General features: G+C 38.3%; 438 protein-coding genes, 7 tRNA genes, 3 rRNA genes, 2 other RNA genes, 6 pseudogenes, 1 CRISPR repeat array, 2 riboswitches and 3 other annotated features (1 of these 462 only partly in view). Of the genes and pseudogenes, 395 read left to right on the top strand and 61 right to left on the bottom strand.

What is annotated here, in order from left to right:
• The 9 genes from comGC to AB3K24_RS02095 form a co-directional block, all read left to right on the top strand.
• Nucleotides 1–201: the 3' portion of a competence type IV pilus major pilin ComGC gene (gene comGC / locus AB3K24_RS02055; RefSeq protein WP_367973559.1), read on the top strand. 111 nt of this gene lie to the left of the window's left edge; only the last 201 of its 312 coding nucleotides appear in the window; its start codon lies off the left edge, out of view; the stop codon is at nt 199–201.
• Complete coding sequence (locus tag AB3K24_RS02060; protein ID WP_367973560.1) at nt 185–577, top strand: type II secretion protein; 393 nt, start codon at nt 185–187, stop codon at nt 575–577. Before comGC ends, AB3K24_RS02060 begins: the two co-directional genes overlap by 17 nt.
• A complete protein-coding gene (locus tag AB3K24_RS02065) occupies nt 561–761 on the top strand; it encodes a hypothetical protein (protein ID WP_367973561.1) in 201 nt (66 codons plus the stop codon). Before AB3K24_RS02060 ends, AB3K24_RS02065 begins: the two co-directional genes overlap by 17 nt.
• The gene (locus tag AB3K24_RS02070; RefSeq protein ID WP_367973562.1) at nt 748–1,173 is read left to right on the top strand and encodes a prepilin-type N-terminal cleavage/methylation domain-containing protein; all 426 of its coding nucleotides are present in this window, start codon (nt 748–750) and stop codon (nt 1,171–1,173) included. The genes AB3K24_RS02065 and AB3K24_RS02070 overlap by 14 nt, the downstream gene beginning before the upstream one ends.
• A complete protein-coding gene (locus AB3K24_RS02075; protein WP_367973563.1) occupies nt 1,166–1,462 on the top strand; it encodes a hypothetical protein in 297 nt (98 codons plus the stop codon). Before AB3K24_RS02070 ends, AB3K24_RS02075 begins: the two co-directional genes overlap by 8 nt.
• A gap of 31 nt (nt 1,463–1,493) precedes the next feature.
• Complete coding sequence (locus AB3K24_RS02080; RefSeq protein ID WP_367973564.1) at nt 1,494–2,504, top strand: class I SAM-dependent methyltransferase; 1,011 nt, start codon at nt 1,494–1,496, stop codon at nt 2,502–2,504.
• Between the two features lie 115 nt (nt 2,505–2,619).
• Complete coding sequence (locus AB3K24_RS02085) at nt 2,620–3,876, top strand: acetate/propionate family kinase (protein ID WP_367973565.1); 1,257 nt, start codon at nt 2,620–2,622, stop codon at nt 3,874–3,876.
• Between the two features lie 104 nt (nt 3,877–3,980).
• Complete coding sequence (locus AB3K24_RS02090; protein ID WP_367973566.1) at nt 3,981–5,264, top strand: endolytic transglycosylase MltG; 1,284 nt, start codon at nt 3,981–3,983, stop codon at nt 5,262–5,264.
• A 226-nt stretch (nt 5,265–5,490) separates the two neighbouring features.
• Entirely contained in the window at nt 5,491–6,453 is a 963-nt protein-coding gene (locus tag AB3K24_RS02095; protein ID WP_367973567.1) for a GRP family sugar transporter, read from the top strand.
• A gap of 119 nt (nt 6,454–6,572) precedes the next feature.
• Here AB3K24_RS02095 and greA read toward each other — a convergent pair whose 3' ends face one another.
• Nucleotides 6,573–7,055: a transcription elongation factor GreA gene (gene greA, locus AB3K24_RS02100; protein WP_367973568.1), complete on the bottom strand. Its 483-nt coding sequence runs from the start codon at nt 7,053–7,055 to the stop codon at nt 6,573–6,575.
• Between the two features lie 58 nt (nt 7,056–7,113).
• Complete coding sequence (locus AB3K24_RS02105) at nt 7,114–9,726, bottom strand: YfhO family protein (protein ID WP_367973569.1); 2,613 nt, start codon at nt 9,724–9,726, stop codon at nt 7,114–7,116.
• A 96-nt stretch (nt 9,727–9,822) separates the two neighbouring features.
• On the opposite strand from AB3K24_RS02105, the gene AB3K24_RS02110 reads away from it, so the two are divergent.
• On the top strand, nt 9,823–11,877 hold the full coding sequence (locus AB3K24_RS02110) for a penicillin-binding transpeptidase domain-containing protein (RefSeq protein WP_367973570.1): 2,055 nt from the start codon (nt 9,823–9,825) through the stop codon (nt 11,875–11,877).
• A 29-nt stretch (nt 11,878–11,906) separates the two neighbouring features.
• Here AB3K24_RS02110 and AB3K24_RS02115 read toward each other — a convergent pair whose 3' ends face one another.
• The gene (locus AB3K24_RS02115; protein WP_367973571.1) at nt 11,907–12,527 is read right to left on the bottom strand and encodes an NAD(P)H-binding protein; all 621 of its coding nucleotides are present in this window, start codon (nt 12,525–12,527) and stop codon (nt 11,907–11,909) included.
• A gap of 65 nt (nt 12,528–12,592) precedes the next feature.
• Here AB3K24_RS02115 and AB3K24_RS02120 point away from each other — a divergent pair, with 65 nt between their 5' ends.
• The 12 genes from AB3K24_RS02120 to AB3K24_RS02175 all read left to right on the top strand — a co-directional run bounded on the left by AB3K24_RS02120 (nt 12,593) and on the right by AB3K24_RS02175 (nt 21,660).
• On the top strand, nt 12,593–13,747 hold the full coding sequence (locus AB3K24_RS02120; protein ID WP_367973572.1) for an ATP-binding protein: 1,155 nt from the start codon (nt 12,593–12,595) through the stop codon (nt 13,745–13,747).
• Nucleotides 13,744–14,904, top strand: a complete 1,161-nt coding sequence (locus tag AB3K24_RS02125; RefSeq protein ID WP_367973573.1) for a vWA domain-containing protein — start codon at nt 13,744–13,746, stop codon at nt 14,902–14,904. The genes AB3K24_RS02120 and AB3K24_RS02125 overlap by 4 nt, the downstream gene beginning before the upstream one ends.
• Before the next feature lie 47 nt (nt 14,905–14,951).
• Nucleotides 14,952–15,248, top strand: a complete 297-nt coding sequence (locus AB3K24_RS02130) for a hypothetical protein (RefSeq protein ID WP_367973574.1) — start codon at nt 14,952–14,954, stop codon at nt 15,246–15,248.
• On the top strand, nt 15,245–15,754 hold the full coding sequence (locus AB3K24_RS02135; RefSeq protein ID WP_367973575.1) for a hypothetical protein: 510 nt from the start codon (nt 15,245–15,247) through the stop codon (nt 15,752–15,754). Before AB3K24_RS02130 ends, AB3K24_RS02135 begins: the two co-directional genes overlap by 4 nt.
• Before the next feature lie 53 nt (nt 15,755–15,807).
• A riboswitch (TPP riboswitch) is annotated at nt 15,808–15,896 on the top strand.
• A 109-nt stretch (nt 15,897–16,005) separates the two neighbouring features.
• The gene (gene thiM / locus AB3K24_RS02140) at nt 16,006–16,782 is read left to right on the top strand and encodes a hydroxyethylthiazole kinase (RefSeq protein WP_367973576.1); all 777 of its coding nucleotides are present in this window, start codon (nt 16,006–16,008) and stop codon (nt 16,780–16,782) included.
• A complete protein-coding gene (thiD, locus tag AB3K24_RS02145) occupies nt 16,775–17,608 on the top strand; it encodes a bifunctional hydroxymethylpyrimidine kinase/phosphomethylpyrimidine kinase (protein WP_367973577.1) in 834 nt (277 codons plus the stop codon). The genes thiM and thiD overlap by 8 nt, the downstream gene beginning before the upstream one ends.
• Complete coding sequence (gene thiE / locus AB3K24_RS02150; protein ID WP_367973578.1) at nt 17,598–18,233, top strand: thiamine phosphate synthase; 636 nt, start codon at nt 17,598–17,600, stop codon at nt 18,231–18,233. Before thiD ends, thiE begins: the two co-directional genes overlap by 11 nt.
• A gap of 81 nt (nt 18,234–18,314) precedes the next feature.
• The gene (locus AB3K24_RS02155) at nt 18,315–18,626 is read left to right on the top strand and encodes a PadR family transcriptional regulator (protein ID WP_367973579.1); all 312 of its coding nucleotides are present in this window, start codon (nt 18,315–18,317) and stop codon (nt 18,624–18,626) included.
• The gene (locus AB3K24_RS02160; protein WP_367973580.1) at nt 18,623–19,213 is read left to right on the top strand and encodes a DUF1700 domain-containing protein; all 591 of its coding nucleotides are present in this window, start codon (nt 18,623–18,625) and stop codon (nt 19,211–19,213) included. Before AB3K24_RS02155 ends, AB3K24_RS02160 begins: the two co-directional genes overlap by 4 nt.
• The gene (locus AB3K24_RS02165) at nt 19,203–20,090 is read left to right on the top strand and encodes a DUF4097 family beta strand repeat-containing protein (protein WP_367973581.1); all 888 of its coding nucleotides are present in this window, start codon (nt 19,203–19,205) and stop codon (nt 20,088–20,090) included. Before AB3K24_RS02160 ends, AB3K24_RS02165 begins: the two co-directional genes overlap by 11 nt.
• On the top strand, nt 20,083–20,817 hold the full coding sequence (locus AB3K24_RS02170) for a TVP38/TMEM64 family protein (protein WP_367973582.1): 735 nt from the start codon (nt 20,083–20,085) through the stop codon (nt 20,815–20,817). The genes AB3K24_RS02165 and AB3K24_RS02170 overlap by 8 nt, the downstream gene beginning before the upstream one ends.
• Nucleotides 20,818–20,823: 6 nt before the next feature.
• On the top strand, nt 20,824–21,660 hold the full coding sequence (locus AB3K24_RS02175) for a DUF368 domain-containing protein (protein WP_367973583.1): 837 nt from the start codon (nt 20,824–20,826) through the stop codon (nt 21,658–21,660).
• Between the two features lie 85 nt (nt 21,661–21,745).
• Here AB3K24_RS02175 and AB3K24_RS02180 read toward each other — a convergent pair whose 3' ends face one another.
• Nucleotides 21,746–23,545 carry a M3 family oligoendopeptidase gene (locus tag AB3K24_RS02180; RefSeq protein ID WP_367973584.1) on the bottom strand — a complete coding sequence of 600 codons (1,800 nt, stop codon included), beginning with the start codon at nt 23,543–23,545 and terminating at the stop codon, nt 21,746–21,748.
• 154 nt (nt 23,546–23,699) lie between these two features.
• Here AB3K24_RS02180 and AB3K24_RS02185 point away from each other — a divergent pair, with 154 nt between their 5' ends.
• From AB3K24_RS02185 to AB3K24_RS02200, 4 genes are all read left to right on the top strand, one after another.
• Entirely contained in the window at nt 23,700–24,629 is a 930-nt protein-coding gene (locus AB3K24_RS02185; protein WP_367973585.1) for an alpha/beta hydrolase, read from the top strand.
• A 161-nt stretch (nt 24,630–24,790) separates the two neighbouring features.
• Complete coding sequence (proB, locus tag AB3K24_RS02190) at nt 24,791–25,606, top strand: glutamate 5-kinase (protein ID WP_367975539.1); 816 nt, start codon at nt 24,791–24,793, stop codon at nt 25,604–25,606.
• 1 nt (nt 25,607) lies between these two features.
• Nucleotides 25,608–26,855 (top strand): glutamate-5-semialdehyde dehydrogenase, encoded by a 1,248-nt coding sequence (locus AB3K24_RS02195; RefSeq protein WP_367973586.1) that lies wholly within the window; start codon nt 25,608–25,610, stop codon nt 26,853–26,855.
• Nucleotides 26,856–26,947: 92 nt separating this feature from the next.
• The gene (locus tag AB3K24_RS02200) at nt 26,948–27,604 is read left to right on the top strand and encodes a histidine phosphatase family protein (RefSeq protein WP_367973587.1); all 657 of its coding nucleotides are present in this window, start codon (nt 26,948–26,950) and stop codon (nt 27,602–27,604) included.
• A gap of 78 nt (nt 27,605–27,682) precedes the next feature.
• On the opposite strand, the gene AB3K24_RS02205 is transcribed toward AB3K24_RS02200, so the two are convergent.
• On the bottom strand, nt 27,683–28,642 hold the full coding sequence (locus AB3K24_RS02205) for a nucleoside hydrolase (RefSeq protein WP_367975541.1): 960 nt from the start codon (nt 28,640–28,642) through the stop codon (nt 27,683–27,685).
• A gap of 179 nt (nt 28,643–28,821) precedes the next feature.
• Here AB3K24_RS02205 and AB3K24_RS02210 point away from each other — a divergent pair, with 179 nt between their 5' ends.
• Nucleotides 28,822–29,817, top strand: coding sequence for an NAD(P)/FAD-dependent oxidoreductase (locus AB3K24_RS02210; RefSeq protein ID WP_367973588.1), 996 nt, complete (start codon nt 28,822–28,824; stop codon nt 29,815–29,817).
• Nucleotides 29,818–29,996: 179 nt separating this feature from the next.
• Here AB3K24_RS02210 and AB3K24_RS02215 read toward each other — a convergent pair whose 3' ends face one another.
• Both AB3K24_RS02215 and AB3K24_RS02220 read right to left on the bottom strand, forming a co-directional pair.
• Nucleotides 29,997–30,872 carry a DNA/RNA non-specific endonuclease gene (locus AB3K24_RS02215; RefSeq protein WP_367973589.1) on the bottom strand — a complete coding sequence of 292 codons (876 nt, stop codon included), beginning with the start codon at nt 30,870–30,872 and terminating at the stop codon, nt 29,997–29,999.
• A gap of 97 nt (nt 30,873–30,969) precedes the next feature.
• On the bottom strand, nt 30,970–31,626 hold the full coding sequence (locus AB3K24_RS02220) for an HD domain-containing protein (RefSeq protein WP_367973590.1): 657 nt from the start codon (nt 31,624–31,626) through the stop codon (nt 30,970–30,972).
• Nucleotides 31,627–31,852: 226 nt separating this feature from the next.
• On the opposite strand from AB3K24_RS02220, the gene metG reads away from it, so the two are divergent.
• From metG to ssrA, 17 genes are all read left to right on the top strand, one after another.
• Complete coding sequence (gene metG / locus AB3K24_RS02225) at nt 31,853–33,964, top strand: methionine--tRNA ligase (protein WP_367973591.1); 2,112 nt, start codon at nt 31,853–31,855, stop codon at nt 33,962–33,964.
• A 233-nt stretch (nt 33,965–34,197) separates the two neighbouring features.
• Nucleotides 34,198–35,214: a type I glyceraldehyde-3-phosphate dehydrogenase gene (gap, locus tag AB3K24_RS02230; RefSeq protein WP_367973592.1), complete on the top strand. Its 1,017-nt coding sequence runs from the start codon at nt 34,198–34,200 to the stop codon at nt 35,212–35,214.
• 113 nt (nt 35,215–35,327) lie between these two features.
• A complete protein-coding gene (locus AB3K24_RS02235) occupies nt 35,328–36,137 on the top strand; it encodes a metallophosphoesterase (RefSeq protein WP_367973593.1) in 810 nt (269 codons plus the stop codon).
• 206 nt (nt 36,138–36,343) lie between these two features.
• The gene (gene fabZ, locus AB3K24_RS02240) at nt 36,344–36,790 is read left to right on the top strand and encodes a 3-hydroxyacyl-ACP dehydratase FabZ (protein WP_367973594.1); all 447 of its coding nucleotides are present in this window, start codon (nt 36,344–36,346) and stop codon (nt 36,788–36,790) included.
• A complete protein-coding gene (locus AB3K24_RS02245) occupies nt 36,783–37,241 on the top strand; it encodes a MarR family winged helix-turn-helix transcriptional regulator (protein WP_367973595.1) in 459 nt (152 codons plus the stop codon). Before fabZ (AB3K24_RS02240) ends, AB3K24_RS02245 begins: the two co-directional genes overlap by 8 nt.
• 8 nt (nt 37,242–37,249) lie before the next feature.
• Nucleotides 37,250–38,221: a beta-ketoacyl-ACP synthase III gene (locus AB3K24_RS02250; protein ID WP_367973596.1), complete on the top strand. Its 972-nt coding sequence runs from the start codon at nt 37,250–37,252 to the stop codon at nt 38,219–38,221.
• A gap of 73 nt (nt 38,222–38,294) precedes the next feature.
• On the top strand, nt 38,295–38,534 hold the full coding sequence (locus tag AB3K24_RS02255) for an acyl carrier protein (protein WP_367973597.1): 240 nt from the start codon (nt 38,295–38,297) through the stop codon (nt 38,532–38,534).
• 56 nt (nt 38,535–38,590) lie between these two features.
• Complete coding sequence (locus tag AB3K24_RS02260) at nt 38,591–39,556, top strand: nitronate monooxygenase (RefSeq protein WP_367973598.1); 966 nt, start codon at nt 38,591–38,593, stop codon at nt 39,554–39,556.
• Between the two features lie 58 nt (nt 39,557–39,614).
• On the top strand, nt 39,615–40,559 hold the full coding sequence (locus AB3K24_RS02265) for an ACP S-malonyltransferase (RefSeq protein WP_367973599.1): 945 nt from the start codon (nt 39,615–39,617) through the stop codon (nt 40,557–40,559).
• Between the two features lie 2 nt (nt 40,560–40,561).
• A complete protein-coding gene (locus AB3K24_RS02270) occupies nt 40,562–41,293 on the top strand; it encodes a beta-ketoacyl-ACP reductase (protein ID WP_367975543.1) in 732 nt (243 codons plus the stop codon).
• Between the two features lie 15 nt (nt 41,294–41,308).
• Nucleotides 41,309–42,571: a beta-ketoacyl-ACP synthase II gene (fabF, locus tag AB3K24_RS02275; protein ID WP_367973600.1), complete on the top strand. Its 1,263-nt coding sequence runs from the start codon at nt 41,309–41,311 to the stop codon at nt 42,569–42,571.
• A gap of 3 nt (nt 42,572–42,574) precedes the next feature.
• Nucleotides 42,575–43,036 (top strand): acetyl-CoA carboxylase biotin carboxyl carrier protein, encoded by a 462-nt coding sequence (gene accB / locus AB3K24_RS02280; protein ID WP_367973601.1) that lies wholly within the window; start codon nt 42,575–42,577, stop codon nt 43,034–43,036.
• Between the two features lie 78 nt (nt 43,037–43,114).
• Entirely contained in the window at nt 43,115–43,546 is a 432-nt protein-coding gene (fabZ, locus tag AB3K24_RS02285; protein WP_367973602.1) for a 3-hydroxyacyl-ACP dehydratase FabZ, read from the top strand.
• A gap of 2 nt (nt 43,547–43,548) precedes the next feature.
• Complete coding sequence (locus AB3K24_RS02290; RefSeq protein ID WP_367973603.1) at nt 43,549–44,925, top strand: acetyl-CoA carboxylase biotin carboxylase subunit; 1,377 nt, start codon at nt 43,549–43,551, stop codon at nt 44,923–44,925.
• 188 nt (nt 44,926–45,113) lie between these two features.
• Nucleotides 45,114–45,953, top strand: a complete 840-nt coding sequence (locus tag AB3K24_RS02295; protein ID WP_367973604.1) for an acetyl-CoA carboxylase carboxyltransferase subunit beta — start codon at nt 45,114–45,116, stop codon at nt 45,951–45,953.
• A 1-nt stretch (nt 45,954) separates the two neighbouring features.
• Nucleotides 45,955–46,752, top strand: coding sequence for a carboxyltransferase subunit alpha (accA, locus tag AB3K24_RS02300; RefSeq protein WP_367973605.1), 798 nt, complete (start codon nt 45,955–45,957; stop codon nt 46,750–46,752).
• A gap of 44 nt (nt 46,753–46,796) precedes the next feature.
• Nucleotides 46,797–47,155, top strand: a transfer-messenger RNA (tmRNA) gene (gene ssrA / locus AB3K24_RS02305).
• Between the two features lie 558 nt (nt 47,156–47,713).
• On the opposite strand, the gene AB3K24_RS02310 is transcribed toward ssrA, so the two are convergent.
• The 5 genes from AB3K24_RS02310 to AB3K24_RS02330 all read right to left on the bottom strand — a co-directional run bounded on the left by AB3K24_RS02310 (nt 47,714) and on the right by AB3K24_RS02330 (nt 50,644).
• Nucleotides 47,714–48,373 carry a GIY-YIG nuclease family protein gene (locus AB3K24_RS02310; protein ID WP_367973606.1) on the bottom strand — a complete coding sequence of 220 codons (660 nt, stop codon included), beginning with the start codon at nt 48,371–48,373 and terminating at the stop codon, nt 47,714–47,716.
• Nucleotides 48,374–48,453: 80 nt separating this feature from the next.
• A complete protein-coding gene (locus tag AB3K24_RS02315) occupies nt 48,454–48,702 on the bottom strand; it encodes a hypothetical protein (RefSeq protein WP_367973607.1) in 249 nt (82 codons plus the stop codon).
• A 656-nt stretch (nt 48,703–49,358) separates the two neighbouring features.
• Nucleotides 49,359–49,895, bottom strand: a complete 537-nt coding sequence (locus AB3K24_RS02320) for a GNAT family N-acetyltransferase (protein WP_367973608.1) — start codon at nt 49,893–49,895, stop codon at nt 49,359–49,361.
• Between the two features lie 104 nt (nt 49,896–49,999).
• Nucleotides 50,000–50,341: a ribonuclease G gene (locus tag AB3K24_RS02325; RefSeq protein WP_367973609.1), complete on the bottom strand. Its 342-nt coding sequence runs from the start codon at nt 50,339–50,341 to the stop codon at nt 50,000–50,002.
• Nucleotides 50,342–50,440: 99 nt separating this feature from the next.
• Nucleotides 50,441–50,644, bottom strand: coding sequence for a hypothetical protein (locus AB3K24_RS02330; protein ID WP_367973610.1), 204 nt, complete (start codon nt 50,642–50,644; stop codon nt 50,441–50,443).
• Between the two features lie 159 nt (nt 50,645–50,803).
• On the opposite strand from AB3K24_RS02330, the gene AB3K24_RS02335 reads away from it, so the two are divergent.
• The gene (locus AB3K24_RS02335; protein WP_367973611.1) at nt 50,804–51,154 is read left to right on the top strand and encodes a GNAT family N-acetyltransferase; all 351 of its coding nucleotides are present in this window, start codon (nt 50,804–50,806) and stop codon (nt 51,152–51,154) included.
• Between the two features lie 182 nt (nt 51,155–51,336).
• Here AB3K24_RS02335 and AB3K24_RS02340 read toward each other — a convergent pair whose 3' ends face one another.
• The 3 genes from AB3K24_RS02340 to rnhC all read right to left on the bottom strand — a co-directional run bounded on the left by AB3K24_RS02340 (nt 51,337) and on the right by rnhC (nt 53,315).
• Nucleotides 51,337–51,975 carry an NAD-dependent epimerase/dehydratase family protein gene (locus AB3K24_RS02340; RefSeq protein WP_367973612.1) on the bottom strand — a complete coding sequence of 213 codons (639 nt, stop codon included), beginning with the start codon at nt 51,973–51,975 and terminating at the stop codon, nt 51,337–51,339.
• Nucleotides 51,976–52,047: 72 nt separating this feature from the next.
• Nucleotides 52,048–52,332, bottom strand: a complete 285-nt coding sequence (locus AB3K24_RS02345; protein ID WP_367973613.1) for an AFWIR motif membrane protein — start codon at nt 52,330–52,332, stop codon at nt 52,048–52,050.
• A 53-nt stretch (nt 52,333–52,385) separates the two neighbouring features.
• On the bottom strand, nt 52,386–53,315 hold the full coding sequence (gene rnhC / locus AB3K24_RS02350) for a ribonuclease HIII (RefSeq protein ID WP_367973614.1): 930 nt from the start codon (nt 53,313–53,315) through the stop codon (nt 52,386–52,388).
• Nucleotides 53,316–53,388: 73 nt separating this feature from the next.
• Between rnhC and zapA the strand changes: the two genes are divergently transcribed.
• From zapA to AB3K24_RS02415, 13 genes are all read left to right on the top strand, one after another.
• On the top strand, nt 53,389–53,796 hold the full coding sequence (zapA, locus tag AB3K24_RS02355; protein ID WP_367973615.1) for a cell division protein ZapA: 408 nt from the start codon (nt 53,389–53,391) through the stop codon (nt 53,794–53,796).
• A complete protein-coding gene (locus AB3K24_RS02360; RefSeq protein ID WP_367973616.1) occupies nt 53,793–54,314 on the top strand; it encodes a CvpA family protein in 522 nt (173 codons plus the stop codon). Before zapA ends, AB3K24_RS02360 begins: the two co-directional genes overlap by 4 nt.
• A 62-nt stretch (nt 54,315–54,376) precedes the next feature.
• The gene (locus tag AB3K24_RS02365; protein ID WP_367973617.1) at nt 54,377–56,782 is read left to right on the top strand and encodes an endonuclease MutS2; all 2,406 of its coding nucleotides are present in this window, start codon (nt 54,377–54,379) and stop codon (nt 56,780–56,782) included.
• Between the two features lie 205 nt (nt 56,783–56,987).
• Nucleotides 56,988–57,851, top strand: a complete 864-nt coding sequence (mutM, locus tag AB3K24_RS02370; RefSeq protein ID WP_367973618.1) for a bifunctional DNA-formamidopyrimidine glycosylase/DNA-(apurinic or apyrimidinic site) lyase — start codon at nt 56,988–56,990, stop codon at nt 57,849–57,851.
• Nucleotides 57,829–58,569: a DUF975 family protein gene (locus AB3K24_RS02375; RefSeq protein ID WP_367973619.1), complete on the top strand. Its 741-nt coding sequence runs from the start codon at nt 57,829–57,831 to the stop codon at nt 58,567–58,569. Before mutM ends, AB3K24_RS02375 begins: the two co-directional genes overlap by 23 nt.
• Nucleotides 58,569–59,189: a dephospho-CoA kinase gene (gene coaE / locus AB3K24_RS02380; protein WP_367973620.1), complete on the top strand. Its 621-nt coding sequence runs from the start codon at nt 58,569–58,571 to the stop codon at nt 59,187–59,189. The genes AB3K24_RS02375 and coaE overlap by 1 nt, the downstream gene beginning before the upstream one ends.
• The gene (locus tag AB3K24_RS02385; protein ID WP_367973621.1) at nt 59,176–60,516 is read left to right on the top strand and encodes a replication initiation and membrane attachment family protein; all 1,341 of its coding nucleotides are present in this window, start codon (nt 59,176–59,178) and stop codon (nt 60,514–60,516) included. The genes coaE and AB3K24_RS02385 overlap by 14 nt, the downstream gene beginning before the upstream one ends.
• Nucleotide 60,517: 1 nt before the next feature.
• Nucleotides 60,518–61,453 (top strand): primosomal protein DnaI, encoded by a 936-nt coding sequence (gene dnaI, locus AB3K24_RS02390; protein WP_367973622.1) that lies wholly within the window; start codon nt 60,518–60,520, stop codon nt 61,451–61,453.
• On the top strand, nt 61,440–62,528 hold the full coding sequence (locus tag AB3K24_RS02395) for a YibE/F family protein (RefSeq protein WP_367973623.1): 1,089 nt from the start codon (nt 61,440–61,442) through the stop codon (nt 62,526–62,528). Before dnaI ends, AB3K24_RS02395 begins: the two co-directional genes overlap by 14 nt.
• Nucleotides 62,525–63,307: a YibE/F family protein gene (locus tag AB3K24_RS02400; protein WP_367973624.1), complete on the top strand. Its 783-nt coding sequence runs from the start codon at nt 62,525–62,527 to the stop codon at nt 63,305–63,307. Before AB3K24_RS02395 ends, AB3K24_RS02400 begins: the two co-directional genes overlap by 4 nt.
• Nucleotides 63,291–63,593 (top strand): hypothetical protein, encoded by a 303-nt coding sequence (locus tag AB3K24_RS02405; protein ID WP_367973625.1) that lies wholly within the window; start codon nt 63,291–63,293, stop codon nt 63,591–63,593. The genes AB3K24_RS02400 and AB3K24_RS02405 overlap by 17 nt, the downstream gene beginning before the upstream one ends.
• Nucleotides 63,594–63,733: 140 nt before the next feature.
• A complete protein-coding gene (locus AB3K24_RS02410) occupies nt 63,734–64,123 on the top strand; it encodes an immunity protein Imm33 domain-containing protein (RefSeq protein ID WP_367973626.1) in 390 nt (129 codons plus the stop codon).
• Between the two features lie 119 nt (nt 64,124–64,242).
• Nucleotides 64,243–64,313: transfer RNA gene (locus tag AB3K24_RS02415), tRNA-Cys, on the top strand.
• 41 nt (nt 64,314–64,354) lie between these two features.
• On the opposite strand, the gene AB3K24_RS02420 is transcribed toward AB3K24_RS02415, so the two are convergent.
• Entirely contained in the window at nt 64,355–65,341 is a 987-nt protein-coding gene (locus AB3K24_RS02420) for a sugar transferase (RefSeq protein ID WP_367973627.1), read from the bottom strand.
• Between the two features lie 210 nt (nt 65,342–65,551).
• On the opposite strand from AB3K24_RS02420, the gene AB3K24_RS02425 reads away from it, so the two are divergent.
• The 8 genes from AB3K24_RS02425 (at nt 65,552) to AB3K24_RS02460 (ending at nt 75,009) form a co-directional block, all read left to right on the top strand.
• Nucleotides 65,552–66,616, top strand: a complete 1,065-nt coding sequence (locus AB3K24_RS02425; protein ID WP_367973628.1) for a BMP family lipoprotein — start codon at nt 65,552–65,554, stop codon at nt 66,614–66,616.
• 217 nt (nt 66,617–66,833) lie between these two features.
• Nucleotides 66,834–68,282 (top strand): ABC transporter substrate-binding protein/permease, encoded by a 1,449-nt coding sequence (locus tag AB3K24_RS02430; protein ID WP_367973629.1) that lies wholly within the window; start codon nt 66,834–66,836, stop codon nt 68,280–68,282.
• Nucleotides 68,282–69,034, top strand: a complete 753-nt coding sequence (locus tag AB3K24_RS02435) for an amino acid ABC transporter ATP-binding protein (RefSeq protein WP_367975545.1) — start codon at nt 68,282–68,284, stop codon at nt 69,032–69,034. The genes AB3K24_RS02430 and AB3K24_RS02435 overlap by 1 nt, the downstream gene beginning before the upstream one ends.
• A 106-nt stretch (nt 69,035–69,140) precedes the next feature.
• Entirely contained in the window at nt 69,141–70,574 is a 1,434-nt protein-coding gene (locus tag AB3K24_RS02440) for an ABC transporter substrate-binding protein/permease (protein ID WP_367973630.1), read from the top strand.
• 49 nt (nt 70,575–70,623) lie between these two features.
• Nucleotides 70,624–71,652, top strand: coding sequence for a competence protein CoiA (locus AB3K24_RS02445; protein ID WP_367973631.1), 1,029 nt, complete (start codon nt 70,624–70,626; stop codon nt 71,650–71,652).
• A gap of 95 nt (nt 71,653–71,747) precedes the next feature.
• Nucleotides 71,748–73,535, top strand: coding sequence for an oligoendopeptidase F (gene pepF, locus AB3K24_RS02450; RefSeq protein WP_367973632.1), 1,788 nt, complete (start codon nt 71,748–71,750; stop codon nt 73,533–73,535).
• A 100-nt stretch (nt 73,536–73,635) separates the two neighbouring features.
• Nucleotides 73,636–74,049, top strand: a complete 414-nt coding sequence (locus AB3K24_RS02455) for a cytidine deaminase (RefSeq protein ID WP_367973633.1) — start codon at nt 73,636–73,638, stop codon at nt 74,047–74,049.
• 42 nt (nt 74,050–74,091) lie between these two features.
• On the top strand, nt 74,092–75,009 hold the full coding sequence (locus AB3K24_RS02460) for a phosphoglycerate dehydrogenase (RefSeq protein ID WP_367973634.1): 918 nt from the start codon (nt 74,092–74,094) through the stop codon (nt 75,007–75,009).
• A 33-nt stretch (nt 75,010–75,042) separates the two neighbouring features.
• Here the strand turns inward: AB3K24_RS02460 and AB3K24_RS02465 are convergent, their stop codons facing one another.
• Entirely contained in the window at nt 75,043–76,011 is a 969-nt protein-coding gene (locus AB3K24_RS02465; protein ID WP_367973635.1) for a LacI family DNA-binding transcriptional regulator, read from the bottom strand.
• A 181-nt stretch (nt 76,012–76,192) separates the two neighbouring features.
• Between AB3K24_RS02465 and AB3K24_RS02470 the strand changes: the two genes are divergently transcribed.
• The 32 genes from AB3K24_RS02470 (at nt 76,193) to uvrA (ending at nt 118,015) form a co-directional block, all read left to right on the top strand.
• Nucleotides 76,193–77,209, top strand: a complete 1,017-nt coding sequence (locus AB3K24_RS02470; RefSeq protein WP_367973636.1) for a zinc-dependent alcohol dehydrogenase family protein — start codon at nt 76,193–76,195, stop codon at nt 77,207–77,209.
• Between the two features lie 4 nt (nt 77,210–77,213).
• Complete coding sequence (locus AB3K24_RS02475; RefSeq protein ID WP_367973637.1) at nt 77,214–77,948, top strand: fructose permease; 735 nt, start codon at nt 77,214–77,216, stop codon at nt 77,946–77,948.
• Between the two features lie 62 nt (nt 77,949–78,010).
• Nucleotides 78,011–78,394, top strand: a complete 384-nt coding sequence (locus tag AB3K24_RS02480) for a VOC family protein (protein WP_367973638.1) — start codon at nt 78,011–78,013, stop codon at nt 78,392–78,394.
• Nucleotides 78,395–78,744: 350 nt separating this feature from the next.
• Nucleotides 78,745–79,611 (top strand): ROK family protein, encoded by an 867-nt coding sequence (locus AB3K24_RS02485; RefSeq protein WP_367973639.1) that lies wholly within the window; start codon nt 78,745–78,747, stop codon nt 79,609–79,611.
• Nucleotides 79,612–79,682: 71 nt separating this feature from the next.
• Nucleotides 79,683–80,051: a winged helix-turn-helix transcriptional regulator gene (locus AB3K24_RS02490; protein ID WP_367973640.1), complete on the top strand. Its 369-nt coding sequence runs from the start codon at nt 79,683–79,685 to the stop codon at nt 80,049–80,051.
• Nucleotides 80,052–80,432: 381 nt separating this feature from the next.
• Nucleotides 80,433–81,482 carry a phenylalanine--tRNA ligase subunit alpha gene (locus AB3K24_RS02495; RefSeq protein WP_367973641.1) on the top strand — a complete coding sequence of 350 codons (1,050 nt, stop codon included), beginning with the start codon at nt 80,433–80,435 and terminating at the stop codon, nt 81,480–81,482.
• Between the two features lie 2 nt (nt 81,483–81,484).
• Complete coding sequence (pheT, locus tag AB3K24_RS02500; protein ID WP_367973642.1) at nt 81,485–83,941, top strand: phenylalanine--tRNA ligase subunit beta; 2,457 nt, start codon at nt 81,485–81,487, stop codon at nt 83,939–83,941.
• Nucleotides 83,942–84,022: 81 nt separating this feature from the next.
• Nucleotides 84,023–85,309, top strand: a complete 1,287-nt coding sequence (locus AB3K24_RS02505; protein ID WP_367973643.1) for a UDP-N-acetylglucosamine 1-carboxyvinyltransferase — start codon at nt 84,023–84,025, stop codon at nt 85,307–85,309.
• 135 nt (nt 85,310–85,444) lie between these two features.
• The gene (locus AB3K24_RS02510; RefSeq protein ID WP_367973644.1) at nt 85,445–85,711 is read left to right on the top strand and encodes a type B 50S ribosomal protein L31; all 267 of its coding nucleotides are present in this window, start codon (nt 85,445–85,447) and stop codon (nt 85,709–85,711) included.
• Nucleotides 85,712–85,865: 154 nt separating this feature from the next.
• Complete coding sequence (rlmD, locus tag AB3K24_RS02515; RefSeq protein ID WP_367973645.1) at nt 85,866–87,242, top strand: 23S rRNA (uracil(1939)-C(5))-methyltransferase RlmD; 1,377 nt, start codon at nt 85,866–85,868, stop codon at nt 87,240–87,242.
• 74 nt (nt 87,243–87,316) lie between these two features.
• Nucleotides 87,317–88,642: a UDP-N-acetylmuramoyl-tripeptide--D-alanyl-D-alanine ligase gene (locus tag AB3K24_RS02520; protein WP_367973646.1), complete on the top strand. Its 1,326-nt coding sequence runs from the start codon at nt 87,317–87,319 to the stop codon at nt 88,640–88,642.
• A gap of 23 nt (nt 88,643–88,665) precedes the next feature.
• Nucleotides 88,666–89,835: a serine hydrolase domain-containing protein gene (locus tag AB3K24_RS02525; RefSeq protein ID WP_367973647.1), complete on the top strand. Its 1,170-nt coding sequence runs from the start codon at nt 88,666–88,668 to the stop codon at nt 89,833–89,835.
• Nucleotides 89,836–89,878: 43 nt separating this feature from the next.
• On the top strand, nt 89,879–91,525 hold the full coding sequence (locus AB3K24_RS02530) for a DEAD/DEAH box helicase (protein WP_367973648.1): 1,647 nt from the start codon (nt 89,879–89,881) through the stop codon (nt 91,523–91,525).
• 95 nt (nt 91,526–91,620) lie between these two features.
• The gene (locus AB3K24_RS02535) at nt 91,621–92,802 is read left to right on the top strand and encodes a bifunctional folylpolyglutamate synthase/dihydrofolate synthase (protein ID WP_367973649.1); all 1,182 of its coding nucleotides are present in this window, start codon (nt 91,621–91,623) and stop codon (nt 92,800–92,802) included.
• A complete protein-coding gene (locus AB3K24_RS02540; RefSeq protein ID WP_367973650.1) occupies nt 92,799–94,199 on the top strand; it encodes an MFS transporter in 1,401 nt (466 codons plus the stop codon). The genes AB3K24_RS02535 and AB3K24_RS02540 overlap by 4 nt, the downstream gene beginning before the upstream one ends.
• Nucleotides 94,200–94,226: 27 nt before the next feature.
• Nucleotides 94,227–94,838, top strand: coding sequence for a JAB domain-containing protein (locus AB3K24_RS02545; RefSeq protein WP_367973651.1), 612 nt, complete (start codon nt 94,227–94,229; stop codon nt 94,836–94,838).
• A gap of 110 nt (nt 94,839–94,948) precedes the next feature.
• A complete protein-coding gene (gene tgt / locus AB3K24_RS02550; protein ID WP_367973652.1) occupies nt 94,949–96,166 on the top strand; it encodes a tRNA guanosine(34) transglycosylase Tgt in 1,218 nt (405 codons plus the stop codon).
• Between the two features lie 85 nt (nt 96,167–96,251).
• Nucleotides 96,252–96,608, top strand: coding sequence for a preprotein translocase subunit YajC (gene yajC, locus AB3K24_RS02555; RefSeq protein ID WP_367973653.1), 357 nt, complete (start codon nt 96,252–96,254; stop codon nt 96,606–96,608).
• A 53-nt stretch (nt 96,609–96,661) separates the two neighbouring features.
• Nucleotides 96,662–97,399, top strand: coding sequence for an alpha/beta fold hydrolase (locus AB3K24_RS02560; protein WP_367973654.1), 738 nt, complete (start codon nt 96,662–96,664; stop codon nt 97,397–97,399).
• Nucleotides 97,386–99,938 (top strand): bifunctional lysylphosphatidylglycerol flippase/synthetase MprF, encoded by a 2,553-nt coding sequence (mprF, locus tag AB3K24_RS02565; RefSeq protein ID WP_367973655.1) that lies wholly within the window; start codon nt 97,386–97,388, stop codon nt 99,936–99,938. Before AB3K24_RS02560 ends, mprF begins: the two co-directional genes overlap by 14 nt.
• 80 nt (nt 99,939–100,018) lie before the next feature.
• Complete coding sequence (locus AB3K24_RS02570; RefSeq protein ID WP_367973656.1) at nt 100,019–100,669, top strand: YfbR-like 5'-deoxynucleotidase; 651 nt, start codon at nt 100,019–100,021, stop codon at nt 100,667–100,669.
• Between the two features lie 67 nt (nt 100,670–100,736).
• Nucleotides 100,737–101,237 (top strand): NUDIX domain-containing protein, encoded by a 501-nt coding sequence (locus tag AB3K24_RS02575; RefSeq protein ID WP_367973657.1) that lies wholly within the window; start codon nt 100,737–100,739, stop codon nt 101,235–101,237.
• A 34-nt stretch (nt 101,238–101,271) separates the two neighbouring features.
• On the top strand, nt 101,272–103,254 hold the full coding sequence (locus AB3K24_RS02580) for an ABC transporter ATP-binding protein/permease (RefSeq protein ID WP_367973658.1): 1,983 nt from the start codon (nt 101,272–101,274) through the stop codon (nt 103,252–103,254).
• A gap of 203 nt (nt 103,255–103,457) precedes the next feature.
• Nucleotides 103,458–105,176, top strand: coding sequence for an ABC transporter ATP-binding protein (locus tag AB3K24_RS02585; RefSeq protein WP_367973659.1), 1,719 nt, complete (start codon nt 103,458–103,460; stop codon nt 105,174–105,176).
• A gap of 2 nt (nt 105,177–105,178) precedes the next feature.
• On the top strand, nt 105,179–106,960 hold the full coding sequence (locus AB3K24_RS02590) for an ABC transporter ATP-binding protein (RefSeq protein WP_367973660.1): 1,782 nt from the start codon (nt 105,179–105,181) through the stop codon (nt 106,958–106,960).
• A 149-nt stretch (nt 106,961–107,109) separates the two neighbouring features.
• Nucleotides 107,110–108,339 (top strand): glycosyltransferase family 4 protein, encoded by a 1,230-nt coding sequence (locus AB3K24_RS02595; protein WP_367973661.1) that lies wholly within the window; start codon nt 107,110–107,112, stop codon nt 108,337–108,339.
• The gene (locus AB3K24_RS02600; protein ID WP_367973662.1) at nt 108,340–109,347 is read left to right on the top strand and encodes a glycosyltransferase family 4 protein; all 1,008 of its coding nucleotides are present in this window, start codon (nt 108,340–108,342) and stop codon (nt 109,345–109,347) included.
• Between the two features lie 15 nt (nt 109,348–109,362).
• Nucleotides 109,363–110,394 carry a lysylphosphatidylglycerol synthase transmembrane domain-containing protein gene (locus tag AB3K24_RS02605; RefSeq protein WP_367973663.1) on the top strand — a complete coding sequence of 344 codons (1,032 nt, stop codon included), beginning with the start codon at nt 109,363–109,365 and terminating at the stop codon, nt 110,392–110,394.
• A gap of 1 nt (nt 110,395) precedes the next feature.
• Nucleotides 110,396–110,659: a YkuJ family protein gene (locus AB3K24_RS02610; protein WP_367973664.1), complete on the top strand. Its 264-nt coding sequence runs from the start codon at nt 110,396–110,398 to the stop codon at nt 110,657–110,659.
• Between the two features lie 87 nt (nt 110,660–110,746).
• A complete protein-coding gene (locus AB3K24_RS02615; protein WP_367973665.1) occupies nt 110,747–112,912 on the top strand; it encodes an LTA synthase family protein in 2,166 nt (721 codons plus the stop codon).
• A gap of 69 nt (nt 112,913–112,981) precedes the next feature.
• Entirely contained in the window at nt 112,982–114,988 is a 2,007-nt protein-coding gene (gene uvrB, locus AB3K24_RS02620; protein WP_367973666.1) for an excinuclease ABC subunit UvrB, read from the top strand.
• Nucleotides 114,989–115,144: 156 nt separating this feature from the next.
• Nucleotides 115,145–118,015 (top strand): excinuclease ABC subunit UvrA, encoded by a 2,871-nt coding sequence (gene uvrA / locus AB3K24_RS02625; protein WP_367973667.1) that lies wholly within the window; start codon nt 115,145–115,147, stop codon nt 118,013–118,015.
• Between the two features lie 58 nt (nt 118,016–118,073).
• On the opposite strand, the gene AB3K24_RS02630 is transcribed toward uvrA, so the two are convergent.
• Nucleotides 118,074–118,196, bottom strand: coding sequence for a putative metal homeostasis protein (locus AB3K24_RS02630; protein WP_010015310.1), 123 nt, complete (start codon nt 118,194–118,196; stop codon nt 118,074–118,076).
• Nucleotides 118,197–118,452: 256 nt separating this feature from the next.
• Here AB3K24_RS02630 and AB3K24_RS02635 point away from each other — a divergent pair, with 256 nt between their 5' ends.
• The 27 genes from AB3K24_RS02635 to AB3K24_RS02765 all read left to right on the top strand — a co-directional run bounded on the left by AB3K24_RS02635 (nt 118,453) and on the right by AB3K24_RS02765 (nt 141,670).
• A complete protein-coding gene (locus tag AB3K24_RS02635) occupies nt 118,453–119,427 on the top strand; it encodes a gluconeogenesis factor YvcK family protein (protein WP_367973668.1) in 975 nt (324 codons plus the stop codon).
• Entirely contained in the window at nt 119,427–120,371 is a 945-nt protein-coding gene (whiA, locus tag AB3K24_RS02640; protein ID WP_367973669.1) for a DNA-binding protein WhiA, read from the top strand. Before AB3K24_RS02635 ends, whiA begins: the two co-directional genes overlap by 1 nt.
• 117 nt (nt 120,372–120,488) lie before the next feature.
• The gene (locus AB3K24_RS02645; RefSeq protein ID WP_367973670.1) at nt 120,489–121,094 is read left to right on the top strand and encodes an ATP-dependent Clp protease proteolytic subunit; all 606 of its coding nucleotides are present in this window, start codon (nt 120,489–120,491) and stop codon (nt 121,092–121,094) included.
• Nucleotides 121,095–121,285: 191 nt separating this feature from the next.
• Nucleotides 121,286–122,281: a D-2-hydroxyacid dehydrogenase gene (locus tag AB3K24_RS02650; protein ID WP_367973671.1), complete on the top strand. Its 996-nt coding sequence runs from the start codon at nt 121,286–121,288 to the stop codon at nt 122,279–122,281.
• An 86-nt stretch (nt 122,282–122,367) separates the two neighbouring features.
• Nucleotides 122,368–123,606 (top strand): PTS transporter subunit IIC, encoded by a 1,239-nt coding sequence (locus AB3K24_RS02655; protein ID WP_367973672.1) that lies wholly within the window; start codon nt 122,368–122,370, stop codon nt 123,604–123,606.
• Nucleotides 123,607–123,809: 203 nt separating this feature from the next.
• The gene (locus AB3K24_RS02660) at nt 123,810–124,346 is read left to right on the top strand and encodes a YqeG family HAD IIIA-type phosphatase (protein ID WP_367973673.1); all 537 of its coding nucleotides are present in this window, start codon (nt 123,810–123,812) and stop codon (nt 124,344–124,346) included.
• Nucleotides 124,336–125,484 (top strand): ribosome biogenesis GTPase YqeH, encoded by a 1,149-nt coding sequence (gene yqeH, locus AB3K24_RS02665; RefSeq protein WP_367973674.1) that lies wholly within the window; start codon nt 124,336–124,338, stop codon nt 125,482–125,484. Before AB3K24_RS02660 ends, yqeH begins: the two co-directional genes overlap by 11 nt.
• Entirely contained in the window at nt 125,484–125,798 is a 315-nt protein-coding gene (yhbY, locus tag AB3K24_RS02670; protein ID WP_367973675.1) for a ribosome assembly RNA-binding protein YhbY, read from the top strand. Before yqeH ends, yhbY begins: the two co-directional genes overlap by 1 nt.
• Nucleotides 125,799–125,816: 18 nt before the next feature.
• Nucleotides 125,817–126,455, top strand: a complete 639-nt coding sequence (locus AB3K24_RS02675) for a nicotinate-nucleotide adenylyltransferase (protein WP_367973676.1) — start codon at nt 125,817–125,819, stop codon at nt 126,453–126,455.
• Entirely contained in the window at nt 126,448–127,029 is a 582-nt protein-coding gene (gene yqeK / locus AB3K24_RS02680; protein ID WP_367973677.1) for a bis(5'-nucleosyl)-tetraphosphatase (symmetrical) YqeK, read from the top strand. The genes AB3K24_RS02675 and yqeK overlap by 8 nt, the downstream gene beginning before the upstream one ends.
• A gap of 39 nt (nt 127,030–127,068) precedes the next feature.
• Nucleotides 127,069–127,440: a ribosome silencing factor gene (rsfS, locus tag AB3K24_RS02685; RefSeq protein ID WP_367973678.1), complete on the top strand. Its 372-nt coding sequence runs from the start codon at nt 127,069–127,071 to the stop codon at nt 127,438–127,440.
• 53 nt (nt 127,441–127,493) lie between these two features.
• Entirely contained in the window at nt 127,494–128,252 is a 759-nt protein-coding gene (locus AB3K24_RS02690; protein WP_367975546.1) for a class I SAM-dependent DNA methyltransferase, read from the top strand.
• On the top strand, nt 128,249–129,427 hold the full coding sequence (locus AB3K24_RS02695) for a nucleotidyltransferase (RefSeq protein ID WP_367973679.1): 1,179 nt from the start codon (nt 128,249–128,251) through the stop codon (nt 129,425–129,427). Before AB3K24_RS02690 ends, AB3K24_RS02695 begins: the two co-directional genes overlap by 4 nt.
• A gap of 23 nt (nt 129,428–129,450) precedes the next feature.
• Entirely contained in the window at nt 129,451–129,996 is a 546-nt protein-coding gene (locus tag AB3K24_RS02700) for a DUF177 domain-containing protein (protein ID WP_367973680.1), read from the top strand.
• Nucleotides 129,997–130,092: 96 nt separating this feature from the next.
• A complete protein-coding gene (locus AB3K24_RS02705) occupies nt 130,093–130,782 on the top strand; it encodes a response regulator transcription factor (RefSeq protein WP_367973681.1) in 690 nt (229 codons plus the stop codon).
• Between the two features lie 9 nt (nt 130,783–130,791).
• On the top strand, nt 130,792–131,898 hold the full coding sequence (locus tag AB3K24_RS02710) for a sensor histidine kinase (protein WP_367973682.1): 1,107 nt from the start codon (nt 130,792–130,794) through the stop codon (nt 131,896–131,898).
• Nucleotides 131,879–132,148 (top strand): acylphosphatase, encoded by a 270-nt coding sequence (locus AB3K24_RS02715; protein WP_367975548.1) that lies wholly within the window; start codon nt 131,879–131,881, stop codon nt 132,146–132,148. The genes AB3K24_RS02710 and AB3K24_RS02715 overlap by 20 nt, the downstream gene beginning before the upstream one ends.
• Nucleotides 132,149–132,198: 50 nt before the next feature.
• Complete coding sequence (gene yidC, locus AB3K24_RS02720) at nt 132,199–133,110, top strand: membrane protein insertase YidC (protein ID WP_367973683.1); 912 nt, start codon at nt 132,199–132,201, stop codon at nt 133,108–133,110.
• Nucleotides 133,111–133,180: 70 nt separating this feature from the next.
• Nucleotides 133,181–133,954: a TrmH family RNA methyltransferase gene (locus tag AB3K24_RS02725; RefSeq protein WP_367973684.1), complete on the top strand. Its 774-nt coding sequence runs from the start codon at nt 133,181–133,183 to the stop codon at nt 133,952–133,954.
• Nucleotides 133,955–134,070: 116 nt separating this feature from the next.
• Nucleotides 134,071–134,313 carry a preprotein translocase subunit SecG gene (gene secG / locus AB3K24_RS02730; RefSeq protein WP_409201751.1) on the top strand — a complete coding sequence of 81 codons (243 nt, stop codon included), beginning with the start codon at nt 134,071–134,073 and terminating at the stop codon, nt 134,311–134,313.
• A gap of 73 nt (nt 134,314–134,386) precedes the next feature.
• Complete coding sequence (rnr, locus tag AB3K24_RS02735; protein ID WP_367973686.1) at nt 134,387–136,711, top strand: ribonuclease R; 2,325 nt, start codon at nt 134,387–134,389, stop codon at nt 136,709–136,711.
• A gap of 80 nt (nt 136,712–136,791) precedes the next feature.
• Nucleotides 136,792–137,256, top strand: a complete 465-nt coding sequence (gene smpB / locus AB3K24_RS02740; RefSeq protein ID WP_367973687.1) for an SsrA-binding protein SmpB — start codon at nt 136,792–136,794, stop codon at nt 137,254–137,256.
• A gap of 99 nt (nt 137,257–137,355) precedes the next feature.
• Nucleotides 137,356–138,912 (top strand): ribonuclease Y, encoded by a 1,557-nt coding sequence (rny, locus tag AB3K24_RS02745; protein WP_367973688.1) that lies wholly within the window; start codon nt 137,356–137,358, stop codon nt 138,910–138,912.
• Nucleotides 138,913–139,017: 105 nt separating this feature from the next.
• Entirely contained in the window at nt 139,018–139,431 is a 414-nt protein-coding gene (locus tag AB3K24_RS02750) for a DUF948 domain-containing protein (protein ID WP_367973689.1), read from the top strand.
• On the top strand, nt 139,432–140,010 hold the full coding sequence (locus AB3K24_RS02755) for a hypothetical protein (RefSeq protein ID WP_367973690.1): 579 nt from the start codon (nt 139,432–139,434) through the stop codon (nt 140,008–140,010).
• 199 nt (nt 140,011–140,209) lie between these two features.
• Entirely contained in the window at nt 140,210–140,560 is a 351-nt protein-coding gene (locus AB3K24_RS02760) for a hypothetical protein (RefSeq protein WP_367973691.1), read from the top strand.
• Nucleotides 140,561–140,596: 36 nt separating this feature from the next.
• Nucleotides 140,597–141,670: a metaphase chromosome protein 1 gene (locus tag AB3K24_RS02765; protein WP_367973692.1), complete on the top strand. Its 1,074-nt coding sequence runs from the start codon at nt 140,597–140,599 to the stop codon at nt 141,668–141,670.
• An 81-nt stretch (nt 141,671–141,751) separates the two neighbouring features.
• On the opposite strand, the gene AB3K24_RS02770 is transcribed toward AB3K24_RS02765, so the two are convergent.
• Nucleotides 141,752–142,078 (bottom strand): hypothetical protein, encoded by a 327-nt coding sequence (locus AB3K24_RS02770; RefSeq protein WP_367973693.1) that lies wholly within the window; start codon nt 142,076–142,078, stop codon nt 141,752–141,754.
• A gap of 255 nt (nt 142,079–142,333) precedes the next feature.
• Between AB3K24_RS02770 and gmk the strand changes: the two genes are divergently transcribed.
• The 25 genes and pseudogenes from gmk to AB3K24_RS02895 all read left to right on the top strand — a co-directional run bounded on the left by gmk (nt 142,334) and on the right by AB3K24_RS02895 (nt 167,058).
• Nucleotides 142,334–142,930 carry a guanylate kinase gene (gmk, locus tag AB3K24_RS02775; protein ID WP_367975550.1) on the top strand — a complete coding sequence of 199 codons (597 nt, stop codon included), beginning with the start codon at nt 142,334–142,336 and terminating at the stop codon, nt 142,928–142,930.
• An 11-nt stretch (nt 142,931–142,941) separates the two neighbouring features.
• Nucleotides 142,942–143,154: a DNA-directed RNA polymerase subunit omega gene (gene rpoZ, locus AB3K24_RS02780; RefSeq protein WP_367973694.1), complete on the top strand. Its 213-nt coding sequence runs from the start codon at nt 142,942–142,944 to the stop codon at nt 143,152–143,154.
• Nucleotides 143,155–143,216: 62 nt separating this feature from the next.
• A complete protein-coding gene (locus AB3K24_RS02785) occupies nt 143,217–143,726 on the top strand; it encodes a peptidylprolyl isomerase (RefSeq protein ID WP_367973695.1) in 510 nt (169 codons plus the stop codon).
• A 41-nt stretch (nt 143,727–143,767) separates the two neighbouring features.
• The gene (locus AB3K24_RS02790; RefSeq protein ID WP_367973696.1) at nt 143,768–144,145 is read left to right on the top strand and encodes a CvfD/Ygs/GSP13 family RNA-binding post-transcriptional regulator; all 378 of its coding nucleotides are present in this window, start codon (nt 143,768–143,770) and stop codon (nt 144,143–144,145) included.
• A gap of 10 nt (nt 144,146–144,155) precedes the next feature.
• Nucleotides 144,156–144,524: a hypothetical protein gene (locus AB3K24_RS02795; protein WP_367973697.1), complete on the top strand. Its 369-nt coding sequence runs from the start codon at nt 144,156–144,158 to the stop codon at nt 144,522–144,524.
• Between the two features lie 379 nt (nt 144,525–144,903).
• Nucleotides 144,904–146,453 (top strand): 16S ribosomal RNA (locus AB3K24_RS02800).
• A 117-nt stretch (nt 146,454–146,570) separates the two neighbouring features.
• Nucleotides 146,571–146,643, top strand: a tRNA-Ala gene (locus AB3K24_RS02805).
• A gap of 194 nt (nt 146,644–146,837) precedes the next feature.
• Nucleotides 146,838–149,752, top strand: a 23S ribosomal RNA gene (locus AB3K24_RS02810).
• 91 nt (nt 149,753–149,843) lie between these two features.
• A 5S ribosomal RNA gene (gene rrf, locus AB3K24_RS02815) occupies nt 149,844–149,960 on the top strand.
• The 16S, 23S and 5S rRNA genes sit together here with 1 tRNA gene alongside, the layout of an rRNA operon.
• A gap of 130 nt (nt 149,961–150,090) precedes the next feature.
• Nucleotides 150,091–150,525 (top strand): transcriptional regulator Spx, encoded by a 435-nt coding sequence (gene spx, locus AB3K24_RS02820; RefSeq protein WP_367975552.1) that lies wholly within the window; start codon nt 150,091–150,093, stop codon nt 150,523–150,525.
• Nucleotides 150,526–150,595: 70 nt separating this feature from the next.
• Nucleotides 150,596–151,291, top strand: coding sequence for an adaptor protein MecA (locus AB3K24_RS02825; RefSeq protein ID WP_367973698.1), 696 nt, complete (start codon nt 150,596–150,598; stop codon nt 151,289–151,291).
• Between the two features lie 59 nt (nt 151,292–151,350).
• Nucleotides 151,351–151,752 (top strand): rhodanese-like domain-containing protein, encoded by a 402-nt coding sequence (locus AB3K24_RS02830; protein ID WP_367973699.1) that lies wholly within the window; start codon nt 151,351–151,353, stop codon nt 151,750–151,752.
• A 212-nt stretch (nt 151,753–151,964) separates the two neighbouring features.
• Nucleotides 151,965–152,975, top strand: coding sequence for a lipoate--protein ligase (locus tag AB3K24_RS02835; protein WP_367973700.1), 1,011 nt, complete (start codon nt 151,965–151,967; stop codon nt 152,973–152,975).
• The gene (locus AB3K24_RS02840; protein WP_367973701.1) at nt 152,968–154,104 is read left to right on the top strand and encodes a thiamine pyrophosphate-dependent dehydrogenase E1 component subunit alpha; all 1,137 of its coding nucleotides are present in this window, start codon (nt 152,968–152,970) and stop codon (nt 154,102–154,104) included. The genes AB3K24_RS02835 and AB3K24_RS02840 overlap by 8 nt, the downstream gene beginning before the upstream one ends.
• Nucleotide 154,105: 1 nt before the next feature.
• Nucleotides 154,106–155,086 (top strand): alpha-ketoacid dehydrogenase subunit beta, encoded by a 981-nt coding sequence (locus tag AB3K24_RS02845; protein ID WP_367973702.1) that lies wholly within the window; start codon nt 154,106–154,108, stop codon nt 155,084–155,086.
• Nucleotides 155,079–156,383 (top strand): dihydrolipoamide acetyltransferase family protein, encoded by a 1,305-nt coding sequence (locus AB3K24_RS02850; protein WP_367973703.1) that lies wholly within the window; start codon nt 155,079–155,081, stop codon nt 156,381–156,383. The genes AB3K24_RS02845 and AB3K24_RS02850 overlap by 8 nt, the downstream gene beginning before the upstream one ends.
• 2 nt (nt 156,384–156,385) lie before the next feature.
• Nucleotides 156,386–157,795: a dihydrolipoyl dehydrogenase gene (lpdA, locus tag AB3K24_RS02855; protein ID WP_367973704.1), complete on the top strand. Its 1,410-nt coding sequence runs from the start codon at nt 156,386–156,388 to the stop codon at nt 157,793–157,795.
• Between the two features lie 78 nt (nt 157,796–157,873).
• Nucleotides 157,874–158,656: an alpha/beta fold hydrolase gene (locus AB3K24_RS02860; RefSeq protein ID WP_367973705.1), complete on the top strand. Its 783-nt coding sequence runs from the start codon at nt 157,874–157,876 to the stop codon at nt 158,654–158,656.
• A gap of 328 nt (nt 158,657–158,984) precedes the next feature.
• A pseudogene (locus tag AB3K24_RS02865) lies at nt 158,985–160,484 on the top strand (lectin-like domain-containing protein); the annotation flags it as partial.
• A gap of 443 nt (nt 160,485–160,927) precedes the next feature.
• Nucleotides 160,928–162,538, top strand: a pseudogene (locus AB3K24_RS02870) (pentapeptide repeat-containing protein); the annotation flags it as partial.
• A gap of 7 nt (nt 162,539–162,545) precedes the next feature.
• A pseudogene (locus AB3K24_RS02875) lies at nt 162,546–162,656 on the top strand (LPXTG cell wall anchor domain-containing protein); the annotation flags it as partial.
• Between the two features lie 106 nt (nt 162,657–162,762).
• Nucleotides 162,763–164,292: a glycosyltransferase gene (locus AB3K24_RS02880; RefSeq protein WP_367973706.1), complete on the top strand. Its 1,530-nt coding sequence runs from the start codon at nt 162,763–162,765 to the stop codon at nt 164,290–164,292.
• 1 nt (nt 164,293) lies between these two features.
• Entirely contained in the window at nt 164,294–165,991 is a 1,698-nt protein-coding gene (locus AB3K24_RS02885; RefSeq protein ID WP_367973707.1) for a glycosyl transferase, read from the top strand.
• Nucleotides 165,992–166,325: 334 nt separating this feature from the next.
• Nucleotides 166,326–166,721, top strand: a complete 396-nt coding sequence (locus AB3K24_RS02890; RefSeq protein WP_367973708.1) for a TetR/AcrR family transcriptional regulator — start codon at nt 166,326–166,328, stop codon at nt 166,719–166,721.
• Nucleotides 166,705–167,058: a PH domain-containing protein gene (locus AB3K24_RS02895; protein WP_367973709.1), complete on the top strand. Its 354-nt coding sequence runs from the start codon at nt 166,705–166,707 to the stop codon at nt 167,056–167,058. Before AB3K24_RS02890 ends, AB3K24_RS02895 begins: the two co-directional genes overlap by 17 nt.
• 67 nt (nt 167,059–167,125) lie before the next feature.
• Here AB3K24_RS02895 and AB3K24_RS02900 read toward each other — a convergent pair whose 3' ends face one another.
• Entirely contained in the window at nt 167,126–167,308 is a 183-nt protein-coding gene (locus AB3K24_RS02900; RefSeq protein WP_220734181.1) for a DUF3042 family protein, read from the bottom strand.
• An 88-nt stretch (nt 167,309–167,396) separates the two neighbouring features.
• Here AB3K24_RS02900 and AB3K24_RS02905 point away from each other — a divergent pair, with 88 nt between their 5' ends.
• From AB3K24_RS02905 to AB3K24_RS02925, 5 genes are all read left to right on the top strand, one after another.
• Nucleotides 167,397–168,152, top strand: a complete 756-nt coding sequence (locus tag AB3K24_RS02905; RefSeq protein WP_367973710.1) for a glycerophosphodiester phosphodiesterase — start codon at nt 167,397–167,399, stop codon at nt 168,150–168,152.
• A complete protein-coding gene (gene miaA / locus AB3K24_RS02910) occupies nt 168,145–169,026 on the top strand; it encodes a tRNA (adenosine(37)-N6)-dimethylallyltransferase MiaA (protein ID WP_367973711.1) in 882 nt (293 codons plus the stop codon). The genes AB3K24_RS02905 and miaA overlap by 8 nt, the downstream gene beginning before the upstream one ends.
• A 127-nt stretch (nt 169,027–169,153) precedes the next feature.
• A complete protein-coding gene (locus tag AB3K24_RS02915) occupies nt 169,154–169,414 on the top strand; it encodes a helix-turn-helix domain-containing protein (RefSeq protein WP_367973712.1) in 261 nt (86 codons plus the stop codon).
• Between the two features lie 88 nt (nt 169,415–169,502).
• On the top strand, nt 169,503–169,727 hold the full coding sequence (locus AB3K24_RS02920; protein ID WP_220734184.1) for a hypothetical protein: 225 nt from the start codon (nt 169,503–169,505) through the stop codon (nt 169,725–169,727).
• A 24-nt stretch (nt 169,728–169,751) separates the two neighbouring features.
• Nucleotides 169,752–169,982, top strand: a complete 231-nt coding sequence (locus AB3K24_RS02925) for a Blp family class II bacteriocin (protein ID WP_367973713.1) — start codon at nt 169,752–169,754, stop codon at nt 169,980–169,982.
• A 354-nt stretch (nt 169,983–170,336) separates the two neighbouring features.
• Here the strand turns inward: AB3K24_RS02925 and AB3K24_RS02930 are convergent, their stop codons facing one another.
• On the bottom strand, nt 170,337–172,469 hold the full coding sequence (locus AB3K24_RS02930) for a cation:proton antiporter (protein ID WP_367973714.1): 2,133 nt from the start codon (nt 172,467–172,469) through the stop codon (nt 170,337–170,339).
• A 98-nt stretch (nt 172,470–172,567) separates the two neighbouring features.
• Nucleotides 172,568–173,554 (bottom strand): LacI family DNA-binding transcriptional regulator, encoded by a 987-nt coding sequence (locus AB3K24_RS02935; RefSeq protein ID WP_367973715.1) that lies wholly within the window; start codon nt 173,552–173,554, stop codon nt 172,568–172,570.
• A gap of 112 nt (nt 173,555–173,666) precedes the next feature.
• Between AB3K24_RS02935 and AB3K24_RS02940 the strand changes: the two genes are divergently transcribed.
• The 8 genes from AB3K24_RS02940 (at nt 173,667) to AB3K24_RS02975 (ending at nt 184,508) form a co-directional block, all read left to right on the top strand.
• Nucleotides 173,667–173,924 (top strand): hypothetical protein, encoded by a 258-nt coding sequence (locus AB3K24_RS02940; RefSeq protein ID WP_367973716.1) that lies wholly within the window; start codon nt 173,667–173,669, stop codon nt 173,922–173,924.
• A gap of 10 nt (nt 173,925–173,934) precedes the next feature.
• The gene (locus tag AB3K24_RS02945; protein ID WP_367973717.1) at nt 173,935–174,678 is read left to right on the top strand and encodes a sugar phosphate isomerase/epimerase family protein; all 744 of its coding nucleotides are present in this window, start codon (nt 173,935–173,937) and stop codon (nt 174,676–174,678) included.
• Nucleotides 174,679–174,686: 8 nt separating this feature from the next.
• A complete protein-coding gene (locus AB3K24_RS02950) occupies nt 174,687–175,964 on the top strand; it encodes a gluconate:proton symporter (RefSeq protein WP_367973718.1) in 1,278 nt (425 codons plus the stop codon).
• Between the two features lie 24 nt (nt 175,965–175,988).
• The gene (locus tag AB3K24_RS02955; RefSeq protein ID WP_367973719.1) at nt 175,989–176,951 is read left to right on the top strand and encodes a sugar kinase; all 963 of its coding nucleotides are present in this window, start codon (nt 175,989–175,991) and stop codon (nt 176,949–176,951) included.
• 4 nt (nt 176,952–176,955) lie between these two features.
• Nucleotides 176,956–177,897, top strand: a complete 942-nt coding sequence (locus AB3K24_RS02960; protein WP_367973720.1) for a phosphoglycerate dehydrogenase — start codon at nt 176,956–176,958, stop codon at nt 177,895–177,897.
• An 86-nt stretch (nt 177,898–177,983) separates the two neighbouring features.
• The gene (locus tag AB3K24_RS02965) at nt 177,984–180,515 is read left to right on the top strand and encodes a M1 family metallopeptidase (RefSeq protein ID WP_367973721.1); all 2,532 of its coding nucleotides are present in this window, start codon (nt 177,984–177,986) and stop codon (nt 180,513–180,515) included.
• A gap of 245 nt (nt 180,516–180,760) precedes the next feature.
• Nucleotides 180,761–182,041, top strand: a complete 1,281-nt coding sequence (locus tag AB3K24_RS02970) for an MFS transporter (RefSeq protein ID WP_367973722.1) — start codon at nt 180,761–180,763, stop codon at nt 182,039–182,041.
• 106 nt (nt 182,042–182,147) lie between these two features.
• Nucleotides 182,148–184,508 (top strand): Xaa-Pro dipeptidyl-peptidase, encoded by a 2,361-nt coding sequence (locus tag AB3K24_RS02975; RefSeq protein ID WP_367973723.1) that lies wholly within the window; start codon nt 182,148–182,150, stop codon nt 184,506–184,508.
• A 68-nt stretch (nt 184,509–184,576) separates the two neighbouring features.
• Here the strand turns inward: AB3K24_RS02975 and AB3K24_RS02980 are convergent, their stop codons facing one another.
• Nucleotides 184,577–185,932 carry an HD domain-containing protein gene (locus tag AB3K24_RS02980; protein ID WP_367973724.1) on the bottom strand — a complete coding sequence of 452 codons (1,356 nt, stop codon included), beginning with the start codon at nt 185,930–185,932 and terminating at the stop codon, nt 184,577–184,579.
• Between the two features lie 153 nt (nt 185,933–186,085).
• Between AB3K24_RS02980 and AB3K24_RS02985 the strand changes: the two genes are divergently transcribed.
• The 11 genes from AB3K24_RS02985 to AB3K24_RS03035 all read left to right on the top strand — a co-directional run bounded on the left by AB3K24_RS02985 (nt 186,086) and on the right by AB3K24_RS03035 (nt 193,796).
• Nucleotides 186,086–186,526: a DUF1934 domain-containing protein gene (locus AB3K24_RS02985; protein ID WP_367973725.1), complete on the top strand. Its 441-nt coding sequence runs from the start codon at nt 186,086–186,088 to the stop codon at nt 186,524–186,526.
• A 25-nt stretch (nt 186,527–186,551) separates the two neighbouring features.
• A complete protein-coding gene (gene rpoE, locus AB3K24_RS02990; protein WP_367973726.1) occupies nt 186,552–187,127 on the top strand; it encodes a DNA-directed RNA polymerase subunit delta in 576 nt (191 codons plus the stop codon).
• A 160-nt stretch (nt 187,128–187,287) separates the two neighbouring features.
• Nucleotides 187,288–187,361: transfer RNA gene (locus AB3K24_RS02995), tRNA-Lys, on the top strand.
• Between the two features lie 413 nt (nt 187,362–187,774).
• Nucleotides 187,775–189,157, top strand: a complete 1,383-nt coding sequence (locus tag AB3K24_RS03000; RefSeq protein WP_367973727.1) for an amino acid permease — start codon at nt 187,775–187,777, stop codon at nt 189,155–189,157.
• 187 nt (nt 189,158–189,344) lie between these two features.
• On the top strand, nt 189,345–190,391 hold the full coding sequence (gene plsX / locus AB3K24_RS03005; protein ID WP_367973728.1) for a phosphate acyltransferase PlsX: 1,047 nt from the start codon (nt 189,345–189,347) through the stop codon (nt 190,389–190,391).
• 52 nt (nt 190,392–190,443) lie between these two features.
• A complete protein-coding gene (locus tag AB3K24_RS03010) occupies nt 190,444–190,692 on the top strand; it encodes an acyl carrier protein (protein WP_367973729.1) in 249 nt (82 codons plus the stop codon).
• Between the two features lie 254 nt (nt 190,693–190,946).
• Complete coding sequence (locus tag AB3K24_RS03015; RefSeq protein WP_367973730.1) at nt 190,947–191,432, top strand: GAF domain-containing protein; 486 nt, start codon at nt 190,947–190,949, stop codon at nt 191,430–191,432.
• Nucleotides 191,433–191,515: 83 nt separating this feature from the next.
• Entirely contained in the window at nt 191,516–191,971 is a 456-nt protein-coding gene (locus tag AB3K24_RS03020) for a SprT family protein (RefSeq protein WP_367975554.1), read from the top strand.
• Nucleotides 191,972–192,020: 49 nt separating this feature from the next.
• Nucleotides 192,021–192,851, top strand: coding sequence for a Cof-type HAD-IIB family hydrolase (locus tag AB3K24_RS03025; RefSeq protein ID WP_367973731.1), 831 nt, complete (start codon nt 192,021–192,023; stop codon nt 192,849–192,851).
• Nucleotide 192,852: 1 nt separating this feature from the next.
• Complete coding sequence (locus tag AB3K24_RS03030) at nt 192,853–193,059, top strand: hypothetical protein (RefSeq protein ID WP_367973732.1); 207 nt, start codon at nt 192,853–192,855, stop codon at nt 193,057–193,059.
• Between the two features lie 2 nt (nt 193,060–193,061).
• A complete protein-coding gene (locus tag AB3K24_RS03035) occupies nt 193,062–193,796 on the top strand; it encodes a CPBP family intramembrane glutamic endopeptidase (protein ID WP_367973733.1) in 735 nt (244 codons plus the stop codon).
• Between the two features lie 48 nt (nt 193,797–193,844).
• On the opposite strand, the gene AB3K24_RS03040 is transcribed toward AB3K24_RS03035, so the two are convergent.
• Entirely contained in the window at nt 193,845–194,942 is a 1,098-nt protein-coding gene (locus tag AB3K24_RS03040) for an aminopeptidase P family protein (RefSeq protein ID WP_367973734.1), read from the bottom strand.
• A 210-nt stretch (nt 194,943–195,152) separates the two neighbouring features.
• Here AB3K24_RS03040 and ccpA point away from each other — a divergent pair, with 210 nt between their 5' ends.
• The 4 genes from ccpA (at nt 195,153) to udk (ending at nt 199,589) form a co-directional block, all read left to right on the top strand.
• Nucleotides 195,153–196,160 (top strand): catabolite control protein A, encoded by a 1,008-nt coding sequence (gene ccpA / locus AB3K24_RS03045; protein WP_367973735.1) that lies wholly within the window; start codon nt 195,153–195,155, stop codon nt 196,158–196,160.
• Between the two features lie 120 nt (nt 196,161–196,280).
• Nucleotides 196,281–198,140 carry an acyltransferase family protein gene (locus tag AB3K24_RS03050; protein WP_367973736.1) on the top strand — a complete coding sequence of 620 codons (1,860 nt, stop codon included), beginning with the start codon at nt 196,281–196,283 and terminating at the stop codon, nt 198,138–198,140.
• 100 nt (nt 198,141–198,240) lie between these two features.
• Nucleotides 198,241–198,954 carry an acetolactate decarboxylase gene (gene budA, locus AB3K24_RS03055; RefSeq protein WP_367973737.1) on the top strand — a complete coding sequence of 238 codons (714 nt, stop codon included), beginning with the start codon at nt 198,241–198,243 and terminating at the stop codon, nt 198,952–198,954.
• Nucleotides 198,954–199,589: a uridine kinase gene (gene udk / locus AB3K24_RS03060; protein ID WP_367973738.1), complete on the top strand. Its 636-nt coding sequence runs from the start codon at nt 198,954–198,956 to the stop codon at nt 199,587–199,589. The genes budA and udk overlap by 1 nt, the downstream gene beginning before the upstream one ends.
• A gap of 55 nt (nt 199,590–199,644) precedes the next feature.
• Here udk and AB3K24_RS03065 read toward each other — a convergent pair whose 3' ends face one another.
• Nucleotides 199,645–200,493: a MurR/RpiR family transcriptional regulator gene (locus AB3K24_RS03065; RefSeq protein WP_367973739.1), complete on the bottom strand. Its 849-nt coding sequence runs from the start codon at nt 200,491–200,493 to the stop codon at nt 199,645–199,647.
• 197 nt (nt 200,494–200,690) lie between these two features.
• On the opposite strand from AB3K24_RS03065, the gene gnd reads away from it, so the two are divergent.
• The 23 genes from gnd (at nt 200,691) to recN (ending at nt 229,807) form a co-directional block, all read left to right on the top strand.
• The gene (gene gnd / locus AB3K24_RS03070) at nt 200,691–201,599 is read left to right on the top strand and encodes a phosphogluconate dehydrogenase (NAD(+)-dependent, decarboxylating) (protein ID WP_367973740.1); all 909 of its coding nucleotides are present in this window, start codon (nt 200,691–200,693) and stop codon (nt 201,597–201,599) included.
• Nucleotides 201,600–201,711: 112 nt separating this feature from the next.
• A complete protein-coding gene (gntK, locus tag AB3K24_RS03075) occupies nt 201,712–203,250 on the top strand; it encodes a gluconokinase (protein WP_367975556.1) in 1,539 nt (512 codons plus the stop codon).
• A 155-nt stretch (nt 203,251–203,405) separates the two neighbouring features.
• The gene (locus tag AB3K24_RS03080) at nt 203,406–204,788 is read left to right on the top strand and encodes a gluconate:H+ symporter (RefSeq protein ID WP_367973741.1); all 1,383 of its coding nucleotides are present in this window, start codon (nt 203,406–203,408) and stop codon (nt 204,786–204,788) included.
• Between the two features lie 102 nt (nt 204,789–204,890).
• Nucleotides 204,891–206,321: an APC family permease gene (locus tag AB3K24_RS03085; RefSeq protein WP_367973742.1), complete on the top strand. Its 1,431-nt coding sequence runs from the start codon at nt 204,891–204,893 to the stop codon at nt 206,319–206,321.
• A 59-nt stretch (nt 206,322–206,380) separates the two neighbouring features.
• Complete coding sequence (locus AB3K24_RS03090; RefSeq protein WP_367973743.1) at nt 206,381–207,715, top strand: aspartate aminotransferase family protein; 1,335 nt, start codon at nt 206,381–206,383, stop codon at nt 207,713–207,715.
• A 255-nt stretch (nt 207,716–207,970) separates the two neighbouring features.
• Complete coding sequence (gene alaS, locus AB3K24_RS03095) at nt 207,971–210,652, top strand: alanine--tRNA ligase (protein WP_367973744.1); 2,682 nt, start codon at nt 207,971–207,973, stop codon at nt 210,650–210,652.
• 133 nt (nt 210,653–210,785) lie between these two features.
• On the top strand, nt 210,786–211,037 hold the full coding sequence (locus AB3K24_RS03100) for an IreB family regulatory phosphoprotein (RefSeq protein ID WP_220740293.1): 252 nt from the start codon (nt 210,786–210,788) through the stop codon (nt 211,035–211,037).
• On the top strand, nt 211,037–211,468 hold the full coding sequence (ruvX, locus tag AB3K24_RS03105) for a Holliday junction resolvase RuvX (RefSeq protein WP_367973745.1): 432 nt from the start codon (nt 211,037–211,039) through the stop codon (nt 211,466–211,468). Before AB3K24_RS03100 ends, ruvX begins: the two co-directional genes overlap by 1 nt.
• Nucleotides 211,469–211,581: 113 nt before the next feature.
• On the top strand, nt 211,582–211,878 hold the full coding sequence (locus AB3K24_RS03110) for a DUF1292 domain-containing protein (RefSeq protein WP_367973746.1): 297 nt from the start codon (nt 211,582–211,584) through the stop codon (nt 211,876–211,878).
• A gap of 192 nt (nt 211,879–212,070) precedes the next feature.
• The gene (locus AB3K24_RS03115; RefSeq protein ID WP_367973747.1) at nt 212,071–213,543 is read left to right on the top strand and encodes a cytochrome ubiquinol oxidase subunit I; all 1,473 of its coding nucleotides are present in this window, start codon (nt 212,071–212,073) and stop codon (nt 213,541–213,543) included.
• Entirely contained in the window at nt 213,543–214,556 is a 1,014-nt protein-coding gene (cydB, locus tag AB3K24_RS03120; RefSeq protein ID WP_367973748.1) for a cytochrome d ubiquinol oxidase subunit II, read from the top strand. Before AB3K24_RS03115 ends, cydB begins: the two co-directional genes overlap by 1 nt.
• A gap of 109 nt (nt 214,557–214,665) precedes the next feature.
• The gene (cydD, locus tag AB3K24_RS03125; protein WP_367973749.1) at nt 214,666–216,384 is read left to right on the top strand and encodes a thiol reductant ABC exporter subunit CydD; all 1,719 of its coding nucleotides are present in this window, start codon (nt 214,666–214,668) and stop codon (nt 216,382–216,384) included.
• Nucleotides 216,384–218,111, top strand: a complete 1,728-nt coding sequence (gene cydC / locus AB3K24_RS03130) for a thiol reductant ABC exporter subunit CydC (protein ID WP_367973750.1) — start codon at nt 216,384–216,386, stop codon at nt 218,109–218,111. The genes cydD and cydC overlap by 1 nt, the downstream gene beginning before the upstream one ends.
• Nucleotides 218,111–218,743, top strand: coding sequence for a glycoside hydrolase family 73 protein (locus tag AB3K24_RS03135; protein WP_367973751.1), 633 nt, complete (start codon nt 218,111–218,113; stop codon nt 218,741–218,743). The genes cydC and AB3K24_RS03135 overlap by 1 nt, the downstream gene beginning before the upstream one ends.
• 102 nt (nt 218,744–218,845) lie before the next feature.
• Nucleotides 218,846–221,089, top strand: a complete 2,244-nt coding sequence (pcrA, locus tag AB3K24_RS03140; protein WP_367973752.1) for a DNA helicase PcrA — start codon at nt 218,846–218,848, stop codon at nt 221,087–221,089.
• Nucleotides 221,090–221,137: 48 nt separating this feature from the next.
• On the top strand, nt 221,138–223,183 hold the full coding sequence (ligA, locus tag AB3K24_RS03145) for an NAD-dependent DNA ligase LigA (protein ID WP_367973753.1): 2,046 nt from the start codon (nt 221,138–221,140) through the stop codon (nt 223,181–223,183).
• On the top strand, nt 223,180–224,322 hold the full coding sequence (locus tag AB3K24_RS03150) for a CamS family sex pheromone protein (protein ID WP_367973754.1): 1,143 nt from the start codon (nt 223,180–223,182) through the stop codon (nt 224,320–224,322). Before ligA ends, AB3K24_RS03150 begins: the two co-directional genes overlap by 4 nt.
• Before the next feature lie 54 nt (nt 224,323–224,376).
• A complete protein-coding gene (xseA, locus tag AB3K24_RS03155) occupies nt 224,377–225,663 on the top strand; it encodes an exodeoxyribonuclease VII large subunit (RefSeq protein ID WP_367973755.1) in 1,287 nt (428 codons plus the stop codon).
• Nucleotides 225,656–225,880 (top strand): exodeoxyribonuclease VII small subunit, encoded by a 225-nt coding sequence (locus AB3K24_RS03160; protein ID WP_367973756.1) that lies wholly within the window; start codon nt 225,656–225,658, stop codon nt 225,878–225,880. Before xseA ends, AB3K24_RS03160 begins: the two co-directional genes overlap by 8 nt.
• Complete coding sequence (locus tag AB3K24_RS03165; RefSeq protein WP_367973757.1) at nt 225,873–226,808, top strand: polyprenyl synthetase family protein; 936 nt, start codon at nt 225,873–225,875, stop codon at nt 226,806–226,808. The genes AB3K24_RS03160 and AB3K24_RS03165 overlap by 8 nt, the downstream gene beginning before the upstream one ends.
• Nucleotides 226,805–227,647, top strand: coding sequence for a TlyA family RNA methyltransferase (locus tag AB3K24_RS03170; RefSeq protein WP_367973758.1), 843 nt, complete (start codon nt 226,805–226,807; stop codon nt 227,645–227,647). Before AB3K24_RS03165 ends, AB3K24_RS03170 begins: the two co-directional genes overlap by 4 nt.
• Nucleotides 227,640–228,095, top strand: coding sequence for an arginine repressor (locus AB3K24_RS03175; protein ID WP_367973759.1), 456 nt, complete (start codon nt 227,640–227,642; stop codon nt 228,093–228,095). Before AB3K24_RS03170 ends, AB3K24_RS03175 begins: the two co-directional genes overlap by 8 nt.
• 35 nt (nt 228,096–228,130) lie before the next feature.
• On the top strand, nt 228,131–229,807 hold the full coding sequence (gene recN / locus AB3K24_RS03180; RefSeq protein ID WP_367973760.1) for a DNA repair protein RecN: 1,677 nt from the start codon (nt 228,131–228,133) through the stop codon (nt 229,805–229,807).
• Nucleotides 229,808–229,887: 80 nt separating this feature from the next.
• Here the strand turns inward: recN and AB3K24_RS03185 are convergent, their stop codons facing one another.
• Nucleotides 229,888–231,195, bottom strand: a complete 1,308-nt coding sequence (locus AB3K24_RS03185; RefSeq protein WP_367973761.1) for an NCS2 family permease — start codon at nt 231,193–231,195, stop codon at nt 229,888–229,890.
• Nucleotides 231,196–231,557: 362 nt separating this feature from the next.
• On the opposite strand from AB3K24_RS03185, the gene AB3K24_RS03190 reads away from it, so the two are divergent.
• The 7 genes from AB3K24_RS03190 to AB3K24_RS03220 all read left to right on the top strand — a co-directional run bounded on the left by AB3K24_RS03190 (nt 231,558) and on the right by AB3K24_RS03220 (nt 237,027).
• Entirely contained in the window at nt 231,558–232,232 is a 675-nt protein-coding gene (locus AB3K24_RS03190) for a 2,3-bisphosphoglycerate-dependent phosphoglycerate mutase (protein WP_367973762.1), read from the top strand.
• Between the two features lie 27 nt (nt 232,233–232,259).
• Nucleotides 232,260–233,336 carry a glutamyl aminopeptidase gene (gene pepA / locus AB3K24_RS03195; protein ID WP_367973763.1) on the top strand — a complete coding sequence of 359 codons (1,077 nt, stop codon included), beginning with the start codon at nt 232,260–232,262 and terminating at the stop codon, nt 233,334–233,336.
• 6 nt (nt 233,337–233,342) lie between these two features.
• Nucleotides 233,343–234,527 carry an FtsW/RodA/SpoVE family cell cycle protein gene (locus tag AB3K24_RS03200; RefSeq protein WP_367973764.1) on the top strand — a complete coding sequence of 395 codons (1,185 nt, stop codon included), beginning with the start codon at nt 233,343–233,345 and terminating at the stop codon, nt 234,525–234,527.
• Nucleotides 234,524–234,811, top strand: a complete 288-nt coding sequence (locus AB3K24_RS03205) for a YlbG family protein (RefSeq protein WP_367973765.1) — start codon at nt 234,524–234,526, stop codon at nt 234,809–234,811. Before AB3K24_RS03200 ends, AB3K24_RS03205 begins: the two co-directional genes overlap by 4 nt.
• A gap of 66 nt (nt 234,812–234,877) precedes the next feature.
• Nucleotides 234,878–235,435, top strand: a complete 558-nt coding sequence (rsmD, locus tag AB3K24_RS03210) for a 16S rRNA (guanine(966)-N(2))-methyltransferase RsmD (protein WP_367973766.1) — start codon at nt 234,878–234,880, stop codon at nt 235,433–235,435.
• 24 nt (nt 235,436–235,459) lie between these two features.
• Nucleotides 235,460–235,936 carry a pantetheine-phosphate adenylyltransferase gene (gene coaD / locus AB3K24_RS03215; protein ID WP_367973767.1) on the top strand — a complete coding sequence of 159 codons (477 nt, stop codon included), beginning with the start codon at nt 235,460–235,462 and terminating at the stop codon, nt 235,934–235,936.
• Entirely contained in the window at nt 235,936–237,027 is a 1,092-nt protein-coding gene (locus AB3K24_RS03220; protein ID WP_367973768.1) for a SepM family pheromone-processing serine protease, read from the top strand. The genes coaD and AB3K24_RS03220 overlap by 1 nt, the downstream gene beginning before the upstream one ends.
• Before the next feature lie 39 nt (nt 237,028–237,066).
• Here AB3K24_RS03220 and AB3K24_RS03225 read toward each other — a convergent pair whose 3' ends face one another.
• From AB3K24_RS03225 to pncB, 3 genes are all read right to left on the bottom strand, one after another.
• Nucleotides 237,067–237,756 carry a MucBP domain-containing protein gene (locus AB3K24_RS03225; protein ID WP_367973769.1) on the bottom strand — a complete coding sequence of 230 codons (690 nt, stop codon included), beginning with the start codon at nt 237,754–237,756 and terminating at the stop codon, nt 237,067–237,069.
• Between the two features lie 121 nt (nt 237,757–237,877).
• Nucleotides 237,878–238,702, bottom strand: coding sequence for an ammonia-dependent NAD(+) synthetase (gene nadE, locus AB3K24_RS03230; protein WP_367973770.1), 825 nt, complete (start codon nt 238,700–238,702; stop codon nt 237,878–237,880).
• A gap of 1 nt (nt 238,703) precedes the next feature.
• Complete coding sequence (gene pncB, locus AB3K24_RS03235) at nt 238,704–240,053, bottom strand: nicotinate phosphoribosyltransferase (RefSeq protein WP_367973771.1); 1,350 nt, start codon at nt 240,051–240,053, stop codon at nt 238,704–238,706.
• 72 nt (nt 240,054–240,125) lie between these two features.
• Here pncB and tsaE point away from each other — a divergent pair, with 72 nt between their 5' ends.
• From tsaE to AB3K24_RS03250, 3 genes are read left to right on the top strand one after another with little or no spacing between them, the layout of a single operon-like run.
• Nucleotides 240,126–240,575 (top strand): tRNA (adenosine(37)-N6)-threonylcarbamoyltransferase complex ATPase subunit type 1 TsaE, encoded by a 450-nt coding sequence (tsaE, locus tag AB3K24_RS03240; protein WP_367973772.1) that lies wholly within the window; start codon nt 240,126–240,128, stop codon nt 240,573–240,575.
• Entirely contained in the window at nt 240,572–241,084 is a 513-nt protein-coding gene (locus AB3K24_RS03245; RefSeq protein WP_367973773.1) for a GNAT family N-acetyltransferase, read from the top strand. Before tsaE ends, AB3K24_RS03245 begins: the two co-directional genes overlap by 4 nt.
• Nucleotides 241,081–241,614, top strand: a complete 534-nt coding sequence (locus AB3K24_RS03250; RefSeq protein WP_367973774.1) for a 3'-5' exonuclease — start codon at nt 241,081–241,083, stop codon at nt 241,612–241,614. Before AB3K24_RS03245 ends, AB3K24_RS03250 begins: the two co-directional genes overlap by 4 nt.
• A gap of 26 nt (nt 241,615–241,640) precedes the next feature.
• Here the strand turns inward: AB3K24_RS03250 and AB3K24_RS03255 are convergent, their stop codons facing one another.
• Genes AB3K24_RS03255 through AB3K24_RS03265 form a run of 3 tightly spaced genes read right to left on the bottom strand, consistent with a single transcriptional unit; the run spans nt 241,641 to nt 243,554 of the window.
• Entirely contained in the window at nt 241,641–242,459 is an 819-nt protein-coding gene (locus tag AB3K24_RS03255; RefSeq protein WP_367973775.1) for an exodeoxyribonuclease III, read from the bottom strand.
• Nucleotides 242,460–242,498: 39 nt separating this feature from the next.
• On the bottom strand, nt 242,499–243,323 hold the full coding sequence (locus AB3K24_RS03260; protein WP_367973776.1) for an NAD(P)H-hydrate dehydratase: 825 nt from the start codon (nt 243,321–243,323) through the stop codon (nt 242,499–242,501).
• A 60-nt stretch (nt 243,324–243,383) separates the two neighbouring features.
• Nucleotides 243,384–243,554: a hypothetical protein gene (locus AB3K24_RS03265; RefSeq protein ID WP_367973777.1), complete on the bottom strand. Its 171-nt coding sequence runs from the start codon at nt 243,552–243,554 to the stop codon at nt 243,384–243,386.
• 291 nt (nt 243,555–243,845) lie between these two features.
• Between AB3K24_RS03265 and pepV the strand changes: the two genes are divergently transcribed.
• From pepV to AB3K24_RS03410, 29 genes and pseudogenes are all read left to right on the top strand, one after another.
• Nucleotides 243,846–245,261, top strand: coding sequence for a dipeptidase PepV (gene pepV, locus AB3K24_RS03270; protein ID WP_367973778.1), 1,416 nt, complete (start codon nt 243,846–243,848; stop codon nt 245,259–245,261).
• A gap of 83 nt (nt 245,262–245,344) precedes the next feature.
• Nucleotides 245,345–245,782, top strand: coding sequence for a peptide-methionine (R)-S-oxide reductase MsrB (msrB, locus tag AB3K24_RS03275; RefSeq protein ID WP_367973779.1), 438 nt, complete (start codon nt 245,345–245,347; stop codon nt 245,780–245,782).
• Between the two features lie 68 nt (nt 245,783–245,850).
• On the top strand, nt 245,851–246,618 hold the full coding sequence (pnuC, locus tag AB3K24_RS03280) for a nicotinamide riboside transporter PnuC (RefSeq protein WP_367973780.1): 768 nt from the start codon (nt 245,851–245,853) through the stop codon (nt 246,616–246,618).
• A 47-nt stretch (nt 246,619–246,665) separates the two neighbouring features.
• A complete protein-coding gene (locus AB3K24_RS03285) occupies nt 246,666–247,808 on the top strand; it encodes a nicotinamide-nucleotide adenylyltransferase (protein ID WP_367973781.1) in 1,143 nt (380 codons plus the stop codon).
• Between the two features lie 150 nt (nt 247,809–247,958).
• Nucleotides 247,959–248,735 (top strand): SDR family NAD(P)-dependent oxidoreductase, encoded by a 777-nt coding sequence (locus AB3K24_RS03290; protein ID WP_367973782.1) that lies wholly within the window; start codon nt 247,959–247,961, stop codon nt 248,733–248,735.
• 125 nt (nt 248,736–248,860) lie between these two features.
• Nucleotides 248,861–249,004 carry a hypothetical protein gene (locus tag AB3K24_RS03295; protein WP_013231756.1) on the top strand — a complete coding sequence of 48 codons (144 nt, stop codon included), beginning with the start codon at nt 248,861–248,863 and terminating at the stop codon, nt 249,002–249,004.
• A gap of 17 nt (nt 249,005–249,021) precedes the next feature.
• The gene (locus AB3K24_RS03300; protein WP_367975558.1) at nt 249,022–249,831 is read left to right on the top strand and encodes a DNA adenine methylase; all 810 of its coding nucleotides are present in this window, start codon (nt 249,022–249,024) and stop codon (nt 249,829–249,831) included.
• Complete coding sequence (locus tag AB3K24_RS03305) at nt 249,824–251,131, top strand: type II restriction enzyme (protein WP_367973783.1); 1,308 nt, start codon at nt 249,824–249,826, stop codon at nt 251,129–251,131. The genes AB3K24_RS03300 and AB3K24_RS03305 overlap by 8 nt, the downstream gene beginning before the upstream one ends.
• A gap of 87 nt (nt 251,132–251,218) precedes the next feature.
• Nucleotides 251,219–255,298: pseudogene (gene cas9 / locus AB3K24_RS03310) on the top strand (type II CRISPR RNA-guided endonuclease Cas9).
• 194 nt (nt 255,299–255,492) lie between these two features.
• Nucleotides 255,493–256,365: a type II CRISPR-associated endonuclease Cas1 gene (cas1, locus tag AB3K24_RS03315; RefSeq protein WP_367973785.1), complete on the top strand. Its 873-nt coding sequence runs from the start codon at nt 255,493–255,495 to the stop codon at nt 256,363–256,365.
• 11 nt (nt 256,366–256,376) lie between these two features.
• Nucleotides 256,377–256,682 carry a CRISPR-associated endonuclease Cas2 gene (gene cas2 / locus AB3K24_RS03320; protein ID WP_367973786.1) on the top strand — a complete coding sequence of 102 codons (306 nt, stop codon included), beginning with the start codon at nt 256,377–256,379 and terminating at the stop codon, nt 256,680–256,682.
• A complete protein-coding gene (csn2, locus tag AB3K24_RS03325; RefSeq protein ID WP_367973787.1) occupies nt 256,679–257,353 on the top strand; it encodes a type II-A CRISPR-associated protein Csn2 in 675 nt (224 codons plus the stop codon). Before cas2 ends, csn2 begins: the two co-directional genes overlap by 4 nt.
• Before the next feature lie 20 nt (nt 257,354–257,373).
• Nucleotides 257,374–258,663: a CRISPR direct-repeat array (repeat unit 36 nt; unit sequence GCTTCAGATGTGTGTCAGATCAATGAGGTTCAAACC).
• A gap of 148 nt (nt 258,664–258,811) precedes the next feature.
• Nucleotides 258,812–259,225 (top strand): hypothetical protein, encoded by a 414-nt coding sequence (locus AB3K24_RS03330; protein WP_367973788.1) that lies wholly within the window; start codon nt 258,812–258,814, stop codon nt 259,223–259,225.
• A gap of 132 nt (nt 259,226–259,357) precedes the next feature.
• Nucleotides 259,358–261,916: a peptidoglycan amidohydrolase family protein gene (locus AB3K24_RS03335; RefSeq protein ID WP_367973789.1), complete on the top strand. Its 2,559-nt coding sequence runs from the start codon at nt 259,358–259,360 to the stop codon at nt 261,914–261,916.
• A 222-nt stretch (nt 261,917–262,138) separates the two neighbouring features.
• Nucleotides 262,139–263,434 carry a trigger factor gene (tig, locus tag AB3K24_RS03340; RefSeq protein WP_367973790.1) on the top strand — a complete coding sequence of 432 codons (1,296 nt, stop codon included), beginning with the start codon at nt 262,139–262,141 and terminating at the stop codon, nt 263,432–263,434.
• Nucleotides 263,435–263,634: 200 nt separating this feature from the next.
• Nucleotides 263,635–264,891 carry an ATP-dependent Clp protease ATP-binding subunit ClpX gene (gene clpX, locus AB3K24_RS03345; RefSeq protein ID WP_367973791.1) on the top strand — a complete coding sequence of 419 codons (1,257 nt, stop codon included), beginning with the start codon at nt 263,635–263,637 and terminating at the stop codon, nt 264,889–264,891.
• Nucleotides 264,891–265,475, top strand: a complete 585-nt coding sequence (gene yihA / locus AB3K24_RS03350; protein ID WP_367973792.1) for a ribosome biogenesis GTP-binding protein YihA/YsxC — start codon at nt 264,891–264,893, stop codon at nt 265,473–265,475. Before clpX ends, yihA begins: the two co-directional genes overlap by 1 nt.
• A 165-nt stretch (nt 265,476–265,640) precedes the next feature.
• Nucleotides 265,641–268,055, top strand: coding sequence for a primosomal protein N' (gene priA / locus AB3K24_RS03355; RefSeq protein WP_367973793.1), 2,415 nt, complete (start codon nt 265,641–265,643; stop codon nt 268,053–268,055).
• A gap of 173 nt (nt 268,056–268,228) precedes the next feature.
• On the top strand, nt 268,229–269,197 hold the full coding sequence (fmt, locus tag AB3K24_RS03360; RefSeq protein ID WP_367973794.1) for a methionyl-tRNA formyltransferase: 969 nt from the start codon (nt 268,229–268,231) through the stop codon (nt 269,195–269,197).
• Complete coding sequence (gene rsmB / locus AB3K24_RS03365) at nt 269,190–270,551, top strand: 16S rRNA (cytosine(967)-C(5))-methyltransferase RsmB (RefSeq protein ID WP_367973795.1); 1,362 nt, start codon at nt 269,190–269,192, stop codon at nt 270,549–270,551. Before fmt ends, rsmB begins: the two co-directional genes overlap by 8 nt.
• A gap of 104 nt (nt 270,552–270,655) precedes the next feature.
• Nucleotides 270,656–271,402 carry a protein phosphatase 2C domain-containing protein gene (locus AB3K24_RS03370; protein WP_367973796.1) on the top strand — a complete coding sequence of 249 codons (747 nt, stop codon included), beginning with the start codon at nt 270,656–270,658 and terminating at the stop codon, nt 271,400–271,402.
• 2 nt (nt 271,403–271,404) lie between these two features.
• The gene (pknB, locus tag AB3K24_RS03375; protein WP_367973797.1) at nt 271,405–273,309 is read left to right on the top strand and encodes a Stk1 family PASTA domain-containing Ser/Thr kinase; all 1,905 of its coding nucleotides are present in this window, start codon (nt 271,405–271,407) and stop codon (nt 273,307–273,309) included.
• 46 nt (nt 273,310–273,355) lie between these two features.
• Nucleotides 273,356–274,261: a ribosome small subunit-dependent GTPase A gene (gene rsgA, locus AB3K24_RS03380; RefSeq protein ID WP_367973798.1), complete on the top strand. Its 906-nt coding sequence runs from the start codon at nt 273,356–273,358 to the stop codon at nt 274,259–274,261.
• Between the two features lie 17 nt (nt 274,262–274,278).
• Complete coding sequence (gene rpe, locus AB3K24_RS03385; RefSeq protein ID WP_367973799.1) at nt 274,279–274,935, top strand: ribulose-phosphate 3-epimerase; 657 nt, start codon at nt 274,279–274,281, stop codon at nt 274,933–274,935.
• Nucleotides 274,935–275,579: a thiamine diphosphokinase gene (locus AB3K24_RS03390; protein WP_367973800.1), complete on the top strand. Its 645-nt coding sequence runs from the start codon at nt 274,935–274,937 to the stop codon at nt 275,577–275,579. Before rpe ends, AB3K24_RS03390 begins: the two co-directional genes overlap by 1 nt.
• Before the next feature lie 51 nt (nt 275,580–275,630).
• Nucleotides 275,631–275,945, top strand: coding sequence for a thioredoxin (gene trxA, locus AB3K24_RS03395; protein ID WP_367973801.1), 315 nt, complete (start codon nt 275,631–275,633; stop codon nt 275,943–275,945).
• A gap of 88 nt (nt 275,946–276,033) precedes the next feature.
• Nucleotides 276,034–276,234 carry a 50S ribosomal protein L28 gene (gene rpmB, locus AB3K24_RS03400; protein ID WP_010017046.1) on the top strand — a complete coding sequence of 67 codons (201 nt, stop codon included), beginning with the start codon at nt 276,034–276,036 and terminating at the stop codon, nt 276,232–276,234.
• Between the two features lie 260 nt (nt 276,235–276,494).
• The gene (locus AB3K24_RS03405; RefSeq protein WP_367973802.1) at nt 276,495–276,854 is read left to right on the top strand and encodes an Asp23/Gls24 family envelope stress response protein; all 360 of its coding nucleotides are present in this window, start codon (nt 276,495–276,497) and stop codon (nt 276,852–276,854) included.
• Between the two features lie 7 nt (nt 276,855–276,861).
• Nucleotides 276,862–278,562: a DAK2 domain-containing protein gene (locus tag AB3K24_RS03410; RefSeq protein WP_367973803.1), complete on the top strand. Its 1,701-nt coding sequence runs from the start codon at nt 276,862–276,864 to the stop codon at nt 278,560–278,562.
• A gap of 86 nt (nt 278,563–278,648) precedes the next feature.
• Here AB3K24_RS03410 and AB3K24_RS03415 read toward each other — a convergent pair whose 3' ends face one another.
• The gene (locus AB3K24_RS03415; protein WP_367973804.1) at nt 278,649–278,855 is read right to left on the bottom strand and encodes a DUF4044 domain-containing protein; all 207 of its coding nucleotides are present in this window, start codon (nt 278,853–278,855) and stop codon (nt 278,649–278,651) included.
• 189 nt (nt 278,856–279,044) lie between these two features.
• Between AB3K24_RS03415 and AB3K24_RS03420 the strand changes: the two genes are divergently transcribed.
• The 17 genes from AB3K24_RS03420 to AB3K24_RS03500 all read left to right on the top strand — a co-directional run bounded on the left by AB3K24_RS03420 (nt 279,045) and on the right by AB3K24_RS03500 (nt 296,776).
• Nucleotides 279,045–279,386, top strand: coding sequence for a DUF3397 domain-containing protein (locus AB3K24_RS03420; RefSeq protein ID WP_367973805.1), 342 nt, complete (start codon nt 279,045–279,047; stop codon nt 279,384–279,386).
• A gap of 156 nt (nt 279,387–279,542) precedes the next feature.
• Nucleotides 279,543–279,974, top strand: coding sequence for a division/cell wall cluster transcriptional repressor MraZ (gene mraZ / locus AB3K24_RS03425; RefSeq protein WP_367973806.1), 432 nt, complete (start codon nt 279,543–279,545; stop codon nt 279,972–279,974).
• A gap of 17 nt (nt 279,975–279,991) precedes the next feature.
• Entirely contained in the window at nt 279,992–280,933 is a 942-nt protein-coding gene (rsmH, locus tag AB3K24_RS03430; protein ID WP_367973807.1) for a 16S rRNA (cytosine(1402)-N(4))-methyltransferase RsmH, read from the top strand.
• A gap of 18 nt (nt 280,934–280,951) precedes the next feature.
• Nucleotides 280,952–281,308 carry a cell division protein FtsL gene (gene ftsL / locus AB3K24_RS03435; protein WP_367973808.1) on the top strand — a complete coding sequence of 119 codons (357 nt, stop codon included), beginning with the start codon at nt 280,952–280,954 and terminating at the stop codon, nt 281,306–281,308.
• 2 nt (nt 281,309–281,310) lie between these two features.
• On the top strand, nt 281,311–283,491 hold the full coding sequence (locus AB3K24_RS03440) for a penicillin-binding protein (RefSeq protein ID WP_367973809.1): 2,181 nt from the start codon (nt 281,311–281,313) through the stop codon (nt 283,489–283,491).
• 9 nt (nt 283,492–283,500) lie between these two features.
• On the top strand, nt 283,501–284,463 hold the full coding sequence (mraY, locus tag AB3K24_RS03445; protein ID WP_367973810.1) for a phospho-N-acetylmuramoyl-pentapeptide-transferase: 963 nt from the start codon (nt 283,501–283,503) through the stop codon (nt 284,461–284,463).
• A 46-nt stretch (nt 284,464–284,509) separates the two neighbouring features.
• The gene (murD, locus tag AB3K24_RS03450) at nt 284,510–285,856 is read left to right on the top strand and encodes a UDP-N-acetylmuramoyl-L-alanine--D-glutamate ligase (protein ID WP_367973811.1); all 1,347 of its coding nucleotides are present in this window, start codon (nt 284,510–284,512) and stop codon (nt 285,854–285,856) included.
• A gap of 1 nt (nt 285,857) precedes the next feature.
• Nucleotides 285,858–286,967, top strand: coding sequence for an undecaprenyldiphospho-muramoylpentapeptide beta-N-acetylglucosaminyltransferase (murG, locus tag AB3K24_RS03455; protein ID WP_367973812.1), 1,110 nt, complete (start codon nt 285,858–285,860; stop codon nt 286,965–286,967).
• A gap of 31 nt (nt 286,968–286,998) precedes the next feature.
• Complete coding sequence (locus AB3K24_RS03460; RefSeq protein WP_367975560.1) at nt 286,999–287,730, top strand: cell division protein FtsQ/DivIB; 732 nt, start codon at nt 286,999–287,001, stop codon at nt 287,728–287,730.
• A gap of 88 nt (nt 287,731–287,818) precedes the next feature.
• Nucleotides 287,819–289,165: a cell division protein FtsA gene (gene ftsA, locus AB3K24_RS03465; protein ID WP_367973813.1), complete on the top strand. Its 1,347-nt coding sequence runs from the start codon at nt 287,819–287,821 to the stop codon at nt 289,163–289,165.
• 24 nt (nt 289,166–289,189) lie between these two features.
• A complete protein-coding gene (gene ftsZ, locus AB3K24_RS03470; RefSeq protein ID WP_367973814.1) occupies nt 289,190–290,494 on the top strand; it encodes a cell division protein FtsZ in 1,305 nt (434 codons plus the stop codon).
• A gap of 135 nt (nt 290,495–290,629) precedes the next feature.
• A complete protein-coding gene (locus AB3K24_RS03475; protein ID WP_367973815.1) occupies nt 290,630–291,088 on the top strand; it encodes a cell division protein SepF in 459 nt (152 codons plus the stop codon).
• Nucleotides 291,089–291,091: 3 nt separating this feature from the next.
• A complete protein-coding gene (locus AB3K24_RS03480) occupies nt 291,092–291,355 on the top strand; it encodes a YggT family protein (protein WP_367973816.1) in 264 nt (87 codons plus the stop codon).
• Between the two features lies 1 nt (nt 291,356).
• Nucleotides 291,357–292,148 carry a YlmH family RNA-binding protein gene (locus tag AB3K24_RS03485; protein ID WP_367973817.1) on the top strand — a complete coding sequence of 264 codons (792 nt, stop codon included), beginning with the start codon at nt 291,357–291,359 and terminating at the stop codon, nt 292,146–292,148.
• A gap of 38 nt (nt 292,149–292,186) precedes the next feature.
• Nucleotides 292,187–292,864 (top strand): DivIVA domain-containing protein, encoded by a 678-nt coding sequence (locus AB3K24_RS03490; RefSeq protein ID WP_367973818.1) that lies wholly within the window; start codon nt 292,187–292,189, stop codon nt 292,862–292,864.
• Nucleotides 292,865–293,149: 285 nt separating this feature from the next.
• On the top strand, nt 293,150–295,942 hold the full coding sequence (ileS, locus tag AB3K24_RS03495) for an isoleucine--tRNA ligase (protein ID WP_367973819.1): 2,793 nt from the start codon (nt 293,150–293,152) through the stop codon (nt 295,940–295,942).
• A 219-nt stretch (nt 295,943–296,161) separates the two neighbouring features.
• Complete coding sequence (locus AB3K24_RS03500; protein WP_367973820.1) at nt 296,162–296,776, top strand: ECF transporter S component; 615 nt, start codon at nt 296,162–296,164, stop codon at nt 296,774–296,776.
• A gap of 37 nt (nt 296,777–296,813) precedes the next feature.
• On the opposite strand, the gene AB3K24_RS03505 is transcribed toward AB3K24_RS03500, so the two are convergent.
• A tRNA-Arg gene (locus AB3K24_RS03505) sits at nt 296,814–296,886 on the bottom strand.
• Nucleotides 296,887–297,095: 209 nt separating this feature from the next.
• Here AB3K24_RS03505 and AB3K24_RS03510 point away from each other — a divergent pair.
• The 7 genes from AB3K24_RS03510 (at nt 297,096) to AB3K24_RS03540 (ending at nt 305,454) form a co-directional block, all read left to right on the top strand.
• Nucleotides 297,096–298,574 carry an ABC transporter permease gene (locus AB3K24_RS03510; RefSeq protein ID WP_367973821.1) on the top strand — a complete coding sequence of 493 codons (1,479 nt, stop codon included), beginning with the start codon at nt 297,096–297,098 and terminating at the stop codon, nt 298,572–298,574.
• A 48-nt stretch (nt 298,575–298,622) separates the two neighbouring features.
• A complete protein-coding gene (locus AB3K24_RS03515; protein WP_367973822.1) occupies nt 298,623–299,282 on the top strand; it encodes an ABC transporter ATP-binding protein in 660 nt (219 codons plus the stop codon).
• 324 nt (nt 299,283–299,606) lie between these two features.
• Nucleotides 299,607–300,236 carry a uracil phosphoribosyltransferase gene (gene upp, locus AB3K24_RS03520; protein WP_367973823.1) on the top strand — a complete coding sequence of 210 codons (630 nt, stop codon included), beginning with the start codon at nt 299,607–299,609 and terminating at the stop codon, nt 300,234–300,236.
• Between the two features lie 385 nt (nt 300,237–300,621).
• Nucleotides 300,622–301,764, top strand: a complete 1,143-nt coding sequence (locus AB3K24_RS03525) for a PTS transporter subunit IIC (RefSeq protein WP_367973824.1) — start codon at nt 300,622–300,624, stop codon at nt 301,762–301,764.
• 109 nt (nt 301,765–301,873) lie between these two features.
• Nucleotides 301,874–302,139 (top strand) — a binding site (T-box leader).
• A 77-nt stretch (nt 302,140–302,216) separates the two neighbouring features.
• Nucleotides 302,217–303,593, top strand: a complete 1,377-nt coding sequence (locus tag AB3K24_RS03530) for an amino acid permease (RefSeq protein ID WP_367973825.1) — start codon at nt 302,217–302,219, stop codon at nt 303,591–303,593.
• Between the two features lie 31 nt (nt 303,594–303,624).
• Nucleotides 303,625–304,545, top strand: a complete 921-nt coding sequence (mmuM, locus tag AB3K24_RS03535) for a homocysteine S-methyltransferase (RefSeq protein WP_367973826.1) — start codon at nt 303,625–303,627, stop codon at nt 304,543–304,545.
• A gap of 45 nt (nt 304,546–304,590) precedes the next feature.
• The gene (locus tag AB3K24_RS03540) at nt 304,591–305,454 is read left to right on the top strand and encodes a methylenetetrahydrofolate reductase (protein WP_367973827.1); all 864 of its coding nucleotides are present in this window, start codon (nt 304,591–304,593) and stop codon (nt 305,452–305,454) included.
• A gap of 24 nt (nt 305,455–305,478) precedes the next feature.
• On the opposite strand, the gene AB3K24_RS03545 is transcribed toward AB3K24_RS03540, so the two are convergent.
• Nucleotides 305,479–306,018 carry an LURP-one-related/scramblase family protein gene (locus tag AB3K24_RS03545; protein ID WP_367973828.1) on the bottom strand — a complete coding sequence of 180 codons (540 nt, stop codon included), beginning with the start codon at nt 306,016–306,018 and terminating at the stop codon, nt 305,479–305,481.
• A 43-nt stretch (nt 306,019–306,061) separates the two neighbouring features.
• Between AB3K24_RS03545 and AB3K24_RS03550 the strand changes: the two genes are divergently transcribed.
• Together AB3K24_RS03550 and pta are read left to right on the top strand one after the other, a co-directional pair.
• Nucleotides 306,062–306,721, top strand: a complete 660-nt coding sequence (locus AB3K24_RS03550; protein WP_367973829.1) for a uracil-DNA glycosylase — start codon at nt 306,062–306,064, stop codon at nt 306,719–306,721.
• 113 nt (nt 306,722–306,834) lie between these two features.
• Nucleotides 306,835–307,818 (top strand): phosphate acetyltransferase, encoded by a 984-nt coding sequence (gene pta / locus AB3K24_RS03555; RefSeq protein ID WP_367973830.1) that lies wholly within the window; start codon nt 306,835–306,837, stop codon nt 307,816–307,818.
• A 62-nt stretch (nt 307,819–307,880) separates the two neighbouring features.
• On the opposite strand, the gene AB3K24_RS03560 is transcribed toward pta, so the two are convergent.
• The gene (locus AB3K24_RS03560; protein WP_367973831.1) at nt 307,881–308,102 is read right to left on the bottom strand and encodes a phosphate acetyltransferase; all 222 of its coding nucleotides are present in this window, start codon (nt 308,100–308,102) and stop codon (nt 307,881–307,883) included.
• A gap of 4 nt (nt 308,103–308,106) precedes the next feature.
• The gene (locus AB3K24_RS03565; protein ID WP_367973832.1) at nt 308,107–309,903 is read right to left on the bottom strand and encodes an ABC transporter ATP-binding protein; all 1,797 of its coding nucleotides are present in this window, start codon (nt 309,901–309,903) and stop codon (nt 308,107–308,109) included.
• Nucleotides 309,904–310,745: 842 nt separating this feature from the next.
• On the opposite strand from AB3K24_RS03565, the gene AB3K24_RS03570 reads away from it, so the two are divergent.
• Nucleotides 310,746–310,952, top strand: a complete 207-nt coding sequence (locus AB3K24_RS03570; RefSeq protein ID WP_367973833.1) for a CsbD family protein — start codon at nt 310,746–310,748, stop codon at nt 310,950–310,952.
• A gap of 399 nt (nt 310,953–311,351) precedes the next feature.
• Here AB3K24_RS03570 and AB3K24_RS03575 read toward each other — a convergent pair whose 3' ends face one another.
• The 5 genes from AB3K24_RS03575 to AB3K24_RS03595 all read right to left on the bottom strand — a co-directional run bounded on the left by AB3K24_RS03575 (nt 311,352) and on the right by AB3K24_RS03595 (nt 314,961).
• A complete protein-coding gene (locus tag AB3K24_RS03575; protein ID WP_367973834.1) occupies nt 311,352–312,419 on the bottom strand; it encodes a tyrosine-type recombinase/integrase in 1,068 nt (355 codons plus the stop codon).
• 246 nt (nt 312,420–312,665) lie between these two features.
• Nucleotides 312,666–313,565, bottom strand: a complete 900-nt coding sequence (locus tag AB3K24_RS03580; protein ID WP_367973835.1) for an Abi family protein — start codon at nt 313,563–313,565, stop codon at nt 312,666–312,668.
• A gap of 45 nt (nt 313,566–313,610) precedes the next feature.
• Nucleotides 313,611–314,135, bottom strand: a complete 525-nt coding sequence (locus tag AB3K24_RS03585) for an Ltp family lipoprotein (protein ID WP_367973836.1) — start codon at nt 314,133–314,135, stop codon at nt 313,611–313,613.
• A 46-nt stretch (nt 314,136–314,181) separates the two neighbouring features.
• On the bottom strand, nt 314,182–314,616 hold the full coding sequence (locus tag AB3K24_RS03590; protein WP_367973837.1) for a hypothetical protein: 435 nt from the start codon (nt 314,614–314,616) through the stop codon (nt 314,182–314,184).
• A 6-nt stretch (nt 314,617–314,622) separates the two neighbouring features.
• Complete coding sequence (locus AB3K24_RS03595; RefSeq protein ID WP_367973838.1) at nt 314,623–314,961, bottom strand: helix-turn-helix domain-containing protein; 339 nt, start codon at nt 314,959–314,961, stop codon at nt 314,623–314,625.
• Between the two features lie 288 nt (nt 314,962–315,249).
• Between AB3K24_RS03595 and AB3K24_RS03600 the strand changes: the two genes are divergently transcribed.
• Nucleotides 315,250–315,402: a hypothetical protein gene (locus tag AB3K24_RS03600; protein ID WP_367973839.1), complete on the top strand. Its 153-nt coding sequence runs from the start codon at nt 315,250–315,252 to the stop codon at nt 315,400–315,402.
• On the opposite strand, the gene AB3K24_RS03605 is transcribed toward AB3K24_RS03600, so the two are convergent.
• On the bottom strand, nt 315,379–315,597 hold the full coding sequence (locus tag AB3K24_RS03605) for a hypothetical protein (protein WP_367973840.1): 219 nt from the start codon (nt 315,595–315,597) through the stop codon (nt 315,379–315,381). The two genes, AB3K24_RS03600 and AB3K24_RS03605, sit on opposite strands and share 24 nt — an antisense overlap.
• Nucleotides 315,598–315,681: 84 nt before the next feature.
• Between AB3K24_RS03605 and AB3K24_RS03610 the strand changes: the two genes are divergently transcribed.
• The 45 genes and pseudogenes from AB3K24_RS03610 to AB3K24_RS03830 all read left to right on the top strand — a co-directional run bounded on the left by AB3K24_RS03610 (nt 315,682) and on the right by AB3K24_RS03830 (nt 350,543).
• The gene (locus AB3K24_RS03610) at nt 315,682–315,876 is read left to right on the top strand and encodes a helix-turn-helix domain-containing protein (protein WP_367973841.1); all 195 of its coding nucleotides are present in this window, start codon (nt 315,682–315,684) and stop codon (nt 315,874–315,876) included.
• 13 nt (nt 315,877–315,889) lie between these two features.
• Complete coding sequence (locus AB3K24_RS03615; protein WP_367973842.1) at nt 315,890–316,105, top strand: hypothetical protein; 216 nt, start codon at nt 315,890–315,892, stop codon at nt 316,103–316,105.
• 12 nt (nt 316,106–316,117) lie between these two features.
• Nucleotides 316,118–316,336: a hypothetical protein gene (locus AB3K24_RS03620; RefSeq protein WP_367973843.1), complete on the top strand. Its 219-nt coding sequence runs from the start codon at nt 316,118–316,120 to the stop codon at nt 316,334–316,336.
• An 11-nt stretch (nt 316,337–316,347) separates the two neighbouring features.
• On the top strand, nt 316,348–316,545 hold the full coding sequence (locus AB3K24_RS03625; RefSeq protein ID WP_367973844.1) for a hypothetical protein: 198 nt from the start codon (nt 316,348–316,350) through the stop codon (nt 316,543–316,545).
• Nucleotides 316,546–316,548: 3 nt separating this feature from the next.
• Nucleotides 316,549–316,719: a hypothetical protein gene (locus AB3K24_RS03630; RefSeq protein ID WP_367973845.1), complete on the top strand. Its 171-nt coding sequence runs from the start codon at nt 316,549–316,551 to the stop codon at nt 316,717–316,719.
• 2 nt (nt 316,720–316,721) lie between these two features.
• Nucleotides 316,722–316,859 carry a hypothetical protein gene (locus AB3K24_RS03635; RefSeq protein WP_367973846.1) on the top strand — a complete coding sequence of 46 codons (138 nt, stop codon included), beginning with the start codon at nt 316,722–316,724 and terminating at the stop codon, nt 316,857–316,859.
• Nucleotides 316,852–317,061 carry a hypothetical protein gene (locus AB3K24_RS03640; RefSeq protein WP_367973847.1) on the top strand — a complete coding sequence of 70 codons (210 nt, stop codon included), beginning with the start codon at nt 316,852–316,854 and terminating at the stop codon, nt 317,059–317,061. Before AB3K24_RS03635 ends, AB3K24_RS03640 begins: the two co-directional genes overlap by 8 nt.
• A gap of 1 nt (nt 317,062) precedes the next feature.
• Complete coding sequence (locus tag AB3K24_RS03645; protein WP_367973848.1) at nt 317,063–318,013, top strand: DUF1351 domain-containing protein; 951 nt, start codon at nt 317,063–317,065, stop codon at nt 318,011–318,013.
• The gene (locus AB3K24_RS03650) at nt 318,000–318,665 is read left to right on the top strand and encodes an AAA family ATPase (RefSeq protein ID WP_367973849.1); all 666 of its coding nucleotides are present in this window, start codon (nt 318,000–318,002) and stop codon (nt 318,663–318,665) included. The genes AB3K24_RS03645 and AB3K24_RS03650 overlap by 14 nt, the downstream gene beginning before the upstream one ends.
• 2 nt (nt 318,666–318,667) lie before the next feature.
• Nucleotides 318,668–319,234, top strand: coding sequence for a DUF669 domain-containing protein (locus tag AB3K24_RS03655; RefSeq protein ID WP_367973850.1), 567 nt, complete (start codon nt 318,668–318,670; stop codon nt 319,232–319,234).
• Nucleotides 319,234–320,121 carry a hypothetical protein gene (locus AB3K24_RS03660; protein WP_367973851.1) on the top strand — a complete coding sequence of 296 codons (888 nt, stop codon included), beginning with the start codon at nt 319,234–319,236 and terminating at the stop codon, nt 320,119–320,121. The genes AB3K24_RS03655 and AB3K24_RS03660 overlap by 1 nt, the downstream gene beginning before the upstream one ends.
• A gap of 3 nt (nt 320,122–320,124) precedes the next feature.
• Nucleotides 320,125–321,525: a DUF5906 domain-containing protein gene (locus AB3K24_RS03665; protein WP_367973852.1), complete on the top strand. Its 1,401-nt coding sequence runs from the start codon at nt 320,125–320,127 to the stop codon at nt 321,523–321,525.
• A 306-nt stretch (nt 321,526–321,831) separates the two neighbouring features.
• Nucleotides 321,832–322,308: a RusA family crossover junction endodeoxyribonuclease gene (locus AB3K24_RS03670; RefSeq protein WP_367973853.1), complete on the top strand. Its 477-nt coding sequence runs from the start codon at nt 321,832–321,834 to the stop codon at nt 322,306–322,308.
• A gap of 10 nt (nt 322,309–322,318) precedes the next feature.
• Nucleotides 322,319–322,507, top strand: a complete 189-nt coding sequence (locus tag AB3K24_RS03675; RefSeq protein WP_367973854.1) for a hypothetical protein — start codon at nt 322,319–322,321, stop codon at nt 322,505–322,507.
• Between the two features lie 159 nt (nt 322,508–322,666).
• Entirely contained in the window at nt 322,667–323,503 is an 837-nt protein-coding gene (locus AB3K24_RS03680) for a prohibitin family protein (protein WP_367973855.1), read from the top strand.
• Nucleotides 323,504–323,599: 96 nt separating this feature from the next.
• A complete protein-coding gene (locus AB3K24_RS03685) occupies nt 323,600–324,079 on the top strand; it encodes a transcriptional activator (RefSeq protein WP_367973856.1) in 480 nt (159 codons plus the stop codon).
• 678 nt (nt 324,080–324,757) lie between these two features.
• Entirely contained in the window at nt 324,758–325,063 is a 306-nt protein-coding gene (locus AB3K24_RS03690) for an ImmA/IrrE family metallo-endopeptidase (RefSeq protein ID WP_367973857.1), read from the top strand.
• A 200-nt stretch (nt 325,064–325,263) separates the two neighbouring features.
• Nucleotides 325,264–325,791 carry a hypothetical protein gene (locus AB3K24_RS03695; RefSeq protein WP_367973858.1) on the top strand — a complete coding sequence of 176 codons (528 nt, stop codon included), beginning with the start codon at nt 325,264–325,266 and terminating at the stop codon, nt 325,789–325,791.
• Between the two features lie 46 nt (nt 325,792–325,837).
• A complete protein-coding gene (locus tag AB3K24_RS03700; protein WP_367973859.1) occupies nt 325,838–326,647 on the top strand; it encodes a terminase small subunit in 810 nt (269 codons plus the stop codon).
• Nucleotides 326,631–327,911, top strand: a complete 1,281-nt coding sequence (locus AB3K24_RS03705; protein ID WP_367973860.1) for a PBSX family phage terminase large subunit — start codon at nt 326,631–326,633, stop codon at nt 327,909–327,911. The genes AB3K24_RS03700 and AB3K24_RS03705 overlap by 17 nt, the downstream gene beginning before the upstream one ends.
• Nucleotides 327,905–329,317 carry a phage portal protein gene (locus tag AB3K24_RS03710; RefSeq protein WP_367973861.1) on the top strand — a complete coding sequence of 471 codons (1,413 nt, stop codon included), beginning with the start codon at nt 327,905–327,907 and terminating at the stop codon, nt 329,315–329,317. The genes AB3K24_RS03705 and AB3K24_RS03710 overlap by 7 nt, the downstream gene beginning before the upstream one ends.
• Before the next feature lie 3 nt (nt 329,318–329,320).
• Nucleotides 329,321–330,640 carry a minor capsid protein gene (locus tag AB3K24_RS03715; protein WP_367973862.1) on the top strand — a complete coding sequence of 440 codons (1,320 nt, stop codon included), beginning with the start codon at nt 329,321–329,323 and terminating at the stop codon, nt 330,638–330,640.
• On the top strand, nt 330,624–330,851 hold the full coding sequence (locus AB3K24_RS03720; protein ID WP_367973863.1) for a hypothetical protein: 228 nt from the start codon (nt 330,624–330,626) through the stop codon (nt 330,849–330,851). The genes AB3K24_RS03715 and AB3K24_RS03720 overlap by 17 nt, the downstream gene beginning before the upstream one ends.
• 138 nt (nt 330,852–330,989) lie before the next feature.
• Nucleotides 330,990–331,568, top strand: a complete 579-nt coding sequence (locus AB3K24_RS03725) for a phage scaffolding protein (protein ID WP_367973864.1) — start codon at nt 330,990–330,992, stop codon at nt 331,566–331,568.
• A 3-nt stretch (nt 331,569–331,571) separates the two neighbouring features.
• Nucleotides 331,572–332,543, top strand: a complete 972-nt coding sequence (locus AB3K24_RS03730) for a major capsid protein (RefSeq protein WP_367973865.1) — start codon at nt 331,572–331,574, stop codon at nt 332,541–332,543.
• A gap of 15 nt (nt 332,544–332,558) precedes the next feature.
• Entirely contained in the window at nt 332,559–332,813 is a 255-nt protein-coding gene (locus AB3K24_RS03735; RefSeq protein WP_367973866.1) for a HeH/LEM domain-containing protein, read from the top strand.
• 2 nt (nt 332,814–332,815) lie between these two features.
• On the top strand, nt 332,816–333,214 hold the full coding sequence (locus AB3K24_RS03740; protein WP_367973867.1) for a hypothetical protein: 399 nt from the start codon (nt 332,816–332,818) through the stop codon (nt 333,212–333,214).
• A 1-nt stretch (nt 333,215) separates the two neighbouring features.
• Entirely contained in the window at nt 333,216–333,599 is a 384-nt protein-coding gene (locus AB3K24_RS03745) for a hypothetical protein (protein WP_367973868.1), read from the top strand.
• Nucleotides 333,592–334,020, top strand: coding sequence for an HK97 gp10 family phage protein (locus AB3K24_RS03750; protein ID WP_367973869.1), 429 nt, complete (start codon nt 333,592–333,594; stop codon nt 334,018–334,020). The genes AB3K24_RS03745 and AB3K24_RS03750 overlap by 8 nt, the downstream gene beginning before the upstream one ends.
• Nucleotides 334,021–334,023: 3 nt before the next feature.
• Nucleotides 334,024–334,440, top strand: a complete 417-nt coding sequence (locus AB3K24_RS03755; RefSeq protein ID WP_367973870.1) for a phage tail terminator family protein — start codon at nt 334,024–334,026, stop codon at nt 334,438–334,440.
• Nucleotides 334,427–334,531: pseudogene (locus tag AB3K24_RS03760) on the top strand (30S ribosomal protein S16); the annotation flags it as partial. The gene AB3K24_RS03755 and the pseudogene AB3K24_RS03760, both read left to right, overlap by 14 nt.
• Nucleotides 334,532–334,774: 243 nt before the next feature.
• Nucleotides 334,775–336,139: a phage tail sheath family protein gene (locus tag AB3K24_RS03765; protein WP_367973871.1), complete on the top strand. Its 1,365-nt coding sequence runs from the start codon at nt 334,775–334,777 to the stop codon at nt 336,137–336,139.
• Between the two features lie 14 nt (nt 336,140–336,153).
• Nucleotides 336,154–336,630 carry a phage tail tube protein gene (locus tag AB3K24_RS03770; RefSeq protein ID WP_367973872.1) on the top strand — a complete coding sequence of 159 codons (477 nt, stop codon included), beginning with the start codon at nt 336,154–336,156 and terminating at the stop codon, nt 336,628–336,630.
• Between the two features lie 51 nt (nt 336,631–336,681).
• The gene (locus AB3K24_RS03775; RefSeq protein WP_367973873.1) at nt 336,682–337,095 is read left to right on the top strand and encodes a phage tail assembly chaperone; all 414 of its coding nucleotides are present in this window, start codon (nt 336,682–336,684) and stop codon (nt 337,093–337,095) included.
• Between the two features lie 236 nt (nt 337,096–337,331).
• On the top strand, nt 337,332–342,278 hold the full coding sequence (locus AB3K24_RS03780) for a tape measure protein (RefSeq protein ID WP_367973874.1): 4,947 nt from the start codon (nt 337,332–337,334) through the stop codon (nt 342,276–342,278).
• A gap of 11 nt (nt 342,279–342,289) precedes the next feature.
• Complete coding sequence (locus AB3K24_RS03785; protein WP_367973875.1) at nt 342,290–342,988, top strand: hypothetical protein; 699 nt, start codon at nt 342,290–342,292, stop codon at nt 342,986–342,988.
• A complete protein-coding gene (locus AB3K24_RS03790; RefSeq protein ID WP_367973876.1) occupies nt 342,988–343,989 on the top strand; it encodes an XkdQ/YqbQ family protein in 1,002 nt (333 codons plus the stop codon). Before AB3K24_RS03785 ends, AB3K24_RS03790 begins: the two co-directional genes overlap by 1 nt.
• The gene (locus tag AB3K24_RS03795) at nt 343,989–344,273 is read left to right on the top strand and encodes a DUF2577 family protein (protein ID WP_367973877.1); all 285 of its coding nucleotides are present in this window, start codon (nt 343,989–343,991) and stop codon (nt 344,271–344,273) included. The genes AB3K24_RS03790 and AB3K24_RS03795 overlap by 1 nt, the downstream gene beginning before the upstream one ends.
• Before the next feature lie 4 nt (nt 344,274–344,277).
• The gene (locus tag AB3K24_RS03800; protein WP_367973878.1) at nt 344,278–344,694 is read left to right on the top strand and encodes a DUF2634 domain-containing protein; all 417 of its coding nucleotides are present in this window, start codon (nt 344,278–344,280) and stop codon (nt 344,692–344,694) included.
• Complete coding sequence (locus AB3K24_RS03805; protein ID WP_367973879.1) at nt 344,691–345,836, top strand: baseplate J/gp47 family protein; 1,146 nt, start codon at nt 344,691–344,693, stop codon at nt 345,834–345,836. Before AB3K24_RS03800 ends, AB3K24_RS03805 begins: the two co-directional genes overlap by 4 nt.
• On the top strand, nt 345,829–346,368 hold the full coding sequence (locus AB3K24_RS03810) for a putative phage tail protein (protein ID WP_367973880.1): 540 nt from the start codon (nt 345,829–345,831) through the stop codon (nt 346,366–346,368). Before AB3K24_RS03805 ends, AB3K24_RS03810 begins: the two co-directional genes overlap by 8 nt.
• Complete coding sequence (locus tag AB3K24_RS03815; protein ID WP_367973881.1) at nt 346,368–348,863, top strand: pyocin knob domain-containing protein; 2,496 nt, start codon at nt 346,368–346,370, stop codon at nt 348,861–348,863. The genes AB3K24_RS03810 and AB3K24_RS03815 overlap by 1 nt, the downstream gene beginning before the upstream one ends.
• Nucleotides 348,864–348,944: 81 nt before the next feature.
• Complete coding sequence (locus tag AB3K24_RS03820; RefSeq protein WP_367973882.1) at nt 348,945–349,430, top strand: hypothetical protein; 486 nt, start codon at nt 348,945–348,947, stop codon at nt 349,428–349,430.
• A gap of 2 nt (nt 349,431–349,432) precedes the next feature.
• A complete protein-coding gene (locus AB3K24_RS03825) occupies nt 349,433–350,410 on the top strand; it encodes an N-acetylmuramoyl-L-alanine amidase (protein WP_367973883.1) in 978 nt (325 codons plus the stop codon).
• A 62-nt stretch (nt 350,411–350,472) separates the two neighbouring features.
• Nucleotides 350,473–350,543, top strand: a tRNA-Asn gene (locus AB3K24_RS03830).
• A gap of 58 nt (nt 350,544–350,601) precedes the next feature.
• Here the strand turns inward: AB3K24_RS03830 and AB3K24_RS03835 are convergent.
• Both AB3K24_RS03835 and AB3K24_RS03840 read right to left on the bottom strand, forming a co-directional pair.
• On the bottom strand, nt 350,602–351,567 hold the full coding sequence (locus AB3K24_RS03835; protein ID WP_367973884.1) for a DUF4238 domain-containing protein: 966 nt from the start codon (nt 351,565–351,567) through the stop codon (nt 350,602–350,604).
• Between the two features lie 281 nt (nt 351,568–351,848).
• Nucleotides 351,849–351,932 (bottom strand) — tRNA-Leu (locus AB3K24_RS03840).
• Nucleotides 351,933–352,197: 265 nt separating this feature from the next.
• Between AB3K24_RS03840 and serC the strand changes: the two genes are divergently transcribed.
• The 4 genes from serC to AB3K24_RS03860 all read left to right on the top strand — a co-directional run bounded on the left by serC (nt 352,198) and on the right by AB3K24_RS03860 (nt 355,809).
• Nucleotides 352,198–353,283, top strand: a complete 1,086-nt coding sequence (gene serC / locus AB3K24_RS03845) for a 3-phosphoserine/phosphohydroxythreonine transaminase (protein WP_367975562.1) — start codon at nt 352,198–352,200, stop codon at nt 353,281–353,283.
• Nucleotides 353,280–354,458 carry a 3-phosphoglycerate dehydrogenase family protein gene (locus tag AB3K24_RS03850; protein ID WP_367973885.1) on the top strand — a complete coding sequence of 393 codons (1,179 nt, stop codon included), beginning with the start codon at nt 353,280–353,282 and terminating at the stop codon, nt 354,456–354,458. The genes serC and AB3K24_RS03850 overlap by 4 nt, the downstream gene beginning before the upstream one ends.
• Nucleotides 354,459–354,473: 15 nt before the next feature.
• Entirely contained in the window at nt 354,474–354,959 is a 486-nt protein-coding gene (locus AB3K24_RS03855; protein WP_367973886.1) for a phosphatidylglycerophosphatase A family protein, read from the top strand.
• 127 nt (nt 354,960–355,086) lie between these two features.
• Entirely contained in the window at nt 355,087–355,809 is a 723-nt protein-coding gene (locus tag AB3K24_RS03860) for a YebC/PmpR family DNA-binding transcriptional regulator (protein WP_367973887.1), read from the top strand.
• A gap of 66 nt (nt 355,810–355,875) precedes the next feature.
• Here the strand turns inward: AB3K24_RS03860 and AB3K24_RS03865 are convergent, their stop codons facing one another.
• On the bottom strand, nt 355,876–356,334 hold the full coding sequence (locus AB3K24_RS03865) for a flavodoxin domain-containing protein (RefSeq protein WP_367975564.1): 459 nt from the start codon (nt 356,332–356,334) through the stop codon (nt 355,876–355,878).
• A 260-nt stretch (nt 356,335–356,594) separates the two neighbouring features.
• On the opposite strand from AB3K24_RS03865, the gene larD reads away from it, so the two are divergent.
• The 8 genes and pseudogenes from larD to rplT all read left to right on the top strand — a co-directional run bounded on the left by larD (nt 356,595) and on the right by rplT (nt 363,494).
• The gene (gene larD, locus AB3K24_RS03870) at nt 356,595–357,314 is read left to right on the top strand and encodes a D/L-lactic acid transporter LarD (RefSeq protein ID WP_367973888.1); all 720 of its coding nucleotides are present in this window, start codon (nt 356,595–356,597) and stop codon (nt 357,312–357,314) included.
• 86 nt (nt 357,315–357,400) lie between these two features.
• Nucleotides 357,401–357,523, top strand: a complete 123-nt coding sequence (locus AB3K24_RS03875; protein WP_367973889.1) for a hypothetical protein — start codon at nt 357,401–357,403, stop codon at nt 357,521–357,523.
• A gap of 37 nt (nt 357,524–357,560) precedes the next feature.
• Nucleotides 357,561–357,770 (top strand) — a binding site (T-box leader).
• Nucleotides 357,771–357,868: 98 nt separating this feature from the next.
• Nucleotides 357,869–359,833: a threonine--tRNA ligase gene (gene thrS / locus AB3K24_RS03880; RefSeq protein WP_367973890.1), complete on the top strand. Its 1,965-nt coding sequence runs from the start codon at nt 357,869–357,871 to the stop codon at nt 359,831–359,833.
• A gap of 92 nt (nt 359,834–359,925) precedes the next feature.
• Nucleotides 359,926–361,299 (top strand): amino acid permease, encoded by a 1,374-nt coding sequence (locus AB3K24_RS03885; RefSeq protein WP_367973891.1) that lies wholly within the window; start codon nt 359,926–359,928, stop codon nt 361,297–361,299.
• Nucleotides 361,300–361,382: 83 nt separating this feature from the next.
• A pseudogene (locus AB3K24_RS03890) lies at nt 361,383–362,018 on the top strand (DUF1361 domain-containing protein).
• Between the two features lie 33 nt (nt 362,019–362,051).
• Nucleotides 362,052–362,176, top strand: a sequence feature (ribosomal protein L20 leader region).
• 12 nt (nt 362,177–362,188) lie between these two features.
• Entirely contained in the window at nt 362,189–362,728 is a 540-nt protein-coding gene (gene infC, locus AB3K24_RS03895) for a translation initiation factor IF-3 (protein ID WP_409201758.1), read from the top strand.
• Nucleotides 362,729–362,793: 65 nt separating this feature from the next.
• On the top strand, nt 362,794–362,991 hold the full coding sequence (gene rpmI / locus AB3K24_RS03900) for a 50S ribosomal protein L35 (RefSeq protein ID WP_004900365.1): 198 nt from the start codon (nt 362,794–362,796) through the stop codon (nt 362,989–362,991).
• Between the two features lie 83 nt (nt 362,992–363,074).
• Entirely contained in the window at nt 363,075–363,494 is a 420-nt protein-coding gene (gene rplT / locus AB3K24_RS03905; protein WP_367973892.1) for a 50S ribosomal protein L20, read from the top strand.
• A gap of 106 nt (nt 363,495–363,600) precedes the next feature.
• Here the strand turns inward: rplT and AB3K24_RS03910 are convergent, their stop codons facing one another.
• Complete coding sequence (locus AB3K24_RS03910) at nt 363,601–364,200, bottom strand: hypothetical protein (RefSeq protein WP_409339989.1); 600 nt, start codon at nt 364,198–364,200, stop codon at nt 363,601–363,603.
• A gap of 259 nt (nt 364,201–364,459) precedes the next feature.
• Here AB3K24_RS03910 and AB3K24_RS03915 point away from each other — a divergent pair, with 259 nt between their 5' ends.
• The 3 genes from AB3K24_RS03915 (at nt 364,460) to tuf (ending at nt 368,645) form a co-directional block, all read left to right on the top strand.
• Nucleotides 364,460–366,268, top strand: a complete 1,809-nt coding sequence (locus AB3K24_RS03915) for a ribonuclease J (protein ID WP_367973894.1) — start codon at nt 364,460–364,462, stop codon at nt 366,266–366,268.
• 94 nt (nt 366,269–366,362) lie between these two features.
• Nucleotides 366,363–367,292 (top strand): type I restriction endonuclease subunit R, encoded by a 930-nt coding sequence (locus AB3K24_RS03920; protein WP_367973895.1) that lies wholly within the window; start codon nt 366,363–366,365, stop codon nt 367,290–367,292.
• Between the two features lie 165 nt (nt 367,293–367,457).
• Entirely contained in the window at nt 367,458–368,645 is a 1,188-nt protein-coding gene (gene tuf / locus AB3K24_RS03925; protein ID WP_367973896.1) for an elongation factor Tu, read from the top strand.
• A 100-nt stretch (nt 368,646–368,745) separates the two neighbouring features.
• Here the strand turns inward: tuf and AB3K24_RS03930 are convergent, their stop codons facing one another.
• Nucleotides 368,746–368,886 carry a hypothetical protein gene (locus AB3K24_RS03930; RefSeq protein ID WP_367973897.1) on the bottom strand — a complete coding sequence of 47 codons (141 nt, stop codon included), beginning with the start codon at nt 368,884–368,886 and terminating at the stop codon, nt 368,746–368,748.
• Nucleotides 368,887–369,022: 136 nt separating this feature from the next.
• On the opposite strand from AB3K24_RS03930, the gene AB3K24_RS03935 reads away from it, so the two are divergent.
• From AB3K24_RS03935 to AB3K24_RS03945, 3 genes are all read left to right on the top strand, one after another.
• Nucleotides 369,023–369,757, top strand: coding sequence for an amino acid ABC transporter ATP-binding protein (locus AB3K24_RS03935; RefSeq protein ID WP_367973898.1), 735 nt, complete (start codon nt 369,023–369,025; stop codon nt 369,755–369,757).
• Nucleotides 369,758–369,761: 4 nt separating this feature from the next.
• Nucleotides 369,762–370,457: a ribose-5-phosphate isomerase RpiA gene (gene rpiA, locus AB3K24_RS03940; RefSeq protein ID WP_367973899.1), complete on the top strand. Its 696-nt coding sequence runs from the start codon at nt 369,762–369,764 to the stop codon at nt 370,455–370,457.
• A 114-nt stretch (nt 370,458–370,571) separates the two neighbouring features.
• Nucleotides 370,572–371,012 carry a universal stress protein gene (locus AB3K24_RS03945; RefSeq protein ID WP_367975567.1) on the top strand — a complete coding sequence of 147 codons (441 nt, stop codon included), beginning with the start codon at nt 370,572–370,574 and terminating at the stop codon, nt 371,010–371,012.
• Nucleotides 371,013–371,105: 93 nt separating this feature from the next.
• Here AB3K24_RS03945 and AB3K24_RS03950 read toward each other — a convergent pair whose 3' ends face one another.
• The 3 genes from AB3K24_RS03950 to AB3K24_RS03960 are packed head-to-tail and all read right to left on the bottom strand — an operon-like array spanning nt 371,106 to nt 373,071.
• Nucleotides 371,106–371,912 (bottom strand): peptidylprolyl isomerase, encoded by an 807-nt coding sequence (locus AB3K24_RS03950; protein ID WP_367973900.1) that lies wholly within the window; start codon nt 371,910–371,912, stop codon nt 371,106–371,108.
• Between the two features lie 11 nt (nt 371,913–371,923).
• Complete coding sequence (locus AB3K24_RS03955; RefSeq protein WP_367973901.1) at nt 371,924–372,445, bottom strand: SAM-dependent methyltransferase; 522 nt, start codon at nt 372,443–372,445, stop codon at nt 371,924–371,926.
• Nucleotides 372,442–373,071: a phosphatase PAP2 family protein gene (locus AB3K24_RS03960; RefSeq protein WP_367973902.1), complete on the bottom strand. Its 630-nt coding sequence runs from the start codon at nt 373,069–373,071 to the stop codon at nt 372,442–372,444. The genes AB3K24_RS03955 and AB3K24_RS03960 overlap by 4 nt, the downstream gene beginning before the upstream one ends.
• A 359-nt stretch (nt 373,072–373,430) precedes the next feature.
• Between AB3K24_RS03960 and leuS the strand changes: the two genes are divergently transcribed.
• The 32 genes from leuS to hpt all read left to right on the top strand — a co-directional run bounded on the left by leuS (nt 373,431) and on the right by hpt (nt 409,868).
• Complete coding sequence (gene leuS / locus AB3K24_RS03965; protein WP_367973903.1) at nt 373,431–375,842, top strand: leucine--tRNA ligase; 2,412 nt, start codon at nt 373,431–373,433, stop codon at nt 375,840–375,842.
• Nucleotides 375,843–375,919: 77 nt separating this feature from the next.
• Complete coding sequence (locus AB3K24_RS03970) at nt 375,920–377,866, top strand: putative polysaccharide biosynthesis protein (RefSeq protein ID WP_367973904.1); 1,947 nt, start codon at nt 375,920–375,922, stop codon at nt 377,864–377,866.
• A gap of 114 nt (nt 377,867–377,980) precedes the next feature.
• A complete protein-coding gene (locus tag AB3K24_RS03975; RefSeq protein ID WP_367973905.1) occupies nt 377,981–378,832 on the top strand; it encodes a hydrolase in 852 nt (283 codons plus the stop codon).
• Between the two features lie 6 nt (nt 378,833–378,838).
• The gene (locus tag AB3K24_RS03980) at nt 378,839–379,756 is read left to right on the top strand and encodes a hypothetical protein (protein WP_367973906.1); all 918 of its coding nucleotides are present in this window, start codon (nt 378,839–378,841) and stop codon (nt 379,754–379,756) included.
• Nucleotides 379,757–379,845: 89 nt separating this feature from the next.
• Complete coding sequence (locus AB3K24_RS03985; RefSeq protein ID WP_367973907.1) at nt 379,846–380,394, top strand: LemA family protein; 549 nt, start codon at nt 379,846–379,848, stop codon at nt 380,392–380,394.
• Nucleotides 380,394–381,287 carry a zinc metalloprotease HtpX gene (gene htpX, locus AB3K24_RS03990; RefSeq protein WP_367973908.1) on the top strand — a complete coding sequence of 298 codons (894 nt, stop codon included), beginning with the start codon at nt 380,394–380,396 and terminating at the stop codon, nt 381,285–381,287. The genes AB3K24_RS03985 and htpX overlap by 1 nt, the downstream gene beginning before the upstream one ends.
• A 161-nt stretch (nt 381,288–381,448) precedes the next feature.
• A riboswitch (purine riboswitch) is annotated at nt 381,449–381,545 on the top strand.
• 213 nt (nt 381,546–381,758) lie between these two features.
• Entirely contained in the window at nt 381,759–382,931 is a 1,173-nt protein-coding gene (guaB, locus tag AB3K24_RS03995) for an IMP dehydrogenase (protein ID WP_367973909.1), read from the top strand.
• Nucleotides 382,932–382,954: 23 nt separating this feature from the next.
• Nucleotides 382,955–383,935, top strand: coding sequence for an IMP dehydrogenase (locus AB3K24_RS04000; RefSeq protein WP_367973910.1), 981 nt, complete (start codon nt 382,955–382,957; stop codon nt 383,933–383,935).
• 26 nt (nt 383,936–383,961) lie between these two features.
• Nucleotides 383,962–385,512: a glutamine-hydrolyzing GMP synthase gene (gene guaA / locus AB3K24_RS04005; protein ID WP_367973911.1), complete on the top strand. Its 1,551-nt coding sequence runs from the start codon at nt 383,962–383,964 to the stop codon at nt 385,510–385,512.
• Nucleotides 385,513–385,758: 246 nt separating this feature from the next.
• Nucleotides 385,759–386,373 (top strand): Holliday junction resolvase RecU, encoded by a 615-nt coding sequence (recU, locus tag AB3K24_RS04010; RefSeq protein ID WP_367973912.1) that lies wholly within the window; start codon nt 385,759–385,761, stop codon nt 386,371–386,373.
• A 23-nt stretch (nt 386,374–386,396) separates the two neighbouring features.
• Nucleotides 386,397–388,574: a transglycosylase domain-containing protein gene (locus AB3K24_RS04015; RefSeq protein ID WP_367973913.1), complete on the top strand. Its 2,178-nt coding sequence runs from the start codon at nt 386,397–386,399 to the stop codon at nt 388,572–388,574.
• Between the two features lie 55 nt (nt 388,575–388,629).
• Nucleotides 388,630–389,202 (top strand): DUF1273 domain-containing protein, encoded by a 573-nt coding sequence (locus AB3K24_RS04020; protein WP_367973914.1) that lies wholly within the window; start codon nt 388,630–388,632, stop codon nt 389,200–389,202.
• 76 nt (nt 389,203–389,278) lie between these two features.
• A complete protein-coding gene (gene gpsB / locus AB3K24_RS04025; RefSeq protein ID WP_367973915.1) occupies nt 389,279–389,659 on the top strand; it encodes a cell division regulator GpsB in 381 nt (126 codons plus the stop codon).
• 64 nt (nt 389,660–389,723) lie between these two features.
• An RNA gene (gene rnpB, locus AB3K24_RS04030) (RNase P RNA component class B) lies at nt 389,724–390,093 on the top strand.
• A 165-nt stretch (nt 390,094–390,258) separates the two neighbouring features.
• A complete protein-coding gene (locus tag AB3K24_RS04035; protein WP_367973916.1) occupies nt 390,259–391,734 on the top strand; it encodes an ABC transporter substrate-binding protein/permease in 1,476 nt (491 codons plus the stop codon).
• A 323-nt stretch (nt 391,735–392,057) separates the two neighbouring features.
• Nucleotides 392,058–392,543 (top strand): 5-(carboxyamino)imidazole ribonucleotide mutase, encoded by a 486-nt coding sequence (gene purE / locus AB3K24_RS04040; protein WP_367973917.1) that lies wholly within the window; start codon nt 392,058–392,060, stop codon nt 392,541–392,543.
• Entirely contained in the window at nt 392,540–393,655 is a 1,116-nt protein-coding gene (gene purK / locus AB3K24_RS04045; RefSeq protein WP_367973918.1) for a 5-(carboxyamino)imidazole ribonucleotide synthase, read from the top strand. Before purE ends, purK begins: the two co-directional genes overlap by 4 nt.
• Nucleotides 393,642–394,385 (top strand): phosphoribosylaminoimidazolesuccinocarboxamide synthase, encoded by a 744-nt coding sequence (locus AB3K24_RS04050; protein ID WP_367973919.1) that lies wholly within the window; start codon nt 393,642–393,644, stop codon nt 394,383–394,385. The genes purK and AB3K24_RS04050 overlap by 14 nt, the downstream gene beginning before the upstream one ends.
• 13 nt (nt 394,386–394,398) lie before the next feature.
• Nucleotides 394,399–394,665 carry a phosphoribosylformylglycinamidine synthase subunit PurS gene (gene purS / locus AB3K24_RS04055; protein WP_367973920.1) on the top strand — a complete coding sequence of 89 codons (267 nt, stop codon included), beginning with the start codon at nt 394,399–394,401 and terminating at the stop codon, nt 394,663–394,665.
• Nucleotides 394,662–395,330 carry a phosphoribosylformylglycinamidine synthase subunit PurQ gene (gene purQ / locus AB3K24_RS04060; RefSeq protein ID WP_367973921.1) on the top strand — a complete coding sequence of 223 codons (669 nt, stop codon included), beginning with the start codon at nt 394,662–394,664 and terminating at the stop codon, nt 395,328–395,330. The genes purS and purQ overlap by 4 nt, the downstream gene beginning before the upstream one ends.
• A 66-nt stretch (nt 395,331–395,396) precedes the next feature.
• Entirely contained in the window at nt 395,397–397,619 is a 2,223-nt protein-coding gene (gene purL / locus AB3K24_RS04065; RefSeq protein WP_367973922.1) for a phosphoribosylformylglycinamidine synthase subunit PurL, read from the top strand.
• Entirely contained in the window at nt 397,601–399,220 is a 1,620-nt protein-coding gene (gene purF / locus AB3K24_RS04070; protein WP_367973923.1) for an amidophosphoribosyltransferase, read from the top strand. Before purL ends, purF begins: the two co-directional genes overlap by 19 nt.
• Nucleotides 399,220–400,257 (top strand): phosphoribosylformylglycinamidine cyclo-ligase, encoded by a 1,038-nt coding sequence (purM, locus tag AB3K24_RS04075; RefSeq protein ID WP_367973924.1) that lies wholly within the window; start codon nt 399,220–399,222, stop codon nt 400,255–400,257. Before purF ends, purM begins: the two co-directional genes overlap by 1 nt.
• Nucleotides 400,251–400,841 (top strand): phosphoribosylglycinamide formyltransferase, encoded by a 591-nt coding sequence (gene purN, locus AB3K24_RS04080; RefSeq protein ID WP_367973925.1) that lies wholly within the window; start codon nt 400,251–400,253, stop codon nt 400,839–400,841. Before purM ends, purN begins: the two co-directional genes overlap by 7 nt.
• Nucleotides 400,838–402,364: a bifunctional phosphoribosylaminoimidazolecarboxamide formyltransferase/IMP cyclohydrolase gene (purH, locus tag AB3K24_RS04085; protein ID WP_367973926.1), complete on the top strand. Its 1,527-nt coding sequence runs from the start codon at nt 400,838–400,840 to the stop codon at nt 402,362–402,364. The genes purN and purH overlap by 4 nt, the downstream gene beginning before the upstream one ends.
• Nucleotides 402,365–402,429: 65 nt before the next feature.
• Nucleotides 402,430–402,555, top strand: a complete 126-nt coding sequence (locus tag AB3K24_RS04090) for a hypothetical protein (RefSeq protein WP_367973927.1) — start codon at nt 402,430–402,432, stop codon at nt 402,553–402,555.
• Between the two features lie 154 nt (nt 402,556–402,709).
• On the top strand, nt 402,710–403,960 hold the full coding sequence (gene purD / locus AB3K24_RS04095; protein ID WP_367973928.1) for a phosphoribosylamine--glycine ligase: 1,251 nt from the start codon (nt 402,710–402,712) through the stop codon (nt 403,958–403,960).
• A gap of 81 nt (nt 403,961–404,041) precedes the next feature.
• On the top strand, nt 404,042–405,706 hold the full coding sequence (locus tag AB3K24_RS04100) for a formate--tetrahydrofolate ligase (protein WP_367973929.1): 1,665 nt from the start codon (nt 404,042–404,044) through the stop codon (nt 405,704–405,706).
• 43 nt (nt 405,707–405,749) lie between these two features.
• Nucleotides 405,750–406,553, top strand: coding sequence for an alpha/beta hydrolase (locus AB3K24_RS04105; RefSeq protein ID WP_367973930.1), 804 nt, complete (start codon nt 405,750–405,752; stop codon nt 406,551–406,553).
• A gap of 75 nt (nt 406,554–406,628) precedes the next feature.
• On the top strand, nt 406,629–407,846 hold the full coding sequence (locus AB3K24_RS04110) for an OFA family MFS transporter (RefSeq protein ID WP_367973931.1): 1,218 nt from the start codon (nt 406,629–406,631) through the stop codon (nt 407,844–407,846).
• Between the two features lie 166 nt (nt 407,847–408,012).
• Nucleotides 408,013–409,308, top strand: a complete 1,296-nt coding sequence (gene purB / locus AB3K24_RS04115) for an adenylosuccinate lyase (protein ID WP_367973932.1) — start codon at nt 408,013–408,015, stop codon at nt 409,306–409,308.
• Entirely contained in the window at nt 409,305–409,868 is a 564-nt protein-coding gene (gene hpt, locus AB3K24_RS04120; protein ID WP_367973933.1) for a hypoxanthine phosphoribosyltransferase, read from the top strand. The genes purB and hpt overlap by 4 nt, the downstream gene beginning before the upstream one ends.
• Nucleotides 409,869–409,938: 70 nt before the next feature.
• Here the strand turns inward: hpt and fni are convergent, their stop codons facing one another.
• The 3 genes from fni to mvaD are packed head-to-tail and all read right to left on the bottom strand — an operon-like array spanning nt 409,939 to nt 412,959.
• The gene (gene fni, locus AB3K24_RS04125; RefSeq protein ID WP_367973934.1) at nt 409,939–410,994 is read right to left on the bottom strand and encodes a type 2 isopentenyl-diphosphate Delta-isomerase; all 1,056 of its coding nucleotides are present in this window, start codon (nt 410,992–410,994) and stop codon (nt 409,939–409,941) included.
• Nucleotides 410,991–412,016 carry a phosphomevalonate kinase gene (locus AB3K24_RS04130; protein ID WP_367973935.1) on the bottom strand — a complete coding sequence of 342 codons (1,026 nt, stop codon included), beginning with the start codon at nt 412,014–412,016 and terminating at the stop codon, nt 410,991–410,993. Before AB3K24_RS04130 ends, fni begins: the two co-directional genes overlap by 4 nt.
• Nucleotides 412,009–412,959: a diphosphomevalonate decarboxylase gene (gene mvaD, locus AB3K24_RS04135; protein WP_367973936.1), complete on the bottom strand. Its 951-nt coding sequence runs from the start codon at nt 412,957–412,959 to the stop codon at nt 412,009–412,011. Before mvaD ends, AB3K24_RS04130 begins: the two co-directional genes overlap by 8 nt.
• 182 nt (nt 412,960–413,141) lie before the next feature.
• Between mvaD and AB3K24_RS04140 the strand changes: the two genes are divergently transcribed.
• The 4 genes from AB3K24_RS04140 to AB3K24_RS04155 all read left to right on the top strand — a co-directional run bounded on the left by AB3K24_RS04140 (nt 413,142) and on the right by AB3K24_RS04155 (nt 417,510).
• The gene (locus AB3K24_RS04140; RefSeq protein ID WP_367973937.1) at nt 413,142–414,314 is read left to right on the top strand and encodes an AI-2E family transporter; all 1,173 of its coding nucleotides are present in this window, start codon (nt 413,142–413,144) and stop codon (nt 414,312–414,314) included.
• 2 nt (nt 414,315–414,316) lie between these two features.
• Complete coding sequence (locus tag AB3K24_RS04145) at nt 414,317–414,829, top strand: tRNA (cytidine(34)-2'-O)-methyltransferase (protein WP_367973938.1); 513 nt, start codon at nt 414,317–414,319, stop codon at nt 414,827–414,829.
• A 70-nt stretch (nt 414,830–414,899) separates the two neighbouring features.
• Nucleotides 414,900–414,971, top strand: a tRNA-Glu gene (locus AB3K24_RS04150).
• Between the two features lie 139 nt (nt 414,972–415,110).
• Nucleotides 415,111–417,510 carry an FtsK/SpoIIIE family DNA translocase gene (locus AB3K24_RS04155; protein WP_367973939.1) on the top strand — a complete coding sequence of 800 codons (2,400 nt, stop codon included), beginning with the start codon at nt 415,111–415,113 and terminating at the stop codon, nt 417,508–417,510.
• Nucleotides 417,511–417,577: 67 nt separating this feature from the next.
• Here AB3K24_RS04155 and AB3K24_RS04160 read toward each other — a convergent pair whose 3' ends face one another.
• Both AB3K24_RS04160 and ade read right to left on the bottom strand, forming a co-directional pair.
• Nucleotides 417,578–418,072, bottom strand: a complete 495-nt coding sequence (locus AB3K24_RS04160; protein WP_367973940.1) for a hypothetical protein — start codon at nt 418,070–418,072, stop codon at nt 417,578–417,580.
• A 2-nt stretch (nt 418,073–418,074) separates the two neighbouring features.
• Complete coding sequence (gene ade, locus AB3K24_RS04165) at nt 418,075–419,730, bottom strand: adenine deaminase (protein ID WP_367973941.1); 1,656 nt, start codon at nt 419,728–419,730, stop codon at nt 418,075–418,077.
• A gap of 203 nt (nt 419,731–419,933) precedes the next feature.
• Here ade and glmS point away from each other — a divergent pair, with 203 nt between their 5' ends.
• From glmS to AB3K24_RS04265, 20 genes are all read left to right on the top strand, one after another.
• Nucleotides 419,934–421,739, top strand: a complete 1,806-nt coding sequence (gene glmS, locus AB3K24_RS04170; protein ID WP_367973942.1) for a glutamine--fructose-6-phosphate transaminase (isomerizing) — start codon at nt 419,934–419,936, stop codon at nt 421,737–421,739.
• A gap of 109 nt (nt 421,740–421,848) precedes the next feature.
• A complete protein-coding gene (locus tag AB3K24_RS04175; RefSeq protein WP_409201757.1) occupies nt 421,849–422,631 on the top strand; it encodes an isoprenyl transferase in 783 nt (260 codons plus the stop codon).
• Nucleotides 422,632–422,634: 3 nt separating this feature from the next.
• Complete coding sequence (locus AB3K24_RS04180) at nt 422,635–423,429, top strand: phosphatidate cytidylyltransferase (protein ID WP_367973944.1); 795 nt, start codon at nt 422,635–422,637, stop codon at nt 423,427–423,429.
• A 7-nt stretch (nt 423,430–423,436) separates the two neighbouring features.
• Nucleotides 423,437–424,690, top strand: a complete 1,254-nt coding sequence (rseP, locus tag AB3K24_RS04185) for an RIP metalloprotease RseP (protein WP_367973945.1) — start codon at nt 423,437–423,439, stop codon at nt 424,688–424,690.
• Nucleotides 424,691–424,773: 83 nt separating this feature from the next.
• Nucleotides 424,774–426,489: a proline--tRNA ligase gene (locus AB3K24_RS04190; RefSeq protein WP_367973946.1), complete on the top strand. Its 1,716-nt coding sequence runs from the start codon at nt 424,774–424,776 to the stop codon at nt 426,487–426,489.
• Nucleotides 426,490–426,540: 51 nt separating this feature from the next.
• Nucleotides 426,541–430,854, top strand: coding sequence for a PolC-type DNA polymerase III (locus AB3K24_RS04195; protein ID WP_367973947.1), 4,314 nt, complete (start codon nt 426,541–426,543; stop codon nt 430,852–430,854).
• A 77-nt stretch (nt 430,855–430,931) separates the two neighbouring features.
• Entirely contained in the window at nt 430,932–431,342 is a 411-nt protein-coding gene (locus AB3K24_RS04200; RefSeq protein WP_367973948.1) for a phosphate-starvation-inducible protein PsiE, read from the top strand.
• A 251-nt stretch (nt 431,343–431,593) separates the two neighbouring features.
• On the top strand, nt 431,594–433,711 hold the full coding sequence (locus AB3K24_RS04205) for an MMPL family transporter (protein WP_367973949.1): 2,118 nt from the start codon (nt 431,594–431,596) through the stop codon (nt 433,709–433,711).
• A 130-nt stretch (nt 433,712–433,841) separates the two neighbouring features.
• On the top strand, nt 433,842–435,050 hold the full coding sequence (locus AB3K24_RS04210) for a sensor histidine kinase (protein ID WP_367973950.1): 1,209 nt from the start codon (nt 433,842–433,844) through the stop codon (nt 435,048–435,050).
• Entirely contained in the window at nt 435,040–435,675 is a 636-nt protein-coding gene (locus tag AB3K24_RS04215) for a response regulator (protein WP_367973951.1), read from the top strand. The genes AB3K24_RS04210 and AB3K24_RS04215 overlap by 11 nt, the downstream gene beginning before the upstream one ends.
• Before the next feature lie 268 nt (nt 435,676–435,943).
• Nucleotides 435,944–436,855 (top strand): ribokinase, encoded by a 912-nt coding sequence (gene rbsK / locus AB3K24_RS04220; protein WP_367973952.1) that lies wholly within the window; start codon nt 435,944–435,946, stop codon nt 436,853–436,855.
• Nucleotides 436,855–438,309 (top strand): RsmB/NOP family class I SAM-dependent RNA methyltransferase, encoded by a 1,455-nt coding sequence (locus AB3K24_RS04225; RefSeq protein WP_367973953.1) that lies wholly within the window; start codon nt 436,855–436,857, stop codon nt 438,307–438,309. The genes rbsK and AB3K24_RS04225 overlap by 1 nt, the downstream gene beginning before the upstream one ends.
• A 178-nt stretch (nt 438,310–438,487) precedes the next feature.
• Nucleotides 438,488–439,603 (top strand): BMP family lipoprotein, encoded by a 1,116-nt coding sequence (locus AB3K24_RS04230; protein ID WP_367973954.1) that lies wholly within the window; start codon nt 438,488–438,490, stop codon nt 439,601–439,603.
• A 194-nt stretch (nt 439,604–439,797) separates the two neighbouring features.
• Entirely contained in the window at nt 439,798–440,136 is a 339-nt protein-coding gene (locus AB3K24_RS04235; protein WP_367975569.1) for a cysteine desulfurase, read from the top strand.
• A 1-nt stretch (nt 440,137) separates the two neighbouring features.
• Nucleotides 440,138–440,791: a histidine phosphatase family protein gene (locus AB3K24_RS04240; RefSeq protein WP_367973955.1), complete on the top strand. Its 654-nt coding sequence runs from the start codon at nt 440,138–440,140 to the stop codon at nt 440,789–440,791.
• 48 nt (nt 440,792–440,839) lie between these two features.
• Nucleotides 440,840–443,227 (top strand): SF1B family DNA helicase RecD2, encoded by a 2,388-nt coding sequence (gene recD2, locus AB3K24_RS04245; RefSeq protein ID WP_367973956.1) that lies wholly within the window; start codon nt 440,840–440,842, stop codon nt 443,225–443,227.
• 48 nt (nt 443,228–443,275) lie between these two features.
• A complete protein-coding gene (locus AB3K24_RS04250) occupies nt 443,276–444,250 on the top strand; it encodes a ribose-phosphate diphosphokinase (protein WP_367973957.1) in 975 nt (324 codons plus the stop codon).
• The gene (locus AB3K24_RS04255; RefSeq protein WP_367973958.1) at nt 444,247–445,140 is read left to right on the top strand and encodes an SGNH/GDSL hydrolase family protein; all 894 of its coding nucleotides are present in this window, start codon (nt 444,247–444,249) and stop codon (nt 445,138–445,140) included. The genes AB3K24_RS04250 and AB3K24_RS04255 overlap by 4 nt, the downstream gene beginning before the upstream one ends.
• Before the next feature lie 2 nt (nt 445,141–445,142).
• Entirely contained in the window at nt 445,143–446,135 is a 993-nt protein-coding gene (locus AB3K24_RS04260) for an aldo/keto reductase (protein ID WP_367973959.1), read from the top strand.
• A gap of 141 nt (nt 446,136–446,276) precedes the next feature.
• Nucleotides 446,277–447,245: a class A sortase gene (locus tag AB3K24_RS04265; protein ID WP_367973960.1), complete on the top strand. Its 969-nt coding sequence runs from the start codon at nt 446,277–446,279 to the stop codon at nt 447,243–447,245.
• Between the two features lie 87 nt (nt 447,246–447,332).
• On the opposite strand, the gene mvk is transcribed toward AB3K24_RS04265, so the two are convergent.
• Entirely contained in the window at nt 447,333–448,265 is a 933-nt protein-coding gene (mvk, locus tag AB3K24_RS04270) for a mevalonate kinase (protein WP_367973961.1), read from the bottom strand.
• Between the two features lie 154 nt (nt 448,266–448,419).
• Between mvk and AB3K24_RS04275 the strand changes: the two genes are divergently transcribed.
• The 5 genes from AB3K24_RS04275 to AB3K24_RS04295 all read left to right on the top strand — a co-directional run bounded on the left by AB3K24_RS04275 (nt 448,420) and on the right by AB3K24_RS04295 (nt 454,776).
• Nucleotides 448,420–450,822 (top strand): exonuclease domain-containing protein, encoded by a 2,403-nt coding sequence (locus AB3K24_RS04275; RefSeq protein WP_367973962.1) that lies wholly within the window; start codon nt 448,420–448,422, stop codon nt 450,820–450,822.
• 36 nt (nt 450,823–450,858) lie between these two features.
• Nucleotides 450,859–451,392, top strand: coding sequence for a cell wall elongation regulator TseB-like domain-containing protein (locus AB3K24_RS04280; RefSeq protein WP_367973963.1), 534 nt, complete (start codon nt 450,859–450,861; stop codon nt 451,390–451,392).
• A 22-nt stretch (nt 451,393–451,414) separates the two neighbouring features.
• Nucleotides 451,415–452,596, top strand: coding sequence for a pyridoxal phosphate-dependent aminotransferase (locus tag AB3K24_RS04285; RefSeq protein WP_367973964.1), 1,182 nt, complete (start codon nt 451,415–451,417; stop codon nt 452,594–452,596).
• A gap of 118 nt (nt 452,597–452,714) precedes the next feature.
• Entirely contained in the window at nt 452,715–454,022 is a 1,308-nt protein-coding gene (gene asnS, locus AB3K24_RS04290) for an asparagine--tRNA ligase (protein WP_367973965.1), read from the top strand.
• Nucleotides 454,023–454,137: 115 nt separating this feature from the next.
• On the top strand, nt 454,138–454,776 hold the full coding sequence (locus AB3K24_RS04295) for a DnaD domain-containing protein (protein ID WP_367973966.1): 639 nt from the start codon (nt 454,138–454,140) through the stop codon (nt 454,774–454,776).
• Here the strand turns inward: AB3K24_RS04295 and AB3K24_RS04300 are convergent.
• Nucleotides 454,768–455,052, bottom strand: coding sequence for a hypothetical protein (locus tag AB3K24_RS04300; protein WP_367973967.1), 285 nt, complete (start codon nt 455,050–455,052; stop codon nt 454,768–454,770). The genes AB3K24_RS04295 and AB3K24_RS04300 overlap by 9 nt on opposite strands.
• 68 nt (nt 455,053–455,120) lie before the next feature.
• Here AB3K24_RS04300 and AB3K24_RS04305 point away from each other — a divergent pair, with 68 nt between their 5' ends.
• From AB3K24_RS04305 to AB3K24_RS04315, 3 genes are all read left to right on the top strand, one after another.
• A complete protein-coding gene (locus tag AB3K24_RS04305; protein ID WP_367973968.1) occupies nt 455,121–456,254 on the top strand; it encodes a THUMP domain-containing class I SAM-dependent RNA methyltransferase in 1,134 nt (377 codons plus the stop codon).
• Nucleotides 456,255–456,451: 197 nt separating this feature from the next.
• Nucleotides 456,452–456,964: a GNAT family N-acetyltransferase gene (locus tag AB3K24_RS04310; protein ID WP_367975571.1), complete on the top strand. Its 513-nt coding sequence runs from the start codon at nt 456,452–456,454 to the stop codon at nt 456,962–456,964.
• A 148-nt stretch (nt 456,965–457,112) separates the two neighbouring features.
• A complete protein-coding gene (locus AB3K24_RS04315) occupies nt 457,113–457,715 on the top strand; it encodes a nitroreductase family protein (protein WP_367973969.1) in 603 nt (200 codons plus the stop codon).
• A 53-nt stretch (nt 457,716–457,768) separates the two neighbouring features.
• Here AB3K24_RS04315 and AB3K24_RS04320 read toward each other — a convergent pair whose 3' ends face one another.
• From AB3K24_RS04320 to AB3K24_RS04330, 3 genes are read right to left on the bottom strand one after another with little or no spacing between them, the layout of a single operon-like run.
• The gene (locus AB3K24_RS04320) at nt 457,769–457,903 is read right to left on the bottom strand and encodes a hypothetical protein (protein ID WP_010017395.1); all 135 of its coding nucleotides are present in this window, start codon (nt 457,901–457,903) and stop codon (nt 457,769–457,771) included.
• Between the two features lie 32 nt (nt 457,904–457,935).
• A complete protein-coding gene (locus tag AB3K24_RS04325) occupies nt 457,936–459,570 on the bottom strand; it encodes a glycoside hydrolase family 13 protein (protein WP_367973970.1) in 1,635 nt (544 codons plus the stop codon).
• A gap of 13 nt (nt 459,571–459,583) precedes the next feature.
• Nucleotides 459,584–461,365 carry a glycoside hydrolase family 13 protein gene (locus AB3K24_RS04330; protein ID WP_367973971.1) on the bottom strand — a complete coding sequence of 594 codons (1,782 nt, stop codon included), beginning with the start codon at nt 461,363–461,365 and terminating at the stop codon, nt 459,584–459,586.
• Between the last annotated feature and the right edge of the window lie 8 nt (nt 461,366–461,373).

Below are 461,373 nucleotides of genomic sequence, written 5' to 3' on the forward strand. Positions count from 1 at the left end.
CGCCAAAAAGCTGTTGAAACACATAAAACAGCAATGGTGTCTACCGTACAAACTCAGATAGATTTGTATGCAAACGAACACCCTGAAAATGGTGCGATAACGGTGAATAATTTGGTAACTGCGGGTTATTTAACTGAAAAGCAGGCTCAAAAAGTGACAGATTTAAATATCACAGTTACAAACAATGAAGCACACAAATAGCGCATTTACCTTATTAGAATCTTTAATTGTACTAGGTGTTGTGGCAAGTATGTTATTGATTGGTTGCGCAATAAAACCGCCTAATCAGCAATTGGCTCAGTGGGAACCTGCATTTAAATCACAATGGCTTCGTGCGCGGTTGACCGCACAACAAACACAAAAAAATGTCATTGTGACATTTGATGAAGATATGGTGCTATTTGGTAGTGAACGATTTAAATATCCAAAAGGTTATCAAAATAATAAGCCAAAGCAGTTGAAAATATTGAAAACGGGTTATGTCACGCCAATGACTATTACGCTCACGACTGGCAAACAGACGATTAAACTTATTTTTAGTTTAGGAGGTGGAGAATATCGTGTGGAAAACGCGTAAATCAGGTTTTGTATTAGCAGAAGCATTAGTATCTCTCATACTCGTAAGTACAGCTATTACATTTGAATATGAACAGATTAGGCACTTTAGACAGCATGATATGCGTTTAAAAAAGGCGTATCAACACGTATCAGAGGAAAGGATAACGGCTGTCGAAGCATGGCATGAGTATGTTAAAAAATAAGCGTACCGCATTTACGTTATTAGAGTCAATGGTAGCATTAATAGTTACGGGATTAGTATTAATGACAATACAATTTAGTCTATCTTTGTTAAAAACGCAAACGCCAGTACCATTAGATATCACGTTGCGTGCTGTAGCACACCAGATTGAAGTACAAAAATATACTTTTATATCAGCTCACAAAGACCATGTGATACTTAATAATAGCGAGGGAAAGCCAATGAATTTAGAGGTTCGCCGAAATCAATTACAAATAGCTGCTGTGGGGGCCGGTCAAATTGTTATGGCACAAAATATTAGGCAGTTAACAGTGATTGACCATACGAGTTACTTAGGGTTAGAGATTATTGATCACAAGGGTCAAAAAGCAAATTGCCTGCTTTATCTTAAAAAGGGCAAAGAGCATGTTTAGAAAGAAGCAAGCATCAATCGTTGTGTCGACACTCATGCTTCTTGGCGCACTTGGTGGTGTGTTGATTTTACAAAATAGTGCCTTTAATGCTCAATTAAAAGCCAGATCACAAATGATTGTATTAACAAAACTTGATCAAATACAGCTACAAGCAAGCTTGGCATATCATAAAAGCAACCAGAAAAGTCAAGATTTTGGTAATGTTAAAACGACTGTTGCGGCAAACAATATCACAATTAAACTAGGACAGGACACTTACACAAGAGAGCTACTTGTGAAAACGCCTTGAAAATCATGTCAAAAAAAGCTAAAATAAAACTATGACACAAGAAAAAATAGCAAAATATTTTGACGCACTAACGACCAGTACACAAGCATTGGCACAAGATGCAAATATGAGTATGACTGATGCACTCATTGAGGTACTTGAAGATATTCACACTGGCAATGTTCAGCATGAATTAGATAAACCAACAGCTGAAATAACAGAGAAAATACAACGACTTATCACCGACTTTGATTGGCAAAACATGTCACAGGTAGATTTGAGAAAAGTATTGCAATTGGTTATTTTGAAAGTTAATCGAGATGATGAAACCCCCACAAATCATCAATTAACGCCAGATGGCATTGGTTATTTACTAGCAGATTTTTTGTTTCAAACAGCGAATTTATCAAATGGTGATACGATTATTGATTTGACGGTGGGGACAGGTAATTTACTCAATACGATTAATGATGTTGCACGAATGAATGATATAACAGTTAATCGGATAGGTATTGATAATGACGAGACACAATTAGCGTTGGTGTCGGCTGTAGATGACATACTTAATCAAGGGACAACAGAACTTTATCAAGAAGATGTCATTGCAACGCACAACGTTCCTAAAGCTAACGCAGTGATTGCTGATCTACCAGTAGGCTATTATCCATTACAACCAGGGGATGACTATGAGACACGTGCATCAGAAGGACATTCACTTGTACACCATTTGCTGATTGAAAAGAGTTTAGACTTTGTGACTGATGATGGTTGGGTCTATTTAATTGTACCAGCCAATGTCTTAAACGGTGATCATGCTAAAAGCTTACTTCAGTTTGTTGCAAATAAAGCACAACTTAAGGCATTTTTACAATTACCAAATGAATTTTTTAAAGATCAGCGTGCAGCTAAAGCGATACTTGTTCTAAAAAAAGCAGACGCAGGGACAAAAAGCGAGGTTTTAATGGGCCAGTATCCAACATTGAAAGATATTGACGCTTTAAAAAGTTTTTTGCAAGATATTGCCGCTTGGGTTAAACTGGATAAAGAACAAGATAAAATATGAGACCGATGTATGTCTTAAGGTGGCAAATCGATGGACAGTAGTTATCGATGTTTTATATGTTTTTAATACGTAGCAGATAAGATCATGTTTAAGAAAGACAGGTAAAAATTAAATCATGGCTAAGACAATGGCTGTTAATGCGGGTAGTTCATCATTAAAATTTCAATTATTGGAAATGCCAGCCGAACAAGTAATTGCACAAGGCGTTATTGAACGAATAGGCATGGATGATGCTATTGTGACAATCAAGTATGGCTCTGAAATAGAAGTTGAGCGCTTGGTTGGCAATTCAGAAGACGATGAACATATTACCTTTGCTAAAAATGGTAAGGGAAAAAAGTACGAAAATGTCCTTGCAATTAAAGATCATCAACAGGCCATTAATTTCATGTTGCAGAAATTAACTGATCTAGGAATCATTCAAGATTTTAATGAAATTACAGGTGTTGGCCACCGCGTTGTTGCTGGTGGTGAATGGTTTAATCATTCTGTTGTTGTGACTGATTCAGTCTTGGAAAAAATCGATCGGTTGGCGGACTACGCACCATTGCACAATCCTGCCAATGCTATGGGGATACGTGCCTTCCAAAAATTATTGCCAGATGCGTTGTCGGTGGCAGTATTTGATACGTCTTTCCATCAATCAATGCCAGAAGAAAACTTTCTTTATTCGTTACCATATGAATACTACACACGATATGGTGCACGTAAATATGGTGCTCATGGTACGTCGCATCGTTACGTTGCCAGCCGTGCAGCAGAAATGCTTGGGAAAGACCTAAAGTCACTAAAATTAATTACACTTCATCTAGGTGCAGGGGCCTCAATTACAGCTATCAAGGATGGTAAGTCACTTGACACTTCAATGGGATTCTCACCATTAGCAGGTGTCACCATGGCGACACGTTCAGGTGATGTTGATCCATCACTCGTGTACTATATTCAAGAACGTGAAGGTTTGTCTAATGATGAGATGCTAAATATATTGAACAAGAAATCAGGTTTACTTGGTTTGTCAACTATTTCTTCAGATATGCGTGATTTGTTGGATGTACAAGATACGAATGATCATGCTAGACTGGCGGTCAAAATTTTCATTAATCGCATTATAAAATATATTGGGCAATACATCGCTGAAATGGGTGGTGTTGATGCAATTGTATTTACGGCAGGTATTGGCGAAAATTCGATACCAGTCAGACAGGCAATTGTTGATAAATTAAATTATTTTGATGTTGCATTAGATACTGAAGCTAACAAGGTCCGTGGTAAAGAAATTGAAATTTCAACAAAAGAATCACGTGTGAAGGCTTTATTGATTCCAACAAATGAGGAATTAATGATTGCACGTGACGTAGAGTCATTGAAGTAACATGTTTTAATCTTTTGCGTAAATAAATATGATAAAATATAAGGAGCGGCTAGTATGTAATGCTAGTCGTTTTACTATATTACGCTAATTTTAGAAGGTGAATCATGGACTCCAGAAAAAAAAGACATCAGCACGAAATTAAAGCTGCAGAGTCATTAGATGCAGCACATAATAATCAATCAAATAGAAAAAGGCATGGGACACGAAATCGTATTATCGCAGGGATTTTAGCAATCGTTGTCATCATAGGGATTGTATTAACGTTAAAGACCTTGTTGACGGATAAAAATGCCGCCTTGAACCCGCAAGACACAACTTTCAAAACTGTCAATATTGCTGCTGGTTCAACACCCTCACAAATGGGGCAAACGTTACAAAACAAAAAAATAATTAAAAACAGTAAAAATTTTTATAAGTATGCCATGTCACAAGGTGCAGAAAAGTTACAAGCAGGGAAATACCAACTCTCGCCGTCACAAACAACACAGTTGATTTTTGAACAAATGACTAGTGGACCGGGTGCAACACCAAAATTGCCGAAGGGCTATGTATTAGTTTCTGTTGGTCAAACAGCCGATCAGGTTGCACAACATATTGCTAATGAAGTGTCTGGCGTGTCAGAGCAGAATGTACTAGCAGCATTTGATAATAAAGCTTTAATTAATCAAATGCACGAAAAATATCCTGATCTATTACGTGGGGTTGATCAATCAAATACGAAAACAGGTAAGCTATTAGATTATGTCTATCCACAAGCCTTTGATATCAGTAAGGACAAAACAGCAAATGATGTTGTCGCTCATTTACTAGAAGTATCTAATAAAACAATGCAGCCATATTATGGTACGCTTAAAGAAAATGGTCTACCAACGCCAAATGTCATGGCTTTACTAGCGACTTCTGGTAAAGAAGAATTTGATCGTCGCTTGGCATTTGTACGCAAAGTTGCCCCTTATGCACAAGAGTTATCAAAAAAATATGGGTTGTTGGCATCAGTATCGATTGCGCAAGCAGCACACGAATCGAATTGGGATAACTCTAAATTATCTTCAAAGTACAATAATTTCTATGGTGTTAAAACACAAGATGAAACGCCAGGAAAATCAGTTGTCTTAGATACAACTGAATATGTTGATGGTAAACCAGAGACGCAACAAGCGCGATTTGCAGTGTATGATAGTTGGAAAGACAGCATGCGTGAACATGCCGAAACAATTGTAAATGGCAATACATGGAATCCAGATCAATTTAAGGATGTTATCGCCGCTAAGAACTATAAGCAGGCAGCTAAGGCACTTTATGTTAATCATTATGCTACAGATGTTAATTATACAAAATTGTTAGTGAATGTGATTGAAACTTGGAATATGCAGCGCTATGATAAATAATTGAAATTTAAAATCGTCTGGGAAGTTATATTTTTAATTTCCTGGATGTTTTTTTTAACTGTAATTATGTATATTTTACAGGGTATTATCTTGTTGCATATCATAATTTATGAAAACGTTTACAAATCCATAGAAAAGATTGTGTAAACGTTTTCATTCAGGTACAATAGTCTTTGTTAATAAATCATGTAAAAATGACATGATCAGGATAAGGAGTCGTAAAATCATGAACGTAGCAATTTTTCTAGCATTAGTTCCAGCATTAGCATGGGGGTCTGTCGGTCTCGTTAATACAAAAATGGGTGGCACAGCTGGACAACAAACGTTAGGTATGACATTTGGGGCGTTGATATTTGGTTTGGGCACAATGTTTTTATACGTTATGCCAAATCATGCGTATGTTGGTCCAGAGATTTGGACAGTTGGTATTGTATCCGGTCTCGTTTGGGCAATAGGGACAGCGGGGCAGTTCCTAGCAATTAAAGACTTAGGTGTGTCACTTGCTATTCCACTATCAACTGCAGGCCAAATAGTGACAAATGCGTTGATGGCTGCTGTTGTTTTGGGGGATTGGAAGACTGGCAAGATGTGGCTTATTGGTATTATTTCAATTATCGCCGTTGTGATTGGAGCAACCTTAATTTCTGCTCGTGATAAGGCATTAAATTCTGGCATTACTGGCCAGAACCAAGCTAAAAGTATGACCAAAGGATTGATATATTTAGCGATTTCAACTGCAGGATTTATGATTTATTTTGTCTTACCTAATTTTTTGAATAAAATTAATTATATTTCAGATAATATTAAAAGCAAAAATAATGGTATCGATTATATGACGGCTATTGTTGGGCCACAAGCCATTGGACAAGTTATCGGGGCATTTCTAATTGTTATTTTCGTATTAAAAGAAGCAGATAAAATGTTTGGTAAGCCAACTTGGAAAAACATTTTGACGGGTCTCGTTTGGGCAATTGGTAATATTTTTATGTTTATTTCAGCTGCCAATCCGGCAGTGGGTCAAACCATCGCAACGACATTTTCACAACTCGGGATCATTGTGGCGACATTTGGCGGTATTTATTTGTTAGGTGAAAAGAAGTCAAATTATCAAATGAAGTTGATTATTACTGGGACAATTTTGGTTGTTATTGGCGCTATTATTATTGGTAATATCAATAATTTTTTATAAAATAACTGGTATGTAACAACCTAAAAAAGACTCACAGGTAGCGTTAAAGCCCATATGATTAGCATGTTATTTTAGCTAATCATATGGGCTTTCCACAGACTTGTAAGTCTTTTTAATTATTATTTTTCAACCTTTAAAATTTCAACACGAATGTTATCACCGCTAGGTAATGGGACGTTAACTTTGTTACCAACCTTTTTACCAAGTAAAGCGACAGCCATTGCTGATTCATTTGAAATTTTACCTGCTAAGGGATCAGATTCAGTTGAACCAACGATAGCGTATGTTTCAGCTTCTTCGTCTGGTAATTCTTTAAACGTTACAGTTTTACCAAGTGAAACTTCATCAGCTGCAGTTGCATTTGGATCAATAATCTCAGCATTTTCAATCATCTTTTTTAAAGTTTGAATGCGGCCTTCAACGAAGGCTTGTTCATCTTTAGCTGATTGATATTCTGAGTTTTCTGATAAATCACCATATGATCGTGCAATTTGAATTCTTTTAGTAATTTCTGGGCGTTGTCTTGTAATGAGATCTTCCAATTCAGCTTGCAGTTTGTCGCGTCCTTCAGCTGTCATTGGAAATACTTTTTCTTCTGACATAAAACAGATTCCTTTCTAGTTTGCAATTTTATTGCAAATAATAAGCAAAAAGAGCATATCATGCGGAACGTTTTCTTGCAAGTGTTTTTTTAATTATTAGAGTCAGTACTAAACTCAGAATAGCGAGTAGTGTCATGCTTAATCCTGGCCAAAACAGTGGCGGCGTGTATTTAAATTGAATGATATGCTTACCAGGTGTTGTATTAACAGCAATAAAATAATTTGCGACTTTACGTGGTGAGACAGCCTTGCCGTCCAAAGTGACACGCCAACCTGGTGCATCAGGAATTGTTGTCATGATTAATTGTTGCTGTTTTGTGGTGGTAATTTTGCCTGTAATTAAACGTTCATTACGCTTTGTCATTTTAATTTGATGTTGCTTGAGATTTTGTTCGTTTTTCTTAAACTGACTATTATTGACACGATAAAGTGTGAAATTGTTTAAAACAAGTGATTGTGTGTTTTTAAAACGAACAGTGACTGTTTGTGGCTTGTTTTTAGCTTGTGTCACTAGATTGACGAGAACAGTGTGGCGATAAGAACTAAACTGGGTAATGATTTTGCCATTGATCAGTAGGTCAAAGTCTTTGATAGGTAAACCTGAACCGAGTGTGAGGTAGTAACTGTCATTTGTTGTTGGGGTGAACCGCAATTCTAATTGCGCAGGTTTGTCCTGATTTAATTTTGTGAGTACTGCGCCTGTAATAGCGGTGGGCGCATTGACGTTATGTCCAATTGATTGTTGAAAGTTTTCAGTGCTGATAGGCGTCGTTGTGTCACCTGATAAGTCGCGCCAAAGATTACCTTGATTTTCTAAAGGATTATTGCGTAACATCGTTGTTTTTAAAGCCCTCGAGTTGGCAGCAAAGGCAATAGGAAGTGCATAGGGGTTTTTAAGCACGTTGCTTGTACCAGCATGTGATTTCAAAATATAATGCGCAATATCTGGTCGGTAGCCGATTAAATGCGTGCTAGGGTCACCAGCGCGTCCTGAGTCTTGGCTACTTGGAGTCACGACATATTTCATCCCGAGTAAGGCATCTGACAAGAGGCTACCGTTGCTATAAACAACATAATTATCACCATCAGGTTGTCCAAAGTTACCAAAGAAGTTTGGGGTTGTTTTTGGCAACGCTGAACTAAAATGTGACCCCCCGTAATAGTCTAGCATCATAGAATCACCGCGCGTGCGCTGGAATGTCTGGGCAACACGATACCATGATTTATCTTTTTTAAGGGTCTTATCAGCCGTTTTGAGAGAGCTGATGCTGTTTTGGTATTCTGTATTTGTAAGATAAGAAAAACGGTTGAGAGATAGCACGACGTTTGCAGTTAATGAAAGGGTTGTTATAAATAGAAGAAGTGGTAACCACAAGCGCTGATTTTGTTTAAACATAAACTGTGTCAATGTGAGCAAAAATAGGCTGACAAAAATGGCCACACTTTGTTGATCAATATAGGCAATTTTTTGGTCCATTGTCAGTGCATATACTGTAAAACTAACTAAAGCAGTTAAAAAGAGTAGGATTGTGCTTAACTTTGGGCGCCAAGTAGGGTGCCAAGAAAGTGCTGCCAAGTAAATCATGAAAAAGCTAATGATAAAACTAAAGCGATAAGGATACCAAACGGGATACTGAAAACCATGAAATAATAAGGTTAAAGGGGCCCACGTGGTAGCCAAAAATAACAAAATAAGAATAGTAATCCCACCGAGTTTAACTACCCAGTGAAGGGATTTGGTGGTAAAAAAGGTTAGTAATACGATTAATATAAATGCGGAAACATAGAAATTTGCTTGGCCAGTTTGCATTTGGTTAAAATCAAAACTACCAGGAATTAATTTTAATAGGAGTTTAAGTGGATTGTTATCGAATTTCAAGGACCAATCAGAATTATATTGTGCCTTACCTAGTTTGAGTTGGTAGTAGGTTGGTAATACTAACCAAGCACTCAAGGCCCCGCCCGTTAGGCTGCCGAACACAAAGCGTTTTAAAATCTGCCAACGTGGTTGTATTTGATTTGGCCAAGTCATGCGCCATATAAAATAAACTGTTATAAAAATAACAATCATGTAGGCAATGTAGTAGTTACTTATGATTGTCAAACCAAGGATAGTAGCATAGCGCCAATAAGAGGGATGCTTGAATAGTTGTTCAATTTGCAAAATAAGCAGTGGCAATAAAATGGCTGCATCAAGCCACAGTAAATTAAGATCATTTGCAATAAACCAGCCAGAAAGTGCATAATTTATTGCAAATAAGGTAATGTAGTGACCTTTTTGAAGTTGTAAACGCTGCAAAAGATAAGCCATTGATAAACCAGCGGCGCCAAATTTTAAAACAGTGACAATTAAAATGGCGGCTGGTAAATGCAAAATTGGCACAACCAAATAAATGAGATTAAATGGGCTCATTAAATAGTATGCCCATTCGCTCATCATATCGCCACCTAACGCATTACTAAACGAATAGAAAAAACTGCTAGGATGGCTTAATAAAGTGTGTTTGAAGGCAGCAAATTGATCAATATATTGCTGTCCTAAATCGACTGTTAGGATAGAATTAGTGCCAAACGGTGCCATACCACGGTATATGAAATAGCCAAGCATGACTAATAATGGTAACCAAAAACTCAACGCTAACGGTGAAATAAAAATATTTTTTTTACTCATGCTACTAATATAACAAATTATCGGGTATTTTTAGCGATAAAATGAGATTTGTGGTAATCTATATAAGTAGTTTATTGATGAAAACGGGGGTCAAACATGCAACGCAATCCTTACTTAGAAGATCGTGACAAAAAAAATAATGCCAGTGCAAACTTGCCGGCGCGTTTAAATATATTACTTGGTATCGCATTGACATTGATGATTGCACTTATTGTTCAATTGGCTTTTTTGACGATCAAACAAGGTGCATATTATCAAAGCGAGGTTAATCGTAATGATGAAACTATTGAAAAAGGTAATATACCTCGTGGTATGTTTTATGATGCAACTGGTCGTGTCATTGTCGGCAATAAGGCACAAGCTGCAGTAACATTTACACGTGGCACATCAGTTACTGCACCAGCTATGCGTCAAACAGCTGTTAAATTAAGCAAGCTGATGACAATTGATACCGGACGGCTTAGTGAGCGCGCAAAAGTTGACTTTTATTTAGCAAACCAATCAAATAATGAAAAAATAGCTAAAATTATAACGAAAAAACATAAAAATGATAAAATAGCATTGACACCTGAACAGATCAATACATATAAAGTCAGCTATGTACAACGTGCTGATTTAGCAGATAATGTCAACAAAAATGCAGCAATGATATTTCAACGTATGAGTGGCGCTTATACATTGTCAACGACTTTCATCAAAGAATCAGATGTGACAAATACAGAGTTAGCTGAAATTGGTGAGCGGTTAAGCGAGTTTCCAGGTATTAAATTGGGCACGAGTTGGTCACGACAATACCCAGAGGGAAATGAATTCAAATCACTTGTGGGTACAGTGACTAATGAAGCGACAGGATTGCCAGAAGATCGTTTGCACACCTTGCTTGCGCAAGGTTATTCGCAAAACGAACCGGTTGGTAATTCGAGTTTAGAAAAGGGCTATGAGTCTATTCTGAAAGGTTCAGCTTCACAAACGCTTGTCACAACGGGCAGTAGTGGTCAAATCAAATCTTCTCAAATTAAATATAACGGCCAAGCTGGCGATAATGTTAAGCTAACGATTAACGCGCGCTTCCAAAGTGCTGTTCAAAAAATATTAGAAGATAATTTGCCAGGTGGCGATGTTGAAGGCGCTTATGCCACGGTCATTAATCCTTACACTGGTGGTATCTACGCGATGGCTGGTGTTGATCGCAATCATGCAACTGGTCAAGAAACGGCCAATCCATTAGGCAATATTAATCATGCTATTGTTATGGGATCCGTTATTAAGCCGGCAGTTTTGGCAACAGGTTTCCAACGTGGCGTGATTTCACAAAATAACACGGTATTAAATGACCAAGCGATCAAAATTCAAGGGACGCCACCAATTACATCTTATTGGAACCAAGCGGGGACGCCTATTCCAATTGACGCAGGGCTGGCCCTAGAACGTTCGTCAAACACGTACTTTGTACAATTAGGTATGAAAATTGGTGGACAAACTTACAGTCCTGGCGCACCATTAGGATTGCGTTCAGATGCTTTCCAAACTTTGCGTAATGGGTTAGGTCAATTTGGCTTAGGCACAAAAACAGGTATTGATATTGATGGCGAAACGGCTGGCTATCGTGGGCCGACTACTGGTGAAGCACAAGGTAAGTATTTATATGAAACCTTTGGACAATATGATTCATATACGACGCTTCAATTGGCACGCTATGTGTCAGTGATTGCCAATGGTGGTTATCTAGTGGCACCACATATTGTTGGCTCGGTTACACAAGGGCAACCTAACAGTGACAAGCAAAGCACTGTTTGGACAGCAACACCGAAGGTCCAAGGCCAAGTTAAATTAGATGCTGGAGAGTGGGATACGATTGAAAATGGTATGAATCGTGTCGCTAACGGATCTGATGCTTGGAACACAGGTGGGGCAGATATGCATAAGTTGGTACCAAAAGTGCATGCTAAGACAGGAACCGCGGAAACTGTAACAAATGGGAATCAAACGTATACTGAATCAATGGTTGCTTATACACCAGGTCAGCCGTTTGCAATAGCTATGGCAATACCAGGTATGAACAATTATTTGGATGGCACAAACGGTAAAATATCAGCTAAGATTATTGATGCCTATTGGCAATATGTTGAAGCAAAGCCGGATGCAAAATAAAAAAGTTCAAACGATTGTTTGAACTTTTTTTAGTGCGTTGCGTTCTCTGAGATTGCAACAGAGTCACCGATATAAGATTCTGGCTGTAAAATAATTTGCGTAATGAACGCTGCGACACTTGTTCGTGTGATTGGGCCGCCGATTATTTCTTCATCGCGTATTGTTTGCACCTGAAGTGATTGCATGATGTTATCATCAATCAGTTCATTAGGGCGCACAACAGTGTAATCAAGTGCTGATTGTTCAATACGTGCAACAGCTGCAGCTTGATCGCCCATATAAGTATTTTCATTGTCAGTGGTGCCAATAATATTAGCCCATAAACTGCGTTTATCAGCAGGAAGTTCATTGTGAACGCCAATGGTAGCAACCCAAATTAGACGTTTCACGCCCACATGGTGCATGGCGTTGACGACACTGTTGGCCGCTGCTTTTTGACGGCCTTCTGCACCAATATTTGCGTAAACAATATCGATATCTTTAAGTGCTGCAATCATGGCATCTTCATTAACGGCATCAAGTCCTTTAATACCTTTTTCTAGGCGTGCATGAAGTGAAGTTAATTTAATTTCTGTATCGGTATTAGCTAACATAGGGACCACAAGTTTTGCAATCTGACCGTTAGCACCGAGAATTAGTAGTTTTGTCATACTTTTATTTTAGCATGAAACGCCAAGAAGCGGTAAAATTGATATAAGAAAAAAAGAGGTTATCAATGTCACTATCATATCAACAATTATTAATTGCTGTACCATTGGTCTTACAAGGGGGGAATGTGCCTACTATTGTCGGTGAGGCCGGGATAGGTAAGTCAGCTTTGGTGTTGGATGTCGCTAAAAAATTAGGGGCAAAGTTGTTTACAACCGTTGTATCCTTGTCAGAAAAAGGTGACTTAGCTATTCCAATCCCGCCATTAACAGATGCAGCTTTTTTGATGACTAAAAATTATGGCCAATTAGCTGATGTGAAGTTTGGCTATACACATACGTTGATTCAAATTATTCAACAGGCAGAGCTATCACCAGAACAGCCCATTATTTGGTTTCTAGATGAATTTAACCGTGGCTCACAGGCAGTTCAAGGTGAACTTATGAACTTAGTGTTACAACGGCAAATTAATGATCTTATTTTGCCAGATAATGTGAATCTTATTTTAGCAGAAAATCCAGATGATTCGATGTCTGGGTTTGAAGACTCAGACTATGCTGTGCAAACATCAGATGCAGCAATCAAAGACCGTACCACACGCCTAGTGATGTCTGTATCTGTCAGTGGTTGGTTAAACTGGGCCGGCCAAAATGGTGGTAAACGTCAAAATATTCATACCGTGGTACGTCAATTTATTGCAGAAAATGCGGAATTACTTTATCCAGACACACGTGGCATAGACCTGAATCCCACCCCGCGTGCTTGGCAGCGTGTATCAGATAATTTATATGAATTACAAACGTTACCGGTTAGTGATCAAAATGATTTATTATTTGATCTGGTGGCTGGTGATTTAGGACAAATGGTCGCCACACAATTTGTAAGTTATGTGCATCAAAAAACGGTGAGTTTGACGGCAGTGGACGTGTTTGAATCACAGCCTGATGGACCAAAATTACCAAGTGAAATTCGTGACACATTTCAAGACATGCCTGAAATTCAAAAATTAACAGTCATGAAAACTTTACTTTTAACAGCTGATTTAACTTTAAATAATCATGCGAGTCGTTTTAGTCAGTTATTAAATATGGTGGCACCAGATGGTCAATATGCACTTGTTAAGCAAATTACAAACGCACCTATTTTAGATGATTTATACGCTTCTGATACACATTATGCGAATGTCTTATATCAACAAATTATGGATATTGCCACGCGATGAATATCAACGAAAAAGACAATTTAATGATTGATGGGGTTAAAACGTTGTTGGATGCATCGCCATTATATGGCAACATTGTGATGAATTTAACCCGTGAAAATGATCTCAATTCACCTTATGCGTTAGCACTTAAGTGGTACAATCACAGCTGGATTTTAGTGATTAACCCAGAGTTACTGACACACCTTTTTACCAATCATAATCAAATTGCGTTGGCGTTGGCTCATGAGGCACTGCATGTTATTTGGCAACATCCCCTACGTTATGCCAAAAAGCGGCAACATAACACGCTGATTGACTTAGGAACGGACCTTGCTGTCAACCAATATTTGCCAGAGCAATTAGGTCAATTACCCAGTGCCGTGACTTTGCAAACAATCTTTGAAATGTACGGTAAAATGTTACCAGCTGGAGAGGATTCAGCAGCGTATATTGCGCGCCTGTCGGAATTTGTAGATCAAGTGCCGATGCGTGGCAATGACAAGCTGGATAGTCATGGGGACTGGTCCAGTGTTGGGGAGTCTGTTGCTGAAGCGACATCAGCGCTTAATATGGTGATTAAAAAGGCAACGGATGATGCCAAACGATCAGGTCGCGGCCAATTATCACATGCAGTTCGTCGGCAAATTGATGAAGTCATTGCGCCTAAACGAAATTGGCGTGCTGTTATACGCACTGGTTTAAGTCAACTGCCAAATAAACGGCGTGAATCACGTGCGAGATTTAACCGACGACAAGCCTATCGATTAGATTTAGTTGGAGAAATAAGTACGTATAATACGCAACTGGCCGTTTTTATTGATAATTCAGCATCAATTTCTGATCAACAGGCTGGTATCATGATGGCAAATGTTTTACAACTAACCAAACAATTTGACGCTGACGTGCATGTTTTTTCTTTTGATACACAGGTGCATGACATAAAAAAAGTGAATGACTGGGTGCGACATGCGGGTGGTGGTACAACGTTTCAGAGTATTTTTAATACATTAGTTGCACAAAAATTTAATCCCAAGCAAACAATTGTTGTGATTTTAACAGATGGGGATGGTGAAACCAATAGTTTACATACGAAGTTTAGGCATGTCTATTGGCTGTTACCAAAAGATAAGAAGTTAAGTATTAGTCAACCATTTGGAAAAATTGTGATCATGTAGTTCACGAGAAAGGTGCGTGTTGATGAGTCACGTCGATGAATTAAGTTATGAATGATAAATTACAACCAAATGATTTACGTAGTTTTATTAATCAAGATATGCGTTTCAAACGTGCAGAAGCACTGCTGAATAATCACTGGACGTCATTATTACTACCTGATGGTTGGGGTGTGGATATGATAACGGTAGCAGACATTACTTTTGCACGACATTTAAGTCATGCAAAATTGTTGCCCACAACGATTGATTTGGCAACGTTTGCTGGCGTAAAAAAATTTATGAGCGATAATCAATCACGATTGTCACCGAATGTTGTGAAACTATTAGAGGAGCCTTTCTTATGAAAATTAATTTAATATTAGCACCTGAACAAACACCAGCAGAATTGTTAACCTTGCAGGCTATAAAACCAGATAAATTCTTTTATTTGGGGAAAGAGTCACAATTAGCAGGGACAAATGTCCTGATTATTGCGTCACCAGACTTAGTGGCACATTTTAAACGGCCGATGTCATTTGATAGTTTGGTGACTAATGGTCAGTTTCGTGGTGATGTTATGCATCAAATTGCTTTTCAAACGAAAGATCGTAATGATGAATTAATTACACAGCTCGTACCTGAAAATGCCATTCTTGCTCAAAATAGTAATGGCAAATCTGAGTATATGTTATGGAGTTTTTGGCCTAGTCACACCGCGTTGGCAGCTTTTTTAACTAGCGATATGTTTAATCAGATGAAACAATTAATGAAAAATCCTTATACAACCAGTTACATTCATGTCAACTCGGCAGAACAACTGTCTTTGACACATCAAATGCGTGATTTTGATGATAAAAATTGGTGGGGATGACAGGTATCTTGCATAATTACCGATTCTAAGCTACAATAAGTTCATAAACTAAATAAATATGTCTGGGGTGCCATTTGGCTGAGAAACACCCATTGAACCTGATCACGGTAATGCGTGCGAAGGGAGATACATTCGCGCTTACTAATTTAAGTTTTTTGCTTACTTTTTTAGCCGTTGACTGATTTCCTTTTGTGAATTCGGTCAACGGCTTTTTTATTGTGTGAAACCAGGCAATACAAGGAGAAAAAGTTATGAAGTTATCAGAAATAAAAGATAAGAAACCACTTGTGTTTAACTATGCAAACTACGTGACACCACAGTTTGTGGCTAATGTTATCAATGTTATTGGTGGGTCACCTATTATGGCGCGTGAGCTAGAAGAATTTCCAGACTTGGTTACTGCAAGTGATGCTGTTGTTATCAACAGTGGCACTTGGCGACGTTCGGAATTACTCGAAACCATTAAATTAGCACAATTAGCAAATCACGCTGGCAAAGTTGTTGTTTTGGATCCAGTTGCGGTGGGTATACCCTCACGAAGCCGTCCAGTGGCAGCGCTTATGGCGGATGCACACGTTGATATTATTCGTGGTAATGCAGCTGAAATTGCTTGGTTTGCTGATATTGACTTTGCTAGTCAAGGGATTGATGCGACAGGCAACGGAGATGTTGAAAAAATTGCGCGATTGGCAGCCAAAAAAACGGGCGCAATTATTGCTTTAAGTGGCAAAACAGATGTTATTAGTGATGGTCAAACGACTAAAATAATTGACGTGGATGTGCCACTTTTGGCAACAAATGTTGGGACAGGGGATGCCCTCTCAGCGTTAATTGGCACTTTTAATGGTGATAGTGTTTCAATTGAAAATACACTGCGAGCAATGGCTACAATGAAGTTAGCTGGCGTGAAGGCGAGTGAAAAAGTTAAAACACCAGGTTTTTTTGTTAATCAGTTGTTGGATGAACTATTCTTATTACAAGAAGACGAACTTGACGCATTTATTAATCGCGAGGTCAATCATGGTTAATGACACATTGCAGGTTTTGACAATTGCTGGAACGGATTCCAGTGGCGGTGCTGGCGTATCGGCAGATTTGAAAACGTTTATGGCACAAGGTGTTTATGGTGCCAATGTCATTGTTTCTGTTACAGCACAGAATACGCTTGGTGTTCAGTCTGTTCAAATGATACCATCTGAAGTCATCACACAACAGATACAATCAATCGCTGAGGATTTATCTCTTTCTGCAGTGAAGACTGGCATGCTTGGTGACGTTCAAACAGTGAACACTGTTGCCAAGGCGTTAAAAAAATATAATTTTGGTAATTATATTTTAGATCCTGTTATGGTAGCCAAAGGTGGGGCTAAGCTGTTAAGCGATAAAGCAATTTTAGCATTAAAAACACAATTATTGCCACTTGCGGTAATGGTGACACCAAACATACCAGAAGCAGAAGTACTGTCGGGCATGACAATTCAAACACATGAAGATATCATGGCAGCAGCATATCAGTTACAATTACTGGGCGCTAAAAATGTTTTACTTAAAGGGGGCCATGGTAAAGAGTTGACAGTGTATGACTTTGCACTACTTGCTGATGGCAGTCATTTTTGGTTAAAAAGTCAGCGGGTAGACACTGAAAGAACACATGGGACAGGTGATACACTGTCGGCAGCTATTGCGGCACAACGCGTCTTAGGTTGTGATATGAAAACAGCCATTATCAAAGCCAAAGCTTATGTCGATGCGACCATTCGATCGGGCATACAAGTTGGTCATGGTCATGGGCCGTTAAATCATCTGGCCGTCATTACCAAAGAAAATCAACCGGAGGTTATAAATGACATTTGATCGCACCATGTTAGCACGGTATTTTATATTAGGCACGCAAAACGTCACAGATGAACAGATGTTTTACAGAGTGTTAGAGGAAGCGTTACGTCATGGTATTACTTTATTTCAATACCGTGAAAAAGGTCTTGGGTCTTTGTCTGGCGTTGATAAATTGCGTGTGGCACACCGTGTACGAGAACTAACTTCAGCTTACCACGTCCCTTTTGTCATTGATGATGACATTGTTTTAGCGCATATTGTGCACGCAGATGGGGTGCATTTTGGTCAGGGGGATGGCGATATTGCAGCTAATATTGCGGCAAGTCAGGGCATGTTTGTTGGTGTATCAGTGTCTACTCAGGCAGAGTATGAACGTATTTCATTATTACCAGGTATTGATAATATTGGTATTGGACCCGTGTTTGACACTAAAAGTAAAGCAGATGCGAAACCAGCAATTGGCTTGATAGAACTTGAGAGATTAGTCGAGCAAAGTCACTGGCCATCGGTTGCAATTGGTGGCATTAATCAGGATAATTTAGCTGCAGTGCTAGCAACAGCTGTTGCTGGGGCCGCTGTGATTAGTATGATTAGTGACAGTTCACAGATTGAAAATGTATTAAATTATTGGCAGCAGTTTTAATTGCTGTTTTTTTGTTGCAAAACAATACTATTTTCTGTATACTATATACTATATGAAAAATAGCATACAAGAGGTTGTGATATGATGATACAAACACCGACAGTGCTACTGGATGGCACTGTTTTGGCAATTTTAGATATGCAAGATTTATACGGTTATGCGCTGACTAAAAAAGTACAACAACATGTGACTGTTTCGGAATCGACGATGTATCCTGTGTTGCGTCGCCTAGAAAAGGGTGGGGAATTAACCACATATAGTGAACCATTTGAAGGTCGTATGCGAAAATATTATCAACTAACTGATAATGGTCGTGAACACCTGAGTGGTATTAAAGATGCTTGGCAAGCCTTTTCCACAGGGATTAATGCAATTTTAGGAGAGCAAATATGAGTTACTTAAATGAATTAGAGGCACATTTGCATGCACTGCCACGAGATGAACGTGACGAAACGATGGCATATTATGATGAATATTTTACTGATGCTGATTTGAGTAATTCAGCAGCGCGCAAACAATTTGGGACACCCAAACAATTTGCGCGCCGTTTAGTGGCTGATTTTTATATGGATGCTGATGACGCGTCAGAGATTAAGCCAAAGCAACAATTACGCATGATATGGGTTGTTATTTTGGGGCTATTGGCATCACCTGTTATATTGCCGGTTGCCATTCTGATGGTAGTACTATTAATTTCAGCGTTAGCCATTGTATTTAGTATGGCAGTGACGATAGCTTCAATGATTATGGCAATAGTCATTACAGCGCTAGTTAGCATTGTTGCTGGTATTGCAATTGTGTTCAGCTCGTTGAGTGGTGGCATTTTCTTCATTGGTGTCGGACTTGCTGCAATTGGCGTTTTGGTATTGATTGGGCCACTGATGTTCTCACTTATGCGTATGTGCTTTAATGGTCTTGTTAACTTAATTAAAGCTATTGGTCGGCGATTTATTAAAAAAGGAGCAAGTTATGAAGCGTAAAACGATTATTGGCTGGTCTTTATTGGCAGTTGGTGTTGTGATGGCAACTTCAGCGGCAGTGATTGAAAAGCCAGGAACAGTTATTTGGGATAATGGCTTCTCTTATCAAAAAAGAGAGGCTGTTAAAACTGATGATTTATCTCATCAATTACCTAAAAATACACAAGATATTCAAAAAATTGCGGTAAATGCTACTGATACTGATGTTTATGTTCAACAAGGGGATACGTTTTCGGTGACAGAAACGCATGTTGACAGTAAAAATAAAGCAAAAATTAGTTTTTTAAATAATGAGTTAAAAATTGAAAAAGCAACAACCGGACATCGTATTTTGGACTTTGATTGGGACGAATTTGATGAGGTCAATTCGCCACGACTGACGATTACGGTGCCAAGACATGTTAAACTTAATACGATTGCTGTCACGCAAAGTGATTCTGAGGTCACGATGGCAGACGTGACTGCTGATACGATTAATGTTAAATCAGATAATGGGGACGTGAATTTAGTACGTGTAATATCACAAAATGTCATGACTGAGGTGCAAAATGCAGAGGCTAATTTACACAATGTGACAATTGATAAGTTGCGGGTCAAGTTAAATAATGATGATTTAACATTAGCTGGCAGTTCGGTGAAAACACTTGAAGCTGATTTAGAGAATGGCGATGCAGATATTGAGCACAGTAAAATTGAAACTGGTGGGCATATACGCAATCAAAATGGCGATATCGCCATAGAAACAACACAATTACCCACATTTTCAACGCAAAATAATACCGGTGATGTTGAGGTATCACCGACTTTAACAGGGCAACAGCGGGGCAATGCAGCGTTCGTGATTCAGAATCAAAATGGCGATATTGAAATTGAATAATACCAAAATTGTTAGAGTAAATCATTTAAAAGCCTATCTCGTCTACTATAATCAAAAAATTAAGCGTTATCGGCGACTTAACCTCAAGCGCGGACAACAATTAAGTATGCATAAAAGTAGCTTAATCATTAAAAAAAGACGCATGATTCAAAAATTAATCCAGATTACTGGGATTATGGGTTTGATAGTAACAGTAGTTGCTGGTCTGTATTTATGGCACACAGGTCTTTTGACCAACCAAGCATTATTGCGTCAAACAATTCATGAATTTGGTGTTTGGGGTCCTCTGGCCTTCATGGGTGTACAAATTATTCAGGTGATCATTCCTGTTATCCCTGGTGGCATGACACTTGCTGTCGGCCCAATGCTTTTTGGCACGTGGCTAGGATTCGTCTATAATTATGTCGGCATTGTGTTAGGTTCTTTAATTTTGTTTCGCATTGGTCGCGTATTTGGGTTACCGCTGGTTGAAGCGATTGTATCAAAAAAAATACGTCATAAATATATGACTCGTCTCAATAGTAATGGCTGGATAAAATGGTTTACTTTTTTAATGATCTTACCGATTGCACCAGATGATGCATTAGTTCTGTTAACAAGTTTAACAAAAATGTCATTTAAACAATTTTTTTGGATTTTGATATTAAGCAAACCAGTAGGTATTGCTTGCTATAGCTTTATAGTGCTATACAGTTTTGATTGGGTTACTAAATTATTTGGAATGTAGGAAATTATGAAAAACGACAGTATTAAAAATTGGTTGACACGTTTTATTAAGGGTGTTTTTATTGCTTTGGGATTTATTTTACCTGGGGTCTCCGGTGGTGTTTTGGCGGCTATACTTGGCTTGTATGAACGTATGCTGAATTTTATGGCGCATATTCGTCAAAACTTTAAATACGATTTCTGGTATTTTGTGCCAGTAGGCTTGGGTGGTATTGCGGGTATTATTTTGTTAAGTAATCCATTGGAATATCTGTTAACGACCTATAAAGCGATTGTTTTATGGGGGTTTGCAGGGGCAATTGTTGGCACGCTGCCATCACTATTTAGAGAGAGTGCAAAAGAAGGTCGTCAACGATCTGATTGGTATATCTTTGCTGGTACAGCGGTTTTGGGTGGCTTATTTTTGTACAATATGACAGCGATTTTTGGTGACATGCCGGTGAATTTTTTCTCGTGGCTATTGGCGGGTGGCTTAATTGCGCTAGGAATTATCGTGCCTGGGCTGAGTCCGTCAAATTTATTGTTGTATCTTGGCCTATTTGATCCGATGATTAAAGGATTTAAAAGTGCTGATCTGAGTGTTTTCATACCAATGGCGATTGGTGGTTTAATCACACTCGTGCTTTTTTCAAAAGTGATGCATTATTTACTACAAAATTTCCATGCAAAAGTTTACCATTTCATTCTTGGTATTGTTGTTGTATCAACATTATTAATTGTTGTGCCACCAGTGGCGGACTATTCAGGCTTTACAGTTATCAGCATGTTAATTAGTGCATTTTTGTTTGTGATTGGTGTCTGGTTGGGCTATTGGATGAGTCACTTAGAACAAAAATATAAATAAATGATAAGCTTAAAAAAACGAGCTGTGCAGTACACAATATAAAATTGTGTACTGTGCAGCTCATTTTTATGATGTGTTTAGAAAATTAAATAAATTGTTCGGATAAACTTAAAAATTCATTAATATCTGATTGAATGAGATCGGCACCCGCTTGCCAAAAATCAGGTTGCGTGAGGTCGACATTGAGATGTTTTTGCGCCAGTGCTTCAGAGGTCATATTTGCTGTATCGCGAAGCAAAGCAATATATTTGTCCTCAAAGCCTGCGCCGTCTTTTTGTGCTTGGGCGTATATACCCGCTGAAAATAAATAGCCAAATGTGTATGGAAAGTTATAGAAAGGCACAGAGTCAATGAAAAAATGAAGTTTAGAGGACCAAAAATGTGGATGACGCACATCAAGAATACCATCAAACGCATTTTTTTGTGCAGCGTCCATGAGTTCGTTTAATCGTTGTGGTGTTACAATACCATTTTTGCGTTCACTGTAAAATGCATCTTCAAATAAAAAGCGTGCGTGTATATTTAAAAACATGGCAATCGGATTTGTCATTTTGGCATCAAGTAGGACTAATTTTTCGGCGTCAGATTTGGCACCGGAAACATTAGCGTCGTTGACAATGAGTTCAGCAAACGTTGACGCCGTTTCTGCAACGTTCATTGCGTAGGCATCTCGCCAGAGTGGCAAATCGGTTAATTGCGCTGAATGAAAAGCATGACCAAGTTCATGAGCAATAGTTGCTGCGTCGTTAACAGAGCCGGTATAGGTTAAGAAAATACGTGACTCATGTAGATCAGGAACAGATTCCATATAACCACCAGGTTGTTTACCTGGGCGATTTTCTGATTCAATCCAATTATTTTCAAAAGCCATTTTAGCAAATTTGGCCATTTTTGGTGAAAATTTACCAAATTGTGCAATGATGAAGGCCGCTGCATCGTCATAGGATACTTCTTGTGGTTGATAGTCACCAATATCTGTTAGTGGCGCAACTTGATCTTGCCAACCCATTTCTTTCAAGCCGAGTAATTGCTTTTTGCGATCAAAGTAGGGTTTAAACATCGACTTGTTATCATCAACAACACGCCACATAGTATCTAAAGTAGCTTGCGACATCCGGTTCATTTCAAGCGGTTGTTCTAAATGTGATTGACGGCCATGCGCAGTTTGATTTGTTAAACGGAAACCAGCTAAATGATTGAGTGTGTCTGCTGTTAAATTTTCAGCATCTCCCCACATTTTTTCATAATTGCTCATGATATCGGCGCGCGTGTCATTATTTGGTTCACCGTCAAGCATGTTTAAGGCTTGTCCAGCAGAGATACGACGTGTTTTATTGTCATCAGAATCGGTATAATGCATGGATAGGGAGGCGGAAATCGTATCATAATGTTGTGACCATGCTTGCTGACCATCCAAATCAAATTTGTTAATTAAAGCCTCGGTTGCATCATTGAGTAGTCGTTTAGCATCAGTTCGTAATTCCGTCAGATAAAAAGCTATCGGTTCAAGACGAGGAGATTCAAGCGCTTGCGCAAATGACGAGTCATCTAGTGACAGGAGTAATTTTTGAAATTTATTCAATGGTGCTGAAAAGTCAACAAATAGGTTACCAAGTTTATTAAACTGTGGCCCATAGATGCTGTTGCCATAATCAACAGATGCTAAACCGTTGATGAAAATACTGATAGTGCCTAAACCTGAGCCAATGGTTTGTGCTAAATCTGCTAGATTAGCAATTTCTTCAGGTGTCGTGCCAAATGTCGTGACTTGTTGGTCAAAATGTTTAATCTGTTCGGCAACTAATTGATATTTTTTTGCTAATTGCGGTGAATTGATACCACCAGGGTAAATACTGTCTAAGTCCCATTTTTGTGAATAAGTCATAAAGTATCCTTTGTTATTTTTATTTTAAGTATACCATTCTTTATGATTTAATAATTGCAAGCAAATGAAAAAATTATAATGATGAAGGGCTGCCAGTTTTGTTGCTACAATTCTTGAGGTAGTGTAAAATTATTGTTTTAAGGGGTAAACGAATATGCACAACTTAGTCAAATGGGCAATTGGCCTTGTGATAGTCATCGCGGTGATTGTATTTGTGGCAGGCATGTATTTTTTTCATGTGGCTCAGGTACGCGATCCAAAAGCTAATCAACCAGACGCCTTGCGCACAAAAAATAACCCGCTCTACCAATATGAGCATCAATTTTTAGCACGTGATAAACAAACGTGGCATGAAAGGTCCAAAGACGGTTTAAAGTTAGATGCATGGTATGTGGCAGCTGACAAGAAAACCAATAAGACGGCCATTTTGGCGCATGGTTGGCATAATAATAAAACAACGATGGCTATTTATGGTGAACTCTTTCATGAACTTGGGTATAATGTTTTAATACCAGATAATCGTGCACACGGTGAGTCACAAGGAAAAATCATCGGTTACGGCTGGCTTGATCGGCGTGATTATATACAATGGCTAAACCAAATTATTGATAAGAATGGGCAAAATTCAGATATTATTATGTATGGCATGAGTATGGGCGCAGCAACTGTTTTGTCTGCTTCGGGCGAAGCAGACTTACCGTCACAAGTTAAGGCAGTTATTGCTGACTCGTCATATACTAGTTTATTAGAAGAAATAAAGCATGAAGCTGGTAATATGTATAACCTACCTTGGTTTCCACTTGTCAATGTCACTTCTGGTATTTCAAAGATTCGTGCTGGGTATTTTTATGGTGAAGCGAGTCCATTAAAGCAAGTATCTAAAAGTACGCGACCAACATTCTTTATACAAGGGGGAGCGGATACCTTTGTGCCAACTAAAATGGTCTATCCGTTATATCATGCCTTAAATGCTCCGAAAGCGTTGTGGATTGGTAAGGGATCAGAACATGTACAAACTTTCAATGATCATCCAACTGAGTACCGCAATAAAATTCAATCTTTCTTGGCGCAATACGACAAATAACAAAAACAAAATAGATGGTTTAAATGTCATAGTCTATCGATTTTAACCATGCTTTTCATGATATAATAATGAATATTAAATTAAAAAATCATGAAAATATAGTTTAGTGAATATAACTAAAGACCATGATTGTAGTATGACAGAATTTGGAAGAAAAAATGATGCAAACAGTACCAGAAAAAAATCGTTCTGCCAATAATTGGCAACGTATTGTGATTAAAGTTGGCACTAGCACAATTGTTGATGCAGCGGGTGACATTAAATATCCAGTGATTAATCGCTTGGCACAAACACTGTCACAATTGCAAAAATCCGGATATGAAATCATTCTTGTTACTTCTGGAGCCATTGGCGTTGCTTTGCAGCAGATGAAAATGGTAAAAAGGCCAACAGATATTCCCTCCCAACAAGCGTTGGCAGCCATTGGTCAAAGTTATTTGATGGCAATTTATAATCAAAGTTTTGCTTTTTACCAACAACATGTTGGTCAAGTGCTATTGACTTATGATGTGTTTAATAATAAACAAATGCTAAAACATACAATTGATGCAATTGAGGCTATGCTGGCGCAACATGTCATTCCAATTATTAATGAAAATGATGTTATTGCAGTTGATGAATTGGAACATCAACATTCATTTGGCGATAATGACCGCTTGGCAGCTATTGTCACACACGAAACGAATGCCGATAGTTTAATCGTATTAAGCGATATTGATGCATTGTATACTGCTAATCCTTTCATTGACGCGACTGCTGAACCGATAGCAGTCGTCACGCAAGTCACGCCGGAATTGATGGCTAGTGCAAGTGGTTCATCAGACTTAGGGACAGGCGGCATGGCAACGAAACTTTATGCTGCTGATTATTTGATGGCCAAGCAACGTCAAATGGTATTGATTAACGGCAAAAATCCAGCGACAATACTAGATATTGTCGCTGGCAAAGCAATTGGCACACTATTTAAAGGAGTGTAATATGGTATTAAGCGTACAAGAAATGGGCCGACGTGCCAAAAATGTTACGAATCAAGTAGCGATGTTGCCACTTGAAAAACGTAATGCCTTACTACTAGAGATGGCACAGGCCTTATTAAACAAGCAAGAAGATATTATAGTTGCCAACCAAAAAGATTTGTCAGAACATGCACAAACATTGAGTGGCCCTATGCAAAAACGTTTGAAGTTGGACGCAGTTGCCATTCAAGATATTGCTGCCTCATTGCGAGCTGTGGCTGAATTACCCGATCCACTCGCTGGACCTTATGATGAGTGGCGTACGCATGTGGATTTGAAAATTATTAAAAAAATAGTGCCACTTGGTGTTGTGGCAATGGTTTTTGAGGCGCGTCCGAATGTTACGGTAGATGCGGCGGCACTCACGTTGAAATCAGGTAACGCGGTTATTTTGCGTGGTGGTAAAGAAGCCAAACATAGTAATGTGATGCTAGCAACAATTTTACGACAAGTCTTAACAGACAATCAGCTCAATCCGGACATTATCCAACTTATAACAGATACCTCGCATGAATCAGTTCATACGTTGTTGCATATGCGAGCGTTTATTGATGTTTTAATTCCGCGTGGTTCAGCAAAGTTTATTGATTTTGTTGTGGCAAATGCCACAGTGCCGGTGATTGAAACGGGTGCTGGAAATACACATATTTTTGTTGATGCATCTGCTGACCAAGATGAGGCTGTGCGTATCATTCATAATGCAAAGACACAGAAACCTTCAGTATGTAATGCAGCCGAAAAATTACTTATCCACGAAAGTATTGCTGCAGAATTTTTACCTAAAATTGGCGCAAAATTAGTCGCTTCGCATGTTGAGTTACGTGGCGATGAGGCTAGTCGTCAAATTGATGCAAGTATTTTACCTGCTTCAGATTTAGATTGGGATACGGAATATAATGACCTCATCATGAGTATCAAAATTGTTTCGGACATTGACATGGCAATTGATTGGATAAATGCCCACACAACACATCATTCTGAGACGATTATCAGTGAGACAGCTGAAAATGTTGTTAAATTCATGAATGGTGTTGATGCGGCAGTTGTTTATCAAAACGCTTCTAGCCGGTTTACAGATGGATTCGAATTTGGTTTTGGTGCTGAAATTGGTATTTCAACACAAAAATTACATGCACGTGGGCCAATGGGCTTGCCAGCGTTGACTACGATTAAGTATGAAGTGTTCGGTGATGGGCAAATTAGAGCGTAATATAAAGGATAGCTGAACGCATATATGCGTTCAGCTTATTTAAATTTAATATAGTTGGGTTACCATAACCTATGAATATGGGAGAATAAATCATGAAAATTTATGCAGTTCGTCACGGACAAACAATTTTTAATGTGCTGGATAAGGTGCAAGGATGGGCAGATACGCCATTGACAAGTCAAGGGGAACAGGATGGTCTCGCAGCTGGTCAACGTTTAAAAAACGTCAAGTTTGATGTTGCTTTGTCATCAGATACATCACGTGCCATGCATACGGCAGAACTTATGTTGTCAGTAAATTCTCATGCTACGCCTAAATTAATTTATACGCCAGCTTGGCGTGAATTCTTTTTTGGTAGCTTTGAAGGTGGTGAAAATAAAGTCATGTGGGGTACAGCCGCTAAGGCGTTGGGCATCGACTCAGAAACGCCGGATGAAGTGGCACGTCAGGTTGATATGACTAAAATTATGGACACAATTTATGCTGTTGATCCGCAACATCTTGGTGAAAATGCAGCAGTTTTTTGGCAAAGAATGGCGCAGTCATTGGCAAAATTACAACAAGACTATGATGAGCATACAACTATTTTATTAGTCACACATGGGCAATTAATATGGAATTTGGCGCAACATTATGGTCACTTAAAAACAGCTGATCGGCCAAAAAATGGTGCAGTGGCGGTATTTAACATTGATAAAGATGGTAACGTTAGCGTTACGAATTTTAATGATGTGACAACTATATTTTAAAAATAAAAACATACAGCGCAACTTGTTAGAATTGTTCTAACAAGTTGCGCTGTATGTTTATTTAAGGTAATTTTTTAATTAGTTGTCCAATACAGAAAGCATAAGTGTCTGGAAATCAGATACAAAACGATTGGTGTCCACCAAGACTGCTACTTTTGACGTTGTTGGTTCAAGTAACTTATCTTTGTCACCAATTGTACGACCGTAATCACCGCTCTTTTGATCAAATGTCACGTGCATTGCCAAAGGCAAGGTGGTCACGTAACTTGGGTCAATGCCAACTGCAACAGCCAAGGGATCATGTAATGCAGCACCTTTTTTATCAATACCAAGGTTAGCATAGGCATCAATGTAGAAATCCATTAATTCAGCAAATTTATTGCCGGCTGCTGTATTTAACGCACGCCAAGCAGCTGTTTCTTTTTTGGTCAAGAGTGTGCGCAATGTGACATCTAAGCCGACCATTGTTAAGTTTTTTTGATGGGTAAAGGCATAATCAGCATCTTCAGGGTCTTGATGAATGTTAGCTTCAGTAAATGGCGTCACGTTGCCAGGCACTGTCAAGGCACCACCCATCAAGGTTGTATTGCCAATGAGCGTTGCTACTGTAGGGTCTTTTTTTATGGCAGTAGCTAAATTTGTTAAGGGACCAGTTGGAATAAAAATTAAATCATCTGCGTACTGATGAGCCGCTGCAATCAGAAAATCAACGCCAGATTGTGTCTCAACAGCACGTGGTGCAGTTTCTAATACAACCTCACCAATGCCGTTTTTGCCATGAATGAGTTGTGAAATAGGCATCACATCAAAGTGATCAGTCGTTGATGAATGACTTTCACCAATAAATACTGGTACATCATCAGCACCAAGTAAGTGCAATAAGTCCAGTGAGTTTTGAGCTGCTGTTTCGATCACTGTATTACCATAACTTGAAATAATACCAATGAGATCAACGTCTGGGGCACCCACAGCGTAGGCAAGTGCAAGCGCATCGTCAATACCTGTATCAAGATCGAGAATCATTTTTTTCTGAGCCATCATTTTTTTGTGCGTAGTGGTGAAACCTACTGACACACTTCCTCCATTTGATTAATAAATCTATTATACCGACTACCGGATAAAATAGTATCAAAAATGCGTGATATAATAATTAAAGTAAAATATTGTAGTTGAAAGGGTGTGTGTCGTCATATTGTGAGGCACACGGAGCAGTAAAAATGACACAAGAAGTATACGATATCGCAATTATTGGTGGGGGACCAGTGGGCATGTTTACAGCATTTTATGCCAGCCTACGCCAGACAAAAACAGTTTTAGTCGAAAGTTTGGCGACACTTGGGGGCCAAGTGTCAGCGCTTTATCCTGAAAAAACCATTTTAGATGTTGCTGGCTTTTCTGGTATTAAAGGGGCAGCGTTTATTACAGAATTAGATAAACAATTGCATCTATTTCCAGTAGATATTAAAACAGAAACAACTGTGGTTAATGTTGAACAATCCGGTGAGTTATTCACAGTAACGACGGATATTGGTGAGCCATTTCAAGCCAAAACTGTGATTATCACAACTGGTAAGGGTGCATTTGAACCACGTAAGATGCAAGTTGACGGCGTTGATGAACTTGTTGGCCAGGGCGTTCATTATTTTGTGACTAATAAACAAGATTTTGCTAACCGTCATGTGGCAATTGCCGGTGGTGGTGATTCTGCTGTAGATATGGCAACCATGTTGAATGATGTGACGCACGCGACCACGATTATCCATCGTCGTGACAATTTTCGTGCGATGGAACAGAGTGTGAATGCGTTGAATCAGTCAACTGTTATACAAGAAACACCTAAAAAAATAAGTCATATTGAAAAGCAAAGTAATGGGCAATTAAAGATCACTTTAGCACAAGTAAAAGCGGATACAATCACTAATGACATACAAGTTGATGATTTAATTGTTAACTATGGTTTTATTTCGGAAAGCAAAACGATTCAAGGTTGGGCAATCCAGCCGGAAATTTCGGGACAAGTTTTTAAAGTGGATCAAGAGATGCAAACTAGTATACCGGGTGTTTTTGCTGTTGGAGATGCAAGCCACTATATCGGTAAAGCTGATCTAATCGCTATTGGATTTGGTGAAGCACCGCATGCAGTTAATGCAGCGATACGTACATTTGATCCACATCGCGGCGGGCCTGGCCATTCGAGTTCTATGGTGCTTTAAGTAGGTAAACTAAGTTAATAAAACAGTTAAATATATGGTTTATGATAAACGCAGCGACACATGGCAAGTCGACACAATCGATTCCAATCAAAAGAAAATATCAGAAGACAGCACAGTTGATTAAATTTAGTATGTTATAGATCGCAAAAAAATCACAATACGTTAAGTATTGTGATTTTTTATTTAACACTGCTAGAAATAACAAATTTAGCCGTACGATAATCAATTTGAATACCTGGTTGAACGTTAAAAATCCAATAGTTTAAATCTAATGTTTTGCCATTATCTTGGACGGACTTAGCCATGTAATGGACACCGCGTGCGAGACGATCATCGCCAATATAAAGGGGTGTCACTTGCGCACGTATTGAGATATTTGGATGTTTATTGATCGTATCACGAATGTCGTCTTCTGGGACCAGTTGTCCAGGATAAGCATTTTGAACACGCGTACCTGTTGTCATGTTTTCGGTCACCATGGTTGGCATGCCGAAAAACTGGTAACCGACAATATGAGACTTATTCCAAAGCGCCTGCTTGCCGTTGCCCAGTTTAACATTGGGGTTATTGTGGTAACCACCAACCCATTTTGTGCCATCAAATCGATCATTGATGAACCAACCAGAAGGGCGTACATCGTAGGATATGCGATCAGGGCGGGTAGTCACTTTGTTAATACTAGCTTGGCTGGCAATAAAGTTACCTTGTTGCGACCGGCCTTGGTTATCAAGCGGTGATAGGCTCAAACCGTTAACAGGCCGGCATTTTGAAGCCTGGGATGGGTAAGTCTGTTTTAGATCTGACGCGGTAAAAGTGGCTTTATTGTTATTGATATGTACAATATCGCCATTCAGAGTGCCATCCCATTTCAAGTCTAATAGGGCTTGATTGTCGGCTGCAACCGCTGTGCTGTATTTTGATGCAGGGGGCGTTTCTTGATGCTGTTTTTGGTCACTTTGCCAAAAATAAAAGCCAAAAACTACGAGTAAAATAATAACTGATAACAGTCTATTTTTCGGTGATTGCTTGCGTTTGTAAGTACGTCTTCTTGCCATATTATTCTCCATTAAAAGCTCTTAAAAGCATACCATTTTTGATGGCAAATAAAAACCAGTAAGCATGACTTAACGCCTGCTTACTGGTTTAATCATATTATTTCAATAAGTGCCATTCTGATTTGAACTGTTCAAGAAAGTCTAACATGAATTGTTGCCGACTTGTTGCTATTTGACGTGCCGTTTCTGTATTTAAACGATCCTTAATTAATAATAATTTTTCATAAAAGTGATTAATAGTCGTGCTATCGTCGCTCCGGTATTCAGCTTTGTTTTTGGCAGTACGTGGGGCAATACTAGGATCATAAAGGACGCGTTTTTTTACCGCGCCGTAAGTAATGGCACGCGTAATGGCAATAGCGCCCATGGCTTCCAAACGATCGGCATCTTGCACAATTTGCCCGTTAATATCAAGTGGTTCGGCATGGCCTTCGATTGATTTAGACCAGGACATATTGTCAATAATTTGTATGATTTCAGTAATTGATCCAGGCGAAACTTGTATGGCTTGCAAAAAAGTCATTAAGTCTTTTTTCGCTGCCAAGGCTTCTGTTTCCGTGTTAAATAGCTTGTCATCATAGACATCGTGCAACAGTGCAGCGGCACGAACAATAAATTGATTAGCACTGGGTTCATGAATCAATATTTTGTCAGCTAATGCGACGACACGATTAATATGATCAACACTGTGACCAGTGTTGTCTTTAGCGAGTGCCTGTTGCATATAATCAGTAATTTCTGTGAGTTGTGTCATATCATTAATCCCCTTTGATCATTAAATAGATGCCTGATTAACTGTATCAGTTTTGATCTCATTGTGAAAGGTCTAATGTTATCTTATAACGGCTATTGTTTTTTTAATTTCTTTAGAAAAACTATGAAAATAACCTAAAATTCGTTATAATTATCTTATAAAGCGTGCCTCATATGGCAAAGAACATGTGTTGTGATTTCAGCACGTGACAGAAAGAGAGACTCATATGTCAGAACCAAATAATGTCCTTTTTAATACAGCTAATCTCACAGATTCAGCGGTTATCTACGATAAGTTTTCTAAATCAGAACAACAATTTTCTGTTCAAAAAGATAAAACTTTTTACATCACGACACCTATTTATTATCCTTCAGGAAAGTTGCAGCTGGGCAATACCTATACAACAGTTCTCGCTGATGCGGCAGCGCGTTATCATCGTTTGCTTGGGGAAGATGTTTATTTTGTAACTGGGACTGACGAACACGGACTTAAAATTCAACAAAAAGCGAAAGCTGAGGGCGTGTCTGAAATTAATTATTTGGATGGTATGGCGAAAGGCATTAAAGATCTTTGGCAACTGATGGATATTTCATACGATGATTTTATCCGTACAACTGAAGAACGACATGAAAAAGCTGTTCAAAAAATATTCACGACGTTACTTAAAAATGGTGACATTTATAAGGGCGAATATGAGGGTTGGTATTCTGTTTCAGATGAAGAATATTTTACCGAATCACAGTTGGCAGAAGTCTATCGTGATGCAGATGACAAAATGATTGGTGGCAAGGCCCCTTCAGGACATGATGTTGAGTTAGTTAAAGAAGAAGCATACTTCTTCAAAATGAGTAAGTATGCAGATTGGCTGCTTGATTACTATAAAACCCATCCAGAATTTATCCAACCTGAAGCACGCATGAATGAAATGATTAATAATTTCATTGCGCCAGGTTTGGAAGATTTGGCAGTGACTCGTACGGCTGTGGATTGGGGCATTTCAGTGCCCGGAGATGAAAAACATGTTATCTATGTTTGGGTAGATGCACTATCTAACTATATTACCGCACTTGGTTACGACTCAGATAATACAGATTTATTTAAAAAATTCTGGCCAGCCAATGTCCAATTAGTTGGTAAAGAAATCGTACGTTTTCACACAATTTACTGGCCTATCATGTTACACGCGCTTGGCCTCGAACTACCGAAGGCGGTCATTGGTCATGGTTGGCTAGTGATGAAAGATGGTAAGATGTCAAAATCTAAGGGTAATGTTATTTATCCTGAGGTGTTAGAGAAACGCTATGGTTTAGACGCTGTGCGATACTACTTGCTACGTGCCATGCCGTTTGGTAATGACGGAGTATTTACACCCGAAGACTTTGTAGCACGTGTCAATTTTGATCTAGCTAACGATTTAGGGAACTTACTGAACCGCACAGTGGCAATGATTAACAAGTATGAAAATGGTATTGTGCCCGAACTACGCACTGGTAAAACTGATTTTGATGAGAACTTGGTTTGCACAGTAGAAGACGCCATTGTTGCGTACAACAAAAACTTCCAAGATATGCGTACTGCAGACGCTTTGGAAAATATCTGGACAATTATTAGACGAGCTAATAAATATATCGATGAAACGCAACCATGGGTTTTGGCCAAAGATGACGCGCAAAAAATTGTGTTATCAAACGTCATGGCACATTTGGCAGGGGCATTACGTGTTGTCGCCGTTTTGTTGCAGCCAGTTTTGACACAAGCGCCGAAGAAAATCTACGAGCAACTTGGTTTTGAATACCCAGAAAATGGCGTCCATATTGGTGGCCTGACATTTGGTAAGTTGCCAACTGGTGGGACAGTGGCCAAAAAAGGCGAACCTATTTTTCCACGTCAAGACGTTGCAGAAGAAGTAAGCTTTATTTCGAGTCTGGTATCAAAGGATACAAAAGGCAAAGGGCGTGCAGTAAAAGAAGAAGCTAAGAAAACTGCAGTTGCAGAGGAACCAGCGCGTGAACTCATTACGTATGATGATTTTGCTAAAGTTGAGATTTTGGCTGCTAAAATAACCGCTGGTGAGCTTGTCGAAAACTCTCAAAAGTTACTCAAATTCACACTTGATGATGGGTCAGGTAAACCGCGACAAATTTTGTCAGGTATTCGTAAGTGGTATGCTGATCCTGCTGTATTAGTGGGCAAGACGGTCGCTATTGTAGCTAACATGAAACCACGTAAAATGGCTGGTGAACTATCAGAAGGTATGATTTTATCGGCTGAAAAAAATGATATTGTGACGGTTACTATTTTGCCTGATTCAATTGCACCTGGTTCAGGTATTGAATAAACGTATATAATGTTATTTTTATCACAAAGACGAATTATGATTCATAGACTATGATAGGCTTTTAATCGATCAATGTGCAATAAAAACGTTGATTGATTAGGCATGGTCGCTATAAACTAGCAAATGTGCTTTTGAAAAAAAGCAATCACATGTGTTCGCTCAAGCATTAACTTTGTGCTATAATATGGTTGTTGACAAAAGTCAAAAACAAAATCTTTGGAGGATCTATACACATGACTGTTAAGATTGGTATTAACGGATTTGGACGTATTGGCCGTTTGGCCTTCCGTCGTATTCTTGAATTATCAGACAAGGCTTCAGATATTGAAGTTGTTGCAATCAACGATTTGACTAGCCCTGATATGTTGGCATACTTGTTGAAGTATGACTCAATTCACGGTACTTTGAACGCTGAAGTTTCATCAGATGACACTGGTATCATCGTCAATGGTACGCACTACTCAGTTTACGCAGAACGTAATGCTGCTGACTTGAAGTGGGTTGCTAACGATGGTGTTGATTATGTATTGGAAGCTACTGGTTTCTATACATCAGCCGAAAAGTCACAAGCGCATTTGGATGCTGGTGCTAAAAAGGTATTAGTTTCAGCGCCAGCCGGTGCTGTTCCTACAGTTGTTTATGGTGTTAACCAAGATATCTTGACTGCAGATGACACAATCGTTTCTGCTGGTTCGTGCACAACGCAATCATTAGCACCAATGGCTGATGCATTGAACAAGGAATTTGGTGTTAAGGCTGGAACAATGACAACGGTTCATGCTTACACAGCTTCTCAAGCTTTGCAAGATGCACCTAAGTCAGGATTTGCTAAGCGCCAACAAAACCGTGCTGCTGCAAATACAACTTTGCCACATTCATCAGGTGCTGCTAAGGCTATTGGCTTGGTTATCCCTGAATTGGATGGTCGTTTGCAAGGACACGCTTTCCGTGTACCTGTTATCGATGGTTCAGTAACTGAATTGACTGCTACTTTGGACAAAGAAGTAACTGTTGATGAAGTTAACGCAGCAATGAAGAAGTACGAATCAGAATCATTTGGTTATAATGGTGATGGTTTGGTATCAACAGATATCATTGGCGACACACACGGCACAGTATTTGACCCAACACAAACTGAAATCACTACTGGTAACGGTTCACAATTGGTTAAAATTTCTGCTTGGTATGACAATGAATACGGTTTCACTTCAAACATGATCCGCACATTGTTGCACTTCGCCACTTTGTAAAAATATAAAATATGACTAAAATAAAAATCTGCTTTGGCAGGTTTTTTTAGTGGCAACCTTTTTTTAGCAAAATATGCTATACTTTATTCATCTATTTGAAAGAGGTTTCAACAGTGAAAGTTGCATTTTCATCAGATAATCATTTTGATTTAAATAAGATTGATGTTAAGCGTGCCATGCATTTACAGGCGCTTTATTTATTGAACCAATCTGTTGATATTTATGTTATTGCCGGTGATTTGTTTAATGATTTTCAAAAATCATTATCATTTGCACGTGATATGCAGGACGCATTAGGTGATAAGATAATAATCCGTTTTATTGCCGGTAATCATGATATGGGTAACGGTGTTACCTATGAAGAATTAGAAAGTGATATTGACCCACTTTATTTTCACAATAAATTCATTGACCTCACACCTTCAGTACGACTAATTGGTAATAATGGTTGGTATAATTACGATTTTGTTGGTGATGATTACACGGAAGATCAAATTAAGCAATTTAAAAATGCATTTTGGTATGATCGCAGGATTAAACAACCTATTTCAGATAAAGAACGTTTTAACCGTAATATGAAACAATTACAAGAACAACTAGATGCGGCTGATCATCAGCAAACAGTGGTTGTGTCACACTTTGTACCACGCAGTGATTATATTAAACGTTTTCCAAATGGCATGTCACGTTTAGACATGGCTAATGCATTTTTGGGTAGCAATAAAGTCGGTAAAATTTTAGATAATTCTTATACTATTGCTACAATTACAGGACATCTACATTTACATCCTGCACCATTAAAGGTAGGAAATAATGTCTACTACAACGCTGCAGTGGGTTACAACACAACACGAGTGCATGAATGGGTTAGTGATGATTTTATGACAGAGTGGCGAAGTCATCTCGTAATACTAGATTTTTAAGATACTGGCGACAGTATTTTTTTATTTTATGATATTTAGTTTGACTATCGAAATAAATCATGAGATAATTTTGTTATTATATATTTCGATAGTCGAAGTATTAGACGAAAGGAAATGTGGTTTGTGATTTTCAATGATGTGATAACTTGATGCCTAAATCAGGGTGTATCACATGATTAGAATATCACCAACCACGCTTACAAATCATGCCAGTTCTAACAACAACAGAAATTATGGATCTTATCCCAAATCGTTACCCAATTCTTTACATGGATTATGTTGAAGAAATGGTACCGGACGAATCAATTGTTGCGGTTAAAAACGTGACAATCAATGAACAATTCTTCCAAGGCCATTTTCCAGGTAACCCTGTGATGCCAGGTGTTTTAATTATTGAATCATTGGCACAAGCAGCGTCAATCTTAATTTTATCATCACCACAATTTAAAGGTAAAACAGCCTATATGACTGGCATTGATGATGCTAAGTTTAAAAAAATGGTTGTCCCTGGTGATGTATTGAAGTTACATGTAACTTTTGGTAAGTTACGCTCAAACATGGGGAGCGTCATTGTTGAAGCCAAAGTTGACGGGAAGACAGCAACATCTGCTGAATTGATGTTTGTCGTTTCGCCAGATAAAAAAGATGAATGACACGTCAACACCTTATTTTGAAGAACTAAACAGTGAACTTGTCGTCGTGTTTAACAATGTGATGTGGATTGAAGAAGCTGCTTTAAAGCAAAGTTATTTTGCTGATATCACGTTAAAAGATATGCATACAATTGATGCCATTTCGATGTATTCTGAAAAAAGCGCATCACAAGTTGCTAAGATGATTCATTTAACACCTAGCGCAATGACAACAGCTATTGATCGGCTTGTTGATAAGGGCTACATTGAACGGAGACGTTCAGACAAGGATCGGCGCGTTGTGCGTTTAGGTTTGACACACAAGGGCCGGGTTGTTTATCGTGCGCATCAAGAGTTTCATCGTGATTTGACGCATAATTTGTTAAAAGATATGCAAGATACTGAAGTTGAAACGGTGCGACGTGCGATTCACAATTTGGTGAGTTATCTAGGCAACGTTACGAAACATTAAGGGGAGACATGGAACATTTAAAGATTGTAGCCTCGGCAAGGCAATTACCAGAACTTCAAGTAACCAATCAAGAATTGAGCAACATTATGGATACGAGTGACGACTGGATATTTAGTCGCACTGGCATTCATCAACGTCAAATTGTGACGACTGAAAATACGAGTGACTTAGCCACGGCAGTAGCTAAACAATTACTAGACAAGTCAGGTGTCACAGCGGATAGTTTAGACTTTATTATTGTGAGTACGATGTCACCTGATAGTTTGTCACCAAGTACGGCGGCAATAGTACAGGGGGCAATTGGTGCTAGTAATGCCTTTGCTTTTGACTTAAGTGCTGCATGCTCAGGTTTTGTCTATGGGTTAAGTGTTGCTAGCAGTCTATTATCAACACGATACAAGCGTGGACTTGTTATTGGTTCAGAAGTACTATCAAAGCTAGTAGACTGGCAAGATCGTACGACAGCAGTATTGTTTGGTGATGGTGCTGCTGGTGTGCTTGTCGAGACGACAACAGAAAATGTTGGGTTACTTGGCGAACAGTTGCGTACGTATGGTGACAAGGGTGATAATTTAGTAGCGGGACGATTTGCGAATCAAAATCCTTTTGCTGGAGAAATCAGTCCGGTTGATCCTTATTTCCACCAGAATGGTCGTGAAGTATACAGCTTTGCGACACGTGAAGTACCTGCAGTGTTACAGACTGCTTTAAAAAAGGCAGAAATAGCGGCTGATGATGTGGATTATTACTTATTACATCAAGCTAATGCCAGAATTGTTACGTCAATTGCTAAACGTTTCGGACAGCCAGTAGATAAGTTTCCAACCAACATGGCTGAAAATGGCAATACGAGTGCAGCAAGTATCGGTCTATTATTCGATGAGCTGATCGAATCTGGTAAGGTTCATGCAGGTCAAACCATTGCGTTTGTCGGTTTTGGTGGTGGCCTAACCGTTGGCGCTCAAATTTGGAAAATTTAAATCATCGGTGTAGACGGCTGCACCGTAAAAATCTAACGAAAATACATAAAACAGATATCAGGAGAATAGCAACATGACAGACACAGAAATTTTTGACAAAGTTAAAGAAATATTAGTGGATCAATTTGATTTAGAAGCGAATGAAGTGAGTTTGACAACAGACTTAACAAACGATATTGACGCTGATTCATTAGACTTATTTGAAGTTTTGAACCGCGTTGAAGACGACTTTGATATTAAGTTGGCCGTTGCTGAAGATATCAAGACAGTGCAAGATTTAGTTGACAAGGTTAAGGCACAATTAGCCGCTTAAATGTTACAAGTGATCAGTTACTGGTCACGTACATAGTTAATTTAAAGGAAAATATGATGGCAGTAATTGTAAATAACCCACTTTTCAAAAAATTAGGGATGAAATATCCAATCGTTGAAGGTGGCATGACATGGGCAGGCACTGGCGTTTTAGCGGCGGCAATTTCAGAAGCTGGTGGTTTAGGATTCATTGGTACAGGCTACTGGCATGGCGAAGATGTTCGTAAAGAAATTAAGCGTGTTAAGTCGTTAACGGATAAACCTTTTGGTGTCAATGTGATGTTGTTGAGTCGTCATATTCGTGAAGTATTTGATGTCATCATTGAAGAAGGCGTTGCAGTAGTGGCAACTGGCGCTGGCGATCCGTCACCGTTTTTGGAAGAATTACACGCAGCAGGTATTATTGTGATGCCTGTTGTACCTTCAGTCTCATTAGCACAAATGATGGAGAAAAAAGGCGTTGATGCTGTCATCGCTGAGGGTATGGAATCTGGTGGACATATTGGTATGTTAACAACCATGACACTTGTACCGCAAGTTGTTGATGCAGTTGATATTCCGGTTATTGCGGCTGGTGGTATTGGTGATGGTCGCGGCGTTGCAGCAGCATTCATGTTAGGTGCAGCTGGTGCTCAAATGGGTACGCGATTCTTAACAGCCACTGAGTCTGAAATTCATCAAAACTTCAAAGCTAAAATCATTAAGGCAAAAGATATTGACACAATTGTTACGGGTAATATACTTGGCAATCGTGCCCGTGTTTTGAAAAACAAAATGGCTAAAAGTTTCGTCAAAAATGAAGTGAACGAATTACAAAAAGAAAAGCCAGATGCAGCTGCAATGGAAAAGCTTGAATCAGGCACACTACGTCGTGCAGTTCAAGAAGGTGACAAAGATGGTGGTGCATTTATGGCTGGTCAAATATCAGGGTTGATTAAAGACGAGAAGCCGGCGGCAGATATTCTTTCAGATATTTGGACGCAAGCAACTGATTTGATGGGTATTGAAAATACAACATTGTAATGTCAGCCAATGATTGTTGGTTTGACTACAGTGAGATAATATATGGGGTTTAATTAGAATGAAACTAGGTATCTTGTTTAGTGGACAAGGGGCACAAAATGCCGGTATGGGACTTGATTTATATCAAGCTGTGCCAGCATACAAAGCAACAGTTGATCAGGCATCTAACATTTTAGGTTACGACTTACAAGAAGTAGCAAATGATGATGTCAAAATCAAACAAACAGCCTACGCACAACCTGCTATTTTGACAATGAGCAATGCCATACTCAATGCGTTGGGTGACACATTACCAACGCCGGTAGCGGGGCTTGGATTGAGTTTGGGTGAGTATTCTGCGCTATCAGCTAGTGGCGCATTAGATTTTGACCAAGCAGTTGCCATTATTAAGGACCGCGGCATGTATATGCAGACTGTTGGGGAGGCTAACCCTGGTAAAATGGTTGCGGTGATGGGTAATGATCAACAACTTATCGTAGATGTTCTAACAACATTACAAGCTGATGGCAAGCAGGTTTATCCAGCCAATTATAATACATTTGCGCAACTAGTTATTGGCGGCGTGGCAAGTGATGTCGATATAGCAGTTGCGGCATTAACAGAAGCAGGCATCCAGCGCATGGTAGAATTGCCCGTTTCCGGGGCATTCCATACACCATTACTGACTGATGCAGCAACACAACTTACGAAACGTCTGTCAGACGAAACGTTTAAAGAAACAAATTATCCTGTCTATTCAAATACAACGAGCGAACCATTTACAAAAGAAGCAATGTTTGAGACATTAACTGAACAAATTATTTCACCAACATATTTTGCGCAAGCTATGAAAAAGATGTTAGATCTCGGCGTTGACACATTCTTAGAGGTAGGACCATCGGATACTTTGATCAAATTTGCTAAGAAAATTGCACCAAAAGATGTGAAGCGATATGCGATTACTGATTTAGAAAGTTTTAATGCATTTAAAGAAATATTGTTAGCAGAAGGGGAAAACGTTTAATGATGATGGATTTTACAAACCAAACTGTATTGGTAACTGGTTCTTCACGTGGTATCGGCTTAGCAATTGCCAAAGCTTTTGATGCAGCCGGTGCGCATGTCATTTTACATGCGCGTTCAGAAATAAAACCAGATATTTACGCAGATTTTAAACAAAAGCCGCAAGTGCTACAATTCGATATTGTCGATTCGGATGCAGCAGAAGCAAGTTTGAAAGCACTTTACAAGCAAGAAAATTTTGATGGTATCGATGTATTAATCAATAATGCAGGTATTACGAAAGATCAGTTAGCAATGGCAATGGCACCTAAGGATTTTGCAGAAGTTGTCAATGTTAATTTGAATGGTACTTTTAATGTGACACAACCTGTGTTTAAAAAAATGATTCGTCAAAAGCACGGGGCAATTATTAATCTAAGCTCGGTTGTGGGCTTAATGGGCAATATGGGACAAATTAATTATGCAGCGTCAAAAGCTGGTATTATTGGTTTGACTAAAAGCTTGGCAAAAGAAGGTGCGCGTCGAGGCATACGTGTCAATGCTATTGCACCAGGTATGATTGTGTCAGATATGACCAATGTTTTATCAGAAGAGACGCAAGCTAAAATTCTAGAAAATATTCCATTATCTCGTTTTGGTACGGCTGATGAAGTTGCTGAAGCCGTATTATTCTTGGCCGGAAGCGCCTATATCACAGGACAAACGCTTAGTATTGATGGCGGACTATATATTTAATTAAAGGAGAATCACATGTCACGAGTAGTAATCACTGGGCTTGGTGCTGTTACACCACTTGGTAATGATACAGAAACATTTTTGAACGGTATTTTTAATGAAAAAATTGGTATCAAACCTATCACAAAGTTCGATGCCTCAGAAACAGGTATTACAGTAGCTGGACAAGTTGATGGTTTTGATCCAGCACAACGTGTTGGTAAACGTGATGCACGAAAGATGGATTTATTTTCACAGTATGCTGTTGACGCTGCTGATCAGGCTTTAGAAAATGCTGGTTTAAAGTCAGCAGAAGGGTCTGAAAATCCAACAACTGTTCAAGATCCTACGCGTTTTGGTGTTATCTTAGGTAATGGTATTGGTGGCTTGACAACGATTCAAGATCAAGTGATTAAAATGCATGACAAAGGCCCACAACGTGTTAGCCCATTGTTCGTACCAGAATCAATTCCAAATATGGTATCTGGAAACGTGTCACTTCGCTTTGGTGCAAAAGGCGTCAATTTTACCATCGTAACAGCATGTGCTTCGGCAACTAATGCAATTGGTGAAGCTTTCTGGCGTATTCAATCTGGTAAAGCAGATGTTATGTTAACAGGTGGTTCAGAAGCAACAGTTAATGAGATTGGTATTGCTGGTTTCGCTGCATTAACGGCTTTGTCAAAAGAAGAAGATCCAGCGCAAGCTTCAAAACCATTTGATAAAAATCGTCATGGTTTTGTTCTGGGCGAGGGTTCTGGTATTTTGGTTATTGAAAGCTTGGAACATGCGCAAGCACGTGGTGCTCATATCTTGGCTGAATTGGTAGGATATGGTTCATCATCTGATGCTTATCATATGACATCACCATCACCTGATGGTGAAGGTGCGGCACGTGCCATGTTGGATGCACTTCAAGATGCTAAATTGCAACCAGAAAAAATTTCATATATTAACGCGCATGGCACAGCAACTGGCGCAAATGATTCTGGTGAAGCACATGCGATTGCGACTGTTTTTGGTGAAAATACATTGCCAGTCTCATCAACAAAGGGCATGACCGGTCATTTATTGGGTGCAGCTGGGGCAATTGAGGCCTTAATATCAGTTGGTTCACTTGTTCGTGGTGAATTACCAGTTAACGTTGGTAATGACGAGCAAGATGAAGACACTAAAGTTATTAATTTGGTAACCAAGGCAACAAAGGAGCAAGCACCAGAATATATTTTGAGTGCAAACTACGGCTTTGGTGGTCATAATGCGGCAGTTATTTTCAAGAAATGGCATGAAGAGGCTTAAATCATGAGTTTAAATATCGATGAAATCCGTAGTTTAATGACGGATTTAGAAAATAGTTCATTGCGTGAATTTAAAATTGCTGATGGTGATTTTAGTTTGCTTCTATCAAAAAATGATCATGCAACAGTTGTGAACACGCCAGTGGCACCTATGCAGACGCAAGTACAAGAACCAACTGGTTCAGAAACGTCAATAGAACATCCGTTGGCTAAACCAATCAAGGCTGGGAAAGAAATTGTTGCGCCAATGGTTGGTACAGTGTACTTACAACCAAAACCCGATGCACCTATGTTTAAATCTGTTGGTGATAAGGTATCTGTTGGTGAAACAGTGGCTGTTATTGAAGCAATGAAGTTGATGACTGAAATTCACAGTGATGTTGCAGGGATTGTTTCTGAGATTCTGGTTGAGAATGAAGAAGTTGTCGATTACAACAAACCACTGTATGTTATAACATCTGATTAATATATGCGGGTTTCCGCGTACATACCTAAATTAGGAGGAAAAGCATACAACGTTATGTGTTGTATGTTCTAAAGATAAATGAGCGTATTAAATACCCAACAAATTATGGCAATCATTCCACATCGTTACCCAATGTTGATGTTGGATACGGTTGAAGAACTGGTACCTGGTGAAAGAGCTGTGGCCTATAAAAATGTCACAATTAATGAAGAAATTTTCCAAGGCCATTTTCCAGGGAATCCAACTTTTCCAGGTGCATTAACTGTTGAAGCATTAGCACAAACAGGTGCTGTGGCACTATTATCATTACCAGAATATAAGGGTAAGACTGCTTATTTTGGTGGTATTAAGAAAGCACGTTATCGTCAAATGGTACGCCCTGGTGATCGATTGCGATTGGAAGTCACAATTGAACGCTTGCGTGGACCAATTGGTACCGGTAAGGGTATCGTCTGGATTGGTGACAAAAAGGCCACAACAGCTGAACTAACATTTATTATTGGAGATTAGTAGTGTTTAAAAAAGTATTGGTTGCGAATCGTGGAGAAATTGCGGTTCGTGTTATCCGAACATTAAAAGAAATGGGTATCGCATCAGTTGCTATTTATTCAACGGCTGATAAAGATAGTTTACACGTACAAATTGCTGATGAGGCAATTTCAGTAGGTGGACCCAAACCAAAAGATTCATATCTTAATATGAAAAATATTCTTAGCGCAGCCTTGCTCTCAGGTGCTGAAGCAATTCATCCGGGCTATGGTTTTCTTGCGGAAAATTCATTGTTTGCTGAAATGGTTGGTGAAGTTGGTATAAAGTGGATTGGTCCACGGCCAGAAACAATCGAATTAATGGGAAACAAAGCTAACGCGCGTGAAGAAATGCGTCGTGCCAATGTACCGATTATTCCAGGATCAGATGGCTTTATCCGTGATTTCACTGAGGCAAAAGAAGTAGCAAATCGTATTGGTTACCCACTACTACTTAAAGCAGCAGCTGGTGGTGGCGGTAAGGGGATGCGATTTGTTTATGGCGAAGATGAGTTGTCTGACAAATTTGATGATGCACAAAATGAAGCGCGATCATCTTATGGCGACGATCATATGTATATCGAAAAAGTCATGGAACGTGTGCGCCATATCGAAATGCAAGTATTTCGTGACGAAAATGGGCATGTAATTTATTTGCCAGAACGAAACTGTTCTTTACAACGAAATAATCAAAAAGTTATGGAAGAATCACCGGCAACCGGTGTAACGCCAGAAATGCGAGCACATTTGGGTGGTATTGTGACACGCGCTGCTCAAGCACTACGTTATGTTAATACTGGGACAATTGAATTTTTGCAGGATCGTGATGGTTCGTTTTACTTCATGGAAATGAACACACGTATTCAAGTGGAACATCCAGTATCTGAGATGGTGACAGGCTTAGATCTGATTAAGTTACAAATTTCAGTTGCTGCTGGTGAAGATTTACCAGTCTCACAAGACGATGTACAAGTGAATGGCCATTCTATAGAAGTACGTTTGACGGCAGAAAAGCCTGAAAAGCACTTTGCACCCAGTGCTGGGACGGTTGACTTTGCTTTCTTACCTACAGGTGGTCCTGGTATTAGAATTGACTCAGCATTATTTACAGGTGACAAAATTCAACCATTTTATGATTCAATGATTGGAAAATTAATTGTACATGGTGCTGATCGCATGCAAGCTATGGCTAAAATACGACGTATTATAGACGAAACAGTTATACGTGGCGTGGATACCAGCCGTAATTTTCAAAAAGCATTGTTAGATGACCCCCAAGTACAACGTGGGGAGTTTGATACGCGTTATCTAGAAAGTGAATTTTTACCACGTTGGATAGAAAGTTTACCTAAGAGTGAGTGAAGCATAATACCGCGTATGGCAAACATATGCGGTATTGTTATATTCAGAATAACGTCAACATTTTATTAAAATGAAGAGGAGGCATGTGTTTACTACCGTTTAATGATATTGTTCTGCCATTATAATTCTCAGTTATAATGGCGAGACATGTAAATAATTGACGTTTAAAGTGGTATGCACCTTACAATATGGATTTATATAATAATCAAAAATCAACCTCGAAAATCAAGCGTGACGCATCTGTCAATGATCGCATACCGGATGGTTTATTTCTGGCTTGCCCTTATTGTGGTGTGCAAATGTATAATAAGCAGCTTGGGCCATATCGTGTATGTGATCACTGTGGCTATGGTTTTCGTTTGCAAGCAAGAGAACGTGTCGAATTAATGACGGATTCATTTGAAGAAATGGACTCAGAAATTGAAATGACCAACCCTGATTTTCCTGGTTATGCTGATAAATTAGCACGTGCTAAATCACAAACAGGGCTTGGGGAGTCAGTTTTAACCGGCGTTGCAAAAATTGAAGATGAAAAAGTAGCGCTTGGCATTATGGATTCATATTTCATGATGGGATCGCTTGGTTCAATGACTGGTGAAAAAATCACACGTCTCTTTGAATATGCTACTGAAAATCGTTTGCCAGTCGTCTTGTTTACCGCATCTGGTGGTGCAAGAATGCAGGAGGGAATCAACTCACTCATGCAAATGGCTAAAATTTCCGGAGTCGTTGCAGCACACCAAGAAGCAGGATTGTTGTACCTCGTTGTCTTAACGGACCCAACAACAGGTGGCGTAACAGCAAGTTTTGCCATGCAAGGTGATGTTACTTTAGCTGAACCACATGCATTGGTTGGCTTCGCTGGTGCGCGTGTGATTGAATCAACTATTCACGAAAAATTACCAAAAGATTTCCAACGTGTAGAAACATTGATGGAAAATGGTTTTGTGGATCAAATTGTGCCACGTCCTGAACTGAGCAAAATAATTGCAAAAGTGGTGAAATTGCATCATGTGACGGAGGTTTAACATGGTAAATATTGGATTAAAACTGTTTAAGCATGAATTATCGCCTGCAGAAGTTGTTAAAAGATCTCGTGAAGATCGATTCTTGGCACGTGAAATAATCGATGGTATTTTTACTGATTTTGTGGAATTACATGGTGATCGTTTAAGTGGTGATGATATGTCCGTAATAGGTGGTATTGCTGCATTGAATGGCACCCCAGTCACAGTGATTGCAATCGATAAGGGCATTGACATTCATGATAAATTAAGTAAACGTAATGGTTCACCTGAGCCATGGGGTTATCGCAAAGCACAACGTTTAATGCTACAGGCCAATAAATTTCATCGGCCAATTATCACGTTTATTAATACACCGGGTGCTTTTCCGGGCAAGACGGCAGAAGCACAAGGGCAGGGTGAAGCCATTGCAAAATCTATTTTAGAATCTATGAAGCTCACTGTACCGATGATTGCTATTATATATGGTGAAGGTGGTTCAGGAGGCGCGTTAGCTTTAGCGACAAGTGACCAAGTATGGATGTTTCAAAATGCAACTTATTCAATTTTGTCACCAGAAGGCTTTGCTTCCATTTTGTGGAAAGATAGTAAACGTGCTGATGAAGCGGCAGCCGTTATGGGATTGACACCGAAGGATTTGTTAGCAAAAAAAATCATTGAGTATGTCATTCCGGAATCACGTAGTCATGCGCGTGTGTTTAACTTAATGCGCAAACGTTTGGATGATGAATTTAAGCAGTTAAATTCTTTGACGCCTCAGGAGTTGGTAAAACAACGACGTGCACGTTTTAGAGCGTTTTAATATGTTATAATAAGTTATTGACATTTGTCGATAACTTTTTATTTGGGGTCGTTTTTGGAATTCGACAGGTTGCTTAGGGCATGGACTGCGTTTCGCCATCCGGGCGTTAAAACGGGCAGACATTTTAACTGCAAAAAACGAAAATACTTTCGCAATCGCTGCCTAAAAAACAGTGAAGCGTAACTTAATCTTGGTTGCTGACATCTGAGGTTAGGTCATAAAAGGTCAGATCGCAAACTTGCTTACATCTGGAACATGTTTGTCAAAATAATCAGGTTAGTGGTGTGTAGTAGCCTTGTGTTGTGGCGTAACATATCATGAAATTTAAATGACAATACTATAAGCGTAGAAGTTTATGTACCGAGTGGTTTGGACAGGGGTTCGACTCCCCTCGGCTCCACTAAGCATTTCATGGCGTTGCATCAGGTTTCAAAAACCTTGATGTAGCGCCTTTTCTTATGAAAATGTTTCATTACATTGCATGATCTTTCACACAAAATTTTGGGGAAATATTTTAAATAAGCAAGTAAGCCGTTTTTTCTTTGGGTGAGTTTACAAAACAAGTACGCTCAAATATCAAAAATCAGACGACATATAAAAAGGGCAATTTACAGCCAAGGTTAATCATATTAACCTTTAATATGATTAAGTTTACATGTTAAATGTAGTTCAGTAAAATTTATACTATTAACAACTAATGGTGATTAAAAGGGCTCCCACAGTGATAAAATAAGCACAATAAAACCACGACCTTTAGATAGAGCGTGGTTTTGTATTTTGGGGATGAAATACTTACGAATGTCAATTAGCAAGGTTACAAAAAAATGACATTGTAATGGGTACAATGTCACATCTAGCGTTGTATTTTGTTGCAACCTTTTATTTTTTCGATGTATGGAGAATTACTATATAATACGCCTTATTTATGGCTTTTTTGGATTGCGTTTACTGACATTTACAGCTATAGTTCAGAATTAACAACGGGTTTTATATCTTTCAATAAAACTTGGTTGTACGAGAACCAAGCAAATCCATTTCTATCTTTTCCACGTTGTTCTTCAGGTAATTGATGATCAAAATCGTAACAGCATATAGCAGCACGAGAAAGTGAATGCTTGCGACCACAACGGCATAATACTTGGTTTTTGTTATCAATTACTATAACTTCTATTTTGGTGTTATCTTTGAATTTAAGTTTTGCACCCACTGGAATAGACAAATAATGGAAACTGCGATTTGGGCGTTGTCCTGTTTTCCGCACTATATTTGGCTTATAGATTCCCGTGATGTTGGCGTTGTAGTCGTTTGGCTTCACAAATTCAGCGTTAGGGTCATTGAAAAGCAATAAATCAAAAACAGTCTTAACTTGATTATAGCTAGCTTTAAAATATTCTTTTGATATACTGTCACGTTTGTCAGCGAGAGACTTGTGTAATATTCTTTCAGCTTTTTTAAAGTTGGTAATTTTGAGAGCGAACAATAACAAGGTAGGTTTGCTATCTGGAATGCCAGTGTTATTAAATTGTTTTAGTCTGTTATCGAGATTAGTTGTTTGCCCAATTTTAATGTAGCCCGGAAATGCTTTGTTTTCGAGGGCATATACATAGCCAGTAGTCGTCATAGTTTAAAGTTGCTTTCCAAACTTTTTAACGTGAACGCTTGGCACGTATGTATAAAGTGAAACTTACTTTAGCGATGTTATTAAAGGTACTGAATCCAAGGATTTAATAAAAGCCAAACACCTGGTAAATAGGGAGCAACGTTTGACCATATAATTTTACCATCTTTTTTTATTTCTATCACAGCAGCCAAACACATTACAATACCAATAAATGATGATCCTATCTTTGCATATAAATGGTTACCTGTCACAATAGAAGCTGTCAGTAAGGCAATGGTTATAGACAAACTAATTACTACTATTAATATACTAATGATTTTTTGTTTCATATTTCATCCCCAATTATGCTTTTAACGTGTTTTTGCACATATGTACGCACTAAAACAGTGCATTATTTGTAAACTATCATAGCAGAGTAGCAGAACACAGGTGTTTTATATTGTACTTCGATAATTTCATGCTCATTACTTTCTAAGTAATTTAATTTTTCATTCAATTTGTCAGTGAAGCCTTTAGCTGACCAGAAATCATTAATAAGTTGTGTTTTCATGTTACATCTCGTAATGCTTTTAACGTGGTTCTGCGCGTGATGTTAGATAGATAATCGTACAGTATCCACTCAGAAAAATCTATTTATAGAAAAAGTAAACGAGACTAATGAGGCTAGTCAATAACATTACTATTCCTGTTATTTTATATTTTTTATTGCTCTTGTCTTTAGCTATTCCGAAAAAGCATATGCCGCTACTAGCTAAAATAAAGGATATTAAAAAATCCATGAAGTTCCCCCAGTTATATATTCTTCCAAACACTACTCTCAAGTGACATAGGTATGCCAAAGTACGCCATGAAATCATAGAGCTTACTGTATCTATCAGTGTTTTCATCAAAGTAAAAATCTGCCAGTGTTTTAAACGCATAAGTATTGGCGCTTATCTCAGCATCACTCTTGGTCAAAGATCTGTACTCTGAGAATATTTGTTTATTATTGTAGTGCATACCAATCATCCTGAAAAATAGCGTAGTGATCAATATCAACCCATTTTCCATTGTAAAAGATATCATCTTTAGCTGATCCTTCTTTGATAAATCCAGCATTAGTGTAGGCTTTTATAGCGCTAATATTGAATGGATAGACAGAGAGTTTTATTTTATGCATATTGAGATTATTAAAACCATAATCCAATATTAAATTCAATGTTTCAGTACCATAACCTTTTGATCTATCTTCTTTTTTGGGGAAGCCAATGCCAAGTTCACAGGAATGGTTACGCACGCTGATGTCAAATAAATCAACGAATCCAACTAAACTATCATCGCTTATTTTTCGAACTGTAAATTCAACGTTTTTATAACTGTTAGAGGCATTTTTAAATATTTTTTCCCAATTTTCAGCCGTATAAGGGTGAATCATATCACTAGATAATAGATTTATAAAATTATCATCCCATTGCCAATCCGCTAAATTTTTGCCGTCATTTTCATGATAATGTGATAATTTGACATTTTTTCCTATAAACATGTTTTATCTCTTTTCTTTAATATATACTATGATTAATTGTAAGACAACTAAAGAAATGACATGCTTAATTCTTTCTAATTGCAATCATGTGTGGGTATATTAATTTAGTTGTGCGTGCTATTCAAAATAGATGTGATAATTGTGCCCATAAACAAGAAGTACAAAACCATAACAGCCACGGTGATAATGAATTGCACTAAGCCTGCGCGATTCCATGTTGCTTGTACGGCTTTAAAAGTTTTAACATCCGCATAGTCGCCTTTTTGCCAAGCCCATTCGTTCCCCTTAAAGCCACAAACAAAGAACCAGACAATATTAAAAATTGGAATCAAGCAAAGCAGGGGTAAATATGTTTTGTTACCAATACCCCAAAAAATGTTAAACATAAAGGCGCCCCAGTTCCAACCTTTAACTTCTGCCGGTACATTTGTGCCATTCTCGTTCATGATCATTCTCCTTAATGCTTTTAACGTGGTTCAATACACGTGTATGCGTGCTTAATTAACGAAAAAGATGAATAAAGTTGATATAGTATAGGCGCATTTTTATTGTCTAATACCAGCTTGCCACAATACAAATATAAATCCCAATAGCAAAAGGGATACCCCTAATAAAACTTTGCGACCATTAATAATTTTGTATTGCTTACCCCAAGGTTTTAACCACTTTGTGCCACGTAATATTAAAATAAAGCCAGTGGCTGAAACTATGAACCCAGAAGTCAAAACAAGTGTGAAGTTATTAACCATTTATTTCTCTATCTTAACTGTATGCGTGTTATTTGATATAATACATATATTATATCATTAATTTAAATAACTGTTTTAATACGCTGTTGAGGTCACTTATCTTCGAAATTACCAACGATTTTAGAGGTAACAAAATAAAAAATGAGAGCAGGAAATAGCATGCGTTTTGAAATTAGTGAACTAGAACGTCGCGATATAGACGCTGCGACAAAATTATATATCGAAGTATTTGCTCAGCAACCATGGTGTGAAAATAATAAGTATGATGATATCAGACATTATATTGAACGTTTGAACCAAATGAACACGAATCATTGTTATTTGTATAAAATGGATGGGCAAATAATTGCTGTTGCACTGGGCTTTGTTAAACCATGGCATAAGGGCCTTGAGTATCAACTCGACAATTTTTTTGTGATGTCAGTTTATCAGAAAAAAGGTTACGGTGCTGATTTTTTGAAAGCTATTAAAATGGATATGAAAAAAATGGTGTTGGGAATATCATTTTAGAGACAAATAAAGACACACCAGCAGAATATTTTTATCTCAAACAAGGCTTTTTATCAGAAACGAACACGCGTACGTTAAGGTTGATTTGTGCTGTTGAATGAGAGATAAGGCCATAATATTTCTAAAAGAACGGTCATCTAACCCTTATTAAAAGGTTAGATGACCGTTTTTTTATATGATAATTATTTGATAAGAACAGTTCGTTTCAGTAGGGGACTAGCGTTACCAAGTAAAATTTGTTCAACTTCTGCGGAAAATTCAGATCGACTAATGGCACGCAAATGGTTAAAATAAGAGAAGCGATCATATTTTTTAATCATAACACCGGGCAAATAAGATGATTGTCTGTCTTTGTCAAAAATAATACCCGGATAAACCATAAAGGCGCGTTGACCTAAAGTCGTTTTTGCTAGCGCTTCAACTGTTAGTTTAGCTTTTAAATAAGGCTTCATAAAAAAGGGGCCAGTGTTTGCTGAAACAAACAAGAATTTTGGCTTTGTTTCTATTTTTAAAATAGCGATTAATTGTTTTGCAGGTGTGACACTATTGCGCTGATACGTTTGCTGTTTCAGTGGGTTTGGAAAAAGGATACCCACGGCATCAATCACCCAATCAGCATCGGCTACAATCGCTTGCCACTGTTCGGGTTTATCCAGGTCAACGGCATGGTAAATTGTCGTGTCATCTTTATCAGATACAAATGCGTGCCGAGATAGACTATGAATTTCAAATAAATCAGATGAAAAATTGTTTATGAACCCCTGACCAACAAATCCAGTCCCGCCAACAATCACTACTTTTTGTTTGATAATATTTTTCACGTTATTCTCCTCTGAACAATTGTTTTTGCCCGCTTGATTAAATAAAAGTTTTGTAATCAACCCAGCAACTAACTATTTGTCCTTATCCACTTCTTCAAAGTGACCATCAAAAGTCTTTTTGTTAGGAGGAGTCATTGTTTTGTTGATGAATTTTGCTCTAATCCAAAAAGCTAACATGATAACAATAAGCACGCCTAGGATCGCAAAAAAATTTTTAATAATAAAAGAAACCAAAAGGACTAAAATAATGGCTAGAATTAATCTTGGTATAATACCAAATGCGTGTGTAAATAGTGAAGCAAAAAAATAAACAATCAGGCATAAAATAAGGATTGGGATTAAAAATAGGGTTAACATGTGATAAGCCTCCTTTGTGAGATGCTTTTAAGTGAGATTCAAAATGGCTGCAGTTAGTGTTTCAATTTTTCGGCTTTTAATGTGTTGGCAAAGTGTAGTTTAGCAAAGTGATTCAAATCAACGCCTTTGTTGAGCAATTTAGCAGCCACAATATCGACTTCTTTACCAGCACCGATAGGAAGCCGTATACCCGCCTCCTTACTTAGTGCATCGAGCGCATCTAGTTCCACAACGCGTGCTAGAATTGATGCAGCCGCCACACTAAGATGATATTGTTCACCTTTAGTTGTAAAATAGACGTCTTTTCGCACAACGTTTGCCTGTTTAGCGTTGTGTAGATACTTGAAGTAGGTACTTTCTTGTGCAAACTGATCAATTAATATGCCATCAGGAACAGTGGGTAAAATTTTTTCCAATACTTTACCAAGCGCAAAATTGTGCGAGATAGCTTTCATTTGGTTCACATTGTTGTTTGGCTGTAATGAATTATACTTTTCAGGCATCAAATTCACAACATGATGAGGTAATTTGGCGATAATTTCAGGTGCGATTTGGCGCATTTTAGCATCCGTTAGCGTTTTTGAATCCGCAATACCGAGTTGGCGAACCCAACCCATATTTTCTTTGTCTACAAAAACAGCAGCGGTCGTCAGTGGTCCAAAATAGGCGCCAGCACCAACTTCATCGGAACCTAAAACGGACCAATCTGCGAAATTAGTTGGTATGTTAATACCTGGGGTCGTTGATTTTTTGCCAATCATTTTGGGATCAGTTGCGCCAATACCAGATTGCCAAAGTGCTGCTTCGTTGGCAAATCCTGGGCCTTGAAACATGACCTTACCCGATTTATAGCCAATAATTGAAGCAGTTTTATTTTTTGCTGCAAAAAAAGCACCGTTAGGCAAGTTTTGTGTACTGTTTGGTGCATAAAATGTGGCCATTTTTTGTAATTGTAAGCGGGTAACTTGTATGACTGTTTGCATACTATTAAGTATATCAGTTTTGGTTGAAAGAAATATAGTGTATAATTGGTTAGACACAATAAGGGAAAAAACGATGGTTACTCAAAACGAGAAAAAACATTACAGGGCTAATCTAGCTGGTAAAAATTATACAATTTCAGGGCAGGCTAGCTTGCCACATTTTAAAGCGACTGAAACGTTATTCAATAAACAGTTGCTGCAAATAAAGACGGTTGCACCAAACTTAACACAAGGAGATCAAGCAGTATTATTGACGTTTAATGCGCTTTCTGATCAACTTTATAAGCAAGCTGAAATTGATGCGTTAGAGGCAAAAATTGTCACATTACAGGCGACATTGGCAAGTGTACAAAAGTCTAACAAAGCCATCGGGAGACGTGAACCAAAAAACGCTATTAGCTCAATTATTGATGACGCCAAGCATGATAGTCAAGTACGGACAACCGATAATCTATTTAAACAAGGAACAAAACACACATGATATTATTAGGAATTGCGATACTTTTTGTAGTGGCATGGCTGATGTCTGGCTATCGTCATGGATTTGTAAATGGCTTACTACGCTTAGCGTTATGGGTTGTTGTTTGGTATATTGCCATTAAATTTGCTAAGCCATTTGGTGCAGTGATATCGAATTTTGTGGATGGTCAGTTTATTCGGACGAGTGTACCACAAGATGTTGTGAATCATGGGTCGCAATTTTTAGCATCAGGCATTAGTTTTAGTATTTTATTAATGTTGGGTGGTACAATTAGCCATTACGTGCTTAGGTCTTTAAAAATTATTCGACATCTACCCTTTTTAGGATGGGTTGATGGCATACTTGGGGCATTGTTATATGGTGTAATAGGCGCTGTTATTGCATTTTTTGGTTTAGAAGTCTTGTCAGTTATACCAAATGTTTGGGTTCAGGACCAATTCTTAAAAACGCCACAACTTAATCAGTTATTAGACAATGCGCCGTTTTTTGCGGAACAAATTTATAATTGGTGGCTGTGACGTGTTAATATATCTTAATAATTTAAATATGAAGGCAATAGGCGCGGGTGCGCATAAATAATATGAACAAAAAAGTATTACAAACTTTAGAATATGATAAAATCAAGTCACAATTAGGTGGCTTTTTGTCAACACCAGTCGGTCGGTTAGAAGCGGAAAAGTTGCAGCCTGAGACTGATGTAGATGTCATCAACTATTGGTTGCTTGAGACAGCTGACGGTGTTTTAATTGATCGTTTAAAAGGTGGAATACCACTTGCCAAATTAGCTGATATCACACCGCACTTGAAACGGCTCAATATTAGTGCGAGCTTGAGTGCTACTGAATTATCAGAAATTGGTACGGTATTACGCAATACGAATGCAATTGCTAATTTTTTTGTGCAGATGAACGATGAAATCATTGGTGAGTCTTTAAAAGCATTGCCAGAACAAGCTGAAAAATTGGCGGTACTTTCAGATGTTACACGACAAATAGAAATTGCCATTGACACAACTGGCCGAATTAATGATGAAGCATCATTTGATTTGAAGTCAATTCGTGGCAAAATTACTGGCAACGAACATGCTGTTAAAAACAAAATGCAAGACTATACGCGGGGGAAATCAGCGCAGTATTTAAGTGACCCCATTATAACTATTCGTGGAGAACGGTATGTGTTGCCGGTCAAGGCTGAATATCGTAATCAATTTGGTGGTGTTGTACATGATCAAAGTCAAACAGGGCAAACGTTATATATTGAACCTCAGGCAGTGGTCGAACTTAATAATAAATTGAGTGAATTACGTGTTAAGGAACAGGCTGAAGAACAGCGTGTACTGCAGGCACTATCATCAGCGCTTGAACCTTATACGAGTGAAATTGCACAAAATGTTAACATTTTAGGTCATTTTGATTTTGTTAATGCCAAAGCACGATTGGCCACACGTTTAGATGCCATGCAACCAACTGTGACTACCGATAACCATGTTGATTTGCAGCAGGCGTGGCATCCACTTTTGGATAAAAATATAGCAGTGGCTAATGACATTGCGCTAGGTGATGGTTACAAAGCCATTATTATTACCGGTCCTAATACGGGTGGTAAAACGATTACGATTAAAACACTTGGCTTATTACAACTCATGGCACAGTCAGGGTTGTTTATCACAACAAAGCGGCCATCAACAGTTGGGGTTTTCCATGAGATTTTTGCTGATATTGGGGATGAACAGTCAATTGAACAGAGTTTATCCACATTCAGTTCTCACATGGCTAATATCATATCAATGCTTGATCACATTGATGACAATAGTTTGGTTATTTTTGATGAATTGGGCGCAGGCACAGATCCAGCAGAAGGTGCGGCATTAGCCATTGCTATTTTAGATAAAGTAGCGAGCTTGGGTGGTTATGTCATTGCAACAACCCACTATCCTGAGTTGAAATTGTATGGTTATAATAGACCAGAAACATTGAATGCCTCTATGGTATTTGATGTTGAAACTTTGAAACCAACCTATCAATTTTTGATGGGTATACCTGGTCAATCAAACGCGTTGGCTATTGCGAAGCGACTGGGGTTTGGTGCGGATGTTATTGGTGCGGCTACTGCACTAACGGATGAATCTGATCAAGACTTAAACAATATGATCGTTGATTTGGTGTCACAACGTGATGCGGTTAAAAAAAATAATGAAAAATTAGAATTACGCTTGAAATCAACGGCAGAACAGTCAGAGCTGTTGACAGAACAACAGCGTCAGTTGGAACAAGACCGTGCGCGAATTGTTTTAGAGGCTAAAAATGAAGCAAATCATATTGTTGCTGCAACTAAGAAGCAGGCAGAACAATTAATATCTGAAATCCGCAAGGAACGTTTGAATGCAGGGCAACAAAGCGGTCATTTAAGCGAGCAGGATTTGCAAGTTAAAAAGGGTCAGTTTGATAAATTACGTCAAAATGACAGTTTAGAAAAAAATAAAATTTTACAAAAAGCTAAACGTGCAAAGGCATTGGCAGTCGGAGATGAAATAGTTGTCAGCTCATATCATCAACAAGGCATCTTGATTAAACAGCATAGTAATGGGCAATGGGAAGTCGAAATGGGTATTTTAAAAATGCTTGTAGATGAAGATGACATTGTTAAAACTGAAGCGACAGCTAAAGCACAGCAGGTTAAGACAAAACAAAAAAGAAAGAAAGTCGTGCAAACACGCACAAGTACTAGTTCTGCACGTGGTAATGCGAGTGCAAGTCTAAATTTGCGTGGCGTACGTTATGAGGCGGCGTTAGCTGACCTTGATCGTTACTTAGATACCGCAGTTTTATCTAACCTTGGCACGGTAGAGATTATTCATGGTAAGGGAACGGGTGCACTTCGTAAAGGCGTAACTGAATTTCTTCGGTCAGATCGTCGTGTAAAATCATTTCACTTTGCCAGTGCTAATGCTGGTGGCGATGGGGCAACAATTGCTGAGTTATCATAAATATCACGTTATCCTGGAGTAGAAGTAGTTGTTGTTTTGACAATAACTACTTCTTTTTTATTTCTTGAGGTTATCGAAAATGAGACTGCAGTAATGTGGTAAAATTAATACTATACATTTTGATGTTAAGTTTATGAACTATGGTGCGTTCAAAAGTTAGATTGAGTCATAAAAAACACTGATTTAAGAGCATTTAGGGGGTATTATGCCAGAATTACCTGAGGTTGAGACGGTTCGCCGTGGTTTAGAAAAATTGATTGTTGGTGGTCAAATAACACAGATTAAATTACCATATCCCAAGTTGATTAATGGTGATTCACAGGCATTTGTAACAGGTGTGACAAATGCCTCATTTACAGCAATCGATCGGCGTGGTAAATATTTGTTATTACGATTATCTAACGGTCATACTATTGTGTCTCATTTACGTATGGAGGGACAATACTCTGTTGAGCCAACAGGGACTGAGCCTTATAAACATACAGAAATCATCTTTGAATTATTAGATCAGCGTCAGGTATTTTATAATGATACACGGCGTTTTGGCCGAATGACGCTAGCAACGACACATTCTGAAATAAACGATGTGCCATCGCTTGGCAAACTTGGACCAGAACCAACAGCAGCTGATCTATCTTTAGATTATATGGTGGCTATCTTTGCGCGTTCTAAAAAACCAGTTAAAAGTTTTTTGCTAGATCAGAATCAGATTGCAGGTATTGGCAATATTTATGCTGATGAAGTGCTATGGCAAAGTAAAATTCATCCAGAAACACCGACAAAAACGTTAACAGTAAGTGAATTGTCGCGACTCAGAGAAAACATTATTGCTGAAATGAAGCGTGCAATTGCGCATCATGGCACAACAGTACATAGTTTTAGTAATGTGTTTGGCGAAGTAGGCCAATTTCAAAATGAGTTACAAGCGTACGGCCGTGTAGGACAGCCGTGTTTACGTTGTGGCACGACGATGGTGAAAATAAAAGTCGGGCAACGTGGCACGACTTTTTGCCCTGTTTGTCAAGTTAATCATGCTAGGAGAGCCGATGAAATCAACAGAACCAATTAGTATTCGTGAAGTGAAACGTGAGGCACGTAATTTATATCATGGTCATATTAAAACAGCAATTAAAATTAATATTATCCCGATTATTTTTACGATTTTAAGCGTTATCACAACAATAATGATGCTGTATGCCATTGTCATGAGTTTATCACAAATGACCAGTAGTACGACTGTGACTAGTACTAACGACAGCGCTATGCAACAAGTATTTACAATCATCGAAAGTGTCTTAAGTGATGCGATTCAACTGATATTCATTTGGACTGTCAGCTGGACTTTGATTGAGTGGTATGAGAAACCAACAGAACTACCAACGTTTAAAGATACTTTTCAAATTTTTAGCCGTGGGAACTTTTTGCATACGCTAATATTAACAATTGTCCAAAGCATGTTATTGTTCTTATGGACCTTGCTATTTATTATTCCTGGTATTGTTAAATTATTTTCGTACTCACAAACTTATTTTGCTTATAAAGTTGATGTTGAAAATGGGACACGACAAGGACAATTAACAGATTATATTAAGGTCAGTCGGCGCGTAATGACTGGCCGAAAGTGGGAATTATTTTTGTTGGAATTAAGCTTTATAGGTTGGCATATACTTGGCATTTTGACTGGTGGGCTCGCCTATATTTATGTGGTTCCCTATCTCAACGCAACCCGTGTTGCGTATTCTCGTCATCTATTTACATTGGCGATGTCCGAAAGTGTGGCAGTATAATGTTAATAGTTGGTTTAACAGGTGGTATTGGAACAGGCAAATCGACTGTTAGTAAAGTACTGCGGGATGCAGGATTTCCAGTCGTAGATGCTGATGTGGTAGCTAGAGAAGTTGTCGAACCAGGAACGCACACATTAGAAAAAATTAAATTAACTTTTGGACCCGACATTATTAAAAATGGCGCGCTAGACCGACATAAATTAGGTGATATTGTATTTAGTAATAACACCGAATTAGCGCGACTGAATGCTATCATGCAGCCGGTAATTAATTCAGCGATGGTAGATAAAATTGCCTTTTGGCGCGCACAAAAAGTACCAGTGTTGATAATTGATGTGCCGCTTTTATTTGAACGTGGCTATGAAAACAATGATTATATCGACAAGGTTGTTGTTGTGACTACCAGTCCCCAAGTACAATTAGAGCGGGTCAAGGCACGAGATAATTTGGATGAGACAAAAGCCCAAAATCGTATTAATTCACAGATGCCGCTTGCAGATAAAATCGCACGTGCAGATTACTTATTAGATAACAATGGGGATATCTCGTTTTTAGAAGAACAAATCAAAAATTTGATGACAGAACTCAAAGGAATTGCACCAAAATATGGCACAAAATGATGTGACAATTGAATTTCATGCGACAGCTGGCGCTTTTTTCAAGAGCGATCATTTAATCTCGGCGGATGATTTAGAACGGGTTTTTAATTTGTATTTACCATTTATCGGCGCAACGAGTTATGCGTTGTATCATTTGCTGGTGAATGAATTGCCATTCACGCAAGATCACGTTAAACGTCAAGACCATAATTTTATAATAGATAGTTTAAATATTAGTCTGCCAAACTTTGTTAAGTGTCGTCGTCGGTTGGAAGCAGCCGGGTTAATTCGGACAGTTTATGAGCAAGATGCACTGGGTGAAGTGTATGGTTACCGCATTTTAACACCATTATCAGCAGATAAATTTTTTAAAGAACAACTGTTGTCTGGTTTGTTATATAAATTTGTGGGAGAAGAACGATATTTAACACTTGAAAATCGTTACGATGTACAAGGACAGGCAAAACTGCTAGGAACTGATATTTCGGCACGCTTTTTACAAGTTTTCCAACATCAAAATGACTTGAGCATGCCAACTACACCGCTAGTTTATCAAGAAGCAACAATAAACATCGATGAAAACAATTTTAAATTTGATGATTTTTCAGCTATGATTCGAGGAACAAAGACAAGTGATATACAAAAACACCGGAATTTTTTGGTTGCGATGCATATGACTTATGGGGTTGACGAAATCACATTAGCAGGTTTTGTGAACCAAAGTGTTACACTAGATACACACGAAATTAACGAGCAGGAGGTGCAACGTCTTTTAAGAAAACGCGTGACACGGAAAGTAGCGCCAGAAACGGTTAGTCAGCAAACTGAGTTGACACAGTCCCAGGTAGATGTGCCGGAAATTAAAAATACTGAAGCGCGCGCGTTAATTGAAATTGCAAGTACAACGAATGCGCAAGATTTTCTAGGTTATGTGAAGACGACTTTAAAAAATGGTCTTGTTTTGAAAAATGAACGCGATTTGGTTGATTATCTTATTGCGCAAAGTGCCTTATCTATGGCAGTAGTCAATATTCTCGTACATTATGTTTTGATTGGCTTACAAAATGATAGTTTAAAGGCGGCGCTAGTCACGACTATTGCTGATTCATGGACGCAAAATCGTGTGGATTCACCGGAAAAAGCGTTAATTCAAATTCAACAGCGACAAAAAGCAAATCAAGCTAGACAAGAAAAACGTTTTAGCCGTGGTCAAAAATCGGAAAAAACGACGCCCAAGTTTATTAAATCAGCTGACAACACACCTAAACCAACAGTAAAGATAAGCCCTGAAAATGGTGAAACTGCTGCTGTTTTGGCAAAGTTGAAGAATATAAAGACGAAAAACTAATATGCAGAATTTATCAGAAGTATTAAAACAAATGCAACAAAAATACCCTAAAATTGAAGAAACGAAGCTGGCTGAAGTCGTGAAACAAATTGCCGATGATGCCGATGTTCGTCTTTTTTGGGAAGCCAATCAGACCAAGCTACGCCAAGATGCTTTTCAATTAAAAATGATGGACTTACATGAATTTGTGCAACAAAAACAACGTATTGCGCGTGGGGAAAAGTCGCTGTATCCTGGATATTATCCACAATTAGCAATTGAAAAAGGCTATCCACATGTACGTTATGTTGCTAATGACAGGACACAAAAACAGCTAATGCAGGCTGAAAAATTGACATCTTATAAAATGCCAAAGGCTATTCGTGATGCTGATTTGCAAACAATTGTTATTGATTCTGGTCGTGCGAGTGTTGTGACGGCGATTGTGGATATTTTGACGAAATTACTTGCAAAAGATGATACTTATGTACGTGGATTGTACTTATATGGTGAGTTTGGTGTGGGAAAAACCTATCTCATGGGCGCCTTAGCTAACGCGCTAGCGGCTAATAATATTGATGTGATGTTAGTTCATTTCCCTTCTTTTGCCGTTGATTTGAAGAATACAATTGGTAAAAATAATGATGTGAGAGAAAAGCTGATCGCGCAAACTAAAACAACAACCGTGTTGATTTTAGATGATTTAGGTGCTGAAAATTTAAGTATGTGGATTCGCGATGACATTCTGGGTGTTATTTTAGAATATCGGATGCAAAATGAACTGACGACATTCATTACCTCTAACTTTGATATGAATGAACTGACAACTTATCTATCTGAAACACGTGATGATCGTGATCCAGGGAAAGCTGCACGCTTGATGCAGCGTATTAAATTTTTGACACGGCTTGTAGAAATAAACGGCAAAAATCGACGGTTAGAAAATGACGTGGATTAAACAAACAAAAAAATACTGGTTGGTACTCATAGCGGTTTTTATGGCGTGGTTGTTTTTGCGACAAGACGCTTTTTTGTATACTAATCCAGTTGGCCAGGTCACAGAGGTTAGTGAAAGAAAAACACAAAAAATAACAGATGAGCATAATAACACGGATTTTATTATGACACAGCAGCTAACGGTTAGATTGCTGAATCATGATAAAAAAGCAATCAAAGTGACTAATAGTTATGCACAGTCACAGATTATTACTAATAAATATCGTGTTGGTGACCAATTATTGTTAGAAAAAATCGCTTCAAATATACATATTTTATCACTGAAACGTGATGCAGTAGTTGGTGCGCTGGCTACTTTACTGATTGGTTTATTGTTAATTTATAGTAAATGGCGTGCAACTAGCTGGTTATTGATGAGTCTAATGGTTAATATCATGTTATTTGGATTAGCACTCTTTATTAATGTCCACAGTAAAGACGCGAACGTTTTTTTATTGTTTAGTGTGTTAGCTATATTATTTGCCACGGCTAGTTTGGCATTAGTATTGGGTAAAACTTTGCAAATGGGGCTGACGTTATTAACCACACTGATAACAACTACACTGACAATTGGACTGTTATTAGTTGTTTTACGTTTGACTAATAATGCTGGGGTACATTTTGAAACAATGGCCTATGTGACACAAGTACCGGAAACGTTGTTTATGGCACAAACAATTATTGGTGTGTTAGGTGCCGTGATGGATGAAGCCGCTGATATTGTGGCGATGCATTTTGGTATGCGACGTGAAGGCGCAACAAAACATTTTGGCGATTATTGGTATGCAGGAATGTCTGTCGGCCGAGAAATTATGGGGACACTAATTAATGTGTTGTTTATGATTTTTATTGCTGAAACGATGCCGATGGTGTTCTTAATGTTGCGCAATGGCAACCAGTGGACCTATATTCTGGATCAAATTATGAATTTAGGGATATTACAGACAGTTATTTCGGGTATTGGTATCGTTCTAGCAGTACCAGTGACGAGTGCGATAGTTAGCTGGATTCTGGCCAGAAAGGTGATCACATTATGAATGCAATCGGTATTCTTGTCATCATTTTGTTTGTATTAATGCTTGCTGTGGGTAGGGGTCAAGGATTGAAAGCATTTTTTGGATTGATGTGCAATTTTCTGGCAATTTTTGTTTTAATTATTTTAATTAATTGGCAATTTAATGCCTATATTGTAACAGCGATTATTAGTTTGATTATTTTATCAATTGCAATTTATTTGGGTTCAGATAATACTGAAGTCACAAATGTTGCTTTTAAAACGAGTGTTATTGTTGTCGCTGTCTTAATGATTATATCAGTTATCATGCAACATTTTGGACAGTTTCAAGGCTTTACAACAGAAAATTCAGAAGAACTAGAAGGTCTGTCGTTGACAGTTGGTTTATCTTTTAGTGATATTGCCATGATTGTCATGGTTATTTCCGTTTTAGGCGCTGTTTCTGAAGCAGCAATGGCCATTTCAGCGGATTTAAATGAAGTGATTGAGCGGACACCTGATATGACCAGTAAAAGCTTGTATGCGCATTCACGTATTATTGGCGGGCAAATACTAGGGACGGCAATTAATACCTTGTTTTTTGGTGTATTAGGGGCCAATATCCCGTTACTTATTTGGTTCGTACGATTACGCTATCCAATTGCTATGTTTGTGAATGCCAAGTTACTGACAGTAGAGATTGTGACAATGTTATTAGGCATGCTTGGTATTTTATTGAGTATTTGGGTTGCTAGTTGGTTAATTCTACGTGCCAATGTCAAGCAACGAAAGGTGGGGATGAAGCATGAAAGAAACATTTAATCTTATCGAAGAAATCACACGTAATGATGGGACAATTTATTTTGAGCTTGGGAATATCACACATAATGGTCGTTCAGAGTATGCAGTGGAGCATAATTATATCAAGCGTGTGCGTATTTTGAAAATGAATATTGCACGTTCGTCATATGTAGAAGCGTTGGAAAATTATATTAATGCACATTATGAATTATTACCACTAGAGTATGATGGTTGGGAAGAGTGGCGTCGTACGCCCGAGATGGCAACTAATATGACGCAAATCTTGTTAGACAATAAATTAGGTTAAAAGTCTAGAATTTTGTAACAGATAATTTATGAGGTATAATTGTCATAGCTCTTTTTGAAAGGAAAATGTTTACTGACTTAATCACATAAGCATTGTTTTGCTTTGAGGGATTGTCATTAATCATGATAGGAAATTAATTGATGCGTTCAGTATTTAATCAATCCGAAGCAGTTGTGCTCGCTTCAAAACACTTAATAGATGGCACTGGTAATTTGCGCTGGATTTACAGAGAATTGGCCCCCACAGTATCGCAAGATTCAGGTTGGCTACTGTTTGCTGATAATGATACGGCCAAGTGGAATGAAAATTCTGAAAATTTCATGCCATTGGTTATTGAGACTGCACTAGCTATTGAACCCAGTCTAATTCATGTGTTGGATTTACCATATGGGACTGACTTGATGCTTGATGAACGTGTTAATGTCAAGGGCTGGTGGGACCCAAAAACACATGCGCCAGTGTGGTTATCAGATGGGACAGTGGTACCAAATATTGAAATTATGACTGATGACGTGATTGAAAGTGATTAAAGTCAACAAAGTTATTGTAATTTGAACAGTTTTCACATATAATTATAAACGTTGTTGTGATCGAGAAAAAAACAGATGTCCTGTTTAACAATCTGAGAAATCATGGCATGTTTGATTATGGTAATATAGCCAAGTGGTAAGGCAACGGTCTGCAAAACCGTCATCGCCGGTTCGACTCCGGTTATTACCTCTAAATAAAAGGATCGTTGCTTTTCTTCAGCAATGATCCTTTTAATATGAAGTGAGCTGACGTAATGTATCTTGTGTGTAGTCTCCATGACGTAAACGATCAGCAATTATTTGCGTATTCACTTGCCATAAATAGTATTGTTTTTGGTCCACTTCACGTAATTTAAAATCAAGGTCAGATAAATTATCGATAACGAAACCGAGTTCGTGATTGATAATAAATTGACCGATGGCACTTTGAGACCAAGCAATTAACGGTAAACCGGCACGTAGATATAAACTCGCCTTGTGCGGTGTATTATAACGAGTGTAAGTTTGATAAGTTTTATTATCGAAGTCATTGTCCCAGATGAGACCAAAACCATCGGTCAATTGATTGACAATCTCTTCAGGATCAAAATTACCTTGGTAAGTAATAGTTGTTGGGAAATTAACGGTCTGCCATTTTTTTGGTTTCGAACCAAAAAGGGTCAGTTTTGGACCAGTATAGTTTTGCAACCAAGGTGATTTTTGGAAAGTACCTGCAAAATTAATGTGACGACTAAATAAGGCAACTGGCCGTGTTTCACTAAGGTAGTCAAATAAAGGTTGCACAATAAAATTGGTATGCACGCCAGCGGCTTGTAAACGCTGCTGCATGGTTTTGGAGTGGACAATGACAAAATCGTATTGGTTTAACACCTGAAACTCCCAAGCATCTTGCTTTATTAATCGTAAAGGTTCGATGTCGTGAATTAAAATTGCCCGGCGTACATTGCGGTGTTTTAATGTATGAACCAATTGACGTTCAAAATCAGCACTCATATAGGTTGGGAATTGATGGAGAACCAGATCGTTTGGCTTAACAGTCACCAGCCATTCAGAGATGTTTTTTAAGCGTGTCTCATTATCGAAACGGGCATCATTGTAGCGCATTAAAGGTAACTCTTGCCAACCTAAAGCAACCGCAATTGTTGCATAATCTGATTTTGCTTTTAAGGCGCCCGCTGGCATCCAAGGTTCAATTGTATGTGTAATATAGTATGTCATATGCTTATTTTACCAAAATCCGAATCATATTTAATAAAAAGTTTTAAAATACGAACGAAAAATTAAAGAAAAATATAGCGTTCGTCTTTTTTGACTGATTTTAATCATTTTGTCATTGTTTCAAAGAAAAAATGACGGATAATAAGTATATAAAACTTTTTGAGAGGAGAGGTGTAAGTGGACTTTTAGCACTTACACACATTTTAAATTATGCAACGTTCAGCGCAAATAGGTATTGGTATTATTGCAGTCGCGGTAATTGGTGGTGGCATTTATGCTGCTACACGAGGTGGCAGTTCACAGTCGACGAGTAAGAATAACTACACAGTTGCATTAGTAACTGATGGTGGTGGTGTCGATGATCGGTCTTTTAACCAGTCAGCTTGGTCTGGTTTAAAAGCTTATGGAAAAGATAACAATCTGAAACAAGGCACACAAGGTTTTAACTATTTTCAAAGTGCCGACTCGTCAGATATTAAAACTAATTTGCAAACAGCTGTTAAGGGCGGTTATAAATTAGTTTATGGTGTGGGATTTGCTGCAGCACCAGCAATGAATACGGTTGCTAAGGCTAACCCGAAGACAGAATTTGCGATTATTGATTCAGTTATTCCTGATAAGAATGTGGCATCGTTAATGTTCAGATCAGAACAATCATCATATTTAGCTGGTGTTGCGGCAGCTAAGCAAACAAAGTCACAAACAGTTGGATTTATTGGTGGTATTCATGGGGATATTATCGACACATTTGAAGCTGGATTTAAGGCTGGTGTTGCGGCAACAGACCCAAATATTAAAATTGTGACGCAATATGCAGACTCATTTACTGATGCTGCCAAGGGGAAAACAATCGCTGCATCGATGGTAGCCGGTGGCGCAGATGTTATTTTCCAAGCAGCTGGTGGAACCGGATCAGGTGTGTTCTCTGAAGCAAAAGCTAATAATCAAAAATTAGCAGCCAACTCAGATAGCAAAATTTGGGTGATCGGTGTTGATATGGACCAAAAACAAGATGGGGCTTACACGGCTAAAAACAATGAAAAGTCCAACTTCACACTTGTTTCAGCTGTTAAACGTGTGGATCATGCTGTCGAGTCGCTTTCAAATGATGGTCGTAAGGGGAATTTCCCAGGTGGAAAAACAATTACTTACGGCTTAAAAGAGAAGGGTGTTGCTTTGGCTAAAGATTCGGCTTCAGACGATGTATGGTCAGCAGTGCAATCTGCACAGAAGAAAATTATTGCGGGTGACATTAAAGTCCCAGTACATCCATAAGCAATGATTAATTGAACACATGGATAAAAGTTAACATGATTATGATGCACTCCGTAGAAGATTAACCGGCGTTATGAAATGGTTAATTTGCGGAGTGTTTTTACATCAAGTGTGACTATTGTTAGAGACATTGGCTATCACTAAGATAATAGTTATGTTAAAAAAGCTAACATAGAACTGCTTGTAATCATGTGTTTTCTGATAAAATGGAGTTACTATGAAAAAAACAGGAAAAATTTTAATTGTCGCGCTAGTATCAATGTTAGCGCTCTTTGTAATAAAAAGTGATGTCAGCGCAGCCACAGTGCCAAATTACATTATTACAACGGATGCAACATACCCACCGTTTGATTTTCAAGACAAAAACAATAAATACACGGGTATTGATCAAGAAATTTTGAAAACAATTGCTAAGCGGCAAGGGTTTACTTATACGTTAAAACCTATGAGCTTCAACGCTGCAACGCAGTCAGTATCTTCTGGACAAGCTGACGGTGTCATTGCTGGGATGTCTATTACAGATGAGCGTAAAGCGGTGTTTGATTTTGGTACACCTTACTACCGTTCAGGTATTGGTTGGGCCGTTAAAAAAGGGTCAAACATTAAATCTCTAAGTGACTTGAAAGGGCGCACAGTTGCTCTAAAAACTGGTACGTCAGGTGCGGACTATGCGCTGTCAATTCAAAAAAAATATGGGTTTAAAGTGACCTACTTTAATGATTCGGACACATTATACAATGATGTCATCAATGATAATGCACAAGCGACATTTGGTGATTTACCTGTCATTCAATATGCAGTTAAAAACGGTACACAATTAAAGGTTATGAATTCAAAATCACCAATTCAAGCCGGTTGGTATGGTTTTGGTGTTCAAAAGGGTAAAAATGCTAAATTGCTCAGTGCTTTTAATCGTGGTTTTGCGGAGATAAAAGAAGATGGCACATATGATAAAATTGTGGCTAAGTATTTGGGTGCCAGTGCTGCAACATTTACGGGTAGTAAACAAGACAACAATTCTGTTATAGGTATCTTAAAAGCTAATAATGGTGCCTTCTTAAATGGTTTGTGGCAAACTGTTATTCTGACTGTTTTGGCGATTTTCTTGGCATCTGTTTGGGGTATTTTTATCGGCATCATGGGTGTCAGTCAAAACGCGTTTTTGCGTGGCCTGTCAACAACCATTATCTATATTTTCCGAGGATTACCATTGATGGTATTAGCATTCTTTATATATATTGGTTTACCAGGTGTCATTGGCATGAAAATACCAGCTTTTACTGCTGGACTACTGACTTTAGTGTTAAATGAAGGTGCTTATACTGCGGCTTTTGTTCGCGGTGGATTTGCAGCTGTGGATCGTGGTCAGATGGAGGCATCAAGATCTCTGGGGCTGTCATATGCTAAGTCTATGCGTAAGGTTATTGTGCCACAAGGCTTAAAAATCATGATACCAAGTTTTATCAATCAATTTATTATCACGTTGAAAGACACATCTATTTTATCGGCGATTGGTATTTTAGAGTTAACGCAAACAGGGTCTTTGATTGTTTCTCGTAATTCACAAGGATTCCGTGTTTGGGCAATTGTGGCTGTGATATACTTAATTGTGATTACTTTGCTTACATGGTTGAGTAATTGGGTAGAAAAGAGGACACGTTCATGATGAGTGAGACACAAAAAAAAGTAAAAGTACATGTTGAAAAAGTCAATAAATCGTATGGTGAAAATCATGTTTTGCGCGATATTTCGTTAGATATCGCTGAAAACGAAGTAGTGGTGATGATTGGTCCTTCAGGTTCTGGAAAATCAACATTTCTTCGTATGTTAAATCAATTGGAAACACCGGATAATGGAACCATTGTGGTTGATGGTTTTGATATTTCCGCAAAAGCAACTGATATTAACAAAGTGCGTGAAAATATTGGTATGGTATTTCAAAATTTCAATTTATTTAATAACTATACTGTGCTGGAAAATATCATGTTAGCACCTGTGGAAATTGGAAAATTGGATAAAGTTGCTGCAGAGAAAAAAGCGCGTGAATTACTTGAAACAGTTGGCTTGGTTGATAAAGCTGATGTGTCGGTTAATTCATTGTCAGGTGGGCAAAAACAGCGTATAGCAATTGCGCGTGCCTTGGCAATGGAACCAGATGTGATGCTCTTTGATGAACCAACTTCAGCTTTGGATCCCGAAATGGTGGGTGACGTGTTGGAAGTGATGAAAAATTTGGCTGAATCTGGCATGACAATGATTATTGTGACACACGAAATGGGCTTTGCTAAACAAGTGGCAGATCGCGTTGTGTTCTTTGAAGCAGGTAAAATTCAAGAATCTGGTGCACCAGAACAAATTTTTAATACACCAAAAAATGAACGTTTGCAAGAGTTTTTGAGTAAAGTTATGCATGCATAACTAGATTGTGGCGCGTAATAACCACGACATCAATATGTGTTAAATTGATTAAAAAAGCCGACCATGTGGTCGACTTTTTTATGGGATATGGGAGAATTTCATAAAAATGTTTAAAAAATGCTTACTAGGGTTGGCATCACTTGTTACATTGCTTACATTTGTATCAACAGTTAATGCAGCTGAACCAAATTATACTATTACGACGGACGCAACCTATGCGCCATTTACTTTCCAAGATAAAAATAGTAACTATGTCGGCATCGAACAAGACACAATGACAGCGATTGCAAAGCGAGAAGGTTTCACATATACTATGCGGCCTATGAGCTATAATTCTGCTGCACAACTTGTTTCTAACGGTCAAGCGGATGGCATTATTGCTGGTGTGTCAATCACACCTGAACGCAAAGAAGTTTATGATTTTTCAACGCCCTATTACAAAACAGGCGTTGCATGGATTGTAAAAAAAGACAGTAAAATTAAGTCTTTGTCAGGTTTAAAAGGTCAAACAGTTGCTTTGAAGACAGGAACAGCTGCTTCGGAGTATGGAAAGTCGCTACAGACAAAGTATGGCTTTAAAGTGAAGTACTTTAATGATACGGATACGATGTACAATGACGTTGTTGTTGGTAATTCAGCGGCAACGTTTGAAGATATGCCGGTCATTCAGTACGCAATAAAAAATGGAATGGCGTTAAAAGTCATGAATGCTAATAAGCCTGGCAATGCAGGTTCGTATGGATTTGCCGTTGAAAAAGGTAAAAATAAAGTGTTATTAGCCTCATTTAATCGCGGGTTTGCTGCTATCAAAAAAGATGGCACATACGACAAAATTGTAACGAAATATCTTGGTGCTAGTCAAGCAACTTTTTCAGGTAGTAAGAAAGACACCGGTTCTATTTGGGGTATTATGACATCAAATCGGGCGGCGCTATTAAAAGGTTTATGGCAAACACTTGAACTGACAGTCATAGCAATCATTTTGGCGTCGATTTGGGGTGTGTTACTTGGAATTATGGGTGTCAGTGAGTATAAGTGGGTTCGAGCAATTTCTACCACCATTATTTATATTTTCCGTGGCTTACCCTTAATGGTTTTGGCATTCTTCATTTATATTGGTTTGCCAGGTGTAACAGGGGTTAAAATCCCAGCATTTACAGCAGGAATTATCACTTTGATACTAAACGAGGGTGCCTACACTGGTGCGTTTGTACGTGGTGGATTTGAAGCAGTTAACCGTGGTCAAATGGAGGCTGCGCGTTCGCTTGGGTTACCATACGGTCGTGCTATGCGTAAAGTTATTATGCCGCAGGGATTGCGTATTATGGTACCAAGTTTTATCAATCAATTTATCATCACGCTGAAAGATACGTCGATTTTATCAGCCATTGGTTTACTGGAATTGACGCAAACTGGTACGTTAATTGTTGCTCGTAATTCGCAAGGATTCCGTGTTTGGGCAATCATAGCTGTTATTTATTTAATTGTCATTACTTTGTTAACCTGGTTAAGTACTTGGGTAGAGAAAAAATTGAAGTAAATGTGCATAAAGCATCATCAATTCGTATCATGAATTGGAGGTGCTTTTTATGATCATAGCACTTAATAAAAATCAAAAATATGTGAGAGCAACTGATGCCACTAAAAAGCAACAGTTCGTATGTCCTGGTTGTAATGAAAAGGTCATACTTAAAAGTGGCGATATCAAACAAAAACATTTCGCTCATTATGCGCAATCAACTTGCGCAACATTTTCAGAGAATGAAACGACACAGCATTTAGCTGGGAAATTACAGTTGGCGACGCATTTACAACAGTATGGCGATGTTAAAATTGAAGCGGTGATACCAGAAATTAACCAACGACCTGATATTTTAATGGCACGTGATAATCAACGGATTGCAATTGAATATCAATGCAGTCCAATTTCGCAAAAAAAAATTGATCAACGTAATGCAGGTTATGAAAGTCAGCATATTAATGTCATCTGGATATTAGGAAATAATTATCATGTTAAAAATATGACGCAAACCACAATTTTAAAGTTTTTGATACGAGGAAATTTGACTTTTTATTTACCAGATATCGAAAAATTTGTGCACCGTACACATTTTAAAAAATATGATTTTGAACGTGTACGGTATATCGAAAAATATAGTCATCATTTATTTGAAATGATAACAAGTGATAACGTAGTGCACAGTGATATTAAGAAGCATATCTATAAGCTACAAAATTTAATTATTCAAAAACGTGTGGATGAAAAGTTAGTGCGTCATCTCTATCAACATAATCGCCGGCTGCTTCATGCCCCACTTTGGATTCATCAAGGCAGTCATTTTGGCTTATCCATTCCTAACTGGCAGTGGCGACTGCTTGCATTATTACTGATTGAACGCATAGGTGTTGGCAATGTTATCCATCAAGGTATTTTGACGGATAAATTAATAAATTATGTCTTAGGTGATATTATATTCAAAAAGCAACAAGCAATTAAGCTCATCAATGAATTGGCACAACAAAATTATATTGTTCAAAAAGGGCAATACATCTTAGTGCAGCGTATGCCTACATGGTACGAATCAATGCAACAAAAACTAGGTAAAGTGAGAAAATAGTGATAAAATAAGATATTATATCATGTAGAGGAGAAATGTCAGTCTGTCCTTTTAAAATGAATATACCTTAAAAGTCAGAGCTGCACGTTAATACTATGGCACAATTATTACGCAATGAAGTACCTGAAAATCTTACTTGGGACCTGTCTACAATTTTTGCTTCTGATAATGATTGGGAGTTGGCTTTTGCTGCTGTCAAGCAGGAATCTGAAATGTTGAGTCGTTTTGTTGGACATGTTGGCGATTCAGCTGCATTATTACAGTCAGCCCTAGAGGCTGACTTGAAAATAGAACGTGAATTGGAAAAGGTGTATGTTTATGCGCATCAAATTTATGATCAAGATACGACAAATCAATCATATGCAGCTTTCAATTCACGGGTACAAGCACTTTGGGCTGAAGTAAGCCAGGCAACAGCTTATTTTCAACCAGAAGTTTTAAACATACCTGATGATAAACTGGCAGCTTATTTAACGACTGATGGCTTACAACAGTACGCACATTTATTTGAAACATTACGTGCTTTAAAGCCACATACTTTACCTGCCGAACAAGAAAAATTATTAGCTGGTGTGGGTGATATTTTTAATGCCTCAGAGAACACGTTTGGTGCACTTGATAATTCAGACATAACTTTTGGGGATGTGCATACAGAAGATGGTAAAACTGTGCCATTGACTAATGGTCTTTATAGCTTACTACTTGAATCAAAGTCACGTGATTTACGTCGAGAAGCATTTGAAACATTGTATGACAGTTACATTGGTTTGCAAAACACATTTGCGTCAACTTTATCATCTCATATTAAAGGACATAACTTCTTAGCTAAAGTACGCCATTATAATTCAGCACGCGAAGCGGCTATTTTACCACACAACGTCCCAACGACTGTTTTTGATACGTTAAGTCAAACGGTAGCGGCTAATTTACCATTGTTGCATCGCTTTGTCTCATTGCGTAAAAAAATTCTAGGTGTGACGGATGTACATAGTTACGATTTGTATGTGCCATTGGTGGATGAAGTTGATTTTGACGTCACATATGAGAAGGCCCAAGAAATCGTGTTAGCTGCTTTAGCACCATTAGGTCAAGATTATCTTGAGGTTGTTAAAAGAGCATTTGATGAACGCTGGATTGATGTGATTGAAAATAAAGGTAAACGTTCGGGCGCATACTCGAGTGGTACTTATGATACAAATCCTTTTATTTTGTTAAACTGGCAAAATAATTTAAATAATGTTTATACGTTGGCCCATGAAATGGGACATTCTGTTCATTCTTATTTAACACGCCATAACCAAGACTATCATTATGGTGACTATCCAATTTTCTTAGCGGAAATTGCCTCGACAACTAATGAAAGTTTGCTAACAGATTATTTACTAAAAACAAATAATGATCCAAAATTCCAGGCATATGTTTTGAACCAATATCTTGATGGTTTTAAAGGAACCGTCTTTCGTCAAACGCAATTTGCGGAATTTGAAAATTGGATTCATGAGCAAAGTGCAGCAGGTGAAGCATTGACAGCTGACAAAATGAGCACATATTATAGTGAACTTAACCAAAAATATTATGGCCCTGATTTATTCCCAGATGAAGAAATTGCCTATGAGTGGACACGAATACCACATTTTTATTATAATTACTATGTTTATCAATATGCGACAGGTGAAGCAGCAGCGACAACATTGGCAGAACGTATTATTAAAAATGGTGGCGCAGAAGATTATAAAGTCTACTTAAAAGCTGGTTCATCGGACTATCCTTTGAATGTGATTTTAAAAGCCGGCGTGGATATGAGTCAAGCAGATTATTTAAAGCAGGCATTCAATGTCTTTGAAGTGCGATTAAATCAATTGGAATCATTGTTAGTTAAGTAGGTATTGCGTCATTGGCAATTATAAGATGTATACTTAAAAATAAACAACAGCTTTTTGCTTTATTAACTCAAAAAGTATTGATGAATAGGGTGAAGTAGTCATGAATAATAAACAAATAGAATTAACAATGCCACCAAAGTTAGCTGAAGTGGCGCTGGCAGCGCTTAACCAGACATATACGCCCTATTCACATTTCCCCGTAGGTGCAGCGTTATTAACAGATGATGATACGATATTTAAAGGTGTCAATATCGAAAATGTGTCATTCGGTTTAACAAATTGTGCAGAAAGAACGGCTATTTTTAGTGCGATTGCTGCTGGTTACAGACGATTTAAAGGGCTGGTTATTGCTGGGCGTACTGATGAACCGATTGCGCCTTGTGGTGCTTGTCGACAAGTGATGGTAGAATTTTTTGAACCTGATATGCCAATTTGGTTAATTAATGACAGTGGTAAAGAAATTAAAACCACTATTGCTGCGTTAATGCCTGGTGCATTTAACACATTAAATTAACAGGGATTACAGTGAGTCATTTAAAATAGTAAGGGAGACAGCATGAAAAAAGTATTAGTATTTGATGGTATTGCGCAAACGGCTATCACTTATTTGGAATCAAATGGTATAGAAGTGATTTCAAATCAACAACATGATGATAATGACTTCATTACCCACTCAGATGCGGACGGTATGATCTTGATGATGCATCCTATATCAGAAAAAATTATAGCTCAAATGCCAAAACTAAAAGTGATCGCTCGTTATGGTGTTGGCTATGATAATGTGAATTTAGATGATGCCAATGCACATGATATTGTCGTAACGAACACGCCAGGAGCAAACGCAACGGCAGTAGCCGAAACAGCTATTATGCATATGTTAATGGCGGGCCGTTTATTTTATCAGCAACGTCTGAGCATTACTGAAGACGTCAATGAAGTAAAAATAGGGCAAGAAATTACGAATAAAACGGTTGGTATAATAGGATTTGGTGCCATTGGTCAAAAAATTGATCAGCTGTTAACGGGATTTAACGTTAATGTATTGGCATATGCTCGGCATAATAAAGTGGTTAAAAATGGGCGTATGGCGTCACTTGAAGAGATTTATACGCAATCAGATTTTGTGGTAATGGCACTGCCTGCAACATCTGAAACAAATAATATGATCAATGCGACTGTCTTCAAAAAAATGAAATCTAATGCGGTGCTAGTCAATATTGGTAGAGGAACTGTTATTGACGAACAAGCGTTGGTTAACGCTCTGAAGTCTGGCGAAATTGCTGGGGCTGGTTTGGATGTTGTAGCTATTGAGCCAATTAGTGAAGAGAATGAATTATTATCCTTACCGAATGTTTTTGTAACCCCCCATGTTGCAGCAAAATCTCGTGAAGCTTTCGATACAGTCGGACTTACTGCGGCAGAAGAAATTGTGCGAGTATTGAACGATCAAAAACCATTTTTTAAAGTAAATTAAAAAACAGCCCCGTTTTATATTCGGGGCTGTTTTTTATTTTGGTATATGTAATTTAACAGGGAGCATACCGGATTCGGTTGGCACCTGATTATCAATTTCATGAAATAAGGTATCAATCAAACGTTGAGCGGCTTGTTGGATTGGTTGGATAATTGTAGGTAGGTCTGGGTGCAGTAATTGAACAATAGGTGACCCATCATAACCAACGACAATAACATCCTTTGGAATAAGGACATTTGCCTGTCGCAAGGCATTTTGCAGTTGAATAGCCATAATGTCATTATACGCAAAGATACCATCAATTTTTTCAGAAATCACATAATTAACAATCGTTTTAATGTCATCGTTTGTTGAAATAATGTTTGAACTGCTATTTTGAGTTATTAAATGGCTATGCGGACTAACAGCATCTGAAAAACCTTGATAACGTTTGGTAGTTGGTGAATTAGATGAATCATCATCAGATAGCATAAGTAGATTTTTGGCACCCTTTGAGACAAGGTACTCACCAAGTAGATAACCGCCACGGTAGTTGTCTTCAGATACAATGGGGATGTTTTCTGAGAGATAGCGATCATATGACACAATTGGTAAGAAAGTGTCATTATAAGTTTCAATATCAAGGTTATGCGAAGATGTGATAATACCTTCAACTTGGTTTGCTGCTAACATTTGAAGGTACTGTTGCTCTTTTTCGACATTATTGGCGCTAGTAGCAATAATAACTTTGTAGCCTTTTTCAAATAAAAGTTGTTCAATTTCATTCGTTAAAGCTGTAAAAAAGGGGTTTTGAATATTTGGAAAAATTAAGCCGATAAATTGGGATGATTTACCCTGTAGTGAACGGGCCATCGCATTTGGTTGATAACGCAGTTCGCGCATTGCGGCATGAACTTTATCAATTGTTTTTTTGCTTAGAGAACCATAATTATTAATGACACGTGATACCGTTGTAATAGAGACGCCAGCTAATTCAGCGACGTCGTTTAATTTTGCAACCATTATAGGCCTCCAAGGGCGAAGAGAACAATCTCTTGTTTTTTTGAGTTTACACAATATATTATACACTTTTTTTAAGGGTAATTTTATTGATTATTTTGCTATTTAACGCTTGACAATGAAAAATTAAAGGGTTAATATTGTCCTTGTAAGTGACTAAGATCACAAAAAAGGAGCAGTCATAATGGACGCATTAGTATTAACAGGCATTAAGTCGTTGGAATTACAAGATCTTGCAATTCCAGAAGTTCAAGCAAACGAGGTTCGTATCCATACAGCATTTGCTGGTATTTGTGGTACAGATCATGCATTGTATGCTGGCTTGCCAGGTTCCGCACCAGCCGTGCCTCCAATTGTTTTGGGACATGAAAATTCAGGTGTTGTTGCCGAGGTTGGTTCAGCTGTTACAAACGTGAAGGTAGGAGACCGTGTGACGGTAGATCCTAACATTTACTGTGGTCAGTGCAAGTTCTGTCGTACAGGTCGTCCAGAGTTATGTGAGAATTTGTCAGCTGTTGGCGTAACACGCGATGGCGGATTTGAAGAATATTTCACAGCACCTGCTTCAGTTGTTTACCCAATTCCTGACAATGTATCATTGAAGTCTGCAGCTGTTGTTGAACCTATCTCATGTGCTGTTCATGGTATCCAATTGCTTAAGGTAACACCTTACCAAAAGGCATTGGTTATTGGTGATGGCTTCATGGGTGAATTATTTGTTCAACTTTTGCAAGCATATGGTATTCACCAAGTTGATTTGGCTGGTATTGTTGACGAAAAGCTTGCAATGAACAAAGAAAAGTTCGGTGCTAAAAACATATATAATACAATGAAGGGTGACAAGATCCCTGATGGCGAATATGATGTTGTCATTGAAGCTGTTGGTATGCCACAAACACAAGAATCAGCTATTGAAGCCGCCGCACGTGGTGGTCAAGTGTTGATGTTTGGTGTTGGCGGTCCTGATGCTAAATTCGAAATGAATACTTATGAAATTTTCCAAAAGCAATTGACGATTCAAGGATCATTTATCAATCCAAATGCATTTGAAGATTCATTGGCTTTGTTATCATCTGGTAAGTTGGATGTTGAATCTCTTATGTCTCATGAATTAGATTACAACACTGTTGATGACTTCGTGAACGGTAAGCTTGGGGTTGTCTCAAAGGCCGTTGTGAAGGTTGGTGGAGAAGAGGCATAATAATATGACCGCTAAAAACGTAACAACTAAGGCGACCGGTAATCCAGGTCGTACGCTTACGATTGGCGCTTCCTTATCATATTTTGTTTTCTCTTTGATAATCAACGCGGCCGGTAATGTGCTTACAGTCGTTACCAGTCAAAAAATTCATCCAACTTTTTTAGGATCAGCTTATTGGACTGCTGCACAAGCAGGATTCAATAAAGCAGCTTTTGGCGGTAGTAGTGCTAGTTTAGGTTGGATATTCTTTGTTGTAGGTGTATTGATTGCTATTTTAAATATTTTTTTGCAAGGCTACTTTAATTGGAAAAAATTTGTGGGCAACGTTGCTTTTATGGTACCCTTCTCGTTACTAATTAGTTTCTTTGCTGATATGTTTTCAAAAGTATTACCAGATGCACAGGGTATTAGTATGACAATAGGTTATACTGTTTTGAACTTTGTCGGTGTGATTATGATTGCACTAGCAATATCAATTTATCAACGTGCTAATTTGATATTACATCCAGCTGATGATTTGATGCAAATTCTACGATTTAAATATTTCAAGGGTTCTGCAGCAAAAGCAATGTGGGCATCTTATATTCCACCCACAATTATTGGTATTATCGCGATTTTCATGCTACCTGACTTTTCAAATTACGGGTTGGGAACAATTTTCGCCTTTCTATTTCAAGGTGGTATAACAGGTTGGGGAGACAAGTTTGTCTTTCCTAATCTCAAACATCAAGGTATTTGATTAAAAGATAGAGACGGAAAATATTCAGCCACTATGAACGTAAATTATAGAAGGAGTGTCACATGTCATTTTCAGATTATTATTCAGGTGTACAACATATTGGTATCCCAACAAAAAGTTTAGCAGTTGCTGAGAGTTTTTGGACAAAACTAGGCTTTAAAAAAGCTGGTGATTTTCCGGTGGGCAACGTCATCTTTATGCAACGTGAAAATCTAGTGATCGAAACATGGCAACAAGATGAAGTTGCTGGTAAGCCTGGTGCTATTAACCATATTTCAATGGATACAACAGACGCAGATAAAGCATTTGTTGCAGCAAAAGCAGAAGGCTTTAAGTTGATTGATGCTGAAGTACAACATTTGGCTTTTTGGGAAAAAGGTATTAAATTCTTTAATATAGAAGGACCAGATGCTGTTATTGTTGAATTTTGTGAGATTGTTAAGTAAAAGATTGTTGATTAAACCTCTTTTGGATGGCACGCCTAGTTTATGGTGTGTGATCTAAGGAGGTTTTTTTCCACGTTGCAATAGCGTCATTCAACCGTAAAACAGGTGATTGACATAAAGTTTAAAAAAATGCTGTTGAGCGCTTGACATATCGTGTTCAAATCGATTAAACTAGATATGTAAGCGCTTTATATATTTTAAAAAATAAATATACATGTTAAGTCAAAATAAGGCGATATGATTTTCACATAACCATTTAATTAGCGATGTTTTAACTTTAAGTGACTGAGTAACGACGATAGTTAAAGGTAATGTGGATTTGGAAAACTGTAGAGGAAAAGGGAAAAATCATGGGATTATTAGGTGCAATTGAAGCAGGTGGCACAAAGTTTGTTGTTGCTGTTGCTGATGAGAATTATAACGTTGTTGAGAGAACTTCGTTTCCAACGCTAGACGGTGAAAAGACATTAGATCAAGTGATTGCATTTTTTGACAAATTTGAAGATATTGATGCCATTGGGATTGCAGCATTTGGACCAATTGATATTGTTGTCGGTTCACAAACTTATGGCTATGTTTTAGACACACCAAAACGTGGTTGGTCAGGTTATGACTTTCTTGGCCGTATGAAAGCCTGGCGTGATATTCCTTTCTTTTGGACGACAGATGTTAATGGTGCCGGTTGGGCTGAGTTTGAAACAGGTGCAGCTAAAGATGTCCAAAATATGGTCTATTTGACGGTCGGTACTGGTATTGGTGCTGGAATCGTTTCAAATGGACATCTCCTTAGTGGTTATGGTCACCCAGAAGCTGGACATATTTTCTTACAGAAGCATCCAGAAGATAATTATGCTGGTCACTGCCCATTCCATGGCGACAATTGTTTGGAAGGATTAGCTGCCGGACCAGCAATTGAAGAACGTTGGGGCGTAAGTGCCAAAGAAATTCCGGACGATGATATTGCTTGGAAAATCGAAGCTTATTATATTGCACAAGCAGCATTGGATTACACGATGATCCTACGTCCTGAGAAAATCATTTTGGGTGGTGGTGTGCCACATCGTGACATATTATTCCCATTAATTCGCGAAAGCTTTTCTGAACAAATGAGTGACTATCTTGAAGTGCCTGATCTAGAGGAGTATATTGTACCCGTAGCAAACGGTGATAACGCTGGTATTTTAGGTTGCTTCTACCTCGCTAAAACATTACTTTAATTTGCTTACTTTTTGTTAATGGCGGTATTCTATGTTATTATTAACTCATCAATAATTGCGAGGATAAAAACATGGCAAAATTAGCAGAACATACAGAAGACCTACTCTGTCAGAATTTCACTAGTACTTTCCAAATTCTTGGTCGCAAGTGGAATGGTTTAATTATCGAAGCATTGTTGATTGGTGGGCCTAAACGCTTTTTAGAAATTTCACGTACAATTCCGGTTTGTTCTGATCGTGTATTGGTAGAACGTTTAAAAGAATTGGAAGTGGATCACTTGATAAACAGAGTGACTTATGAGAATTCTAGTTTAATTGAGTACAAACTAACACCAGCTGGTGAAGCAATGCGACCAATGATGGCAGCTATACATGAATGGTCCGATAAATATAATAATGTGGCACAAGAAAAACATGAAGACATCAATGGTATTGCGTGATATACTAAAGACGTGCCATTTGTTGTGTTTTAACTTATTGGTAGTTAGCTGTGAATAAAAAATTTAAATTTTTGAATAACGTACACTGTGAATGGCCTAGTAGTTGTGTTCTTACCCAAAGCGAGTGATATATTTTCGGTGAAAGTATCATGGTAGAGAATGTGGTGAATTTCAGTCAGGAGTGTTTGGGTTAATCACCAACGTGTGGCTTCGTTACAGTCGTTAAAGCTGGTGAAGTCCAGAAATTTGGGTGGTACCACGGTAGTTAACGTCCCATGTTGTCTTTTAAGACAGCATGGGACTTTTTTATTACATGCATATCAGTTATTATTTACTTTTAAGCAAATAATAACTGATATACAGAATCGAAAGGACATATTTATGAGTTTAATTGAAGATCTAACGACACTCAAAACCGAAGCAGTTGAACGCATTAACGCCACAGGGGCAGATATTGAATCACTGCGTGTCAGTTTGTTAGGAAAAAAGGGGCAACTGACAGGCTTATTAAAAGGCATGAAAGATGTGATGCCGGCAGATCGTAAAGCAGTTGGTGAAATTGGTAACGATGTACGTCAAACAATTACTGACATGTTGGCGCAGAAAAAAGCAGCGATTGAAGCGGCTAAATTGAACGTGCAATTGGCGTCAGAGACAATAGATGTCACACTGCCTGGCAGTGCACATACTGTTGGTCAACCCCATGTGTTACAACAAATTATTGATGACATTGAGCAGCACTTTTTGGGATTGGGCTTTGAGATTATCGATGATACCGTTGATTCACCTGAAGTTGAAACAGATGAGTATAACTTTGAACGAGAAAATTTACCAAAGGATCATCCAGCGCGTGATATGCAAGATACATTTTATATTACGCCTGAAATATTACTTCGTACGCAAACTTCACCAGTACAGTCACGATCTTTAGAAAAACATGATTTTTCTAAAGGGCCTTTAAAGATGATTGCACCAGGGAAGGTCTATCGTCGTGATACGGATGATGCGACGCATTCACATCAATTCCATCAAGTTGAAGGCATGGTTGTTGGCGAAAATATTACGATGGCTGATTTAAAAGGCACATTATTATCAATCATGCAGGAATTGTTTGGTGAAAAACATCAAATTCGTATGCGCCCTTCTTACTTTCCGTTTACAGAGCCTTCTGTTGAAGTAGATGTGTCTTGGAATGAGGTGACACCAGATATGAAGCCAGAAGACATTGAGTGGATTGAAGTATTAGGAGCCGGCATGACGCATCCGAATGTGTTGCGGATGGACGGTATTGATCCAGAAAAATATTCAGCGTTTGCATTTGGCTTAGGACCTGATCGATTTGCGATGCTCAAATATGGTGTTGATGATATTCGGCAATTTTATTTAAATGATGTGCGCTTTTTGTCACAATTCAATCGAAAGGGTAATTAAGTATGAAAACGAGTTTAAAATGGTTAAATGAATATTTGAATAACAGCATTGATTTGAATGTCGATGCTGTTGCAGATTTAGCAGAACGTGTTGAACGGACAAGTGTCGAAATTTCTAACACGACGACCCTAGCTAGGCGCCAAGAGGGGCTTGTTGTTGCAAAAGTCGTGTCAGTTATACCTCATCCAGATTCAGATCATATGGTGATAACACAAGTAGATATTGGGGAACCGACATTAACTAAAGTCGTCACTGGAGCGCCGAATGTCGCTGAAGGACAACTTGTGGTGTTAGCAAAAGTTGGGGCACACATCATTAATCATGAAACTGGCGAATTAAACGTGCTAAAGCCGGTCAAATTGCGCGGTGAAGATTCTAATGGCATGTTGGTAGCTTTGCAGGAAATAGGTTTTGACAGTAAAATTGCACCAAAAGACTTTGAAACGGGAATATATGTGTTTAATAGCAGTGATTCTATTCATCCAGGTGATGATGCGTTGCAGGTTTTGGGCATGACAGAACCTGTTTTGGACACAGATTTGACCCCAAATCGTGCAGATATGTTGTCAATGATAGGAACAGCTTATGAGTTTGGTGCCATGATTAAACAATCAGTGACAGTGCCGGATTTTGATTTAGTAGAATATGAAACGCTTGCAAGTGATCAAGTGTCTGTTGTGGTTGATGATGACAGTTTGGCGCCTAAATATGCGGTGCGCGTTGTTAATCACGTCAAAGTGGGTGATTCGCCACTTTGGTTGCAAAAAAAGTTATGGAACGCTGGTATGCGTCCAATCAATAATATAGTTGATATCACTAATTATATGATGCTAATGTATGGACAACCTTTACACGCGTTTGATCTAGACAAACTAAATAGTCAACGATTGTATGTGCGCCGGGCTGAAAATGGTGAAGCGTTAATGACATTGGATGGTCAAAAACGCGATTTGCGTGCTGGTGAAGATATTGTTATTGCAACGGATGATGCGGCTTTGATGTTAGCTGGTGTTATGGGTGGACTAGATTCAGAAGTTGACGAAAATACGCAAAATATTGTGATAGAAGGCGCTATTTTTAATCCGAGTTTGGTACGTACCACAGCGCGCAGACATAATTTGCATTCCGAAGCATCGGCACGTTTTGAACGTGGTGTTAATTGGGATGCAACCTTTACCGCGTTAGATCATGCGGCCAGTTTAACAGATGATCTGGCTGGCGGGCAAGTTGCTCGCGGGCGTGTGACTGCTGTCGATACTAAGCGCGAAAACATTGTTTTGCCAGTAACTGCGGAGCGTGTGAATCAAATATTAGGCACTAAGTTAACATTAGAAGATATTGCCGGTTTTTTCAAACAGTTAGCATTTAACTATATAAACAATGGACACGACATTCAAGTAACGCTGCCAGCACGACGAGCAGATATGAGTATAGAAGCAGATTTGATTGAGGAAATAGCAAGGTTGTATGGCTACGATAATTTACCAGTGACATTGCCTTATGGACCCACAACACCTGGAAAATTAACTGAACAACAACGAAAAATAAGAGCAAGTCGTCGCATTATGGAAAGCTTAGGCTTAAATCAAGCCATTTCTTATGTGTTGACAACGCCTCAAAAGGCACAACAATTTGCCGAAGACCGCACAGAAAAAGTTGTTACTTTGGATTATCCTATGAGCTCTGATCGAACGACTGCGCGCCAAAATTTGTTAGCAGGTTTGCTAGAAGATGTTGTTTACAATGTGAATCATTTTGTTCATGATATTGCGCTTTATGAACAAGGACGTGTATTTATTGCTAATAGTGATAACGAGTTACCAACTGAAATTGAACATGTTGCTGGTGTCTTAACTGGGAATCAAGCGAACTCACAGTGGCAGCATTCGAAGACAGCACGTGCTGTTGATTTTTATGATATTAAGGGAATTGTAGCGGCCTATTTGGATCAAATTGGTGTCGAAAATGTCCGATATGTTGCAACAGACCGACATGTCAATATGCATCCTGGTCAAACAGCGGATATTTATGCTGAAGAGGTATATCTTGGTTTTGTTGGTCAAATCCATCCACTACTCACGAAATCACAAAAATTGGCAGCTGTTTTTGGTTTTGAGTTGAATTTATTTGCCGTGATGTCTGCGGCAAAAAGTGATGTGCAGTATCATAAGATTTCGCGGTTCCCTCAAATGAATCGTGATGTGGCTTTGTTGTCAGATGAAAGCATTGAACACGCTAATATTGAATCAGTTATTCGTCGCACTGCTAGTAACAAATTAGTTGATGTCACGTTGTTTGATGTGTACACTGGCGAAAATTTGCCCCATGGTAAACGATCATTGGCATATAGTTTGACTTATCAAGATAATGAGGAAACGTTAGTTGAAGCAGAGGTTAATTTAGACTTTGAGCGGGTGAAAAATGCTTTGATTGCGCAACTTAATGTTGAAGTGCGTTAACTTAGTTTCTAATTTAATTTGAGTTACGTCCAGTTTCACGGTATAATTAGGGTTGGACTATAACTTTTACAAGGAAAATTCATGGCTAAAATAATTGTACGCGGTGGCAAACGCCTCCATGGTGAAGTCACGATCGGTGGCGCAAAAAATTCAACAGTTGCACTCATTCCAGCTGCTATTTTGGCTGACACACCTGTCAAATTTGATACGGTACCACAAATTCTAGATGTGAAAAATTTGCAATTGATTTTGAATGCAATGAATGTTCATTCAGTTTTTGCGAATGGTAATTTAGATATTGATCCAACGCACATTAGAGAAAGTGAGCTACCAAGTGGGGCGATTAAGTCACTACGTGCTTCTTACTACTTTATGGGTGCGCTACTGGGACGTTTTAATCGTGCAACCGTTACGTTTCCAGGTGGTGATAATTTAGGTAGACGCCCAATAGATCAGCATATCAAAGGGTTTGAAGCGTTGGGTGCAACCGTTACTGAGAGTAATGACATTATCCATATTGATGCAACTGAGCATGGTTTGATTGGTGCTCGCATTGCCTTAGATACAGTATCAGTTGGTGCCACAATTAATATTATTTTAGCTGCAGTGCGTGCTAAAGGCCAGACTGTGATTGAAAATGCGGCACGCGAACCAGAAATTATTGATATTGTGACATTTTTAAATAATATGGGCGCTAACGTTCGTGGTGCTGGAACGGATACAATTCGTATTGCTGGGGTGCCAAGCTTAAAAGCAAGAAATACCCACACAGTAATTCCGGATCGTATTGAGGCGGGCACATACATGAGTATGGCTGCAGCTTTTGGCGATGGTGTAACGATTAAAAATGTGATTCCAGAACATTTGGAATCATACACGTCAAAGTTAATAGAAATGGGTGTTAACTTAGACATCGGTGAAGACACAATTCATGTCTATAAGTCAGATGATTTGAAACCAGTGACTATTAAAACAATGCCTTATCCTGGTTTTGCAACAGATTTACAACAACCAATTACACCGTTATTGCTAATGGCGAGCGGTGAAAGTACCATTCAAGATACGATTTATCCTAAACGGGTCAAGCATATTGCTGAACTGCGACGTATGGGTGGCGATATTGATTCTGAAAAACCTGGTAAAATTAGAATCAATTACTCACCGCGCCTTATTGGAACAGAGGTCGAGGCAGCTGAAATTCGAGCAGGGGCGGCATTGATTATTGCAGCTATTATGGCTGAAGGTGAAACTGTTATTAATGATGCAGATCATATTTTACGTGGTTATGACCGTATTCAAGATAAGTTGACGCACTTAGGTGCTGAAATTTCAATTGAAGGCATTGATTTAATCAATCTCATGCCTTAATGTAACGACAAATAACGTCAAAATGATGATAACCAGTATAATAGTTTGTTGCAATTTAATTTTTAACATGCTAAAATGTACTAGTTATAGACTGACTCTGGTACAGAAGTATTAGGGCGCTAAGGAGAAATTACCATGCAAGCAGAAATCCATCCCAAGTATCAAGCAGTTGTTTTTCTTGATGCAACAACAGGCAAGAAGTTTTTATCAGCTTCTACTGTGACATCAAACGATACAACTGATTTTGAAGGTACAGAATACCCAGTTATCCGTATGGATATCACATCAGACTCACATCCATTTTACACAGGTAAGCAGAAGTTTACACAAGCGGATGGTGCAGTCGACAAGTTCAACAAGAAATTTGCTGGATTTGGCTTCAAGAACAATGAAGACCAATAATCAATTGTTCTTATAAAAGCGTTCACTTTAGTGAACGCTTTTATTTTGTATATTATAACTAAGAAGGGAAAGTATCTGGTGATAATCAAGTTAGTGATGGTGCGCAGTTTAATTGTGTTATCTTAAAAACTTGATCACTACATATAGTGATATTATGGCGCGAACAATTCTCCCAGTAAAATTGCATGAAAAAATAACAGTAAAAATTGACGATATACGTATTGACGGCATGGGAATTGTCTACTTAACACCGAGCTATCCATTATATATTGCGGATGCAATTCCAGGCGAAAAAGTACTTTTAGAAGTGATTCAAGTCGACAAGTTTTCAGGTTATGCCAAAATTGTTGAAAGAATTGAAGTATCAAGTAAACGTCAAGATAGTCATCGTCAATATTTGATTGATGCTGGTACAGCACCGCTTGTGAATTTGAAATACGATGCGCAACTTGAATTGAAACAAAATCAAATTAAAAGGCTATTTCAAGATCAAAATATGGCAGTAACGGTTGAACAGACGATTGGCATGCAAAATCCAACCTATTATCGTAACAAAACGATTGTGCCAGTTAAGTGGCAAGCAGGCCATTTAACTAGTGGTTTCTATCGTCGTGGTAGCCATGAATTGGTGCCGATGACAGATTATTTTGTTAATGATCAAGCTATTGATCAAGCTATTATTAAAGTGCGTGATGTGTTAGAAAAATATAAAATTACTGCATTTGACCCTGATTTTGAAAAAGGGGCTATCAGGTATATTATGGTCAGGCGTGGCTACTATTCACACGAATTAATGATTGTACTCGTGTCAAACGATGCAGTTATTAATTTCGAAAAGGAAATTGTGACTGATATTGTGGCACAATTGCCGGAACTTAAAAGTTTAATTTTTAACGATAGCCCAAAGCAAGATTTTGTCCTTTTAAGTCCCAATAATAGAACGCTTTGGGGAGAGGATGCCATTCATGACACCTTACTTGGCTACGATTTTATTATTGGACCGAACTCGTTTTATCAAGTTAACCCACAGACAACTGAAGTATTATATGCGCTAGCGGCAGAAAAAGTAGCGCTCAAGCCAACAGACACTGTGATTGATGCCTATTCTGGTATTGGTACAATTGGTATAACGATTGCCAAACGTGTTTGTCAGGTGATCGGTGTTGAAGTGATACCGGGTGCAGTAGCAGATGCGCAAATTAATATGCGAGCAAATAATATTGACAACGCGGAGTATATTCTTGCTGATGCGCCTCAACAGTTTAAAAAATGGCAGGATGCCGGGTTACAACCAGATGTTGTTTTTGTCGATCCACCACGTCGTGGATTAACCAGTGATTTAATTCAGGCAACAACCGAAATGGGGCCGGATAAATTTGTTTATATCAGCTGTAATCCAGTAACGTTAGTCCGTGATGCAGCCGAAATCATTCAAAAAGGTTACCATATTGATGGACCGATTTTTCCAGTTGATCAGTTTCCGCAAACATCCCATATTGAATGTATTGCAATATTTAAGAAAAATTCTTGATATAATAGAAGTATCGTCTATCGTGAATTGACAACATTTAAAAAAATAACAAGCATTTTTATTTTGGAGAACAAATGAACTATGAAATCAAAGAAGTTGGTGATATATTAAAAGCACCAACTCAGGGAAACGGGTTAATAACAGGCATAGCGTTTAACTCAAGGCAGGTAATAGCGGGTGATTTATTTGTGGCGCTGGTTGCTGATAACGATGGTCATCAGTATATTCAAAGTGCACTAGACAATGGGGCTGTTGCGGTATTAGTTGACAATAAACATGTGATAAATGCTGAAATACCGGCAATTATAGTTGATGATACATTAAGCGCTTTACAGCAGTTAGGTAAATATCGTCGTAACCAGGTCAATCCAAAAGTAATTGCTATTACTGGATCCAATGGTAAAACTACGACAAAAGACATGTTAGCGGCAATTATGTCTTCAGAGTATAAAACGTTTAAAACACCAGAAAACTTTAATAATGACATTGGCGTACCACTGACGTTACTTATGATGCCAGAAGATACAGAGGTTTTGGTGGTTGAGTTGGGGATGGATCGACCAGGTCAATTAACAATATTGTCTCATTTAGTCAAACCAGATATTGCAATAATTACTATGATTGGCGAGGCTCATATTGAATTTTTTAAAACACGTGCTAACATTGCACGTGCAAAATTAGAAATCGTTAGTGGTTTGAAAAATGATGGTGTGCTACTTATCCCGTTTGATGAGCCATTGCTAACGCAAGTCAACATTAAACAGAAAGTATCATTTTTTGGTCAAGGATTTCATGAAATTGAAATGGTTTCAGATCACACAATTTTTGACTATCAACATATCCGATTTGCAATTTCTTTAATTGGTAGGTATAATATTATGAATGCGCTCGCAGCGATTTCAGCGGGTATCTTATTACATATTGATTTAAAAAAAGCCGCAAAAGCGCTACAAACATTTGATTTGACTAAGAATCGCACAGAAAGGCTTGTCACAGCTCGCGGTGTGGTTTTGATTAGTGATGTGTACAATTCAAATCCAACAGCGGTGGCAGCGGTTTTGGCAACATTGGAAGCAATACCCGCACCACATAAATACATTGTATTAGGTGATATGTTAGAATTGGGCGAACAAGCAAGTGATTTGCATGCCAGTTTGGGACAAAAGGTATTGGATACAAGTGTTGATGGTATTTATCTAGTTGGTCGATTATTTAACGAAAATATGGCGCCATTGATAAAGCAAAATTTTGATTCAAAGCATCTTCATCAATATGAAACAGACCAGTTAACCGAGTTAATCTCAGATTTACAACAGTTAGGTGAGACAGGTGATGTTATTTTGTTAAAAGCAAGTCATGGTATACACCTAGAAAACGTTGTTAACGCATTAATGAAATGATTTTTTGTATTGGGGATGCAATAGTGAAACGTACACAGCATTATCGCATGAAACGTCGCGTATGGAAACGTGTTTTATTAGTAACATTAGTTGTCATAATTTTGTTCATTTGTAGTTTGTGTTTGATAAAGCATAAGCCAACAACTGCGGTAGGTGAAACAAAAACAGTCAAACATACCTATAAGCCAGTAACTAAGAGCATTGTAAAAAATTTAAACCAAAATGTTTTTTTAAAAAATAATGATTTGGCAGTTGGTTTTGATACCCAATTGCAGGAATCTGGCTTTGTTGGTACTGCTCTAGTGGTTCATCATAATCGTGTTATTTTACAAAAAGGTTTTGGTTATGCTAATAAGGCACAAAATAGATTGAATGATGCACAATCACTGTATCAAATTGCGTCAATCCAAAAAGGCTTTACTGCGACATTAATTATGCAACAGGTTCGTGCAGGAAAATTGCACCTTGACACGTCACTGAGTCAATATTATCCAAACATACCTGATGCTAATCAAGTGACGATTAAAGAAATGCTCACAATGACAAGTGGGTTGACGGAAAAAGCTAATGCTAATGTGTTTACAACGGATGCAGAAAATGTTGCGTTTGATGCAAAACATACGACGGTAGTCAGCTCACCAAATTGGTCATATCAAGCGATTAATTATCGCTTATTGTCTGGCATTCTGATGCAAATTACACATAAAAATTATTCAGAACTGTTCAATGAAACTTTCAATCAAAAATACCATTTGGATGTGTCAGATTATAAAGATTTTGTGAGAAATAAACATCGAACAATTGGTTATAAAGACCTTGACTACAGCCAATTAGCATCAGATAGTCCACTAGCCTATGCTATGGAAACTGGTACTGGTAATATGGCTATGACTACTGGTAATTTGTACACTTTTTATCGTTTGTTAACTGACCATGTGATGTTAAATGAAAATGCATTGCACACGATGTGGCAACACCCCGTATCTAGTCGCTATGCGGCCGGTCTGTATCATTATGACAAGTACAGTACTGGACATGGTGTTATATTGGGATTTGAGCCAACCGTAATACTGACAAAAAATGGGCAAGATGCGGTGATCTTGATGAGTAATGTTAATACAAGAGGGAAAAGCTGGCAACCACTGGCTAAGCGACTATTTACACAAATGACAGCGATTAAAATTGTGAATTGATTTTAATTGCTTACGCGCCAAAAGAGCGCAGAGGAGAAAAATTTTGAAGTTTAGTGAATTAGGTTTATCACAGGATATTTTAGATGCCATTACAACACATGGTTATGTCGAAGCAACACCAATCCAAGAAAAGACGATTCCGTTAACACTTGCTGGTAAAGATGTTATTGGTCAAGCACAAACGGGAACAGGTAAAACAGCAGCTTTTGGTTTACCAATATTAGAACATATTGATTTAGATAACAAAAATATTCAAGCATTAATTGTATCACCAACACGTGAATTGGCTATTCAAACAGCTGAGGAATTGAAAAAATTAGGTCATGATAAGCATGTTGATGTTCAAGTTGTTTTTGGAGGCGCAGATATTCGCCGTCAAATTCAAAATTTGAAGTCACATCCACAAATATTGGTTGGAACACCCGGCCGTTTGCTCGATCATATCAACCGTAAGACGGTCAAGATTGAGCATGTTAAGACATTAGTTTTGGATGAAGCTGATGAAATGTTGAACATGGGATTCTTAGAAGATATTGAATCAATCATTAAGAATACACCTGCTGATCGTCAGACATTGTTGTTCTCAGCAACAATGCCACCAGCGATTAAGCGTATCGGTGTTAAGTTTATGACGAATCCAGAACATATTCAAATTGAAGCCAAGGAATTAACAACAGATTTGGTTGATCAATACTTTGTTCGTACACGTGATAACGAAAAGTTTGACACAATGACACGTATCTTTGACGTGCAGGCACCAACGTTGGCGATTGTCTTTGGTCGTACAAAGCGTCGCGTCGAAGAATTAGCACGTGGCCTAGAAGCTCGTGGGTATCATGCTTCTGGTTTACATGGTGATTTAACGCAACAAATGCGTTCGCGTGTTTTGGCACAATTCAAGTCGCATGAAATCAACATTTTAGTTGCTACAGACGTTGCGGCTCGTGGTTTGGATGTTAAAGATGTATCTCACGTTTATAACTTTGATATTCCACAAGATCCAGAATCTTATGTACATCGTATTGGCCGTACTGGCCGTGCTGGTGCTGAAGGTGTGTCGGTAACGTTTGTTTCTCCTAACGAAATGGACTACTTGCGAGCTGTTGAAGATCTTACAAAGAAGCGTATGACGGCCTTGGAGCCTGCTTCATTACAAGATGCACGTGTCGGAAAAATTAAAAATGCAGCTGGTGAAGTTAACAAAATTGTTGATGCCGCTGATGCAAAAGAAATTCAATCAGAAGTTGATAAATTAACAGCACAGTATTCATCTGAACAGTTGGCTGCTGCACTGTTGTCATCAGTTGCTGATCTAGAAAAGCAAAATACACCAGTTGAAATTACGCGCGAACGTCCATTACCAAGACGTCGTGGTAATGGTGGTGGTTCACGTAACAGTAGTGGCGGTAGCCGTGGTGGTGATCGTCGTCGTGGCAACAATGGTGGTGGCGGTGGCTATCGTGGTAACCGTGATCGTCGTAGTGGTAATGGTGATTCTTCACGTAGTACGACTGGTAACGGTGGTGGTCAACGTCGTGAATCATCACGTGAAGGTGGTGCAGGATCGAATGGCGAACGTCGTTTCAGCGATTACAAGCGTCGCGATGGCCGTTCAACAGAACGTCATTCAAATAATGGCGGTGGTGCACCACGTCAACGTCGTGAATTTACAGTACGCGAAAAAGATTAAAATTTTACTAAGTACAATTAATAAACACGATGAAACCGTCCAAACAATATTTGGACGGTTTTTCGTTGCTTTGTTATAAATTAGGGAGGCAAGAAATGAAAACAGTTGAAGATGCTATTAGTTTTATACATGGGCGACCAAAAGGGGGTCGAAAAGAATCGATGGCTCGTATGTATGTATTACTTGAATCATTAGGAAATCCACAAAATCAGTTACCACCTGCTATACATGTCACAGGAACAAATGGTAAGGGGTCCGTGGCTACTATGACGAGTAATATTTTACGTGTGGCAGGTTATAAAACGGGGTTATTTGTTTCGCCTTACATTATTAGTTTTTGTGAACGTATTCAGGTTAACAATGAACTTATTTCTGAAGTGAATTTATTAACTACCACTAAAGCAGTAGCTGAAGTTTTAAAATATGTAGATAAACAGTTAGCACCAGATATACCGACGGAATTTGAAGTATTAACAGCAATTATGTTCACGTATTTTGCACAGCAAAAATTAGATGCAGTTGTTATTGAAGTCGGAATTGGTGGACAACTAGATTCGACTAATGTGATGCCAAATACAAAAGTCGCTGTAATTACAAGTGTTGGCTTGGATCATCAATCATTATTAGGAAATTCTATTGTAGAAATTGCGCGGCAAAAGGCAGGCATCATACATGATGATATGGCAGTCGTTGTTGGTGATTTACCTGAAGAAGCACGTCAAGTGATTGCAAATCGTGCAGGTGGTACGTTGATTCAAGGGCAACTAAATGTGTTTGAACAAGGGTTGCCAGGTACCTATCAAATTCAAAATACTGCTACAGCAGTGGCCGCTGTTAAAGCATTTGACATGAATATCAAAGCTGTTGATATTCAGCAAGGGTTAAATGATAGTCATATTGCTGCTCGTTTTGAATTAATAAGACCTAGCGTCATGATTGATGGGGCACATAATGCACAAGGTTTAAAAAAGCTTTATGAATCACTCAATAGGCCTGAATATCAAACAAAGACTATGACGCTAATTATTGGTAGTTTAATGGATAAAAATGTTGTATTGGCTTTTGATGAAATTTTAAAAAACAAGCGATTCACAATTGTTTTGGTGCCCTTTACTGGACCAAATGGGCGGCATAGTTTAGATATCGAAGCAGTGGCAAAAAAATATGGTGTTCAAGTAGCTGATAATTGGCGTGAAGCATATCATCAAAGTGAAGCAGACATGACGATTTTTACCGGATCTTTATATTTTGTTAGTGAGGTACGAGAAGAAATATGACACAATTAGAAGAAAAACTATCAATGCGTCTTATTCTGAGTGTTGTGGCGATAGGTCTACTTGGGTTTTCTGATATCATGTTGGAAACAGCGTTGAATGTTAGTTTTCCACTTTTAATGACAGAATTTGATGTGACATCAAGCACAGTTCAGTGGTTGACCTCAGGCGTGATTTTATTAACGAGTATGATAGTTATTTTATCACCGTGGTTAAAAAAACGTTTTACGAACCGAAGTCAGTTTATCGTCGCAACTGTGATTTCAATTACCGGTGTGCTGATTAATGCTCTGAGTGGTGATTTTGGTTTGACCTTGTTTGGTAGACTACTACAAGGTATTGGGGGTGGTGTTGGCATGCCGCTCATGTATAACGTCATTTTTGAACAAGTGCCAGAAAATAAACGCGGCACGATGGTTGGCATAGGGTCGTTAATTATTTCTTTTGCACCGGCGATTGGGCCAGCGTTTGGTGGCTACTTAACCCAAAACTTTGGCTGGCATACGGTGTTTTGGGTTGTTTTGCCAGTCCAAATAGGCTCATTGATTCTAGGCTGGTTCACAATTCGACAAGTATCTAGTTTAACAAAAGAAAAGTTAGATTGGGTTGGGTGGTTATTGCTGAGTACTTTCTTTGTAGCAGGTATTTTTGTCATTGAACGCATTAGTACGCACGGTATCACAAATATCATAAGTTTGATGTTACTGGTGATTATGTTTGGTGGCATTATTAGTTATTTAGTATATGCACCGCATGTGACTAATCCGTTACTCAATACAAATATATTCAAATTTAAAGTATTTTCGTTAAGCATTGCGGCTTCGTTTATCATGCAAGTCGTTAATTTAACATTTAATTATGCAGTACCAATGACAATACAACTAGTCTTGTTTAAAGATTCACAAGTTGCTGGTTTGGCATTGTTGCCAGGTGCTTTAGGCTACGCGCTCATGGCTATTATATCAGGTCGCATTTACGATTGTTATGGTGCTCGCAAACCAATAATGATTGGTTTAGCGCTCATTATGATTGGAACATTAATGATGGCAGTGTTACCGATTAGTTTATATGGGATGTTATTTAGCTTTATGGTGATTCAACTTGGGTTTGGTTTTTGGTTTGGTAATAATATGACCCATGCAATTAGTCATGTGCCAACTGCGTATCAAAGTTCAGGGAATTCTATTTTTACAGCCACCAACAATTATTCAGCAGCAGTTGGCATTGCGATGGCGGCTGGTATTATTTCGATTTTTCAAAAGCGTGCGGATTCGGCAGAACGATTAATTACTGCGACCCATTTAGGGGCAACTTGGTTGTTTAGAGTAGATGTTATTTTAATGACGCTAGCTGTCATTGTTTCTGTTCGTGTGCTAACAACTGTGAATAAAAGTCTTTAGCGACGTATCATCTCATAGAGGTGAAAAATGACTTTGAATGAGCAAATAAAAAAATTTTATAGGGTACTTGGGCAAGATGGAAAAGATGCGTTGCAGGAATTGCGACGTCACTTCCCCAATGATTATGATTTAAATGAGATGACACATGATGCTGCAGAGGATTTTATTGCGCAAAATCCAACGCAAAATAAGGCGCTACTGATTGGGTTAGATATTGGTAAAAATATTGCTATGGCTACACGTCCAAAACTATTAAGTGCTAAGTTTTCAGAAGAAATTGGTCATTATGCACAACGACAAATTGGTCATTTACCGCAAGAACAATTGTGTGTTGCGCTACTTGATGCGCAGTTAAGTGTGATCGGCTGGGAAACTATTTTTGTTGGTAGTCTCACGCATGTACAGGCTTCACCACGCGAAATTTTCCAACGCGCATTACATGCCAATGCACTGGGATTTATGATAGTACACAATCATCCTAGTGGTAACTTGAAGCCGTCCGATGCTGACGTGCAATTTAGTCAGCGATTAAAGTTACTTGGGGAACAAATGACAGTGCCAATGTTAGATTCATTTATTGTGACACGCGATAGTTATTGGAGTATGTCGGAAAACGCACAATTAAAAAGTATCGTGTAAAATGGTTGCATTTTAAAAAAGATTTTATTGTTTTTTGGTAAAATCTTTTTTTGTTAAGACAAAACTGGTAAAATAGAATGGACTAAAATTGCGCAATAAATGAGGATAAAATGACAAATAAAAAACCAGCAGTATGGTATGAGCATCTCCATACTGAGAAACATACAGGTGCGCGACGTGGCCGTATTCATACGCCACATGGTACATTTGAAACACCCATGTTTATGCCTGTTGGTACACAAGGGGCAGTAAAGGGTGTTGGGACACGTGAATTAAAAGATATTGGTTCACAATTCATTTTAAGTAACACGTATCACTTATGGGTACGGCCGGGAGATGAACTCATCGCTCAAGCTGGTGGCTTGCATCAGTACATGGGTTGGGATCAAGCAATCTTGACAGATTCAGGCGGGTTTCAAGTCTTTTCGTTGTCGGATGCTCGTAAGCTAGCAGAAGAAGGGGTGACTTTTCAAAATCATGTGAATGGTGATAAAATGTTTTTATCACCTGAAGTGGCTATGCGGATACAAAATAATTTGGGTTCAGATGTTATGATGCAACTTGACGAGGCAATTCCTTATTTTGAGAGTTATGACTATATTAAAGATTCAATGCAGCGTTCATTGCGTTGGGCAGATCGTGCCCAAATAGCGCATAAAAAGCCAGACTCTCAGGGATTATTTGGTATAGTGCAAGGCGCCGGATTTAAGGCGTTGCGTTCAGAGTCAGCCAATGGGTTGGTTGGCATGGATTTACCAGGATATGCTGTTGGCGGTCTTTCCGTTGGAGAATCAAAGTTAGAAATGAACCGCGTACTGGATTTTACTATGCCATTACTACCAGAAGATAAGCCCCGTTATTTAATGGGTGTGGCTGCACCAGATTCATTGATAGATAGTGTTATCCGAGGCGTTGATATGTTTGACTCTGTTTTGCCAACACGTATTGCCCGCAAAGGGACACTCATGACACGCCGCGGTCGTGTCGTGATTAAAAATTCAAAGTATAAAAATGACTTTACCCCATTAGATCCAGATTTGAGCTATTACTCCGCCAATCCCATTAGAACAAATCAGTTTGGCAATCAAAGTCAGTTTGATAATCCAAACTACAATCCATTTCAAAATTTAACGCGTTCGTATTTACATCATTTATTTAATGCCAATGAAATTTTAGGGGCACAACTAGCGTCGCAACATAATTTACGTTATTTGTTACAATTCATGGAAGATATGCGGACAGCGATTGAAAATGACGACTTGTTGGCATTTCGAGCAACCGTTATGGAAGAATATGGTTATAATAAGCCCAATGCACGTTTATTTTAAATAAATGTCATAGAGTTTGATATAATTAAGGTATAGTGTGAATGCGGTAATAGCCCACACAATAAAGAAAGTAGGAAATCGTCGTATGAATTTGAGTTTAGTTTTTCCAGTTATTATAATTGTCGGTATGTTTTGGTTTATGAACCGTCAGCAAAAAAAGCAACGTGCAACACAAGAAGCGCGTCAAAATAGCTTAGAAAAAGGATCAGAAATTGTAACAATTGGTGGTTTGCATGCGATTGTTAGCAGCGTAGATACAGCTAACAAGACGGTTGATTTAGATGCAGAGGGTGTTATTTTAACGTTTGACATGGCATCTATACGTACAATCAAGCCAAAGGTTGAAACAACTGAACCCAAGACAGCTGTTGAAGATTTAAAGCCATCTGAGGATGCCGTTGAAAAGATTACGGATGATTCAGATAAGCCTTCAGAAAAATAAGCAGTATAATGTAGAGAGCAAACAGCTCTCTTTTTTTGGATGGTAATATAATTATGATAACAAAATCAATAATCATGCGAGATAGTACTAAAATTGTGTACGATGAATATGGTCAATTAAATCAACAAGCGCTGTTTTTACTACATGGTAATGGTAGTTCAGCACGATATTTTCGTCGTCAAATTAAACAATACGAAAAGTCATTTCATGTGATAGCGATTGATACGCGTGGTCATGGGCGTTCTACTAATGCCAAAAACAGAATTAGAATAAATGATATTATACTGGATATTAATACTTTACGTGTGAAATTGGGGATAAATAGCATTTTTTTGTTAGGTTACAGTGATGGTGCAAATATTGCAATCAAATATGCAACGCTTTATCCCAAAAATGTTACGAGAATGGTACTTAATGCACCCAATGTTTCAAAAGATGGGATTTATAAATTTCTTTGGTTGATGGATGATATGGCGCAATTTTGCACAGGTATGTTGGCAGCAATTAGCCCTTATGCAAGACGGCGACATGAACAATTACATGTCATGAGTGAACCTTTGGATATCACAGTAGCAGAGCTTACTCTAGTCAAGGCACCTGTACTGATAGTAATTGGTGAATTTGATTTAGTTAAAAGGCGTCATATCAACTATATAGCCCATGCGCTACAACATTCAGAAATTATGATCATACAACGGCATAGTCATTTTGTGACTTATACTAATCCAAAAAAATTTAGCCAACTTGTGATGCCATTTTTACTGAGGGGAATAGTCAATGCCAAAAATTAAATATATTTTAGCACGATTAATTGTGCCAGCGACAACAATTATCTTAGTTACACAATTAATATTTATGACACGCGAGATCACTTGGCGAATGATTTTATCAACGATAAATGATTTAACCTGGTGGCAGACTATAATGTTAGTCGTATTTGGATTTTTATCCGTTCTAGTTACCACGTTAAATGACGTTTTTTTGGCTAAATGGCAAAATTATCGTATCGAAAAAAATGAATTATATCAACGGGCATGGTTAATCAATGTTTTTAATATTAATGCCGGTTTTGCTGGTACTGTTAGTTTACTTTTACGGCGCATACTTTTTTTTGACCAAAATCGACCAAACCAATTGAAACCTTATTTTCAAATGTATGTCTTGAGTTTGAGTGGCCTATTAGTTGCAAGTGTTTGCGCTTTTATCGCGCTATTTTTAAAGGTCATTCCCGGATTTGATGGTAGCATGGTATGGTTAGTTGCCATTTTAATTATTGTGGGCATTATCGGTATGATATCATTTATACCCGGCTTACATTTATGGCAAGGGATGAAAAGATATGTCGCAAAATGGTTTATAGGTACGTCGTGTTTAGCATTGCTATTGCAGATGGGTTTGTTCGTTGTTATTGGGGTTACCATTGGCGTGTCGTCAATTCAGGTTGGCATGATGATGCTTTTGTTTGTTATTGCGAGCACGATTGCTTTTGCGACAATGACACCTGGCAGCTGGGGATCATTTGATGTCGCTTTGTTACTTTTGTTATCAAATATTGGTCTATCACAAGGAAAAGCAGTCGTGTGGTTGATATTATACCGTGTTTTCTATAATCTACTACCTTTACTGAGCGCACTACTTTTACTTTCCTACAGGTTGTCGCATAAAATAAATGCGGATTATCGTGGTGTACCTCACTATGTAGCGGGGATCGTAACACACCGCGTCATAACATTAACATTGTATTTATTAGGCTTTTTATTCGTGTTGTCTGGCACAATGCCAGATATTGCTCAGCGCGTTATGGGCTTAAATCGTTTCGTACGCTTACCAAGTATTTACGTAGTTGCTAATCAGTTGCCAAATATTGTACTTGGATTTTTATTGTTAATTAGTGCACGGGGGGTAGCTAATCAGGTAGCCCGTGCTTACGAATCAACAATTTTAGTGTTAGGTTTAGTTTTTATTTATATACTAATCAGTTATCAATACATAACACCGGTAATTTTCATTACTGTACTACTAGTTGCATTTATAATGAGTAAAAAAACGTTATATCGTCAGCAGTTTATTCATTCTTGGGAGCAACAAGTGGTTGATGGTATTATTTGGGGCGTCTTGATTATCAGTTATGTATTATTAGGTGTCAGTAACGCGCCGTTTGTACAGCATCATTTTCACAATTTAAAACATACAGGTCTTATGCCTTCAGTACATTGGTGGCTTACGGGCGCAATAGTGATTCTGATTGTTTCAGTGTTTCGTGTCGTATTGTTACGCTATCTGTATGCGCATCAACAACAACTTGGCGTTTCTTTTGATGAAGAAAGGTTAAACCACATGTTGGCTGTTGGGGATACGCACTACACTAACCTTGCGTTTATTGGTGACAAACGATTCTACTATTATCAGGTAAATAATCACGATGTCTTGGCCGTGCAATTTAGAATTATCAATAATAAGGCGATGGTGATGGGAGATCCATTTGGCGATGCTAGTTATTACTCTGAAGGCATGCAACAGTTTGTAGAGGATTCTGATGCATTGGGATACATACCAGTATTTTACGAAGTGAGCGAACGCATTGCTATGTTGGCTCATGAATTTGGCTATGATTTTTTTAAACTGGGTGAAGAGGCGCAGGTGTTGCTTGACGAATTTTCAACCGCAGGTAAAAAGATGCAAAATATACGTTCAGTCGTGCATCAAGCAGCGCGTGGTGGGTTTGAGTTTAACGTGTTGCAACCACCTTTTAGTCAAGACATTATGATGCAATTACGTACCATTAGCGATGAATGGCTCGCAGGTCGGGAAGAAAAGGGTTATTCGCTAGGATTTTATGACGACCGTTATATCCAACGATATCCAATTGCCGTTTTAGAAAAAAATAGTCGTATCGAGGCATATGCCACACTTGTAACGTCACACACGGAGCAACAAATGGCGGTTGACCTGATGCGTTTTACTAAAAAATCACCAAATGGTGTGATGGATGTTTTATTTGTTAATACAATTGCATATGCTAAAGCACAAGGGTTAACAACACTAAATCTAGGGATGTCACCCTTGGCAAATGTTGGACAACACCGTCAAAGTTTTGGACGAGAACGGCTAGCCAATTTAGTTTATCAATTTGGATCAAAGGTGTACTCTTTTGAAGGGTTACATCACTATAAAAGTAAATTCACTAAAAATTGGGTACCTATGTATATTGCATATTCAAGAAAATCTTGGATTCTGATGGTGATGATTGGTCTATTAAAAATTGATAACAAGGGAGTTGCGCGTGCACCTGAGATAAAAGTCGTGTATGATAAAGATAACGTTTTTTAAATATTAAGGAGGGAAAGTATGTGTCAGTTACTCAGTCTCACGTCGATGAGGATGAGGTCAGTCATGTATAATAAGTTACTATGCCAATGCACGAATTTTTTATGGGAATGACCCAGTTAGAATTAATTAATCGCGCCCCAGGATTTTTTAAGTATCAACCACATAATGTCGCAGCACATTCTTGGAAAGTCGCCCAAATTGCACAATTTTTAGCAGACGTTGAAGAGCAAAATGGTGCCACTATTAATTGGCAATTGGTCTATGAAAAGGCCTTGAATCATGATTACACAGAACGTTTTATTGGCGATATTAAAACACCAGTGAAATATGCGACAGCCACCTTACGATCAATGTTAGCTGATGTTGAAGAGTCAATGACGGAAAATTTTATTAAAACAGAAATACCAAGTCAATTTCAATCAGCTTACATGCGACGTCTCGGTGAAGGAAAAGATGACAGTATTGAGGGGCAAATTTTGTCGATTTCTGATAAGGTCGATTTGCTGTATGAAGCGTATGGCGAATTGGAAAAGTTTAACCCTGAACCTGTATTTGTTAATATTTTTCAAAGTAGTTTAGAAGCGTTGGCTGAGTTTCAAGATATGGCGAGTGTTAAATATATTGCGACAGATATTTTACCAGATATTTTTGAGGAAAATTTCATCAGCAAAGAGCAATTGTATGATTTAGCTAAAAGTTTATTACCAGATTTTGCTGCCTCTCAAAAGTAACAGAATGGTTAAACTAAAAATCAGAAAGTATGATGAGCTTTTAAGGTATGAGTTAGTGGGGGGAATAGTGGTGTTAAAAAAGAATTATATTGCACGTATGCGCGAAAAAGTTGGTCATGAGGGGATGATCTTCATGTCAGCTTATGGTATTTTATGGAATGAACAACATGATAAAATACTCCTTGAAAAACGCTGGGATTCTGACGCAGGATGGGGATTTCCAGGCGGTTACTTAGAGTATGGTGACTCACCGACACAAGCAGTTATCCGAGAGTTTAAAGAAGAAACTGGTTTGGATGTTGAAGTGACACGCGTGTTAGGTTTATCGACAAATATAACAGAAAAAAATTCATGGGGTGATGCACAAGAGACTGTGGGCATTGGTTTTGAAGTCAAACAAATCGGTGGCACTTTACGCAAAGATGGCACAGAGACCGTTGATTTACAGTTTGTATCAGTGGTACCTGAGCCTAACATGTTTGTTCCTCAGGCTCAAAAGACAATACATAGTGTTTTGACAGAAAATGAAGTCAGTGAAAAACCTTGGATTCGTGAACATGGCGAATGAATTTAACATAAGTTAAAATTGAAAGCGAGCAAATATGGCATTTTTAGAATTACAAAATATTAAGAAATCATACTATCTAGGTAAAGACGAGTTTCCTGTTTTAAATGGGATTGACTTATCGTTTGACAAGGGAGAATTTGTTTCGATTCTTGGTGAGTCTGGTGGTGGTAAGTCGACTTTGATGAACATTATTGGTGGGTTAGATCGTAACTTTGAAGGAATAGTTGAAGTTAATGGCGACAAACTTGATCATAAGCAAGAAAAGAAGTTGGATGTTTATCGTCGTGAAACGATTGGTTATATTTTTCAAAGTTTTAATTTAATTAATTATCAAACTAATTTAGAGAACGTTGAAACAAGTTTGAGCATGACAACTTTGTCTGCTGCTGAACGTAAAGAGCGAGCAAAAGTATTATTGAACAAGGTGGGGTTGGCTGAACATATCAACAAATATCCATCGCAATTATCAGGTGGTCAAAAGCAACGTGTTGCAATTGCGCGTGCCTTGGCATCAGATCCAGATATTATGATTGCTGATGAACCAACTGGCGCACTTGATTCTGTCAATACTATTGAGGTACTTGAGTTATTAAAACAAATTGCTGAGGAGGGTAAGCTTGTTATTGTTGTCACCCATTCGCAGGCGGTTGCAGAATATGGCACGCGTATTTTGCATATGGCTGATGGTAAAATTGATGAAGAAAAGTATCTAAAGGACAAGTTTTTAGTACCAAAAACGACTGAACGTTTGACTTCTCGACCTTTGAAATCATCGTCAGTTTGGGATATGGCATTTGATCATTTAAAGTATAAAAAGCTTCAGAATTTTTTAATCATATTAGGCTCGGCAATCGGTGTATTTTCGGTTATTATTTTCTTAGGATTAGGTAACGGGATTAAAGGTTATATTGCCAACCAAGTGGATGCGCTTGTCAATCCAAATTATCAGACTGTCGTTCGTAATACAACGCGAGATAAAAACGCTAGTGCGACAGAACGTATGCAAGCCACGACACAAGCTATGGCGACAAACTACTCAGCTACAACGATGAATAACGCCATGTTAGATCGTTTAGACAAAGTGCAGGGGGTTGACGCAGTTTATGCTGGTGGTCAGTTTGGAAATGCTGTGTTTACGTATGGCAATGTGAAATCACAGCCAGTGCAATTACAATCATGGTCACCACAAGTTTCCGAAAAAACAATTAAAGCTGGTCATCAGGCAAAAAATGGCGAAGTGCTGATTGATCAGGGTTATGCTAAAAAAATTCAAAGTAACTATAAAGCGTTGATTGGTAAAAATATCTCATTTAGTTACATGGCGTTTGATTCAGAAAATCGGCCAGTTGTCATTGCCACTTCAGCCAAAATTGCTGGTATGACGGATGGCGGTCAATCAGGGGCAATGTTTATTCAAAATTGGGCAACAATGCAAGATGATTTGAAGAAAAATAATGCCGTAACAGATGCGAATTATGCTGCTGTTGAAATAAAAGATACCAAAGCAGTCAGCGCAACAATGAAGAGCATTAATAAACTACAAAGTAATGGTATGCAAAGTTTTGCTGGGGTGTCTTTGACCGATATTTTAAGCACAATTAATACGATTACAAGTTTGGCCTCATATGTGTTAGCTGCTATTGCTGGTATATCATTACTCGTTTCAGCTATTATGATAATCGTGACAACCTACATGTCTGTTTCTGAACGTACACGTGAAATTGGTGTGCTTCGTGCGCTTGGCGCCCGATCTAAAGATATTCGAGGCTTGTTTACAAATGAAGCCTTGTTGATGGGAGTTATATCAGCAATCGTAGGTATTGCGATGGCGTATGCTGGTCAAATATTGATGAATGCTGCGCTAAATGGGTTAATACATTTTAGTATTGTACAAGTATCAATTGGGAACGTTATCTTTGCGGTTGTTATCTCAATATTAATTGCATTAATTGCCAGTTTTGTGCCATCACGACGGGCAGCAAAATTAAACACGATTGATGCGTTAGCTGCTGATTAACAATCATCATAAATCTGATTTTGCTTTTCTGTCAGATGCAGAGTAGTATGATAAAGTAAAAAATGAATGGCCTGTTAAATGAAAATTTCATTATAATGGGTTGTTTTTTTTGTTAAAAAATAAACTTTTAGGATATTGTTTTGATATAATGAAACGTGTTATTGTATTTTTCTAAAATGCATCATTTTAAAAAGGAGCTCATTATGCAAATTTTAAAGGAACACGCTAAACCTTATTTGCGAGATATTATTTTTTCAATTATTGCTGTTGCGGTTATGGCTGGCGCTTCCTTGTGGCAACCACGTTTACTCCAGCATGTCATGAAAGCAATTATTGCAGATGATCAAAATAGTGTGATGGTTTATGGTATACAGTTGATTGTTTTGGCAGTGATTGGTTTGATTGCAGGTGTGATTAACACAATTTTTGCGGCCAAAATATCACAAAATATTGCTGCAGATATACGCGCCCATGAGTATCAAAAAATTCAATCATTTTCATTTAGCAATATTGAAAAGTTTTCAGCGGGTAATTTAGTTGTGCGTATGACCAATGATATTAACCAAGTGCAACAATTAGTCATGATGGTATTTCAGTCTTTGACACGCATTCCAATATTGTTTATTGGCGCTTTTATTTTAGCCTTGATGACTTTGCCTAGACTGTGGTGGATCGTGATTGTAATGGTTATTTTAATTGCATTGGCCTCACAAGTGGTATTTAAACGAATGGGTAAATACTTTATTAAAATTCAAAATTTAATTGATAAAACGAATACACTTGCTAAAGAAAATTTGCAAGGTGTGCGTGTTGTCAAATCATTTAATCAAGAAACAAATGAAACGCAACGTTTTACTGAAAATTCAAACAATTTAACCAGCGTAACAACGACCATTGGGTATTTGTTTTCAACAATGATTCCGATGTTCATGTTAATTTCTTACTTAGCTATTGGCGTGGCAGTATTATTTGTTGGTCGAGGTATCGTCCAACATCCCAATGATTTAGCAGCGATTACATCGTTTATTTCATATCTGATGCAAATATTTTTTGCGATTATGATTGGTGGCATGATGTCAACATTTGCTTCACGTGGTTTTGTGTCGCTTGGCCGTATCAAAGAAGTTTTGGATACAAAAGCGGATTTAACTTATAATCCTACGGCACCAGAAATAAATTTAACTGGGGATGTATTGTTTGACAATGTGTCATTTACTTATCCTGGGGACGACCAACCAGCACTTGAAAATGTCTCGTTTAAGGTTAAATCTGGTGAAATGATTGGGATTGTTGGCGCTACTGGATCTGGAAAATCAACTTTAGCCCAACTTATTCCGCGCCTGTATGATCCGACTGAAGGTGAAGTGTTTGTTGGTGGTGTTAACTTAAAAGCAGTCAACGAAAAGTCATTGCGATCGACAGTATCATTTGTCTTACAACGTGCCATTTTATTTAGTGGTAAGATTTCTGATAATTTACGTCAAGGTAAAAAAACAGCTGATACCCAGGATTTGAAAAAAGCTGCAGATATTGCGCAAGCATCTGAGTTTATTAATCAATATGATGACGGTTTTGAGCATCTTGTAGAAGAACGTTCAGCAAACTTTTCAGGTGGGCAGAAGCAACGATTGTCAATTGCGCGTGGTGTTGTTGGATCGCCAAAAATTTTAATTTTAGACGATTCGACATCTGCTTTAGATGCGCGGTCTGAGAAACTTGTGCAGGAGGCCTTAAACAACGAGCTTTCTGAGACGACAACATTTGTCATTGCTGAAAAAATTAGTTCAGTGATTCATGCTGATCGTATTTTAGTATTGGATGAAGGGAAATTAGTTGGTATTGGTTCGCATAAAGAATTATTAAGCAAATCACCAATTTATACTGAAATATACGAAACACAAAAAGCGAAGGGTGGTAACTGAAAATGAGTGATATTAAACGCGCCATTAAATACTTTGCTAGCTATTTGAAACAATATTGGATTAGTTTATCGTTTGTTGTGGTAATAACGATTATCTCAACTTATTTCCAAGTGAAAGCGCCAGCTTATATGGGACAAGCAATTACTGAGTTGGCAAATTATCTTGGGCAATATATGAACCCGACAACACGTGCAGTTGCTAGTAGAACGCCATTTTATCATGCGCTTGAAGCGATGATGTTATTCTTTGTTTTGACAGCAGTTACGATGTTTATTTCGAGCTTTTTGTCTTCCCGTGTCTCAGCACAAGCGTCGGGTCGTATGCGGATTGGCTTGTTTGCTAAGTTACAAAAGATGACAATCAAATATTTTGATACACATCGAGATGGTGAAATATTATCGCTATTCACATCTGATTTGGATAATATTTTTAATGCAATGAACCAAGCAATTTTCCAACTTTTATCACAGTTTGCCTTATTTGTTGGTATTATTTGGATGATGTTTGACCAAAATGTTAAATTAGCATGGGTCACAATGGGCTCAACGCCGGTAGCCATTATTGTAGCTTGGGTTATTATTTCGCGTGCACGCCATTTTATTGATGAACAACAAGATGCAACTGGCAGCATGAATGGTTACATTAATGAGCAAATAAATGGTGAAAAAATTATTATCACCCAAGGATTACAAGAAGAATCAATTGCGGGATTTATGCCGCACAATGAAAAAGTGAAACAAGCTACTTTCAAAGGGCAAGTATATTCAGGTATGCTATTTCCGTTAATGCAGGGATTGTCTTTATTGAATTTAGCGATTGTGATTTTCTTTGGTTCGTGGCTGGTCGTTTCTGAAGGTATGGATAAGGCAGTCGGATTAGGGTTGATTGTTGTCTTTGTGAATTACTCACAGCAATATTATCAACCAATTACACAGATCACGTCAATTTATAACATGCTACAATTGGCTGTAACGGGTGCGCGACGTTTATCGAATGTTCATGATCAAGCCGAAGAAGTTAATCCAGTCGATGGGCAAAAGTTACGTGCAATTAATTCAGATGTGACGCTTGAAGACATTCATTTTGGCTATACAGCTGATAAAGAAATTTTACATGGTGTATCAATTCATGTTAAAAAAGGCGATATGGTAGCGTTAGTCGGGCCAACTGGATCAGGTAAAACAACGGTTATGAATTTATTGAATAGATTTTACGATGTTGACACGGGTGCCGTTAAATTTGATGGGGTTGATGTACGTCATTTAGATCTAAAATCGTTACGTGACCATGTTGGTATTGTGTTACAGGACTCAGTTTTATTTAGTGGGACTATTGCAGATAACATCAAATTTGGGGCGCCAAAAGCAACTGAAGATGACATGATTAAAGCGGCTAAACAAGCTAACATTCATGAGTTTATTGTGTCACTGCCAGCGGGTTATCAAACGATAGTCGATGATGAAAATTCAGTATTTTCAACTGGCCAGAAGCAGTTGCTTGCGATCGCTCGAACAATTTTAACGAATCCTGCTTTCTTGATTTTAGATGAAGCAACCTCGAATGTAGACACGGTTACTGAAGCACGTATTCAAGCTGCAATGGATAATGTCATTGCGGGACGCACAAGCTTTGTGATTGCGCATCGTTTGAAAACTATTCTGGATGCTGACAAAATTGTTGTGCTCAAAGATGGCAAGGTTATCGAACAAGGTTCCCACGAAACTTTAATTGCTGAAGGTGGCTTTTATTCTGAATTGTATCATAATCAAATGGTATTTGATTAACTAGTAAAGTAGGTGGCATGATGCGACGTGATTAATTCACGTTGCATCATGCTTTTTGTGTATACTGAACAATTATAAATTTATGGTATAATATCAGTATTGTCATTATAGATTTTTCTTTAATGTTCATATAAATTTTGGAGGACACAATGAATATTGGTCTCTTTACGGATACGTATTTCCCACAAGTTAGTGGGGTTGCTACTTCCATTAAAACGTTAAAAGAAGCGCTAGAGGCGCAAGGTCATCAAGTATATATATTTACATCCACTGACCCTAAAGTTTCAAAAAACAAATTTGAATCACATATCTATCGTTTTTCTAGTGTGCCTTATGCGGGATTTAAAGATAGACGATTGGCCTTTCGAGGATTGATTCAGGCTGTTGAAATCGCAAAGTCACTACAGTTAGATATTGTTCATACACAAACAGAGTTTTCCCTAGGCTTATTAGGAAAATTTGTGGCACGTCAACTTAAAATTCCTGTTGTTCATACATACCATACAATGTATGAAGATTATACGCATTACGTTGCGAGAGGACTATTAATTGGCCCAAAAGGCGTAGGCACATTAATGAAGGCTTATATGGCGGGAATGAGAGGCGTCATTGCACCGTCTCAGCTTGTGCAAGAAACGTTACTACGATATGGTGTTAAGGCGCCAATTCGTGTTATTCCGACAGGTGTATCATTGCCAAATACAAGTGAGGCGCACCAAAATTTGCGTGAAAAATATGGTTTTCCACCAGAAGAACCGGTCATTCTATCGCTTGGTCGCTTGGCATTTGAAAAAAATGTTGCCTTGACAATATCTGCTTTTTCCGAATTATTACAGACTTGTCCAGATGCGAGGCTAGTCATTGCCGGAGACGGGCCTGCTAGAAAATCGCTAGAGGAGCAGGTTAGTGAACTGGCTTTAGAAAAACGTGTGACATTTGCAGGCATGGTGAATCATGATGATATCATCGATTATTATCAATTGAGTAATGTATTTGTTAGTTCTTCTGATACTGAGACACAGGGGCTGACATTCATTGAAGCAATGGCTGCAAACAGACCCTTTGTTGCAATACATTCGCCGTATTTAGATAATTTGGTCGATAATGAGGCTATTGGAACGTTAGTTTCGGACTATGATGAGTTATTAGCTGGGATTGAACGTTATTTACGACGTGATGTGTCAGAATCTGATACGCTGATGCGATCTAAGAAAATGAAGGATGTTGACGCAACTACTTTTGCAGGTCGTGTACTGGACTTCTATGAGTCGGTATTATCAGATTATCATGAAGCAGATATGCCTGATGATGACAACCCAACAGCCGATGAAGTAGGCTATATGAAGCGTATTTTACGTAATCCGTTTAGGAGAAATTAATTGAAAGTTTTACTCTATTTTGAAAATCAAAAATTAATTGCTAAATCAGGTATTGGCCGTGCTTTGAAATTACAACAACAAGCATTAGCGTACACTGATGTTGAGGTAACAACTGATCCAAAGTGTATAGATTATGATATCTTGCATATTAATACTTATGGTGTTAATAGCAAGCATATGGTAAATAAAGCGCATAAGATGGGTAAAAAAGTTATTTATCATGGCCATTCAACGTATGAAGATTTCAGAAATTCATTTATTGGTTCTAATATGATATCACCCTTTTTCAAACGTTATTTGGTATCGCTATACCAAAAAGCGGATGCCTTAATTACACCGACACCGTATTCAAAGCAGTTATTGCGAGGCTATCGTCTTGAACAACCAATCACACCAATATCAAACGGTATTCCGCTAGCAAAATATGCCCAAAATAACGATAAAGTTCAGGCTTTTCGTAATTATTTCGATTTGTCTGATGATCAAAAAGTTATTGTGAGTGTTGGTCTTTTTTTTGAACGAAAGGGTATTTTGGACTTCGTTGCATTGGCCAAAAGGCATCCAGAGTATCTGTTTGTTTGGTTTGGCTATACAGATTTAAGATTGGTACCTCAAAAAATTAGACAGCTAGTTAAAGGAAACCATGTCCGAAATCTAATTTTTCCAGGTTATATTACAGGTGATGTCATTCAAGGCGCCTATCAGGGTGCTGATTTATTTCTTTATCCATCTTACGAGGAAACAGAAGGCATTGTGGTTTTGGAAGCCTTGGCTTCAAAACAACATGTGTTAGTTAGAAATATTCCAGTATATCACCAGTGGCTAAAGGATGGTGTTAATAGCTATCAAGCAAATGATCTAGATGATTTTGATACCAAGATGGTTCAAATTTTAAATAAGACGTTACCTGATCTAACCGAGGCAGGGTATCAACTTGCTGTGGCACGAGATCTACCGGAAATCGGTCAGCAATTAAAACATGTTTACGAAGCAGTACTAGCACCATAGCGGTAAGGGGGGATTATGTCAAAAATAGACAAAATATCAACGACAATCGTGGTTGTATTAACGGCTGTGGTCGTCTATTTTTTAACAAATGAGTTGCGTGGTAAGGGAGAAGAGCTAACAGTCGCACTCAAACACTTAGATTGGCGTTGGCTCTTTTTGGGATTGATAATGATGATCTTATCGATTTTTTTAGAAGCAGCAGCAACTTATGTGCTGTTAAATAAAGATGATCGCAAACGGACGTCAGTCGCCTCTTTGTTGCGCGTCCCGTTGTTGAATTTACTTGGTACAGGTGTCACACCCTTTGCTACTGGTGGACAACCTGCGCAATTGTTCGGTATGACTAAAGCGGGCATTGAATCGGGTAAAGCATTATCTGTTATTTTAATGAAATTCTTGGTATATCAAGTAGTTGTTGTTTTGTTTTTTATCGTTGGGTACTTTTCAGCAGAACATTTTATTTATGCACAAGTCGATCCAACGTTTGCACAATTTATTCCATTTGCCATTGCAATCCATGCTTTTGTCATTCTGGGCATCGCATTGGTTATGTTTTGGCCAGCAATGACGTTACGATTAGTTGATATTTTGTCACCTTTGACTAAAAAAGTGATGTCGTCTGAGCGGCAAGATAGAGTAATTACAAAAATAAAACAAAAAATAGCGACCTTTCATGAAGAATCACGTCGTGTGATTAGCAGTTGGGAATCACTCGTAGGTGCTAGTATTTTTACTATTTTGCAATTGGTTGTTTTTTATATGATTCCCTATTTCGTGATTCGTGCGTTTGGTTACGAAAGTGTCAATCCTTGGTTAATTGTCACAATGAACATCATGATTGTAATGGTTATTTCGTTATTCCCAATTCCTGGTGGCGTTGGCGGCGCTGAATTAAGTTTTCAACTGTTGTTTTCACCGTTTGTCAAAAATCCAGCGACGTTGATTCTGGTGATTTTGTTATGGCGGTTAATCACTTATTACTTTGGCTTATTTGCAGGCATTATTGCTTATATGATTCCTGCTCGAAAAATAAAGAAAGGGCAATAATATGACGCTTGAAGAAACGCACATGAGTGATTTAAATCAAATTTTAAATCGGTTGCGTGCTATGATTGACTCAAATGATAATCAATACCAAACGCGTCGATTTGATGCATTTGGTATTGAGGCATTACGAGTAGAATATGACCAATTAACTCGAATTTGGACAATTCATGAGCATCGAGAAGTCAGACAATTTCAGTTTGACGACATTGATCTTGTAGCGATTGAGATTTATGATATATTACATGATTTTAAATTAATATTCTAAGTGTACAATATAAGATGGTATGATTTAATACAATAATAGTGTTGCTGTTATTATTTTGACAGTCAATATTTTATGAAGGAAAACAAAATGGTAAATCTCTTAAAGAAAATTCCAAGCCCCAAAAATTTTTGGCGCCAAATTAAGCAAACTATGGACACGTCAGCACCTTTAGTTTGGTTTTTTGTCTTAAACGTTATCCTAGTATGGTTTAAAACGTTTGTTAATTATCATATGAATTTTAACCTTGGGGCAGAGGGCGCAACACAGCAGTTTTTACTATTCTTGAATCCATTACCAACTGCTATTATATTTTTAAGTATTGCGTTGTATTTTCGAGGTGCGTTAAGTTATTGGATTGCAATTTTGTTTAATTTTATCCAATCATTGTGGTTATTTGCTAATATCTTGTACTATCGTGAATTTTCAGATTTTTTGTCCATGGGCATACTAAGTTCTGGCAGTTCAACTGGTAATAATTTAGGGAAGTCCATTGCAGCCATCATTCATTGGTCTGATTATATGATCTTTATTGATCTTATTATTTTAATTGGACTTGTCGTTTTTAAGCAACTGACAATAGATCGTAAAGGGGTTCAGAAAAAATTTGCCATTTTGACTACGATTTTAGGTGTTGTTTTAATGCTGGTAGATTTTGGCATTGCATCAACCGATCGTACAGGACTATTGACACGGTCATTTGATAATAATTATATTGTTAAGTATTTAGGACTCAATGAGTACGCTGTTTTTAATGCCGTGCAAACGTACAATCAAACTGAGAGTAGGAAACGTGCTAAACCAGCTGATTTGGCCAAAATTAAACAATTTGTCGCAACACAAAAAAAGCCAGATAATATTCAGTATTATGGGACACAAAAAGGTAAAAATATCTTCATGATCCATTTGGAATCATTCCAACAGTTCCTGATAGATTACAAAGTTGACGGTCGTGAAGTGACACCAAATTTGAATAAGTTTTACCACGATCAAAATACGTTAAGTTTTGATAATTTTTATCATCAAGTTGGACAAGGTAAGACATCAGATGCAGAAATGATGCAAGAGAATTCTTTGTATGGATTGTCTACTGGTTCAGCAATGGTGAAATATGGGACAAACAATACTTTTGAATCATTGCCAGCAATTTTGAATCAACGTGGCTACACAACGGCTGCTTTTCACGGGGATGTGGCTAGCTTTTGGAACCGTGACAATACTTATAAATCATTTGGATATGATTACTTCTTTTCTAAGTCGTACTATCCTAATGCGAATAAACCAAGTTTTAATGTGGGTTATGGCTTAAAAGATAAAATATTTTTGCAAGACAGCGCACGTTATTTAGAGCAATTACCACAACCTTTTTATGCCAAATTATTGACAGTAACAAACCACTATCCATATGAATTGGACAAAGAAAACATTGACTTTCCAGCGACAACAACGGGTGATAAAACTGTCGATGGATACGTACAGACAGCCCATTATTTAGATCAATCATTTGGTGAATTGACTGATTATTTAAAAAAAGCAGGGTTATATGATAATTCAGTATTTGTATTGTATGGCGATCATTATGGTATTTCAGAAAATCATCAACCTGCCATTGCGCAACTTCTTGGTAAAGATAAATTAACGAATTATGATTTGGCACAGTTTCAAAAAGTACCGTTTATGATTCATGCGAATGGTTTAAAAGGTGGGGTTGATCATACTTATGGTGGCGAAATTGATATGTTGCCGACGTTATTAGATGTTATGGGTGTGCCAGATGATGACATGACCATGTTTGGGCAAGATATGTTGTCGCCAAAATATGAAGGTGTCGTACCATTTCGTGATGGCGATTGGGTAACACCAACTTACATGAAATATAATAATCAATATTTTAATACAAAAACAGGTGAGCAGGTAACATTAGCATCAGATGCAGCCCTTAAAAAAATGGCTACTGAAACGCAAGACTACGTGAACAAGGTACTAGAATATTCAGATTCAGTTATTACGGGTGATTTATTACGATTTGATAAATCACGTCCTGATTTTCACACAGTTAATAAAAAAGATTTCGATTATAAAAGAAGTGTTGGTCTGGCTAAACTAAAAGCTGCACAACAAACAAACCCGTCAAGTATATTGGCAAAAAATAAAAATAAATCCACAACGGATCTGTATAAAACAGATGCACCAGAAGTGAATGACACGTCATCTTTGGATGATTCAAACAGTCAAACGAATGAGTCAACAAAATAAAACGAACAAACGATAGAACGTTTGTTCGTTTTATTGTATAATAAACTAAAGTAGACTGAGGAAAAAATTATGCCTGAAAATGTTATAAATCATGAATTTGAAGTCGTCTCCAAGTATCAGCCAACTGGCGATCAACCGCAAGCAATCAGTCAATTAGTCAAAGGTATTAATGCTGGTGTTAAAGAGCAAATACTACTTGGCGCTACAGGAACGGGTAAAACATTCACGATTTCTAATGTTGTGAAAACTGTTAAGAAACCTACCTTAGTGTTGAGTCATAATAAGACTTTGGCTGGACAACTTTATAGTGAATTAAAAGAATTCTTTCCAAATAATGCAGTTGAATATTTCGTTTCATACTATGATTACTATCAACCAGAAGCGTATGTACCTAGCTCGGATACATTTATTGAAAAAGATTCGGCAGTGAATGACGAAATTGATCAATTGCGTAACTCTGCGACAAGTTCGCTTCTATCTCGGAAAGACGTTATAGTTGTGGCATCAGTCAGTTCAATTTTTGGACTTGGCGATCCACATCAGTATCAAGAACATGTCATTAATTTGCGTGTTGGGAACGAGTATGGGCGAGATCAATTGATGCGTGATTTGATTGATGTTCAGTTTACACGTAATGATATTGATTTTCATCGTGGCACTTTTCGTGTACGTGGTGATGTTATGGAAATTTTCCCTGCTTCCGAAGATGAAATGGCATTGCGTGTTGAATTCTTTGGTGATGAGATTGATCGTATTCGCGATATTAATTCATTAACAGGTGAAACAGCAGCAGAGCGTGATTTTGTATCAATTTATCCAGCCAAACATTTTATGACTGATGACGATCAGATGAACACTGCACTTGCTGGGATTAAACAAGAAATGGTCGCACAAGTCAGTAAATTTGAAGCAGAAGGTAAGCTGATTGAAGCGCAACGTATTAAGCAAAGAACAGAGTATGATTTGGCCATGCTGGAAGAAATGGGATTTGTAGGTGGTATTGAAAACTATTCACGTTGGATGGATGGTAGAAATCCAGGTGAACCACCATTTACCTTATTAGATTTTTTCCCGGATGATTTTTTGATTGTCGCGGATGAAAGCCATGTGACAATGCCACAAATCCGTGGTATGTATAATGGCGATAAGGCGCGAAAAGAGACTTTAGTAAATTATGGTTTTCGTTTACCATCAGCATTGGATAATCGTCCTTTGAAATTACCGGAGTTCGAAAAGCATGTTAATCAAATCATCTATATGTCTGCTACGCCAGGTGATTATGAATTGGAACGTGTGTCTGATGATCATGTGACGCAGCAAATCATCCGGCCGACAGGCTTACTTGATCCAGAAATTGAAGTGCATCCAGTGATGGGACAGATTGATGATTTAGTGAGTGAAATTAATAAGCGCTCGGCAAAAGATGAACGTGTGTTTGTCACAACATTAACCAAACGTATGTCGGAAGATCTGACTGATTACCTTAAAAATGTGGGGATCAAAGTTGCTTATTTGCATTCTGATATTAAAACGCTTGAACGTACCGAAATTCTACGTGATTTACGTTTAGGGAAGTACGATGTTTTAATTGGTATTAATTTGTTACGTGAGGGCATTGATGTACCTGAAGTATCTCTAGTCGCTATTTTAGATGCTGATAAAGAAGGGTTTTTACGTAATCCAAGATCACTGATTCAAACTATCGGACGTGCGGCGCGTAATGCTAATGGGCATGTTATTATGTATGCTGATCGGATAACGCGATCGATGCAAGAAGCAATAGATGAAACGGCACGACGTCGCGAAATCCAAATGCAGTATAATACCAAAAATGGGATCACGCCAACAACAATAAAAAAAGAAATACGTGATTTAATTTCTGTTCGTTCAGTATCAACGGATGGTAAGTCAACGATTGACCTGACTCAGGTTGCTTTTAAAGACCTACCTCAAGATGAACAACAGAATATCATTGTCAATATGGAAGGGCAAATGAAAGCTGCAGCGAAAGCCTTAGATTTTGAAGAGGCAGCACAATTGCGGGATAGTGTGATGGCATTAAAAGCAGTATTGTAAGTATGCTTACAATACTGCTTATTAATAAGTAAACTAGTACTATCATTATCACAATGATAGTACTAAATAAATTAGATAAGGAAATGCGTTCGTCAGTAGTGTGAATAACACATCGTGTCTTTAAATGATACAGCTACCACAAGCGTTTTAAAAAATATGGCAAAAACTAACATCGAAATACGTGGCGCCCGCGCCCAAAATTTAAAAAATATTGACGTTGATATTCCTAAAGATAAGTTAACAGTAGTTACTGGCCTGTCTGGGTCAGGGAAGTCTTCTTTGGCGTTTGATACTCTGTATGCAGAGGGACAACGTCGATATGTTGAAAGTTTGTCTTCCTATGCACGTCAGTTCCTAGGACAAATGGACAAGCCAGATGTTGATTCAATAGATGGCCTATCACCAGCTATTTCTATTGATCAAAAAACAACCTCTAATAACCCGCGATCAACAGTTGGTACAGTCACTGAAATTAACGATTACTTCCGGCTGTTGTATGCACGTGTTGGTCGGCCAGATGATCCGCAAGATGGTACCAAAATTATGACATCAATTGATCAAATGGTAAACTATGTCTTTAATAAGTTAGCGACTGGTGTCCGTTTAGTGATATTTGCACCAATTATAAGAGAACAACGTGGCTCTCATCAAACAGCTTTTGATAATATGCGAAAGCAAGGCTATATTCGCGCGCGTGTTGATGGTGAAATTTTAGAAATTGATACGCAAGATACAGCCTTGAATAAAAATAAGGCACATGACATTGATGTCATGATTGATCGCATTGTGTTACGTTCAGACTCGCGTTCACGTCTATTTGACTCAATAGAGGCAGCAATTAGATTGACAGGTGGTTTAGTCCAGCTAGATGTTGCCACGCGTGAGGGAGAACCAGTGGTTGCACCATTGAAGTTTTCCGACCATTACCTAGGCAATTTGAAGGATTTTCGTGTGGGCCGTTTGGAACCTAGGCTGTTTAGTTTCAATGCACCACTTGGTGCATGTCCAATATGTCAAGGGTTGGGGGTGACCCGTGAGGTGGATATTGATTTAGTTATACCAGATGCCACAAAAACCTTACGTGAAGGTGCGATAGCACCTTGGAATCCCATTTCATCAAATTACTATCCAGAAATGATAAAACAATTTGCTGACCAATACAACATTGATTTAGATACACCATTTGAATTACTCTCAAAAGCACAGCAATCGTTACTCCTGAATGGTTCAGGTGATAATGATTTTCATTTTCATTATCAAAATGACTTTGGCGGCGTGCGCGATGTCGATATACCATTTGAGGGTGTACTTAGCAATGTCGCACGGCGATTTAATGAAACAAATTCTGATTTCACACGTGATCAGATGGCTAAATACATGACAGAGTTAACTTGTCAGACATGTCATGGTTATCGTTTAAATGAGGCTGCACGTTCAGTTAAAATTAATGGGCACCATATTGGTGAAGTATCGGACATGTCAGTGGATAAAGAATTAACTTTTTTTAATGACATCGTTTTGGGACAGCAAGATACAATCATTGCGAAGCCGATACTTAAGGAGATAAGAGATCGATTAGGTTTTTTGGAAAGTGTTGGTTTAAAATATTTGACGTTATCACGTTCGGCCCGTACGCTTTCTGGTGGCGAGGCACAACGTATTCGATTAGCGACACAAATTGGTTCTAATTTATCAGGGGTCTTGTATGTTTTAGATGAACCTTCGATTGGTTTACATCAGCGTGATAATGATATGCTGTTACAATCAATGCGGAATATGCGTGATTTAGGAAACACATTGGTTGTTGTTGAACATGATGAAGATACAATGCTCGCTGCAGATTATCTCATTGATGTTGGCCCAGGTGCAGGGACGCTGGGTGGTGAAATCGTAGCTATAGGGACACCATTAGAGGTCGCCGGCAATGAACGTTCGTTAACCGGACAGTATTTATCCGGGAAAAAATTCATACCAGTGCCGACTAAACGACGAAAAGGTCATGGTACTTATATTACAATAAAAGGCGCTGACGAAAACAACCTTAAACACGTCACTGCTAAGTTTCCTTTAGGTAAATTTGTGGCAGTGACAGGCGTTTCAGGATCTGGGAAGTCAACTTTAGTAAATCAGATTTTAAAACGTGCCTTGAAACAGAAATTGAATAATAATTCAGAGAAACCGGGTAAATATAAGAGCATTGATGGGGTTGAAAATATCGAACAGGTTGTTGATATTGATCAGTCACCTATTGGTCGCACACCGCGCTCTAATCCGGCAACGTATACCGGCGTATTTGATAATATTCGTGATCTGTTTGCACAAACCAATGAAGCCAAAATGAGAGGCTATAATAAAGGCCGTTTTTCATTTAATACGAAGGGTGGGCGTTGTGAAAATTGTCGTGGTGATGGGGTCATTAAAATTGAAATGAACTTTTTACCTGACGTATATGTCACCTGTGAGGTTTGTAATGGGACACGTTATAACTCGGAGACCCTAGAAGTAACGTATAAGGGATTTAATATCTCTCAAATTTTAGATATGTCAGCTTCAGAAGCATTAGATTTTTTTGCACCAATCCCAAAAATTGCGCGTAAGATCCAAACGATTAACGATGTTGGTTTAGGATATGTCAGATTGGGACAGTCGGCCACGACTTTGTCGGGCGGTGAGGCACAACGTATGAAGTTGGCTTCTGAATTACACCGTCGAACGAACGGTAAAACAATGTATATATTGGATGAACCGACGACTGGTTTACATGTTGATGACATTTCACGTCTACTAGTTGTTTTGCAACGATTAGTTGACGCAGGGAATACTGTGGTTGTGATTGAACACAATTTAGACGTTATTAAATCTGCTGACTGGGTAATTGATATGGGACCAGAAGGTGGTGCTGGTGGCGGTAACATTTTGGTAACTGGCACGCCAGAAAAAGTCATTAAAAACGACATATCATATACGGGAAAATATTTGAAAGCCATTATGACACGCGACTTGGCACGTTCAGCGGCATTAAAGTAACATAAAAAGCATCCATGAGTCAAAAAACTCATGGATGCTTTTAAAATGAACACATTGGCTATTTAGATATTTTCACCTGTTTAGCTAAATCGTGAATGGCCTTTAATGCACGCTTGCGCGTCTTGATGTTGGGGCTCTTTAATTTCCGAGCTGCTGAAGCGATGTCTAATTTTTCTGTCATGATATGAGATCTCCAATTTGATTTTTTCGCAAATAGGGACGGTGTTAAATGTAATCGAATCAGCTACATTTACACTAGCAATCTTACTTACAATATATAAGTATACCTATTTTATTAAAGAATGTAAACATCATGCCACAATATGCGTTAAAATAATAATAAGAAAATCTAAGAAAGTAGATGTGGTTATCTTCCTGACTTAACGTTAGCGGTATCTAAAGCTGCAGTGACTAATGGGAGTTAACACTTAAATATTATGCCAAACAAACCAAAAATTGTTATTATTGGCGGTGGCTCAGGGTTACCGGTTATTATTAAACCACTAGTTAAAAAAAATGTCGATCTAACTGCAATTGTGACAGTTGCAGATGATGGTGGATCTAGTGGCTTGTTACGAAATTATATTAATATTGTGCCACCAGGTGATATTCGTAATATTCTTGTTGCAATGTCTCATGTTGATCCTGCAATTACAAAAGTCATGCAGTATCGTTTTGATGCTAAAGATGATTTTTTTGCTAAGCATGCGGTCGGTAATTTGATTATTGCAGCAATGACGGAAATGCATGGGAATATTTTTGATGCAGTACAACATTTAGCGCGCTTTATGAATGTACAGGGACGAATTTATCCCGTTTCTAATGAACCCTTGGTGTTACATGCTGAATTTGAAAATGGTGACATTATTGCAGGTGAAGCAGAAATTACGCACGCGCACAAAACAATTAATCATGTGTGGGTCACTGGGGATGAGCCGGGAGAAGAACCAAAGGCAGCGCCGGAGGTGGTCGAGGCAATTATGAATGCGGACATGATTGTGTATGGACCAGGGAGTTTGTTCACTTCCATACTCCCTAATGTGGTGGTTCCTGAAGTCAATGAGGCACTTCGTCATACAAAGGCGCAACAAGTGTATATTTCTAATATTATGACACAAAAGGGTGAAACAGATGCTTATACTGATGCGCAACATTTATTAGCTTTAAATTCTCACATTGGTGCACCTGTGGTCGATTATGTTGTTGCCAATAACGCTGTTGTGCCGGATGATTTTGTCGACTTTCAAAAGTGGGATGAAATTTCTAAGCAAGTAAAACTAGATGAAGCTGCTGTTAATGTACAAGGTGCCAAACAGATAGCCGGTGATTTTTTACAATTACGTGATGCGGGTGCATTTCATGATGGTGAAAAAATACTGAAAGAATTATTACAGATTTTGGAGTGGCACTAATGTCATATGCATCGGATGTTAAAAAAGAATTAACGGGGTTACTTGTTCATAATGGCAATGCAAAAGCAGAGTTGTCTGCTTTGATGCGAATGAATGGCGTGAGCACATTGGGATCTGATCAAACGGTGTCGGTTCAAACTGAAAATGCGGCTATTGCCCGGCGCATATATACCCTGCTAACACAAAATTATGTTGATATCGTGGTTGAAGTCAGGGTAACAGATCATAATCATATGTCGCAACATAAATCGTATGGCGTGTTACTTAAAAATCAAGTGGCTGAAGTCATGGCTGATTTAGGCGTTGATCCGTTTGGATTGCATCCGGAAATCCCAGCGCGCATTCTGAATCAAGTCGACAAACGACGTTCGTTTTTACGTGGCGCTTTTTTAGCAGCTGGATCGGTTAATTCTCCGGAAAAAGCCAATTATCATTTGGAAATTTTTACGACGCATGAAGAGCTGGCAGAACAGTTACTGATTATCATGAAAGAGTTTGCTTTGCCGGCTAAAATAACTGATCATTCGGGTGGTTTTATTGTCTATATTAAACGTGCTGAAAAAATAGTTGATTTTCTGTCAACTATCGGTGCCATGCAAACGATGTTACGATTTGAAGATATTCGCATGATGCGGGATATGCGCAACTCGGTTAATCGCATGACTAACGCTGAAATGGCTAATATTCAAAAAACTGCTGATGCTGCAAATAAACAAGTGCAGCAAATACTATCTATTGCAAATGAAATTGGTGATTTGGATTTATTACCCAAAAAAATACGAGATATTGCTAAACTACGATTAGAACATCCTGATGATTCTTTAGCAGAGTTGGGTGAACGTTTAGAAATCAGTAAATCTGGTGCTAATCATCGCATGCGTAAAATAAAAGAGCTTGCACAAATGATTCAGGACGGCACGCAATATGATTTAACAAAATTATAAAATAAATTTTAGCACTCAGAGGCTGTTTGTGCTAAAATAGTGTTAAGCATTGATTACTTATTTAAAGTGAGCATGCGTTGCAACATAATAATTTTAAATTTAAGGAGCCTAACAACTATGTGGCCAGGAGTTATCGAACAAACAGCTAACGGACGTGAAAGTTATGATTTACCTTCACGTTTGTTAAAAGATCGTATTATTTTGGTTCAAGGAGAAGTCGAAGATAGTATGGCAACTTCAATTGTTGCACAATTATTATTTTTAGAAGCCCAAGATCCTACAAAAGAAATTTCAATGTACATTAATTCACCAGGAGGCTCTGTGACAGCTGGTCTTTCAGTTACAGACACGATGAACTTTATCAAAGCGCCAGTGACAACAATTGTTATGGGATTGGCCGCTTCAATGGGCACAATCATTGCCAGTTCTGGTGAAAAGGGCCATCGCTTTATGCTGCCCAATGCAGAATATTTAATTCACCAGCCTATGGGCGGTGCAGGCGGTGGTACGCAACAAACAGATATGGCCATTATTGCTAATCAATTGACCAAAACACGTGCGAAGTTGAACAAGATTTTAGCAGATGCCTCTGATAAAGATTTAGAAACAATTGCCCGTGATACAGAACGTGATAATTGGATGAACGCTGAAGAAACATTGGCTTATGGTTTTATTGATGGTATTTTGTCAAAAGCAGGTGAAAAGCCAGTAACAAAGTCATAAACTACGGTAAAAAATATTATTTTAATGTTTAATTAATTACAATTATTGAGCCCTGAATACGCTTGTCGTAATCAGGGCTTTTTTACTATAAAATATATCAGAAATGAAACCTTAATATTTTTATTTATTTACGTGCAAAGGTGCACAAAATGGGGTAAAATAAAAGAGCAGTATAAAATATGGAGGATATTATGAAAATTTTTGCTTACGGTATTCGTGATGACGAAAAGTCATCACTTGAAGATTGGAAGTCAGCCCATCCAAATGTTGAGGTTGGCTACACACAAGAATTATTAACACCTGAAACAGCGGCATTAGCTAAGGGCTCAGTTTCCGCTGTGGTTTATCAACAATTAGACTATACGCGTGATACACTGGAAGCTTTAGCTAAAGTTGGTGTGACCAACCTATCGTTGCGTAATGTTGGGACTGATAATATTGATTTTGAAGCAGCAAAAGATTTCAACTTTAATATTTCAAACGTCCCAGTATATTCACCAAATGCTATTGCGGAACACTCAATGATTCAATTATCACGCCTATTGCGTCGTACAAAAGCCCTTGATACAAAAATTGCTAAGCACGATTTACGTTGGGCACCAACAATTGGGCGTGAAATGCGTATGCAGACCGTTGGCGTTATTGGTACTGGGAATATTGGTCGTGTTGCCATTAAAATTTTGCAAGGTTTTGGCGCAAAAGTTGTTGCCTATGATAAGTTTCCAAATGCTGAAATTGCTGAACAAGGTTTATATGTTGATTCATTGGATGAATTGTATGCACAAGCTGACGCCGTTTCATTATACGTGCCAGGTGTACCTGAAAACCATCATATGATCGATGCAGCAGCTATTGCAAAGATGAAAGATGGCGTTGTGATTATGAACGCATCACGTGGTAACCTAATGGACATTGATGCTATTATTGCTGGCTTAAACTCTGGTAAAATTTCAGACTTTGGTATGGATGTTTATGAAGAAGAAGTTGGTTTGTTCAACGAGGACTGGTCAGGTAAAGTTTTCCCTGATGCTAAGATTGCCGATTTGATTTCGCGTGAAAATGTTTTGGTTACACCTCACACGGCTTTTTATACGACCAAAGCTGTACTTGAAATGGTTCATCAATCAATGGATGCTGCTGTTGCTTTCGCTAACGGTGAAACACCTACAATCGCTGTTAAATACTAATAAAAAAACGTTTTCAACCTTTATTATGGCTGATTAGTGTTAAACAATTAGATAACTGATATAGGCAGGATTAATAAGGAAAAATTATGAGTATTAAAGCAGATGGTCAAAAATGGGCCACAAAAGAGTCACAAGCTGTGCGCAATGAAGAATATGCGCGCAAAGCGTCAGAAAACATACCAGAAACGTTCAGTGGCACAACAGAGCTGAAATTAAAAGATTTTTTCTTTAAAGTATTATCGGGATCTGCTCAAGGCATACTCATTGGTGTTTTACCTTCTGCAGTCATGAAGTACATTATTCAGTACTCTGGTTTAGGAACCACAGCATTTGGTGCCAATTTAAGTGCAATTTTAACTTTATTTACATCATTGATTCCATTTTTGATAGGTATGGCAGTTGCATTACAATTTAAAATGAAAAGCTTAGATGTCGGTGTTGTGGCGATTGCGACTGCAGCTGCTTCTGGTTCCATTCGTTGGGCTCAAGCACCGGTTGGCTTTATGAATCCCGTGACAGGTATTCGTTCAGTGGCACCAGCAAACGTATATATTGCTAGCGGTGCTGGTGATGTCATTAATGCGATGATTGTCGCTGCTATTGCGGTTTTTGTCACTTGGTTAGTAGCACGTTATCTTAAGGGATTTGGTTCAGTAGCTATTATATTGAGCCCAATTGTTGTTGGTGGCGGTGTTGGGCTAATTGGGAAAGTTATTGCGCCTTATGTTGGTGATGTCACAACTTGGATAGGGAATCTAGTAGAGGCGTTTACTAACTTTGCGCCCATACCGATGGCTATTTTAATTGCGATGGCTTTTTCAATTATTATTATTACACCCGTCTCAACCGTTGGTATTGCTTTGGCGATTTCTTTATCTGGCATTGGTTCAGGCGCTGCAGCGATGGGTGTGGTTGCAACGACGATTGTATTACTAATTAATTCATGGCGTGTTAATAAGCCAGGGGTTACGGTAGCTATTGCACTGGGTGCTATGAAGGGTATGATGCCTTCTGTTTTTGCTAAGCCAGTAACGATGTTGCCATTCTTGTTGTCAGCAGCTATTTCTGGTATACCGGTTGCTTTGTTTAACATTCAAGGCACACCAACGACAGCTGGATTTGGTTATATTGGTTTGGTTTCACCCATTCAATCAATGGTAAAAGATCCAAACGTACCTGCATCTGTTATGAATCATTTTATTAACCCTATGATTGCAATTGTAGCTTGGCTTATTGTGCCAATTATTGCGGGATTTATTGCACAGTTTATCTTTAGTAAACTCTTGAAATTATATGTGCCAGCAGATTTTCAACAAGAGCTATAAATATATATGACTGGAAGACCAATAATTGGTCTTTTTTTAATGGCGGTAAAAATTTAAGAATATTACGATGTTTTTTGATGCAGATTTTTGGCTCTTTAATGCCTGATTTTTAATTTTTTTGCAGATAAATTAAGAGTGGGTCAAAATTTTGTGTGATTGTAGTGTATAATAAGATAGAATAAATAAATTGGATGATGGTCTTAATGCGCTTAGAGCACTTTACGCCAACCTACATGGTTGAACGAATATACGATTTAACAGTTGAAGATTTGAAACAGCATGGCATAAAAACTGTGTTAGCAGACTTGGATAATACGTTACTTGCGTGGAATAATCCAGAGGGAACACCTGAGCTAAGGCGATGGTTGACCGATTTGCGTGATGGTGACATTGAGGTGATTGTGGTGTCTAATAATACAACAGCACGCGTGGCGAAAGCTGTTGAACCATTAGGTGTTAAGTTTGTGTCATGGTCATTAAAGCCGTTACCACGAGGTATCTTACATGTGATACGAACGCATCATTTGAAGCGGGAAGAAACTATCATGGTTGGCGACCAAATGTTAACGGATATTTGGGCTGCACATGGTGCCGGGGTTAAGAGTGTGTTAGTACAACGACTAATAGAATCGGATATGTGGCAAACGTGGATAAATCGTAGTATTGAAAAGCAAGTGAAAAAAATTGTTTTTAAAGCACATCCACAGTTAAAATGGGAGAAAACACTTCGTGACAACTGAAGTAATTACGGACGAGTATGTCCAAGAACAATTAAATGAGGGTTTACGTTGCATCGGTTGCGGGGCAATTATGCAAGTATTAGACCCAACAAAAGCGGGCTATTTACCAATGAGCGCGCTAAAAAAATCAATTGACAGCGAAGAATTATTATGCAAACGCTGTTTTAGATTACGGCATTACAATGAAATCCAACCTGTTGAACTAACAGATGATGATTTTTCACGCTTATTACATCAAATTTCAGATGCACGGGCTTTGATAGTTTATGTCATAGATGTTTTTGATGTAACAGGTTCTGAAATAGCTGGGTTACCACGTTTTGTTGGGCAAGATAATCCCATTTTAGTAGTCGCTAATAAAGTTGATTTACTGCCAAAGTTACTCAATAAAAATCGCTTGAAAAATTGGCTGCAAGCTGAATTGAAAGTACAAGGAATTAAACCAGTTGATATCTTCTTAACATCAGCAACACACCCAAAAAATCTTGATGGGTTATTAGACACAATTGATGCCTATCGTGAAGGACGTGATGTTTATGTTGTCGGTGTGACTAACGTTGGTAAATCAACGTTGATTAACCAAATTATCAAGTCTGGAACAGGTGTTCAAGACTTGATTACAACCTCACGTTTTCCAGGGACAACGCTCGACCGTATTGAAATTCCCTTAGCAGATGGGAAAAAATTGATTGACACACCAGGCATAGTTAAACGTGATCAAATTACGCATGTGTTGGCTGATAAAGATTTAAAGTATGCACTACCAAAAAATGAGATTAAGCCGCGTACTTATCAATTGAATGCTGAGCAAACGATTTTTATTGGTGGACTAGCCCGTTTTGATTTTGAGTCAGGGGAACATACGCCTATAACGGCTTATTTTGAAAACAATTTGAATTTGCATCGTACTAAATTAGCTGGTGCCGATGATTTTTATAATAAACACGCAGGAGAATTATTGGTACCGTCTCCACGCGAAGCAGCAACAACAAATTTAGTCAAGCATGTGTTCAATGTTACTGAAAAGAGTGATATTGTTTTTGCAGGCTTGGGCTGGATTTCTATTCCTGCCGGTGTCAAAGTAGCCGGTTGGGCTCCACAGGGCGTTTCTGTCCTCATTCGAAAGGCAATGATTTAATGTTACAACTTACAGGAAAGCAAAAACGTTTTTTGCGTTCAAAAGCAAATACGCTATCACCCATTTTTTCAGTAGGAAAAAATGGTTTAACACAAGTATGGGTCAACGAACTTGTGTTAGCCATCTCAAAACGAGAGCTGGTTAAAATCAGTTTGCAACAAAGTGCTGATGAATCAGCTAAAGATGTTGCAGCGTTCATTCAGTCACATTCTGATATTACAGTTGCACAAACAATTGGCCGAACATTGGTGCTATTTTTGCCAGCTCAAGAAGATAAGTACAAGAGAATTTCAGTTGAATTAGCTAAAATTTAATTTAAGGCGGTCATAGCAATGAACGGTGTGTATACAAATTCAACGCAAACACAATCAGAAGCGCGCCCCAATCAAACAAAACATCGAATCGGTATTTTTGGGGGGACTTTTAATCCACCTCATATCGGGCAATTAGTATTGGCTGAAGCTGTGGGAAAACAACTTGGCTTGGAAAAGGTATTTTGGATGCCTAATGCACAACCAATTGATGGGACGCATGCTAGTGCCATTTCACCATCAAACCGAGTACAATTGGTTAAAACTGCTATTGTGGGAAATCCTTTTTTTGATGTGGAGTTGATTGAAGTGCGTAATGGTGGTAAGTCGTATACTTATCAAACAATGCGTGAGTTAGTTGAAATGCACCCAGAGAATGACTATTATTTCATTATTGGCGGCGAGAAGGTTGAAAAATTACCAACATGGGACCACATTGATGAATTTTCGCACTTAGTGACATTTGCAGTAGGTGTTCATGGTGATCAAAAAAAGCAATCGGATTACCCAATGTTATGGTACGATGTGCCTGATATTCGAATTACTTCTTCAGAAATCAGAACAAAGATACGAATGAAGCAAAGTATTAATTATCTTGTACCAGAACGTGAAGCTTTGTTTATGGCAGAATATAATTTGTATCGAGGATTATATGACTAAATATTTTAATGGCAATATTGCCGAACTAGAAACCAAAATTGCAGCTGGGTTGTCTGACTATCGTTTTCAACATATTTTACGTGTGCGAGATTATGCTGTGGCATTAGCAATTAAAAATGGTGTGGATACTGATAAAGCAGAAATTGCTGCCTTGGTTCACGACTATGCTAAAGAACGATCTGATGGTGAATTTTTAGCTGTAATCAAACGTAAAAATATGGACCCTGATTTAATTAACTGGGGGAATTATATTTGGCATGGTGTGGTTGGTGCTGAAATGATTCATGATGAACTGGGCATTACAGATTTTGATATTTTGAACGCAGTACGTGAACATACAACAGGTGGGGCTTCAGAAATGACAGTGTTATCACAAGTATTGTTTATGGCTGATTACCTTGAAGTGGGGCGATATTTTCCGGGGGTGAACACTGCTCGGAAAATCACGGATCAATCTTTAGCAGCAGGTGTTAGGTATCAAATTGTACATACTGTGCAACGACTTGTTCAAAAAGAAACAGCGATTTACCCCAAAAGTATCATAACGTACAATTATTGGCTATCTCAAGCATAATTAGAACAATTGAATTATAAGAAAGTATAGGAAAAAATTTTGACAATAGCATTGGATGTAAAAACAGTTTTAGAAACAGCTGTGACAGCAATTGATAGTAAAAAGGCTAATCATATTGTGGCACTAGATATGAAAAAAGTGAGTTTAATGGCTGATTATTTTGTCATCGCTGACGCTGCATCAAATCGACAAGTACAGGCGATAGTTACTGAGGTAAAAGATCAAGTACAGGCTGCCGGTGGTGAAGTGAAATTGATTGAAGGATTTCAAGCTGCTGACTGGGTGTTAATTGATCTAGGAGACGTGATTGTTCATATTTTTTCTACAGAACAACGTGGATTTTATAATTTAGAGCGCTTGTGGGATGATGCACCTTATGTTGATTTAACAGAGTTGCTTGTAGCAGAGTAATGAAAAGTAGAGATGGACAGCAGCCCATCTCTTTTTCTGTTAAAATAAAGATTATGACTAACGAAAACATACAAGACAATTATTCAACATTTGCTGAAAAATATGATACATTGTTTAATGATGACATGTATCAAGCGTGGGCTGGCTACGTTGTAGACAACACGCAAACAGGCCGCATACTAGATTTAGGTGGTGGCGCAGGAAGATTAGCTGTGTTATTATCACAAAAAAATTATAGCGTGGATGTCTTAGACATATCTTCTGAAATGTTATCTCTGGCACAGAGCCATGCAAACGATGCTGATGTTGATGTGAAATTATTACAAGCGGATATGCGAGAATGGTCTGACTGGCAATCGCGTTACCCAACAATAGTCAGCTTTGCGGACGCATTGAATTACTTACCCAATCTAGAGGACTTTAAGGCAGCTATTGGGCAGGTGCACGATCATCTTGAAACTGATGGCCAATTTTTATTTGATGTTATCACACCTTATCAAATTAATGTATTATATAATAATTATTATTATAACAATGATGATGATGAAGAAAATATTTTTATGTGGACAAGTTATCCAGGAGAGACGTCTAATAGTGTTGATCATGATTTGAAGTTCTTTGTTTATGATGAAAATATTGATGGTTTTAAAATTTTACGTGAAATTCATCATGAACAAACCTATGCTTTGACAGTTTATCAACGTGAATTAGAATTGGCGGGTTTTAAAGATATTACGGTGTCGGCTGATTTTGGACAGCATGATATTAATGAGACAACCGAGCGATGGTTTTTTAGGGCGGTGAAAGTATGAAAGCTGTTGGCATAGTAACGGAGTATAACCCGTTTCATAATGGACATATTTATCATATACAGCAAGCAAAAAAAGAAACAGGGGCTGACGTTGTCGTGGCGATTATGTCTGGTAACTTTGTGCAACGCGGAGAGCCAGCGCTTTTTGATAAGTGGACACGCGCGCAAGCAGCCTTAGAAAATGGTGTTGATTTGGTCATTGAGTTGCCAATATTTTATGCGGTACAACCGAGTCATTTATTTGCTGAAGGAGCCGTTAAACTATTAGCAGCTCTTGGTGTGCGAGACATGGTATTTGGTAGTGAACATGCGGATGTTGATTTTTTATCTCTAGCACAACAGGCACCTAGTGTTGCACAAGGGAAAGCTTTTCAAGATAAGAATCAAACTTTTGCAAGTGCTTATGCTAATCAGTTAGAAGCGGAAACGGGCTTTAAACTTGAAAATCCCAATGATATTTTAGCACTAGGATATGCTAAGGCTGTTGTAGATTTAGCAGCAAATATTAAATTACATGCTATTCAGCGCGTCACTGCTGGATATCATGACAGTACGTTTTCAGATGAGCAAACGATTGCCTCGGCCTCATCTATTCGATTAGCGTTACATAAAAATAAATTAGATAAGGTGCAAAATGTTGTGCCAGCTGTGACCTTACAAAATGTGCAATCAATGAATAATACCATTGATTTTGAGCAGAAATTTTGGCCATTATTAAAGTATCGTTTAATGACAGATACAGTAGGACAATTAAGCCAGGTTTATCAAATGGCTGAGGGATTGGAACATCGTTTAGCATCTGTAGCATTAGGTGAACCGAGTCCACAAAACTATCAAAATTTTATCAAATCAGTCAAGTCAAAACGTTATACGTTTGCACGTGTGCAACGTACGCTATTGTATACATTGTTAAATGTTAAAGTAGATCAGATGCAAGCTGCTATGCAGGCGCCTTATCTACGTGTTTTGGGCTTTACGGATGTAGGACAACAATATTTAAATACAATCAAAAAAGAAGTCACACTACCACTGATTAGCAAAGTAGATCGCAATGTGACTAAAAATAACTTACGTTTAGATTTTAAGGCTGGAAAACTCTGGCAAATGCTAGCAAATGATGCAGGGCAACAACAAGATGTGACACGCAAACCAATTTATGTTGCAGGTAAACAATAGATTACTGACATTTAGGAGAAAAAATGAAATATAATAAAAATCAACTTCAAAAGTATCGCCAAGATGCCTTAAATTTTGATGAGAAACTTGTTTTAGAAGACACTGCAAAAAAACGTTTTCCAAAAACTGTGATCGCATTATCTGCATTGCAGGTAAAAGGCAGTATTCGTTATCTCGATAACGAGGATATAATTCTCCATGCTGAAATTACGGGGAACATAACGTTGCCGTCTTCGCGATCGTTATCACCTGTTACACGTGATATTCATTTGGTAATTGATGAACGTTATATTGAAGATGAGCAACGATTAAAAGAGTTTGAGGAAACAGAGCCGGTTTTCATATTAGAGGATGACACACTAGATGTTGATACGGCAATACTTGACAATATTGTTGCAGAATTACCCTTACAAATTTTAACAATTGAAGAAATAGCAGATGATACATTACCTTCTGGAAAAGATTGGCATGTTATCAGTGAATCAGCCTTTGAAAATGAGAAAAAAGGCGATAATAGCTCAAATTTTGACTCGAGATTTTCTAAATTAGATGATTTCTTCAAAGAATGAGAAAACACTTGCAAAAGTTCGAAAATTACTCTAAACTATAAAGAAGTAATAAGAAATGTATTCGGTAGCTACCGAGCTAAATGTTGAGGATAAATAATGAGTAAAGTATTGATTGTTGAAGATGAAGAAAACCTTGCAAAGTTTGTAGGTCTTGAATTAAAGCATGAAGGGTATGAAGTAGAGACCGTTTTAGACGGACGGTCAGGCCTAGATGCAGCGATAGAGAATAACTATGATGTTATTCTACTTGACTTGATGTTGCCAGAATTGAATGGTTTAGAGGTTGCGCGTCGTTTGCGCGAATCTAAGAAAACACCAATTATCATGATGACTGCACGCGATTCAGTCATTGACCGTGTTTCAGGATTGGATTACGGAGCAGATGATTATTTGGTTAAGCCTTTTGCGATTGAAGAACTGTTAGCACGCATACGTTCATTACTCCGTCGTATTGCAATTGAAACGGAGTCTAACGATAAACATCGTTCAATTATTAATTTTAAAGACCTGCGCATTGAAAAAGAAAATCGTATTGCCCGTCGTGATGATCAAATCATTAATTTAACAAAGCGTGAATATGATTTGTTGCTGACGTTGGTAGAAAATATCAACGTTGTTCAGTCACGTGAGCAATTGTTAAAAGAGGTTTGGGGTTTTGATTCCGAAGTCGAAACGAACGTTGTTGATGTGTATATTAGATACTTACGTAATAAAATTGATGATCCGGAAAGCAAGGCATCTTATATCCAGACAGTTCGTGGTACTGGGTATGTTATGCGTAGCTAATGAGATATTATGACTGAAGAAATAAACACAACTAAAAAAACCTCGCGTCGTTTCTCATTGAGCTGGCAACTTTCATTGGGGATGGCGTCTGGTTTTTTTGTTATATTTGCCATCTTTGCTATTATTGTCGCGCAATTGGTTAAAAATTATTATGGTAATCTTCCGGATGGTTTATATCAATACTTGTGGCTAATTGTTGTTTTGGGCGGTATTGCTGTATTTGTATTTACTTTTATTGTGACACGTTACATTTTGCGGCCGGTGAAGTCAATTGAAACAACTATTGAAGCTTTTGAAGATGATCCGCTGACGGCAATTCGTGCGGAAAAAACACGCTCAAATGATGAGTTTTCTGATTTGATTAATGTCTTAAATCGCATGATTGATCGCCTGCAAAGCCTCATTGCTGCCCAACAACAGTTCGTGTCAGATGTTTCTCATGAATTACGTACACCTGTAACGATAGTTAAGGGACACATGGATTTGCTTAATCGCTGGGGTAAGGACGAGCCAGAAGTTTTGGATGATTCGATTAAGACATCATTAGCTGAAATGCAACGTATGGAAAATTTAATTAATGAAATGCTTAATTTAACCCGTGCAGAGCAAATTCCAATTGAAAATGTTAAAGATATTACAGATGTTGGTGGTTTAGTTCACCGTGTATTTGATAATTTTAAAATGATTCATCCAGATTTTATTTTTACGTTTGATGATGATTTGATGCAAGAGGCAAATGTTAAAGTTCGTCAAGATCATATGGAACAAATATTAATCATTCTGGCTGATAATGCAGTGAAGTATTCGGCGGATCGTAAAGAAATTCATTTTGCACTGTCACAGACGACTAACCGGGTAGAAATTGGTATTCAAGATTTTGGGGAGGGTTTGTCAAGTGAAGAAGCTGTACGCGTGTTTGATCGCTTTTATCGCGTTGATAAGGCACGTTCGCGTGCTAAAGGTGGTAACGGACTCGGATTGAGCATTGCTCAGCGTCTTGTTGAGGCCTATGGTGGTGAAATTACGATAGAAAGTGCGTTAGGATCAGGATCAGCCTTTACAATACGCTTACCCTTATATAGAGAGAAAATAAATGATACAAAGTTATCGCATTGACGTATATGGTATTGTCCAAGGTGTGGGTTTTCGTTGGTTTACACAACGTGTGGCCAATAAACAGCATCTTGTCGGCTGGGTTAGTAATAACTCTGACGGCTCTGTTGAAATGAGAGTACAAGGTCAGGAAGCTGATATCAATGCTTTTATTAGAATTATTAAACAGGGACCGGGCTTATACAGTCGCGTTGATAAAGTATTAAAACAACCAGTTGTGCCGTTTGAATCGAATAATTTTGCTATTAAGTAAGAAATCTTGGTATAATGGACTTCTGTAATAACCAGGAGAAAAATAAACTCATGAAACAATTAAAGCGTGTTCTAACAGCAGCTTTTGTCATATTAGATATCATATTAATTACAGGTGGCTATGACGAACATAGTAAGATGTATCGTTGGATTGGTCATCCGTTAGCAACCGGCATGACTGATATTGCACATATTATTGGTGGAGTTAACGGCATTGGTTGGGCAATTATTATTATCACGGCTATTTTGCGTTTAATATTGTTACCTTTCTTTTTAAATCAACAGGTTAATACCACAATTAATCAAATTAAAATGCAAACATTGAAACCTGAGATTGATAAATTGCAGGCTTTAACACGTAAAGCAGGAACAACGCAAGAGCAGCAACAAGCTAGTATGGCAATGATGTCATTGTATCGTGAAAATGAAGTCAGTGTTATTGGCGGTATCTCATTTTTAACCATGGCTATGCAGTTACCAATTTTTTCAGGTCTTTACTCAGCAATTTTACATGCACCAGCGCTTAAAGGTGCGGCGTTCTTAGGATTTAACTTAGGTAGCCCACAAATTGTTTTTGCTATTGCAGCAGGAATTATTTATCTCATTCAAGCATGGTTAGCAATGCAACATATGCCCGAAGAACAGAAGAAAACATCTGCAATGATGATGTTCATTAGCCCAGTAATGATTTTTGTTTTTGCCATGATTGCCAGTGGTGCAATCGGCTTGTATTTTGTTGTTGGTGGTTTGTTCGCACTTATTCAAACGTTAATACAGCATTATCAACGTCCAGGTCTTGAAAAACGTGTTGCACGTGAATTCAAAATCAAAAAAACGGCTGATGATTTGATGAAAGAAAGTGTGAAAGCTAAGGCCACAACTGATGATAATGATCAGAAAATACAGCAATTGGATGAAAATCAAAATAAAAAACAACGTAATGCTGGAAAGCAACAGCGTTAATGTTTAAGTACGTCAAATAGTTTGACGTACTTTTGTCAGTTCTAATAACAGAACAGAAAGAATAAAAACAATGGATCGTATTTTATCAAATCAAAATAACCGCGTCAAAGCTTGGGCCAAATTGGCAACCAAAAAAGGCCGTCAAGAAAATCGTACGTACTTGTTAGATGGTTGGCATTTAGTTGAAGAAGCAGTTAAAGCTAACGCTAAGTTCCACGCTGTCATGGCAACAGAAGAGCAAATGCAAGCGCATCTTCCTGATGTGCCACACGGCGTACCAGCTTTTGAAATTAGTGAAGAAGTAGCTAAGCATATTGCCGGTACGAATACACCACAAGGAATCTTTGCAGAAATCTCGTTACCAGACAAAACATTTGACCCTAGCTATGTACATGATGGTGCTTGGTTGTTACTGGATAAAATTCAAGATCCAGGGAATGTTGGTACATTAGTACGTACAGCTGATGCTGCAGGTTTCAAGGGTGTTGTATTTGGTGAAGGAACGGCTGACGCTTATTCACCAAAAGTTGTGCGTGCCATGCAGGGATCACAATTTCATTTAGAAGTACTAAACGGCGATTTGAATGTGTGGGCCGAGGCCTTAACGGCTAATAATTTACCAGTTTACGGATCACAATTGAATGAGGCAGCGCGTTCGTATCGTGAAATCGACTCAGCCACACAATTTGCGCTAATTGTTGGGAATGAGGGACAAGGCATGTCAGATGAATTAGCAGCTAAAACAACAGCTAATTTATATATTCCAATCCAAGGACAAGCTGAAAGTTTGAATGTGGCAATTGCGGGCGGTATCCTAATGTTCAGTTTAGCAGCTGGAAATTAATATAATGATAGGACATTGTTAGTTAGTATGTGTAACTAGTGTCATTAGAAATTAGTTTTTTGTGCAAAAGAGACATTTTTTTGCTATAATAATAATTAATATTTAAAGTAGAGGATATGACTGTGGAACAAACACTTATAGTTGCTTTGATTGTCGTGGGTTTTTTGCTCATCGTGACAGTTATGATGCAACCAAGTAAACAACAAGATGCATTATCAGCACTGTCAGGCGGTGCTGGTGATTTGTTCGCGGAACGCAAATCACGTGGATTTGAAGCTGTGATGCGTCGTTCAACCGCTATTTTGGGTGGTTTATGGTTTGTTATTGGTTTTGCGTTGATGTATTTATCAGCACATTAAAAAATATAATGGTCAGTTTGCTCTTTTTGTAGACTGACTTTTTATTTTGAAAAAATTTAGAAAGAATAAATAAATGGAAATTGAACAATTAAAATCTCAAATTAATGGTTTTTTGAAAGCCAACCAAGCGCAGCATTTCACTGCGCAAAATATGGCTGATGGGTTGCGAATGCACTCAGCAACCGAATATAAGCAAGTTACCAATGCAATGAACGCCCTAGTTCGTGATGGTGATGCAATTGATGAGGACGGGCGATATGTCTATAATGTCAACGCTGGTCTCGTGATAGGTGATTATCGCGCTAATGACAAAGGTTTTGGCTTCGTAAAATATGATGCTGACTTACCTGATTTCTTCATTAATCCAGAAAACACGCTGCAAGCCATGCAGGGTGACAAAGTGTATGTTTCAACAATCAAGCCATCACCGTCACCTGATCGTGGCCCTGAAGGTAAAGTTGAAGAAATTACGACACACGCCTATGAGCGTATTGTTGGGACATTTTCACTTGGCTCTGAAGCCACAGGCATGATAGGTGAACTTAGAATTAGCGATAAGAAAGCCATGAATTTCAAGGTATTGGTTAATGCGAATGGCTTGACGCCAAATGATGGTCAAGTTGTTGTTGCTGAGGTCACACGATTCCCTGATAAAATTCACCCGCGTGAACTTGTCGCACATGTGACCGAAACACTCGGTTATAAAGACGAGCCAGGAATGGATATTTTACAAATTGTCTATGCTAAAAAAGTACCAAGTGAGTTTCCGCAAGACGTATTGGATGATGCAGCCAAAATTCCTGTAGATGTGCCGGAAAATGAGTGGGCGGGACGTGAAGATATTACTGAACAAACACTTGTAACGATCGATGGTGCCGATACAAAAGATATTGACGATGCGGTGGTTGCTTGGAAATTAGATAATGGTAACTATCATTTAGGGGTTCATATTGCAGATGTATCACATTATGTGACTGAGGGCTCTACTATAGATGCTGAAGCTTATGCACGTGGCACTTCAGTGTATCTAACGGATAGAGTGATTCCAATGTTACCACGTAATATTTCTAATGGCATTGCATCGCTGAATCCAAATGTTGTGCGATTGGCAATGTCTGCTGAGATGGAAATCAACCCTCAAGGTCGTATTGTCAATCATCGTTTGCATACCTCAGTTATAAAATCTCATGCACGAATGACATATGATGCCGTTAATAAAATTTTGGCAGGTGATGTATTTGTACAAGAAGAATATGCACAGTTAACGCCAATGTTTAAAGTGATGGGCGAACTGCATGAGATTTTATACAAAATGCGTAAAGAGCGAGGCGCGATTGAATTTGACGCACCCGAAGCACAAATTATTGTAGACGATGAAGGCAAAGCGATTGATATTAAGTTGCGTGAACGTGGCACGGCAGAGCGCATGATTGAGTCCTTTATGTTAGCAGCCAATGAAACGGTTGCTGAACATTTCGATAAACTCGAAGTACCGTTTTTGTACCGTATCCATGAAACACCAGATGAAGAACGTGCCAAGTCTTTCTTTGAATTTTCAAAAGCACTAGGGCATCCCGTATATGGTGACCCAAGTAAGGTGACACCAAGTATGTTGCAAAAATTGATGGCTGAGGTTGCTGGTGACCCTGCTGAACAAATGATTTCGACGATGATGCTTCGTGCTATGAAACAGGCTAAATATTCCTCAGAGCCTGTTGGACACTTTGGTCTAGGCGCACAGTATTATACACATTTCACGTCACCAATTCGTCGTTATCCGGATTTAACAGTTCATCGTTTGATTAAGTGGTACGAAAAACATGGTTATGGTGTTGATTCACAGGCCAAATATGCTGATAAATTACTGAAAATTGGTGAAGACACCAGTACAAAAGAACGCCGTGCAGTTGATACGGAAAGAGATGTTGATGCTTTGAAGAAAGCTGAATACATGTTAGATAAAGTTGGTTTGGAATTTAATGGTGTCGTTAACTCTGCCTTGAAATTTGGACTATTTATTAGTTTAGAAAACACTGTTGAAGGGTTAGTTCATATTTCTAACTTAACTGATGATCATTATGAATATGATGAGTCACATGCTGCTTTGATTGGCCGTTCAAAACATCATATTTTCCAAATTGGACAAAAGGTGCGTGTTAAGGTCTTACGTGTTAACAAGGAAGAACGAACTGTTGATTTCATTTTAATTGATACAGAAAGTGCACCTACGACAGAAATTCGTGTGGCTTCAAAATCAAATGGTAAATTTGGTGTTGGGCGCAACCGAGATGAACGACGTAAAAATGAGCGCCGTGGCAAGTCAGAAGGGCCGAAACTAAAGCGAGGTCCCTTAGACGCTAAACAAGGTCAAAAACGTGATTCAAAACGTAATTTTTAATACAGCGTGTTAGTTGACATAAAGCGTAGCGTGTATGGCCTAACGTGATAGACTAAATTAAATCATGGGGGTTAAAAATTGTGGCCAAAAAAAAGCAAAATACGGGTAGTTATTTAGCGCAAAATCGAAAAGCGCGATTTAATTATGCGATTGAAGAAACATTTGAGGCAGGCATGTCACTCACTGGAACAGAAATAAAGTCGGTACGTGCTGGGCAAATAACGATTGGTGATGGTTTTATTACAATTCATAATGGGAATGCAGTATTAACCAATGTTAATATAGCAGCTTACACGCAAGGCAATCAGTTCAATGTTGAGCCATTACGGCCACGACAGTTGTTATTGCATAAACGTGAAATTGCAACATTGAATAAGGCTGCTACTGAACCAGGTGTAACCATTGTCCCACTAAAAGTTTATTTAAAACATGGTTTTGCTAAAGTATTAATTGGTGTAGGACGCGGGAAAAAGAAATACGATAAGCGAGAAGATATTAAAAAGCGCGACCAAGAGCGTGAATTAAGAAGACGTTTGAAACATTGAGAGCCAAACGGCTTTTTTTGTTTGACCTTAACTCATTTTATAGATATACTTAATATATGTGAAATATTAAAGTTTCACAAGCTGAAAGGAAAGAAGCTCATGGTAGTGACAATCATTTCGGCGCTCTTCGCAATTGCAATTGGTATCGGTGTTGGTTATTATTTACATTTGTCGCATGACAAAAAACAAATCGCCTCAACGAAACAAATTGTAGCTAACATTCTTGAACAAGCAAACAAAGAAGCTAAAAGTTTAACACGTGCAGCAAAAACTGATGCAAAAGAATTTGCCCAAGATTACCGTAATCAAGTGGACATTGATTTTAAAGATCGTCAGAAACAGTTGCAGCAACAAGAACAAAGGCTTGAAGACCGTGTCTTGAACCTCGATAAAAAAGATGCGGCCTTGAATCAACGTGATGCACAGTTGATTCAAAAAGAAAACCAAGTACAACTTCGGTTGGATGATACGAATCAAAAACAACGATTAGCAGATGATTTGGTCACGGATCAGAAGGATAAGTTGGAAGAAATTGCCCAACTAACCCCTAATGATGCAAAGGAACAAATTTTAAGTAAAACGAAACAAAGTTTGGTACGCCAACGTGCTGCGTTGGTTAAGGAAGCAGAAGAAGACGCAACCAGTGAAGCTGAGAAACGGGCACGAAACATTATTGTGCAAGCAATTCAACGTTCAGCAGCAGATGCTGTGGCAGATATTACGGTATCTGTTGTTCACTTACCAAGTGAAGACATGAAGGGCCGTATAATTGGTCGTGAAGGTCGAAACATTCGGACATTAGAATCATTGACAGGTATTGATTTGATTATTGATGACACACCTGAATCAGTCGTTTTGAGTGGATTTGATCCTATTCGACGTGAAATTGCTAAAATGGCATTAGATGCGTTAGTAGCAGATGGCCGAATTAATCCTTCTCGTATTGAGGAGATGGTTGAAAAAGCACGTCGACAAATTGATGAAACCATACGTGAAAAAGGTGAAGCAGCGGTCTTTGAATTGGGACTGCGTGGTCTTCACCCAGATTTGATTAAAATGATTGGCCGAATGAATTATAGAACGTCATATGGTCAAAATGTGCTGCAACATTCAATCGAGGTCGCAAAACTTGCGGGAATGATGGCAGCAGAGCTTAAAATGGATGTCGCGCTTGCGAAGCGCGCTGGATTAATACACGATATTGGTAAAGCGGTTGACGCTGAAGTAGAAGGTTCTCACGTAGAACTAGGTGTTCGCTTAGCCGAGAAGTTTAATGAAAAACCGGTAGTTATCAACGCTATTGCTTCACATCATGGAGATGTTGAAGCAACCTCACCAATTTCAGAATTGGTGACCGCTGCCGATGCAATTAGTGCCGCAAGGCCAGGTGCACGTAGCGAATCACTTGAAAATTATGTGCAACGTTTGAAAGATTTGGAAGCTATTGCAAATCGTTATGACGGCGTTGAAGCATCTTTTGCTATTCAAGCAGGTCGTGAAGTACGCGTAATTGTTGAACCAACAAAGTTAACAGATTTACAAGCAACAGTTTTGGCACATGATATTAAAACGGATATAGAGGAAAAACTTGAATATCCAGGTCATGTAAAAATTACAGTTGTGCGTGAAACGCGCGCAACTGATTATGCACATTGATTAAAAAGTTACTCTTTGAGTAACTTTTTTGTTATAATTAAGGTATATATAAAATATTTTTTTATAAAGCATTAACAATCATTGTTTAGGTATTAGGAGGAGTTTATGGAAATTGGCCAATTAGCACTCATAATTTTTGCGGTTGCCTTTCTATTTTTGGTGTTATTCATTGGTTTTTTCTTACTAAAGTTAACACGATCTTTAGATATTATTACATTAGATGTAGATAGTATTGCACGATCAAGTAATGAGATTCTTGGTAATGCAAATACGTTACTAAATGATGTCAATGGAAAAGTCAAGACTTTGGATCCAACCGTACAGGCAGTAGCAGACATGTCTGTGACTGTGTCACAATTAAATGCAACTATTCAAAACGTTACAAATAAGTTTTCAACCGCTAAAGCGGCAACAAGATTTGGTGCTAGTGGTGTTGCTGCGGCCGTGGCCAAACAAGCGACCAAAGCCGCTATGAACAAGTATAAGACTAAAAAATCAGTTAAAAAGGAGAATAAATAAATGTCAAAAGTAAAAGGAATTTTCCTAGGAATTTTAGCAGGGACGGCTGCTATTGTTGCTTTTAAATCTTTGCCAAAAGATAAACAAAATGAATTGAAGTCAAAGGCAACCCAAACGGGTGACATGCTTCGTGATAAAGCATATGATGCTGCGTACGCAACAGCTGATTTAGCAGGAAATGTTACTGATAAGGCAAAAGAAAAAGCTTCCGAATTAAAATCAAAAGGTCAAAATAAATATGGCGATCAGATTGATATGGCTACTGATCATGTTAAAAATTTAGCTGATCAAGCTGCACCTTATGTTGATAAGGCAAAAGATTTAGCGACAACCTATGTTGATAAAGCACATGATTCGTTAGATGATTTACGTGAAAAGTTTAGTAATGAAGATATTGAATTAACGCAAGACGATTTGACTTTAGAAGAAGCTTTGCAGGATTTGTCTGAAGAAACAAAAGAAGAAGCGCAAGATTTTACTGAAACTATCGATGATGTGAAAGATCAATCAACAAAGAAAGTTAACCAAGTTACGGAAGACGTAGCGGATCAAGTAAACGATACAAAAAAAGTCTTGTAAAATCAAAGATTCAATAAAGTTAGAAATAATCTGGCTAAGTTGGATTTTTTTTGTTGTAAAGCACAACACTCATGTTTTAAAAAATAAATGATATGATTTTCAATGAAGCGGTGGCAACGAGACTTTTTTATAGGTACAATAGTATGTAGACTAAATTTCAAACTAAAGGAATACGTTCCACAGTGAACGCAAGGCAAACATGGCAAAAGAAAAATTTGACGCAACAGCATTTTTATCATCACTGTTTCATTACGCACACGATTTCAATTTCAATCATATTATGTTTGAAGCAAGTCGCTATAGAGTGTCTGTGAATTTGGTGCGCAAATCAGCAACTTATGGTAATGCAGAAATGTTTTATGTATCCGCTGATACTAAAGAATTTGCCCCTGTGATGTCATCAGTGAACGGAGCAATTGAAATTGCTGAGTTAGAAGGTAGACAACAGGCAACTGTCAAAACAGCCAACTTAGAACGTAGTGAACAAGTGTTTCAATTTCGATTACACGAATTTGGTAATGGTAAGTATAGTTTAGATTTAAGTATTTAGAAAGGAAAAGTGCAGAAATATGCACACATATAATTTATGAAGCAAGGTAAATCAGCTCAAATTAAAAAAATGAAACAAGTAAAGCAAAAGCAAAAGTTCACCTCTAAAGCTAAATTACCAGAGTTTAATTATAATGATTTTGCTGGCTTTTTACGTGCGCGTTATTACTTAACACACAATGACAAATATAGTCAGGAAACGTTTGAAGTGGCATCTTTTTTCTTGGATGATGTCATTGCTATGATGGTAAATCAAAATTTCACACAATTTACAAGCAATGAACGAGCTGTTGTGACATTAAATGAGGTGATGCAGGCAGCATTAGTCAATAGCGATGATAAAGATTGGCGTTATTTTGTCTTATTGGTACCTGTACTATATGATATGCAACAGTTTATTGTAAAAGAAGGCAATGTGAATGCACGGTATGTTGCACAAACGTCAAAATTTGATATCAATTTTTGGCGAATGATTATGCGTACAGTGATGGCAATTAATTTTTTCAAATGGCAGGATAAAGACGTTGCTGAAATGATGAAGACATCTCAAGTAATTGATGAATTACAATTTAAATTTTTGTCAGAAAACGAAAATGATGATGATTTTAATTTAGCAATCATTGCTGAGACTTTTAAAGGCTTGCCAGTAAAAATTAAAACTTTAAAAACTGAAAAAAGTGGCGTTGAGTTACCAGGATTGTCACCAGCAGAGATAGCTAACGAAATGTCATATGCTGATAAAAGTTTACAGCAATTTAAAGAAGCATCAGTAAAAGGTGTGGTTAGTGGGAATGTTGTAAGCATGTTACGTGCGTTTCACGAAGGCATTGCCAAAGAATATGGCATGACTCATACGTTGTGGGATGCAAAAATATTAAATGACTTTGCGATGGCGCATTTACTAGCATACTGGATACCTGTTTGGGATAACTTAGATGGTATTGGTGGTGAAGTAAAGTCGTATTTGAAGTTTTTGAGTCAAAAAAAGGCGCTGCAAGGATTAGGGGGTATAGTGACTGACACAGCTGAGATAGATCGCTATATCGATGTTATCGCGTTAAATAAATTGTTATCACAAATGTCACCAGAAGCACTTGAGAACTTGGCTTAAGCTTTGGATTGTATGGTACTAAAAAATAATGCATGAGGTTTTTTCTAACTTCATGCATTATTTAAATATGGTTTTAGAATTTTAATGAATTGAGAGGTGGCGAATTGTGCCAGGTAAGACAAATGTCATATGATGTGTTTTCGGTGACTGTATTAAAATTTCCCCCTGATTATTTTGGTAAATATAGCCAAATAGGTTGAAGACTTCTTCATTTAATAGTGAGCTGTTCACTTGAATAGTTGTTGGTGTATCAGAATTTAAAGCCAATTCTAAACGCGCAATAAGTTCATCAGCTGAAAGTTGACGTTTTAAAGGTACACGCTTTTTGGGTATTGAAAACCTTTTAATTAAAGTTACAATCCGTTGTATATGAAATTCAATTGGATGTTGTATAAGATAATTTTGCATCAGTTTATTCCTCAAAAGATTCGTTAGTTATATCATACGAACAAATGTTCAAAAAAGCAAATTTAAAAGACTTCCTTTACCATTTCTTGAATAATGATTTGAATAGGATGTTGATAAAACAGTTAATACTGTGGATAACCGCAATATGTCTCTATGGGAACAAATATTCTTAATTAATTAAAATAATATGTTAGCATTGTATCTGTTACGAAAAATGGGTATAATATTCTTATTAGTACATAAAGAGGAAAAATGATGACACAGAGGGGTTTACTAATTGTGCTATCTGGCCCATCCGGCGTTGGTAAGGGTACAGTGCGCAAAGCTATTTTCGAAGAAGATGGAGTTGATTTTCAATACTCTATTTCTGCAACAACCCGTTCACCACGTGTTGGTGAGGTGGATGGTGAAGATTATTTTTTCGTGTCACGTGAGGCATTCGAAGATAAAATTTCAAACGGCGACATGTTGGAGTATGCACAATATGTTAATAACTATTATGGTACACCAAAAAGTTTCATTGATGAAACGTTAGCTAGTGGTCGAGATGTTTTTCTTGAAATTGACGTACAGGGTGCATTACAGGTGAAGTCAAAAATGCCTGAAGGCGTTTATATTTTTCTAACACCGCCTGATTTGACTAACTTACGAGAAAGGCTTGTGGGCCGTGGTACTGATTCACAGGAAGTCATTGAAAAACGTGTGACGGCTGCACGTGAAGAATTGAAACAAATGATCAATTACGATTATGCTGTAGAAAATGATCAAGTTGTATTCGCAGTTGAGCGTATCAAAGCAATTATTACAGCCGAACGGTTACGTGTTACACGTGTTTTTGAAAAGACACTATAAGGAGAATACTTATGTTACTTTATCCATCAGTTGACAAATTACTAGAAAAAGTTGATTCGCGTTACAAATTGATTTCATTGGGTGCTAAGCGTGCTCGAGAGTTGGATGCTGGCTTACCGGCTACGCAAGAAAATTTCACCTCTAACAAATCAGTTGGTCAAGCATTAGAAGAGATCGAAAATGGTGACGTTATTATTGATCCAGACATTGAAGACCAAGTTTAAACGACGACATTTTTAGTTGTATTTGATAACAAAAATATGAACGAACCAATAGGAGTGGTAACATGACAGAACATCCACAGCAAGATGCAGCCAATTATCCTGGACCGGTTGCAATATTTAAAACAAATCAAGGCGAAATTCAAGTGAAATTGTTTGCTGATATAACACCAAAAACAGTAGAAAACTTTACAACGCATGCAAAAAATGGCTACTATGATAATGGTATCTTCCATCGTGTCATTCGTGATTTTATGATTCAAGGAGGCGACCCTGATGGTACAGGCATGGGTGGTCAAAGTATTTGGGGTGGCAATTTTGAAGATGAATTTTCAGATGAATTATTAAACGTTCGTGGTGCGCTATCAATGGCAAATGCGGGACCTAATACTAATGGGTCGCAGTTTTTCATTGTGCAAACGAAAGAAACGCCTTGGCTTAATGGCAAACATACAGTGTTCGGACAGGTGATTAAGGGTCTGGATATTGTTGATAAAATTGGCAAAGTGAGTGTTAATATGTCTGATAAGCCTCGTGAAGACGTTAAAATTGAAACAATCAAAATTGCAGACTAATGGTCTGCTTTTTTGTTATAATAATATTGAGGGATTGAATCATGGACTATCATATTGGACAAAAACTAAAGGGACGTATTACGGGAATTAAACCTTATGGGGCTTTTACAATGTTGGATAATCAGGTACAAGGACTGATTCATATTTCAGAGTGTAAGTCAGGTATTGTGCATGATTTAGGCAATGAATTAGAGATTGGCGATGAAGTAATTGTTACTGTTTTAGATATTGAACAATATAATGGTAAACTGAGTCTGTCATTGCGCCAAAATGATATGCCGCTCAAACAAAATTTGTCTAAAAATACAAGTTTACGGAAACATTTTTGGACTAATAACTTTCTTGAATATGGTTTTGCGCCCATTGCAAATCATCGTGATGAATGGGTAAAAGAGGCCTTACAGCGTATTGGTAAGTAAAGGAGAAGTGATGTCACTTATTGCAGCAACTGCGATTGCAGTAAAAGAAGATATGCCTTATTTTTTGGTTGAAAAAGATGGTGAAACATATCGATTTTTCACAGCGAAAATGCATCGCCATAATCATGACACCTCTTTGGGTGCAGTCTTACGTGAATTTAAGAATTTAGGACCTATAGATTTTGATCAATGGCGATTGGGCGAACTGACTACTATAAATGATAACGACACATTGATGTCGTTATATGCTTTTAATGTTTTTGACATGGCTGTAATCGAGAAGTCACTTAATAACAAGCTTATGTTTGTACCAGCAAGTAAGTTACATGGGTTGTTAGAGAGGGTACAAACGCGAGCGTTTGTACGATTTGAAGAATGAGGAAAAAGAAAGGGGGAAGAAAGTATTGACAAGTAAAAAAAAGGGTGTATAGTATTAATAGTTGTCTGATACGCGAGACGAAGAGCAAGGAAGCGAAAATTGTGAGACTTAAAAAAGTCATTGCAAAAAGTAGTTGACAGAGCGAAATGAGCGTGGTAAGATAGTATAGTTGTCTCAGAGAGAGATAGCGCGTAGCACATTGAAAACTGAACAAAACTTTGAACAAACGAATCTGTTGCTGTAATGCGAGAGCATTAAGAAGTAACAAATTTGCGAAGTCAATTCGTAACAAACAAAAAAACGGATAAACGTTATAGAGATATAGCAAAAGTCAGTTTAATCGAAGAGTACATCTTCAAGCGATGAATTTAAATTCATTTAAATTGAGAGTTTGATCCTGGCTCAGGATGAACGCTGGCGGCGTGCCTAATACATGCAAGTCGAACGCGCAGCGAAAGGTGCTTGCACCTTTCAAGCGAGTGGCGAACGGGTGAGTAACACGTGGATAACCTACCTCAAGGTTGGGGATAACATTTGGAAACAGATGCTAATACCGAATGAGACGAGTGATCGCATGATGACTGGTTAAAAGGCGCTACGGCGTCGCCTAGAGATGGATCCGCGGTGCATTAGTTAGTTGGTGGGGTAAAGGCTTACCAAGACAATGATGCATAGCCGAGTTGAGAGACTGATCGGCCACATTGGGACTGAGACACGGCCCAAACTCCTACGGGAGGCTGCAGTAGGGAATCTTCCACAATGGGCGAAAGCCTGATGGAGCAACGCCGCGTGTGTGATGAAGGCTTTCGGGTCGTAAAGCACTGTTGTATGGGAAGAACAGCTAGAGTAGGGAATGACTGTAGTTTGACGGTACCATACCAGAAAGGGACGGCTAAATACGTGCCAGCAGCCGCGGTAATACGTATGTCCCAAGCGTTATCCGGATTTATTGGGCGTAAAGCGAGCGCAGACGGTTGATTAAGTCTGATGTGAAAGCCCGGAGCTCAACTCCGGAAAGGCATTGGAAACTGGTCAACTTGAGTGCAGTAGAGGTAAGTGGAACTCCATGTGTAGCGGTGGAATGCGTAGATATATGGAAGAACACCAGCGGCGAAGGCGGCTTACTGGACTGTAACTGACGTTGAGGCTCGAAAGTGTGGGTAGCAAACAGGATTAGATACCCTGGTAGTCCACACCGTAAACGATGAACACTAGGTGTTAGGAGGTTTCCGCCTCTTAGTGCCGAAGCTAACGCATTAAGTGTTCCGCCTGGGGAGTACGACCGCAAGGTTGAAACTCAAAGGAATTGACGGGGACCCGCACAAGCGGTGGAGCATGTGGTTTAATTCGAAGCAACGCGAAGAACCTTACCAGGTCTTGACATCCTTTGAAGCTTTTAGAGATAGAAGTGTTCTCTTCGGAGACAAAGTGACAGGTGGTGCATGGTCGTCGTCAGCTCGTGTCGTGAGATGTTGGGTTAAGTCCCGCAACGAGCGCAACCCTTATTGTTAGTTGCCAGCATTCAGATGGGCACTCTAGCGAGACTGCCGGTGACAAACCGGAGGAAGGCGGGGACGACGTCAGATCATCATGCCCCTTATGACCTGGGCTACACACGTGCTACAATGGCGTATACAACGAGTTGCCAACCTGCGAAGGTGAGCTAATCTCTTAAAGTACGTCTCAGTTCGGACTGCAGTCTGCAACTCGACTGCACGAAGTCGGAATCGCTAGTAATCGCGGATCAGCACGCCGCGGTGAATACGTTCCCGGGTCTTGTACACACCGCCCGTCACACCATGGGAGTTTGTAATGCCCAAAGCCGGTGGCCTAACCGTAAGGAGGGAACCGTCTAAGGCAGGACAGATGACTGGGGTGAAGTCGTAACAAGGTAGCCGTAGGAGAACCTGCGGCTGGATCACCTCCTTTCTAAGGATAAACGGAAAGTAGCAGGGGCATTAGATTGTCAAATTCGAGAAGTTCAAAGTTTTGTTTAGTTTTGAGTGTGATACCGACATAGGGATCATGGTCAAAGATGACACCTATGGGGAATTAGCTCAGCTGGGAGAGCACCTGCTTTGCAAGCAGGGGGTCAGCGGTTCGAACCCGCTATTCTCCATAGGCAGTGTCAAAGCTGCCGGAGTTGCACATTGAAAACTGAATAGTAACAAATTCTTTTAAAGATAAGTAAAATTATTAATAAATTAAGCCGAGAAACAAAGCAAAAAAGAAATTCTGTAACAGGAATGGATAAAAAACGCAGGTCTGAAAGAAGACCAACTCATAAACTTAAAGCACAACTACGGTTGTGACGGTTAAGTTAATAAGGGCGCGTGGTGGATGCCTTGGCACTAGGAGCCGATGAAGGACGTGACTAACTACGATAAGCTTTGGTGAGCGGTAAGTACGCTATGACCCAGAGATTTCCGAATGGGGAAACCCAACTCGAAAAGAGTTGTCAATAATTGAATACATAGATTATTGACGGAACACGCTGTGAACTGAAACATCTCATTAGCAGCAGGAGCAGAAAGAAAAATCGATTCCCCAAGTAGCGGCGAGCGAAACGGGAAGAGCCCAAACCAGAGTGCTTGCATTCTGGGGTTGTAGGACTGATAAATAGGAGTTACAAAAGTGTTTTATAGCAGAACAAGTTGGGAAACTTGGCTAAAGAGGGTGATAGCCCCGTACGCGAAATAAAGCACACTTCTTTCAGGATCCTGAGTACGGCCGGACACGTGAAATCCGGTCGGAATCTGCGGGGACCATCCCGTAAGGCTAAATACTCCCTAGTGACCGATAGTGAACCAGTACCGTGAGGGAAAGGTGAAAAGCACCCCGGAAGGGGAGTGAAATAGTTCCTGAAACCACGACGCCTACAAGAAGTCAGAGCCCGTTAATGGGTGATGGCGTGCCTTTTGTAGAATGAACCGGCGAGTTACGGTATCGTGCGAGGTTAAGGTGGAAAGACCGGAGCCGCAGCGAAAGCGAGTGTGAATAGCGCGAATAGTACGATGCTGTAGACCCGAAACCAGGTGACCTACCCATGGTCAGGATGAAGGTGAGGTAAAACTTACTGGAGGTCCGAACCGGTGCATGTTAAAAAATGCTCGGATGAACTGTGGGTAGCGGTGAAATTCCAAACGAACCTGGAGATAGCTGGTTCTCTCCGAAATAGCTTTAGGGCTAGCCTCATTATAAGCATACTGGAGGTAGAGCACTGTTAAGCCTAGGGGCCCATCTCGGGTTACCAAAGTTTGATAAACTCCGAATGCCAGCTATGTATGAATGGGAGTCAGACGATGAGTGATAAGATCCACCGTCGAAAGGGGAACAGCCCAGATCGCCAGTTAAGGTCCCTAAATATATGTTAAGTGGAAAACGATGTGATAGTGCATAGACAACTAGGATGTTGGCTCAGAAGCAGCCACCATTTAAAGAGTGCGTAATAGCTCACTAGTCGAGTGCCATTGCGCGGAAAATGTACCGGGGCTAAACATATTACCGAAACTGCGGGTGTACTTAAAAGTACGCGATAGGAGAGCGTTGTAAGGGCAATGAAGGTAGACTGTAAGGACTACTGGAGCGCTTACAAGTGAGAATGCCGGTATGAGTAGCGAAAGACAGGTGAGAATCCTGTCCACCGAATGACTAAGGTTTCCTGGGGAAGGCTCGTCCTCCCAGGGTTAGTCGGGACCTAAGGCGAGGCTGAGAAGCGTAGTCGATGGATAACAGGTTGAGATTCCTGTACCAGTAGTAATGCGTTTGACCGATGGAGGGACGCAGGAGGCTAACAGAAGCGCACCGATGGATGAGTGCGTGCAAGCAGTAAGTTTGGCGAAGAGTGAAATGCTTTTTACTGATAAGAACAAGCTGTGATGCGGATCGAAATAAAGTAGAGAAGTCTGAGATGTCACACTGCCGAGAAAAGCTTCTAGGAAGTATTACACTGCCCGTACCGCAAACCGACACAGGTAGTCGAGTGGAGAACACTAAGGTGAGCGAGAGAACCCTCGTTAAGGAACTCGGCAAAATGACCCCGTAACTTCGGGAGAAGGGGTGCTCATTGTAAAAGATGAGCCGCAGTGAATAGGCCCAGGCGACTGTTTATCAAAAACACAGGTTTCTGCAAAATCGTAAGATGAAGTATAGGGGCTGACGCCTGCCCGGTGCTGGAAGGTTAAAAGGAGTGCTTAGCTTCGGCGAAGGTACGAATTGAAGCCCCAGTAAACGGCGGCCGTAACTATAACGGTCCTAAGGTAGCGAAATTCCTTGTCGGGTAAGTTCCGACCCGCACGAAAGGCGTAACGATCTGGGCACTGTCTCAACGAGGGACTCGGTGAAATTTAAATACCCGTGAAGATGCGGGTTACCCGCGACAGGACGGAAAGACCCCATGGAGCTTTACTGTAGCTTGATATTGAATGTTTGTGCTGCTTGTACAGAATAGGTAGGAGACGAAGAGGATTGGACGCCAGTCTAGTCGGAGTCACAAAGTGGGATACTACCCTCGTTGTATGAACATTCTAACACTGGTCACTCAACGTGATCGTGGACAGTGTCTGGCGGGCAGTTTGACTGGGGCGGTCGCCTCCTAAAAGGTAACGGAGGCGCTCAAAGGTTTGCTCAGAATGGTTGGAAATCATTCGTAGCGTGTAAAGGCATAAGCAAGCTTGACTGCGAGAGCAACAACTCGAGCAGGTACGAAAGTAGGACTTAGTGATCCGGTGGTTCCGCATGGAAGGGCCATCGCTCAACGGATAAAAGCTACCCTGGGGATAACAGGCTCATCTCCCCCAAGAGTCCACATCGACGGGGAGGTTTGGCACCTCGATGTCGGCTCATCGCATCCTGGGGCTGTAGTCGGTCCCAAGGGTTGGGCTGTTCGCCCATTAAAGCGGTACGCGAGCTGGGTTCAGAACGTCGTGAGACAGTTCGGTCCCTATCCGTCGCGGGCGCAGGAAATTTGAGAGGAGTTGCCCTTAGTACGAGAGGACCGGGGTGAACAAACCGCTGGTGTACCAGTTGTTCCGCCAGGAGCATCGCTGGGTAGCTATGTTTGGAAGAGATAAACGCTGAAAGCATCTAAGTGTGAAACTCGCCTCGAGATGAGATTTCCCATTCGTAAGAAGTAAGACCCCTTAGAGATTATGAGGTAGATAGGCTAGAAGTGGAAGTTGAGCGATCAATGTAGCGGACTAGTACTAATAGGTCGAGGACTTAACCAAAGTCAAGAACGGAAGTTCAAGAGAAGATATGAGTGGCAAAATTTAGAAGAAGAATTTGATACTATTTAGTTTTGAGTGTAAAACTCAAAGGTGTCGTGTTGATAGCATAGAGGACACACCTGTTCCCATTCCGAACACAGAAGTTAAGCTCTATCACGCTGAAAGTAGTTGCCGGATCGCTGGCTGCGAGGATAGGAAGATGCGGTGCCGTACATAGAGAGTACTCTGAGAAGGGTATTTTTTTTTGGTTATTGGATATTTTAGTGCCATATACTTTCTTAATAAAATTTGCTATAATGTAATTATTAGTTTTTTTAAGGAGGCAATATTTTATGGTCATGGTTAAATTATTTTCATCACCAAGTTGCACTTCTTGTCGAAAGGCAAAAATATGGTTGGACGATCATAATATTTCTTATATTGAACGTGATGTAAATAAAGTACCATTGCGTGCGGATGAGGTTAAAGAAATACTTCGCTTAACTGAAGATGGTACAGAGGAGCTTATTTCTAAACGCTCAAAAGTATTCGCAAAGTTAGATGTGGATATTGATAGTATTTCTATTAATCAATTTATAGAATTAATTGTGAACAATCCTTCTCTATTAAAACGTCCAATTATCATGGACGATCGTCGTATGCAGATTGGATATAATGACGATGAAATACGTCGTTTTTTGCCGCGTGAAATACGACAGCGTGAACTTGTTCGTGCGACATTTAAGGCAGACTATGAAGAACAAGGGAAGGATCTAGTAGTTGAGAGAGACTGAACGTATTAGCCATTTTCGATTACTTTTCCTTAGGAATTTTACAAATCAGGTGAAAGGTGGATACTGAGTTATGGAAATGGAAAGAATCAATGACAATACAATTCGGGTTATGATTGAGAATAACGACTTGAAAGATCGTGGCATTTCTGTTATGGAACTGTTAGGTGACCATGATAAAATTGAATCATTTTTTTATAATATTTTATCTGAAGTGGATGTTGATCATGATTTTAGTGATGATGATCAAGTAAGTTTTCAAATTTTACCAAATCGTAATGGACTTGAATTATTTATTTCAAGATTAGATAGTGAAAATCAAGTTGGCGATGTTATTAATAACTTGATGAGTTATGCAAAAAATAAATCAGCAGATGTGGATGATGATATTACTAACGAAAGACGCACTGATTTGCAACAGAATGATGATGGTGTGATGACTTCAAGTACGGGTGTGTCTGACCCTAAAAAGCTAGAAAAAAATTCTGAACTTGTCTTAAAATTAATGGATTTTGAAGCACTAATTGCAATATCAAAAATATCTCAATTAGAAAATGTTCTGTCTGACTTGTATCGCTATAATGCTATTTTTTACCTCGTGTTAACGTTTCCATTAAATATAATGGCGCCAGACATGATTAAAGATAGAAAATCTTTAGTAATTGAGTTTTCTGAAGTCAGTGATATTAAAAAAGATGTATTACGTGAACATGCTGAAATAATTATGCATGATAGTGCGCTTGATCAAATAAAAAGCATTTTTAAATGAACGTAGAGCGTTGATTTAAGTCAAAATATGAGCATTGTTGTTATTAGAAGGGATAAGTTATGAATTTATTAGCAACTGTCATTATAGTTGTTGTTGTGTGGGGTGTCATAGCATTAGGCAGTTGGCTGTGGGTATTTTTATCTGCGAAAGCGAGTGCTATTTTGCTTTCGCCAGTCGATTTTACAGAAAAAACAGCGAATGAAAATGGTCAAATTATTGATGTCAGAGAATCACCCGCATATAAACGCTCACATATAATGGGAGCTCGTAACATACCAATGGCTAATTTTTCACAGGGGAAATCTGGATTACGGAAAGATCGCGATATTTTTTTGTACGATGAACGTTTACGAGATGTGGTTCGTGTCAGTAAATCTTTGAAGAAACAAGGGTATGCCAAAAGTAAAATTTTTATTTTACGTGGTGGTTTTAGTCGATATGATGGCAAAACAACAAAATAATTTTATACAAAAAAGATATATTTAGTGTTTTTTGTAGTAACTTTCACGCGTTAGATTTTTTGGTCTAACACGTGAAGGTTTACTGCATGTCTAAGTGTATCTTTTTTGTTGTATGCATTAAAAGTTAAAACTAGATTTTTAATTTTCAAAAAACAAGTGTATAATAAACAGTGTAATAATGTAAGCGTTTACAACGTGAAGGAGTGATAGGAATGCAGTATATTAAATATTTTAATCAAGATGCTTATACCAATATTGCTATGGATGCGTGGTTATTAAAAAATTTAAAATCAAAGGAACCAATATTTTCTTTATGGCAAAATAAACGTGCTGTAATTGTTGGTGAAAATCAAAATACATTTTCTGAGGTTAATGCCGACTATGTTGATGCACATAACGTCGAAGTTGTAAGACGTGTATCTGGCGGTGGGGCAGTTTATCATGATTTAGGAAATATTTGTTTTACGTTCTTTGTGCCTGTGTCTAGTAGTGCACGTGTTGACTTCCATCAATTTGTTCAACCTATGGCTGATGCATTGGAGTCACTTGGTATTCATGTTGATATAACGGGAAGAAATGATTTAGAGATTGAGGGTAAAAAAGTTTCGGGAAATGCTCAGCGTTACGCCGGTGGGTATCTTATGCATCATGGGACGTTACTTTGGAATACAGATGTGGATGCAATGGTACGTTCATTGAATGTTGCTGATGAGAAATTTATATCAAAAGCAGCTAAGTCCGTGCGATCACGTGTTGGTAACATTAAAGATTACGCACCAAAAGATTTAACGACTGCTAAATTTATTGAGCAGTTAACTTATTTTTTGACAAATGAGGGACGAGATGATGAATATGAATTAAACGAGAATCAAAAATCTGATATTTTAAAATTGCGAGACGAAAAGTTTTCTCAATGGTCTTGGAATTACGGTCAAAGTCCTGAGTTTATGTACAATAACCATGCAAAATTTAATGGCGGTAGTATTGATGTGCAAATTGATGTTGATGACGGTAAAATAACAAATGTTAATTTCAAAGGTGATTTTTTGGGAGTTCGTGATTGGCGTGAGATGAAGGAACAATTAATTGGGGTGCCATTCACGCACAATGCTGTTACTGATATTTTAGAGAAAAACAAGGATGGTCAGTACTTTGGCAGCATTACAAATGATGAGTTACTAGAGACGTTTTTTCAGAAAGATGAGGTAGAAACTAATGCGTGATATCGTTGTAGCGAACAAGGCAATTCTTGATTTTGACCATCAAATTCAAGCACAAGATGATGCGTTTCCAATATTGAGTATTTTAGACAGTTCTGGTGAAATTGTTGATAATGATTCATTACAAAGAGCTCATTTATCCAATGAGGACTTGATAAATATTATGAAGCGTATGCTGCTAAGTCGCCAGCTAGATATTCGTTCAACTAAGTTGGCAAAGCAAGGTCGATTTGGTTTCTTTGCACCAACTGCTGGCCAGGAAGCTTCACAATTGGCATCATCATACGCTTTTAAAGCTGATGATTGGTTAATGCCAGGATATCGTGATATTCCTCAAATTATTGTTAAAGGTTGGCCGATTTGGAAAGCAATTTTGTGGTCACGCGGCCATGTTTTGGGAAATGTTTTTACAACCGAAGAAGGCAAACCAGTTAATTCATGGATGCCACAAATTATTATTGGTGCCCAATATGTTGAAGCCGCGGGCATTGCACTGGGCATGAAAAAGCGGAAAAAAGATGCAGTTGCTTACGCTTACACAGGTGAAGGTGGCTCATCACAAGGTGATTTTTACGAAGGGGTGAATTTTGCTGGCGCTTATAAAGCGAATGCAGTTTTCTTTATACAAAACAATGGCTTTGCTATTTCGACACCACGTGCGATGCAAACAGCAGCATCCCATTTAGCCGCAAAAGGTTGGGCTGCGGGTGTACCAAGTATCGTTGTTGATGGTAACGACCCCATTGCGGTCTACTTAGCAGCCAAGGAGGCGCGGGATTGGGCAACTAGTGGTAAAGGTCCTGTGTTAATTGAAACACTTACTAATCGTTTGGAAGCGCATTCAACAGCAGGTGATGATCCATTACGTTATCGCACACAAGCTGATATTGACGCTGCTTGGCAAAAAGAACCATTAATTCGAATGCGGCAATATATGACCAGTCAAGCTATTTGGGACGAAGAGAAAGAAGCAGCTTACATCACTGAGATAAATGCGCTTATTGATGATCAAATTAAGATAGCTGATAAGGTTTCTAAGCAGAAAATTTCTGACTTTATCAAAAATACACTTGAAGTACCAAGCTATGCGATGGCTGAGCAAATTACCAAGTTTGAAAGCGAGGGAAAGTAACATGGCTGTTAAAAGTTATATTGATGCGGTTCGTGAAGCGATGGACCTAGCGTTAGAAAAAGATAATAATGTTTTAATTTTTGGTGAAGATGTTGGTAAAAATGGTGGTGTATTCCGAGCCACAGATGGGTTACAAGCGAAATATGGCGAAGATCGTGTTTTCAATACACCTTTGGCTGAATCGGGCATAGGTGGATTAGCGATTGGATTGACGACACAAGATTATCGACCAATTATGGAAATTCAATTTTTCGGTTTTGTGTTTGAAGTGATGGATTCTATTGCAGGTCAAATGGCTCGTAATCGATACCGATTTAATGGGACGCGTAATATGCCCATTGTTGTACGATCACCTTATGGCGGCGGCACTAAGACGCCCGAAATGCATGCTGACAATCTCGAGGGTATGGTGGCACAAATTCCTGGTATTCGTGTGGTTATGCCAGCTAATCCTGCTGATGCAAAAGGATTGCTCTTGAGTGCAGTTGAATCTAACGATCCTGTTGTATTTTTAGAAAATATACATTTATATCGGTCAATGAAAGGCGAAGTACCTGAAGGATACTATACAACACCGCTAGATAAAGCGGCGGTTGTTCATGAAGGTTCCGATGTATCAATTATTTCTTATGGTGGCGGTGTGCCGGTTGCTTTAAAGGCGGCCGAAGAATTAGATAAAAATGGTATTTCAGCTGATGTGCTCGATTTACGCACGGTGTCGCCATTGGATATTCAAAGTATTGGTGACACGGTTACTAAAACTGGTCGGGTTGTTGTTGTTCAAGAAGCACAACGTATGGCGGGTATTGGTGCAAGCATTATGAGTGAAATTTCTGAGCGCTTTATCCTGAGTTTGAAAGCGCCGATTGGGCGTATTGCAGCACCAGATTCAGTTTATCCATTTGGACAAGCAGAAAATGATTGGATGATTAAATCTGATGATGTTGTCGCCAAGGTAATGGAGGTTGTGAATTATGACTGAGATTTTTAAAATGCCTGATATTGGCGAAGGTATGGCTGAAGGAGATATTACATCATGGTTAATTAAGGTCGGAGATGTTGTCGCCATGGATGACCCCGTTGCTGAAGTTCAAAATGATAAGTTGATTCAAGAAATTTTATCACCTTATGGCGGCAAAGTAACAAAATTATTTGTTGCAGCAGGCACAACTGTTGAAGTGGGTGATTCATTAATTGAATTTGATGGCGATGGCAGCGGTGAATCAGTAGGCGGCCAGGAACCAGATACAGTGGCAAAGAAGCAAGTTTCTGAAACATCGTCAGAAAAGTCGATCGTACAAATTGAAACGGTGACGAATCCACAAGCAGAAACAATGGTACAAGTTGCTAATGGTCATGTTTTGGCTATGCCTTCAGTGCGTCATTTGGCCCATGAAAAAGGTATTGATCTCACAAAAGTTGTACCGAGTGGTCGTCATGGGCATGTCACTTTGTCCGATGTTGAGAATTTCCAAGGCATTGACGAAACAACGGAAATTGACGCACAACCAGTGATCAAACCAAAAGAAACGACTGTTATGAAGAACAGTGTTTCTCTGTCTGCACCTGAACCATTGCGAGAGGGACGCCAGCCATTAACACCAGTGCGTAAGGCAATTGCTAAAGCAATGAGCACACAGAATAGCACTATTCCGGCCGTTACTAATTTTGATTCGGTTGAAGTTAGTAAGTTAGTGGCCCATCGTCAAGTATTTAAAGCGCAGGCTGCTGACGATGGCATTCGATTGACTTATCTAGCATATGTTGTGAAGGCATTAGCTGCCACAGCTAAAAAATTCCCAGAATTGAATGCTAGTTTAGATATGGCAACACAAGAAGTTATTTATCATGATGATGTTAACATGGGCATAGCAGTTAGTGCCCCATCAGGATTGTATGTACCAGTTATTGCACATGCGGATCAAAAATCAATTTTAACTATTGCTTCAGAAATTTCTGAACTGGCTGAAGCGGTTCGTACGGGTGTGATTCGACCACAACAAATGCAAGGCGGGACGATTACTATTTCTAATTTAGGCTCAGCACGGGGTACTTGGTTTACGCCCATAATTAGTGGTAAAGAAGTCGCTATTTTGGGACTGGGTTCAATTTTGAAAGAACCTATTGTCAATGAGGATGGCGAGCTTGCGATTGGTCAAAATATGAAACTATCGCTCAGTTATGATCATCGTTTAATTGATGGTATGCTGGGACAATCAGCCTTGAATTATTTGAAGCAATTATTGGTTGATCCGGCTTATATGTTAATGGAGGTGTAATCATGGTTGTGGGTGCTCAAGCACGTGAAATTGATACAGTAGTGATTGGCTCTGGTCCTGGTGGTTATGTTGCGGCTATTCGTGCGGCTGAATTAGGTCAAAAAGTCACTATTATTGAACGCGATACGATTGGTGGCGTTTGTTTGAATGTTGGGTGTATACCATCAAAGGCTTTAATTAATGTTGGACATCATTATCGTACAGCAATGTCTACAACACCTTTTGGTTTAACAACAACTGGTACAACGTTGGATTGGCATCAAGTTCAAGACTGGAAACAAAACAAGGTTGTTAGTGCGTTAACTAGTGGTGTTGAAATGTTGCTCAAAAAACACCATGTGGAAATTATTAAGGGTGAAGCAAGGTTTAATGATAATGCGACACTTAACGTGTTACAAGAAGATGGACATGAATTATTACAGTTTAATAATGCGATTCTGGCAACTGGTTCACGTCCAGTAGAATTAGCTAGCATGCCATTCGGTGGTCGTATTATTGATTCAACAGGTGTTTTGAGTTTAACTGCCATACCAAAGAAATTGATCATTGTTGGTGGTGGTGTGATTGGCTCTGAATTAGGTGGTGCTTATGCTAATTTAGGGACGCAAGTGACAATTATTGAAGGTTTAGATCACACATTAAACGGCTTTGATCACGAAATGACGAAGCCAGTATTAGATGATTTTACAAGCCGTGGTGGTGTAATTGTCACGTCTGCAGTGGCTAAATCAGCAGAACAAACAACAGACAATGTGACGTTAACCTATGAAGTTGCTGGCAAAGAACAAACGATCACCGGAGATTATTTATTGGTGGCGGTTGGTCGACGTGTGAATACGGATGATGTTGGAATTAATAACACGGACATTAAATTATCAGATCGTGGTGTGATTGAAATAGCTGATAATATGCAAACAAGTGTTGCGCATATTTATGCGATTGGCGATATTACTGCAGGCCCACAGCTTGCCCATAAAGCGAGCTTTCAAGCAAAAATAGCGGCTGGTGCGATTTCAGAAGATCCACAAGCGCATGATTTGCACTACTCATTACCAGCTGTGGCGTACACAAATTATGCATTAGCAACAACTGGTGAAACACCAGATTCAGTAAAAGACAAAAAACTTAATGCTAAAATTTCAAAATTTCCGTTTGCTGGTAATGGCCGTGCTATTTCCATGGATGATACGGTTGGATTTATTCGATTAATTAGTGATAAAGAGACACATGCGTTACTTGGTGGCCAAATTGTTGGGCCAAGTGCTTCGGATTTGATTTCTGAACTGTCACTAGCGATTGAAAATGGGTTGACTACTAATGATATATCATTAACAATTCATCCGCACCCAACCCTTGGAGAAGCAATTATGGATACTGCTGAACTAGCTGATGGCTTACCAATTCATATTTAAACCACAACGTTCTTTTAAATAATCATGATAAAATAAAGTTGTCACTATTGTGGCAACTTTATTTAGATAAGGATAAATATGGCAAGATTTACAACAACTGATGATGTCACCATTGACTACAATATATACGGGCAAGGACAATCTATGATTCTAGTTGCTGGTTATTCTGGTAATCAGGCAACCTGGACAGCACAAGTTGATGTGTTGGTAGCTAGCGGTTTACAGGTTATTACCTATGACCGTCGTAATCATGGTAAAAGTGAGACGGTTAATTATGGCATGCGCCTGTCACGTCATGGCAAAGATTTAGCAGAACTTATATCAGTACTTCAGTTAAAAAAGCCAATATTGTTAGGTCATTCTATGGGCGCAAGTACAATTTGGGCGTATTTATCATTATTTAGTGACAAAAATGTCAGAGCTGTGATTACTGAAGATCAAGTACCAACAATGTTACATGATGACACATGGCCCTTTGGACTCTTTCATGCTGACATGGGTACAATTATGCTAGCAATTGAAAAATTACCACATACAAAATTGACGCGGTTGAAAATTTCAAATGACATTAAACGGGCAATCGGTGAAAATTATCAACCCTTTGATTTTCAATTTAACATGCCATTATTGTTAAATAGTGCGGTACAAGATTGGCGTGATGTCTTGCACCGTGAACGTGTACCACATCTTTATTTAGCCGGTGGCGAGTCACCATTGTGGCCCGCGAAACATTCGGAGTTAGCGGCAAATATGACTGAAAATGGACAATACATTATTTTTGATGGTGCGGGTCATATACCGCATATTGAAGTGCCAGAGATGTTTAATCAAGTTGTGTTAGAATTTATTAATCAATTGTAAAAGAATAATAAAACACGTCCCAGATAAGATTTTATCTGGGACGTGTTTTTTTAAAAATATAAAAATGAAAAGGTTCGTAATTTAACAGTTACGAGCCTTTTCATTTTTATATTACTATAGTAGTTACTGTACCACCTTTAATGGAAAATGTCTATAATTTTGTTAGTATTTTTGTATATATCTAGAAATATACAAAAAAATGAAGAGGCTCGTAACTGTTGACTTAGGAGCACTGAAAACATAATGTTTTTGGGTCATACTCAGTTAAATTTTTTATTTTTAAGGATATGCTAAAAAGGTCAGTATAAGAAAGTGGAGAGATATAAGCATGGAACAGCAATCGAAAACTCATTACAAAATGTATAAGAACGGTAAACATTGGATATTTGCAGGTTTGACAGCTATAACAATCAGCTTATCATTTACTCAGGCGACTATGACTAAGGTCAGTGCTGATTCAACTGAAATTAACCAACAAAAAGGAAACACCAGTGTGCCATCGGCTACGCCAACAAGTGAAGTGGCAGTGCCAACAGCAACGCCAACAAGTGAAGTAACAGCGCCAACAGCAACGCCAACAAGTGAAGTAACAGCGCCAACAGCAACGCCAACAAGTGAAGTGGCAGCGCCAACAGCAACGCCAACAAGTGAAGTAACAGCGCCAACAGCAACGCCAACAAGTGAAGTGGCAACGACAACGGCTACGCCAACAAGTGAAGTGGCAACGCCAACGGCTACGCCAATAAGTGAAGTGGCAACGGTAACAGCTACGTCTGTACCTAATATCTCTAATGTAAAATCATTAATGTCTAATAACCCAATGCTTCGTGATGCTACTGCTGATGGTATAACACACGTTGACAAAGATAATTTCAAAGATTACTTTGACGTCCAAGGTTCTAGTTCTAATTACGATCAAAGTACAGGTATTGTAACAATTACCACGGACACAAACAATCAGGTCGGTAATTTTGCGTTGAAAAGTAAGATTGACATGGGCACAAGTTTCACACTAAAAGGACAAGTGCAACTAGGTAATAAAACTTCGGCTAACGGGGGAGCTGATGGTATAGGATTTGCGTTCCATACTGGGAATACAACTGATGTTGGAAATGCTGGTGGTAACCTTGGAATCGGAGGATTACAAAACGCTATTGGATTCAAACTTGATACATATCATAATGGGTATCGGACACCACAGACAGCTAAAGATGGTGCGCAAGTTGCTGTAAATGATTCTAATGGTTATGGTTGGGATACTGACCCAGCTAATCCTCAGTTTGGTGCATTTGTAACAACAGCAGATAAGTCAGTTCAAGCTACCGATGGTAATTACTATCAAAGATGGTGGGCCACTACTGATGCCAACAGTGCTAAGACATTAAATGCAGGCGATTTAGACGGAGAGTTCCATGATTTTGTAGTTAATTATAATGGAACTAGCCGTGATTTGACGATTAGTTATACTGAAGCTGATGGCACAACTTTGAGTTGGGTAACATCTGTATCCGATTCAAACCAAGCAATGGCTATGATTGTTAGTGCCTCAACCGGAGGATCAAAAAATTTGCAGCAATTCAAAATCGAAAGTTTTGATTTCAAGCAAGCTGCAACTGTTAATGTAAAATATGTGGATATGCAGGGTAATCAAGTTGCGCAAGGACAAGTTAGTTATCCTGATGGGCCATCACAAAATGGTCATTATGAGACAACCCAACTCAGCGTGACAAATTACAAGTTTATCAAAATGGATGATGGTAGCGTTACAGGAACAGCTAGTTTAGCCGCAAATGGCGTATTGGAAAATGCTGGAGATAACGGTACGGTTGTTTATGTGTATGCGCCATATCAAATGGCTATGGCACAAGCAACTGAAAATATCAAGTATCAGAATACTCACGGAATACGCATTCACGATGATAATAATGCGACAACGATTCAGTTTGTTACTGTAACAGATCCAGTTGATCAGTCTACCAAAACGTATTATTCAACGACGGCCTCAACTGCGACACTAGATGATAGTGGGGTACCAACAGGAAGCGATTGGACTGTTTGGAATGATGGGGATACCAATTTTGTTAGCGTTGCTAATCCAAAAATAGAGGGTTATCATGTGATTTCAACTGATGATCCAGCAAACGATTTGACCCAAACAACGGTTAAACCGGTAACGCCATCAACTGGATCGTTGAAGTACATTGTCACGTACGATCTTAATCCAACACCAAGTTCAGAGGTACCAAGCTCAGAGACACCAAGTTCGGAAGTACCAAGTTCAGAGGTACCAAGCTCAGAGACGCCAAGTTCGGAAGTACCAAGTTCAGAGACGCCAAGTTCAGAGGTACCAAGTTCAGAGACGCCAAGTTCGGAAGTACCAAGTTCGGAAGTACCAAGTTCAGAGGTACCAAGTTCGGAAGTACCAAGTTCAGAGGTACCAAGCTCAGAGACACCAAGTTCGGAAGTACCAAGTTCAGAGGTACCAAGTTCGGAAGTACCAAGCTCAGAGACACCAAGTTCAGAGACGCCAAGTTCGGAAGTACCAAGTTCGGAAGTACCAAGTTCGGAAGTACCAAGTTCAGAGGTACCAAGTTCGGAAGTACCAAGTTCAGAGGTACCAAGCTCAGAGACACCAAGTTCGGAAGTACCAAGTTCAGAGGTACCAAGCTCAGAGACGCCAAGTTCGGAAGTACCAAGTTCAGAGACGCCAAGTTCAGAGGTACCAAGTTCAGAGACGCCAAGTTCGGAAGTACCAAGTTCGGAAGTACCAAGCTCAGAGACACCAAGTTCAGAGACACCAAGTTCGGAAGTACCAAGTTCGGAAGTACCAAGTTCAGAGACGCCAAGTTCAGAGGTACCAAGTTCAGAGACGCCAAGTTCAGAGGTACCAAGCTCAGAGACACCAAGTTCGGAAGTACCAAGTTCAGAGACGCCAAGTTCAGAGGTACCAAGCTCAGAGACGCCAAGTTCGGAAGTACCAAGTTCAGAGGTACCAAGTTCGGAAGTACCAAGCTCAGAGACACCAAGTTCAGAGACGCCAAGTTCGGAAGTACCAAGTTCAGAGGTACCAAGCTCAGAGGTACCAAGCTCAGAGACACCAAGTTCGGAAGTACCAAGTTCAGAGGTACCAAGTTCGGAAGTACCAAGCTCAGAGACACCAAGTTCAGAGACGCCAAGTTCGGAAGTACCAAGTTCGGAAGTACCAAGTTCGGAAGTACCAAGTTCAGAGGTACCAAGTTCGGAAGTACCAAGTTCAGAGGTACCAAGCTCAGAGACGCCAAGTTCGGAAGTACCAAGTTCAGAGACGCCAAGTTCGGAAGTACCAAGTTCGGAAGTACCAAGTTCAGAGGTACCAAGTTCGGAAGTACCAAGTTCAGAGGTACCAAGCTCAGAGACACCAAGTTCGGAAGTACCAAGTTCAGAGGTACCAAGCTCAGAGACGCCAAGTTCGGAAGTACCAAGTTCAGAGGTACCAAGTTCGGAAGTACCAAGCTCAGAGACGCCAAGTTCGGAAGTACCAAGTTCAGAGGTACCAAGTTCGGAAGTACCAAGCTCAGAGACACCAAGTTCAGAGACACCAAGTTCGGAAGTACCAAGTTCAGAGACACCAAGTTCGGAAGTACCAAGTTCAGAGACACCAAGTTCAGAGGTACCAAGCTCAGAGACGCCAAGTTCGGAAGTACCAAGTTCAGAGGTACCAAGTTCGGAAGTACCAAGTTCAGAGGTACCAAGTTCGGAAGTACCAAGTTCAGAGGTACCAAGTTCGGAAGTACCAAGCTCAGAGACACCAAGTTCGGAAGTGCCAAGTTCAGAGGTACCAAGCTCAGAGACGCCAAGTTCGGAAGTACCAAGTTCAGAGGTACCAGTCAAATTAAAGAATGAATCAAAAGTAAAATTACCTAAAACGGGAAAAGGTAGTTCAAGTAGTGCTATTTCAGCTTTATCTGTATTAACGATGCTTGGATTGGCTGGCTTAATGACAAAGAAACGTAAAAAATAGAAATGTTAACAATATAGATTATTTTTAAGTGTCATTAAATAAGAAAAATTATAATTAATTTTTCTTTGTACATATTTAACTTTTTTATACAAGGATTGGAATTGTTATGCAAAGTATATTTTTAACGACGTTTTATGCTGAAAATTTATCTGGTGCTAGTTATGCAGTTGATAAAAGGCTAGAATTGTTTGAAAGACATAATGTCAGCGCGATAGCTATTACAACGACATTTTATGTCACAAACCGTTTTTATTTCATTAATCATTTTCCAGAAAAAAAAGATAATTTTTGTGATTTGACGGATATTTTAACAGATAATATTTATGTAGCAGAACAAGATGCTTATCAAAAATATTTGTTAAATAAAGACAGACAATATGAATTTAATCTTGAAATGAATTCTGCTTCGTCTAAAAATGGCAGTTATCTTTCTTGGAAGTGTTATCCTGATGGACGACTACTTAATATTTCATATTATAATCAAGCAAATAATTTACTACGCACTGATCATTATGATTGGCGAGGTTATTTATCTACTCGTTCATACTATGGATATGATGGCACTAATAAGAATAGCTATGTAGCTAAACGAGAACATTTAAATAGCAACGGCGATATACGAATTGTTTATTATTTTAATAGTCAAAATAAGATTAGGCGAGTAGATTGGATTCACGAAGGAAAACAAATAGACACATTTTACAACGAAAATGATTTGCTTAGCGCGGCGTTGATTTACTACACACGTGCGAATAAGAAACAATATCTGGTTATTGCTGACCTATTTATTAGTGATACATTAGCTAAATTACAAATATTAAATAAAAAAGATAACATTAAACTATTCATTCAGCTTCATAACATTCAATTGAAAGAAACAAAAAATTCGGATGATATTAGAATAGGCTATAGTTATCCGATATTAAATCAAAATAATTATACTGGCATTATTGCACTGACTCGGCGTCAAAAGCAAGACATTAATGAGTTACAATCGTATAAAACGGATAAGATATATTATATTCCCGAAAATTGGTTCTCATTACAAGATGTTAATAAACACGATGAAATTCGTTGGCAGGATAAAGAAGATGGGTTAATCATTATTTCAGCTCGATTAGATCGTGTGAAACAAATTGATCATGCAATAATTGCTGTTAAATTTGCCCACCAACGTAATTCTAAAATTCATCTAGAAATATGGGGCGATGGTGTAGAACGAGAATCATTACAGAAATTAATTAATTTAAATAATGCACAATCATATATTCAATTAAAAGGTATCACAAATAATCAACAAATGAAACACCGAATAGCACAAGCGCAGTTACATTTATTAACTTCAAAACATGAAGGATTACCTATGGTATTGTTCGAGGCACAAATGGGACAAACACCTTCTATTTGTTATGACATTGATTACGGCCCTGATGATATGATCACTAATCGTATTAATGGGGACTTAATTGCACCTAATGATAAAAAATATTTAGCAATGCGTATCGAGGAATTATTTAGTGAGCCAGAACAAGGAACTTTGAGATATTATGCGTTAAATAGTAAAAAAAACATGGAAAAGTATAGCGAAGATAAAATATGGCAACTTTGGGAAAAATTAATGGAAAGAAATTTCTAATATGAAAATTATTATTGCTGAAAAAATAAATAAAGAGATACAACAGTGGCAAAAAAAACAAAATGAACCGGTAAAAATTGTTTCTTGGACGTCTGATTTAAACTATAAAGTATCATTAAATGAAACTAATTTATATTACTTTACGCGTAGTAAAGAGCTAGGGATAAAGATAATAAATTTACCATGGACACAGTCGCATGTCTGGAATTATCGCTCAATACCTGGTGATCACGATTTTGAATTCAAAGACTTTAATCAAAATATCGTTGTAAATGCTTATTTGGCTGAAAAGCAGCATAATATCTCACGGGTAAATACGAAGGATAAAAACGGTAAAAATATTGACGTCATCCATTTTCAAAATGAACAAATAGCACAAATAGTTGATTACGATGACAACCAGCACCCAGTGATGAGTCAATTTATTGGTAAGCATAAGCGTATAGAAATGTATTGGCAAAAACAAAAAGATAAGTTAATTAATACTGGCATGTCATTATATGACAATGGAGAAGAGCGGTTTTATAATAATTATTGGGAGTGGTATTTTGAAGAATTCAAAAAAATAATAGCTGATTGTGAATTTGTGTCGGAAATTATTAGTTATGAAGCCCCTACATTAAATATTTCAATTCCTAATCGTCAGGTTATAAAAGGCCAATTAACTGATGAATGTGTGACAAGAGAGTTAAATAAAAGTAAGACACCTCAAAAATGGATTGTACAATTTGAAGATAAAAACTATTGGAAACCTAGAACAGATGTTACTATGACTGCAAAGGAAATGGGGTACAATATTGTCAATTTTGATACACCTTACCGCGATGAAAAAGACTGGATGGAACGGCAATTATCTAAATATTTTAAAAATGTTGGTCCTCGTGACTTGGTTGTTTGGCAATATCCTAAATATTCACCTACACTTGAGTTAGTAATGTTGCATTGGTTTCATGATCGCAAAGTTGTAGTGGCGGCATTTATTCATGACGTTACATTGGTTAGGGAAAAAATCATGCCTAGAAAACATTATATACCTGAAAATGATAGGCAACTTTTGTCGGAATTTGATGCTAATATTATACCTATTAATTTTTTGGGACCATTAAAAGAAATTGCAAGTGTAACGCTTAAAAATGTTGTTCCGCTTTCACCATATGATTTTAGAATTAATGCAAATGTCAAACCAGCAAATTATAGTCAAAATGTTTTTTATGCGGGATCCTTATCTAAATTTCCTAATTTAAAGAATGTTGATTTTGAACTAACTGTCTTTGGTGAGAAAAACTATTCAAATGTTCGGATAGTTAATAATAGTATTCATGACGGTGGTTTTGTTCCAGCTGAAAAATTAGCTCATCTATTAAATAATGGGTATGGTTTAATTTGGGATGAAGATACTGATAATAAATATTATCAACGTTATACAAAATGGAATTGGCCTTATAAGTTTAGTTTGTATATGGCTTCTGGTTTACCAGTTATTGCTTGGGAAAAATCAGCAATAGCTGAAGTTATTAAGTTGGGTAATTTAGGCTTGATTGTGAACTCATTATCTGATATTGCAGATTTGATTGCTGATATTACATCAGAAGAATTCGATATAATGGCACAAAATGCGGCTATTTTTGGCAATAAATTAGCACAAGGTGAATCTACCAAAACAGCTTTAAAATCTTTAGAATCTAGCCAGTTCGTTTAAAGTTTAGTAATTATACGATTTTTTTACTTTTTACCAAACATATGTTTATGCTGAACGAAGTTAAATAAGCTACAAAATTTTTCTGAATAGATTAATTTTGTAGCTTATTTTAATGATTCGGCAAATTACAAAAAATATACCTACGGTTAATTTATAACTTATTTTGTTATATTTATTAGCTTGTAATATGTTTGAAATTACTTGACTTACATATATAAATTACAAACAGCATGAGTGAGTATGTTTTCTGTACATGAATTAATATTACTGCTATGTATATATTAAGTGAAAATTATTTGTTGACTAATCAGTCAACAAAACATATACTAAGTTTATGGGCAGAAAAAAAAGTTTCAACCAACAAGAAGTTATTGCGCAAATGAGTCAAGTATTTGGCCAGTATGGTTTTGAAGGGACATCGTTAGATGACTTAGTAAAAGTTACAGGTTTGCTTCGTGGTAGCTTGTATAGTGAATTTGGCAGTAAACAGGGGATGTTTATTGCAAGCTTGAGTGCTAATTTAGAAAATCATACGAGGGAAACATTGACGTGGCGACTTTTATTAGTAGCCATGCTGGAGTTAACACCAAATAATCAGGCTGTTAGGGAAATAGTCAGGAGATGGTATGAAAACCAAGATAGTACAGATATTTCAGTGCAATTAGGTCAACAATTACTCAACCATAGTGGTATTTTATCAGAAGGAGATAAATATGGAAAATATAATTAATGTTCAAGATAACACACTGGTAGTGACACCTGCAGGATTAACCAAAATTGCGGCATTAAAAGAAAAAATTAGTATTCCGTTAAGCCATATTGTTGGGGCTTCGATTGATACAGGTATTTTGAACGACAGTAAGGGATTTAGAAGTCCAGGCACAGCAATTCCTGGCTACTGGGCAGGAACGTTTCGAAAAGATGGGGATATTACTTTTTTTAACATTAAACAATCAAGCTTACCTGTTGTGATTCAATTAAAAGATGAGCATTATAATCGATTAGTCATCGGTGTTTCTGAGCCGCGTGAAGTTGTACAAACGATTAATAATTTAGTGACAAAATAAATGACTACTCAAAAAAACCTGTGACTTATCAAAATTTATTGGTAAGTCACAGGTTTTATGGTTGATTTTAGTAGCGTGATTGATGTGCTGCAACACTACGACGAATTGCTTGTTTTGATACTTCTTCATGATGTTCTTCGGCTTCTTGTGCTGGCTTAATCACTGTATGGCGGTAGCTTAGTGCTGTGGCAGCAGCGACAGCAACTGAACTTAAAATACCAACAATAATACCTGACTTAAATGATTTCATAATAGTAACAACCTCTTTCTTAAGTTTTCTTAAAGTCTATTATCAACTATTTTGACGCATTTGTAAATGAATTTAGTATAATTAAGTTATGATGAATAAAACACAAATTATTGCGCATCGTGGCTACCGTGTCGTAGCACCGGAAAATACCTTGCCAGCTTTCGAAGCAGCTTTAGCTTATCAACCAGATATGTTGGAAATGGATGTTCACCGGACTAAAGATGGGCATCTGGTAGTGATTCACGATGAAAAAGTTGATCGCACAACTAATGGGACTGGATTTGTCAAAGATATGACGTTAGCTGAAATTAAATCGTTAGATGCTGGTAGTTATAAAGAACCAAAAATGATTGGTGTGACAATTCCAACTTTTGATGAGTTTTTGGCTTTTTTGCGTACACAAAATTTTGAGCAGACATTAATGTTAGAAATAAAAACAGATCATGTTGCTTACCCAGGTATTGAAAAAGAAATATTGGATAAAGTGGACGCCTATCAACCAAAATACCATGTGCTATATCAAAGTTTTAATTTAAATTCGTTAAAAATTGTCCGGAAATTACAACCAGATGCGGATATTGCGGCGTTGGTATATTGGGCAACGCCAATAGTTTATTGGCTGAAGTGGCGAGGTGTCTTTGATTATATTCATTCAGATATTCGTGTCTTAAAAAATAAACCAAATATTTTTTGGCGACCTAACGTGCACATGAGAACCTGGACGGTTGATAACGAGGCAGATATGCGTCGTATTTTTAAGGCTGGTTTACGGGGAATAATCACAAACCAAGTGGCATTAGCTACTAAAATACGTCAAGAAATTCAAGGGGATGAACATGACTAAACTAGTCGTTATTGCGGGACCGACTGCATCGGGGAAAAGTGACTTAGCCATTGCCATGGCACAAAAATTTAACGGTGAAATCATTTCAGCTGATGCGATGCAAATTTATCGTGAGTTAGACATTGGTACAGCAAAAGTGACTGCTGATGAACAGACATTAGTGCCACATCATTTGATAGATATTATTGATATGACCGACCAATTTTCGGTGGCTGATTTTATTACTCGTGCTGATGAGGCGATTGCCGATATTGTGTCACGTGGTAAATTACCAATTATTGCAGGTGGGACGGGATTTTATGTCAAAGCATTGCTTGGTGAGCAACCACTTGATTTTGTAGCGAGTGATGCACAAGAAGTGAGTGACTTAAAACAACGTGAATTGCCTGATCTTATGATTGAATTACAGACGCTTGATAGCACATTGGCGAATAAAGTCGATCAACATAATAAGCAGCGTGTCATTCGAGCGATTCAAATTGCTCGCCACGGGGTGCATGAAGCAAAGCAGGTGCGTCCGAAATACGATACATTAGTTGTTGGCATTGATTGGCCACGTGATATCTTATATGAGCGGATTAATTCACGCGCGCAGATAATGATTGCTGCTGGTTTGCTAACTGAGGCGCAGTGTATTTTAGATGCTGGTGGGGGAAATATTCAAGCGGGGAAAGCGATTGGTTATAAAGAATTTTTTCCGTATTTACGTGGTGACACAACGTTAGATGAGGCTATAGCACAAATGCAACAAGATTCTAGGCGCTATGCCAAGCGTCAGTTAACGTACCTTAGACATCAAATTCCTGGTTTAATCTGGCTTGATGGCGCGCAATCGCAGGCAGAATTGGCTGCACGTATTGAATCTTGGGTATAAAAATGATGATTTAGGTAGATAATATTAAGATTTGCTGTACTTTTTAGAAAAACTGAATGTACCAAAACTTCAATATAGGAAATAGAATTGTATATGGCATATTCTAAAAATATTAGGGGGGATTAACATGATTGACAACTCTGTTTTTTGTGAACTGACTGAAAGAGACCTGGCAAACATTTGTGGTGGCAGCTCTGAAGATATAGCAGTTAACCTTAAAGTACTAAGACTAACTGCTGGATTTAAAAGGGGAGATTTAGCGGACATGTTAAATGTTAGTTTATCAACAATTACGAAGTATGAAAAAGGCTCTAGGGTGCCTGACATTGATACAATAATCAAATTATCTGAAATTCTGAACACAGATGTTGATAACTTGATTTTTTGAAAGTGAAATTTCGGACAATATGTCCGAAATTTTATAAGTTATCTTGTATATAATATAAGATAACTTATAGAAGGAGTAATGGATATTTATGAATAAGTTGTCAGAACAAGAATTATCACAAATTTTTGGAGGAGCTAAGGGTAGTATAGGAGGGTATCTTGCGTCTACGTCTATTGGAACTGCTACTGGAATGCTAAAAGGTGCTTGGAATGGTCGTTTAGCTGGACCAGAAGGTATGGTTATTGGAGCGGGAATTTGGGGAACTGCTGGATTTTATGGCTCAACGATTACCTATTTGGGATCGCACAATTAATTATTTAACAAGGGAGGAAATGCCATGAATAATGTTAACATCATCAGTGAACAAAATTTATCTTTGATACATGGGGGTGCTAAGCCAAATATGGGAGGATATTTATCGACGGTTGCTGCCGGTACAGCTGGAGGTGCTACTAAGGGGGCTTTGGGATCTTGGTGGACAGGAGAAGGAATTGTTGCAGGAGCAGGCATTGGTGCTGTAGGTGGATTTTATATCAGTACAGCAGGTTATTTTGCAACGCATCATTAATTTAAAATTTAAAATTATTAGATATTTATTGATATCTAACAATAATGTATAGGAAAATTAATATGAAAAAAATATTTTTAAGAGAAACCATAGGCAGTATGGTTATGGCAATTGTATATTTTATAGGTATTTTTGTGTTTTCTTTGCTGTTTAAACAAAAGTTCAACTTTCATGACACGGTAATTGATAGTTTGATTTTTACAATTATTATGACCGTGATGTCAATTGTAATCAATAGATATTTTTATTCTGATAGAAAGTAATGATTGCGTATAAAGAACTATACGATCTTAACAAAAATAAGGACATTCATGTTTGATTATCATGAATGTCCTTATTTTTTATTGCGACACATTATACTTTTGATTTAGTATATTCGTCTGTATTTAATTGTTCGGTTTGATCTAATTGTAACATTTGTGCTTGATTAATTTCTTTGTAAAGTGCACTAGCCATTGGCTGTACAATATTACCTTCAGAAACACCTTGTTGCACGAAGTCATACTCATATTGGAATGCTTGAATGTAAAGTGCACTGCTAACAGGGACAGATTCGTGTTTGTAATCACGTTTCACGCGATTGAAAAAGCGATTCATTGCCTCACGAACGAGGTAAATATGATCATTATCATTCTTTTGATCAGCAAGGCTTTTCCTTAATATATTATCTAAATAAACGTCTGTGGCAGTGATAAGGTCATTGTTGAGCGCCATGAGTTCATCACGGGTATCGGTCCATTTTTTAACGTTAGCAGCAAATGTGGTATCAGTTGCTAATTTATTTTTTCGGAAACGCTCGCGTTGCGCACGTGTAATAACGCGATTTGCGATGTGCCAAGTTGATTCGCGTGCATATCGACGTAAAGTACGTTTGAGTTGGTGTTTGAATGATCTCGTCTGCTTGGGACCATTATTACGTGTGTGTTGTAAAATTTTAGCGTATATGCTAATTGCGTTGGGACTATATGTCTTAGTGATAGAGTCACTGTGACTATACATCAAAACAAAATCTTGTGTGTCCGCTAGTAGTTCAATAAATTGAGAGGAGGCTTTTTTTCGGTCATCCATCATAAATAATTTATTTTTTTGAGATTGGAGTTGTGTCGACAGCGTTTCACGGACGCTGTGATCGGAGACGTGATCAAGAATTTTTAGTGAGGCGTAATCTATCATTTTATCACGTGTTTGGTTGATATCAATGACTGTATAAGATGCGATTTTTGCAGGTAATTGTAAAGGTAAGATGATGGCACTAACAAGCATACTGATTAAAATGACTAAAGTTGCAACAATAATGAGTGCTTCACGATAGGGGAATGCATGACCTGCAATTTCATAAGGTAAAGAAAAAGCCATGGCTAAGGTCACAGTCCCATGCACACCACTGATAGCAAAAATACGAGCGTAAAACTTGTGCTGTTTATCATTGCGATCACCAAAAAATAATGTGAAACTGTTTGGCTTGTGACGGTTTTTTTTATTATTATCATCGCGCAAAGCCCAAAAGTATCGTAAAATCAGCATGATGACATAAATCAAGGTACTCAATGCCGCGAGTTGTAATGTACCAGACAAACCAATTTTTGTGATTGATAGCCAAACGCCAGGTAACGAAATCCCTAAAATCAGAAAAACAATATCATTTAATACATCTGCAATGGTACGCCAAATCGTGCGTGAGGTTAATTGCACGGTTGTTGAAGTCAAACGTAGGCGACTTGATTCCCAGTTATGTACCATGCCGGTTGCCACGACTGCCAAAATGCCAGAAGTGCCTAAGTGTTCAGCGAGTAAATAGACAGCGAATGGGGTTAACAAACTAATGGGAATGATGGTTGTTTCGGGGTTTGATGCCCGTTGTTGTAAATTAACGCGTAATGCCACAATGAGAAACCCAAGAATTGTACCAACAAGGACACCGCCAACCGCCACAAATAAAAAATGTTCTAAACCGTGAACAACGGAAAAGGTACCTTGTGATAAAACTGACAGTGCTAAATCCAACATAACTAGGCCGGTAGCATCATTAAAAAGTGATTCAAGCTCTAGTGCTTCGCCAACCCCTTCGGGCATATCAGTGCCTGCTGTTAATGATTTGACCGCTACGGCGTCGGTCGGGGTCACAATAGCAGCTAATGTAATAGCTAAAGGTAGTGTCCAAGTGACCTCAATGTGATTGGTAATTAAGCCGACAACGAGTGTCGTCACCACAGCTAAAACGACTGATAACAGCCAGATACCTTCAAAGCGTTGTTTGATTTTAACAAATGATTGTTTTTGACCGTCAATAAACATGATTGGCGCGATAATCATTAACATAAAAAATTCGGGTTCGAGCTCAAAATTTTTAAAAATTGATGTAAATGACATGGCAACACCAACAGCAATTAAAATAAAAGCCTCAGGTATTTTGGGGACAAACTCTTTAATGATATTGGTTGCAATGACACCAATCAATAGTAAGGCTAGCGTATATAAAGTCGTCATGGTGCTCCTCGCTAATTTTTTGTATGGGCCAACTGCGTCAAATTAAATAGTCATGACAAACGACGTTTTTCTTGATGGAAAAACGTCGTTTAACTGACTCATAACGAATCACGCAGTTGAATCGTAGACGGAATACGGATATTTTTAGGCAAAACACCATGTTCGTTCATAATCAAGTTTAACTTTTCAGCAGCAATACGGCCAATTTCTTGTGGATTTTGTGAAACAGAAGCAATAGCTGGCGAAATCATATCTGCGAACTGATCATCGTCATAACCAACTAATCCGACATCTTCTGGTACACGGAGTTGTTGTGCTTTTAAGAAACGAACAGCAGACCATAGCACTTGACCATTAAGTGCAAAAATAGCTGTTCGTTGACTAACATTTAGGGTAGCCGTTAAAATTGATTGCCAATTGGAATCATCAATTTCAATTAGATGAACTGTTATCTGACTTCCTGTCAGACCGGCTTTTAAACCATTATAGCGATTCATACGACTTGATACACCAGTAATACGATTGGCCAAAACAATGACTGTGTCGTACTGTTTGGTCTTAAATATTTTAGCGAGGTCAACTGACTTTTGAAAGTTATCAGACACGACAGCGGGCCAGGTAAACGGTTCAATGTAACGATCAACTTGAACGACCGGTGTTTTTTTGTTAATCAAAAACTGATAGTGATCAGGTTGATGAACCAGTGGTTGTAAAATCATACCGTCTATTTGCTCGGTCATCATTTGTTCTAAATTACTCAACTCACGATTGATGTCATTATCAGCATCCATAATTAAAACTTGATAATGTGTTTTTTGAAAATAATCCCCAATACCTTTTAGTAAACGAGAGGTGTACATATTAGAAATATCAGCCACAGAGACGCCAATTAAAAAAGAATTTCGTGCTTTCAAGGCTTGTGCTTGTCTGTTGGGATGATAATCAAGTTCAGCAATTGTCTGTTCAATACGAACTTTTGTTGTTTTTGACATATTGTCGAATTTATCATTTAAATAACGAGAAATTGTTGTTTTCGAAACGCCAGCTTTTGCAGCAATATCGTTAATTGTGATTTTTTTATCCATGCAAACATTATACGCCAAATTAAAAATGAGGGGTTGATAAAAAAACTGAAAGCGTTTACAATAGACTTTGTAAACCGGTTTCCGAAAACGTTAAACCAAAAAAGGATAAAACATGGAAAAAGAAAAAATCAGTATTGATCCTGAAAAATTCGCACAACAGTTCATTGCATCTGTCAAGTTTGACTTCAATGAAAAAGAACTTGAGAGTATGGCTAAAAAAGAGTTAGCAGCATATCTTTCTGCTTATTTCCTGGTTGAAAAATTTAACAAAATTGAAAGCGAAAATTTTGTTAAATCACAACCACATGATTTATCAGAGTTAGGTTTTGATGCGTTATTGAAACATGTTGCAGATTTAAACAAATATTAAGGAGTGTATTATGAAAAAATCACAAATTGTTTTGAACCATTTAGTGTTCGCATCTGATCGTGCAAATGGTGGGCAACAGTTAGATATGTTAAAAAAAGTCGTTGGTTTTGGCATTCAATCTGCTGAGTTACGACGTGAATACTTTGATGACATTATTGCAGAAACACCGGCTATTTCAGCTTATGCTAAATCACAAAATATACGTCTGTTTTATTCAGTACCAGATGACATGTTTGTTAATCATCGGGTTAACCCAAGGTTGAGTCAGTATTATCATGAAGCGAGTCAGTTGGGTGTTACTGCTATTAAGTTCAATACGGGAGATTTTGAGACCCTATTGCCAGAGGACATTGCGACATTAAAAACGTTATTGCACTTTGGCATTCAAACAAATATTGAAAACGATCAAACGCAAACATCTGGTAAAATGCGTGCCATTGAAAAGTTTATGACAGCTGCACATGCGGCGGACCTTGCTATTGGCTATGTCTATGACATGGGAAATTGGCGTTATGTGGGGGAAGATGAGCTAACGGCAGCAAAACAATTAACATCATATGTCAGTTATATTCATGTGAAAGATGATAAAGGATCAGGTGATAATCTTGTCACTGTCCCATTAAATGAGGGGGATATTTCTTGGCAAGAAATCATGCAAATATTACCACAAAACATACCGGTAGCTATTGAATATCCAACTGCAAATGAACAAACCATTATTGATGGTATCCAAGCACTTAAAGTGTATAACTGAGGTATATGATGACCAATATTATTATTAGTATTTTACTGCTATTGACGTTTGTCGGATTCATTTATTATATTGTTAAGGGTGGCAATTTAGTTATTGGCTTCTTCGTTATGGCGTTGCTATGGTCAGTGATTGGCCTGGTGCCATTTAATGTCGTGATTCAAGATGTCATTGCGACACCAGCACTTAATTACGGACCAACAATTATATATATTGTGTTTGGTTCATGGTTTGGTCGGGTGCTAGTAGATTCTGGTATTGCAGGATCTATCTCTGCACAAACTGAAAGAGTTGGCCGTAGGGCGCCGATCCTTGCGGCAATACTAGTTGTCTTAGTCACAGCGCTGATTTTTTCATCAGCGTATGGGGTGGGGTCAGTCATCGCGATTGGGGTCATTTTGATTCCGATTTTGTTATCAATTGGTGTCCCTAAAAAAGTCGCTATTCCAGCGTTTACAATGGCCATTGGTGCGCCAATGTATATTAACGTGGTATTGTTTAATCAAATTAAAGCTTTTTTTCCATCAGTTAGTTTCTCTGGTAAATATTTAATTTTTGGTTTAGCAGCCATGAGTGTGCAATTGATTGGTGTCATTATTTTTATTTTAATCAACAGTAAAAGTATTAAAAACGGTAAAATTGAAACGATTGCTGCCAATAGTCAGGTCGATTTCAAACGGACACATCCGATTACTTTCGTTGTACCAATCATACCAGTCGCCCTAAACATGTTTTTTCATTGGGACGCGATTCCAGCTTTGTTGTTAGCAACGATTATTGCTTTACTTTTAACTGGCCAAATGAAATCTTATACTGGCTTGGTTGCGTTTATTAATAAAACAGTGTCGCAAGCAATTAATGACATTTCCGGTTTAATTATCTTTTTGATGGCACTGGTTATGTTTGCCGGCGCAGCGACAGTTAATGTCCCTCATTTTAAGGGTATTATTGAAGTGATTTTGCCACATAGTCCTTTAGTTTTGGCAATTGCAGTTGGTATTTTGGCCCCCTTAGCATTATTTCGTGGACCGTTACACGTTTGGGGTGCTGGTGCGGCGACGGCAGCAGTATTGGCGGCAACTGGCACATTCCCACCAATTTTCTTGCTACCATTGCTATACACGGCAAGCATTATGGCAGTTTCTATCGATTTAACACAATCATGGAACACATGGGCATTGACGTATTCTAAGCTTGAAACGAAAGAGTTTTTAAAAATGGGTATTCCGGTGATGTGGGCGGTATCAATCGTCAATGAACTATTAGTGTTTGCTTTCTTTGGACACTAAGACTAGCAATTGGAGGAGAATAAAATGAGTGAAATTTTGACACTAGGTGAACCAATTGTTACCTTTACGTCAACTGATTTGAATGCGGGATTAGTTGACAGTATTAACTATTATAAATTTTTGGGCGGTGCTGAACTTAACGTTATGATTGGTGCTAGTCGTTTGGGACATAGTACTGAATATATTTCTCAAGTTGGTGCTGATCCATTAGGACAGTTTACAATTAAAGAAATATCAAAGTATCATGTTGGTAATCATTATATTGCAACTGATGACAATAACTGGACCGCTTTTCAGTTAAAAGAGTTAGTTGATCAAGGGGATCCAACCACGTTTAATTTCCGACGTCAGTCAGCAGCGGCACATTTTGATAAATCCAATATTGATCATATTGACTTTTCTGGCGTTAAAATGGCGCATTTATCAGGTATTTTTCCAGCTATTTCAATGCAGGCACGAGAAGCATTTCGTTACTTCGCCGAACAGCTTATTACACGTGGCATTCAAACGACATTTGACCCTAATTTACGTCCAGCACTATGGGAATCACAGGCGGTGATGATTGAAACAATTAACGATTTAGCTAAATATGGTGAAATTGTTTTGCCTGGTATTAACGAAGGTGAAATTTTGATGGGATCACGTGACCCTGAAAAAATTGCTGATTTTTACTTGGCCAATAGCGACAGAACGCAGACCGTGGTCGTAAAGCTTGGACCAGAAGGTGCATATGTCAAAAATAAATCTGGTGACAGTTACACAGTTAAAGGGTTTCATGTTGAGAAGGTGGTCGACACGGTTGGTGCAGGGGATGGCTTTGCACTAGGCTTAATTACTGCGCTAATTGAAGGGTTACCGATGGCTAAAGCAGTTGAACGTGGGAATGCAGTTGGTGCTTTGCAGGTGCAAACAACTGGCGATAATGATGGGTACCCAACATCCGATCAATTGACACAATACTTAGCATCAGAACAGAAAGAGGACTAAAAATATGACCAAGCAAGTATATTTACCAGATGATATTCCGGCAGTTGGTAAGAAGATTTTAACTGATGCCGGGTTTGAGGTGGTCGTTGGCTCTGGACGTGAGCGCGATAAAATGAAAAAAGAAGGTGCGCAAGCGTCTGCAATTTTAATTGGCACGCAACCTTTTGATGGTGATGTGATGGACAGCATGGCCAATTTGCAAGTGATTGCCCGTAACGGCGTTGGTTATGACGCGGTTGACGTTGCTGCAGCGACAAAACGTGGTATCTACGTGGTAAATACGCCAAAAGCCTTATCTGGTTCCGTTGCGGAAACAGCCGTATCAGAATTATTAGCAATTAGTAAAAATTTGTATCAAAATGCGGCAGCAATTCACGCGGACAACTGGAATTATCGTAAGTCGCATCCAGGTCGCGATATTGCCGGAAAAACGGTTGGTATTCTTGGATTTGGTCGCATTGGTCAACAGGTAGCGAAAAAATTAAGTGGCTTTGACGTGAAAATAATTGCTTATGATCCATTTGCAAAATCAACAGATAGCGTTAACATAGTTGATCGTGAGACAATTTTTAAAACAGCTGATTATGTTATGGTTCATTTACCAGCAATACCTGAAACAATACACACGATTGGTACGGCTGAATTTAAGATGATGAAAAACGATGCTTATTTAATTAACATGGCTCGTGGGGTGATTATTGTTGAATCAGAGTTAGTGACTGCTTTAAAAAATGGTGATATTGGCGGTGCTGCTCTGGACGTTTTTGAAGAAGAGCCGTTGCCGGTGACCAATCCATTGGTTGGCTTAGACAATGTTTTGCTGACACCACATATTGCTTCTAACACGATTGAAACAAAAGCACGGATGGCAATTGACGCAACACACGATATTGTGCGTGTATTGCAGGGAGAAAAGCCAGAATCTGCTGTGAATCAGTTGGATTGATAGTTATTTTTTAAACGTTCCTGATGGGGACGTTTTTATTTTAAACGTGTATAATGGAAGTATTCTAACAATTTGAAGGAGAAATTATGGACGAATTAACACGATTTTATAATACATTACAACCAAATCATTATGATATATATTTGGATATCGATCGTTCGTCAAAAAAAATTAGTGGGAAAACAACAATTTCAGGGATAGCGCAAGATTCAAAAATTGCCCTGCATCAAAAAGATCTGTCTGTTAGTGCCGTACAAGTTGCTGGCCAGCCAGTGCCGTTTGTGCTTGATCGTGAACTGGATGCGCTTAACATCACATTGCCAAAATCTGGGAAAACACAGATAACTATTGACTATACAGCACCGTTAACTGATACGATGATGGGTATTTATCCGTCGTACTATGAAATTGATGGTGAGAAGAAGCAAATTATTGGGACACAATTTGAGACCAGTTTTGCGCGTCAAGCTTTTCCTTGTATTGATGAACCAGAGGCTAAAGCAACATTTGATTTAGCGATTAAGTTTGATGAGCAGTCAGACGAAACAATATTAGCTAACATGCCAGAATTACGCGTCGAAAATAATATTCATTATTTTGATACCACAGTAAAAATGTCAACTTATCTGATTGCCTTTGCATTTGGTGAGTTACAAAACAAACAAACGCAGACGGCCAGCGGGGTTAAGGTTGGTGTTTATGCGACAAAGGCACATGACCCTAAAACACTTGATTTTGCATTAGATATCGCTAAACGTTCGATTGAATTTTTCGAAGATTTTTATCAAACACCTTATCCATTAGCACAATCAAATCAACTGGCATTACCTGACTTTTCAGCTGGTGCTATGGAAAATTGGGGCTTAGTCACTTATCGTGAAGCGTATTTAGTGCTTGACCCAGACAATACGGCCTTGGAAGCCAAACAGGTTGTGGCAACAGTGATCGCCCATGAACTCGCTCATCAATGGTTTGGTGATTTGGTGACGATGAAATGGTGGGACGATTTGTGGTTAAATGAAAGTTTTGCCAACATGATGGAATATGTTGCTATTGATGCACTTGAACCTGAGTGGCATATTTGGGAATTGTTCCAGACATCTGATGTACCAGCCGCTTTGCGTCGTGATGCAACCGATGGCGTGCAAGCCGTGCATGTTCAAGTCAATCATCCAGCTGAGATTGATTCGCTGTTTGATGCCGCAATTGTTTATGCAAAGGGTGCACGCATGCTGGTCATGGTACGTGCGTTAATTGGCGATGATGCTTTGCGTGAAGGTTTGAAAAATTATTTTGCTGCGCACAAATATAATAACGCCACTGGCGCTGATTTGTGGCAAGCATTGGGTGACGCTTCTGGACAAGATATTTCAGCTGTCATGAATTCGTGGTTGGAACAACCAGGCTATCCAGTTATTTCAGCTGAAGTGCTTGATGGTCAGTTAACTTTAACACAGCAACAATTCTTCATTGGAGAAGGACAAGATGCCAATCGTTTGTGGCAAATACCTGTCAACAGTAATTATGAGGCAGTACCCAAAATAATGACTGAACAAAAGGTTGTTCTAGGTGATTATGTCACGTTGCGTCGAGAGGCTGGCGAAGCATTTTACCTCAATATGAGAAATGACTCACATTTTATTGTTAAATATGATGCAACACTCTTACAAAATATTTTAGTTAATGTTGACCAACTAGATGCGATTACACAACGTCAAATTATTCAAGATTTGCATATTTTAGCTCAGGGACGACAAATCGCATTTTCAGAAATTGTACCGTTACTCTTACGTTTTGCTCATAGTAACTCTAAGATTGTTAACGATGCCTTATACGCTGTTGCGCAAGACCTACGTCAGTTTGTAACACCTGATTCTGATGAAGAAAAGAATTTGAAGCAGTTCTATGATAAATTGAGTCGTCAGCAGTTTGAACGGTTAGGTTGGCATGCAAAGGGAAATGAATCATTAGATGATGAATTAACGCGTCCTTACATTGTTTCAGCTGCATTGTACGCAGAGAATAGTGTCGCAACGACACAGGCGCATGACCTATTCAAAACACATGAGAGTGATTTGCAGAAGTTACCAGCAGAAATACGTGTGTTCATTATTCGTAATGAGGTTCAAAATCATGGGAATCAAACGCTATTTGATGACTTGCTGTTAAATTATCGCAAGACCTCTGACGCGGGTTACAAACAAGATTTGCGTGCGGCGATTACGAGTGTCACGGATCCAAAACTTGTCAGTCAGTTGGTGGCAACATTTAAAAAAACGGATGTGATTAAGCCACAAGATTTGCGGGGATGGTTTGGTAATACTTTGCGTAATGCACATGGTGAAAAAGCTGCTTGGGATTGGTTACGACAAGATTGGGATTGGCTAGAATCTAAAGTTGGTGGTGATATGGAGTTTACGACTTATATTACCGTGGCTGCTAGTGTTTTGAAGACAGCCCAGCGCTTAGAAGAATTTAAAAATTTCTTTAATCCAAAAATTGATCAACCGGGCTTAACGCGTGAAATTAAAATGGATACACGTGTGATTAGTGGTCGTGTGGCATTAATTGCATCAGAAAAAAATGCAGTGAATCAAATGATAGCTGATAATATTTAAGCACGTAGAAGGAACCATAGCTTGATGTGGTTCCTTTTTTTGTTGTAGTAAAAGAATTAGAAAATCAAGATAATGATAAAGTCATGAAGCACTTAGCTGCTTTAGTTTGACTAAAAAAGAAACAGATGTCTGTATTTTAATAAAAATGTTAAACGTTTAATTGCTTCTTATCGTTATTTATGGTTTAATATTTAACGGACAAAATAAAGGTTGCCAGTGAGCAATCATTTTGAAGGGGAATTATAATGTCACAGAGTCAGTCTAGTAACACCGAAGAAAATTTAATGTCGAGCAAGATGACTAGCGAACAAAAAGTGGTCCTTGGATCGACAACATTAGGCTTTACATTAGACCACATGGACGCAACATTTTTGTCATTTGCTTTGGCACCGATGATTGCAGAATTGCACATTACTGGGGCGCAGGGTGGTATTATTGCTGCCATGTCTAACTGGGGGGCCTTACTTGGTAGTGTCCTGTTTGGCATATTAGCTGATCGTATTGGTCGTGTACGTGTTTTGTCATATACAGTGATGTTAGTGACATTTGCGACGGTCATTCTAGCATTTCTTGATAATGCACATACGATTTATGCCTCTCGTTTCTTACTAGGTATGGGAACTGGTGGTGAATATGGTGTCAGTATGGCGTTGATTGCTGAAAGTTTCCGAGCCAACCGTGTTGGCAGAATGAGTTCAATTACAGCAATTGGGGGACAAGTAGGTGCTATTCTAGCAGCTATCTTGGCAACACTCATTATGCCAGCATTTGGTTGGCGTGGTTTGTTCATGATTGGTTTCTTACCGCTAATCGTCGTTTATATTGTTCGCCGACATTTAAAAGAAACACCGGCATTTGAACAACTGAAGTCTGATTACAAATCAGGTCGCAAAAAATTCAGCTTTAAATTTATCGCCAATACGCCGAAGCGTGCTTACACGTCATTCGTGTTGATCATTATGCTAACCATCCAAACATCTGGCTATTATGGCTTGATGAACTGGTTACCAACAATCATGAGAAAACAGTTGGGGATAACGTCAACTGTGACAGCTGGCTATGTAAACTTAGGCATGATCCCAATTATTATGGGTATGGCTGTTGGCATGATGACATTTGGGACTATTTTAGATAGAATTGGACCACGACAAGCGTTTGCTATTTTCTTGGTTGGTTCAGCGATCATGATTTACACGTTTACGTTTGCTTATAATATGTGGACGTTAACCATGTTGGGCGCAGTCGTTGGTTTCTTCTCTAATGGCATGTACGGTGGCTTTGGTGCTGTCATTAGTCGTCTGTATCCAGCCGAAATCAGAGCAACGGCTGCGAACACGCTCATGGGATCCGGACGTGCCTTAGGCGCATTCTCGTCAGTTGTTATTGGTTGGATTATGGATAATTATGATGTCGCCGCAGTCATGTTGAGTTTGACTGTGATGTACTTGATTAGTTTGGCATTCATGCTAACGATTCCAGACTTTAAAAAACTGGGTGCAAACAGTCATTATCAAGAAACAAATTAATAAATCTTTTGGTTCACAAATCATTTAACGATAAATGATTTGTGAACTTTTTTGATGTCGACTTAATGGGTGTATAATGAGAATAATTATTGAAAGGCATGTTAAAATGACAAAAATACAACAATTTGGCAAAAAAATAGTGGATAAAGCAACTGAAATAACCGAATTATCAACAATTGGCTTTTATGATGAGACATGGGCAAAAGCAGATATTTTAAATTATTTAATACGCCAGGCGTTACCTGAGTATCATAGTCATGCCGTAGAAAATGATTGGTTAACTGACCATCTAGCCACAGTAGAATTAACGATATTAGATTTTTTACAAACAAAACAACCATTAACTGCGCCTATTTTTTATACAATCGCTGCGCAGTTATTAGGCTTTGACGATGAATTGCAAGCGAATAATTTTAATGGGCGACAGGTCTTTAAAAATGTGGGGCTCGCCATAACTAATGCATCAGATATTTATCACGCGTGGTATGTTCTTTTAAACACGCATACGAAAAATGGTTTATTGTTCATTGATGATTTAGCAAGCCATGGTTATTTCAAAGCCAGCAATCAACGTCTTTTATTTAACGGTAAGTCTTTGGTGACTTATGATACGACAAATTTAATTCAAGAAACGGTCTGGGTTGAAACAGCAGTTGATTCAGATAATGACGGCCAATTTGATCTTGTGCAAGTCGACATTCAACGACCAAAATCACTTGAAAAGTTACCGGTTTTATTTACGGCGTCGCCATATTATCAGGGCATGATGTTAAAAGAAAACGATGCAAAAATACATGATGTTAATCAGCCGTTGCGCTATAAAACGCCGACGCAAGTGACTGACAAGCCGACCGCTCGTCATGATATGCAACACATGGAGGCCATTTCACCGCGAGTGATTACCGGTGAAACAACAACTGCAACAAAAACCTTTACGGATCTCGCAGGTCGCGCTTGGGATTTGAATAATTATTTCTTATCACGCGGTTTTGCGGTAGCGTATGCTGCCGGTGTTGGTACAAGGCATTCTGATGGCATGCAAGACACTGGTTCACCAGAACAGGTTGAATCTATGAAGAATGTTGTAGAGTGGCTAGCAGGCAACCGTGTGGCTTTTACAGACAGGACAAGCCAAATTGCAATGACTGCTGACTGGTCTAATCACAAAATCGCTATGACGGGACGTTCTTATTTAGGCACGTTAGCGACAGCAGTAGCGACAACTGGTGTTGAAGGCTTGAAAACAATTATTTCTGAAGCGGCTATTTCTGATTGGTATCAATATTATCGTGATAATGGCTTAGTGATTGCGCCTGGTGGGTTTCCAGGTGAAGACATGGATGTGTTAGCTGAGTTAGTTTATAGTCGTATGCAGGATCCTGCTGATTGGGTACGTACGCAATCAACTTGGCAGGTTTATCAAAAGAAAACGATGCGATTGCAAGATCGTCAAAATGGTAATTATGATGGTTATTGGGCCGCACGAAATTATCTGAATCAGGCTAAAGATATCAAGGTGGACATCATTTCTGTGCATGGCTTAAACGATTGGAATGTGAAGCCACGCCAAGTTTATCGTTTGTGGCAAGCACTACAGGGGAATGGTCATCATCATAAACTGATTTTGCATCAAGGCCAGCATATTAACATTAACAATAATCGGTCGCTTGATTTTGCTGACCAAATTAATTTGTGGCTTTCTGATAAGTTACTAGATCTTGATGTGAACGCCACAACAATGCTACCAACAGTGACTTGGCAAGATAACACACAAGCGCAAACGTGGCATAAATTAAATGATTGGGGGGTATCGGCAAATAAGACGACGTATTATTTGGCAACAAATCAACTGACCTTAGCACCTGCAAGTGGTGAAGGGGTTTTTACGGATTATTTGCCTGAGGTATTATTTAAAAAATATACAACAAATTTTAATCATTGGCGTGATCAAACCATAAAACAAGTACCAGAATTAGCACAGACGCAACAACATTTTAGCAGTGAAATTATCACAAAATCACAGGTCATTAATGGTGAAAGTGTCCTACATTTGCGTGTTAAATCATCGCAAAATATTGGGTTGATCAGCGCGATGTTAATTGATTATGGGGAAGATGATTATATAAAACCCCAGACGACCGAGCAAAATGTCATGATTGATCGTGGTGTTAATTTTGCTAAAGTCCCATTACAAGAATTCGAACTGCAAAAGGCCAGTAGCAAAATGATTACGATAGGGCATATTAATTTACAAAATCGCACAAACGCTTGGCAAAATGATGCGTTAGTTGCCAATGAATATGTAGCCATAACCCTTAAATTGCAACCAACATTGTACCAATTACGTCCAGGACATCAATTAGGATTAATTATTTATGCGACTGATTTTGAAATGACGGTACGCGGCAATCAAGCGATTACTTACACAATTGATTATGAAAATAGCCAATTAACGTTACCGCAATAAAAAACTGGCCCTCAGTCACTAGACTGTTATGGTGTCTTAGTGATTGAGGGCCAGTTAGGCTAAGTTGTTTAACTCTCGGGATTTGGTGTTGTGAGTGAATTGTTGTGAATATAACTACGAAATGTTTTAAAGGTATCTGCAAATAATTCGTCAGGTTCGATGTTTAACATTTCTTTTGGAAAATAGAAGCGTTTATCAAATGATACTTGTCCTTTAATGGCTGCAACAAGTGGCGACAGTTCCGATAATTCTCTATGTGAACCATCATCTAGTACAAAGTCGATTTGCGTCCGTGGTTTGGCGACGTTGGGCTTATAATCATCATAGGGTAGATCGAAGGCATCATTACGTGCTGTGTAGTAGTCGGCATTATAGCCGGCAATGCCGACTAGTTGGTCGAGATCTGCTAGCAGCGGCGCAGTTTCATCATTAATAATAATCGATTTTAATGGTCGTCGGTCTAAGAAACGCTGTGACAGGTCAGATAAAATTGGGTCAGGATGATGTTGCCACATGGCAATATATGTCATGAAAACATGGTCATCAATTTGTAAGTAATCATAAATAGTTAGCGGTGTGTCATTAAATAATGGGGTTAATAGTGGCCCGACAAAATCTTTTTCATGTGTGCCACTGGCACGATATAATTCGCGTGCACGATGCAATAAATGCTCCAGCAGTACTTCCATACCACGTGATACTGGATGGAAATAGACTTGTAGATACATTTGATAACGGCTGACAACATAGTCTTCAACGGCGTGCATACCGGCAATATCAAAGGCAATCCCATTTTTGGTTGGCTTCATGGTTCTTAAAATACGATCGATGTCAAACTCACCATATTTCGTGCCAGTAAAATAGGCATCACGTAATAAATAGTCCATCCGATCAACATCTAGTTGGCTAGAAATTAGTTGCACAACTTGTGGATTATCATAGGTTTTGGCAATCACACTGGCAACTTTGTTTGGGAAATCTGGCGCAACGCTTGCTAACACAGCATGTATTTCTGTATCACCAGTGATGATTTCGCGTGTAATGGCCTCATGATCTGTACCGAATAAGTGTTCAAAAGTGTGTGAAAATGCACCATGACCAATGTCGTGTAACAGCGCTGCTGCTAAAGTGACGAGACGTTCGTTTTTTTGCCACAAACCATCATCAGGTGTTTGAGACAGGTAGTATTGTTCAAAGTGTTCCGTGATACGTCTGGCAATTTCGTAAGCGCCAACCGAATGACCAAATCGTGAATGCTCAGCACCGTGAAAAACAGCACTTGTGATACCTAGCTGCTGTACGCGTCGCAGTCGTTGAAATTCAGTCGTATTGATTAAATCAAGGATGACACGATCTTGAATATGAATAAAGTTGTGAATAGGATCACGAAGTACTTTTTCGTTTAATAATTTATCTTTTAACATATTCTGCCCTTTTATCCTTTCTTATATTATAATAGATTTTTAAAGAAAATAATAACAAAAGTTGTATTAATGTGATGTATTTGGTAAAAAAACTATTTTTAATTTGAATCATAACGCTTGATTTTATCCTAAAATAATTGAAATGAGGAAAAAATGATCAATGATAACGTGAATATTTATTTAAAAACAACAATTAATCAAGCAGGCGAGTCTGAAATTTTTGAATTTGATACAACTGGTGAGCTGTTTGTTAAAAATGGTGCGATTTTTTTGCGCTATATCGAAGTCATCGCTGGGCAAAATCAGACAAAAGTGTTATTTAAATTGGCGGGTGATCGTGCACGATTAAATCGTAATGGGGATGGCTTAACTAAACTTGCTTTCTTAGAGGGACAACGATTACCGGCGCATTATCAAACACCAGCAGGACAGATGCAGCTAGAAACTTATACAACGGCGCTGTTTAGTGAGATTGATTTGACGCAATTAACAGGTGTAACAAGCATTAGTTATGACCTGTATGCAAACGATGTGATTATTGGGCAATATGATATTTTGTTGCAATTTACTCAAAAATCTAGTAAACTTAATTAGTTAGAAACTCGAAAGGACGTGCACTATGGCACTCACACAATTAAGCAGTCACCCAAAAGAAGAATTAGCATTGGTTGAAATTGCGTCTGAAATTTTGGCGGAACATAAAACTGTTATGCCGTTTAGTTCATTAGTACAAGAAATTCAGAATTTTTTGGCAGTCGATGCGGAGACGTTCAAGTCACGTCTCTCACAATTTTATACAGATTTAAACACAGATGGTTCGTTTATTTCCCTTGGAAACAATGAGTGGGGATTACGTGCTTGGTATCCAGTTGATGCCATTGATGAATCAATTCATGAAATTGATGATGACGATGATACACCAAAGCGTAAAAAGGTAGCCAAGAAAGTTAACGTCTTTGCTGATGCCTCTGCAGATGATGATGTCATTGATTATAATGATGATGATCCAGAAGACGAAGACTTCGGTGAAGTTAGTAATGATGAAAATGATGCTAACGGTTCAGAAGTTGCAGATGACGATGATGATGAAGACGATGTTGCTGTTGGCGACGACGAATCAATTGATGACAATTTGACTGAGCTCACTGGTACAAATGATTTAGATGATTTGAGTGACGGTGATATTGAAAAATAGTAATTTTTAAAATTCGCGAGAGCGTTTTTTTTTTGCAAAAAAACGTTGATATAGCAACGTTTTCAATATATATTACAAAGATGATTAACAAACTTTTCAAAAAAGGTTGCTTTTTTCGAAGAATGTCTGTAGTATATATAAATGTGCTACGGCATTGTTTGCTCCTTTAACTCAGTTGGTTAGAGTAGGGGATTTTTAATCCCAAGGTCCTCGGTTCGAGTCCGAGAGGGAGCACTGATTTAACAATCAGGAGACCTTGGGATATTCCATTTAAAAGCAAGTAACTTCGGTTACTTGCTTTTTTTTATCAAAAATTTGCAAAAAGAAACAAAACATAGTATTATTGATAACAAGCGTTGAGATGGATATTTTGTGAGATTAGCCTGATAAAGAGACATCATGTGTGGTGAAAGTGATGAAGGCAGCTAGCAAAAAACTACCATTGATGTATTGTATGAGTAAGCTATAAGCTGAAAGTACTGTCGGAGTAATTGGTCGTTAACCTAATTGTTTTAAGAAGTGCGTATATTTTACGCCTGAAACTGGGTTGGTACCGCGCAAAAGCGCCCCTAGATTAAGTTCTAGGGGCGCTTTTTTGACGCTGATAAATCTTAATTACGGAGAAACAAGTTGGAGGAATACTGCTAATGGCAGAAAAAAAGAATAGAGAATTAAGCAGGGACTTATCATCTCACCAAATGCAGATGATTGCCCTTGGTGGGACGATTGGTGTTGGCCTGTTTATGGGGTCAGCTGCAACAATTAAGTGGACAGGGGTTTCTGTTATATTAGCCTATGCACTTGCAGGCCTTGTGCTCTATCTGGTCATGCGCGCACTAGGAGAGATGTTATATGTTGATCCTTCTGTGGGATCCTTTGCAAACTATGCAACAAAATATATTCATCCGCTGGCCGGCTACTTAACTGTTTGGGCAAATGTATTTCAGTGGGTCACCGTGGGTATATCAGAAACAATTGCTGTTGGGTTATATTTGGACTTCTGGTTCCCAGGCATTCCGAGTTGGGTTACCGGTATGGTTGTATTAGCAATGCTAACGTTAGCTAATCTGACGACTGTTAAAGCTTACGGCAATATGGAGTCTTGGTTTTCAATGATTAAAGTTGTGACAATTATTTTAATGATTGTCTTAGGTTTGATGGTTATTGTGCTTGGCTTTGGTAATGGTTGGCAACCCATTGGTTTTTCTAATCTTTGGCGTCATGGCCCCTTTTTTGCGGGTGGGTTTAAAGGATTTATGTTTGCCTTATCAATTGTTATCACATCATATCAAGGTATAGAAGTGATTGGTATCACTGCTGGTGAGACTGAGAATCCTAAACAGGCAATTGTATCGTCAATTAGATCAATTGTCGCACGTATTTTAATTTTCTATATTGGCGCAATTTTTGTCATCATCACAATATACCCATGGAATCAGCTAGATCAAGTGGGATCACCATTCGTGGAAACTTTTTCACGTGTTGGGATTACAGCAGCAGCTGGGATCATTAACTTTGTGATGATGACTGCAGCAATGTCAGCGCTAAATTCTGGTATTTTCAGTTCAAGTCGGATGTTGTATACGTTGGCGCTAAATAAAGAATTACCACCAAAGTTTTTGGGGCTATCAAAACATCGTGTACCAACATTGCCAATTTTAGCTGTTTCAGGTGGTATTTTGCTAGGTATCATCTTAAATGCAGTTATGCCATTTTTCTGGCGTGGCAGTTCAAATATTTTCGTGCTCGTCTATTCAGCAAGTACACTACCTGGTATGGTGCCTTGGTTTGTTATTTTGTGGAGCCAAATAAAGTTTCGACGTGAAAACGCACACCATATGGTTGAGCATCCATTTAAAATGCCTTTGGCACCTTACACAAATTATTTTGCCATGATCATGTTGTTAATTACGCTTGTATATATGGTCATCAACCCAAACACGCGAATACCATTATTTATTGGTTTGGCATTTTTGATAATCATGTCTTTTATTTTCTTGCTGACACGTAAAGGTCATGCTCAGAAGTAAATAGCATATTGTCAACATTTTATTAAAATAAATGATAAAATAAATGAATATTAAATACGGAGGAAATATGCTTGGCATAGTGAGATAAGACTGTTGATGCTTAATTTTGTGATCGTTTTATTAAATCACAGTCAAAAGATTAGGACAACTACTGTTAATATCAAAAATGACATGCATTTCTAAAATTATGAAAATAGCAATAGATGCAATGGGTGGCGATTTTGCGCCGTTAGAAATTGTTAAAGGTATTGAACAGGCACGCGACCGTTACAAAGATATTTCATTTCAGCTCTATGGCACAGAAGACAAGGTGAAACCTTTAGTTCAAAATTGGGAACGCATTGAGTTGATAGCTACGACTGAGGTCATTGAGATGGGTGACGAGCCCGTGAAGGCGATGCGTCGTAAGAAGGACTCGTCAATGGTACAAGCTGCGATGGCGGTCAAAGAGGGGCGTGCAGACGCGTTGTTCAGTGCGGGTAATACGGGCGCCTTGTTATCAAGTGCTATCTTCTTGATTGGGCGCATTAAAGGTGTTGATCGGCCTGCGCTAGCAACAGCGCTACCAAGTTTTAATGGTCCGCACGATCAATTTGTCTTTATGGATTTAGGTGCAAATGCGGAAAACAAATCATCACATTTATATCAATATGGCATTTTGGGCAGTTTCTATGCGACACATGTTTTAGGTATAACAAACCCGCGTGTTCGTTTGCTTAATAATGGGGCAGAAGAAGACAAAGGTGACGACGTGCATAAGACAGCACACATGCTGATGAAAGATGCGCCGTCATTTAATTTCATGGGTAACATCGAAGCGCGTGAACTACTTGAAGGGACCGCTGATGTTGTGGTCGCTGATGGATTTTCAGGTAATGCTGCCTTGAAGGCAACAGAAGGCACCGCGTTGATGATGTTAAAACAAATCAAAAAAGCGATCATGTCATCTGGCTTTAAAGGTAAAATTGGTGGCGCGTTGCTCAAGCCAGCTTTTCGAGAGGTTCAAAAAAAATTAGATTATAATGAAGCTGGTGGCGCTGTTATTCTTGGTGTGAAAGCGCCGGTAGTGAAAACCCATGGTTCAGCTAAAGCTAATGCTGTGGCCAATACTATGGGGCAAATTAAGACAATGGTTGATAATCAATTAGTGTTAGATATACAGACTTATATCACAGCACACAAAGAGGAACTCCAATCAGGTAAGGAAGCCTTACATGCACAATACAATGATTAGTGGTATACTGTTCATTTGAGTTAATGATTAAATAAATATTGGAGAACCCGCAATGGCTATGGAAAAAGAAGCAATATATAATATGATGGCTGATGAGCTTGCAGAACGTTTCAATGTGAAACGCGCTGCAGTTACACCTGAATTAAACTTTTTAACTGATATTGATGCAGACTCTATTGATTTTGTGGAATTAGTTTTAGAAGTTGAAGATATGTTTAATATCAGCATCTCAGATGACGATGCTGAAAATCTCATCACATTACAACAAACGGTTGATTATATTGTGGCGCACCAGAACTAATTGATTAAAGATATCGTGATTGACACTTACTAAAAATAAGCTTATAATAACTTCAAAGTGAGTTGACTGTCAATAATATCGTGTCAAAATCAGTATATGATTTAAGCAAAGCATAGCGTGTTTTGATTTTACATGTTACATGTTAAATTACGCGATTTATGTCATGTATAGCATTTCTGAACACATTTAAATAATTGTGCAGAAATGCTTTTTTGATACAGTCAGACGATGAAAAAATTTTGGAGGATAACAGTATGACAGAAATACAACAAAATAAGCCTTTGATTTCACAATTATTAGACACATGGATTCAGGGTGAAGCAAGTGAAACCTATGCACTTGCTAACTATGCCAATGCTGCCGCTATTATATTTCAAAATGTTAGTGCAGTGAATTGGGCAGGCTTTTATTTGTATCATGCAGAAACAAACACGTTAGCTTTAGGGCCATTTTTAGGCAAACCAGCTACGGCTTTGATTGCACCTGATAAAGGGGTTGTTGGGCAATCATTTACCTCTCAGCAGACAATTGTTGTCCCTGATGTGTATGCATTTCCAGGTCATATTGTATGTGATGTTGACTCAAATTCAGAGATTACAATTCCTATTACAACTGCAAGTGGCCAAAAACTTGGTGTGTTGGATATTGATTCAACAGAACGCAACCGTTTTGGTAAACAAGAACAGGCTGATTTAGAAAATTTTGTTCAAGCATTGCTGCAATATGTTAAATTGGTTTAATGACGTGTTAAGTTATGTCTAACGATTCTGATCAAGTTAAGCTCGGTGGACAGGTACCACTTAACAAAACGCAACCTACTCAGATTGTAACGCAACCTGAATTGCAGGATTTTGTCATGCAAATTTCAAAAGCTTATTTTCAATGGCCGTTTAATCATGTAGCCACTTTCAATAAACGTTTGAAAACAACAGGTGGTCGTTATTTACTCGCAAGTCATCATTTAGAATTTAATGAAAAAATGGTTGGTCTGCCAGAATTTGAGGGTATCGTTAAACATGAATTGGTGCATTATCATTTGCACTTACAACAACTCGGGTATCAACATAAAGATTTAGATTTCAAAAAGTTATTGGCACAGGTCGGCGGATCACGCTTTGCACCACATTTAAAAAAAGCACGCGCAAGCAATCATTTTTGGTTATACCACTGTGAAAATAAGCATGATATTGTTCGAAAACGGCATTTTCAAGCAAGTAACTATCGTTGCGGTCAGTGTGGCACGAAGATATATTTTGTTGGTGAAATTGGCAATGAATGACAAGCTTCAGGTATAATGGTTATAGACAAAATATGAACGGGAGAATATTATGATTCAGTTGATTTTATCTGACCTCGATGAAACATTATTAAATGATGATGGGTCAATTCACCAAAAAAATATCGATGCGATTCAAAAGTTTACTCAGAATGGTGGTTATTTTGTACCAAACACTGGGCGATCATATAAATCAGTTACTGGTACCTTGAAAGCGCTAGGCTTAAATACAACAAGGCAGTATGTTGTGTCATATAATGGTGGCGCTATTGTCGCCATTGAACCTGATGGCCGAGAAGAAATTGTTGTACAGCATGATATGTCAATTGATTTAGCAAAAAGAATTTTCGAACTAGGACAAATTCAAGATGACATAGATACACATATTTATACACTTGATAAGTTATTTATTTATAATATTTCACCTGCGGATAAGCAATATATGAGTGAACGACAAGTACCGTATACGGAAATATTTAGTGATGATTTGACTTTTTTGGTTAATGAAGCACCAGTGATGAAAGTTATTTTTGAGCATAGTGACTCAAATGTGCGACAAAAAATTGCTGATACCGTGACAAATGAATTGTCTGACGCTGTTTTGTTGACTTTTAGTTCAAATCGTTATGTTGAGTTCAACCCTAAAGGGGTGGATAAGGGCGTGACAGGCTTGGAGTTAGCAGATATTTTACATATTGACCATGATAACACGGCTGCCCTAGGTGATAACTTAAATGATGCAGCACAAATCAAGGCGGCAGGTACTGGTGTCGCAGTTGCGAATGCAAAACAAGAAATTAAAGATATAGCTGATATCGTACTAACAACGACTAATAATGACGCTGCAGTCGCTGACTATATTGAAAACTATGCTAGCAAATAATATGGGGAATTTGATATCACGTATCATATTAGGCGTAGTGACGCCTATATTATTTCTGACTATTTTTATGTTGAGTGATAGACAACATTGGCCTGTCAGTATCACAATTGGATTGGCAGTCATTTTATTTATCATTGTTAATGTTAGTTTTACTTGGCTTTTTTGGCAAAAGCGTAAGCAACGCCTAAATGAAGAAGAGGATGATTAAACTTGCTTGATTTAACACACAAACCGCAACCGAAGAATCTCTTGCAAAGGGTAATAAATTTCGTTATTGTCACTTTGTTAATCATGATGGCGCCTGTATTATTAGGTTTGGCAGCCTTGCAAAAGGCCATGACATTACAAGTGATTTTTGTTCTGATAATGTTTGCAATATATAGCGCGATTGGTTACTATGCTTATCGGTTGTTAAAAGCAACGACCGTTAAGCCTATTTTCCACAAACCAAACAGTCGTCATTGGCAGCACATTTGGTTTATTATCGGTGCTTTTCTTGTCATGATATGCTTGGAAATAATAGTTAATCTTTTACGCATAAAATTAACTGGTGTTGCCACAACAGAAAATCAAACTGCTATTCAAGCGTTAACTTCAAATTTGAATGTGACGATGGTAGGTATGCTTGTATACGGTGTTTTCTTAGCACCTGTCGTTGAGGAAATTATCTTTCGAGGACTGGTTATTAATTATTTTTTCCGCCAGTCATGGTGGTGGGCAAATATAATTCTTTCCGGTTTATTATTTGCTTTTCCGCATATGGGTAAGATACCTACTAATTTGGCTGATTTACTGAGTTATCTAGTTTATATGATCATGGGAATGACAATGGCATTTGTATACAAAAAGACTGGTAATTTACAAGACAGCATCATGATTCATTTTATCAATAATGCGATTACAATGTTGCCACTGCTGATTATGGCGATTAGTAAAGCGATGTAATATAAAAGATGTCACTACACATGTAGTGACATCTTTTTGTGTGATAAATCAAAACTGCAATAATTTTTTAGGCGTTTGTGTATAAGAAACAAAACCATCTTGGCTCATATAGCCTGAGTCTTCAATCCGAACACCAGCAACGCCAGGCATATAAATACCTGGTTCAATTGAAAAAACCATACCCTCTTGCAATACGAGCTCATTACCAGCCATGATTGAGGGAAATTCATGAACAGATGAACCAAGACCATGACCTAGACGATGTACAAAATAGTCGCCATAACCTGCTTTGATAATAATATTTCGGGCAATAGCATCAAGTTCGCTAGCGGTCATACCAATCTTTGCTTGCGATTGCGCAGTAAGTTGCGCCTCTAATGTGACGGCATGAATTTCCTGAGCTTGTTGACTGACGGGGCCAAAGGCCACCGTACGGGTTGCGTCAGATGCATAGCCTTCAGTCATTGTGCCTAGATCAAACAGTGCCATATCACCAAGCTGAAGCTTTCGTATTGAAGTGGCGCCGTGAGGATCGGCAGCGTGAGCACCAAATTGTAGTAGTGTGTCAAAACTCATAGCAGGTACGCCAGATTTTTTGAGATCATATTCTATTTTTGCCACAACAGCTAATTCTGAGATGCCTTCAGATAGTGCATGGAAACCAATGTCGAAGGCACGATCTGCATCACGTCCAGCAGCAATCATATGCTTGATTTCAGCTTTAGTTTTGATGAGTCTTAGGCGATTAATTTGATTAGTAATATCCGTGATAAACGTAGCAGATGGGTAAGCTGATTGTAAAGCGTGGTAACGTGAAACTGTTAAATTATCAGCTTCGATAGCAAATGATTGGCCTTTTGTGGCATCTTTGATGTGGTTTACGAGCTTTTGCCAAGGATTTTCTTGATCTTCATAACCAAACGCTTGAAAATGCCAACCACTTTCTTTCATACTATTGACCTCTAAGGCCGGACCAAATAAAAAGGGCGGCTGTCCCGAGATAAGAACGAGTGCAAGTACGCGCTCGATGGGATCTGATTCAAAACCAGATAAGTAAGCAATGCTATGGTAATCGGTTATGATTGCACCAGTCAGTGAGTTTTTTTCAAGCCAATGCGTTAATGATAGTATCTTTTCTGTATTCATAAAATAGATCCTTTTTTTAAGTTTGTTGTTAATTGTATTTTAACACTTGTAATTATTTATTTCTTTTCTTGTAACAAACAGAAACAACGATGAAAACTTGTAAAATTGGCATTGTAAGCGTTTGCAATTTATTTTATTTTTGCTATAATTAAGAAGGAATATATTATAAGCTTTTTTAATCGAATACAAAAAAATAAAGAAGGTCAAATTATGCAGAAAAAAAATTCAGCAACAATTTATGATGTTGCACACCGTGTTGGTGTATCTTTAGCGACAGTTTCTCGTGTTGTAAATGGTAATAGTAATGTTCGTGACTCAACAAAGCGAAAGGTTTTGGATGCGATTGAAGAACTTGGTTATCATCCAAATGCCGTTGCGCGTGGGTTGGCATCGAAAAAAACCACGACAATTGGTGTGGTTATGCCAGATGTGACAGATGTTTACTATTCAGAATTAGCGCGTGGTATCGATGATGTCGCAAATATGTATCATTATGATGTTTTGTTGACTAATACGGATGAAGATCCCGTACGTGAAACAATGGCAGTTAATAATTTGGCAAGTAAGCAAGTTGATGGTATCATTTTTATGGGCAATGAGCTAGATCATGAAGTCTTAAATACGATTTCAGGCGTGAATGCACCAGTTGTTTTGGCAGGTTCTGTCGACAGTGAAAAAAGATTACCAAGTGTTAACATTGATTATGTGGCAGCAATTAAAGAAGCTGTGGGAGCCGTTATTAAAAATGGGCACGATCGTGTGGCAATTGTAACAGGTCCAGTAGAACATGCAATTAATGGTATGCATCGTTTAGTAGGTTATAAAATGGCCCTCGAAGAAGCACAAATAGATTTTGACGAAACGTTACTGTTTTCGACACATCAAGATTATGCTGCTGGCCTCCAAGTCGCTGAAAGAATCCTTGCCACAGGTGCGACAGCAGTGGTTACATATGATGACGAGGTTGCAATTGGCATTATGAATTATCTGCGGGATCACGGTAAACGAATTCCCGAAGACTTTGAAATTATTACGTCAAATGATACCAAATTCACGATTGTGACACGACCACAAGTCACTTCTATTGGTCAGCCTAAGTATGATATTGGCGCAGTCGCTATGCGCATGCTGACAAAATTAATGAATAATGAAGTCATTGAAGTCACACAGGTTAAATTACCACATACGTTAGAGCGACGTGGTACGACACTTAACTAAAATTATATACTAAAGAAATATAAACGTAACAATTGACATTTAAACGTTAAGAAAGTAGACTGGTAGAGGTAGTTTGCTTTTTATTTTGAAGAAATTTACTAGGGAAGGTTAATTTTTTAAATGGGGAAAAGACGTTATATTACAGGATTTGATGGTCTGCGTGCGATGGCAGTCATGGGTGTTATGCTATTCCATCTGATGCCAACTAAAATTGTTGGTGGTTGGTTGGGTGTGCCACTTTTTTTTGTGTTGTCAGGTTATTTAATCACGGATTTACTCATTCAAGAGTACGATAATAATCATGCCATTGCACCAATAAAATTTTATATCAGACGATTGAAACGCCTTTATCCGGCCTTAGTTGGGATGTTATTGATCAGCACCACAATTATTTTATTATTTGATCAACAGCTCATTTACAATTTAAGGCACATACTGATGACCAACCTGCTATATGTCTATAATTTTTGGGCTATTAGTAATGGACAGTCTTATTTTCAACAATTTGGTGGTGCCTCGCCGTTTACACATCTCTGGTCATTATCGATTGAGGGACAGTTTTATCTGATTTGGCCATTTGTCGTGTGGGGCGTTTTAAAATTACGTTTTAAACGCGTCTATATTTCTTTGGCTTTGCTAATAGTGTCAGGTGCGAGTGCAATTTTAATGGCTTTGTTGTATCAACCAGGCGCAATTAATCGGGCCTATTACGGGACCGATACCCGATTATTTGCCATTTTATTAGGGTCAGCCTTAGCATTTACTTGGGCATCAACACAATTACGGCCAATCGTAACGAGTAGAACACGAAATTTTCTGAATGGTACAGGGGCTATTACATTTCTGATTATGGTCTGCGGTTTTTTGTGGCTAAATGGCCAAAAAAGTGCCACTTATTATGGGTTAATGTATTTATTTACGCTTGTTATCACCGTTCTAATCGCAGTAATTGTCCATCCGGCATCGTGGTTTTCAAAAGCCTTTGATAACAAGTTTCTCAATTATCTTGGCACACGCAGTTACAGCATTTATCTTTATCAATTACCTGTATTTGTTTTTTATGAAAAATTTATGCCACATTTTAAAACATCGTTGTCAAATATGATCATTGAGGTGATCATAGTCATTGGTATCAGCGAATTAAGTTATCGTTATGTTGAACGAATTTTTCGTTATACGACGAAAATCACCCATGTCCTACATTGGTTTGAAGCATCGCGTAATCGATTTTTCGGTGGTGTTATCGTTGTTTTGGGGTTTGTTTTATTTTTAGGAAATGGCCTAACTGATTATCGCGCAGGCATCGCCGTACCAGAAACAAAATTGCAAAAAGAATTTAAAAAGAATGAAGCCGAAGTGGCTAAACGTAATGCAATAGCTAAAAAAGAAGCAAATAAATCACAGCCAAAAAAACAAAAAACAACAGCATTAACAACTGAGCAAAAAAGCATTGTTACCACGTATGGTTTGAAATCAAAACAGTATCTTGCTTTTAAAGATTTGTCATTTAAAGCAGTTGGAGATTCCGTTATGTTAGATGCGGCGCCTTATTTACAAGAAGTGAACAGCAATATGGTAGTTGATGCAGAAGTTGGTCGGCAATCTTATCAAACGCCACAACTAGTTGCTAAAATGTCTGAACACGGGGATTTAGCGCCCAACATGTTGATTGGTTTAGGCACCAATGGCGATATTAAACGTACGGACTTAGATCAAATGATGACTACTTTTGGTAAAAAACGACAGATTTATTGGATGAATAATTTTGTTCAAAGTCGATCGTGGCAAAATGAAAACAACAAAATGTTAGCAGAGGCTGCCAGACACTATCCAAATTTACATGTGATTAATTGGTTTGCACTAGCTGAACAACACCTTGATTGGTTTGCTGATGATGGTGTGCATCCAGGTCCAATGGGAGATCGTAACTACGTGCGTTTATTAGTAGAAAAAGCAAGTCAAGTGAATCATATTAAATAACGCATCTGGGGCTTTACAGGCCAATTGTATTCGCTTAGAATGAAAGAGAATACAATAATATGGAGGAAGTGTGTAGAGGATACACACGTAAAAAATAAAAATGACTAGTTTATATCAACACGGCACCTTAGCAATGCTTATGGGCAAACAAATGCAGGGCACAATCACAGCGGCTGAACTTTTAAAACATGGTGACACAGGCATTGGTACGCTGACAGGGCTCAATGGCGAAGTTATCATTTTAGAAGGTCAAGTTTATCAAGCACAAAGTGATGGTCAAGTGAACCATATAACAGATCTTGAGACATTATTACCTTTTGCATCGGTACATTTTTACAAACCAACGCAGGCATTGCCTTTTGATGCAGTTGATTTTACGACACTTAGTGATAAACTGCAAGCAGCACAATTACGCAACATTTTTTCATCTGTTAATTTTCATGCGGATTTTTCACGGATGCATGTACGTATTGCGCCAAAACAGGTACCACCATTTCCAAGCTTGCTAGAGGTTGCAACGAACCAACCGGAATTTGAAATGGCGAACGTCACAGGCACAGTTATGGGTTATTATGCGCCTGAAATATTTAATGGGCCAACAGCTGCCGGATGGCATTTACATTTTTTGTCGGATGATAAGACTTTTGCTGGGCATATTTTAGATTTCTCAGCAAGTCATGTAACGGGAACTTTGCAAATATTTGACGAATTTGTGCAACACTTACCAGTTCAAGACGCCGGCTTCCGTGCCATGGCACTTGATTTAGAGGGGTTGCATTCAGGGATTACGGCGAGTGAAGGTGGAAAAAAATAATGGGGCAAAAACCATTAGTGATTGGTATCACAGGCGGTTCCGGTTCTGGAAAGACAACGGTTAGTCGCGAATTAGTAAGACGCTTAACGTCAGATGGTTCTTCTGCAATCTTATTGCAGCAAGATTCATACTATAAAAGTCAATCCGAAAAACCGATGTCCGAACGTGTTTTAACCAATTATGATCACCCAGATTCTTTTGAGACAGACTTGTTTGTCTCGGATTTACGTCGACTACTACGTCATGAATCAATCAGTAAACCGATATATGATTATGAAACGCATACACGTTCTCAAGAGGTAGAAAATGTTGCACCAGCCGATGTTATTATTGTTGACGGCGTTTTATTGTTTAATGACGAACGGGTGCGTGATTTGCTCGATATGAAAATATTTGTTGATACAGATGATGATATTCGTTTTCTGCGGCGTTTAGAACGTGATATTGAAGAACGTGGTCGAACTGTCCGCGGCGTGATTGAACAATATTTGGCGACTGTTAAGCCAATGTACCATCAATTCGTTGAGCCAACGAAGCGTTATGCCAATATCATTGTCCCAGAAGGCGGTGAAAATTTGGTGGCAATTGATATGTTGACAAATCAAGCTAGGGCAATGATTAAAAAAGCTAACTGATGTATTTTTGATAATTAAATGTTAAAAAAATCTTGTCCAATTTGGACAAGATTTTTTAGTGTGAACGTGTTTCTTCAATAACATGACGCATCGTGTCAACAACGTTTTGCGTGTTTTTAGATAATTGTGAGCCAACAATTGTAAATAAGGTATCAATAATTGTGATTTGAGCAATAAGTGAACTCATAGATTCACTGCGAAAATTAATTTCTTCTGCAAGAGAGAGTAGAACCAAGTCAGCAATTTTAGCTAACGGTGAATCAGCAAAAGAGGTAATAGCAATGACTTTGACACCGTGTTCTTTCAGTTTTTGAGCGATAAGTAATGTATCTTTGTTTCGCCCAGAATGAGAAATAACAACTGCAGCGTCATTGTGATCAAGTTTGACTGCTTGCATCAATTGAATATCATAATCAGGATGGGCTATGACATCAAGCGGGGTGCGTAAAAATTTATGATAGGCATTAAAAGCCACAATGGAGGAGCCACCTATTCCAAAAAATCCGACACGTTTAGCTTGAATCAAGTAGTGGCTGGCAGCGTCTAGCAAATTGGGGGTTAAATTATTAATCGTAGCATTGAGTGCATTCGTAGCACCAGCAAACACTTTTTGTCCGATCGCTGCAGTATCATCGTCATCAGTAATTTCACCAAAGAAATCAGATGTTGCTGACGTTGGTGCACTGGCTAATGCAACTGAAAAGTCACGAAAAGAATCAAAACCCATTTTTTTTGCAAAGCGAGAAATGGTTGCAGTAGAAACGCCGGAACCAATAGATAGTTCTTGAATCGTTGCATCTCGTGCGCGATCAGTATTTCTGATGACATAATCGATTAGTTTATTTTCGGTTGTGTTAAATTGTTTTTTTTGAGCGCGTAGTTGCGCTATGATATTGCCTGACATATTTTATATTTCCTAAGTTGGCCAGTTAAAAACTAGCATGATGTGATTTTTAAAGCATGATAATTTTTTAATGATGGTTGAATATATTAAGTATACAAGATTAGAAAATTTTTTACAATAATAGGTTGCATTGTGTAAAAAATTTTCATATAATAGGTATGTAGCAAAAATACAAAAACATAAGAGGTAAGTAAACCATGAAGTTTGCGATGATCGGCCTTGGTAAGATGGGCTTGAACTTAGTTAAGAACGCTGTTGACAATGGGCATGAAGTTGTGGCATTTGATTTGAATGCTGATTTCGTTAAGGAAGCAACTGACTACTCATCATCAATTGAAAGCGCATCAGACATCGATGATATGTTATCAAAATTGCCTTCACCTAAGGCTGTTTGGGTAATGGTACCAGCAGGTGTCCCAACAAACTCAACAATCGATACTTTGATTGAAAAGATGGACAAGGGCGACATCATCATCGATGGTGGTAACTCTAACTACAAAGACAACTTGGAACAAAACAAGCGCACAACTGCCGCTGGTATTAAGTTCTTCGATGCTGGTACATCTGGTGGTATGAATGGTGCTCGTAACGGTGGTAACTTCATGATTGGTGGCGATGATGCCCAAGCTTGGAAGATTATCGAACCATTATTTGAATCAATTGCTGAAGAAGATGGTTACTTGTATACAGGTCGTTTAGGTTCAGGACACTATTTGAAGATGGTTCATAATGGTATCGAATATGGCATGATGCAAGCAATTGCTGAAGGCTTTGAAGTTTTGGAAGCATCACAATTCGATTATGATTATGAAGCAGTTTCAAAGTTGTGGAATCATGGTTCAGTGATCCGTTCATGGTTGATGGAATTGGCTGAAGAACAGTTTGCCAAGGATCCTAAGTTGGATGCTATTGCAGGTCGTATGCATTCATCTGGTGAAGGTCAATGGACTGTTCAAGAATCATTGGATCTTGGCGTACCAGCACCTGTTATCTACATGTCACTTGCTATGCGTTACCGCTCATTGCAAGATGACACATTTACAGGTAAAGTTGTTTCAGCTTTGCGTAACGGCTTTGGTGGTCACGCAATGGATTCAGCTAAGTAATTAATATGATGATTAATACTGTTCAATTTTTGAACAGGAGCTCCCGCTAAGGGAGCTTTTTCTGTCTTGAGTAACTATTGTCTAACGGTTAACAGAGAATTGAGGTAAAATGATGGAATATATGATTGGTGTCGATTTAGGGACCACAGCAACAAAAGCAGTTTTATTTGATGATCAGAATCAAGTTGTGACAACTGTGAGTAAAGCATATCCGTTATACCGTGATTTACCGGATATGGCTGAAGAAGATGTAGATGAAATTTTTGATGCATTAATGGACGCCTTGCACGATATTGTACGTGAAGCGAATTTTAAGAAGGACGATGTGGTTGCTGCCGTGTCCTTCTCATCAGCTATGCATTCATTAATAGCCTTTGATGATAATTGGCAGCCATTGACTCGTGTTATTACATGGGCTGATACACGCGCTGTAAAGTATACGGAAAAGCTAAAGGAATCGGGTCTTGGTGATGAAATTTATAAGAAGACGGGCACACCGATTCATCCAATGGCACCGTTATCAAAATTGCTATGGTTGCAGGCTGAACACCCCGATATTTATAATCATGCGGCACATTACTTAGGCATCAAGGAATATTTATTTCATCGGTTGTTTGGCAGTAACAAAATGGATATTTCTTTGGCTTCAGGTACCGGATTATTTAATATCTTTAATCTTGATTGGGATGAACAGGCTTTAGAAGTTACTGGTTTGCGTAAGGAACAATTACCGACACCAGTTGCGCCTTATGAATATGAAACAAAAATGGCCGCTGAATATGCGGTGATTACTGGTTTGCCTAGTAATACACCATTTGTCTATGGTGCAGGTGATGGACCGCTATCCAATTTAGGTGTGAATGCTGTCAAACCTGGTGTGGCGGCAATTACGATTGGAACGTCAGGGGCCATTCGTGTTGTCTCAGATAAACCAGTTATTGATCCAAAGGGACGGACATTTACGTACGCCTTGGATAAAGAACATTGGGTCATTGGTGGACCTGTTAACAATGGCGGCGATGTCTTTCGATGGGCACGCGATAATATGTTTGATGCCGAGAAATCAACGGCTGCCTTGCTTGGGACAGATGCTTATGATTTGATGACACAGATTGCTGCGCGTGTTCCTGCAGGTTCTGAAGGATTAATCTTTCATCCTTATTTAGGCGGAGAACGGGCACCTATTTGGGATGCGAATGCGCGTGGGTCATTTTTTGGACTAAATCATGGGCACACACGGGCACACATGTTGCGTGCGGTTCTTGAGGGCATCACGTTTAATATTTACATGGTGAGTTTAGCGCTAGAAGAGGTTGTTGGTGATCTGAAATCAATTCAGGCAACCGGCGGATTTGCGCGTTCACCTTTGTGGCGTCAAATGTTTGCTGATATTTTTGAGCAACCAGTAACCGTACCAGAAGCTTTTGAATCTGGTGCATTAGCAGCAGTGATTGTGGCACAAAAAGCGTTAGGTAAAATTGATGATCTATACGACATTGAAAAGTATGTTGGGACGTCAAATACGTATCAACCAATGCCTGAAAATTTTGAAGCTTATCGTGAGTTAGCGCCAATTTTTATTCGTTTATCGCGCCAATTACAAACGGAATATGAGAATATTGCAAATTATCAAAGAAAACATGCTAAGTAAAAATTGCTGCTTTTAAAAATGGCCGTAGTCAGTTTGATAGATGATAAAATTATCCGTTATCAAACTCGGAGCAATTGAATTGTTATATGTACTGTTAGAATAAATAATTGTTAAGGAGAAAACGCGTCGTTTGATGTACGCGTTATATAAATAACATGGAATTCGTCATGTTGATCGTTTCAATTTTGATCTTATTGCTTTTAATAGCTAAGTTCAAATTAAATACGTTCGTTTCATTAATCATCACAGCTTTCATTTTGGCTTTGTTACTTGGCATGAAACCGATGCAAATCCCTGATGCCGTGTTAGGTGCACAGGGTGTTGGTAACATCTTAGGACCTAATTCTGTTATCTTCATTTTTGGTGGCATGATTGGCCGATTAGTTGCTGATGCTGGCGGATCATACCGCATAGCAAAAACACTGATTGATTGGTTTGGTGTCAAGCGCCTACAGTGGGCGGTATTAATTGCTTCGTTTATTATTGGTATTTCAATGATTTTCGGGGTTGGTATGGTCTTGTTGATTCCAATCGTTTTTGCTGTTGCGATTGAATCGGGCGTACCGTTGTTGTACCTAGGTATTTCGATGACTGCTGCGCTATCGTCAGCTCAAGGATTTCTTCCGCCTCAGCCAGCACCGACTGCAGTTGCATCAGCACTGGGTGCTAATATCGGGATGATGTTGATTTTTGGATTAGTTGTATCAATTATCACTGCCATTGTTGCAGGGCCAGTATTTACGAAATTAGCACAGAAATATGCACCTGATGCATTTCAATTTAAAACTGAGATTGCTGCTGTTGGTCCAGTAAAAGAATATGATTTAAAAGCAACGCCGAACTTTGGCCTATCTGTGTTGACTTCGGTATTCCCATTGATATTTATGATTATTGCGACAATTTATAAACTGATTTACACAGGCGGAGTGACACCTAAAAATCCAACGTTGATGGATCAGATTATTGAATTTGCTGCTAATCCAGCAGTGGCAATGACGATTGCTTTAATTTTTGCGATATTCACAATGGGTATTTGGCAACATAAGTCAATGACTGAGGTTGGTAAGTCGCTAAATGCCGGTATGGCTGCTGTGGCTGGTATTTTGCTGATCGTTGGTGGTGGCGGCGCCTTGCGTGGTGTATTGGTTACATCTGGTTTATCCGATAAAATTGCATCGACATTCCAATCGGGTGGTGCGATGAGTCCAATTGCTGTTGTCCTATTTGCTTGGGGTGTTGCGGCAATTTTGCGTGTTTCAGTTGGCTCGGCTACGGTAGCAGGCATGACAGCAGCAGGAATTGTAACAGGTATTCTAGCTGCTAATCCGGGCAATACATTGTTGCCAGTGTTTGTGGCGTTGGCTATTGGTGCTGGATCACTTATTGCATCACATGTTAATGATGCTGGTTTTTGGATTTTTAAAGAATTTTTTGATTTATCAGTTAAGCAAACTTTCCAAATTTGGACAGTGCTTGAAACAATTATTTCTGTGACTGGATTGGTGATTATTTTAATTCTTACGGCTATATTTGCATAGTATACTTAAAACAGAATTTCGATTCTGTTTTTTTATTGACAATAAGATTAGAAAATGTTAATATTATCAAGTAACTTTTGTAAACTTTGGAGGGATGAATACATGTCAGAATCAAAACCAAAAACTGGGTGGTTTCATAAAGCGAGCCCCTCGAGCTTCGCGAGTAGTGATGCACATTTGCGAAAAACGCTAGGGGTTAAAGAAATGTTGGCACTAGGGATTGGTACAATTGTATCAACTGCCATATTTACATTACCTGGAATTGTGGCAGCCGACCATGCTGGACCGGCAGTCGCAATTTCGTTTGTTATTGCAGCTATTGTATCTGGATTGGCCGCTTTTGCTTACTCTGAATTTTCGTCTGCTTTACCCTTTGCTGGATCGGCATATTCTTGGGCTAACGTGGTGTTTGGTGAAGTATTTGGTTGGATAGCTGGTTGGGCGTTGCTCGCAGAGTATTTTATTGCTGTTGCATTCGTTGCTTCCGGTTGGTCAGCTAACTTTAAATTATTTCTTGCCTCCCATGATTTAGTACTACCACCTGCTTTGGCTGGCTCATTTGCAGCTGGGAACGGTGGCATCGTAGATATTTCAGCATTATTTGCTGTTTTGGTTGTCACATTGTTACTTTGGCGTGGCACTAATACGACTGCCCGTGTTGAAAATGTTTTAGTTGTTGGTAAAATTATTGTAATATTAATTTTTATTGGTGTTGGTCTCACGGCAATTCACCCTGGAAACTATGTGCCATTTATTCCTGAGCATCGTCCGGGAACGTCATTTGGTGGTTGGAGCGGTATCTTTGCTGGTGCCTCTCAAATTTTCTTGGCTTATATCGGGTTTGATGCCATTGCTGCCAGTTCAGCAGAAGCCAAGGATCCTAAGAAAACAATGCCACGCGGTATTATTGGTTCATTGGCAATAGCGACAATCTTATTTGTAGCAGTTGCATTGGTACTTGTGGGCATGTTCCATTATTCTAGATATGAAAATAATGCAGCACCGGCTGCTTGGGCATTATTGCACTCAGGCCATGAATTCACATCAAACTTGTTGTCTATTGTGGCATTACTTGGTATGTTTACGGCCATTATTGGTATGATGTTAGCCGGTTCACGGTTACTTTATGCTTTTGGACGCGATGGTTTGTTGCCTAGCTTCTTAGGAAAAGTTGATGATAAAGGGCTACCTAACAATGCCTTGTTAGTACTTTCTATTATTGCCATTTTAATCGGCTCTGTCTTTAGCTTTACAGAATTGGCTGGCTTAATTTCAGCTGGTACATTAATTGCCTTTATTATTGTCTCGATTGGTATTTACGCATTACGTCCGCGAGAGGGCAAAGATATTCCAATGCCAGGATTCAAAATGCCATTATATCCTGTACTACCAGCAGTGGCAGCGTTTGGGTCTGGGTTGATTTTTTGGATGTTAGATTCTCAAGCCAAAATATATGCCTTCGGTTGGTTTATTATTGGGTTAACTATTTACGCTGTTTATGGTGCTAAGCACAGTAAACTTTCTCGCAAATAAATTTTGAAAGTCCTGTGAATTCAGGGCTTTTATTGTAAGAAAAAAGGTAGGCGAATACTATGTCAAAAAATAAAGCTATTTTGGATGAAGAAAAACAGCATTTAGCTGATGCTTCTCGTGTTAAATATTTTGATATTGTTATTGATCATGGACAGGGAGCAATAATTACTGACGCAGATGGTCGTGATTATATTGATCTTCTAGCTAGCGCTAGTGCAACTAATACGGGTCATTCACATCCCAAAGTTGTGGCTGCCATTACAGCTCAAGCAAAAAAACTTATTCAGTATACACCGGCGTACTTTGCTAATACAACGACAGCGGCTTTAGCAAAACGATTAACGGCGTTGGCACCTGGAAATTTTGATAAGCAAGTTGCTTTTGGTAATTCAGGCTCAGACGCAAATGACGCAATGATTAAATTTGCTCGCGGATTCACGGGACGCCAATACATTGTAAGTTTTATTGGTGCCTATCATGGCTCGACCTATGGGGCATTATCAATCTCAGCTGTCAGTTTAAATATGTCACGTCAGATTGGACCACTGTTACCAGGAATCGTCAAAGTGCCTTTTCCAGACCAAAAGCAAAGACTGCCCAATGAATCAGACGATGATTTTTCTGAACGATTGTTTAAGCAATTTAAGTTACCATTTGAAACTTACTTACCAGCAGATGAAGTTGCGTTAGTGATTATTGAACCGATTCAAGGTGATGGTGGTATCATTAAAGCGCCACAAAAATATATGTCGTTGCTTTATAAATTTACCAGAGAAAATGGGATTGTTTTTGCTGTTGATGAAGTCAATCAGGGCTTAGGCCGAACAGGAAAAATGTGGTCGATTGATCATTTTGGTATTGCGCCAGATATGATGAGTATTGGAAAATCAATTGCGAGTGGTTTACCATTGAGTGCGGTTATTGGTCGGACTGAAATTATGGCTAGCTTAGCAGCACCTGCAAACGTTTATACCACTGCAGGGAATCCGGTTACCGCTGCAGCAGCATTAGCAACATTAGATGTCATTGAAGAAGAACAATTAGTTATGCGTTCTAAAAAATTAGGTTTATTAGCGCAAGCATTTTTTTCTCAAGCAGCCAAGCGTTACACGTTTATTGGGGATGTGCGGTTATATGGTTTAAATGGTGGCATTGATATTGTGGATGAAAAAGGTTTACCAGATAATGTGGCCACGACGAAGCTGATTTATCGCATCTTTGAATTAGGAGCAATTATGATTAGTTTACGTGGCAATACCTTGCGTTTCCAGCCGCCATTGGTGATAACAGAACAACAATTGACGCAGGCTTTTGGCATGATAGAACAGGCATTTAATGAGTTAGCGTCTGGTAAATTGGCTTTACCAGAAACTGATAATCATATTGGTTGGTAATGTGCTATAATAATTTATGAAATCTGAATATACAAAATTTTTAGGACGGCAATTAGAAATGTGTTGGTTAATGTAAAACACACGTCATGAATTTTGTGCTCTCAGATCATGTTGTAGCTGAAAAGTTACCGCGCCTCAGCGTTATGAGATATAAAGGTAAAGATTAAAGATCATTACAAATTGCGGTGGTACCACGGTCACGCGTCCGCACTTTGTTATGGTCTTTTTATGGTTAAATTAAAGGAGAAATTAACGATGAAAGAATTGCGTTCCTCAGAAATCCGTCAAATGTTTTTAGATTTTTTTGCATCGAAGGGTCATGAAATTGTACCTTCAAAAAATCTTATTCCGCAAGATGATCCAACCTTATTGTGGATAAATTCAGGTGTTGCCACTTTGAAAAAATATTTTGATGGGTCAGCTATCCCAGCTAATCCACGTATTACCAATGCTCAAAAGGCCATTCGAACCAATGATATTGAAAATGTTGGTAAAACAGCACGACATCATACATTATTTGAAATGATGGGTAATTTTTCAATTGGCGATTATTTCAAAGCAGAAGGCATTCCTTGGGCATGGGAATTATTAACAAGCCCTGAGTGGTATGGTTTGGACAAAGAATTATTATATGTCACAGTTTATCCAAAAGATACTGAAGCTAAAAAAATCTGGCAAGAAAAAACTGATATTCCAGATGACCATATTTATGAAGTAGAAGATAACTTTTGGGATATTGGTGAGGGGCCTTCAGGACCAGATTCAGAAATTTTCTTTGATCGTGGTAAAGATTTTCAAAATTTACCGGATAATGACCCAGAAATGTATCCAGGTGGTGAAAATGAACGTTATTTAGAAATTTGGAACATTGTTTTTTCACAATTTAATCATTTACCAGGTTTGACAGATAATGCCACATATCCAGAGTTGCCGCATAAAAATATTGATACTGGCATGGGACTTGAACGTGTTGTTTCTGTTTTTCAACAGGGGCGTACAAATTTTGATACGGATTTGTTTTTACCGATTATTCGGGCAACTGAGTCGATGTCAAATGGTTTTAAATACGATAGTGCCATAGATTCAGAAACTAATACAAGTTTTAAAGTGATTGCTGATCATATTCGGGCCGTGACGTTTGCAATTGGCGATGGTGCGTTACCTACTAATGAAGGTCGTGGATATGTTATTCGTAGGTTATTACGACGAGCAGTTTTACACGGTCAAAAGTTAGGCATCAAAGGTGAGTTTTTGACACACTTAGTCCCTATTGTGGGGGATATTATGCAAAGTTATTATCCTGAAGTGTTGGAGAATACAGTTAAAATTCAAAAAACGGTTGCGGCTGAAGAAAAACGTTTTAATGCAACATTAACTGGTGGCTTAACTTTATTAAATGAGGTCATTAGTCAGGCTAAAGCAGAAGGCCAGGCACAATTGTCTGGGGCTGATGCCTTTAAATTATCTGATACCTATGGTTTTCCTTTGGAATTAACACAAGAACAGGCTGCTGATGCTGATTTGACTGTTGATATTGTTGGGTATAATGAGGCGTTGCAAGCACAACGTACGCGTGCACGTTCAGCACGTGCAAATGACAAATCAATGGGCGTTCAAAATGCAGTCTTAACAGATTTGAAAATCGATTCAAAATATGTTGGTTGGTCCGTAACTGAAGTTGATGAGGCTGAAATTGTTGCTATTATAGGTCAAGATGATCAAGGAATTGATGCCTTATTGCAATCAGCTGTTACTGGTGACAAGCGACAATTAGTATTTGATAAAACACCATTTTATGCTGAAATGGGTGGACAAGTCGCTGATTATGGTGACGTATTGAATGCAGCAGGCAATGTCATCGCGCGTGTTATTGATGTGCAAAATGCACCAAACGGACAACACATCCATACAGTTAATGTGTTGTCTAATTTTAAGTTGCATGATCAAGTGAGTTTACGTGTTGATCTGGCACGTCATGTGGCTGTATCCAAAAATCATACGGCAACGCACATGTTGGATCAAGCTTTACGGAATGTTATCGGTGGTGACGTACATCAGGCCGGTTCACTAGTTGAACCAGAATATCTACGTTTTGATTTCACAAACGAAGGGCCTGCTTCAACGGCAGACTTAGAAAAAATAGAAACATTAATGAACCGTGAGATTGCGAATAACTTACCAGTCTCGTGGCTAGAAACAGATATTGAGTCTGCCAAAAAAATGGGTGCTGTTGCTGTGTTTGGTGAAAAATATGGGGCGTTAGTTCGTGTTGTATCTATTGGTGATTTTAATAAGGAGTTTGACGGTGGTACCCATGTCAATGCGACTTCAGAACTTGGTCTGTTTAAGATAGTGTCTGAATCAGGTATTGGTGCAGGTGTCCGTCGTATTGAGGCGGTCACTGGATTAGAGGCACTCGCTTTGTATAAAAACGAAGAAAATGCTTTGAAAAAAATCGCGACTACTGTCAAAGCACAAAAGCTTACGGATGTACCGGAAAAGGTGGCCGATATACAAGCAGAATTGAAAGCAACACAGCGTATGCTAGAGTCGCTTGAATCGCAATTAGCCAATACCGCATCCGATAAAGTATTTACTGATGTGAAAACTAGCAATGGCCATTCATATATCACAGCACAGCTACAAGTATCTGGAATGGATGGCTTGCGACAAGTAGCAGATAATTGGCAGGTTAACTATCCGTCAGATGTTTTGGTACTCGCTGCAACAGCTGCGGGTAAAGTCAATCTGATTGTGACGGCCTCGCCTACGGCGAACGCTGCAGGTATTAAAGCAGGGGACTTAATCAAAGCCATTGCACCAAAAGTTGGTGGCGGCGGCGGCGGTCGACCTGATATGGCGCAAGCGGGTGGTAAAAATCCTGCAGGCATTAAAGAAGCGTTTGCTGAGGTAGCTACTTATTTAGCGAAAATGTAAACAAAACGTTTGTTTTTTTACCTAATTGTTATGTTATAGTTATAATAATTAGGTATACTATAATTATATGAATCATTTCGATTTTGTATGACTATTTAATCATAAAAACTTTTAAAAGAAAGGAGCGTGTACGATGTCAGTAGGAGATGAAACAGCAATATTTGATTTTGGTAATCAAATGCCAAAAGATATTCATGAGACATTAGAAATTGTTTATAACGCCTTAGAAGAAAAAGGCTACAATCCAATTAATCAAATTGTTGGTTATTTAATGTCAGGAGATCCAGCTTACATTCCGCGTCTTAATGATGCCCGTAATTTAATTAAGCGGCATGAACGTGATGAAATTATTGAAGAGCTTGTGCACGCCTATTTAAAGAAGTAATGCGAATATTAGGTTTAGATGTTGGAAGCCGCACAGTCGGCGTGTCAGTTAGTGATCCCATGGGATGGACCGCACAAGGTGTTGAAATCATTCGTATCAATGAGGATGAAAAAGAATTTGGTTTGAAAAGACTTGGTGAAATTATCAAGGAAAAACAGGCTAAAAGTGTGGTAATCGGTTTACCAAAAAATATGAATAACTCTGAAGGACCACGAGCAGCAGCAGCGCGTGATTATGCCAAAATGATCGAAGATCAGTTTGGCTTGCCAACAGATTTTCAAGACGAACGCTTAACAACTGTTCAAGCGGAGCGTATGCTCATTGAAGAAGCCGATGTGTCACGCAAAAAACGTAAGCAAGTAATAGATAAAATTGCTGCCGAGTTTATTTTGCAAAACTATTTGGATGCTAATGGTAAATTAACAAAATAAGTAAAAACAACGTTTCTATACGAAACGTTGTTTTTACGTTATAATAAAGTTATTAACTTTGAAGGGAATGCGTGAGCGAGTTACTTCAGTAATCTGCTTGCGCGCTAATAATTATGGCAAATCAAAACGAGATTCAAAACATCACATTGGTTGACGAAAATGGGGATGAGACACTGTACGAGATATTATTCACATTTCACTCTGATGAGTATAGCAAAGATTATATTTTGCTTGTTCCAGAAGGTGTTGAAGATGATGAAGAAGTTGATATTCAAGCATACATCTTTAATCCTGATGAAAATGGGGATGCAACCGAAGAAGACTTGATTCAAATTGAAGATGATAAAGAATGGGACATGGTCGAAGAAGTTTTGAATACATTTTTAGATGATGATAACAATTTTGAATAACTCATGAAGACGCAGCTTGCGTTTTTTTTATTATAAAAAATTAATAGCTTAACTGCTTATCAAGTGATAAACTAGATAATGAAGATGAGACAGAAGATAAGTAATAATCCGCCGTATCTTTGATTATTTAAAAATGGATGATGGGTGTCTTGTCAGTCAAGATAAGTGCTGGTCATAACTTTGGAGGAACGCATGGTTACATTAGTAGGCATTCTGGATTTAGCAAGATTTCAGTTTGCGATGACGACGATATTTCACTTTTTTTTCGTGCCTATGTCAATTGGCTTGGGTGTTGTGGTATCAGTTATGGAAACGTTATATGTCATCAAAAAAGATGAGATGTACAAGCAAATGGCACAATTTTGGGGCAAAATATTCTTACTGAGTTTTGCTGTTGGTGTTGTGACAGGATTAATTCAAGAATTTCAATTTGGCATGAATTGGTCTGCATATTCACGATATGTCGGCGATATATTTGGGTCTTTGTTGGCCATAGAAGCGTTGGTAGCATTTTTTGCTGAATCAACGTTTATCGGTTTATGGTCATTTACGTGGGATCGATTTAAACCAGGCGTACACGTTTTGTTTATTTGGATCACGACAATTGGATCGGCATTATCGTCATTATGGATTTTAGCGGCAAATTCATTTATGCAAAACCCCGTTGGTTATGCCATTGATAATCATATGGGGCGTGCGCAGTTAGTCAGTTTTAGTGCGTTGCTCAAAAATAAACAATTATGGGTGCAATTTCCCCACGTCGTTGTAGGGACGCTAGTAACCGCTGGTTTCTTAGTTGCTGGTATGTCCGCATTTAAATTGTTAAAATTGAAAAAAGGCGATAGTCAAATTCTTTTTTTCAGAAAATCAATTAATATTGCTTTGGTTATTGGTATGATTGGGATAGCTGGTGCGCTAGTGACAGGTGATCGGCATGCTTTTGATTTGCAATCTATGCAACCTATGAAGTACGCTGCAATGGAAGGTGTCGATAAGACAATTAAGTCATCTGACAGAAAAGACAAAGCTCAGCCATGGTCTCTTATTTCTGTGACCAATCCTGATACACACAAGGTTATTGCAAAAATCGAAATTCCATATGTACTATCAATATTAGGTCATCATTCACTAACTGGTGGTGACACAATTGGGACAACAGAACTTGAAAAACAATTTCAAAAGAAGTACGGTAAGGCACACGGCGATATTAAAAATTATTACGTACCTGAAAATACACTATTTTATGCATTCCGTGTCATGGCTGTCGGTGCGGGTGGACTGTTAATGCTTGCAGTAGTTGCTCTATGGATGAATCGTAAAAAGTCTCAGCTTATTTTAACGCAACGTTGGTTTTTATGGATTTTAGGTATTGCAATCTATGTACCGTTTGCTGTAAACACGGCCGGATGGTTAGTGACAGAACTAGGGCGTTATCCTTGGGTTGTCTATGGCTTGATGCCAATTAGTGATGCAGTGTCACCGAATGTTTCGGTAGCTTCACTCTTGATTTCTAATATCATATACTTCTTAACTTTTGCAGTTATTGGTGGTGTGATGATTTGGTTAGCGCGTCGGGTGTTGCATGCGGGGCCATTCGCTGAAGAAGAGGAACAATTATCACAAAATGATCCCTATAATCATTTATCGGAAGGGGGTGAAGCTTAATGAGTACTTTAGAAATTGTTTGGTTTGTTTTGATTGGCGTTTTGTGGGCAGGTTTCTTCTTTTTGGAAGGCTTTGATTTTGGTATTGGGATGCAATTTGTCCTGAATGCTCGTGATCAAAAAGATCGTGAAGCTTTATACCAAGCCATTGGTCCCAACTGGGATGCCAACGAAGTGTGGTTAGTAACTGCAGGTGGTGCAATGTTTGCAGCATTTCCGTATTGGTATGCCTCATTATTTTCTGGGTTTTATCTCATGTTGTTCATTGTTTTAATCTCATTGATTTATCGTGGTGTATCTTTTGAATTTCGTGAGCAAATGCCAACGATTCAAGGCACGCAGATTTGGGAACGCCTAATTGCTTTAACATCGTTTTTGGTACCGTTTGTCTTAGGAATGATTTTTACAGCGATGGTATCTGGTACACCAATGGACGCACGTGGTGATTTGTCAGCTGGATTCTTTGATTATGTGACACCATTTACCTTGGTTGGTGGCGTGGCAGTGTCATTAATGAGTTATGTCCATGGTTTGAATTACACACGTTTGCGTATTGAAGGCGATTTACGTCAGCGTGCGTTAACACAGTTGAAATATCTCTATCCGATTTTATTGGTTGGTGAAGCACTATTTGCCGTGTTACTGTTCTTCTACACGGATTTCATTCAAGAAAAGACAGTATTAACGTTGACTATTTTGGTAGTTATTGTTTTGACAACTGTTGTTGGTTGGTGGTTAGCTCTTAAAAATAAACAAGAGATTGTACCGTTTATTTTATCTGGATTGGCTTTGGTTGAAGTGGTCACGTTGTTGTTTGCTGGCTTGTTCCCGCGTGTCATGGTTGCAAATAATCCATTGCATAGTTTAACTATCCTGACAGCGTCATCATCAGCTTATACATTGAAAGTCATGACAATTGTTGTGATCATATCTTTGCCTGTCACACTTGCTTATCAAATCTGGAGTTTCTGGGTTTTCCGTAAGCGTATCGTGTCACACAAAGTGATAGAATAAAATGAGTAAAAGCGTTTACAATTGTAAGTAGACGTTTTTTATTTTACAATGTATTAAGCAAAGAAAATGATTTTTAAACGAACAGCGATAAACGTAGGAATAAAGTAAAATGATAGATAAAAGACTCTTTAAACTTAAAGGTATTATTAATACATTGGTCGGACTGGTTTTTTTGACTGGTGTGCAAGGTTTAGCTATTTTAGCGCAAGGCATATTTATGGCCAGAGCCATTGTGGATTTTTGGCAAAATAAACTCTCCGCTGCAACAGGTGTCAGCATTGGTTTATTCGCATTGGCTTTTTTTGTACGGCAACTTCTGGTTGTCCTGAAAAACCAATATATGGCAACATATGCTGATAAGGCAGTTGAGACCTACCGCACTAAATTATTAGAAAAATATACAGAAAATGGCTCTAATATAATTGTTAATCAAGGCACCGGAAATGCAGTGACAATACTCGGTGTTGGATTAGACAATGTTAAAAACTATTTTCAACTGTTATTGGTGAAAGTATTTGATTTAAGTATTATTCCTTGGTTAATTTTGATTTATATTTTTTATATCAAATGGGAACAGGGCCTGTTTTTGTTGCTAATTTTTCCAGTAGTGATTATGTTTTTTATCATTTTAGGTTTGGCAGCTCAAAGCAAGGCGGATGCAGAATTTGATAATTTTAAAAATTTAAATAATCGCTTTGTTGATGCGTTACGTGGTTTACCAACTTTAAAGCAGCTCGGATTAGCAGAAAAATATAGTGATGAAATTTATCAAATTTCAGAAGACTATCGAAAAACAACCATGCGAACATTGCGAATTGCGATGACATCAACGTTTGCTTTAGATTTTTTTACAACACTGTCTATTGCCATTGTTGCTGTTTTTTTAGGATTTGATTTATTGAACGGCAAAATGACGCTTTTACCTGCGTTAACGTTATTAATTTTAGCACCAGAATATTTTTTACCGTTGCGAAATTTTTCTGACGATTACCACGCAACATTAAATGGTAAAAATGCTTTAACCGATGTGTTGTCAATGCTTGAGCAGCCAGCAATTGACCAGCAAGATAGTCTTAAACTAACAGGGTGGCACGACCAAAATCAACTAGCATTAACAAATATTGGCTTTTCTTACGATGAACAAGTAACTTTGAAAAACATTAATTTACAGGTTAAAGGCTATCAAAAAATTGCTATAGTGGGCGAAAGTGGTTCAGGCAAGTCAACATTACTGAATATAATTAGTGGCTTTTTATTACCGACAAGTGGACAAATCAACATTGCCAATCAAACAGTGCCACATCTTGCACAAACTGATTGGCAAAAACAATTTTTTTATATGCCGCAACATCCTTATATTTTTCATGATACACTAAGAGAAAATATAAAGTTTTATGCACAACAGGCAACGGACGAACAAGTACTTGTTGCCTCTCAAAAAGCTGGTTTGTCAAAACTTGTTGCTGAATTGCCAGAAGGATTAGATAGTATCATTGGTGAAAGTGGTCGACAAGTTTCTGGCGGGCAATCACAGAGAATAGCGTTAGCGCGTATGTTATTAGATGATCAGCGCAAAATTTTACTTTTTGATGAACCAACAGCACATCTTGATATTGAGACCGAATACGATTTAAAACAAACGATTGCGCCAATTTTGTCCGAACATTTGGTTTTTTTTGCAACACACCGTTTGCATTGGTTAGATCAAATGGATTATGTTTTAGTGATGCGACATGGCACAATAGTAGAACAAGGCGAACCGCAGCAATTGTTAACAGATGTGCATAGCCAATTAAATCAGTTACGTCATGAATTAGGAGGCGTATAGTGAAAAAAATAAAACAACTAGTGGCCAGTGATCGATGGATTGTACCTTTTTTAAAGTCACAAAAATCAGGCTTGTTTTGGTCAATATTGCTGAATTTATTTACAATAATAGCAGCAAGCGCATTAATGTTCGTTTCTGGGTACTTGATATCACGAGCAGCACAACGTCCTGATAATATTTTGCTGATTTATGTGCCAATTGTGTTAACGCGTGCTTTTGGTATTGCGAGGCCAGTTTTTCGTTATGCACAACGATTGGTGTCACATAACTGGGTACTACGTTTTGTTTCAAAGTCCCGTCAGCGCCTTTACGAGAGTGTTGCCAGCACGGCAAGTAGTATTCGTGGCAGATTGCAAACTGGGGAAGTTTTAAGCCTACTAGCAGATGATTTAGATCAGTTACAAAATCTATATCTCAGAACATTATTTCCATTAGGTGCTGGGCTATTAGTTTATTTGTTTGTCGGTGTAGCGGTTGGGGTGGCTAATTGGCTATTTATGCTATGGTGGTTGTTTATGCTGGCTATAGTTATGGTTATTGTGCCAATGTTTAGTTATTTTGCGAATCGGGCGCGTGTGCACAAACAGAAACAATTGCAGTCACAGTTATATACTGATGCAACTGATGCCGTATTAGGGTTACAAGATTGGATATTGTCTGGCCGTCAAAAAGACTTGGTAGCACAACAAGGGCGCATAATGGCTAATTTAGCAAAAACAAAACACAAAGGGATGCAATTTGGTTGGTGGCGCGATTTTGCCATTCAAATGTTAGTTTTAATCTTAGTGATCACAACGTTAATATGGTTAGGTGGTCAGTTTAGGAGCAATCAAATGGCAGTCAACTTTATTGCTGCCTTTACATTAGCTATTTTCCCGCTTGTTGATAATTTTGTGGCAGTTAACCAGGGTGTGAGTGAGGCATCTTTTTATGAAGATAGCATTGAACGTTTGAATACATTACCTGTCCCAGATGCAAGTCACATAGAACCTGAAAAACTTGATGATACAACAGTTGTTCTAAACCATGTGACATTTAATTACGGTAACAAAAAAGTGATTGACCAGTTAGACTTGGTGATTCAACCAGGTGCAAAAATTGCCTTATTAGGGCGTTCTGGTTCTGGAAAAACAACCTTATTAAAGCTGATAGCTGCAGACATTTTACCGTTATCTGGACGCGTCACGATTGGTAATCAATCTGTTAGTAAGTTGCAACATCAGTTATCACAACTTGTAGCAGTACTAGATCAACAAGCCTATTTGTTTGACACGACAATTTTGAATAATGTGCGCATGGGTAATATAAAAGCAACAGATGAGCAGGTTAAAATGGCTATTAAACAAACAGGTTTGCAGCCATTAATTGACAGTTTACCAGATGGCTATGAGACGAAAATGCAAGAAGCAGGTACGCGATTTTCAGGTGGTGAGCAACAACGTTTTGCTTTGGCTCGTATTTTGTTACAAGATGCACCCATTGTTATTTTAGACGAACCAACTGTGAGTTTGGATCCGAAAACTGAGCATGACGTATTAACGCAAATTTTTAAAGTATTACAAGATCGGACAATTATATGGGTAACACATCATTTGACAGGCATTGATTATGTCGAAAAAGTATATTTTTTGGAAAATGGGCAGTTTTCACTGGCAGATACACCTGAAAAATTACGTAAAACGTCAACTCACTTCCAACAACTATTAGCAATGGATGAATTTTATTAATGGCAAAAAAAAGAAAAAGACGCACAAAAAAAAGTGTATTAAGATTGAATTTATGGTTGTGGGTGAGTAGTATTTTAATCATAGCAATCGGGGCTACTTTTTGGTCGCAAACACTCATTTATGAGAAACAACAAATACCGAATCAAGATGCTGTGCGGCAACAAAAAATTGATTGGATTAATCAGTTGGCACCATATGCCAGGCAAATGCAAGAAGATTATGGTGTGATTGCGTCAATTAGTATTGCGCAAGCTATTCTGGAGTCAGATTGGCATACGTCAACGTTGGCAACACAATATAATAATTTGTACGGTATTAAGGCTGATGCCAATCAAAAAAGTGTGGTTTTGCCCACGCAAGAATTTGAAAATGGTCAGTGGATAACCATTCAAGGCCGTTTTGCGGCGTATGACATCTGGCAAGCTAGCATGAAGTCGCACGCAGAATTACTTTATCATGGCACAAGTTGGAATGCCGCGCAATATCAGCATGTCTTAAAAGCGCGTGATTATAAATCAGCAGCGCTTGCATTGACTCAGGATGGTTATGCGACGGATCCGATGTATGCGAAGAAATTAATAGCAATTATTGAAGAATGGCATTTATCACGTTTCGATGTGCCACAAAATTAAAAAACGAGAGAAATCTCGTTTTTTAATTTTCAAAGTGCGAACTGATGTTCGTTTTGAAATCTGTTATAATAGTAGAAGTTAATTCACACTTTAGGAGCGCACATGTCAGTAGAAGAACTTATCAGCGGAATGAACGATAAACAGGCCGAAGCAGTCCAAACAACGCAAGGACCACTCTTGATTATGGCCGGTGCTGGGTCAGGTAAAACACGCGTTTTGACGCACAGAATTGCACACTTAGTGCAAGATTTAAATGTCTTTCCGTGGCGTATATTAGCCATTACATTTACTAATAAAGCAGCAAAAGAAATGCGAGAACGTATCAGTTTGTTATTGTCCGAAGATGTTGCCCGTGATATATGGGTGTCGACATTTCATGCGCTAGCTGTACGTATTTTGAGACGTGACGGGGAAAACATTGGGTTGGCACGTAATTTCACGATTATAGATACGAGTGCACAGCGTACACTCATGAAACGTGTTATTGGTGATATGAACCTCAATACTGACCAGTTTGATCCGCGAACTATTTTAGGCATGATTTCAAATGCTAAAAATGATATGCTACGACCACGTGATTATGCTAAGCAGGCAGACAACGCATTTCAAGAAACAGTTGCGGAAGTTTACACAGCCTATCAATCAGAGCTAAAACGATCACAGAGCGTTGATTTTGATGACTTAATTATGTTAACAATTGATTTATTTCAATCGTCACCTGAAGTGCTTGAACGGTACCAAAATCAATTTGAATATCTCCATGTTGATGAATATCAAGATACAAATGATGCGCAATACACAATTGTTAATTTATTAGCGAAACGTTCACAAAATTTAGCTGTTGTTGGTGATGCTGATCAATCTATTTATGGTTGGCGTGGTGCAAACATGGATAATATTTTAAATTTTGAAAAAGATTATCCAACAGCTCATACTGTTATGTTAGAGCAAAATTATCGTTCAACACAAAGCATTTTGGACGCCGCAAATGCCGTTATTAATCATAATAATGAACGTGTGCCTAAAAAATTATGGACACAAAATGGTAAGGGCGACAAAATCATTTATTATCGTGCACAGACTGAGCATGATGAATCAAATTTTATTTTGTCAAACATTCAAAAAATGCGAGCAGAAAATAAAATGGCTTATAGTGATTTTGCTGTTTTATACCGTACCAATGCACAGTCTCGTAGTGTTGAAGAATCTTTAGTTAAGGCAAATATGCCATATACGATGGTTGGTGGTCATAAATTTTACGAACGTAAAGAAATTCTAGATATTATGTCATATATGAATTTAATTACGAATCCTGATAATAATGCCGCATTTGAACGCGTGGTTAATGAACCTAAACGTGGGATAGGAGCAACTTCTTTAACGCGTCTAAGAGAATTAGCTAATCGTCTAAATGTTTCTTATATGACGGCTGTTGACAGTATTGAACTAGCCCCAGAAATTTCAACTCGGGCTGCTACTAAATTCTTAACATTTGCTAAAATGATGCATGATTTACGTCAACAATCGGAATTTTTGAATGTGACAGAGCTTGCTGAAATGGCTATGACAAAATCTGGTTATCGTCAAATGTTAGCTGAGAAAAATGATCCAGATAGTCAAGCAAGATTGGAAAACTTGGAAGAATTTTTGTCTGTCACAAAAGAATTTGATATTAAATATAATTCTGAAGACCCAGAGTCAGTGAATCCAATGACTGATTTTCTAGGATCAACCGCCTTGATGAGTGATTTAGATGATTTTGAAGAAGGTGATGGGGCTGTGACCTTAATGACATTGCATGCGGCCAAAGGGTTAGAGTTCCCAGTCGTTTTCTTGATTGGTATGGAAGAAGGTATTTTTCCCTTATCGCGATCGTTAATGGATGAAGATCTCCTTGAAGAAGAACGCCGTTTAGCGTATGTTGGTATTACCAGAGCGATGAAAAATCTATTCTTGACCAATGCTTTTTCACGTTTACTTTATGGTCGAACACAGGTTAATGAGGCATCGCGTTTCATCAATGAAATACCACCAGAACTACTTGAATCACAACAAGGTGCGGCTCAAGTGGGTAATAATCGGGTCATGCCGTTTGATCGTAAGACACAACTGGCGACAGCCACAACATATCATGCAACACCGGTGACTAAAACAATACATGGTGCTACTGGTGGCGATGATGTCGTTTGGCTGGTGGGCGATAAAGTGTCACATAAAAAGTGGGGCACGGGGACAGTCGTGTCAGTAACCGGTAGTACAAATGATCAAGAGTTAAAAGTAGCTTTCCCTGCTGAGGGGATTAAACAATTGTTAGCGGCTTTTGCACCAATTACAAAAATGGATTAAATAATTAGCAAGTTGTGCTAATGAACTCGGTTTAGATTAGGAAAAACTATGTTACCAGAATTAATACCAATTGAAAAATTAACGACACAGGCTGCGCAACAAGAAATAAGTCAATTACAAGAAAAATTAACACAATATGGTGTAGCATATTATGAGCAGGATGCCCCACTTATTGAAGATGCCGTGTATGATGCATTGTATGCACGCTTAGTTACGTTGGAATCAGGATTTCCGCAGTTCGTAAACCCTGATTCACCAACACAAAATGTTGGTGGCGCCATGACTAAGTCTGGTTTAGATAAAGTCATACATCCGGCACCAATGTTGTCATTAGGGGACGTTTTTAGTTTAACTGAACTTGACGAGTGGGATACACGAACGACTAAATCATTGGGGTTTCAATCATCTTATAATCTAGAGTTAAAAATAGATGGTTTGGCAGTTGCGTTAACCTATGCTTCAGGTCAACTTGTGCAAGCGTCTACACGTGGAAATGGCACGATTGGCGAAGATGTAACGGCTAATGTAAAAATGATTCAAGCGATTCCGCAGGTACTAAGTGAGCCAATAACCATTGAAGTGCGTGGTGAAATATATATGCCAAAGGCTAGTTTTGCTGCTTTAAATAACCAACGAGAGTTAGATGGGTTAGCACCTTTTGCTAATCCCCGTAATGCTGCAGCTGGCTCATTGCGGCAATTAAACTCTAAAATTATGAAACAACGTCATTTGTCCGCGTTTGTTTACTATACAGCTGAACCGGATATTTTGGGTGTGACAACTCAAAGTGGTGCATTGACACGCTTTGCAGAGTTGGGATTGCCAACGGATACACATAATCGTGTGATTACAAAAATGACTGATATTAGTGATTATATCGATGAATACACTGCTGCACGTGATGAGTTGTCATATGGTATTGATGGTGTTGTTGTCAAAGCAAATCAATTAGATGATCAACTTGATTTAGGGCATACGGTTAAAATTCCACGATGGGCTATTGCCTACAAATTCCCACCAGAAGAGGCACTAACGGTTGTGCGTGAGATTGAATGGACAGTTGGTCGAACGGGGGCTGTCACACCAACGGCAGTTATGGATCCGGTACAACTTGCTGGGACGACAGTACAGCGAGCAAGCTTACATAATCCAGACTATCTGAACGAAAAAGGTGTTAGACTAGAAGATACAGTGACACTGCATAAAGCTGGTGATATTATTCCGGAAATTGGACAAGTTGTTTTGTCTAAAAGGCCCGATGATAGTCAAGCGTACGTGATACCAGGTTTTTGTCCGGCTTGTGAGTCAGAATTGGTGCATATTGAAGGCGAAGTTGCTTTACGGTGTATTAATCCATTTTGCTCGGCGCAAATACAAGAAGGATTGACACATTTTGCTTCACGTAATGCGATGAATATCGCGGGTATGGGACCTCGTGTTATTGGACAGTTATTGCAGGCGGGGTATATTAAAGATGTGGCTTCTATTTATCGTTTGAGTCAGGAACAATTGCTTTCACTGGATAAATTCAAAGAAAAAGCGGTTACCAACTTATTGACGTCGATTTCACTTTCAAAAGAAAACTCACTTGAGCGCTTGGTGTTTGGTTTAGGTATACGTATGGTGGGTGCTAAAGCGGCACGTGTCATTGCTGGGAAGTTTAAAAATTTACAGGTAATTGCAACGGCAACGGTAGAAGATATTGCTAACATCGATGGTATCGGAGACAGGATTGCGCGATCGATTGTGCAGTATTTTGATAAGCCAGAATCAAAACAATTGTTGGCAGAATTAACTGCTGCTGGGGTGAATCAAACTTACTTGTCTGAAGTCGATATCGATGAGAATTCTTTTTTCTATCACAAAAAAGTTGTTTTGACGGGGAAACTTGAACAAAATAGTCGTTCGGCCGTTACAAAATGGTTACAGAATCACGGTGCAAGTGTTAATGGTTCTGTTTCAGCAAAAACTGATTTGCTCATCGCTGGTGATGATGCAGGTAGTAAACTACTGAAAGCAAATGAATTAGGTGTGCCTACATGGACAGAACAAAAATTCATTGAGGCGCAAGCAAAAGAGGATATTGATCAATGAGACGTATAGGTTTTCGCGGTTATATGGTTATCGTAATAGTGATTGTGGCTATTGCCATTGGGGGACTTTATTTTTTTAATATGAATCGCGTCGCACCTACAGCGACAAATAAAGCTAATGGTGTCCAAATCACACAAAGAGCAGCAGGTCAATATCAAACTGTCATTAAAGACGGGCGTTATTTGGTGAGTGCGGCACGTGGTATTACAGCTACTTCTGAGCCTAACAGCTTAGATGTTAAGCATTTTGAATCCAGCCTGCTAGATTTGTCAAAAACGCAGTTTAAACCCAATCAATATATTTTCCAAGAAGGGCAATATTTAACTTCAGCTACGGTTAATAATTTATTAGATCGCAAAAGTAATAATAATCCAGATGGCTTAAATCCAGAGGATAATGGCAAAACAGATGCCGATCGCAACCCTATTTACGTACAAACCCTGACAGAACAAGATTTTATGACTAAATCAGGTAATGATTTGTCATTATCTGGTATAATTATCGGCGTTGCAATGAATACGCAAGATGATTATCAAAAAGAACAATATGGCGCGACTTATAAACAAGAAATTTCTGCTGCGGATAGGGTAGCCTATGGTAAAAGAGTGGCACCGCAAATCATTAAACAAGTACGCAAACAATCAGGCGTATCAAAAAACACGCCAATTGTCATTGCCATGTATGCTAATTCACCTTCTGATTCGCTGGCGCCGGGTGGCTTCTATGCTGAAACAAGGAGTACACAAGGTTCAAACTTGTCTGGATGGACCGATATTAGTGATCAATCAATTGTTTTACCAAAAGAAGCAACGGATACTTCAAGTTTGGGTAATGATGAAAACAATGGATTTGCTAATTTTAAAAATGATGTGTCTAATTTCTTCCCAAATATTGCTGGCGCCACTGCGGTAGCTAACTTTAAAAAAGGCACTTTGTCTGGCCTTAATGTGACAGTGACAACACAATTTTATAGTCAAACAGAAATTGATAGTTTTACAACGTATGTATCACAATCAGCTTTAAAATTCTTACCAACTAATGTGCCAATTCGTATTGTGATTCAAACAGCTAATGAATTACAGGCAATACTCATTCGTAACGCTAATGATAAAACTTTTTCGACAACGGTTCTCGATTAGGCATAGTACGCTATGCTTTTTTGTATATATGCATAAAAAGGGTATAATTTAAGTATGTCTGAAACACAAAAATATTTAACAATTAGCGCATTAACAAGCTATTTAAAACGCAAATTTGATGCTGATCCTTATTTGGAAAAGGTCTATATAACTGGTGAAATTTCTAATATTGGCAGACGCCGTGGGCGACATTTGTATTTTTCAATTAAGGATCCAAATGGTGGCGCAGTTATTGCAGCAGCAATGTTTTCTTATGCCAGTCGTTTGAAATTTGAACCTGAAGAAGGCATGAAAATTAACGCCATCGGGCGTATACAAATATATGAACCAAGTGGTACCTATTCAATTATTTTGGAGCAAATGACACCAGATGGCGTTGGTGAGCTGTTTTTGGAATACGAGCAGTTGAAACGCAAATTGTCAACGGAGGGACTATTTGATTTACCCAAAAAAAGGCTCCCTGTCTTTCCTAAAAAAATCGCAGTAGTCACATCACCAACAGGTGCTGTGATAGAAGACATCGCGCGTACAGTCCAAAGAAGATTTCCAAGTGCGCAAGTGGTGCTTTTTCCTGCAGTGGTTCAAGGTGAAAAAGCAGCACCAACAATTATTAAACAAATTTTGCGTATTGATGAATCTGGCGAATATGACACATTAATTGTTGGTCGTGGTGGCGGTTCAATTGAAGATTTATGGGCGTTTAATGATGAAAAATTAGCCCGTGTTATTGCTGCTGTGCAGATACCTGTTATTAGTTCGGTTGGTCATGAGACAGACAATACCTTAGCTGATTTTGTTGCCGATCGGCGTGCGGCCACACCAACGGCAGCTGCAGAACTAGCGACACCGGTGACCTTAGAACAGGTAGTGAGTCGTTTAAATGAGCTACAAATACGATTAAATTTACGTATGAAACAATTGATTGACGTTCGTCGTCAACGTGTTGACCGTATGATAAAACATGTTATTTTTCAACAACCTGATCGCTTATATATAGCATATAATCAACGTGTCGATCAATTATCCCATACGTTAATGCAAGTCATGCAACAACGTCTGACGACAGCCCAACATCAGCTGATGACCCTGGTGCAAAGGCAATTACAAGTGCGACAAATATTGTTGCAACGGCCTCGTGAACAAGTCCAACTCTTGACAGCCAAGTTAGATTTAGTGAGTCCGCTTAAAATACTAACGCGTGGTTATGTTCTGATTGAAAAAGATTCACAGGTTGTACGTACAATTAAGGTTATTCATAAAAATGATACGATTAATTTACGTCTTTCTGATGGCACAGCAAAAGCTAAAATTATAGAAACGAGTGGTTTAGAAAATGAGTGAAACAGTGAGTTTTGAGGAAAAATTACAACAATTAGAAAATATTGTTAGTCAACTAGAAAAAGGTGACAGACCGTTAGAGGGCGCTTTAGTAGATTTTCAAAATGGTGTGGGCCTTGTGAAAGAATTACAAGGGACTCTAAAGAACGCCGAACAAACCTTAGCAAAAGTAATGGATGATAACAATGAATTAACAGATTTGGAACAAACAAATGACTAAACTAGCTGTTTTTCAATCAGAATGGGCACCTAAAATTGAACAACAATTAACACAAGATCTAGGCGAGGCATCATCTGATAGTGCTTTTTCTGATATGATGGCGTATGCTGTTTTAAATGGTGGAAAACGGCTACGGCCAATGTTAACGTTGGCCGTAGTGACAAGTTTTGGTCAGAAAATAACACCAAGTATTTTAAAAGTTGCAACGGCAGTCGAGTGGGTGCACGCTTATTCATTAGTGCATGATGATTTGCCTGCCATGGACAATGATTTACTCCGTCGTGGCAAACCAAGTGTGCATGCATTATATGGTGAAGCAGAAGCCATTTTAGTAGGCGATGCGCTGCTGACTGGGGCATTCCATGTTGTCAGTAGTGCAAATAGTTGTAGCATCAAAAACGATAGGATTTCTGCCGAAGAATTGCTACTATTAACACAAATGCTATCTGTTCAAGCAGGCGGTTCTGGTATGGTGGTTGGGCAAGTCAAAGACATGCAAAACCATAGTCAAAAATTAAAAATTGATGCAGAATGGTTACTAAATGACGTGTACACACCTAAAACAGCGGCATTATTAGGATTTTCTGCAACGGCTGGTTCAAGACTAGCACACTTAGATTCTGAGCATGATATCAGTGATGATGAGATAATGCGTGGCAGGTTAGCCACGCACTTAGCACTGTTGACATTTGGCATTGATTTTGGCATTGCATTTCAAATTCAAGACGATTTAGATGATTTTAATCAAGATGATATAGAAAATATTACATCATTACCACATTTGATTGGGATACAAGCTGCTAGGGCAAAACGAGACGAATACCTAACCAATGCGCGAAAAATATTGACGGACCTTGCAGCGCATAATTTAAATTTTGACCGAACATTGTTAGATGATTTTTTGAATTTAATTGGAGATGAAATATGAGTGCCATAGAAAAAGAGCGTGTTGATATCCTGCTTGTCCAGCAAGGTTTATTTGCTTCACGAGAGCAAGCAAAACGAGCTGTTATGGCAGGAGAAATTCTCGGCGAAAATGAAGAAAGATTAGATAAGGCTGGACAAAAAATTCCGGTTACAACAGAGTTACATTTTAAAGGTGAAAAGCTGAAGTATGTATCACGTGGTGGTTTAAAATTAGAAAAAGCTTTAAATGAGTTTGATATTACAGTAAAAAATAAGACTGTATTAGATATTGGTTCCTCTACGGGCGGATTTACTGATGTTGCTTTACAAAATGGTGCCAAGTTAGTTTACGCATTGGACGTTGGAACGAATCAACTCGTGTGGCAGTTAAGAACTGATGAACGGGTTAAAGTGATGGAAAATACGAATTTCCGTTATTCAAAGTTAGCTGATTTTGCATTTGGACAACCAGCCTTTGCGACAATTGACGTCTCTTTTATTTCATTAGGATTAATATTGCCGCCATTATCAAATATTATTAGTATGGGAGGGCAAGTTGTTGCGCTAATTAAACCGCAATTTGAGGCAGGACGTGAAAATGTTGGCAAAAATGGCATCATTAAAGACCCATTAGTTCATAAACAAGTGCTCCAAAAAGTGACACAAATGATGATACAAGGTGGCTTTACCATTAACGCGCTAACCTATTCTCCCATTAAAGGTGGGCAAGGGAACATCGAATTTCTCGCAGTTTTAACGCGTGATGATTCAGCGAGAATGGGTGATAATATTAACATTGAAAAGTTATTAACGCAGACGTATGCACAGCTAAATCATACAGAAAGCAATGCCAATGAATAAAAAAATACGCCAAAAAACATTATTATCATTAATTCAACAACAACAAGTGGGCCGCCAAGAAGACATCGTGGCACATTTCGAAACATTAGGGGAAACTGTCACACAGGCTACAATATCACGAGACATTAATGAATTAGGCCTGATAAAAGTCCCTAACGCTCATGGTGGATTTCACTATCATTTACCTAAACAAGACGATCGACCATATCTTCAACGTTTACGACGTGCCTTACAGCAATCATTTCTCAGTCAACGTGCACAACGTGGTCAAATTATTTTAAAAGTACAACCGGGTAATGGGCAATTGATTGCGAATTTATTTGAACAAGTGAAATTTCCAGAAATTTTTGGCACTTTAAGTGACGATGGCGCTGTACTCGTACTATTAAAGGATGGGGTTGTTGCCTCGCAAATGACCAACACAATTCAAAAATTATTGGAAAAATAAGAGAAAGAAACTGTGTCTAGTGGCACATCATAATTATGTTAGAAAATCTTATCATTGAAAATTTTGCCATTATCGAAAAAGTTGAACTTCAGTTTGATACTGGCATGACTGTGCTAACAGGTGAAACTGGTGCTGGAAAATCTATTATTATTGATGCACTTTTAATGCTTACAGGCGGACGAGCTAATTCTGAAATGATCCGTCATGGGAGCAAAAAAGCGATATTGCAGGCTGTTTTTAGTGTACCTACAAATCAAAATTTGATTGATAAGTTAACCGAAAATGGCATTGATATTGACGATGGCGAGCTAATTATTTATCGTGAATTAAAACATAATGGTCGTAGTATGATTCGTATTAATGGCGTATTAGTTAATTTGAAAACGTTATCAATTATCGGTCGTCACCTTGTAGATATTCAAGGGCAAAATGATACGCAGCAATTATTAAACCCCGAGGAACATTTACCATTGTTAGATGCTTACGGGGATGCGCAATTGTTGGCAACAAAAGCTACTTATCAGAAAATTTTTCATGAATTTCGAACAATCACGCAACGTATTCGACGGATTCAGACGTCGCAACAAGAGATTACGCAACGTCTAGATTTATTGCAATTTCAACAACAAGAATTGGAAGATGCCGATTTACAGTCAAATGAAGAAGATGATCTACTTGATGCGCGTGGCAAATTATTGAACTATAAAAAAATTGCTGATAGTTTGCAAAATACACAAATTGCATTGAGCGGGGATCAAGGTGGTGCTGTTGATCTTTTGGCAGAAGCTATGCAGGCACTCCAGGAAATTGCTGAATATGATGATAATTATGCTGAATTAGCTCGAACGATAGCAGATAGTTATTATTCAGCACAAGAAGTTAGTCGCGATGTTGATGAACAAATGAGTGATTTGACGTATGATGAAGCAGAACTGCTACGTATAGACGAACGTTTGCAATTAATTCACTCATTGGAGCGAAAATACGGCACAACAGTTGGCGATGTTTTAGCGTTTAAAAAACATGTTGATAAAGAATTATCAACGATGGGCAACGATGAATTAGATGTTGAGAAGCTTCAAGTGACACAAAATAATTTACGACAGGTGCTGCGTAAGCAGGCCATTAAATTACGTGAAGTTCGTCAAAAAGTTGCGCGTGGTTTGGAACAAGCTGTTAATCAGCAATTGAGCGAACTTTTGATGGTTGGTGCAGAATTTACAGTTCATTTTGAACAAATTGAAGGGTTTGTGTCATCTGGCACAGATAAAGTTGAATTTCATGTACAAACCAATGTTGGTGAAGGCATGGCGCCACTTGTCAAAATTGCATCTGGTGGTGAGACAGCGCGCTTAATGTTAGCTATCAAAACAGCTTTTACAAAACAGCAACACATTATATCTATTGTTTTTGATGAGGCAGATACTGGTGTTTCAGGTCGTGTGGCACAGGCAATTGCTAAGAAAATGTTGACGATTGCTGCTGATTCACAGGTTTTTGCTATCACACATTTACCACAAGTTGCAGCGGCGGCAACACATCATTTTTTAATTGCTAAGGCAACTGAAAATGATCGTACGGTGACACAGGTGACAGCGCTTGATGAAAGTGGGCGTGAACGTGCGATTGCCATGATGCTATCTGGAGATAACATTACCAAAACTGCTTTAGCGAACGCACGTGATCTTAGAAAACAAGCGACAAAATTATAACATCGCGGCTAATAATAATTGCATGGCGTAAAAAATATAAATTAAAAGGGATCCAGCCTATGACTGAATCCCTTTTAATTTTAATGTGCAACAATGACTAAGAACAAGACGAATAATACAGCGAGAGCATACATCAAGGGGTGTACTTTCTTGCCACGACCAGTTGCGATCATTGTAATAGGATATAAAATAAATCCTAAAGCGATACCATCTGAAATTGAGTAAGTTAGCGGCATACCAAGAATAATCAAGAATGCAGGTGCAGCAATTGCTAAGTCTTCCCATTCAATTTGACGTAAGCTTTTAGCCATCAAAACACCAACAACTACTAACGCTGGGGCAGTGACCTGTGGTGTTACGACACTGAGTAGTGGCGAAAAGAACAGAGATAGTAGGAAGAATATACCTGTGAAGACACTGGTTAATCCAGAACGACCACCAACAGCAATACCCGATGAAGATTCAACATAAGCAGAAGTTGGGGAAGTACCAATCACAGCACCAACAGTCATACCCACGGCATCTGCCATTAAAGCACGGCCAACGCGGGGCATTTCATTGTTTTTCATGAAACCAGCTTGCGTAGCTAAACCAATTATAGTTCCTGCAGTATCAAAGAATGTTACTAGCAAAAATGTGATGACAACGGTAACCATTTGCAAGGAGTTGATATCACCAATATGCATAACACCAACACCAAATGTTGGTGCTAATGAAGGGACTGGCGATATGAGGGTCGTCGGCAACTTGATTAAGCCAGAAATGACGCCAACAATTGACGTGGCAATCATACCAATAAAAATGGCAGCAGGTGTTTTACGTGTTAATAAAATAAAGGTAACAATGATGCCAAAAATTGACAAAAGTGATGTAGGGGTTGTTAAGTTACCTAAAGACACCATGGTATCTTTATTTGCAACAATTAAACCAGCATCATGTAGGCCGATAAAAGCAATGAATAGGCCAATTCCTGCAGCAATGGCCAATTTTAAGTTTTGTGGAATAATGTTAATAATTTTTTCACGAATCTTAAAAAATGTTAGAGCCAAAAAGATAATTGCAGCAACGAACACACCGGCCATTGCAGTTTCCCAAGATACACCCATACCAATAACGACAGAATAGGCGAAAAATGCGTTGACACCTAAACCTGGCGCAATAGCAATTGGATATAAAGCAACAATTCCCATAAAGAGTGTGGCAACTGCCGAGGCCAAAGCTGTTGCGGTGAAGACAGCACCTTCATCCATGCCAGCAGCACCTAACACAGAAGGATTGACGAATAAAATGTAGGCCATTGACGTAAATGTCGTTAGGCCAGCAATGAATTCAGTACGAACTGATGTGTTCAATTCGCTGAGTTTAAAATAATTTGCAATCGCAGACATGATTGCCTCCCAAAAAATTAGTAACGTTAAACGTTCTATTTAATTCTAGCAGTATAAAAGATGAATTAAAACATAAAAAATTATTTTTTAGTGACTAAAACGCTCTTTTTAAGCTATAAAAAGTAATGAAAGCGCTTCAAATACGAACGATAATACAATAGCGTTCGTATTTTGTTGATAATTGTTTTCGAGTGGCTCAAAAAAATAATCTCACTGATAAACTTGTAACGTTGCAATCATTATATTTGTTAATTTGGTTATTCAAAAATAAGCTGCTATTGCCATTTTTGAATAAGGCACTAACATTTTGTTTAATTTTTAATGCTATAATAGAAACAACATTGATTTAAGGAAGTTAACTTATGGTTGCACAACTTGTGTTGGTTCGACATGGTGAATCAACTGCTAATCGAGATAATGAATTTACTGGTTGGACCGATGTCCCCCTAACCTCAAAGGGCCGGCAACAAGCCAAAAGTGTTGGTGTTATTTTAGCACAAAGACAAATGTTGTTTGATGCAGTGCACACATCTTATTTACAGCGTGCAATTACAACTGCAAATATTGTGTTGTTTGAAATGCAACAGTCTTGGTTACCAATGAATAAAACTTGGCGGTTAAACGAACGTCATTATGGTGCGTTGCGTGGGTTAAATAAAGACATGGCACGATCAAAATATGGTGTTGAGGCAGTCGCTTTATGGCGTCGTAGCTACACAGAAGTGCCACCATTATTAGAAAAAGTGACACCAGATCGACGTTACCCTAACAATATTGAGCCATTTGGCGAGAGCTTAAAAATGGCGAGCCAACGTATGTTACCTTATTGGCAGAACGTTGTGGCACCAGCACTGCAATCTGGGCATAATCAACTGATTGTGGCTCATGGCAGTACGTTACGCGCATTAATAAAGTATTTAGAAAAAATTGATGATAATGACATTGATGGTTTGGAAATTGGCAATGGCGAGCCAATTTGTTATACGTTCGATGACCAATTCAAGATGAGTGAACGCCAATATTTAGAGTCAAACTAGCGCTTTATTGCTTAAAGGAGAATGATTGTGAACGCTAAAACATGGGCACGTGTGAAAAAATATACTGAATTACAAGGCACATCAGGACAAGAACAAATCATTCGCAAAGCTTTTCGTGATGAATTACTACCATTGGTTGATGATATTAAACAAGATGGTTTAGGTGGTGTGTTCGGAGTTAAACATAATAGTAACGAACATGCACCGCGTGTTATGTTTGCGGCACATATGGACGAAGTCGGCTTCATTGTGACAAATATATTACCTAATGGTGCTTTGAAAGTGGCCAATGTGGGTGGTTGGAATCCAACCGTGATTTCGTCACAACGTTTTACACTATTTACAAAAGATGCTACTTATCCGGTTGTTTCAAGCTCAGTTTCACCACATTTATTACGTGGTCGCGGGAGTCAAAGCATCCTACCGACAATAGATGATATTTTATTTGATGCAGGTTTTTTGGATGAGATAGAAGCACATGCATTTGGCGTGTTTCCAGGCGACTTTATTGTGCCAGAGGTGACAACAATTATGACAGCGAATAAAAAACGTGTCATGTCAAAAGCATGGGATAATCGTTTTGGAATGGTCACTATTTTAGAAACCTTGGCTGCCTTAAAAGATGTGCAAACACCGAATACATTAATTATGGGTGCTGATGTCCAAGAAGAAGTTGGCGTTCGTGGTGCACATGGTGCTGTCAATTTAATGAAGCCAGATATCTTTTTTGCCATTGATTCGAGCGCAGCTGATGATATAGGAAGTAGTACGGGCAGGCAAGGTGTCTTAGATCAAGGCACACTTTTGCGTGTATTTGATCCGACTGTTGTCTTACCATTGCGGTTAAAAGAATTTTTGTTGTCAACTGCAGAGGATAATCATATTCCGTACCAATATTTTGTATCTCAAGGTGGCACGGACGCCGCAGCAGCTCAAAGTGAACTGACTGGTGTACCTTCGGTAGCTTTGGGTGTTGCTTCGCGTTACATTCATACACATCAAACAGTTTGGTCAATTGCTGACTTTGAAGCAGCAAAAGATTTTGTTATCGCGATTGCGAAAAATCTAGACGAAACGAATTTAAAAACAATTTTAGGTGATTAATTTTGCATGTTTAAAAAATTACGAAAATTAGATTATTGGATAGCGGCACCGTTTGCAATTCTTAGTATGTTAGGCATTGTGATGGTTTTTTCAGCAACTCAGGGAACGACAGCGGCCCTGAGTAATTTTATTAAACAAGCCATTTTTGTTGTGATGGGATTAATAGGGGCATTCCTTTTATATCATCTCAATCTTAAAAAATTGCAAAACTCAAAGTGGATGCGAAACATCCAACTTGGTGTTATTGGTGCGCTTATTGTCGCAAGGTTTGTCATGCCACCTGTTAATGGTGCGCATGGTTGGATTAACTTAGGGATAATAACCTTGCAACCAGCCGAGTTTTTGAAATTAGCGATGATTCTTTACTTTGCGAATTTTTTTGCACGGCAACCGTGGCAAAGTCACGTACGGTTTGGGTTACAACCAATGAGCCAGTTTAATGTTTGGGGATTACCGATAGCGGCGCTAGCGTTAGTGATAATCATGCCAGACAATGGGAATGGCTTAATTATAGTACTGATATTATTGGCATTGTTCTTAGCCTCTGGTGTCTCGCGTCGTGTCATCGCATTCGTGGCAGCTAGTATGGGGTTGGGATTTGGATTTTTGCAAACTTTAATTCGCCTTGCTGATCATTTTTTTGACTTAACAAGCAGTAACCATTATGCGCTTGCACGTCTGACAAGTTTTGTTAATCCGTGGGATCCAAATGCTGTTGACACGAGCCGACAATTGCTTTATGGTTATTATGCTATTGCACATGGTGGCATATTTGGTGTTGGTTTAGGAAACTCGTTGATTAAACCATATTTACCAGAATCAAACACTGATTTTATTATGGCAGTAATGACAGAAGAATTAGGTGCCATCACAACAGCGGCTGTGCTTGTTCTAGTGCTAATACTAGTTGGTCGCATGGTTATTTTGGGTATTCGCCAAAAGAGTCAATATGCACGACTGATACTATTTGGTGTTGCGACACTATTGTTCATACAGGCACTGGTTAATTTGGGCGGAGTCGTCGGTATTTTACCAATTACAGGCGTTGTTTTCCCGTTTATTTCCGGAGGTGGCTCATCCTATATTGTTTTTAGTGCTTCAATTGGATTGGTATTAAATATTGCTGCAACACAAAAAAAATTGGTCGCGATTCACCCAGCAGATATCATTGCTAGAAAGGATTTAAAATGACATTAGAAATACAGCCGCGTCGTGCCTTGTATGTTTATTTAAAAAATAATCGGCATGCAACACAATTAAAAAAGTTTGGTCAACTGACGTATGTTTCTCAAAAAATGGGTTTTGCCATGATTTATGTTGATGATATTGACGTTGATCAAAAAATTGAAAAAATCAAACAGTACAAATTTGTGAGAGATGTTTTACAGTCACCACGTCCAGATATTGATCCAGATTTGGGTGACATGCACGATGATATTTTCTTTGAAAATTATGATGAGGAGAGCGTAAATTGACGTCTGACTGGACCGGTAATATGAACTTGTGTTACTAACAGCAGCGACAATACGCGTATTGATAAAATGCGAGTAGTAGCAGGCCGATTTCGTGGTACAAAATTAGAAGCAGTTGCGGGGGACAAAACACGTCCCACAACTGATAAAGTGAAGGAAGCGATGTTTAGTATGTTGATGCCACACTTAGGTGGTGGAAATGTACTAGACTTATATGCAGGGACGGGCGGTCTTGGCATCGAGGCTGTGTCTCGAGGCATGCAACATGCAACTTTAGTTGATCGCCAAGCTCAAGCTATTCAAGTGATTCAAAATAATATTGAAAAAACTCATGATAAAGGTTCTTTTACAGTATTAAAAGTGCCCTCTCAGCAAGCACTTCAAAAATTTTCTGCAGAGCGAACACAATTTGATCTTATTTTTCTAGATCCGCCGTATGCTAAGGAAACACTTCAAGCAGACATGGGTTATATGGTAGAGAATCAATTATTATCCAACGGGGCAATAATTTTAGCCGAGAGCAACGATGTGGCAAATTTACCAGTGGCGGATGAAACGTTTGAAATTCTGCGACAAAAACAATATGGTATAACAGTTGTCACAATTTACCAATACAATAATTTATAACGAGATTGACGAGGGGGAACAAATATGAGTATTGCATTATTTCCAGGTAGTTTTGATCCGCTGACTAATGGCCATTTAGATATTATTCGTCGCGCAAGTAAAATCTTTGACACAGTGGTCGTTGGTGTAGGTAATAATACAAGTAAAAAAGCGCTATTTACACCAGAAGAAAAAATAGCACTTATCTCGGTGACTGTTGCTGATTTAGATAACGTTAAAGTTGCTGTTATGCATGGCTTGACAGTACAATTTATGGTCGAAATTGATGCAGAATTTATTGTTCGTGGTTTACGTAACAGTAAAGATTTTGAATATGAGCGTGATATTGCTGGTGTAAACAGTGCATTAGCTGATGTTGAAACAGTTTTGTTGTTGTCTAAACCAGAGAATCAAAATATTTCTAGTTCAATGGTTAAGGAAATTGGTGCAATGGGGGCGGAAAATATGGCAAAATTTGTTCCTAAAGTTGTTGTTGATGCACTGAAAGAACGGTTAAATTAATGCACAAAAAAAGTAAAATCATTGCGGCAATTGTCGCTGTTTTCGTAGTTATAGGGTTAGTATGGCTTGTTCGTCCACTTGATGGGTATATTGAAAGCCCTGGCGAAGCAGATGATTTGTCACAATTTGTTAAAATTGATGGTAAACAGGATACATCAAAAGGTCGCTATAATATTACGTCAGTATATCTTTCAAGAGCAAATGGGTTTAGTTATTTGCAGACCAAAATCAATCCACACATGTCTTATGCTAAATCTGAAGACGTTATGGGTGGTCAAAGTTCAGAAGTCTTTAATGAAGTGCAGAACTTTTACATGCAAAGTGCGATTGCTAACGCGGAGCAAGTAGCCTTTAAGAAGGCAAATCAAGAAATAACTGCAACTTATCGTGGTATTTATGTGTTGAGTGTCAGTGACACATCTCACTTTAAAAAATCAATTAAAGTTGGGGACACCATTACAGCAGTTGATGGGCATCATTATGAAAATTCTGACGGCTTCATTAAATATCTTGCCAATAAGAAAAAAGGTGTGCGGGTAACGGTTGATTATTTACGTAACGGAAAAAAAGGCCAAACTGCGGGTGACACAATTAAGTTACCTAGTAGTAAATCACCTGAATATCCTAAGGGGCGGTCAGGTATCGGCATTGTTTTGACAGATAATGTCGCGGTTTCAACAACACGAAAGGTAGCTGTCGATCCAGGTAAAATTGGTGGTCCTTCAGGCGGGTTAATGTTTACGTTACAAATGTATGACCAACTTACAGGTAATAAATTAGCTAAGAATCGTAATATTTCTGGTACTGGAACAATGAATGTTAATGGTTATGTTGGTGAAATTGGGGGTATCGATAAGAAGGTTATTGCGGCAAAAGAAGCGGGATCAACTGTATTTTTTGCCCCATATATAGCACCAACTAAAGAAATTTTAAAGTATGAAGAACAACATAAGACAAACTATCAACTTGCTAGAGATACAGGAAAAAAATATGCGCCAAATATTAAAATTATCCCTGTAGAAACATTTCAAGATGCAGTGAATTATCTTGAAACGGGTAAAATAATTAAGACGACAGATAAAGTAAAATGAAATTAGGCGGTACCTTTATGAAAAGGTACCGCCTAATTTTTATATTTTATGAATATAGATACTATTGATCCAACCACTGTTGGCCAGTTTATACCAAATAAGGCCATTATCATGACGTTCTTCTTTAGAAACGGCGACAAAATCGCCATCTAAAACACTACCAATTGGCAGGCCATAAGGTGTTGCAAATATTTCAGTTGATTTGCCTGGCAAGAAGTTCACTAGGGCATTGGGTTGATCATTTTCGACGCCTAAATCTTGTATATAGTTGATATTTTCAACATTAGGGGCTGTGTCTGATAGTGACATGAGTGATGCATCATAACGTAACCAAACGTGATCGCCAATTTGGTACCAAAATTGACCATTGCCTGAAATAACACGTAACGGCGTTGCCCAATTACTTTCAGCGGGTAACGTTGTTGCAACGGTAGCAGAGTCATTAGGATCGGTATGTGCAACAGTGGCGACCTGTAATGCAATGTACATATTAACACGATGTGCATCACGCCAGTTTTGTGGGCGATAGTACAAATGGAGAGACTGTGGGAAATTACCAAAAATACCGGATAAGTCACCCGAATTATCAACATAGACGTATTTTGAAATGTTAGGTGTGTCAATTGTATAGGTTGCATTTGGCAAACCGTCTAACCGTGTAGGTGTCAAAAGTGGTTCATGTGTGGCGATATTTTCATAATAAACCCAAATGGGTGATTCACTTATCATCGTTTAACCTCTAACATTATTATACCAAAATCAAGTATTGTACAACGACATAATATTAAGTCATATTATGTTTTAAATCAGTGAGTGAAATAGCGCATAGCTTAAAAATGATGTGATCACATTAATAAAACCACGTATCATATATTGTCACTGGTTCATGGCGCTTGTGTGCACTAGTTAAATACAATTGTTCAATTTTTTCAGAAGCCTTGTTTGGCACATTTTTTCCTTCTAAGTAATCATCAATATAGTCGTATGAGACACCTAGTGCCATTTCATCGGGTAATTGTGGGTGATCGTCTTCTAAATCTGCAGTTGGTATTTTTTCATATAGTGTTTTGGGTGCCTCTAGGGTACGAAGCATATCGCGACCTTGGCGTTTATTCAATCGCCAGAGTGGATTAATATCAGTACCACCATCACCATATTTTGTAAAAAAACCAGCAAAAGCTTCTGCAGCATGATCGGTACCAATCACAATACCGTCGTATTCGCGCGCCACGGCATATTGGGCAATCATACGCATTTTTGGTTTAATTGAGCCACGGCTTAAGTCGTTTACGATGAGACCACTGTCACGCAAAGCAAGTGTCATAGCATCTGTAGAAGATTTGATATTAGTCGTCACAGTTTGGTCAGGTTGGATAAAATCCAAAGCCGCAGTCGCGTCTACCGCGTCAATTTGTTCACCGTATGGTTGGCGAACCGCAATGAGCTGATAGTTAAGTGTGTGATGCGCGTTTAATTCTGTAATAGCAATTTTAGCCAGTTTTCCAGCTAGTGTAGAATCTTGTCCACCGGAAATAGCAATCACGTAACTACGATATTGTGGATTATGTTGTAAATAGTGTTTTAAAAAATCAACTGAGCGGCGAATTTCTGATTCCGGATCAATCACCGGTTGCACATGAAGGTCAGCGATAATTTTTGCTTGAAGTGGACGCATATCAATTCTCCTTAATTTTTAGTTGAATGTCAGCAATAGTAGCGGCTTTAGCATCTGCCAATTGTTGAGACAACGTGATAGCATAATGGTCGGGATGTTCAAGTCGTTTAAAACGGTTTGGTAACTTAGATAAGCTGTTTTTTGCATAGGCTTGTACCGCCTGAACTGTGGGCGTATTGTATACTTGGCGACCCATCACAAAAATATCATGAAGTAACGGTTGGCCAGCGCTGATTTCTGTTGCAAAAGTCAAAACATCACCGCCATTTGTACGCCAGATTTGTTTTTTACCAGGGGTTGAAATTTTAGTCATATCATCAGAGAGTTTGATCGTATTTTTACCAGCAATGCTAACCATTTTATAAACGGCACCCAACGCCGGCTGATCATAGGCAGTGATTATTTTGGTACCAACACCCCAGACATCAATTTTGGCGCCACGCGCTTTCAAATCGGAAATAACGTATTCATCTAAGTCGTTTGATGCAAAAATTTTTGCGTTGGGAAATCCTGCCTCATCGAGTAACTGACGAATTTTTCGAGATAACAAAACCATGTCACCAGAGTCAATCCGAATACCTTGAAAATTAATCTTGTTACCAAATTTTTTGGCAACTCGAATTGCAGCAGGTATACCAGATTTTAGTGTATCAAAAGTATCGACCAGGAAAACAACATCGTGATGTGATTTGGCATAGGCTGTAAAAGCATCATAGTCATTTTGATAAGCTTGCACAAGGGCATGTGCATGCGTACCGGACACTGGTAGATTAAATAGTTTACCAGCACGCACATTTGAGGTAGCGTTGAAGCCGCCAATGTAGGCTGCACGTGTGCCCCAAAGTGCAGCGTCAAATTCCTGCGCGCGGCGTGTACCAAACTCCATTAATGGATCACCATTGGCTGCTGTCACTACACGGGCAGCCTTGGTTGCAATGAGCGTTTGAAAATTAATAATATTAAGTAGCGCAGTTTCGAGTAGCTGTGCATCAACTAATGGGCCTTCAATCTGAAGTAATGGCTCGTGATCGAACATGACTTCACCTTCATAGGGTGCACGAAGGGTTGCGGTTAACCGCCATTTTTGTAAATAAGCTAAAAAGTCCTCATTGTATAGATTAAGTGACCGTAAATAAGCAATATCAGTGAGACTAAAGTGTAGACCTTCAAAATATTGCACAATATGTGCTAGTCCAGCAAAAATTACGTAGCCATTGTTAAATGGCATATTGCGAAAATAGGCTTCAAAAACAACTGGCTGTTGATCAATGCCTGCTTGCCAGTACGTGTAAATCATGTTTATTTGGTATAGATCGGTGTGCAATGCAAATGAATCATCTGAGTACAACATAATAGCATCCTTTGAAATTATTAAACTCATTATAGCAAAAATATTGTGTAAAAGCCGTGATATAATAAAAAGATGAAAGAAATTTTGACAAACAATAGAGATGAAACACAAAAGTTTGCGGCAGATGTGGCTGCTTTATCTAGACCAGGGTTGGTAATTGCCTTAAATGGTGATCTTGGTGTGGGTAAAACGACGTTCACACAAGGATTTTCGCGCGCACTTGGCGTGACGGCACGTGTTAAGAGTCCAACTTTTAATATTATGAATACCTATCGTACACGTCACTTCCCAATTTACCATTTTGACGCGTATCGCTTGGAAGAAACGGGCGCACAGGATCAAGGGTTTGAAGATTATGTTGGGACTGATGGGGTGACACTGATTGAGTGGCCACAATACATGGCGGACTTGTTGCCTAACGACCGACTGGAATTAACCTTCACACGAGGAAATCAAGATGACAGCCGCAGCATTTACATTAATGGTGTCGGTTCTGCTGCAGCAATAGAAAGGCAATTATGACTTTTGATATGACAAAGCCAATTACTTTTAGTTTGGAAGAGGCGAGCTTAAATCGCGCGCAAGGCTGGCAATCCTTAATTCAAGCGTTGATGACAGAAACAGATACTTTTTTAGTTGCGAGTGTACGTGATGGAAAAGTTGTACCTGAAGAAGCTGGTGATGCACCAGCAATTACCCTATTATTAATTGCTGAACAAAAGAATGAGACATTGCCAATTGGCATTGCATCAATTGAAAATGGTGAGCTTGGCATGGCAATTTTAAAGGAATTTCAAGGTGCTGGTCTGGGCAACAGTTTAATGTTAGCTATGATTGAGTGGGCAAATATGGCCGATTTAAGGGAAGTTTGGTTAGATGTACAAACAGACAATTTAGTGGCGTTACATATCTATGATAAGTTTGATTTTAAAAAAGTTGGGCCTGAAGTTAGTCTTACGTTACCAAATGGCCGCGTGACTAAGTTACAACGTATGACTAAGTCTTTAGTTAAGGAGAATACTGAATTATGAATTTTATAGCGATGGACTTTGAAACAGCGAATCATGAAAAACATTCTGCCGTGTCAATTGCAATTGCAGTGGTTCGTGATAATCAAATTGTTGATCAATTCTATAGTCTGATTAAACCAGAAACGTATTTTAGCTCACGTAATACGGCGATTCATGGTTTGCATGAAAGTGATGTGGTTGATGCGCCTAAATTCCCAGAGATTTGGCCGATAATTTCACCACTGTTTAGAGATAATAAGTTAGTTATAGCACATAATGCAGCATTTGATAATAATATTTTAAAAGGGACATTGGACTATTATGGCATTGAAGAACCACATTATATGTTGCTAGATACAGTGCGTAGCAGTCGTAAACTATTTCCTAAATTTGAAAATCATAAATTAAATACTGTTGCTAATAACCTGGGTATAACACTAGACCATCATCATAATGCACTTGATGACGCTGTTGCAGCAGCTAATATTTTAATATATGAAGCGGAACGTTTTGGTGTTGATAGTTTAAAGCAGTTTGTGCAAAATAAATGACCTATCACTGGTTGATAGGTCATTTTTTATATATTAATTGTTAGTGATATCGGGGCATGATCCTGACGTAACCCAGTCTCCAAAACACCAGTATCTGAAACAACAGTTGCAATACGATCACTGACTAAGTAATAATCAATGCGCCAACCGGAATTATTAATTTTACTTGTTTTGCTGATTTGAGCCCACCAAGTATAAATTTCTGGGGTGTTAGGATTTTGCATACGTAAGGTGTCAGTAAATCCTGCATCAAGTAAGGTTGTGAATTTGTCACGTTCTTGATTAGTAAATCCGGCGGAATTGTGATTTGTCTTGAAATTTTTGAGATCGATTTCTTCATGAGCAACGTTCATATCGCCACTAAAAATCACGGGTTTTTTAGCATCTAGCATTTGAATGTATGCGCGATAAGCATCATCCCATTCACCACGAGCTGATAAACGTGCAAGCGTGGCTCCGGAATTTGGTGTGTACACTGTTGAAACATAATAATTATCAAACTCCAATGTAATGATTCGACCTTCAATGTCCATTGTGTCCGGTGCAGAAATATTTGGAAATTCGACATTTAATGGTTCAATACGTGATAACATCATTGTGCCTGAATAACCTGAGCGTGCAGTACTAGAATCTAAATAAATATGATAACCAGGAAATAACTTAGCGATGGCTTCTGACTGTTTTTTGGTCATACCGGTTGCTTTGAGTTTAGTTTCTTGAATGGCGAAGACGTCGGGTTTGCTTGCAGCGATGTTTGTCAGTACATCCCAAGTCATTTCACCACGCGCTGATTTATGCTCGACAGCAGCATTGATTGAGTCGATGTTCCAAGATATGAGTTGCATGTTTAGGGTCCTTTTTAGATAGTATCGTGCAGCAGTTAATTAGTTAGCATATTTTTTCATGAAAATTGGTAAAGCCTGACTGATTTGTGTTGGCAGTGTGACATACTGCGTTTTTGCCAGTTCGTCTGCGATGGCCGAATGCGTATAAACAGCTGCCAATACTGTATCTGACAGTGTGGTTACATTGAATTGTGCAGTAAAGCCAGCAATAATCCCAGCTAAAGTGTCCCCCATACCACCAGTTGCTTGGTATGGCCCGCCAATAGACAATTCATAAATGCCGTTATCTGTATATATTTGTGTATGGAACTGTTTTAGGACAATCACTGGCTTTTTAATGAATTTGTCACGTGCCATTAAATTTAAAGCGTCAGACGGCTGTTGTGCAATTGCGATACCACTAATGCGTTGCCATTCCATTTGATGTGGTGTTAAAATTAATTTTCCTTTTGGCCAAGTTAAATGATGTTCAGCAGATAATGTCAAAGCAGAGCCATCGATGATAATGACTTGTTTTTCTGAAACAGCAGAAAAGGTTGTTTGGACAAGATCGACACGATCACCAAGTCCAGAGCCAATCAAAATGACATCGTTCGTTTGTATATACGGAGTCAAATCATCATTAAAATCAACAACCATGGCTTCAGGTAAATGACTATGGATTGCCGTGAAATTCGCAGCGTCTGTTGCAACTGTCACTAAACCAGCGCCTGAATGAACTGCAGCAATAGCGTTCATAATGACTGCGCCGCCAAACTGTTGTGTGCCACCGATTATTAATATACGACCATAAGTGCCTTTATGTGACTGATTAGGACGTTTTTTGATGACTTTGTACAGTATTTGTTCAGTTAGTAATGTCATAATTGACCACCTCGTTGACGCCATTTTTATGATGAGAGATGCTTTGTATGCGCAGCGTATTTACTTGGTAAGATGGTTGCGATTATCCCAAAGTGTTGCTACAGCAAGAATAAGCACACCCAAATTGGCGGAAAGTATGGCAAATGTCATCTGGTCAACTATCCAACTAACTAATGAAACAAACATGAGTATAATTGCAATAATAGTGGCGTAAAGTGTTGTTTTGTTCATGAATGACTACCTTATAATATCTGACTTATATTTTTCAAAAAAATTGAATGATCAAGATATATGGGACCTGATTTGATAAATTATGATACGAGCGTATATTGCAACGCTACTACAGTTAATTTTATATGATTCATCCAACATTTACAAATGACATGTTGCTATCTTACTAAGTTCTTGTCATTTGATATGAGTAGTAAATTAGTAATGTATAACAAGTTCATGTGCTTGCTATAATTGGAACAACCAGTATAATAAAGTTATATATGCTTGGTGAAAGGTTTTTTAAAGACTATGACAATTGATTGGAAACAAGAAGCAGCGGTGCGACAACTTGCTTATATTAAAGATTTGAAATCTTTATTGGCTGTTAAATCAGTCCGCGATGACACTAAAGCAACCGCAGATGCACCATTAGGACCAGGGCCCAAAGACGCATTACTTAAGATGCTGTCGATTGCTGAACGTGATGGGTTTACAACAAAAAATATAGATAATGTGGTCGGCTACATCGAAATCGGTCCAAAAAGTGCTGACGAATATGTTGCTATTTTATCTCATGTTGATGTTATGCCAGCAGGTGAAGGCTGGGAAACGGCACCTTTTGAACCGGTAGTCACTGCAGATAAAATTATTGCACGTGGTGCCTCTGATGATAAAGGACCAGGTATGGCTGCTTATTATGCCTTTAAAATTCTTTCAGATTTGAAGGTGCCATTGAAACGCCGTGTGCGTTTAATTTTCGGTACGGATGAAGAAAATGATTGGCTTGGTATGACACGTTATTTTGAAGTCGAGCCTGAACCGGTGTTTGGTTTCTCGCCAGATGCAGAATATCCAATTATCAATGGTGAGAAGGGCAATGTTCAAGTCCTTATCGAGGGCAAGGCAACTAATGGTGGGTCAGATACTTTGCTATCATTTGATTCGGGTTTGCGTACCAACATGGTGCCTGGCTTGGCTATTGCATCAGTAAAATCATCACAAGCAGCTGATATAGCGCTCAAATTTGAAACCTTTTTGACAGCGAATAAGCAAATTTCAGGTGTTTCTGAAACTCAAGATGACATCATTAAATTGACTCTAAATGGCAAACAGGTACATGGGGCGATGCCTGAAACTGGTGAAAATGCTGGGACTTATTTGGCTAATTTTTTGCAAAAGTTGTCATTTGGTGGCTCAGCGAAAGATTATTTAACTTATTTAGGAACACCGGCGCATCAAGATACAATTGGTGAAAAATTTGGTATCAATTATATTGATGATGTGATGGGTGAGTTATCAATGAACGTTGGTATTCAAAAGTTTGAGGCTGATGGTGATTTATTTATCAACTTTAACTTCCGCTACCCCAAAGGCATTCTACCAGAAGAAATTGTAGCTGGCTTGACGTCACAACTCAATGGTTGGGATGTGACACCAACGATTGGTGGTCATGCACAAGAACCACACTATGTTGCACCATCTGATCCTATTGTAAAAACATTGTTAAAAGTTTATCATGAACAAACGGGGTTACTAGCACATGATCAAGTGATTGGTGGTGGCACGTATGGCCGTCTGATGGCACGGGGTGTTGCATTTGGTGCCTTATTCCCAGACTCACCTGATACCATGCACCAAGTGAACGAATTTGCTCTTTTGAATGATTTATACCGATCAATTGCTATTTATGCACAAGCGATTGCTGAAATTACAAATTTAGATTAGATTATTATAAGGTAACCAAATATGCCAGTGTTCTGGCTTTTTTCAAAAATTATGTATTGTTTGATAACGAAAGGCATAAACCTATGAAAAAATATACAGATGAAGAACTCAAAAAGCGTTTAACATCAGAAGCGTATGAAGTAACCCAACACGCAGCCACAGAGCGTGCTTTCACGGGTGAATATGATCAATGGTGGAAAGCGGGCATTTTTGTAGATATTGTTAGTGGGGAACCGCTATTTAGTTCAACTGATAAATATGATGCTGGTTGTGGCTGGCCTTCCTTTACGAAAAGTATTGATGATCAGCATATCAAGCGACAGGTTGATCAATCATTTGGTATGACTCGAACAGAAGTGACTTCGCGTGACGCAGACTCGCATTTAGGACATTTATTTACCGATGGACCAATGGATAAAGGTGGCCTACGTTACTGTATTAATTCAGCTAGTTTGAAGTTTGTGCCGAAAGATAAATTAGTACAAGCGGGTTATAGTGAATACCTGTCATTATTTGATTAACAACTTTGTATCATTTGTTTACCCTGTTTTGGTATAATATAGAAAAATACTTTGTGGGGGAAGAGCGAATGACGGAAAATACCCGTACAAATAATTTTTGGCGCTATTTTAATCCTGTAAATATTGCCAAAGAATTATTATTAGGATGGACGATACCTGAGGCAATTTTATTAATTGTGTTGGTATTACTGCAAAGTACGGTGTGGGGACTGGGTGTCGCGCATACGCACAACTATGACTGGTTCGGCTTAGCGACAGGATTAATGAACATTATTACGGTTGTATTAGTAGCAAAGGGTCGAATTACTAACTATTTCTGGGGATTAGTCTATTCTGCTATGTATATGCCACTAGCATTTCAATCGCAATTATTCGGTGAAGTCGCGCTTAGTGCATTTTGGGTCGTGATGCAATTTGTTGGTGTGTTCGCGTGGTTAGGTTTCATGAAACGTGATAGTAGCACTGATAAAAGTGACCAAGAAGTTGTTACAACAAAATTCATGTCGCGAAAACAGTGGCTGTTTGTAATACCTGTCTTTCTTGTCATTTTAGCCATTGTTGGTTTGATTCTAGAACAAGCTGGTTCTAGACAACCGTATATGGATGGTATGACAACAACGATTTCGATGGGCGCGCAAATATTACAAACGGCAAAATTTGCTGAATCTTGGTATGCGTGGTTGCTCTTTGATATTGTTGAACTTGTTTTATGGGGGCGAGCTTGGACTGGACATGCAGATCCTAGTGCATTTGCGATGCTTGGCATGAACCTTGCACTGACAGTTAATGCGATTTATGGTATTATTCAGTGGCGAAAGTTAACAAAGAAAGAGTGAGAGGACAAGCTATCATTATAAAGTGGTAGTATAGTGCGTTTATAAACATGAGAACTTTTGCAGGTAATTTATACAAAGATGATTTAGAGGGCGAAAAAATTGGTGTTTTTTTTGGTACACTAGCACCAATGCACGTGGGTCATCAGGCAGAAATTTATAAGGCAGCGGCTTTAAATGATGGGGTTGTAGTGATTGCATCAGGATACACGGGTGATCGTGGCGATCAGATGGGGCTTTCTGTTGAAAAAAGATTTCGTTATTTACGTGAAGCATTCAGCGATGAAACAGCAATCAAAGTTGATTACATTAACGAAGATAATATTCCTCAGATGCCAGCAGGATGGGACGAGTGGACCAGAATTTTAGTTCAAACTGTCAAACGTAATGTCGTTAACCAACATGCTAAAATCACTTTTTATACTGGTGAAGCAGAGTATAAATTAGATTTAGAGAAACGTTTACCGCAAACTGGGCAATTTACTGTCAGTTTGATGGATCGTACGGTATTAAAAATATCAGCGACAGCAATTCGCGAAAACCCAATCGGCAACTGGGATTATATTAATCGTGTTTTCCGACGTCATTTTACTAAAAAAGTGACGGTTATGGGATCGGCCTCAACAGGGAAATCAACTTTAGTACGCCGCTTAGCGCGAACGAGTAACTCACCATTTTCTGAAGAATATGCACGTGAATATCAAGAACGATCAAATGTTAGTGATGACGAATTAGTCGTTAAGGATTATATTCGATTGATTCAAGGGCAGTATGATGCGAATTCGAAAGAAATTAATTCACCAGCTAACAACGGTTTGACAATTTTTGATACGGATGCGATGGTAACCAAAGTTTATGCGGATTTGTGGTTGCGTAAAGAGGACAGCAGACAGTTAAAGCCGCTGTTTGATAATACAATTAGTGAAGAACTAATCGATCTTATCTTAATTATCCCACCAGTAACACCTTATACTAATGACGGTTTCCGTAATATGGACAATACTGATGATGCATCGCGGTGGGCATTTCACAATGAATTAATGCGTGTTATAGAAAACTATGGTTTTATGGACAAAGTTGTATTACTTGATGCTAAGGGTGATAGTGAAGATCCTGATGGCTATTATGCCCGCTATTTACAGGCTTTAGACGCAATTCAAGAAAAAACAGGATTTAATATCAAACATTTATAATCATGAATGGACCAATCTATTGTGATCGGTCTTTTTTATTGTCTAGACATTTTAATCATATAGTTCATGTATTTATCATTGACATATAGCACATATACTTCTACAATTAAATTGTTAACAATATCACAAAATATAGGTTAGGAGTATAACATGTCAAAAAAAGTAGCGATTGTAACAGGTGGTGGACAGGGAATTGGTGCAGGCATTGCATTACGACTGGCGAAAGACGGTTATGCTGTTATTGTCAATGGTCGTACAGAACATAAGCTCACAACAGTTGTCAACAAAATTAAGGCAGCTGGCGGTGAAGCAGCACTATTTGTTGGGGATGTTCAGTTACGTCAAGTGAACTTTGATTTAGTTCAATTTGCCATGGAAAAATATGGGCGTTTAGACACATTTATTGCAAACGCAGGAATTGATTGGGTAGACACGATTGAAGAAACACCCGAAGAACAAGTTGATAATATTTTAAACATTAATTTGAAGTCGCAGGTTTGGGCACTACAAGCAGCACCAGCAGCCATACGAAAGAATGGCAAACAGGGTGGCACAATTATTTTGGCATCGTCAATTGCTGGTATGGAAGGCTTTGAAATGTTGGGTATTTACTCAGCCACTAAGTTTGCTGCCCGTGGGTTAATGCAAGCCGCTGCCAAAGAATTAGCTGTGGATAATATTCGTGTCAATGCTTATAATCCAGGTATCGTTTTGACGCCAATGTGGGATGAAATAGATGCACGCTTTGCTGAGCGTAAAAATGTGCCAATTGGCTCAACACGACAAGCATTCATTGACGGTATTTTGCTAGGCCGTGGTGAGGAACCTGAAGATATTGCCAAGTATGTGTCATTTTTGGTATCAGATCAAGCTGACTACATTACCGGACAATCATTGGCTGTTGATGGTGGGATTAAATTTCAATAATTAAATAGCAGTTACAGACTATAAACATTAAAATACTTGTTGGATTTCTTTTTATGTCTTGATCTAAATCGAATTTTGATCCACAATTAAGATCAAAAAACTTGACGTGATAAAGGATCAGGCCCATGATTAGCAACAAGCAACAAGCAACAAGCAACAAGCAACAAGCAACAAGCAACAAGCAACAAGCAACAAGCAACAAGCAACAAGCAACAAGCAACAAGCAACAAGCAACAAGCAACAAGCAACAAGCAACAAGCAACAACTAGCTGAATTACGACCTTTTATAAAGTGGGTCGGTGGAAAAAGGCAACTGTTACCAGAATTGGCGAAGCATGTTCCAGAGCACTTTGGAACATATTTTGAGCCGTTTTTAGGTGGCGGTGCCTTTTTACTTACTTTATCAGCTGAAAATGCAGTCATCAACGATTTTAATCCGGAATTAGTCATTTCGTGGCTGATGGTGCGTGATAAACCAGAAGAATTATTAAAACAATTGAAGCAACATCAACTAAATCATAGTAAAGAATACTACTTGCATTTGCGTGAAGCAGATCGTGATGGCAGATTAGAAAAAATGACTTTAGTGCAACGCGCGGCTAGATTTATTTATATGAATAAGACGGGATTTAATGGTTTGTGGCGTGTTAATAAAAAAGGACAAAATAACGTACCATTCGGTAGTTATAACAAACCAAATATTGCGGACAAAGATACTATTAAAACGGTATCTAGATATTTAAATGATGCAACGATAAAAATAACAAATGCAGATTTTGAAAAAGTAGTTTTAGATGCTCAAACAGGTGATTTTGTTTATTTTGATCCACCATACATTCCGATTTCTGAAACGAGTAGTTTTACAGCCTACAGTTCAGATTTCGGTTATGATCAGCAAGTCAGGTTGCGAGATGTATTTGTAAGGCTTCATCAAAAAGGCGTACATGTGATGTTGTCAAATTCTGATGTACCTCTAATTGAAGAATTATATGGCCATATTGAGGGCATTGTCATTGACCATGTGAGTGTTACTCGCATGGTTGGTGCAAAAGCTTCTTCACGTAAAAAAGTTGGTGAGGTTATTGTTCATGGTTAAACAAAAAGCCTCCAAAAATGATGTTTGGCAAGCATTTTTAGATCAAAAACATAATCAAATTGAGGGCTTGACTGATAATTACATGAGCATAACTTCATCAGAGGTAAATAATATATCCAAGTTATTAAATGGACCTGATTTTCGTAATTTAGCAAAATTCGATAAACGTGAAGATTTACCAAAAGTTTTTCAAGAAAAAGAATTAAACATATTACCATTATCAAATCGCGAATTTGCTATTGGTCATTTTAATGAATATACAAATTTTAATCAAAAGAACACGCCTAACTTGTCAACGTTTAATGTACCCAGTTATGACACGCTGAACACTAATATAAAAAAATGGAATGAAAACTCATGGATAAATGCAACATCAGCAGTTCACGCCTTTGATATGGCTTTTGAGGATGAGGATTTAATACATACACTAGATGGTCGCATGGGTTCTGGTAAATGGTTATATGAAATAAATTCTCTGCGAGGAAAATTAATCAATATGACCGTCAACAATGCCATTATTGAAATTGATTCAGTATTTGAAACAAAAAAAGCGATTTATATTATTGAAGCAAAACGGGTAAAAGAATCAAATTTTTTAATTCGACAGTTATATTTTCCCTATCGTAAATTAATATCCGATTTCAATATTGTTCAAAAGCCTATTATTCCAGTTTTTTATGAAATTGATAGTCAAACACAATTAGCAAAAATTAGACTCTTTGAATTTCAGAATTCAGATAATTATAATAGTATTCGTGAATTTAAACGTTTTGAATTTCAATTTGTTGATCAAAATTTTGAGATAAATACAAAATCAGATTTTATTATTTATTCTAACACGGTGCAGACTGTTCCGACAAAAAGTGATTTATTTCCACAAGCAAATGATTTAAGTAAAGTCTTAGCACTGTTGCTAGATTTAAATGAAAAAGAAATGAACGTATTAGAAATCGCTTTACAGTTTGGTTTTGATGTTCGGCAATCAGATTACTATGCTAATGTGCTAGTTTATTTTGGATTTGCTAAGAGAAATATTTATAAAAAATTTACGTTAACACCTTCGGGAAACCGTTTAGCTAATCAACCGCAAGCGGAAAAAAATGCGATGTTTGCCAGGGCAATTGTTCGTGATCATTTATTCAATACGGTTTTTATTGCAAGCCAAAAATCAAATTTAACAACAAATAGCGTCTATCAATTAATGAAACAAGAAAATATGAGTTTATCTGAACAGACATTAAGGCGACGGGCAAGCACGATAATAAATTACGTTAGATGGATTGATGCACAGTTTATTTAATTAATAAGTGATGATGGATAAATAAAAAAATGACATTATTTACGTAAGATTGTGCTATTCTATTAATAAATTAATAAGGAGTAATTTATGACATATTCAATTGGTTTAGATATAGGGACTGGTTCCGTTGGCTGGGCTGTTATTGGGGATGATTATCGTTTAAAACGTGCCAAGGGTAAAAACTTAATTGGTGTACGATTGTTTGAATCAGCAACGACAGCAGCCGAAAGACGTGGTTATCGCACGACACGCCGTCGTTTATCACGTCGTCATTGGCGTTTACGTTTGTTAAACGATATATTTTCACCAAGTTTAGCAGAAGTAGATGAAAATTTCTTGCCCCGTCTCAAGTATTCTTGGGTTAGCCTAGCTGATGAACAAAATCTGCAGCTGAATAATAATGTTGCAAACGGGGCGTTATTTGGATCAAGTGAGGCGGATAAAGAATTTCACGACAACTATCCAACGATTTATCATCTGCGTCAAAAGCTTATGATAGATACGACCAAACATGATTTGCGTGAAGTTTATTTAGCAATTCATCACATCGTAAAGTATCGCGGTAACTTTTTGAATACAGCAGATAAAATTAATGCAGAGAATTCATTCAATGTTGATTTATTTGTAGAAGCGTTAAACGAGTATAATGGCTTTCTAGAAATGCCACTAGCGTCAATTGAAAATGTTCAATTGTTTGCAGACGTGCTAACAGACAAAAGCGCTCGTAACAAATCTGTCCGTGTAGAAAATGCTATGCTAGCGACTGTTGATGGTAAACCTAAAATTTTTAAAGCCATATTAACAGCATTAGTGGGTAATACAGCTAATTTTCAAACTATTTTTGAACTACCTGATCTAGAAAAAGACGAAGTAAAAAACTTTAAATTTAAACTAGATTTAGAAGATGTCGAAACAAAATTAGATGTTGTGCGAGCAAAACTGTCAGATGAACAAAATGCTTTTCTAGAGGCTATGTTAATAGCCTATGATGGTATTACTCTAAAAATGATTTTGGGTGATTACAAAAGTATTAGTCAATCAATGATTGAAAGTTATAAATCACATCAACGTGATTGGGCGTACATTAAAAATAATGTGCGAATAAACGAACAAAAAATTGAACCAGATAAAAACAGTGTCAAAATGTTCAAGTTAGATCCCAAAAAACTAATATATCCATCTAATTTAGCTTATTTACGGGTAATCTCATCAAATGAAGATGAACATAAAAAAGGTTTGGACTACTTTAAAGAAGCTATTCAAGATGCTGAGATACTACAACGCATTGAAAATGATACATTTTTACCAAAACAACGTACCAAACGAAATGGTGTTTTACCCTATCAATTACATTTAGCAGAGTTAGAACAAATTATTGAAAAGCAAAGCAAATATTATCCGTTTTTGGCTAACACATTCACGCAAGACAATAAATCAGAAAACAAATTGACGGGTTTATTAAAATTCAGAGTACCTTACTATGTTGGGCCGCTCGTAGAAGCACAAAAAGTTGCAGAAGATGGCAGCAATCATTGGCTAATTAAAAAGGAGACACAAGAGGACACACCAATTACGCCTTTTAACTTTGATGATGTTGTGGATAAAGATAAAAGTGGTGAACAATTTATTAAACGTATAACTGGTACTGATAATTATTTAATTGGGGAACCAACATTACCCCAAAATTCTCTTTTGTATCAAAAATATAATGTGTTGCAAGAATTGAACAATGTCCGTAATGAAAGACATCAACGACTACCAATTAAAGTGAAACAGGATATATATGAACATGTTTTTAAAGTAGATAAAAATGTTACTGCTAAAAAAGTGATGGTATATCTCAAATTAGCTGGTTATGGTGACTTTGAAATAGCTGGTTTATCGGACACACGGTCAGGCAAGTTTAACAGTAACTTAGTGAGTTATCATTATTTTGTTGACGTACTTGGTCGCGAAAAAACCGAAGCAATTGGTGAAGGGTAGTTAGAAGAAATTATTGAAATTCAAACAGTGTTTGAAGATAAAAACATCGTTGCGAGACGACTATCAAAACTAGATTATTTAACGCAACAAGAAAAAGATAAACTATCAGCTAAGCATTATACTGGGTGGGGCAGATTATCAAAAAAGTTATTGGACACTAAATTCATAGAGACTACTTTATCAGAAGCTGGCGATATCATACCGCAATCACACAGTATCATGGATTTGCTCTATCACTCTGATAAAAACTTAATGGAAATTCTGACTGATAAAAAATTCAATGTACAGGAATGGATAACAGAGCAAAACACTGGCGATGATATAACTGATAGTCTGTACGAGCAAATTAATGCGTTAGTAGGACCACAAAATATTAAACGTGGAATTACACAAGTTTTTGGTATTATTGATGACATCAAACAAGCAATGGGCAGCAATCCAGGAAAGGTCTACATAGAATTTGCCCGTGAACCACAAGATTCGCACGTAACTAATTCACGACTAAATAAGTTGCAGCAATTATATACTAGTCGCGAGTTGAAAGCTGAATTTTCTAAATTGCGTCAGGAATTGGCAAAGGAGACAAAACAATCCGTCCAAAATAAGCGCTTGTATTTATATTATTTACAAGAAGGTAAGGATATGTATACTGGCTTGCCAATTACATATAATCAAATCAGCACTAACTATGATATTGACCACATTATTCCACAAGCGTTTATTAAAGATGACTCATTTGATAATCTAGTGCTAGTCAACCGCGCGACGAATGCACGTAAGTCTGATTCACCAACCTTTACCAATGATATTATTGATAAAAGAAAAGTTTGGTGGCAGTCATTGGTCAAACATGACCTGATGTCGAAAGCAAAATTTGACCGATTAACTGATCGTCGTCAAAATTTCAGTGATAATCAGACAAGCCATTTTATTGCCAGACAATTAGTTGAAACACGCCAAATCATCAAAAATGTCGCTGATTTGATTAAAAATAATTATGAAGGGACACAAGTAGTGGCAATTCGTGCATCATTAACTGGTGAAATGCGCCGTTATATGAGGTGGCCAAAAAGTCGTGAGGTTAATGACTTTCACCATGCACATGATGCACTTATGATGGCAACTGTGGGTAAATATGTTGACAAACGTGGCTTTTTTGATAAAGGTAACGTCAGCGATGACACTGAGAACGCTTATAACCTATATACGAAAGACTGGCTAAAGCATGCACGTGCTGGCGTTAAAGATGATAGTCAACGCGTCAATCCATATGGCTTCATTGTGGGGTCGATGCAATCAAAATCAGTACGTCAACAGGTGAATACAGAGACTGGTGAAATTGTCTGGGGAGATGAGCAATTTAAATACTTGCAAACTGTGTTGGACTATAAAAAAATATTAGTCACAAGACGTTTAAGTGGTCCATCTGGAAAATTATATAATGACACACTGCTTGGACCAAATCCTAAAGCTAAATTAATTGCCCAAAAAGTGAATCGCTCAGTCGAGCTATATGGGGGATTTACACAAGCTAAGTCAGCTTATATGAGTTTAGTTGAGTTTGATAAAAAGGATGAAAAGTCCTATAAATTATTAAAAGTGCCGATGACTATCGCTAATCGGGTTAATGACAAACAATTAACAGTATCAAAGTATATTGAAACGTTGAATTTGCGTGACTTTAGTCGTGTTGTTATCGACAAGTTGCCTTTAGGTACTTTAATTCGAGAAACTGATGGCAGTGAATTTTATGCAGCAACGTCAGAAATGAAACACAATGCTAAGCAACTTTGGGCGCCTAAAGAAATTTTAAGAAGTGCCGAAAAATTAGATAAGGCAACTGCTGAAGAATTAATTGCTATATTTGATTTCTTGACCAGTGACAAGACAGTCACTAATTTTAAATTTTATGAAAAGGATTTGCTACACTTGATAAATGTGCGTGACAAGTTTATTGAAGTGAATGACGACATTAAAGGAAAAGTCTTATCGGATGTTATCGATGAACTGCACAATGATGCCGGATGGTGTGATCCGTTTAAGCATATTAGAGAGAGACCAGCATGGATATATTTACAAACTCAAGATAAAGGTAATGGCGGCATTAAACTATCTTCAGGCGCAAGTATAGTATATCAATCACCAACAGGGCTATTTGAAACAATTAAAATCGTCGGTGAATAAAAAAGAAATCCCGTGCTGTTTAGTAACAACACGGGATTTTATGTACGGCCATAAGGCCACTCTGATGAGTAATTAAGCTTGGCATAAAGCCTTGCGTTACTTCAATATTGTGTATCAGATCAATGAGGTTCAACCTCTAAGGAATGACTAATTCCTTAAATATCATTTTATCATAAATAACCGGAGGATACAACATGGCATGGCGGACAGTCGTGATAACAAAACATAGTAAACTGAACTACAAAATGAATCATTTAGTAGTCCAAACGTCTGAAAAAACGTTTCAAATACCCATGGAAGACATTCAAATTATTTTGATTACGACCACGCAGGCAGTTGTCACAGCTTATGTGATTGCCGAAACAATCAAAAGGAATATTAAAATTATTTTTTCAGATATCAATGGACAGCCCATTGGTGAAATTAATCAGTATCATACGAACGGTAAGCATAATCGTAATATTAGTCAACAAATTGTTTGGTCGACGCAGAGAAAAAATTTGTTGTGGAGCGAAATCGTCAAACGTAAAATTGAAAATCAGATGCAGGTGCTTTTTTCTTATCAGACGGCAGACAAAGAAAAATTTCAAGCCTTAATTGCTGGTATTGAAGTTGGCGATGAAACTAATCGAGAAGCAGTAGCTGCGAGAATGCACTTTAATCGACTATTTGGCAATGAATTTGTGAGACATGAATCAGGAATCATTAATGCGATGTTAGATTATGGTTATCAAATTTTGATGGCTGCAGTTGCCAGAGAAATTGTATTACAAGGTTATTTGTCAGAGTTGGGTATTCATCATAATGGCGCACAGAATGATTATAATTTGGCTTCTGACTTAATGGAGCCGTTTCGACCGTTGATTGATGCAGTCGCAAAAAAATATGAACATGAAACGGCGCTAAACTTAGATATCAAATTGGCTTTGGTAGATGTTGTTAACCAAGTTATTGAAATCAATGGGCAACAAATGTTAGTGACTAATGCAATCACTATTTTAGTACGTGATGCAATAAACTATTTAAATAATGGTTTAAAATTACCAGAATGGCGGTTTGAAATTTGAGGTATCGTATAATGAGAGTGATGATTTTCTTTGATTTACCAACTTTGACTGACGCTGATCGACGAAATTATCGTCATTTTCGAAAAAGTTTGATTAACGAAGGCTTTTTGATGATTCAAGAGTCTGTTTATGTACGTGTAACAACTAATCGTCAAGCGGCAACACTGTTAGAAAATCGTATTCAGACGATTACACCAGTTGATGGCTTAGTACAATCTTTAATTGTGACAGAAAAACAGTATACGATGATGAAATTTCTATCTGGTACACCTAGTGATGATGTCAGAAATTCAGATGAAAAGATGGTTGTCATATGACTTATTCAATTGTATGTTTTCCAAATAGTCCCATACAGGTAACTTCAGGATTGACTATGATTTCTATCGCTAATCATAAACTATATTGGCAATTAAGTACAGGATTGAAAGAGACTAGTGAAGACGTAACATTAGGCCAAGATGGCCACATTGTCGATGTTAATAAGGCTGTTATGTTTATTGGTGATATAGGTGCGCAACTCGATGTGAATAAGTTATATCAAAAAAGTATTGTTAATACGATTAAAAATTATGCAGATGACCAAGCATTAGAAACGTTTTATAAAATCAATGCTGAATTAAATCACGTACTAGAAAATATTATATTAGAGAATAATTTACCTTTCTATTTTCAAACAGAATTTAATATTGTTGAACTAATAAATGAGAAAAAAATTAAGATAGAAACGCTGACAAACAGCTCTGGATTTGGTAAAATAGAAGATGTAGTGAACGTTGCTGGTGAGTTTTCAGAGCAACGTTTAATCGTTTTTACCAATATCTATTTGTTGTTGTCGATTGATCAGATTGACTATCTGAATAATCTAGCGAAGACAATGAATTTATGTTTGATTTCTCTTAATTTGACACAAAATCCTGTTATGACTAAACAGGGTTCGTCTTCAGAAATTTTCATTGATGAAGATTTCGTTCGCATTGGTGCTGACTAACCAATGCGAACAGGCGGTCTGCTTCAGATGTGTGTCAGATCAATGAGGTTCAAACCAATAAAGGAGTCGCAACCTGATACGCATATGCTTCAGATGTGTGTCAGATCAATGAGGTTCAAACCATGGGTGGATATGATAAACCCCTAAATGATGCTTCAGATGTGTGTCAGATCAATGAGGTTCAAACCTTTAAAGCCTTCCGCAGTGTATACTTTAATGCTTCAGATGTGTGTCAGATCAATGAGGTTCAAACCACGACATGAATTTCTTACTTAATTCTTTGTGCTTCAGATGTGTGTCAGATCAATGAGGTTCAAACCAAAAATATCGCTTTTGAAGAAAAATAAGAAGCTTCAGATGTGTGTCAGATCAATGAGGTTCAAACCTTGTCGTACCAGAACCATCGTCGATATTGTGCTTCAGATGTGTGTCAGATCAATGAGGTTCAAACCCTAGTGCCGGAATGGCAACAGCGCGTTCAGGCTTCAGATGTGTGTCAGATCAATGAGGTTCAAACCCATATTCTATCGTGTCTGAATACATCCCCTGCTTCAGATGTGTGTCAGATCAATGAGGTTCAAACCTCATATTCTGTATATGTTGACAAAGGCACGGCTTCAGATGTGTGTCAGATCAATGAGGTTCAAACCTTATTGTATTAAGCGATTAGGAGAACGACAGCTTCAGATGTGTGTCAGATCAATGAGGTTCAAACCACATTGGCTAAAGAAGAAGTACATTGACAAGCTTCAGATGTGTGTCAGATCAATGAGGTTCAAACCATCTGTCTCAATCAGAATTAGCTAACTTTCGCTTCAGATGTGTGTCAGATCAATGAGGTTCAAACCTATTTTGATTGCTGTTTCTGGTTCTTTAATGCTTCAGATGTGTGTCAGATCAATGAGGTTCAAACCCATGACTCAAGACGATTTGCATAGAATACTGCTTCAGATGTGTGTCAGATCAATGAGGTTCAAACCCACGCTTGATGAGTGGTGACGATGGCGCATGCTTCAGATGTGTGTCAGATCAATGAGGTTCAAACCATGTGCTGCGTTCTTACTGCCGTTGAATACGCTTCAGATGTGTGTCAGATCAATGAGGTTCAAACCAATCCCATTAGTATACATGTTTGCGTTTGAGCTTCAGATGTGTGTCAGATCAATGAGGTTCAAACCAACGGGCGATGAATCTAAACCATTTCTAGAGCTTCAGATGTGTGTCAGATCAATGAGGTTCAAACCACTTGTTGCGGTCATACTCTCGTAACCTCTGCTTCAGATGTGTGTCAGATCAATGAAGTTCAAACCAATTTTGATAATATGTGTTGTTCTTTTCTTGCTTCAGATGTTAAATGTCTTAACAAAAAGCAATCAAGGGGTACACTCATGAAAATCTCAACAATATGAGTTACAACTTTCGCGGTATTAACTTTAGTCCGGCTATGGCGTTTACGTCTTGAACAAGCCAACCAGCCAAGACCCACCAACTAAAGCTGCAGGCAGCGAAAATTCTGAAGTAACGCAATCAATCGAGTCAGCAGCACGATCGACACAAACAGATGCGGAACATGTTCAATCACTAGAGACCCAACCCCTACCAAACGAAGGGCAATACGGGGCAATGACAACTAACGGTAATAACGCTGACAAGTCAGTTGATTTTGATAACATCATCTATCTTGCATCACGTATGCAAATGTCGCGAGACAACAAATTAACTCAGTTAGACGCTTGGGGACTCAAGGTAACCACATCACAGCAAGCAGCTACTGCAACCATATGGGCGCGGGACCACGAAACAATCATCGGATATATTTACACCGATGGGTCAATTTACCTACCTTACACGCATCCCACAGCAAAAAATTAAAGCGCTTAGGCGCTTTTTTATGTTTTATATTTATCAAAAAATAAGTTTAAGCGAATAACAATTATGGTATGATATATTATGTTATAAATAATCACGTCAAACGTGTGATGGAGAAAGGGAGATTTTCCTGTTTTGGTAAATAAAAAATTGCGAGTCAAAGAACTACTCGTTTCAACAATAATTATTGGAGGTGTCTTGGGCACCATGTCCACGGTTAATGCTGCTGAAAATACAGCGCGTGTATCGACACAAGTGTCAAGTACAATGGCAACAAGTTCGAGTGTTGCATCACAAGTGCCCAGTACTAAGGCGTCAAGTTCAACGATAGAATCACAACATTCAGTTGCAACAGATGAGCCAACACAAAACGCTAGTACTAATGCAACGCCGTCAACACGGGCGATTCAAATACCTCAGGCCAAATTTAAAATTGGTTCTGTCATCGCATTGACCGCTTCAGCAAAAACGTCCAACGGTACACAACTTCAAAGTTATGGTAACCAATCAGGTGTTGTGACAAAGGTTACAGCGTCAAAACATGCAAATTCAGACTATGTATATGATATTACGTTAGATAATGGTGTTGTTGTGTCTAACATCTTAGAGCAAGGTGTTGTTTCTTTTGACAAAATAAGTGCATTTAGCATCAATAATCGCGTTGAAATTAAAAAAGACGCTACGCGAGACGGTGACGCTAAAAATATTACGGCCTATCGCGGCATTGGTGGTACGATCACCAAGGTCACGCGGTTCCACCAGTTGTCATCAAATTTCTATTATCAAGTTACTTTGGATAATGGTGTTGTTATAGCCAAAGTATTGGAACAAGATTTACAACGATACACGAATAAACCTGTACATAAAGATGGATGGTCAAACGAAAATGGTGCAACCAAGTACTATGTTAATGGCCTGTCTGTTGTTGGTGAAAAGAAAATTGGTGGGCATTGGTATCATTTTGCCAGTAATGGTGTGCAATCAAAAGGTCTGACGACACTTGCACATAAAACGGTATTTTATGATGTCAATTCTGGTCAAATGACGTACGGATATGTTTGGGCTAATGGCGCTCTGATGTTTTTTGATACAGCTGACGGACACGCGTTAACTGGTGTGAGACACTATAGCGGTGGTGTGGAAGTTTATGGTTCTGACTTCAAGCAAATCCGTAATAACTATGCGACAATAGGTGGGACAAGATATTACTTGACTGGTAATGGTGACGCGTTCAAAGGCGCGCGAAAAGTCAATGGTCAGTTAGAATTTTACGGTGCTAATTATGTTCAAGTACGTCATAATTACACCTGGTTAAATGGGGCATTGATGTTCTTTGATGGCAATGGTCATGCGATGACAGGTGTGCGTCATTATGGCTCGAACATGGAATACTATGATGCTAACCATAAGCAGGTTCGAAATAGTTATATTCGTACCGGAAACACGTATTATTATTTGAAAGCTAATGGCGACGCTTTTAAGGGTCTGCGCCAGTATAGTAAGACAGGTATTGAGTATTACGGTTCTGATTTCAAACAAGTGCGTAATAACTATGCCACGGCTAATGGCGCAACGTACTATTTCAATGGTGACGGTGATGCAATTAAGCGCACACGTACAATCAACGGTAAACTTGAATATTATGGTGATAACTACAAACAAGTGCGCAACAATTACGCTTGGCTAAATGGTTCACTGATGTTCTTTGATGCAAAGGGTTACGCAATGACGGGTGTACGTCAGTATGGCGCCAATATGGAGTATTATGACGCTAATCACAAACAAATCCGGAATAGCTATGTGCGTACGGGTAACACATATTATTACATGAAAGCTAATGGTGACGCATTTAAAGGTCTGCGCCAATATAGTCCAACAGGGATTGAATATTATGGGACTGACTTCAAGCAAGTGCGCAATCAATCAGTGACGCTTGGTGATAAAATTTATCATTTCAACAAAGACGGTGATTCTGATGCAATCAAGCCTAAAAATCCTGCGGCTGCTAAATATGCAAAGAATGCTAGCGTATATATTACCAGTAATGCTGACCAATCAGTTAATGGTAACCATAATTTGAAAAACTATGTTGGACAAAATGTTAAAATAATCGCTGTAACATCTGAACAACATTTACAGTCAAATTGGCAGTACACGATTGAGCTCAACAATGGCACTGTTATAAAAAATGTACTTGAACAAGATTTACAAGAAAACAAGGTTGACTTTAAAGTTGACACGAATAAATTAATTGATTGGTTCCAAAGTCGCAAAGGTAAGTTGACTTATTCAATGTCTGGCTCTCGTAATGGAACAGATGGGACGGCTGATTGTTCAGGTTCTGTTGTACAAGCCATTCGTGACGCTGGCGGCACACCATACACATGGTTATACAATACCGAAGCTATTCATGATTACTTGAAAAGCAATCTCTATCAGCTCCTTGCTAACAATGATCGTGATGGTTGGTTATCAAAGCGTGGTGATATTGTTATCTGGGGGCAACAAGGTCATAGTGACGGGGCAGCTGGTCACATTGGTATTATCACGAATAATGCAGATAATCCATTATTCATTTCAACATGTTACATCACGCAAGGACAAAAAGGCACTGCTGTTCAAGAAGTACAATACAATCAATATGCTGCTAAGAATGGTTATCCCTATTATTATGTTTATCGTCTAGCGCAATAATAAAAAGTGCAAATTGAACAAACCCCTTTGAGTAGAAAAAATCTAACTTGAGGGGGTTTGTCTATTGCAGTACCGGGATTTAAATTAGCCTTAAACAATGTCATAATTGGCATCTTAATACTAATATATTAATTAGTTTTTAACAAATAAGACAAACTGGTTGTGATTTAGTCGCATTTAAGATAAAATTAAAAGGTATTTAAAACATTTGGAGGACTTACAATGTCTAACTGGACAATAGCTGCGGATCAAAAGAACCAAGGCACATTAGAATTTGAAATTTCACGCGCACAAGTTGAAGCAGGTCTAGAAAAGGCTTTCCAACAGAATAAAAATGAAGTTTCTATCCCTGGATTTCGTAAGGGGAAAGTAACTAAAGCACTCTTTTTCTCAAAATTTGGGGAAGAAGCTTTGTATCAACAAACAATGGATATTGTTTTGCCAGCTGCATATGAAGCGGCTGTTGATGAAGCCGGTGTGACACCAGTAGGACGTCCTAATATCGAACCCGTATCAATGAATAAGGGTGAAGACTGGACAATGAAGGCTGAAATCACAACTGCACCTGAAGTGAAATTGGGTGAATACTTGAACCTTGAAGTTGAAGCAGCTGATACAGAAGTAACAGATGATGATGTTGAAGCAGAAATCAAGCATTTGCAAGATGGTCAAGCTGAGCTGGTTTTGCAAGAAGCCTCAGTTAAGGCTGAAGACGGCGATACAGTTATTATTGATTTTGATGGCTCAGTTGCCGGTGATCATTTTGATGGTGGCCAAGCTGACGATTTCTCATTGGAATTAGGTTCAGGTCAATTTATTCCTGGATTCGAGGAACAATTAGTTGGTCATTCAGCAGGTGAAGATGTTAAGGTTACTGTGACATTCCCTGAAGACTATCAAGCAGCAGACCTTGCTAATAAGGAAGCCTTGTTTGAAGTTAAAATTCATGAATTGAAGCGTAAGGAATTACCTGAAATTGATGATGAATTTGCCAAGGATGTTGACGAAGAAGTTGAGACTTTAGCTGAATTGAAAGAAAAGACAGCTAAGAAGTTAACTGAAGATAAAGCAGAGGCAGCACAAGCAGCTTTTGAAGATGCAGTCATCACAAAAGCAGTTGATAATGCATCAATCGATGGAGATACAATTCCGGAAGCAATGATTGATGAAGATGTTCACCGTCAAATTGATCAATATTTGGCACAACTACAACAACAAGGTATTTCACGTGAGATGTTCTTCCAAATTTCAGGTCAAACTGAAGATGATTTGCATAAGCAATTTGAAGAAGGTGCAGAAACTCGTGTTAAGACTAACTTAGTCCTTGAAGCAATTGTTAAGGCAGAAGCTATTGACCCAAGTGAAGATCAAATTAATGAAGAAGTAACTAACTTGGCAACACAATACAAGATGGAAGCTGCGCAAGTGCGTGCAAACTTGTCAGATTCATTGTTGAAGCATGATATTGCAATGCGTGAAGTAATTAAGACAGTTACTGACTCTGCAAAAGCAAAGTAAAAGTAGTTTTAGAAAAAGCCGTTAGGCTTTTTTTTAATCACTTAGGATCAGTGACAAATTTGAATGGTAGCTTTATGATATTTGCGCGTACGAACCAATAAAAAATTTGCACTTAAAATTGTTGTGTAATCTGTTAGAATAGAATAGTATTTAAAATTGATAAAATGACATGATTTAAATAAAATTTAAAGGATAATAATATGGCGCAGACACCAGATTTTGAAGAAGAAATTTATTGCAGTTTTTGTGGTAAATCTGCGAGTGAAGTACAAAAAATTGTTGCTGGACCAAGCGGCATTTATATTTGTAATGAATGCGTTGCGTTAGCTAAAAATATTATGGAAGAGGAATTAACAGTGGATCAAGCAGCAACAAAGCCCGTATCACTAGCATTGCCCACACCACATGAAATTGTTGAAGAATTAAACGATTATGTGATTGGACAAGAAGATGCAAAAAAGACCCTTGCAGTGGCAGTTTATAACCATTACAAACGTATTAATGAAAACTATACGCCGACGACCGACGTTGAATTACAGAAATCCAACATTGCTTTGATTGGGCCTACCGGTTCGGGTAAAACATATTTGGCACAAAGCCTAGCGCGCATTTTAGATGTACCTTTCGCTATAGCCGATGCTACGACATTAACAGAAGCTGGTTATGTTGGCGAAGATGTTGAAAATATTGTATTAAAATTATTGCAAGCAGCTAATTTCGATATTGAAGCGGCACAGCATGGTATTATTTACGTTGATGAAATTGATAAAATTGCTAAAAAATCTGAAAACGTCTCAATTACACGTGATGTTTCTGGTGAAGGTGTCCAACAAGCACTTCTAAAAATGTTAGAAGGCACAATTGCCAGTGTGCCACCACAGGGTGGTCGAAAGCATCCACAACAAGAGTTGATTCAAGTAGATACGACTAACATTTTATTCATTGTTGGTGGTGCTTTTGCTGGGATTGATACAATTATTAAGGAACGCTTAGGTGAGCGAGTTATTGGATTTGGATCTGATGCCAATGAAAATGCCGCAGCTTTAGATTCTGAAAATATTCTTGAGCATGTGCAACCAGAAGATATGACTAAGTTCGGGTTAATTCCTGAATTTATTGGCCGTCTACCAATCGTAACTGTATTAGATGAGTTGAAAATAGATGACTTGACGCGTATCTTAACTGAGCCTAAAAATGCGTTGATTAAGCAGTATACAGCTTTGCTTGGGTTGGATGATGTGATATTAGAATTTCAACCGGATGCTTTAGAAGCAATGGCTGAGTTGGCAATAAAACGGCATACTGGTGCAAGAGGTTTACGGTCAATTATTGAATTGACTATGAAAAATGTAATGTATGACATTCCAAGTCGTGATGATGTAGCAAAAGTTATTATCACCAAGGCCAGTGTTGTTGCTGGTGAACAGCCAGAACTACAGTTAAAAAAGGTGAAATAATGGATGTACACAATGTTGACATGGTAATGAGTGCAGTTTCAGCGGCCCAATATCCTACAGATGGCAAACCAGAAATTGCGTTAGTTGGTCGCTCAAATGTTGGTAAATCATCATTAACTAATACGCTGATTCAACGTAAGAATTTTGCAAGAACATCATCACAACCAGGAAAAACACAAACACTAAATTTCTATAATGTTGAAGATAAGTTGTATTTTGTGGACGTACCTGGTTATGGGTATGCCAAAGTTTCTAAAAAACAGCGTGAAGAATTTGGTCGTATGATCGAAGAATATATCACGTCACGTAAACAATTACGTGGGATTGTCAGTTTAGTAGATGCACGTCACGAGCCAACTGAGGATGATGTCTCGATGTATGAATGGTTACATTATTATAATATTCCGATTTTGATTGTTGCAACAAAGTCAGATAAAATTTCAAAAAGTAAGTTTAATAAATACGCATCAAATATTAAGCAGACCCTTGGCTTTGATGAAGATGACAGTGAGTTTCAATTTTTTTCATCTGAAACAAAGTATGGTAAAGACCAAGTTTGGGAATGGATTGAAGCGCACATGTAAGCAGAGAAGAGTCGGTATTTCCGACTCTTTTTTAGTACAAGCGGTATATGACAAAATTAATTTTATAGAAGATGGTGGTTAGGCATATGATAAGTTCAACAGGTAATAAGTCTGATGCTTTGCGTCATCAGTTCATGCTATTGACAGATTTGATACAATAAGAGTATGACAAAATTACAGTATGCACAAATCATCGTTGATGTACCAACGATGCAAACGAATCAGCCGTACACGTATGTTGTACCAGAATCTATGTGTGAGACACTACAAATTGGCATGCGTGTTGATGTGCCATTTGGTCATCGACATGTGATGGGTTTTGTTGTAGCATTACAAGCAACGACGGATTTAGAGACGAATAAGTTGCGTTATATTACCAACCTATTAGATTTGACACCGGTTTTGAATGCAGAATTACTCCAATTGTCAGATTATTTAGCTGATGAAACTTTTGCGTTTCGTATTTCTATTTTGCAAACGATGCTACCCAATGCTTTAAGAGCAAGTTATGAACGCATTTTGAAAATTATTGACGACGTTGACGCTGATGTACGTGATCGTATTTTTAAAGGACTAGATGAAATTGTTTATCAAGCGCGCGAATTAAACGATTTGGATATTGATACGTTAACTAAATTGCGTCGCAATCACAAAATTGAAGTATCGGTCAATGTATCGAGTCGTGCAAAAGTTAAAACGCAGTTAGCCTATCAAGTTAACAATGATATTGAATTTTTGGAAAATGAATACCATGATTTGGGAGCAGCAAAAAAGCAACTTGAATTGTTAACGTTTGTTATGGGTCACTTAGGTGAAACGTGGGTTAAAAAGTCATTGCAAGAAATTATAAATGTCAGCGCTGCGACACTCAATCAAGGTGTCAGTAAGAAGTGGCTAAAAAAAACACGGGTAGAACAGTTACGTGATCCATTTTCAATGATTACTATCAAACCAACGATGGCTTTAACGCTCAATGACGAACAGCAAAATGCGTTAAATCAAATTGTGGCAAGCGCTGATGCGCAAAAGTATCAACCTTTTTTGTTGGCAGGTATTACAGGTTCAGGTAAAACAGAAGTTTATTTACAAGCAGCTCAGCATGTGTTTGACCAAGGGAAAACAGTCTTATTTTTAGTGCCAGAAATCGCGTTAACACCGCAAATGGTTCGTCGCGTGAAATCACGTTTTGGCACTCAAACAGCTGTGTTACACTCTGGTTTGTCTGATGGGGAGCGTTATGATGAATGGCGTCGGATTGAGCGAGGGGATGTCAAAATAGTTGTTGGTGCAAGATCAGCAGTTTTTGCACCGCTATCTCATATCGGGTTAATTATTGTTGATGAAGAGCATGAAACAACTTACAAACAAACAGATAATCCACGTTATAATGCGCGAGATGTTGCGCTTTGGCGTGGTAAATATTATCAAATTCCGGTCATATTGGGTTCAGCAACGCCATCATTGGAAAGTCGTGCGCGTGCACAACGTGGTGTTTATGAATTATTGCGTTTGACGCAACGTGCCGGGGGGGCTAAGCTACCACTTGTTGAAGTGATTGATATGAAAGCAACATTAGCGGATGGACCAGAAACAAATTTTTCTGATCAGCTAAAAAATAAATTGCAAGATCGTCTTAATCGGGGGGAACAGTCCGTATTAATGTTGAATCGGCGTGGCTATTCTAGTTTTGTCATGTGTCGTGACTGTGGTTTTGTGCCGCGAGATCCAGATTGTAACTTGGCAATGACATTACATATGGATTCCCACACGCTAAAATGCCATTACTGTGGACATGAAGAACCCATTCCAACAATCTGTGCTAATTGTGGTTCAAAAAGAATTCGTTATTATGGTACAGGAACTGAAAAAGTTGAAACAGAATTGGCAATGTTATTTCCAGAAGCACGTGTTATCCGTATGGATCAAGATACAACACGTAAAAAAGGGAGTATGGACAAAATGCTGCAAAAATTTGGGAATCACGAGGCTGATATTTTGCTTGGAACGCAAATGATTGCGAAAGGACTTGATTTTCCGGATGTCACGTTAGTCGGTGTTTTAAACGCTGATACATCATTAGGTTTACCGGATTTTCATGCAAGTGAACGCACTTTCCAATTGTTAACACAAGTCAGCGGTCGTGCTGGGCGGGGGAAAAAGCCTGGGGAAGTATTGGTCCAGACATTTAACCCTAAACATTATGCTATTGCTTACGCAAAAAACCATGATTATGAGGGGTTTTATAAACAAGAAATGGCAGTTAGACATGCAGGAAATTATGCACCATATTACTATACTGTCCAAATTCAAGCGAGCCATGTAACGGAAAATGAAACTGCAAAGCAGATGATACAAGTTGCGCGATGGCTACGAGCCCGCGTTGACGAACAGGTTATTATTTTAGGACCATCACCAAAGCCAATTGCAAAATTGCGTAATCGATATTATTTTCAAATTATTTTAAAATTTAAGCACCCGCATGAATTGGATGATTTGTTGTCAGAATTACAAAATCGCGCGCAAAAAGCCAAAAACGATTTGCGATTAATTATCGATCGTGACCCTGTTTCTTTTATGTGACAAATGTATGACAATATTCTATGCTATAATAGAAAGAAGCAAAATACTCGTAGTGCGAGTATTTTTTAGTGATTACAGGTATATGATTTGTAATCACTAAAAAATTAGTGTCGTTGAACGAACTAAATATAATCAATTCATCATTTAATTATAGAAAAGAGGCCTGATCTATCATGACATATTCTGTTGTACTCATGGGAACGCCGCAATTTGCGGTTCCTATTTTAGAAGCATTAATTGCTGATGATCAATATGATGTAAAGGCTGTTGTTACGCAACCTGATAGACCTCAAGGACGCAAACATATTTTGACACCTAGTCCAGTTAAACTTACGGCATTGGCACATGAATTGCCTGTATTACAACCTGAAAAAATTAGCGGATCAGACGAGATGCAACAAATTATCACATTGAATCCCGATTTTATTGTCACTGCGGCTTTTGGCCAATTTTTGCCTACTAAGTTGTTAGAAGCGGCTAAAATAGCTGCTGTCAATACGCATGCATCGTTGTTGCCAAAATATCGTGGTGGGGCACCAGTTCATTATGCGATTATGAATGGTGACACAGAGACAGGTGTTTCCATCATGTATATGGTTAAAAAAATGGATGCAGGCGATGTCATCGACGTTGTAAAAGTACCGATAACGAAGCAAGATAACGTTGGGACAATGTTTGATAAATTAAGTTTGGTTGGGCGTGATTTATTACTGGCAACTTTACCCAAAATCGCTATCGGTGATATCTCGCCGGTCAAACAAAATGATGATGATGTATCATTTTCACCTAATATTCCGCACCACATGCAAAATTTAAATTTTGCAACGGAGACAGCACAAAAAATCGACTGGCACGTTCGTGGTCTATATCCAACGCACCCAGCCTACGTTCAAGTTGCTGGGCAGCGTGTGAAACTCACAAAAGTAACGCCATTAGATGAAACAACTGACCAAGTTGCTGGACATGTTGTTGAAAGTACAAAGAAACAACTAAAAATTGCGGCAGCTGATCAGACAGTTGTTAGTATTGATAGATTACAACCAGCTGGTAAATCCGAGATGGCAGTTGCTGCCTATCTAAACGGAGCCGGTAGCCAGTTACAAGCTGGATATTTATGGGCAGAGGAGCCAATTAATGAGTGACAAACGTGTTTATAGTGATAACCCCCGTGTACTAGCGGTACAAACTTTAGCAAAAATTAAAAATGGTGCCTATTCTAATTTACAACTTAATCAAGTCATTAAACAACATCATTTAGGTGAGGCTGATAAGCGTTTATTAACAACGCTTGTATATGGCGTTATTCAACACCGAATGACTTTTGAGTATTGGTTGCTACCGTTTATTGGTGACAAAAAGATTGATGCTTGGGTGCGTGAATTACTGTATACGGCTATCTTCCAGATGAAGTTTTTGGATAAGATACCAGAGCATGCTATCTTTAATGAGTCGATTGAAGTTGCCAAAATATTGGGCCACGTAGGTACCGGAAAATACGTGACGGCTATTTTACATAATATCGGGCGTCAAGGCTTACAAGATACTGCTAAAATTGAAGATTCGATTCAGCGTTTATCTATTGAAAAAAGCCTACCAATTTGGTTAATTGAAGAATTAGTCAGACAAAATGGTGAACAAGCAACACGTGCTATGATTGAAACCATTAATGATGCACCACAACAGTCTGTTCGTGTGAATACGGTATTAGCAACGGATGAGGAAGTTGAGCAAGCATTAATAGCTGAAAACTTTACCTTTGTTAAATCACATGTCGCTGATCATGCTTATGTTGTTTCTGGTGGTCATGTGGCAAGTTCTAAAGCTTTCCATGATGGTTTATTGACCATACAAGATGAGAGTGCGATGTTACCGGTTGAAAGCATGCACTTGACAGAGGATGTTAAAACGATTCTTGATGCGGCGGCAGCTCCCGGTGGTAAGACAACGCAAATTGCACAATATATTGCTGAAGATGCGATGATTACAGCATTAGACATTCATGAACATAAGATCAAATTAATTAAGAGTCATGCTGAACGATTACACGTGTCAGAAAAAATAAATACGCGTGTGTTAGATGCACGTAAAGTACCAACAGAAATCGATCAAAAATTTGACCGTATTTTAGTTGATGCACCGTGCTCTGGCTTTGGTTTGCTACGACGCAAACCAGAAATTCGTTACGATAAAACTTTAAAAGATGTCGATAATTTAGCACATTTGCAGTTTGAAATATTAGATTCAGTTAGTCAAAATGTTGCTGATAATGGTATGATTGTTTACAGTACTTGCACGATTTTACGCCAAGAAAACGATGATGTCGTCGCAAAGTTCTTAGCAAAACATGCTGATTTTGAACTTGTACCAACACAAACATCAAAAAATTTAAAGCCAAATCGTCAAGAAAAAGTGTTACATGTTTACCCGAATGATTATCAAACAGATGGCTTTTTTGTGGCAACATTTCAAAAGAAAACAGCAACTACGAGTGCATAATCTATCGTAAAAAGTAAAGTGAAAATATATAACGTGAGATAAGACTTTCTAGTTATTTATTAGAAAGCCTTGAATAGTCCGTTTATAGAAGATAAAATAAACCTATGCAGATTGCATTTTATACAGATTCCGGCGCCAAACGTGTTGAAAATCAAGATTACGTTGGTGCATTTACTAATCAAAAAGGTTGCGTGATGGTCGTGGTAGCTGATGGTGTTACTTCCACTGAAGGCGGTGAAGTCGCTAGCGCTATGGCTGTGGAACATTTTGGTTACGCTTGGGAAAAGACAACAATTGAAACAATCAACCCGTCAATTACTTGGTTAAAAGAAACAGTCATTTTTGAAAATGATGTTATCTTAGAGGCGGGAAAACGATTTGATGATTTAAAAACAATGGCTACGACACTTGTAGTGGCTGTTTTGTTTGAGGAACAGGTAATTATTGGTAATTTAGGTGATTCTAAGGCATTTTTATTGCATCAAGATAATTTAAATCAAATATCATTTGATCACAATCTGAAAAATGAGCTTGTGCGGACTGGTACCGTCAGTCAAGCACAGGCGGAAAATGTGCCAAATGCAAATAGTGTGACACGATTTTTAGGGGTGGATAGGCATGCAGATATTGAAATTAAGCAGCATGCTTTTTCCGAAGATGATATGCTATTTTTAACATCTGATGGCATTACTAAAGTGTTAAATAAAACAACAATCAAGAAAATTATGACAGCTAAAACTACTTTAGATTTGCGTGCACACGAATTGATTCGGTCCGCTAACCGCAACGGTGCGTCAGACAATGTGACGGCACTATTGGTGAGTCGTAACAACGAAGAGGATACAAAATAATTATGTTACCAGATACAGTGATAGACAATCGTTATAAAATTATCAAATCGCTTGGTGGGGGTGGCATGGCCAATGTTTATTTGGCGCATGATGAATTTTTGGATCGCGATGTCACCTTTAAAATGATGCGATTGGATATGAAAAATGATGCCGAATTAGCAAAACGCTTTCAACGTGAAGCTGTTTCTGCGACAGAATTAGTGCATGATAATATTGTTCAAGTATATGATACCGGTGAATACGAAGGAACACAGTATTTGGTGATGGAATATGTCGCAGGTAACGACTTGAAATCCTACATTGCCGAACATTTCCCGATTCCCTATCAACAAGTGGTCGATATCATGACACAAGTTTTAAGTGCAGTGCAAGAGGCACATGATGCTGATATCATACATCGCGATTTAAAGCCGCAGAATATTTTAATTGATGACCAAGGTCAGGTTAAAATTACTGACTTTGGCATTGCTATTACAAAATCGGTGCAAGATATGACGCAAACAAATACTGTTATCGGTTCAGTCCATTATTTATCTCCTGAACAAACGCGTGGTGGTCTGGCATCAGCCAAATCAGATATTTATGCGCTTGGGGTCATGCTTTATGAGATGCTTACAAAACAAGTGCCTTATGAAGGGGATACACCGGTTGCGGTTGCAATGAAGCATACGACTGAGGATATGCCATCTGTTCGTGATTTTGATCCACGTATTCCGCAAGCGCTAGAAAATGTTATTCTCAGGGCAACTGCCAAAAGACCGCAGGATCGTTATTTAAGTGCTGCTGCGATGTCTGAAGATTTGAATACAGCATTATCACCAAGACGTTCAGATGAAATGCGATTTGCGCCAATATCTGATACTATTGATGAGACACGAATTATTCCCATGGCGCAAATTCAAGATCAATTAAAGACTGGTGTATCATCAGACAAAATTTTTCCAGATGACGTACCAGAAGAACCCTCAATAAAAGATGTGATTATATCACATGGTAAAAAGGGTTATTCTGTTAAAGATATTGCCCATATTGTTGATCGGGAGCCCAATTATGTCCGTAGTGTTTTGCGAGGAAATGGTATTAAATTTCGTAAGCCACCTAAATGGCCTTGGGCTCTGTTGAGTATTGTCTTAATTGCTATCGTTGCTATTGTGTTTTTAAATTACCAGTCAAGTAAAGCGGTTGTACCAAATGTTGTTAATTTAACACAAGATCAAGCAACAGCGAAAATTAAAAAAGCAGGTTTAGTTGTCGGAACAGTTAGTTCAACACCGTCAAAAATAATTACTAAGGATCATGTTGTACGTTCAACGCAAAGTAGTGGGTCAGAAGCTAAAAAAGGAGATAGTGTTAACTTAATTATGTCTTCTGGACGCGCAAAAGTACGTTTTGGCGATTATGTTGGCTCGGACTATGATGTAACTGCGGCACAACTCCGTGCACAAGGGTATTCTGTTATTAGAAAAGACAGTCCTTCTGATAGTGTATCCGAAGGTAGAATCATTTTACAATCGGTTGATGCTAATAATCGCGTTGATCCTACTGCAACAGATGTTCAATTCACCGTTTCAACTGGTGCAGAGAGAATTAATGTACCGGATTTCACTGTGAAAAGCACACAGGAACAAGTACAAAGTTGGGCAAGTGAACATGACATTGTCGTTAATTTTAATACGCAATATGATGGTAACACTAAAAAAGACCATGTAATCAGCCAGTCTATTCGTGGTGGGTCAAGTATTACTAAAGATATGGTATTACTTGTCACTATCTCACAGGGGCCGCAAGAATCATCGAGTGCGTCGTCTAGTAGTTCAAGTTCGTCTGGCTCCTCTTCTTCAAGTAGTTCGAGTTCATCGTCAAGCAGTTCATCAAGTAGTGAATCAAGTAGCAAAAATAGTGATTAAACAGATACAAGTCGATTATAATCGACTTTTTTGTTATAATAAAATTATGAAAACAGGACGCATTATTCGATCATTAAGTGGTTATTATGATATACAAATTTCAAACGGTGAGGTGCAGCGCACACGAGCACGAGGCGAATTCAGAAAATCAGGACAAAAACCACTTGTTGGCGATTTTGTTGACTTTGAGAGTGAGAACGATGAAGGTCTGATTTGGAAAATTCATCCAAGAGAAAATTTCCTTGTACGGCCTCTAATTGCTAATATTGATGTGGCAGTCATTGTAACCGCGCTGAAGGAACCAGATTTTGCACCAAATCTGCTAGATAGACAATTAGTTGCATTAGAAGCAGCTCATGTTACACCATTAATTTATTTAACAAAATCAGATTTATTAACTGAATCTGAATATATAGAAGCAACAAAAATAGCGGAACGTTATTTGACTATTGGCTATAAAATAATATTACCTCTCTCAAACAGCACGCATGATGATTTTTTGGAACTGCGATCTGAATTACGCGGCAAAGTTGCTGTATTTATGGGACAGACTGGTGCCGGAAAATCAACACTCTTGAACCAATTGTCGCCTGAGTTGGGGCTTGAGACTGGTATTGTCTCAAAAGCACTAAGCCGCGGTAAACACACAACGCGTCAGGTGACGCTGATTCATGTTGACGATGCTTTGATTGCAGATACACCAGGATTTTCGTCTTATGAAGTCTTTGATTTTTCAGCTGAGACGCTAGATGATTTTTTTCCTGAGTTTGTGGTTGCACGTCAGAACTGCCGTTTTCGTGGCTGTTTACATCTCAATGAACCAGGATGTGCTGTAAAGGAAAGCGTAAAAATAGGCACAATAGCACAATCACGGTATAATAGTTATAAGGCCTTCTACGATTTGATTAAGTCGCAAAAGCCAAGATATAATACAGATAACCGAAACATTTAGGAAGAAGGAAAAGTAACATGGCAGGAATTATTGCACCATCTATATTGAGCGCAGATTATACGAATTTAGAGCGTGACGTAAGGCTTGTAGAAGCGGCTGGTGCTGAGTATTTGCATATCGATGTGATGGATGGCAGTTTTGTCCCATCAATTTCTTATGGTCCAAATTGGGTTAAACAGTTGCGTCCAGAAACAGATATGATTTTGGATGTGCATTTAATGGTTGTCCATCCGGAAAAAATTGTTGATGACTTTGCTGATGCTGGGGCCGATATCATTGGTGTGCACGTTGAGGCAACGCCACATATTCATCGTGCACTACAAATGATTAAGAACAAAGGTGTTAAAGCGGAAGTTGTCATAAATCCAGGAACACCCGTGTTGGCAATTGAGTCTGTATTGGATATGGTTGATCAAGTACTTGTGATGACTGTTAATCCTGGTTTTGGTGGACAAAAGTTTTTACCATCTGCTATTGAAAAGATTGCGCAACTGAAAGCTATTCGTGATGAGTTGGGTTATGATTTTGATATTGAAATTGATGGTGGCGTGAATAATGAAACAATTTCAGCTGCTTTTGAAGCAGGTGCAAATGTTTTTGTTGCAGGGTCATATGTCTATGATAAAATAGATCCAGCGGCTAAAATTGCTATTCTGAAAGACTTGACAAAATAATGCAAATTAATATTTTGGCAGGTGGGCCAACGGCGTTGTGGTCAAGCGACTTATTTGATACACCAGGGCTATGGATTGGTGCCGATCGCGGTGCTTGGCGATTATATGAGCATCATGTACCGATGTCGCTGGCTGTGGGAGATTTTGATTCACTGGCTCCAGATGAGTTGCAAATATTAGAATCACATTTGAAAACAAACGAAGTGATACATGTTAAGGCTGAAAAAGATGAAACTGATACAGAACTTGCTTTAATGTATGCGCAAGCACAAAATCCAGATGAGATTAATATATTTGGCGCAACGGGTGGCCGATTGGATCATCTATTAAGTAATTTATGGTTGTTAGCCGATCCGGTGTTTGAAAAAATTATTGAAAAAACAAAGTTCATTGATGATATGAATATTGTCAGTTATTTAACAGCGGGTTTAAAAACAGTTAATAAAGTACCAGGTACAAAATATCTTGGGTTTATGCCACTGACAACAGTTTCTAATTTTAAGATAATTGATGCAAAATATCCTTTAACATTAACAAATAATGTTAACAAAATGTGGTCATCGAATGAATTTTTAAATGACGTGGTACATGTGAGTTTTGATGCCGGCATTATTATGGTTACGCAAACAAGAGATAAAGCGTAATATAATTTTGTCATTAGAAAAGTAAGCATATAGGCTTATGAGGATAAAATTATGACAGTAAAAACAGTTGAAGATGCAACATTTGAACAAGTCACAGCTAGTGGTGTAAGTATCACAGACTTTTGGGCAACGTGGTGTGGTCCTTGTCGTATGCAATCGCCAGTATTAGAGGCCTTGTCTGAAGAAGTTGATAACGTTAATTTTATTAAGATGGATGTTGACGCCAACCCTGATACACCAGCGAAATTTAGTATTCGTGCGATTCCAACGTTACTAGTTCAAAAAAATGGTGAGGTTGTTGAACGGCTAACAGGTTTTCATACAAAAGACCAATTAGCTAATGTTTTGGCGAAATATGCAAAATAACTTGCCAAAGTGCTTCTAATCTGGTAAAATTTACTAATGTTGTAGAAAGAGCTTTTTTAAAATAATAGCTCGAAAAGGAGGGTCGAACATGGCAAAAGATGCTATTACAGGCGCACGCACACGTTTTGGTAACCAACGCTCACACGCGTTGAATTCAAGTCGTCGTAGCTGGAAGCCAAACTTGCAAAAAGTGACTGTTAAGATTAATGGTGCACCTGCAAAAAAAGTTTACTTATCAGCACGTACTTTGAAGTCTGGGTTGAAGACCGGTACTATCGAACGCGTATAAGCAGTCATGCGATTAAACTGAGGTTTAAATGTTATTCGCGCATAACTGACATAAAACGGCCACCACTCCGGTGGTTTTTTTATGTCAAATAATTGATTGTAAGGGTACGTTTATTGTTGAGGTATGTTAAAATAATAGCAATAGACCTTTCAGGGAGGAAATGCACTAACTTAGTGGGACTCAGATGTTTAAGGACAAAATCGCTGTGCATGTTTTATCGTATGGTTGTGCGATTTTTCTGAGTTAGTGTTTTAAATATTATGGCAATTAAAATTAAAACTAAAATTGGCGACATTACAATTGAAAATGATGTTATCGCGACAATTGTTGGTGGTTCCGCTATCGAGAATCCTGGCGTTGTTGGTATGGCTTCACGTGCAACGTTCCGAGATGGCATGAATCAGATTTTAAATCGTGAAAATTATGCTAAGGGTGTTGTCATTCATCAAGAAGAAAATGGCGTTAATGTAGATGTCTATTTGGTAGCGCAGTATGGCACGAAATTATCAGAAATTTCGAAATCAGTTCAAGGCAAAGTAAGATATAATCTCGACGCACTACTGGGAATTCACGCAACGTCAGTTAACGTGATTGTTCAAGGTGTACGCGTCACGGACTAGGAGTATCATGACTAAAATTACGACAATTACCAACGTTGAGTTTGGTAAGATGATTAACGCTGCAGCAGCAGCGCTTGCCGCAAATGCGGATACAATTAATAAATTGAACGTTTTCCCTGTACCAGATGGTGATACAGGGACAAACATGAGCTTGTCAATGGCGAGTGGCGCACAATATGAGCGTGATGCATTGGATACAGATATTGGTGCACTTGCCAAGGCAACGTCTAAGGGCCTTTTAATGGGCGCTCGTGGCAATTCGGGTGTTATCTTGTCACAAATATTCCGTGGTTTTTCTAACGCCGTTGAAGGTAAAAAAACGTTATCAGCACGTGATTTAGCTGATGCATTGATGTCTGGTGCGCAGGTGGCGTATAAGTCTGTTATGAAGCCGACAGAGGGAACGATTTTAACGGTCATTCGCGAAGCAGCAGCAAAGGCAAATAATGTGGCTGATGAAACGGATGATCTAGTTGCGTTAATGCAAGCGGTTAATGAGGCCGCGCAAATCGCTCTAGCATCAACGCCTGATTTACTCCCTGTACTAAAACAAGTAGGGGTTGTGGATTCTGGTGGTCAAGGGCTTGTTTTTGTGTTGCAAGCGTTTTACCAGGTATTGAGTGGCGATTTCAGTGAAGACGACCTTAAAACACCCGACAATGCGGAATTAGATCAAATGGTAAAAGAACTTCATGCCGGTGCACAAGCAAATAGTCATTTGAACCCGCAAGATATTGAATATGGTTATTGTACGGAAATTATGGTACAGATTGCTAAGGGCACAACATATGATCACGAATTTGATTATGATACATTTTATCATCATTTATCAAAACTCGGTGATTCTTTACTAGTCATAAATGATGATGAAATTGTTAAGGTTCATGTTCATACAGAAGATCCAGGCGATGTTATTCATTGGGGAACGCACTTTGGATCCCTAGTCAAAGTCAAAGTCGATAACATGAGAGATCAACAGCAGGCAGTTATCGACGCGCAACGCACAGAAGAAGCGCAAATGGTTAAAATAGCAGCCGCGGCAGTGCCTGTTTCAGATACGGCAGTGATAGCAATTGCTGCTGGAGACGGTGTAGCTGAATTATTTAAAAGTCTAGGTGTGCATACGATTATTTCTGGCGGACAGACAATGAATCCGTCTACGGCTGACGTGGTTGATGCAATTAAAGCTACTGGTGCTAAAAATGCTTTAATTTTACCAAATAATTCAAATATTTTTATGGCAGCTGATCAAGCTGTTGACTTAGTGGATATACCGGTACGTGTTGTCAAGACACGCACTATCCAGCAGGGCCTCACAGCCATGATGGGATATAATCCAGAAGCAGAGTTAACAGCTAATGCTGATGAAATGACTGCTGTGATGGCGGATGTCAAATCAGCTCAAATTACACAAGCTGTGCGAGACACAACGTTAAATGGTACAACAATTAAGCATGGCGACTGGATGGGAATCCTTGACGGTGAGATTGAAGTTGTTGCAAAACGATTGTTAGATGCTGCCACGCAATCGGTAGTGAAGATGATTGATGATGATTCTGAGATTGTAACAATTATCTTTGGTGAAAACACTAAAGAAAAGGACGCAAAAAAACTTGAAGAAGCTATTTTAGCACTTGATGATGGCCTTGAAGTTGAAATTCATAACGGAAAACAACCATTATATCCTTTTTTGATTTCAGTTGAATAAACCAGGTATCATCAGTAATATTTAAAAATCCCGAGGAAAATAATCACTATTTTCCTCGGGATTTTTATTTTGTTAAATAGCAATCATCATAGCCAACCTAGTGCGCTGATTGCAGCATAGAAAACGCTACCAACCATTAACACAACCATAACCCATGACATCACAAGTGTCATCTTTTCAATCCGTGTACGTGGTTTTTGCACAGCTTTAGGAATACGATGTTGATTTAATTTTGCGTCAATTTCTGCTTGTAATTTAGCATTAACAGGCCGCGTTCTTTGTTCGTCTGTCATGTTTCACCTCATTTATAATTCAAATTTAGTGTAGCATAATAAGCTAGCTATATGCAATTTTAAAATGTAAAATGTTTTGTATAGGTAAATGATTTATAATGATTAACATACGTTGTTACAAAAATTCTTGCCTTTTTGTATATGTTTCGGTATTGTTATTAAAGTACAAGGGTACGATGGGGTAAAATTATGCAATGGTGGATTTGGCCGGTAAGTGCAATAGTTATGATATTGTTTGTGTTTGCATTAAACAGGTGGACGCGACTTGGTGATTTCAAAATTAAAACGTTAGATATTATTGTCATACCAATCTGGTTGATATTACATGTTACTATGGGATACTGTTTTGGTGTCAGTTTAATTTTATGGTTTCTATTACTGTGGTGTGTTATGGGCGCTGTTTTGTCGTGGTTTTTATTACAAAACAAGTGGCATTGGCGCACTTTTTGGCATAATTATTGGGAATGGAGTGGGTTGCTTGGCATATTATTACTTTTAATTGTGACAATTGTTGGGTTTTGGCCCCACTAATACATTTTACTGACGAAAACGCTGCTATTTAAAAGATGGTAGCGTTTTTTATGTGTGTTAAAATTTACTAAATGATGACAAATGAGTAATAAGGTGGAGGGAAGTGGTGAAATGTGGTAAATTAGTAGTATAGAATTTTTAATGGAGGTGGTCCTGATGTTTATGGGCGAATATTCGCATACGCTCGATTCAAAAGGGCGACTTATAATTCCAGCAAAATTTCGTAACCAATTAGGCGAAAAATTTGTTGTGACACGTTGGATGGAACATGCATTGCGTGTCATGCCAATGCCAATTTGGGAAAAATTAGAAAAACAATTGAATGAGTTACCACTCGGTAAAAAAGAAGCACGTCAGTTTAAACGTTTTGTTATGGCCGGTGCGATGGCGGCTGAAGTTGATAAACAAGGCCGAATTATAATGCCGTCAAACTTAAAAGACTATGCTGGGCTTGAAAAAGATGTGACAGTGACAGGATCTGGGGATTCATTTGAAATTTGGAGCTCAGAAAATTGGCATGATTACACACTGGCAACAGCGAATGATTTTGATGAAATTGCAGAAGGACTAGTTGACTTCGACTTCTAGTTAAAAGGATAAATTTAATGACTGAATTTGAACATGTCACAGTACTCTTAAAAGAAGCAGTTGCATTACTTAATATTAAAAAAGACGGTAGTTATGTTGATGCGACCTTGGGTGGTGGTGGACATACTGGTGAAATTCTTAAGCAACTGGAAACTGGCACGTTGTATAGCTTCGACCAAGATGATACGGCAATTCAGTATAACGAAGAACAATATGCAGATGAAATTGCCTCTGGCAAATTGGTATTAATTCATCAAAACTTTCGCACACTAACTGCTGCTTTAGCGCAACGAGGTGTGACACAGGTCGATGGTGTGATTTATGATTTAGGTGTCAGTTCAGTACAATTTGATGATGGGCAACGCGGTTTTAGTTATAACTATGATGCCGATTTGGATATGCGCATGGATCAACGTCAAACATTAACAGCCAAAACAATTATCAACGACTGGTCGTTTAATGATCTTCTACGTATTTTGAGTCGCTATGGTGAAGATCGCTTTCCTAAGCAAATTGCCCGTAAAATAGAACGACACCGTGAGGCAGGAATGATTAATACAACTTTTGAATTGGTTGATATTATCAAAGAAGCTATTCCAGCACCGGCACGCCGTAAGGGCGGACATCCTGCAAAACGGACGTTTCAAGCTTTGAGAATAGCTGTTAATGATGAGTTAGGGGCGTTAGAAGACTCTTTGACTCAGGCGCTTGATTTACTTGCGCCAAATGGTCGTATTAGTGCGATTACATTCCAGTCGCTAGAAGATCGATTAGTTAAACAAATGTTTCGTGAAAAAGCATCAACACCAGAATTGCCAATTGGGTTACCAGTATTACCTGGACAATTCGAAGCAGATTACACACTGTTAACACGTAAACCTATTTTGCCAAGTGAGCATGAGATGACGAACAATCATAGATCACAATCAGCTAAGTTACGTGGGATCGAACGCAAATAATATTTAGGAGCTGCAATAATGGCACAGAATGCATATCAATATTCAACGGCAGCTGAAGCGCTACCTCTAACACAACCTAAAACGCGTATAAAGTATAAAGCAGCACGTTGGACACGAAAAGAGCGACTCATGGTAGTCTTCGTTTCAGCTGTCATCATGGTATTGATGGTGGGGGTTGTTTTTTCAAGTATGCAAACGAATGCAGCACGCTCAAGTGCTGCAACTATGCAAACAAAGACTGATACGACAAAAGAAACAAACAATGCCTTGCGTAGTGATATTCAAAACAAGACCAGTAAACAAAATTTAAGTGAGGTTGCTAAAAAATATAATATGACGTTATCTGATGGTAATGTCAGAAATATTAACCAATAATTATGAAAAATAGAGTGAGACGGATACCGAATAAAAAAGTTACGCAAAACGCTAAAGTATTTGGCGGTGTATTGTTGGGCGCAATTGTGCTTGTAACTTTAGGACTTGGCGTGCGTCTTTTTGTGATAGCAAGCGGTTCAGTTGATGGACATAACTTAAATGATGCGACACGCCGTGCATTTATGGCCAATCAGGTCGTACCAGCAACGCGTGGTAAAATTTATGATATCAATGGTCAAGTATTGGCGGAAAACACAACAGTTTATGATATGTATGCTGTACTCGATAAAAAAGTGGCACGTGCTAAAAATGCGCAAACCGGTAAGTATGTTGATGGGTCAGGTCATGTGGTTGATAAAGAAGCAACTGCAGAGAAGCTGAGTAAAATCATTGGCATGAGTCAAAAAGACATATTAAGTCGGTTAGAAAAAAATGTTTATCAAGTTGAATTTATTTCTACAAAAGTTCAGGCCAGTAAGAATTTAAGTATTGATCAGTATAAAAAAATTCAGGCGCTTAAATTACCAGGTATAAACTTCACATCACGGGCATCACGTATATATCCTAATGGCAATACGGCTTCTCATTTAGTTGGTGCCATGCGAACTGACGACAATAAAAAAACTGGCCAATCTCAACAAGTGGGTCTTATGGGTATAGAAGATTCTGAAAATACAACACTTGCGGGTAAAAATGGGATTAAAAAGTATGATGGGCAAGTAGAAAATGTCAAAGACAGCAGAACAGTAGAACCTGGGAATGACGTCTACCTCACGCTAGATGAGTCACTTCAAAACACACTTGAAACGCGCATGGATGACTTGTTTAAAACAACGAAGGCGCAGTCTGCGGTGGGCGTTTTGATGGAAGCAAAAACTGGTCGCATTGTTGCAGCAACACAACGACCTAATTTTGATCCAAATGCGAAGTCAATTAATCCAAAATTATGGTCTAATTTATTGAATCAAGGCGCATTTGAACCAGGTTCTACAATGAAGGGTGTGACATTAGCTGCGGCCATTGACTCAGGGAAATGGCAACCTAACGCAACCTATCCATCGGGGACACTGCTAATTGATGGCAAAAAAGTTGTTGATGCATTTGGGCAAGATCAAGGGACGTTAACTTATCGAGAAGGTTTTTGGCGTTCATCAAACGTTGCGTTTGCGCGAACAGAACAACAACTTGGGGCAACAACTTGGCGTAACTATTTGGAGAAATTTAGATTTTTACGGTCGACTAATTCAGATTTAAATCACGAAGAACCTGGTGAAATGTCTTATACTTATCCTATTGATCAAGCTAATACGGCCTATGGTCAAGGGATTACTGTAACACCGCTACAAATGGTGCAAGCGTACTCAGCTATTGCTAATGATGGGCGCGAAGTTAAACCGTACTTTGTGGATAAGGTTGTTAATCCTAAAAATGGTGCAATTGTGAAGCAAGGAAAGACTGAGACTGTTGCACGTCCAATTAAAGCTAGTACAGCGAAACAAGTTCGTAAATATATGATTGACGTTGTTAATCAAGATACAGGTACTGCAAAAGAATTTGATTTACGTCAATTTGGTTATCAAATTGCGGCTAAAACTGGTACAGCCCAGGTATCTGAAAAGGGGCAATATTTACAAGGTTTGAATAATGCGATTCATTCTGTTATGGTATTAGCGCCGGAAAAAAATCCAAAGTACATTTTCTACATGGCTGTGAAACAACCTAAAGTATTTCCAGATCCGACGATTCAAATAACAATGAATAAAGTATTTCAACCGTTAATGCTGCAGGCCTTAAATAATAGTGACAGTGCTGTGAAATCAAAAACAACGAAACAAACGGTACCAAATGTTGTTGGACAATCAATTGATGGCGCGACTAAAACAATGACGAATGCTGGTTTTAGAACAGCTATTGTAGGCACAAGTGGTCAAATTGAAAGTCAATCGTTACTACCAGAGCAAAAATCATTGACCAATCAATTAGTAATTTTACGAGCCAAAGGGAATACACATTTACCTGATATGACTGGGTGGAGTTTGACAGACGCACAAACGTTCGCTAGGGAAGCTGGGTTTAAGCTCACTTGGTCAGGATCTGGATTTGTTGCGGGGCAAACAGTTGCTAAAGATCAGCTGGTTGTGGATACTAGCCATGTGGCTATTAGGTTAAAAGAGAAGAAGTAGGGAAAGAATATGTCTGAAAATTTATGGGCGCTGGCCCGGGCGTTAATTGTCACAGCTTTATTTATGCCGTTATTGATTAAGTTTTTAAAACAGTCAAAAGAACAAGCAGTTATCCGAAAACTCGGACCGGACCATCAAGCAAAATCAGGTACGCCAAGTATGGGTGGGGCACTCTTCGTTGTCGCCGCATCTTTAAGCGCACTTATTGGTGGGGGTGTTCATAATGGTTGGCAGGGTGTGATGGCAATGGCCATTCCTGTCTTTGCATTTTTGGCTTATGCCATTATCGGTGGTATTGATGATACCTTAAAATTAGTTAACCACGCTGATGATGGTTTTGCTTTTAAACCAAAACTACTGGCACAAACTGCTAGTGCAGCAATTATTATGTTGATCATGTGGCTTATGGATGTGCCTTTCACGTTATATGTGCCATTGCTTGGCACATATAATCTAGGTATTTTCTACTTTATATTTCTTTGGTTTTGGCTTGTTGGTTGGTCAAACGCTACTAATTTAACCGATGGGCTGGATGGCTTATTGGCGGGTATTAGTATCATTGTTTACGCAGCTTATAGTGTAGTTGCCATGCATATGCAAAACCAAATCATAGTCGTTTTTAACTTTGCAGTTATTGGTTCTTTGATTGGATTTTTAATTTTTAATAAACCAAAAGCAAAGATTTTTATGGGGGATACTGGATCGCTTGCCTTGGGCGCAGGTTTGGCTATTGAATCGATCTTACTCGGTGTACCATTTTCTTTGATATGGTTTGGCTTGGTATTTGTTATCGAAACATTGTCAGTTATTATTCAAACGATTGGTTATCATTTCTGGCACAAACGGATATTTCCAATGGCACCAATTCATCATTCATTTGAAAAATTTGGCTGGAGTGAATGGCAAATTGGCACCTTGTTTTGGATCTTATCTGCGATTTTAGCGGTTGCTGGCATATTCTATATGAATTAAAAGCGAGAGTTGCTCGCGTACATAAAATTTTAGAAATCAGGTTATAATGGCAATACAAGATTTTAGTAATAAAAAGGTGATGGTATTTGGATGGGCACGTTCAGGAAAAGCAGCAGCGCAACGATTATTTGAACTTGGAGCGCAGGTCACAGTTGCTAATGGTGGCGAATTTAAAGATGAAGCTGTGTATCGAAAGCTCCTAGCAGCAGGTGTTATATTTATTAATCATGACGATGCAGCATCATTGAATAAAACCTTCGATTATCTCGTCAAAAATCCAGGTATTAATTATGAAACGGCATTAGTTAAGCGAGCAGTGCAATTAAACATACCCATTTTAACCGAAGTAGCGGTTGCTTTAAGTTCTTTTGAAGGACGTTTGATTGCTGTCACGGGGTCAAATGGTAAAACAACAACAACGTCATTAATTCGAGACATGCTCAAAAGTGATGGCCAAAAGGTAACGACTGCTGGTAATATAGGTATACCAGTATGTGAAGTTGTCAAAGACCTCACAGTAGATGATACGTTATTGTTAGAATTATCAAGTTTTCAATTGATGGGTACCCCAGATATACGGCCGGATATTGCATTAATTACAAATATTTTTGCAAACCATTTGGATTATCATGGCACACGTGAAAATTATGTTGCAGCAAAATTTCAGTTAACAAAAAATCAAACAGCAGATCAGTTGTTAGTATTAAACGCAGATGGTCAGGATACGACTGATTTTATAAAAAGGACACAGGCAAAAGTTATTGAATTTTCCCGTACCCAATCAAAATACATGGCGCGTACGGAAGGTGTTAATCTTGTTATTTCTGATCATAATTTAATGCCTTTAACTGATGTCAAATTAGTGGGGCCACATAATTTGGAGAACATTTTGGCTGCGATAACAGTAGCAAAATTAGCCGGTGTGCATGAAGCGGCAATGCGTCAGGTACTTGAAATGTTTGGTGGCGTGGCCCATCGCTTGCAGTACATTCTCACTGCCAAAGGTGTTGCATTTTATAATGATTCTAAGGCAACAGATATTGAAGCGACACAAACAGCATTAAATAGTTTCCAACAGCCAACGATTTGGTTAGCTGGCGGACTAGATCGTGGTGATGATTTGATGAGATTATTACCAAATTTGACCCATGTTAAGGCTGTTATTGCCTTTGGTGAGACACAGCAAAAAATTGTGGCTGTTGCACGTGCTGCGAACAAACCAGTCATTAGTGTGACTGACGTTGAAAAAGCTGTGCCAGTTGCAGTGAAGTTGGCTGTGACTGGCGATATTGTCTTGCTTTCACCAGCAGCGGCCAGTTGGGATCAATATAAAAATTTTGAGGTGCGTGGTGACAGTTACGTCGCTGAGTTAAAGAAAGAGTTGGGGCTATAGTATGCGTGTAATTTTATCAGGTGGTGGCACAGGCGGTCATATTTATCCTGCTTTGGCTTTGGCTGAAGTCATTAAACAACATGAACCAGATTCAGAATTTTTATATGTTGGTTCAGAACGTGGTGTGGAATCAGATATTGTACCAGCTACTGGCATGGCTTTTGAAAAGCTCTCTGTACAGGGATTTAAACGATCATTATCGTTAGATAATGTTAAGACGGTCAATTTATTTTTAAAAGCGGTTAAACAATCTAAAAAAATTATTAAAGCGTTTAAACCTGACGTTGTTGTTGGAACAGGTGGTTATGTCGCAGGGGCAGTTGTCTACGCAGCACAACGTATGCACATTCCAACCGTTATCCATGAGCAAAATTCCGTCGCTGGTGTAACAAATAAATTTTTGGCACGCGGGGCAAGCAAAATTGGTGTTGCATTTGATGTTGCAAAACAACAATTTCCAGCAGGAAAGGTGACGCTTGTGGGTAATCCACGTGCACAGCAAGTTGCACATATTGTGTCAACCTTTTCTTGGCAGACACTGGGGCTACGAAATGACAAGCCAACACTATTAATTTTTGGTGGGTCACAAGGTGCACCCGCGATTAATTCAGCAGTCATTGAGGCAATGAGTACTTTTAATTTAAGAAGTTACCAGGTAATGGTTGTCACGGGACCTAAGCGATATGATGGTGTGATAAAACAGTTAAATGATCAAAAAATTACTGTCGCTGATAATGTGCGTATTGTCCCTTACATTGACAATATGCCACAAGTACTAGCTAAAACAAATGCGATTGTGTCTAGAGCTGGCGCTACGTCAATCGCTGAAATCACAGCATTAGGCATTCCATCGATTTTGGTTCCAAGTCTACATGTTACTGGTAATCATCAAACTAAAAATGCGCAAAGTTTAGTTGATGATGGGGCAGCACTTGTGATAGCGGAACCAGATTTAAGTGGTGAATCACTCATCGCTGCTGCTGATACCTTATTGCTTGATGACACAGTCAGTGAAAATATGGCGGCGCAAGTTGCAAAGGTGGGGATGCCAGATGCAGGTGATAGGTTATATCATTTGATACAGGATGCATTGTTAGAAAAGAAAGACTAGAACAGTGGCAGTTGTAACGAACAAAAAAATACTGAAAAAAAAACGACCGCTACAACTTTGGATAAGTCTAGCGACTTTTGGTGTGTTTATAATTGGTATCTTGTTGTTGCTACAGCCATGGCGAACAATTAAGACGATTAATATCAATACAATGATGATGCCAACAGACAAAATAGAAAAGTATGCTAATATCAAGCAACAAACACCCTATTGGCGTATAGTAGGTCAGACAAAGTTTATTGCACAACACATTGTCAAACAAGATGACCAAATTGATTCAGCGCAGGTAACATTGCAAGGCAGTCAAGTTAATATTGATATTGTTGAAAAAGTCACTGCGGGCTATATTGAACAAAAAAAAGGTTGGTATGTCATTAACCGAGAAGGTCAACTGGATAAAGTTCAAAATCCTGAAGGCAATGCGCCGGTATACTCAGGATTTAAATCTAATCAAGACGTCAAACAACTGGCCAAAGAATTTGTCGCCTTGGAATTAACGCTACGTCAAAATATCAGTCAAATCATTTATTCACCGAATAAAGATAATGCTAATCGACTAATAGTTATTATGAATGATGGCAACACAGTATATGCAACCTTAGATACATTTGGTAGAAAAATTAATTATTATCCTGGGATTGCTGCACAAATGCCAGTTAAAGGCATCATTGATTTACAATTTGGCGCTTATTCGTATGTTTATGGTACATCAAGAACAAATACAACCAATAAAAAAACTGATAATAATGATAAACAAAAGTGAGAATTGGTGGCGTAACAGCCATGATTTATGATATTATTATTGTTAGGTATATTTTATTAAAAAATAATTTTGTAAAGGGGCACGACGCATGAATAACTCAGGCGTGACGGTGGGTTTAGACATTGGTACGACATCCATCAAAGTAGTCATTGCGCAAACAACTGGTAATCAATTTAATGTGATTGGTGCAGGAAATGCACCTTCTCGAGGCTTACGTAAGGGTGTGATTGTAGATATTGACGCAACCGCAAGTGCAATTCGCGAAGCGATTGATCAAGCACAAGAAAAAGCAAATTTTCAAATTAATGAAGTTGTTGTAGGCATTCCTGCAAATCAAATTGAAATGATTCATGTTGAAGGCCTCGTTTCTATTGCGAATCAAAACAAACGTATCACATATGCTGATGTGCAAAATGTAGCAAATCAAGCATTATCGCATAAGGTATCATCAGACCATGATGTGATTGATTTAATTGTTGAAGAATTTAGTGTAGATGGTTTTGATGGTATTAAAGATCCACATGAAATGATTGGTGTTCGTCTTGAAATAAGTGGGACAGCATACATTGGACCCAATAAAATTTTAGATAACACACGTATGGCGATTCAAAAAGCCGGCCTGAAGTTACGTGAATTTGTTTTGGCACCATTGGCGATAGGCACTAGCATTTTAAATGATGGTGAGCAAGACTTTGGCACCGTGCTGATCGATCTTGGTGGTGGTCAAACAACCACTTCTATTATACATGACCGGCAATTAAAATTTAATCATGTAGATTTAGAAGGTGGTGATAATGTCACTAAAGACATTTCAACTGTTTTAGGTATATCTTATACACATGCAGAAAAAATTAAACGTGACTTTGGTTATGCTGATCCAACACAGGCAAGCCCAGATAAAGAGTTTTCAGTTGAGGTAGTTGGTGATAACACACCTCAAGTGACGAATGAACATTATCTTTCAGAAATCATTGCGGCTCGGCTAGAACAAATATATACGCGTGCATTTGAACCACTGAATACAGTTAATGGTTTGAATATGCCTGGTGGTTTTGTTTTAACTGGTGGGAATGCAGCATTACCACGTATGGTAGATTACGCTAAAACTATTTTAGGTGAAAATGTGCGACTTTTTGTACCTGATCAAATAGGATTACGTCATCCTGCTTACACACGTGCTATGGCATATGCCATGTTTGCTTCGCGTGAAAGTATGACACAACAGGTTATTAAACAAGTTATCATGTCACGTCACGAAGATACCGATAATATACAACCTGAGGTGGCAGTATCTCACCAATCGAATGAGTATGTCGAAACATCTGAGTCAAGTGATAAGCCAGTGTATAATTATAGTGGCTTAGATGAACAACCGCGGCAAGGCTTCTTTAGCCGTTTGATACAAACAATTAAAAATTTATTTCGCGAAGATTAGTATTAGATAAGGAGACAACAACTTATGGATTTTTCAATTGATGACGCTCAAGAAACCGGGGCAATTATTAAAGTTATCGGTGTTGGCGGTGGTGGGTCAAACGCTGTCAATCATATGATAGAAGAGGGTGTTAGTGGCGTTGAATTTATCGTCGCCAACACTGATGTGCAGGCTTTGGATAAGTCCAAGGCCGATATTAAAATTCAAATTGGTCCAAAGTTAACAGGTGGCCTAGGCGCTGGTTCAAATCCCGAACGTGGGACTAAGGCTGCCGAAGAATCATCTGAAGCTATTGCTTCAGCTATTTCAGGTGCTGATATGATTGTCATCACTGCAGGTATGGGCGGCGGTACTGGAAACGGTGCGGCGCCAGTTGTTGCACGTATTGCCAAAGAACAAGGGGCATTAACTGTTGCTGTTGTAACACGTCCGTTCAAATGGGAAGGACCAAAGCGTGGTCGCTTCGCGGCTGAAGGGCTACAAGCTTTATCTGAATCAGTAGATTCGCTCATTGTGATTACCAATGAACGTTTGAAGGATCGCATTGACTTACGTACACCTTTGTCCGAAGCATTTAAAGTTGTAGATGAAGTTGTGGCTCAAGGTGTTCGTGGTATTTCAGAATTAATTACAAATCCTGGTTTCATTAACCTTGATTTTGCTGATGTGAAGACTGTTATGCAAGATGCTGGACCTGCTTTAATGGGTGTTGGTCAAGCCAGTGGTGAAACACGTGCCGCAGATGCCACGAAGCAAGCTATTTCATCACCATTACTTGAAGTAGATATGTCAGGCGCTGAGGATGTTTTGCTCAACATTACTGGTGGTTTGGACATGTCGCTATTTGAGGCACAAACAGCCTCAGAAGTTATTGCTCAAGAGGCTGGACGTGAAGTTAACGTTATCTTTGGTACGTCTATTGATGAAAACCTTGGTGACTCAATTCGTGTGACGGTTATTGCAACCGGCTTGCAAAATGTGACGGTTGATCCCGCATCAAAAAAAGCGGCAGCCCCAAAAGCTAACGCTGCCAAGGTATTTGGTACGGCTAACAATAATGTTAATTCAGCAATTCCTAACGCATCAATATTTGAAAAACCTGCAACTGAACCTGTTAAATCAACAACGCCAGCACCACAAAATGATCCATTCGCTGATTGGAATATTAGTGGGGCTTCAAAAGATGCATTTGCAGAAGATGATCGATTTGACGGCGTACAAAAACAGGCATTTGATGTGTTTAATACCCCGACATCAAATGACACACCGGTAGATTTTTCAAATAACGAAGATGATAATGAACAACCCCCATTCTTTAAAAAGCGTTAACATTGAAGAACGTGAGTTGTGTACATTTTGATTGTGTGATAAAACAATGACTTAATATGTGTTGCGACCTCGTAACCATTAAAGTGTTGTATGATACATAGTAAACAAAGCAACCTGCGTGTTTAAGGAGAAACCATGGCATTAGGCGACACAATTAAACGTCTTTTCAGCAATGATGAAGATGATTTATATGAAGATGGCTACGATAGCAGTTATCAAGAACAACCACAATATCAACAACCCGTGCAACAAACATCACAGCAACAAGCAACCTATTTTGGTCGTCAATCGTCTCAATCAACAATGACAGATCCAAGTAATGCTAATAGCAAAATTGCGTTGTTTGAACCTAAAGTGTACTCGGATTCTAGAGCTATTGCTTCCCAAATATTAGGTGGTGAAGCGGTAATAGTGAATTTTACGCAAATTGATGAGGCACAAGCTAAGCGAATATTAGATTTCCTAGGTGGTGCTATATATGCAGTAAATGGCGAAATTGAACGCATTGGACAGTCTATTTTTTTGGTTACGCCCGCAACATTTGAAATTTCAGGGACGTTAACAGATAATTTAGAACCGAATACGCGGTATTAACATATGCTAGAAATACTAAATTGGATCATACGTATCGCACATTATTATGAATATGCAATTGTCATTTATGTCCTAATGTCTTGGTTACCTGGCGCGCAACAATCGATTTTTGGCAAGTGGCTTCAACGCATTGTTGCACCCTATTTAAACTTATTCCGAATTATTCCGCCAATTGGTGGCATAATTGATATTTCACCGATTGTTGCTATTTTGGCATTAAACTTTGCAATTAATGGATTATCTCACCTCGTGTTACTTTTCGTGTAACATGGTAGATGACTTTTCAACAATTGAACAGCACTTCCGACCGGAAGAAGTCGCATTTATTCAGCAAGCAGGTGATTGGATTCGACAAAGTGAAGATGAATATCGAGGTATTTTAACACGATTTTTGAATCCTCGCGAACAATATATTTTACAGACGTTAGTCAATCGGTCTGAAGATTTACAAGTGCACTATAGTGGGTCGCATATTAATACTGAAAATCAACGTGCTTTTATAGCACCGGAATTTTATGATGTCATGTTATCGGACTTTGAATTAGCCGTTCTTGAAATCAAATATCCAATTAAATTTTCTGAATTACATCATTCAATGATATTGGGTGCGTTCATGCATGCGGGTATAAAGCGCGAAGTTATTGGAGACATTTTGTCTGATGATAAACAGTGGCAAATTATTGTTGATGCAAAAATGGTCGGGTATATGCAACAAACGGTTCAAAAAATTGGTCGTATTAAAATTGAATTGATTGTACGGGATCTGTCACAGGTTATTGCAGTACATGATGATTGGGAAGAAATATTCTTATTATTATCGTCTTTGCGCATTGACACAACTATTTCATCAGCGTTTGATATACCACGTAGCGTAGCAAAATCATTGGTTGAACAGCAACAAGTCCGAGTTAATTGGACAACGCTTGTTAAGCCGGATCATATGATTGCAATTGGAGACATTGTATCTGTTCGTAAACATGGTCGTTTACAACTTAAAATGTGTGATGGGTTGAGTAAAAAAGATAAAATCAAGGCAATTGTAAATATTATTCGACGTTAAGCTAACGTGAGTTATATCAAAATTAAAAGGAGATTAAAATGGTACTAACACCTGATGAGATTTTGAAGCATGAATTTACAAAAAAAGGTTCACGTGCCTATATTGCATCTGAAGTTGATGCGTTTTTAGACCAAATTAATAGTGATTATGAAACCGTTATTTCTGAACGTGATAAACTTTCAAATAATAATGAACAATTGCAAGTTAAAGTTGATGATTTAGAGGCGAAGCGTGAACAAATTAATCAATCGATTTTTGTTGCACAAGAAGCCGCTGATCGGTTGAAGCATGAAGCAGATGTTGAAGTTAAAAAACAATTGATGCACGCACAAGAATCAGCCACAAAGATTATTAGCGATGCACGTATAAAAGCCGAGGCTGAAGCATCAAACTTAGCACAAGAAAATTCTGATTTGATTACAGAACAAAACGAACTCAGAGCAGAAGTTGAAAGTTTTAAAAATTCATTCTTGAAATTATTGGAACTTCAGCGTACACTATTAGAAAATGATGATTTAGCTGAGGCAGTTCACCGTCTACCAGTTGGGCAGACAACAGCTAATCGTGTTGATCAACTGGTGACCGATAAAGATGAAACATTTCAGTCAGAGGTAAAGAATGAAGTAGAGCCCGAGAAAACAGAAAATGTGGAAATTGCGCCAGAGCAAGGACCTATTGTTGTGTTTCCCGAAGCAGACGAAAATAATAAACTATAAAAAACATAACACAATAAGAATGGCATACATACGCGCAGCGAGTCATGGTGGTTAGAGATGACCGTCCCTGTAGCTTTTTAAATCAGTTATGAAGTTTTTTGAACTGAAATTTTAGTAGGTTTGAACGGTGCAGATCGTTAACACTGGTTTAAGGGTTGTTTTTTGACAACTAAAATTGGGTGGTACCACGTGAAAACGTCCCTGTGTTGAAAAAACACAGGGACGTTTTTTATTGCGTTATAACCAGCATATTACTAGGATTAAAACATTTATAGGAGAAGACATATGAAGTATAAAGAGACACTTAACCTTGGAAAAACAGCCTTTCCAATGCGCGGATCATTACCAAAAACAGAACCAGTTCGACAACAAAAATGGTATGATTCTGATTTATATAACCAACGTTTGTCACAAAATGAAAAGAAACCACATTTTAATTTACATGATGGTCCCCCATATGCTAACGGAAATATTCATTTAGGGCATGCTTTGAATAAAATTTCAAAAGATATTATTGTTCGCTACAAGAATATGGCTGGTTTTTACGCACCCTATATTCCAGGTTGGGATACACATGGGTTACCAATTGAACAACAATTAACCAAAGCGGGTCATGATCGTAAAGCAATGCCTAAAGCTGAATGGCGGAATTTGGCAAAAGATTTTGCTTTGGAACAGGTTGATAAGCAAAAAAATGATTTTAAACGTCTGGGCATTATGGCAGACTGGCAAAATCCATATATCACATTGCAACCAGAATTTGAGGCTGCGCAGTTACGTGTCTTTGGTGAAATGGCTGGTAAAGGTTATATTTTCAAAGGTTCAAAACCGGTTTATTGGTCATGGTCATCAGAATCTGCTTTAGCTGAAGCAGAAATTGAATATCATGACATTAAATCAACATCTTTATATTATGCCAATCAGGTGAAAGATGGTAAAGGCATACTGGATGCGGAGACTTATTTTGTGGTTTGGACCACAACACCGTTTACAGTGACAGCATCACGTGGTATTACACTTGGCCCTGATATGGATTATTCAGTGATTCAGCCAGCAGGAGAGGTGCGTAAATTTGTTGTGGCCACAGGCCGTCTCGAGGCTATTACACCACTCTTTGGTTGGGATAGCTACGAGACGTTAGCAACGTATAAAGGGCAAGAGTTGGACCGTATCACTGCCTATCACCCGTGGGATATTGACGCCGAAGAATTGGTTATGAATGCAGATCATGTGACTTTAGATTCTGGTACTGGTTTGGTTCATACGGCCCCTGGTTTTGGTGAGGATGATTTTAATGTTGGTAAACAATATGGCCTTGAAGCAGTTGTTACAGTTGACGAAAAAGGCTATATGACTAAGAATGCTGGTCCGGATTTTGAAGGTAAATTTTATGATGATGTTGTTGGTCTTGTCATCAATAAATTGACTGAGGCTAATTTATTCTTAGCCAAAGAGAAAATTACGCATTCGTATCCATTTGATTGGCGTACTAAAAAACCAATTATTTGGCGTGCTGTGCCACAATGGTTTGCGTCTGTAGAAACGTTTCGTCAAAATATTTTGGATGAATTGGATAATGTTAATTTCTTCCCTGAGTGGGGAAAGAAACGACTGTATAATATGATTCGAGATCGAGGCGATTGGGTTATTTCACGTCAACGTGTTTGGGGTGTACCGTTACCTATTTTTTATGCAGAAGATCAAACACCTATTTTAGATCAAAACATTATTAACCATGTGGCAGACTTGTTTGAGGCGCACGGTTCAAATTATTGGTTTGAGCATGAAGCTAAGGATTTATTACCTGAAGGCTATACAAACGAACATTCACCTCATGGCAAATTTACTAAAGAAGAAGATATTATGGATGTGTGGTTTGATTCAGGTTCTTCTTGGGCTGGTGTCATGAATACACGTGACCAGTTAGATTATCCCGCAGATTTATATTTGGAAGGATCTGACCAATATCGCGGTTGGTTTAATTCTTCATTGATTACTTCGGTCGCTGCTACAGGACATGCGCCCTACAAAAATGTATTATCGCAAGGATTTACTTTGGACGGGCAAGGTAACAAAATGTCTAAATCACTTGGCAACACGATATCACCACTGGATGTTGCTGATAAAATGGGGATTGAAATTTTGCGATTGTGGACAATTTCAGTTGATACATCGCAAGATATGCCTGTGTCAAATGACATTTTAAAACAAGTATCTGAAAGTTACCGAAAGTTACGTAATACGTTACGTTTCTTAATGGCTAATACGGCCGATTTCAACTATACGACAGATGCTGTCGCTTTCGATGACAGAGCTGGACATGATCAATATTTTTCAGTTATTTTAAATAATTTTGTTAAAGATGTGCGTGATTCATATGATAATTATCAATTTAATGACATTTTCAAACGTGTAATTAATTTTGTTAACGTTGATTTGTCAGCATTTTATTTAGACATTGCCAAAGATGTTGTGTATGTTGAAGCCCCAAATGGGCATGCACGTCGGTCGATGCAAACAGTGTTTTATGACACTTTAATCGCCTTGACGAAGTTATTGTTGCCTATTTTGCCACATACAGCTGAAGAAGTGTGGGAATATCTGCCAAATGAGACTTTAGATTTTGCCTATCTTTCTGATATGCCTGAGATAAAGAATCTTGGCGATACAAGTGCGTTATTGAATAATTGGTCCGCGTTTATGTCAGTGCGAAATGCAGTTAACAAAGCACTTGAAGAAGCGCGAACAGCTGAATTAATTGGTAAAAATGCTGAAGCAGCATTGACATTATATTTGACATCAGCGCAGCAACGTTTATTGTCTGATTTGAATGCTGATATACGTTTACTCTTGATGGTTTCTCAATTACATATCGTTGATGCTCAAGCAGCAATTGATGTGAAGTCGTATGACGGTGTGTTAATCACTGTAAAACATGCTGTCGGTGGTGTATCTCCACGTGATCGGATGTTCCATGAAGATATTGGTGCTGATTCAGCATTTCCAGAATTATCTAAGCATGAAGCTGATATTATACGTGAGTTCTATCCAGAAGCTTTGGCAGAAGGTTTGGAATAAACGAGTTGCTTTATTGACTGCAATAACGTTATAAATGTTTGAAAAGCCTTTGATGTTATTAAAAATGTAACAGGAAGGCTTTTTGTGCGCATTTTGATTGTGTAAGCAATCGTCAAACGGCCGTTTATTCTTTTTGATTGTGGTTACGGTGTGACTAAGGTATAATACGGTTATTATGCAAAAGGGGCGGTTGTGAATTGTTGATATGACCGAAAAAATATGACTAATCCAAAAATAAAATATTACGTTGTTGCGACATTATTTGTTGCAATTGTTCTGTTACAAATGGTTGTGCCTTGGCTTGGCGTCATGCCGTTGGGTGCGTTTGTCATTGGTGCGAGTGCGACGATTATCCAATTTACAGTTGCGTTGGCTGGTATCTTGCTTGGTCCAAAATATGGTGCATTAGTTGGCTTTTTTTGGGGAATGATGTCTTTTATTAACGCATTAACACATCCGGGTACAATAGGATCGTTGATGTTTCAAAATCCCTTCACGGCGTTAGTGCCACGTATCTTAGTGGGACTACTAGTTGGCTTCCTATTTAATCATTTTTTGCGTAAAAGGTCGGCAACGGTTCGAACTATCGGATTAGGTGTTCTAGGTGTCCTGGCTGCGTTAATTAATACAATTGGTGTCGTCATTTTAACTGTCGTAGGTTTTACTATTATGCATACGAATTTTACAGGTATTCCTGATCAAAATCTCCTGCAGTGGCTCATAGGTATTGTATCGTTTAATGCAATTTTTGAGATGATTGTCGGCTTTATTTTGGTTACTGTTGTCGGCAATATTTTATTACCTATTGCTGAACGATCAGGTATCAAAGGATAATAAAAAAGGATGAATATATTATTCATCCTTTTTTCGATGCACTAACCCAGACTCGAACTGGGAGCTAAGACTTAGGAGGTCCCCGTTTTATCCTGTTAAACTATTAGTGCGAACTATCATATTATACCCTAATTTAGCTAAAAATAAAATGCGAATATCAGCAACATTGCGTAAATAGGATGACATGAGATTTTAGGCAATTAAACTAAATCTTAGAGCTTTTAGTATTCGAATATAGTTTAAAGTTCATTTAATTGATATTAATTTAATTTATTGTTGTTAAAGTGATGATATTAAGCTAAGTTGAAGGAGCATTAATATGGATTTCATCAAACGTGCAGGACTGTATTTACGGCAAAAGATTGGTCGAACAGCGCTTATCACTTTGATTATGAGTGCCATTATGATATTTGTATTAACGGGAATCATTATTCAAAATGCAGCGATTGAAGCAACCAATAGCGCTAAAAATTCCGTAGGGACAACGGTGTCATTGAGTGCTAATCGTGAAAAAGCATTTTCATCAATGCGTAAAAATCAAGAAAATAGTTTGTCTAGTGGTGCTTCTTCATCAACTATGGGTCGACCAACTATTTCGTTGCCAAGTGTTAAAATTACCACGGCAGAAAAGATAGGCTCTCTTGAAAACGTTGCAGGGTATCAATTCAGTAATAGTACATCAGTTAATGCCAGTGGATTTAGCGCCATCTCAACGTCATCAAGTAGTGCTGGGCCACGAGGTGGTTTTGGGGGCAACGAGTCAACTGGTGATATTAGTTTGTCAGGAGTTTCAACTACTGCAGCGGAAAGTAATTTTAAATCTAAAAGTGACACAATTATGTCTGGTCGAGGCATCACATCTGCCGATAAAAACACACATAATGTTGTGATTGAAAGCGAATTAGCGACAAGTAACAGTATGAAAGTTGGTGACACGATCACAGTTAAGACCACTGATGATCGTGAAAAAAGTTATAGTTTGAAAGTTGTTGGCATATATCGTGCAAAAACAGTGTCTTCACAATCTGGCCAAGGTGGGCCAAGTAGACCAGGTATGAATCAAGACCCAGCTAACACAATGTATAGTAGTTACACCTTAGCTGGCACAATTAATGGTGATACAACAAGTGTTAACAGTGTCGTTTATACGTTGACAGATTCTTCTGAAGAAAAGTCATTTATGAAGGCAACAAAAAAGTTAATTTCAAGCAATTTCAGTTTGACATCAAGTTCTGAAACTTACGCACTATTGATGAAACCCATGAAAAATGTACAAAGTTTTGCCAACAAAATTGTTTGGGTTATTGGCATTGCTGGGACAATCATTTTAGCATTGATTACAGTTTTAATGATTCGTGAACGACGTCATGAAATTGGTGTTTTGATGTCACTTGGTGAAAGTAAATTTAAAATTGTGCTGCAATTGTTTTCAGAATTGTTTGCCATTTTGGTCGTGTCATTAATCATAGCCAGCGTTGCGGGTAATTTCGTTAGTAATGCTGTTGGTAAACAACTTGTATCTCAGCAAATAACAGCTACACAGACGACTCGCGCAGACGCAGGCTTCGGTAGTAACAGACAACAAGGTGGATCAATTGATGGTTCGCCAATGGGGCGTAACAAACAGAACGCTGTTACGGTAACAGGCAGACAAGTCGATACATTAAAGACTAAATTAAGTGGGCAAGCAATGATTGAATTGGGCGGCTTAGGATTGGGAATTATTGCTATTGCAGTTATTGCAGGCGCAACGCCAATATTTCGTTTGAAACCAAAAAAGATTTTATCAAATGAATAAAACAACTTGATGTATGATGGCGTTTTAAAATTATAAGAGGAATGATTAATGACATTAGTAATTAAAAATTTAACGCATCAATATAATGCGCAAGAACAGCCACTTTATGAAAATGTCAATATGACATTTGAGCCTAGAACTTTATACAGTATTGTTGGTCAATCTGGATCAGGAAAAACGACGTTATTAAGTTTTTTGGCCGGGTTGGACACGCCTCTACAAGGGACAATGACGCTTGACGATCAGAATATTAAAGCATACGGTTTGACAAAGTATCGTAATCAAAAAGTTGCAATTATTTTTCAATCATATAATTTATTGAACTATATGACAGCAGCGCAAAATGTTTTATCTGCGTTGGCCATTACTAAATCTAAACATGCTGGTGATAAGGACTATGTATATGTCACACTTGGCAAATTAGGAATTGATCGCACATTGGCAGATAAAAATGTACAACAATTATCTGGTGGACAACAGCAACGTGTTGCAATTGCACGTGCGTTAGCAGTTGATGCAAAAATTGTTATTGCTGACGAGCCAACTGGCAATTTAGATGAAGAAAACACACAAGAGGTTATCAGTATCTTTCAAGAATTGGCACATGACATTGGAAAAACAGTTATTTTGGTTACTCATGAATCAAATGTTGCTCAAGCTGCTGATGTACAAATTAGTTTGAAAAATCGTCAATTTACAGTTATTTAGCTGTAGGTGACATGGTAAAATAAAATCGTATTATTAACCATGATATTTTGAAGTTAATAGTCAGATTTCGTCGGTTAAATTATCTTGTTCATTATTGGAATAAATGTCTTTACATCATCAAAAAATACCGTTTGTGTGCTAAAAATATTGTTGCCACATAGAAATTAAGATATAAAAAAGTAATTGTAGAAACACATATTAAAAAACAAGCTATAATTAGGGTAGTTTCCTTGTAGAAGAATTTTTTGTTATAATGAAAAGAGAATAACTAATTTGAAAGGAAATGCGTTGTAATTCACACCTTACGCGCTAATAATACACATTATGGGAAAATTTGTCGAAATGGACCACCCGCTAATCCAGCATAAACTCACAATGATTCGTAATAAGAATGTTGGGACAAAAGATTTCCGTGCGCTTGTTGATGAGATAGCAATGTTAATGACATATGAGGCAAGTCGAGACTTACAATTGGAAGATGTTGTTGTCGAAACGCCTGTAGCAATGACAACAAAAAAACAGTTAGCTGGTAAAAAACTTGCTGTTGTGCCTATATTACGAGCCGGATTGGGGATGGTTGATGGCATTGTTCAATTGATTCCTGCTGCAAAAATTGGCCATATTGGCATGTATCGTGATGAAGAAACATTGGAACCGGTAGAATATTTTATTAAATTACCGGAAGATATTGATCAACGTGATGTTTTATTAGTTGATCCCATGCTTGCTACTGGTGGTTCAGCCAAAGATGCTATTTCTGCGTTAAAAAAACGCGGAGCTAAACATATTAAACTCATCACGTTAGTGTCAGCGCCTGAAGGTGTTAAGGCAGTTCAGGAAGCGCATCCAGATGTTGATATCTATACGGGGTCATTGGATGAGTCATTGAATGAAAATGGTTACATCGTGCCAGGATTAGGTGATGCGGGTGATCGTTTGTTTGGGACAATGTAAGCCATAAAAGCGTGTATTTTTAAAATACACGCTTTTTTATGTCATTTAAATGATAAATATAAAAATGTTGACATTATAATCACATTAATGTATAGTAATGTTTATTAAGAACAAGCAATTAATTGCTCATAAAGGGAGATGAATTATGATTAAAATAGTAAACAAGCAAGTTAATAATGCACTTCTCCTCAACCTCCTTCTCATTTGAGTCTAGTTGGTTGTTATTTGAGCAAAATCAGCTACTAGACTTTGATAGTAAGTTTATAGTAGCTGGTTAGGAATATGACGTGAAAACGCCCTAACGAGCAATCGTTGGGGCGTTTTTATTTTCCCCCAATGATTGCCTTGCTCAATTGAAGTGTAAAATTAAAAGGAGATTAGAATTATGGCACAAAACGTAATGAATAAGGAATCACAAATCAATAAAAAAGTAATCCAAGAACAAGTTGGCAAATCTGAAGAATCTATCCGTGACATTGTGTATAACACATCGGCTGCCGTTTCAAACGCCATTTTAGTCACTCTGGGCATGGGATTATTGTTGCAAACCATTGCTGGATTTATCCAGTGGGAACCGATGGTACAAATGGGAGAAATTACTAAAGTCATGTTACCAGCTGCATTTGGCGCTGCTGTTGCTTCGCAAATGAAAACGAATACGATGGTCATGTTTAGTGCAATGGCAGCTTCTACAGTTGGCGCTAATGCAATTTTCTTTAGTAACACAGCAGTTCAAGGTATAACAGCGACTGGTTACGCTGGCACACAAGCGGCTGGTTCGGCAATCATTACTACTGGTCAGCCTATATCAGCTGTCATGGCAGCCATTATTGCTGTACTGTTCGGTAAATGGTTAAGCGGTAAAACACCATTGGATATGATTATTGTGCCAGCGGCAACTACAATTGTTGGTACAGTGAGTGGTTATTATTTGGCAATGGTCACAACACCAGCATTAGTTGCTGTGGGACAATTTATTGCTTCTAGTGTGGCACTTAATCCAATTTTTGGCACAGCAATTGTCGCAATGATATTTGGTGCGATGACTATGACGCCAGCCTCTGCTGCAGCATTAGCTATAGCGATTGGCGCGACTGGTGTCACATCGCCTCAAGCAGCTGGGGCGATCTTAATTGGTACTACGGCTGTATTTGTCGGATTTCCAGCCATGTCATTTCATGAAAATAAAATTGGTGCGACAATTGCACAAGGGATTGTGACACCTAAAATACAGTTCCCAAATTTGACTAAAAACCCGGCATTGATTATACCACCTATGATTGGCGCAGCTATCGCAGCACCAATTGCGACATTAGTATTTAATGTCACAGCGCCATTTGCGATGGCAGGTATTGGATTTAATTCGTTTATCGTGCCTTTGGCGTTGGCTGGATCGAATCCGGTTGCGTTTGCTGCATATATGGGTGTTGGTGTTGTAGTACCTGTTGTTGTGTCATTTGTAGGCTATCATGTCATGCGGAAAATGGGTTGGGTTAAGCCAAATCAATTACACTTGGAAATGATTTGAAATAGTCACTATAGATTGAAGCAGTACGGATCGTCCTATCGCGCTGAATAGAAAAATTGTATTTTTATTGTCACAGATATTGACATTGTTAAAAATGTCTGATAGTATACTTTTAACGAAGAAAAGATGAGTAGTGTCTGTTATGTTGTTAGAGAGCCTATGTATGGTGAAAATAGGCAACGTACAAACATGAAGATGGTCTTGGAGTGATGTTATTGTGAGCATATGTTGAAATCAATGTTAGCGATAATCGGGAAAGCCCGTTATAGCTAACATAATAGCGTTCAGATATAGCATGAGTCAAGCTAATTATGTTTAAGGTGTGCTTAAATAGTATACAAATACCGGGTGGTAACACGAAATTTCGTCCCGCAGTCTGATTTATTTCAGACTGTGGGATTTTTTTGTCAAAAATTACAAATAGTAACGCATTGGCGGTATAGGGAGAAAATATGGCAGAAAAATTAAAGCGTGTCATGAGTGCACGACAAATTCAAATGATTGGCTTAGCCAGTGGTATAGGCACGGGGCTGTTCCTTTCTTCGGCGTACACAATTCACACAGCAGGTGCTTTGGGCACGATTATAGCTTATACAGTTGGGGCCATTTTAGTTTATTTAATTATGCTTAGTGTTGCCGAATTATCAATTGCGATGCCGCAGCCGGGTGCGTTTCATTATCATGCACAAAAACTCATTGGGCCAGCAACCGGGTTTTTTGTGGCCATAGCTTATTGGTTAACATGGACAATAGCTTTGGGCTCCGAATTTACAGCATCAGGCATTATTATGCAAAGATGGTTACCTAATATACCAGTTTGGGCATTTTCAGGTGTATTTATTGTTTTGATTTTATTAAGTAATATTTTTTCCGTAAAAATATTTGGTGAAAGCGAATACTGGCTTGCTATGATTAAAGTTGTAGCGATTATTATTTTTATAATTGTTGGTGTTTTAATTTTGACTGGGATACTTCATTCAAATTTAGGCACAAAACCAGGATTACAAAACATATTTAGTCATGGTGCCTTTCCCAATGGCATTGGCGCTGTATTTACAACTATGTTAGCTGTTAACTTTGCGTTTAGTGGCACGGAGTTAATTGGAATAACAGCTGGAGAGGCTAAAGATCCTAATGTTGCCATTCCAAAAGCAATTAAAGCTGTCTGGTGGCGGCAAGCCATATTTTTTATTGGTAGTATTACGATTTTAGCTGCTATTATTCCATATGAAAAAGCTGGTGTAACAGAAAGCCCCTTTGTCACAGTTTTTAGTGCGGTGGGGATCCCATATGCAGCTGATATTATGAATTTTGTGATTTTAACTGGTATTCTTTCTATGGCCAATTCGGGTTTGTATGCATCGACAAGAATGCTGTGGTCATTAAGTCATGAAAAACTAATATCCAAAAAATTTGAAAAAGTAAATAAAAATGGCATTCCAGTGGCTGCGTTACTTGCTAGCTTAGTAGGCGGTGTATTAGCATTGGGATCAAGTTTCATGGCGGCAGGGCCATTATATTTAATATTAGTGCAAGTATCTGGTTTAGCTGTGGTGTTTGTTTGGATTGCGATTGGATGGTCACATTATAAATATTATCAATTATTAAAATTTGAAAATCGTATGCAAGACTTAAGATATCCAAGGTGGGCTTATCCATTGTTGCCATTAGCTGGATTTATTGGGTCATCACTGTCAGTTATTTTGGTCGTTTTTGATCCAGAACAGCGCTCAGCATTACTCTGGTCTGTGCCTTTTATAATTGGCGTGTATAGTTATTATCACCTGCGATTTAAGTGGTGGCCAAAATATCAGAAACATCGTGTGTAACAATTAGTATAATTCAGAAAGGAAAAGTAACATGTCAAAATTTGAAACGTACATTAATAGCAGAACAGTTATTTTAGACGGGGGAATGGGGAGCGAACTGGCTAAACGAGATGTGACTGTCGATACCAGCTTATGGTCCTCTGGCGCGTTGATTGATGCGCCGAATGATGTACGTGATATCCATAAGAACTTTTTCAATTCGGGCGCAGATGTTGCCATTACAGATACGTATCAGGCGCATGTTAAAACATTTGAGAATGTCGGAATAGACGAAAAAAAAGCCTATAGCTTAATTGATAAGGCAGTCACGCTCGCAAAAGAAGGACTCGAACAGTCGGTGAAACAAGATGGCATTATTGCAGGGTCTATTGGACCGTATGGTGCGTATCTTGCTAACGGAGCGGAGTACACAGGCGATTATCAGCTGTCTCAGAAAGCTTATCAAGATTTTCATAGACCGAGATTAATTCGTTTGGTGGCCAGTGGTGTTGATGTATTAGCCTTAGAAACGATGCCGAATTTTCAAGAAGCTAAAGCTATCGCTGATCTGATAAAAAATGAGTTTCCCGCGAGTGATGCTTATTTATCATTTTCAACGGAAGCAGGGGATCATTTATGGGATGGCACACCACTTAGTCAGGCAGTCGCGTATTTTGAAAAAATTCCTCAAATTAAAGCTATAGGCGTGAATTGTACAGCACCACAAAACATACTACCTGCACTTAAAAATATCACGCCAAATACAAGCAAAAAAGTGGTGGTATATCCAAATTCCGGTGATGATTATGATCCAGATACGAAACGGTGGGTAAGTGAACACGGACCAATTAACTGGGCCGAGCTTGTGCCATTATGGCAAAAATTTGGTGCAGATTTGATTGGTGGCTGTTGTCGTACAAACCCTGATGATATCTATGAAATTCATGAAGCAGTACATGCGCATCAGGACTAATCTGTATGATTAAATGACATTGAAAACGGCATCATTAGGAAGCATATGAAGACAGGCAAAAAAATGAACATATCAGATATTTATCAGCATAAAAAAGGACCCGTGCTTTCAGTTGAGCTGAGTCCAAAAGATATCAATTTACCTGCGAATCAAGCGCTAAGTGAGGCACTAGCATCTCGGTGGATTGATTATGTTAGTGTTACTTATGGTGCAGGCGGTTCTGAGGCCAGTTACTTTGATAAAGGGCACTTACCAATTCAGATACCGATACTGCAACACTTGACAAGCATTAAACAGACAAAGGATACATTACCAAATACGCTAGAAAAAATAAAACAGTTAGGGGTCAATAATATCTTGGCTATGCGGGGTGATAGCCATCATATAGCATATCAAGAAACCGATTTTCCCTATGCTAAAAGTCTCATAAAAGCGATTGATGAAGAAAAACATTTTAACATTGGGGCGGTCATAAACCCATTAGATTTTCAACAAGATAGTGATAAAGAGTTGGCGATAAATCGTGTGTTAGAAAAGGTTGAGAGTGGGGCATCGTTTTTCATTTCACAGTTCTTTTTTGATAATGATATATTTTTTAATATGCAGAATATATTAGAACAGAAAAATATTAAAATACCAATATCGGTCGGTATTATGCCAATAACGAGTTTAGCGCACTTGAATCGTATGCAATTAATAGCTGATGTGACATTACCACAAAATTTGATCGAGCTATGCCAAAAATATGAAAATCAGCCTAATGATTTTCAAAAAGCAGGATTTGAATTTACGATAGCGCAAGTAAATGATCTTTTAAATGCTGGTGTTGATGGTATTCATTTATTTTCACTTAATCGTGCATCGGCATTATTGTCAACGGTTCACTCAGAAATAGAAAAGCGACAATAATTTTTAATTTCAAAAGGCATTCATTCATTTATTGAGAAATGTCAATTCAAAACGTTCATTTTGTCCAGGGAGCCATTTTAATTTTGTTAATGGATTGGATTTTGTGCCCCAAATATCTAGTAAAGCAGCAATCGCAATGTGGACAGGTGCCTGAGAATCAAATGTGATTTTAAGCTGGGTATAGATGCCATCTTGACGTAACTCGGGCTTGACACTGAGTAATTTTTTGGTATTATGAGTGGTGATGTAGCGACCGGCAATAAAATTACCCGAAACTAACCAACCGAGATGACGGATGTAGACAATGTCACCTAAGTGGCCTAAAGTAAAGCTAATTGAGCCGACAATATGATCACGGTATTTTAATGAAAAACGTGGTAAGATACCAAATGATGTCTGTTCTATACGAACGAGCACGTTCCCAGACATATCTTGGACATGTAATTCATCATGTTTTTTACCCGTACGACCAGATACTAAATAACTTGCTTGAAAATTTTCATCAAACACGATGTTCACGCCGTCGTCTATGCTGTGCCTTTGTCGGAGATAGTATTTTGTCATAATCGCCTCTTGACACTAATTTTACCACGAAAGAAGACTTAATATGCCACTATCGCATACAACTTGGGCACCATATGTCAATGAAAAGTTGACGCTTAAACAAATCAAAGATATTCAATATTTTTTAAACACTGTTTATCAAACTGACACTATTTTTCCACCACGCGATAAAGTGTTTTCGGCGTTAGTTGAGACACCATTAAAAGCGACTAAAGTTATCATCATGGGACAAGATCCATATCATGAAATTCACCAAGCACAGGGATTAAGCTTTTCTGTTCCCGACAGTGTGCCTGCACCGCCGTCCTTACGTAATATTTTAAAGGAGCTGGCTACGGATATTGGTCAGCGACAGTCGCATGATCTAACATCATGGGCAACACAAGGTGTCCTTTTGTTGAACGCTGTTTTAACTGTGCCTGAGGGACGTGCAAATGCACATGCAGGTCAGGTTTGGGAACCATTAACTGATGCCATTATCCAAACGTCTTCTGATGATGATGCGCCAAAAGTATTTATTCTTTGGGGCAAATATGCACAATCTAAACGGCGCTTGATTGATGAATCGAAGCATTTGGTTTTGGTGTCGGCGCATCCTAGTCCACTATCATCATATCGCGGTTTTTTTGGTAGCCAGCCATTCTCGAAGGCTAATGCTTTTTTAATGGCAAAGGGCCGTTCACAAGTTGATTGGCTAAATTGAGTGAAAAAAATCACAAAAAGTAATGAAACCACAGACAAATACAATGAGTTCTGTTACAATGAACATGTAAATTAAATTAAGTGGTGTTTGTTAAACACGTTGGAGGAAGTATCTTGGTTGAATTATTTGAACAATTAAAGCAAAAAATTAGTGGTCAAAATAAAGTCATTGTTTTCCCTGAAGGGGAAGACGTGCGCATTCAAGGAGCGGCTTCTCGATTGGCAGTTGAAGGATTGATCAAGCCAATTTTGTTAGGAAATGAAAAAGCAATCATAGCGACTGCTTCTGATCATGGTTTTGATTTGTCAGATATAGAAATAATTGATCCGTTAAATTATAATGTGAAGGCTTTAGCAGCATTGAATGCTGCTTTAGTCGAACGTCGTAAAGGTAAGACTGATGCTGAAACAGCTGAAAAGTGGCTGAAAGATGTTAATTATTTTGGAACAATGTTGGTATATACTGGTAAAGCTGATGGAATGGTTTCAGGTGCAGCACATCCAACTAGTGATACTGTGAGACCAGCACTCCAAATTATTAAGACAGCACCAGGATCATCACGCATTTCAGGCGCTTTTATTATGCAAAAAGATGATGAACGGTATGTTTTTTCGGATGCTGCAATCAATATTGATATCGATGCGTCAGCAATGGCAGAAATTGCAATTCAATCAGCACAAACAGCTAAAGTGTTTGATATTGAGCCGAAAGTTGCTATGTTATCATTTTCAACTAAGGGTTCAGCCAAGTCACCGTTGGTTGATAAAGTAGTCGAGGCAACTAAGTTGGCTAAAAAAATGGCACCGGCATTAGCTGATCAAATTGACGGTGAATTACAGTTTGATGCCGCATTCGTTGCAAGTGTTGGTGCAGCTAAAGCACCAAAATCAACGGTTGCAGGGCATGCTAATACATTTATTTTTCCAAGTTTAGAATCAGGTAACATTGGCTATAAAATTGCGCAACGCTTAGGTGGGTATGAGGCAATTGGTCCTATTTTGCAAGGTTTAGCTAAACCGGTATCTGATTTATCTCGTGGCGCTAATGAAGAGGATGTCTATAAGGTAGCGATTATTACTGCAGCACAAGCATTATAACATTTAAATCACGCAATACATGAAATAAGAGATGTGATACAAAGTATTTTGTATCACATCTCTTATTTTGTTATTTTAGCAGACATGTGTTGATTGAGAATAGTAATGGCTACAAAATCTTCAACGTTCAAGTCGGTCATTAAGTTTTCAGCATCACTGTCGCTTAAATCGATATGTTGATCGCCCATTGTTAATATATACCGGTCAGCCATATCATAGAATTTAATTGTTGCTATTTGTGCTTTATGCGTTGTCATTAAGTTAAAAAGTTCATTTTTTGTCATTATTTTATTCGAATTGTGCGTCATATAGATGCCTATAAATACCGTTATCAGCAAGGAGACTTTGGTGTGTACCAACTTCTGCTACTTCGCCTGCGTTCATCACAATAATTTGGTCAGCTTTGTGTATTGTACTCAGTCGATGGGCAATCACAATTGCAGTTTTTGCGACCATTAAATTATCTAATGCATGTTGAATTGCTTTTTCAGATTCATTATCTAACGCAGCCGTGGCTTCATCAAGAATCACGATGGGTGCATTTTTTAATAAAGCGCGGGCAATGGATAACCGTTGCTTTTGACCGCCAGACAATTTGACGCCGCGCTCACCAACTTCTGTATCTAATTGATCAGGTAATTCTTTTATGAAATTGGCAATATCAGCTTGTTTTGCTGCTTGCCAAATTGCAGCGTGAGAAACGTTTTCAGTACCGTACATAATATTATCAGCGATGGAGCCATCAACAATAGTGACATCTTGACTGACAACGGCAATATTGTGACGTAAATCGGTCAGGCTAAAAGATTTAATATCTATACCGTCAAACGTTAGCGAACCATCAGAACGATCATACATACGGGTGAGGAGTTTAATAAGGGTTGATTTACCAGAACCAGAACGTCCAACTAAGGCTGTTGTTTTGCCATTTGGTATTGTTAAAGAGACATGCTTTAATGCTGGGTTAGTAGGCGTCGCGTATTGAAATGTTACCTGTTGTAAAATAATACCTTCTTTTAGTGGCTTCGGAAAGGCGACAGGTTCTTGCATTTCAAGAATGGTTGGACGATAGCTTAAAATATCCTTAATGCGGTCGTATGAAACTTGAGCAGTCTGAAAGACGTTCATTAGCATAGAGAATGAACGAATAGGGTCTTGTAGCATAGCAACGTAAGCAATATAGGCTACTAAATCACCAATAGTCATGGTGCCATTCATAACAAATAATGAACCAAACAATAAAACTATTGCTGTACCTATGGTGTTAATTAACACGATCAAGGGTTGAAAAATAGCTTGCCATTTAGTAGCAGTTAATGAATAGTCATTTGATTCGTTAGCAATTGCTTCAAATTTATCTGTCTCTAAATCTTCTGACGTGTAAGATTTGATTAATTCGATTTCTGTGAGTGTGGCTTGTAACTGATTGTTAATTTTACTTTGTGCATAACGCACATTTGAGTAAGATTCACGAATACGACTACGAAAAAATCGAATAGTCACAAATAAAATTGGGAAAGTTATGGTGACAAGTAATGCTAAGTGCCAGTTCTGAATGAATAGAAAGGTTAAAACGACAACAAAGGTAAATATGTTGCCAATAATGCTAAAAGTATTGGTGCTAATTAACATTTGGAGATTACTAATATCGCTGGTTAATCGGACCATCAGATCGCCTGTTTTTGTATCTTGAAAAAAGGCATAATCTTGTTTGAGTATATAGTTGTACGTTTTAATGCGCAAATCTGTAATCGCACGTTGTGATAATATTTGCATCATATAGGTAGAAAAAAATGTGATTATGCCAAGAATAATGGTAGTAGTGAGCAACCAAATAACGTTACTATAGAGTTCATAATGATTGTTTTGAGGTAAAGCATGGTCAATAATATTTTTAGTGAACTGCGGCATCATAAAATTCAAGCCAGCCATAATAATGAGTAAGCAGACATTTAAAATGACGAGACCGCGACGCTTTAAAACAGAACCAAAAACAAAACGAATCATTTCACCGATCGTTGAATTTGATTTTGCAAGCTGTTTTTTAATTTCAGAGGGGCTCATACGCCTGTTCGAATTATCCATAATGCTTTATTATACGCTAAATCATGGTTAATTTGAATATGGTATGTTCAGATTACCAATGCCGTAAATTGGTAATAATCGCGTAAATACCATAAAGTAATAAACTTATTAGATAGAACCAACCAATAATACGCCACCATTTAATGTGAAAATGAGGTTTAGATTGTTGCATATGATTAGCCTCCTCAATATTATTATTATTTAATTTTAATATAACGCTGTTATATGACGACTGTGTAACAATAATTGCATGTTTAGAAAATGCTATGATTTTTTATGAATTCTTACAAAAGCACACTGAATTGATGCATTACTGTAACCTTGATTTGAAGCCAGTTTGTAACCCAAAATAATAGAAATAGTTGTTTAAGGTTTATTTTAGCCATTTATAGCAACATTTAAGACATAAAAAACGATTGAATCGGCAGCGTGAAAATGCTCAAAGGTGCTGTCGTATATATAGTTTAAATTTAATTTGTAAGCGCTTGCATTTTTAAGTTTTACATGTTATACTTTAGACATAGATTAGGAGGAAGTCCTAATAACAATTCAAGTTGTTGAAGTTATCTAAATTGGTGACGGAATGGGTTTCTTTCAATCCAGAGATAGTCTGCTCGATGTTTGAACTAGGAAGTGATGAATGTGTTAAAGTGTTCATGTAACTGATAGTTCGAGCGAATAGTAAGGTTTCATAAGACATAGGTCTTATAGACATTATCTGAGAGTAGTCTGTTTTTTGTTTGCTTTACTAAAGCCATAGATAACCATATATTTTGAAATAAATGCACAAAAACGTTATAATGTATTTGTAACATCAAATAAGAATCAAGGAGAACATTACTATGTCAATTGAAGAAAAGTTTGATAGTGCTAAGGACAAGGTTGCTGGTAAGGCAAAAGAAGTAGAAGGCAAAGTTACCGGTGACAAGAGTCGCGAAGCAGAAGGTAAAGCACAAGGTGTACTCGGCAAAGTGAAAGATGCCGTCACAGATGTTAAGGATAACGTCAAAGATACTATCGCAGATTTGAAGAAGGACAGCGACAAGTAATATAAACTTTAAAATCAGAGTAGGGCTGACATTTGTTAGCCTTGCTTTTTATCTGTAAAGATAAATTTAAATATTTAAACAATCTGGCTAAGCCATAAACTTAGTAGGTTTCCTTTCAAAACTTTCATTCTCCCAAATGCGAAATTTTTACGCCAAACCTGCTAGTTTTTTATTTGCTGTCATTTGTAGCACTCAGTGCCTATTTTTTTTACTTATTCATACTATTTATCACCTGTTTGTACCAACTTGATTAGTCGTTTAAACGTTGACATAGCAAGGTTTATCCAAATAAAAACCGTTCTATCAGTCACACTGATAAAACGGTTAATATGCCGCTGACAGGAATGTATACCATTGGTGTGACAACGTTTTATGGGGTAAAGTAGCCATTTTGTAGCCTTATAAGTTATTCAGAGAAATTATTGTAGCCGCTGTTTCTTGTTCACGTTTTTTATCAAGAAGGTGGGCATAAACACTTAATGTGATATTGACGTCCGAATGACCCAATCTTTCACTAACATACTGAATGGCTATATCTTGTGATAATAGGTAACTAGCATGCGTATGTCTTAATCCGTGAAAGGTAATAGGCGTACTATTATCTATATCTAAATAGTACTTTAAACGTTTGTTTACGGCATTGTTTAATATAGGCTTGCTGTTGTCACCCTCAAAAGCGAAACGCTCGCCAAGTGTCCATTTATTAGCAATGCTCATATATGAATCAGGCATAGTAACTATTCTGTTAGAAGTTTCTGTTTTCGTATCTTTGAACGCTTGGTCTTGCATTTGCCAAGATTTATTTACGTTAATAGTGCTATTGTCAAAATCAAAATCAGCAGGCGTTAATCCGGTTATTTCTGAAAAACGCAGACCTGAATATATAGCGGTTAAAATCATTTTACAAGAAACAGAATCATTGTAGCGTATTCTATCGATTAACTTTTTCATTTCATTAGTTTCCAGAAACTTTAAAGTCACATCTTTACTTTTAACTTTAGAACGTGTGGTTACATTACGAGTAAAATCTTTCAAGATCATACCGTCATCTAAAGCGAAAATTACAAATGACTTGATAATATTTTTTATTTTTAAAATAGATGACTTAACATGAGTATCACCGTAGTCGTTTAAAAGAATCTGAAAGTCCTTAGATGTTACTTCATTTATTTTTTTATCTGGCCATTTTCTGGTTAGTAAATTCGTCGTTGTTTTGTACCAAACTTTTGTAGCTGTTTCTAACTGTGGTTCCTTGAAAACGGTATACCAATCTTTAAATTCATCGATAAATAACGAATCTTTTGTTGATAATTGTTTGTTTTGTTTCTTAAATTCAGTATCGTTTGCCCATATCACGGCTTCTCGTTTAGTAGTGAAGCCAGACTTTGTTTTTCGTATACGTTTACTGTTTTGCATGATTGATACGTTAGCCGTCCAACCTGTACCGCGTTTGTAGATTGATGCCATAAGAAAAGCCTCCTAAAGCTCATACTTAAAAAGGGGGCTTAAATCTGTTATAATTTAATAGAACGCCCCGTGCGTTTACTTGATTTAGCACACCTGCTGTCTGTCCGGACAAGGTGTGCTTTTTTGCAACAAAAAAGTCAAGTAGCTCAAACTACTTGACCTCAAAATTTATGTACAACTTGTTATTGATACCATCTCACAAGCCATCGGGCGAACCAATGTTTCCGTACTTTTATCGTACTACATTTAATTTTGAGTGTCAAGAATTTGAGAAAAGACTATTTCAAACTGCTGGATAGAAGCCATGCCGTGAAAATATTCAGGATGGCGAGTTAAACGGTTTAGAGTTTCACGGCCATTTTTTTCTGTGTAATATCGTGCACGTTCACTAGATAATTGTTTGTTTAAATAGAATAAAGCAACTAAGTCGTGGATTTTCATATCTTGTATAAACTGACGTTCTATACCATTTTCTCTTGAAAAATTTGATACGACTGCCGATGGTTTTGGAACATACTCTTTTGGAGTAAATAAATTGATCAGTATAGGGGACGAATGTGCCACTGCATTACGAATGTTTTTTGCATATTTCATTGTATTAATAAATGTTTTGAGTTGTTTGCTTGGATATTTGGTAGCATAGAACTCAATAAATTTTGTTAGCGCACCAAACGACATTGTTTCTAGCAACACCCAAACGGCGGGGTCACTCCCGTGTTTTTTGTAAAGATCTTGAGAGTAGCGACTTTTTTTCATGTATGTAATAGTTGTCTCGTAAAAACCTGTATATTTTTGCTTAAACTCATCAACTATTGTGTACCCGTCCTCGTCTGGGTTGTTATTTATTATGGCGAGTATTTTGACTTTCAGACCATGTTCAACATTTATAGCGACGTCAAATAAGTAACGACGTAGTTGAGCATCAATTGCAGCTAATTCTACTAAATAGGCGAAATCAAGATTTATATACTTGCCATCTACCTTTGGGAAGTTTGAACGATATGAAGTGGCTTTAAAATAATAATTTTTTGTATCTAAAAATTGTTCAGCATCATTTTCTGATATCAGTGAAAAGGTTATACCTTTAGATTTCATGTGCTTAATTAATGAACGCGTGTCTAATTTTGGTTTATTTTCTCTGCTCATAACTTTTTCTTCTTTATATTTTATGTACGCCCGAAAGGGCATTAATTAGTTATTAAGATTTTGAATAGCATAATCGGCTTCTTCTTGTGTAAATTTTTCGCCAGCTTCAGATGTCAACTGATCATGTATTGCATCTGTCGACATGCTCATCTGTTTTTGGTATGTTTTAGCCTTTGCCAATGCATTTTTATTATAATCTACTGTTATGTTATCAATTGCATATTGTGCAGCCTCTGCAGGAAACTTCTCACCAGCATCTGATGTTAATTGATTATAAATACCTGCCTTTGACATATTCATCATTGTTGCATAAGTCTTAGCTTTAGATGTAGCAGCTGCAAATTCTGCAGAAACTTTAGGCTTTTCAATAGAGCTACTTTTTGCTGCTTGATTGTTATTCGTGCTTGTGCTTTTGCCATTACTATTTGTTGAACTCTTATCGCCACTTCCGAGATTTCCGCCGATTACAGCGATTACTATGATGGCTAAAATCCAAAACCAGAATCGTTTGTATATAGGCTTCTTTTGAACGTATGTATTGCCGTTCTCGTCTACAATTTTCTTACTCATTAAATTTCTCCCAAAACCTTTTAATGTGGTTGCTCAGCACATATGCTTAATTAACTAAAAACGGTTTTGAATATTCTAACCAAACTTGACGAACTAAATGTTCCATAGATAACGGTAAGCCTAGTGCGTACATAACGGCTATGTAATTTGGTACGTAGTCTTCTTCACTACTTTGAAAGAATAAACGTATAGCAAATAAATGCGCATTTTTCTCTTCTGCCTGTTTAGCCAAAGGGGAGAATGCGTATATTTGTTGATCAACACTGTTTTGTGTGACGTGATAAATCTCGTGGGCCAAAATAAAAATAGGGGATATTTTGGAGTCATAGGCATCATTCATAATCACGACATTTTTGTTAGGGTAAGCGAAAGGTGGATCAGTTGGTTCAACCATAACGTGTTGTATCTTGATTTGATAATTAACAATTGTTTCTTCTAAGCGTTCTTGATATGGCGTTAAATCGTATTCAAAATTATCCATACACAATTAGTCTTCTTCACTCAATAATTCAAGTATGATGCGTTTGTATTTGTCAGATATTGGCTTACCATCGAAAGCCAGCATGATGTCATTCTCAAGCGCATTCTTTATATCAATATCTTTTTCGGACTCATTACTATATGCATTCATCACATCAGTACGACCTAGTAGATAATCTGTTGATACATTTAAAACGTTGGCTACTTTTTGTAGGTTTTCTGATTTTGGGCTATTTCTATCCCAGTTATATATTGATTTACTACTTAATCCCGCTTTTAATGCAAGATCATCTAGCGACAAACCTCTCAATTTTGATATTTTTTTAGTCCGCGAAAGTAGTGTCATATCTATGATTTTCCTTTTTTTTGAAACAGTTAGTATAAAATATTGACTGTTTTGTTGACAATGTCAAAGTTTTATACTATACTAATTCTTGTAAGTTAGTTACTAATTTTTAAGCGAAACAAAAACACCTACATTTTATCTATCTTGGCGGAGGGATAAGGACGTAAACGGTATTTGTTATGCGTATTTACTATGCAATTATAGTATAAAAGTTTGACTAGGTCAATAAAAACTTACAACTAATTGTATAGAACTTAATAAGTTTTATACAGAAAGGAGAATGTGAAAATGGAAAATAATCAAATTCATCTAAAGTCGCGTGTTAAAAACATTGACAAATTAAATAGCCTGTCTTTAAAACTTGTCGAGTTATCAGAACAGACTATTCAAACGATTAATGAAATTAACAATTTAACACTAGAAATCGAAATCAAGGGTTAAATCAATTTCTTTAGAACAGAGTGGGCAAATGCTTTTTCCAACTGGAACGTTTACTTCACTTTCACAGTGTGGGCAATCAATAGCGTATGTGTCTGATTTCGCAGATTTCTTAGCAAAATCATAAGCCTGATTTTTTAGATCTTCAGAAAACTTATTCATATCACGTTTGCTGTTTAAATCGTATTCTTTGCTCATAAGTATTTCTTCTTTCTTAACACTGAATGCTTGTAACTACAATTATATTGCTTATAGACAATAGAACAAGGGCGGCATTAGACCTTGACAATCAATCAAAAAATAGATGAACAATTGAATAGCATCAACAAAACCTGGTATTGGCTATCAAAAAAATCAGGCATTTCGTTAGGTACGTTATACCCAATTAAGTCAGGTGCCCGAACACACCCAACGTTTGAAACAATGGAAAAAATAGCTGATGCATTAGAAGTCAGCTTAGATGATTTTAGAAATTAGAAAGGAGAAACACATGACAGAACAAATGATTGTTGATGCTGCGAAACAATTTAAAAAGCACATCAAAGATGAATTGTACGAACGTGATATGACACAGCGTGATTTAGCTGAGGCAGTTGGTGTAACGGAGGCATCACTAAGCCTCGCGATTAATACATTCGCCGTAAATAAATCATCACGTGAAATTCGTGAAAAGGTACGAAAGTTACTGAACATTGATGATAAATAAGGAGATATCAGAATGACTGAAACAAATGATGATGTATTTCATATTCAGCAACAATGGCGTGAAAAGCCAAGTAACGTTCGCATTATTAATGTGAGACCGAACACGCATCGAAAAATAAGACTGTTAAGCAAGTCGACAAATATTCCAACTTATAAACTTGCCTCAGACTTAATCGAGTGGGCATTGGAGCGTGTTGAAATATCAAATTATATGGAAAGTGACAACGATTAAGGAGATCACACATGGCAATGTTTGAAAGCAGAAGTTATTTGCAGAAAGAAGTTGTAGATGTAAAGCATCTCAACATGCACCTTACGACATTTCAAAAATATCAAAAACGAGAGAAGGATTTTCCAAAACCGTTTTTTGTAAGTGGTAATAAGAAGCAGTGGGACGGTGATAGGTTGCAGTATTTCATAGACAAGAAATCAGGGAGGTAACACATGACAACATCAATCACATGGGTCATCATCATCTCAGTAGGTGTTGTTTGGTTCAAATGGGATGAACGCAAGTTCGATGAACGAGAGTCAGCAAAAACACGCAAGTTCCTGCAAGAGGGCGGCTGGTCTGATGCAGACATTGACTACTTCTTTGAACATGCAGAGGGGTAATTATGGCAGAAACAAAACAATCAAGGCTTCAATATTTACACATTGAGCGTGATAAGTCATTTGAAGAAATAGATCAAATTAACGATTACATTAACGATCTGGATGATGAGATTAAACAATTGGAGTTTGGCGATGATTAAAGCCGAAAGATTATACGCCTTGTATAAAGGGGATGAATTAATCGCAGATGGCATCATGCGTGAAATAGCGGATAAAACAAGCAAAACATTTAATCATATCTACTTCATGTCATCTCCAGCATATCAACGAAGAATTGAAAAACGTCGTGTTAAACGCGGTATTACTAACTCACTTGAACTAATCGAAATAGAGGAGGAATGACATGACAAACGATCTAACACAACCACAGATTGATGTTGAAAAAGGACAGATTGTCTTTAAAAATATTGATCAGTTTAAAAAAGACTTTGAACAAATCATACAACGGCACAATAACTTTATTGTCACAGAAGAGACGCTAGTCGGATCGAGAAAATCACGTGCTGAATTACGTAATGCAGCGAAAGAATCAGCAGCATTACGTAGCAAGATTAAGACAGAATTATTGAAACCGTTTGATGAAGTGTCCCAAATTGCTATTGCTTATGAAAAGCAAGCTAAAGATGCAGCTGATGTGATCGATACAGATGTTAAAGTCTTTGATGAAATAGAGAAACAAAAGCGGCGTGACGGCTTAAATAATTGGTTAGCTGAACGGGCCAATGAATTAGATATTGATCCTGATATTGAGATTAACGAGAAGTGGTTTATTAAAGGCAACTTTAATGGCACTTTACCTAAGCAACTATTTATCGCAGAACATATCAAACCACAATTTGATCTGTTAATAAAAGCTAAAGAGCAGCGACTTGCTGATACGGTTGCTGTACGAAATTATGCCGAGAGTAAGTCATTTGATCCAGAAGGCTACCTTCACACGCTTGATTTTAAAAGTTTAGCTCAAATCATGATGGACATTGATAGTGACGTGACGAAACGCCAAAAGCGTCAAGAAGCTGAACAAGCAGTTTCGGACATGGAAGCTGAGCAAGAACGACAACGTCACGTTAACGAGGTCACAGTCAATGACAAAGTGATTGACACACAAACGGGCGAAGTTGTTGCAGAAGTGCCACAGGAGCAACCACAAGCACCAACGACATCCCCACAATCTGAACAGGTAGTCACACACTTAATTCGTGCGACTGGTACCGTTCCAAAATTTCAAGCCTTAGCTGAGTTTATGAAACAGTCTGGTATTCAATACAGAGGTGTGCAAGATGAAAATTTATGATCTAGGTCAAATTCCTGATATTCATAATATGTATTTTATCTACGGCAAAGGTGGTTTAGGTAAGACGACAATAGCCAAGCAATTCCCTGGTAAAAAATTTATTATTAGTCTCGATTATTCGACAAATGCAGTGAACAAAGAGAGTGAATTTGGTGGGTTATTCTTTGAAAAGAGTGATTATAAAAATATTCAACAACTTATTATGTCTGTTATTGAACATGCATCAGAAGGCATTAAAGGTGTTAAGTACGACACTCTTATACTAGACGATGTCACTAGACTGCAAGATTTAGTGCTTCAAAATATAGAAAACTCTTCAAAAGACGGTCGAGCGAATTACTACAAACTGCAAAATTGGCTCGGCGAATTATCAGAAACTTTAAAAACAAGCGGTTTAAATATTTATGCAACCGCACATGAAACAGAAATTAGTGACAGTGTAATGAAACACTACACAGCTGATATGAACGAAAAAGCATTTATACGCTTCACTGCTGCTTTCGATATTGTAGGGCGCATTTATAGTGACAATGGTACACGAATGATTGATGTGGATATAGACAGTGGTAATCATGTCAAAAATCGCATTGACAATCGCAAAAAAATACTAGCAACAGAACTTATGACACCGGAAAAGAAAGAGGAACTCTAATCATGGCATTCACATTCAATTCAAACGATATTCAAATGGCGCGCAAGCAAGTTGGTTTCTTAGGAGACTATAACGTATCAATCGTCAGCGCTGAATTTAAGGGACTTAATAAAGTACAACAAGAATATTTTGTCCTACACTTAGAAATTGCTGACGGTACTGAAAAGGGTGCACAATTGATTCACACCTTTATGGATGATAGTAAGGCCGAAAAGGCATTCCGCTATCGTGAAATTAACGCATTGATTTCAGGTATTGGTGGCATTCAAGATGGCCAGTCATTTGAACTAAAAGACGTTGCGACATTCTTACCTAACAAGAAGTTAGCCGTTCGTGTAGGCAAATTTGATAAAGACTTTTACAATGGCAAAACAATTTACAAGCCACAAATTACTAATTTTGCACAACTCATGTCTGAGTCTAAACCAGACGTAGCGCAACCGCGGCCACAAACTGATTCATCAGCACAATCATCAGCATCATCACAAACAGGCATAACTGATCCATTTGCAGGTATGGCTGAACCAACAAATAGTGCCAGCGCAATGCCTGTCGACCCATTCGCATAATGGTATCAGCATTCAAGAAGTCTGGTGTCTTTGGCGGTTACGATGTTGTGGATGATTTAGATGTGATTTTGTATGCCAATTCACTGCCGTATAAACATGAAGTTGTGGATGACACAGATGATTTTAAAACTTATCAAGCACAATATTTTACGCCAAGTAAATTGATAGATGGTTTAACAAGAAGTCGTGACAATATAGCGAATATTGAAGGCATATTGTTTGATTTAGACGAAGTGCCAGACTTCTTGATATTGCGCGATCTATTCTATCGTATGTTAATCCAATCAAAAGTAGAGGCCTACTTATGGAAAACACCTTCATCAATATTTGGTGGCAAACATGTCAATGCATCAAGATTATATATCCCATTGCGCGAACCAATCGCACCAAAATTATTATCACAAGCAGTTGATGAGTTAGTTGTTGTTTTGAAAAACGTTGGTATTGATGTTGAAAAATTTGGTGCGGACCTTGTGTCATCGAAAACGATTGGCCGGTTAATGGGCTTGCCTCTTCAGCAAGAAGGCACTATTGTGCCATGGGATATTGATACAAGGTTCAAATATCAAGTCAAGTCTGTTTACATTGAACCTGAATTTAAGCCATTGATATTGCCAACGTACGACAATGAATTTATCACAACTGAAAATGGTGATACGGATTTAATTGGTTTTGTCATTAATTACACTAAGAAGCATGGCATTACTTGGTTCAAAGGTGAGCGTGATGACAACTTGACACGTGTGATTGGCGCCATAAAAAAAGCGTTTCCAAACATGCATGATGATGAAGTCTATGAAGCGTTTGACATAACAGGTATTGCATCACAACTAGATAACCCAGAAAAAGATATCAGAAATAAAACAAAGAGACTATTGCGAGGATAACAGATGTCACAAGAATATTCATTACGGTCAGTCACATCTTTCAAACAAAATAAAATACCTTTGACCTACGATGATTTCAATGATGGCATGTCGCTTGGTTTTGTTAATAAGTTGAATTGGTTAGATGTGACTGTCAAACAGAAAGAAAACCAGATTAAATATAAAGTGACCTCGATTGTTAGTTTTGCAGAGTGGTTAATTGGCTTTGATAGCGTGGCGGTTAAAGATGATTATGGCTACATTTGGAATGGGTCGTATTGGCAAAGTATGCCAGTTAAAAGTATCTTCAACATGATTGACGTCAGTATATTGACCATTGCGGATAAGTTGCAGCTGTCATCTAACAAGAAACGCGAACTACAAAAAGATGTGAAACCAATATTAATTGAGCAGTCACGTAGTTTTGATAATACAGCGAAGCCTGGTTACATTGCTTTCAATAATTGGACTTTGAACATCAACACTAATAATTTCTTTCCACCAAAAAAAGAAATGAACTTGATTGACGGTTTTGATTTTGCACCTGATGAAACGGGTAAAGCACCTGATACATGGATTGCGTATGCAGATTATATGTTTGGCGATAATTCAAACTTTTTATGGGCTTGGTTAGGCTATGCCTTTCAATCAAATATTAATTGGCGACAAGGTGCACTTTTTCTGCTTGATCCAATTGGTGGCACTGGTAAAACGCATTTTGTTACTAAGATTACACAAGCTATGTTTGGCGAAAAAAGAGTAGGCGCATTTAAACTAAAAAACTTGCAAGGTAATAATGCGCGATTTGAAACAGCAAGATTTGTTGGGAAGTCAATTATGGTTGATGATGATGCCACACGTGTGCGTTTTAAAGAAGACGACACATTTAAATCTATTACTGGTGGCGGCCTGTCCCCAGTCGAGCGAAAGGGTGTGGACGGGACGGATTTTCAGATCACTTCTAAAATGATTATTAACGTGAACGAAATGCCTATTTTTAACAACGCGGGTGCGATTAAAAGACGATTGCATATCATCAAGACACAAGCGCCAGTTGCCACAGCAAAAGAAATTAATCTCCGTAACACGTTGTTTTTAGAAGAAGATTTAGAAGACGAGATACCTCGGTTGGCGACTTATGCTATTGAAATGTATCAACAAGCTGTCAAAGAAGATTGGCATGTTCAAAAAAGTATTGTTGATGATATTGTCGCACAAGATCCATTTGTGACTTGGCACGAAACTTTAAAGCCAGGACTACAAAAAGCAACTTATTTGTATATGGATTACACTGATTTTTATGATGCGAAGTTTGCATCTAAAAATGAAGATGATAAGCCAATGTCAACAACGGCATGGGGCAGGAAAATGGCTAACTGGAATGAAAAAATCAGAAACAAAGATGGCGTTTTTTACAAAATTTAATTATGTGGGGTTTTAAAATCAACAACTGTTCCAGGCGTATCAATTTAGCTGTTTTATGTAGGGTTTGTGTAGGGTTTACGAACGGTTTGATGTAGGGTTTTGTCTTACTCTGCCATGGTCTATGTAGGGTTGTGTATAGTTTTTATTACTTTATTCTCTATACTAAATAAATTAGTAAAAATAAATAAGATATAAGAGAAACCGTGCAAACCCTACATAAATATCAAAAGTCAGTCGTATCAAGGCTTTATGAATTTTAAACCCTACATGCAACCCTACATTAAAAAATATGATTTGAGGTAAATTTTGGATAATATTTTACAGTTGTTCACTTCGCTGCGTGCTTATCTTGATAAGAAATTTTTAGAGATTAACAGGCCTAATAATGTCGCAGGCTCAAAAATTTTTGATGCACTTATTGAATTAGATCATGACTTTGGAAGTGGCAATGATTTACAACATAACACGAAAACGAATCAAGTCTATCGTGGAAAAAAGTATCACGATTACAAAGATGAATTGATCCAAGCACTAGACGATATTAACGAAAAAACCAAAGTTGAAATTGATAAGTCAGATGATTTATCAGTCAGCTTGACCTTTTATCAGACTAATATCAAACAGAATAACAGGCAAACTAAAGATTTGGATAATATGGAAAAACCAACTTTAGATGCCATGCAAGTAGCATTGGGATTTGATGATGCACAAATAACAGACAAGAGCAGTCACAAGCGTACTAATTTTACTAGGGCGTTGCATGTGACGATTTGGAAAGTATGAAGGAGAAATGATGGCAAAAGGTTACGAAATTAGAGCAGAAGAGCAAGGGTGGTTGGATAGTTTTAATAACTACTTTGATTATCAATATAAGAATAATGGTCATGTACTGGATAGTGATTTTGAGCAGGTACGCGACAATATTAATTATTTTAATAACATGGTTGCGCACGGTGAAGCAATTGAATTGTGGGAGAACTAATCATGTTTGGTGATTTCATGCTGTGGTATTTGAAATTTATCAAGCAAATGTTTTGTATCCATAGCTACGAAGTTGTAAGCCATATAAATGGTGATTGGATGATTAAAGCATGTTCAAAGTGTGATAGAGAAAAAGTTGAGAAATATTGAGGAGAAAAACATGGATAAGTTAGTTAAAGTTGGTATTGGTTCATTTGTAACATTGGTAATTGTAGTCATTAGTGGCTTTTGGTTCTTTGAGAAGATTGACAATGGTAATGTGGGTATTCGTTACTCAATGAGTGGTGGTGTACGTAAGCAATCGTTGTCACAGGGTGTTCACTTCGTTGGGTTAGATAAAGTGACCCAGTATCCTATTCGGACACAAACGACGACTGAAAAGGTTGGATTAGCAACCGAAGATGGCAAGAAGACAGACGTTAAGTTGACGTATAACTTCCATGTGGACCCAACAAAGGCGGTATCTGTTTATCGTAAGTTTGGCTCAGCTAACATTGAAACAATTGAAAAAGGTTGGTTGTCACAAAAGTTACAAAAAGCTGGACGTGATACATTGGCAAAACACACATTGTTGGAAGTTACTGGTAGTGATGCCGGTAAAGTACAAGCAGACATTTTGAATAGTTTTCAAAAAGAAGTAGAAAATCAAGGCTTTATTGTCGAAGATTTGTCATTCGGTGTCCCAGCTATTGATCAACAAACACAAAAGTCAATTGATGATTTAATTCGTGCCGGGCAAGATAATAAAAAAGCAGAGTTAGAAGCTAAGACACAAAAGACAAAAGCAGAAGGTGATGCATCAGCAAAAGTTGTATCAGCAGAAGCAGATGCCAAGACAAAACAAATTGCAGCACAAGCAGAGGCTGATGCGAACAAGAAAATTAATGATTCAGTCACACAAACAACGATTGATTATATGATTGCACAAGCTCGCAAGGATAAAGGTTGGGTTACAGTGCAAGGTAACGGCGGCGTGATTGTAGATAAGGACAAGTAATATGGCATACTTCATTATTAAAGCGTTACTAATCGCTGGTGTTATTAGTTTGTTGTTAGTTTTGCGAGAATACTTGAAACGTAAGTAGGAGAATACATGGCGGATAAAATTGACAAAATTCTGCGTAATTACTTCACTGGTCGCTTAGATCTGATGATAAAACAACGTACTGATGAATTAAAAAACGTACATGTAGATGATGAAGATAAGTATCTGCCAGTTGTTAAAAAAGACAAATTAACCGGCGAACTGCATACCGATTGGAAAAAAGTCTTTTCGCGCAGTGAGGATGATAATATCGGCGGTGGACGTGCGCAGAATAAACATACACGGCCGTTAGAAGATATGATGATAAGAGTTGAAAGTGATCCAGTATTAAACAGGTTGAATAAACAAAAGGAAGATGTTGAACGCTGGTTAGCGACATTTGAACCTGATAAGCAAAAAGTTGTGGCATACTATTATGCGAGCAAGTCGGTCACTTGGGTTAAGGTAGCACAACAATTTCATATATCTGAACGCACAGCACAAGCATGGCGTGTTGAAATCAAGCACATATTAGGCGCAGTACTATGATACTGCGCTTTTTCTGCAGTTTTATGCCTGAAAATGGGTGTAAATTAGTATTATCGAAGAATTACAAAAGATCATGCCTGCAGGAACAGGTGAGTGTTCGGTTTAAATAGATAGGTTGGAATATCATGTGAATGTATACGAGTTGCGTCCGCTTCCGGTTATACAGCAGGTTCGAGTCCTGCCATTCATATTGCTAGCCAAGGAAGACGGTCTAGCAGTCTTGTATCTGTAAATGAGTAAGCCTGTCGCTTGCTCGTACATAATGGTCGAACTTGTTTGTTCAAGTAAAACGTGTTGACGAACATGGTAGCCTGTTGACGACTTGGGGTTACGCGTACATAGTGGTTGGTGCAAAAATTGAACGCACCACACGAACAGTTTCCATTTTAGAAATAGTTCAACTATTAAGTAATCCTTAATAATTGAGTTGCACCTTAACAGGTGCTTTTTTAGTACATAAATTTAAGGATAAATCATGAACGAATCAACAAGAACAGCGCGCAAACGCAAGCGCCACATAAAAACAGCAACACAAGTGAATAAGCAACATGCTGATGACTTGAAACGCGAGAGTGCAGCACGTCATACGAGATCACGGGTACAGATCGTGTCTGAAGTGTTGGATAACAGGCAGATTGACTACAAGAGCCATATGATGTGTCTGAGGAGGTAGGTACGATGTCAAAAAAATTTAAAATTCCTAAGTCAATTAAAGTTGGCGCGATTGATTATAAGATAGAGATTGTTCATCTTGAAAATAACGAAGACGGTGATACGTTGTTGGGACATTGTGATTACGTCACAAATACCATTCAAATCAACGAAAAGTCTTCAAAAGAACGGCAAGAGCAGACGTTGTATCACGAGTTAGTCCACGCCATATTATTTGAATCAAGTAACGTTGAGTTTGAAGATAATGAACGTTTAGTTGATTCATTAGGACTGATGTTACACCAAATCATTAAGAATAATAAATTAGGTTAGGAGAGACATTATGCATCATTACATCACTAAATATGAAGCAGAAGATGGCGTTAGATACGCTGAGAGTTGGTTTCAAATCAATTTATTTAATTGGTGTTTTTGCATTCTAAAGCAAAAAATAGTTTTATAAGATATTTTTGTAAATTCTAAATGAAATTACAACTCACTAATGGTATGATTATTGCTATTGGAGGTTGGAGATGAAACTTGAGTTAAGATTAGTTAAAAAGTTAAATAAATATAGAGCATATTTAAATGTGGCATTTGTAGTGTCCTCTGTAAGTATTGTGCTTAATGTATTTGTTGTTCCGCGGAAATTTCATATATTGCCATTTTTTTACTATTTTGTATTATTAATTTGTTTGTGGAATATATTTATTTTTCTAAATTGGAATGAAAATGAAAAATTACTATTGAAACAAATGTTTATAACATCAAATGATTACAAAAAAAGTAAATCGGATGAGTTCATAAGCAGTATGATGAATTACAGAGAACAAGTATATAAGATAAGATTTTTTATTATTATATTCTTAATATTTTTTCCGTTGTTTCATTTATTTTTGTTAATTGATGCAGGAATTATTTTAAAAGTACTAAGCTTAGTAATCACCGCAGCTAATGCTGTCTCGATAGTGAATTTTTTAATTAAATCCGATAATGATTTTGATACCATGGTATTGAAATACGGAGATTCTGAAACTAAAAAAATAGTTGACAAACTATAAGCGATTTTTATTTTGCAGTGAATTTGAAAGGAGGTGACACGATGACATGAAAAAGTATGAAGAAGCCGAACAAGATTATTTGTCTGGTTTAAAGTATAAGGATATTGCTGATAAGTATGACGTATCTGAAGGAACTGTTAGGCAGTGGAAACGTAGATACTGGTCAAAAGAAAACGTTACAAAAATTGTAACAAAAAAGAAGCCGTTACAAAAAAATGTTACACGGAAAAAGCCAACTGAAAAGGCCATTGAAGAGTTAAGCGAAAGTGGCTTAACAGTTCGACAAAAAGCCTTTGTACTAGAGTATTTACGCATTTCAAATGCTACACAAGCGTACATAAATGTCTATGGTGTTACCTATGAAACTGCAAAAACAGCTGGCCAAAGATTGTTGACAAATGTTGACATTCAAAACGAAATAAAACGTCTGCAAAAAGCTAAATTGAAAGAGCTTGGTGTGGGCGTTTTTGATTTGCTAGAAGATATGGCGAAAGAGGCACGTGCTGACATTGGCGATTATGTCAATTTTGGGGCGTATGATGAAACGTTGTATGAAGACACAAATGGCAAGCCTGACAAAAATAAACCCATACTTGATGATGACGGAAATCCAATCGTGTCGCATAAATCGTGGGTGCAATTTAAAAACAGAGATATGGTAGATACAAAGGTTATAAAAACAATCAAGATGGGGAAAGATGGCCCTGTGATTGAAATGCATGACCGAAACAAGTCACGTGACAAACTGATTGAGATCATGGGTGAATATGTTAAGGAAGAAGTAACAGAAGATGGTTTGATTGACGCCATTAAGAATAGTAGTGTATTTGGAGAAAATGATGGCATCGAAACGTAAAATGAGTGCGACATTTGATTTCAAACCGTTCTCAGTTAGACAAATGCAAGTGCTATCGTGGTGGACTAGTCCATTGTATAAAAACAAGGAAGCTATTATTGCTGACGGTTCAGTTCGTGCTGGCAAAACAGTTGTCATGTCGTTAAGTTATATCGTTTGGTCCATGACAGAATTTAATGGCCACAACTTTGGTTTGGCAGGCAAAACGATTGGCTCGCTAAGACGAAATGTTATCAGGCCGTTGGTGTCAATGTTAAATGCATCAGGATATTCAGTAAAAGACAATCGTAGTGAAAACCGGTTAGATATTACCAAAGGCAACAAAACAAATTCTTATTTTCTGTTTGGTGGCAAAGATGAAAGTTCGCAAGACTTGGTACAAGGTATCACAACTGCGGGCTTTTTCTTTGATGAAGTTGTGTTGATGCCACAAAGTTTTGTTAACCAAGCGACAGCTCGTGCTTCAGATACTGGCGCAAAGTTTTGGTTTAATGGCAACCCAGAAGGACCATATCATTGGTTCAAGCAAGAATGGATTGACAATCTAACCAAGCACAATGCGATACGTATTCATTTCATGATGAAAGATAATCCATCGTTGACTATTGAAACTCGAGAACGTTATGAGCGAATGTACTCTGGTGTGTTCTACAAACGTTATATTTTGGGTCAATGGTCAGTATCAGAAGGAGTTATTTATGACAACTTTGATGAAACAACTATGGTGGTTGATTTGCCAAGTGAGACAGTCTATGACAGCGAATGGGTATCAGTTGATTATGGTACCCAAAACGCGACCGTATTTAAGCGCTGGTCGCATTATAAAAACGTTTGGTACAACACTGATGAATATTACTACTCGGGCCGTGAAACGGCTAAACAAAAGGCTGATATCCAATTTAGGGAAGATCTAGAAGAGTTCTACGAACATAATCACTTAGCTAAAGAACAAGTCAAGATAATTCTCGATCCTTCTTCTGCTAGTTTTAAAGCAGAATTAAAGCAACACGGTTTTCGCGTTGTTCCTGCTAAGAATGATGTTTTGAACGGTATTAGAGCACAAATGTCGGCAATGAATGAGGGCAAGATTAAATGGTCATCAAAAGCTGTTAATACCTTCAAAGAAATTAACTCATACATTTGGGATAAAAAAGTAGCAGACAGGGGAGAAGATAAACCCGTAAAGGAACACGATCATGCAATGGATGCAGACAGATATTTTGTCTACACAGTAATAACTTCAAGAACAAGGATTGGATGGTGATTGCGTTGGATTTAGAAGTAGCGAAAAAAGTATTTAAAAGTACCGATGAAGGGCGCTCACGAGCCATTGATGAGTATGAACAAAGTGTACGTTATTACAATAACAAGAACGACATAACACGTGATAAAGGTGGGAAAGACACTTTAGATGATGAAGGCAAGAAGGATAGCTATATTCGTAAAGCCGACAATCGCATTAGCAATGGTTATCATCGTATATTGGTTGATCAAAAGGCACAATATGTTGGTGGTGTCGTCCCAACTTTTGATGTGGAAGATGATACGTTAAATAACAGTGTGGCGAATGTGCTTGGTGATAATTATGCCCGTGTGTTCAATCGTTTGGTAGTTAATGCCGCTAATTCTGGTACAGCTTGGTTACATTATTGGACAGATGAAGCAGGTATATTCCATTATGCAACAATTGATCCAGCGCAGATAACGCCAGTTTATGATGGTAGTTTGGAACAAAAGCTATTAGCTGTGCGACGCACTTATGAAGCATTGGACAGTGAAACAGGCGACGTTTATATTTACGACGAGTATTGGACAGACGAGCAAGCACAATTTTTCAAACATGAACGTGATCTTGATTATTCATCATTGATGTATGACTATCGTGTGCCGGTATTTGACATTAACACAGATGAGGCATTAGAAAATAGTTATATCTTAAAGCATGACATGGGGACTGTTCCTTTTATTGCATTTATGAATAACCAAGATGGCACGACTGATTTGCAACGTTACAAAGGACTTATTGATGTTTTTGATCGTGTGTACAGTGGGTTCGTTAATGATGTTGATGACGTTCAGCAAGTTATTTTGATATTAACGAACTATGGTGATGCGGGAAGTGCAACGGAATTCAAGCAAAAGTTAAAGCAAGATCAAGTGATTAATTTAGAAAATTATGGTGACGGTGACAAGTCAGGACTTGATAAATTAACGATTGATATACCTGTTCAAGCGCGTGATGATTTACTAGACCGTACCCGTGAAGCCATATTTTTACATGGACAAGGTGTTGATCCGTCAAAGGTTGAGATAGGAACAAACAAGACAGGTGTGGCCCTGAAAATGATTTATACTTTGCTCGAATTAAAAGCTGCAGCATTAGAAAGTGAATTTAGACCAGGGTTATCTAGTTTGATTCGCGCAGCACTTCACTATTTGAACGATGGGAAAGCTGAATTGAGACACATCACACAACAATGGACGCGTGCTGCAGTAAAAGATGATACTGAACAAGCAGACATTGTGGCCAAACTTGCTAATGTTACTAGTGATGAAGCGATAGCAAAAAGTAATCCACTTGTTCAAGATTGGCAAGATGAATTAAAATTGCGTGAACAAACAACAGATAGTTATGACAATCCTGCAGCACGTGATAACTTAGAGGACTAGTAAATGAAGAGTGCTGATTACTGGCGTCAACGTGCTTTAAAAATTAAAAATAATACGTTAGTTCAATCTGAATCCTATGAATTTGATATGGCCAAAAGATTGGCTCAGGCAGCACTTGAAATTGAAAGTGTTATTGATGAGTGGGCTACAAAATATGCTGATGAAGATGGCACGGTTAACACTGATGAAGCACGCCAGTTACTTCGCGGGACAGAGAACCACAAGTGGCAAAACACATTAGATGAGTGGGAACGTAAAGCACGTGCAGGCGGTTATGATCATGAGTTGAATCTAGAATACTATCGTAGCCGTGTCAGTCGTTTACAAGCACTAGAGGCACAATTAAAGAATGTGCTGGCCGGTTATGCCAAACCTGAACAAGTAAAAATGTTGAGTGTGTTAACTAATACTTATGAAGATAGTTACTATCGTACAATTTATAATGTACAGGAGCACGCTAACAAGTTCTCCGCAGATTTCGCCCAATTTGATACACAAGCATTGCAACGGGCGGTTAGTAAACCTTGGCATGGTAGTGATTTCAGCAATCGTTTGTGGGGCAATATGACTGAAGTGTTACCTGATATGTTACAAAAATCTATCAGTCGGGGCATTGTGCTTGGTTACAATCCTAAAAGGTTAGTGAACGAGTCACAAGTAACGTTTAGAAACTTTAAAAAGTATCAAATTCATCGATTAATTACCACAGAATTGGCTCATGTTACTGAAGACGCTACTTTTGAAGCTTACCGACAATCAAGTATTGAGAAGTATGAATATTTAGCCACGCTCGAGACAAAAATATGTGACATTTGTCGAAAATTGGATAGTAAAGTATTTGCCGTCAAGGATAAAGAAGAGAGTGTCAATTACCCAGTCATACACGCGCACTGTCGTTGCACAACAGCACCATGGTATGAAGAACTTGAAGATGAAGAATCAACTCGCTGGGCACGTGATCCTAAAACAGGAAAAGGTGGACAGGTCCCTAATCAAACATTTGATGAGTGGTTTGCATACCAGCAAGCCATATCAAAAAATGGTATTATTGGTGTAGCAACAAAAGATGGTGTTCAAATATCTGGTGTGTCACGACATGTCACAGAGCGCATGGCACAACGAGAAGTCAGTGTTTCTAGTATTAAGCAGGCATTGACTAACCCATTACACGTTTATCCAGATAAATTGAGCGATAGCGGTAAAGTGGGCCGTAAATATTTAGGGAAACAATCAACAGTTGTTATTAACCCTGAAACCGGAAATGTTGTGACAACTTACAAAACACAAGAAAGGTATGCTAAAAAATATGCAAAAAATAAATGATTTTCTAAGTCATGCTGACATTGCTATTTTAAAGCGTGACTTTGATGTGATATTTGAAAGTACAATGACTGATGACGATTTTGATAAAGCCTTTGACAAAATGATTACTATCGAAACAGATGAAGTGCAAAATAATGATACATCTGAAAATAAAAAACTCGCTGTCATATCAGGTTTAATTACTAAAATGACAACATCAGAGAAATGGTAAAAAATAAATTAGAGCAAGCACTTAGGTGGTTGCTTTTTGTTTGACCAAAAACGACCCGAATAAGTCGCTAAACTTTTCTTTTTTCATACCTAAACTCATGGCAGGGTGGACTGCCGTAAAAACCGCGGGAGGTAACGTATGAACACAGAAGATTTGAAGAAGTTAGGTCTTGACGGCGAGCAAGTCAAGGGTGTCATGGCGCTTAAAGGTGAATTGATTAAGCATGAAAACACCAAATTAGATGCCATCACTGCCGAACGTGACACTTTGAGTGAACAAATGGCACAGCGTGATAAAGATATCAAAGACCTGAAGAAAAACTCAGGCGACAATGAAGAATTATCAGGTAAGTTATCAGATTTGCAAAATAAGTATGACACTGACACGCAAACACTTAATGACAAGTTGGCAGCAACTAAACTTGATAGTGCATTGAGTGAAGCTTTAGTTAAGACAAAGGCACGTGACCCACAAGATTTGAAGGCCTTCCTAAACATGGAAGAAATCAAACTTAACGATGATGGCGAATTGTCAGGACTTAACGATCAAATTACACAGCTACAAGACAGTAAAGGTTACTTGTTTGATGGTGGCACACAGCAGGGATATAAACCAACAGGCGGTGGCATATCAAAGCAATCAAATAATCTTTCCGAAGCAATGAAATCAAAGGATTTCAATTTCACAGAGTTTCTGAAACAATCACAAGGAGAATAGCAAATGGCTAACACACAAATTATTGATACGATCACGCCTGAAGTGTTCAATCAATATATGGAACAATATTCAACAGCAAATTCAGCATTTATTCAATCAGGGGTTGCAGTAGCTGACGCACGTGTTGCTGCTAATATTTCAGCAGGCGGTACTTTGGTCAACATGCCATTCTGGAACGACCTATCAGGCGAAGATGAAGTACTTGAAGACGGTGAAAAAGAATTATCAACTGGGAAAATCACAGCTGGTCAAGATATTGCAGCCGTCATGTACCGTGGCCGTGGTTGGTCAGTTAATGAACTAGCAGCTGTCTTGTCAGGTGCAGACCCAATGGGATCATTAATGAATAAGATTGGTGCCTATTGGGTGCGCCAAGAACAAAAGGTTTTGACATCAACATTGGCTGGGTTGTTAGCAACTGATGGTGCATTGACGACTGCTGATCATCAGCATTTGAATGCTACATCAGCTGCAATTGATGCATCAGCGGTTCTTGATACAAAACAATTACTGGGGGATGCTTCAGACAAGTTGTCAATGCTAGTTATGCATTCAGCAGTTTATACAGATTTGCAAAAGCAAAACTTGATCCAATTTATCCCAGCTTCGCAGTCACAAATTCAAATTCCAACGTACCTTGGTTATCGTGTTGTTGTGGATGACGCGTTGTCACCAATTGATGGTAGCTACACAACTTACTTACTCGCTGGTGGTTCATTTGGCCGTAACACTGCTGCACCTTCTGAATTAACAACGTTTGAGAAAGATCGTAATGCTGCCGCTGGAAATGATCGTGTATTCACACGTCGTGCGTTCACTATGCATCCATATGGTGTGAAGTTTAAGTCAGCGTCAGTCGCTGGTGTGACACCATCAAATGCTGAATTAGCAACAGTTGGCAACTGGGAGGCTGTTTACGATACAAAGAACATTGGTATCGTTGCTTTGAAGCATAAGCTAACACCAACTGTTTAATTAGGAGGTATTAAAATGGCTTACACAGTATTACAAAGTTTTCGTGACGAACTAACACACATTGTTTACAAGCCAGGTGTTGAGTATCCGGCAGACGCACCAATTGATCGTATTGAAAAACTAACAAGTTTGTCGGTCATTGCAGAAACTGTCGAAGTGGTCACGGAAGCTAACACAGTGGGCGAAATAAAGACGTTCTTGGATGCTAAAGACATCGAATACCCAACAAAGGCAACAAAGGCTGATTTATTGGAACTTTTGGAGGACTAAATATGGTATTTCCACGACTAGATGAATTGACAGATAATGTTAAGACATTACAGCCTAAGCCAGAAGATGTTGATCAAAAAGTATATGACTTGCTGATTAAAACAGCGATTGACAAAATAGTTAATGATGTAGTAGCTTTCCTCAACCGACCTGTAACAGATTTGCCGGAAGAACTTGATACAGCAATTTTATTACAATTATCAGGCTGGTTTACTGATGCTGATGTATTTATGGATAAACAAGAGCGCCATGAAGGTACTGTGACTGGTACTACTGAAGGCGATACACAAGTGTCTTACAGTAGTCCTAAAAACGCACTATTATCATTAAGTCACGTGTCATTTATTGATGATGGCTTTAAAGTATTGTTGACACCGTATCGACGTATCCGGGGGTGGTGATATGAATGATCCATTTAAAAAAATGGGTAAAGCATTGTCTAGATTGTATCATGATCGTGTCACAATTTATGGTGGCAAGCCAGTTGAACGCAATGGTGCAACTGAAATACAAGATGTGGTTATTATTTCTAATTATGCTTGTAAGATTTCACTCGCCAAACAACAAGCGAGCGATGATGGCGCGTTCGGAACAGATAGTTATGATGCCAAGTTGTTTCTTGATAACGACGTCAAAATACCTGCTGGTGCTATTTTAGATGTAACTGATGTAAACGGGAATACAACACGCTATAAACGTTCATCTGCGAGTTATACGGCATATGCTAGTCATCAAGAAGTAACCATGGTTCGTGATGAGAAAGCAACGGTAAAAATCAATGGGTAGTTTTGGTAAATTTGATACAAAAGATTTTGATTCATTTGTGAGTGAATTTGAAAATAAGGTTCGAGGAAAGCTAATTGTGACTGAAGTCGAAGTAGCTTTATCTAAAACTGCTGGCATGGCGGTTAATAAGGTCAAGAAGAAAACACCTGTTGCTAAAGTAAGTGGTGGTACGCTGAGACGTAATTGGCAGGCGAGTAGTACCAAATATTTTGGCAACACGTTCATGGTAGATATTTATAATGACACGGAATATGCGCCATTCGTTGAAAATGGGCATCGCATAGTTAGAGGTGGTAAAACAGTCGGTTATCAGCCAGGCGTGTTCATGTTGCGTGATGCGATTCAAGAAGTTGATCGTAATTGGGATAAATTAGTCGGTAAGCGTTTCATAAAAGCTATTGACAACATTTTAGGAGGGTAATTTATGGAAGACATCACATCATTATTGATAAAAACCTTACATGATAAATTACCAGATATACCAGTGTATCGAGAGAAAATACCAACGGCTTTCAGTGAGCCATCATTTGCGCTTAATCGTATTGGTTTAGCTTCTAAAGGTGAACCAAACGGTCGTGACATGCGATTGTATTCGTTTGATATAGCTTACTTCCCAGAACCTAATCGCCCTCGTGAAGATATGGATAACATGGCCGAATGGCTCACGGCTAATTTGACAAGTATTGAGCCGAATTATGCAACGTTAATTAATCGAGATATATCCGTAGTCGATGACATACTGCATTACACGTTCGATGTTCGAGCGCGAGTACGCTTTGGCCACGGAGAATTGTTTAATCAACCGATAGATTATAAAGGAGGACTTAAAAATGGACAATAACAATACAGTAGCTGAAATTAAAGCATATTTAGACGAAAATCAAATTGCATATAGTTCATCAGCGACAAAGACTGATTTATTGGCACTTATACCTGTGGCAGAACCAACCACAGAAACAGAAATAGAGCCAGAACAGCAACCAGTGGTACCGGTTCATCGTGAACCCTACTATACAAAAGCAGAGCTGTTAGGATTGATAACTGGTTATATGCACGACTATTTCTTCATCGCATTGGAGAATGGCCGTACTTATACGTACAAAGAAGCGCTTCAATCAGTCGATGACTGGAAGCACTCTGGCACAATTTTTTAAATAAAAGGAGGTCATTAAATAATGGCAGGTGGAAATTGGAACTCACAAAGTAAGACATTACCAGGCGCATACGTTGATGTTTATTCAAGCAAAAATGCAACCCTTTCATCAGACGATCTACGAGGCGTTGTATTTACATCAATTAGCGGCTTAAATTGGGGACAACGTGGTGTTGTTAAAGCTGATTTGTCAACAGACTTTTTGGCATTATTCGGAAAATCAATTGATGATCAAGCATTGCTTGGTTTGAAGATGATTTTACAAAATGCACGTACAGCTTATGTGTTTAATTTTAATTCGGGTACAGTAGCTACAGGGACATCAAACGTGTTGCCTTGGTCATTTGCTGCTAAGCATCCTGGAACGATTGGCAACACAATTAGCGTAGCAATCACACCAGACCCAAGTAACTTAGCTCGCTTTATCGTCAAAACAATTCTTGGCACAGAAGTCGTTGCTTCACAAACAGTTGCTAAGGCGTCTGAATTGGTAGCAAATGGGTATGTTGTGCCAACTGTCAACGCTAGTGATACAGCAGACGATGGCGCAGCTAAGCTGGGATCATTGGTTACTGGCGTCACTATTAAATTGGAAAACGGGACAACAGATGCTTCAAGTAGCCTTGATGATTTCGTTGTTGCAGCTGAAACGTATGAATACAACACGATTACAGCACCTATGTCTGCGGCAGGTGCATCAATTCAAACTTTGATTGCATCAACAGCAATTCGTTTGCGTGATGAGCAGGGTCGCAAGGTGCAAGCTGTTGTACCTTACAGTTCATTGTTTAGTCCTAACCATGAAGGCGTTATTGTAGTTGGTAACGGTGTCATGTTGGCAGATGGTACAGTGTACAACACATCAATTATGGCTGGCTGGTTTGCTGGTACAACTGCTGCCGCAGCGCCAAATGAGTCATTGACTTATAAGCGTGTATTTGGAGCTGTTGATACAGAACCACGTTTGAATGAATCAGCACAAATTGCTGCTGTCCAGTCAGGTCAACTTGTCTTTGATGCTTCGCGTAACTTGGTTCGTGTATTAGTTGATATCAACAGTTTGACTCAATTTACAAAGACAAAGGGCAGTGAATTTTCAAAAAACCGTGTTTTGCGTGTGCTTGATGCCATCGCAAATAACACCCGCGAAACATGGGAAGATAACTTTATTGGACAAGTCACCAACGATGCAGCTGGTCGTGATTTGTTCAAGGCTAACCGCGCTGAGTACTTGGCAAGTTTGCAAGCACAAGGGGCGATTGAAAATTTCACAACTGATGACATTGTTGTATCAGAAGGCAATAACAAAGACAGTGTTGTTGCTACAATCAACGTGCAACCAACTGACGCAATGGAAAAGTTGTACATGACAGTTTACGTAAAATAAGGAGGTCATAGATAATGGCGGATCAAGTAGTATTAAATCAACGTGATGCAATCAATTCAAAAGAGGGAACCGTTGTCATTAACATTAATGGCAATAACTATCCATTCATCGAAGCCACAGAAGTATCAGCACAAGTCGACTTCAACAAAGAAGATGTCATGCGCTTAGGTACTCGATTCAAGGGATCAAAGGTGACATCAGCAGAAGGTACCGGTACAATCAACGGTTATCTTGTATCCTCAATTTGGGTATCAGAAGTTCTTGAAAACTATAAGAACACAGGCATTCTACCAAGCATGTCATTGACTGTAACGGTTGAAGACAAGGATTCATCAGTTGGCAAGCAAGTGATTGTTTTGACTGGATTCATGATTGACACAGTACCATTGTTCAATTTGCAATCAGATGACGGTGTAATGATGGGTGAGACTGATTTCACATTCGACGGTTATCAGTTGACAAACAAATTTGGTGGGCCACGACGTTCATAAGCGTTTGTGACTTTTTTATGATTACCACTTACAAACATAGGAGATAAAGACATGACACAAAAATCAGTAAGCGCATTTATGCTACAAGACACATCAGTTTTGGAAGAAACGAAGGAAATCAAATTCCCGCAATTTGGTGAGGCGTTTGTTATTCGTTCATTGACAGCTGATGAGTTTGATAACATTACTAAACGTTCAACACGTCGCACTAAGCAAAACGGTGCAATGGTTAAAGAAGTTGACCAAAATAAGCTAGTTGATACGTTGGTATCCGAAGCTGTTGTGACGCCAGACCTGAATAATGCCGGGTTGCAAGAACACTACGGCACGATTGGTAATGCAGCTGGGACAGCTCGTAAGATGTTGAAGGCTGGACAATGGGGTGATTTGATTAAGGAAGTTCAAGATTTGAGCGGCTTTGACCAAGAACCTTTGGATGAATTGGTTGATGAAGTAAAAAACTAATAAATGCCGATGATGGTGCAGACTTTCAATATTACTTTTATACGATGCACAACTTCCACTGGAAACCTGATTATTGGGCGGGCTTAAAAAAACGCGAGAAGGCAATTGTAATTGCTGGTATCGACATTAAGATCAAGGAAGAAGAGCGTGAACGTAAACGAGCTGAAAGTAAAGCTAGACATCGGCATTAACGTGAGGTTTTTTCTCACGGTACATAAAGTAAAGGGGGCCAGAACATGGCAACAATTGGTGCAACATTACAAATATATGATCGTTTTACTGGCCCGTTAAAAGATTTTGCTAGTGGCATAAAATCAGCTGCTCAAGTATCTTCTGGTTTGAAAAGTTCGATGTCCAGTGCGGCAAAAGGTATGGATTTTCAAAAACCAAGGCAAGAACTAAACGATTTAAGTAACCAAGTTGAGAAGACAAATGGCATGTTTAAGTCTATGTTGGGGGCCAATATTATTGGTGCAGGCATTGTTAAGGGTATTTCAGCAATAAGCAGTGGCATTTCAGGTTTGATAGGTGACCTAAGCGCATCAAGTGCTACCTGGCAGACTTTTCAAGGCAATATGGAGCAATTAGGTAACAGTAAGACAGATATTGCTTCAGCTAAAAAGAGTATGCAGGACTATGCCACACAAACCATTTACTCAGCATCAGACATGGCTTCGACCTATTCACAGTTAGCGGCAGTTGGTACAAAAAATACTGGCGAACTGGTCAAGGGCTTTGGTGGGTTAGCTGCGGCGTCTGAAGATCCAGCACAAGCCATGAAAACATTGAGTCAACAAGCAACCCAGATGGCTGCAAAACCAAAAGTAGCTTGGGAAGATTTCAAATTGATGTTAGAACAATCACCAGCAGGTATGGCCGCTGTGGCAAAGACAATGAATATGTCGACAGGCGATTTAATTAAGAATATTCAAAGTGGTAAAGTTGCAACGCAAGATTTCTTTAATGCTATTCAAAAAACCGGAACAAATGCTAACTTCACGAAGATGGCTACGCAATTCAAAACGGTTGGACAAGCAGTTGATGGGCTTAAAGAGACACTCACAAATGCATTACAACCAGCATTTGATAAGATTAGTAAAATTGGAATCAGTGCAGTCAGCGGTATAAGTGACATGATTGGGAGTATTGATTTTTCATCCTTAGCTGATAAAATTATTGGATTTTTCTCTAACGTCGGGAAGCAAGCAGCGAGTTTTTGGACGACATTCAAAAGTACAGGTGCTGTAATTGCCGTTATTGATGTTTTTTTTGCAATTCGTGGTGCGATTGATTCAGTTATGTCAGCACTAAAATCAACGGATGGGAATAACTTATTTACAATTAAAAACGCCGCTGAATTACTCGGTACAGCAGTTGTTTGGGCGGCTAATCAAATTGACAATTTGGCGACGTTTATCCAACGTTTGGATCCAAATATCATAAAAGCTATTGCAACAGCTGCAGGAATTGCGCTAACTGCATTCTTGGGTTGGAAAGCTATAAATGGTGTTATTGGTGGCATATCCAGTTCTATTAAAGGATTATCAAGTGCCTTTACAGGCGTAGGCTCAGCAATGGGATTCGTTACAAAACATCCTATACTCAGTGTCATTATTGGACTGGCAGCAGCATTTGTTTATGCCTATGCGACATCTGAAAAGTTCAGGAATGGTGTCAATCAAATAGCAGGATCAATAGGAAAAGTAGTTGGGGCAATATCTGATTGGATAAGTAAAAATCAAGGCATGGCTAGTGGTATGGCATGGGGTACTGCATACGGTGTGATTATCTTTGCTTTGTACAAAAAGTTTCAACAGTTACAAAACCCACTAAAGACTGTTTCTGGATTATTAAAAACATTTGGAAAAGCTAAGTCTTCTGGATTAACACAAGTTGCAGATCAAGCAACAAAGACAGCTAGTTCTGTAACCAGTTTGAAAAGTAAATTAGCTGGTGGTTTAAACTTTGCAATTAAAGCTGTCGGTGTTGCTGCAGTAATTGGTAGTCTGGCATTACTTGCAAAGTCACTAGAAGGCATTGCAAATGCAGGAGCGCAAGCACCAGCGAACTTAGCGACATTCGGTGCAGTAGTCGCTGGATTAGCAGGTACATTCGCTTTATTGGGGTCAAAGTTGCAAACATCAATGGGAGGCATTATTGTATTTGCCGCTGCCATGGGTATTATGGCACTAGCTATGGCACCAATCGCCAACGCAGGACAAAACGCTGCAGTTAATTTAGCAGCGTTTGGTTTAGTAGTGGCTGGCTTAGCTATGGTATTTTCTATTTTTGGCTCAGCACTAACAGCTTCCATGGCTGGGATCATCGTATTTGCTGCTGCAATCAGCATAATGGCTTTGGCCATGGCACCAATAGCAAATGCCGGTGCCAACGCAGCAGCTAATATGGCAACATTTGGCCTAGTTATCGCTGGTTTAGTTGTCGTCTTTGCATTGTTTGGTTCAGCATTAACGCTTGCTATTCCGGCCATGTTAGCGTTTGGTGCAACTATTTTAATGATTGGGGCAGGAATTGGCATGGCAGCACCTGGATTGGCTATGATGCCACCAATCATTATGGCACTTGGTATGGCGTTTTCAATGGCAGCCATGGCGGTTGCCACAGCAATTACGATGATTATCGGCGCAGTTGCCGGACTAGTGACAACGATTGCTGGCGCTATTATGGGTATTGTTGACACGATTGGAAACACATTAGTTAATGTATTTCAACAAGCCGGTGACTCAATCAGTCAAGTAGTCACATCGATTGGCGACTCAATTAGTCAAGTTGTGACAGCTATATCTGATGGCGTCTCACAAATCGTTACCTCTGTTGGTGGCGCAGTGAAGGGTGTATTGAACGCACTCGCAAAAGTATTCGATAGTATCGGAACGGCTGCCTTGAATGCTGGAAAAGGATTTCAGTTACTTGCTGATGGTATTTCGCAGTTAGTCGGACTTTCACTTGTTGACTTAGGGTTCACTCTAGCAGCAGTTGCTAAGGGTTTGGGGGCTATTGCACTTTCTGGTCCTGGATTAACAGTGGCTGGCGCTGGTATGACATTATTGGGTGCTGGCACAATGTTATTCGCAACAGCAGCAATGGTTGCCAATGCTTCGATGGCACCACTTACGGCAGCAATTCAGGCATTAAGCACAACATTGCCACTTATTGGTACTGCTGCAGTAGTCGCTGGTGGCGCTATGGGCGTGTTTGCCGCAACTGTGTTAATGTCACTTGCTTCATTAATTGGCGCTACAGCAATGCTTACCGCCTTTATGGCAGTTATGACAATGACAGGCGCAACAATGGGAATTATTTCAGCATTGGCTATGGTTGCTAGTGCTGGGTTCTTAATGTTCGGTGCCTCAGCAACAATGGCATCATTAATGGTTACGATGTTGAACGTTAGTTTGATGATGGTATCAACGGCAGCGACGATGGCAAACATGAGTTTAGCGGCTATGATTGCTAGTTTGACAATGGTTGGTATTGGGTTATTAACAATTACCAGTGCTTCACTGGCATTAATGGTTACATTGACAATGATTTCAGCTGCAACAATGATTGTCGATGCTGCTTTAATTGTCTTGTCAGCAAGTGCGATTATGGCAACTGCAGGCATGATTACATTAGGCGCAGCATCTACAATTGCAGGCTCAGGTATGGTGATTGCTGGTACTGGTGCAGTTGTGGCTGGGGCTGGTTTGGTTGTTTTGGCGTCAGGAATTGCAGTAGTCGGTGCATCGTTGGTTGTATTAGCGTCTGGTATTATGGTGCTTTATTCAACGATTTCATCTGTTTTCTCACAAATTGTCTCTGCGGTAAGTAGCGCAATGAGCAATGTTGTTTCAACAGTGAGCGGTGGCATTCAAGCAGCAATTAGTGCTGTAAGAAGCGCAAGTGGTTCATTAGTTAGTGCAGGCCGTGACTTTGTTATGGGCTTTGTCAACGGTATTAAAGGGGCTATTGGTGCAGCAGCAGATGCGGCAGCAAGTATGGCTAAATCTGCTGTGAATGCCGCTAAGAGTTTATTGAATATTCACTCACCGTCGCGAGTTATGCGTGATCAAGTTGGTAAATATGTGGCATTGGGTATGGCGGTTGGTATTATTGCTAATACTTCGGCAGTTGGTGATGCCAGCGCGGACATGGCAACGAATGCCGTCAAGTCAGCACAAGGTTATACGATGCCAGACATTGCAGCTGGTCAAGCACAGGACTATACATTGCCAGAAGCACCAGTTCTTAAAGATGTTCAGCAAAGTTACACTTTAAATAACACTGCTAATAATAAGGTGCAGCAAGCAAGTGATCAAAGTGCATTAATTGCGTACACAAATTCTGTGCCAACTGCGCCACAAATTAGTGATCAAACATCATCGATTAACTACCAAAATGTTGAACCAATGACACCATATATCGCTAACCAATCAGCAGCTGTTCAATATTCAAATATTATGCCAAAAACACCAGATTTTGCTAATCAAATAGCGACCGTTGGTTATAATACTATTGCACCGTCACAACCGGTCATCAACAATCAAAGTGCTGGTATTAATTATATAAATGCTCTACCTAACGCACCACAAGTTGACGACCAAAATGCAAATATTGTATACACAAACTCTGTACCAGCTACGCCAAAAATTAGTGATCAAACATCAAAAGTTAAGTATATTAACCAACTTCAACAATTAGGTAATGTGCAAGACCAAAATGCAACGATTAACTATATGTCATCGTTGCCACAAACAAAAGACTTGTCACAAAATGCCGTATTGAATGACAAGACAAATTACACAGCAAGTTTTGATACAGGACTTATCAAATCAATTGCAACCGGTTTTGACCTTGCAACACAAGCCGTTCTTAGTTTCATTTCAGCCATCGGCAACATCGGCGTAGCACCACAGCAGACAATAAGTCGTGATACAAGCACAGAAAACGTGCCGCAGTTAGCTGGTAAGTTTGACAAAAATACGGCTTCGGGTGCTATGCTTGGCAAGAATGGCGATAATTCAAATACAACAACAAATAACAGTAATCAAACTAATAACTTTAATTTCGGTAATGGTTCGATTGTTGTGCAATCAAGTAGAAACGAAAGCGGTGAAGAATTATTGAATAAGATTTCAGCAGCTGCGCGTAAGTATTCAGATAAAGGACTAGCATTCTAAGGAGGGATAATATGGCAGAACATTACGGTATTTATTTAACCACACCAGATAATAAAACGTTTGAGTTACCAATCATGCCTACTGAAATAGTTGTCAATCGTGTAATGGACGTGACGCAAAATACAATTGTGGCACTAGGCGAGATTGACCAGATTGGCAGTAAAAAATTAAACGAGAATACAATTGAAGGTATTATTCCTGTTGATGTAAAAACAAGCCACTTGATAACTGCAACAAAATTATTGTCAAGTGGTAGTGACTACATTGGTCTAATTGAAAAATGGCAAGGCAGTAAAAAACGTGGCCGTTACGTTGCCACAGGTGATCGGAAAATGAGTGGCTGGGTAACTGTTTCAAAATTCGAGTGGGGCATGAAAGAAGGTAACGCTAATGAGTTTTATTATAGCTTGACACTTCGTGAATGGCGTGATTATGCTGCAAAAAAAATAGTTATCAAGAAAAATAACACGACACCAGCAAAACCGAAGCCACGACCTGCACCACCGGCAAAAATTGGTGTTAGGTCACGAGTGGTTGTTAATGGTCGATTATTTCGTGATAGTTACGGCACTGGCGGTGGACTAACTGAGCGTAACGCAGATCGCGTGATAACATTAATTGCTAATGGCAGAACAAAACCATATCATGTGGCGCTTGTCGGAGGTGGTGCGCGTGGTTGGGTATCTGCATCGTCAGTGAGGTTGAAATAATGGCAGTAACTGAATTTAGACTAGGAAAAAGAGACTTATCGCAACCATGGGACGTATCACAAATTGTGACAAATATTAAATGGACGACTGATATTGACTTTGCGGCCGGAGAATTAGTGTTCACGATATTAGAAGTCAATGAGGGTTTCTTCCCATCGAATGGCGATTCGGTATGTTTCAAGTGGGATAATAACCGCACATTCTTTGGTTATGTATTTTCAATCAATTATACGAGTGATGAAAAAATTGAGGTTGTCGCCTATGATCGGCTGCGCTATTTTAAAAACCAAGATACAATTGTTTGGCCAGTTGGTAATGCGTTACAACGTTTCAATTCAATTATGGCGCGTACGTCTACACCACACGATAATCTAGCAACGGCAACCGCCAATTTACCGGCAGAAGTGTCTGATGGTAAAACATATTTTGATATGTTGAAGTCTGCGTTTGAAGCAACACACGCACAATCTGGTAATCGTTACGCTATGCGTGATGTTTATGGTTTGGTTCAATTCATACGTGTTGCGACTAACAATGGCGCGTATATATCAGATCGAACAACCACAATTATTGGTGACGGTTCATTGTTGATTGACTTTACATTTGGCTCCTCAATTGATGAACTTTATAACGTTGTGAAATTAATTCGTGAAACGGAAGATGAACAAAAACGTACTGTTTACACAACCAAAACGTCTAATTCAGACAGTAGCCAGAGACGTTATGGGACGTTACAAGTTGTTGAAAAGGCAGACGACAAACTTAACGACTCACAAATGCAAGATAGAGCTAACCAATTATTGCGTCAGTACAACAAAGAAAAAGTTACATTAACAATCAACGCGATCGGTCACGAAGCAATTCGAGCCGGTACGCGTTTTTATATTTCAATCCAAGATTTGCGTGATATTGGTATTGGGACGCGTGAAGTATTAGCAACCAAGGTGACACATAATTTCAAGCATGACTGGACAATGACAATTGATGCGGAGATAGACTAATGGCAAATAATATCGAGTGGTTTATTGATCGAATGAACTCACAGGGTGGCACTGATAGCGATTATGCTGATGTATTGTTTGGCACAGTTGTATCTAGCAGTCCTCTAAAAGTAAAAATCAGTAATGAAATTGTGCTTGATCGCACGTTTTTAGCGGTTACGGAAACTGCAATAAAAGCCAAGCTTAAAAGTGGTGATGGGGTTGTTATTTTACGTGGACACGGTAACAAAAACAGTCATGTAGGTGCGCAACAGTTCGTTGTGATAGATAAAATAGGAGGCTAACAACATGGTAGATTATGACACGCCAATTTTGGACGATGTCACGCAATCAGTTAATGATTTGCAGGTTGTGACGCTTCCAGGTTTGACTTATCAAGTTGTCAATGGCCGTATTTTGGGGAAGACTGATGGCATAAAATCTATGGTACAAGCTATTAATAAAATATTGCGTACAGATCGTTTTGTGTTCACGATATATAGCGATCAATATGGCAATGATTTATCTGAACTAATTGGCAAAGAGTTGCCGTATGTTAAAGCGGAATTGGGACGCGTTTTTGACGAAGCACTAAAAGCAGATGATCGTGTGGACAACGCAGAAATTAATTCAGTCACACAAATAAACAGAAATACATTACTGGTTAATTTGACAGTAACAACTATGTTCGGTGATGCAACAGTTGAAAGTGAGGTCAGTGTATGACACCTAAAGAATTAGCGAATAAATTCCAAGCGATGGACTTCGATTATTTTATTAATGCAGCGCTTGATCGTGTGCCTAGCAACCTAGATACACGTGAAGGGTCAGTTATTTATGACGCCATTGCACCAGCTGCTTATGTCATGGCTGAAATGTCACTGAACGTAGCAGATACTGTGCTAAATACATTTACGCAGACAGCCAGTGGAGAATATCTTGACTACCGAGCTGAAGAACGGGGTTTAACACGTGAGCAAGCAACATTGACACGATTAACGGCAACACTGACTGATGAAAACGGTCAGCCCTTGGTAGCCAACATCGGTGATCGATTCGCAAGTATTGGTGTTGAACCTAATTACTATCAATTGACTAAGTTATCAAATATTAGCGGACAAGCGACGCTTACGGCTGAAACTGCTGGCGAAATTGGGAACTCATACATTGGCCAGTTGTTGCCTATTTCAGCAATCGCTGGCTTTGGCAATGCGATTGTTAATGAGGTAATTATTCCGGCTAGAAATGCTGAAACAGATGATGAGTTGCGTGAACGGTTGTTGACTTCAAACGAAGTGATTGCATTTGGTGGCAATGTTACCGACTATATTAAGTTTATTATCGATATGGAAGATGTAGCTGCGGTTCAGGTATATCCAACGTGGAATGGTGGCGGAACGGTCAAGGCAGTTATTTTAAACAACCAATACCTCGCACCGTCTCAAGCATTAATTGACCAAGTTAAGAATGCAATCGATCCAAGCAATTCATCGGGTAACGGTTATGGTATTGCACCAGTTGGCCATACAGTCACCGTAGCCGCACCAATATTGCGAACGATTAACGTCGGTGTCATGATTAGCACGACATCAACAGTCACAGTTGAAGATGTGCGCCAAAAAGTTGAACAAGCAATCGCTGAATATGTTAACAGTGTGCGTGAAAAATGGGGCAATGTTAATGCCAACGAACGGACATACACTGTGATTTTGTATAGGTCACAGATTATAATTGCGCTTCTAAAAGTTGATGGTTTAACCAATGCAACCAACGTGAAATTTGACGGTGCAGACAAAGATATAACATTGACAACTACTGCAACAATCGAAGAATTACCAATGTTAGGCACGGTGACAATTGATGGCTGAATTAATGAAATTGAAGGAGTTACTACCAAATTTTTATGACGGTGTTTATGACATGGACGTTATCGTGAACGTTGAGCAGCCGTTACTTGATAATTTTCAAACACTGATTGACCAGGCGCGCAACAATCACTATGCAGCTATTGCCAATGAAGATGGTATTTCAATGTTTGAAGCAATGCTAGGTATCACAAATGTTGTCGGCCAAGATATCGAAACACGGCGTTACAACGTTATTATGCAATTATTGCCACCTAAGCCTGTCACAATGGCATATATGCGTGAATTAATGGGCGTATTAAATATTGGTGCAACATTGACAATTGATACCAGTAAATTACATGTCAATGTTGAGACGCGTACATCAGACAACGCAGTAATGCAGCGTTTATCAGTGTTGCTAAAAAGACTTTTACCGGCAAATATGACGTTTACAACGTTTAACTTGCTGATAACATCGACAACAGGCACAGTATCAACTGGGACAGATGTACTTTATAACACAACAATCACAAATAAAGGGGGTAGCGTATAGTGGCTGAATCGTACAGTAAATGGATCATGACAACCGCATTTGCAAATAATTCGCAAGCAGCGTTGAATACAGGCAATAAGATTGAATGGGTGGCGTTAAAAACATCAGACGATACGCATACAGTTAGTGATTTACAAGGTTTCAATGACACAACACTGGCTACTGCTAAAATTAAGCAAACGGCTAGTATCAATTCAGTTGTGCTTAATGGTAACACCGTTACAATTACTGGAATATTCAATAGTGGTGGCAACGCGGCAGATTATTACATCAAAACAATATTCTTAGTTGCAAAATACAATGGTACAGAGTTTTTGGCCGGCGTTACCATTGCCAATTCATCTGGTAGCGCATTTAGAATGCCAACATTAAGTACAACTGAAATTACAGAATTTACAGCTCGTCCACAAATTACGGTGACGAATAGTTCAACAATTAGTACAACAGTTAATCCAGTAGCTGCAGCAACTAATGAACGCGTCAATAGTTTAGAAACATCGTTAAACGGCAAAATTGTTGAAAGCAACGCGGACAAACAGAAATTGTGGAATAAGCTGGCTGATTATGTGACCAAGGCAACCGCTGAAACGATTACCGGCGTTAAAACCTTCACTCAGACAATCGTTGGCAGTATAACAGGAAACGCCGGAACAGCAACAAAATTGATAACGGGTAGAAAAATCAATGGAGTTTCTTTTGATGGTTCAGCGGACATTACAGTTAAAGCATCAAATGACGATAAAATTGTTCATAGCGATGGCGATCAAACTATTAAGGGGAGTTTAGATCTGCCAAATGATAACACAATGATTCGCGTCGGCAATAATAGTGATATTGGGCTTGTAAAGAAGCAAGGACAAAGTGGATCCCTTGTTATCGGAAGCAGCAATCAATTTAAATTGCAAAAAAGTAACAATGTTAAGATATCGCCAACTGATACATTCACTGATTTGATGAGTGTTGATCAGGATGGAAATATAAAAGCAAAATCGTTTTCTGGTATTATACAGCCTAGAGAATTTTCATCTGCTGATATGAACTTGTTAGTTGAAAGTGGCATTTATAAAATACCTAATTCATTTAAAAACGTACCGGTAGGAATGCCTAATGGCGGTATTGTTGAGGTATATACCTATGACGGGAATGTTACTTATCAAATTTTGCATGTTCAAGGTAGCAAAATATGGAAACGTTACAAATTTGGCGTAACTTGGTATGATTGGAATTTATTAGCTGATGATAAAACTGTTGTTCACAATACTGGTACTGAAAATATTTTAGGTGCAAAAAGCTTCGAAACTAATAGAAATTCTGCTGACGGTATTTATTTAAAAGTAAGTTCAGATAACATAGACAATTCAAGTCACAAAATATTTTGGTCACGTGATGATATATTAAATAGTGGATTTGGCATGAATGTAGGTATTGGAGCAGGTGGTAACTTAATTATTGGCGGCGGAGAAAGCGCACCTAGCTTCTTAGATGCACTTGCAACCGGCAACATACCTAAAAATATTTCTGATTTAGGTATGAAAGGAGATAGTGAATACGGTATATTTTCATCTGATGAAAATGTCGTATTACTTGCTGGTTATCAAAGCGGTGGTTCTACAGGTAAAGCATGGATTTTCAGAAACAATGGAATAATATTAACACCTAATGGTGCTAATATTATTGAAGATAACACTGGTACATTGTCTTTTAAAAAACAAGATGGTACTAAAATGTCATTAGGTACTGATATAGACGGTAATGCTGCGATGTTATCAACAAAAATGTTATCTAGTGGTGAAGATTTAAATAATTATAAAAAATCTGGTTTTTTCATCTGTGGAACTAACGCAGTCGCTCAAGCACTAAAAAATTCACCTACAACTAATGCTTTTAGCTTAAGAATATATCCAACAGGATTAAATGATTATTCAGTAGTTCAGTATATAGATGAATATGTTAATAATACACAGTCTCAAACTTATAAAAGAGCATATTACCCAGTTAACGGTTGGGGTTCTTGGCAAAAAGTTGCTTTTGATACAAATTCAAACATTTGGAAATATTCACAACAGTTTGAGGGTGGCGTAGAAATATCACAGGCAACACCATTTATTGATTTTCATTTTGGTAAGTCCACAGATGATTGGACATCAAGAATTATTGAAAGTGCCTCAGGTAAGTTAAATTTTTACGGCAATGGCATGGCTAAAATGACAATGGGGGCAAACATTGATGGGAACGCAGCAACAGCTAGTGCTCCTAATGTTATTGGCATTAGCACTAATACTGATTTGAATACTTTAAAAAATAATGGTTTTTACTCATTTCAAGGTGGCACCGTTTTAAATAGCCCTGTCTCTAATTATTTCTCGTTAAATGTTGTCGCGGTCGGTAGTGTTAATAGTTCTCAAATGCTCATTGACACTAATACAGGAAACGTATGGTCAAGAGGTTGGAACCGTGGCAATACATGGACTGATTGGAAAAAATTAGGAGTTTAATTATTATTAACTAGAAAAGTATTTCCAACTATTCTCTTGAATATCGTGTAGGAGAAAAAATGAAAAACTATAGGAGTACACATGGACCAACTTATACAATATTTATTTGCTAACCTAAATGGGGCTACCGAAACGGCAGTCCTTTTTATTTTGGTCTTTTTTGATACCTTTTTAGGCTCGCTCTGGCGTAAACGTAACGGTGTTGCACGCACGAGTGGTGGTGGGTTGGGTGGGCTGATTACCTCAATACCATTGGCGTTGATGCCTGTGGTCATTTGGTCTTTAACGATATTTTTTTCGTTTGTGCCCACCCATTTAGGAGGCCGTGACTTCATATTTCAGCCGTTAATTTTTGACGTGATTTCATTTGTGGTTACCATAATTATTGGTAATTTCATGTTGAAATCAATCATGGCCAACATGAAATTAGCCGGTATTGATGTGCCGCCATTCTTAAAACGGTGGGCTTTGAAATGGGTTGATAAGTGGATTGAAGATGAGTACCACGTCAAATATCAAAAGATTGGCCAAGAGCCGGAATCTGTTAATAAAGAAAGCGAGAAATAATTATGGGATATACAATTGAAAAAAACATCGTTGTGCCAGGACGACCAGCAATGGATAATGGTTTAGCTTTACGGCCATTTGGTCAGGTGCATATGCATTCAACAGCTAACGAATCAGCAACTATGAACAATGAAGTAGCATTTCTATCTAGGAACTGGCAAAACGGCTACTACACGCATTTAGTTGGTGAGGGTGGTCGTATTATTCAAGTGGCTGAAACAAACGGTGGCGCCTACGACGTGGGCGGTGATTGGAATTGGGAAACGTATGCAGCGATTGAATTTGGTGAGCGGGTCACTTCTCAAGCGGACTTCAACAAATCGTATCGTGCTTATATCTGGCTTGCTCGTAAATTAGCTGATGAAGCAGGAGCAAACTATGATTTAGATGATAACGACACGTTTGGCATCAAAACGCATAACTTTGCTTCACGCACTGGACACGGTTCAGATCATGTTGACCCTATTGCGTTCTTAGCTAAATGGGGCGTATCTTATCAACAGTTGAAGAATGATCTTGTTAAGGGCTTTGACACACCTGTTATTCCAGCAGCAAAGTTTAAAGCGAATGATCAGATTGTCTTAACTACAAATGCCTACGCCACACGTTGGGGAACTCAATTTAACAATGCGGTTAAAACGTCATGGGGTACTATTCGTAAAGTAACTCAAGCTTCACAGTCAAAGTCTAACTACTCATACGAAGTGGACTTCTCGGGTCGTATTTGGAATGTACTTGAGCAAGATCTACTAACACGTCCAGCACAACCAGTAAAGAAAGCAGGTGGTTTCAAGGTTGGACAAACTGTCACCCTTAAAGGTAGCGCCTACAAATGGCAAACAGGCCAAGTGATCAAAGATTTTGCAAAGAACAAGCAATATAAAATTAAGAGCGTGAAGGCAGTCAATCAATCTAACAGTAACCAAGCCGTGTTACTTGAAGGTGTGATTAGCTGGGCATTGGCGCAAGATGTACAATAATTGAATAAACATTAACAACTAATGATTTTCACATTAATATGTAAGACATTAGTTGTTTTAATTGCTCCATAGTTCAGTGGTAGAATGACGCACTGTTAATGCGCAGGTCCTTGGTTCGAATCCAAGTGGGCAGTAATGAAAAACGTCCAACTAGATTATCTAGTTGGACGTTTTTTTGTGTGGTTATTTTTTTATAAGGGATCACTAATGTTACGAAAAAATAAAGTTTTCCCTCCGATTTTATTATAGTCTAACTCGTGTTTAACCGATATTTTTTTTAATTCTTGTTGATCATAATAATACCAAAAACCATATGTTCCTGGATAATCGTGGTTTTTAGGGAAGTCGTCTAGTAATAATGTTTTTTTACTTGAAAATATTAGATTATTGCTATGAAAATAAATCGATTTATTAAAACTGTCAACACTATCTGAAAAAAGACGCTGATGTTTAAATTTTTTAGGAGTACGTAATAAAGAAATATTATAAGCCGCTGGATTACGATTTATATAAAAAGTTAATACTAAGTCGGGTGTTAAAGGAAAAGTAAGCGTTACGCGTTCTAATAAGCCCTCATCCATGCCTATAATATATCCATTATCATTGTTAATAAAAACATTGTGTGCTGATGATTTAAAAATTGCTAAATCGGCATACATTAATAGCGGGCGTAATCTTTGCATTTCCATTACACGTGAGATGTTTGTATTATCTTTAACAGAAATCAATTCTTCTTTTTCTAATGATTCATAATCAAAAATAGTATTTATTCGTTCATTATAATTTTCATTGAACTTTGGGTTTCTGACAATTAACTGTGTACAGAATTCAACAAAATATAAAAACACATCCATTGGTAATTGATCTTTAGCATATGATCTGCTTAATCTATTTATCATTGTTGGAATGTACGGCTCAATGCTATCCCATATTGCATCAATAGCATTCTTTTTTAATCCAGTCGACTCGCTTGTTAACGTATAAAAATTTTTCATCTTTAAAATTTCAGATGGCGTTCTTTCGAAGGGATCTGTCTGTTTTCGAAGACGAACGTATATTTTTTTATTTCTAAAAGGAGTTGAGGAGTGAATATTTTCAAAAGTGAACTGTCCAATCAAAGCAGCTGGCATAAAATGTTGTCGTTTTCCTGATGACATAAGTTATCTCCAAATAATTTACTATACTAACAATTATAGTCTGATTTTTTTAAGTTATCACTCAGCATAAATATATTTTAGGAGGTGGAATAGTAACTGTGCTGGTTTATTGGTATGGATTTTAATTGCAATAATTTGTAGCCATTTTGTAGCCTTTAACTCGAAAAACATTGTATTCTGTTGACAGTTAGTGAATGCAGTTATAACCTTAAAACCCAGTAATACCAACGTTTACAAACAAAAAAGCTGCCCTACCAACAGTGTTGATAAAACAGCCAATATGCCGCTGACAGGAATCGAACCTGCACGAGATCACTCTCATATCGACCTGAACGGTACGCGTCTGCCAGTTCCGCCACAGCGGCATTACATGATTCATTATACTAAACTTTTGAGTAAAATAAAAGATTGACTTTCAATGCCAATATAGTATTATATAAAACAATAGGAATAAAGAAGCTAATGTTAGGTTTTTGAGCCTTTTTATGCTTTTTATGACTTATTTGTTAACTTATACAGCAAACTGTCTACTTGTGGTATTAGGGGTATTCGTAAAAAAATGCGTTTAATGTAGTAGAGCGTTTCATTGTTGAACACCAAATGGAGGGTGTGCAAAGGCACAAAATCATGATGAAAACTTATAATTTTTCTGCTGGGCCAGGTGTTATGCCGGAAGAAGTCATCACACAAATTACACAGGCGTTTGAAACAAACGCACACACACATATGAGTATTATTGAAATATCTCATCGCTCCAAACAATTTCAAACGATTATCACTGGTGCTGAAAAGAAATTGCGCGAATTAATGCATATTTCCGATGAGTATGCTGTTGTCTTTTTACAAGGCGGTGGGTCGACACAGTTTGAAATGATCCCATTAAATTTTGCAACAAAACACCATAACATTGCATTACTAGATTCAGGTAATTTTGCCGAAAAAGCTGCGGAAGCTGCCAAACAGCTTGGCAACAAAGTGACGATACTAAATAGTACAAAAGATAAACATTATCAAAAACTGCCACTTTTGCCGGATAATTTTGATGCGACATCTGCTGATTATTTGCATATTGTGACCAACAATACGATTGAGGGCGCGACTTTTCATCAAAACAACTTGCCTAAAACAGCCGGACGTCTTGTTGCTGATATGAGTTCAAATATCTTGGCAGAGCCATATAATGTATCAGATTTTGATGCGATTTTTGCTGGCGGTCAAAAAAATCTTGGTCCAGCGGGTGTCACTGTTGCGATCATTAAAAAGTCATGGTTAACAGAGCAAGATTTAACTGGTGTGGGACCGATGATGCGTTATCAAAATCATATTGATAAGCAGTCAATGTATAATACACCACCTGTTTTTGCGATATACGCCTTAAATTTAGTACTTGATTGGGTCATACAACAAGGTGGCGTTACTGAAATGTATCGTCGTAATTTGGAAAAGGCAGCACGACTGTATGCTTATCTTGACCAGTCAGAATTTTATACTGCGCCCGTCGAAGTAAGTGCGCGCTCGTTGACAAATATTGTTTTTACAACAGGCGATCTTGAACAAGATAAGGTTATTGCTAAGCAAGCAACTGAAGCTGGTCTGTTTAATCTTAATGGACATCGCTCGGTTGGTGGCTTTAGAGCATCGTTATATAACGCACAGCCTATGTCAGCAGTAGATGCGTTGATTGCATTTTTGCAGAAAGTAGAACAACAAGCATGACAACTATCAAAACATATAATGCCATTAGTACTACAGGATTAGATTATTTAAAGCAACATGATTATGATATTAATACCAGCGATAGCCCAAAAGGCATAATTTTGAGATCTCAAAATTTACACAATGAAAAGATTGCGGATAGTGTACGTGCTGTTGTAAGAGCCGGTGCAGGATTTAATAACATTCCAGTAGATGACTTATCAAAACGAGGTGTGGTCGTATTTAACACACCTGGTGGTAATGCAAACGCGGTTAAAGAATTAACTATAGCATCATTGATTTTAGCTGCACGGCCGGTTATTGGTGCAATTGGTTTTGCAAATGAAACACGCGGTGGCGATGTATCTTTACGTACAGAGGTGAGTAAAGGCGGCTACCGCGGCACTGAGTTAGCTGGTAAAACGTTAGGGGTTATTGGTCTAGGAAACGTCGGGTCAAAGGTAGCTAATACTGCTTTAGCTCTAGATATGGATGTGATTGGTTATGATCCTGGGCTAAATGCTAACACTGCTTGGCGAATTGATCGACATATCGTACACGCTAAAAATGTGCAAGAGGTTCTACAAAAAGCTGATTATATCACAGTGCATATTCCGTTAACCGAAAAAAATAAGTTTTTTATTGATGCTGATAGTCTCGCACTTATGAAACCAACGGCTGCTTTATTAAATTTGTCGCGCAGTGGGATTGTTAATGACTTGGCAGCTAAAACGGCGTTAGATAATGATGACCTACGCGTCTATATTACAGATTTTGCTGATGAAGCCTTATTTGATCATCCAAAAGTCATCATCACACCACATATCGGTGGCTCAACAGTTGAAGCAGAAGATACAAGTGCCTTAATGGCAGCACGTCAGTTAGATACGTATCTGACAACTGGAAATATTATCAATTCGGTTAATTATCCTGATATTGATGAACCGTTTACAACAAAATATCGTGTTGGTATTATTCATGAGAATGTCCCTAATATAATTAGCCAAATTTCAAAATTTTTTGGCGATAACAACATTAATATTGAACAATTAAGTAATCGTGCGGTAGGTGCTTATGCATACACGTTAGTCGCGATAAATGGCTTTAGTGATGCGCAGCAAGAATATGTTAAAACGGCATTAGACGAGATTCCGCATGTTATTTTAACTCGTCGCTACGTTAATAAAAACTATTAAGAGGATAATCATATAATGAAGGAATTACAAGAAGCAGGGATTGCGAAATTATCTCAGCGCGGTGTCAACATCGATGATATTGTTGAAGGGGCACGTACTTTTTTAATAGAAAAATATCATGATGCTATTGATGAAACATTGTTAAATACAGCGATTTTACGTGTGTTACATAAAGATGAAGTGGCAGACATTATACTAACAGCGCTGTATTTAGACGAACAGGCAGAAAATATGCCTGATACGCAACCGCTTAAAGCACGTTTACAGCGCGACGCTAACGGTCACAATGTTGATGAAATATTAGCAATTGCAATTACACAACAGTTCTCAGCAGCAGCAACAGTGCACTATGGCTTACTAGATGATCTCAAGCCGGGTTTGATTGGTATTATTAATGACAAAACAGATACCATTAATGTTTATTTGGATGATATATTAGCTGCTTTGATTGCCAGTTCAGCGATGCTGTACTTAGAATTATCAGGTGGTAACACGTATTAAAGCATAGCAATAGCTATCGCATCATTAACTTAAAAAAGACGTAACCATGACTGTTTTAAAAACTGGCAAGGTAAGCGTTTTTTTGATAGAATTAAAGGCATAATAATAATTTCAAGGAGATGTTAGGATGTCAGGACATAGTAAATGGCATAACATACAAGGACGTAAAAACGCCCAAGATGCTAAGCGTGGTAAAATTTTTCAAAAGCTAGCACATGATCTGTACGTTGCAGCAAAAGCTGGCGGTGCAGATACAGATATGAATGCATCATTGCGTTTAGTTGTCGAAAAAGCCAAGTCGGCCAACATGCCGAAAGAAAATATTCAACGTGCGTTGGATAAGGCTTCTGGTGCAGGTGGTCAAAAGTTCGAAGAAGTAACTTATGAAGGTTACGGTACGGCTGGGGTTGCAGTGTTGGTTGAAACATCAACTGATAACATTAATCGTACGGTTTCGAGCATTCGTAATTCTTTTAAGCATTATGGTGGTGCACTGGGGACATCGGGGTCGGTGGCATTCCAATTTGATCGTCAGGGTTATTTGGCAATTGATCGAGAAGCATTTCCAACGTTAGATGAAGATACAGTTTTGGAAGCAGCATTAGACGCTGGTGCAGAAGACGTGCAGACGCTAGAGGCAGTTTTTGAAATTTATACGGCACCAAATGATTTTCAAACTATTGAAGGTGTTTTGGGGGAGTCGGGTTATATTTTTGATGAAGCTGAAGTAACAATGATTGCTCAAAATCCGATGACTATTTCCGATGAAGATCGTGAGAAACTAGAACAGTTAGTAGATGAACTAGAAGAAAACGAAGATGTTTTGGCTGTTTATACAACAGCAGATTAATGGCATATTTAAAAAACATACCCAGTAAAACGGACCATTTAGAGGCTGTTTACTGGGTATGTTTTTTTATTTGATTTGAATTTTTTTCGATTTTTGAATCAATGCTGTCACAAATGCGTTTAATTTGGTAACGTCTGCATCATCAGGTCTTAAATTTATTTTAACGCCAGTTGCGCCTTTTATGCCCTTTGTTTTAGCAAATTGTGCTTCAAATTTTGGTACCGCCAACCCGAAATCACTCATATAATAGGTATCACCTGACCCGGCAACGCCGTAAACGACGCCACTTAAATCAGCTTGGGCTAAGTCATCAAAAAAATCAAGTCCTTCGTCCGGCAAAGAACCATTATCGTACGTATAAGGTACAACAACGGCAATGTCTGTGTGTTCTAGTTCATCAACTTCAGTTTGTGATATTTCCGTTTTTTTAACAGTGATATCAGCAGTGTTAAAGGCTGAAACAATAATATCAGCAACATCTTCATTATTACCAGTGATTGTTGCATAGACGACATGTGCATTCATAATTAATGTGAGTTGTGCTAGTATACGTTTTGGTATATTAGACACATTTCCTCCGATTCAGTTTTATAGTTACAATTATAAAGACTTTACAGAGAATTGCACCTATTATTTTCGTGAAATAATGCACGAATGTGACGGTTTGTTGACAAAATGCAAAAACATCTTTACACCACAGGTTTATGGCCTTACTATAAAGAATAGAAATAAAAAGTAAAAACCGCGACTTCTTGATAGATTTGCGACCGCTTAGGAGATTACAAATGGTACACCAGTTGTTGGCCGAATTTATGGGCACTGCTCTAATGATTATTTTTGGTGTTGGCGTTCACGCCGATGAAGTTTTGAACCGAACGAAGTACCACGGTTCAGGGCATATTTTTGCTATTACGACCTGGGGGTTTGGTATTTCAATTGTTTTATTTATATTTGGGGATGTTTTTATCAATCCGGCTATGGCTATGGCACAACTTGTGCTTGGAAAAATTAGTTTAATATATTTTCTCATAGTTAGTATTGTCGAAGTACTTGGCGGTATTGCTGGTGCCTTGATTGTTTATGTGATGTACGCTGATCAATTTAAGTTATCAGAAAAAGATATCGATCCTGTTATCGTGCGTAATATTTTTTCAACAGCACCGGCAATTCGTAATTTACCGCGTAACTTTTTTGTTGAAGCCTTTGCGACGTTTGTATTTTTAACGAGTATTATGGCAATCTCAGCGCGCGCTGAAAATGTGCCTGGCATGGTACCATTATCAGTTGGATTTTTGGTATGGGCAGTTGGTATGGGCATGGGTGGCACGACGGGGTTTGCTATGAATTTGGCTCGAGACATGGGCCCTCGGTTAGCCTATACAATTTTGCCTTGGAAAAATCGTGCCACCTCTGATTTTCAATATGGCTTGCTTATCCCCGGTATTGCACCTTTTGTAGGCGCAATAGGTGCAGCATTGTTTTCAAAATACTATTTGGGTCTCTAATGATATTTTTTATTTTGTAAAACTGACTTGTAATTTCTAATTGCTAGTCTATAATAAAATTATGACATTTACAAAAGGAAAAAATTATGGGACTGACACAAGAACAATATGATGCATTAAAATTGGCATTTGACAGTGGTATTTTAGATCATGATGCTCTTGCCAAGGAAGCACTAAAGACAGTATTATTAATGGCTATGCCAAAGTAACTGTTGCGTAAAAACATAAACAGTGTTAAAATTATTTTCAGTAACGTTGATAAGGACAACTTAAGTGTAACAAATGATAAAGAGAGCCCATGTTTGGTGAAAATGGGTGATTTGTGCATGAGAGACTACCTTTGAGTGAGGGCTTAGTAAGTAATGAAAAACCTCCGGGTGACACCGTTAATTGTCATTTAAGTAACATGCGTTAGCATGTTAAACTTGGGTGGTACCACGGTGAAACGTCCCTTTAAGTCGCATAGACTTAAAGGGACGTTTTTGTTTTTATCAACGCAACGTTTGTTAACTCAAACCTATAAAAATGGCACAAAATTTGAAAGGAATAGCAATATGTCAGAACTTAAACTTACATTTCCAGATGGGGCAGTAAAAGCCTTTCCCGAAGGAACAAAACCAATCGAGGTCGCTGAAAGCATCTCAAAATCTTTAGCTAAAAAGTCAGTATCTGCTAAATTAAATGATCAATATGTTGGCATAAACGATATTATCCCAGAATCTGGTGATTTTCAGTTAATTACGACAAGTGATTCTGAAGCGTTATCATTATTGCGCCACTCAGCTTCGCATCTTTTGGCACAGGCCTTGAAGCGGATACCGAAATTTGCAAATATGCATTTCGGCGTAGGGCCATTCATTGATAATGGTTTTTATTATGATACAGACAATGGCGCAGGGAACCAAGTTTCAGTAGAAGATTTTTCTGAAATTGAAACTATGATGCATAAGATTGTCAAAGAAGATTTGCCAATCGTTTCACGCCAAATTACACGTGAAGAAGCGTTAGATATGTTTGCAGATGATCCGTATAAGATAGAATTAATCACGGATTTACCTGTTGATGAAAAGATAACAATAGCAATTCAAGGCGACCATATTGAGTTAGATAAAGGTGGTTTAGTGCCATCAACTGGTTGGATTAAACATTTCAAGTTGACATCCGTTGCTGGTGCTTATTGGCGTGGTAAATCATCAAATCCAATGATGCAACGTATTTATGGTATTGCTGAATGGAAGCAAGCTGAGGTTGATGCAGAAATTAAGCGGCGTGATGAAGCGAAAGAACGTGATCATCGTACAATTGGTCGTGATTTAGATTTGTTCTTCACGAGCCAAGAAGTTGGTTCAGGTTTGCCAGTATGGTTGCCAAATGGGGCAACCATCCGTCGTCAAGTTGAACGTTATATTATAGACAAAGAATTAGAAAATGGCTATCAACATGTCTACACGCCTGTATTATCTAATTTGAATTTATATAAAACATCAGGTCATTGGGATCACTATCGTGAAGATATGTTCCCACCAATGGATATGGGAGATGGCGAATTCTTAGAGTTACGTCCTATGAACTGTCCGTCACATATCATGGTCTTTAAGCACAAGCCACGGTCGTATCGTGAATTACCAATTCGTATTGCTGAACTTGGCATGATGCATCGTTATGAAAAGTCGGGCGCCTTAACTGGCTTGTCACGTGTCCGTGAAATGACGTTGAATGATGGCCATACATTCGTTGAACCAGAGAAGTTGGAAGAAGAATTTAAGTCAATTCTAACAATGATGATGTCCGTTTATCGTGATTTTGATATTACTGATTATCGTTTCCGATTATCATATCGTGATCCTAAAAATACCGAAAAGTATTTTGATGATGATGAAATGTGGGAAAAGTCACAAGCGCAGCTCAAACGTGCAATGGATGATCTTGAATTGGACTATTACGAAGCTGAGGGTGAAGCTGCTTTCTATGGTCCAAAACTGGATGTGCAGACGAAAACAGCTTTGGGTAATGAAGAAACGATGTCAACAATTCAGCTAGACTTTTTGCTACCTGAACGTTTTGATTTGACATATATTGGTGCAGATGGGCAAGATAATCATCGGCCAGTCATGTTACATCGAGGCATTGTCGGGACAATGGAACGTTTCACGGCGTACTTGATTGAAATGTACAAGGGTGCTTTTCCAACCTGGTTGGCACCATTACAAGTGCAAATCATTCCAGTTAACCTTGGTGCACATGGTGAGTATGCTGCTAGTATTCAGAAGAAATTGCAAGCTGCTGGGTTGCGTGCTAACGTAGAAACAAAAGAAGCGAAGATGGGTTACTTGATTCGTGAAGCACAAAAGAATAAGGTGCCATATACGTTAGTATTAGGTGATTCAGAAGTTGATGGTCAGACTGTCACGGTACGTCAATATGGTGAAGAAAAGACAGAAACGATGTCATTTAATGATTTTCAATTGGCTATTTTAGCAGATGTTGCACGGTATTCTCGCACAGCAGAAGTAAACTAATTAACTTAATGAAACATCTAATTAATCATTTGTTAGATGTTTTGTACATACGGACTGATGTACGTGTTTGAAACAGGGGGATAAATATTTTTATGGCAGAAACAACGGAAGACGGTAATAAACCGCCAAAACATGGTTTACAGAATCGTCATGTGCAATTAATTGCTATTGGCGGCACGATTGGGACAGGACTCTTCATGGGTGCTGGTAATTCAATTCATTATGCTGGACCGGTTATTTTATTGGTATACCTGATTGTTGGTTTGTTCATGTTTGTCATGATGCGCGCAATTGGTGAATTGTTATACGCTGATCCAAAGCAACATACGTTTATCACGTTTATTACGAGGTATATCGGCAATCGCGCAGGCTTTTTTGCTCGATGGTCGTATTGGCTGACCGTCGTGTTTATGGGTATGGCAGAATTAACAGCAGTGGCAAAATATGTGCAATATTGGTTGCCAGGGTTACCTGGCTGGCTGATTCAAATCACTATGTTGATTATACTGACATGTGTTAATTTAGTTGCTGTGGCATTATATGGTGAAACAGAATTTTGGTTTTCAATGATTAAAATCATTGCTATCTTAGCTTTGATTGTTACAGGTATCATGATGGCATTAACGGGCTTTAAAACACCTGTGGGTGATGTAGCATTTAGCAATGTTTTTAATCATTTTGCCTTTTTCCCAAATGGGTTTGGTAATTTTATTAATGCTTTTCAAATGGTTATGTTTGCCTTTGTCGGTATGGAATTTATAGGGATGACAGCGGCAGAAACAGATAATCCGCGTGATGTGTTGCCGAAAGCCATTAATCAAATACCTTGGCGTATATTATTTTTCTACTTAGGCGCATTGTTTATTATTATGACAATTTATCCTTGGCAAAAAATTCCTGCTGATCAAAGTCCCTTTGTTATGGTTTTTCAATTAGTGGGGATTAAATGGGCGGCAGCAGTGGTTAACTTTGTTGTTTTAACAAGTGCTGCTTCGGCATTGAATTCAGTATTATTTAGTGCAAGTCGTAATTTTTATGCGTTAGCATTTCAATCAAAAGCGCGTTTTTTACAACCATTTAGGAAAATGTCTAAAACGCAATTACCAATTAATGCAGTCTTATTTACATCTTTGATGATAGCCTTTTCGGCAGTCATTTCTGTTATACCGGCTATTACGAATGCATTCAGCTTTGTGACAAGTGCCTCAACGGACTTATTTTTGATGATTTATGTCTTAACGTTAATAGCCTATATGAATTACCGTAAATCCAATGATTATATGCAAGATGGCTTTTTGGTTATTGCACCTAAAACACTAGTACCACTTGCGATAATATTCTTTAGCTTTGTATTTATTACGTTATTTTTCAATCCAGAGTCGCGTATACCGGCTATTGGTTCCACGATTTGGTTAGTCGTGTTTGGCGTGATTTCATGGCGACAACCAAAAACAGCAATACGGTAACACCAGTGACTGTTCAATTTAAAAGATTGAACAGTTTTTATTTGATATGATACACTATAAATATTGCCAAAGGGGAATAATATATGCGTGATAAAGTTTTAAATATAACAATTGTCCATGTCATGGTTTTTTTATTTTTTGTGTTTGTTTATGTAACACCCACACATTTTACATTTTTAAACTGGAATGTTTTTCTATCGTTACTGCCTTTTGATTTTGCAGTGATTGTGGCAACGACACATTTTAAAATGATTAAGTCTGTTTTTCTTGTATTATGGTTGTTATTTTTCCCAAATACGATGTATATGATGACAGACTTTATCCATCTATATGCTATTGGTACAAACTTGAATCAAGCGACACAATACTTTAATTATGCGGTATTAGCAACGGGTATTTTTATCGGTGTTGGCCTTGGAATTTTGAGTTTAGAAATCGTTACGCATGCAATTTTTAAACAACATGTGCATGTGGTTTACTTTAGTGTGACAGCAGTTGTATCAGTGGTATCTGCATTTGGTATTTATCTTGGCCGATATATGCGACTGAATTCATGGGATGTTTTTACGCAGTTTAGTACTGTAGTTGACAACGTTTTATCTTCGGTAGGTTATCATATGATAACCTTTGTGATATTGTTTTCAGGGGCATAATTTGCAATACTGGTTATTTATCATTATGGTTTGCGATTGATTAAAATAAGTGATACACAAGCTTGACAGTTATAAAATAATGCGGTAATATTATATATGTTGAACAAGTAGAAGCACCCGCTTCTCGCCAAGTGATAAAATTGCTTGGCAGATACAGTTATCCGAATGGATTGCAAGTGTTGAAGTGGGTGAAGATTAAGTTCTTTATCCACTTTTCTTCTTGATTCACAAAATAAATTTGGAGGTGCCTGACAATAGCACGTCAACCAAGACAAGTTGATTTAATCAACGATAATATTCGCGCATCTCGCGTACTGCTTATTCATGAGGGTAAGCAAACAGAAATGTCTACGCGAGACGCACAACAAATTGCTAACGATTCAAACCAAGATTTGGTACTGGTACAAGCTAACGCTGAACCACCAGTGGCCAAAATCATGGATTGGGGAAAAGCCAAGTTCGAAGCACAAAAGAAACAAAAAGAACAACGCAAAAACCAAAAAATCGTTCAAGTTAAAGAAGTTCGTATGTCACCGGTGATTGATTCGGGTGATTTCGAAACACGTAAAAAAGCTGCTATCAAGTTCCTTGGACAAGGGAACAAGGTAAAGTTGAATTTGCGTTTTCGTGGTCGCATGATTACACACCAAGACATTGGACGTCAAGTATTAGACCGTATGGCCACAGAGCTTAACGACATTGCCAAGGTTGAGCAACGTGCCAAGATGGACGGTCGCCAGATGTTTTTGGTCTTAGCACCTAGAGATGCCAAGTAATTAAAGGTTTAGTTGCTTAATTGCAAGTTTAAACAAAAAAATCACACAGTAGGAGAATGAGTCACATGCCAAAGATGAAGACACACCGCGCATCAGCAAAGCGCTTTAAGAAGACAGCCAACGGTGGTTTGAAGTCAGCTTCAGCCTATACTTCACACCGTTTCCACGGTAAGACAAAGAAGCAACGTCGTCAATTGCGTGGTACACGCATGATGGATTCAACAACTGTTAAAACATACGCAAAGATGCTGTCAAACATCTAATTCGCGTTGCGATAGTTCATCTATCTATATTTTGGATGTCAAATCCAGTAATTTATTTTTTAGAATTCTAGGAGGAATTACCCATGCGAGTTAAGGGTGGTACAGTTTCACGCGCACGTCGTAAGAAGATGGTTAAGTTAGCCAAGGGTTACCGTGGCCAACGTCGTATTAATTTCAAAGTTGCTAAGCAACAAGTATGGAAATCATATTTGTATGCATACCGTGATCGCAAAAACACAAAGCGTAACTTCCGTAAGTTATGGATTGCTCGTATTAACGCAGCAGCCCGTATGAATGGTTTGTCATACTCTAAGTTGATGCATGGTTTGACACTTGCGGGTGTTGAATTGAACCGTAAAATGTTAGCTGATATTGCTGTGACTGATTTTGATACATTTTCAAAATTAGCAGATCAAGCAAAAACTGCGTTAGCAGCTGATAACGTTTTGGTACAAGAACGTGTAGCCGCAACGTTGGAAACAACTGTTAAGGTTGATCGTTAATATTATCAATACTAAAAGTTCCGAAAATCTTAAACAGATTTTCGGAACTTTTAGTATTGATATAATAAGAAAACCGGTAATTGACGTTCAATCACCGGTTTTCTTATTATTGTAGGCCAGATTGCGATTTACTGCTTGCAACAAGACTGAGATTGTCTTTATTTCCTGTTGGTGTGAAGATAATTGACACTTTGGCACCGCTTGTGCTTTGCCAAGTGGCGTAAGCTTGATCACTTGCTGTGAGATAAGTTGGGGGGCCATAAGCCGCACGTACTTGATCATACGTGGCAGAACCAATCGCAACTGAGTCATAGGTTGCTACAGACCAATTGCCAAATGAGGCAGGGGTTGATTTGGTAGTGCTTGAAGAAGCTTGTCCTATGTTTGCGTCTTCTGAATTAGCAACGCTACTTTCAGCAGTCGTGTTGTCGCTAATGGGTGTTTGCGTTGCATCATTGGTGACAACACTAATAGCTGAAGACGCCGCAGAACTAGCTGTTACAGGTACTTGAGCAACAGAAGTTGATTCACTTGCCGGTAATTCAGATGGACTAGTTTCAGCAACGGTTGATGTTGACTTTTTGTGACTCTTAGTTTTTTTAATTGTGGTTGATTCAGAAACATTATTTTTAGCAGTTTTTTGATCACTGCGACCAAAAAAACTAAAAATAATAATCAGCACAATAACAAAAGCCAAAAGTACCATAAGCATGTTGCGTAATTTGTGCGATTTTTTAAACGGTTTACGTTGCATGATAAATTAAATGTAGATAAACGGTATCCACATATTCCTTTCCTAACAATATGATACCAGAAAAACTAAAAAGTATGTTAAAATAGATATAATTACGTATCGAGACAAAAAATAGGATAACCTCAGCGTTTTAGAAACCAGCAGTGTCCACTTGTTATATTTACGAAAAATAATGACTTATAAAGTAAGTCTATTTATAGAGGAAAGAATTATGACAGATTTAAGTATTATTCCATTTGGCGGTGTACGCGAAAATGGTAAAAACATGTATGCAATCACAGTAGATGATGAAATTTTTATTTTTGATGCTGGCTTAAAGTATCCAGAAACCGATCAACTTGGGGTTGATGTGGTCGTACCTGATTTCGAATATTTTATTAAAAATAATGATAAGATTGCCGGTGTATTTTTGACACACGGCCATGCAGATGCAATTGGGGCACTACCATACTTCTTACAACAAGTACAAGCACCTATATTTGGTTCTGAGATGACAATTGAATTGGCAAAACTGGCTATCAAAGAGCAAGATGCATTAAAAGATTATGACGATTATCATGTTGTTAATGATAAAACAGAAATTGATTTTGGACACGTAACAGTTTCGTTTTTTAATACAACACATTCTATACCAGAATCATTGGGTATTGTTCTGGCAACGCCATATGGCCAAATTGTTTATACTGGTGATTTTAAATTTGATCAGACAGCAGAATCTTATTATAGTACAGATATTGCGCGTTTAGTTGAAGTTGGAAAAGGGAAGGTGTTAGCATTATTAGCGGATGCAGCCGGCACGGGTAGCGAGTCAGATTCTGTCAATGAATCTAAAATTAATGACTATATACTTGAAACATTCCGAGAAAATAAGCAAAAACGTATCATAGTAGCTGCAGTTGCATCAAATGTGCAACGTATTCAACAGGTAATTAATGCCACTGTGGCAACCAAACGACAATTAGTTTTATCGGGCAATGATATTGAAAACGTTGTTCGAACTGCAATTCGTTTGCGTAAATTGAATTTACCGATACCGGAAAACAAATTGTTTGTCAATCTTAAAAATGCTAAAAATTTGCCAGCGGCAGAGGCTGTTATTCTGGAAACAGGTCGTATGGGCGAACCAATCAAACATTTAAATCGTATGGCTAATGGTGAGGACCCTTATGTCCGTATTGGTGAAGATGATTTGGTGTTTATTACAACGACACCCTCAACAGCTATGGAAAGTGTTGTAGCAAAGACACGAGACATGTTGTTTAAGCAAGGCGCAGATGTTAAACAAATCAGTAGTGATTTGCGTTCAAGTGGCCATGCCTCACGTAATGACTTACAAATTATGCTTAATGTGTTAAAACCTAAATACTTTATGCCTGTTCAGGGCGAATATCGGGTAATGACAACTGCTAAAGCTGCAGCCCAAGAAGTTAATATTGCTGAAGATCATATTATGATGGCAATGAAAGGGGATCAATTTAAATGGTTAGGCGATCGTTTTGAATTGCAAGATTCCTTTTCAATTGGTGAAACATTAATTGATGGGGCAGGAATTGGCGATATTGGCAATGTTGTTTTACGTGATCGTCGTATTTTATCAGAAGATGGCATTTTTGTTTCTGTTGTGACGATTGACCGTAAAAAAAGACAAGTTGTTTCTAAACCTAAGCTCACATCACGAGGATTTGTTTACGTTAAGGCAAATCGTGATTTGATGAAAGAAGCCTCTGAATTAACTGTTAAGCAAATTGAAAATTACCTCAGCACCACTAAGAGTTTTGATTGGAGTGAGCTGAAAAATGGCGTGCGAGAAGTACTGTCACGCTATCTATTTGAACAAACTCGCCGTCGTCCAATGGTTATGCCAGTTGTAATGGAAGTTAACCAGAATCGCCGTCCGGCAGCTCATAAGCCAGGGCAACAACGCAATCAACAAGTGGCCAAAATAGAAAATAAACAAAACAGCCCTGTTAAGCAGCCTAAAAATCAAAATAATAAGACCACAGTAAATTCTGTCAATTAGTCGTTACTAGAAGACACTAAAAATCCAGATTATTCATGAGAATCTAGAAAGGAAATGCGTCTTTGATCATAACATGCAAAGGCATACTTATTTTATGACCCAAGAAAACCAGCTCTCACCAAAATTAAAAAGTATGATTGATCGTGCCCATACTGAAATGAAACAAGAAAATTGGCATGATGCAGCAGAAACTTTGACAGAAGTATATGACTCTTTGTCTACGTTCGAAGTCAACTATCGCTTAGTAACCGCCTTATTTATGGATGAACAGTACCAATTGGCATCATCATATGCAGATGATTTTTTGTTAAACTATCTTGAAGAAGAAAGCAACTTTCGTATGATTGTCGCGCTGGCCATTCAAAATCAAAGTTTTGTTTATGCGCAACAATTGGCAATGTTATGGGATGATTTAGATATACAACAAAAGGTATCTCAAGAAATACGTGATGCTGAGGTGAAAGCCGTTGAAACAATGGCAACGACATTTCAAACAATTTCGCGACAATTTTATCATCTCAGTGATTATAGTATCATTGAACAGCGTGATCGTTATGAATCTGCAAGACATTTACCGGTATCACAATTTATAATTGGTGCAAAGTATTTGTTGGTAGATCCTTATGCCACGCCAATCATTCGCGCAACGTTACTTGAAGATTTACAAAAATTACGTGTATCTGAAAATATAGAGTATCGGTGGCTAGATGATGAATTATACACAATTAAATTAAGCGAATTGCCATTACTTACAAATTCTAAAATTTTTGAAGATATTGCTGACTTTCTTGATGAAAAATTAGGAAATGATGATCCCATTGCTATGGATATGCTTGCTCAGCAAGTGCGTTTTGAATTAACGCTGCTTTACCCACGTGTAGAGGAGGTTGTGCTAGATCCAGAAGGTTGGGTAGAGGCAAGCATAGATCGGTATTATGAACACCAAAACACGACTGAAACAGTTACGCAAAAGAAATGGCATGAAAAAGTTAGGATACTGACTCAAAACTTTTTTGAAAATTAATTTTTAAAAACTGTTTACATTTTCTTAATAACTCGGTATAATAATTTTTGGCTTCAATAGCCGGAAAAACGCAATTAACTGTTGTCTTTTGATGGCTTGCGTTGTAAAATATATTTATAAACATTTTCCAGATTACTGGTAAATGAATTTTTGGAGGAAACTACATTGGCTAAGGAAACTTACGTTCGCACTAAGCCCCACGTTAACATCGGTACTATTGGACACGTCGATCACGGAAAGACGACTTTAACAGCCGCAATCTCAAAGGTATTGGCTGAAAAGCAAGGTATCGTGGCGACTGATTTTGCTGAAATCGATAATGCCCCTGAAGAAAAAGAACGTGGAATCACGATCAACACTTCGCATATCGAATATGAAACAGAAGCACGTCATTATGCTCATATCGACGCCCCTGGTCACGCCGATTATGTTAAAAACATGATTACTGGTGCAGCACAAATGGATGGTGCTATCTTAGTTGTTGCGGCAACTGATGGTCCTATGCCACAAACACGTGAACATATTTTGTTGGCACGTCAAGTTGGTGTTGATTACTTGGTTGTATTCTTGAACAAAACAGATTTGGTCGACGATGAAGAATTGATCGAATTGGTTGAAATGGAAGTTCGTGAATTGTTGTCAGAATATGACTTCCCAGGCGATGATATTCCTGTACTTAAGGGATCAGCTTTGAAAGCTCTTGAAGGTGACCCTGAACAAGTTAAGGTTATCGAAGAATTAATGGATACAGTTGATTCATATATTCCAGAACCAAAGCGTGAAATTGATAAGCCATTCTTGATGCCTATTGAAGATGTCTTTACGATTACTGGTCGTGGTACAGTTGCTTCTGGTCGTGTTGACCGTGGTGTATTGACTACTGGAACTGAAATTGAAATTGTTGGTTTGAAAGAACAAGTTCAAAAGACTACTGTTACAGGTATTGAAATGTTCCGTAAGACTTTGGAAGAAGCTCAAGCTGGTGATAACATTGGTGCATTGCTTCGTGGTGTTGATCGTACTGACATCGAACGTGGTCAAGTTTTGGCACAACCAGGTTCAATTAAGACACACAAGAAGTTTAAGGCTGAAGTCTATGTTCTTTCTAAGGAAGAAGGCGGACGTCATACACCATTCTTTACAAACTACCGTCCACAATTCTTTTTCCATACAACTGATGTTACTGGTGTTGTTGAATTACCAGCAGGTGTAGAAATGGTTATGCCTGGTGATCAAGTGACATTCGAAATCGAATTGATCTCACCAGTCGCTATCGAACAAGGTTTGAAGTTTACTGTTCGTGAAGGTGGCCATACTGTTGGTGCCGGTACAGTAACAGAAATTGAAGATTAATTAATATTTTTATGATTTTAAAAAATACGCTTCGGCGTTTTTTTTTTGCTTTAATTTTTAAAATTAAAAAACGCATGACATAAGAAATCATGCGTTAATTTTATTTCTTGTCTGCATTGACCTTTGACTCACGGCCTAGTGCAGCTGCGCGTGCTTCCTCAGCAGTGTCCTCGAGTGGTAACGAAATCATATCATCGAATGAATTCGCTAGTTGTTCTTCCTGATTAATAATTTTTGCCATTACATACCTCCATTTTAGTTAGTATAACGTATTTTATATGCGAAAATATGCAAATATTCATAATTATTTGCATAATATGTGCATATCATATATTATCATGTATACTTATAGATAGGTATAAAAAGGGAGTGACAAGATGACTGAATTATTAACAGTAACTAATTTAAAAAAGCAATATGGTGACAAAATCGTTTTTGATAATGTCAATACTCAGGTCAAGCAAGGCGAAGTAATTGCAATTTTGGGACCATCTGGTGCTGGTAAATCTACTTTTTTACGAGCAATTAATTTACTGGAAGCACCAACGAGTGGCCAAGTAGTATTTGAAGGCAACGAGTTAACTAATTTGGCTGAAAAAGAGTTGGATATCTTACGCGAAAAAATCGGTATGGTATTTCAAAGTTTCAATTTGTTTCCTAACCTAACTGTTATTGAAAACATTAAGTTGGCACCGATGAAGGTTAAACACTTATCCGATGAAGAAGCGACACAGTTGGCAAAAAAGTTGTTAATGCAGGTTGGCTTAGCTGAAAAACAAACTGTTTATCCGGCCAGTTTGTCTGGTGGACAACAACAACGTGTCGCGATTGCAAGAGCTTTGGCAATGTCGCCTGATGTATTACTATTCGATGAACCAACTAGTGCACTCGATCCAGAAATGGTTGGTGAGGTACTAAACGTTATGAAACAATTAGCAGAGAATGGTATGACAATGTTAGTGGTGACACATGAAATGGGGTTTGCACGAGAAGTTGCTGACACTATTTGGTTTATGGCAGATGGTGGGATTCAAGAAATTGCAGCACCTGAAGTGTTTTTCGAAACACCTAAAACAACACGTGCTAAAGAATTTTTACAAAAGATATTATAAGAGTATGACGAATATTAATTTAGAAAAACAACATGCGGCTAATGCTGCAGCGATGCTCATTAAAAATGGTATGACAGTTGGATTAGGAACCGGATCAACTGTTGATTATTTTCTGAAGGCACTTGCGAAACGTGTGCAACGAGAAAATTTACAGATTGTAGGTGTGACGACTTCATTTAAAACCGCCAAAAGCGCGCAAGACCTTGGCATTAAAATAATCGATATTGATGATGCACCAATGATCGATTTGACTATTGATGGGGCAGATGAAATTGATGCGCATATGAATGGTATTAAGGGTGGTGGCGCTGCGTTTTTAATGGAAAAAATTGTTGCAAAAAATTCGAAACGAATCGTTTGGATCGTTGATAGTCAAAAAGTGCATGTCAAATTAGGTATGGTGCCATTACCGGTGGAAGTTGTACCTTTTGGTAGTGGTAAATTAATGGCCGAATTAACTAAGCATCAATTACATCCGACGTGGCGGAAAAGTAATGACGAACTTGTGGTGACAGATATGGGGCATTATATTATTGATTTATCTTTGAAATCGATTGATCAACCCTATGAGTTGGAACGTTATTTAGATGGACAAATTGGTATCGTAGAGCATGGTTTATTTTTAGATGTGGTGGATGAAATAATTATTGGCACTGCTACGGGTGTTGAGCGGTTGTTACGAAGTCATTTACAGAAATAAATGACTGTAAATGTAAAAGCGCTTACATTATAAAGTTAGAAGCGGTATAATGAACTTGTAAGAATAAATGTGAAGGAGCATGTCGCGCAATGATGCGTAGCATAATAATTAATGATGGCATACAATAACATTTTAGTAGCAGTTGATGGATCAGAAGTGTCAAACCTGCTCATCAAAAAAGTACATGAGTTTGCGCCTGAGGCACATATAGATATTTTGATTGTGGTAGATACAAGTGGCGGATACTTTGGCACTGTTATCATGAACGCCGATATTGTTTATCAGATGGAACAAGATGCCGAAGTAGCAATTAACAAGGCGTATGATTATGCTAAGCTGATTGGGCACGCGAACACAGATGTTCACGTGCGATTTGGGACACCTAAGCAGGTAATTGCACGTGATTTTCCAAGGGATCACAAAAATGATTTAATTGTGGTTGGGGAAACGGGATTGAGTCGTTTGCAACGTGCGATGGCTGGTACGATACCGTCATTTGTCACACACACGGCGACGACTGATGTTCTTATTATGCGTACGGCAAAAAAAAAATAAATACTTATTTTGTGAAATGTATAACGACATCATTTTACAACAAAAAGCCAGGAAATTTTATGTAAAATTTCCTGGCTTTTTGAATAAGAATAATTAGTTGGCCTGTTTTAAAATTGTGATACGTGTGATTCTAATTGGCTTAACGGGGGTAGAACCTTCACCACCTGATTTAACTTGAGCTGAAGCAATTTTATCTACAATGTCCATACCTGTAATAACTTGACCGAATACGGTGTAACTGCCATCAAGTGATGGATTACCACCTTTTTTATAAGCGTCAACTATTTTAGAGGGATATTTATTTTTATCAAAGTCCTGAGTTGCATTTTTTGAGTTTTGGTTAATGAAAAACTGCGAGCCGTTTGTATCAGGACCTGCGTTTGCCATAGTCAAAGCCCCACGAATGTTGTATAGAGATGGGCTGATTTCATTTTTAAAACCATTGCCACTATCAATACGTTTGTTTCGACCATGCCAAATGGAGGTACCACCTGTGCCATCGCCCTTCGGATCGCCACCCTGAATCATAAAGCCTGCGATGACACGATGAAACGATGTATGATTGTAATAGCCATTTTTAGCATGTGTTAGAAAGTTTTCTACTGCCAAGGGTGCGTAGTGATTAAATAACTTTAAAGTTATGTCACCAGCTGTGGTTGTCATGTTTATTTCACTTTCATTCGTGGCAACTTTATTGTCTAATTGCGGCAAAGTAACTTTATCTAAGTTAGGATCTTTTTTAGTTTGTGATGACGATGATGCATCAGTGTTAGTCGATGTTGTTGCATCCGAGCTATCGGCGGTTTGATGTGGTGTCGTCATGATTAAAATACCAATAGTTAAGGCAAGTAATATCGTGCCCATAGCTGCGAGTATAATGTAGTGTTTTTCTTTATTCATGTTCTTATCCTTTATATGCGTGTAATGAAATGAGCCTGAATGGTATCTGTTATATAAGTTGCTTGCTTAAAATCTGCACGTATTAAATTGTGCATGTAATCTTCCAAACCAATTGGCATGCTATTAAATTTGATAATTAGCAGCCCACCATGGGTTAAGCGGGGCAAAATGCGGTCAACTTGTTCAAGATAATTTTCCGAAATATCGTTGTTATTTTGTGCGTCACTTGAGTAGTCAAATATAGCCATACTGGCTTGCCTTTGAGCGCCTAGTTCTGTGACAAAATGAGAATCAATGGTTTTTCCGAGTAAGGTTACACGATCTGAAAGACCGCTCATGAATAGTGATGCTGCAGTTGCATTGGCATTGTCTTTAGTGGCTGTGTAACTGAGTACATGACCTGTTGTGCCAACGCGTGTTGCCAAAAATCGCGTGTTGATACCATTGGCTGTGGTCGCATCGATGACAGTGTCGCCAACGTGGACTGTCTGTTCGATTAATTGGTGAACTAGTGTTTGTGTTGTTGGAATCATGCGTGTTGACCGCCAATGTGAAATATATTTTGTGACATAATAAGTAGACTATAACCTAGTGTTAATCCAGCTAGAATATCACTAGGGTAGTGGACATTAACGTAAATGCGACTTATTGGAATAATAATAATCAAAGCGAAACATATAGAAGTTGCGAGCTGTTTTAACAACTGTTTTTGTAAATGAGCCTGTATGATAATAATCAAGGTGCCATATAACAGAATGGCTATCATTGTATGACCGGATGGAAAACTGTAGCCGTTTTCAGAAATCAACTGTGGCATTGGCCGGGGATTGCGAACAAGGTATTTGACAAGTTGTGTTATAACGCCAGCAAAGAGCACGACGTTGACAAGTAAAAAGCGCAATAAACGAAACTGTCGCCGGACAATAAAAACTAGTGATAGTAGCAATGTTAATGTTGATGTCACTATCACACTGCCAAGGTGCGTGATAGTTGTAAAAAAGGCATCTGCAAAAATAGAACGATGCTGAATCAGTTGTTGTCCCGCCAAATTTAAATTGTTCAGCCACTGAGCCTGAGACACGACGCCTATTAATAGGCCAATAAATAGGCTAAAGGCTATTATGGCAGAAAAAAATTGAAGTTTAGGTTTAATAATCATAATATATAGTATACCCGATTTCAAGGAAACGTGATATAATTAGAGCATTATATTTGACAATAGTATACTTTCGCGAGGCATCAGAAAATAAACGGCATTGAAAGTTTATCAATCAACAGGTAGAACTCAGTCAGATTTTTTGAAAGTGAAATAATAGTAGTTTTCAACGTGTTGTCGCGTTAAGATATTTGAGACGTAGTGATACGTGAACATAGGTGGTACCGCGATAATTCGCCCTGTGTTGCACTTTTTAGTGTGACACAGGGGGGATTTTTTAATTGTTAAGTCAAAAATAAAATAGGAGGAAATGCAACGATGTTGTAGTAGTTATACTAGACATTGACTGCATTAAAAATGATATGCCATACGAACATCAACGAATTGAACAAAAATGGCAAAAATATTGGGATGCGAATCAAACTTTTGCAACAACTGATGATACAAGCAAGCCAAAATATTACGCCATGGATATGTTTCCATACCCATCAGGGCAGGGACTACATGTTGGACACCCTGAAGGATACACTGCAACTGATATAATGAGTCGTTTTAAACGTGCGAATGGTTTTAACGTTTTGCATCCTATGGGATGGGATGCATTTGGTTTGCCAGCTGAGCAATATGCAATGAAAACTGGTCATAACCCAGCTGATTTCACAAGTCAAAACGTAGATCATTTTCGTGAACAAATTAAATCACTTGGTTTATCATATGATTGGAATCGTGAAATAAATACGACTGATCCAGAATATTATAAGTGGACGCAATGGATTTTTGAAAAATTATATGAAAAAGACTTGGCCTACGAATCAAATATGATGGTCAATTGGGATCCTATTGATCGTGTTGTTTTGGCAAATGAAGAAGTCATTGATGGTAAATCAGAACGTTCTGGCAACAAGGTTGAACGTAAGGCACTGCGCCAATGGGTTCTTAAGATTACGGCTTATGCTGATCGTTTAGTTGATGATTTGGATGATTTAGATTGGCCAGAAGCAATTAAAGAACAGCAACGTCACTGGATTGGCCGTTCAAAGGGTGCAGCGGTGTTCTTTAATGTTGCAGGTTCAGATAAGCAAATTGAAGTCTATACAACACGTCCTGATACGTTGTTTGGTGCATCTTATATGGTTTTGGCTCCTGAACACACATTAGTTGATGAAATTGTCACAGCGCAACAAAAACAAGTCATTAGTGATTATCGTGCCATTATTTCTGCTAAATCAGACCTAGAACGTACTGATTTAAATAAAAATAAAACGGGTGTCTTTACTGGTGCCTATGGTGTAAATCCTGTTAATGGCGAAAAGCTGCCTATATGGATTGCTGATTATGTTTTGGCCTCATATGGTACAGGAGCAATTATGGCCGTCCCTGCACATGATGACCGAGACTTTGAATTTGCTCAAAAATTTGACCTAGAGATTAAACCAGTCATTGCAGGTGGCGATGTGACAAAAAAGCCGTATACAGGTGATGGGCTGCATATCAATTCTGATTTTTTGGATGGGTTAGATAAATCAACGGCTATTAATAAAACCATTACGTGGCTTGAAACGCATCATTCTGGACATGCCCAAACTAATTTCCGATTACGAGATTGGATATTTTCTCGGCAACGTTATTGGGGTGAACCTATTCCGGTGGTACATTGGGAAGATGGCACAACAACTTTGGTTCCTGAAGATGAGTTACCACTGTTATTACCACATGCAACAGAATTGAGACCATCTGGTAGTGGCGAGTCGCCATTAGCTAATTTAACTGACTGGCTTGAAGTCACACGTGCAGATGGTGTGAAAGGACGTCGTGAAACAAATACGATGCCACAATGGGCCGGCTCCTCTTGGTATTTCTTGCGTTATATTGATCCACATAATACAGAAAAAATAGCAGATTTAGATAAGTTGAAATACTGGATGAATGTCGACCTGTACGTTGGCGGCGCAGAACACGCTGTGTTACACTTATTGTACGCACGTTTTTGGCACAAATTCTTATATGATTTGGGCGTTGTACCAACCAAAGAACCCTTTCAAAAATTGGTCAACCAAGGGATGATTTTGGGATCAAATCACGAAAAAATGTCAAAATCAAAAGGCAATGTGGTTAATCCTGATGATATTGTTGCGGCGTTTGGTGCAGACACACTGCGTGTTTACGAAATGTTCATGGGACCTTTAACACAAAGCAAGCCGTGGTCAGAAGAAGGTATTACTGGGTCAAGACGTTGGCTAGACCGTGTTTGGCGTCTGCTCATTGATGATGAAGGACAAGTCCGTGATCATGTAACGACCTATAATCCTGGAGATTTAGATAAAATTTATCATCAAACGGTCAAAAAAGTGACCGATGATTTGGAAAACATGCATTTCAATACGGCCATTTCTCAAATGATGGTATTTATTAATGATGCCTATAAAGCTGATGCGTTGCCAATAGTTTACATGAAAGGCTTTGTCCAGCTATTAGCACCTTTTGCACCACATTTGGCGGAGGAATTATGGGTACTATTGGGTAATAAAGCATCACTATCGTATGTAACTTGGCCAGTATATGATCAGAAACAACTGGTGGATGACACTGTCGAAATCATATTTCAAGTTAATGGAAAAGTGCGCGGTAAGGCAACAGTAGCACGTGACATTGATCAAGATAGTATGATAGCTGCTGCAAAATTAGATGATAATGTTCAAAACTTTATGTCAGGGAAAACAATTCGTAAGGTTATTGCGATACCTGGTAAATTTGTCAATATTGTCGTTGGGTAGATTAATCATGATGAAGAGTTAAAGGCATATAAGCTGGTGTTGTTGGCCAGCGTACATAATTTAAGAGGAGTACACAAATGACGGATGAACAACGTCCAGATGATCTGAAAATGAAAGGTCAGCACGTTGATAAAGTCAATGTTGATGGGCAAATACTAAGCGCAGATGAAATATTAGCGCGAGCACAAAAACGCGTTCAAAAAAAGCAACCACTAAAATCAAATAATGGTAATCAATCAGCACGAGTAAGGCAGCCCACGCGTGAAGAAATTACAATGATTAAAGCAAAAAATGATCACTCTCGTCAGCGAATTATTAAAAAGAAGCCGACGCTTGATTACGCGCAAACCTCAGATCCATTTGCTGAAGAGGTGGCGGCGACGACTGTAAAGCAAAATTCAAAAGCTGATAATCAAGCAACTTTAGTCAAGGGCTCAGCGTGGTTGTCTGCTGGGAATATTGTATCTCGTGTATTGGGTGCAATTTATATTGTGCCTTGGATGGCGCTGCTTGGTTCTAATTCCAACCGTGCTAATGGCCTATTTGCACAAGGATACACAATATATGCGATATTTTTGGCCATTGCAACATTTGGTGTGCCTGCTGCAATTTCAAAATTAGTGGCAGAATTCAACGCACGTCACGATGTTTATCAGTCGCGTCAACTGATACGTCAGTCGATGATACTAGGTGTCATATTGGGAATTGTATTTGGTGCTGCAATTTATTTCTTGACACCAATATTGGCTATGGGGAATGCTAATTTTATACCAGTGTTACATTCATTAGCACCAGCTGTTGCTATTTTCCCCTTGATGTCAATGCTTCGTGGGATATTCCAAGGTTATCAGCTCATGAGTATTTCGGCGTTGTCGCAGGTTGTAGAACAAATTGCCCGTGTGATTTACATGCTAGTCACAGCCGTTATTATTTTACGAATGAATCCTGGTAATTGGAGTGGGGTTGTTGTTCAATCAACATTTGCAGCGTTTATTGGTGCTATATTTAGTATGATAGTGCTCGTCTGGGGCTGGCTAAAGTATCGTTATATTTTGATTGAGCCTTTACGTCAAAATATTAAACCAGTTAAAAAGCCGACGTTAAGTTTAATTTTTAATATTTTAAAAGAATCTTGGCCATTTATTATTATTGGATCAGCAATTACATTGTTTCAATTAGTTGATCAATATACTTATTTTAATGTTATGACTCATTTTTTTGCGAATACTAATACGCAACTGCAGACACAATTTGCATTATTTAGTGCTAATCCGAATAAATTAATTATGATTATTGTGCCTTTTTCAACAAGTATTGCAGCGACGGCGCTACCAATGTTGTCTGGTAGTAAAGCAACATTGACGCGAGAAAATATTCAAGACCAGTTAATGCAAGTCATTAAATTATTTGCTCTGGTGATGTTTCCAAGTGCTTTGGGTATGTTTGCTATCTCAGCGCCACTTTACAAAATGTTTTATCCAATTGACGTGTCAAACCAAGAAGGCATATACTTGTTGCAGTTTTCAACGATGCTAGCAATTGTGTTTAGTTTGTTTATGTTGTTGGCGTTTGTACTGCAAGCATTATCCGAAGTGTCAATTGTTATTAAAGCGTTTATGCTGGGCTTGTTGGTCAAAATAGCTTTACAAGTGCCTAGTATTCGGTACTTTGAGGGTATGGGGGCCTTGATGGCCAGTATGATTGGGATGATCATTGCAATTGCTTACATGCTCGATTATCTAAAAGCAGTATATGACGTGTCTTTGTCATCCGTAGGCAAAGAACTTTGGCAGTTATTTAGTGGGGCAATAGTGATGGCAATCGTTTCTTATGCGATTGTATTCGTTATGAGTAACTTTTTATTCCCAATGGATACAAAGCTTTCAGTTACCTTCACAGCTCTAATTAGTGCTGCTATTGGGGGTATTGTTGTGATACTTTTGTATTTGCGTATGGGATTTGGTGATGATTTATTAGGCAATAAAATACGGCGTATACCAGCCAAATTACGTCCAAAACGATGAGATAATCATCGTTTTTTTATCTAATAATTAGATAAAAAATTATTAACAGGCTATTTTTAAAGTCAGAGTTGGTGTATGCTGAAATTATAATTTGTGCTTAATGGAGGCGTAGAAATGACAATTCAAGACACACAAACAATATTGCAACCAGAACTTGTTAACAAGTTAGAACGTAAAATTTCGTATTTAGTACAGTTACAATCAGCTATTAAAAATAATCAAATTTCCCAAGTGTATCAGTTATTAGATACGCATAAATTTAATGACAGTTTTCAAAAAGAATCAGCGTCAGAGTCTTCGGAACAGCTAGGACCATTAATAGCTGATAGTCAACAGCTTATTGCTACTTTTTTGGCACCTGAATTAGTGAATTATTTTGCCACAAACTTTAATTTTTTGACATTGGCACCTGTTCTTGAAGACCCGAATTTTTATGCAGTTTATATAGGTGATTGGTGGCATCATCGGCGCCTCGGGACATTAAATGTTTTGTCAGTGATGATAACAATAGATGAAGCGGTAACTTCTGAACTTATCATGACCACAAAATTACCTGTGGGTGAGACAATTAATACAACCAAAATTAAAGCAGCAACCAAAATTATTGCAGGTTTAGAATCTTTTCTATCTGACAATACCAGACGTTCGCTTGAATTGAAAGTCATAGCGGATCAATTGTTAGAAGTATCAGCTAATAAATCGGGATTGTTTGGACGTAACGATAAAACAGCACGAGAAGCATTAGAAAAAAAACAAGCCTTGTTAATGGCAACGCAAAAACGTGTGCCAGAAGTTGAACAAAAGCTCGTAAAACAACAAGAAGAGCTATTGGCATTTGAAAAAGAAGATGTACTACGGCAATTAGAATTACAAGCGATTTTAGAACATCATGTTGATGTACCGACATTTATCACAGAATTACAGCATATCTATGTGTCATATATTACACAATTAGGTCAGAAATAGTGAACAATGGATAACTTTAAAACAGAGATATATAGTAAACAATTAAAAGAAGATTTGAACTTGTTTAATCGTTGGCAAATGTTAATTGATTCTTTGAGTACGACGGAAGATGTACCAGAATTGCTTGATATTTTACAGAAAATTTTAGCTTTTGATAGTCATCAGTCTAAAATGGTACGCCTTGCCACCGATGCCTGGTTTCCAAACACACACTGGGTTACGGTCGTATTTGCCAAATTTGCCGAACAAGCATCTTTGTCATCGACTGCGGTGATATTACCCAATGCACAAAAAGTTGCGGAATTACATTTTTCTGAATGGCCTAATGCTTCATTCCGCTTTATGACAGCTCCGTTGGCTGCAGGTGGGTATTATTTAGAAGAAACAGCGCAAAATTTAAGAGTATTATATTGGGATATAGCACATAAACGTTTCTATTTAGATACACAACAGTTTGCGAAATTGGTTCAAACACAAGCTGCGCAGCTAGCTGGCCTTGATGCTTTAGCGACATTTCAAAAGCGTTTAACGGCGATTGCTTCACAATTAAGAGCAGTAGCATATGATACCATGTTACCGGGCATTGACGCGCAAAAACAAGGTGATTTGCCAATGTCTCGAAAAGATTTATCCACAGATATTTTGGATAGTTTATTTGTTCTTGCTGCCAAACAACACTTTATTTTGAAACGTCTGCTGGATGAAAAAAAAGGTGTTGTCATTACTATTGGTGAGGTATCATTAAAATTAATAGCACATCGTACAAATGATGGGCACGAGCAATGGACTTATGATATTATAGATGATAATAGAGAAGTAACGCTATATACATTATTTCAACAATTGCCTTTTTTTTATCAGTGGTATTGTGACCATGTGACTACAGTCGGATTAAAAGATAAACGCGAAGTGTTTGTAGATTAACAAATTTTATGAGAAAATAGTATAAGAGGCTTTTAGTTTGATTGCGGACAACTATCTTAAAACGCCTATCATAGAAAGAGGTAGCACGTATGACATTAATTATTATTATTGCCGTAGTCGCACTGGTTGCGATTATTTGGATTAGTATTTACAACAGTCTGGTTAAATATCGGATGCAAACGCAGGAATCATGGAGCCAAATTGATGTGCAATTAAAGCGCAGAAATGACTTGATTCCTAACTTGGTTAATACGGTCAAGGGTTATGCAGATTTTGAAAAGACAACCTTACAAGCAGTTACTGACGCACGAACAAGCGTTAATAATGCGCAAGGTCCAGCGGCCACAATGGTAGCATCAGATCAATTATCGGGTGCATTGACGCATTTATTTGCTGTTGCTGAGGCATATCCTGACCTAAAAGCAAGTGCAAACTTTACAAAGTTACAAGAAGAATTAACGAATACTGAAAATAAAATCGCTTATTCTCGTCAATTGTTCAACACAACAACAGCTAGTTATAATACAAAATTACAATCATTTCCTAGCAATATTATTGCGGGCATACATCATTTTGAACCAAGTGAATTTATTGTTGTACCAGAAACTGAAAAAGAAGTACCCACGGTTAAATTTTAATGTTATATGAGCAAATACAATCAAATAAGCGTCGGACCATTGTGCTTTTGGTTGGTTTTCTTATTCTAGTTGGAATTGTGGGCGCAGCAGTCGGATACATGCTGTTAAACTCACTCACAATGGGTGTTGTTGGGGCATTACTTATCGGGACAATCTACACCGTGATTATGATTAGTAATTCTACCAGTATTGTTATGGCAATGAATCATGGTAAAGAAATCACACAAGCTAATCAGGCACCAGAACTATGGCATACAGTTGAAGATATGGCCATGGTTGGACAATTACCTATGCCACGTGTATTTATCATTGAAGATGCAAGCCCAAACGCTTTTGCCACGGGTAATAGCCCTAAAAATGCTGCAGTTGCAGCAACAACAGGTTTGCTAGCGATTATGGATCGTCATGAACTTGAGGGTGTTATTGGTCATGAAATGAGCCATGTTCGTAACTACGATATCCGTATCTCAACAATTGCGCTGGCATTGACTGCGGCAATCACGTTACTGACTAATTTAGGTAGCAACTGGTGGTTTTTTGGCAGTGGTAATCGTAATCGTGACAACCGTGATAATAGCAGTGGTGGCTTACAAATATTGCTGTTTGTCTTCTCCATCGTGGTAATGATGCTAGCACCTTTGGTTGCAGCCATGATACAAATGGCTATTTCACGTAATCGTGAGTATTTAGCAGATGCTGGTAGTGTTGAATTAACGCGTAATCCACAAGAATTGATTTCCGCGCTACGTAAGTTAGATTCAGCAAAGCCTATGCAAGATGTTGACCCTTCCTCAGCTGCATTATATATCAGTAATCCATTGAAGAAAAAGGCACGTTTATTTGATACACATCCGCCAATTGAAGAGCGGATTACACGTTTAGAGAAAATGTGAAGCCACCAGACACGACTTAGTGTCTGGTTTTTATTTATTTTGTTGCTATCAAACGTTAGAGCGAGTCAAGTTGTTTTGCCATTTTATATTTAAAAAGATAAGCGACCAGGTCGCAAATTAAGGGTTGATTTTTCTCATAAAAACCGGTAAAGTAATACCAACAACTAAATCATTTGTTTGCAGATATATCGCTGGAAAATGGCCGGCAGTTTCTACCACGTCCCAAAATTCGTGACTATCCGCAAATGTCAGGTACTGTCTATGATGGTGCCCGAGCATTTGTGGATCTGTGTATCCCAAATGCTTTTTTTTGTACCAAGTATTTGAATTTTATTACTAATTATCTATCTTTCGGCGGATCCGTTAACAATGGTGTTAACAAAAAGGCCAACTAGACAAGCAATGATGTAAAAATATTAATGATGTGTTTCATGAATTGTTAATAATTTACGTTTAAAATCGGAGGATCTTATGCAAAAATTTTTCTTAGATGATGAAAACCCTAAGTTCAGCTCGCGCAACAAGTTTGCAAAAATGGGTTTGACTTTTGGTGATATCAAGTTGGTTTATGATCAAAAAAGTGTTGTCAAGGTTGATGAAGTGACTGTTGAAACTAGTCTGACACCAACGTTGAAATTAAAGTTACCACTACTTTCAGCAGCAATGGATACTGTGACAGAATCACGTTTTGCTACAGAATTGGCTAAACTTGGTGGTTTAGGAGTCGTTCATAAAAATATGACGATTGCCGAACAAGCAGATGAAATTAAACAAGTTAAAACGGCGGTGTTTGATCATGCACAATATCCAAATGCTGCAGTTGATGCGCAAGGGCATTTGCTCGTTGCAGGGGCAGTTGGCGTGACATCTGATACAGTAAAGCGTGTCGAAGCAATGTTTGCTTTTGGTGTAGATGCTATTGTATTAGACTCAGCACACGGGCATTCTGAAGGGGTGTTGCGCAAAGTGTCAGAAGTTCGTGACGCTTTTCCTGAACTAAACATTATTGCTGGCAATATTGCTACTACAGATGGTGCGGCAGCTTTGTATGATGCCGGGGCCGATGTTGTCAAAGTAGGCATTGGACCGGGTTCTATTTGTACAACGCGTATTGTTGCGGGTATCGGTGTCCCACAAATTTCTGCTGTTCGTGATGCGGCTGAGGAAGCTGCAAGACGAGGTAAGGCCATTATTGCTGATGGCGGTGCTAAGACGTCAGAAGATATTGTTAAAGCACTTGCTGCTGGTGGGAATGCGGTGATGTTAGGATCAATGTTCTCAGGAACAGAAGAAACACCGGGCGCTATTTTTGAAGATAATGGTAAAAAGTACAAAACTTATCGTGGTATGGGATCTATTGCTGCCATGGAGGCCGGATCTAAGGATCGTTATTTCCAAGGTGAAGTGAATGAAGCAAAGAAGATGGTACCAGAGGGAATTGAAGCACGTGTGCAATACAAGGGAGCATTGGCTGATATCTTAACAACAATTATGACAAGTGTTCGTGAAGAAATGGCTAAAATGGGTACGAGAACTATCACTAATTTAACGCAAGATAATCATATTGCTCGTGACATTGACGTGATTGATTACGAAGCAGAATTGTCAAAAGTTAACAATTCAGTTGTTATTCCAACATTTTAATATTAAATTCACGGAGAGAAAACATGTCTGAAAATAATGAAAATCAAGGACTTGGTTATGATCAAGTTTTACTTGTACCAGGTGCTTCAAATGTCTTACCACACACTGTGTCATTGGCAACAAAATTAGCTGACAATTTCATTTTAAATATACCAATTATTGCAGAAGCAAATGGTGTAGCAACAGATGGGCGTGCAGCCGCAACAGCGTTGAACGGTGGTTTGGGCGTTATTGCTGAACAAGAAGATATTTCAGCTCAGATGGCTGCTATTGCTGCAGCTAAATCAGTAGCAGTCGACCATAAAAAGTACCCTAACGCTTTTTTGGATGTGAATGGTCGTGTTAGAATTGCTGCAGAAGTTTGGTTGACAACTGGTGCACAAGCACGGGTTGAAAAGCTAATAGCAGCTGGTGCTGATGCAATATTCTTTTATTTGCATGATGCATTAAACAAAGAAACAAATGATATTGTAAAAGCGGTTCGTAAGACGTTCCCAGAAACATTTTTAGCCGTAGGCGTGATTGAAGATCAAGGCATTGCTGGTGCATTATATCAAGATGGTGTTGATGCAGTGATTGCTGGCCGATCAGTTAATTCTAAATTACCAAATAACACATTGTATCCATTTTTAACAGCAACAATGGCTATTGCTGAAGTCGCAGCGGAATTTGATAAAGCAGTTATCTCAACGGGTGGTGTGCATTACTCAGGTGATGTGGTTAAAGCCATTTCTGCTGGCGCTGACGCAACGTTAGTGACTGATTTGCTAAAGGGTGAAGTTTTAGAATCAGATGGTACTTTCGCCGGTGGAGATATGTCAATTGATGATGCGATATTCCAATCGGATGGCGGCTTGCGAGCTGGCATGGGTTATACTGGCTCATCAACCATATTAGATTTGAAATTAACAGCACAATTCGTTCAAATTACTGATAATGGGCTTCGTGAATCACATCCACATGATGTTGAAATTACTAAAATTGCCCCCAATTATGCAAAATAATTTTTTGAAATAGAGGAGAGTAACAGATGGCCGATGTAATAAATATCGACAAGGTTTTAGTATTAGATTACGGTAGTCAGTATAACCAATTAATTACCCGCCGAATCCGTGAAATGGGTGTTTTTTCTGAATTAAAGTCACGCAATATGACAGTTGACGAAGTCAAGGCATACAACCCTAAGGCTATTATTTTATCGGGTGGTCCAAAATCGGTCTACGAAAAAGATGCTTTCACCATTGATAATGAGATTTTTAACCTTGGTGTACCCGTCCTTGGTGTTTGTTATGGCATGCAATTAATGGCACAAAATCTCGGTGGAAAAGTTGAAGCCAACACTGGCAACGGTGAATTTGGGCAGACTATTTTGAAGCAAACTGAAGAAAGTGGTCGGTTATTAGCAAATACGCCGCTGTCTCAGACAGTTTTGATGAGTCATTCAGATAATGTCGTTGATTTGCCTGATGGCTTTGTTATTGCTGGTGGATCAGATGCAACGCCAATAGCTGCTATTGCTAACGAAGAACGTCGTTTGTATGGCGTACAATTTCACGCTGAAACGACATTGTCAGAGCACGGTAAACAAATTTTACAGAATTTTGTGCTAGACATTGCTGGAGCTGTTGCCAATTGGGATATGAGCGGCTTCATTGATGAACAAGTTGCCCACATTCGTGAAGTTGTTGGTGATAAAAAGGTTTTGCTTGGTCTTTCTGGTGGTGTTGATTCATCAGTAGTCGGTGTTTTATTGCATAAAGCGATTGGGAATCAATTGACATCGATTTTCGTTGATCATGGTTTGTTACGTAAAAACGAAGCAGAGCAAGTTATGGAGATGATGGGCAAGCAATTTGGCCTAAACATTATTAAAGTAGATGCACAAGAACGATTCTTATCCAAATTGGCAGGCATTAAAGACCCTGAACAAAAACGTAAAATTATTGGTAATGAGTTTATTCAAGTCTTTAATGATGAAGCAACTAAATTAGATGGCATTGAATTTTTGGCACAAGGGACACTATATACTGATGTGATTGAGTCTGGAACAGATACGGCGCAAACAATTAAGTCACATCATAATGTTGGTGGCTTACCAGAAGATATGCAATTTAAGTTGATTGAACCACTCAATACACTTTTCAAGGATGAAGTTCGCGAACTCGGTGAAGCGTTAAATATGCCACATGAAATGGTCTGGCGTCAACCATTTCCTGGTCCAGGATTAGGTATTCGTATTCTCGGTGATATTACAGAAGACAAGCTTGAAATTGTGCGTGATTCTGATTGGGTTTTGCGTGACGAAATCGCTAAGGCAGGACTTGAAGCTGATGTATGGCAATACTTTACAGTATTAACTGGTGTGCGTTCAGTTGGTGTTATGGGAGATTTTCGTACCTATGACTACACAATTGCCATTCGAGCTATCACTTCTGTTGATGGCATGACAGCTGACTTTGCACAATTACCTTGGCCACTACTACAAAAAATTTCTGCACGTATTGTTAACGAAGTTGGTCATATCAATCGTGTCGTGTATGATATTACGGCTAAGCCACCTTCAACTGTTGAGTGGGAATAACATAGATACCTTCATAGTGCGTTTTGTGGGAGGAATTGAGAACATAATGAACAGTTGTGGTCTTGAGAAACAGTGAACCGTTTGTCGTAATAGATAGCGATTTTATTGTTTAAAATATGATGTGAAGCGATTTGAAAGCTGACAAACTTATAAGCTAATGAAGAGATGACAAGTTTTAGCTTGTCATCTTTTCTTTTATGGTAAAATAGTAACTATATAGTTTAAAATTTAAGGTTGAGGGGATTAATGACAATCAATTATCCTGCTGGGACTCATCGTGTCCAAGACATTCAAAATACAATACGTACAGGTAAAACAACTAAAAAAGCGCTAACTTTTGGCAAACGAGGGATGGGTTTGGAAGAAGAAATTAATCTTGCAAATGACTACTATCTTGCAAATCATTTAGCAGTCATCCATAAAAAGCCGACGCCAATTACGATTGTGAAAGTTGACTACCCAGCACGTTCGGCAGCAAAAATTACTGAAGCTTATTTTAAACAAGCTTCAACAACTGATTATAACGGTGTATATCAAGGACGTTATATTGACTTTGATGCAAAAGAAACTAAAAATAAAACGTCATTTCCGTTAAAAAATTTCCATGAACATCAAATTGTTCATCTGGCGAGTATTTTATCGCAATGTGGCGTTGGGTTTGTCATTATTAAATTTACAAGTTTAGATGAGACCTATGTGTATCCAGCGCAACATTTGATTGCACAGTGGCAAAAACTGAAAGGCAAACAATCTATTGCGTATCAAGAAATTGTGCATCATAGCTACGTTGTGCCAAATAGTCTCAACCCAAGTTTAGACTATTTAAAAGCTGTCGATCAGTATTTTGAACATTTAAACTAACAATTAGGAGTACTTTAGTCATTATGGCAAATGAGAATCAATGGTCGCGTGTGAATCGCAATCACAATATGTATGATAACCATCCAGCAACTGAACCACCACGCATGCCAAAACAAGCTGGTAATGGTGGCCCTAAAAAACCAAAAAAGCCAAAAAAGAAACGACGTTGGGTACTAGCAATATTTTTGTGGTTAGTTGTTTTAGGTATCATTGGTGGTCTAGCTGGGGCAGCTGTTTTTATAACTTATGCAAACGATGCGCCAAATATTACCCAATCGAATTTAGCATCTGAAACATCAAGTAGTATTTATGATAATCAGGACAATGCGATTTGGAAATTATCCACGGTAGATCGTGATTATGCCAATTCAAATGAGATTCCCAAACAATTAAAACAAGCAGTGGTTGCAACAGAAGATCGACGCTTTTATAAGCATAATGGTGTTGATCCTATTCGTATTGCTGGGGCATTGTTGGCCAATATCCGTGGGTCATCGCTAGGTATGCAGGGGGGCTCGACGTTAACGCAGCAGTTGGTTAAATTATCTGTGTTTAGTACATCAACAGCTGATCAAACAATTAAGCGTAAGGCACAAGAGGCGTGGTTAGCACTGCGTGTCGAAAAGAATTTTTCAAAAGACGAAATATTAACTTTTTATATGAACAAAGTTTACATGGGACATGGTGTTTCTGGCATGAAAACGGCGTCTGAATATTTCTATGGTAAACCGTTAACACAATTGTCATTGGCACAACTTGCTTTATTGGCCGGCATGCCACAGTCACCAACTAATTACGATCCTTATTTAAAGGATACATCACGTGCTCGTGAACGACGTAATACAGTTTTGTCATCTATGGTGAAATATGGCGCAGTCACACAAAGTCAAGCTGACGCAGCGACTAAGGTGCCTGTAACTGACGGACTGCAAGATTTAACTGCCAAAGCACAATTGGCAAATAATAATCGTCAGGTCACTGATGCGTATGTACAATCAACAATTGCTGAAGCAAAAGCGTTGGGTTATGATACGACCAAATCAGGATTGAAAATTTATACGAACATGGATTCAACCATGCAGCAATACATGTATGATAACGCTAATGGTAATAGTATCGCTTTTCCTTCAGAAGATGCGCAAATTGGTGCAACCATGACAGATCCCAGTAATGGAAAAGTTGTTGCACAAATCGGTAATCGTAATACCTCAGTGTTACAGGCGACGAACCATGCGACGCTAACTGGTCGATCGGCTGGATCATCAATTAAGCCGCTGTTAGATTACGGACCAGCTATTGAATACTTGAATTGGCCAACATACCGTACTGTAGAAGATAAAAAATACAAGTACGCTGGCACAAGTATCGATGTGTATAATTGGGATCGTAAAGATATGGGAAATATAACGATGCGTTCAGCATTGACCCAGTCACGTAATATTCCGGCTGCGCGAACTTTGGAAGAAGTCGGCGGTGCAAATGCAGGGAAATTCGTTAACGACCTCGGTATACCAACATCCCACGTACCAGGCGGGCAAGATGCGATTAATTTGGATGCTTCCACTGAACAAGAAGCAGGTGCTTATGGTGCTATTGCCAATGGTGGCACATACTATAAACCAAGCTATATTACTAAAATTGTCACAGCTGATGGGACAACACATAATTACAATACGACTGGTAAACGGGCGATGAAGACGAGTACAGCTTTCATGTTAACTGATATGATGAAAGGTGTTATCAAACCTAATGCAACCGCCAGTGATGCAATCATTCCAGGGCTTAATCAGGCTGGAAAATCTGGATTGGTAGCCTATGGCGATAATGAAAATATGCCAGACCAAGCAATTAAAGATGCCTGGTTTACAGGATTCACAAAATCATATGCGTTATCAGTATGGACTGGTTATGATTGGCCTGCTAAAAATTATATTCCTTGGTCATTTCAGGATTTACCAGCACAATACTATCAAAGAGTCATGTCATATGCTATGCAAACGAAACCAAATACTGATTGGACAGCACCAGATACGGTCACACCAAAAGTAAGAGGAAATATTGTAGAGTATGAAGTTAAGGGTGAAAAATGGAGTAATGGTGGCTTACCATCTGTTAATTCATTACCACAATCTGGTGAAACACCAGCAGAAGCAGGTATTTCAGGTTCTGCAGCTGTTGGCGCGACAACAGGTAATAATTAGTCTAGATTTATAAAAGTCTTGCGTAAGCAAGACTTTTATTTTGGAGGTGAATGAGATGTCAAGATTATGGGTGACAGGGTATCGTAGCTATGAAATTGGGACGTTTGGCGATCAAGATCCTAAGATTGAAATAATTAAATATGCTTTAAATAGGACCCTTAGAGAACAAATTGATAACGGCCTTGAGTGGGTAATTACTGGGGGCCAACTGGGTATTGAGCAATGGACAGTTGAAGTTGTTGCCGACTTAAAACAAGAGTTTCCGTCTCTGAAGGTGGCAATAATGCTGCCATTTCAGCAATTTGGAAGTCAGTGGAAACCTGATAATCAAGCGAAACTCAAGGCTTTATTTTCAAAAAGTGATTTTTTCGAAAGTGTATCCCAATTACCCTATGAAGGGCCACGTCAATTACAAAGTTATCAACAATTTATGCTGGCGCATACTGATGGGGCTGTTTTAGTTTACGATACGGAATTTGAAGGGAAACCATTGTACGATTTTCGTGTCATTCAAGAACAGCAGCGTATAAGCCCCTATCCTCTGACAACAATTGATATGGCGCGATTGCAGGAGTACGCAACGGAATATCAGGAGATCAATGATGAAAAAAATAACTTTGACGAATAAATAAGTAATTACCTTGTAATTTTAGTTATTTATTGGTAATATTAAATAAGTAAAAAAATAAATGAGGTGTGAACTTGTGGAACAAGTAAAGTACACGCAAAAAGACATTTTAGAACGTGTTTTTAAACAAAAGCGCATGGGTGTTGGATATGATCCAGCTGATGTGGATAATTTCTTAGATGATATCATCAAGGATTATGGTGCTTATGCTGGGCGTATTGATCAATTACAAAATGAAGTTGCGCGCTTGCAGGCGGCCTTAAAGACTTCTCAGGAACAATTAGTAGCTGTTAAACAACAAGCAGTTCCAGTAGCAGCTACGGTTGTTTCTGAGGCGCCATACGTGGCACCTATAGTAGAAGTACCTAAACCAGCACCAGTAACTAATTTAGATTTGATTAAGCGTGTTGCTAATTTAGAGCGTGCTGTATTCGGACATGATGCTGAAAATAGTTAATGTCATTGGCTACTAGTCAACGGATTATATCTTAAGTTGTGTGTGTTAATATTTTTAATTTGTAAGTATCGGGTAATTGCGCGCTATATTTCTAGCGTGAGGAAGGTCCATGCTCACACAATCTGAGATGATTGTAGTGTTTGTGCTGGGATAAAGAATAAGCCCAGGGGCAGTAATGTCACGGCAGTCGAAAAGGCTAAGGTTGCGGCTATGTCTTAATAGACTCGAAGGTGCCATAGAAACGTACGCGTTAATGAAAATTAGCGTTTGAGACGAGGTAAACCCCACAAGTGGGCAACCCAAACTTTTGGTAGGGGCGGCTGATCTAGCAAATTGAAGCGATGGTCGGTATGGTTTGGCAACAAACTTAGATAGATGATTACCGAAGGTGGTATGTGCCTGCATATCACTGGAACAAAACATGGCCTACAGATGCTTACAACAGGTGACGTCACTTTGTGGCGTTTTTTTGTGATGTTTTATGCAGCTGTTCAGACAATATACACTTTATTAGTGAATAAACACCGGGTAATGTTGCATAAAAATTCATAACAGGTTATGATTAAATACGTTAATTAGGATATAGGAGAATTGAAAATATGATACATAAAATTGTAAAAAAGATAACTGTCATGGCGTTGGGACTGATGCTATTACTACCAATGTTTTTGGTATTTGTTCCGCAAACGCAGGCGGCAGATACAGACCCAGCCTATGCTGCAATTAAGAAACGTGGGGTTTTAATCGTAGGCTTGTCAGCTGACTATGCACCATTTGAATTTCATGCGACAGTGAATGGCCGTGATCAAATCGTCGGTTTTGAAGTGTCTATGGCTAGGCAGATTGCTAAAGATTTGGGCGTAAAAATTCAAATTAAAGAAATGGGATTTGATGGGTTAATTGGCGCTGTACAAACCGGTAAAATTGATGTGATTATTTCGGGCATTAATGCAACGCCTGAACGTGAAAAAATTGTGGATTTTTCAAAATCTTACATGTCACCTAAACAAACCATACTAATTTTAAAAAAGAATGCCCCACAATTTACAACAAATGTTGATTCATTTGCAGGTAAAAAAGTTGGTGCACAGCGGCAAACAACACAAGAAACTTTTGTGCAAAATAACATGTCCTCAGCAACATTAGTTAGCATACAAAAGGTACCAGATTTGGTGTCTCAGTTGTCAGCGGGGAAAATTTCAGGCGTTGTTCTGAATGATCCAATCTCTGGGGCATATGCACAACAAAATAAAGCACTCCAAGTTATTTTCCCAAAGCCAAATGAAGCTGAAGGGGCTGTCTCAATCGCAATGCGAAAAAATTCACCTGTGTTACAGTCAAAAATTAACGCATCAATAGATAATATTGTGTCATCTGGTAAATTAAAAGAATACCAAAAAGAAGCTAATACATTAATGTTCGCAAAACAATCTTTTTGGGCAAAGTATGGTAATTTGTTTATTAAAGGCACACTAATTACGCTTGCTTTAGCAGCTATTGCAGTCGTTATTGGTGCCGTACTTGGAACAATTGTAGCACTGTTTAAACTATCACCGAACTTCCTCTTAAAGGCACTTGCTAATATATATATTGAGTATGTCCGTGGGACGCCTTTGTTAGTTCAAGCATTTATGGTGTTCTTTGGTACACAAGTTATTGGATTGAATTTGTCAGCTTTTTCTGCAGGTGCGCTGGCAATGGGATTAAATTCAGCTGCCTACGTTGCTGAAATTATTCGTTCAGGTATTAACTCGGTTAATTACGGTCAAACAGAAGCTGCAAGGTCTCTAGGTTTATCTAAGGGTAAGTCTATGCGATATATTGTTTTACCGCAAGCTATCAAAAATATCTTACCAGCCTTGGGTAATGAGTTTGTGACCGTTATTAAAGAAGGATCTGTTGTGTCAGTTATTGGTGTTGGTGAATTAATGTTCCAGACCGGTGTTGTGCAAGGCGCAAGTTTCCAGCCATTCTTCCCGTTGCTTATTACATCATTGATTTACTTTGTGTTAACATTTAGTATTAGTCGTGCGCTAGGTTATGCTGAAAAGCGTATGGCACGTACGAGCCGTTAATTGAGAACTACAAAGTGAGCTTTTTATGTTTGTGTCTAAACGATATGACAAAAGCAACGTTTTGAGTGGTATATTTTCCGCGTGAATCATAACCGAATATTAAGATTTTGAATTTATGAAAGTGCTTACAAAGCAAACGTTCGTAAATAAACAAAAAAAGTAGGCGATCGTTCGTATTTCACGAACGATTTTTTTATTTGTGTGAATTTTCTTATTTAAAAGCGAAGCATTTTATGTTGATTTCTGTTAAATTAGAATAGTAAACGAACGAATAGCAAATGTGAATTGAGTTTCGGAATAAAACACGAACAATGGAGGGTGATATGCCACAAGTCGCAGTAGTTATGGGGTCAACGAGTGATTGGCCTGCTATGCAAAAAACAACGTTGTTATTAGATGAACTCGGGATAACGTTTGAAAAACATGTGATTTCAGCGCATAGAATGCCTGAACAGTTACAAACATTCGCGCAAACAGCACAAAAAAATGGGTTACAAGTGATTATTGCGGGTGCGGGTGGTGCAGCGCATTTACCAGGTATGATTGCCGCGAATACACTTATTCCGGTAATTGGTGTCCCTATGCAGTCCCATGCGCTCAATGGTCTAGACTCATTACTATCAATTGTGCAAATGCCCGCCGGAATTCCTGTTGCTACGGTCGCTATTGGTGATGCCGGGGCAAAAAACGCGGGTATCCTCGCTGCACAAATTATTGCGTTACACGATGAGGGTGTGAGACAAAATTTAGTGTCATTTCGAAAACAACAAACAAAGAAATCTATTGATAGTGAGGCAGAATTAGTATGACAAATATTGTTTTACCACCAGCCACGATCGGTATTATTGGTGGTGGTCAATTAGGTCAAATGATGGCATTGTCTGCAAAAATGATGGGTTATAAAGTTGGTATTTTGGATCCGACGGCACAGTCGCCGGCTGGTCAAGTATCAGATTTTCAAATTGTTGCTGAATATAATGATGAATCAGCATTAACGGAACTCTCAGAACGTAGTGATGTTTTGACGTATGAATTTGAAAATGTTGATATTGCAGTCTTAGCCAAGCACAAAAATATATTGCCTCAAGGTACGAAATTACTCGAAATAACGAGTAATCGTTTAACAGAAAAAACAGTCGTTCAAAATATTGCCAAGGTACCTGTGGCTAAATTTATAGCAGTGCATAATTCTCAAGATTTTAAAACAGCCGTTACAAAAATAAAATTGCCAGCAATTCTTAAAACAGTGAGTGGGGGCTATGACGGTCATGGCCAATGGCACGTCGACAATCAAGAAGATGTTGATCAGCTCATAAAAGATTTTCCAATGGGCACCTTAATACTGGAGCAAAAGGTGCCGTTTAAAAAAGAACTTAGCATCATGGTGACACGTGATGCACAAAGCAGGGTGACAATGTGGCCAATTTCTGAAAATGTGCATGTTAATCATATTTTAAAAACAAGTGTCGTACCTGCTAATATTAGTGACATGCTTACAGAGAAAATACAGCAAATTGCGACTGAAATTGCTCACGCACTAGATTTAAGAGGTGTTTTAGGTATTGAATTATTTATCAGTGATGATCATGTTTGGGTCAATGAATTGGCGCCACGACCACATAACTCTGGGCACTACAGTATTGAAGCGACAAATGTATCACAATTTGAAGGCCATATTCGCAGTATTACAGGTTTACCTTTACCTGAGATTACTTTAGAAAAACCAGCGCTTATGCTTAATTTATTGGGTGATGAAATTCAGCAAGCTCGAAAAGATTTAGTGAACCACTCTGAGTGGCACTTTCATGATTATGGCAAAGCAGTCGTTAAATATAATCGTAAAATGGGTCATATTACAGTCATTGGCGAAGATAATATCAAAAAATTATATGAATGGAGTCAAACACATGGACAGCGTTGAATATGACAATCGTACAGTAACACGTGGTGCACTACAGTACACGGGTAAAGCAAAACAGGTTTTCACAACAGATGATCCCAATATATTGTGGGTACATTATCTTGATCAGGCCACAGCACTAAATGGCAAAGTGAAAGAAACGATTAATGGTAAAGGTGAACTCAATAGTGCTATTAGTCAGTTATTATTCAACTATTTGACTGAAAATGGTATTAAAAATCATTACTTGGGTTCAATTTCAAAAACGGATGAACTCATCACGAGTTTGAATATTTTACCAATTGAAGTTGTGACACGAAATTATGCGTCTGGACATTTTGTTAGCAAATTTGATGCGGTGGCCATGCAACAATTGTCACCGATTGTACAAGAATTTTATTATAAATCAGATGCTCTGGATGATCCGTTTATGAATGATTCACAAATTATAGCGTTAGGCTATGCAACAAGTGATGAATTATCAAAACTTCGGTACGAGTCGTTAATGATTAATCAACGATTAACAGAATTATTTCAAAAAGCCAACATTCAGTTGATTGATTTTAAGTTAGAGTTCGGTCGTACTAAAAATGGCGACATATTATTAGCTGATGAGTTATCACCTGATAATATGCGTCTAGTGGACATAACAACTGGCAATTCATTAGATAAGGATGTTTTTCGCAAACATTCGGGCGATGTCACAGTTGGTTATCATGAAGTCCTCACGCGATTACAACAGGTCATTTAAGGAGAAAATACAGATGTATTTAGCAAAAATTTATGTCACTTATAAACCATCAATTTTAGATCCGCAAGGTGAAGTGATTAAGTCGGCACTTAAGCGTATGGATTACGCCGGTATTGAACAAGTCGCTCAAGGTAAATATTTTGAAGTGAAGTTAAATGCCAAAGACGTCGATGCTGCAACTGCTGAAGTTGAAAGCTTTACAGATGCTTTATTGATTAATCAAAATACAGAAACTTATCGTTTTGACTTAAGTTTGGTACCAGATGAGGTGAATGCATGAAAGCGGCCGTTATTAGTTTTCCCGGATCAAATTGTGATTTTGACATGCTTTACGCGTTACAAGATTTTGGTTTTGATGCAGAAATTATTTCGGCCAAACAAAATAGTTTAACAGGATTTGATGCTATTTTTTTGCCAGGCGGTTTCTCTTATGGTGATTACCTTCGGACAGGTGCTATTGCGCGTTTTTCCCCAATTATGAGTGCGGTGACGCAGGCAGCAAATGACGGTAAATTAATTGTTGGTGTATGCAATGGTTTTCAAATTTTGACAGAAGCCGGTCTACTACCTGGACAGTTGTTACCTAACGCAACGCCAGGGTTCATCTGTGATGAAGTTGCGTTGCGTATCGCTAATGGTCAAACAGCATTCAGCAGTGAATACGCTGATGATGACACAATTCTAATTCCTATTGCACATGCTGAGGGTAATTATTTTGCTGATGAAATCACTTTAAATAAGCTTGAAAAGAATAACCAAATTGTTTTCCGTTATGTCAATAACCCGAATGGCTCAGCGCATGATATTGCTGGTATTATGAACGAGCAAGGTAATGTTTTTGGGATGATGCCTCATCCAGAACGTGCAGTTGATGCAGTACTTGGTAATATTGACGGACAAAACTTCTTTAAAAGTATCCTTTCAGGTATTTTAATCAAATCATAACTGACATGATCTAGTCATAAAAACATACTTAATGTTCATGCAAAGACGTTTATGAAAGGCAAAAAAATGACAACAGTCACAAATAACGAACTCTCGCCAGAGCAGGTACGCGATTCTAAAATTTATACACAGTGGGGTTTGACTGAAATAGAATACAATCTCATTGTGACAGAGTTAAAACGTTTACCTAATTTTACTGAAACTGGTATTTTTTCTGGTATGTGGTCAGAACATGTTTCTTATAAAAAATCAAAGCCAATTTTGCGCAAGTTTTGGTCAACGAATGAACGTGTGTTACAAGGTCCAGGTGAAGGCGCTGGTATTTTAGATATTGGCGATGGCCAAGCTGTCGTGTTTAAAGCAGAAAGTCATAATCATCCAAGCTTTGTTGAACCATATGAGGGTGCGGCGACAGGTGTTGGCGGCATCTTACGAGATATTTTTTCAATGGGGGCCCAACCAATTGCTGTTTTAGATTCACTGCGATTTGGTGAGTTAGATAACGCACATACCAAGCACATTGTTGATGGCGTGATTGCAGGGATTGCAGGTTATGGTAATGCGATTGGGATTCCAACAGTTGGTGGTGAAATCAGTTTTGACGCTGTTTACGCTGGTAATCCATTGGTAAATGTGATGGCCGTTGGGTTGATTGATCAAACGGCTATGCAAGTTGGTCAGGCCAAAGGTATTGGCAATTCGATTATTTATGTTGGGGCAAAAACAGGTCGTGATGGCATTAATGGTGCGTCATTCGCCTCTGCTGAATTTTCAACAGCACAAGCATCAGATCGTTCTGCGGTTCAAGTAGGTGACCCATTTTTAGAAAAATTGGTGATGGATGCGACGCTTCAGGCTGTTAAAGACCATTCTGATATTATTGTTGGTATTCAAGATATGGGCGCTGCAGGGCTATTATCATCAAGTTCAGAAATGGCAGCCAAAGCTGGCATGGGGATTACGTTGAACTTGGATCTTGTACCGCAACGTGAGTCACATATGACACCTTATGAGTTGATGCTCTCAGAGTCACAGGAGCGCATGGTGTTAGTTGTTAAACGTGGTGAAGAACAAGCCATCATTGATGTATTTCAAGATGCTGATTTGGATGCTGTCATTATTGGCGAAGTAACAGATAACGGCCGCTATATCTTAGAATTTGACGGTCAAACTGTAGCAGATGTGCCCATTAATTTCTTAACGCATGCACCAAAACAAGATTTACCTATGGTAGCACCAAAACGATTGTCAGCAGTTTCAAAAACACAATATCAACCCGATATGACGCAGGTTAAACAAACAATTAAGGCATTAATGGCACAGTCGACGATTGCTTCCAAAGCCTCATTATTTAGACATTTTGATGCCATGGTGCGCGCTGATACAGTAATTAAACCTGGTGGAGATGCGAGTCTAGTTCGTGTGCGGGGGACCAAAAAAGCCTTAGCAATGACAACGGATGTTAATGCACGTTATTTATATCTCAATCCACGTGTTGGCGCAAAAATGGCAGTTGCTGAAGCAGCACGGAATATTGTAGCTACGGGTGCCCTGCCAATTGGAATTACAGATGGTTTGAATTTTGGCTCACCTGATAATCCAGAAGTATATTACGAATTAGATCAATCGGTAGCCGGTATTAACGATATGGCTAAGCAACTTAATACGCCTATTATTTCTGGTAACGTATCCCTTTATAACGAAACTGATGGTCAAGCAATCTATCCCACACCTATGATCGGTATGGTTGGATTGTTGGATGATATCAGCCAAGCGACGACAATTGCCTTCAAACATGCTGGTGATGCTATCTACTTAATTGGTGAAACAACAGACAGCTTCAATGGGTCTGAAATTCAAAAATTACAAGTTGGTCAAATCAGTGGTCAGTTGTTCGATTTTAATGATGAAGCAGAATTAGCATCACAAACCTTAGTTCGTCAAGCTATTGCGCAAGATTTACTAGCTAGCGCACATGATCTTTCAGAGGGTGGTATGATTGTCGGCTTGCTAGAAAGTAGTTTTGCAGGCGATCTGAGTTTTAATGTTACCACGAAACAGTTGGATAAGTATTTGTTCTCTGAAACACCCAGTCGATTTATTGTCAGTATACCGCAGGCTAAAGTTGCAGATTTTGAACATATAGCTGGTAAACAAGCAACGAAAATTGGGTTAGTAACAAATGAGTCAGATGTTGTGATTAATACACTAACACAAGCGATTACTTTATCACGTAAAGAAATTCAAACAGTTTATCAGGAGAGTATTTCATGGCAATTAAAGGGTTAGAGCAGCAACAAATCGCACAAAGATTAGCCCGACAAACTGAAAAAACACGTGTGAACGTCCGTAGTCTAAATGAAGAATGTGGTATTTTTGGCGTTTGGGGACGACAAGATGCCGCACAACTCACTTATTACGGCCTACATGCTTTGCAACATCGTGGCCAAGAAGGTGCCGGCATTGTTTCAAATAACAAAGGACATCTCTGGCAGGAACGTGGTTTAGGGCTACTGAGCGATGTCTTTAGGGATCCTGCACGTATTGAAGCATTAACTGGCACGGCTGCAATTGGGCACGTACGCTATGCTACAGCAGGATCTCATGGTGTTGAAAATATTCAACCACTCATGGTGAATTTTCACGATATGCAAATATCTTTGGCACATAATGGCAATTTAACAAATGCCATGTCTTTACGAAAAGATTTAGAAGAAGAGGGTGCTATTTTCCAAAGCTCATCTGATTCTGAGATTTTGTTACACTTGATTCGACGATCAAAAGCAAATACATTTGTGGGAAAGTTAAAAGAAGCGCTTAATATTGTTCGTGGTGGTTTTGCCTTCTTATTGTTAACACCACATGGCATGTATGCCGCGCTTGATCCGCATGCATTTCGCCCATTTGTTGTTGGACAAATGCCTGAAGGCAATTATATTGTAACATCTGAGACAGCTGCACTAGATGTCATTGGCGCACGTTTTGTTCGTGATGTCCAACCTGGTGAATTATTGGCAATTGATGACAATGGTTTGACCATTGATAGTTATACCAAAAACACCACATTGAATATTGATTCAATGGAATATATTTATTTTGCTCGTCCCGATTCGACAATTTATGGTGTCAACGTGCATAAAGCGCGCAAACGTATGGGTGCTGCACTTGCTGCAGAGCAACCAGTGCCTGATGCTGATATTGTTGTTGGTGTGCCGAATTCAAGTTTATCCGCAGCAGCTGGATTTGCTGAAGCCACTGGTTTGCCAAATGAGATGGGTCTCGTGAAAAACCAATATATTGCGCGAACGTTTATTGAACCAACGCAAGATAAACGTGAACGTGCCGTCCGAATGAAATTGAGTGCAGTTAAAGATGTTGTGCGTGACAAAAATGTGGTTTTAGTTGACGACTCCATTGTTCGAGGAACAACCTCAATGTTTATCGTACGCATGTTAAAAGAAGCCGGCGCAAAATCAGTCCATGTGCGTATTGCTAGTCCAATCTTTAAATTTCCGTCCTTTTATGGGATTGACATGCAAACAACCAAAGAATTGATGGGAGCTAATAATACGTTAGATGAAATGCGTGAAAAAATAGAAGCTGATTCACTTGGATTTTTATCTGTTGATCAACTTGTCAAGGCGATTGATTTACCTTACGATGGTCAAGGTACTGGGTTGACAACTGCCTATTTTGATGGTCATTATCCCAGTCCGATTTATGATTATGCAGCCAGTTTGTCATATTTTGTGGCAAAAGATCTTGTTGATTTTGCCCCTGAACCGACAACAACTTATCATCCACGCCAAGTGTCATCATTACGTAACGAAGAGACTTTGGCAGATGGGACAATTCACTTAGACTCACAAACAATTCAGGGAGTAGAATAATGACTGAGCAAAACGCATATCAGCAAGCAGGCGTTGATATTAAAGCTGGTGAAAAGGCTGTTGAATTGATGAAAGACGCAGTAGCTGATACCTATACAGATAACGTTTTAGATGGCATCGGTGGTTTTGGTGCAGCGTTTGCACTTGGATCAGACTATAAAAATCCGGTATTAGTGTCAGGTGCTGATGGTGTGGGCACAAAATTATTGCTCGCGATTGCTGCGAATAAACACGATACGATTGGTCAAGATTTAGTGGCTATGGTTGCTAACGACATTCTGGCACAAGGTGCAAAACCGGCCTTTATGTTAGATTATCTGGCAGTTGATAAAATGAGACCAGAAGTTGTGGCAACAATTGTTACTGGTGTCGCAAAAGCAGCAAAAGCATCTGGGATGGCACTTATTGGTGGAGAAAGTGCGGAATTACCAGGCTTATATGCACCAAATCATTACGATTTAGCAGCTTTTGCGGTTGGTATAGCTGAACGTGACCAATTATTGGACCCAAATCGTGTCAAATTAGGAGACGTATTAATTGGTTTGCCATCATCAGGTATTCATTCAAATGGTTATTCTTTGGTCCGTCATGTGTTAGGTATTAAAACTGACGCTGATTTTAATCACTTGGCTACCGAGACACAAGAGACACTTATGACACCAACTGCGCTATATGCTAAGTCGGTTTGGCCATTAGTGTCGCAAGGCATGATTAAGTCAATGGCACATATTACGGGTGGTGGGTTAACTGAAAATTTGCCGCGTGCGTATACGACTAACTTATCTGCTCAAGTTAATTGGGGATCGTGGCCCATGTTGCCTATTTTCAACACCCTACAGGCAGCAGGAAATTTGTCAGTTGATGATATGCTATTGACATTCAACAATGGTTTAGGTATGGTGCTCGTTGTTAAGCCAGAAGATAGCAAACAGGTGATAGCGCAATTATCTGAAGTCAGTCAACCAGCTTACCTAATTGGTGAAATGACTGCACGTCAAGATGATAGCGTTGTATTTCAAGGGGTAGCGCCATGGTGAAATCAGTCCGCCTAGCTGTATTTGCATCAGGGACAGGGACAAACTTTCAAGCGTTACACGATGCTATTTTACAGCGACAACTTGATGCAAAAATTGTGCGTTTAATTGTTGATAGGTCTGCAGCTGGTGCATTGAATCTGGCAAAAATATTTGGTATTCCAGCAACCTTTATTAAATATTCAGATTATAAAACCAAACCAGAAGCTGAACAAGCTATTTTGAAACAGTTGCAAATAGATGAAGTCGATGGTATTTTATTGGCTGGGTATATGAGAATTTTAACCCCCACTTTAATTAACGCTTATGCTGGTAAAATTATTAATTTACACCCAGCGATGTTACCCAATTTCCCAGGTAGACACAGTATTTTAGATGCTTACGAAGCGGGTGTTGATACGACAGGCGTAACCGTGCATTTTGTGGACAATGGGATTGACACAGGCAAAATTATTGCGCAACAAAAAGTGCAACGTTTAGACGCCGATGCCTTACAGGATTTGGAAACTCGCGTGCATAATGTCGAACATGTCTTGTATCCAAACACACTAGAACAGTTACTTAACGAAGGAGTATTCTTAAAATGACACGTGCATTACTTAGTGTTTCTGACAAAAGTGGTCTGGTACCATTTGCCCAAAAGTTAGTTGAATTGGGTTACGAATTAGTTTCAACTGGCGGGACGCATAAAGTTCTTGCTGAAGCGGGCTTAGATGTGATTGCAATCGATGATGTGACAGATTTTCCAGAAATGTTGGATGGTCGAGTTAAAACATTACATCCCCGTGTGCATGCTGGTTTGCTAGCGCGACGTGACTTACCAGCCCACATGGCAAAATTAGCTGAGTTTAACATTACACCAATTGATATGGTTGTGGTCAACTTATATCCATTTAAAGCAACGATTCAAAAAAGTGGTGTAACAGAATCAGAGGCAATTGAAAATATTGATATTGGTGGACCCTCAATGTTACGCTCAGCTGCAAAAAACTTTGCATCAGTTTTGCCAATTGTTGATCCATCTGATTATGATATTGTGATTGAAAAATTGCAAGCTAATCAAGTTGATCAAACGTTTCGTAAGTCATTGGCAGCAAAAGTATTTCAACATACTGCTGCTTATGATGCGTTAATTGCTGATTATTTAACGGTATCAGAATTTCCGACAAATCTAACATTGCCATATGAAAAATTTGATGATATGCGTTATGGTGAAAATCCACATCAAAAAGCAGCAGCCTATACGACTGCCTTACCAGAAGCATATTCAGTATTAAATGCTGATATTTTGCATGGTAAGCAATTATCATATAATAACATTCGTGATGCTGATGCCGCTTTGCGTATTATTGCTGAATTTGAGGAAACGACGGTAGTCACTGTTAAACACATGAATCCAGCAGGCATCGGACAAGGGGAAAGCTTAGAAGAAGCATGGGATAAGGCCTTTGCTGCTGATGATATTTCTATTTTTGGTGGTATTGTGGCCTTGAATCGTCAAGTTGATGCTGTAACGGCTGAAAAAATGCACGGTATTTTCTTGGAAATTATTATTGCACCTAGTTTCACACCTGAAGCCTTTGAAATTTTGTCGGCAAAAAAGAACTTGCGTTTGTTGACGTTACCATTTACGCAGACGATTTCACAAAAATTGGAAGTCACCTCTGTTTTGGGTGGTGTCGTTGTACAAGAACGTGACTTGATTGGTGAATCAGAAGCTAACTTCGAAGTTGTCTCAAAAGCACAACCAACAGCTGAACAATTACGTGCAATGATTTTTGCACAAAAAGTTGTCAAGCATGTGAAATCAAACGCAATTGTTGTAGCACGCGATGGTCAAACACTTGGCATGGGCGCAGGGCAACCAAATCGCATTGATTCAGTTGTCTATGCGATACAAAAAGCTGAAAATAAGACAGGTTATAGCGAAGCAGTGTTGTCATCAGATGCTTTCTTTCCAATGGATGATTCTGTGGCATATGCAGCTGAACATGGTATTAAAGCAATTGTTGAACCTGGTGGTTCAATTAAGGATAAAGACTCAATTGCAAAAGCAGATGAGTTAGGGGTCGTGTTGGTATTTTCTGGTACACGTCATTTCAAACATTAAAAATTAATTTAAAGCGCTGAGTGTAGCGCTTTTTCTATGCTATGATTTCTCACAGAGAAATCAACATGACACGTACAATGCCAATCGCATTGACTATTATGATTGCAAATCCAAAAACACATGACATGCTAGTTGAAATCCGCAAAAAATGCCATTTGACCGGGCGTAATCTTGCCAATTTAACACAGTGAAGCTGCGTTAAATAGTTAAGTGAAAGGGCAATCATGACGTTAATAACGAACATTATTTACTTTTGTGAGAAAAAGATAATTTATTAACGAACAAAAATTCTTAAAAATCTGATAAAATAGGTTATAACACAAAATAAATATTTTAGAGGATATGATGAAAAAAGTATTGATTATTGGTTCTGGCGCTCGCGAACACGCTTTGGCACAAACATTTTTACGTAGTGAACAGGTAACGACGGTTATTGTTGCACCGGGAAATGATGGTATGACTGATGATGGATTAAAACGTATGACTGTGCCAGTAACTGATTTATTAGGTCTTCGTGATTTAGCCATTTCTGAAGCGGTTGATTTGACATTTGTTGGCAATGAGGAACCATTGACGTTAGGCATCGTTGATTTGTTTGAAGCATCTGATTTGGCTATTTTTGGGCCATCTAAAGTGGCAGCGCAGCTAGAAGGTTCAAAGTCTTTTACAAAAGATTTGTTGCAAAAGTACGCAATACCGACAGCAAAATCTATGACGGTGGACACGTTAGAACAAGCAACTGATGCATTACAAGCATTCGGCGTACCAATTGTGTTTAAACTTGATGGCTTGGCCCTTGGAAAAGGGGTCACTATTTTAACTGATTTTATGGCAGCTGAAGCTTATTTGACTGATTTATATTCAAAAAATACCACGACTAAACTAGTTATTGAGGAATATCTAAAAGGGGTTGAATTTTCAATTTTTTCTCTTGTTGGGAAAAATGGGGTTATGATTCATACACCGTTAGCACAAGATCACAAGCGACGTTTTGATCAGGATAAAGGGCCGAATACTGGTGGAATGGGTGCTTATAGCCCTGTTCGTTGGCTTAGTGATGACGTTGAAAACCGTGCGATTACCGAACTTGTCGAACCAACGATTAGTGCTTTGGCACAAAAAGATATGCCTTTTACAGGTGTCTTGTACACTGGTGTGATGTTGACAGAAGAAGGACCAAAAGTGATTGAATTTAATGTTCGGTTCGGTGATCCAGAAGCTCAGGTGGTTTTGCCACAATACACCGGTGATTTTTATGAATTGATCAGCCGATTAATCGCTGGTCAACAGGTGTTAGCAAAATGGCAAGAAACGGATGTTTATGTCGGCGTTGTTTTGGCCGCAGCAGGTTACCCAGAATCACCTATTAAAGGTGCGATTGTCCCCTCAGTAGCCGAAGTAACACCGCTGCTTGTTAATTTTGCTGGTGTTAAGGCAGGGCTTGCAAATGGTGGTCGTGTGGTAACAATAGTTTCACATGATATCAGTGCATCTTTAGCGCAAAAAAGTGTTTACAACAAAATTAGTCAGTTGAATACTGAACTAGCTTATCGACATGATATTGCCTATCAAGCAGTCAGTCATGAGAAAAATTAAGTCATGTAAGATTTGAGTGTGAATTAAGCAGTTGTTTTTTCAAAAATGATTCGGAACAATGTAAAAGGGGAGTCAAACGATATGCAAACAGATATTGAAATTGCTCAGGCAGCCAATATTATGCCAATTACAGAAATAGCCACTATAGCTGGATTACAGGCGCATGAAATTGAACCGTATGGTTATGATAAAGCAAAAATAAAACTAGATATGACTGTTAATCGACAGGCAACACTGGGTAAATTAATACTTGTGACGTCGATTAATCCAACACCTGCTGGTGAGGGGAAATCAACGGTGACTGTTGGGTTAGCTGATGCACTACAACTTGCTGGTAAGAAAACCATGATTGCTTTACGTGAACCGTCTCTGGGACCAGTTATGGGGATGAAAGGTGGTGCTACTGGTGGCGGTTACGCACAGGTTGTACCAATGGCAGACATTAATTTGCATTTTACGGGTGATTTTCATGCCTTAACATCAGCACACGATACATTGGCTGCCGTGTTGGATAATAGTTTGCAGCAAGGAAACCCGCTCAATATTGATCCACGCCGTATTTTGTGGAAACGTGTACTGGATATCAATGACCGAGCTTTACGTCATATCAACATTGGGATGGGTGGACCAACCTCTGGGGTACCACGGGAAGATGGTTTTGATATTACGGTAGCCTCGGAATTGATGGCTATTCTAACGCTATCAACGGATTTAATGGATTTGAAAGCGCGTATTGCACGTATTGTTGTTGGTTATACGTACACTAAAGAACCTGTAACAGTAAAAGATCTCGGTGTCGCTGGTGCATTAACAGTGCTTTTGAAAGAGGCAATCAAGCCTAATCTTGTACAAACATTGGCACACACACCAGCAATTATTCACGGTGGGCCATTTGCTAATATTGCACAGGGAACCAACTCCATTTTAGCCACTAAAACAGCCTTGAAATTGGCAGATTATACTGTCACCGAGGCGGGATTCGGAGCTGACCTAGGTGGTGAGAAGTTTTTAGATGTCAAGGTGCCGCTGTTGGGTAAAACACCAGATACAATTGTTATTGTCGCAACGATTAGAGCACTGAAACATCACGGAAACGTCGCATTAAAAGATTTGAACACAGAGAATGTTGATGCACTAGAGATAGGTTTAGAGAATCTAGGGCAACATTTAACTGCAATGGGTCGCTATGGGGTACCAATTGTTGTGGCAATTAATCGTTTTAGCGCTGATACAGAGTCTGAGTTACAGGTTGTCAAAACATATGTTGCACAATTTGGGGCAACAGCTTATACGACTGAGGTTTGGGCAAAAGGTGGTGTTGGGGCGGAAGAATTAGCGGCAGCAGTTATTGAAAAAAGTGCGCAAGAATCTGATTTTACACCACTTTATCAAGCGTCAGATGATCCTATCGATAAATTAAATCGCATTGTGCAAACAATTTATGGTGGTCAGGGGATTGAATTATCTCATTTAGCACAAAAGCAATTATTAGAATTTAGGCAACGTGGTTGGGATAAGTTGCCCATTATTATGGCTAAAACCCAATATTCATTGTCTGATGATGCCAAACAACTAGGAGCGCCAAAAAACTTTGTCATTCATATCCGTGAATTCGTTCCTAAACTTGGGGCAGGATTTTTAGTCGCTATGACAGGATCAATCTTAACAATGCCTGGTTTGCCGAAACATCCAGCAGCACTAGATATTGATATTGATGAAAATGGCGTCATTACCGGTCTTTTTTAAAAGGTAGTTGCGTTTGTAAAAAAATAAAAAGGGGTACGATACTATGGCGTTTTTACAGGTGAATTATTATTCGCAGGTTTTGGGTATGGATCGTGTCATGAACGTTATTTTGCCTGAACTGTCTGATCACAATCCAAACTGGACGGCTGCTGATTTAAAAGACATACCAGTTCTTTATTTATTGCATGGTATGTCGGGGGATCAAGCAGTGTGGTCACGTCGAACACATATCGAACGTTTAGTCCGACAAACACCAATAGCCGTTGTGATGCCATCAACTGACTTGGCTTGGTATACAAATACCCAATATGGTATGAATTATTTTGATGCGTTGTTTGATGAACTACCCCAAAAAATAGGGACGCTGTTTCCTCAAATTTCAAAAAAGCGTGCCAAAAATTTTGTTGCTGGTCTTTCTATGGGTGGATATGGTGCGTTTAAAATGGCTTTTAGTGGGCAACAGTTTAGTTATGCAGCGTCATTATCTGGTGCGTTAATAGGCGATCCAAATTTCCCAGGACGAGATTCATGGCAAAATAACGCCTATTGGCAAGGTATATTTGGCGAATTGAAAAAATTTACAGGTTCAGAAAATGATATTATTGCATTAGCAAAAAAACAATCAGCTATCAAACAACCATTACCAAAACTTTATGCATGGATTGGTGAGCAAGATTTTTTGTTTGATAATAATCAACAAACCATACCACAAATTGAATCATTAGGATATGATGTAACTTTTGAGACAAGTCCGGGGGAACATGATTGGTATTATTGGGATCAAAAAATTGAACGTATTCTCGATTGGTTGCCGATAAATTATCAACCAGAAAAAAGATTATCTTAAATTAGGTTAGAGAACGATGACATGAAAAAACTTCAGGATAAATAATAATAACATAACAAAGGGAAAATAATTATTGTGGAAAATAAATGGGTGCGGGCAGCCTTGCCAGCTTTGCTGATTCATGGCAGTATCGGGACAGTCTATGCATGGAGTATCTTTAAACAGGCTATTGCGGACGACATTGGCACGACTGTACCAAATATTGAATGGGCATTTTCGATTGCCATTTTATTTTTAGGTTTGTCAGCAGCAGCTTTAGGACATTTTGTAGAACGTGATATCAAAAAATCAGCACTATTATCGACGCTATTTTTTGTTGTTGGGATGGTTGGTACCGGTATTAGTATTCATCAAAAGTCATTACTTGGCATCTATATTTTTTATGGGATTATCATGGGCATAGGCTTGGGAATTGGTTACTTAACACCAGTTAAAAATTTAATGCTTTGGTTTAAAGACAACAAGGGACTTGGAACAGGACTAGCTGTGGCAGGATTTGGACTAGCCAAAATGATTTTCTCACCAATTATGGTGAGTTTACAAATACATGTTGGCTTATGGCAGATGTTTGTTATTTTAGGCGCTGTTTTTGCCATTATGATGTTGATTGGCGCAGCCTTAATTAAGAAACCAGCTGATTGGCAAGAAAAACCACTTGTCAATAAATTCAACCCCTTAAACTTGATAAAAAATCCAAACTTTATTGGCATCTGGTTTATGTTTTATCTTAACATTACAGCAGGCTTAGCCATTATTTCGCAAGAAAAAGATATTCTCATGGGGCTTAAAACAAGTGGTGGATCGGCTATATTTTCAGTTGCGGCGATAACGATGATTGTGAGTATTGATGCCTTCTTTAACGCTGCTGGTCGGATTGGATTTGCCAGTTTTTCAGATCGCTTACAGGATCGCAATACAATTTATCGTGTTATTTTTATCATGTCTCTCATTGTGGCGTTAAGTGCTTATTTATTACCATCACAGGCTAGTTTGATGCCAATCGTGATTGTTGCCACTTTTTTCTTAATCAACGCTGGTTATGGTGGTGGCTTCTCTGCATTGCCACCGTTGTTAGCAGATCGATTTGGCATGCATGCCATTTCAAAAATTCATGGGTTAACCTTGACAGCTTGGGCCGCCGCCGGACTATCAGGAAACCAATTAGCTAGTTTTATTGTTCATGGTTTGGGTATGCATTACAAGATGGTATTTGTAGCAATTGCTGTGTTATATGCTATTGCTTTCATCATTTCAATCACTGTAGTAACACCAAAACAAACGTTAGTTGAATAAAACGCTGAGCAACAGCCGTATCGCTCATTTTTCTAAAATGACAGTGTTATTCGAAATTAACGAACGATATGTTTTTTTGTGAGATAAAACTTATAAAATAACGAACGCAAATGGTTCATTAACTGGTACAATTATATTTAAAGACAGAACATAAAGGAATCTAAAAATGATAGAACGTTATTCTCGTCAAGAACTTCGCGATATTTGGTCAATGCAAAATCAATATCAGACTTGGCTCGATGTTGAAATTGCTGTTGATGCTGGCTGGGTAGCCGCAGGACATATTCCAGCTACCGACCTTGAAAAAATCCGTGCTCATGCTAAATTTGACGCAGAACGTATTGCGGAAATTGAATTATCAACGCGTCATGATGTTGTGGCATTTACACGAAATGTCTCAGAATCACTCGGTGATGAACGTAAGTGGATTCATTATGGCTTGACTTCAACAGATGTGGTGGATACAGCACAAGCATTACGATTACGCCAAGCTAACGTTATTATTAAACAAGATTTGCAAGACTGGCGTGATGCAATAAAAAAGTTAGCATTACAGTATAAAGATACAGTTATGATGGGACGCACACATGGGGTGCATGCTGAACCAACAACATTTGGTTTGAAAATGGCACGTTTTTATGCTTCAGCAACTCGGGCGATTGCACGTTTTGATCGTGTGGCCGCAGAAGTAGAGACAGGTAAGTTGTCAGGTGCTGTGGGTACATTTGCGAATGTGCCACCATATGTGGAAGAAATTGCTATGCAAGAGCTTGGCTTGACAGCACAACCTATTGGTTCACAAGTTTTGCCGCGTGATCTGCATGCTGACTACGTTCAAACCATTGCTTTAATTGGGACACAAATGGAAGAATTAGCGACAGAAATTCGATCTTTGCAACGTTCAGAAATTCATGAAGTTGAAGAAGGATTTGCTAAGGGACAAAAGGGTTCTTCTGCAATGCCACATAAACGCAATCCGATTGGTGATGAAAACATTACTGGGTTGGCACGTGTGTTACGTGGTTATGCTGTTACTGCCTTAGAAAATGTGACATTATGGCATGAGCGTGATATTTCACATTCATCGGCAGAACGCATTATTTTAGCTGATGCAACTGCCATTATTGATTATATGTTGCAGCGACATACGGGTATTTTGAACAATTTGGGTGTCTTTCCTGAGACCATGCAAAAAAATATGGATCGTACCTATGGCTTGATATACTCACAACGCCTGTTGCTGAGCTTGATTGATGCGGGGTTGTCTCGTGAGCAAGCTTATGACACTGTACAACCGTTGACTGCTCGTTCTTGGGATGAGCATTTGATGTTCCGCGACCTTGTTGACGCTGATAGCACCATTGGCACACACTTAACCAAAGAACAAATCAATGATGCCTTTGATTATCATTATCATTTACGTCATGTTGATGAGATTTTTAAGAGAGTAGGCTTGGCATGAGATCATTAATTAACCACCCAGCGATCAAAGCAGTTTTGGCAACTGAAACTGATATTCAAGCCCAAGTGCAACGTGTTGCAAATGAGTTAACAGATAAGTTTGAAGATCACATGCAACGTCCAATATTTATTGCTGTGCTCAAAGGTGGTGTCATTTTTGCGACAGATTTGCTACGTAAAATACCACTTGATGTTGATTTTGATTTTATTGATGTCAAAAGTTATTCGGGTGTTTCGTCAACCGGGCAAGTTAAAGTCGTACATGACGTTAGTATGGATGTCACTGGCCGTGACGTTGTTATAGTCGATGAGATTATTGATTCAGGACGAACGATGCAATGGTTGAACAATTATTTTGAGTTAAAAGGTGCAGCCACAGTGACAACGGTAGCATTGGCTGATAAAAAAGCAGCACGTGTCGTTGATTTTGAAGTAGATTATTTTGGTTTAGATGTACCTGATGAATTTTTAGTGGGTTATGGTATGGATTACAATAATTTTTTCCGTAATTTACCAGTTATTGCCATTGTAGATTTTGACAAGCTAGATTTGATTAAGTAAAAGATGGTTAGATCAGTTTAATATTTTTTCTACGATAGGTTATTTTTAATAAATTAGAAAAGCGCGGCTCCTAGTGAGTCGCGCTTTGACGTTGATTGATAAAGTTTTGTAATGCGGGTGAATACAGTCTTTCTGCATGTTGTAGTGATTGCCCGTTTTTGGCACCCAGTAGTGTGAACAAGCGTGGTAAAGCACGTTGCCAATCTTCAATTTGTTGAATAAGTGCCGTTTCGCCTTTATCCATTAAGGTTGCTAACATAAATCCAGCGCTTGAAGTTAAAGAAGCACCAAGCATTAAACTGGTTATTATATCATTAGCAGATTGAATACCACCTGTTGCAATAAGCGGTATTTGATTGTTAGAAAACTGTGCTGATAATAAGCTTTCCACTGTTGATAAACCGTATTGATCGATGTTGAAGGTATCCGGTTGACGATTACGGCGACGTTCAATTACTGCAAAATTGGTGCCATTGGCACCACCCACGTTAATTGCAGCGGGTGCGAGTTGTTTAATGGTTTTAAAAGCCTGGTTGCTCATACCAAAACCAACTTCTTTGATAATTACAGGAACAGGTGATTTAGCAATAATTGTGGATAAATTGTCAAGCCAATAAAATTCACGATCGCCCTCAGCCATAACTAATTCTTGAGCGACATTGACGTGCATTTCAATCGCGTTGGCATCAATCATATCAATCGCATCGCGCACATTTTTTATTGAATGATCTGCACCAAGATTGGCAATTAAAAATCCATCAGGATTGTTTTGACGTGCAATTTTAAAAGAAGCTACTGCATCGGATTCTTTTAAAGCAATAGATTGTGAACCAACCGCCATTGCTAAATTTGTTTTTTGTGCTGCTTGTGCAAGTTGCCCATTAATACGGCTCGTCAAATGTGAGCCACCAGTCATCGCTTCGATATAAAAAGGCCAATCAAAATGATGGTTTAAAAGCATGACACCAAGATCAACATCAGATACTGACATTTCTGGAAAAGTGTCAGGTAACCAACGTATATCGTCAAAATTAGCGCCAACTTGTAGCCGTTTATTTTGACGCCAGATATTGACGCTAAGAGATAAATGTTCATCTTTACGATGTGCTTGATTAGATTCACTCATAAATTCCCCTTTTGTGCTGAAATAACAATGATTTGTGGGTCGATTTGATGCAATTGCCAGAACCGTATGAGCTGATCGGCATTGTCATTAAACACTGCAAATCCGTTGTCCCCGAACCCGGCGCCACTGATTTTACCAGCGATATCTTTTAGACTATCGAGTAACACGGCTAGTTTTGGCGTGACATAACCAGCAGGTAAATTATGAGTGAGTAGTCGCTGATTGGCACGTAGGCCCTGAGCAAAGTGCGCATAATTACCTACAACCACTGTATGAATAATATCTTGAACGATAAGTTGACTATCAGATAAAAATTTTTGAGTTAAGTTCATATTTGTGAGGGCTGACTTAGTGTCAGCCGATTCATGTGTTGCACCGAGCAGTAATTGCCAGTTTTTTGGCCAAGGCAGTGATGTAATTGCTAATTTTGGCCAAGGGTCATTGATAATATCAGGGTTTAGCCAACCATTATCAGTTAGCACAAATTCTGATAAATCTGGGCTTTGATAGGCAATGACACCGCCATAAGTAATTGCTGCGATATCACCTAGAGAACCGTTTTTTTGTACATGTAGGTGAGCCAAACTGGCTAATTTAAAGCGTGTCAAAATAGGTAGATCAAGTTGAAAAAAATCGTTGAAAGCCTCGATAATACCGACCACAACAGCTGCTGAAGAACCTAATCCAATTTTACCAAGCGGACCATTTAAATGACTGATAACTGTAATCGTTATGTCGCTTAAAGGCCTATTTTTATAGTTAAGCGTCATATAGTTACGGATAATTTCAATTGCCGAGCCAACGTAACGCCAATCGTTTGTATAGTGGTTATCAAAACGAGCCATCTGAAATTGCCATGGGTGAGAAATTGTGTTTGAAAAGACGCTTGATTGTGCACTGGCCGCACTTATTTCAACAGTTAAACCAGTGGTTGTCGCAGCAATTATTGCTGTGTTACCAGGATGTGTAATAGCATATTCGCCAGCTAAAAAAAGTTTGCCGGGGATGAAAACTTTAGTCATAAGTTATACCTGATCCGCTTGTAGCAGTTTCTATATGAAGTTGTGGCAGCATGTCGTGTAGGGCTGCTACAACATATGGCGCAGTAGTTAAAGTGGTAATGATTTTAACATTTGGACCCGCATCAATCGTTGCAAAAGCCAAAAAGCCCTGTTGCCGTAAGCCTTGGACGATTTTGAGTATTTGTTGTGTTTCACTTGTGAAGTAGGTGAAAGGCTGTTGTTGTGCAGTTAGATTTAAAGCATGCATACTCAATGCGTTATCTTCGGCAAGGCTACCAATTTTTTCAATGTCTGCAGCCATCACGGCAGCCTGCATGTCAACGAATTGGGCGTTACTTTTTCTTAACCAGTCACCATAATTTGGTGAAGTGACTGCACGACGCATGCCTTCACTAGAACTCACTTTTTTAACATCAGCTGATACCTCCGCTACTACAAGGGCAATGGGCATATCTGGCGCGTGCAGACTTTCCGCAAAGGAAGACATATCATCGACACCTTCATGCCACATAGCAAAATGCCCATAAAATGACCTTGATGCTGACCCAGATCCGCGACGAGCAAGACGTGACAAAGCTTCATTTGGTATGGTGAGTTTGAGTTCACGAGTAACTGCGCCAGTTAGCGCTGCAAATGCAGAAGCAGAAGAAGCTAACCCAGCACTTGTTGGTACGTGATTTGTTGAGGTGACTGTTAGTGGGCCAAAGTTGCCAAGTTGTTCACGTAATATGTTTAAAAATTGGTGCGTTCTTGTGGTGTCTACTGGTATATCGTTTAAAATTAATTGGTCAGCTTGTGCATGAGTCGTGACTGTTGTTTGTGTATAAAACTGATCAAGTGTTAAAGACAAAGAACTGGTAGTCGGTAAATTTAAAATAGGGTCTTTTTTACCCCAATACTTGATGAAGGCGATATTCGTGTGTGCGGTTGCAGTAGTAGACATAGGGATTCTTTCTGAAAATATAAGTTACTTCAATATTATCATATTTAACCCTTTTAGACAGTGTTCATTATCTAAAAAGAGGAAGATTATACGTTTAGAAGTGTGGGAAATATGGTAATATAGTGGTAATACAATATATGCGAAAAATTATTAAATTTTCATTTGAATAGAGAGGGCTTTTCATGGGTAAAAATAAAGAACCACAGTCGTGGTACCGGCGGTTATTGTCGGGTAATGATTTAGTGCATGGGTTGGTTGTGATTTTGCTGGTCTTGTTAATTATTTTTTTGGGTTGGCAAATCCGTTTTGTGTTTGAACCAGTACGCGCATTATTTACAGCAGTTGGTGCACCAATTTTAATTGCGGGCGTGCTTTATTATTTGTTAAGCCCAGTGGTCAATTTAGTTAGTAAATATACCCGATTACCACGCGGCATATCAATTGGTATTATTTTGGTCTTGTTGTTGGCAGTGGCAGCAGGTCTTATAACGATCGTTGTGCTCGTGTTACGCAGCCAACTGGTAACTTTTACAGCCAATTGGCCAAATTATTGGCATACAAGTCAGAATTTTATTAACGAAACGTTTAAATCAGACCAGTTTAATCCAGTCAGAGAGTTTTTAAATCATACAAACACGAATATTAACCAAACTGTGATTGATTGGAGTCGTAAATATCTGACAACTGGTGTAGCTGGTATCAGCTCGTTTGCATCAGTATTAACAACCGTTAGTATAACGGCAGTCGCCACACCGTTTATTTTATATTATATGTTGTTGGATGGGCATAAGTTTTCTGAATTTATTGGCGAAAAATTCCCACCACAAGCGCAGCATTCAGTACAACAATTGCTGACAGATATTAGTAAACAAATTGCGCAATATATTCGTGGTCAATTAGGGGTGGCTTTTGCTGTCATGATTATGTTCAGTATTGGTTTCACATTGATTGGTTTACCCTATGGTATTTTATTGGCATTAATGGCGGGATTCTTTAACATGATTCCATATGTTGGTTCAATTATTGCGCAAGTGCCAGTTTGGACAGTTGCACTCATTGCAGGTGGACCGAAAATGTTGATTTTAGCCATTATTGTCTTGGCGATTGAACAGCCAATTGAGGGCCACGTTATTGCACCCAAAATTTTGGGTGAAGCGTTATCTATCCATCCAGTAACTGTCATTGTTGTGTTATTAAGTAGTGGTCATATTTTTGGTGTGCTGGGAATTATTTTAGCCGTACCAACCTATGCTGTTTTAAAAGTTATTGTGACTCGTATTTATATGTGGTGGCGTAACAATTCAGAATTTTATAAAGATGAAGATGAAGATGAAGATGAAGTGGAAGAAATATAAAAATGACAAATCATATTGTATTGTTTGAACCTTTAATGCCAGCAAATACTGGTAATATTGCCCGTACAACCGCTGGTACAGATGCGATTTTACATCTCATTGAACCGTTGGGTTTTGATCTCGATGATAAACATGTTAAACGTGCAGGGTTGGATTACTGGGAGCATGTCAAATTAGTAAAACATGCAAGTTTACCTGACTTTTTGGCAACTTTGGATGAAAAAGATCAACTTTATTTAGTATCTAAATTTGCTAATATGGCTTATACACAGCCCAATTATAAGCAAGCGGAAGGCGATCAATATTTTTTATTTGGGAAGGAAACAACTGGCTTACCAGAAGTGTTTATGCGCCAAAATTCTGAAAAAGCGATTCGAATTCCACAAAATGACACACATATTAGGTCATTAAATCTATCCAATACGGTTGCAATTGTTTTGTTTGAGGCTCTCCGTCAGCAAAGTTTCCCCAATTTGGACACGATTCATACTTATGAACAAGACAAGTTGAAGTAAGTATTTGACAGCATTTAGAAAAGCTGTTATCATAATATAGTTATTTCAGTAATGATATAGCACTGACCATGGCTCGTTGGTCAAGCGGCTAAGACGCCGCCCTTTCACGGCGGAATCGAGAGTTCGATTCTCTCACGAGCTATAAAAAGTCGCAGCTATCGTTGCGGCTTTTTATATTCTTTCTGTAAGACATTTTTAAGTTTGCAAACGAACAACTGTTTGCCTAGATTTCATGATAAAATAAAGTATTACATAATAATTAATTATAAAGGTGAAGATAATTGGCCACACGAAAAACACCACAAAAGCGACGTGCAACAACGTCGCGGAAAAAAGCAAGCACCAGTCATATTATTAGTAAAAATATTGCCATTTTAGTGAGCGCATTGTTTGGTGTATTAGGGATATTTAAGCTGGGTCTATTAGGCGCATATGTGGCGAATCTCTGGCGTTTTTTCTTCGGTAATTTGTATTTAGGATTTCTAATACCCTTGACGGCAGCGCTGATTTATTATTTTATATTTAAAAAATTACCCAAAGTTGCGAGCCATTTTTGGATTGGGGCCCTGATGGTTTATATTGCATTACTCACCATATCTTCTTTGTTGTTTTTTACATACACATTGAAAAATGGTAGTGGTTATATTAGTGAAGTTGGTCGGTTAATTGGGCAAGACTTTGTAAATAAAGCAGCGAATACACCTGTAGGTGGTGGTAGTGTTGGTGCAATAATTTATCAACTATTATTTACGCTCATGTCAAATATTGGTACATGGATAGTGACAATAATAGTATTGTTTAGTGGTATTATTATTTTTTTCCGCATCCCTGCCCGTGATTTAACGCAAAAAGGTATCGAAAAAGCGCAGAAAGGTGTTACTTATATTCAAGATCAGCATGCGAATATGCCACAACGTGCACCGCTTTTTAAAAAGCGTGACCGACAAAAAAAGCGGATTAGTGATTATGACACTGATCCATTAGGTGTGCATAAAGAATCAGTCGTGGCGACCGATGAAGCCCCATTGTCAACTCATGATAAGGCAACGCAAGTAGGTGGTAATTTTGTAGAGCCTGAGATTAAATGGCAAGGGCCTGTAACAGCAGAAGCAAAGAAGCATGATGCTGTGGTAAAACCAGTGACAAAGAACATAGAAAAACTGACTGAATCTAATGACGAACATATTGAATTGGCTACAGGTACACCTGAAAATGAGAATCCAGACTATCAATTGCCAACCATTGATTTGTTAACACAAGTAGCGCCAACTGATCAGACCAAAGAATTTAAGAGTTTGACCGAAAAATCACGATTAGTTCATGATACATTGTTAAGCTTTGGCGTGGAAGCGGAAGTAACCAGTGTATCTCTTGGGCCAACCGTGACACAATATGAACTCAAGCCGGGACAGGGTGTTAAAGTCAACCGCATTGCCAATCTATCTGATGATTTGGCATTAGCATTAGCGGCTAAATCAATTCGTATTGAAGCGCCAATACCTGGTAAACCCTATGTAGGGATTGAGGTACCTAATGATACACAAGCGACTGTTGGGTTCCGTGACATGATTGAGCAAGCACCTAAAGATAATGAACATCTTTTAAATGTGCCCTTAGGCCGTGATGTCACAGGGAATATTATTATGGCCAATTTAGCCGACATGCCACATTTGTTAATTGCTGGATCAACAGGTTCAGGTAAGTCGGTTGGTTTAAATGGTATCATTATTTCAATTATTCTCAAAGCAAAACCAAGTGAAGTGAAATTGATGATGGTTGATCCAAAAGTAGTTGAACTATCAATTTACAATGGTATACCACACTTATTGACCCCAGTTGTTTCTGATCCCCGTAAAGCAGCCAAGTCTTTGCAAAAAGTTGTGGACGAAATGGAAAATCGTTATAAATTACTGGCACAATTCGGGAAACGTAACATTGGCGAATACAATTTAGCAGTTGAAAAGCAGAATGCTGAGGCAAAAGAAACAGGAGCATCTGTGATGCAAAAGATGCCTTATATTGTCGCAATCGTGGATGAATTTGCAGATTTGATGAGTACAGTTGGTTCAGAAATTGAAGTGTCTATTGCCCGTTTAGGCGCGAAAGCCCGTGCAGCAGGAATTCACATGATTTTAGCAACTCAAAGACCAGATGTGAAGGTTATTAACGGCACAATTAAAAGTAATATTCCAGGCCGCATTGCCTTTAGAACGGCTTCTGGTATTGATTCACGTACGATTTTGGACAGTAATGGCGCTGAAAAATTGTTAGGTAAAGGAGATATGATTTTTGCGCCACCTGGCAAACCGACACAACGTGTCCAAGGTGCATTTATCAGTAATACTGATGTGACTAATGTTGTGGAGTTTGTCAAGGCGCAACAAGCCGTTCAGTATTCTGAGTCGATGACGGTAACAGATGAGGAAGTTTCACAAGATAAAGGTGATGGTTTGAGTCAAGGAGATAGTGAGGATGAACTATTCCAAGAAGCTGTACAATTTATCATTGAACAGCAAAAAGCCTCAACATCCTTGTTACAACGCCGTTTCCGTATTGGTTATAATCGTGCAGCACGATTAATTGATGATTTAGAGTCGGGGGGGTATATTGGTCCCGCTGATGGGTCTCGTCCACGTCATGTTAATATCAGTGACGGTAGTTCAGGTGTGGAACAAGATTAATTTTAACTGATAAGATGATTGATAAAAAATACACGAACTTAAGACAAGGTCTTAAGTTCGTGTATTTTTATTGTTGCTTAAACATAGGTTTAATTTTTGCGACAAAACTATTATCAGGATCATTCACAAATTTAGTATAATCATACCAATAATTATCAGATAGAATAACTGGTTCTGCAATATTGTCTGGAATAAGGCTTCTCGGGATATCACCATTATTAGTTAAAGGACCATCATAATTTTTAGAAAAATCTTGCAACTTTTTTTCAATGACTAATGATTGCGGGCCAAACCAGTTGTAAGGCTCACGATGGATTTGACTGTCATCGGTTTGGAAAATACCAGGTTGTGTGCACACTGTAAATGGATGAACCAGTGAAACAAATGTGATTTGGTTTTTATCAAAATAAATGATGCAACCAGCCATTTCAGAGGGGAGATGTAACTGCTCATTCTTTTCTGCTACCAGTAGTAGCAGGCCAGTATAGTCAATGTTTAATGTCGCTGGTTGACCAAGCAAAATTGTGAGTAGTTTTTCTGGGGACGTACTTAACGTTTGCATAATTAGTCTTGAACCTGAATAAATGAAAAGCTGTTGAAGTCAAACAAGCCCTGATCAGTGATTTTAAGACTTGGGATGACAGGTAAAGCCATAAAAGATAATGTTAAGAAAGGATCGAACGTAATATCGCTCATAGCAGAAAAAGCATGCTGTAACACGTTATTAGCTGCAATGACGTCTTTGAAGGACTGATCAGACATTAAGCCGCCAATGGCTAGTGGCAAGGTGGTTATCTTGCCATTGTTAACAACAACTTGACCACCACCAATTTCACGTAATGTATCTGCAGCGAGAATGATATCTGAATCATTGGTACCAGCAATGATGACATTGTGAGAATCATGAGCAATAGTTGAAGCAATGGCACCAGATTTAAGGTTGAACCCTTTGATTATGCCAACACCGCGACCAAGGTTATGATAACGTTCAGCAACAATTATTTTTGCGTAGGTATTATTTGGTTGAAAATAACCAGCGATACTTGGCACATGTTCAACGGTGTGCTGGGTGGTAATGTGGTGAGGCATAATATTAATCACATGTGCAGGTTTGCTAGGATTAATTTTTAACGCAATATCTGACGTTGTTAAAGTAAAATTGAGTAATTGATTGGCTAATTGTGTGACTTTTGTTGCAGGTTCAGCATACCACTCACCATTGACCATGGTTTTTTTTACAGTAAAATCATGTAGTTGATCGAGTATGACTAGATCAGCTACAAATCCGTCTGTTAAGGCGCCTATATTTTGGAGATGCTGTGCCTGGGCAGCATTATAACTACCAATTGTGAAAGCCATGGCAGGATCCATACCATTTTTGATGGCTAACTTCACACTGAAATCAATCGAACCTTCATGTTGTATGTCGTTTGCTGTTTTATCATCAGTGGCAAATGAAAAATGTGATTGATTTGCCGCGTTGATCGCTGGTAAAATAGCAACTTCATCACGTTCAACTGTGCCTTCACGTACAAACACAGAAAAGCCTGCGTTTAAACGGTCAAGGGCTTGCGCAGCATTTTCACTTTCGTGATCCGTATCAATGCCATACTTACGATAAATGGCGAGTTGCTCACGAGACAATCCCGAGGCATGACCATCAACATGTTTACCAGCTGTTTGCGCATCAATGATTTTTTGATGCATATCGGCATCTTCATTGAAAACAGCAGGAAAATCCATCACTTCTGCCAAACCATTAACTTCAGGGACGCTATAAAACGGTTTGAGCGCGTCTGCATGAAGTGTTGCACCGGCATGCTCAAATGGTGTTGCCGGAACAGATGAGGGCAGCATGTAGTGTATATGGAGAGGTGATTGACGCGCATCCTCTAGCATATATTGAATGCCTGACACACCTGAAACGCTCGCAATTTCGTGTGGATCAGCAAAAATTCTCGTAATGCCATGTGGTATGACGAGCTTACTAAATTCACTAGGCGCTAATAATGAGCTTTCAATATGGACATGAGCATCAATTAATCCGGGGATAACATATTGTCCCTGAGCATCATAAGTATGCGCGGCTTTTAAATCTGACCGATGGCCACGATAAACAATTTGAGCCTTGTCAATCCATAGTTCGGTTTCATCAAATTTAAGGTTAAATACATCTAAAATCTTGGCATTAATAATATGCCATGATACGTTTTTTGTCACGATAACGCTCACTTTCATTTTTTAATAGTTTACCACAATTCAGTGTTTGTGTTTTATAATGTCATATAGTACGAGAAACAACCTGTTAATTAGAACTATACCAATTTTTTTATATTGTTGACAAACAGGCTGTCATACTTTAGAATAGTGGGTGTTAGTCTAATATTAAAGTATTAACCAATTTTAAAAAAGAGGATTTATATATGTGTGGAATTGTTGGCGCTACAGGGTTAAATCAAGTTTTACCAAGTTTGTTAAGAGGTTTAGAAAAATTAGAGTATCGTGGTTATGATTCAGCAGGCGTTTATGTTAACGGCGGTGATGCTGGTGGCTTTTTAGTACGAGAAAAAGGTCGTGTTTCTATGTTAGAAGCAGCAACCAAGAATAAAAACATTACTGGTACGGCGGGCATTGCACATACACGGTGGGCGACACACGGTGGCGTTTCTGTTGAAAATGCGCATCCACATATGTCTGAGGACGGGCGCTTTTTCTTGGTCCATAATGGGGTCATTGAGAATTATGAAGAGTTACGCGAAACATATTTACAAGGGGTAAAGCTACACTCGCAAACAGATACAGAAGTTGCGGTGCAATTGATTGATAAATTTTCAAGAGAAAATAATATGTCAACATTTGATGCGTTTCGTCAAATGATTTCTTTGTTAGATGATAATTCAGCCTATGGCTTCTTATTAATGGATAATGAAACGCCTGATTTATTGTATGCTGCTAAGAAAAAGTCACCTTTATTAATTGGTGTTTCTGAACAAGGAAATGTTGTGACATCCGATGCGGCCGCAATGCTTGATGTGACAAAAGATTTTATTGAGTTAATGGATGGTGAAGTTGCAGTTATTGACAAAGAAAAAGTGAGTTTGTTTGATGCACAGGGTAACCAAATTACGCGTGATTCATTTCATTTAGATATTGATGCTTCAGAAACTGACAAGGGTATTTACCCTTATTACATGTTAAAAGAAATTGATGAGCAAGTGGTTGTGGCACACACATTGGCACAATATTATTTTGATGAAGCGGGGCAGATTCGAAATATTGATGACAAAATAATTGAAGCCATTAAAGCGGCTGATCGTCTTTATATTGTTGCTGCTGGTACATCGTATCACGCTGGTCTTGTGGGCAAACGTTATTTCGAGCAATGGACAGGTATTCCGACAGAAGTGCATATTTCTTCAGAATTTGCCTATGACCAACCGCTGTTGAGTCAGCATCCATTCTTTATTTTCTTGAGTCAATCAGGGGAAACGGCCGATTCCCGTGAGGTGCTTGATAACATTGTTAAACAAGGCTTTCCTTCTTTGACTGTTGCCAACGTTATGAATTCAACCTTAACGCGTGAAGCAGATTTTGCGCTACCATTACTAGCAGGACCAGAGATTGCAGTGGCATCTACAAAAGCTTACACGGCACAAATTATTGTCGAAGCAATCTTGGCACATGCAGCAGGTAATAGCCATGTTGATTTGAAAAATGAATTAGCAAAGGCCGCCGTTGAAATGCAGGTTATCATTGATCAAAAAGCTGCCTTTAAAACTATCGCTGAAGAAGCTTTACGGGGACATCAATCAGCATTTTATATTGGTCGTGGTTTGGATGCAGCAGTAGCTGTTGAAGCAGCACTAAAATTAAAAGAAATTTCTTACATTCAAACAGAGGGATTTGCCGCAGGAGAATTGAAACATGGTACAATTTCATTGATTGAAGAAGGGACACCAGTCTTTGCACTGTTGACACAGTCAAAGACTGCAGGATTAGTTCGCGGAGAAATTGCGCAAGTAGCAGCCCGTGGCGCTAATACTGTCATTATTTCAGGAAAATCACTGGCGAAAAAGAATGACGCATTTGTTTTGCCAGATGTGAATGAATTATTAATGCCATTGTTAACGGTTATACCAGCCCAATTAATTGCTTACTATGCAACATTGGATCGCAATCTTGATGTTGATCGTCCAAGAAACTTAGCGAAGTCGGTTACTGTACAATAAACTTTGGACGTGATAAGAAAATTCTTATCACGTTTTTTTGTACCTTGGCGTGACATCTGGTAAAATGTACTAGATACCATTGCGCGTACTGCGCATCAAGGAGGGGGCCATCTTGGCGCTTTTTAAAACGAAAACGAATCTTAGTACCGTACAGGCACAATTAAAAATACCAGAGCATATTGCCATTATTATGGATGGTAATGGTCGTTGGGCAAAGCGACGGTTGATGCCACGAATTGCTGGACACAAGACAGCAATGAATACTGTCAAAAAAATTACCATCGCAGCCAATGATTTAGGTGTTAAGGTGTTAACTTTATACGCATTTTCAACTGAAAATTGGTCACGTCCTAGCGATGAAGTTAATTTTTTGATGCAATTGCCAATTGACTTTTTTAATGATTTTGTGCCGGAATTGGTTAAAAATAATATTCAAGTGCAAGTCATGGGAAATGTTGATGGGTTACCAAAAGGGACACAGATAGCAGTAAAAAATGCCATTAATCAAACAGTCCAAGGAACGGGGATGATTTTGAATTTTGCCTTGAATTATGGTGGACAAGTAGAAATCATTGAAGCAACTAAAGCTATCGCGCAACAAGTTGCTGATGGTGAAATTTCACCTAGTGATATTGACGCCAATATTTTTTCAAAAGCATTACAAACAGCTAATCTTGGCATTTTGGCTGCACCAGATTTGATGATACGGACTTCAGGTGAATTACGTTTGAGCAATTTTATGCCCTATCAAGCAGCCTATACAGAACTATATTTTACTGATGTCTTATGGCCCGACTATACTGCAGATAATTTAGTTGAAGCTATTGAATCATTTACCTTACGTGATCGTCGATTTGGCGGTTTAAACGACAAATACGAAAGCGAGTCTTGATACATGAAAGTCCGTGTTATAACAGCCGTTGTGGCTTTACTCATCTTTGTACCACTTCTAATTATTGGGCATTTACCATTGCTGATTTTGACAGTGATAATGGGTGTTGTTGCTGTAAGTGAAATCTTACGGATGAAACATATTATCTTTGTAACAACAGAAGCATTTATTAGTTTTGTTGGAGTTATCGCAATTATTTTACCTAATAATTTTTGGCATGACGTCCCTTTTATTAAAAGTGCCCATGTTGTGTTTTACATATTAGCTTTCTTAATGCTATTAAATACGATACTTGTTCGTAATCATTTTAATTTTGATGATGCAGGGGCAATGACTTTGGCGATGCTCTATATTGGTACTGGCTTTCATTATTTTTTTCAAGCAGCAAGTGTGGGTCTGGCGACAGTCTTGTTTGGTATGCTGATGGTTTGGCTCACTGATTCTGGTGCATACATGGTTGGACGGGCAATAGGGAAGCACAAGTTGGCACCTAAAATCAGTCCCAATAAGACATGGGAAGGATCAGTCGGTGGCAGTGCAGTTGCGATTGTTATTATTCCTGCGTTGTTTAGTATTTTCAATTGGTTACCAAGTTATAGTTTTATTGAGTTGTTGGGATTTGCAGTTATTCTGTCAATTGCTGGGCAGTTGGGAGACCTAATTGAATCTGGCTTTAAACGTCATTATCGTGTCAAAGACTCAGGAAATATATTACCAGGTCATGGTGGCATTTTAGATCGTTTTGACTCAATGCTCATTGTCATGCCATTAATGGCTATTTTAGGCATGTTAGGATAAAAACCATATGAATTTAACTGCAGTTATAACATTTATAGTTGTTTTTGGTGTATTGGTAGCAGTACATGAATTTGGCCATTTTTTTGTCGCTAAAAAATCTGGTGTATTGGTTCGAGAATTTGCGATTGGCATGGGGCCAAAATTATTAAGTTGGCGCCGTAATCACACAGCCTATACGATACGTTTACTGCCAGTGGGTGGATATGTCCGTATGGCAGGGTTAGATGACACAGCGGACTTAGATGCCGGGCAACGCGTGCGACTCACATACAACGAACAAAATAATGTTATAAAAATAGACACGCGTATTGATGAAATAGGTGATGGCGTGCCATTTCAAGTGGATACGTTTGATTTAAGCGACGCATTAATTTTAACGGGTTTTTTAAATGGCGACGAGTCATCTCAAACGTTTAAAGTGGATCATAATGCGACGATTGTTGAAACTAATGGGACAGAGGTTCAAATTGCACCACGAGATTCGTGGGTTCAAAGCGCCAGGGTTTATAAAAGGGCGCTGATTAATATTGCAGGCCCAGCAATGAACTTCATTTTGGCGCTGGTTATATTTTCCGGATTGGCATTTGCCTTGCCAAACGTGACTTTAAATGAGCCAATTGTGGGGACTGTCCAAAATAATATGCCCGCAAAAGCAGCTGGTTTAAAGTCTGCTGATCAAATTACTGCGATTAATAATCAAAAAACAACGACTTGGCAACAGGTGGCAACAGAGATCAGCAATACTAAAAATAATAAGCTGACATTTTCCGTGTTACGACATGGCAATGAAATGACATTAAATATGACCTCGAAAACTGTTAAAATAGATGGTGTTAACAGATTGTTAGTAGGCATAACACCAAAGACATACACTGATTTTGGTTCACGTATTAAATATGGTGTCTTAACAACGAGCACAACGATACAAAGAATTTGGTATGCTTTGAGTCATCTTTTCTCTGGTGGCTTTAGTTTAGATAAATTAGGTGGTCCCGTATCTATTGCAAAGCAAACATCAGCAGTAGCTAAAACGGGTATGTTAGAGACTTTGGCCTTTATGGCTGTGCTATCTCTTAACTTAGGTATTATGAACTTGATTCCAATACCAGCTTTAGACGGGGGCAAATTAGTTTTGAATGCGATTGAAGCTATTCTTCGTAGACCGTTACCATCAGCATTCGAAAATGCAGTGACAATTGGTGGTGCTGCATTCATGTTTGTTTTGATGATTGCTGTCACAATAAACGACTTATTGCGATGAAAAAGCAAGTTAAAAAATAATATCTTTACTTGGCGCAAGACGCCGTACATAATTCAGAAAAAGAAAATTGAGGATCATGACTTATGAAACAATCTAAATTGTTAATGCCCACGTTACGAGAAGTTCCTGCTGATGCAGAAGTTAAGAGTCACCAGCTACTGCTTAAAGCTGGATTTATCCGTCCTGTGGCAGCGGGTATGTTTTCATATTTGCCAATGGCTAAACGGGTGCTTAATAAAATTGAAAACATTATTCGTGAAGAAATGAATCTTATTGATGCAAATGAGATGTTAGTGCCAGAAATTTTACCAGCTGAACTTTGGGAAAAATCAGGGCGATACGCAACATATGGACCGGCATTGTACAAATTTAAGAATCGACAGGATCGGAATTTCATTTTAGGACCAACTCATGAAGAAACATTTACGCAATTAATGTCTGATGATATTAAATCTTATAAAAAGTTGCCATTAGTTGTTTATCAAATTCAACCAAAGTTTCGTGATGAAAACAGACCACGTTTTGGCCTTTTACGTACGCGGGAATTTATTATGAAGGATGCTTATTCGTTTAGTGCGGATCAAGAAGGTTTGGATCAAGCCTTTCATAATATGGAAACTGCTTATGTCAATATTTTTGATCGTGTAGGATTGACATATCGTGCAATTGTTGGCGATGCTGGGGCAATGGGCGGCTCAGATTCAAAAGAGTTTTCAGCGCCGGCTGCTGCTGGAGAAGATGTTATTGCTTATTCCGATGCGACAGACTATGCGGCTAACCTAGAGATGGCGAAGGATTTTTATGAACGTCAAAATGCAGCAGTTGTACCTAAAGAATTGACGACAATTGACACACCAAATGAAAAAACGATTGCGGAAATTTCAGACTTCTTATCAATACCCACGTCAGCCGTTGCGAAGACAATGATGTTTATTGCTGACGATAAGTTAGTCGCCGTTGTTACAACTGGTGATTTTGAAGTCAATGCTGTGAAAGTTCAAAACTTTTTAAACGCAGATGTATTTGAAGTAGCAGAAGAAAAACAAGTGCGTGATGTATTGGGCGTAGGGTTTGGATCGCTTGGTCCGGTTAATTTACCTGAAACAGTTCAGTTATTGGTTGATGAACGTGCTGCCGACTTAGGAAATTTTGTTGCTGGTGCGAATGAGGATGGCAAACATTATTTGAATGTCAATTGGCAACGAGATGTTAAACTTTCTGAAGAAAATATTGGTGATTTCCGAACAGCACGTGAAGGTGATACTGCTGTTGATGGAAAAGGCAAGCTCGTATTTACGCCAGGAATTGAAATTGGGCATATATTTAAACTAGGTACGCGTTATTCAAAGGCCCTCGGCGCACAAGTGTTAGATAAAAATGGGCGTCAAACAGACCTGATTATGGGATCATATGGTATCGGCGTGTCTCGGTTACTTAGTGCCATTGTTGAGCAAAAAGCTGACGATGATGGCCTGGTATGGCCAGCAAGTGTAGCACCATTTGATGTGCATATTGTGCCAGTCAATATCAAAGATGATGATCAAGTACGTGTCGCGGAACAACTAGAAAAGTCTTTGACAGCACAGGGACTAGAAGTTTTAATTGATGACCGTAAAGAGCGTGCCGGTGTTAAGTTTGCTGATGCAGATCTAATAGGCTTACCAATTCGTATTACAGTTGGCAAAAAAGCTAGTGAAGACATCGTTGAAGTTAAGGTACGAGAAAGCAATACTAATATTGAGATGCGACTGAGTGAAGTCGTAGATTCTGTTTCAGTACTATTAAATGGTGATAAATAAGACAGAAAGCCGATGATTTCGGTTTTTTTAATCAATAAATTAGAGGGAAATATGACATTAACCCAACAAGAACAATTGCAACATCTAGTGAATCAAATTCAATTACCTGAAGAAATTTACAGTTTTTTTAGCAATGGTAAATTAACACAAGTTGTCGTTTCGAAGCAGTCGAAAACTTGGACATTTCAAGTGGTACTGGATAATATATTACCGGCTAATGTATTGATGCAATTTCGGCAACATCTACAGACAGCATTTACTAATATTGCGCGGACTGCACTCGTCATTAAAACACCAGTACAAGCGGTTGACGACGAACTAGTCAATCAATATTGGCATATTGTATTAGCAGAATCCAATCTTAATCATGCAATAATTCAACAAATGGCTAGTAATACAATGTTGAAAAAAATAGGTCAAAATCATTATAGTGTTGGCGTTGGGGCAGCGTTATTATTCGATTCATTAAGTGAAGCTGCGTTAGTTTCACTTGTGACTGCGTACCAAAATGTTGGCTTTCCTAAAATCATTTTAACACCAAGTAAAGATGATGTACTGACCCAACAAATTGAAGAAAGTGTTGCACAACATCATGCCAAAGCGCATGAAGAGTTACAAAAAGCCATTCAAGCCAGCGAGCAAGCTAAACCAAAATCATCAATAACAGGTGTGAAATTAACATTAGGTCGTAAAATTGCAGCTGATGCTGAAATAACACGAATTGAGAAAATTGACAATGAAGAGAATCGTGTGATTGTCGAAGGTTATATATTTGCTAATGAAGTCCGTGAACTACGTTCAGGACGTAAACTCATGACAATTAAAGTAACGGACTATTCCAGCGCAATAACTGCTAAAAAATTCTCAAATAATGAAACTGATGAGGCCGTATTTGAAGATTTAAAAGCTGGTATGTGGGTACGTATGTCTGGTAATATTCAAGAAGATACTTACGCACGTGAATTAGTCCTTAACATTTATGACCTGCAAGTTATTGATCATGAGGGTCGTCAAGAGAAATATCAAGGTGACAAAAAGCGCATTGAATTACAGGTACATTCTAAAATGTCATCAATGGATGCCGTAACTGACTATGGCGCTGTTGCCAAGCTTGCTAAAAGTTGGGGTCAAGAGGCATTGTCAATTATTGATACAGCCAATGTACAGGGTTTTCCAGAGGCGGTTGCCGCTGGTCAGAAAAATGATTTAAAGATGATTTATGGGATGGAAGCTAATCTTGTTGAAGATGGCGAGCCGATTGGCTTTAATTTAGCACCTGTTACGTTACTTGGTAAAGATACAGTTTATGTGGCATTTGACTTGGAAACAACAGGGTTGTCAGCTGTGACGGATAAAATCATTGAGCTGTCAGCTGTTAAAATGCAACTGGGCAATGTGATTGAAAAGTTCTCAGAGTATATTAATCCTGGATTTCCGCTATCTGATTTTACAACAAAATTAACCTCTATAACGGATACGATGGTTGCTCATGCGGATACTGAAGAAAACATTATCAACCGTTTCAGACAATGGGCTGGGGATGCTGTTTTAATTGGCCATAATGTGACATTTGATGTTGGCTTTATGAACGCTGCTTATACACGGTATAACCAAGAAATTATTGCTAATCCAGTCATTGATACATTGCCTTTTGTACGTTGGTTATATCCTGATTACAAGTCTTATCGTTTGGGGACGATTGCTAAGCGATTTAATATTAACTTGGAACAGGCTCATCGGGCAATATTTGATGCAGAGACGACGGGGCATATCGCATGGCGTTTGATTAAAGAAGCACATGCACATTATGAGTTGACGCAGCATGATCAATTAAATGATCATATGACCGAAGGTGAGGCTTGGAAACATGGTCGGCCAGTTCATGTCACGCTACTTGTTCAAAATAAGGTTGGCTTAAAAAATCTATATAAATTAGTATCCACATCTAATATTAATTTTTTTGCTCGTGTGCCACGTATACCGCGCTCGGTTTTAGATCATTATCGTGAAGGACTTATTATAGGTACTGGCGATACGAGTAGTGATGTCATTATGACATTGATTGAAAAAGGGCGAGAAGAAGCACTTAAAAAGGCACGGTACTATGATTATATTGAAGTGCAACCGACTGCTAATTATGCACCAATGCTCGAATCGCAATTAATAGCAAACCCTGAAGAGTTACATATTATTTTAAAAGATATGGTCTCAATTGGTGATGAATTAGACAAACCTGTTGTTGTTACTGGAGATGTTAAATATACAAACCCAGAGGATAAAATCTATCGTGATATTTTAATTGCAACGCAACCCGGGAATCCACAAAATAGGACGGCATTACCAGAATTGAATTTTCGTACCACTCAGAATTTGTTGGAAGACTACGCTTTTATGGGTGATAGTTTGGCCAAAAAATTGGTCATCGAAAATACACATGTCATTGCCGATATGTTGGAAACCATCTCACCACTTAAGAGTGGTTCATATCCACCTAACATTCCAAGTGCTGGGGATGAGCTGACTAAACGGACATTAGAAACCGCCAAAAAATGGTATGGTGATCCTGTGCCAGATGTTATTCAGGCGCGAATTGATCAAGAATTGGCTGCAATTATAGGTAATGGCTTTGCGCCACACTATATTATTGCGCAACGATTAGTTGAAAAATCAAATAAAGATGGCTATTTAGTCGGTTCACGTGGGTCGGTGGGTTCTTCTTTTGTAGCAACAATGTCAGGTATAACAGAGGTTAATCCTTTTGCACCACATTATCGTAGTGCGCATGGTGATTATTTTGAATTAGCAGACCCTAAAATTTATGAATCGGGTTATGATTTGCCCGATAAAGCTGATCCGAATCATCCAGATGAGATGTTAATTGGGGATGGTCAAAACATTCCCTTTGAGACATTTATGGGTTTTAAAGGGGATAAAGTGCCAGATATTGATTTAAATTTTTCTGGCGATTATCAACCAATTGCACATAACTATATGAAGGTATTGTTTGGTGAACATAATGTTTATCGTGCCGGCACAATAGCAACAGTTGCTGAAAAAACTGCTTTTGGGTATGTCAAAGGTTATGAGAGAGATCATGAGAAGCAATATCGTGGCGCGGAAGTAGAACGTTTAGCTCAAGGTGTGACTGGGGTTAAACGAACAACTGGTCAACATCCAGGTGGTATTCTAATTGTGCCTCGAGAGTATGAGGTATACGATTTTACACCTGTTCAATATCCAGCTGACGATCAAAAATCATTATGGCAAACAACGCACATGGATTATCACGCTATTCACGATAATTTGCTCAAAATGGATATATTAGGACATGATGATCCGACAATGGTACGTACTTTGAAAGATATGTCTGGCATTGACCCACAGTCAATTCCGGCTAATGATCCAGGGGTGTTAAGCTTATTTACATCGCCAAAGGCTTTGGGCGTGACAGAAGAGCAGATATTTTCAAAAACTGGTACCCTTGGTATACCAGAATTCGGGACAAATTTTGTACGTGGCATGTTAGAAGAAACCAAGCCACATAATTATTCGGAATTATTACAGATTTCTGGTTTATCGCATGGGACTGATGTCTGGTTAGGGAATGCCAACGAATTAATTGAAAATGGCACGGCAACAATTGGTACTGTTATTGGAACACGTGACAAAATTATGACGGATTTGATTAACTGGGGATTTCCGGCAGCCGATGCCTTTAATGTCATGGAAAAAGTACGTAAGGGAAAAGGCATTACGGATGACTATCAAGCGCAGTTGCGTGAAGCAAAGATTCCGGAATGGTATATTCAGTCAATGTTAAAAATCAAGTACATGTTCCCGCGTGCTCACGCAGCAGCCTATGTTTTGATGGCCTTGCGTATTGCCTATTTTAAGGTCTATTTTCCAACAATTTATTATGCAACCTATTTCTCTGTTCGTGCCGATCAATTTGATATCGTGGCGATGAGCCGCGGGAAAAATGCCACAAAGGAAGCATTGAAACGTTTACGTACACTTGGGAATGATGCCACTGTTGGCGATAAAAACCTCTTAACTGTGCTTGAAATGGCGAATGAAGCGCTCGAACGTCATATTACTTTTTCGATGGTAGATTTGTACAAATCGGAAGCTAACGAATGGGTTATTGATGGTGAAACATTAATTCCCCCATTCTCAGCAGTGCCGAGTTTAGGAGATAATGTCGCTAAACAAATTATTGTTGCCCGTCAAGACAAACCTTTTTTAAGTAAAGAAGATCTCAAAAAACGAGGTAAAGTATCACAAACAATTATTGAGTATTTGACTCAAAATTCTGTGTTAGATGGGATGCCAGATGAAAATCAATTGAGTTTGTTTGATTTTTGATAACTATATTGGATTGAAGACAATTTTCTAAAGGATGAGCTAGTAACACGACATGACGTGAAAATAGGAGTCGAAATATGAGACATGAGTGGCACCAGAAAGTTGCAAGTAGTTTTGAATATGTATTAAATGTAGTCATGATTCTCATTGGCTTTGTGATTTTTGGTTTTTTATTACGAGAAATTTATAACTTAGCACATTTGTTGATAACTATTGATGATATGCGCGCAAATTTCAATGAAATAACAGAGGCAACACTGGCGGTGTTCTTATTTTTTGAGTTTATGAGTCTCGTGCGTGAATATTTCATTAAAGATGCACATATTAGCATGGAAAGTTTTTTGTATATTGGGGTGACAGCCCTTATACGTGCAATTTTGGTATACCATGATCAAACAACCAAAACGTTACTATTGGCAATGTCCATTGCTTTGCTAGTTATTGCATTGACGATTTATCGCTTTTTTAGAGAAAAGACGATAAAATGAACAATACGATGAGCATCAATAATTAGGATTAAAAAAATTTCTGTTAGATTGGTTTTTTTGTGCCAATTCAAGAGATTTTTTTGTTTGCTTCTGCGTATAAAAGTATGCGCCAGACTAGATAGACTTTTTATAATTTTAAATTTTATGCTATGTTGCCCTATCGGGCATAAACATTGCCTAATGGTACGATGTTTTAGCTTCAGGTTGATGATATATTTTATATACATTAACTTTGAAGGAGAAATAAAGTCATGGGCAAACAACTTGGGAAATTAGGGATATGGATTTATAGGCATGCTAAATTAACAATAGCTGCATTTTTTGTCACACTGGTCATTTCAGTCATTGCTGCACTCAACTTTGGTATTGATTTTGATAGTGCCGGTATGTCAATTCAAGGGTCACAGTCTGAAAAAGCTAATAAACTCATGGAAAGAGAATTTCCAGCTACTAGACAAGATGGCGGGCAGGTGCAAATTGTCCTTCATTCCAACAATCGGCAAGCATTAACGACCGTTAACAATCAAAAAGTCGTGGCCGAAATGTTGCAAGATGTACAAAAAAATAAGCATGTAAAAATGGTCGTTACACCAACAATTCTTCGTAGTTACAGTGAAGACGGGATGACCGCTACAGCGCGAGTTATGTACAAACCAAAGGGCGACGCTGTGTCTGAAAAGACTGTTGATGATTTAGAAAAGTCGATTAGTGTGACGCGTCGTCAAAATATTCAAACAGAGTTATCATCAAATAATGTCACAATATCAGGTATGGATAATGGTGAACAGGCTGAAGTTATTGGTTTGGCTATTGCGTTTGTTATCTTGGCAATTACGTTTGCTTCACTATTAGTTGCTGGCATTCCCATCTTATCTGCTTTATTAGGATTAGTCGTTGGTATGATGTTGGTTTTAATTTCAACTCATTTCTTATCAGTTGCTACCTTTTCAATGTCGCTAGTAGGTATGATGGGGCTGGCTGTGGGAATTGACTACGCGCTGTTTCTTATCTCACGTTATCGTCAAGAACTTCAGGAAAACAATAGCCAAAAAGAAGCGGCTTTAGTTAAAACAATGTCTTCAGCGGGTACGTCAATTGTTTTTGCTGGTGTAACGGTTATTGTCGCTTTGCTTGGCATGACAATACTAGGAATTGATATGCTGTCGGTTATGGGTATAACAGCTGCAATGTCTATTGTTACCGCGATGTTGACTTCTTTGATACTTGTGCCTGCTATGTTGACCGTGTTAGGAGATCGTGTGACCGGTAAGAAACCCAATCGGATTTTACACTTTGCGAGTAAAATTAGAGTCAAAGGTGGTTGGGGTAAGTTAGTAACAAAATATAAATTTGTACTAACTATTTTAGTGGTTGTCATTTTAGGCATAGCAGCAACACCTTTTGCACACATTAATTTGGGACTTCCTAATGACGCAGTTAAGTCTGAAAAGCTAACAGAAAGACGGGCATACGATTTATTGACTAAGGCGTATGGTGAGGGCAGTCAGGCCACATTGGTTGTATTAATGCGCACCAGTGATCAAAATGAAGCGCAAAGCAATGTTACCGCAATTAAAAAATTAGATAATATTGCCTCTGTCTCTCAAGTTATGCCAAGTACAACTAATGATTATCAAATGATTACAGTATTGCCTAAAACAGATACGAATTCAGTAAAAACTAAGAAATTAGTGCATGATATTCGTGAGTTAGAAAATAAACACAGTGTGTCCCGCCTATATGTTACTGGGGCAACCGCAATTAGTATTGATATGTCAGATGCTTTAATGAAAGCATTGCCTAAATTTGCCATTTTAATTGTTATCTTTGCCTTTATGCTTTTGACGGTTGTCTTTAGATCATTGCTAATTCCAATTGTAGCGGTAGTTGGGTTCATATTGTCGCTCGGTGCCACACTAGGCGCAATTGTATTTATAGCACAAGATGGGCATTTCATTGATTTTGTTGGTATTCCAGCTAAGGGTGCTATCTTAAACTTCTTACCTGTCTTGGTAATTGGCATTATGTTTGGTTTGGCGATGGATTATGAGGTATTTCTTGTGAGTCGTATTCGCGAAGCGTACTTGAAGACAAATGACACGCATCAAGCTGTTATCGCGGGGATGAGGGACAGTGGTCCAGCCGTAGTAGCAGCAGCATTGATTATGATGGCTGTATTCTCGGGATTTATTTTTGCCAGTGACGCGATTGTTAAGTCTATGGGAATTGTCTTAACATCAGGAATTTTGTTTGATGCTATACTGGTCAGATTAATTTTGGTACCTGCCACCATTGCTTTATTTGGGCGAGCAAGTTGGTATTTACCGAAATGGTTAGACAAATTGCTACCAAATGTTAAAATTGATTAAGGCATTGCATAAAAAAGGGACTAAGCAAAAATAAATTGTGATGATAACGCAATAACGAGACAGAATAAAATCTGTGCAGTTATGACACTCACCTCAATTAAGGCTTAGTCCCTTTTAGAAAAGAAAAAACATGGAAAAAGAAATTGCATTAGAAACACGGCAACATTTTTTGAAATTGTCCCGTTGGCCAATGATTTTTTGGAGTGTTATGATTTACTTTTTGGCTTATTATTTGAGAACGAATAGTGGTCATTTTGATCAAATATCGTCTGTTATTTTCTTCGCGCTTGTTTTTATACAATTAGTTATTAATTTTAACAGTTACCAGCTCATTGATCTGAGTAAATTTTTTTTTATTGGATTACAAGTCATTTTAATTATAATTTCAGGTATTCTTATTTCCCCGGGTGAAACAGTTTTGTATATGAGCATGTTACCAGTTATTGGTATACAAATTTTGTCATTATACAATATTAAATGGCAAACATTGTGGTTGTTACTGGCACCAGCGCAAATTATAATTCTTGTTATTCAATTAATGAACTACGGTCTTTTTTTAGCTTTTATGACAATCGAGGCATCTGTATTTTTGAATACAATTATCTTTTTAGCCTGGCGGGCTTATCATCGACATATTAATACGCTAGTTAAAACACAGCACTTATTAGATGAACTTCAGCTAACTTATACTGAGGTGCAAGAAATATCACAGCAAAATGAACGTAACCGTATTGGCCGAGATTTACATGATACATTGATGCAAGGTTTGGCAGGTGTTACCATGCAATTAGAGGGCATTAAAGCGCTACTGGCTAAAAACAACATTGAACGATCAATAAAGGAAATTGATAAAACCATTGATTTATCGCGGGATTCATTGCAGGAAGCACGATCAGTTGTTTATGACATGCGATCCAAAAGCACCGAAGATGTTAATTTGTATATACGGCTTGAGGCACTTGGCAAAGTATTTTATGAGAATTATGATTTAATTGTCAAATTTAAAATCAGTTCTGAAATTACGCTACCGCAAACAATGTATGATGAAGTTGCTCGAATTATATCAGAAGCGTTAAGTAACATTGTTAAGCACGCAAAAACTGATGTTGCGATCGTGAAGGTGACCCTAGATAAAACATTAGATATCAATATTGTTGATTATGGTGTTGGGTTTAATGTTGATTCTGGTAAGAAAAAGTATAAGCATTTTGGACTTCATGCAATTGATGAGCGTGTTAAAAAGTTAAATGGCTTGCTCACGATTAATAGTCATAGTGGTGAAGGCACAGAAATACACGTGCAAATTCCTAAAAAGTTAAGGTGGCAAAATGACAAATAAAATTATGATTGTTGATAATCATTTTATTATTCGAGAGGGTTTGAAATTAATTTTTGACACAAACGATCATTATGAAATTTTATATGAAGCAAGTAACGGGGAACAGGCGATTCAAATTTTGGAAAATTCGCGCCCTGATTTAGTGTTACTTGATATTAAAATGGAAAAAGTTGATGGGTTTGGTGTTATGTCTTATATACATGACAATTGTCCTGAAATACCAGTGGTTGTTTTAACGACTGTTGACAGTGCAGAACATATTCAAAAAATGTTGAAATTAGGTGCCAAAGGCTACTTACTTAAGGATGCTAAAACGGCAACTATTTTTACAACGGTTGATAGTGCTATACGAGGGAATATCATCTTGCAAAATCACGTGTCAAATATTGTTTTTAATTCAGAAGTACAGCAACAAATCCCTAATTTTAAATTAACTGACAGAGAAACGCGTATATTAACAGCTATTGCGCAAGGATTAAAAATCAAAGCCATTGCGTTGGAAAATCATGTATCTGAAAGAACGATCAAATCGCAATTAACGGGAATTTATACCAAGATGAATGTTGCAACTGGGGTTCAAGCGGTAGCGCTAGCTGTTAAAAATAACATGATTCAAATTGATTAATGATGCGATGACTTACCAAAATATTTGTGAACATCAAAATATTATCATGGTTGCGCAATTTTTTGATGTCTAAATGCTGTGGTTCAGTTTTAAACAGCGTCGTTTTGCGCGCTTTTTGAAACGTAATAATCATGGTATGATGTTAGGTAAGAAAAAATAACGGAGGAAATACGTTTAGTCGTACGCTACTATTCATGTGTCATAACTTTCTTATGAAGAAGTCATAACATATTGAAATGAAGATTCCTATGACTTGACGTTCTAAATTATGACTAAAAATATTGTTGTACTCGGAAGCTTAAATGCCGATAATATTATGAAAATGCCACGTATGCCACTTGTTGGTGAAACTATGGCGCTAACAGATGTGACAACTGCACCAGGCGGAAAAGGGGCTAATCAGGCGGTAGCAGCCGCACGTCAAGGGGCTAATGTATCATTTATTGGTGCTGTTGGGAATGACAGCAACGGTCAATTTATGCGTGCTACCTTGCTGACAAATGGTGTTAATGTTGATGCTGTGACAACAAATAGTGACGTACCAACTGGTTCCGCCTATATTATGTTGCAAGAAAATGGGGCGAATACAATTTTGATTCATGGTGGTGCTAACCAGGCACTAACGATTGCTGACTTAGATACAAATGTTATTGCACAAGCGGATACACTAATTGCACAGTTTGAAGTACCCTTAGAAGTTATTATTGCAGCTTTTAAAATTGCCAAGGCTAACAATGTGCAAACTATTTTGAATCCCGCACCAGCAGTTTATGAGTTAACACCAGAATTAATGCACGTGACAGATATTATTTTACCAAATGAAACTGAGGCACAATTATTGTCGGGCATAGCTGTTGAAAATGATGAAGCAGTTTTGAATCGTGTGAGTAATGCCATTCTAGCAAAAGGTGTCGCACGAGGTATTATTACATTGGGTGCTGCGGGTTCTTTTGTGGCGGACGGTGATAAGCGTTGGTGGGTAAAGCCCACTAAAGTTGACGCAGTCGATACAACAGGGGCTGGGGATACTTTTATTGGGACATTGGCAAGTGTTGTTGATCGCAATTTTAATAATTTAGATTCAGCTGTAGCGCGTGCTAGTATTGCGAGTGCAATTGCTGTGACACGTGCTGGTGCCATTCCTTCAATTCCGACGAAGGATGAGGTTGATGGCTTCTAATGGCAATTTTACCAGAAGATTTTATAAGCAAATATACCCGTTTACTGGGTAACGAATCAACTGAATTTTTTAAAGAATTTGAAGGGTCAGTACAAAAAGCTTATCGTATTAATCCATTAAAAGCTAATATGAACCTAGTTGATATACCAAATGAGGGACAGGTGCCTTACGGGCAATGGGGTCATTTTGGTGCGGTCTCAGGGCACGCTATGGCGCATGTAACGGGAGTAGTCTACTCCCAAGAACCATCAGCCCAGTTTGTTGGTGAGGTGGTTCACCCAGAGCCTGGCGAACGTATTTTAGATTTAGCCGCGGCACCTGGTGGCAAGACGACTCATTTGGCAGCCTTTATGCAACAAAAAGGTCTGTTATGGTCAAATGAAATTTTTATGAATCGTGCGAAGATATTAAGTGAAAATGTGGAACGTATGGGTTTGCAAAATAGTATTGTGAGTTCACATACACCAGCGGAACTTAGTGCTAAGCTACCACAATATTTTGATAAAATTTTACTCGATGCCCCTTGTTCTGGGGAAGGGATGTTCCGAAAAAATAGCACTGCTATCAAGCAATGGCATAAAGATTTTCCACAAGAGTTAGCTGAACTACAACGTGAGATTTTGCATGAAGCAGTAAAAATGTTACGTCCTGGTGGTCAACTTATCTATTCGACATGCACATTTGCGCCGGAAGAAGATGAACAAATGATTGCTTGGTTGATGGCTGAATATCCTGAGTTTACTTTAAAAACAATTGATAAACCACAACATACACATATTAGTGATGGTCAACCTTCATGGGCAGATAAGCAGTTTACAGATGGTCGAACCGCGCAGAGCACAACCGCTGATTGGGATGAACTTAAAAAAACAGCACGTTTGTGGCCCCAACGTTTGACCGGTGAGGGACATTTTGTTGCTAAACTTGAGAAATCATCAGCTGTGCCTTTGAGTGATCATCTGGTTAAACCACTCAAATCAACGGTGCTGAGTCGTGAACAGCAAAAATTAATGGCTTTATTTATCAGTGAAACATTTGCTAATTTCCAGTTGGATAAACGACAATTTACCTTGTTTGGGGAACGATTATATTTAGCACCTGACGCAACACCAGATATTGATGGGATGAAAATTTTACGTCTTGGTATTGAAATGGGAACTTTTAAAAAAAATCGTTTTGAACCGGCACACGCATTAGCATTGGCGATGCATCCGGATGAATTTTTACAAAGTTATGATATGAATACGAATGATTGGGTTAAATTTGTACACGGTGATGTTGTTCGGCCAGATCCTAGTCTGTCACTAAAAAAAGGTTGGGTATTGATGGTTGCTAACGGTAATGGGGCCGGTTGGGGCCGTTACGTTGATGGACAAATTAAAAATTTTTTCCCAAAAGGACTTCGTTTTGTGGTCAAACAAACTGGCGACGATTTATTGGATGATATGTATTAAAATAAAGTAACTTGAAAAGCCTATCGGCTTTTTTGTTTGTCAAGGACATTAGGAGTCCTTGTTCTCTTTGATAGATGTCGTATAATAATATTTTGGACGCACGAAATTGTAAGACAACGGTATTTAAAATGACGAGATTTATATTGACATATTATCTCACAAAGGGAGAATCATCATCATGAATAAATCAACTAAAATCATCATTAGCGTAGCTGCTGTAGTGGTTGTTGGCATTGGCATTTATACAACAATTACGCGTCAATCAGTTGCAAAAACTGATACGAGCACAAGCGCAAAATTAGGGTTAGTGCTAGATGTTGGTGGTGTCGACGACCACTCGTTTAACCAGTCTGCGTGGGAAGGGGCTAAACATTATGCTAAAGCAAATAAACTGCAAGCAGGACAAAACAAACCAGTCACTTACTTCACTGCAACGGATCATTCGGAGTTAGATCAAAACTTTAATTTGGCCACAAAAAATAAACAACATACCATTGTTTATGGTATTGGCTATTCGTTGAATCAACCAATTACAAAATCAGCTAAACTAAATCCTAAGCAAAAATTTGTTTTGGTCGATGACATTGTCACAAACCGGCCAAACGTCGCTTCAGTCATGTTTCGTTCAGAACAGTCATCATATTTGGCAGGGGTTGCAGCCGCCACAAAGTCACAGACAAATAACGAGAAAAAAATCGGCTTCATTGGCGGTATTCATGGCAATATTATTGATGCCTTTGATGCTGGTTTTGAGGCAGGGGTTAAAGCAACGGCGCCAGCGCTAACAGTTGAAAAGCAATACGCCAATTCGTTTACAGATGCTGCAAAAGGGAAAACAATTGCAGCAACCATGTATGCTTCAGGCATAAAGACTATCTTTGCTGCAGCGGGATTTGTTGGCAATGGTGCATTTTCGGAAGCAAAGGCTGAAAATTCTAAATTGAGCGCTGATTCCAAAGATCGCTTATACATTATAGGTGTCGATCGGGATCAGAAATCAGATGGGGCATATACGTCCAAAGATGGCAAAAAAGAGACATCAACATTAGCTTCTTCAATAACGTCAGTTGGGGATGGGGTTAAAAATATTGCCGATACTTATAATAAAAATAAAACCTTTCCAGGTGGTAAGACAATTGCCTATGGTTTGAAAGAAAACGGTGTTTACTTAACAGATTCAGAATTAACACCAGCAGAAACAACTGCAGTTGAAAAAGCACAAAAAGCCATTATTGATGGCACGATAAAAGTTCCTAATCATCCAAAAGGGTCACAATTTGATCAAAAATTTTAATCATACATGACAGAGTGATGACAAATAAAAATCTTTAAAATAATAAAATTGAGAAGCGCCACGATTAGAGGCGCTTTTTTGTTATAATTATAGTTAGTATGTTTTAGGAGGAAATGTGTTTAGAAACGTTGAATGATTCACAATCATATAAAATTTGTCATATTAAAAGACAACAACGCGCACATAATAATAAGATGGCTTTCAATAAAATAGTAACGATTCCAGATGACGCAACTTACCAATTAAGTAATGACATTAAAAAATATACACTGGGCGATCTTGGTTTTATTACCAATAATGCTGGCGTATATGTTTTACATCGTGCGTTAGAACCAGAAAAATCATTAGCAAATGCAATTCAATTAAAGATGTCAGTTAATCAAGAACTCACAGGATTTAAACTAAGTACAGTGTCTGCTGGTGATGTTGTTCGTGTTAACATTTTTAAAAATAGTCATGCCGAGGAAATGGTGACACTGTATCATTTTTTCATGACTGAACTTGTAGCACGTGGTGTGCTGGAAAAGATTTAATATGACTAAATTTTATTTCGTCCGTCATGGACAAACTGAATGGAACCTTGAACGTCGTTTTCAAGGTGGGCATGGTGATTCAAATTTATTACCATCCAGTTACGATGATATGAAAAAAGTGGGGGACTTTTTAAATGAGGTGGATTTTGCACGCGTATATGCGTCGCCATTAAAGCGCGCACGCATCACTGCCGTCAATATTGTTCGCTACTTGAAGTATCGCGGCCGGTTGTCATTACGCTCAAATATTGCTGAAGTTGGGCTTGGTAAGTGGGAAGGTGAGCTTGTAGCAAATGTTAAAATAAATTATACAGCAGCTTTTCACAATTATCGTGAAGATTTAGACAAGTTTGAAGGCAAAGAGTTTGAAGGCGAAGGGTATACGAAGGCTGAAACACGTTTTGTTCGCTTCATTAAAAATATAGCCCGACAATATCCAAACGATAATATATTGATTGTGTCACATGGAATGGCATTGTCTTTTGGTATTAATGGCTTGCTTGAACAACCACGGATGAGTATTCGTGACCGTGGGGGATTAAGTAATACATCAACTACGGTGCTGGCGACGTCAGATGGACAAAAATTTACTGTCGATGACTGGAATAACACAACTTACTTGAATAAAAAGCAGAGTGCATCAACCACGATTTAAAGTGTGTGTCATATACTGCTGAAATAAAACTACTGGACACAATGTTAAATGGCCTATCAAGAAGAAACACAATTAGAAAAAATTACTGGCACGTTGCAAAATGTTATATTTGCATCAAGTGATTCCTATTTTAAAATTTTATCAATTCAGATTGAAGATTCTACGCTTGAAAACTGGCAAGAACCTGAAATTATTGCAACCGGAACATTTGCTGATGTGCAGGAAGGCAGTATGTACGCTTTTTATGGTACTGTTGTACGCCATCCTAAATATGGGCAACAACTTAAAGTTGTACGTTATGAAAATGAGTTACCACCGGATGAAGCGGGGCTCATAAAATATTTTGTGAGTGGTCAATTTTCAGGTATTGGACAAAAAACAGCTGAAAAGATTGTTGATCATTTGGGATTAAACGCGGTTAATTTAATTTTAGATGATGTGCATGTGCTAGATGGGATCATCAAGGAGGCAACATCTAAAAAGCTAGTCCACAGTTTACAACTAAACTTAGGACTAGAACGTTTGTTTCAAGTAGGCAATCGATTTGGTATTGGTGCGGACATCGCTGGCAAATTGTATGATCAATACGGCAGTGAAGCACAGGATATTTTAACACAAGATCCCTATCGTTTGGTGTTCGAATTTGAAGGTATAGCATTTAAAACAGCAGATCTTATCGGACAAAAAGTGGGGATTGATCGTGAGGATGACAGGCGCTTACAGGCGGCTGTTTATGCGACAATCATGACTATTAGTTTTCAATATGGGCACACCTATTTGACCCGCCAACAGCTACTACAATCAAGTATACAATTATTACATGATGAGGCAGTACGTCAGGATCTAGATCAAGCAATTACTAAGCTTTTGACGACACATGTTTTAGTGGCTGATGGTGATAAATTATATGCTGCAACTTTATATGAAGCAGAAACACAGGTAGCAGATGACTTGAAACGTTTATTACATGCTAATCAACCCTTTGATATGTCAAGTGAGGATATCGATGTGGCATTTATGACACCTGGGCAATTAGTACTAGATAGTACGCAGATTGCGGCAGTTAAGGCAGGCTTGAAAGCGCAGGTGTTTTTACTGACTGGTGGCCCTGGAACAGGTAAAACAACAATCGTGCAATCAATTGTCGCAACCTGGAAAAAGGTGCTGCAAGCACAGGCCAAATATTCAGATAATGCACAAGATTTTTTGAAAATGTATTCAGTTAAAATGGCTTCGCCTACTGGTCGGGCGGCTAAACGTATGACTGAAGTAACAGGATATGACGCAACCACAATCCATCGTTTACTTGGTATCGCTGATTTGGGTGAGCCGGAATTCACATCAGATAATCCGATTTCTGGTGGTCTGTTAATTATTGATGAAGCATCGATGCTTGATATTGAATTGACAGCTAAACTGCTCGCTGCCGTGCCAAATGGTATGAAATTAATAATTGTGGGTGATTCAGATCAATTGCCTTCAGTTGGTCCTGGTAATGTGTTGGCTGATTTAGTTGGTAGCGAAAAAATTGCGCACGTTGAGCTTGATACAATTTATCGTCAAGGCAGAGGAAGTAGCATTACGACTTTGGCGCAACACATCAAAAATGGTCAATTACCGGCAGATTTTAGGCAAAATCAACGTGATAGGTCAACATTTATGGTGTCGCATGATCAAACCGATTTGGCCATCAAACAAGTGTTACAAGCAGCTATAAAAAAGGGTTACACGCAAGATGATTTACAAATTCTGACGCCAATTTATAAAACAACCGCAGGTGTTAATGCTTTGAATGCAATGGCTCAAGCGCTATTTAATCCAATCAAACCAGCACAAAAATCATTACAGTTTGGCACAACAGTCTTCCGTAAAGGCGATAAAATATTACAATTAGAAAATGATAGTGAGCGTGATGTCTATAATGGCGATATGGGCAAAATTATTGCGGTGCAATATAAAAATGATAAAAGTAATGATGATCATGAGGACCGCATCGTTGTTGATTTTGATGGTAAAGAGTTGTCCTATCCTAAAAAAAATCTTAATCAGTTAGCACTCGCTTATGCAACTACCGTGCACAAGGCACAAGGTAATGAGTTTAAACTCGTTATTGTTGCCTTGACCACACGATTTGGTCTCATGCTTAATCGTAATTTACTCTACACAGGTATTACCCGTGCTAAAGAAGCATTAATTTTGGTTGGTGAATATGAGGCATTCAATCGCGCTGCACAAACGGCCGTGCCATTTCGAGCAACTTTTCTAAAAAATAGACTTGCAGATGACAGTGTTAACTTACGCAAAAGTAGTGATGACAAAAAAGTAGAACAATCAGTTTCAAAAAGAACATTAACCTTTGAAATGACTAATTCGGACATAATTGCGCCGTTAATCGGATTGAATGGGATTACACCGTATGATTTTATGCCAAATTAAAACCTGTCCTGTTATAATAAAGTTAGAAAACAAAATGGAGTACAACTCATGACGACCCCTGAATATCAACTATTTAGTCTTGGCAGCAATCCAAAATTAGGCATTGAAATTGCTGAAATTTTAGGGACTAAACTCTCTGCAATAGATACACGACAGTTTGCTGATAATGAAATATACGAACGTATTGAACAGACTGTGCGCGGACGTGACTTGTACGTCATTCAAGGTATTTCAGATCCAGTGAATGATAATTTTATGAAATTGATGATTTTTATTGATGCTGCAAGACGCGCTTCAGCGAACACGATTAATGTTGTGTTACCTTATTTTGGCTATGCACGCGCTGATCGCAAGGCACGTTCTCGTGAACCTATTTCAGCACGTCTCATTGCTAATATGTTAGAGTCTCAAGGTGTAAAGCGTGTGATAACAATGGATCTCCATGCTGATCAAGTGCAAGGTTTCTTTGATATACCTGTTGATCATTTGATTTCCATGCCGGCTTTGGGACACTATTTTTATAAAAATAATTTATTGGGTGATGATTTGGTTGTAGTTGCACCCGATCATTCGAGTGTTGGCCGAGCGCGTAAGTTTGCCGAGTTACTTCATGCGGAGTGGGCAGTTGTCGACCGACGAATTGATAATTTATCACCAAATGAATCTTATGCTGTCACGGGTAATGTGACTGGAAAACGTGCAATTTTGTTGGACGATATTATTGATACTGGCACAAGTATGGTGGTTGCCAGTGAGGCTTTAACTGCTGCTGGTGTCACACAGATTTATGCGGTTGCCCCGCATGCTGTTTTTTCAGATCAAGCGGTTGAGAAGCTTGTGAAATCAGACATTCAACATGTGCTTATAACAAATACAATTGAAGTACCAGCAGCAAAACAATTTAGTAAATTGATACAAATATCTGTAGCAGCGCCGTTTGCGGAAACGATTCGGCGAGTTAATGAATTTGAAAGTATAGAAGATATTATGAAGAGTTCAGATAATGTGGATGTGCTACTATGAAAACGGTTAATATCAAGCCTTTGCTTTCACCAGAGTGGGGGATTTCTGGCGAAACATTTGTGGCAACGCAATTTGGCGCATGTATTGAATTTAAAACGACTGATGTTACAAAAATACAGTTGAATTTTATAACAGATGATCAGGCATTATCTTTTGCTGTCAAAGTTAATCAAGAAAACTGGCAAACAGTGGCAGTTTTAGAACAAAAATTGATGTTATCTATACCGACTAAGTTTGCTCATGTACGAATTATGTTGCGTTCAGTTGGTACTGATAGTATGGCGTTATGGCGGCAAACGGTCAGTTTGTCAACAATGTTGATTGATAGTGGTGTTGTAGATCAAGTGCCGCATGATGTACCGTATATCACCTTTATTGGTGATTCTATTACGGCTGGAGAGGCAATGGCACAAGATGGCAATCATCCGGAGTTGAGTTACCCATTATTAGTTGCCGAAGCACTTGATAAACCGCTGAATCGTATTGCATATGGGGGAACTGGATTAACGGCAAGCGCGCCATTTCAAGAACCGTCAGCGATTACTGCCTTGTGGCAAGTGGCGTCAGCAATCGAAAGACAACGCGTTCTAACTGATCTCGTCATTGTAAATTACGGTACAAATGATTTTAATTATCATGCAACACCTGAAGCTTTTGCATTTGGTTTGCGAATTTATTTATTAGAATTGATAAAACGCTTTCATGCTGCTAAAATAATTTTGATGGTACCTTTTAATGGTGCATTTAAAGATGTTTATCAAACTGAAATCAAACGGTTTGATAATTTCAAAATTATGATCACAGATGATTGGCCAGTATCAAATCTGAGAGTACATCCATTAATTAGTGAACATCAGCAAATTGCTGAGTATATTTTGAGAGGAATTTAACTATGGTTTATGCAGCAGACGAACAACGCTATGACAAGTTACCTTATCGTCGGGTAAGTGATTCTGGGCTGATTTTACCAGCTTTATCTTTTGGTTTGTGGCGTAATTTAGGCGATCAGATGCCACTGGAAAATTCAAAAAAAGTTATCTTGAAAGCCTTTGACAGTGGTATTTTTAGTTTTGATAATGCTTCTAATTATGGGCCAAGTAACGGTACGGCTGAAGAAACATTTGGTCAAGTTTTCCGAAGTGACTTAAAGCCCTATCGTGATGAATTAGTTATAACGACAAAAGCTGGGTATCATATGTGGCCGGGACCAATGGGCGAATTTTCAGGTAAGAAAACGTTGACAGCGGCATTAGATCTAAGCTTGCAGCGCATGGGGCTTGACTATGTTGACATTTTTTATGCACACCGCTGGGATCCAAATACACGATTAGAAGAAACTGCGCGCGCTTTGGATTTGCTAGTTAAACAAGGTAAAGCTTTGTATATTGGTATTTCAAATTATACTGCAGCGCAAACCGAGGCCATCGCTAAAATATTTAATGTATTGGGCACACCATTTATAGGTAATCAAGTATCGTATAATATGTTAAATCGTACGGCTGAAAAAGATGGGCTGCTTGAAATATTAAACAAAAATCACGCTGGATTAATTGCCTATGGCCCACTCGCAGAAGGATTATTGACAGATCGTTATTTGACAGATATACCAGATGATTATCCAATTCATCGTACAAATGAATTCTTATTTGAATCTGGAAAAGATGCACTAATCGCTAAACTGAATGCACTAAATGGCATTGCAGTGTCGCGTGGTCAAAAATTATCACAGATGGCACTTGCTTGGTTGTTGAAAGATGATCGTGTGCCAAGTGTTGTCATTGGTGCAAGTAAGATGGATCATTTATTGGACAACTTATCATTCAGTGACAATATGTCGTTTAGTGACGATGAACTGGCACAGATTAAAAATATTTTGGGAAAATAATAGTAAAAAAGCCTATCGTGTTTTGTGACAGTATGAAAAAATAGATAGTCATTACAACTTGATACCGTAACTGTTGATTCGTAGAGGTTATCAAGTTATTTTTGATGATACAGCGCATGATTAAAAAGACAAGGGTACATTGTGATTTCAACAGTATTATTTAAAGCAGCAGCTATGCCTTCGCAAAACGTTCACCAAATTTTCTTATTTGGCACCGTTTTTTTTGCGACATTTATTATCTTTAGTATTGGGCAATTAATGCTGAATTACAGACGAAACCGACGTAATTTTTCATTTTATAATGGCATAATTGTTTCGTGCATGATGACAGTGTTGGCAATAGGGACAGTGTACGTCTATCAAAACAATCTGTTTGATATTAATGATACGACACGAAAATATCTTCAAAAGCATGAACGAACACGAGTGAATCAAAAAAGTTTAAAAGATCACACACAACGGTCTATGATATCTAAAATGGTCATGCGTAATGCAACAAAAGGGTTAGAAAAGCAAGGCTTTGTTTCTATTCCAAGTCAAAATATTTTATTGCCAATTTACAATGACGCTTATTCTGATAGCGGTTTAAACGCAGGCGCTAATTATGCTAATCGCTCAGAAGTTGATCCTACAGGACAACACAAACCAATCATGGGGCAGGGAAATTATGGATTAGCGGCACATAATTTTAATGACGGTCATACTGGATTCAGTGCTTTACAAGAATCCACCAATCATAATGCGCCTTATTTGGTTCAAGGTCAGTTAAAGGGATCGACATGGTTAAAGGGCCAAAATGTCTTGCTAGCTAATCAAAAAGGTATTTATCAATATGTTATTTCGGGACAAACAACAGTCTTAGCAGCGCAAGTATCTGTTTTAAATCCGACAAAAAATGCTGAATTAACGATTATCAGTTGTTTGTTTCCATCAACACAATACCGTATTATTACACATGCAAAATTACAAAAAACATATACCTGGGAACAAGCACCTGCGACATATGTCAGTGAGTTTAATTTGAATGTACGCAATACTAACGCACATGTTAACTGGTGGAATCCAGGCGTGGAAGAGGGTGCTAATGGCGATAAGGGTGGTAAAAAGTAGTGCGATTTGAAAGGCTAAAAAAAACCGCGTTTTTATGAGAAAATGTCAGAAATACTGGGACGTTTTCTCATTTTTTACAACGCGGTTTTATAATGGTTGAATCCAAGTGTTTTGTGCGCCGGCCTTAGTTAACGCATTAGCGATTGTAATGGCGTCGTCATTGTTTCTAGCTAAAGCAAACATCGCACCACCTATGCCAGCACCGGTTAATTTAGCGCCTAATGCACCAGCGTGAATGGCAGCATTAACAAGGTTATCTAGCTTTGGATGAGATATGCCTAGTGATTGTAGTTCATGATGAGCAGCCGTGAATAATAAGCCAGCATGTTCTGAGTTATTATGAGTCAAATCAGCACGTACTTTATTTGTTATTTGACCCAGATGAACAATTTTTTGCCAGGTTAGTTCATAGTCTGTGTCAAGTTGACTTTTAACAATATTGACAGCATGCATTGTTTGACCATGAATGCCAGTGTCAGCAACGACTAAAGTGCCTGTAAGTGACATGGTAAAAGCCGTTAGTTGTTGATGCTTTATAAACCAAATGGGATCATTTGAGCCAACAGTCGCGGCATCTAATCCGGATGCGGAACCATGAGAAATAGTTTCCTCAATATCAGTGAAATATTTTAATTCTGCGGTAGTTAATGGTGCATCAACAAAGTCAAAAAAAGCTTTTGTAATTGAAGTGGCAAAAGCGGCGGAGGCGCCAAATCCACGCTCTTGCGGAATATTCGTGTCAATTGAAAGTGTAAATGGTACATTGGTGAGTTTGAATTTAGTAAGCAAGCGTAAAATTAATTGACGCAAGCCTTCAACATTAGCACCCAGCTCGTCTAAATCGCCATGAAACGTGCTACTTTCAATGGTTTGTGCACGAAAAGCTGGCCGAATTGTTGTGGTAACAGTCAGGTTTGTTAGTGGAATAGCAATAGCTGGTTGGCCATACACGACAGCATGTTCGCCAACTAAAATTATTTTAGCGTGGGCAATCCCAACGCCGATCATTTGATTAATCATGTTTTTTCTCCAAATATCCTATACTATTGTACCGCATCGCGTTAAATAGTGTAAAATAATAAGAGAATTACGTTGTTAAGTTTGTCGTAAATTTAATATTTAAAACAAAGTTAACAACGTAATTCGACAAATAAATCACAGAAAGGTGTTTGTTATGAACGCCAACGAAACCTTTGTAGTTGTTGATTTGGAAACGACGGGGCAGAGTGTCACTAAAGGTGGCCGAATTATACAAATTGGCATGACTTTTATTAAGCACCGGAAAATAGTCGATCATTTTGAATCCTTTGTAAATCCTGGTCAATTAATTGACCGTAACATTCAGCAATTGACACATATTGCCCAAAAAGATGTTAAGAATGCACCGTATTTTGAAGAATTAGCCCCCATGTTGCAAACACTCTTACAAGATGCAATTATCATCGCACATAACGTTAATTTTGATTATCCCTATTTAAATGATGAATTTAGCCGAACTGGGTTTCCTGAACTTGGCTCGTCGGCAATTGATACTGTGCAGCTTGCGCAGATTTTGTTGCCAACAGCGCCCGGGTATCGTTTGTTAGATTTGACAACTTATCTCGATATTACGCTGAATAATGCGCATCGTGCAAATGCTGATGCGCATGCGACAGCGCTATTGTTTTTGAAATTATGGCAACGGGCTGAACAGTTACCTGCTGTTGTTTTGAAGCAACTTCAGAATGGTCAGTGGCCGCTTTTGAGACAAACACAAGCCTTTCTGAAATTGGTCAAAACAAGTGGACAACGGGAAGATGTTAAACTCTCTGGAAACATTGCAGTTAAACAGCCAGTGCAGGCGGTACAATCAAGTAATCAAAAATTACCTGATTATCCAACTTCGGCACAAGAAAAAAAGCAATTATTTGGTCAGTGGTTAACCCAAAATGATGCACAAAATAGTTTAATGAATCGTGTCAATGAATTCGTAGCAAAAAGATCTGATGGTATTTTAACGATATTAACAGCGCCAAAAATTGGTAAAACATTGGGATATCTTGTGCCATTGTTGTTAGATGCAAAATCAAGACCAATTGTTTTGTTGACCAACGATAGTAGTCTTCAAACTCAGCAATTACTATTGGTTCAAAAACTAACCAAGCTATTAGATATTAAGCTAAATACTGCTATTTTGTATGATCCAGCTGAATATATTGCACTTGATCGTTTTGCAGATATTTTAAGTACGACAACAGATGCCAGTCAAATACAGTTTTTTAAAGCGCGTATACTCGTTTGGTTAACGCAAACAACAACTGGTTTATTACGTGAAATAAAAGTTGGTGCCCAGAACATTGATATTCTACCAGATATTCAAGGGGACACCGACAGTCAGTATTTTAAAAAAGCGCAAGCCAATGCGGATACGGCTGATGTTGTTATTATGAATTTTGAATCGTATTTTAATCAAGAACAACACTTACGAATGACGCGAGAAATTGAAAAGTGGCCAATTGTTGTGATGGAAACACCGAGTCAATTTGTGACAAATTTGCAAAACTATTTTCATGTTGATTTAAATTTAACGCAACTTCAAAATACATTAAAAAATTTAATTCATCAAGAAATTCTCGGGTTGTCACATAAACAACGTGTATTTCTTAGGCAGAACACAAGTGAGGCTTTAAAGCTCATTAAGCAAATTAATCATCCAGAAAATACGGTGCCGAACCTAAAACGTATTGAACGCTTATTGACAATCATTGCCCGTTTAATGGCTATTATTAAAATTGGTGGGACACAAATACCAACTGATTGGGCACTAGTGCCCAATCAGTTGGTTAAAATAAGACGGCTACAACAGCAGGTTGATGTCATCAGCAGCGTTGAAACACAAAATATTAATGAGCAGCAACAAGTAATTGTATCTTTTGATATGTTAGATAGCCGTGTTTATCAAGAGAGATTTGTTGCGCATATTCATAAATTATTAATTGTCAGTGAATATTTAGATAATAATGTGAGTGAGTTCTTGCGTGATGCACCAAATCAGGTCACGGTTGAACGTGATTTTATTCATAATAATGCAGCACCTGTGCGTGTTGTACAAATGCAAAAAACTTCGCCGATCGTACATTTACAAGCTATCACACAACAAAATGTTGGGGAAATACTTATTATTTTGCCCGATATTGCACGTGTGAATCATTGGTATCAAAAAATAAAACGAACTGTCACCACTCAATATAGTATTGTTGGAGAAAGCGTGACAGGTTCTTTGGAAAAGATACAGCGACAAAGTCACCTAAATCAGGCTAATATTGTCATTGTTTCATCTAAAATATTTAGTACGATGTGGTTGCGCGATCAGGAATTGCCAGCTGTTGTGATTGTGCCAGAACGCTTAGTGTGGCAACCGGTATCTCGTTTAGCATTGGTGTTAACACAAATGCAAAGACATGATGCACCTTTACTGATCACACAATTAAATGCCATGCAGCGTAATCGTTTTAAAATGCAAATCAAAATCGTACCCAATTTTGATGTCAAAAATAATTTAATACGTCAGTATGGCCAAATTTTAAAAGATGTTTGATATAATATTGAGTATACGATGGGGGAAATTGATAGGATGATGCAATTTAAAGACGATGTTCGAATCAGACATCGTCAAAAACAAAGGTATGTTCATTGGGCACGTGTGTGGTTCATTATCGCTGGTGTTGGTATTCTGTTTTTTGTCTTAGTACTAGGCTATTTTTATGTGTCGTTAACGCCTATGAGACATGATGAGGCACGTTTACAACGCTTTGTGAAAGAAAAAACAGATATTGCTACGGTGGAACAAATAGATGTTGATCATCGGCAGCACACAATTTACGCGATCACAGGAACAACAGCCTCTGGCAAAGAAAAAGTTGCTATTGTTGACAGTAAAATGAGTCGCGCAAAAACGTACAGTCGTACAGATGGTTTAACTGATAAGCAATTGCGCCAATTAATTTTAACAAATTATAAACCTAAAAAAATTTATTCAGCTAATATTAGTGATTATCAGAACACATTAGTTTGGGAAGTGAGTTATAAGGGGCAAGATAACGCCTTAAATTACATCACACTTGATTTTAAAACTGGCAAGTCCTATCGTGTTATTAATGGCCTTTAAGCAAATATGTTAAGGAGAAAAAATGATTTCAAAAAAAGCGGCGCAGGTCCAACCTGCAGCGACATTGGCAATGAGTGGTTTGGCTAAGGACATGCAAGCTGATGGGATTGATGTCATTAACTTGGGCGTTGGTGAGTCTGATTTCCAGACGCCAAAACACATTGCCGAAGCAGCAATTTCAGCTATTAAATTAAATAAAACAAGCTTTTACACACCAACCAGTGGTGTAAAAGAATTAAAGCAGGCCATCGTCAACCAAGTTGCACAACGCTATCATGCTGATATTGCGCTAAACAACGTCACGGTGACCACAGGGGCTAAATTATCGCTGTATGTTTTAATGCAAACGCTTTTAAATCCGAATGATATTGTTGTTGCAGCGGCACCACTATGGGTCAGTTATATTGAACAAATTAAACTTGCGGGTGGCATAGTAAAAACGATTCAACCAAAAAATGAGGCATTAAAATTAACCGTCGCTGATTTAGAAAAAGTCGCAGAGCAGGTCAAACTGATTATTGTCAATTCACCAACCAATCCGACTGGGCAAGTTTATACACGTGACGAGCTAATAGCAATAACCGATTGGGCTAAGCAACATGACACGTATATTATTTTAGACGAAATATATGGGCAACTTGTTTACAATGGCACGACTTTTACCTCTGGGTTGCAAATTCAACCACTTGAAAATAGTCGTATGATTATTGTTGATGGTGTTTCAAAAGCTTATGCGATGACAGGGTGGCGTATTGGGTGGACTTTAGCTTCTTCTGAAATTATTGCTGTGATGAATAAGTTGCTTGATCATATGACTTCAAATCCAACGGCAGTCGCACAGTATGCGGCAATTGCTGCACTCAGTGGTGATCAAAGTAGTGTCGAAACGATGCGTTTGGCGTTTGAAAAAAGATTGAATACAACGTTTGATTTGTTAAATACTGTGCCTGGTTTACAGGTGGTAAGTAAGCCACAGGGGGCATTTTATTTGTTTCCTAAAGTGTCAGATGCAATGCTGTTAGCGACAGGCGTGGCTGACACAAGTGACTTATCAATGAAAATCTTAGAAGAAGCGCACGTTGCCATGCCGTCCGGCGAAGGCTTTGGTATGCCAGGTTACTTACGTATGGGGTATGCCAAAGATCAAGTCGTACTAAATGAAGCGGTACGACGACTGACAGTGTTTTTTCAACAATATATTTAATTAAAAATAGGAGAAACATGTGCATAACTGTTAAATAACTTTGGTGCTGTGTGACTGAAATGGTCATATCAGAATCTGTCATTATTTTGCTAAATGTCATCATGTTATATACATATTCATGGTACAAGAAATTCCCACAATACAAATAGTTGATGCTAAGAATTATGTTGGTCAAACAGTTAAGATTGGCGCTTGGTTACGTCAAAAGCGTGGGTCAGGTAAACTCGCTTTTTTGCAACTGCGTGATGGGACAGCTTTTTTTCAAGCTGTTGTTGTAAAAGCAGACGTCGCAGAATCACTTTTTGAACTTGCGAAGGGCTTGAAACAAGAAACAAGTTTATATGTTACTGGTGAAATTCATGAAGATACACGGTCCTCATTTGGTTATGAAATGGCTGTTTCAAACATTGAAATTATCGGTGAAAGTCATGATTATCCAATCACACCAAAAGAGCACGGCACGGAATTTTTGTTTGATGAGCGTCATCTATATTTACGTCATTTAAAGCCGTTTGCAACCTTGAAAATTCGTAACACACTTATTGCAGCAACCTATGAGTTCTTCAACAATGAGGGCTTTACAAAATTAGATTCGCCGTTATTGACAGGGTCAGCACCTGAGGGAACCACTGATTTATTTGAAACCGATTATTTTGGTGAACCCGCATTCTTATCTCAAACTGGACAATTATATGCTGAGGCTGGCGCGATGGCATTTGGGAAGGTCTTTACCTTTGGCCCAACATTTCGTGCTGAAAAATCTAAAACACGTCGTCATTTAACAGAGTTTTGGATGATTGAACCAGAAATGGCTTTCATGCATCAAGAAGAAAGCTTAGTCATTCAAGAGCGTTATATTTCATTTTTAATTACAAAAGTTTTGGAAAAAAACGATCAAGAACTAGATATTTTAGAGCGTGATAAAGACTTACTTCGCTCGTATACAGAATTGCCTTATCCACGCGTGAGCTATGATGATGCAATCAAGTTACTACAAAATAATGGTTTTGATGTTGAATGGGGTGTTGATTTTGGTTCACCTGAAGAAACATTCTTAGCCAATCATTTTGCTAAACCAGTATTTATTTTGAATTTTCCTAAAGCTATTAAAGCTTTTTATATGAAACGCCATGCGACACGTGAAGATGTTGTTGTATCAGCCGATTTGTTAGCGCCAGAGGGTTATGGTGAAATTATTGGTGGTTCAGAACGTGATACGGACTATGATTACCTCAAACAACGTATTGAAGAGGAAGGGTTAAGTTTGGCGGAATATGAGTGGTACTTAGACTTACGGAAATATGGTTCCGTACCGCATGCTGGATTCGGCCTTGGGCTTGAGCGAATGGTAACGTTTGTAACTGGTGAAGAGCATATTCGTGAAGCAATTCCGTTCCCTCGTATGACAAATCGTTTACGGCCTTAATTTAAAATCAAAACGTGTATTAAAAAACATGTTAAACTAAAAGTAGATAAAAACGTCCAAGATTAACTTGGACGTTTTTAAAACGAAGTATGAACGGAATGAAAGCGGTAGGAATATGGCGTTAGATAAACGTTTACAACAATATATTCAAGCTGGTCAGTCAAGCATTAGTAATGACTTGTTATTACATTATCAAGAAATTGACATGGATAATGATGACTTGGCCTTGTATTTACAGGTGACACGTATTCAAAATCAAGGAGATGCCGCAAGCCCAAAAACCTTAGCTCGTGTGTTACATTTAACTGAAAGTGTTGTTGTGACACGACTCAAAAGTTTGATTACGCGAGAATTAATGGTCATTTCAGCTGCGACAAAACAAGTTGAAACCTATAATTTTACACCAATGATTGAAAAATTATTACAGGGAAAACAAGTTACTGCAGACCCCATTGCTTCCGATGGCAAATCAGCACGAAAAGAAATTTTTCAAACAATAGAGTCAGAGTTTGGCAGGCCGTTAACACCAATGGAAATGCAAACAATTGCCCATTGGTTTGACCAAGATCATTTTGAACCTGATTTGATGCTACTGGCCATACAAGAGGCAGTTGCAAATAATGCACGTAGCCTGAGATATATTGAAACAATATTGGTCAATTGGCAACGGGATAGCATTAAAACACCAGCGCAGGCTCAGATCGCGAAGCAAAAAAGACGTGGTGTGACGTACACTTATGATAATTTATTTTAAGATAATATGTGGTGCTATATCGTCTAAAGACAGATGAAATCCAAAGATTGGCTGTTGCCTGGCGGACAGTAGTTGCGTATCATCGCTCATGTCATGTAAACGTGCGGTCAATTGAGAGACTGTCATTGGTTTCTTACCAATAACGACCTTTATGTTGGGAGAATTAGGCACAAAACGTAATTGTGAAATAGCCATAATGTTATCTCCTTCTTGCCAGTACAACAAGCTTTTTGGTGACATGTACTGTGTTAAATTTTGGAAGTCTATTAATTTCATATAATCACCCTATCAGAATACAGATTAATTGCGCAATTTATTGCTCAATCTATTATAAAGGAAAACTAATGGAAAAAACATATCATTTAATGGCAACAGCTGCAGCAGGGCTTGAAGCCCTTGTAGGCAAAGAACTTGAACGATTAAATTATGAGCATCAAGTTGAAAATTATCGTGTGCGATTTGACGGCACAGCGCGAGATATTTTGAACACGAATGTTTGGTTGCGTACTGCAGATCGTATTAAAATTATTGTTGGCGAATTTGAAGCAACAACATTTGATGATCTTTTTGAAGGCGTTAAAGCCTTACCTTGGGAAGAATATTTGAATTATGATTCAGAATTTCCAGTTGCTGGGCGATCAAAAAAATCAGAACTATTTAGTGTACCTGATGTACAAGCAATTACAAAAAAAGCAATTGTCAGTCGCTTGCAGGACGCGTACCATATTCACACGCGTTTGCCAGAAAATGGTTATTTTGCACAATTGGAAGTGATGCTTGAAAAAGATCATGTCATTATCACTCTTGACACAACAGGTCCGTCATTATTTAAGCGTGGTTACCGGGTCAATAAAGGCGGGGCACCATTGAAGGAAAACTTTGCTGCAGCATTAGTTCTGTTAACAAATTGGCATCCAGATAGACCATTTGTTGACCCGACTACTGGTTCTGGTACAATAGCTATTGAAGCAGCTTTAATTGGTCGTAATATTGCACCCGGATTAATCCGTGATTTTGACGTTGAACAAATGGATTGGTTTGATAAGTCGTTATCTGAAACAGTGCGTGATGAAGCTGAGGCGCAAGCAGACTATGATCGTGAACTTGATATTGAAGCGTTTGATAACGATGAAACTATGATTGAAATTGCGATTGAAAATGCAAAACATGCGGGTCTGAGTAAAGATATTGTGTTCACACATTTAGCAGCTAAAGATTGGCAAACTGAAAAAGTCAATGGTGTGTTAGTTTCTAACCCACCATATGGTGAAAGATTAGGTGAGCTGGAAGCAGCTCAAGAACTATACGTTGAAATGGGGAATGTTTATCGTCAACTGCCTAGTTGGAGTAAATATATTTTGACAAGCGATTTGGAATTTGAAACCTCTTATGGTGAAAAAGCCACAAAGCGACGTAAATTATACAATGGTGCCATGCGTGTTGATTATTTCCAGTATTGGGGTAAACGTGCAAAGTAAAAATAAGCTTGATGTATATCGTGCATCAAGCTTATTTTTTTATAGTGTTAAAAAAGTTGGTCTTTGGGTTGGTTAAACCGAGTGGGACACTTAATTTTTTGTTTTAAATTTTATGGTAATCGTGATAAAATAAACTATCTTTGTAAGGGAGTGATTGCGTTTTGACGCAATCAAATAGGATTATGCCAGTAGTATATATGCGTCAAGCACGGCATGATGATTTAGCAAATATTGCTGCTATCATTGATCATGCGAAAATTTATCTTAAACAACAAGGACTTAATCAATGGCAATTTGGTTATCCAAATCACGAGACCATTTTAAATGATTTAAATCAAAAACGTGGCTATGTGCTCATTGTCGACAGTCAAGTAGCTGGATACGCTGCAATAGTAGCAGGTGAAGAGCCAATTTATACAAAAATTGAATCGGGTGATTGGTTAAACCAGTCAACTGACTATGTTGCCATTCATCGTTTTGCATTGTCACACCTTTATCGGGGACAAAAACTAACACAACGCTTCATGACAGCTATTTTAACGCATTTTTTTGAACGCCATGTGGTTGATTTTAGAATTGACACGCATCCTGAAAATGTGCTAATGCAATCTGTGATACGAGACACTGGTTTTAGTAAACGAGGTGTTGTGCATATTGATGAGGGAAATGATAGTCATATTCGTTGGGCCTATCAATTAGTTATAAAATAAAATAACAAGACTATTTACTTATTAAAAGTAAGTTGGTATGATAAGTGTATGAACTAACATGAAGATATAAACATACTTAAGGAGAAACTGTGTGCTACTAAGCAATTGTCAGATTAGTTCAATGCTTTGGTAGTATACAAAAAAAATTATGACATTTACAGATTTGCAAAAGCAACGTCGAACAACTTATGTTTTGGGTAAAAAAGTATCTCAAACCCCAGAAGAAATCTATGATATCGTAAAATCAGCTGTTACAAATGCCCCAACGGCATTTAATAATCAGACTGTACGAGTGATGACGTTAACTGGCGATTTTCATGAAAAATTATGGCATTTGACGGCTGACCGTTTAAAAACAGAAGTGCCTGATGAAGCGGCATACAATAATACATTGGCTAAAATTAATAGTGCATTTAAAGCTGGCTATGGGACAATTTTGTTTTTTACAGATACGTCAGTTGTGAAGTCTTTTGAAGAAAATATTCCGTTGTATGCTGAAAATTTTTACGACTGGTCAGAGCAAGGTCATGGTATTGCTGAGTATGCAACATGGCTAGCGTTAACAGAAGCTGGTTTAGGCGCTTCATTACAGCATTATAATCCACTTATTGATGAATTGGTTGCTGAAAATTTTAATGTACCGACATCATGGCGTTTACGAGCACAAATGCCTTTTGGGTCAATTGAATCGTCAGCAGATGATAAAACATTTTTGGCTGATGCAGATCGATTTAAATTATTTAAGTCGTAATATGCGTTTGACATTAAATTAAAAAACAAGTAGAAAGCCAATGTTTATGCTTCCTACTTGTTTTTTGTTTGTGTAAACTTTGCTTTTAAAGCAGCAACTTGCTCAGCCTTAGTTAACTGCGTTTGTTGACCTGACTTGTAATTGGCATTTGCCTGCTTTTGTTTAAAATCGATTTGATAGCGTCCCATAGTATAACTCCTTTAAGATATTAATTATACCATTATTTTTTCAAAATGACAGCCTGATAGGGCTTCAGAGTGATAGTTTTTGAAATTTTGGGGATTGATGATTGTGTTGAAAAGATAATTTTCCATTTTTGTGATGACATAAAATCAGGGAGGGAAATATTTTGGTTATACTGTGATAAACTAACAATAATTAAACGTTGCTCAGTTGACGTATATCGTGTAAAAACTAGCATGTTATCTTGTCTTGTCGACAAAACTTTGAAAGTACCAGTTTGTAGTACTGTATCTGCTTGACGTATGGCAATAAGTTCACGATAGCAGTGGAGAAGCGATTCGGGATCTAGTATAGCGTTGTGATAATTTAATACTGTCGTATTAGGATTAGTAATTAACCAAGATTTTGTCATGTCTACTGCATTATCTGAGAAACCAAAATTTGACCATTGAATAGGTGTTCGAGCGTTATCACGAGACCAACTAGTTGTTTCTGTTAACGCGGCATCAGGTGATCGACCATGAGCAATTAATTGCTCATAATTTTTTAAAGTTGAAAGATCATCAATTTGTTCAGAGCTGGTAAAAATAATGTTAGTCATGCCTAACTCTTGTCCTTGATAAATGAATGGGGTCCCACGTAATGTCAGTAGGAGAGTGGCTAAAGCCTTAGCAGCGTCTACATTATTATCCGCATAAACGGTCATTGAGCGCGGTTGATCATGATTTTCTAAATATAACCCTAACCAACCTTGGTCATTGAGAAAAGTTTCCCAATAGGTTAATATTCTTAATAGCTGACCTAGATCAGCTCGAGGTGGTATTTGTGTTTGACGTACTTGATGTTCTAGTTCGAATATCATATCGATAAAACCATCTGGACCAGTCCATTTTTTTGCTGTGTCAGTATGAACGCCACCGGCTTCACCTACTGTCATAAGATGACGTGATTGAAAAGTTTGATGTAATAATGATAAGAATTTTTCAATGCCGCGATTATTAACAAAAATATCAAATTTATGATCATTTTTTGATTGTGGTGTGTCAAAAGAAGCTTTTTTGAGGTGACTAAGTGCATCGAGGCGAAAACCATCAATATTTTGATCTGCCCACCAATTGATCATTTTAATAATTGCCACGCGTACTTTTTTGTTTTCCCAGTTCAAATCGGGTTGTTCAGTAGCAAATAAGTGGAAATACCATTCATTTGTGAGCTCATTGTACGTCCACACACTATCATCAGTAAAATTAGTCCAATCGTTTGGGGTTTTGTTGTTGACATTTTTTTGCCAAATATAAAAATCATGATAAGGATTGTCACGACTAGTTCGTGCTTGCTTAAACCAATCATGCTGGTCGGAGGTATGGTTGACAACTAAATCCATAATAATCCGAATATGATACTGATGAGCGCTTTTAATGAGGGTACGTAAATCTTGTAGCGTGCCATACTCAGGTGCAATGCGTTGAAAGTCGGAAATGTCGTAACCATTGTCGATATTAGGGGATTGATAAATCGGATTTAACCAAATAAAATCAACGCCAAGCCATTTTAGAAAAGGCAAACGACTCGTAATACCTGGAATATCACCAATACCATCAGCATTAGAATCTTGAAAAGAACGCGGATAAATTTGATAGCCGATAGCTGATTGCCACCATTTTGTTGTCATAAATGACACATCCTTATTTGTTGACAACATAAACAATCAAACCACTAGGTTTGATTATGTTGTGGGCAAAGTTTTGTTGTAAAATCACGTTTTGAATATCTGTATTAGTGATTGGGTAGTCTTTTTCGTCGTTATTAAAGACAGCTATCAGGCTCACTTCTCCTAATTTGCGCGCAAAGCTCACTATATGTTGATCATCTTTGATTTTCCAAGACAAGGAACCTTCCGATAAAACAGGTTGATAATTATGACGTAATTTAATCAATTGTTTTAAAAAGTGATACATTTGTGTGTCTTGCGTTGCCAAGTCCCACGTCATAGGCTTACGATTATCAGGATCTTGTTGACCAAGCATACTATATTCACTGCCATAGTAAATATTTGGTGTGCCTTGTTGTAAGAACATGAAAGTGTACATTTGTTTAACAATATCTTTGTTTTCGTGGGCCACAGAAAGAATACGCGGTGCGTCATGAGAGTCAAGTAAATTAAACATGACTTGATTGGTTTGATCACGATTTAACATAAGTTGTGTATTTAAATTATTAATCATTTCAGAAGGTGAAATGGTACGCTTTGCAAAGTAATCAATAATTGAACCAGTGAATGCATAATTCATGACGCCAGAAAATTCGTCACCTTGCAGCCAAGATTGTGCACTAGTCCAAATTTCACCCAGAATATAAAATTCGGGTTTTAATGTTGTTGTTTCAGTATGAAATCGCTTCCAAAAGTGATGATCTACTTCATTGGCAACATCTAAACGCCAAGCATCAATATCAAATTCTTTAATCCAATATGTTGCGATTGATAGGAGGTAATCTTGTACTTCAGGATTGGCAGTATTCAATTTAGGCATGTGTGGGGTAAAAGCAAATGTATCATAGGTGGCATTTGCAGTATATTCAAAATTATCTGTTGGCGTGTATCGTGCCGGAAAATCATGGATATGGAACCAATTAGCGTATTTGGATTGACGCCCCTTTTGTAGGACATCTTGCCATTGTTTACTTTGATCACCAATGTGATTAAATACGGCATCCAGCATAATGCGTATGCCAGCTGTATGAGCTTTATTAACCAATTCTTTGAAATCTGATTTTGTACCAAAATGTGGATCAATTTCAAAATAGTCTTGGGTATCATATTTGTGATTGCTTGGGGCTTTAAAAATGGGTGTTAAATATAAACCGGTAATACCAAGATTAATAAGGTGATCAAGATGGTTGATGATACCACGTAAATCGCCGCCATAAAAGCTGTCAGCGGCAGGATGATCACTTGATTGCCAGGGTAATGTGTTGATATTATCATTGTTAGTTTCGCCGTTCGCAAATCTTTCGGGAAAAATTTGATACCAAATTGTTTTTTTAACCCAGTTGGGTGCTTTAAAACGATCAATTTCTTGAAAAAAAGGCATTTTAAAATAATTATTAGCGCCCATTAAACCAGCATTCTTTTGATTAGGAGAGTAGACATTTTCAAAACCTTGATCACCATAAAATATTTGATGCCCTTGTTGATCGGTAATCACAAACCCATAATTAAGTCGGTCATGAGTGGCAGTTAATGATGATTCCCAATATTGATGTGTATCAGTTGTTAGTGCTTTTGTCATAATAGTATCAGCAGATTTTTCCCAAACGCCGTCATGCCAGTCGTATGGGTCACCAGAAACGATGGTGATGGACTGTATGTCATCTTTTGCAGTACGTAATCGTACACGCATCTCATTTTTTGTATATAAATATGCATATTCGGATTCTGGCCGGTGATAAATTGCTGCTCTATTCATAAAGGGCT

Source organism: Leuconostoc aquikimchii (assembly GCF_040838325.1).
GTDB classification, from domain to species: Bacteria; Bacillota; Bacilli; order Lactobacillales; family Lactobacillaceae; genus Leuconostoc; species Leuconostoc aquikimchii.

What these genes read in the sequence shown, in the direction of transcription:
- AB3K24_RS02760 (WP_367973691.1), top strand. Translation starts at nt 140,210, where the DNA reads ATGGCAAAAGAAAAATTTGACGCAACAGCATTTTTATCATCACTGTTT.
- AB3K24_RS02835 (WP_367973700.1), top strand. Translation starts at nt 151,965, where the DNA reads ATGCAGTATATTAAATATTTTAATCAAGATGCTTATACCAATATTGCT.
- AB3K24_RS02175 (WP_367973583.1), top strand. Translation starts at nt 20,824, where the DNA reads ATGAAAAACGACAGTATTAAAAATTGGTTGACACGTTTTATTAAGGGT.
- AB3K24_RS02940 (WP_367973716.1), top strand. Translation starts at nt 173,667, where the DNA reads ATGGAAAAAGAAAAAATCAGTATTGATCCTGAAAAATTCGCACAACAG.
- AB3K24_RS02435 (WP_367975545.1), top strand. Translation starts at nt 68,282, where the DNA reads ATGAGTGAGACACAAAAAAAAGTAAAAGTACATGTTGAAAAAGTCAAT.
- AB3K24_RS02580 (WP_367973658.1), top strand. Translation starts at nt 101,272, where the DNA reads ATGGCATTTTTAGAATTACAAAATATTAAGAAATCATACTATCTAGGT.
- AB3K24_RS02710 (WP_367973682.1), top strand. Translation starts at nt 130,792, where the DNA reads ATGACTGAAGAAATAAACACAACTAAAAAAACCTCGCGTCGTTTCTCA.
- pnuC (WP_367973780.1), top strand. Translation starts at nt 245,851, where the DNA reads ATGACGGAAAATACCCGTACAAATAATTTTTGGCGCTATTTTAATCCT.
- AB3K24_RS02295 (WP_367973604.1), top strand. Translation starts at nt 45,114, where the DNA reads ATGGATTTATATAATAATCAAAAATCAACCTCGAAAATCAAGCGTGAC.
- AB3K24_RS03025 (WP_367973731.1), top strand. Translation starts at nt 192,021, where the DNA reads ATGATTCAGTTGATTTTATCTGACCTCGATGAAACATTATTAAATGAT.
- larD (WP_367973888.1), top strand. Translation starts at nt 356,595, where the DNA reads ATGGTACACCAGTTGTTGGCCGAATTTATGGGCACTGCTCTAATGATT.
- ileS (WP_367973819.1), top strand. Translation starts at nt 293,150, where the DNA reads ATGAAGTATAAAGAGACACTTAACCTTGGAAAAACAGCCTTTCCAATG.
- AB3K24_RS03160 (WP_367973756.1), top strand. Translation starts at nt 225,656, where the DNA reads ATGAGTGAAACAGTGAGTTTTGAGGAAAAATTACAACAATTAGAAAAT.
- proB (WP_367975539.1), top strand. Translation starts at nt 24,791, where the DNA reads ATGCAAACAGTACCAGAAAAAAATCGTTCTGCCAATAATTGGCAACGT.
- AB3K24_RS03260 (WP_367973776.1), bottom strand. Translation starts at nt 243,323, where the DNA reads ATGACATTACTAACTGAACAAATACTGTACAAAGTCATCAAAAAACGT.
- AB3K24_RS02185 (WP_367973585.1), top strand. Translation starts at nt 23,700, where the DNA reads ATGCACAACTTAGTCAAATGGGCAATTGGCCTTGTGATAGTCATCGCG.
- AB3K24_RS02410 (WP_367973626.1), top strand. Translation starts at nt 63,734, where the DNA reads ATGCGTTCAGTATTTAATCAATCCGAAGCAGTTGTGCTCGCTTCAAAA.
- purD (WP_367973928.1), top strand. Translation starts at nt 402,710, where the DNA reads ATGAAAAAAGTATTGATTATTGGTTCTGGCGCTCGCGAACACGCTTTG.
- AB3K24_RS03115 (WP_367973747.1), top strand. Translation starts at nt 212,071, where the DNA reads ATGGTTACATTAGTAGGCATTCTGGATTTAGCAAGATTTCAGTTTGCG.
- AB3K24_RS02610 (WP_367973664.1), top strand. Translation starts at nt 110,396, where the DNA reads ATGACGCTTGAAGAAACGCACATGAGTGATTTAAATCAAATTTTAAAT.
- AB3K24_RS03285 (WP_367973781.1), top strand. Translation starts at nt 246,666, where the DNA reads ATGAGAACTTTTGCAGGTAATTTATACAAAGATGATTTAGAGGGCGAA.
- AB3K24_RS02320 (WP_367973608.1), bottom strand. Translation starts at nt 49,895, where the DNA reads ATGTTTATAGGAAAAAATGTCAAATTATCACATTATCATGAAAATGAC.
- AB3K24_RS02505 (WP_367973643.1), top strand. Translation starts at nt 84,023, where the DNA reads ATGGCTAAAATAATTGTACGCGGTGGCAAACGCCTCCATGGTGAAGTC.
- AB3K24_RS03255 (WP_367973775.1), bottom strand. Translation starts at nt 242,459, where the DNA reads ATGCAACTCATATCTTGGAACATCGACTCAATCAATGCTGCTGTCGAG.
- metG (WP_367973591.1), top strand. Translation starts at nt 31,853, where the DNA reads ATGTCAGAACCAAATAATGTCCTTTTTAATACAGCTAATCTCACAGAT.
- AB3K24_RS02605 (WP_367973663.1), top strand. Translation starts at nt 109,363, where the DNA reads ATGTCAAAAATAGACAAAATATCAACGACAATCGTGGTTGTATTAACG.
- AB3K24_RS02080 (WP_367973564.1), top strand. Translation starts at nt 1,494, where the DNA reads ATGACACAAGAAAAAATAGCAAAATATTTTGACGCACTAACGACCAGT.
- AB3K24_RS03100 (WP_220740293.1), top strand. Translation starts at nt 210,786, where the DNA reads ATGTCAGTAGGAGATGAAACAGCAATATTTGATTTTGGTAATCAAATG.
- AB3K24_RS03850 (WP_367973885.1), top strand. Translation starts at nt 353,280, where the DNA reads ATGACAACTATCAAAACATATAATGCCATTAGTACTACAGGATTAGAT.
- gntK (WP_367975556.1), top strand. Translation starts at nt 201,712, where the DNA reads ATGGAATATATGATTGGTGTCGATTTAGGGACCACAGCAACAAAAGCA.
- AB3K24_RS03490 (WP_367973818.1), top strand. Translation starts at nt 292,187, where the DNA reads ATGGTACTAACACCTGATGAGATTTTGAAGCATGAATTTACAAAAAAA.
- rpe (WP_367973799.1), top strand. Translation starts at nt 274,279, where the DNA reads ATGGCAGGAATTATTGCACCATCTATATTGAGCGCAGATTATACGAAT.
- AB3K24_RS02245 (WP_367973595.1), top strand. Translation starts at nt 36,783, where the DNA reads ATGAATGACACGTCAACACCTTATTTTGAAGAACTAAACAGTGAACTT.
- AB3K24_RS02795 (WP_367973697.1), top strand. Translation starts at nt 144,156, where the DNA reads ATGTCACTTATTGCAGCAACTGCGATTGCAGTAAAAGAAGATATGCCT.
- pepF (WP_367973632.1), top strand. Translation starts at nt 71,748, where the DNA reads ATGGCACAATTATTACGCAATGAAGTACCTGAAAATCTTACTTGGGAC.
- spx (WP_367975552.1), top strand. Translation starts at nt 150,091, where the DNA reads ATGGTTAAATTATTTTCATCACCAAGTTGCACTTCTTGTCGAAAGGCA.
- AB3K24_RS02260 (WP_367973598.1), top strand. Translation starts at nt 38,591, where the DNA reads ATGGCAGTAATTGTAAATAACCCACTTTTCAAAAAATTAGGGATGAAA.
- fmt (WP_367973794.1), top strand. Translation starts at nt 268,229, where the DNA reads ATGACATATTCTGTTGTACTCATGGGAACGCCGCAATTTGCGGTTCCT.
- AB3K24_RS04230 (WP_367973954.1), top strand. Translation starts at nt 438,488, where the DNA reads ATGAATAAATCAACTAAAATCATCATTAGCGTAGCTGCTGTAGTGGTT.
- AB3K24_RS04020 (WP_367973914.1), top strand. Translation starts at nt 388,630, where the DNA reads ATGTCAAGATTATGGGTGACAGGGTATCGTAGCTATGAAATTGGGACG.
- AB3K24_RS04320 (WP_010017395.1), bottom strand. Translation starts at nt 457,903, where the DNA reads ATGGGACGCTATCAAATCGATTTTAAACAAAAGCAGGCAAATGCCAAT.
- AB3K24_RS02645 (WP_367973670.1), top strand. Translation starts at nt 120,489, where the DNA reads ATGTGGCCAGGAGTTATCGAACAAACAGCTAACGGACGTGAAAGTTAT.
- AB3K24_RS03635 (WP_367973846.1), top strand. Translation starts at nt 316,722, where the DNA reads ATGGCAGAAACAAAACAATCAAGGCTTCAATATTTACACATTGAGCGT.
- AB3K24_RS02090 (WP_367973566.1), top strand. Translation starts at nt 3,981, where the DNA reads ATGGACTCCAGAAAAAAAAGACATCAGCACGAAATTAAAGCTGCAGAG.
- AB3K24_RS03250 (WP_367973774.1), top strand. Translation starts at nt 241,081, where the DNA reads ATGAATTTTATAGCGATGGACTTTGAAACAGCGAATCATGAAAAACAT.
- AB3K24_RS02790 (WP_367973696.1), top strand. Translation starts at nt 143,768, where the DNA reads ATGGACTATCATATTGGACAAAAACTAAAGGGACGTATTACGGGAATT.
- ruvX (WP_367973745.1), top strand. Translation starts at nt 211,037, where the DNA reads ATGCGAATATTAGGTTTAGATGTTGGAAGCCGCACAGTCGGCGTGTCA.
- AB3K24_RS02660 (WP_367973673.1), top strand. Translation starts at nt 123,810, where the DNA reads ATGCGCTTAGAGCACTTTACGCCAACCTACATGGTTGAACGAATATAC.
- AB3K24_RS02400 (WP_367973624.1), top strand. Translation starts at nt 62,525, where the DNA reads ATGAATGCAATCGGTATTCTTGTCATCATTTTGTTTGTATTAATGCTT.
- htpX (WP_367973908.1), top strand. Translation starts at nt 380,394, where the DNA reads ATGTTATATGAGCAAATACAATCAAATAAGCGTCGGACCATTGTGCTT.
- AB3K24_RS02650 (WP_367973671.1), top strand. Translation starts at nt 121,286, where the DNA reads ATGAAAATTTTTGCTTACGGTATTCGTGATGACGAAAAGTCATCACTT.
- AB3K24_RS02770 (WP_367973693.1), bottom strand. Translation starts at nt 142,078, where the DNA reads ATGCAAAATTATCTTATACAACATCCAATTGAATTTCATATACAACGG.
- AB3K24_RS04200 (WP_367973948.1), top strand. Translation starts at nt 430,932, where the DNA reads ATGAGACATGAGTGGCACCAGAAAGTTGCAAGTAGTTTTGAATATGTA.
- hpt (WP_367973933.1), top strand. Translation starts at nt 409,305, where the DNA reads ATGAGATCATTAATTAACCACCCAGCGATCAAAGCAGTTTTGGCAACT.
- AB3K24_RS02200 (WP_367973587.1), top strand. Translation starts at nt 26,948, where the DNA reads ATGAAAATTTATGCAGTTCGTCACGGACAAACAATTTTTAATGTGCTG.
- rnr (WP_367973686.1), top strand. Translation starts at nt 134,387, where the DNA reads ATGGAAATTGAACAATTAAAATCTCAAATTAATGGTTTTTTGAAAGCC.
- AB3K24_RS03775 (WP_367973873.1), top strand. Translation starts at nt 336,682, where the DNA reads ATGACACAAAAATCAGTAAGCGCATTTATGCTACAAGACACATCAGTT.
- AB3K24_RS03265 (WP_367973777.1), bottom strand. Translation starts at nt 243,554, where the DNA reads ATGAACAAAACAACACTTTACGCCACTATTATTGCAATTATACTCATG.
- AB3K24_RS02950 (WP_367973718.1), top strand. Translation starts at nt 174,687, where the DNA reads ATGACCAATATTATTATTAGTATTTTACTGCTATTGACGTTTGTCGGA.
- rplT (WP_367973892.1), top strand. Translation starts at nt 363,075, where the DNA reads ATGCGAGTTAAGGGTGGTACAGTTTCACGCGCACGTCGTAAGAAGATG.
- AB3K24_RS04130 (WP_367973935.1), bottom strand. Translation starts at nt 412,016, where the DNA reads ATGACTAAAGTTTTCATCCCCGGCAAACTTTTTTTAGCTGGCGAATAT.
- pepV (WP_367973778.1), top strand. Translation starts at nt 243,846, where the DNA reads ATGACAATTGATTGGAAACAAGAAGCAGCGGTGCGACAACTTGCTTAT.
- AB3K24_RS02445 (WP_367973631.1), top strand. Translation starts at nt 70,624, where the DNA reads ATGATCATAGCACTTAATAAAAATCAAAAATATGTGAGAGCAACTGAT.
- AB3K24_RS03475 (WP_367973815.1), top strand. Translation starts at nt 290,630, where the DNA reads ATGGCATTAGGCGACACAATTAAACGTCTTTTCAGCAATGATGAAGAT.
- AB3K24_RS02890 (WP_367973708.1), top strand. Translation starts at nt 166,326, where the DNA reads ATGGGCAGAAAAAAAAGTTTCAACCAACAAGAAGTTATTGCGCAAATG.
- AB3K24_RS02455 (WP_367973633.1), top strand. Translation starts at nt 73,636, where the DNA reads ATGAATAATAAACAAATAGAATTAACAATGCCACCAAAGTTAGCTGAA.
- AB3K24_RS02460 (WP_367973634.1), top strand. Translation starts at nt 74,092, where the DNA reads ATGAAAAAAGTATTAGTATTTGATGGTATTGCGCAAACGGCTATCACT.
- murG (WP_367973812.1), top strand. Translation starts at nt 285,858, where the DNA reads ATGCGTGTAATTTTATCAGGTGGTGGCACAGGCGGTCATATTTATCCT.
- AB3K24_RS03690 (WP_367973857.1), top strand. Translation starts at nt 324,758, where the DNA reads ATGTCAAAAAAATTTAAAATTCCTAAGTCAATTAAAGTTGGCGCGATT.
- AB3K24_RS02840 (WP_367973701.1), top strand. Translation starts at nt 152,968, where the DNA reads ATGCGTGATATCGTTGTAGCGAACAAGGCAATTCTTGATTTTGACCAT.
- AB3K24_RS02925 (WP_367973713.1), top strand. Translation starts at nt 169,752, where the DNA reads ATGAATAATGTTAACATCATCAGTGAACAAAATTTATCTTTGATACAT.
- miaA (WP_367973711.1), top strand. Translation starts at nt 168,145, where the DNA reads ATGACTAAACTAGTCGTTATTGCGGGACCGACTGCATCGGGGAAAAGT.
- thrS (WP_367973890.1), top strand. Translation starts at nt 357,869, where the DNA reads ATGTCAGAACTTAAACTTACATTTCCAGATGGGGCAGTAAAAGCCTTT.
- AB3K24_RS03640 (WP_367973847.1), top strand. Translation starts at nt 316,852, where the DNA reads ATGATTAAAGCCGAAAGATTATACGCCTTGTATAAAGGGGATGAATTA.
- AB3K24_RS02165 (WP_367973581.1), top strand. Translation starts at nt 19,203, where the DNA reads ATGAAGCGTAAAACGATTATTGGCTGGTCTTTATTGGCAGTTGGTGTT.
- AB3K24_RS03515 (WP_367973822.1), top strand. Translation starts at nt 298,623, where the DNA reads ATGACATTAGTAATTAAAAATTTAACGCATCAATATAATGCGCAAGAA.
- leuS (WP_367973903.1), top strand. Translation starts at nt 373,431, where the DNA reads ATGCCATACGAACATCAACGAATTGAACAAAAATGGCAAAAATATTGG.
- AB3K24_RS03770 (WP_367973872.1), top strand. Translation starts at nt 336,154, where the DNA reads ATGGCGGATCAAGTAGTATTAAATCAACGTGATGCAATCAATTCAAAA.
- ftsZ (WP_367973814.1), top strand. Translation starts at nt 289,190, where the DNA reads ATGGATTTTTCAATTGATGACGCTCAAGAAACCGGGGCAATTATTAAA.
- AB3K24_RS02880 (WP_367973706.1), top strand. Translation starts at nt 162,763, where the DNA reads ATGCAAAGTATATTTTTAACGACGTTTTATGCTGAAAATTTATCTGGT.
- purN (WP_367973925.1), top strand. Translation starts at nt 400,251, where the DNA reads ATGGTGAAATCAGTCCGCCTAGCTGTATTTGCATCAGGGACAGGGACA.
- AB3K24_RS03955 (WP_367973901.1), bottom strand. Translation starts at nt 372,445, where the DNA reads ATGATTCCAACAACACAAACACTAGTTCACCAATTAATCGAACAGACA.
- AB3K24_RS02860 (WP_367973705.1), top strand. Translation starts at nt 157,874, where the DNA reads ATGGCAAGATTTACAACAACTGATGATGTCACCATTGACTACAATATA.
- AB3K24_RS02120 (WP_367973572.1), top strand. Translation starts at nt 12,593, where the DNA reads ATGTCACTATCATATCAACAATTATTAATTGCTGTACCATTGGTCTTA.
- AB3K24_RS02655 (WP_367973672.1), top strand. Translation starts at nt 122,368, where the DNA reads ATGAGTATTAAAGCAGATGGTCAAAAATGGGCCACAAAAGAGTCACAA.
- AB3K24_RS03945 (WP_367975567.1), top strand. Translation starts at nt 370,572, where the DNA reads ATGGCATACAATAACATTTTAGTAGCAGTTGATGGATCAGAAGTGTCA.
- AB3K24_RS03820 (WP_367973882.1), top strand. Translation starts at nt 348,945, where the DNA reads ATGGACCAACTTATACAATATTTATTTGCTAACCTAAATGGGGCTACC.
- pcrA (WP_367973752.1), top strand. Translation starts at nt 218,846, where the DNA reads ATGTCAGTAGAAGAACTTATCAGCGGAATGAACGATAAACAGGCCGAA.
- recU (WP_367973912.1), top strand. Translation starts at nt 385,759, where the DNA reads ATGACAATCAATTATCCTGCTGGGACTCATCGTGTCCAAGACATTCAA.
- AB3K24_RS02920 (WP_220734184.1), top strand. Translation starts at nt 169,503, where the DNA reads ATGAATAAGTTGTCAGAACAAGAATTATCACAAATTTTTGGAGGAGCT.
- AB3K24_RS03910 (WP_409339989.1), bottom strand. Translation starts at nt 364,200, where the DNA reads ATGGTACTTTTGGCTTTTGTTATTGTGCTGATTATTATTTTTAGTTTT.
- fabF (WP_367973600.1), top strand. Translation starts at nt 41,309, where the DNA reads ATGTCACGAGTAGTAATCACTGGGCTTGGTGCTGTTACACCACTTGGT.
- mprF (WP_367973655.1), top strand. Translation starts at nt 97,386, where the DNA reads ATGCCAAAAATTAAATATATTTTAGCACGATTAATTGTGCCAGCGACA.
- AB3K24_RS03220 (WP_367973768.1), top strand. Translation starts at nt 235,936, where the DNA reads ATGCACAAAAAAAGTAAAATCATTGCGGCAATTGTCGCTGTTTTCGTA.
- AB3K24_RS02310 (WP_367973606.1), bottom strand. Translation starts at nt 48,373, where the DNA reads ATGACGACTACTGGCTATGTATATGCCCTCGAAAACAAAGCATTTCCG.
- AB3K24_RS02125 (WP_367973573.1), top strand. Translation starts at nt 13,744, where the DNA reads ATGAATATCAACGAAAAAGACAATTTAATGATTGATGGGGTTAAAACG.
- AB3K24_RS03985 (WP_367973907.1), top strand. Translation starts at nt 379,846, where the DNA reads ATGACATTAATTATTATTATTGCCGTAGTCGCACTGGTTGCGATTATT.
- AB3K24_RS03570 (WP_367973833.1), top strand. Translation starts at nt 310,746, where the DNA reads ATGTCAATTGAAGAAAAGTTTGATAGTGCTAAGGACAAGGTTGCTGGT.
- AB3K24_RS04240 (WP_367973955.1), top strand. Translation starts at nt 440,138, where the DNA reads ATGACTAAATTTTATTTCGTCCGTCATGGACAAACTGAATGGAACCTT.
- fabZ (WP_367973602.1), top strand. Translation starts at nt 43,115, where the DNA reads ATGAGCGTATTAAATACCCAACAAATTATGGCAATCATTCCACATCGT.
- purK (WP_367973918.1), top strand. Translation starts at nt 392,540, where the DNA reads ATGACAAATATTGTTTTACCACCAGCCACGATCGGTATTATTGGTGGT.
- gmk (WP_367975550.1), top strand. Translation starts at nt 142,334, where the DNA reads ATGACACAGAGGGGTTTACTAATTGTGCTATCTGGCCCATCCGGCGTT.
- AB3K24_RS03190 (WP_367973762.1), top strand. Translation starts at nt 231,558, where the DNA reads ATGGTTGCACAACTTGTGTTGGTTCGACATGGTGAATCAACTGCTAAT.
- AB3K24_RS03875 (WP_367973889.1), top strand. Translation starts at nt 357,401, where the DNA reads ATGGGACTGACACAAGAACAATATGATGCATTAAAATTGGCATTTGAC.
- AB3K24_RS02105 (WP_367973569.1), bottom strand. Translation starts at nt 9,726, where the DNA reads ATGAGTAAAAAAAATATTTTTATTTCACCGTTAGCGTTGAGTTTTTGG.
- rpiA (WP_367973899.1), top strand. Translation starts at nt 369,762, where the DNA reads ATGACGAATATTAATTTAGAAAAACAACATGCGGCTAATGCTGCAGCG.
- plsX (WP_367973728.1), top strand. Translation starts at nt 189,345, where the DNA reads ATGAAAATAGCAATAGATGCAATGGGTGGCGATTTTGCGCCGTTAGAA.
- AB3K24_RS03620 (WP_367973843.1), top strand. Translation starts at nt 316,118, where the DNA reads ATGACTGAAACAAATGATGATGTATTTCATATTCAGCAACAATGGCGT.
- guaA (WP_367973911.1), top strand. Translation starts at nt 383,962, where the DNA reads ATGGCCGATGTAATAAATATCGACAAGGTTTTAGTATTAGATTACGGT.
- AB3K24_RS04215 (WP_367973951.1), top strand. Translation starts at nt 435,040, where the DNA reads ATGACAAATAAAATTATGATTGTTGATAATCATTTTATTATTCGAGAG.
- rpoZ (WP_367973694.1), top strand. Translation starts at nt 142,942, where the DNA reads ATGTTACTTTATCCATCAGTTGACAAATTACTAGAAAAAGTTGATTCG.
- AB3K24_RS03630 (WP_367973845.1), top strand. Translation starts at nt 316,549, where the DNA reads ATGACAACATCAATCACATGGGTCATCATCATCTCAGTAGGTGTTGTT.
- AB3K24_RS02960 (WP_367973720.1), top strand. Translation starts at nt 176,956, where the DNA reads ATGACCAAGCAAGTATATTTACCAGATGATATTCCGGCAGTTGGTAAG.
- AB3K24_RS02585 (WP_367973659.1), top strand. Translation starts at nt 103,458, where the DNA reads ATGCAAATTTTAAAGGAACACGCTAAACCTTATTTGCGAGATATTATT.
- AB3K24_RS04000 (WP_367973910.1), top strand. Translation starts at nt 382,955, where the DNA reads ATGTCTGAAAATAATGAAAATCAAGGACTTGGTTATGATCAAGTTTTA.
- AB3K24_RS03165 (WP_367973757.1), top strand. Translation starts at nt 225,873, where the DNA reads ATGACTAAACTAGCTGTTTTTCAATCAGAATGGGCACCTAAAATTGAA.
- AB3K24_RS03585 (WP_367973836.1), bottom strand. Translation starts at nt 314,135, where the DNA reads ATGAGTAAGAAAATTGTAGACGAGAACGGCAATACATACGTTCAAAAG.
- AB3K24_RS02850 (WP_367973703.1), top strand. Translation starts at nt 155,079, where the DNA reads ATGACTGAGATTTTTAAAATGCCTGATATTGGCGAAGGTATGGCTGAA.
- AB3K24_RS03480 (WP_367973816.1), top strand. Translation starts at nt 291,092, where the DNA reads ATGCTAGAAATACTAAATTGGATCATACGTATCGCACATTATTATGAA.
- AB3K24_RS02325 (WP_367973609.1), bottom strand. Translation starts at nt 50,341, where the DNA reads ATGAACGAGAATGGCACAAATGTACCGGCAGAAGTTAAAGGTTGGAAC.
- AB3K24_RS03295 (WP_013231756.1), top strand. Translation starts at nt 248,861, where the DNA reads ATGATTAGCAACAAGCAACAAGCAACAAGCAACAAGCAACAAGCAACA.
- AB3K24_RS03420 (WP_367973805.1), top strand. Translation starts at nt 279,045, where the DNA reads ATGCAATGGTGGATTTGGCCGGTAAGTGCAATAGTTATGATATTGTTT.
- tig (WP_367973790.1), top strand. Translation starts at nt 262,139, where the DNA reads ATGTCTAACTGGACAATAGCTGCGGATCAAAAGAACCAAGGCACATTA.
- AB3K24_RS03225 (WP_367973769.1), bottom strand. Translation starts at nt 237,756, where the DNA reads ATGATAAGTGAATCACCCATTTGGGTTTATTATGAAAATATCGCCACA.
- tsaE (WP_367973772.1), top strand. Translation starts at nt 240,126, where the DNA reads ATGAAAGAAATTTTGACAAACAATAGAGATGAAACACAAAAGTTTGCG.
- coaE (WP_367973620.1), top strand. Translation starts at nt 58,569, where the DNA reads ATGTTAATAGTTGGTTTAACAGGTGGTATTGGAACAGGCAAATCGACT.
- AB3K24_RS02270 (WP_367975543.1), top strand. Translation starts at nt 40,562, where the DNA reads ATGATGGATTTTACAAACCAAACTGTATTGGTAACTGGTTCTTCACGT.
- AB3K24_RS03935 (WP_367973898.1), top strand. Translation starts at nt 369,023, where the DNA reads ATGACTGAATTATTAACAGTAACTAATTTAAAAAAGCAATATGGTGAC.
- AB3K24_RS04090 (WP_367973927.1), top strand. Translation starts at nt 402,430, where the DNA reads ATGACACGTACAATGCCAATCGCATTGACTATTATGATTGCAAATCCA.
- AB3K24_RS02315 (WP_367973607.1), bottom strand. Translation starts at nt 48,702, where the DNA reads ATGAAACAAAAAATCATTAGTATATTAATAGTAGTAATTAGTTTGTCT.
- AB3K24_RS04100 (WP_367973929.1), top strand. Translation starts at nt 404,042, where the DNA reads ATGCAAACAGATATTGAAATTGCTCAGGCAGCCAATATTATGCCAATT.
- AB3K24_RS03785 (WP_367973875.1), top strand. Translation starts at nt 342,290, where the DNA reads ATGGCAGAACATTACGGTATTTATTTAACCACACCAGATAATAAAACG.
- AB3K24_RS04295 (WP_367973966.1), top strand. Translation starts at nt 454,138, where the DNA reads ATGGCGTTAGATAAACGTTTACAACAATATATTCAAGCTGGTCAGTCA.
- gap (WP_367973592.1), top strand. Translation starts at nt 34,198, where the DNA reads ATGACTGTTAAGATTGGTATTAACGGATTTGGACGTATTGGCCGTTTG.
- AB3K24_RS02570 (WP_367973656.1), top strand. Translation starts at nt 100,019, where the DNA reads ATGCCAATGCACGAATTTTTTATGGGAATGACCCAGTTAGAATTAATT.
- purB (WP_367973932.1), top strand. Translation starts at nt 408,013, where the DNA reads ATGATAGAACGTTATTCTCGTCAAGAACTTCGCGATATTTGGTCAATG.
- AB3K24_RS02420 (WP_367973627.1), bottom strand. Translation starts at nt 65,341, where the DNA reads ATGACATACTATATTACACATACAATTGAACCTTGGATGCCAGCGGGC.
- AB3K24_RS03175 (WP_367973759.1), top strand. Translation starts at nt 227,640, where the DNA reads ATGAATAAAAAAATACGCCAAAAAACATTATTATCATTAATTCAACAA.
- AB3K24_RS02900 (WP_220734181.1), bottom strand. Translation starts at nt 167,308, where the DNA reads ATGAAATCATTTAAGTCAGGTATTATTGTTGGTATTTTAAGTTCAGTT.
- AB3K24_RS02980 (WP_367973724.1), bottom strand. Translation starts at nt 185,932, where the DNA reads ATGTTAAAAGATAAATTATTAAACGAAAAAGTACTTCGTGATCCTATT.
- AB3K24_RS04255 (WP_367973958.1), top strand. Translation starts at nt 444,247, where the DNA reads ATGAAAACGGTTAATATCAAGCCTTTGCTTTCACCAGAGTGGGGGATT.
- AB3K24_RS02595 (WP_367973661.1), top strand. Translation starts at nt 107,110, where the DNA reads ATGAATATTGGTCTCTTTACGGATACGTATTTCCCACAAGTTAGTGGG.
- rpoE (WP_367973726.1), top strand. Translation starts at nt 186,552, where the DNA reads ATGGCACTCACACAATTAAGCAGTCACCCAAAAGAAGAATTAGCATTG.
- AB3K24_RS02485 (WP_367973639.1), top strand. Translation starts at nt 78,745, where the DNA reads ATGGGATTATTAGGTGCAATTGAAGCAGGTGGCACAAAGTTTGTTGTT.
- AB3K24_RS02965 (WP_367973721.1), top strand. Translation starts at nt 177,984, where the DNA reads ATGGACGAATTAACACGATTTTATAATACATTACAACCAAATCATTAT.
- AB3K24_RS02560 (WP_367973654.1), top strand. Translation starts at nt 96,662, where the DNA reads ATGATAACAAAATCAATAATCATGCGAGATAGTACTAAAATTGTGTAC.
- AB3K24_RS02690 (WP_367975546.1), top strand. Translation starts at nt 127,494, where the DNA reads ATGACTAACGAAAACATACAAGACAATTATTCAACATTTGCTGAAAAA.
- AB3K24_RS02440 (WP_367973630.1), top strand. Translation starts at nt 69,141, where the DNA reads ATGTTTAAAAAATGCTTACTAGGGTTGGCATCACTTGTTACATTGCTT.
- AB3K24_RS03705 (WP_367973860.1), top strand. Translation starts at nt 326,631, where the DNA reads ATGGCATCGAAACGTAAAATGAGTGCGACATTTGATTTCAAACCGTTC.
- rbsK (WP_367973952.1), top strand. Translation starts at nt 435,944, where the DNA reads ATGACTAAAAATATTGTTGTACTCGGAAGCTTAAATGCCGATAATATT.
- mutM (WP_367973618.1), top strand. Translation starts at nt 56,988, where the DNA reads ATGCCAGAATTACCTGAGGTTGAGACGGTTCGCCGTGGTTTAGAAAAA.
- AB3K24_RS02490 (WP_367973640.1), top strand. Translation starts at nt 79,683, where the DNA reads ATGGCAAAATTAGCAGAACATACAGAAGACCTACTCTGTCAGAATTTC.
- AB3K24_RS03730 (WP_367973865.1), top strand. Translation starts at nt 331,572, where the DNA reads ATGGCTAACACACAAATTATTGATACGATCACGCCTGAAGTGTTCAAT.
- AB3K24_RS03050 (WP_367973736.1), top strand. Translation starts at nt 196,281, where the DNA reads ATGGGGAAAAGACGTTATATTACAGGATTTGATGGTCTGCGTGCGATG.
- gnd (WP_367973740.1), top strand. Translation starts at nt 200,691, where the DNA reads ATGAAGTTTGCGATGATCGGCCTTGGTAAGATGGGCTTGAACTTAGTT.
- AB3K24_RS03970 (WP_367973904.1), top strand. Translation starts at nt 375,920, where the DNA reads ATGACGGATGAACAACGTCCAGATGATCTGAAAATGAAAGGTCAGCAC.
- rpmI (WP_004900365.1), top strand. Translation starts at nt 362,794, where the DNA reads ATGCCAAAGATGAAGACACACCGCGCATCAGCAAAGCGCTTTAAGAAG.
- AB3K24_RS03915 (WP_367973894.1), top strand. Translation starts at nt 364,460, where the DNA reads ATGACAGATTTAAGTATTATTCCATTTGGCGGTGTACGCGAAAATGGT.
- AB3K24_RS02160 (WP_367973580.1), top strand. Translation starts at nt 18,623, where the DNA reads ATGAGTTACTTAAATGAATTAGAGGCACATTTGCATGCACTGCCACGA.
- cydB (WP_367973748.1), top strand. Translation starts at nt 213,543, where the DNA reads ATGAGTACTTTAGAAATTGTTTGGTTTGTTTTGATTGGCGTTTTGTGG.
- AB3K24_RS03565 (WP_367973832.1), bottom strand. Translation starts at nt 309,903, where the DNA reads ATGGATAATTCGAACAGGCGTATGAGCCCCTCTGAAATTAAAAAACAG.
- csn2 (WP_367973787.1), top strand. Translation starts at nt 256,679, where the DNA reads ATGACTTATTCAATTGTATGTTTTCCAAATAGTCCCATACAGGTAACT.
- AB3K24_RS02520 (WP_367973646.1), top strand. Translation starts at nt 87,317, where the DNA reads ATGAACTATGAAATCAAAGAAGTTGGTGATATATTAAAAGCACCAACT.
- AB3K24_RS02085 (WP_367973565.1), top strand. Translation starts at nt 2,620, where the DNA reads ATGGCTAAGACAATGGCTGTTAATGCGGGTAGTTCATCATTAAAATTT.
- AB3K24_RS02475 (WP_367973637.1), top strand. Translation starts at nt 77,214, where the DNA reads ATGACCGCTAAAAACGTAACAACTAAGGCGACCGGTAATCCAGGTCGT.
- AB3K24_RS03290 (WP_367973782.1), top strand. Translation starts at nt 247,959, where the DNA reads ATGTCAAAAAAAGTAGCGATTGTAACAGGTGGTGGACAGGGAATTGGT.
- AB3K24_RS02465 (WP_367973635.1), bottom strand. Translation starts at nt 76,011, where the DNA reads ATGGTTGCAAAATTAAACGACGTCGCTGAATTAGCTGGCGTCTCTATT.
- AB3K24_RS02155 (WP_367973579.1), top strand. Translation starts at nt 18,315, where the DNA reads ATGATGATACAAACACCGACAGTGCTACTGGATGGCACTGTTTTGGCA.
- murD (WP_367973811.1), top strand. Translation starts at nt 284,510, where the DNA reads ATGGCAATACAAGATTTTAGTAATAAAAAGGTGATGGTATTTGGATGG.
- purM (WP_367973924.1), top strand. Translation starts at nt 399,220, where the DNA reads ATGACTGAGCAAAACGCATATCAGCAAGCAGGCGTTGATATTAAAGCT.
- AB3K24_RS03715 (WP_367973862.1), top strand. Translation starts at nt 329,321, where the DNA reads ATGAAGAGTGCTGATTACTGGCGTCAACGTGCTTTAAAAATTAAAAAT.
- AB3K24_RS04325 (WP_367973970.1), bottom strand. Translation starts at nt 459,570, where the DNA reads ATGACAACAAAATGGTGGCAATCAGCTATCGGCTATCAAATTTATCCG.
- AB3K24_RS02895 (WP_367973709.1), top strand. Translation starts at nt 166,705, where the DNA reads ATGGAAAATATAATTAATGTTCAAGATAACACACTGGTAGTGACACCT.
- AB3K24_RS02755 (WP_367973690.1), top strand. Translation starts at nt 139,432, where the DNA reads ATGTCAAAAGTAAAAGGAATTTTCCTAGGAATTTTAGCAGGGACGGCT.
- yajC (WP_367973653.1), top strand. Translation starts at nt 96,252, where the DNA reads ATGAATTTGAGTTTAGTTTTTCCAGTTATTATAATTGTCGGTATGTTT.
- AB3K24_RS02540 (WP_367973650.1), top strand. Translation starts at nt 92,799, where the DNA reads ATGACACAATTAGAAGAAAAACTATCAATGCGTCTTATTCTGAGTGTT.
- AB3K24_RS02675 (WP_367973676.1), top strand. Translation starts at nt 125,817, where the DNA reads ATGAACGGTGTGTATACAAATTCAACGCAAACACAATCAGAAGCGCGC.
- AB3K24_RS02425 (WP_367973628.1), top strand. Translation starts at nt 65,552, where the DNA reads ATGCAACGTTCAGCGCAAATAGGTATTGGTATTATTGCAGTCGCGGTA.
- mmuM (WP_367973826.1), top strand. Translation starts at nt 303,625, where the DNA reads ATGTCAAAATTTGAAACGTACATTAATAGCAGAACAGTTATTTTAGAC.
- AB3K24_RS02970 (WP_367973722.1), top strand. Translation starts at nt 180,761, where the DNA reads ATGTCACAGAGTCAGTCTAGTAACACCGAAGAAAATTTAATGTCGAGC.
- AB3K24_RS02535 (WP_367973649.1), top strand. Translation starts at nt 91,621, where the DNA reads ATGAAAACAGTTGAAGATGCTATTAGTTTTATACATGGGCGACCAAAA.
- AB3K24_RS02195 (WP_367973586.1), top strand. Translation starts at nt 25,608, where the DNA reads ATGGTATTAAGCGTACAAGAAATGGGCCGACGTGCCAAAAATGTTACG.
- coaD (WP_367973767.1), top strand. Translation starts at nt 235,460, where the DNA reads ATGAGTATTGCATTATTTCCAGGTAGTTTTGATCCGCTGACTAATGGC.
- AB3K24_RS03170 (WP_367973758.1), top strand. Translation starts at nt 226,805, where the DNA reads ATGAGTGCCATAGAAAAAGAGCGTGTTGATATCCTGCTTGTCCAGCAA.
- guaB (WP_367973909.1), top strand. Translation starts at nt 381,759, where the DNA reads ATGCAAAAATTTTTCTTAGATGATGAAAACCCTAAGTTCAGCTCGCGC.
- AB3K24_RS03800 (WP_367973878.1), top strand. Translation starts at nt 344,278, where the DNA reads ATGGTAGATTATGACACGCCAATTTTGGACGATGTCACGCAATCAGTT.
- AB3K24_RS04280 (WP_367973963.1), top strand. Translation starts at nt 450,859, where the DNA reads ATGATGCAATTTAAAGACGATGTTCGAATCAGACATCGTCAAAAACAA.
- AB3K24_RS02825 (WP_367973698.1), top strand. Translation starts at nt 150,596, where the DNA reads ATGGAAATGGAAAGAATCAATGACAATACAATTCGGGTTATGATTGAG.
- purQ (WP_367973921.1), top strand. Translation starts at nt 394,662, where the DNA reads ATGAAAGCGGCCGTTATTAGTTTTCCCGGATCAAATTGTGATTTTGAC.
- AB3K24_RS03810 (WP_367973880.1), top strand. Translation starts at nt 345,829, where the DNA reads ATGGCTGAATTAATGAAATTGAAGGAGTTACTACCAAATTTTTATGAC.
- AB3K24_RS03805 (WP_367973879.1), top strand. Translation starts at nt 344,691, where the DNA reads ATGACACCTAAAGAATTAGCGAATAAATTCCAAGCGATGGACTTCGAT.
- AB3K24_RS03525 (WP_367973824.1), top strand. Translation starts at nt 300,622, where the DNA reads ATGGCACAAAACGTAATGAATAAGGAATCACAAATCAATAAAAAAGTA.
- AB3K24_RS02945 (WP_367973717.1), top strand. Translation starts at nt 173,935, where the DNA reads ATGAAAAAATCACAAATTGTTTTGAACCATTTAGTGTTCGCATCTGAT.
- alaS (WP_367973744.1), top strand. Translation starts at nt 207,971, where the DNA reads ATGAAAGAATTGCGTTCCTCAGAAATCCGTCAAATGTTTTTAGATTTT.
- rny (WP_367973688.1), top strand. Translation starts at nt 137,356, where the DNA reads ATGGTAGTGACAATCATTTCGGCGCTCTTCGCAATTGCAATTGGTATC.
- AB3K24_RS03080 (WP_367973741.1), top strand. Translation starts at nt 203,406, where the DNA reads ATGGAATTCGTCATGTTGATCGTTTCAATTTTGATCTTATTGCTTTTA.
- yidC (WP_367973683.1), top strand. Translation starts at nt 132,199, where the DNA reads ATGAAACAATTAAAGCGTGTTCTAACAGCAGCTTTTGTCATATTAGAT.
- AB3K24_RS03560 (WP_367973831.1), bottom strand. Translation starts at nt 308,102, where the DNA reads ATGACAAAAAATGAACTTTTTAACTTAATGACAACGCATAAAGCACAA.
- AB3K24_RS03500 (WP_367973820.1), top strand. Translation starts at nt 296,162, where the DNA reads ATGACTAATCCAAAAATAAAATATTACGTTGTTGCGACATTATTTGTT.
- AB3K24_RS04105 (WP_367973930.1), top strand. Translation starts at nt 405,750, where the DNA reads ATGGCGTTTTTACAGGTGAATTATTATTCGCAGGTTTTGGGTATGGAT.
- AB3K24_RS02845 (WP_367973702.1), top strand. Translation starts at nt 154,106, where the DNA reads ATGGCTGTTAAAAGTTATATTGATGCGGTTCGTGAAGCGATGGACCTA.
- AB3K24_RS03975 (WP_367973905.1), top strand. Translation starts at nt 377,981, where the DNA reads ATGACAATTCAAGACACACAAACAATATTGCAACCAGAACTTGTTAAC.
- recD2 (WP_367973956.1), top strand. Translation starts at nt 440,840, where the DNA reads ATGGCCTATCAAGAAGAAACACAATTAGAAAAAATTACTGGCACGTTG.
- fni (WP_367973934.1), bottom strand. Translation starts at nt 410,994, where the DNA reads ATGAGTGAATCTAATCAAGCACATCGTAAAGATGAACATTTATCTCTT.
- rsmD (WP_367973766.1), top strand. Translation starts at nt 234,878, where the DNA reads ATGCGAGTAGTAGCAGGCCGATTTCGTGGTACAAAATTAGAAGCAGTT.
- upp (WP_367973823.1), top strand. Translation starts at nt 299,607, where the DNA reads ATGGGAAAATTTGTCGAAATGGACCACCCGCTAATCCAGCATAAACTC.
- udk (WP_367973738.1), top strand. Translation starts at nt 198,954, where the DNA reads ATGGGGCAAAAACCATTAGTGATTGGTATCACAGGCGGTTCCGGTTCT.
- ccpA (WP_367973735.1), top strand. Translation starts at nt 195,153, where the DNA reads ATGCAGAAAAAAAATTCAGCAACAATTTATGATGTTGCACACCGTGTT.
- purS (WP_367973920.1), top strand. Translation starts at nt 394,399, where the DNA reads ATGTATTTAGCAAAAATTTATGTCACTTATAAACCATCAATTTTAGAT.
- fabZ (WP_367973594.1), top strand. Translation starts at nt 36,344, where the DNA reads ATGCCAGTTCTAACAACAACAGAAATTATGGATCTTATCCCAAATCGT.
- AB3K24_RS02695 (WP_367973679.1), top strand. Translation starts at nt 128,249, where the DNA reads ATGAAAGCTGTTGGCATAGTAACGGAGTATAACCCGTTTCATAATGGA.
- AB3K24_RS02905 (WP_367973710.1), top strand. Translation starts at nt 167,397, where the DNA reads ATGATGAATAAAACACAAATTATTGCGCATCGTGGCTACCGTGTCGTA.
- AB3K24_RS03510 (WP_367973821.1), top strand. Translation starts at nt 297,096, where the DNA reads ATGGATTTCATCAAACGTGCAGGACTGTATTTACGGCAAAAGATTGGT.
- AB3K24_RS03015 (WP_367973730.1), top strand. Translation starts at nt 190,947, where the DNA reads ATGACAGAAATACAACAAAATAAGCCTTTGATTTCACAATTATTAGAC.
- AB3K24_RS02075 (WP_367973563.1), top strand. Translation starts at nt 1,166, where the DNA reads ATGTTTAGAAAGAAGCAAGCATCAATCGTTGTGTCGACACTCATGCTT.
- AB3K24_RS02470 (WP_367973636.1), top strand. Translation starts at nt 76,193, where the DNA reads ATGGACGCATTAGTATTAACAGGCATTAAGTCGTTGGAATTACAAGAT.
- AB3K24_RS02220 (WP_367973590.1), bottom strand. Translation starts at nt 31,626, where the DNA reads ATGACACAACTCACAGAAATTACTGATTATATGCAACAGGCACTCGCT.
- AB3K24_RS03305 (WP_367973783.1), top strand. Translation starts at nt 249,824, where the DNA reads ATGGTTAAACAAAAAGCCTCCAAAAATGATGTTTGGCAAGCATTTTTA.
- AB3K24_RS03595 (WP_367973838.1), bottom strand. Translation starts at nt 314,961, where the DNA reads ATGACACTACTTTCGCGGACTAAAAAAATATCAAAATTGAGAGGTTTG.
- AB3K24_RS03755 (WP_367973870.1), top strand. Translation starts at nt 334,024, where the DNA reads ATGGAAGACATCACATCATTATTGATAAAAACCTTACATGATAAATTA.
- clpX (WP_367973791.1), top strand. Translation starts at nt 263,635, where the DNA reads ATGGCGCAGACACCAGATTTTGAAGAAGAAATTTATTGCAGTTTTTGT.
- AB3K24_RS04250 (WP_367973957.1), top strand. Translation starts at nt 443,276, where the DNA reads ATGACGACCCCTGAATATCAACTATTTAGTCTTGGCAGCAATCCAAAA.
- AB3K24_RS02635 (WP_367973668.1), top strand. Translation starts at nt 118,453, where the DNA reads ATGCCAAACAAACCAAAAATTGTTATTATTGGCGGTGGCTCAGGGTTA.
- AB3K24_RS04190 (WP_367973946.1), top strand. Translation starts at nt 424,774, where the DNA reads ATGAAACAATCTAAATTGTTAATGCCCACGTTACGAGAAGTTCCTGCT.
- AB3K24_RS02480 (WP_367973638.1), top strand. Translation starts at nt 78,011, where the DNA reads ATGTCATTTTCAGATTATTATTCAGGTGTACAACATATTGGTATCCCA.
- AB3K24_RS02765 (WP_367973692.1), top strand. Translation starts at nt 140,597, where the DNA reads ATGAAGCAAGGTAAATCAGCTCAAATTAAAAAAATGAAACAAGTAAAG.
- AB3K24_RS02360 (WP_367973616.1), top strand. Translation starts at nt 53,793, where the DNA reads ATGATATTATTAGGAATTGCGATACTTTTTGTAGTGGCATGGCTGATG.
- pncB (WP_367973771.1), bottom strand. Translation starts at nt 240,053, where the DNA reads ATGTTGTACTCAGATGATTCATTTGCATTGCACACCGATCTATACCAA.
- AB3K24_RS04285 (WP_367973964.1), top strand. Translation starts at nt 451,415, where the DNA reads ATGATTTCAAAAAAAGCGGCGCAGGTCCAACCTGCAGCGACATTGGCA.
- AB3K24_RS03540 (WP_367973827.1), top strand. Translation starts at nt 304,591, where the DNA reads ATGAAGACAGGCAAAAAAATGAACATATCAGATATTTATCAGCATAAA.
- AB3K24_RS03675 (WP_367973854.1), top strand. Translation starts at nt 322,319, where the DNA reads ATGGCAAAAGGTTACGAAATTAGAGCAGAAGAGCAAGGGTGGTTGGAT.
- yqeK (WP_367973677.1), top strand. Translation starts at nt 126,448, where the DNA reads ATGACTAAATATTTTAATGGCAATATTGCCGAACTAGAAACCAAAATT.
- msrB (WP_367973779.1), top strand. Translation starts at nt 245,345, where the DNA reads ATGAAAAAATATACAGATGAAGAACTCAAAAAGCGTTTAACATCAGAA.
- uvrB (WP_367973666.1), top strand. Translation starts at nt 112,982, where the DNA reads ATGCCTGAAAATGTTATAAATCATGAATTTGAAGTCGTCTCCAAGTAT.
- rsmH (WP_367973807.1), top strand. Translation starts at nt 279,992, where the DNA reads ATGACTGAATTTGAACATGTCACAGTACTCTTAAAAGAAGCAGTTGCA.
- accA (WP_367973605.1), top strand. Translation starts at nt 45,955, where the DNA reads ATGGTAAATATTGGATTAAAACTGTTTAAGCATGAATTATCGCCTGCA.
- purL (WP_367973922.1), top strand. Translation starts at nt 395,397, where the DNA reads ATGACAACAGTCACAAATAACGAACTCTCGCCAGAGCAGGTACGCGAT.
- mraY (WP_367973810.1), top strand. Translation starts at nt 283,501, where the DNA reads ATGTCTGAAAATTTATGGGCGCTGGCCCGGGCGTTAATTGTCACAGCT.
- AB3K24_RS04260 (WP_367973959.1), top strand. Translation starts at nt 445,143, where the DNA reads ATGGTTTATGCAGCAGACGAACAACGCTATGACAAGTTACCTTATCGT.
- greA (WP_367973568.1), bottom strand. Translation starts at nt 7,055, where the DNA reads ATGTCAGAAGAAAAAGTATTTCCAATGACAGCTGAAGGACGCGACAAA.
- AB3K24_RS02250 (WP_367973596.1), top strand. Translation starts at nt 37,250, where the DNA reads ATGGAACATTTAAAGATTGTAGCCTCGGCAAGGCAATTACCAGAACTT.
- thiE (WP_367973578.1), top strand. Translation starts at nt 17,598, where the DNA reads ATGACATTTGATCGCACCATGTTAGCACGGTATTTTATATTAGGCACG.
- yhbY (WP_367973675.1), top strand. Translation starts at nt 125,484, where the DNA reads ATGTTACAACTTACAGGAAAGCAAAAACGTTTTTTGCGTTCAAAAGCA.
- AB3K24_RS02725 (WP_367973684.1), top strand. Translation starts at nt 133,181, where the DNA reads ATGGATCGTATTTTATCAAATCAAAATAACCGCGTCAAAGCTTGGGCC.
- AB3K24_RS03700 (WP_367973859.1), top strand. Translation starts at nt 325,838, where the DNA reads ATGAAAAAGTATGAAGAAGCCGAACAAGATTATTTGTCTGGTTTAAAG.
- AB3K24_RS03000 (WP_367973727.1), top strand. Translation starts at nt 187,775, where the DNA reads ATGGCAGAAAAAAAGAATAGAGAATTAAGCAGGGACTTATCATCTCAC.
- AB3K24_RS03645 (WP_367973848.1), top strand. Translation starts at nt 317,063, where the DNA reads ATGACAAACGATCTAACACAACCACAGATTGATGTTGAAAAAGGACAG.
- AB3K24_RS03685 (WP_367973856.1), top strand. Translation starts at nt 323,600, where the DNA reads ATGGCGGATAAAATTGACAAAATTCTGCGTAATTACTTCACTGGTCGC.
- AB3K24_RS02375 (WP_367973619.1), top strand. Translation starts at nt 57,829, where the DNA reads ATGAAATCAACAGAACCAATTAGTATTCGTGAAGTGAAACGTGAGGCA.
- cas1 (WP_367973785.1), top strand. Translation starts at nt 255,493, where the DNA reads ATGGCATGGCGGACAGTCGTGATAACAAAACATAGTAAACTGAACTAC.
- AB3K24_RS02830 (WP_367973699.1), top strand. Translation starts at nt 151,351, where the DNA reads ATGAATTTATTAGCAACTGTCATTATAGTTGTTGTTGTGTGGGGTGTC.
- ftsL (WP_367973808.1), top strand. Translation starts at nt 280,952, where the DNA reads ATGGCACAGAATGCATATCAATATTCAACGGCAGCTGAAGCGCTACCT.
- cydD (WP_367973749.1), top strand. Translation starts at nt 214,666, where the DNA reads ATGATAGATAAAAGACTCTTTAAACTTAAAGGTATTATTAATACATTG.
- AB3K24_RS03200 (WP_367973764.1), top strand. Translation starts at nt 233,343, where the DNA reads ATGTTTAAAAAATTACGAAAATTAGATTATTGGATAGCGGCACCGTTT.
- AB3K24_RS03575 (WP_367973834.1), bottom strand. Translation starts at nt 312,419, where the DNA reads ATGGCATCAATCTACAAACGCGGTACAGGTTGGACGGCTAACGTATCA.
- AB3K24_RS04145 (WP_367973938.1), top strand. Translation starts at nt 414,317, where the DNA reads ATGACAAATCATATTGTATTGTTTGAACCTTTAATGCCAGCAAATACT.
- AB3K24_RS04275 (WP_367973962.1), top strand. Translation starts at nt 448,420, where the DNA reads ATGAACGCCAACGAAACCTTTGTAGTTGTTGATTTGGAAACGACGGGG.
- AB3K24_RS03390 (WP_367973800.1), top strand. Translation starts at nt 274,935, where the DNA reads ATGCAAATTAATATTTTGGCAGGTGGGCCAACGGCGTTGTGGTCAAGC.
- AB3K24_RS04205 (WP_367973949.1), top strand. Translation starts at nt 431,594, where the DNA reads ATGGGCAAACAACTTGGGAAATTAGGGATATGGATTTATAGGCATGCT.
- rsmB (WP_367973795.1), top strand. Translation starts at nt 269,190, where the DNA reads ATGAGTGACAAACGTGTTTATAGTGATAACCCCCGTGTACTAGCGGTA.
- AB3K24_RS03740 (WP_367973867.1), top strand. Translation starts at nt 332,816, where the DNA reads ATGGTATTTCCACGACTAGATGAATTGACAGATAATGTTAAGACATTA.
- AB3K24_RS02615 (WP_367973665.1), top strand. Translation starts at nt 110,747, where the DNA reads ATGGTAAATCTCTTAAAGAAAATTCCAAGCCCCAAAAATTTTTGGCGC.
- AB3K24_RS03835 (WP_367973884.1), bottom strand. Translation starts at nt 351,567, where the DNA reads ATGTCATCAGGAAAACGACAACATTTTATGCCAGCTGCTTTGATTGGA.
- AB3K24_RS02430 (WP_367973629.1), top strand. Translation starts at nt 66,834, where the DNA reads ATGAAAAAAACAGGAAAAATTTTAATTGTCGCGCTAGTATCAATGTTA.
- AB3K24_RS02405 (WP_367973625.1), top strand. Translation starts at nt 63,291, where the DNA reads ATGAAAGAAACATTTAATCTTATCGAAGAAATCACACGTAATGATGGG.
- zapA (WP_367973615.1), top strand. Translation starts at nt 53,389, where the DNA reads ATGGTTACTCAAAACGAGAAAAAACATTACAGGGCTAATCTAGCTGGT.
- AB3K24_RS02210 (WP_367973588.1), top strand. Translation starts at nt 28,822, where the DNA reads ATGACACAAGAAGTATACGATATCGCAATTATTGGTGGGGGACCAGTG.
- trxA (WP_367973801.1), top strand. Translation starts at nt 275,631, where the DNA reads ATGACAGTAAAAACAGTTGAAGATGCAACATTTGAACAAGTCACAGCT.
- AB3K24_RS02215 (WP_367973589.1), bottom strand. Translation starts at nt 30,872, where the DNA reads ATGGCAAGAAGACGTACTTACAAACGCAAGCAATCACCGAAAAATAGA.
- mraZ (WP_367973806.1), top strand. Translation starts at nt 279,543, where the DNA reads ATGTTTATGGGCGAATATTCGCATACGCTCGATTCAAAAGGGCGACTT.
- AB3K24_RS03855 (WP_367973886.1), top strand. Translation starts at nt 354,474, where the DNA reads ATGAAGGAATTACAAGAAGCAGGGATTGCGAAATTATCTCAGCGCGGT.
- tgt (WP_367973652.1), top strand. Translation starts at nt 94,949, where the DNA reads ATGACAAATAAAAAACCAGCAGTATGGTATGAGCATCTCCATACTGAG.
- AB3K24_RS03010 (WP_367973729.1), top strand. Translation starts at nt 190,444, where the DNA reads ATGGCTATGGAAAAAGAAGCAATATATAATATGATGGCTGATGAGCTT.
- AB3K24_RS03370 (WP_367973796.1), top strand. Translation starts at nt 270,656, where the DNA reads ATGCAGATTGCATTTTATACAGATTCCGGCGCCAAACGTGTTGAAAAT.
- secG (WP_409201751.1), top strand. Translation starts at nt 134,071, where the DNA reads ATGACTGTGGAACAAACACTTATAGTTGCTTTGATTGTCGTGGGTTTT.
- recN (WP_367973760.1), top strand. Translation starts at nt 228,131, where the DNA reads ATGTTAGAAAATCTTATCATTGAAAATTTTGCCATTATCGAAAAAGTT.
- rpmB (WP_010017046.1), top strand. Translation starts at nt 276,034, where the DNA reads ATGGCAAAAGATGCTATTACAGGCGCACGCACACGTTTTGGTAACCAA.
- budA (WP_367973737.1), top strand. Translation starts at nt 198,241, where the DNA reads ATGACTAGTTTATATCAACACGGCACCTTAGCAATGCTTATGGGCAAA.
- AB3K24_RS02395 (WP_367973623.1), top strand. Translation starts at nt 61,440, where the DNA reads ATGACGTGGATTAAACAAACAAAAAAATACTGGTTGGTACTCATAGCG.
- AB3K24_RS03795 (WP_367973877.1), top strand. Translation starts at nt 343,989, where the DNA reads ATGGCAAATAATATCGAGTGGTTTATTGATCGAATGAACTCACAGGGT.
- AB3K24_RS04210 (WP_367973950.1), top strand. Translation starts at nt 433,842, where the DNA reads ATGGAAAAAGAAATTGCATTAGAAACACGGCAACATTTTTTGAAATTG.
- rseP (WP_367973945.1), top strand. Translation starts at nt 423,437, where the DNA reads ATGAATTTAACTGCAGTTATAACATTTATAGTTGTTTTTGGTGTATTG.
- AB3K24_RS02955 (WP_367973719.1), top strand. Translation starts at nt 175,989, where the DNA reads ATGAGTGAAATTTTGACACTAGGTGAACCAATTGTTACCTTTACGTCA.
- AB3K24_RS03725 (WP_367973864.1), top strand. Translation starts at nt 330,990, where the DNA reads ATGAACACAGAAGATTTGAAGAAGTTAGGTCTTGACGGCGAGCAAGTC.
- AB3K24_RS04225 (WP_367973953.1), top strand. Translation starts at nt 436,855, where the DNA reads ATGGCAATTTTACCAGAAGATTTTATAAGCAAATATACCCGTTTACTG.
- AB3K24_RS04305 (WP_367973968.1), top strand. Translation starts at nt 455,121, where the DNA reads ATGGAAAAAACATATCATTTAATGGCAACAGCTGCAGCAGGGCTTGAA.
- AB3K24_RS02885 (WP_367973707.1), top strand. Translation starts at nt 164,294, where the DNA reads ATGAAAATTATTATTGCTGAAAAAATAAATAAAGAGATACAACAGTGG.
- AB3K24_RS02630 (WP_010015310.1), bottom strand. Translation starts at nt 118,196, where the DNA reads ATGACAGAAAAATTAGACATCGCTTCAGCAGCTCGGAAATTAAAGAGC.
- AB3K24_RS02205 (WP_367975541.1), bottom strand. Translation starts at nt 28,642, where the DNA reads ATGGCTCAGAAAAAAATGATTCTCGATCTTGATACAGGTATTGACGAT.
- cas2 (WP_367973786.1), top strand. Translation starts at nt 256,377, where the DNA reads ATGAGAGTGATGATTTTCTTTGATTTACCAACTTTGACTGACGCTGAT.
- whiA (WP_367973669.1), top strand. Translation starts at nt 119,427, where the DNA reads ATGTCATATGCATCGGATGTTAAAAAAGAATTAACGGGGTTACTTGTT.
- AB3K24_RS03545 (WP_367973828.1), bottom strand. Translation starts at nt 306,018, where the DNA reads ATGACAAAATACTATCTCCGACAAAGGCACAGCATAGACGACGGCGTG.
- AB3K24_RS02930 (WP_367973714.1), bottom strand. Translation starts at nt 172,469, where the DNA reads ATGACGACTTTATATACGCTAGCCTTACTATTGATTGGTGTCATTGCA.
- AB3K24_RS02935 (WP_367973715.1), bottom strand. Translation starts at nt 173,554, where the DNA reads ATGGATAAAAAAATCACAATTAACGATATTGCTGCAAAAGCTGGCGTT.
- AB3K24_RS03405 (WP_367973802.1), top strand. Translation starts at nt 276,495, where the DNA reads ATGGCAATTAAAATTAAAACTAAAATTGGCGACATTACAATTGAAAAT.
- AB3K24_RS03065 (WP_367973739.1), bottom strand. Translation starts at nt 200,493, where the DNA reads ATGTCAGGCAATATCATAGCGCAACTACGCGCTCAAAAAAAACAATTT.
- AB3K24_RS03920 (WP_367973895.1), top strand. Translation starts at nt 366,363, where the DNA reads ATGACCCAAGAAAACCAGCTCTCACCAAAATTAAAAAGTATGATTGAT.
- AB3K24_RS03750 (WP_367973869.1), top strand. Translation starts at nt 333,592, where the DNA reads ATGGGTAGTTTTGGTAAATTTGATACAAAAGATTTTGATTCATTTGTG.
- AB3K24_RS04310 (WP_367975571.1), top strand. Translation starts at nt 456,452, where the DNA reads ATGCGTCAAGCACGGCATGATGATTTAGCAAATATTGCTGCTATCATT.
- AB3K24_RS03665 (WP_367973852.1), top strand. Translation starts at nt 320,125, where the DNA reads ATGTCACAAGAATATTCATTACGGTCAGTCACATCTTTCAAACAAAAT.
- AB3K24_RS02385 (WP_367973621.1), top strand. Translation starts at nt 59,176, where the DNA reads ATGGCACAAAATGATGTGACAATTGAATTTCATGCGACAGCTGGCGCT.
- yihA (WP_367973792.1), top strand. Translation starts at nt 264,891, where the DNA reads ATGGATGTACACAATGTTGACATGGTAATGAGTGCAGTTTCAGCGGCC.
- AB3K24_RS03695 (WP_367973858.1), top strand. Translation starts at nt 325,264, where the DNA reads ATGAAACTTGAGTTAAGATTAGTTAAAAAGTTAAATAAATATAGAGCA.
- AB3K24_RS02705 (WP_367973681.1), top strand. Translation starts at nt 130,093, where the DNA reads ATGAGTAAAGTATTGATTGTTGAAGATGAAGAAAACCTTGCAAAGTTT.
- AB3K24_RS03625 (WP_367973844.1), top strand. Translation starts at nt 316,348, where the DNA reads ATGGCAATGTTTGAAAGCAGAAGTTATTTGCAGAAAGAAGTTGTAGAT.
- thiD (WP_367973577.1), top strand. Translation starts at nt 16,775, where the DNA reads ATGGTTAATGACACATTGCAGGTTTTGACAATTGCTGGAACGGATTCC.
- ligA (WP_367973753.1), top strand. Translation starts at nt 221,138, where the DNA reads ATGTTACCAGAATTAATACCAATTGAAAAATTAACGACACAGGCTGCG.
- mvk (WP_367973961.1), bottom strand. Translation starts at nt 448,265, where the DNA reads ATGATTAATCAAATGATCGGCGTTGGGATTGCCCACGCTAAAATAATT.
- AB3K24_RS04035 (WP_367973916.1), top strand. Translation starts at nt 390,259, where the DNA reads ATGATACATAAAATTGTAAAAAAGATAACTGTCATGGCGTTGGGACTG.
- AB3K24_RS04235 (WP_367975569.1), top strand. Translation starts at nt 439,798, where the DNA reads ATGGCTTTCAATAAAATAGTAACGATTCCAGATGACGCAACTTACCAA.
- AB3K24_RS02365 (WP_367973617.1), top strand. Translation starts at nt 54,377, where the DNA reads ATGAACAAAAAAGTATTACAAACTTTAGAATATGATAAAATCAAGTCA.
- AB3K24_RS03885 (WP_367973891.1), top strand. Translation starts at nt 359,926, where the DNA reads ATGGCAGAAACAACGGAAGACGGTAATAAACCGCCAAAACATGGTTTA.
- AB3K24_RS03185 (WP_367973761.1), bottom strand. Translation starts at nt 231,195, where the DNA reads ATGTCTGCGATTGCAAATTATTTTAAACTCAGCGAATTGAACACATCA.
- AB3K24_RS02750 (WP_367973689.1), top strand. Translation starts at nt 139,018, where the DNA reads ATGGAAATTGGCCAATTAGCACTCATAATTTTTGCGGTTGCCTTTCTA.
- AB3K24_RS02330 (WP_367973610.1), bottom strand. Translation starts at nt 50,644, where the DNA reads ATGGTTAATAACTTCACACTTGTTTTGACTTCTGGGTTCATAGTTTCA.
- AB3K24_RS02785 (WP_367973695.1), top strand. Translation starts at nt 143,217, where the DNA reads ATGACAGAACATCCACAGCAAGATGCAGCCAATTATCCTGGACCGGTT.
- accB (WP_367973601.1), top strand. Translation starts at nt 42,575, where the DNA reads ATGAGTTTAAATATCGATGAAATCCGTAGTTTAATGACGGATTTAGAA.
- AB3K24_RS03245 (WP_367973773.1), top strand. Translation starts at nt 240,572, where the DNA reads ATGACTTTTGATATGACAAAGCCAATTACTTTTAGTTTGGAAGAGGCG.
- AB3K24_RS03150 (WP_367973754.1), top strand. Translation starts at nt 223,180, where the DNA reads ATGAGACGTATAGGTTTTCGCGGTTATATGGTTATCGTAATAGTGATT.
- AB3K24_RS03860 (WP_367973887.1), top strand. Translation starts at nt 355,087, where the DNA reads ATGTCAGGACATAGTAAATGGCATAACATACAAGGACGTAAAAACGCC.
- AB3K24_RS02545 (WP_367973651.1), top strand. Translation starts at nt 94,227, where the DNA reads ATGACTTTGAATGAGCAAATAAAAAAATTTTATAGGGTACTTGGGCAA.
- AB3K24_RS03790 (WP_367973876.1), top strand. Translation starts at nt 342,988, where the DNA reads ATGGCAGTAACTGAATTTAGACTAGGAAAAAGAGACTTATCGCAACCA.
- AB3K24_RS03030 (WP_367973732.1), top strand. Translation starts at nt 192,853, where the DNA reads ATGGGGAATTTGATATCACGTATCATATTAGGCGTAGTGACGCCTATA.
- AB3K24_RS04050 (WP_367973919.1), top strand. Translation starts at nt 393,642, where the DNA reads ATGGACAGCGTTGAATATGACAATCGTACAGTAACACGTGGTGCACTA.
- AB3K24_RS03930 (WP_367973897.1), bottom strand. Translation starts at nt 368,886, where the DNA reads ATGGCAAAAATTATTAATCAGGAAGAACAACTAGCGAATTCATTCGAT.
- pknB (WP_367973797.1), top strand. Translation starts at nt 271,405, where the DNA reads ATGTTACCAGATACAGTGATAGACAATCGTTATAAAATTATCAAATCG.
- AB3K24_RS03485 (WP_367973817.1), top strand. Translation starts at nt 291,357, where the DNA reads ATGGTAGATGACTTTTCAACAATTGAACAGCACTTCCGACCGGAAGAA.
- AB3K24_RS02180 (WP_367973584.1), bottom strand. Translation starts at nt 23,545, where the DNA reads ATGACTTATTCACAAAAATGGGACTTAGACAGTATTTACCCTGGTGGT.
- AB3K24_RS03650 (WP_367973849.1), top strand. Translation starts at nt 318,000, where the DNA reads ATGAAAATTTATGATCTAGGTCAAATTCCTGATATTCATAATATGTAT.
- AB3K24_RS04195 (WP_367973947.1), top strand. Translation starts at nt 426,541, where the DNA reads ATGACATTAACCCAACAAGAACAATTGCAACATCTAGTGAATCAAATT.
- AB3K24_RS02975 (WP_367973723.1), top strand. Translation starts at nt 182,148, where the DNA reads ATGACAAAAATACAACAATTTGGCAAAAAAATAGTGGATAAAGCAACT.
- ftsA (WP_367973813.1), top strand. Translation starts at nt 287,819, where the DNA reads ATGAATAACTCAGGCGTGACGGTGGGTTTAGACATTGGTACGACATCC.
- AB3K24_RS03710 (WP_367973861.1), top strand. Translation starts at nt 327,905, where the DNA reads ATGGTGATTGCGTTGGATTTAGAAGTAGCGAAAAAAGTATTTAAAAGT.
- thiM (WP_367973576.1), top strand. Translation starts at nt 16,006, where the DNA reads ATGAAGTTATCAGAAATAAAAGATAAGAAACCACTTGTGTTTAACTAT.
- AB3K24_RS02265 (WP_367973599.1), top strand. Translation starts at nt 39,615, where the DNA reads ATGAAACTAGGTATCTTGTTTAGTGGACAAGGGGCACAAAATGCCGGT.
- AB3K24_RS03825 (WP_367973883.1), top strand. Translation starts at nt 349,433, where the DNA reads ATGGGATATACAATTGAAAAAAACATCGTTGTGCCAGGACGACCAGCA.
- AB3K24_RS04300 (WP_367973967.1), bottom strand. Translation starts at nt 455,052, where the DNA reads ATGAAATTAATAGACTTCCAAAATTTAACACAGTACATGTCACCAAAA.
- AB3K24_RS03090 (WP_367973743.1), top strand. Translation starts at nt 206,381, where the DNA reads ATGTCAAAAAATAAAGCTATTTTGGATGAAGAAAAACAGCATTTAGCT.
- asnS (WP_367973965.1), top strand. Translation starts at nt 452,715, where the DNA reads ATGGTACAAGAAATTCCCACAATACAAATAGTTGATGCTAAGAATTAT.
- AB3K24_RS02590 (WP_367973660.1), top strand. Translation starts at nt 105,179, where the DNA reads ATGAGTGATATTAAACGCGCCATTAAATACTTTGCTAGCTATTTGAAA.
- pheT (WP_367973642.1), top strand. Translation starts at nt 81,485, where the DNA reads ATGAAAACGAGTTTAAAATGGTTAAATGAATATTTGAATAACAGCATT.
- AB3K24_RS03960 (WP_367973902.1), bottom strand. Translation starts at nt 373,071, where the DNA reads ATGATTATTAAACCTAAACTTCAATTTTTTTCTGCCATAATAGCCTTT.
- AB3K24_RS03950 (WP_367973900.1), bottom strand. Translation starts at nt 371,912, where the DNA reads ATGAATAAAGAAAAACACTACATTATACTCGCAGCTATGGGCACGATA.
- AB3K24_RS03735 (WP_367973866.1), top strand. Translation starts at nt 332,559, where the DNA reads ATGGCTTACACAGTATTACAAAGTTTTCGTGACGAACTAACACACATT.
- AB3K24_RS03530 (WP_367973825.1), top strand. Translation starts at nt 302,217, where the DNA reads ATGGCAGAAAAATTAAAGCGTGTCATGAGTGCACGACAAATTCAAATG.
- AB3K24_RS03605 (WP_367973840.1), bottom strand. Translation starts at nt 315,597, where the DNA reads ATGAGCAAAGAATACGATTTAAACAGCAAACGTGATATGAATAAGTTT.
- AB3K24_RS02345 (WP_367973613.1), bottom strand. Translation starts at nt 52,332, where the DNA reads ATGTTAACCCTATTTTTAATCCCAATCCTTATTTTATGCCTGATTGTT.
- uvrA (WP_367973667.1), top strand. Translation starts at nt 115,145, where the DNA reads ATGGCAAAAACTAACATCGAAATACGTGGCGCCCGCGCCCAAAATTTA.
- AB3K24_RS02335 (WP_367973611.1), top strand. Translation starts at nt 50,804, where the DNA reads ATGCGTTTTGAAATTAGTGAACTAGAACGTCGCGATATAGACGCTGCG.
- AB3K24_RS03600 (WP_367973839.1), top strand. Translation starts at nt 315,250, where the DNA reads ATGGAAAATAATCAAATTCATCTAAAGTCGCGTGTTAAAAACATTGAC.
- mvaD (WP_367973936.1), bottom strand. Translation starts at nt 412,959, where the DNA reads ATGTCTACTACTGCAACCGCACACACGAATATCGCCTTCATCAAGTAT.
- rnhC (WP_367973614.1), bottom strand. Translation starts at nt 53,315, where the DNA reads ATGCAAACAGTCATACAAGTTACCCGCTTACAATTACAAAAAATGGCC.
- purE (WP_367973917.1), top strand. Translation starts at nt 392,058, where the DNA reads ATGCCACAAGTCGCAGTAGTTATGGGGTCAACGAGTGATTGGCCTGCT.
- nadE (WP_367973770.1), bottom strand. Translation starts at nt 238,702, where the DNA reads ATGCGTCCACTTCAAGCAAAAATTATCGCTGACCTTCATGTGCAACCG.
- dnaI (WP_367973622.1), top strand. Translation starts at nt 60,518, where the DNA reads ATGCAGAATTTATCAGAAGTATTAAAACAAATGCAACAAAAATACCCT.
- AB3K24_RS02985 (WP_367973725.1), top strand. Translation starts at nt 186,086, where the DNA reads ATGATCAATGATAACGTGAATATTTATTTAAAAACAACAATTAATCAA.
- AB3K24_RS03980 (WP_367973906.1), top strand. Translation starts at nt 378,839, where the DNA reads ATGGATAACTTTAAAACAGAGATATATAGTAAACAATTAAAAGAAGAT.
- AB3K24_RS03410 (WP_367973803.1), top strand. Translation starts at nt 276,862, where the DNA reads ATGACTAAAATTACGACAATTACCAACGTTGAGTTTGGTAAGATGATT.
- AB3K24_RS03780 (WP_367973874.1), top strand. Translation starts at nt 337,332, where the DNA reads ATGGCAACAATTGGTGCAACATTACAAATATATGATCGTTTTACTGGC.
- AB3K24_RS04315 (WP_367973969.1), top strand. Translation starts at nt 457,113, where the DNA reads ATGACATTTACAGATTTGCAAAAGCAACGTCGAACAACTTATGTTTTG.
- AB3K24_RS02115 (WP_367973571.1), bottom strand. Translation starts at nt 12,527, where the DNA reads ATGACAAAACTACTAATTCTCGGTGCTAACGGTCAGATTGCAAAACTT.
- AB3K24_RS02130 (WP_367973574.1), top strand. Translation starts at nt 14,952, where the DNA reads ATGAATGATAAATTACAACCAAATGATTTACGTAGTTTTATTAATCAA.
- AB3K24_RS03765 (WP_367973871.1), top strand. Translation starts at nt 334,775, where the DNA reads ATGGCAGGTGGAAATTGGAACTCACAAAGTAAGACATTACCAGGCGCA.
- AB3K24_RS02255 (WP_367973597.1), top strand. Translation starts at nt 38,295, where the DNA reads ATGACAGACACAGAAATTTTTGACAAAGTTAAAGAAATATTAGTGGAT.
- AB3K24_RS02060 (WP_367973560.1), top strand. Translation starts at nt 185, where the DNA reads ATGAAGCACACAAATAGCGCATTTACCTTATTAGAATCTTTAATTGTA.
- AB3K24_RS03615 (WP_367973842.1), top strand. Translation starts at nt 315,890, where the DNA reads ATGACAGAACAAATGATTGTTGATGCTGCGAAACAATTTAAAAAGCAC.
- AB3K24_RS03135 (WP_367973751.1), top strand. Translation starts at nt 218,111, where the DNA reads ATGGCAAAAAAAAGAAAAAGACGCACAAAAAAAAGTGTATTAAGATTG.
- AB3K24_RS02510 (WP_367973644.1), top strand. Translation starts at nt 85,445, where the DNA reads ATGCAAGCAGAAATCCATCCCAAGTATCAAGCAGTTGTTTTTCTTGAT.
- AB3K24_RS02110 (WP_367973570.1), top strand. Translation starts at nt 9,823, where the DNA reads ATGCAACGCAATCCTTACTTAGAAGATCGTGACAAAAAAAATAATGCC.
- AB3K24_RS02915 (WP_367973712.1), top strand. Translation starts at nt 169,154, where the DNA reads ATGATTGACAACTCTGTTTTTTGTGAACTGACTGAAAGAGACCTGGCA.
- AB3K24_RS03720 (WP_367973863.1), top strand. Translation starts at nt 330,624, where the DNA reads ATGCAAAAAATAAATGATTTTCTAAGTCATGCTGACATTGCTATTTTA.
- AB3K24_RS03085 (WP_367973742.1), top strand. Translation starts at nt 204,891, where the DNA reads ATGTCAGAATCAAAACCAAAAACTGGGTGGTTTCATAAAGCGAGCCCC.
- AB3K24_RS03040 (WP_367973734.1), bottom strand. Translation starts at nt 194,942, where the DNA reads ATGAATACAGAAAAGATACTATCATTAACGCATTGGCTTGAAAAAAAC.
- purH (WP_367973926.1), top strand. Translation starts at nt 400,838, where the DNA reads ATGACACGTGCATTACTTAGTGTTTCTGACAAAAGTGGTCTGGTACCA.
- AB3K24_RS03440 (WP_367973809.1), top strand. Translation starts at nt 281,311, where the DNA reads ATGAAAAATAGAGTGAGACGGATACCGAATAAAAAAGTTACGCAAAAC.
- AB3K24_RS04330 (WP_367973971.1), bottom strand. Translation starts at nt 461,365, where the DNA reads ATGAATAGAGCAGCAATTTATCACCGGCCAGAATCCGAATATGCATAT.
- AB3K24_RS04180 (WP_367973944.1), top strand. Translation starts at nt 422,635, where the DNA reads ATGAAAGTCCGTGTTATAACAGCCGTTGTGGCTTTACTCATCTTTGTA.
- AB3K24_RS02095 (WP_367973567.1), top strand. Translation starts at nt 5,491, where the DNA reads ATGAACGTAGCAATTTTTCTAGCATTAGTTCCAGCATTAGCATGGGGG.
- AB3K24_RS02070 (WP_367973562.1), top strand. Translation starts at nt 748, where the DNA reads ATGTTAAAAAATAAGCGTACCGCATTTACGTTATTAGAGTCAATGGTA.
- AB3K24_RS03110 (WP_367973746.1), top strand. Translation starts at nt 211,582, where the DNA reads ATGGCAAATCAAAACGAGATTCAAAACATCACATTGGTTGACGAAAAT.
- AB3K24_RS04015 (WP_367973913.1), top strand. Translation starts at nt 386,397, where the DNA reads ATGGCAAATGAGAATCAATGGTCGCGTGTGAATCGCAATCACAATATG.
- rsgA (WP_367973798.1), top strand. Translation starts at nt 273,356, where the DNA reads ATGAAAACAGGACGCATTATTCGATCATTAAGTGGTTATTATGATATA.
- AB3K24_RS03680 (WP_367973855.1), top strand. Translation starts at nt 322,667, where the DNA reads ATGGATAAGTTAGTTAAAGTTGGTATTGGTTCATTTGTAACATTGGTA.
- lpdA (WP_367973704.1), top strand. Translation starts at nt 156,386, where the DNA reads ATGGTTGTGGGTGCTCAAGCACGTGAAATTGATACAGTAGTGATTGGC.
- AB3K24_RS03590 (WP_367973837.1), bottom strand. Translation starts at nt 314,616, where the DNA reads ATGGATAATTTTGAATACGATTTAACGCCATATCAAGAACGCTTAGAA.
- AB3K24_RS04160 (WP_367973940.1), bottom strand. Translation starts at nt 418,072, where the DNA reads ATGCAAACGTTAAGTACGTCCCCAGAAAAACTACTCACAATTTTGCTT.
- AB3K24_RS02135 (WP_367973575.1), top strand. Translation starts at nt 15,245, where the DNA reads ATGAAAATTAATTTAATATTAGCACCTGAACAAACACCAGCAGAATTG.
- AB3K24_RS02700 (WP_367973680.1), top strand. Translation starts at nt 129,451, where the DNA reads ATGAAATATAATAAAAATCAACTTCAAAAGTATCGCCAAGATGCCTTA.
- AB3K24_RS03660 (WP_367973851.1), top strand. Translation starts at nt 319,234, where the DNA reads ATGGTATCAGCATTCAAGAAGTCTGGTGTCTTTGGCGGTTACGATGTT.
- AB3K24_RS03580 (WP_367973835.1), bottom strand. Translation starts at nt 313,565, where the DNA reads ATGAGCAGAGAAAATAAACCAAAATTAGACACGCGTTCATTAATTAAG.
- glmS (WP_367973942.1), top strand. Translation starts at nt 419,934, where the DNA reads ATGTGTGGAATTGTTGGCGCTACAGGGTTAAATCAAGTTTTACCAAGT.
- AB3K24_RS03865 (WP_367975564.1), bottom strand. Translation starts at nt 356,334, where the DNA reads ATGAATGCACATGTCGTCTATGCAACAATCACTGGTAATAATGAAGAT.
- AB3K24_RS03550 (WP_367973829.1), top strand. Translation starts at nt 306,062, where the DNA reads ATGCCACTATCGCATACAACTTGGGCACCATATGTCAATGAAAAGTTG.
- priA (WP_367973793.1), top strand. Translation starts at nt 265,641, where the DNA reads ATGACAAAATTACAGTATGCACAAATCATCGTTGATGTACCAACGATG.
- AB3K24_RS03205 (WP_367973765.1), top strand. Translation starts at nt 234,524, where the DNA reads ATGACATTAGAAATACAGCCGCGTCGTGCCTTGTATGTTTATTTAAAA.
- AB3K24_RS04140 (WP_367973937.1), top strand. Translation starts at nt 413,142, where the DNA reads ATGGGTAAAAATAAAGAACCACAGTCGTGGTACCGGCGGTTATTGTCG.
- rlmD (WP_367973645.1), top strand. Translation starts at nt 85,866, where the DNA reads ATGGCGCGAACAATTCTCCCAGTAAAATTGCATGAAAAAATAACAGTA.
- AB3K24_RS03745 (WP_367973868.1), top strand. Translation starts at nt 333,216, where the DNA reads ATGAATGATCCATTTAAAAAAATGGGTAAAGCATTGTCTAGATTGTAT.
- xseA (WP_367973755.1), top strand. Translation starts at nt 224,377, where the DNA reads ATGTCTGAAACACAAAAATATTTAACAATTAGCGCATTAACAAGCTAT.
- AB3K24_RS02495 (WP_367973641.1), top strand. Translation starts at nt 80,433, where the DNA reads ATGAGTTTAATTGAAGATCTAACGACACTCAAAACCGAAGCAGTTGAA.
- serC (WP_367975562.1), top strand. Translation starts at nt 352,198, where the DNA reads ATGAAAACTTATAATTTTTCTGCTGGGCCAGGTGTTATGCCGGAAGAA.
- AB3K24_RS03415 (WP_367973804.1), bottom strand. Translation starts at nt 278,855, where the DNA reads ATGACAGACGAACAAAGAACGCGGCCTGTTAATGCTAAATTACAAGCA.
- purF (WP_367973923.1), top strand. Translation starts at nt 397,601, where the DNA reads ATGGCAATTAAAGGGTTAGAGCAGCAACAAATCGCACAAAGATTAGCC.
- AB3K24_RS03655 (WP_367973850.1), top strand. Translation starts at nt 318,668, where the DNA reads ATGGCATTCACATTCAATTCAAACGATATTCAAATGGCGCGCAAGCAA.